The organism is Candidatus Nanopelagicales bacterium, assembly GCA_041393815.1.
In the GTDB taxonomy this organism is placed as follows: Bacteria; Actinomycetota; Actinomycetes; order S36-B12; family JAWKJK01; genus JAWKJK01.
Window position 1 is genome coordinate 171,542 of sequence record JAWKJK010000001.1, and the last position, 461,373, is coordinate 632,914.

Annotated in this window: 415 protein-coding genes, 1 tRNA gene and 1 riboswitch (2 of these 417 only partly in view); of the genes, 177 read left to right on the plus strand and 239 right to left on the minus strand. The window is 74.3% G+C overall.

The window, feature by feature from the left end; all coding sequences use genetic code 11:
• A protein-coding gene (locus tag R2737_00790) for an aquaporin (GenBank protein ID MEZ5114774.1) crosses the window boundary here: on the minus strand, positions 1-353 show its beginning. 859 nt of this gene lie to the left of the window's left edge; only the first 353 of its 1,212 coding nucleotides appear in the window; it begins with the start codon at positions 351-353; its stop codon lies off the left edge, out of view.
• A gap of 324 nt (positions 354-677) precedes the next feature.
• Here R2737_00790 and R2737_00795 point away from each other — a divergent pair, with 324 nt between their 5' ends.
• The 3 genes from R2737_00795 to R2737_00805 all read left to right on the plus strand — a co-directional run bounded on the left by R2737_00795 (position 678) and on the right by R2737_00805 (position 3,281).
• Positions 678-1,223, plus strand: coding sequence for a TetR/AcrR family transcriptional regulator (locus tag R2737_00795; GenBank protein ID MEZ5114775.1), 546 nt, complete (start codon positions 678-680; stop codon positions 1,221-1,223).
• An 82-nt stretch (positions 1,224-1,305) separates the two neighbouring features.
• The gene (locus R2737_00800) at positions 1,306-2,736 is read left to right on the plus strand and encodes a DHA2 family efflux MFS transporter permease subunit (GenBank protein ID MEZ5114776.1); all 1,431 of its coding nucleotides are present in this window, start codon (positions 1,306-1,308) and stop codon (positions 2,734-2,736) included.
• Between the two features lie 137 nt (positions 2,737-2,873).
• Positions 2,874-3,281, plus strand: a complete 408-nt coding sequence (locus R2737_00805) for a hypothetical protein (GenBank protein ID MEZ5114777.1) — start codon at positions 2,874-2,876, stop codon at positions 3,279-3,281.
• A gap of 462 nt (positions 3,282-3,743) precedes the next feature.
• Here R2737_00805 and R2737_00810 read toward each other — a convergent pair whose 3' ends face one another.
• The 6 genes from R2737_00810 to R2737_00835 form a co-directional block, all read right to left on the minus strand.
• Entirely contained in the window at positions 3,744-4,868 is a 1,125-nt protein-coding gene (locus R2737_00810) for an ADP-ribosylglycohydrolase family protein (protein ID MEZ5114778.1), read from the minus strand.
• Positions 4,865-5,746, minus strand: a complete 882-nt coding sequence (locus tag R2737_00815; GenBank protein MEZ5114779.1) for a hypothetical protein — start codon at positions 5,744-5,746, stop codon at positions 4,865-4,867. The genes R2737_00810 and R2737_00815 overlap by 4 nt, the downstream gene beginning before the upstream one ends.
• 7 nt (positions 5,747-5,753) lie before the next feature.
• Positions 5,754-6,725 carry an aldo/keto reductase gene (locus R2737_00820; protein ID MEZ5114780.1) on the minus strand — a complete coding sequence of 324 codons (972 nt, stop codon included), beginning with the start codon at positions 6,723-6,725 and terminating at the stop codon, positions 5,754-5,756.
• An 83-nt stretch (positions 6,726-6,808) separates the two neighbouring features.
• Entirely contained in the window at positions 6,809-7,777 is a 969-nt protein-coding gene (locus R2737_00825) for an NAD-dependent epimerase/dehydratase family protein (protein ID MEZ5114781.1), read from the minus strand.
• Positions 7,778-7,796: 19 nt separating this feature from the next.
• Positions 7,797-10,427, minus strand: coding sequence for an alpha/beta fold hydrolase (locus tag R2737_00830; GenBank protein ID MEZ5114782.1), 2,631 nt, complete (start codon positions 10,425-10,427; stop codon positions 7,797-7,799).
• A complete protein-coding gene (locus R2737_00835; GenBank protein MEZ5114783.1) occupies positions 10,424-11,461 on the minus strand; it encodes a 3-oxoacyl-ACP synthase III in 1,038 nt (345 codons plus the stop codon). The genes R2737_00830 and R2737_00835 overlap by 4 nt, the downstream gene beginning before the upstream one ends.
• Before the next feature lie 134 nt (positions 11,462-11,595).
• Between R2737_00835 and R2737_00840 the strand changes: the two genes are divergently transcribed.
• The 4 genes from R2737_00840 to R2737_00855 are packed head-to-tail and all read left to right on the plus strand — an operon-like array spanning position 11,596 to position 13,983.
• A complete protein-coding gene (locus tag R2737_00840) occupies positions 11,596-12,423 on the plus strand; it encodes an alpha/beta hydrolase (GenBank protein MEZ5114784.1) in 828 nt (275 codons plus the stop codon).
• Positions 12,420-13,031, plus strand: coding sequence for a TetR-like C-terminal domain-containing protein (locus R2737_00845; GenBank protein MEZ5114785.1), 612 nt, complete (start codon positions 12,420-12,422; stop codon positions 13,029-13,031). The genes R2737_00840 and R2737_00845 overlap by 4 nt, the downstream gene beginning before the upstream one ends.
• Positions 13,028-13,360, plus strand: a complete 333-nt coding sequence (locus R2737_00850; GenBank protein MEZ5114786.1) for a YrdB family protein — start codon at positions 13,028-13,030, stop codon at positions 13,358-13,360. The genes R2737_00845 and R2737_00850 overlap by 4 nt, the downstream gene beginning before the upstream one ends.
• Before the next feature lie 59 nt (positions 13,361-13,419).
• On the plus strand, positions 13,420-13,983 hold the full coding sequence (locus R2737_00855; GenBank protein MEZ5114787.1) for an MBL fold metallo-hydrolase: 564 nt from the start codon (positions 13,420-13,422) through the stop codon (positions 13,981-13,983).
• A gap of 57 nt (positions 13,984-14,040) precedes the next feature.
• Here R2737_00855 and R2737_00860 read toward each other — a convergent pair whose 3' ends face one another.
• Genes R2737_00860 through R2737_00870 form a run of 3 tightly spaced genes read right to left on the minus strand, consistent with a single transcriptional unit; the run spans position 14,041 to position 18,113 of the window.
• A complete protein-coding gene (locus tag R2737_00860; protein ID MEZ5114788.1) occupies positions 14,041-16,383 on the minus strand; it encodes a molybdopterin-dependent oxidoreductase in 2,343 nt (780 codons plus the stop codon).
• 18 nt (positions 16,384-16,401) lie between these two features.
• Positions 16,402-17,652: an MFS transporter gene (locus R2737_00865; protein ID MEZ5114789.1), complete on the minus strand. Its 1,251-nt coding sequence runs from the start codon at positions 17,650-17,652 to the stop codon at positions 16,402-16,404.
• A complete protein-coding gene (locus R2737_00870) occupies positions 17,649-18,113 on the minus strand; it encodes a MarR family transcriptional regulator (GenBank protein ID MEZ5114790.1) in 465 nt (154 codons plus the stop codon). The genes R2737_00865 and R2737_00870 overlap by 4 nt, the downstream gene beginning before the upstream one ends.
• 169 nt (positions 18,114-18,282) lie before the next feature.
• Here R2737_00870 and R2737_00875 point away from each other — a divergent pair, with 169 nt between their 5' ends.
• Entirely contained in the window at positions 18,283-19,869 is a 1,587-nt protein-coding gene (locus R2737_00875; protein ID MEZ5114791.1) for an alpha/beta hydrolase, read from the plus strand.
• Between the two features lie 8 nt (positions 19,870-19,877).
• On the opposite strand, the gene R2737_00880 is transcribed toward R2737_00875, so the two are convergent.
• Positions 19,878-20,783: a cytochrome c biogenesis protein CcdA gene (locus R2737_00880; GenBank protein ID MEZ5114792.1), complete on the minus strand. Its 906-nt coding sequence runs from the start codon at positions 20,781-20,783 to the stop codon at positions 19,878-19,880.
• A 171-nt stretch (positions 20,784-20,954) separates the two neighbouring features.
• Between R2737_00880 and R2737_00885 the strand changes: the two genes are divergently transcribed.
• A complete protein-coding gene (locus tag R2737_00885; GenBank protein ID MEZ5114793.1) occupies positions 20,955-21,515 on the plus strand; it encodes a thioredoxin family protein in 561 nt (186 codons plus the stop codon).
• Between the two features lie 159 nt (positions 21,516-21,674).
• Here R2737_00885 and R2737_00890 read toward each other — a convergent pair whose 3' ends face one another.
• From R2737_00890 to R2737_00905, 4 genes are all read right to left on the minus strand, one after another.
• Positions 21,675-22,685, minus strand: a complete 1,011-nt coding sequence (locus R2737_00890) for a HAMP domain-containing sensor histidine kinase (protein ID MEZ5114794.1) — start codon at positions 22,683-22,685, stop codon at positions 21,675-21,677.
• Positions 22,686-22,760: 75 nt separating this feature from the next.
• A complete protein-coding gene (locus R2737_00895) occupies positions 22,761-23,516 on the minus strand; it encodes a response regulator transcription factor (protein MEZ5114795.1) in 756 nt (251 codons plus the stop codon).
• A 251-nt stretch (positions 23,517-23,767) separates the two neighbouring features.
• Positions 23,768-24,607 (minus strand): alpha/beta fold hydrolase, encoded by an 840-nt coding sequence (locus R2737_00900; GenBank protein ID MEZ5114796.1) that lies wholly within the window; start codon positions 24,605-24,607, stop codon positions 23,768-23,770.
• 145 nt (positions 24,608-24,752) lie between these two features.
• The gene (locus R2737_00905; protein MEZ5114797.1) at positions 24,753-25,637 is read right to left on the minus strand and encodes a PAC2 family protein; all 885 of its coding nucleotides are present in this window, start codon (positions 25,635-25,637) and stop codon (positions 24,753-24,755) included.
• A 172-nt stretch (positions 25,638-25,809) separates the two neighbouring features.
• Between R2737_00905 and R2737_00910 the strand changes: the two genes are divergently transcribed.
• Positions 25,810-26,823, plus strand: coding sequence for a cation diffusion facilitator family transporter (locus R2737_00910; GenBank protein MEZ5114798.1), 1,014 nt, complete (start codon positions 25,810-25,812; stop codon positions 26,821-26,823).
• 74 nt (positions 26,824-26,897) lie between these two features.
• Here the strand turns inward: R2737_00910 and R2737_00915 are convergent, their stop codons facing one another.
• On the minus strand, positions 26,898-27,893 hold the full coding sequence (locus R2737_00915; protein MEZ5114799.1) for a matrixin family metalloprotease: 996 nt from the start codon (positions 27,891-27,893) through the stop codon (positions 26,898-26,900).
• Positions 27,894-27,992: 99 nt separating this feature from the next.
• Here R2737_00915 and R2737_00920 point away from each other — a divergent pair, with 99 nt between their 5' ends.
• Together R2737_00920 and R2737_00925 are read left to right on the plus strand one after the other, a co-directional pair.
• Positions 27,993-29,921 carry a SulP family inorganic anion transporter gene (locus R2737_00920; protein MEZ5114800.1) on the plus strand — a complete coding sequence of 643 codons (1,929 nt, stop codon included), beginning with the start codon at positions 27,993-27,995 and terminating at the stop codon, positions 29,919-29,921.
• 878 nt (positions 29,922-30,799) lie between these two features.
• Positions 30,800-31,144 carry a DUF4333 domain-containing protein gene (locus R2737_00925; GenBank protein ID MEZ5114801.1) on the plus strand — a complete coding sequence of 115 codons (345 nt, stop codon included), beginning with the start codon at positions 30,800-30,802 and terminating at the stop codon, positions 31,142-31,144.
• A gap of 367 nt (positions 31,145-31,511) precedes the next feature.
• Here R2737_00925 and R2737_00930 read toward each other — a convergent pair whose 3' ends face one another.
• The 3 genes from R2737_00930 to R2737_00940 form a co-directional block, all read right to left on the minus strand.
• On the minus strand, positions 31,512-32,444 hold the full coding sequence (locus R2737_00930; GenBank protein MEZ5114802.1) for a DUF2817 domain-containing protein: 933 nt from the start codon (positions 32,442-32,444) through the stop codon (positions 31,512-31,514).
• A 14-nt stretch (positions 32,445-32,458) separates the two neighbouring features.
• The gene (locus R2737_00935) at positions 32,459-32,941 is read right to left on the minus strand and encodes a hypothetical protein (GenBank protein ID MEZ5114803.1); all 483 of its coding nucleotides are present in this window, start codon (positions 32,939-32,941) and stop codon (positions 32,459-32,461) included.
• A gap of 69 nt (positions 32,942-33,010) precedes the next feature.
• Positions 33,011-34,210 (minus strand): DUF697 domain-containing protein, encoded by a 1,200-nt coding sequence (locus R2737_00940; protein ID MEZ5114804.1) that lies wholly within the window; start codon positions 34,208-34,210, stop codon positions 33,011-33,013.
• A gap of 136 nt (positions 34,211-34,346) precedes the next feature.
• Here R2737_00940 and R2737_00945 point away from each other — a divergent pair, with 136 nt between their 5' ends.
• The 7 genes from R2737_00945 to R2737_00975 all read left to right on the plus strand — a co-directional run bounded on the left by R2737_00945 (position 34,347) and on the right by R2737_00975 (position 44,913).
• Positions 34,347-35,918 carry a wax ester/triacylglycerol synthase family O-acyltransferase gene (locus R2737_00945; GenBank protein MEZ5114805.1) on the plus strand — a complete coding sequence of 524 codons (1,572 nt, stop codon included), beginning with the start codon at positions 34,347-34,349 and terminating at the stop codon, positions 35,916-35,918.
• Between the two features lie 78 nt (positions 35,919-35,996).
• Positions 35,997-36,560, plus strand: coding sequence for a lytic transglycosylase domain-containing protein (locus R2737_00950; GenBank protein ID MEZ5114806.1), 564 nt, complete (start codon positions 35,997-35,999; stop codon positions 36,558-36,560).
• Positions 36,561-36,640: 80 nt separating this feature from the next.
• Entirely contained in the window at positions 36,641-37,840 is a 1,200-nt protein-coding gene (locus tag R2737_00955) for an acyl-CoA dehydrogenase family protein (GenBank protein ID MEZ5114807.1), read from the plus strand.
• A complete protein-coding gene (locus R2737_00960; protein MEZ5114808.1) occupies positions 37,837-39,534 on the plus strand; it encodes a thiamine pyrophosphate-binding protein in 1,698 nt (565 codons plus the stop codon). Before R2737_00955 ends, R2737_00960 begins: the two co-directional genes overlap by 4 nt.
• A complete protein-coding gene (locus R2737_00965) occupies positions 39,531-40,739 on the plus strand; it encodes a Glu/Leu/Phe/Val dehydrogenase dimerization domain-containing protein (GenBank protein ID MEZ5114809.1) in 1,209 nt (402 codons plus the stop codon). Before R2737_00960 ends, R2737_00965 begins: the two co-directional genes overlap by 4 nt.
• Positions 40,736-42,889: an acetate--CoA ligase family protein gene (locus R2737_00970; GenBank protein ID MEZ5114810.1), complete on the plus strand. Its 2,154-nt coding sequence runs from the start codon at positions 40,736-40,738 to the stop codon at positions 42,887-42,889. Before R2737_00965 ends, R2737_00970 begins: the two co-directional genes overlap by 4 nt.
• Positions 42,886-44,913, plus strand: a complete 2,028-nt coding sequence (locus R2737_00975) for a CocE/NonD family hydrolase (protein MEZ5114811.1) — start codon at positions 42,886-42,888, stop codon at positions 44,911-44,913. Before R2737_00970 ends, R2737_00975 begins: the two co-directional genes overlap by 4 nt.
• Positions 44,914-45,038: 125 nt before the next feature.
• Here the strand turns inward: R2737_00975 and R2737_00980 are convergent, their stop codons facing one another.
• The 6 genes from R2737_00980 to R2737_01005 are packed head-to-tail and all read right to left on the minus strand — an operon-like array spanning position 45,039 to position 51,591.
• Positions 45,039-45,653 carry a TetR family transcriptional regulator C-terminal domain-containing protein gene (locus R2737_00980; GenBank protein MEZ5114812.1) on the minus strand — a complete coding sequence of 205 codons (615 nt, stop codon included), beginning with the start codon at positions 45,651-45,653 and terminating at the stop codon, positions 45,039-45,041.
• Positions 45,650-46,672 (minus strand): ABC transporter ATP-binding protein, encoded by a 1,023-nt coding sequence (locus R2737_00985; protein ID MEZ5114813.1) that lies wholly within the window; start codon positions 46,670-46,672, stop codon positions 45,650-45,652. Before R2737_00985 ends, R2737_00980 begins: the two co-directional genes overlap by 4 nt.
• Complete coding sequence (locus tag R2737_00990) at positions 46,669-47,652, minus strand: ABC transporter ATP-binding protein (protein ID MEZ5114814.1); 984 nt, start codon at positions 47,650-47,652, stop codon at positions 46,669-46,671. The genes R2737_00985 and R2737_00990 overlap by 4 nt, the downstream gene beginning before the upstream one ends.
• 2 nt (positions 47,653-47,654) lie before the next feature.
• Positions 47,655-48,596 (minus strand): ABC transporter permease, encoded by a 942-nt coding sequence (locus R2737_00995; GenBank protein ID MEZ5114815.1) that lies wholly within the window; start codon positions 48,594-48,596, stop codon positions 47,655-47,657.
• Complete coding sequence (locus tag R2737_01000) at positions 48,596-49,663, minus strand: ABC transporter permease (protein MEZ5114816.1); 1,068 nt, start codon at positions 49,661-49,663, stop codon at positions 48,596-48,598. The genes R2737_00995 and R2737_01000 overlap by 1 nt, the downstream gene beginning before the upstream one ends.
• Positions 49,664-49,674: 11 nt before the next feature.
• Positions 49,675-51,591: an ABC transporter substrate-binding protein gene (locus R2737_01005; protein MEZ5114817.1), complete on the minus strand. Its 1,917-nt coding sequence runs from the start codon at positions 51,589-51,591 to the stop codon at positions 49,675-49,677.
• A 250-nt stretch (positions 51,592-51,841) separates the two neighbouring features.
• Here R2737_01005 and R2737_01010 point away from each other — a divergent pair, with 250 nt between their 5' ends.
• The 3 genes from R2737_01010 to R2737_01020 are packed head-to-tail and all read left to right on the plus strand — an operon-like array spanning position 51,842 to position 54,191.
• Positions 51,842-52,867 (plus strand): hypothetical protein, encoded by a 1,026-nt coding sequence (locus tag R2737_01010; protein MEZ5114818.1) that lies wholly within the window; start codon positions 51,842-51,844, stop codon positions 52,865-52,867.
• 25 nt (positions 52,868-52,892) lie between these two features.
• A complete protein-coding gene (locus tag R2737_01015) occupies positions 52,893-53,507 on the plus strand; it encodes a hypothetical protein (GenBank protein MEZ5114819.1) in 615 nt (204 codons plus the stop codon).
• Positions 53,508-53,531: 24 nt separating this feature from the next.
• Positions 53,532-54,191 (plus strand): HD domain-containing protein, encoded by a 660-nt coding sequence (locus R2737_01020; protein ID MEZ5114820.1) that lies wholly within the window; start codon positions 53,532-53,534, stop codon positions 54,189-54,191.
• Positions 54,192-54,218: 27 nt separating this feature from the next.
• On the opposite strand, the gene R2737_01025 is transcribed toward R2737_01020, so the two are convergent.
• A complete protein-coding gene (locus R2737_01025) occupies positions 54,219-55,166 on the minus strand; it encodes an SDR family oxidoreductase (GenBank protein MEZ5114821.1) in 948 nt (315 codons plus the stop codon).
• 221 nt (positions 55,167-55,387) lie between these two features.
• Between R2737_01025 and R2737_01030 the strand changes: the two genes are divergently transcribed.
• Positions 55,388-55,921: a hypothetical protein gene (locus tag R2737_01030; GenBank protein ID MEZ5114822.1), complete on the plus strand. Its 534-nt coding sequence runs from the start codon at positions 55,388-55,390 to the stop codon at positions 55,919-55,921.
• 19 nt (positions 55,922-55,940) lie between these two features.
• Here R2737_01030 and R2737_01035 read toward each other — a convergent pair whose 3' ends face one another.
• The 7 genes from R2737_01035 to R2737_01065 form a co-directional block, all read right to left on the minus strand.
• Positions 55,941-57,989 (minus strand): alpha/beta-hydrolase family protein, encoded by a 2,049-nt coding sequence (locus R2737_01035; GenBank protein ID MEZ5114823.1) that lies wholly within the window; start codon positions 57,987-57,989, stop codon positions 55,941-55,943.
• Positions 57,990-58,053: 64 nt separating this feature from the next.
• Entirely contained in the window at positions 58,054-58,983 is a 930-nt protein-coding gene (locus tag R2737_01040) for a thioesterase family protein (protein ID MEZ5114824.1), read from the minus strand.
• Positions 58,984-59,078: 95 nt separating this feature from the next.
• Entirely contained in the window at positions 59,079-62,054 is a 2,976-nt protein-coding gene (locus R2737_01045; GenBank protein ID MEZ5114825.1) for an SMC family ATPase, read from the minus strand.
• Entirely contained in the window at positions 62,054-63,217 is a 1,164-nt protein-coding gene (locus tag R2737_01050; GenBank protein ID MEZ5114826.1) for an exonuclease SbcCD subunit D, read from the minus strand. Before R2737_01050 ends, R2737_01045 begins: the two co-directional genes overlap by 1 nt.
• Positions 63,218-63,392: 175 nt before the next feature.
• A complete protein-coding gene (locus R2737_01055; GenBank protein ID MEZ5114827.1) occupies positions 63,393-64,547 on the minus strand; it encodes a L,D-transpeptidase in 1,155 nt (384 codons plus the stop codon).
• 142 nt (positions 64,548-64,689) lie between these two features.
• A complete protein-coding gene (locus tag R2737_01060; GenBank protein ID MEZ5114828.1) occupies positions 64,690-65,220 on the minus strand; it encodes an isoprenylcysteine carboxylmethyltransferase family protein in 531 nt (176 codons plus the stop codon).
• Between the two features lie 119 nt (positions 65,221-65,339).
• Positions 65,340-65,897 (minus strand): DNA-processing protein DprA, encoded by a 558-nt coding sequence (locus R2737_01065; GenBank protein ID MEZ5114829.1) that lies wholly within the window; start codon positions 65,895-65,897, stop codon positions 65,340-65,342.
• A 164-nt stretch (positions 65,898-66,061) separates the two neighbouring features.
• On the opposite strand from R2737_01065, the gene R2737_01070 reads away from it, so the two are divergent.
• From R2737_01070 to R2737_01095, 6 genes are all read left to right on the plus strand, one after another.
• Complete coding sequence (locus tag R2737_01070; protein ID MEZ5114830.1) at positions 66,062-66,475, plus strand: OsmC family protein; 414 nt, start codon at positions 66,062-66,064, stop codon at positions 66,473-66,475.
• A 92-nt stretch (positions 66,476-66,567) separates the two neighbouring features.
• The gene (locus tag R2737_01075; protein MEZ5114831.1) at positions 66,568-68,025 is read left to right on the plus strand and encodes a sugar porter family MFS transporter; all 1,458 of its coding nucleotides are present in this window, start codon (positions 66,568-66,570) and stop codon (positions 68,023-68,025) included.
• Between the two features lie 105 nt (positions 68,026-68,130).
• Positions 68,131-68,451, plus strand: coding sequence for a rhodanese-like domain-containing protein (locus R2737_01080; protein MEZ5114832.1), 321 nt, complete (start codon positions 68,131-68,133; stop codon positions 68,449-68,451).
• Positions 68,448-69,929 (plus strand): MBL fold metallo-hydrolase, encoded by a 1,482-nt coding sequence (locus R2737_01085; protein ID MEZ5114833.1) that lies wholly within the window; start codon positions 68,448-68,450, stop codon positions 69,927-69,929. Before R2737_01080 ends, R2737_01085 begins: the two co-directional genes overlap by 4 nt.
• 8 nt (positions 69,930-69,937) lie before the next feature.
• On the plus strand, positions 69,938-70,291 hold the full coding sequence (locus tag R2737_01090; protein ID MEZ5114834.1) for a rhodanese-like domain-containing protein: 354 nt from the start codon (positions 69,938-69,940) through the stop codon (positions 70,289-70,291).
• Positions 70,292-70,392: 101 nt separating this feature from the next.
• The gene (locus tag R2737_01095) at positions 70,393-70,662 is read left to right on the plus strand and encodes a hypothetical protein (GenBank protein ID MEZ5114835.1); all 270 of its coding nucleotides are present in this window, start codon (positions 70,393-70,395) and stop codon (positions 70,660-70,662) included.
• Positions 70,663-70,970: 308 nt separating this feature from the next.
• Here R2737_01095 and R2737_01100 read toward each other — a convergent pair whose 3' ends face one another.
• The 3 genes from R2737_01100 to R2737_01110 all read right to left on the minus strand — a co-directional run bounded on the left by R2737_01100 (position 70,971) and on the right by R2737_01110 (position 76,790).
• A complete protein-coding gene (locus R2737_01100) occupies positions 70,971-73,400 on the minus strand; it encodes a fibronectin type III domain-containing protein (protein MEZ5114836.1) in 2,430 nt (809 codons plus the stop codon).
• A gap of 104 nt (positions 73,401-73,504) precedes the next feature.
• Positions 73,505-75,634, minus strand: coding sequence for a prolyl oligopeptidase family serine peptidase (locus R2737_01105; GenBank protein MEZ5114837.1), 2,130 nt, complete (start codon positions 75,632-75,634; stop codon positions 73,505-73,507).
• Between the two features lie 73 nt (positions 75,635-75,707).
• Positions 75,708-76,790, minus strand: a complete 1,083-nt coding sequence (locus R2737_01110) for a P1 family peptidase (GenBank protein ID MEZ5114838.1) — start codon at positions 76,788-76,790, stop codon at positions 75,708-75,710.
• Between the two features lie 19 nt (positions 76,791-76,809).
• Here R2737_01110 and R2737_01115 point away from each other — a divergent pair, with 19 nt between their 5' ends.
• The 3 genes from R2737_01115 to R2737_01125 are packed head-to-tail and all read left to right on the plus strand — an operon-like array spanning position 76,810 to position 79,722.
• On the plus strand, positions 76,810-77,910 hold the full coding sequence (locus tag R2737_01115; protein MEZ5114839.1) for a histone deacetylase family protein: 1,101 nt from the start codon (positions 76,810-76,812) through the stop codon (positions 77,908-77,910).
• 31 nt (positions 77,911-77,941) lie between these two features.
• Positions 77,942-78,958, plus strand: a complete 1,017-nt coding sequence (locus R2737_01120; GenBank protein MEZ5114840.1) for an ATP-binding cassette domain-containing protein — start codon at positions 77,942-77,944, stop codon at positions 78,956-78,958.
• Positions 78,955-79,722, plus strand: coding sequence for an ABC transporter permease (locus R2737_01125; GenBank protein ID MEZ5114841.1), 768 nt, complete (start codon positions 78,955-78,957; stop codon positions 79,720-79,722). Before R2737_01120 ends, R2737_01125 begins: the two co-directional genes overlap by 4 nt.
• A gap of 56 nt (positions 79,723-79,778) precedes the next feature.
• Here R2737_01125 and R2737_01130 read toward each other — a convergent pair whose 3' ends face one another.
• Positions 79,779-80,366, minus strand: coding sequence for a hypothetical protein (locus tag R2737_01130; protein ID MEZ5114842.1), 588 nt, complete (start codon positions 80,364-80,366; stop codon positions 79,779-79,781).
• Between the two features lie 109 nt (positions 80,367-80,475).
• Complete coding sequence (locus tag R2737_01135) at positions 80,476-81,273, minus strand: SDR family NAD(P)-dependent oxidoreductase (protein MEZ5114843.1); 798 nt, start codon at positions 81,271-81,273, stop codon at positions 80,476-80,478.
• Positions 81,274-81,356: 83 nt separating this feature from the next.
• Between R2737_01135 and R2737_01140 the strand changes: the two genes are divergently transcribed.
• From R2737_01140 to R2737_01150, 3 genes are all read left to right on the plus strand, one after another.
• Positions 81,357-82,532: an acyl-CoA dehydrogenase family protein gene (locus R2737_01140; protein MEZ5114844.1), complete on the plus strand. Its 1,176-nt coding sequence runs from the start codon at positions 81,357-81,359 to the stop codon at positions 82,530-82,532.
• Positions 82,533-82,689: 157 nt separating this feature from the next.
• Complete coding sequence (locus R2737_01145) at positions 82,690-86,397, plus strand: multifunctional oxoglutarate decarboxylase/oxoglutarate dehydrogenase thiamine pyrophosphate-binding subunit/dihydrolipoyllysine-residue succinyltransferase subunit (protein ID MEZ5114845.1); 3,708 nt, start codon at positions 82,690-82,692, stop codon at positions 86,395-86,397.
• A 2-nt stretch (positions 86,398-86,399) separates the two neighbouring features.
• A complete protein-coding gene (locus R2737_01150; protein MEZ5114846.1) occupies positions 86,400-86,579 on the plus strand; it encodes a DUF6104 family protein in 180 nt (59 codons plus the stop codon).
• On the opposite strand, the gene R2737_01155 is transcribed toward R2737_01150, so the two are convergent.
• Positions 86,503-87,339 carry a DUF4184 family protein gene (locus R2737_01155; protein ID MEZ5114847.1) on the minus strand — a complete coding sequence of 279 codons (837 nt, stop codon included), beginning with the start codon at positions 87,337-87,339 and terminating at the stop codon, positions 86,503-86,505. The two genes, R2737_01150 and R2737_01155, sit on opposite strands and share 77 nt — an antisense overlap.
• 43 nt (positions 87,340-87,382) lie before the next feature.
• The gene (locus R2737_01160) at positions 87,383-88,351 is read right to left on the minus strand and encodes a zinc-binding dehydrogenase (GenBank protein ID MEZ5114848.1); all 969 of its coding nucleotides are present in this window, start codon (positions 88,349-88,351) and stop codon (positions 87,383-87,385) included.
• A 196-nt stretch (positions 88,352-88,547) separates the two neighbouring features.
• Here R2737_01160 and R2737_01165 point away from each other — a divergent pair, with 196 nt between their 5' ends.
• The 4 genes from R2737_01165 to R2737_01180 all read left to right on the plus strand — a co-directional run bounded on the left by R2737_01165 (position 88,548) and on the right by R2737_01180 (position 93,876).
• Entirely contained in the window at positions 88,548-89,843 is a 1,296-nt protein-coding gene (locus tag R2737_01165; protein MEZ5114849.1) for an FAD-dependent oxidoreductase, read from the plus strand.
• 114 nt (positions 89,844-89,957) lie between these two features.
• Positions 89,958-92,126, plus strand: coding sequence for a DUF6421 family protein (locus R2737_01170; GenBank protein MEZ5114850.1), 2,169 nt, complete (start codon positions 89,958-89,960; stop codon positions 92,124-92,126).
• Complete coding sequence (locus tag R2737_01175; GenBank protein MEZ5114851.1) at positions 92,123-92,839, plus strand: SDR family oxidoreductase; 717 nt, start codon at positions 92,123-92,125, stop codon at positions 92,837-92,839. Before R2737_01170 ends, R2737_01175 begins: the two co-directional genes overlap by 4 nt.
• A 5-nt stretch (positions 92,840-92,844) precedes the next feature.
• Positions 92,845-93,876 carry a low specificity L-threonine aldolase gene (locus R2737_01180; protein MEZ5114852.1) on the plus strand — a complete coding sequence of 344 codons (1,032 nt, stop codon included), beginning with the start codon at positions 92,845-92,847 and terminating at the stop codon, positions 93,874-93,876.
• Between the two features lie 198 nt (positions 93,877-94,074).
• Here the strand turns inward: R2737_01180 and R2737_01185 are convergent, their stop codons facing one another.
• Both R2737_01185 and R2737_01190 read right to left on the minus strand, forming a co-directional pair.
• Positions 94,075-95,289 (minus strand): NADP-dependent malic enzyme, encoded by a 1,215-nt coding sequence (locus tag R2737_01185; GenBank protein MEZ5114853.1) that lies wholly within the window; start codon positions 95,287-95,289, stop codon positions 94,075-94,077.
• Positions 95,290-95,428: 139 nt separating this feature from the next.
• Positions 95,429-95,773 (minus strand): S26 family signal peptidase, encoded by a 345-nt coding sequence (locus R2737_01190; GenBank protein MEZ5114854.1) that lies wholly within the window; start codon positions 95,771-95,773, stop codon positions 95,429-95,431.
• Positions 95,774-95,887: 114 nt separating this feature from the next.
• Here R2737_01190 and sodN point away from each other — a divergent pair, with 114 nt between their 5' ends.
• From sodN to R2737_01210, 4 genes are all read left to right on the plus strand, one after another.
• Positions 95,888-96,289, plus strand: coding sequence for a superoxide dismutase, Ni (gene sodN, locus R2737_01195; GenBank protein ID MEZ5114855.1), 402 nt, complete (start codon positions 95,888-95,890; stop codon positions 96,287-96,289).
• Between the two features lie 29 nt (positions 96,290-96,318).
• Positions 96,319-96,861: a GNAT family N-acetyltransferase gene (locus R2737_01200; GenBank protein ID MEZ5114856.1), complete on the plus strand. Its 543-nt coding sequence runs from the start codon at positions 96,319-96,321 to the stop codon at positions 96,859-96,861.
• Between the two features lie 79 nt (positions 96,862-96,940).
• Positions 96,941-97,330 carry an anti-sigma regulatory factor gene (locus R2737_01205; GenBank protein ID MEZ5114857.1) on the plus strand — a complete coding sequence of 130 codons (390 nt, stop codon included), beginning with the start codon at positions 96,941-96,943 and terminating at the stop codon, positions 97,328-97,330.
• A complete protein-coding gene (locus tag R2737_01210) occupies positions 97,327-98,118 on the plus strand; it encodes an RNA polymerase sigma factor SigF (protein ID MEZ5114858.1) in 792 nt (263 codons plus the stop codon). Before R2737_01205 ends, R2737_01210 begins: the two co-directional genes overlap by 4 nt.
• A 25-nt stretch (positions 98,119-98,143) precedes the next feature.
• On the opposite strand, the gene R2737_01215 is transcribed toward R2737_01210, so the two are convergent.
• Positions 98,144-98,572 carry a hypothetical protein gene (locus R2737_01215; GenBank protein MEZ5114859.1) on the minus strand — a complete coding sequence of 143 codons (429 nt, stop codon included), beginning with the start codon at positions 98,570-98,572 and terminating at the stop codon, positions 98,144-98,146.
• Between the two features lie 36 nt (positions 98,573-98,608).
• Between R2737_01215 and R2737_01220 the strand changes: the two genes are divergently transcribed.
• Positions 98,609-99,535: a diacylglycerol kinase family protein gene (locus tag R2737_01220; GenBank protein ID MEZ5114860.1), complete on the plus strand. Its 927-nt coding sequence runs from the start codon at positions 98,609-98,611 to the stop codon at positions 99,533-99,535.
• A 336-nt stretch (positions 99,536-99,871) separates the two neighbouring features.
• Entirely contained in the window at positions 99,872-100,123 is a 252-nt protein-coding gene (locus tag R2737_01225; protein ID MEZ5114861.1) for a WhiB family transcriptional regulator, read from the plus strand.
• 273 nt (positions 100,124-100,396) lie between these two features.
• On the opposite strand, the gene R2737_01230 is transcribed toward R2737_01225, so the two are convergent.
• The gene (locus tag R2737_01230; GenBank protein ID MEZ5114862.1) at positions 100,397-101,854 is read right to left on the minus strand and encodes a sensor histidine kinase; all 1,458 of its coding nucleotides are present in this window, start codon (positions 101,852-101,854) and stop codon (positions 100,397-100,399) included.
• 71 nt (positions 101,855-101,925) lie between these two features.
• Here R2737_01230 and R2737_01235 point away from each other — a divergent pair, with 71 nt between their 5' ends.
• Entirely contained in the window at positions 101,926-103,683 is a 1,758-nt protein-coding gene (locus tag R2737_01235) for an acetolactate synthase (protein MEZ5114863.1), read from the plus strand.
• Positions 103,684-103,754: 71 nt separating this feature from the next.
• Here R2737_01235 and R2737_01240 read toward each other — a convergent pair whose 3' ends face one another.
• Entirely contained in the window at positions 103,755-104,576 is an 822-nt protein-coding gene (locus R2737_01240) for a peptidoglycan DD-metalloendopeptidase family protein (protein MEZ5114864.1), read from the minus strand.
• Positions 104,577-104,641: 65 nt separating this feature from the next.
• Positions 104,642-104,754: riboswitch (cyclic di-AMP (ydaO/yuaA leader) on the minus strand.
• Positions 104,755-104,967: 213 nt separating this feature from the next.
• Between R2737_01240 and R2737_01245 the strand changes: the two genes are divergently transcribed.
• Positions 104,968-105,492 (plus strand): GNAT family N-acetyltransferase, encoded by a 525-nt coding sequence (locus tag R2737_01245; GenBank protein ID MEZ5114865.1) that lies wholly within the window; start codon positions 104,968-104,970, stop codon positions 105,490-105,492.
• A gap of 99 nt (positions 105,493-105,591) precedes the next feature.
• On the opposite strand, the gene R2737_01250 is transcribed toward R2737_01245, so the two are convergent.
• Both R2737_01250 and R2737_01255 read right to left on the minus strand, forming a co-directional pair.
• Positions 105,592-106,014 (minus strand): hypothetical protein, encoded by a 423-nt coding sequence (locus R2737_01250; GenBank protein MEZ5114866.1) that lies wholly within the window; start codon positions 106,012-106,014, stop codon positions 105,592-105,594.
• A gap of 11 nt (positions 106,015-106,025) precedes the next feature.
• The gene (locus tag R2737_01255) at positions 106,026-107,072 is read right to left on the minus strand and encodes a helix-turn-helix domain-containing protein (GenBank protein MEZ5114867.1); all 1,047 of its coding nucleotides are present in this window, start codon (positions 107,070-107,072) and stop codon (positions 106,026-106,028) included.
• Between the two features lie 82 nt (positions 107,073-107,154).
• Between R2737_01255 and R2737_01260 the strand changes: the two genes are divergently transcribed.
• Positions 107,155-107,307 (plus strand): hypothetical protein, encoded by a 153-nt coding sequence (locus R2737_01260; GenBank protein ID MEZ5114868.1) that lies wholly within the window; start codon positions 107,155-107,157, stop codon positions 107,305-107,307.
• A 51-nt stretch (positions 107,308-107,358) separates the two neighbouring features.
• Here R2737_01260 and R2737_01265 read toward each other — a convergent pair whose 3' ends face one another.
• From R2737_01265 to R2737_01280, 4 genes are all read right to left on the minus strand, one after another.
• A complete protein-coding gene (locus R2737_01265; GenBank protein MEZ5114869.1) occupies positions 107,359-108,609 on the minus strand; it encodes a PilT/PilU family type 4a pilus ATPase in 1,251 nt (416 codons plus the stop codon).
• A 47-nt stretch (positions 108,610-108,656) separates the two neighbouring features.
• Positions 108,657-108,872 (minus strand): biotin/lipoyl-binding carrier protein, encoded by a 216-nt coding sequence (locus R2737_01270; protein MEZ5114870.1) that lies wholly within the window; start codon positions 108,870-108,872, stop codon positions 108,657-108,659.
• Positions 108,873-108,947: 75 nt separating this feature from the next.
• The gene (locus R2737_01275) at positions 108,948-110,234 is read right to left on the minus strand and encodes an HD domain-containing protein (GenBank protein ID MEZ5114871.1); all 1,287 of its coding nucleotides are present in this window, start codon (positions 110,232-110,234) and stop codon (positions 108,948-108,950) included.
• A 7-nt stretch (positions 110,235-110,241) separates the two neighbouring features.
• The gene (locus R2737_01280; protein MEZ5114872.1) at positions 110,242-111,678 is read right to left on the minus strand and encodes an HD-GYP domain-containing protein; all 1,437 of its coding nucleotides are present in this window, start codon (positions 111,676-111,678) and stop codon (positions 110,242-110,244) included.
• Positions 111,679-112,407: 729 nt separating this feature from the next.
• On the opposite strand from R2737_01280, the gene R2737_01285 reads away from it, so the two are divergent.
• Positions 112,408-113,274, plus strand: coding sequence for a hypothetical protein (locus R2737_01285; protein MEZ5114873.1), 867 nt, complete (start codon positions 112,408-112,410; stop codon positions 113,272-113,274).
• A 455-nt stretch (positions 113,275-113,729) separates the two neighbouring features.
• Here R2737_01285 and rsrA read toward each other — a convergent pair whose 3' ends face one another.
• From rsrA to R2737_01305, 4 genes are all read right to left on the minus strand, one after another.
• The gene (rsrA, locus tag R2737_01290; GenBank protein MEZ5114874.1) at positions 113,730-114,014 is read right to left on the minus strand and encodes a mycothiol system anti-sigma-R factor; all 285 of its coding nucleotides are present in this window, start codon (positions 114,012-114,014) and stop codon (positions 113,730-113,732) included.
• Positions 114,011-114,646 (minus strand): sigma-70 family RNA polymerase sigma factor, encoded by a 636-nt coding sequence (locus R2737_01295; GenBank protein ID MEZ5114875.1) that lies wholly within the window; start codon positions 114,644-114,646, stop codon positions 114,011-114,013. Before R2737_01295 ends, rsrA begins: the two co-directional genes overlap by 4 nt.
• 203 nt (positions 114,647-114,849) lie before the next feature.
• Positions 114,850-115,656 (minus strand): alpha/beta family hydrolase, encoded by an 807-nt coding sequence (locus R2737_01300; GenBank protein MEZ5114876.1) that lies wholly within the window; start codon positions 115,654-115,656, stop codon positions 114,850-114,852.
• Positions 115,653-116,423: an SOS response-associated peptidase gene (locus R2737_01305; GenBank protein MEZ5114877.1), complete on the minus strand. Its 771-nt coding sequence runs from the start codon at positions 116,421-116,423 to the stop codon at positions 115,653-115,655. Before R2737_01305 ends, R2737_01300 begins: the two co-directional genes overlap by 4 nt.
• 90 nt (positions 116,424-116,513) lie before the next feature.
• On the opposite strand from R2737_01305, the gene aroA reads away from it, so the two are divergent.
• Both aroA and rsgA (R2737_01315) read left to right on the plus strand, forming a co-directional pair.
• Positions 116,514-117,857, plus strand: a complete 1,344-nt coding sequence (gene aroA, locus R2737_01310; GenBank protein ID MEZ5114878.1) for a 3-phosphoshikimate 1-carboxyvinyltransferase — start codon at positions 116,514-116,516, stop codon at positions 117,855-117,857.
• Complete coding sequence (gene rsgA / locus R2737_01315; GenBank protein ID MEZ5114879.1) at positions 117,854-118,912, plus strand: ribosome small subunit-dependent GTPase A; 1,059 nt, start codon at positions 117,854-117,856, stop codon at positions 118,910-118,912. Before aroA ends, rsgA (R2737_01315) begins: the two co-directional genes overlap by 4 nt.
• A gap of 12 nt (positions 118,913-118,924) precedes the next feature.
• Here the strand turns inward: rsgA (R2737_01315) and R2737_01320 are convergent, their stop codons facing one another.
• Positions 118,925-119,383 carry a DUF2231 domain-containing protein gene (locus R2737_01320; GenBank protein MEZ5114880.1) on the minus strand — a complete coding sequence of 153 codons (459 nt, stop codon included), beginning with the start codon at positions 119,381-119,383 and terminating at the stop codon, positions 118,925-118,927.
• A gap of 70 nt (positions 119,384-119,453) precedes the next feature.
• On the opposite strand from R2737_01320, the gene hisN reads away from it, so the two are divergent.
• From hisN to R2737_01335, 3 genes are all read left to right on the plus strand, one after another.
• A complete protein-coding gene (hisN, locus tag R2737_01325; GenBank protein ID MEZ5114881.1) occupies positions 119,454-120,278 on the plus strand; it encodes a histidinol-phosphatase in 825 nt (274 codons plus the stop codon).
• Positions 120,279-120,530: 252 nt separating this feature from the next.
• A complete protein-coding gene (locus R2737_01330; protein ID MEZ5114882.1) occupies positions 120,531-124,895 on the plus strand; it encodes an EAL domain-containing protein in 4,365 nt (1,454 codons plus the stop codon).
• 47 nt (positions 124,896-124,942) lie between these two features.
• Positions 124,943-125,380 carry a CBS domain-containing protein gene (locus tag R2737_01335; protein MEZ5114883.1) on the plus strand — a complete coding sequence of 146 codons (438 nt, stop codon included), beginning with the start codon at positions 124,943-124,945 and terminating at the stop codon, positions 125,378-125,380.
• A gap of 11 nt (positions 125,381-125,391) precedes the next feature.
• Here R2737_01335 and R2737_01340 read toward each other — a convergent pair whose 3' ends face one another.
• On the minus strand, positions 125,392-126,798 hold the full coding sequence (locus R2737_01340; GenBank protein MEZ5114884.1) for a cytochrome P450: 1,407 nt from the start codon (positions 126,796-126,798) through the stop codon (positions 125,392-125,394).
• Between the two features lie 37 nt (positions 126,799-126,835).
• On the opposite strand from R2737_01340, the gene R2737_01345 reads away from it, so the two are divergent.
• Complete coding sequence (locus R2737_01345) at positions 126,836-127,423, plus strand: hypothetical protein (GenBank protein MEZ5114885.1); 588 nt, start codon at positions 126,836-126,838, stop codon at positions 127,421-127,423.
• Positions 127,424-127,557: 134 nt separating this feature from the next.
• Here R2737_01345 and R2737_01350 read toward each other — a convergent pair whose 3' ends face one another.
• Positions 127,558-128,328 carry a class I SAM-dependent methyltransferase gene (locus R2737_01350; GenBank protein MEZ5114886.1) on the minus strand — a complete coding sequence of 257 codons (771 nt, stop codon included), beginning with the start codon at positions 128,326-128,328 and terminating at the stop codon, positions 127,558-127,560.
• A 124-nt stretch (positions 128,329-128,452) separates the two neighbouring features.
• Between R2737_01350 and R2737_01355 the strand changes: the two genes are divergently transcribed.
• The 3 genes from R2737_01355 (at position 128,453) to R2737_01365 (ending at position 132,770) form a co-directional block, all read left to right on the plus strand.
• Entirely contained in the window at positions 128,453-129,565 is a 1,113-nt protein-coding gene (locus R2737_01355) for a hypothetical protein (GenBank protein MEZ5114887.1), read from the plus strand.
• A 22-nt stretch (positions 129,566-129,587) separates the two neighbouring features.
• Positions 129,588-130,373, plus strand: a complete 786-nt coding sequence (locus tag R2737_01360) for a crotonase/enoyl-CoA hydratase family protein (protein MEZ5114888.1) — start codon at positions 129,588-129,590, stop codon at positions 130,371-130,373.
• A 144-nt stretch (positions 130,374-130,517) separates the two neighbouring features.
• Positions 130,518-132,770, plus strand: a complete 2,253-nt coding sequence (locus R2737_01365) for an AAA family ATPase (protein ID MEZ5114889.1) — start codon at positions 130,518-130,520, stop codon at positions 132,768-132,770.
• Between the two features lie 8 nt (positions 132,771-132,778).
• Here R2737_01365 and R2737_01370 read toward each other — a convergent pair whose 3' ends face one another.
• Together R2737_01370 and R2737_01375 are read right to left on the minus strand one after the other, a co-directional pair.
• Positions 132,779-135,154, minus strand: coding sequence for a hypothetical protein (locus R2737_01370; GenBank protein MEZ5114890.1), 2,376 nt, complete (start codon positions 135,152-135,154; stop codon positions 132,779-132,781).
• Complete coding sequence (locus R2737_01375; GenBank protein MEZ5114891.1) at positions 135,151-138,063, minus strand: MMPL family transporter; 2,913 nt, start codon at positions 138,061-138,063, stop codon at positions 135,151-135,153. The genes R2737_01370 and R2737_01375 overlap by 4 nt, the downstream gene beginning before the upstream one ends.
• 81 nt (positions 138,064-138,144) lie before the next feature.
• Between R2737_01375 and R2737_01380 the strand changes: the two genes are divergently transcribed.
• On the plus strand, positions 138,145-139,632 hold the full coding sequence (locus R2737_01380; GenBank protein MEZ5114892.1) for an AMP-binding protein: 1,488 nt from the start codon (positions 138,145-138,147) through the stop codon (positions 139,630-139,632).
• Positions 139,633-139,720: 88 nt separating this feature from the next.
• Here R2737_01380 and R2737_01385 read toward each other — a convergent pair whose 3' ends face one another.
• From R2737_01385 to R2737_01410, 6 genes are all read right to left on the minus strand, one after another.
• Positions 139,721-140,035, minus strand: coding sequence for a hypothetical protein (locus R2737_01385; protein MEZ5114893.1), 315 nt, complete (start codon positions 140,033-140,035; stop codon positions 139,721-139,723).
• Positions 140,032-142,041, minus strand: coding sequence for a ferrous iron transport protein B (gene feoB / locus R2737_01390; protein ID MEZ5114894.1), 2,010 nt, complete (start codon positions 142,039-142,041; stop codon positions 140,032-140,034). Before feoB ends, R2737_01385 begins: the two co-directional genes overlap by 4 nt.
• The gene (locus tag R2737_01395; protein ID MEZ5114895.1) at positions 142,038-142,457 is read right to left on the minus strand and encodes a ferrous iron transport protein A; all 420 of its coding nucleotides are present in this window, start codon (positions 142,455-142,457) and stop codon (positions 142,038-142,040) included. Before R2737_01395 ends, feoB begins: the two co-directional genes overlap by 4 nt.
• A gap of 54 nt (positions 142,458-142,511) precedes the next feature.
• Positions 142,512-143,396, minus strand: coding sequence for an aldo/keto reductase (locus tag R2737_01400; GenBank protein ID MEZ5114896.1), 885 nt, complete (start codon positions 143,394-143,396; stop codon positions 142,512-142,514).
• Between the two features lie 105 nt (positions 143,397-143,501).
• Positions 143,502-144,833 (minus strand): FAD/NAD(P)-binding oxidoreductase, encoded by a 1,332-nt coding sequence (locus tag R2737_01405; GenBank protein MEZ5114897.1) that lies wholly within the window; start codon positions 144,831-144,833, stop codon positions 143,502-143,504.
• Between the two features lie 11 nt (positions 144,834-144,844).
• Positions 144,845-145,204, minus strand: coding sequence for a hypothetical protein (locus R2737_01410; protein ID MEZ5114898.1), 360 nt, complete (start codon positions 145,202-145,204; stop codon positions 144,845-144,847).
• A gap of 287 nt (positions 145,205-145,491) precedes the next feature.
• On the opposite strand from R2737_01410, the gene R2737_01415 reads away from it, so the two are divergent.
• Complete coding sequence (locus R2737_01415) at positions 145,492-146,751, plus strand: GNAT family N-acetyltransferase (protein ID MEZ5114899.1); 1,260 nt, start codon at positions 145,492-145,494, stop codon at positions 146,749-146,751.
• Between the two features lie 185 nt (positions 146,752-146,936).
• Here R2737_01415 and R2737_01420 read toward each other — a convergent pair whose 3' ends face one another.
• The 11 genes from R2737_01420 to R2737_01470 form a co-directional block, all read right to left on the minus strand.
• Positions 146,937-148,229, minus strand: a complete 1,293-nt coding sequence (locus tag R2737_01420) for a DUF445 domain-containing protein (GenBank protein ID MEZ5114900.1) — start codon at positions 148,227-148,229, stop codon at positions 146,937-146,939.
• Between the two features lie 136 nt (positions 148,230-148,365).
• Positions 148,366-149,226 carry a xanthine dehydrogenase family protein subunit M gene (locus R2737_01425; GenBank protein ID MEZ5114901.1) on the minus strand — a complete coding sequence of 287 codons (861 nt, stop codon included), beginning with the start codon at positions 149,224-149,226 and terminating at the stop codon, positions 148,366-148,368.
• Positions 149,223-151,601 carry a xanthine dehydrogenase family protein molybdopterin-binding subunit gene (locus tag R2737_01430; GenBank protein ID MEZ5114902.1) on the minus strand — a complete coding sequence of 793 codons (2,379 nt, stop codon included), beginning with the start codon at positions 151,599-151,601 and terminating at the stop codon, positions 149,223-149,225. Before R2737_01430 ends, R2737_01425 begins: the two co-directional genes overlap by 4 nt.
• The gene (locus R2737_01435; protein ID MEZ5114903.1) at positions 151,598-152,071 is read right to left on the minus strand and encodes a (2Fe-2S)-binding protein; all 474 of its coding nucleotides are present in this window, start codon (positions 152,069-152,071) and stop codon (positions 151,598-151,600) included. Before R2737_01435 ends, R2737_01430 begins: the two co-directional genes overlap by 4 nt.
• A 120-nt stretch (positions 152,072-152,191) precedes the next feature.
• A complete protein-coding gene (locus tag R2737_01440; protein ID MEZ5114904.1) occupies positions 152,192-153,400 on the minus strand; it encodes a VWA domain-containing protein in 1,209 nt (402 codons plus the stop codon).
• Positions 153,401-153,407: 7 nt separating this feature from the next.
• Positions 153,408-154,292, minus strand: a complete 885-nt coding sequence (locus R2737_01445; GenBank protein MEZ5114905.1) for a MoxR family ATPase — start codon at positions 154,290-154,292, stop codon at positions 153,408-153,410.
• The gene (locus R2737_01450; GenBank protein ID MEZ5114906.1) at positions 154,289-155,293 is read right to left on the minus strand and encodes an XdhC family protein; all 1,005 of its coding nucleotides are present in this window, start codon (positions 155,291-155,293) and stop codon (positions 154,289-154,291) included. The genes R2737_01445 and R2737_01450 overlap by 4 nt, the downstream gene beginning before the upstream one ends.
• Before the next feature lie 53 nt (positions 155,294-155,346).
• The gene (locus R2737_01455) at positions 155,347-157,746 is read right to left on the minus strand and encodes an aerobic carbon-monoxide dehydrogenase large subunit (protein ID MEZ5114907.1); all 2,400 of its coding nucleotides are present in this window, start codon (positions 157,744-157,746) and stop codon (positions 155,347-155,349) included.
• Positions 157,743-158,222: a (2Fe-2S)-binding protein gene (locus R2737_01460; protein ID MEZ5114908.1), complete on the minus strand. Its 480-nt coding sequence runs from the start codon at positions 158,220-158,222 to the stop codon at positions 157,743-157,745. The genes R2737_01455 and R2737_01460 overlap by 4 nt, the downstream gene beginning before the upstream one ends.
• Entirely contained in the window at positions 158,219-159,100 is an 882-nt protein-coding gene (locus tag R2737_01465) for a xanthine dehydrogenase family protein subunit M (GenBank protein ID MEZ5114909.1), read from the minus strand. Before R2737_01465 ends, R2737_01460 begins: the two co-directional genes overlap by 4 nt.
• A 92-nt stretch (positions 159,101-159,192) precedes the next feature.
• Positions 159,193-159,882, minus strand: a complete 690-nt coding sequence (locus R2737_01470; protein ID MEZ5114910.1) for an SRPBCC family protein — start codon at positions 159,880-159,882, stop codon at positions 159,193-159,195.
• A 165-nt stretch (positions 159,883-160,047) separates the two neighbouring features.
• Here R2737_01470 and R2737_01475 point away from each other — a divergent pair, with 165 nt between their 5' ends.
• Positions 160,048-160,338, plus strand: a complete 291-nt coding sequence (locus R2737_01475) for a MoaD/ThiS family protein (GenBank protein ID MEZ5114911.1) — start codon at positions 160,048-160,050, stop codon at positions 160,336-160,338.
• 47 nt (positions 160,339-160,385) lie between these two features.
• Here R2737_01475 and moaA read toward each other — a convergent pair whose 3' ends face one another.
• Positions 160,386-161,384, minus strand: coding sequence for a GTP 3',8-cyclase MoaA (gene moaA / locus R2737_01480; GenBank protein ID MEZ5114912.1), 999 nt, complete (start codon positions 161,382-161,384; stop codon positions 160,386-160,388).
• Positions 161,381-161,803, minus strand: a complete 423-nt coding sequence (locus R2737_01485; GenBank protein ID MEZ5114913.1) for a molybdenum cofactor biosynthesis protein MoaE — start codon at positions 161,801-161,803, stop codon at positions 161,381-161,383. The genes moaA and R2737_01485 overlap by 4 nt, the downstream gene beginning before the upstream one ends.
• A 173-nt stretch (positions 161,804-161,976) precedes the next feature.
• On the opposite strand from R2737_01485, the gene R2737_01490 reads away from it, so the two are divergent.
• Together R2737_01490 and R2737_01495 are read left to right on the plus strand one after the other, a co-directional pair.
• Positions 161,977-163,083, plus strand: a complete 1,107-nt coding sequence (locus R2737_01490; protein ID MEZ5114914.1) for an XdhC/CoxI family protein — start codon at positions 161,977-161,979, stop codon at positions 163,081-163,083.
• Between the two features lie 7 nt (positions 163,084-163,090).
• Positions 163,091-163,642, plus strand: coding sequence for a nucleotidyltransferase family protein (locus R2737_01495; protein ID MEZ5114915.1), 552 nt, complete (start codon positions 163,091-163,093; stop codon positions 163,640-163,642).
• 214 nt (positions 163,643-163,856) lie between these two features.
• Here R2737_01495 and R2737_01500 read toward each other — a convergent pair whose 3' ends face one another.
• The 6 genes from R2737_01500 to R2737_01525 are packed head-to-tail and all read right to left on the minus strand — an operon-like array spanning position 163,857 to position 168,943.
• Positions 163,857-164,297: a hydrogenase maturation protease gene (locus tag R2737_01500; protein MEZ5114916.1), complete on the minus strand. Its 441-nt coding sequence runs from the start codon at positions 164,295-164,297 to the stop codon at positions 163,857-163,859.
• A gap of 20 nt (positions 164,298-164,317) precedes the next feature.
• Complete coding sequence (locus R2737_01505; protein ID MEZ5114917.1) at positions 164,318-165,631, minus strand: Ni/Fe hydrogenase subunit alpha; 1,314 nt, start codon at positions 165,629-165,631, stop codon at positions 164,318-164,320.
• A complete protein-coding gene (locus R2737_01510; GenBank protein MEZ5114918.1) occupies positions 165,628-166,419 on the minus strand; it encodes a hypothetical protein in 792 nt (263 codons plus the stop codon). The genes R2737_01505 and R2737_01510 overlap by 4 nt, the downstream gene beginning before the upstream one ends.
• Before the next feature lies 1 nt (position 166,420).
• Complete coding sequence (locus R2737_01515) at positions 166,421-167,293, minus strand: FAD/NAD(P)-binding protein (protein ID MEZ5114919.1); 873 nt, start codon at positions 167,291-167,293, stop codon at positions 166,421-166,423.
• Complete coding sequence (locus R2737_01520; protein MEZ5114920.1) at positions 167,277-167,786, minus strand: cyclic nucleotide-binding domain-containing protein; 510 nt, start codon at positions 167,784-167,786, stop codon at positions 167,277-167,279. The genes R2737_01515 and R2737_01520 overlap by 17 nt, the downstream gene beginning before the upstream one ends.
• Positions 167,783-168,943, minus strand: a complete 1,161-nt coding sequence (locus R2737_01525; GenBank protein MEZ5114921.1) for a 4Fe-4S dicluster domain-containing protein — start codon at positions 168,941-168,943, stop codon at positions 167,783-167,785. The genes R2737_01520 and R2737_01525 overlap by 4 nt, the downstream gene beginning before the upstream one ends.
• Before the next feature lie 454 nt (positions 168,944-169,397).
• Here R2737_01525 and hrpA point away from each other — a divergent pair, with 454 nt between their 5' ends.
• The gene (hrpA, locus tag R2737_01530; protein MEZ5114922.1) at positions 169,398-173,282 is read left to right on the plus strand and encodes an ATP-dependent RNA helicase HrpA; all 3,885 of its coding nucleotides are present in this window, start codon (positions 169,398-169,400) and stop codon (positions 173,280-173,282) included.
• A gap of 11 nt (positions 173,283-173,293) precedes the next feature.
• Complete coding sequence (locus tag R2737_01535; protein ID MEZ5114923.1) at positions 173,294-174,145, plus strand: L,D-transpeptidase family protein; 852 nt, start codon at positions 173,294-173,296, stop codon at positions 174,143-174,145.
• 172 nt (positions 174,146-174,317) lie between these two features.
• Here the strand turns inward: R2737_01535 and R2737_01540 are convergent, their stop codons facing one another.
• Positions 174,318-175,760: a GuaB1 family IMP dehydrogenase-related protein gene (locus tag R2737_01540; GenBank protein MEZ5114924.1), complete on the minus strand. Its 1,443-nt coding sequence runs from the start codon at positions 175,758-175,760 to the stop codon at positions 174,318-174,320.
• A 176-nt stretch (positions 175,761-175,936) separates the two neighbouring features.
• Here R2737_01540 and R2737_01545 point away from each other — a divergent pair, with 176 nt between their 5' ends.
• Both R2737_01545 and R2737_01550 read left to right on the plus strand, forming a co-directional pair.
• Positions 175,937-176,443 (plus strand): hypothetical protein, encoded by a 507-nt coding sequence (locus R2737_01545; GenBank protein MEZ5114925.1) that lies wholly within the window; start codon positions 175,937-175,939, stop codon positions 176,441-176,443.
• A 440-nt stretch (positions 176,444-176,883) separates the two neighbouring features.
• On the plus strand, positions 176,884-177,318 hold the full coding sequence (locus R2737_01550) for a hypothetical protein (GenBank protein MEZ5114926.1): 435 nt from the start codon (positions 176,884-176,886) through the stop codon (positions 177,316-177,318).
• 51 nt (positions 177,319-177,369) lie between these two features.
• Here the strand turns inward: R2737_01550 and R2737_01555 are convergent, their stop codons facing one another.
• Complete coding sequence (locus R2737_01555) at positions 177,370-177,990, minus strand: vitamin K epoxide reductase family protein (protein MEZ5114927.1); 621 nt, start codon at positions 177,988-177,990, stop codon at positions 177,370-177,372.
• A gap of 144 nt (positions 177,991-178,134) precedes the next feature.
• Here R2737_01555 and R2737_01560 point away from each other — a divergent pair, with 144 nt between their 5' ends.
• From R2737_01560 to R2737_01570, 3 genes are all read left to right on the plus strand, one after another.
• Positions 178,135-178,815, plus strand: a complete 681-nt coding sequence (locus R2737_01560; protein ID MEZ5114928.1) for a class I SAM-dependent methyltransferase — start codon at positions 178,135-178,137, stop codon at positions 178,813-178,815.
• A gap of 35 nt (positions 178,816-178,850) precedes the next feature.
• Positions 178,851-179,222: a VOC family protein gene (locus R2737_01565; GenBank protein ID MEZ5114929.1), complete on the plus strand. Its 372-nt coding sequence runs from the start codon at positions 178,851-178,853 to the stop codon at positions 179,220-179,222.
• A gap of 240 nt (positions 179,223-179,462) precedes the next feature.
• On the plus strand, positions 179,463-179,879 hold the full coding sequence (locus R2737_01570; GenBank protein ID MEZ5114930.1) for a hypothetical protein: 417 nt from the start codon (positions 179,463-179,465) through the stop codon (positions 179,877-179,879).
• Positions 179,880-179,902: 23 nt separating this feature from the next.
• Here R2737_01570 and R2737_01575 read toward each other — a convergent pair whose 3' ends face one another.
• The 7 genes from R2737_01575 to R2737_01605 all read right to left on the minus strand — a co-directional run bounded on the left by R2737_01575 (position 179,903) and on the right by R2737_01605 (position 186,931).
• Positions 179,903-180,538: a GNAT family N-acetyltransferase gene (locus R2737_01575; GenBank protein ID MEZ5114931.1), complete on the minus strand. Its 636-nt coding sequence runs from the start codon at positions 180,536-180,538 to the stop codon at positions 179,903-179,905.
• A gap of 72 nt (positions 180,539-180,610) precedes the next feature.
• The gene (locus R2737_01580) at positions 180,611-182,329 is read right to left on the minus strand and encodes an amidohydrolase (GenBank protein MEZ5114932.1); all 1,719 of its coding nucleotides are present in this window, start codon (positions 182,327-182,329) and stop codon (positions 180,611-180,613) included.
• Positions 182,326-182,829: a thioesterase family protein gene (locus R2737_01585; GenBank protein ID MEZ5114933.1), complete on the minus strand. Its 504-nt coding sequence runs from the start codon at positions 182,827-182,829 to the stop codon at positions 182,326-182,328. The genes R2737_01580 and R2737_01585 overlap by 4 nt, the downstream gene beginning before the upstream one ends.
• The gene (locus R2737_01590) at positions 182,826-184,415 is read right to left on the minus strand and encodes an AMP-binding protein (protein MEZ5114934.1); all 1,590 of its coding nucleotides are present in this window, start codon (positions 184,413-184,415) and stop codon (positions 182,826-182,828) included. The genes R2737_01585 and R2737_01590 overlap by 4 nt, the downstream gene beginning before the upstream one ends.
• Positions 184,412-185,176 (minus strand): enoyl-CoA hydratase/isomerase family protein, encoded by a 765-nt coding sequence (locus R2737_01595; protein MEZ5114935.1) that lies wholly within the window; start codon positions 185,174-185,176, stop codon positions 184,412-184,414. Before R2737_01595 ends, R2737_01590 begins: the two co-directional genes overlap by 4 nt.
• Before the next feature lie 53 nt (positions 185,177-185,229).
• Positions 185,230-185,514: a hypothetical protein gene (locus R2737_01600; protein MEZ5114936.1), complete on the minus strand. Its 285-nt coding sequence runs from the start codon at positions 185,512-185,514 to the stop codon at positions 185,230-185,232.
• A gap of 64 nt (positions 185,515-185,578) precedes the next feature.
• Positions 185,579-186,931: a M20/M25/M40 family metallo-hydrolase gene (locus tag R2737_01605; protein MEZ5114937.1), complete on the minus strand. Its 1,353-nt coding sequence runs from the start codon at positions 186,929-186,931 to the stop codon at positions 185,579-185,581.
• Positions 186,932-187,088: 157 nt separating this feature from the next.
• Between R2737_01605 and R2737_01610 the strand changes: the two genes are divergently transcribed.
• Both R2737_01610 and R2737_01615 read left to right on the plus strand, forming a co-directional pair.
• The gene (locus R2737_01610; protein ID MEZ5114938.1) at positions 187,089-187,565 is read left to right on the plus strand and encodes a Dps family protein; all 477 of its coding nucleotides are present in this window, start codon (positions 187,089-187,091) and stop codon (positions 187,563-187,565) included.
• Positions 187,566-187,569: 4 nt separating this feature from the next.
• A complete protein-coding gene (locus R2737_01615) occupies positions 187,570-188,184 on the plus strand; it encodes a methyltransferase domain-containing protein (protein MEZ5114939.1) in 615 nt (204 codons plus the stop codon).
• Between the two features lie 64 nt (positions 188,185-188,248).
• Here R2737_01615 and R2737_01620 read toward each other — a convergent pair whose 3' ends face one another.
• The 3 genes from R2737_01620 to R2737_01630 all read right to left on the minus strand — a co-directional run bounded on the left by R2737_01620 (position 188,249) and on the right by R2737_01630 (position 190,398).
• Positions 188,249-188,638, minus strand: coding sequence for a hypothetical protein (locus R2737_01620; GenBank protein MEZ5114940.1), 390 nt, complete (start codon positions 188,636-188,638; stop codon positions 188,249-188,251).
• 84 nt (positions 188,639-188,722) lie between these two features.
• Positions 188,723-189,397, minus strand: coding sequence for a GAP family protein (locus R2737_01625; GenBank protein MEZ5114941.1), 675 nt, complete (start codon positions 189,395-189,397; stop codon positions 188,723-188,725).
• 83 nt (positions 189,398-189,480) lie between these two features.
• Complete coding sequence (locus R2737_01630; GenBank protein ID MEZ5114942.1) at positions 189,481-190,398, minus strand: HAD-IB family hydrolase; 918 nt, start codon at positions 190,396-190,398, stop codon at positions 189,481-189,483.
• A 92-nt stretch (positions 190,399-190,490) separates the two neighbouring features.
• Between R2737_01630 and R2737_01635 the strand changes: the two genes are divergently transcribed.
• Together R2737_01635 and R2737_01640 are read left to right on the plus strand one after the other, a co-directional pair.
• Positions 190,491-191,702 carry a helix-turn-helix domain-containing protein gene (locus R2737_01635; protein ID MEZ5114943.1) on the plus strand — a complete coding sequence of 404 codons (1,212 nt, stop codon included), beginning with the start codon at positions 190,491-190,493 and terminating at the stop codon, positions 191,700-191,702.
• A 37-nt stretch (positions 191,703-191,739) separates the two neighbouring features.
• Entirely contained in the window at positions 191,740-192,693 is a 954-nt protein-coding gene (locus R2737_01640; protein ID MEZ5114944.1) for a YhjD/YihY/BrkB family envelope integrity protein, read from the plus strand.
• A gap of 6 nt (positions 192,694-192,699) precedes the next feature.
• Here the strand turns inward: R2737_01640 and R2737_01645 are convergent, their stop codons facing one another.
• Positions 192,700-193,605, minus strand: coding sequence for a DUF4190 domain-containing protein (locus R2737_01645; GenBank protein ID MEZ5114945.1), 906 nt, complete (start codon positions 193,603-193,605; stop codon positions 192,700-192,702).
• A gap of 440 nt (positions 193,606-194,045) precedes the next feature.
• Between R2737_01645 and R2737_01650 the strand changes: the two genes are divergently transcribed.
• Entirely contained in the window at positions 194,046-194,462 is a 417-nt protein-coding gene (locus tag R2737_01650; protein MEZ5114946.1) for a hypothetical protein, read from the plus strand.
• Entirely contained in the window at positions 194,459-194,797 is a 339-nt protein-coding gene (locus tag R2737_01655) for a hypothetical protein (protein MEZ5114947.1), read from the plus strand. Before R2737_01650 ends, R2737_01655 begins: the two co-directional genes overlap by 4 nt.
• A 96-nt stretch (positions 194,798-194,893) precedes the next feature.
• Here R2737_01655 and R2737_01660 read toward each other — a convergent pair whose 3' ends face one another.
• Positions 194,894-197,434 carry a DUF3516 domain-containing protein gene (locus tag R2737_01660; GenBank protein ID MEZ5114948.1) on the minus strand — a complete coding sequence of 847 codons (2,541 nt, stop codon included), beginning with the start codon at positions 197,432-197,434 and terminating at the stop codon, positions 194,894-194,896.
• A 60-nt stretch (positions 197,435-197,494) separates the two neighbouring features.
• Between R2737_01660 and R2737_01665 the strand changes: the two genes are divergently transcribed.
• The 3 genes from R2737_01665 to R2737_01675 all read left to right on the plus strand — a co-directional run bounded on the left by R2737_01665 (position 197,495) and on the right by R2737_01675 (position 199,645).
• On the plus strand, positions 197,495-198,652 hold the full coding sequence (locus R2737_01665) for an alpha/beta hydrolase (GenBank protein ID MEZ5114949.1): 1,158 nt from the start codon (positions 197,495-197,497) through the stop codon (positions 198,650-198,652).
• Positions 198,653-198,725: 73 nt separating this feature from the next.
• A complete protein-coding gene (locus R2737_01670; protein ID MEZ5114950.1) occupies positions 198,726-199,079 on the plus strand; it encodes a Rieske 2Fe-2S domain-containing protein in 354 nt (117 codons plus the stop codon).
• 14 nt (positions 199,080-199,093) lie between these two features.
• Positions 199,094-199,645 (plus strand): YbaK/EbsC family protein, encoded by a 552-nt coding sequence (locus tag R2737_01675; protein MEZ5114951.1) that lies wholly within the window; start codon positions 199,094-199,096, stop codon positions 199,643-199,645.
• 8 nt (positions 199,646-199,653) lie between these two features.
• Here the strand turns inward: R2737_01675 and pap are convergent, their stop codons facing one another.
• Positions 199,654-201,141, minus strand: coding sequence for a polyphosphate:AMP phosphotransferase (gene pap / locus R2737_01680; protein ID MEZ5114952.1), 1,488 nt, complete (start codon positions 201,139-201,141; stop codon positions 199,654-199,656).
• 137 nt (positions 201,142-201,278) lie between these two features.
• On the opposite strand from pap, the gene R2737_01685 reads away from it, so the two are divergent.
• Positions 201,279-202,130 carry a phytanoyl-CoA dioxygenase family protein gene (locus R2737_01685; protein ID MEZ5114953.1) on the plus strand — a complete coding sequence of 284 codons (852 nt, stop codon included), beginning with the start codon at positions 201,279-201,281 and terminating at the stop codon, positions 202,128-202,130.
• A gap of 50 nt (positions 202,131-202,180) precedes the next feature.
• Here R2737_01685 and R2737_01690 read toward each other — a convergent pair whose 3' ends face one another.
• Entirely contained in the window at positions 202,181-202,567 is a 387-nt protein-coding gene (locus R2737_01690) for a hypothetical protein (protein ID MEZ5114954.1), read from the minus strand.
• Between the two features lie 263 nt (positions 202,568-202,830).
• On the opposite strand from R2737_01690, the gene R2737_01695 reads away from it, so the two are divergent.
• The 4 genes from R2737_01695 (at position 202,831) to R2737_01710 (ending at position 209,293) form a co-directional block, all read left to right on the plus strand.
• Positions 202,831-204,051, plus strand: a complete 1,221-nt coding sequence (locus R2737_01695) for an ankyrin repeat domain-containing protein (protein MEZ5114955.1) — start codon at positions 202,831-202,833, stop codon at positions 204,049-204,051.
• A 58-nt stretch (positions 204,052-204,109) separates the two neighbouring features.
• The gene (locus R2737_01700) at positions 204,110-205,021 is read left to right on the plus strand and encodes a TIGR03560 family F420-dependent LLM class oxidoreductase (GenBank protein MEZ5114956.1); all 912 of its coding nucleotides are present in this window, start codon (positions 204,110-204,112) and stop codon (positions 205,019-205,021) included.
• Between the two features lie 131 nt (positions 205,022-205,152).
• The gene (locus R2737_01705) at positions 205,153-207,867 is read left to right on the plus strand and encodes a cation-translocating P-type ATPase (GenBank protein ID MEZ5114957.1); all 2,715 of its coding nucleotides are present in this window, start codon (positions 205,153-205,155) and stop codon (positions 207,865-207,867) included.
• A 124-nt stretch (positions 207,868-207,991) separates the two neighbouring features.
• Positions 207,992-209,293 carry a PrpF domain-containing protein gene (locus R2737_01710; GenBank protein ID MEZ5114958.1) on the plus strand — a complete coding sequence of 434 codons (1,302 nt, stop codon included), beginning with the start codon at positions 207,992-207,994 and terminating at the stop codon, positions 209,291-209,293.
• A gap of 6 nt (positions 209,294-209,299) precedes the next feature.
• On the opposite strand, the gene R2737_01715 is transcribed toward R2737_01710, so the two are convergent.
• From R2737_01715 to R2737_01725, 3 genes are all read right to left on the minus strand, one after another.
• Positions 209,300-210,367: a YbhN family protein gene (locus R2737_01715; GenBank protein MEZ5114959.1), complete on the minus strand. Its 1,068-nt coding sequence runs from the start codon at positions 210,365-210,367 to the stop codon at positions 209,300-209,302.
• A 161-nt stretch (positions 210,368-210,528) separates the two neighbouring features.
• A complete protein-coding gene (locus R2737_01720) occupies positions 210,529-211,758 on the minus strand; it encodes a GGDEF domain-containing protein (protein MEZ5114960.1) in 1,230 nt (409 codons plus the stop codon).
• A gap of 109 nt (positions 211,759-211,867) precedes the next feature.
• On the minus strand, positions 211,868-212,071 hold the full coding sequence (locus tag R2737_01725; protein MEZ5114961.1) for a hypothetical protein: 204 nt from the start codon (positions 212,069-212,071) through the stop codon (positions 211,868-211,870).
• 365 nt (positions 212,072-212,436) lie between these two features.
• Between R2737_01725 and R2737_01730 the strand changes: the two genes are divergently transcribed.
• Positions 212,437-213,084 carry a hypothetical protein gene (locus R2737_01730; protein MEZ5114962.1) on the plus strand — a complete coding sequence of 216 codons (648 nt, stop codon included), beginning with the start codon at positions 212,437-212,439 and terminating at the stop codon, positions 213,082-213,084.
• Between the two features lie 55 nt (positions 213,085-213,139).
• Here the strand turns inward: R2737_01730 and R2737_01735 are convergent, their stop codons facing one another.
• Both R2737_01735 and R2737_01740 read right to left on the minus strand, forming a co-directional pair.
• The gene (locus R2737_01735; GenBank protein MEZ5114963.1) at positions 213,140-213,916 is read right to left on the minus strand and encodes an SDR family NAD(P)-dependent oxidoreductase; all 777 of its coding nucleotides are present in this window, start codon (positions 213,914-213,916) and stop codon (positions 213,140-213,142) included.
• Positions 213,913-214,845, minus strand: a complete 933-nt coding sequence (locus R2737_01740) for a bile acid:sodium symporter family protein (GenBank protein MEZ5114964.1) — start codon at positions 214,843-214,845, stop codon at positions 213,913-213,915. Before R2737_01740 ends, R2737_01735 begins: the two co-directional genes overlap by 4 nt.
• A 262-nt stretch (positions 214,846-215,107) precedes the next feature.
• On the opposite strand from R2737_01740, the gene R2737_01745 reads away from it, so the two are divergent.
• Genes R2737_01745 through R2737_01755 form a run of 3 tightly spaced genes read left to right on the plus strand, consistent with a single transcriptional unit; the run spans position 215,108 to position 218,413 of the window.
• Positions 215,108-216,331, plus strand: coding sequence for an alpha/beta hydrolase-fold protein (locus R2737_01745; GenBank protein MEZ5114965.1), 1,224 nt, complete (start codon positions 215,108-215,110; stop codon positions 216,329-216,331).
• 17 nt (positions 216,332-216,348) lie between these two features.
• The gene (locus R2737_01750) at positions 216,349-217,095 is read left to right on the plus strand and encodes an alpha/beta hydrolase-fold protein (GenBank protein MEZ5114966.1); all 747 of its coding nucleotides are present in this window, start codon (positions 216,349-216,351) and stop codon (positions 217,093-217,095) included.
• A 28-nt stretch (positions 217,096-217,123) separates the two neighbouring features.
• Complete coding sequence (locus R2737_01755; GenBank protein ID MEZ5114967.1) at positions 217,124-218,413, plus strand: hypothetical protein; 1,290 nt, start codon at positions 217,124-217,126, stop codon at positions 218,411-218,413.
• A 42-nt stretch (positions 218,414-218,455) separates the two neighbouring features.
• Here R2737_01755 and R2737_01760 read toward each other — a convergent pair whose 3' ends face one another.
• The 4 genes from R2737_01760 to R2737_01775 form a co-directional block, all read right to left on the minus strand.
• Positions 218,456-223,888: a carboxyl transferase domain-containing protein gene (locus R2737_01760; GenBank protein MEZ5114968.1), complete on the minus strand. Its 5,433-nt coding sequence runs from the start codon at positions 223,886-223,888 to the stop codon at positions 218,456-218,458.
• The gene (locus R2737_01765) at positions 223,885-231,639 is read right to left on the minus strand and encodes an SDR family NAD(P)-dependent oxidoreductase (GenBank protein ID MEZ5114969.1); all 7,755 of its coding nucleotides are present in this window, start codon (positions 231,637-231,639) and stop codon (positions 223,885-223,887) included. The genes R2737_01760 and R2737_01765 overlap by 4 nt, the downstream gene beginning before the upstream one ends.
• Positions 231,640-231,710: 71 nt before the next feature.
• Complete coding sequence (locus tag R2737_01770; GenBank protein MEZ5114970.1) at positions 231,711-233,363, minus strand: acyl-CoA dehydrogenase family protein; 1,653 nt, start codon at positions 233,361-233,363, stop codon at positions 231,711-231,713.
• Positions 233,364-233,611: 248 nt separating this feature from the next.
• Positions 233,612-234,307: a hypothetical protein gene (locus tag R2737_01775; GenBank protein ID MEZ5114971.1), complete on the minus strand. Its 696-nt coding sequence runs from the start codon at positions 234,305-234,307 to the stop codon at positions 233,612-233,614.
• Between the two features lie 455 nt (positions 234,308-234,762).
• Between R2737_01775 and R2737_01780 the strand changes: the two genes are divergently transcribed.
• The gene (locus R2737_01780) at positions 234,763-235,779 is read left to right on the plus strand and encodes an LLM class flavin-dependent oxidoreductase (protein ID MEZ5114972.1); all 1,017 of its coding nucleotides are present in this window, start codon (positions 234,763-234,765) and stop codon (positions 235,777-235,779) included.
• Here the strand turns inward: R2737_01780 and R2737_01785 are convergent.
• On the minus strand, positions 235,776-238,301 hold the full coding sequence (locus R2737_01785) for an FAD-dependent oxidoreductase (GenBank protein MEZ5114973.1): 2,526 nt from the start codon (positions 238,299-238,301) through the stop codon (positions 235,776-235,778). The genes R2737_01780 and R2737_01785 overlap by 4 nt on opposite strands.
• Before the next feature lie 133 nt (positions 238,302-238,434).
• On the opposite strand from R2737_01785, the gene R2737_01790 reads away from it, so the two are divergent.
• Positions 238,435-239,265 (plus strand): crotonase/enoyl-CoA hydratase family protein, encoded by an 831-nt coding sequence (locus R2737_01790; GenBank protein MEZ5114974.1) that lies wholly within the window; start codon positions 238,435-238,437, stop codon positions 239,263-239,265.
• Positions 239,266-239,318: 53 nt separating this feature from the next.
• On the opposite strand, the gene trxA is transcribed toward R2737_01790, so the two are convergent.
• Positions 239,319-239,744, minus strand: coding sequence for a thioredoxin (gene trxA, locus R2737_01795; GenBank protein MEZ5114975.1), 426 nt, complete (start codon positions 239,742-239,744; stop codon positions 239,319-239,321).
• A 136-nt stretch (positions 239,745-239,880) separates the two neighbouring features.
• On the opposite strand from trxA, the gene R2737_01800 reads away from it, so the two are divergent.
• The 5 genes from R2737_01800 (at position 239,881) to R2737_01820 (ending at position 242,556) form a co-directional block, all read left to right on the plus strand.
• Entirely contained in the window at positions 239,881-240,378 is a 498-nt protein-coding gene (locus R2737_01800) for a hypothetical protein (GenBank protein MEZ5114976.1), read from the plus strand.
• A gap of 84 nt (positions 240,379-240,462) precedes the next feature.
• On the plus strand, positions 240,463-241,242 hold the full coding sequence (locus R2737_01805) for a HisA/HisF-related TIM barrel protein (protein MEZ5114977.1): 780 nt from the start codon (positions 240,463-240,465) through the stop codon (positions 241,240-241,242).
• Positions 241,243-241,329: 87 nt separating this feature from the next.
• The gene (locus tag R2737_01810) at positions 241,330-241,773 is read left to right on the plus strand and encodes an SRPBCC domain-containing protein (protein ID MEZ5114978.1); all 444 of its coding nucleotides are present in this window, start codon (positions 241,330-241,332) and stop codon (positions 241,771-241,773) included.
• Positions 241,774-241,840: 67 nt separating this feature from the next.
• Positions 241,841-242,029 (plus strand): DUF5302 domain-containing protein, encoded by a 189-nt coding sequence (locus R2737_01815; protein MEZ5114979.1) that lies wholly within the window; start codon positions 241,841-241,843, stop codon positions 242,027-242,029.
• A complete protein-coding gene (locus R2737_01820) occupies positions 242,026-242,556 on the plus strand; it encodes a DinB family protein (GenBank protein MEZ5114980.1) in 531 nt (176 codons plus the stop codon). Before R2737_01815 ends, R2737_01820 begins: the two co-directional genes overlap by 4 nt.
• Positions 242,557-242,794: 238 nt before the next feature.
• On the opposite strand, the gene R2737_01825 is transcribed toward R2737_01820, so the two are convergent.
• A complete protein-coding gene (locus R2737_01825; GenBank protein ID MEZ5114981.1) occupies positions 242,795-244,093 on the minus strand; it encodes a hypothetical protein in 1,299 nt (432 codons plus the stop codon).
• Between R2737_01825 and R2737_01830 the strand changes: the two genes are divergently transcribed.
• Positions 244,071-245,030: a GGDEF domain-containing phosphodiesterase gene (locus R2737_01830; GenBank protein MEZ5114982.1), complete on the plus strand. Its 960-nt coding sequence runs from the start codon at positions 244,071-244,073 to the stop codon at positions 245,028-245,030. The genes R2737_01825 and R2737_01830 overlap by 23 nt on opposite strands.
• Here R2737_01830 and R2737_01835 read toward each other — a convergent pair.
• From R2737_01835 to tdh, 6 genes are all read right to left on the minus strand, one after another.
• The gene (locus R2737_01835) at positions 245,008-245,805 is read right to left on the minus strand and encodes a hypothetical protein (GenBank protein MEZ5114983.1); all 798 of its coding nucleotides are present in this window, start codon (positions 245,803-245,805) and stop codon (positions 245,008-245,010) included. The two genes, R2737_01830 and R2737_01835, sit on opposite strands and share 23 nt — an antisense overlap.
• A gap of 82 nt (positions 245,806-245,887) precedes the next feature.
• Entirely contained in the window at positions 245,888-246,331 is a 444-nt protein-coding gene (locus tag R2737_01840) for an S-adenosylmethionine decarboxylase (GenBank protein ID MEZ5114984.1), read from the minus strand.
• A 111-nt stretch (positions 246,332-246,442) separates the two neighbouring features.
• Positions 246,443-247,375, minus strand: a complete 933-nt coding sequence (locus tag R2737_01845) for a hypothetical protein (GenBank protein ID MEZ5114985.1) — start codon at positions 247,373-247,375, stop codon at positions 246,443-246,445.
• A gap of 76 nt (positions 247,376-247,451) precedes the next feature.
• Entirely contained in the window at positions 247,452-247,910 is a 459-nt protein-coding gene (locus R2737_01850) for a hypothetical protein (GenBank protein ID MEZ5114986.1), read from the minus strand.
• Positions 247,907-249,109 carry a glycine C-acetyltransferase gene (locus tag R2737_01855; GenBank protein ID MEZ5114987.1) on the minus strand — a complete coding sequence of 401 codons (1,203 nt, stop codon included), beginning with the start codon at positions 249,107-249,109 and terminating at the stop codon, positions 247,907-247,909. Before R2737_01855 ends, R2737_01850 begins: the two co-directional genes overlap by 4 nt.
• Positions 249,106-250,134 carry an L-threonine 3-dehydrogenase gene (tdh, locus tag R2737_01860; protein MEZ5114988.1) on the minus strand — a complete coding sequence of 343 codons (1,029 nt, stop codon included), beginning with the start codon at positions 250,132-250,134 and terminating at the stop codon, positions 249,106-249,108. The genes R2737_01855 and tdh overlap by 4 nt, the downstream gene beginning before the upstream one ends.
• A gap of 189 nt (positions 250,135-250,323) precedes the next feature.
• Here tdh and R2737_01865 point away from each other — a divergent pair, with 189 nt between their 5' ends.
• On the plus strand, positions 250,324-250,587 hold the full coding sequence (locus R2737_01865; protein ID MEZ5114989.1) for a glutaredoxin domain-containing protein: 264 nt from the start codon (positions 250,324-250,326) through the stop codon (positions 250,585-250,587).
• A gap of 117 nt (positions 250,588-250,704) precedes the next feature.
• The gene (locus R2737_01870; GenBank protein ID MEZ5114990.1) at positions 250,705-250,995 is read left to right on the plus strand and encodes a co-chaperone GroES; all 291 of its coding nucleotides are present in this window, start codon (positions 250,705-250,707) and stop codon (positions 250,993-250,995) included.
• 505 nt (positions 250,996-251,500) lie between these two features.
• Here R2737_01870 and R2737_01875 read toward each other — a convergent pair.
• On the minus strand, positions 251,501-251,917 hold the full coding sequence (locus tag R2737_01875; GenBank protein ID MEZ5114991.1) for a DUF805 domain-containing protein: 417 nt from the start codon (positions 251,915-251,917) through the stop codon (positions 251,501-251,503).
• A 275-nt stretch (positions 251,918-252,192) separates the two neighbouring features.
• On the opposite strand from R2737_01875, the gene R2737_01880 reads away from it, so the two are divergent.
• Complete coding sequence (locus R2737_01880) at positions 252,193-252,648, plus strand: hypothetical protein (GenBank protein ID MEZ5114992.1); 456 nt, start codon at positions 252,193-252,195, stop codon at positions 252,646-252,648.
• A gap of 29 nt (positions 252,649-252,677) precedes the next feature.
• Positions 252,678-253,040 carry a hypothetical protein gene (locus tag R2737_01885; protein MEZ5114993.1) on the plus strand — a complete coding sequence of 121 codons (363 nt, stop codon included), beginning with the start codon at positions 252,678-252,680 and terminating at the stop codon, positions 253,038-253,040.
• Here R2737_01885 and R2737_01890 read toward each other — a convergent pair.
• Positions 253,006-254,031: an NAD-dependent epimerase/dehydratase family protein gene (locus tag R2737_01890; protein ID MEZ5114994.1), complete on the minus strand. Its 1,026-nt coding sequence runs from the start codon at positions 254,029-254,031 to the stop codon at positions 253,006-253,008. The two genes, R2737_01885 and R2737_01890, sit on opposite strands and share 35 nt — an antisense overlap.
• Positions 254,032-254,253: 222 nt before the next feature.
• Here R2737_01890 and R2737_01895 point away from each other — a divergent pair, with 222 nt between their 5' ends.
• Complete coding sequence (locus R2737_01895; protein MEZ5114995.1) at positions 254,254-254,775, plus strand: DUF1269 domain-containing protein; 522 nt, start codon at positions 254,254-254,256, stop codon at positions 254,773-254,775.
• A gap of 194 nt (positions 254,776-254,969) precedes the next feature.
• On the opposite strand, the gene R2737_01900 is transcribed toward R2737_01895, so the two are convergent.
• Positions 254,970-256,673, minus strand: a complete 1,704-nt coding sequence (locus R2737_01900; protein ID MEZ5114996.1) for a DEAD/DEAH box helicase — start codon at positions 256,671-256,673, stop codon at positions 254,970-254,972.
• Positions 256,674-256,790: 117 nt separating this feature from the next.
• On the opposite strand from R2737_01900, the gene R2737_01905 reads away from it, so the two are divergent.
• The 6 genes from R2737_01905 (at position 256,791) to R2737_01930 (ending at position 262,268) form a co-directional block, all read left to right on the plus strand.
• The gene (locus R2737_01905) at positions 256,791-257,942 is read left to right on the plus strand and encodes a N(5)-(carboxyethyl)ornithine synthase (GenBank protein ID MEZ5114997.1); all 1,152 of its coding nucleotides are present in this window, start codon (positions 256,791-256,793) and stop codon (positions 257,940-257,942) included.
• Positions 257,943-258,001: 59 nt separating this feature from the next.
• Positions 258,002-259,096, plus strand: coding sequence for an FUSC family protein (locus R2737_01910; GenBank protein MEZ5114998.1), 1,095 nt, complete (start codon positions 258,002-258,004; stop codon positions 259,094-259,096).
• Positions 259,093-259,596, plus strand: a complete 504-nt coding sequence (locus R2737_01915) for a nitroreductase family deazaflavin-dependent oxidoreductase (GenBank protein MEZ5114999.1) — start codon at positions 259,093-259,095, stop codon at positions 259,594-259,596. The genes R2737_01910 and R2737_01915 overlap by 4 nt, the downstream gene beginning before the upstream one ends.
• Positions 259,597-259,606: 10 nt before the next feature.
• On the plus strand, positions 259,607-260,467 hold the full coding sequence (locus tag R2737_01920; protein ID MEZ5115000.1) for an SDR family NAD(P)-dependent oxidoreductase: 861 nt from the start codon (positions 259,607-259,609) through the stop codon (positions 260,465-260,467).
• A gap of 4 nt (positions 260,468-260,471) precedes the next feature.
• Positions 260,472-261,653, plus strand: coding sequence for a winged helix DNA-binding domain-containing protein (locus R2737_01925; GenBank protein MEZ5115001.1), 1,182 nt, complete (start codon positions 260,472-260,474; stop codon positions 261,651-261,653).
• Positions 261,654-261,737: 84 nt separating this feature from the next.
• Complete coding sequence (locus tag R2737_01930; GenBank protein ID MEZ5115002.1) at positions 261,738-262,268, plus strand: 2TM domain-containing protein; 531 nt, start codon at positions 261,738-261,740, stop codon at positions 262,266-262,268.
• Between the two features lie 131 nt (positions 262,269-262,399).
• On the opposite strand, the gene R2737_01935 is transcribed toward R2737_01930, so the two are convergent.
• The 10 genes from R2737_01935 to R2737_01980 are packed head-to-tail and all read right to left on the minus strand — an operon-like array spanning position 262,400 to position 270,635.
• Complete coding sequence (locus R2737_01935; GenBank protein ID MEZ5115003.1) at positions 262,400-262,831, minus strand: universal stress protein; 432 nt, start codon at positions 262,829-262,831, stop codon at positions 262,400-262,402.
• Entirely contained in the window at positions 262,831-263,463 is a 633-nt protein-coding gene (locus R2737_01940; protein ID MEZ5115004.1) for a V-type ATP synthase subunit D, read from the minus strand. The genes R2737_01935 and R2737_01940 overlap by 1 nt, the downstream gene beginning before the upstream one ends.
• Complete coding sequence (locus R2737_01945; GenBank protein MEZ5115005.1) at positions 263,460-264,860, minus strand: V-type ATP synthase subunit B; 1,401 nt, start codon at positions 264,858-264,860, stop codon at positions 263,460-263,462. Before R2737_01945 ends, R2737_01940 begins: the two co-directional genes overlap by 4 nt.
• The gene (locus R2737_01950; protein ID MEZ5115006.1) at positions 264,857-266,626 is read right to left on the minus strand and encodes a V-type ATP synthase subunit A; all 1,770 of its coding nucleotides are present in this window, start codon (positions 266,624-266,626) and stop codon (positions 264,857-264,859) included. The genes R2737_01945 and R2737_01950 overlap by 4 nt, the downstream gene beginning before the upstream one ends.
• A complete protein-coding gene (locus tag R2737_01955; GenBank protein ID MEZ5115007.1) occupies positions 266,623-267,168 on the minus strand; it encodes a hypothetical protein in 546 nt (181 codons plus the stop codon). Before R2737_01955 ends, R2737_01950 begins: the two co-directional genes overlap by 4 nt.
• Positions 267,165-267,383 (minus strand): hypothetical protein, encoded by a 219-nt coding sequence (locus tag R2737_01960; protein MEZ5115008.1) that lies wholly within the window; start codon positions 267,381-267,383, stop codon positions 267,165-267,167. Before R2737_01960 ends, R2737_01955 begins: the two co-directional genes overlap by 4 nt.
• 1 nt (position 267,384) lies before the next feature.
• The gene (locus tag R2737_01965) at positions 267,385-267,831 is read right to left on the minus strand and encodes an ATP synthase subunit C (protein ID MEZ5115009.1); all 447 of its coding nucleotides are present in this window, start codon (positions 267,829-267,831) and stop codon (positions 267,385-267,387) included.
• Complete coding sequence (locus R2737_01970; protein ID MEZ5115010.1) at positions 267,828-269,213, minus strand: V-type ATPase 116kDa subunit family protein; 1,386 nt, start codon at positions 269,211-269,213, stop codon at positions 267,828-267,830. Before R2737_01970 ends, R2737_01965 begins: the two co-directional genes overlap by 4 nt.
• Before the next feature lie 4 nt (positions 269,214-269,217).
• Positions 269,218-270,153: a hypothetical protein gene (locus R2737_01975; protein ID MEZ5115011.1), complete on the minus strand. Its 936-nt coding sequence runs from the start codon at positions 270,151-270,153 to the stop codon at positions 269,218-269,220.
• Positions 270,150-270,635 carry a hypothetical protein gene (locus R2737_01980; GenBank protein ID MEZ5115012.1) on the minus strand — a complete coding sequence of 162 codons (486 nt, stop codon included), beginning with the start codon at positions 270,633-270,635 and terminating at the stop codon, positions 270,150-270,152. Before R2737_01980 ends, R2737_01975 begins: the two co-directional genes overlap by 4 nt.
• Positions 270,636-270,736: 101 nt before the next feature.
• Here R2737_01980 and R2737_01985 point away from each other — a divergent pair, with 101 nt between their 5' ends.
• The gene (locus R2737_01985) at positions 270,737-271,306 is read left to right on the plus strand and encodes a YdeI/OmpD-associated family protein (GenBank protein ID MEZ5115013.1); all 570 of its coding nucleotides are present in this window, start codon (positions 270,737-270,739) and stop codon (positions 271,304-271,306) included.
• 24 nt (positions 271,307-271,330) lie between these two features.
• Here R2737_01985 and R2737_01990 read toward each other — a convergent pair whose 3' ends face one another.
• Entirely contained in the window at positions 271,331-272,734 is a 1,404-nt protein-coding gene (locus R2737_01990; GenBank protein MEZ5115014.1) for a carboxyl transferase domain-containing protein, read from the minus strand.
• A gap of 68 nt (positions 272,735-272,802) precedes the next feature.
• Positions 272,803-273,255, minus strand: coding sequence for a Crp/Fnr family transcriptional regulator (locus R2737_01995; GenBank protein MEZ5115015.1), 453 nt, complete (start codon positions 273,253-273,255; stop codon positions 272,803-272,805).
• A 346-nt stretch (positions 273,256-273,601) separates the two neighbouring features.
• Between R2737_01995 and R2737_02000 the strand changes: the two genes are divergently transcribed.
• Complete coding sequence (locus R2737_02000; GenBank protein MEZ5115016.1) at positions 273,602-274,963, plus strand: DUF222 domain-containing protein; 1,362 nt, start codon at positions 273,602-273,604, stop codon at positions 274,961-274,963.
• A 64-nt stretch (positions 274,964-275,027) separates the two neighbouring features.
• Here R2737_02000 and R2737_02005 read toward each other — a convergent pair whose 3' ends face one another.
• From R2737_02005 to R2737_02070, 14 genes are all read right to left on the minus strand, one after another.
• Positions 275,028-275,321, minus strand: a complete 294-nt coding sequence (locus tag R2737_02005; protein ID MEZ5115017.1) for a hypothetical protein — start codon at positions 275,319-275,321, stop codon at positions 275,028-275,030.
• Positions 275,322-275,669: 348 nt separating this feature from the next.
• Positions 275,670-275,912 carry a hypothetical protein gene (locus R2737_02010; protein MEZ5115018.1) on the minus strand — a complete coding sequence of 81 codons (243 nt, stop codon included), beginning with the start codon at positions 275,910-275,912 and terminating at the stop codon, positions 275,670-275,672.
• A gap of 1 nt (position 275,913) precedes the next feature.
• Positions 275,914-276,321 carry a hypothetical protein gene (locus tag R2737_02015; protein ID MEZ5115019.1) on the minus strand — a complete coding sequence of 136 codons (408 nt, stop codon included), beginning with the start codon at positions 276,319-276,321 and terminating at the stop codon, positions 275,914-275,916.
• An 18-nt stretch (positions 276,322-276,339) separates the two neighbouring features.
• Complete coding sequence (locus tag R2737_02020) at positions 276,340-276,624, minus strand: hypothetical protein (GenBank protein MEZ5115020.1); 285 nt, start codon at positions 276,622-276,624, stop codon at positions 276,340-276,342.
• Positions 276,625-276,737: 113 nt separating this feature from the next.
• Positions 276,738-276,998, minus strand: coding sequence for a hypothetical protein (locus R2737_02025; GenBank protein MEZ5115021.1), 261 nt, complete (start codon positions 276,996-276,998; stop codon positions 276,738-276,740).
• On the minus strand, positions 276,995-277,882 hold the full coding sequence (locus R2737_02030) for a hypothetical protein (GenBank protein ID MEZ5115022.1): 888 nt from the start codon (positions 277,880-277,882) through the stop codon (positions 276,995-276,997). Before R2737_02030 ends, R2737_02025 begins: the two co-directional genes overlap by 4 nt.
• A complete protein-coding gene (locus R2737_02035; protein ID MEZ5115023.1) occupies positions 277,879-278,091 on the minus strand; it encodes a hypothetical protein in 213 nt (70 codons plus the stop codon). The genes R2737_02030 and R2737_02035 overlap by 4 nt, the downstream gene beginning before the upstream one ends.
• 157 nt (positions 278,092-278,248) lie before the next feature.
• The gene (locus R2737_02040; GenBank protein ID MEZ5115024.1) at positions 278,249-278,410 is read right to left on the minus strand and encodes a hypothetical protein; all 162 of its coding nucleotides are present in this window, start codon (positions 278,408-278,410) and stop codon (positions 278,249-278,251) included.
• Positions 278,407-278,634, minus strand: a complete 228-nt coding sequence (locus R2737_02045) for a hypothetical protein (protein MEZ5115025.1) — start codon at positions 278,632-278,634, stop codon at positions 278,407-278,409. The genes R2737_02040 and R2737_02045 overlap by 4 nt, the downstream gene beginning before the upstream one ends.
• On the minus strand, positions 278,631-280,901 hold the full coding sequence (locus tag R2737_02050; GenBank protein MEZ5115026.1) for an AAA family ATPase: 2,271 nt from the start codon (positions 280,899-280,901) through the stop codon (positions 278,631-278,633). The genes R2737_02045 and R2737_02050 overlap by 4 nt, the downstream gene beginning before the upstream one ends.
• 135 nt (positions 280,902-281,036) lie before the next feature.
• Positions 281,037-281,162: a hypothetical protein gene (locus R2737_02055; GenBank protein ID MEZ5115027.1), complete on the minus strand. Its 126-nt coding sequence runs from the start codon at positions 281,160-281,162 to the stop codon at positions 281,037-281,039.
• Between the two features lie 71 nt (positions 281,163-281,233).
• Positions 281,234-281,437 (minus strand): hypothetical protein, encoded by a 204-nt coding sequence (locus R2737_02060; protein MEZ5115028.1) that lies wholly within the window; start codon positions 281,435-281,437, stop codon positions 281,234-281,236.
• A gap of 110 nt (positions 281,438-281,547) precedes the next feature.
• Positions 281,548-281,868, minus strand: coding sequence for a hypothetical protein (locus R2737_02065; protein MEZ5115029.1), 321 nt, complete (start codon positions 281,866-281,868; stop codon positions 281,548-281,550).
• Complete coding sequence (locus R2737_02070; protein ID MEZ5115030.1) at positions 281,865-283,292, minus strand: recombinase family protein; 1,428 nt, start codon at positions 283,290-283,292, stop codon at positions 281,865-281,867. The genes R2737_02065 and R2737_02070 overlap by 4 nt, the downstream gene beginning before the upstream one ends.
• A gap of 373 nt (positions 283,293-283,665) precedes the next feature.
• On the opposite strand from R2737_02070, the gene R2737_02075 reads away from it, so the two are divergent.
• On the plus strand, positions 283,666-283,962 hold the full coding sequence (locus tag R2737_02075; protein MEZ5115031.1) for a 2TM domain-containing protein: 297 nt from the start codon (positions 283,666-283,668) through the stop codon (positions 283,960-283,962).
• A 14-nt stretch (positions 283,963-283,976) separates the two neighbouring features.
• Here R2737_02075 and R2737_02080 read toward each other — a convergent pair whose 3' ends face one another.
• A complete protein-coding gene (locus R2737_02080) occupies positions 283,977-285,116 on the minus strand; it encodes a LamG-like jellyroll fold domain-containing protein (protein MEZ5115032.1) in 1,140 nt (379 codons plus the stop codon).
• Positions 285,117-285,302: 186 nt separating this feature from the next.
• Here R2737_02080 and R2737_02085 point away from each other — a divergent pair, with 186 nt between their 5' ends.
• Positions 285,303-286,628 (plus strand): wax ester/triacylglycerol synthase family O-acyltransferase, encoded by a 1,326-nt coding sequence (locus R2737_02085; protein ID MEZ5115033.1) that lies wholly within the window; start codon positions 285,303-285,305, stop codon positions 286,626-286,628.
• Positions 286,629-286,667: 39 nt separating this feature from the next.
• Here R2737_02085 and R2737_02090 read toward each other — a convergent pair whose 3' ends face one another.
• The 6 genes from R2737_02090 to rsgA (R2737_02115) all read right to left on the minus strand — a co-directional run bounded on the left by R2737_02090 (position 286,668) and on the right by rsgA (R2737_02115) (position 292,132).
• A complete protein-coding gene (locus R2737_02090) occupies positions 286,668-287,060 on the minus strand; it encodes a DUF2237 domain-containing protein (protein ID MEZ5115034.1) in 393 nt (130 codons plus the stop codon).
• Between the two features lie 26 nt (positions 287,061-287,086).
• Positions 287,087-288,013 (minus strand): patatin-like phospholipase family protein, encoded by a 927-nt coding sequence (locus R2737_02095; GenBank protein MEZ5115035.1) that lies wholly within the window; start codon positions 288,011-288,013, stop codon positions 287,087-287,089.
• Positions 288,014-288,133: 120 nt separating this feature from the next.
• Positions 288,134-289,732: a hypothetical protein gene (locus R2737_02100; GenBank protein ID MEZ5115036.1), complete on the minus strand. Its 1,599-nt coding sequence runs from the start codon at positions 289,730-289,732 to the stop codon at positions 288,134-288,136.
• Positions 289,729-290,673, minus strand: coding sequence for an ABC transporter ATP-binding protein (locus tag R2737_02105; protein MEZ5115037.1), 945 nt, complete (start codon positions 290,671-290,673; stop codon positions 289,729-289,731). The genes R2737_02100 and R2737_02105 overlap by 4 nt, the downstream gene beginning before the upstream one ends.
• A gap of 55 nt (positions 290,674-290,728) precedes the next feature.
• Positions 290,729-291,073, minus strand: coding sequence for a thioredoxin family protein (locus R2737_02110; GenBank protein ID MEZ5115038.1), 345 nt, complete (start codon positions 291,071-291,073; stop codon positions 290,729-290,731).
• Between the two features lie 15 nt (positions 291,074-291,088).
• Complete coding sequence (gene rsgA, locus R2737_02115) at positions 291,089-292,132, minus strand: ribosome small subunit-dependent GTPase A (protein MEZ5115039.1); 1,044 nt, start codon at positions 292,130-292,132, stop codon at positions 291,089-291,091.
• 257 nt (positions 292,133-292,389) lie between these two features.
• On the opposite strand from rsgA (R2737_02115), the gene R2737_02120 reads away from it, so the two are divergent.
• Both R2737_02120 and R2737_02125 read left to right on the plus strand, forming a co-directional pair.
• Positions 292,390-292,797, plus strand: a complete 408-nt coding sequence (locus R2737_02120) for a cupin domain-containing protein (GenBank protein ID MEZ5115040.1) — start codon at positions 292,390-292,392, stop codon at positions 292,795-292,797.
• Between the two features lie 39 nt (positions 292,798-292,836).
• On the plus strand, positions 292,837-293,523 hold the full coding sequence (locus R2737_02125) for a YrhK family protein (GenBank protein MEZ5115041.1): 687 nt from the start codon (positions 292,837-292,839) through the stop codon (positions 293,521-293,523).
• 13 nt (positions 293,524-293,536) lie between these two features.
• Here R2737_02125 and R2737_02130 read toward each other — a convergent pair whose 3' ends face one another.
• Positions 293,537-293,986 (minus strand): hypothetical protein, encoded by a 450-nt coding sequence (locus R2737_02130; GenBank protein ID MEZ5115042.1) that lies wholly within the window; start codon positions 293,984-293,986, stop codon positions 293,537-293,539.
• A 22-nt stretch (positions 293,987-294,008) separates the two neighbouring features.
• Positions 294,009-294,434 (minus strand): hypothetical protein, encoded by a 426-nt coding sequence (locus R2737_02135; GenBank protein ID MEZ5115043.1) that lies wholly within the window; start codon positions 294,432-294,434, stop codon positions 294,009-294,011.
• Positions 294,435-294,658: 224 nt separating this feature from the next.
• On the opposite strand from R2737_02135, the gene R2737_02140 reads away from it, so the two are divergent.
• Positions 294,659-295,576 (plus strand): oxidoreductase, encoded by a 918-nt coding sequence (locus tag R2737_02140; GenBank protein MEZ5115044.1) that lies wholly within the window; start codon positions 294,659-294,661, stop codon positions 295,574-295,576.
• A gap of 25 nt (positions 295,577-295,601) precedes the next feature.
• Positions 295,602-296,591 carry an AraC family transcriptional regulator ligand-binding domain-containing protein gene (locus tag R2737_02145; GenBank protein MEZ5115045.1) on the plus strand — a complete coding sequence of 330 codons (990 nt, stop codon included), beginning with the start codon at positions 295,602-295,604 and terminating at the stop codon, positions 296,589-296,591.
• A 16-nt stretch (positions 296,592-296,607) separates the two neighbouring features.
• On the opposite strand, the gene R2737_02150 is transcribed toward R2737_02145, so the two are convergent.
• The gene (locus tag R2737_02150; GenBank protein MEZ5115046.1) at positions 296,608-297,465 is read right to left on the minus strand and encodes an alpha/beta hydrolase; all 858 of its coding nucleotides are present in this window, start codon (positions 297,463-297,465) and stop codon (positions 296,608-296,610) included.
• A 65-nt stretch (positions 297,466-297,530) separates the two neighbouring features.
• Positions 297,531-297,713 (minus strand): hypothetical protein, encoded by a 183-nt coding sequence (locus tag R2737_02155; GenBank protein MEZ5115047.1) that lies wholly within the window; start codon positions 297,711-297,713, stop codon positions 297,531-297,533.
• A 70-nt stretch (positions 297,714-297,783) separates the two neighbouring features.
• Here R2737_02155 and R2737_02160 point away from each other — a divergent pair, with 70 nt between their 5' ends.
• The 6 genes from R2737_02160 (at position 297,784) to R2737_02185 (ending at position 301,755) form a co-directional block, all read left to right on the plus strand.
• Entirely contained in the window at positions 297,784-298,521 is a 738-nt protein-coding gene (locus R2737_02160; GenBank protein MEZ5115048.1) for an ABC transporter ATP-binding protein, read from the plus strand.
• The gene (locus tag R2737_02165) at positions 298,518-299,048 is read left to right on the plus strand and encodes an ABC transporter permease subunit (GenBank protein ID MEZ5115049.1); all 531 of its coding nucleotides are present in this window, start codon (positions 298,518-298,520) and stop codon (positions 299,046-299,048) included. Before R2737_02160 ends, R2737_02165 begins: the two co-directional genes overlap by 4 nt.
• Positions 299,036-299,416: a hypothetical protein gene (locus tag R2737_02170; protein ID MEZ5115050.1), complete on the plus strand. Its 381-nt coding sequence runs from the start codon at positions 299,036-299,038 to the stop codon at positions 299,414-299,416. Before R2737_02165 ends, R2737_02170 begins: the two co-directional genes overlap by 13 nt.
• Complete coding sequence (locus tag R2737_02175) at positions 299,409-300,380, plus strand: ABC transporter permease subunit (protein ID MEZ5115051.1); 972 nt, start codon at positions 299,409-299,411, stop codon at positions 300,378-300,380. The genes R2737_02170 and R2737_02175 overlap by 8 nt, the downstream gene beginning before the upstream one ends.
• Positions 300,377-300,976, plus strand: a complete 600-nt coding sequence (locus tag R2737_02180) for a hypothetical protein (GenBank protein MEZ5115052.1) — start codon at positions 300,377-300,379, stop codon at positions 300,974-300,976. The genes R2737_02175 and R2737_02180 overlap by 4 nt, the downstream gene beginning before the upstream one ends.
• A 74-nt stretch (positions 300,977-301,050) precedes the next feature.
• A complete protein-coding gene (locus R2737_02185) occupies positions 301,051-301,755 on the plus strand; it encodes a response regulator transcription factor (protein MEZ5115053.1) in 705 nt (234 codons plus the stop codon).
• Here R2737_02185 and R2737_02190 read toward each other — a convergent pair.
• Complete coding sequence (locus R2737_02190) at positions 301,701-302,660, minus strand: ATP-binding protein (GenBank protein MEZ5115054.1); 960 nt, start codon at positions 302,658-302,660, stop codon at positions 301,701-301,703. The two genes, R2737_02185 and R2737_02190, sit on opposite strands and share 55 nt — an antisense overlap.
• Before the next feature lie 615 nt (positions 302,661-303,275).
• Here R2737_02190 and R2737_02195 point away from each other — a divergent pair.
• The gene (locus tag R2737_02195) at positions 303,276-303,710 is read left to right on the plus strand and encodes a hypothetical protein (GenBank protein MEZ5115055.1); all 435 of its coding nucleotides are present in this window, start codon (positions 303,276-303,278) and stop codon (positions 303,708-303,710) included.
• Between the two features lie 135 nt (positions 303,711-303,845).
• Entirely contained in the window at positions 303,846-304,187 is a 342-nt protein-coding gene (locus R2737_02200) for a DUF2200 domain-containing protein (GenBank protein ID MEZ5115056.1), read from the plus strand.
• A gap of 23 nt (positions 304,188-304,210) precedes the next feature.
• Here the strand turns inward: R2737_02200 and R2737_02205 are convergent, their stop codons facing one another.
• From R2737_02205 to R2737_02230, 6 genes are all read right to left on the minus strand, one after another.
• Positions 304,211-305,869, minus strand: coding sequence for a LuxR C-terminal-related transcriptional regulator (locus R2737_02205; GenBank protein ID MEZ5115057.1), 1,659 nt, complete (start codon positions 305,867-305,869; stop codon positions 304,211-304,213).
• 64 nt (positions 305,870-305,933) lie between these two features.
• A complete protein-coding gene (locus R2737_02210; GenBank protein MEZ5115058.1) occupies positions 305,934-307,031 on the minus strand; it encodes an NAD(P)-binding domain-containing protein in 1,098 nt (365 codons plus the stop codon).
• Positions 307,032-307,180: 149 nt separating this feature from the next.
• A complete protein-coding gene (locus R2737_02215) occupies positions 307,181-307,678 on the minus strand; it encodes a type II toxin-antitoxin system PemK/MazF family toxin (GenBank protein ID MEZ5115059.1) in 498 nt (165 codons plus the stop codon).
• Between the two features lie 59 nt (positions 307,679-307,737).
• A complete protein-coding gene (locus R2737_02220; protein MEZ5115060.1) occupies positions 307,738-308,745 on the minus strand; it encodes a VOC family protein in 1,008 nt (335 codons plus the stop codon).
• Positions 308,742-309,596, minus strand: coding sequence for an alpha/beta hydrolase (locus tag R2737_02225; protein ID MEZ5115061.1), 855 nt, complete (start codon positions 309,594-309,596; stop codon positions 308,742-308,744). The genes R2737_02220 and R2737_02225 overlap by 4 nt, the downstream gene beginning before the upstream one ends.
• Positions 309,593-311,233, minus strand: coding sequence for a bifunctional 3-(3-hydroxy-phenyl)propionate/3-hydroxycinnamic acid hydroxylase (locus tag R2737_02230; protein MEZ5115062.1), 1,641 nt, complete (start codon positions 311,231-311,233; stop codon positions 309,593-309,595). Before R2737_02230 ends, R2737_02225 begins: the two co-directional genes overlap by 4 nt.
• Before the next feature lie 108 nt (positions 311,234-311,341).
• Here R2737_02230 and R2737_02235 point away from each other — a divergent pair, with 108 nt between their 5' ends.
• From R2737_02235 to R2737_02245, 3 genes are all read left to right on the plus strand, one after another.
• Entirely contained in the window at positions 311,342-311,971 is a 630-nt protein-coding gene (locus R2737_02235; protein ID MEZ5115063.1) for a TetR/AcrR family transcriptional regulator, read from the plus strand.
• A 109-nt stretch (positions 311,972-312,080) separates the two neighbouring features.
• A complete protein-coding gene (locus R2737_02240) occupies positions 312,081-312,614 on the plus strand; it encodes a hypothetical protein (GenBank protein MEZ5115064.1) in 534 nt (177 codons plus the stop codon).
• Between the two features lie 104 nt (positions 312,615-312,718).
• Positions 312,719-314,371 carry a sulfatase-like hydrolase/transferase gene (locus R2737_02245; protein ID MEZ5115065.1) on the plus strand — a complete coding sequence of 551 codons (1,653 nt, stop codon included), beginning with the start codon at positions 312,719-312,721 and terminating at the stop codon, positions 314,369-314,371.
• A 126-nt stretch (positions 314,372-314,497) separates the two neighbouring features.
• Here the strand turns inward: R2737_02245 and R2737_02250 are convergent.
• Positions 314,498-314,574, minus strand: a tRNA-Met gene (locus R2737_02250).
• A 29-nt stretch (positions 314,575-314,603) separates the two neighbouring features.
• Positions 314,604-317,690, minus strand: coding sequence for a UPF0182 family protein (locus R2737_02255; GenBank protein MEZ5115066.1), 3,087 nt, complete (start codon positions 317,688-317,690; stop codon positions 314,604-314,606).
• A 27-nt stretch (positions 317,691-317,717) separates the two neighbouring features.
• On the opposite strand from R2737_02255, the gene R2737_02260 reads away from it, so the two are divergent.
• Positions 317,718-318,251 carry a PPA1309 family protein gene (locus R2737_02260; GenBank protein MEZ5115067.1) on the plus strand — a complete coding sequence of 178 codons (534 nt, stop codon included), beginning with the start codon at positions 317,718-317,720 and terminating at the stop codon, positions 318,249-318,251.
• A gap of 236 nt (positions 318,252-318,487) precedes the next feature.
• Here the strand turns inward: R2737_02260 and R2737_02265 are convergent, their stop codons facing one another.
• From R2737_02265 to R2737_02290, 6 genes are all read right to left on the minus strand, one after another.
• Positions 318,488-319,087 carry a response regulator transcription factor gene (locus tag R2737_02265; GenBank protein ID MEZ5115068.1) on the minus strand — a complete coding sequence of 200 codons (600 nt, stop codon included), beginning with the start codon at positions 319,085-319,087 and terminating at the stop codon, positions 318,488-318,490.
• On the minus strand, positions 319,084-321,363 hold the full coding sequence (locus R2737_02270) for a PAS domain-containing sensor histidine kinase (protein MEZ5115069.1): 2,280 nt from the start codon (positions 321,361-321,363) through the stop codon (positions 319,084-319,086). Before R2737_02270 ends, R2737_02265 begins: the two co-directional genes overlap by 4 nt.
• Before the next feature lie 48 nt (positions 321,364-321,411).
• Positions 321,412-323,316 carry a S8 family serine peptidase gene (locus R2737_02275; protein ID MEZ5115070.1) on the minus strand — a complete coding sequence of 635 codons (1,905 nt, stop codon included), beginning with the start codon at positions 323,314-323,316 and terminating at the stop codon, positions 321,412-321,414.
• Between the two features lie 398 nt (positions 323,317-323,714).
• A complete protein-coding gene (locus tag R2737_02280) occupies positions 323,715-324,893 on the minus strand; it encodes a PDZ domain-containing protein (protein ID MEZ5115071.1) in 1,179 nt (392 codons plus the stop codon).
• Positions 324,890-325,180 carry a hypothetical protein gene (locus R2737_02285; protein MEZ5115072.1) on the minus strand — a complete coding sequence of 97 codons (291 nt, stop codon included), beginning with the start codon at positions 325,178-325,180 and terminating at the stop codon, positions 324,890-324,892. The genes R2737_02280 and R2737_02285 overlap by 4 nt, the downstream gene beginning before the upstream one ends.
• Positions 325,181-325,416: 236 nt before the next feature.
• A complete protein-coding gene (locus tag R2737_02290) occupies positions 325,417-326,523 on the minus strand; it encodes an NAD-dependent epimerase/dehydratase family protein (protein ID MEZ5115073.1) in 1,107 nt (368 codons plus the stop codon).
• A gap of 116 nt (positions 326,524-326,639) precedes the next feature.
• Here R2737_02290 and R2737_02295 point away from each other — a divergent pair, with 116 nt between their 5' ends.
• Positions 326,640-328,187 carry a zinc-dependent metalloprotease gene (locus tag R2737_02295; protein ID MEZ5115074.1) on the plus strand — a complete coding sequence of 516 codons (1,548 nt, stop codon included), beginning with the start codon at positions 326,640-326,642 and terminating at the stop codon, positions 328,185-328,187.
• A gap of 16 nt (positions 328,188-328,203) precedes the next feature.
• Positions 328,204-328,743: an NUDIX domain-containing protein gene (locus tag R2737_02300; GenBank protein MEZ5115075.1), complete on the plus strand. Its 540-nt coding sequence runs from the start codon at positions 328,204-328,206 to the stop codon at positions 328,741-328,743.
• Between the two features lie 19 nt (positions 328,744-328,762).
• Here the strand turns inward: R2737_02300 and R2737_02305 are convergent, their stop codons facing one another.
• Positions 328,763-329,929, minus strand: coding sequence for a PLP-dependent aspartate aminotransferase family protein (locus R2737_02305; GenBank protein MEZ5115076.1), 1,167 nt, complete (start codon positions 329,927-329,929; stop codon positions 328,763-328,765).
• Between the two features lie 110 nt (positions 329,930-330,039).
• Here R2737_02305 and R2737_02310 point away from each other — a divergent pair, with 110 nt between their 5' ends.
• Entirely contained in the window at positions 330,040-330,513 is a 474-nt protein-coding gene (locus R2737_02310; GenBank protein ID MEZ5115077.1) for an Lrp/AsnC family transcriptional regulator, read from the plus strand.
• Between the two features lie 30 nt (positions 330,514-330,543).
• Here R2737_02310 and xdhB read toward each other — a convergent pair whose 3' ends face one another.
• Positions 330,544-332,910: a xanthine dehydrogenase molybdopterin binding subunit gene (xdhB, locus tag R2737_02315; protein ID MEZ5115078.1), complete on the minus strand. Its 2,367-nt coding sequence runs from the start codon at positions 332,908-332,910 to the stop codon at positions 330,544-330,546.
• The gene (xdhA, locus tag R2737_02320; protein ID MEZ5115079.1) at positions 332,907-334,424 is read right to left on the minus strand and encodes a xanthine dehydrogenase small subunit; all 1,518 of its coding nucleotides are present in this window, start codon (positions 334,422-334,424) and stop codon (positions 332,907-332,909) included. Before xdhA ends, xdhB begins: the two co-directional genes overlap by 4 nt.
• A gap of 608 nt (positions 334,425-335,032) precedes the next feature.
• Here xdhA and R2737_02325 point away from each other — a divergent pair.
• Positions 335,033-337,717 (plus strand): AAA family ATPase, encoded by a 2,685-nt coding sequence (locus R2737_02325; GenBank protein MEZ5115080.1) that lies wholly within the window; start codon positions 335,033-335,035, stop codon positions 337,715-337,717.
• A 193-nt stretch (positions 337,718-337,910) separates the two neighbouring features.
• Here R2737_02325 and R2737_02330 read toward each other — a convergent pair whose 3' ends face one another.
• The 3 genes from R2737_02330 to R2737_02340 all read right to left on the minus strand — a co-directional run bounded on the left by R2737_02330 (position 337,911) and on the right by R2737_02340 (position 344,170).
• A complete protein-coding gene (locus R2737_02330; protein ID MEZ5115081.1) occupies positions 337,911-341,240 on the minus strand; it encodes a hypothetical protein in 3,330 nt (1,109 codons plus the stop codon).
• A gap of 4 nt (positions 341,241-341,244) precedes the next feature.
• Positions 341,245-342,849, minus strand: a complete 1,605-nt coding sequence (locus R2737_02335) for a hypothetical protein (protein MEZ5115082.1) — start codon at positions 342,847-342,849, stop codon at positions 341,245-341,247.
• Positions 342,850-343,300: 451 nt separating this feature from the next.
• Positions 343,301-344,170, minus strand: coding sequence for an enoyl-CoA hydratase-related protein (locus R2737_02340; GenBank protein ID MEZ5115083.1), 870 nt, complete (start codon positions 344,168-344,170; stop codon positions 343,301-343,303).
• 260 nt (positions 344,171-344,430) lie between these two features.
• Here R2737_02340 and R2737_02345 point away from each other — a divergent pair, with 260 nt between their 5' ends.
• The 4 genes from R2737_02345 (at position 344,431) to R2737_02360 (ending at position 348,554) form a co-directional block, all read left to right on the plus strand.
• A complete protein-coding gene (locus tag R2737_02345; protein ID MEZ5115084.1) occupies positions 344,431-344,586 on the plus strand; it encodes a DUF5679 domain-containing protein in 156 nt (51 codons plus the stop codon).
• A gap of 99 nt (positions 344,587-344,685) precedes the next feature.
• On the plus strand, positions 344,686-345,987 hold the full coding sequence (locus tag R2737_02350; GenBank protein MEZ5115085.1) for an ArgE/DapE family deacylase: 1,302 nt from the start codon (positions 344,686-344,688) through the stop codon (positions 345,985-345,987).
• An 85-nt stretch (positions 345,988-346,072) separates the two neighbouring features.
• Positions 346,073-347,182 carry a TOMM precursor leader peptide-binding protein gene (locus R2737_02355; GenBank protein MEZ5115086.1) on the plus strand — a complete coding sequence of 370 codons (1,110 nt, stop codon included), beginning with the start codon at positions 346,073-346,075 and terminating at the stop codon, positions 347,180-347,182.
• Positions 347,183-347,240: 58 nt separating this feature from the next.
• Positions 347,241-348,554: an AarF/ABC1/UbiB kinase family protein gene (locus tag R2737_02360; GenBank protein ID MEZ5115087.1), complete on the plus strand. Its 1,314-nt coding sequence runs from the start codon at positions 347,241-347,243 to the stop codon at positions 348,552-348,554.
• Positions 348,555-348,694: 140 nt separating this feature from the next.
• Here the strand turns inward: R2737_02360 and R2737_02365 are convergent, their stop codons facing one another.
• The 6 genes from R2737_02365 to R2737_02390 all read right to left on the minus strand — a co-directional run bounded on the left by R2737_02365 (position 348,695) and on the right by R2737_02390 (position 353,981).
• Positions 348,695-348,871, minus strand: coding sequence for a hypothetical protein (locus R2737_02365; protein ID MEZ5115088.1), 177 nt, complete (start codon positions 348,869-348,871; stop codon positions 348,695-348,697).
• Positions 348,868-350,463 (minus strand): alkaline phosphatase family protein, encoded by a 1,596-nt coding sequence (locus R2737_02370; GenBank protein ID MEZ5115089.1) that lies wholly within the window; start codon positions 350,461-350,463, stop codon positions 348,868-348,870. The genes R2737_02365 and R2737_02370 overlap by 4 nt, the downstream gene beginning before the upstream one ends.
• A 38-nt stretch (positions 350,464-350,501) precedes the next feature.
• Positions 350,502-350,804, minus strand: a complete 303-nt coding sequence (locus R2737_02375) for a hypothetical protein (GenBank protein ID MEZ5115090.1) — start codon at positions 350,802-350,804, stop codon at positions 350,502-350,504.
• A complete protein-coding gene (locus R2737_02380) occupies positions 350,801-351,208 on the minus strand; it encodes a WhiB family transcriptional regulator (protein ID MEZ5115091.1) in 408 nt (135 codons plus the stop codon). Before R2737_02380 ends, R2737_02375 begins: the two co-directional genes overlap by 4 nt.
• Before the next feature lie 146 nt (positions 351,209-351,354).
• The gene (locus tag R2737_02385; GenBank protein ID MEZ5115092.1) at positions 351,355-351,567 is read right to left on the minus strand and encodes a hypothetical protein; all 213 of its coding nucleotides are present in this window, start codon (positions 351,565-351,567) and stop codon (positions 351,355-351,357) included.
• Positions 351,568-351,752: 185 nt separating this feature from the next.
• The gene (locus R2737_02390) at positions 351,753-353,981 is read right to left on the minus strand and encodes an ATP-dependent DNA helicase UvrD2 (protein MEZ5115093.1); all 2,229 of its coding nucleotides are present in this window, start codon (positions 353,979-353,981) and stop codon (positions 351,753-351,755) included.
• Between the two features lie 241 nt (positions 353,982-354,222).
• Between R2737_02390 and R2737_02395 the strand changes: the two genes are divergently transcribed.
• Complete coding sequence (locus R2737_02395; protein MEZ5115094.1) at positions 354,223-354,465, plus strand: mycoredoxin; 243 nt, start codon at positions 354,223-354,225, stop codon at positions 354,463-354,465.
• Between the two features lie 69 nt (positions 354,466-354,534).
• On the opposite strand, the gene R2737_02400 is transcribed toward R2737_02395, so the two are convergent.
• Positions 354,535-355,266 (minus strand): alpha/beta fold hydrolase, encoded by a 732-nt coding sequence (locus tag R2737_02400; GenBank protein MEZ5115095.1) that lies wholly within the window; start codon positions 355,264-355,266, stop codon positions 354,535-354,537.
• Positions 355,267-355,269: 3 nt separating this feature from the next.
• Here R2737_02400 and R2737_02405 point away from each other — a divergent pair, with 3 nt between their 5' ends.
• Positions 355,270-355,902: a TetR/AcrR family transcriptional regulator gene (locus R2737_02405; protein ID MEZ5115096.1), complete on the plus strand. Its 633-nt coding sequence runs from the start codon at positions 355,270-355,272 to the stop codon at positions 355,900-355,902.
• Positions 355,903-356,018: 116 nt separating this feature from the next.
• Here the strand turns inward: R2737_02405 and nudC are convergent, their stop codons facing one another.
• Positions 356,019-356,984, minus strand: a complete 966-nt coding sequence (gene nudC, locus R2737_02410) for an NAD(+) diphosphatase (GenBank protein MEZ5115097.1) — start codon at positions 356,982-356,984, stop codon at positions 356,019-356,021.
• A 53-nt stretch (positions 356,985-357,037) separates the two neighbouring features.
• Between nudC and R2737_02415 the strand changes: the two genes are divergently transcribed.
• Positions 357,038-358,564, plus strand: coding sequence for an acyltransferase family protein (locus R2737_02415; GenBank protein MEZ5115098.1), 1,527 nt, complete (start codon positions 357,038-357,040; stop codon positions 358,562-358,564).
• Here the strand turns inward: R2737_02415 and R2737_02420 are convergent.
• The 3 genes from R2737_02420 to R2737_02430 all read right to left on the minus strand — a co-directional run bounded on the left by R2737_02420 (position 358,558) and on the right by R2737_02430 (position 365,811).
• Positions 358,558-362,013, minus strand: a complete 3,456-nt coding sequence (locus R2737_02420; protein MEZ5115099.1) for a UvrD-helicase domain-containing protein — start codon at positions 362,011-362,013, stop codon at positions 358,558-358,560. The two genes, R2737_02415 and R2737_02420, sit on opposite strands and share 7 nt — an antisense overlap.
• Positions 362,010-365,309, minus strand: a complete 3,300-nt coding sequence (locus R2737_02425; GenBank protein MEZ5115100.1) for an ATP-dependent DNA helicase — start codon at positions 365,307-365,309, stop codon at positions 362,010-362,012. The genes R2737_02420 and R2737_02425 overlap by 4 nt, the downstream gene beginning before the upstream one ends.
• Before the next feature lie 172 nt (positions 365,310-365,481).
• Positions 365,482-365,811 (minus strand): MGMT family protein, encoded by a 330-nt coding sequence (locus R2737_02430; GenBank protein MEZ5115101.1) that lies wholly within the window; start codon positions 365,809-365,811, stop codon positions 365,482-365,484.
• Positions 365,812-365,870: 59 nt separating this feature from the next.
• Between R2737_02430 and R2737_02435 the strand changes: the two genes are divergently transcribed.
• Positions 365,871-368,579, plus strand: a complete 2,709-nt coding sequence (locus R2737_02435) for a flippase-like domain-containing protein (protein ID MEZ5115102.1) — start codon at positions 365,871-365,873, stop codon at positions 368,577-368,579.
• 53 nt (positions 368,580-368,632) lie between these two features.
• A complete protein-coding gene (locus R2737_02440) occupies positions 368,633-369,103 on the plus strand; it encodes a (4Fe-4S)-binding protein (protein MEZ5115103.1) in 471 nt (156 codons plus the stop codon).
• 12 nt (positions 369,104-369,115) lie between these two features.
• Here R2737_02440 and R2737_02445 read toward each other — a convergent pair whose 3' ends face one another.
• On the minus strand, positions 369,116-369,787 hold the full coding sequence (locus tag R2737_02445; GenBank protein MEZ5115104.1) for a response regulator transcription factor: 672 nt from the start codon (positions 369,785-369,787) through the stop codon (positions 369,116-369,118).
• Positions 369,784-371,034: a sensor histidine kinase gene (locus R2737_02450; GenBank protein ID MEZ5115105.1), complete on the minus strand. Its 1,251-nt coding sequence runs from the start codon at positions 371,032-371,034 to the stop codon at positions 369,784-369,786. Before R2737_02450 ends, R2737_02445 begins: the two co-directional genes overlap by 4 nt.
• A 175-nt stretch (positions 371,035-371,209) precedes the next feature.
• Here R2737_02450 and R2737_02455 point away from each other — a divergent pair, with 175 nt between their 5' ends.
• Entirely contained in the window at positions 371,210-372,784 is a 1,575-nt protein-coding gene (locus tag R2737_02455) for an alpha/beta hydrolase (protein ID MEZ5115106.1), read from the plus strand.
• Positions 372,785-372,848: 64 nt separating this feature from the next.
• Here R2737_02455 and moeZ read toward each other — a convergent pair whose 3' ends face one another.
• The gene (gene moeZ, locus R2737_02460; GenBank protein MEZ5115107.1) at positions 372,849-374,039 is read right to left on the minus strand and encodes an adenylyltransferase/sulfurtransferase MoeZ; all 1,191 of its coding nucleotides are present in this window, start codon (positions 374,037-374,039) and stop codon (positions 372,849-372,851) included.
• Positions 374,040-374,286: 247 nt separating this feature from the next.
• On the opposite strand from moeZ, the gene R2737_02465 reads away from it, so the two are divergent.
• Entirely contained in the window at positions 374,287-375,153 is an 867-nt protein-coding gene (locus R2737_02465; GenBank protein ID MEZ5115108.1) for a GNAT family N-acetyltransferase, read from the plus strand.
• Between the two features lie 33 nt (positions 375,154-375,186).
• Positions 375,187-375,903, plus strand: coding sequence for a gamma-glutamyl-gamma-aminobutyrate hydrolase family protein (locus R2737_02470; GenBank protein ID MEZ5115109.1), 717 nt, complete (start codon positions 375,187-375,189; stop codon positions 375,901-375,903).
• Positions 375,904-376,172: 269 nt separating this feature from the next.
• Here R2737_02470 and R2737_02475 read toward each other — a convergent pair whose 3' ends face one another.
• The 6 genes from R2737_02475 to R2737_02500 form a co-directional block, all read right to left on the minus strand.
• On the minus strand, positions 376,173-376,937 hold the full coding sequence (locus tag R2737_02475; protein MEZ5115110.1) for a 3-oxoacyl-ACP reductase: 765 nt from the start codon (positions 376,935-376,937) through the stop codon (positions 376,173-376,175).
• Positions 376,938-376,942: 5 nt separating this feature from the next.
• Complete coding sequence (locus R2737_02480; GenBank protein MEZ5115111.1) at positions 376,943-378,310, minus strand: aldehyde dehydrogenase family protein; 1,368 nt, start codon at positions 378,308-378,310, stop codon at positions 376,943-376,945.
• Positions 378,311-378,323: 13 nt separating this feature from the next.
• Complete coding sequence (locus tag R2737_02485; protein ID MEZ5115112.1) at positions 378,324-379,694, minus strand: glutamine synthetase family protein; 1,371 nt, start codon at positions 379,692-379,694, stop codon at positions 378,324-378,326.
• A gap of 110 nt (positions 379,695-379,804) precedes the next feature.
• On the minus strand, positions 379,805-381,352 hold the full coding sequence (locus R2737_02490) for an amino acid permease (protein ID MEZ5115113.1): 1,548 nt from the start codon (positions 381,350-381,352) through the stop codon (positions 379,805-379,807).
• Between the two features lie 139 nt (positions 381,353-381,491).
• A complete protein-coding gene (locus tag R2737_02495) occupies positions 381,492-382,415 on the minus strand; it encodes an alpha/beta fold hydrolase (protein MEZ5115114.1) in 924 nt (307 codons plus the stop codon).
• Positions 382,412-383,200 carry a hypothetical protein gene (locus R2737_02500; GenBank protein MEZ5115115.1) on the minus strand — a complete coding sequence of 263 codons (789 nt, stop codon included), beginning with the start codon at positions 383,198-383,200 and terminating at the stop codon, positions 382,412-382,414. Before R2737_02500 ends, R2737_02495 begins: the two co-directional genes overlap by 4 nt.
• Positions 383,201-383,463: 263 nt before the next feature.
• Between R2737_02500 and R2737_02505 the strand changes: the two genes are divergently transcribed.
• The gene (locus R2737_02505) at positions 383,464-386,940 is read left to right on the plus strand and encodes a fibronectin type III domain-containing protein (protein MEZ5115116.1); all 3,477 of its coding nucleotides are present in this window, start codon (positions 383,464-383,466) and stop codon (positions 386,938-386,940) included.
• 169 nt (positions 386,941-387,109) lie between these two features.
• Positions 387,110-389,548, plus strand: coding sequence for a LuxR C-terminal-related transcriptional regulator (locus tag R2737_02510; GenBank protein MEZ5115117.1), 2,439 nt, complete (start codon positions 387,110-387,112; stop codon positions 389,546-389,548).
• 200 nt (positions 389,549-389,748) lie between these two features.
• Here R2737_02510 and R2737_02515 read toward each other — a convergent pair whose 3' ends face one another.
• Positions 389,749-390,540, minus strand: coding sequence for an ABC transporter permease subunit (locus R2737_02515; protein ID MEZ5115118.1), 792 nt, complete (start codon positions 390,538-390,540; stop codon positions 389,749-389,751).
• Positions 390,540-391,565, minus strand: a complete 1,026-nt coding sequence (locus tag R2737_02520; GenBank protein ID MEZ5115119.1) for an ABC transporter ATP-binding protein — start codon at positions 391,563-391,565, stop codon at positions 390,540-390,542. Before R2737_02520 ends, R2737_02515 begins: the two co-directional genes overlap by 1 nt.
• Before the next feature lie 117 nt (positions 391,566-391,682).
• Here R2737_02520 and R2737_02525 point away from each other — a divergent pair, with 117 nt between their 5' ends.
• The 3 genes from R2737_02525 (at position 391,683) to R2737_02535 (ending at position 393,131) form a co-directional block, all read left to right on the plus strand.
• Complete coding sequence (locus R2737_02525) at positions 391,683-391,961, plus strand: hypothetical protein (GenBank protein ID MEZ5115120.1); 279 nt, start codon at positions 391,683-391,685, stop codon at positions 391,959-391,961.
• A gap of 85 nt (positions 391,962-392,046) precedes the next feature.
• A complete protein-coding gene (locus R2737_02530; protein ID MEZ5115121.1) occupies positions 392,047-392,691 on the plus strand; it encodes a TetR/AcrR family transcriptional regulator in 645 nt (214 codons plus the stop codon).
• A gap of 215 nt (positions 392,692-392,906) precedes the next feature.
• Complete coding sequence (locus R2737_02535) at positions 392,907-393,131, plus strand: DUF3107 domain-containing protein (protein MEZ5115122.1); 225 nt, start codon at positions 392,907-392,909, stop codon at positions 393,129-393,131.
• A gap of 61 nt (positions 393,132-393,192) precedes the next feature.
• Here R2737_02535 and R2737_02540 read toward each other — a convergent pair whose 3' ends face one another.
• On the minus strand, positions 393,193-394,002 hold the full coding sequence (locus tag R2737_02540) for a ferritin-like fold-containing protein (protein ID MEZ5115123.1): 810 nt from the start codon (positions 394,000-394,002) through the stop codon (positions 393,193-393,195).
• Between the two features lie 258 nt (positions 394,003-394,260).
• On the opposite strand from R2737_02540, the gene R2737_02545 reads away from it, so the two are divergent.
• The gene (locus tag R2737_02545) at positions 394,261-395,982 is read left to right on the plus strand and encodes a DEAD/DEAH box helicase (GenBank protein ID MEZ5115124.1); all 1,722 of its coding nucleotides are present in this window, start codon (positions 394,261-394,263) and stop codon (positions 395,980-395,982) included.
• 68 nt (positions 395,983-396,050) lie between these two features.
• On the opposite strand, the gene R2737_02550 is transcribed toward R2737_02545, so the two are convergent.
• The 3 genes from R2737_02550 to R2737_02560 all read right to left on the minus strand — a co-directional run bounded on the left by R2737_02550 (position 396,051) and on the right by R2737_02560 (position 397,813).
• On the minus strand, positions 396,051-396,635 hold the full coding sequence (locus tag R2737_02550; GenBank protein ID MEZ5115125.1) for a L,D-transpeptidase: 585 nt from the start codon (positions 396,633-396,635) through the stop codon (positions 396,051-396,053).
• Between the two features lie 81 nt (positions 396,636-396,716).
• On the minus strand, positions 396,717-397,046 hold the full coding sequence (locus R2737_02555) for a hypothetical protein (protein MEZ5115126.1): 330 nt from the start codon (positions 397,044-397,046) through the stop codon (positions 396,717-396,719).
• Positions 397,043-397,813, minus strand: coding sequence for an AAA family ATPase (locus R2737_02560; protein ID MEZ5115127.1), 771 nt, complete (start codon positions 397,811-397,813; stop codon positions 397,043-397,045). Before R2737_02560 ends, R2737_02555 begins: the two co-directional genes overlap by 4 nt.
• Before the next feature lie 75 nt (positions 397,814-397,888).
• Here R2737_02560 and R2737_02565 point away from each other — a divergent pair, with 75 nt between their 5' ends.
• Entirely contained in the window at positions 397,889-398,806 is a 918-nt protein-coding gene (locus tag R2737_02565) for an alpha/beta hydrolase (GenBank protein ID MEZ5115128.1), read from the plus strand.
• 174 nt (positions 398,807-398,980) lie between these two features.
• Positions 398,981-399,370 carry an ATP-binding protein gene (locus R2737_02570; GenBank protein MEZ5115129.1) on the plus strand — a complete coding sequence of 130 codons (390 nt, stop codon included), beginning with the start codon at positions 398,981-398,983 and terminating at the stop codon, positions 399,368-399,370.
• Positions 399,371-399,394: 24 nt separating this feature from the next.
• On the opposite strand, the gene R2737_02575 is transcribed toward R2737_02570, so the two are convergent.
• Entirely contained in the window at positions 399,395-400,021 is a 627-nt protein-coding gene (locus tag R2737_02575) for a TetR/AcrR family transcriptional regulator (protein ID MEZ5115130.1), read from the minus strand.
• A 62-nt stretch (positions 400,022-400,083) separates the two neighbouring features.
• Here R2737_02575 and R2737_02580 point away from each other — a divergent pair, with 62 nt between their 5' ends.
• Positions 400,084-401,262, plus strand: a complete 1,179-nt coding sequence (locus R2737_02580) for an NAD(P)/FAD-dependent oxidoreductase (protein MEZ5115131.1) — start codon at positions 400,084-400,086, stop codon at positions 401,260-401,262.
• A gap of 1 nt (position 401,263) precedes the next feature.
• On the opposite strand, the gene otsB is transcribed toward R2737_02580, so the two are convergent.
• The 4 genes from otsB to R2737_02600 are packed head-to-tail and all read right to left on the minus strand — an operon-like array spanning position 401,264 to position 405,047.
• Entirely contained in the window at positions 401,264-402,040 is a 777-nt protein-coding gene (gene otsB / locus R2737_02585; GenBank protein MEZ5115132.1) for a trehalose-phosphatase, read from the minus strand.
• Entirely contained in the window at positions 402,037-403,482 is a 1,446-nt protein-coding gene (locus tag R2737_02590) for a trehalose-6-phosphate synthase (protein MEZ5115133.1), read from the minus strand. The genes otsB and R2737_02590 overlap by 4 nt, the downstream gene beginning before the upstream one ends.
• A 57-nt stretch (positions 403,483-403,539) precedes the next feature.
• The gene (locus R2737_02595; GenBank protein ID MEZ5115134.1) at positions 403,540-404,418 is read right to left on the minus strand and encodes a PD-(D/E)XK nuclease family protein; all 879 of its coding nucleotides are present in this window, start codon (positions 404,416-404,418) and stop codon (positions 403,540-403,542) included.
• The gene (locus tag R2737_02600; GenBank protein MEZ5115135.1) at positions 404,415-405,047 is read right to left on the minus strand and encodes a DUF6758 family protein; all 633 of its coding nucleotides are present in this window, start codon (positions 405,045-405,047) and stop codon (positions 404,415-404,417) included. Before R2737_02600 ends, R2737_02595 begins: the two co-directional genes overlap by 4 nt.
• A 247-nt stretch (positions 405,048-405,294) precedes the next feature.
• Here R2737_02600 and R2737_02605 point away from each other — a divergent pair, with 247 nt between their 5' ends.
• On the plus strand, positions 405,295-405,705 hold the full coding sequence (locus R2737_02605; protein MEZ5115136.1) for an NUDIX domain-containing protein: 411 nt from the start codon (positions 405,295-405,297) through the stop codon (positions 405,703-405,705).
• Positions 405,706-405,774: 69 nt separating this feature from the next.
• Positions 405,775-407,475: a hypothetical protein gene (locus R2737_02610; protein ID MEZ5115137.1), complete on the plus strand. Its 1,701-nt coding sequence runs from the start codon at positions 405,775-405,777 to the stop codon at positions 407,473-407,475.
• Positions 407,476-407,488: 13 nt separating this feature from the next.
• On the opposite strand, the gene R2737_02615 is transcribed toward R2737_02610, so the two are convergent.
• A complete protein-coding gene (locus tag R2737_02615) occupies positions 407,489-407,971 on the minus strand; it encodes a general stress protein (GenBank protein MEZ5115138.1) in 483 nt (160 codons plus the stop codon).
• Between the two features lie 9 nt (positions 407,972-407,980).
• A complete protein-coding gene (locus R2737_02620) occupies positions 407,981-408,388 on the minus strand; it encodes a hypothetical protein (GenBank protein ID MEZ5115139.1) in 408 nt (135 codons plus the stop codon).
• Positions 408,389-408,480: 92 nt separating this feature from the next.
• On the opposite strand from R2737_02620, the gene R2737_02625 reads away from it, so the two are divergent.
• Entirely contained in the window at positions 408,481-409,023 is a 543-nt protein-coding gene (locus R2737_02625; protein ID MEZ5115140.1) for a TetR/AcrR family transcriptional regulator, read from the plus strand.
• 33 nt (positions 409,024-409,056) lie between these two features.
• Here the strand turns inward: R2737_02625 and R2737_02630 are convergent, their stop codons facing one another.
• Positions 409,057-410,640: a TrkA C-terminal domain-containing protein gene (locus R2737_02630; protein MEZ5115141.1), complete on the minus strand. Its 1,584-nt coding sequence runs from the start codon at positions 410,638-410,640 to the stop codon at positions 409,057-409,059.
• 94 nt (positions 410,641-410,734) lie between these two features.
• On the opposite strand from R2737_02630, the gene R2737_02635 reads away from it, so the two are divergent.
• The 3 genes from R2737_02635 to R2737_02645 are packed head-to-tail and all read left to right on the plus strand — an operon-like array spanning position 410,735 to position 415,516.
• A complete protein-coding gene (locus R2737_02635; GenBank protein MEZ5115142.1) occupies positions 410,735-411,676 on the plus strand; it encodes a polyphosphate kinase 2 family protein in 942 nt (313 codons plus the stop codon).
• Entirely contained in the window at positions 411,673-414,504 is a 2,832-nt protein-coding gene (locus R2737_02640; protein MEZ5115143.1) for a cation-transporting P-type ATPase, read from the plus strand. The genes R2737_02635 and R2737_02640 overlap by 4 nt, the downstream gene beginning before the upstream one ends.
• Positions 414,482-415,516 (plus strand): zinc-dependent alcohol dehydrogenase family protein, encoded by a 1,035-nt coding sequence (locus R2737_02645; protein MEZ5115144.1) that lies wholly within the window; start codon positions 414,482-414,484, stop codon positions 415,514-415,516. Before R2737_02640 ends, R2737_02645 begins: the two co-directional genes overlap by 23 nt.
• Before the next feature lie 22 nt (positions 415,517-415,538).
• Here R2737_02645 and R2737_02650 read toward each other — a convergent pair whose 3' ends face one another.
• Positions 415,539-416,744, minus strand: coding sequence for an acyl-CoA dehydrogenase family protein (locus tag R2737_02650; GenBank protein ID MEZ5115145.1), 1,206 nt, complete (start codon positions 416,742-416,744; stop codon positions 415,539-415,541).
• A 315-nt stretch (positions 416,745-417,059) separates the two neighbouring features.
• On the opposite strand from R2737_02650, the gene R2737_02655 reads away from it, so the two are divergent.
• The 5 genes from R2737_02655 to R2737_02675 are packed head-to-tail and all read left to right on the plus strand — an operon-like array spanning position 417,060 to position 423,194.
• The gene (locus R2737_02655) at positions 417,060-418,283 is read left to right on the plus strand and encodes a glycosyltransferase family 4 protein (protein ID MEZ5115146.1); all 1,224 of its coding nucleotides are present in this window, start codon (positions 417,060-417,062) and stop codon (positions 418,281-418,283) included.
• Positions 418,270-419,049 (plus strand): class I SAM-dependent methyltransferase, encoded by a 780-nt coding sequence (locus R2737_02660; GenBank protein MEZ5115147.1) that lies wholly within the window; start codon positions 418,270-418,272, stop codon positions 419,047-419,049. Before R2737_02655 ends, R2737_02660 begins: the two co-directional genes overlap by 14 nt.
• The gene (locus R2737_02665; GenBank protein MEZ5115148.1) at positions 419,046-420,056 is read left to right on the plus strand and encodes a lysylphosphatidylglycerol synthase domain-containing protein; all 1,011 of its coding nucleotides are present in this window, start codon (positions 419,046-419,048) and stop codon (positions 420,054-420,056) included. The genes R2737_02660 and R2737_02665 overlap by 4 nt, the downstream gene beginning before the upstream one ends.
• A 13-nt stretch (positions 420,057-420,069) precedes the next feature.
• On the plus strand, positions 420,070-421,056 hold the full coding sequence (locus tag R2737_02670) for a glycosyltransferase family 2 protein (GenBank protein ID MEZ5115149.1): 987 nt from the start codon (positions 420,070-420,072) through the stop codon (positions 421,054-421,056).
• Positions 421,053-423,194, plus strand: a complete 2,142-nt coding sequence (locus R2737_02675; GenBank protein MEZ5115150.1) for a hypothetical protein — start codon at positions 421,053-421,055, stop codon at positions 423,192-423,194. Before R2737_02670 ends, R2737_02675 begins: the two co-directional genes overlap by 4 nt.
• Positions 423,195-423,221: 27 nt before the next feature.
• Here the strand turns inward: R2737_02675 and R2737_02680 are convergent, their stop codons facing one another.
• The gene (locus R2737_02680) at positions 423,222-424,199 is read right to left on the minus strand and encodes a CoA ester lyase (GenBank protein ID MEZ5115151.1); all 978 of its coding nucleotides are present in this window, start codon (positions 424,197-424,199) and stop codon (positions 423,222-423,224) included.
• A gap of 591 nt (positions 424,200-424,790) precedes the next feature.
• Between R2737_02680 and R2737_02685 the strand changes: the two genes are divergently transcribed.
• Positions 424,791-426,053, plus strand: coding sequence for a hypothetical protein (locus R2737_02685; GenBank protein MEZ5115152.1), 1,263 nt, complete (start codon positions 424,791-424,793; stop codon positions 426,051-426,053).
• Here the strand turns inward: R2737_02685 and R2737_02690 are convergent.
• Both R2737_02690 and R2737_02695 read right to left on the minus strand, forming a co-directional pair.
• On the minus strand, positions 426,039-426,959 hold the full coding sequence (locus tag R2737_02690) for a DMT family transporter (GenBank protein MEZ5115153.1): 921 nt from the start codon (positions 426,957-426,959) through the stop codon (positions 426,039-426,041). The genes R2737_02685 and R2737_02690 overlap by 15 nt on opposite strands.
• 31 nt (positions 426,960-426,990) lie before the next feature.
• A complete protein-coding gene (locus tag R2737_02695; protein MEZ5115154.1) occupies positions 426,991-427,767 on the minus strand; it encodes a hypothetical protein in 777 nt (258 codons plus the stop codon).
• Between the two features lie 117 nt (positions 427,768-427,884).
• Here R2737_02695 and R2737_02700 point away from each other — a divergent pair, with 117 nt between their 5' ends.
• The 4 genes from R2737_02700 to R2737_02715 all read left to right on the plus strand — a co-directional run bounded on the left by R2737_02700 (position 427,885) and on the right by R2737_02715 (position 432,748).
• The gene (locus R2737_02700; protein MEZ5115155.1) at positions 427,885-429,153 is read left to right on the plus strand and encodes a CBS domain-containing protein; all 1,269 of its coding nucleotides are present in this window, start codon (positions 427,885-427,887) and stop codon (positions 429,151-429,153) included.
• On the plus strand, positions 429,146-429,724 hold the full coding sequence (locus R2737_02705) for a DUF1003 domain-containing protein (protein MEZ5115156.1): 579 nt from the start codon (positions 429,146-429,148) through the stop codon (positions 429,722-429,724). The genes R2737_02700 and R2737_02705 overlap by 8 nt, the downstream gene beginning before the upstream one ends.
• Before the next feature lie 76 nt (positions 429,725-429,800).
• Positions 429,801-431,540, plus strand: coding sequence for an ATPase, T2SS/T4P/T4SS family (locus R2737_02710; protein ID MEZ5115157.1), 1,740 nt, complete (start codon positions 429,801-429,803; stop codon positions 431,538-431,540).
• Positions 431,541-431,602: 62 nt separating this feature from the next.
• Positions 431,603-432,748: an Mrp/NBP35 family ATP-binding protein gene (locus R2737_02715; protein ID MEZ5115158.1), complete on the plus strand. Its 1,146-nt coding sequence runs from the start codon at positions 431,603-431,605 to the stop codon at positions 432,746-432,748.
• 11 nt (positions 432,749-432,759) lie between these two features.
• Here R2737_02715 and tatB read toward each other — a convergent pair whose 3' ends face one another.
• The 5 genes from tatB to sigE all read right to left on the minus strand — a co-directional run bounded on the left by tatB (position 432,760) and on the right by sigE (position 437,387).
• Positions 432,760-433,170, minus strand: a complete 411-nt coding sequence (gene tatB, locus R2737_02720) for a Sec-independent protein translocase protein TatB (protein ID MEZ5115159.1) — start codon at positions 433,168-433,170, stop codon at positions 432,760-432,762.
• 56 nt (positions 433,171-433,226) lie between these two features.
• Positions 433,227-434,765 carry a trypsin-like peptidase domain-containing protein gene (locus R2737_02725; GenBank protein MEZ5115160.1) on the minus strand — a complete coding sequence of 513 codons (1,539 nt, stop codon included), beginning with the start codon at positions 434,763-434,765 and terminating at the stop codon, positions 433,227-433,229.
• A 79-nt stretch (positions 434,766-434,844) separates the two neighbouring features.
• A complete protein-coding gene (locus R2737_02730; GenBank protein ID MEZ5115161.1) occupies positions 434,845-435,957 on the minus strand; it encodes a hypothetical protein in 1,113 nt (370 codons plus the stop codon).
• Positions 435,958-436,017: 60 nt separating this feature from the next.
• Entirely contained in the window at positions 436,018-436,701 is a 684-nt protein-coding gene (locus R2737_02735; protein MEZ5115162.1) for a zf-HC2 domain-containing protein, read from the minus strand.
• Positions 436,698-437,387, minus strand: coding sequence for an RNA polymerase sigma factor SigE (gene sigE / locus R2737_02740; protein MEZ5115163.1), 690 nt, complete (start codon positions 437,385-437,387; stop codon positions 436,698-436,700). Before sigE ends, R2737_02735 begins: the two co-directional genes overlap by 4 nt.
• Positions 437,388-437,623: 236 nt before the next feature.
• On the opposite strand from sigE, the gene R2737_02745 reads away from it, so the two are divergent.
• Positions 437,624-438,289: an O-methyltransferase gene (locus R2737_02745; GenBank protein MEZ5115164.1), complete on the plus strand. Its 666-nt coding sequence runs from the start codon at positions 437,624-437,626 to the stop codon at positions 438,287-438,289.
• Between the two features lie 114 nt (positions 438,290-438,403).
• Here the strand turns inward: R2737_02745 and R2737_02750 are convergent, their stop codons facing one another.
• The 5 genes from R2737_02750 to R2737_02770 form a co-directional block, all read right to left on the minus strand.
• Complete coding sequence (locus R2737_02750; protein ID MEZ5115165.1) at positions 438,404-440,050, minus strand: leucyl aminopeptidase; 1,647 nt, start codon at positions 440,048-440,050, stop codon at positions 438,404-438,406.
• Between the two features lie 70 nt (positions 440,051-440,120).
• The gene (locus R2737_02755) at positions 440,121-440,285 is read right to left on the minus strand and encodes a DUF3117 domain-containing protein (protein ID MEZ5115166.1); all 165 of its coding nucleotides are present in this window, start codon (positions 440,283-440,285) and stop codon (positions 440,121-440,123) included.
• Between the two features lie 69 nt (positions 440,286-440,354).
• On the minus strand, positions 440,355-440,993 hold the full coding sequence (locus tag R2737_02760) for a DNA-3-methyladenine glycosylase I (GenBank protein ID MEZ5115167.1): 639 nt from the start codon (positions 440,991-440,993) through the stop codon (positions 440,355-440,357).
• A gap of 7 nt (positions 440,994-441,000) precedes the next feature.
• Positions 441,001-441,501, minus strand: a complete 501-nt coding sequence (locus tag R2737_02765; protein MEZ5115168.1) for an SRPBCC family protein — start codon at positions 441,499-441,501, stop codon at positions 441,001-441,003.
• An 18-nt stretch (positions 441,502-441,519) separates the two neighbouring features.
• Positions 441,520-442,020, minus strand: a complete 501-nt coding sequence (locus R2737_02770; GenBank protein MEZ5115169.1) for a DivIVA domain-containing protein — start codon at positions 442,018-442,020, stop codon at positions 441,520-441,522.
• Between the two features lie 54 nt (positions 442,021-442,074).
• On the opposite strand from R2737_02770, the gene folP reads away from it, so the two are divergent.
• Together folP and R2737_02780 are read left to right on the plus strand one after the other, a co-directional pair.
• Positions 442,075-442,941 carry a dihydropteroate synthase gene (folP, locus tag R2737_02775; protein ID MEZ5115170.1) on the plus strand — a complete coding sequence of 289 codons (867 nt, stop codon included), beginning with the start codon at positions 442,075-442,077 and terminating at the stop codon, positions 442,939-442,941.
• 186 nt (positions 442,942-443,127) lie between these two features.
• On the plus strand, positions 443,128-443,757 hold the full coding sequence (locus tag R2737_02780; protein ID MEZ5115171.1) for a hypothetical protein: 630 nt from the start codon (positions 443,128-443,130) through the stop codon (positions 443,755-443,757).
• Positions 443,758-443,796: 39 nt separating this feature from the next.
• On the opposite strand, the gene R2737_02785 is transcribed toward R2737_02780, so the two are convergent.
• Both R2737_02785 and R2737_02790 read right to left on the minus strand, forming a co-directional pair.
• Positions 443,797-444,408 carry a TIGR00730 family Rossman fold protein gene (locus R2737_02785; GenBank protein MEZ5115172.1) on the minus strand — a complete coding sequence of 204 codons (612 nt, stop codon included), beginning with the start codon at positions 444,406-444,408 and terminating at the stop codon, positions 443,797-443,799.
• Positions 444,409-444,441: 33 nt separating this feature from the next.
• Entirely contained in the window at positions 444,442-445,365 is a 924-nt protein-coding gene (locus R2737_02790) for a TIGR00730 family Rossman fold protein (protein MEZ5115173.1), read from the minus strand.
• A 221-nt stretch (positions 445,366-445,586) separates the two neighbouring features.
• On the opposite strand from R2737_02790, the gene R2737_02795 reads away from it, so the two are divergent.
• The gene (locus tag R2737_02795) at positions 445,587-446,135 is read left to right on the plus strand and encodes a YceI family protein (GenBank protein ID MEZ5115174.1); all 549 of its coding nucleotides are present in this window, start codon (positions 445,587-445,589) and stop codon (positions 446,133-446,135) included.
• Between the two features lie 61 nt (positions 446,136-446,196).
• Here R2737_02795 and dapE read toward each other — a convergent pair whose 3' ends face one another.
• Positions 446,197-447,300: a succinyl-diaminopimelate desuccinylase gene (gene dapE, locus R2737_02800; GenBank protein MEZ5115175.1), complete on the minus strand. Its 1,104-nt coding sequence runs from the start codon at positions 447,298-447,300 to the stop codon at positions 446,197-446,199.
• Between the two features lie 17 nt (positions 447,301-447,317).
• Between dapE and dapD the strand changes: the two genes are divergently transcribed.
• Positions 447,318-448,265 carry a 2,3,4,5-tetrahydropyridine-2,6-dicarboxylate N-succinyltransferase gene (gene dapD / locus R2737_02805; GenBank protein ID MEZ5115176.1) on the plus strand — a complete coding sequence of 316 codons (948 nt, stop codon included), beginning with the start codon at positions 447,318-447,320 and terminating at the stop codon, positions 448,263-448,265.
• 9 nt (positions 448,266-448,274) lie between these two features.
• Here dapD and R2737_02810 read toward each other — a convergent pair whose 3' ends face one another.
• The 4 genes from R2737_02810 to R2737_02825 form a co-directional block, all read right to left on the minus strand.
• Positions 448,275-449,276 (minus strand): DUF389 domain-containing protein, encoded by a 1,002-nt coding sequence (locus R2737_02810; GenBank protein ID MEZ5115177.1) that lies wholly within the window; start codon positions 449,274-449,276, stop codon positions 448,275-448,277.
• A gap of 69 nt (positions 449,277-449,345) precedes the next feature.
• Entirely contained in the window at positions 449,346-450,629 is a 1,284-nt protein-coding gene (locus R2737_02815) for a citrate synthase (protein ID MEZ5115178.1), read from the minus strand.
• A gap of 433 nt (positions 450,630-451,062) precedes the next feature.
• The gene (gene dapC / locus R2737_02820; protein ID MEZ5115179.1) at positions 451,063-452,187 is read right to left on the minus strand and encodes a succinyldiaminopimelate transaminase; all 1,125 of its coding nucleotides are present in this window, start codon (positions 452,185-452,187) and stop codon (positions 451,063-451,065) included.
• Positions 452,184-452,510, minus strand: a complete 327-nt coding sequence (locus tag R2737_02825; protein ID MEZ5115180.1) for a ferredoxin family protein — start codon at positions 452,508-452,510, stop codon at positions 452,184-452,186. The genes dapC and R2737_02825 overlap by 4 nt, the downstream gene beginning before the upstream one ends.
• Before the next feature lie 93 nt (positions 452,511-452,603).
• On the opposite strand from R2737_02825, the gene R2737_02830 reads away from it, so the two are divergent.
• The 3 genes from R2737_02830 to R2737_02840 are packed head-to-tail and all read left to right on the plus strand — an operon-like array spanning position 452,604 to position 455,322.
• Positions 452,604-453,638 (plus strand): GNAT family N-acetyltransferase, encoded by a 1,035-nt coding sequence (locus R2737_02830; GenBank protein ID MEZ5115181.1) that lies wholly within the window; start codon positions 452,604-452,606, stop codon positions 453,636-453,638.
• Complete coding sequence (locus R2737_02835; protein MEZ5115182.1) at positions 453,635-454,474, plus strand: transglutaminase-like domain-containing protein; 840 nt, start codon at positions 453,635-453,637, stop codon at positions 454,472-454,474. The genes R2737_02830 and R2737_02835 overlap by 4 nt, the downstream gene beginning before the upstream one ends.
• The gene (locus R2737_02840) at positions 454,474-455,322 is read left to right on the plus strand and encodes a class I SAM-dependent methyltransferase (GenBank protein ID MEZ5115183.1); all 849 of its coding nucleotides are present in this window, start codon (positions 454,474-454,476) and stop codon (positions 455,320-455,322) included. Before R2737_02835 ends, R2737_02840 begins: the two co-directional genes overlap by 1 nt.
• A gap of 23 nt (positions 455,323-455,345) precedes the next feature.
• On the opposite strand, the gene R2737_02845 is transcribed toward R2737_02840, so the two are convergent.
• The 4 genes from R2737_02845 to mshB form a co-directional block, all read right to left on the minus strand.
• Positions 455,346-457,349 carry a VanW family protein gene (locus tag R2737_02845; GenBank protein ID MEZ5115184.1) on the minus strand — a complete coding sequence of 668 codons (2,004 nt, stop codon included), beginning with the start codon at positions 457,347-457,349 and terminating at the stop codon, positions 455,346-455,348.
• A gap of 162 nt (positions 457,350-457,511) precedes the next feature.
• Complete coding sequence (locus R2737_02850; GenBank protein MEZ5115185.1) at positions 457,512-458,054, minus strand: flavin reductase family protein; 543 nt, start codon at positions 458,052-458,054, stop codon at positions 457,512-457,514.
• Positions 458,051-458,479: a DUF6113 family protein gene (locus R2737_02855; protein ID MEZ5115186.1), complete on the minus strand. Its 429-nt coding sequence runs from the start codon at positions 458,477-458,479 to the stop codon at positions 458,051-458,053. Before R2737_02855 ends, R2737_02850 begins: the two co-directional genes overlap by 4 nt.
• A gap of 47 nt (positions 458,480-458,526) precedes the next feature.
• Positions 458,527-459,426 (minus strand): N-acetyl-1-D-myo-inositol-2-amino-2-deoxy-alpha-D-glucopyranoside deacetylase, encoded by a 900-nt coding sequence (gene mshB / locus R2737_02860; protein MEZ5115187.1) that lies wholly within the window; start codon positions 459,424-459,426, stop codon positions 458,527-458,529.
• Between the two features lie 70 nt (positions 459,427-459,496).
• Here mshB and R2737_02865 point away from each other — a divergent pair, with 70 nt between their 5' ends.
• Positions 459,497-461,373, plus strand: partial view of a prolyl oligopeptidase family serine peptidase gene (locus R2737_02865; protein MEZ5115188.1) — the 5' portion only. It continues 280 nt past the right edge of the window; only the first 1,877 of its 2,157 coding nucleotides appear in the window; the start codon lies at positions 459,497-459,499; the stop codon falls past the right edge of the window.

Here is a 461,373-nt window from a genome sequence, read left to right on the forward strand (position 1 = left end):
AGCATGAGCAGGTGGTGGGTGCGGGCCAGCCCCGGCAGCACCGGCGTCGCCGGGGCCGTGGGGTCCGGGGCCGTGGGGTCCGGGGCCGTGGGGTCCGGGGCCGTGGGGTCCGGGGCCGTGGGGTCCGGGGCCGTGGGGTCCGGGGCCGCCGGCCCGTTCGCGGCGGGCCCGCTGCCGGCCGGCCCGGTTGCGCCGAGCCGGCTCGCCGTCGACGCGGGTGCGCCGGGGATGGTCGCCGCCGGACCGCCATGCAGGATCTGCGCCTCGGTCGGACCGGGCTGTCCCACCGCCGGGTCCTGACCCGGGTCCCGCGGGTGGGACGAGGCCCGCTCGCCCTGTTGTTCGTCCGCCATGGCCGACTCCCCTCGCCCCGGGGCGCGGGCGCCGCAGCACCCTGCCCGGTTGCGGAGGCTACGACGCTGCGGTGCCGGTGTCGCTCCGGGCGCGCCGGATCCCCGGATCCACCGCTGGCCCCGTCCCCCTCGCACCGGTGGAACCTTGGGCCAGCCTGGCGGCCCCCGCGGGTGGTCCGAGGTTCCACCAGGGGTGGCTGGTGGGGCGGGCGGAGCGGGTGGAGCGGGCGGAGCGGCGGCTCCGCCCGCGGCGCTCCCGCCCCTCACCCGGGTCCGACCGACCGGGGCTTGACACGGTAGTGATTGACCACTAACTTCCTCGCCATGGCCAGGATGACCGCGGACGAGCGACGGGAGTCGGTGCTGCGCGCCGCGGCACCGGAGTTCGCCCTCGGCGGGCTGGCCGGCACCAGCACCGAGTCCATCGCCCGCCGGGCCGGGGTGAGCCAGCCCTACCTGTTCCGGCTGTTCCCCACCAAGAAGGCGCTGTTCCTGGCCTCGGCCGAGCGGACCTTCGCCCGGGTGGAGCAGGCCTTCCGCGACGCCGCCGACGGCCGGACCGGCCGCGAGGCGCTGGATGCGATGGCCCTGGCGTACGCCGGACTGCTGCAGGACCGCGACCTGCTGCTGCACCAGCTGCAGGCGTACGCCGCCTGCGACGACCCGGAGGTCCGCGACGTGACCCGGGCCGCGTACGGCCGACTGTGGCTGATGGTGCAGGAGACCACCGGTGTCCCCGAGGACGAGGTCCGGTCGTTCTTCGCCATGGGGATGCTCATGAACGTCATCGCCGCGATGGACCTCGACCACCTCGACGCGCCGTGGGCCCAGGCCTGCCTGCCCCCGCCCGTCCCGCCGCGCACGACCTGACCTGACCCTCGTTCCCGAGCACCCGCGCAGCCCTGCGCAGCCAAGTTAGTGATCAGTCAGTACTCACTGGGAGGAACCCATCATGACCGACCGACGCGGGGTGGTGTGGACGTTCGTGGTGACGTCCCTCGCCGCCTTCATGGTCTCGCTGGACAACCTGGTCGTGACGACGGCGCTGCCGTCGATCCGCACCGAGCTCGACGCCGGGCTGGAGGGCCTGGAGTGGACCGTCAACGCCTACACGCTCACGTTCGGCGTGCTCCTCATGACCGGCGCGACCCTCGGCGAACGGTTCGGCCGGCGCCGGGTGCTGGCGATCGGCCTGGCGGTGTTCACCGCCGCGTCGGCGGCGGCCGCGCTCGCCCCGAGCATCGAGTGGCTCGTGCTGGCGCGGGCCGTCCAGGGGGCCGGCGGGGCGCTGGTGCTCCCGCTCACGCTGACCCTGCTCAGCGCCGCGGTCCCGCCGCAGCGCCGCGGCGCCGCCCTCGGGGTGTGGGGCGCCGTGAACGGCGTGGCGGTCGCGCTCGGCCCGCTGGTCGGCGGTGCCGTGGTGGAGGGTCTGGCCTGGCAGTGGATCTTCTGGATCAACGTGCCGATCGGCATCGCCCTGCTCCCCGTGGTGCTGCGCCGCCTGCCGCACTCCCTCGGCGTGCCCCGGTCCCTCGACCTGCCGGGTCTGGCGCTGGTGACCGCCGGCCTGCTCGGCATCGTGCTGGGCCTGGTCCGCGGCAATGCGCACGGCTGGACCAGCGCCACCGTGCTGCTGCCCATGCTGGCCGGTGGGCTCCTGCTCGCCGGGTTCGTGGCCTGGGAGCTGCGGGCGAAGGAGCCGATGCTGCCGATGGGGATGTTCCGCAGCCGCGGGTTCGCGGTCTCCAACGTGGTGTCGCTGCTGTTCAGCTTCGGGATGTTCGGCTCGATCTTCCTGCTCGCGCAGTACCTGCAGACCGTCCAGGGCTCGTCCCCGCTCGAGGCCGGGCTGAAGACGCTGCCGTGGACGGCGATGCCGCTGCTCGTGGCACCGCTGGCAGGACCGCTGTCCGACCGCATCGGCGGCCGGCCGATCCTGGCCACCGGCCTGGCGCTGCAGGCCATCGGACTGGGCCTGCTGGCGACGTCGATGACGCCGACGACCGGCTACTCGGCGATGGTGCCGGCGTTCGTGCTGTCCGGCCTGGGCATGGGCATGGTGTTCGCCCCGCTGGCCAACGAGGTGCTCGGCAGCGTCGACCGCAGTCTGGAGGGGGTCGCCTCCGGAGCGAACAATGCGATCCGCGAGGTCGGCGGCGTGCTGGGCGTGGCCATCCTGGCGGCCGTGTTCGCCGGCCAGGGCGGGTACGCCAGCCCGCAGACCTTCGTCGACGGGACCGTGCCGGCGGTCTGGGTCGGGGCAGCGGTCGTGGCGGTGGGCGCGGTGGCCGCGCTGGCGCTGCCGCGCCGCCGGCGGACCCCGCAAGCCGAGCCGGTCGTCGACCTGCGCACCCAGCCGGCCCCCGTGCCCGTCCCGGCCTGACGCGCTCCCGCTGGTGGAACGTCCGACCCCGCGCTACCCCGGTGGCGCGGGGTCGGACGTTCCACAGGTGGCGGCCCGGGTGACCCGGGCGCAACATGGGATCTCCAGGCACGCGGACACGGAGGGACCGACGCCGGATGGACCCGCTGAGACCGGTGCGCCGGCTGACCGGCGTCTACCACGCCGACGGTGGGCTGCGGGGCGAGCTGGCGTACGTCGTCGGCAAGGCCCTCGGCCGGGCGCACTGCGCGCTGTGCGACGTCACGCACTCACCGGTGCGCCGCAAGCGGGAGTGGGACGCGTACGTCTCCGCCCTCGGCGTCCCGTTCGACCTGGTCCACCTCAACGAGCGCTCCCCCGCCGTGGCCGCGGCGACCGGGATGGCGACACCCGCGGTCCTGGCCCACGTCCCGGGGGCGGGGCCCGCCGAGGACCTGGTGGTCGTCCTCGGCCCGGCGGACCTCGACACCGTGGGCGGGGACGTGGCGGGCTTCGGGGCGGCGCTGGGCCGCGCCCTCGGCCGGGCGGGTCTGGCCCTGCCCTGACACGCGCAGCCGCGCGCGGGTCCGCGCGACTGCACCCGTCGCGACTGTGACGTCGCGACTGTGACGTTGCGACTGTGACGTTGCGACTGTGACGTTGTGCCGAGACACGCCGGCGTGTCTCGGCACAACGACACCCTCGTGGTGACCCGTGGGACTCCTGGGACTGCCGGCCGAAGCAGCGGCGGCGGACGACCCGGCACCGCCGCCACTGGTGGAACGTCGGACCCGCCTTCCGGCGGGTCCGCGTGGTCAGGGGTTCCACCGGTGGGAACGGAAGGGGTGCGCGGGACCCGCGGGGTTCGCGGGGCAGACCGACCGGGGTACCGGGTCACCGGCGGGCGCCGCCGGTCAGCACTCGGGGTACTGGGTCACCGGCGGGCGCCGCCGGTCAGCACTCGGGGTACTGGGTCACCGGCGGGCGCCGCCGGTCAGCACTCCCCGGTCAGCACTCGGGGTACCCCGTCACCAGCCTGGGTAGCGCTCCCGCCAGCCGTCGTCCGGCTCCCACTCCCGCCCGGGGTCCGCGTCCGGGTCGAACTCGGCGGCCAGGTCGTCGGCCAGCGCCTCCAGCGTCTCCCGACCCTCCACGGCCGCCACCCAGTCCGCCGGCAGTCCGGCCTCGCCGTACGCGGTCCCCAGCAGCTGGCCGGCGATGCTGCCGGTGGAGTCGCTGTCGCCGGAGTGGTTCACCGCGGCGAGCAGCGCGGATCGGACCGGCGCCTCGGCCGCGGCGCACGCCACCGCCATGGCGAGGGCCTCCTCCCCCACCCAGCCGCCGCCCAGCGCGTCGAGCTCCGCCGGCGACGCCAACCCGCGCCCCGCCAGGCCCAGTCCCGCGGACACCGCCGCCACCGTCGCGGCCGCCTCGGGCCGACGGGCCGCCGGCAGGTCCAGCGCCGCCCGCACCGCCTCGCCGACCGAGGCCGCGCCGTGGGCGAGCAGCCAGACCGCCGCGGCCAGGACGCCCGCCGGCTGCTGGCCGTCGGCATGCCCGTGGGTAAGCGCGGCCAGCTCGACGGCGGTGTCGTACGACTGCTCCGGACCGGCCATCGCCAGCCCCACCGGAGCGACCCGCATCACCCCGCCGCAGCCCTTGGAGTCGTTGTCCGCCCGGTACGGACCGGCCATCCGGACACGGCGCAGCGCGGACAGGCAGGTGGTCCCCGGGGCCCGGCGGTGGTGCAGCCAGGACTCCCCGGACAGCCAGCCGTCGACGGCGGTGTCGTCCGGCGGGGTCTCGCCCTGGGTGCGCAGCCACCGCTGGTAGGCGTGCAGCACCACGCCGGGCACCGTGGTGATGCCGCGCGACCGGTAGCGCACGTGCGCCCGGATCAGGCCCTCCGCGGTGAACACCGTCATCTGGGTGTCGTCGGTGACCGCCCCGGCCCGGCCGTACGCGGGCACCAGGTCCGTCACCCCCAACGGACCGAGACGCGACACGATCTCGGCCCAGGACCAGAACTCCACCGCCGCGCCCAGCGCGTCCCCGACAGCGCCGCCGAGCAGCAGGCCTCGGGCCCGGGACCGACGGTCGGGAACGGCACCGCCCGAGCCGCCCGAGCCGCCCGCCGGCGAGCTCACGCTCACGCCGACCCCCCTCGCATCGGCACGGTCCCGCGCAGCCGGGCGGCGATCCGCGGGTCCGCCAGAGCCGTCGCCAGCGCCGACCACACGTCCGGGTTGGCCGGCATCCCCCCGTGCGTCCCGGCCACCTCGAGGGTGCGGGCCTGCGGGTCCAGGCAGGTCTGCCACTGCACGATGCCGTCGGTCCGGCTGTACAGCGACCAGAACGGCAGGTCCTCCGGCAGCCGGCCCACCACGTCGTCGTGGAACGCCCGGCAGCACTCCCCCGTGGCGCACTCGCGGACGTAGTCGCCGCGGCCGGTCCGGGTCAGGTACGACAGGTACAGCGTGAGCACCCGCACCACGACGTGGGTGCCGAACGGGTCGGTGAGCGGGCTGCCGTAGGCCACGACGCCCGCGACCAGGTGCGGGTGCCGGCGGGCCGCCGCCTTGGCCAGCTGGCCGCCGCGACTGTGCCCGACCAGCGTGACCGGCAGCGCGTGCACGTCGGCCACCTCGAGCAGCAGCGCCTCGACCTCGTCGGCCTCCGCGGACCCGCAGCGACGGCGCCCCGGCAGTCGGGACTCCACCGGGGCCCAGCCGCCGAGCGCCAGCCAGCCGCGCAGGTCGGCGAACGCGTCGTCGGACGCCCCGAAGCCGGGCACGACCAGCACCGGCGCGCCTGCGACGGGGGCCGCGGGCGGCGGTCCGGCCAGGTGCGGGCGACGCTCCGCCTCGGCCCGCCGCTCCCGCCACACCGGGGGGCGCAGGCTGTGGGGCAGCGACAGGTAGTCCGCCACGGACGTGAACGGCGTCCAGCGCGGCTCGCCGGCCGGGGCGGGACGGCCAACGACCGGGTCCGGCCCTCCCGGGTCCGGACCGTACGCGCCCGAGCCGCTCATGGCCGTCTCACCAGGCGTAGTCCTCCGGCGCGGTCCGATGCCCGGGGAAGATCTGGTCCAGCCGGGCCACTGTCGCGTCGTCCAGTTCGACCTCCAGCGCCCGCAGCGTCTGGTCGAGCTGCTCGTCCGTGCGCGGCCCGATGATCGGCGCGGTCACGCCGGGGCGCTGCAGCAGCCAGGCCAGCGCCACGATCGCCGGCTCCTCGCCGAGCTCGGCGCACAGGTCCTCGTACTGCTCGATCCGGTCCCGGTGCGCCTCCAGTGCCTCCTGGGCGCGACCCTCCAGCCGCCGGCGACCCTCACGCTGCTTGCGCAGGACGCCGCCGAGCAGCCCGCCGTGCAGCGGGGACCACGGGATCACCCCGAGGCCGTACGCCTGGGCGGCGGGGATGACCTCCCGCTCGATGTCGCGGGTGAGCAGGTTGTAGATCGACTGCTCGCTCACCAGGCCGAGCAGGTGCCGGACCCGGGCCGCCTCCTGGCCCTGGGCGATGTGCCAGCCGGCGAAGTTCGAGGTGCCGACGTAGAGGATCTTCCCCTGCGCCCGCAGCACCTCCATGGCCGACCAGATCTCGTCCCACGGCGTGGAGCGGTCCACGTGGTGCATCTGGTACAGGTCGATGTGGTCGGTCTGCAGCCGGCGCAGCGAGGCGTCGCACGCGCGGCGGATGTTCAGCGCCGACAGGAACGTCTCGTTGGGCCAGTCACCCATCGAGCCGTACAGCTTGGTGGCCAGCACGGTGCGCTCGCGGCGACCGCCGCCCTGGGCGAACCAGCGGCCGATGATCTGCTCGGTGACGCCCTCGCCCTTGACCCAGCCGTAGACGTTGGCGGTGTCGAAGAAGTTGATCCCGACGTCGTGGGCGTGGTCCATGATCGCGAAGGCGTCCGCCTCCTCGGTCTGGGGCCCGAAGTTCATGGTGCCCAGGCACAGGCGGCTGACCGACAGGCCGGAGCGGCCGAGGTGGGTGTAGTCCATGACCCCATCCTGCCGTCCCCGGCCGACACCGGGTCGCCCCCCGGGGTCAGGAGGGTCGCCCCGGAGTCAGGAGGCCGCACGGGTCAGGCGTACGACGCCGCCAGCCGGGCGAAGCCCTCGTCGAGGGGGACGTGCGGCCGCCACCGCAGGGCGTGCCGGGTCTCGCGCTGGTCGAACCAGTGCGCGGTCGCGAGCTGCTCGGCCAGGAACGACGTCATCGGCGGGTCGTCCTCGCGACCGAGCGCGGCCCACGCCCGCTCCGCGGCCGCGCCGCCGAGCCAGGCGAGCCGGAACGGGACGCGCCGCGGCGTCGCCTCCACCCCTGCCGCCGCGCAGATCCGGGTGAACATCTCCCAGACCGTGCGCGGCTCGCCGTTCGACACCACGAACGCCCGCCCCCGTACGTCGGGCTCCTCGGCGCGGTCGAGTGCCGCGAGCATCGCGGTGACGGCGTTGTCCAGGTACGTCGTGTCCACCAGCGGCGCGCCGGAGCCGACGACGGCCAGCCGGCCCGCCCGCCCGCGCTCCACGATCCGGCCGACCAGCTGGGTGTCGCCGGGCCCCCACACCAGGTGCGGGCGCACCGCGACCACCGCCGGGCCCCGCCCGTCCGGGGCCAGCGCGACCAGCTCGGCCATCGCCTTGCTGCGCGCGTAGTGCCCCCGCGCGCGGTCGGGGTCGGCGGGTCCCGCGGGAGCGCCGACCAGGGAAGTCCCGGCGTGCGCGACCGACGGGGAGGACACGTGCACGAACCGGCCGACCCCGGCACCGCGCGCGGCGCCCAGCAGGACCCGCGTGCCCTCGACGTTCGTGCGGACGAAGTCGGCCCAGTCGCCCACGACCGAGACCTTCGCGGCCAGGTGGACGACCGCATCGGCCCCGTCGACCGCGGCGGCGGCCGCGGCCGGGTCGGCGACGTCACCCCGCACCTCGTCGTACGGGAGACCGCTGGCCCGTCGCTGCAGCACGACCACGTCGTCCCCGCGGTCGGCCAGCGCGGACGCGACCGCTCCCCCGAGCAGGCCGCTGGCCCCGGTCACCAGGACCCGCACGGCCGGCACCTCCCCCGCGTCACGGCGTCCGGGCCCGCTCGCCGGACAGGTAGCGGGCGGCCCAGTCGGCCAGCCGCCCCCGGTCGATCTTGGAGTTGTGCCGGCGGTCCACCGGCATCCGCGGCAGCACGACGACGGCGGACACCGGCACGCCCGCGGCCGCCCGCACCCGGTCGGCCAGATTCGCGTCGGCGGGCGCGGGCCGCCGCACCGGCGGTGCCCCGGCGCGCGTCACGAGGACGACGACCTGCTGGGTCCCCGGGGGGCCGACACCGACCGCGGCCGCCAGCGCCACGTCGGGGAGGCCCTCGACGCGGTGCTCCACCCCGACCGGGGTGAGCACGCCGTCCGGGGTACGGAGCACGTGGGCCAGGCGGCCCTCGACCCACAGCCGGCCCTGGTCGTCGACGCGACCGACGTCACCGGTCCGGTGCCAGCCGGGGTCGCGCCCGGACCGCCGCTCGGTCGCCCACAGCCGGTCGTAGCGGTCCTTGACGTGGGGGGACCGCACGCAGATCTCGCCGGTGACACCGATCGCGCGCTGCGGCGGGCCGTCCGGCCACCCGTGCTCGTCGAACGGCGCGACCGCGACCTCGACCCCGGGAACCGGGTGCCCCACGCACACCCCTCCACGTGGGTCACGACCCTCGGGATCCGTTGCGGCGCGGTCGATCTCGTCCAGGGTCACGTCGGAGACGGGCAGCGCCTCGGTCATGCCGTACGGGGTGTGTGCCGAGGCGTTGGGCACCAGGGCCGCGGCGTCGCGCAGCAGGTCCGGCCGCACCGGGGCACCCGCGGACATCAGCAGCCGGACCGTGCCCAGCGCATCCCGGTCCTCATCAGTGAGGTCGCCGGCAGTGGCGACCAGGTTGACGAGCGCTGCCGGGGAAGCCCAGACCAGCGTGCCGCCCACGGCCCGCACCGCGTCCGCCAGCGAACACGCGGTGAGCGTGGACGGGGCGGTGATGTCCATGTCGGGGACGACGGAGGAGATCCCGAGCGAGGGCCCGAGCACCGCCCACGGCGCGAACGCCGCCACCAGCGCGTCGTCCGCCGTGATCCGGTACGCGCCCCGCAGCGCGTCGCGCTGCGCCTCCAGCTGGCCGTGCCGGTAGACCACGCCCTTGGACGGCCCGGTCGCACCGGAGGTGAACACGACCAGGGCGTCGTCACCGGGCCGCGGCGCGGCGGGCTCGGGTCGGTCGGCTCCCAGTGCCGCGAGCTCGGGCAGCGTCGTGTCGACCCGCAGCGCCCGGCGCGCGGCCGGGGACGCGCCGCCGACGAGCACGGTGAGCCCGCGCACCCCCACGGACCGGGCCAGGGCCAGCCCGGGCGCGATGCCGATCGCGTGCCGGGGGCCGGCGCCCCGCAGCGCCCGGCGCATCCCGACCGGACCGAGTCCGCGGTCCACGACCACCGGGACGGCACCGGCCCGCCAGCAGGCGTAGACGACCGCGGTGAGGTCCGCGCCGGGGGGCACCAGCACGGCGACCCGGTCGCCGGCCTCGACCCCCTCCGCGCGCAGCCCGGCCGCCAGGTCGCGCACCACCGAGCCCAGCAGGCGCCACGGGACCCGGCGGGCCACTGCTCCGGCGCCGCCCATCTCCACCACCGCGGTGGCCTCGTCCCCAGCCCTACGGTCGAGCGCGTCCCACAGCGGTCGCCGGCCGGGGTCCGCGGGGACGTCGGCAGCACCACCCGCCGCGACACCCGCACGACGGTCCAGCAGGTCGGTGACCCAGGTCACGATGTCGGTCACCGCGAGCGGCGCGTCCTCGGTCACCAGGTGGCTGGCGCCCTCGTAGCGGTGCACGTCGGCGTGCGGCAGCCGCACCACCAGGTCGCGCAGGTAGCGGTCGGAGAAGACCGGGTCCTCCGGCCCCCAGAGCAGCAGCGCGGGCAGGTCGCGCAGGTCCGCCAGCCCGGCCGCGACCTGCTGCAGCGCAGGCATGGACGGGTGGTCGGGCTCCAGCGGGATGTCGGCCACGAAGGCCTGCACCGCCCGGCGCCGCTCGGGGGCGTCGTACGGCGCGGCGAACGCGTCGCGGACCTCGCGGGGAGGTCGCGGGCGGGAGAGCGCGGTGGTGCCGCGGACGAATGTCGGGGTCCGGCAGGTGACCGCGGGCAGCAGGGCGGAGGCGCGCGCGGCCCGGATCAGGGTCGGTGCCGGCGCGCCCGCGGGCTGGTGCACCGCGGTGTTGGCCAGGACGACCCCGAGCAGCTGGTCGCGGTGCCGCTCGGCCCACCCCAGCGAGATGGGACCGCCCCAGTCGTGGGCGACGGTCACGACGGGGCCGGACAGGCCCAGGGCGTCCGTGAGGCCGCCGAGGTCGGCGATCCGGTCGGCCAGCCGCCGGGTGGTGCCGGTCCGCTCGGACCAGCCCATCTCGAGCTGGTCGACGGCGACCACCCGCCAGTCCGGGGGTGCCTCGGCCAGCAGCCGGCGCCACAGGTACGACCAGGTCGGGTTGCCGTGCACGCACAGCAGGGTCACCCGGGGCGGGGCCCCGTCGGCGGGTGCGCCGGTGTCGAGCAGGTGCCAGGTACGGACGACGCCGTGCGCGTCGGGGGCCTGGACCAGGCGCGACCAGCGCGGGTCCAGTCCGGGCAGGCCCGGCGGCGGCAGGGTGGCCGGCGCGGGCGCCGTCACCAGGCGATCTCGATGACCGCGGCGTTGAGGCCGGAGCCGATGCCGAGGCAGCCGACGCGCTGGCCCTGCACCAGCTCGGGGGCCTGCAGCGCCAGCGTGAACGGCACCGAGGCCGGGCCGATGTTGCCGTAGCGGGGGAAGGTCAGCGGGGCGCGCGAGGGCTCGATCCCGAGGGTCGCGGTGATCGCCGCGGTGTGCACGTTGGAGATCTGGTGGATGACGTAGCAGTCGAGGTCCTGCCAGTCGAAGTGCTCGGCCGCGGCATCCCAGGTCACCTTGGACAGCTCCAGGCCGGCCTCGAGCAGGCCCTTGGTGTCGGTGCGCATGCCGTTGATGTCGCCCACGCACAGGTTGTTGTGCTGGGTCGCCGAGCGCGCCGTGCCGCCGACGAACCGGTGACCGTCGGTGTGCTCGTCCGCCCGGCCGAGCACCATGGCGGCCCCTCCTGACCCGAGAGTCAGGGTGGCGAAGTTGTCGTAGACGTCCTGGGCGGTGGCGTCGTCGCGCTGCAGCCGCTCGATCGTCGTCTCCTGCGTGCGCCGGCTGCCCTCGCCGTCGACGACGAGCGCGTAGTCGATCTGGCCGGCGTCGATCATCATGCCGGCCAGCTGCATGCCGTTGACAAAGCCCAGGCAGGCGTTGGACAGGTCGAAGTTGAAGGCGTGCGACCCCAGGCCCAGCTGCTGGTGCACGTCGACGGCCGCCGACGGCTCGAGGTGGTCGCGGCAGACAGAGGTGTCGATGAGCAGCCCGACGGCCTCGGGGTCGACCCCGGCCTCGGCCAGCGCCTTCGCCCCCGCCATCGCGGCGGCGTCGGCGAAGGTCACGTCCTCGGGCCACCAGCGCCGCTCGACGATCCCGGCGACGTTCTCCAGCATCCCGGGCCGCAGGCCCAGCCGGTCGTACGTCGGGGCGAGCCACTCGTCGATCTGGGCGGAGGTCACGACCACCGGGGCGTCGACGGCGGCGACGGACAGCACCGCGGTGTTGGCGAACCGGTAGTGGGCGTTGCCGGACCTGGCGTTGCCGGACATGACTTCCTCTCCCCGGGTTGCCAGCCTGCACCCGGGCGGACGGGGGGCGGTCCAGTGTCACACGTCGGTCGCCCGCGGCGCGCACCGGCGACCGGGGGTTGACGGGATTGGCTAATGATATTAGCTTTGGGGCTATGACGACGACCTACACCGCACCGACCCGCTTCCTGGCCCGCCCCGAGGGCCGCATCGGCTACGACGTCCGCGGCACCGGGCCGCTCGTGGTCTGCCTGCCCGGGATGGGCGACCTGCGCGCCACGTACCGCCTGCTGGCGCCCGCCCTGGCCGACGCCGGCTACCGGGTGGCGACGCTGGACCTGCGCGGCCACGGCGACAGCGACGCCACGTTCACCGCGTACGACGACGAGGCCGCGGGCAGCGACGCGTTGGCGCTGGTCGAGGAGCTCGGCGGCGGCCCGGCCGTCCTGGTCGGCTCCTCGATGGGCGCCGGTGCCGCGGTCTGGGCGGCTGCGGAGCGGCCCGACCTGGTGGCCGGGCTGGTCCTGTCCGGCCCGTTCGTGCGCGAGGTCCCGATCTCCGCCGTCCAGCGGGTCGCGCTCGCGCTGGCGCTGCGCCGGCCCTGGGGCCCCGCGGCGTGGGCGGCCTACTGGGGCCGGCTGTTCCCGGGCCGCCCGCCGGTGGACCTGGCCGAACGCCGCCGCGAGGTGCGCGCGTCGGTCGGACGGCACTGGCAGGCGTTCCGGGCCACCACGCGCACGTCGCACGCGGCAGCCGAGGCGCGGCTGGGTGACCTGCGGATGCCCGTCCTGGTGGTCATGGGCGACCGCGACCCCGACTTCCCCGACCCCCGGGCCGAGGCGGAGACCGTGGCCACGCTGACGGGTGGGCGGCTGCTCGTGGTGCCCAACGCCGGGCACTACCCGCACGTGGAGTACCCCGAGACCGTCACGCCCGAGGTCCTGGCCCTGCTGAAGGCCGCGTTCGACGGGGACGGCCGGTGAGCGCGCCGCCGCGTACCCCCGTGCGCAAGGGCATCACCCCGGACCGCGTGGTCGCTGAGGCCGCGGCGGTGGCCGACGAGAGCGGCTGGGACCGGCTCACCCTCGCCGCGGTCGCCGAGCGCCTCGGGGTCGCGCTGCCCAGCCTCTACAAGCACGTCGGCGGACTGGACGACCTGCGCTCGCGGGTGTCCGTGCTCGCGCTGGATCAGCTGGCCGACGCACTGGCCGCCGCCGCCGTCGGCCGGTCCGGGCTGGACGCGCTGCGGGCCACGGCGACGGCGTACCGCGACTTCGCGCGCACCCACCCGGGCACGTACCCCGCGACGCTGCGCGCGCCCGAACCCGGCGACGCCTCGCACGAGGCCGCCGGCGCCCGGGTCCTCGAGGTCGTGTCCGGGGTGCTGCGCGAGTACGACCTGCAGGGCGACGACCTCGTCGACGCCATCCGCGCGTTGCGCAGCACGCTGCACGGCCTGGTGTCGCTGGAGCTGGCCGGCGGCTTCGGCCTCCCGCGGGACGTTGCCCGCAGCCTGGACCGCCTGGTGGCCGCGCTGGACCTGGCCTTCCGGGGCAGCACCTACCACGACGATGCGGGTGACCCCCGGTGACCGCCGTCGCGCTGGGAGTGCGCTTCCTGCTCGAGCTCGCGACCCTGGCCGCGCTGGCCGTGGCGGGGTTCACCGGGCCGGGGTCACCCGTGCTGAAGGTGGTGCTCGGCGTGGGCCTGCCGGTGCTGGCGGCGCTGGCATGGGGCCGCTGGGTCGCCCCGAAGGCGACGCACCGGCTGCCCGACCCCGCCCGCCTGGTCGTGGAGCTGGTCGTCCTCGGCTCCGGTGTCGCCGCCCTGCTGCTGGCCGGCCACGTCGGCTGGGCCTCGGCACTGGCTGTCGCGCTCGTCGTGGACGAGGCCGCCGTCATCGCACTGCGCGCCCGCTGACGCACGCGTCGTGCGCGGACAGCGCCCACGGACGGCGGTCGGTCGGGGACGATGGCCGCATGAGCGCCGAGCTGACCGTGCTGACGACGGGGTACGTGGGTGACCGGGTGGCCAGCACGGTGGTGCTGGTGCGCGACGGCGACGCCGTGGTCGTGGTCGACCCGGGGATGGTCGCCGACCGACGGATGATCCTCGACCCGTTGCGGGAGAACGGGTTACGCCCGGAGGACGTCACCGACGTGGTATTCAGCCACCACCATCCCGACCACACGCTGAACGCGGCGCTGTTCCCCGACGCACGGTTCCACGACGTGATGGCGATCTACCGCGACGACGTGTGGGAGGACGCGGAGGCCGAGGGCCGGACGCTCGGGCCGCACGTCCGTCTCGCCGCGACCCCCGGGCACACCCCGCAGGACGTGTCGACCCTGGTCGAGACCGACACCGGTCTGGTCGTGTGCACGCACCTGTGGTGGACGGCCGACGGTCCCGCGGACGACCCGTTCGCGGACGACCGTGACCTGCTGGCGGCGTCCCGCCGACGGGTCCTGGACCTCGACCCGGCCTGGGTGGTGCCGGGCCACGGCCCGGCCTTCCGGCCGGGTCCGGCGACCCCCGTCTGACCGGTCCGAGCGCCGAGTGACCGGACCGGACGCCGCCCGGTCGCGACGAACCGGAGGTCAGACCGGGGCGACCTGCACCGTGATCCCATTGAGGACCGCGGTCGCCGCCAGCGGGTCCACCGGAGCGGAGTCGGTCAGCCGGTTGCTCGCCACCCCCGGCCGGGCCCGGGCCACCTCGCCCCAGGTGGCGGGGTCGTCGTGCCCCCAGCCGTGCGGCAGGCAGACCACTCCCGGTGCCACGGCGTCGGTGACGTCGACCGGCACCACCACCGACCCCACCGCGCTGGTCACCGTCACGTCGGCCCCGGCGACCAGCCCGAGCCGGTCCGCGTCGGCCGGGTGCACCTGCAGCGTGCACGCGTTGGAGCCGCCCGCCAGCAGCGGCAGGTTGTGCATCCAGGAGTTGCAGCTGCGGGTCTGCCGGCGGCCGACGAGCAGCAGCCCGTCGGCCGGACCCGCACCGGCGGCCAGCCGGGCCGCCATCCGCTCGGCCTCCGCGACCAGCTGGGGGGCGGCCAGTTCGATCCGGCCGCTGGGGGTGCGCAGCACCTCGGGCAGCCGCGGCTGCAGCGGCCCGAGGTCCACCCCGTGCGGTGCCTGCTCGAGCGCCTCGAGGCTCAGCCCGCCGGGATGACTGCCGAACCCGTCGCCGTACGGACCCGCCCGCAGCGACAGGTCGAGGATCCGCTCCGCCCGGCGCCGGCCGCCGACCGCCCCGAGCAGCTCCCCGGGGTCCCGCCCGTGGGCCCGGCTCGCCGGCGAGGTTCCCGCGCGCCGGGCGACGTCGTACGCCACCAGGTCGTCGACCTGGTCCGGAGTGGGCTCATCGCCGCCGCTGGCGGCGCCGGCGGCGATCGCGGCCAGCGTCAGCAGGGTGTCTCCCTCGTCCCGCTCGTCCTCGCCCAGCGGCACCGACGGCGGGGAGTAGCGCGCCACGTTGCGCACCGCGAAGTGCGCGAACCCCAGGTCGAAGTGCGGGCGCGCCAGCGGTGATGGGGCGGGCAGCAGCACGTGCGCGTGCCGCGAGGTCTCGGTGACGTACGCGTCCACGCACACGACCAGGTCGAGGGTGTCCAGCGCGGCGTCCAGCCGGGCCGACTCGGGGGTGGACACCACCGGGTTGCCGCCGACGACCACGAGCGCACGCAGCCGCTCGCCCGTCTCCGGGTCGGGGGTGTCGATCTCCTCGGCCAGCGCGGAGGCGGGGAACTCGCCGAGAGCGCTGGGCAGCCCGCGCACCCGGGTCCGCTGGCTGCCGGGGATGCGGATGCCGCGGCCGCGACCCGGCTCGCCGCCGGTGTTCGGGCCCCCGGCCGCCGGCAGTGGCCACAGGGCGCCGCCGGGCCGGTCGAGGTTGCCGGTGAGGACGTGCAGCACGTCGACCAGCCAGGACGCCGCGGTGCCGTACGACTCCACGGCGCCGTCCGGGTCGGCCAGGCCGGAGGTGGTGGTGCCCATCCGGCCGTAGACCGCGGCGGACTCGGCGGGGGCGAGGTCGCGGGCGAGCCGGCGCACGGTGTCCGGGTCGATACCGGTGAGCGGTGCGGTGGCCTCGGGGGTGAAGGGGGCGACCGCGGCCGCGACGGCCGACAGCGCACCGTCGGCCAGCCACTCCCCCGCCGCCCCCGGGGCGACCAGGTCCTCAGCCACGAGCACCTGGGCCAGGGAAGCGAGCAGGAACGCGTCCGACCCGGGCCGGATCGGCAGGTGCTCGTCGGCTGCGGCGGCGGTCCGGGTCCGCACCGGGTCGACGACGACGAGCCGCCCGCCGCGGCGGCGCAGCGCGCGCAGGCGTCCGGCCACGTCCGGCGCGGTGAGCAGGGAGCCCTGGGAGACCAGCGGGTTGGCGCCCAGCACGAGCAGGAAGGAGGTGCGGTCCAGGTCGGGGACCGGCACCGACAGCTCGGTGCCGAACAGCAGGCCGCACGCCACCTGCTTGGGCATCTGGTCCACCGTGCTGGCGCTGAAGCGGTAGCGGGTCCCCAGCGCACGGACCAGCGCGGGCACGTAGAACGTGTTGGCCAGGTTGTGCACGTTCGGGTTGCCGAGGTAGACCGCGACCGCGTGCGGGCCGTGCTCGGCCACGACCGCACGCAGCCGCTCGCGCACCACGGCGTACGCCTGCTCCCAGGTGACCGGTCGCAGCACGCCGTCCTCATCGCGCACCAGCGGCTGCCGCACCCGGGCGGGGTCGTGGTGGAGCTCCCCCAGCGCGACGCCCTTGGGGCAGATGTGCCCGCGGCTGAAGACGTCGGCGTCGTCGCCGCGCACCGACGTGACGACCCCGTCCTCGATCGTCAGGTCGACGCCGCACGTCGCCTCGCACAGCGGGCAGGTCCGGCTGGCGGTACGGGTCTCGAGGGGCGCCGCGGAGACGTCGGCGGTGGTGGCGGGGGGCATGCCCCCGGTCTACCGCACTCAGGCCCGCACGACCACCGCGATCTCCGGACGCCGCTCCCGGATCCGGGCCACCGCCAGCGCGCCCAGCCCGGCAGCGGCCAGCGCCGCCACGGAGCCCAGGCCCAGCGCCCACCGCGGCCCGAGGTGCTCGGCGACCAGTCCGACAAGCGGCCCGCCGATCGGCGTGGTGCCGAACACCGCCATCCCCCACAGCGCCATCACCCGGCCGCGCATGTGCGGAGCCGCGGTGAGCTGCAGGGTGCTGTTGCCGGTGGACGCGAAGGCGACGCTGGCCGCGCCCACGGCGACCATGCCGACGGCGGCGAGCGGGACGGTGGGGGCGACCGCCACGCCCAGGACAGCCAGGCCGAAGGCCACCGCGGCCGCCGCGAACTGGTGCAGGCCGGTCGTCCGCCGCGCCGCCGACCACAGGCCGGCCACGACGGCCCCGGCGCCCATGGCCGCGCTGAGCCAGCCGAGGGTGGCCGGACCGGACGCGAACGTCGTGCGGACCAGCGCGGGCAGGGTCACCGCGAACTCGTAGGTGAGCATCCCCACCAGCGCCATCATCACCAGGACCGACAGCACGACCGGGGTCCGCCGGACGTAGGCGAAGCCCTCCCGCAGCTGCCCGGGGGCACGGACCTGGACCGGGCTGGGCGACATCGCCGAGCGGTCCATCCGCAGCAGCGCGACGAGCACGACCACGTACGACACCGCGTTGAGCAGGAAGCAGATCCCGACCCCGACGACCGCGATCAGCACACCGCCGACGGCCGGGCCCACGGCGCGGGACGCGTTCATCACGACCGAGTTCAGCCCGACTGCGTTGCGCACGGCGTCCGGCGGGACCAGCTCGCGCACCAGCGCCTGCCGCGCCGGCTGCTCCACCACCTGCAGCAGGCCCTGCACGAGGGCCAGCGCCAGCACCATCCAGAGCACGACCTGCCCGGTGAGGACGAGCAGGCCCAGTGCCACCGCCTGGGCGGCGAGGGCCAGCTGGGTGACGGCGAGCACCCGCCGGGTGTCGTGCCGGTCCACCAGCAGGCCGCCGTACGGTCCCAGCAGCAGGGTGGGGACGAACTGCAGCGCCACGACGACGCCGAGCCAGGTCGCGGAGCCGGTGAGGGTGAGCACCAGCCAGCCCTGCGCGAGGGCCTGCATCCAGGTGCCGGACTGGGACACGGTCTGGCCGACGAACCAGCGCCGGTAGTTGGGGATCGCCAGGGACGAGAACGTCACGCCCGCCCGGCGGCGCAGCCCGGTCACGACCCGCCCCCGTCGTCGGCGTCGACCGGGTCCGGGACGCCGGCCAGCCGCTCCAGCGCGTCCAGCGCGGTGAGCACGGACTCGACGTCCCGCTCGGTCAGGTCGGTGAGCCGGTCGCGCAGGTACGCCGAGCGACGGGCCCGCAGGCGCCCCAGGGCGCGGCGGCCGTCGGCCGTCACCGCCACCAGCGCGGCCCGGCCGTCGTCGGGGTCCGGGGTCCGGCGCAGCAGGCCGTCCTCCTCCAGCCGGGCCACCAGGCGGGACAGCATCGTGGGGTTCACGGCCTCGATCTCGGCGAGCGCGGACAGCCGCAGCGGGCCGTGCCGGTCCACCGTGGCCAGCGCGGACAGCTGGGTCGGGGTGATGCCGCCGCCGGCCGTCGTGCGCAGCCCGCGGGCCAGCCGGCCCACCACCACGCGCAGCCGGTCGGCCGCGACCTCGAGGTCGTCCCGCTCGTCCATCGTCCATCCGGTGGTCCGTCCGCCGGTCGGTGCGGCCGGTCAGCGGATTTAGTTGCTTATCGGCAAGCATCATACTCGGTGTCGGCGGCGCGCGCCAGGGCATGCCGGTCGCCGGGATAGCGTGACCACCCCCGGCCGCCCGCAGGCGGCCCGCGTCGCCGGAGGTCCCGTGGCCCGCGCCCCCCTCGGCCGCCGGCGACGTCGCGCGGCGCTGGCCGGACTGCTCGCCGCGGGGCTGCTGGCCGCCACCCCGCTGACCACGCCGGCGAACGCGAATCCGGCCGGCGTCGGCCCCGCAGCCGTGGCGCCGGCTGGCCCCCGCGTGGCCGCCACCATCTCCGCCGCGGCACCCGCGGACAGCACCCTGCCGGTGGACACCCCGGTGCTCACCTGGTCCGACTGCGGGTTCGGGCTGCAGTGCGCGTCGTTCCTGGTGCCGCGGTCCTACCAGGACCCCGACGCCGGGACGATCCGGCTGGCGGTCCTGCGCCGCCCGGCGGACCGCCCGGCCCAGCGGATCGGGTCGCTGGTCGTCAACCCGGGCGGCCCCGGCGGGTCTGGCGTGGACCTGGCCGCTGCGGCCGAGGCGTACCTGTCCCCCTCCGTCCTGGACCGCTACGACGTCGTCGGCTTCGACCCCCGCGGGGTCGGTCGGTCGGACCCGATCGCCTGCCTCACCGACGCGCAGACCGACCGCTTCCTCGCCCAGGACCCCACCCCGGACACCGCCACCGAGCGCCGGTCGGTGGCCGCCCTCAGCCGGCTGTTCGGCCGGGCCTGCCAGCAGCGGTCGCCCCGCCTGGTCGCCCACGTGGGCACGCGCGACGTGGCGCGGGACATGGACCTGCTGCGCGCGGCGCTGGGCGACGAGCGGCTGCACTACCTGGGCTTCTCGTACGGCACCTCGATCGGCTCCACGTACGCCGAGCTGTTCCCCGCGCGGGTCGGCCGGTTCGTGCTGGACGGCGCCATCGACCCGTCACTGGACCTGGTCGGGCTGTCCCTGGCCCAGGCGCGCGGGTTCGAACGGGCGCTGACCCGCTTCGCCGCCGACTGCCCCCGCCACGCCGGCTGCCCGCTCCCCCGCGGAACCGCCGCGGCCGTGCGGACCGTGCGCTCCCTGCTGCGCGGGCTCGACGCCCGACCGCTGCCGGGCCGGCCGGGCCGGCCGCTGACGGAGGGCCTGGGCACCACCGCGGTCCTGGGCACGATGTACGACGACACGTCCGGCTGGCCGGCGCTGCGGGACGCCCTGCGGGCGGCGCTGCGCGGCAACGGACGGCCGCTGCTGGACCTGGCGGACCTGTTCACCGGCCGGCTGCCGGGCGGGGGCTACGAGTCCAACGGCACCGACGCGCTGTACGCCGTGAGCTGCTGGGACTACCCGGCCACGCCGGGGGTCGCGGGCACCCGGCGGGATGCGGCACGGTTCGCGCGGGTGGCGCCGACGTTCGGGGCGCCGCTGGCCTGGAGCAACCTGCCGTGCGCGACCTGGCCGGGGCACTCCACGGTCCGCCCGCACCGGGTCCGCGCCCCCGGCACCCCGCCGATCCTGGTCGTCGGGACCCGCTACGACCCCGCCACCCCGGTCGGGATGGCCAAGGCACTGGCCCGGCAACTGTCGCGCGGCGTGTTCCTGGAGTGGGTGGGCGACGGCCACACGGCGTACGGGCGCGGCTCGCGCTGCGTGACCCGGGCGGTCGACACCTTCCTGCTGCGCGGCGTCCCGCCGGCCGACGGCACCGTCTGCCGCTGACGGGCCGTCTACTCGGGGATGAAGCCCTGGTCGAGGTCCCACGGGCGGATCGGGCTGTACTGCACCAGCCAGGTCTCGATGTCCTTCATCCACCCGGTGAGGACGAGCACCCCGACGACGACGAAGACCGCGCCGAGGCCGCGCCGGAACCAGCCGTGCGGGTCCGCCGCCCAGCGGGCGCCGCGGACCGCGCGCTGGCCCAGCAGCGAGACGGCCAGCAGCGTGCCGCACAGCCCCGCGACGTAGACCAGGAGCAGCAGCATCCCGTAGGCCGCGTCCGCCGGCAGCACCGTCACGATGACGTAGCCGTACAGCGGGCTGCAGCTGGTGAAGACCGGGCCGAGCGCGGCGCCGGTGAGGACCTGGCCGAGCACGCCGTCGCGTCGGCGGGCGGCGCCGAGCCGCTGGTTGCTGCGCGCCTGCAGGCCCAGCAGCATCGAGGCCCGCTCCCACAGGCCGGGGAACAGCGACACCAGGCCGAGCAGGACGAGGAGGCCACCGGCGACCCACTGCCACACCTCGGTCGGGATGTCGATCAGCGCGGTGGAGGCCTTGAGCAGCAGGGTGAACACCACGATCGACGCGCCGAGGGACGCGGCGATCACGTACGCGCCCCGGCGCGACGCGCGGGCCGCTGTCGTGGGGACGGCCCGGGTGTCGGTCCGGGTGCCGCCCGGACCGGTGTCCGGTCCGCCGGTCGTGCTGCCCGATCCGCTTGTCCCCGTGCCCGGTCGGCCCGACCCGGGTCCGGTCGCCGGCGCGGCACCGGCACCGGCGACCGAGCCGCCGACGATCACCGGCAGCAGCGGCAGCACGCACGGGGCCAGGGTCGTCAGGACCCCGGCGACGAACGCACCGACGAGGGCGAGCACGACCACCTCCGCTCCCGGCGCGACCCACTGCCGGCCGCGCACCGGTGACCATGACACCGTGGATCGGCGCCGGGGGCGACCCCTGCGGCCCCGTCGTACGCGGTCCGTAAGGGGTCGGTAACCGCCGCGGACGTGCGCCTGGTGCCCGTCCCGGGTTGTGATGGAGACCCGCGGGTCGACCGGCCCGGCGGACCGACGCCCCTCGGAGGAACCATGCGTGCGCGACGTGCGACCGCCCTCGCCGCCACCACCGTCCTGTCCCTCGGCCTGGCCGCGTGCGCCTCCGGCGGCACGTCCGACGCCGGCTCCGCCTCGCCGTCCACGCCCGCCACCTCGGCTCCGGCCTCGTCGGCCGCCGCCACGTCGGAGCCCCCGGCGCCCTCGCCCTCGCCGCCCGGGTCCTCGTCCGCCGCGGCCACCTCGAAGCCCCCGGCCGAGACGTCGCAGCCGGCTCCCGCGGCGGGGGCGTACATCGACCTGGCCGCGTACGAGGCGGGCAAGCAGATGTACGACGCGGGGACCGTCGTGCTGTTCTTCAACGCGACGTGGTGCCCCACCTGCCAGGAGGCGACGGGCAACTTCGAGGCCGACCCCGGCGGGTTCGGGCCCGGCGTCACCGTCGTGAGCGTCGACTACGACAGCAACACCGACCTGCGCAAGAAGTACGGGATCACCTACCAGCACACGTTCGTGCAGGTGGACGCCGACGGCAACGAGCTGGCCACCTGGTCCGGCTCGTCCACCCCGGCCGAGGTCGCCGAGCAGCTGGCCTGAGGCCGGCGCGCTGCCGGCCCGGCAGGCCCCGGGCCGGCAGCGTCGAGTGCTCGCGGGTGGGGGTTCCGGGACGGTCCTGGAACCCCCACCCGCGAGCACTCGTTGGGGGGTGTGGGTGGTTGGGGGTGCGCGGGCGGCTGTCGGTGCGGTGCTGCGGCCTCAGACCGAGGCGGGCAGCCGTACCTCGAAGCAGCAGCCCGGGCCCTCGTTGCGCACGTCGACGCGCCCGCCGTGCGCCTCCACCACTCCGCGCACGATCGCCAGGCCGAGCCCGGCCCCCTCGCCCGCGCCCGGCGTGCGCGCGTCCGTGCCGCGCCACCCCGCCTCGAACAGCCGCTCGAGGTCCGCCGCCGAGATCCCGCCGCAGGCGTCCCGCACCGACACCACCGCGGCGTCGTCCTCCGTACGGGCCGACACCACGACGCTGCCGTCGGCAGGGGTGTGGCGTACGGCGTTGACGACCAGGTTGGCGAGGGCGCGCGACAGCTCGCGGGAGTCGGCGGTCACGGCGACCGGGCCGTCCGCGGACCCGGTCAGCACCACGCCGCGCGACTGGGCCAGCGGCTGGGTGGACGCCAGCGTGTCCGAGACCAGGTCGGCCAGGGACACCGTGTCCAGCGCCAGCCGGAGGGTGCCGGCCTGCAGCCGGGACAGCGCCAGCAGGTCGTCGACCATGCCGGACATCCGGTCCACCTCGGCGCGCATCTGGGCGTGGTAGCGGGCCGGGTCGTCCGCGACCCCGTCCTCCAGCGCCTCCGCCATGGCACGCAGGCCGGCCAGCGGGGTGCGCAGGTCGTGCGACGCCCAGGCGACCATCTCGCGTCGGGACTCCTCGACCTCGCGGTCCCGTTCGCGGGCCGCCTGCTCCTCGGCCACGGTGCGGGTCAACGCGGCGACCCGGCGGGCCACCAGGACGCCGAACAGCAGGGCGACGGGGACGGCCGCGCCGAGGACGAGCAGGACCAGCGTGGTGTCGGTCGGCGACAAGAACATGGCCCGCGAGCTGGCGAGCACGCCGGCGGCGACCGACGCCACGACGACGACGGGCGAGGCGATCGCGGCCGCCGCCACGGACCGACGGGCGAGCACCGCGACGCCGAGCGCGCCGAGCGCGCCGACGGCGGCCGCGGTGCCGGCCGACAGCAGGACGGCGGGCAGTTCCGGTCCCATGGTGGTCCCGCTAGCTCCGCCGGCCGGCCGTCATGAGGTCCGCCGTCATGACATCCGCCGTCACGAGGTCCGCCGTCACGACGCGGACCGGTCCGGCTCGGTCGGGTCCCACCGGTAGCCGACCCCCCACACCGTCACCAGCCGGGTCGGGGCGGACGGGTCCCGCTCGACCTTCTCCCGCAGCCGGCGTACGTGCACCGTGACGGTGGACTGGTCGCCGTACTCCCAGCCCCAGACCTCCCGCATCAGGTCCGCGCGGGAGAACGCCCGGCCGGGGCGGGCCAGCAGGTGGGCCAGCAGGTCGAACTCGCGGGAGGTCAGCAGCAGTTCCGTGCCGCCCCGAGTGGCCCGGTGGGCGACGGTGTCGACGACGAGGTCGCCGTCGCGCAGGGGTCCGGCGGCCGCGGGCGCCGCTCCCGCCCCGCCGTCGCCCTCGCCGTCGCCGTCGTCGGTGCCGGGGGCGGACGGCGCCGAGCGGCGCAGCACCGACTGGACCCGCAGCACCAGCTCGCGCGGGCTGAACGGCTTGGTCACGTAGTCGTCGGCACCCACCTCGAGGCCGAGCACCCGGTCCTCCTCCTCGCCGCGGGCGGTGAGCATGACCACGGGCAGGTCGCCGCGGTCCGCGCGCAGCCGCCGGCAGACCTCCAGGCCGTCGATCCCGGGGAGCATGAGGTCGAGCACCACCAGGTCCGGCCGGTGCTCGGCGGCCGCGGCCAGCGCGGAGGGACCATCGGCGGCACGCACGGTCCGCAGGCCGGCCCGGGACAGGTAGCCCGCCACCACCTCGGACACGGTGGCGTCGTCGTCGACGACCAGGACGCAGGACATGCCGCCCAGGGTAGGCGGAGGCGACGGGTGCCGCCGGGCCGCGCGGCCCACGTTCCGCGGACCGTAAGGAGCCCCCGGGACCCGGTCCGCGTCCCCCATCCGCACCCGGTGGAACGTACGACCACCCAGGAGCGCGCGCGGGCTGGTCCTGCGTTCCACCGGCGGGGACGGACGGGGAGCGCGGGACGGGTGGGCGCCCTGGGGCGCGTGCGCACGGGGTCGGCGGTGCGCCCGGGCGGCCGCACGTCCGGTCAGGTCGTGGACAGCGGGCGGGGGGCCAGCGTCGCCAGCCGGTGCGGCTCGGTGAGCAGCCACCCGTGGTTGCCCTCGACCACCCGGACCCGCACCCCGTCACGCTTGTGCAGGGACTGCAACCGGGCCGGCGGCACGATGCCGTCCCGGTCGGCCAGCAGCAGCGTGATCCGCGCCCCCGTGGCCGCCAGCGCGGCGATCTCGTCGACGAGGTCGGAGTGCTTGGCGGCGACGCCCGCGGAGGCCACCGCCCGGGGGTGCCGGACCAGGTTCGGCAGCGCGTCCACGACCCGGGTCAGGTTGGAGCGCCCGACCTCGTGCCGCAGCCCCGCCACCAGGCCGGCCCACGACGTCACTGCGGAGCCGGCCCCGCCGATCGGGCAGACCAGCGTGATCTCGGAGAACAGGTCCGGTCGGCGCGCGGCGGCCTCCACGACCACCCCGCTGCCGTACGAGTGCGCGACCACCGGCACCGGCCCCTCCAGCGCGAGGCACTCGACCGCCTCGGCGATCCGCTCGGCCGTGCGGCCCAGCGTCCCGCGGCCCCCGCGGACGGGGGTGGAGTCGCCGAACCCGGGCAGGCTCGGCGCGAGCACGTGCCAGCCGACCGTGGCCAGCGCCTCGATGGCGGGTGCGTACCCGCGCGGGCTGAGCCCCCAGCCGTGCACGAACACCAGCGGCGGACGGTCGGGCTGCCCGACCCCGAACACCTCGACCCGGGTGCCGGACCGGTTGGTGCCGTCGAACCAGACCGCGAACTGCTCCCAGGCGACCGGGACGGCGCGGCGGGACAGGTGACCCGAGGCCGGCTCCCCGACGGGAAGCGGCGACCGCGGCATCGGCACGCTCACGAGGCCACCGCCGTCCCTCCGTCGACTCGTCCGGGCGTCTCCCGACACTACGGCGTACGGTCGCCCGAACACGCCGCAGGGCCCCCGCGCGTCGCGGCCGGAGCAGCCCCCGAGGCACCGGACGAGGCTCCGGTCAGTCCTCCTCGGCGCCCCGCTCGTCCATCCGGGCCAGGAACTGCTCCACCTGAGCACCGATCTCGTCGGCGGTGGGCACCTCGGCCAGCGAGGCCTGGGTGTCGTCGTACTGCCGCTCCAACGTGGCCAGCACGACCTGGAACTCCTCGTTCCCGGCCAGCTGGGACGCGATCTCGGCGTCGGCGCGGGCGGCGGCGGGCTCCAGCTCGGTGGCCGGCAGCGCAAGCCCGGTGGCCTCCGACAGCGCGTCCAGCAGGGTCATGACGGCCCGTGGGTAGTCGAACTGCACCAGGTAGTGCGGCACGTGCGCCGCCAGCCCCACCACGGGGACGCCGCGCCCACCGAGCACGAGCTCCAGCATCCCGCCGACGTGGCCGGGCACCTCGAGGTCCCCCAGTGCGCTGGGGTGCGCGGCCAGGACGTCGGCCTCGGTGCCGTGCCAGGTGATCCCCATCGGTCGGGTGTGCGGCGCCGGCCACGGCACGGCCGCAAGCCCGGCGACCAGCCGTACGTCGAACCGCTCGACCAGGTCCGCGACGGCCGCGACGAAGGCCCGCCAGCGGTAGTCGGGCTCGGGCCCCTCCAGCAGCAGGAACGGGCGGCCGTCCGCGTCGGTCACCTCGTGCAGCCGGATCTCGGGGATGTCGATGGTCGCGAAGTGGTCGGAGCGGAACTCCATCCGGGGCCGGCGCGCCCGGTAGTCCAGCAGCGCGTCCGCGTCGAAGCGGGCCAGCTCGCGGTGCGGCCGCGTCCTGAGCAGGTGGTCGACGGCCAGCCGGCCGGCCGACCCCGCGTCGAGGAACCCGGTGAACGCGTGCACGAGGACCCGCCGGTCCGTCTCGACCGGCTCCCCCAGCAGCTCGTACAGCTCGTGCGACGCCACCGTCGGCACCCTTCCTCTCCTGCGGTTCGCCCCGTCGGGGCTGCCCTGACCGACACCGATGCGCCGTACGGACCCGCCCAGCATCCGTCGCGCGCCGGCCCGGCGCCAGCCATGACACGTCAACACGCGCAGCACCCGCCGGTCTTCCCGTCCTCGGTGGGATGCTGGCCGCGTGGCAGACGTCCTCGGCGGAGCGGAGGGTGCGCATCGGCATGCGAGTGCACCCCGGCCGAGGCTGACCGGGTTCGCCTGGCTGTCCATCGCCGCCGCCGTCGTCACGATCGCGCTGAAGTCCGGCGCCTACCTGATCACCGGGTCGGTCGGCCTGCTCTCCGACGCGATGGAGTCGCTGGTCAACCTGGCCGCCGCGATCCTGGCGCTGGTGGTGCTGCGGGTCGCCGCGAAGCCGGCCGACGACTCTCACCACTTCGGGCACGGCAAGGCCGAGTACTTCTCCGCGTTCGCCGAGGGCGTGCTCATCGCGATCGCCGCGGCGCTCATCGGCTGGACCGCGATCCAGCGGCTGATCAATCCCCAGCCCCTGGAGGAGATCGGGATCGGTCTGGCCATCACGCTGGTGGCCACCGCCATCAACGGGGTGGTCGGCCTGGTCCTGGTCCGCGCGGGCAACCGGCACCGCTCGCTGACGCTGGTCGCCGACGGCAAGCATCTGCTCACCGACGTCTGGACCTCCGTCGGCGTCGTGGTGGCCGTGCTGCTCGTCGGCCTCACCGGGTGGCTGGTGCTGGACCCGCTGGTCGCGCTCGCCGTCGGCGCGAACATCCTGGTCACGGGCGCCTTGCTGGTCCGGCGCGCCACCCGGGGCCTGATGGACCACTCCCTCCCGCCCGCCGACGTCGAGGCGGTGCTGCGGGTGCTGCGCTCGGTCGTGGCCGCCGAGCCCGAGGTGGGATTCCACGCCATCCAGACCCGCGAGTCCGGCCACGAGCGGTTCGTGTCCATGCACGTGCTGGTCCCGGGCGGGTGGACCGTGACCCGCGGGCACGACCTGCTCGAGCAGGTCGAGGAGCGGATCGTGCTGGCGCTGCCGCACGCGCACGTGCACACCCACCTCGAGCCGCGCGAGGACCCGAGGTCGTACGCCGACGCGGTGGCCGGGCTCGCGGTGCTGTCCGCGGACGGGACCGAGCCGGGCGAGGACGCCGGTCCGGAGCGGCGGAGCTGACGCCACGGCGGACCTGGCACCGGGTTCCCGCCCGGTCGGTGCCGTGCCGACCGTCAGGGGGCGTCAACCGACCGTCAGGGGGCGTCGCCGCCGAGGCAGGGCCCCCGGCCGAGCCACCACAGCCCGGCCAGGTCGCCGTCCTGCAGGTCGCGGACGTCGGTGGTCTGCGGGTACATCAGCTGGCCGCGGTCCGGCACGTGCCCGAGCCCGACCACGTGCGCGAGCTCGTGCAGCACCACCGCCCGGGCCAGCGCCACGCCGCCGGGCATCGTGGTCAGCTGCCGCAGCTGCGGGGCGTCGAGGGCGATCTGGCCGGACACCGCGACCCGGACACCGCCGATGAGGACCGACTGCGGCCCCGCGACCGCCGCGTTCGGCCCCTCGAGGTCGGCCATCTCCGGCGCCCACGACCAGGCCACCAGGATCGGCACCCAGCGCTGGCCGTACCGATCCGGCTGGTAGGCCGACCGCTCCTCGCGCGGGGCCTCGTCGGTCGGGCCCTCGTACACGAACCGCAGCCCGGTGGCCTCCGAGATCCGCGCGATCGCCCAGTCCAGCGCCTCCGCCCCGAACCGGGGCTGCCCGTCGGGCCTGATCACGTACCGCAGCTCCCGGCACGGGCTGAACGTGACCGGCTCCGCGGAGTCCTCCTGGGTCTGCAGGTACGCGAACGACGTGGCCGTCGGGGCGGGGTCCGGGGCCTGCAGCAGCGGCTCCAGCGACGTGGTGCCCGACGCGGAGGGCGAACCGCCGTGCCCGAACGGGTCCCCGCTGGTGGCGGCGGCCGCGGAGGAGAGGGTCGCGCTCGGGGTGGGGGATCCCTGGCCGGCCGCCGACCCGGAGGCGGCGGGTGCGGACGGGGAGCCCACGGCGCTTCCGGCCACGGCCGAGGGTCTCTGGGATCCGTTCGCGGCCGCATCGGGCAGGCCGGGATCGGCGGACCGGGCTCCCAGGGCGACCCCGGCGAGGACGGCGGCCCCGGCCGCGGCGGCGAGCACCGCGACCACACCGGCCCGCCCGCGGCCCCGCCGACGGCCGGGCGGCGGGAGGACGTCGTACCGGTCCACCACCGAACCACGGTAACCGCCGTACGGCACCCCCGGTGGGGGCTAGGGTGCGCCGGTGCCCGCATGAACGCCGCGTGAACGGCACCGGACCGGCAGGTGGCCATGACGCAGACGACTCCTGAGGACGAGGTCCGCACCCTCGGCGACCGCGTCCGCGACCGGGTCCCCGCCCTGACCTGGCTGCCCGCGTACCGCTGGTCCCGCATCAGCCGCGACCTGGTCGCGGGTCTGGTCGTCGCCGCGTTGGCGGTGCCGCAGGCGCTGGGCTACGCCGGCATCGCGGGCGTGCCGGTCCAGGTCGGCCTGTACGCCATCCCCGGGGCGCTGGTGATGTACGCCCTGCTCGGGACCTCGCGGACCCTGTTCCTCGGTCCGGTCTCGACCGTCTCGGTGCTCTCCGGAACGCTGGTCGCTGGGATGCTCGGGTCTGCGGCCCAGGACCCGGCGCGGGCGATGGCCCTCACGTCGGCGCTGGCGTTGTCGACCGGGCTCGTGCTGCTCGTCGCCGGCCTGCTCCGGCTGGGCTGGGCCGCGGAGTTCCTGTCCCGCCCGATCATCACCGGCTTCGTGTTCGGGCTGGTCATCCTCATCATCCTCGGCGAACTGCCGTCCCTGCTGGGGCTGCCCGCGGAGTCCGGCGGGGTGCTCGACCGGATCGGGTCCCTGGTCAGCCACATCACCGACCTGAACCCGCTCACGGCCGCCATCGGCGTCGGCTCGCTGGCCGTGCTGTTCCTCGGCGCCAGGTTCGCCCCTCGGTTCCCCTGGGGCCTGCTGCTCGTCGTGGCGGGCATCGTCGCGTCCAACGCCCTGGACCTGGCCGGTCGGGGCGTCGCCGTCATCGGGTACGTGCCCGACGGGCTGCCGCCGATCGGACTGCCCGGGGTCGGGGTCGGCGACTTCCCCGCGATCCTGGCCGGCGGGGCCGCACTGGCGCTGGTCGGGCTGGGCGAGGGCCTCAGCGCGGCCCGGCTGTTCGCGTCCCGCTCGGGAGCGCCGGTGTCCGCGGACCAGGAGTTCCTGGCCACCGGGGCGGCCAACCTCGCGTCGGGGTTCACCGGCGGGCTCGGCGTCGCGGGCAGCCTGTCGAAGACCGCGGCCGCGGATCGGTCCGGGGCCCGCAGCCAGATGTACAGCCTCGTGGCCGCCGCGGTGGTCGTCGTCGTCCTGCTGGCCGCCGCGGGGCTGCTGTCCGGGCTGCCTCGTACGGTGCTGTCCGCGATCGTGATCCAGGCGGTGTGGGGGCTGATGGACGTCCCGGCGATGCTGCGCTATCGCCGGATCCGCCGCAACGACTTCGTCTCCGCGCTGGCTGCGCTGCTCGGCGTGCTGGTGCTCGGGCCGTTGTACGGCCTGCTCGCGGCGGTCGCGCAGTCGGTGCTCGGGCTGGTCTACCGCTCCAGCCGGGTCGACATCGACGTCATGGGCAAGGTCCCGGGTGAGAAGGCCGCCTGGGGCAGCGTGGCCCGACATCCGGACCGGGTGACCGTGCCCGGCATCCTCGTCCTGCGGCTGGACTCGCCACTGTTCTGGGTCGACGCCGCCCAGGTGCGCGACGCGGTCCTCGCGGAGGTGGCCCGCAACCCCGGCACCGTCGCGCTGCTCCTCGACCTCGAAGCCACCAACCAGCTCGACACCACCAGCGTGGACATGATGTTCGAGCTGCTGAAGGACCTGCGCGAGCAGGGGGTACGGCTGTACCTGGTCCGGGTGTTCCACCGCGCCCGGGGGGTGTTGCGGAAGTCCGGCTTCGAGGAGGCGCTCGGCCGCGACCGGATGTGGCACAGCATCTCCCAGGGGGTGAAGGCCGCCCGCAAGGACCTCGGGCTCAAGGGTCAGGCAACGCCGACGGAGGGCGCGCCGGAACTGGCAAGGGTCGGGGCCGAGCACGCGGCGGACGGGACGGACTCCGACGGCGACGAGGGCCCCGACTACGACCCGCACGAGGAGCGGATCGCGGTGGACCACCACCACGACGGGGACGACGACGAGGACGAGAACGAGCGCCCCGCCGCCCGACGGACGCGGTAGCGGGCGCGCCGAGCGGGACACGCCGCGCCGGATCGGTCCGAGGCCGTGCGCGACGCCGGGCTGGTTTGGGAGGCTGGGCCCGACGCCGCAGCGAGCGGCGACAACCAGGGGAGAGCCAGATGAGCATGGGCACGGGCGGGACGCCGGGACCCGGGTGGTACGCCGCACCGGAGGGTGACGGACGACTGCGCTGGTGGGACGGCGCCCGCTGGACCGAGCACTACGCCGAGCGGCCGACACCCGCAGCCCAGCAGCCTCCGGCCGCGGCTCCCCCGGCCGCGGCTCCCCCGGCAGCGGCACCGCCGGCACAGGCTCCCCCGGCCGCCGCACCCCCGGCCGCCGCTCCCCCGGCCGCCGCACCGCCGGCACAGGCTCCCCCGGCCGCCGCTCCCCCGGCACAGGCCCCCCCGGCCGCATCTCCGCCGCCCGCATCGACGCCTCCTGCCGGCGCGGCCCCCGCAGCAGCGGCCGCGGCGGCACCCGCAGCCGGCACCTCAGCGCCGCCGGCAGCAACTCCGCCGGCACAGCCTCCGGCCAGCCCGCCCGCGCAGCCACCCGCCTCATCCCCGGGGTCGCAGTCCTCGGGTGGTTCGGCCGCCCCCGCCGCCGCTGCCGCGGCCGGCGCGGCTGCAGGGGCGGCTGCCGGCGCGGCGGCATCACCGCCGCCCGCGGCCGGGCCCCCGGCGAGCGCACCTCCCGCCGCCACACCGCCGGCGGCGCAGGCCCCCTCCGGTCCGCCGCCCAGCGCGCCCGCGCTGCAGCCCGCGGCCCAGCCCGCATCGGCGGTTCCTCCTGCGGCGGGCCCTCCGGCCGCCGGCGCCCCCGGGCCAGGTGGGTACCCCCAGGCCGGCTACCCCCAGGCCGGCTACGCCCAGCAGGTGCCCGCCGGCGCCCCGCCGAAGAAGAAGCGCACCGGCCTCATCGTCACCCTGGTCGTGCTGGTGGTCGTCCTGCTGGCCCTCGCGGGCGCGGGCATCTGGCTGGTGCTGAAGAACGCCAAGGTGCTCGACACCACCAAGCTGGAGACCCAGATCGCGGCGGAGCTCACCACCCGGATCGGCGACACCATCACCGTCGACTGCCCGGCCGACCAGCCGGTGGAGACGGGCTACACGTTCGAGTGCGTCGCCAGCGACAGCTCGGGCACCAAGCGCGTCGTCGTCATCACCGAGGACGATGACCAGGGCAACGTGACCTGGGAGCTGACGGACCGCGAGCCCTAGGACCGACCGACCCCGACCTCCCGAGGGGGGAGTGGATCTTCCGCGGAAGATCCACTCCCCCCTTCCCTCACGCGTCACCCCCACGTCACCCCCGCCGCTCGCGACTCCACGCACCGGGTCCACTCACCCCACGACGGAATGAGTCTGGGCGTCGTTTGGACGCCCGATTCCGGCCGGTAAGCAACGCCCAGACTCATTCCGTCCGAGGATCGGGGGGCACGGTCGTCAGCGGGGCCGGCGGGGCCGGGAATAGGCGGAGCGCGTTTCGACCGGGGTGGGCCGGTCGGGGTGGGCCGGTCAGGGTGGGCCGGTCAGGGTGGGCCGGTCAGGGTGGGCCGGTCAGGGTGGGCCGGTCCGGGTGGGCCGGTCAGGGGTGGTCGACGATGCGGGTCGAGACCCGCAGGATCGCGGCCACGTTGCGGTCGACGAGGTCCTGGGACACGTACGACGGCAGCTCCACGGTGATGGCCCAGCCGGGGAAGGTCGCGTTGTACCAGCCGGTCAGGGTCCCGCCGCAGGGCCCGCTGCACGACGCGACCGAGGGGCGCAGCCCGATCCAGCGGGCCAGCTTGCGCGCCCACGCCCTGGTCTTGTCGCCGGTGACGTCGATCAGCCCGAACGGCTGGTGGTAGCTGAGGATCGCGTCCGGCCGCAGCACCCGCAGGAACCGCACCGCGGCCTTCGACTCCGGCTCGCTCAGCGGGCGCGGACCCGGCCAGGTGACGCGGGACCCGGTGGAGCCCAGCCAGTTGTACGGGAAGTTCCGGTTGAGGTCCACGCCGCGGGCGTTGCGGCGACCGCCGACCCGGGCGCCGTCGGGGTTGAGCGTGGAGATGGTCCAGATCTGGACGCCGCGCGGCGCCGTCTCCCGCCGCAGCGCCGACACCACCCGGCGCCCGGCCGGCTCGCTGCCGTGGATCTGCCCGAGGACCAGGACCACTCGGGTGGCGTTGCGGTTGCCCAACCGGCGGGCGACGATCTCGCGACCCTGGACCGAGGTGCCCACCCGCACCACCCGGGGCAGCGCGGCCACCGGGTCGGCCGGCTCCGCCGCAACCGACGCGGACGCGGACGGGTCCGCAGACGCGTTCGGATCACCCGAGGGCGAGCCCGCCGTTCCCGAGGCCGGCCCGGACACCGTGGGGTCACTCGGCTCCGCGGGTGCCGCCGCCACCGCCGGCAGCACGAGCAACCCGGCCGCCAGGCCCGCGGCAACCCCGCCCGCCAGCACGCCGCGCAGCACTCCCCGGAGGGGACCGGGCAGGCCGAGGGCCCGGCCGGTGACCGGCCGGGCTCTCACCTCGCGCGAGCGGGTCAGCCGTCCGCCTTCGGGGCCGCGTCCTCGGCGGCCTTCTGCGACTCCTCCGCCGCGGTCTTCGCGGCGTCGGCGGCGGTGTCGGCCACCTCCTGCGCGGTCTCCGCGGTCTTCTTGGCCGCCTTCGACGCCGCGCTGGACGTCTTCTCCGCCGCCTTGGTCGCCGCGGAGCCGGCCTCGGCCGCGGCACCGCTGACGGCGTCGGCGGCCTGCGCCACCCGCTCGCCGGCGGCCTCGCCCGCCGTCGAGGCGGCGTCCGACACCTTCTGGGCGGCCTTGTCGGCCGCCTTCGCCGCGGACGTGGCCGCACCGGACGCGGCGTCGGCGGCCTTGGTCGCAGCGCCGGACACCGAGTCGGAGACCGAGCCGGCCCAGGCCCCGACGCTGTCGCCCACGGCCTCGGCCTCGCCGCGACGCTTGAGCATGATCACGCCCACCGCGGCCCCGGCGACCGCCGCGGCAACCAGGAGCATCTTCTTCATGGTCGGACCACCTTCTTCGACTCGTACGTCCCGACCCGGGAGGTACGGACCCGGGTGTCTGGCTCGACGCTAGCGCGTGCCGTCCGGCTTGCGCAGGTAGGCCAGGAACAGGTCCCGCACCCCCGGTCCCGACAGGAACTTCTCCCGCTCCCCGGCGTCGAGCACCAGTGCGTGCTCGCACACCCGGGACCAGGCCACGCCCACCGCCTTCGTCAGGGACCCGGCGACCCCCGCCGAGATCGCCGACCCGGCCACGACGCCACCCGGCACGACCTTGAGCAGGCTGGTGACCGCGTACCGACCCGCCATCGTCGCGCCCCCCGTCAGGACCACCGCGCCCGCCGCGGCCAGGGCGCGCGAGCGCTGCGGCGGCAGCCCGTACGCCGCCGTCAGCCGCGCGATCATCGTGACCTGGTTGGGCACGAGCAGGGCGGCGTCCGCGAACGGGATGGGGGTGGCCCCGATCCCGGCGGCTACCGCGACCGCCTGCGCCACAATCGACCGAGCCGCCTGTCTTTTGCGCTCCAAGTCGAGGACCTGCGCCGCGGTCAGGGCGCGCGAGGCCGCCTCCGGCACGACGGCGTACGTCGCGTCCAGCAGCTCGCGCAGCCCGAACACCGGGGCGCCGGTGAACGCGTCCGGCAGGGCGTTGGTGAGCACCACCCGGCCCTGCGGGCGCAGCGGCAGCCGTAGGTCCTCGATGTAGCGGGCCAGCTCCACCGCCTCCGGGTGCGGCACCCCGTCCCGGCTCGGCACCTGGGTGAGCACGACCACGACCGGCAGCCCCAGCGCGTCCAGGGCCCGGACGAACTCCGCCTGCCGGTCCTCGAACCGCCGGTCCGACCAGCGCACGAGGTACCAGGCCGCATGGATCCGCTCGTCCACCGGCCGGGTGCGGTGCTCGTCCACCAGCCGCCGCAGCCCGCCGAGGATCGCGTCTCCGGAGGTGCCGGTCTCGAAGCCCTCGGAGTCGTACAGGCCCAGGAAGCCGTCCGGGTGCCGGTAGTAGACGAGCCCGCGGGTCACCGGGCGACCCAGCCCGGTCTGCGCCACCTCGCGTCCGAAGATCGCGTTGACCAGGGTCGACTTGCCGACCCCGGTCTTGCCGAACACGGCCAGGTTGAAGCAGCCCAGCGCCCGGAAGGCCTCGTGCAGCTGCTGCGCGAACATCGCCTCCAGGTCGGACCGGGCGTAGTCGCGGCCCGGTCCGGATCCGGACCCGGGGTCCGGGACGGCGGGCACTCCGGAACCGGGTGGCGGCGTGGTCACGGGCTCACCGTACGTCCCTCGGGTCGTCCCGCCCGGCGATCACCGGGTTCGCGGGCATACCGGTACGGCGGCGACTAGCGTGCGCAGCGACGGCCGCGGGAGGTGGCCACGGCGCTCGGCGTGGGAGGTGGCGACGGTGGCGCAGGTCGACGAGGACCGGATGGGCGCGTTCGACGCGGTGATGTGGGGCGTCGAGGACGACCCGCTGCTGCGCTCGGTGATCGTGGTCCTGGTCGTGCTGGAGAGCCCGCCGGACGTGCCCACCGGCACCGCCCGGGTCGAGCGGCTGACCCGCGAGGTGCCGGCCCTGCGCCAGCGGGTCATCGGCAACCCGATGTCGCTGGTGCCGCCGCGCTGGGAGACCGACCCCAACTTCGACCTGTCGTACCACCTGCGCTGGGTCCGCGCCCCTCGCACCGACGGCACGCTGCGCCCGGTCCTGGACATGGCCGCGCAGATGGCCGAGCAGGACTTCGACCGGGACCGGCCGCTGTGGGAGATGACGCTGGTCACCGGCCTGGACGGCGACCGGGCCGCGCTGCTGTTCAAGATCCACCACTCGGTGACCGACGGCGTCGGCGGCATGCGCATCGCGGCGTCACTGTTCGACTTCACCCCCGCGCCGCGCGACGACCTCGGGCCCGAGCCCGACGTCCCGGCGCTGAACGTGCTCGACCCGATCCGCCGCGTGCTCAACGGGGTGGAGTACGAGACCCGCACGGCGGTGGACCAGGTGCGCGGCGCCGTGGACGGCGGCCTGGACCTGGTGCGCAAGGCGGTCAGCGACCCGGTCGGGACCGCGGGTGCGGCGACCGCGTTCGCGGCGTCCGCGGGACGCCTGCTGGCACCGGCGGGGACCCCGCTGAGCCCGGTGATGACCGGACGCTCGCTGTCCGTGCGGCTGGACCTGCTCGAGTACTCCCTTGACGACCTCAAGCGGGCCGGCAAGGCGGTCGGCGGCACGCTCAACGACGCGTTCATCGCGGCCGTCGCGGGCGGCCTGCGCTCGTACCACGACTACCACGGGCAGACCCCGCAGGCGCTGCGCATCAACATGCCGGTCAACCTGCGCAGCAAGGACGACAGCCGCGCGGGAGGCAACGCCTGGGTGCCCGCCCGCTTCCCGCTGCCGATCGACCAGGAGGACGCCGGCGCCCGGATCAAGGCGCTGCACCCGCTGCTGAAGCAGGCCCGCAGCGAGCCGGCGCTGCCCATCTCCGGTCAGGTGTTCCGGGTGCTGGCGACGCTGCCGCAGCCGGTGACCACGGCCGTCGCCGGCGGCCTGATGAAGGGCACCGACGTCGCCGCGACCAACGTGCCCGGACCGCCGTTCCCGGTCTACCTGGCCGGCGCCAAGGTGCTCCAGCTGGTGCCGTTCGCGCCGAAGGCGGGCGCCGCCGTGAACATCGGCCTGATGTCGTACGACGGCCGGGCCGAGATCGGCATCAACATCGACACCCAGGCGGTGCCGGACGCGGAGCGGCTGGTGCGCTACCTCGACCAGGCCTTCGGCGACGTGCTGGCGGTGGGCACCCCGCCGTCAGGGGAGAGCGCAGCCGAGGCGAAGCTGGCCGCCGCCGAACCGGCCGAGGCGGCTGCCCCGAAGCCGGCCAAGAAGCGGGCCGCGAAGGCGGGATCGGGCAAGTCCGGCGGCGCGACGGGGAAGAAGGCCACCCGCCCCCGGGCGGCGAAGCCCGCCGCCGACTGACACCGCCGCGCTCCGGTTCGGCGCGCGGCGTCATCCGGGTTACCGTGGAGGACCGCCTCACCCCTCCTGGAGCCCCGCATGCCCCGTCGTCGGCGTCGCGCGACCGCCGTGGTCGCCGGCGTGGCCGCCGTCGCGATGCTCGCGGGGGGCGCCCTGGCCGGGGCCGCGCTGGCCGGCGGTGCACGCAGCGGCGCGCCGCTGTTCGGCCCCGACGAGGTACCGCAGGAGTACCGCGCGCTGGTGAAGCAGGCCGCCAAGCGCTGCCCCGCCGTACCGGTGAAGGTGTTCGCCGCGCAGCTGGCCCAGGAGAGCGGCTGGGACTCGACCGCGGTCAGCAGGGCGGGCGCGCAGGGCATCGCGCAGTTCATGCCGCAGACCTGGAACCAGTACGGCATCGACGGGGACGGCGACGGCGACACCGACGTCTGGAGCCCGGCGGACGCCATCCACTCCGCGGCCGAGCTCAACTGCATCAACCGCGACCTGGTGCGCTCGGTCCCCGGTGACCGGGTGACCAACATCCTGGCGGCCTACAACGCCGGGCACTCCGCGGTGCAGCGCTACGGCGGGGTGCCGCCGTTCCCCGAGACCGAGGCGTACGTCGAGCGCATCCTGCAGCGTGCCCAGGACATCCGGCTCTGACCCCGACGGGTGCCCTGGTGGCACCCCCGAGCTCCCCCTAGACTGACCCGCCAGTCAGTAAGCCGAGGAGGGGGTGGACGGTGTCGGAACGGCTCGCGCAGCCCCCCACCGAGCTCGTCCCGCTGAGCGACGAGCAGCGCGACGTCATCGACCTGTGCCGACGGTTCGCCGCTGACGTGCTGCGCCCCCACGCCCGGGCGGTGGACGAGGAGGACAACGCCCACCCCGGCGCCGACACCTCCTGGCAGGTGTGGCGTGCGGCGACCGAGTCGGGGATCGCCGCGTTCATGCTCCCCCGCGAGTACGGGGGCGGGGGCGTGACCGACGTCTTCACCCAGTGCCTGGCGGTGGAGGAACTGGCCGTCGGCGACCTGGGACTGGCCAACCTGGTGACCAGCAACGGCTTCTTCGCCGACCCGGTGCTGGAGCTGGGCACTCCCGAGCAGTGCCGGCGCTGGCTGGAGCCGCTGGGCGCCCCGGACGCCCCGCAGACCGCGGTGGCGGTCACCGAGCCGGGCGTCGGCAGCGACGCGGCCTCGCTCACCACCCGGGCCGATCGGATCCCCGGCGGCTACCGGCTCACCGGCCAGAAGGCCTGGATCTCCAACGGTGGCGTGGCCCGGACCTACGTCGTCTTCGCGACGGTCGAGCCGGGGACGCGCTCGCGCGGGATCACGGCGTTCGTGCTGGACCGCGACGCTCCCGGCCTGTCCTTCGGCCCGCCGATGAAGAAGATGGGCCAGCGGGCGATCGTCAACACCGAGGTGTTCCTGGACGGGGTCGAGGTCGCGGAGGACGACCGGCTCGGCGGCGAGGGCCAGGGGTTCCGCGGGCTGATGAGGACCTTCGACATCTCGCGCACCGTCCTCGGTGCCGCGGCCGTGGGCTGCGCGCGGGCCGCGTACGAGACTGCGGCGGAGTACGCCCGGCAGCGTACCCAGTTCGGCGCTCCGATCGTCGAGCACCAGGCGGTCGGCTTCCGGCTGGCGGACATGCTCACCCGCATCGACGCCGCCCGGCTGCTGGTGTGGCGGGCCGCGCGCCGCCTCGACTCGGGGGCGGACGCCACGGTGGCCTCCGCCCAGGCCAAGCTGGCCGCGAGCGAGGCCGCGGTCTTGTGCACCTGGGCCGCCGTGCAGACGCTCGGCGGGTGGGGCTACAGCCGGGAGTTCCTGGTGGAGAAGTGGATGCGCGACGCCAAGCTCGAGGAGATCGAGGAGGGCACCAGCGACATCCAGCGGCTCGTGGTGGCCCGCGCGATCGCGCGGGACGGCGCGTGACCGTGCCGGACGAGACCGGTCCCGCGGCGGGACCCGGGCTCGGGAGTGCGGTCGCCGACGCGCTGGCCCGCCACGGGGTGGACACCGTGTTCGCCATCCCGGGGACGCACAACCTCGGGCTGGTGACGGCCGTCGCCGACCGTGGCCTGCGCGTGGTCGTGACCCGGCACGAGCAGGGCGCCGGCTACGCCGCCGATGCGTACGCCCGCATCACGGGGGTCGCCGGCCCGGGACCCGGTGTCGGCGTGCTGGTGACGACCACGGGCCCCGGAGCCCTCAACGCAGCCGCCGCGCTCGCGCAGGCGTGGAGCGACTCCTCGGCCACCCTGCTGGTGGCCCCCGGCATGCCGACGACCAAGCCGGACCTGCCGACCGGGCGACTGCACGAGATGCCGGACCAGACGGCGGCGATCGCCGCCTGCGTCGACGGTGCCTGGCGCGCGCACGACGCCGCCGGGGTCGATGCCGCCGTAGCTGCCGTCGTCACGCGGGCACGTACCGGGCGGCCACGGCCCGGCTACCTCGAGCTCCCCCTCGACCTGGTCGACTCGGTTCCGACCCCCGCAGCGGCGCCGGCCGGCCCGGACCCGACGCACGCCTCGCCGGCACTGACCGGGTCCGCCGCGACGACGGATGAGCCGCGGGCGGTGCGGGCGGCCGCCGCCGCACTGGCCGACCGCGAGCGCGTCGTGGTGGTGGCCGGTGGCGGCGCCCGTCGTGCGGCCGCCGCGGTCCTGGACCTCGCGGAACGGCTCGACGCGTGGGTGGTCACCTCGGTCAACGGCCGCGGCACCGTCGACGAGTCCGACCCCCGGGTGCTGGGAGCCGTCCTCCACCTGCCCTCGGTGCACCGGCTGCTCCGCGACTGCGACGCCGTGGTCGTGGTCGGGTGCGAGCTGGCCGAGTCCGACACCTGGGTGGAGCGGATCGAGCTGCCCGCGACGGTCGTACGCCTCGACGTCGACGCCACGATGCGCGAACGCAACGCACCGGGCCATACGGTCCTGCTGCCGGGCCGTGCGGAGGTGACCCTCCCGCTGCTGCTCGCGGAGCTTCCCGAGCGCCTGCCTCGCCCCACCGCGCTCGAACCGGCTGTGGCGCAGCAGGTCCGGGGCGAGGCGCTGACGCGGTCCGTGCGCTGGCGCGGACTCCTCGACGGGCTGCGCGACGCGCTCCCCGCCGACACCGTGGTCACCGCCGACAACGCCACGGTGGCCTACTACGCCGCCCAGGTCGCGCTCCCGGTGCACTCAGCCTCGTCCTACCTCTTCCCCACCGGCTTCGGGACCCTCGGCTGGGCCGTGCCCGCAGCCGTGGGCGCCGTGTGCGCCGCCCCCCACCGGCCCGTGCTCGCACTCGCCGGCGACGGTGGCCTGATGTTCACCGTGGCGGAGCTGGCGACGCTGCGCGACGTGGCCGTAGCGGCCGGGGTCGGCGTCCCCGTCGTCGTCCTGGACAACGGCGGGTACGGCGAGATCCGCGACCAGTTCCTCGGCCGCGGCGAGCGCCCGGTGGCGGTGGACCTGACCGCACCGGACTGGCCGGCGCTGGCGGCCGCGTTCGGCGCGCGGTGCGTCCAGCCGACGGCGCACAGCGGCGACCCGGCCTGCGGCCCGCAGGTGGCGGACGCGGTGCGGGCGGCATGGGCGCAGCCCGGGGTGACGCTGGTCGCGGTCCGGGAGACCCGGCCGTGAGCGGGCACGCGGCCCGCCGCGCACCGTTCCTGGACGTGCGCTGGACCGACCCGGAGACCGGTGTCGTCGGCTACCTCGTGGTGGACCGGCTGGCCCACGGCGTCGCCTCGGGCGGGCTGCGGATGCGCCGCGGCGTCACCGTGCAGGAGGTCGCCGACCTGGCGTACGGCATGACCGTCAAGGAGGCGGTGGGGCACCGGCCCGGGATGCGCCGGCCGATGATGGGCGGGGCGAAGGGCGGCATCGACCTCGACCCGGCGGACCCGCGGGCGCAGGGCGTACTGGACCGCTACGTCGCCGCGATGAAGCCGCTGGCCGAGGCGTACTGGAGCTTCGGCGAGGACCTCGGGCTGCGCCAGGAGCAGGTGGACCTGGCCGCCGACCGGGCCGGTCTCAGCAGCACGCTGGTTGCTGCGTACCCGCTGCTGACCGAGACCCCGCAGGCGGCCATGCAGCGGGTGCGGGACGCCTTCGCCGTCACCGACGCGGGCGTCAGCATCGGGGACCTCGTCGGGGGGCTCGGCGTGGCCGTGTCGGCGCTGACCGCGGTGCAGCACGACGGCACCGCGCCGGGGGACGTGCGCGCGACCGTGCAGGGGTTCGGGTCCATCGGCGGCGCGGCGGCCCGGTTCCTGGCCCGCAGCGGCGTCCGCGTGGTCGCGGTGGCCGACGTGGACGGGGTCGTGGAGAACCCGGACGGGCTGGATGTCGAGGCCCTGCTGGCCGGCCGGGACCCGCTGGGGCGCGTCGACCGGACGGCACTGCGGCCCGGCGACCGGCTGCGCCCCCGGGAGGAGTGGCTGGACGTCGAGGCCGAGCTCCTGGTGCCGGCGGCGGTGTCGTACTGCCTGGACCTGCACGACGAGCACCGGGTGCGCGCGCGCTGGGTCGTCGAGGGAGCCAACCTGCCGGTCACCGCGGCGGCCGAGTCGGCGCTGGCCCGACGCGGTGTGACGGTGCTGCCGGACTTCGTGGCCAACTCCGCCACCAACTCCTGGTGGTGGTGGGTGTTCTTCGGCGACGTGGCCGACCCGTCGTCGCAGCGGGAGTCGTACGACCTGGTGCGCACCGCGATGACCGAGCTGGTCACGCAGGTGCTCGACGAGGCGGCGACGCGCGGACGCACGCCGCGCGCGGCGGCGATGGACCTGGCGGAGCAGACGTTGGCCCGGCACGCGGGGCCCGGACCCGGCGCTGCCGCGTGACGTGGCCCCAGGCACTGGCCGACCCACAGTCCGTCGCGGTGGTCGGCGCCTCCGACGACCCGTCGTCGTGGGGCCACTGGCTGGCCCGCGGCGCTCTCGGCGGGGCGCACCGGCGCCACGTGCACCTGGTCAACGAACGGGTCGCGGCCACCGCCGGTCGGGTGCTGGGCCGACCGGCGCTCGCGCGCGTGGGCGACGCCGGCCCGGTCGACCTGGTCGCCGTGGCCGTGCCCGGGCCGGCGGTCCGCGCCGTCGTGCAGGAGGGCCTGACCGCGGGAGCCCGTGCGTTCGTCGTGATCACCGCCGACGTCGGCGACGGCACGGATCCGGGGGCCCGGGCGGCCGCCGAGGCCGACCTGGCCGCGCTGGTCGCCGCAGCGAACGCCGTCCTGCTCGGCCCCAACTGCCTCGGCCTGGTCGACCACGCCGTCGACCTCAGCCTCGCCTGGGGCGAGATCCCACCCGGTGACATCGCGGTCGTGAGCCAGAGCGGGCAGGTCGGCCTGGAGGTCGCCGGGCTCCTCGCCGCCCACGGGCGGGGCGTCGCCCGGTTCGTCTCGGTCGGCCCGCGCGGGCTCGGGGTCGTCGACGCGCTGCTCGGGCTGGTCGGGCACGCCGACACCCGGTCCGTGTGCGTCTACGCGGAGGACCTCGGCGACGCCCGGGACCTGGTCGCCGTCGCCGCCGAGCTGGCCGCGGCCGGCGTCGGCATGACCCTGCTGGCCCCCGGGACCAGCGTCGCCGGCGCCCGCGCCGCCGCCTCCCACACGCAGGCGCTGGCGGCCGGGGACGCCGTGATCGACGCGGTGTGCCGGGCCGCCGGGATGGTCCGGGCCGACACCCCGGCGACGCTGGTGGCGGCCGCCCTGGGGCAGGCCGCGCCGGTCCGGCGCCGCGGAACCCGGGTCGCCGTGGTGTCCGACTCCGGCGGCCAGGGAGTCCTGGCCGCCGACGCACTCGCCGCGCGCGGCCTCGCCGTCCCCCCGCTGTCGGTCGCGACCGCCGAGGCCCTCGTCCGCGTGCTCCCCTCCCCCCGTGCCGTCACCGACAACCCGGTCGACCTGGCCGGGTCCGGCGAGGCCGACCTGACGACGTACGCGCAGGCGGTGCGGGTGCTGGCGGACAGCGGCGAGGTGGACGCGGTGCTGCTCACCGGCTATCTCGGCCGCTACGCGCTCGACGTCGCCGGGCTGGCCGAGCAGGAGGCGGCCGTGGCACGTGACCTCGCGGCGGCGGCCGCCGACCGCGGGGTGGCGCTGGCGGTGCACACGATGGCGCCGACGGACTCCGGCACCGGGGCGCTGCAGGCCTGGCGGCACGCAGGGACGCCGGTGGTCGGGCGCGTGGAGGACGCGGTCGCGGCACTTGCGGCCGGTGCCCCGCCGAGACCCGACCCGCCGGTGCCGGACCGCGCCGCCGGTGCGTCCCCCGTCGGTGCGGGGGTCACCGTGGCCACGACGAGACGACCCGCCGGTGCCTCGTCCGGGTACGCCCAGGCACGTGCCGCGCTCGCGGCTCGCGGGGTGTCGTTCCCGGACGCGCAGGTGCTGGCCGCCGGTCCGGACCTGCCGGCCCGGGCGGGCCGAGCGGCCCGCGACCTCGGCGGCCCCGTGGCGGTGAAGGCGACGTCGCTGGCGCACAAGAGCGACCACGGCGGCGTCCTGCTGGGGCTGACCGACCCGGCCGAGGTGACCCGGGCCGTGGCCGAGCTGGTGGCACGGCTGGGTCCGATCGAGGTCACCGTGGAGCGGATGACCACCCTGGCCGGCACCGTCGAGCTCGTCGTCGGCGCGCACCGCGACCCGCACGCGGGACCGGTGCTGCTGCTGGGCGCCGGCGGCGTCCACGCGGAGGCGGTGCCCGACACCGCCGTCGCGCTGGCACCGGTCACCGCGGAGCAGGCCGACGCGCTGCTGGACCGGCTGCGCCTGGCGCCGATCCTCGCCGGCTGGCGCGGGGCCTCCCCGGTGGACCGCGCCGCCGTGGTGGCCTGCGCCCGGGCGGTGGTCGACGTCCTGCTGGCGGACCCCGCGCTGGAGGCGGTCGAGGTGAACCCGCTGCTGGCCGGACCCGGCGGAGCCGTCGCGCTGGACGCGTGGTGCGCGTGGCGGCCCGGGGTCGGCAACGGGCCGGACGAGGAGGGCATGTGACCGCGACGCACTCCGGGACCGCGACCGAGGTGCGCGTCCCGCTCCCTGACGAGGCGTGGCTGGCCGCCACCCTGTACCTGCCCCCGGGTGCCGGCGAGCAGCACCGGGTCCCGGTGCTGCTGGAGGCGCTGCCGTACCGCAAGGACGACCTCACCGCGACCTACCGCCCCGAGTACGTCCGCTTCCGCGACGAGCACGACCTCGCCGTCCTGCGGGTCGACCTGCGCGGCACCGGCTCCAGCCCGGGCATCGCGACCGACGAGTACCCCGTGCAGGAGCAGGACGACCTGGTCGCGACCATCGCCTGGGTCGCGGAGCAGCCGTGGTGCACGGGCGCGGTCGGGATGTTCGGCACGTCGTGGAGCGGGTTCAACTCGCTGCAGGTCGCGATGCGGCGACCGCCCGCGCTGAAAGCGGTGTGCGCGTCGTACGCCACCGACGACCGGTGGACCGACGACGTGCACTACTACGGCGGCGTGCTCCGTCTTCTCGACCAGGTGGACTACCCCCTGTACATGCTGTCGATGAACGCGCTGCCACCGGTCCCGGCGCTGTACGGCGAGGGCTGGCGCGAGGAGTGGGAACGGCGGCTGGCCGGGACACCGCCGTGGCAGCTGCGCTGGCTGCGCGAGCAGCGGCGCGACCCGTACTGGCGGCACGGCTCGCTGCGGCCGGGGTACGACCGGATCACGGCCGCGACGATGCTCGTCGTGGGGTGGGCGGACGGCTACCGCAACAACTCGCTGCGGACCGCGCGGGCGCTGGTCGAGGCGGGCACGCCGGTGTCGGTGCTCGCCGGACCGTGGAGCCACCAGGCGCCGACCTCGGCGGTGCCCGGCCCGCGGGTGGACCACGTACCCCTGATGGCGCGGTGGTTCGACCGGCACCTGCGCGGCGTCGACCCGGCACCGGAGTCGGCGGCGGCGCCGACTCCGGCCGAGGGCGACCTGGTGCTGTTCGTGCGCAGCTTCGCGCCGCCGTCACCGACCGCGGACGCCTGGTCGGGCCGCTGGGTCCGCGAGTCGGTGGCGTCGCTGGAGGCACGGACCGTCCTCCGCGAGGTCGGGCTGGGAACGGGGACCCGGCGCGTCGAGCACGGTCCCGACCTGGGCCTGGCCGCGTGGAACTCCTGCGCCGGCGCGCTGCCGTGGGGCCAGCCGGGCGACCAGCGGTACGACGACGCGCGGTCGGTCACCGTCGACCTCCCGGTGGACGACCCCACGGTGGTCGTCGGGTACCCCGTCGTGCGACTACGGGTGCGGCCGGAGCGGGAACGCGCAGCGGTCGCGGTGCGGCTGTGCGCCGTGGCCGACGACGGCACCTCGCTGCTGGTCTCCCGGGGTCTGCTCAACCTGTCCTACCGGGAGCGCCTCGACGGTGAGGACCCGCTCTCGCCGACGCCGGTCGAGCCGGGACGGTGGTACGACGTCGAGGTCGGCCTGGAGGCATGCTCGTACGAGTTCGCCCCGGGCGAGCGGATCCGGGTCGCGCTGTCGGTGACCGAGTGGCCGAACGCCGCGGCGCCGCCGCAGCGCCAGGGCTACGACGTCGACCTGGCCGCCTCCCACCTGCTGCTGCCGGTGGTGGAGGGGTCCGGGCCCTACCCGGCACCCGTGCTGCCGGAGCCGCCGTCAGCAGATGCGCCGCCGGAAGCGACTGCCTCGCAGGAGGAATCGGCGGACGAGGACGTCGTGCGCTGGTGGACCGAACGGGATGTGCTGACCTCGACGACGTCCGCCAGCGTCGACCACGGGTCGACGTACGACGGGCTGCACGGCGCCCGCTGCAGCGAGCACTACACGGGGACCGTCGACGTGCGGGACAGCGACTGGCGGCAAGGCGCGCGGGCGACCACGCGGTTCGCGGTGACGTGGCCCGAGGTCGCGGTGACGTCCACGTCCACGCTGGACCTGGTCGCGGATGAGGAGGCGTACGACGTCACCCTCACGCTGGCCGTGGACGCCGACGGCGAGCCGTACCACCGGCAGACCTGGCACGAGCGCATCCCCCGCGACCTCGGCTGACCCGCTCCCCGACGGCCGCTGCGCGACCGCCCGCCCCAGCGTCGAGTGCTACCGCGTGGGGGCTGAGGCGCGGCGTAGCTGAGGCGCGGCGTAGGAGGGCGCGGCGGGCGCGCGGGGGCGTGCGGTTAGCGGAGCGCGGCGGGGTCGATGCCGGCCTCGCGGGCCGCGGCCTCCTGCACCCACCGGGTCAGCGCACCGCCGCGCGGCTGCTGGCCCACGGCCACCAGCTGCGCAGCCAGGCCGTCGATGAGCGCGGTCACCCGGGCCGCCGCCGCCTTCGGGTCGGGGCAGTCGAAGTCACCGGTGGCGGTGCCCTCGCGCAGCAGGCCCGCGATGGCCTGCTTCCACTGCTGGTCGACCCGCTTGTAGACCGCCCGGATCTGCGGCTCGTGCATGGATGCCGCCCACGCATCGACCCACAGCCGCCAGCCCGCGGCGTCGCCCGTCGGCCCGTACAGGCGGACCACCTGGGCCAGTCGCGCCGTCACGTCCCCATCGGACTCCAGCACCTCGTCGAGGTCGTCGAGGTCGCGCTGCGCGGCCCGTTCGAACGCCTCGGCGACCAGGCGCTCCTTGGATTCGAAGTGGTAGAACACCAGCGGCCGCGACACCCCGGAGGCGGCCGCCACGTCCTCCACCCGCACCGAGGCGAGGCCGCGTTCGATGATCTGCTCGATCGTGGCGTCCAGGATCAGCGCCCGGCGGTCGTCCGCCGACAGTCGCTCCGTGGGCCGGGTCATGCGTGCCCTCCCGACGTGGTCGGCTCGGTCTGGCCTGTGGCTGAGGACGACCCTGCCACCCACCAGCAGGCCGCCGCATGCGGTCCGGCGGGTGCGAGCAGGGGCAGGTCCCGGGTACGGCAGTCCTGCTCGACCGCGGCGGCGCTGCCGTCGCGCAGCGCGGGGCAGCGCGGGTGGAACCGGCACCCGCTCGGGATGGCCGTCGGGTCCGGCGGCTCGCCGGTGAGGACGATGGGGTCGACGTGGTCGATCTCGGGGACCACCGACAGCAGCGCCCGGGTGTAGGGGTGCTGCGGCGCGGACAGCACCTCCTCGGTGGGGCCCTGCTCGACGATCCGCCCGAGGTACATCACCGCGATCCGGTCGGCGATGTTCCACGCCACGCCCAGGTCGTGCGTCACGACGAGCAGGCTGAGTCCCAGCGACTCCCGCAGCTGCAGCAGCAGCGCGAGGATCTCGCCGCGCACCGACGCGTCCAGGGAGGACACCGGCTCGTCGGCGATGATGACGTCCGGCTCGAGCACGAGCGCGCCGGCGATGACCACGCGCTGCCGCTGGCCCCCCGACAGCTCGTGCGGATAGCGCAGGAAGAACCGCTCCGGCGGCCGCAGCCCCACCCGCGACAGCGCCTGCGCGACCGCCGCCTCCTCGTCGCCGTCGAAGCCGTGCACGCGCAGGCCCTCGGCGACCGCCTCGTAGACCGAGCGCCGCGGGTTCAGCGCTCCGGTCGGGTCCTGCAGCACCAGCTGGACCTTGCGACGGTAGGACTTCAGCGCCGCCGTGGAGTAGTGCAGCGGCTCCCCCGAGGCACGCACGGTCCCGCCGGCGGGTCGCTCCAGGCCGAGCAGCGTGCGGGCCAGCGAGGTCTTGCCGCACCCGGACTCCCCGACCAGCGCGACGATCTCGCCTCGGCCGAGCTGGAGGTCGACACCGTCGACCGCGCGCGCGACGCGGTTGCCGCGCGCGTTGAACTCCACACGCACGCCCTCGGCCTGCAGGACCGGCTGCTGCGGTGTCACGCCGACACCTCCGCCGACAGCTCGGTGGCGAACAGGCAGGACGACCACCTGCGGTCGCCGGTCGGGGTGAGCGAGACCTCCGTGGTCGAGCACACGTCGCGGACCTGGGGGCAGCGCGGGTGGAACGAGCAGCCCGAGGGGGCCTCGCCCGGGAACGGCGGGTCCCCGGGCAAACCGCTGGGGGCGTAGCGGAATCGGTGGTCGCCGATCCGCGGGAACGCGCCCCCGAGGGCGCGGGAGTAGGGGTGGTGCGGGTCGTCGAACACCTGCGCCGACGGACCCTGCTCGACCACCTGTCCGGCGTACATGACCGCGAGGTCGTCGCAGGTGGACGCCAGCACGGACAGGTCGTGCGAGATGAACACCATCGCCAGGTCCAGGTCGCGCACCCGGTCGGTGAGGACCTCGAGGACCTGCTGCTGCACCATCACGTCCAGCGCGGTGGTCGGCTCGTCCGCGACGATGAGCCGCGGACCGCAGGCCAGCGCCATGGCGATCATCACGCGCTGCTTCTGGCCGCCGGACAGCTGGTGGGCGTACGACCGCGAGACCCGGGCCGGCAGCCCGACCTGCTCCAGCAGCTCACCGACGCGCTTGGACGCCGCCGACTCGCTGACCTTCTTGTCGTGCAGTCGGATCGGCTCGGCGATCTGGGGGCCGATCTTCTGCACCGGGTTCAGTGCGTGCATGGCGCCCTGGAAGACCACCGACGCGGTCCCCCACCGGACGGTGCGCAACCGTCCCCACCGCATGGTCAGCACGTCCTCGCCGTCGAGCAGCACCCGGCCGGTCACCTTCGCGGTCTTCGGCAGCAGCCGCAGCACCGTCGACGTCACCGTCGTCTTGCCGGACCCGGACTCCCCGGCGACGCCGAGGGACCGGCCGGCCTCGACGGACAGGGAGACGCCGCGCACCGCGGGGACGTCGCCCTCGCGCGACCGGTACGTGACGTGCACGTCCTCCAGCTCGAGGATGGCCATGGTCAGCGCCCTCCCAGCCGGGGGTTCACGATCTCCTCCAGCGCGCGACCGATCAGCGTGAACGACAGCACCACCAGGACCACGCACAGGCCCGGCGGCACGATGTACCACCAGGCGCCCGCCGACACCGCCCCGTTGGAGAACGCGTAGTCGAGGATCGCTCCCCACGACGGCCGCAGCGGGTCGCCCAGGCCGAGGAAGGACAGGGTCGTCTCGGACAGGATCGCGATGGCGACCGTCAGCGTCGTGTTGGCCAGCACCAGCGGGAAGACGTTGGGCAGCACGTGCCGGGTCATCTGGTGCCAGTTGCCCGCCCCGAGAGCGCGGGACCGCTCCAGGTAGGGCCGGCCCTCGACCGACAGCGTCTGCGCCCGGATCAGCCGGGCGGTGCCGGCCCAGGAGGTCACGCCGATCACGATGATGATCGTCAGCAGCGAGCCGCCGCCGAGGACCGTGGCCAGCACGATGGCCAGCGGCAGGAACGGGATGACCAGGAACCAGTCGGTCAGCCGTTCCAGCGCGGCCCCGCCGTACCCGCGGTAGTGGCCCGCGGCGATCCCCACCGTCGTCCCGATGACCATGGAGATGACCGTCGCCGCGATGCCGACCACGAGGGAGACCCGCCCGCCCCAGGCGAGCAGCGCGAGGATCGACCGGCCGGACTCGTCGGTGCCCAGCCAGAACTCCCCCGACGGCGGGTCCAGCACGCCGCCGGTGGCCCGGGTGACGCTGATGGTCTCCGCGGGGAACAGCACCGGCGCGAGCAGGGCGAGCAGGCCGAAGAACGCGAGGATCACGATCCCGGTCATCCCGCCCCTGTGGGTGCGGAACTGCCGCCAGCCGCGGGCGAAGGCCGCCCGGCGGCGGGCCCGGGCGATCGCCTTGCGACCGCGGGGCCGCCGGTCGCCCTGGTCCGCGGCGGGCGTCGTCTGGTCGGTCGCCATCACGGCCTCACCCTCGGGTCGATGACGGCGTACAGCAGGTCGGCCATCAGGTTCGCGAGGACGACGCCGATCGAGAACAGCAGGAAGATCGCCTGCAGCAGAGCGACATCCGGCCCGCGCAGCGCCTCGTACGACAGCAGTCCCAGACCCGGCCAGGAGAACACCGTCTCGACCGTGATGGCGCCCGACACGGTGAAGCCGAGGTTGAGGAAGATCAGCGTGATCGTCGGCAGCAGTGCGTTGGGGACCGCATGCCGACGGCGCACCAGTTTGTCCGTCAGCCCCTTCGCCCGAGCCGTGGTGAGGTAGTCCTCGCCCATCTCGTCCAGCAGCGAGGCCCGCATCACCAGCGCGTACTCGGCGAGGTAGACCAGCGTCAGCGTGGTCACGGGGAGAACCATGTGCCACGCGACGTCCAGCCATCCGGCTGGCGTCGAGGTGTCCACCCCCGGTGTGGAGATTCCACCGATCGGGAAGAACCCGTCCATCCCGAACACGCCGACGCCGAAGACGATGAGCAGGATCATGCCGAGCCAGAACTCGGGCATGGAGTACAGCGTCAGCGTCGCGCCCGTCGACACCTTGTCGAACATGCCGCCGCGCCGCCAGGCCGACCGGATGCCGATCCAGACGCCGATGATCGACGCCAGCACGATGGCGGTGCCGACCAGCAGCAGCGTCGGCCAGATCCGCTCGGTGACCAGCTCCCACACCGGCCGGTTGAACTGGGCTGAGTCGATGGCGCTGGAGAACGGGTTGCGCAGATAGGTCAGGAACTGCTCGAGCAGCGGCTTGTCCAGCTGCGCCCGGAGCTCGGCCAGCTGCTCCGCGGGGACGTTGCGTCCGCGCGTGTACATGCCGATCGGGTCACCGGGCAGCAGCCGGAACAGGAAGAAGTTGAAGACCAGGACGAACAGCAGGGTGCCGAGGGCGGCCCCGGTCTTGCGCAGGGCGAACTTCGCCGAGGGCGACAGCCCGCGCCGCCCCTTCTCCTTGCGCGGGAGCGGAGGCGGGCCGGAGACGGGGTCGGGACCGCCGCCCCCGGCCACCTCCTGGATGAGGGACACGGTGCGTGTGCCTACTCGACGTCGGCGTCGCCGCCGCGACGGCGGCCGATGGCGATGCCGGCGCCGACCAGCACGACCGCGCCGACGATCGCCGCGATGATCAGGCCCACGTTGGTGCCGCCGCCACTGGACGAGCTCGAGGACGCGTTGTCCGTGCCGCCGCTGGCGCCGGGCGACGCCGAAGCGCCGGTGTCGCCGCCGGTCTCCGCGCTCACCGGGGTGATGCTCTGGTACGACCAGGTGCCGTACTGGAACAGCAGGGCGCCGTCGGGTGCCGGCTGCGGCTGGAACCCGGTCCACCGGTCGGACCGGTACGCGCTGAGGTTGTCGTAGTAGAAGGTGACGACGTAAGCGTTGGAGTCGTAGATCATCTGCTGCATGGTCTTGACGATCTCCGCCCGCTTCGCCGGGTCGGTCTCCAGCTTCTGCTGCTCGTAGAGCTTGTCGTACTCCGCGTCGCAGTAGAACGAGTCGGACAGGCCCGCGTAGATCGTGCCGTCCTCGTCCGTGGACCGCTGACTGCAGATGAACGTCGACAGCTGGTAGTCGGGGTCGGGCTCGACGACCCAGCCCCACTCGAACATGTCGAAGTCACCGTTGCCGATGAGCTCGTACAGGGAGTCCTCGCTGACGATCTTCACCTTGGTCTCGATGCCGATCTGCGACAGCCAGTCCTTGATGTACTCCACCGACTTCTGCGAGTCGGTCGACTCCTGTCGACCGAGCAGGCGCAGGGACATCCGGGTACCGTCGGGTGCGACGCGCACGCCGTCGTCGCCCACGGTGTAGCCGGCGGCGTCGAGCGTGGCGTTCGCCGCGTCCAGGCTGAACTCCGGCTGGTTGGCCGGGTCGAGGTGCAGGTCGGTGTAGATCGGGGGGATCACGGTGGAGCCGGCGCTGGCGTACCCACCCATCACCTTGTCCACGAGCGTCTGCTTGTCGATGGCCTGCGCGATCGCGAGCCGGACCTGCGGGTCCTTGACCAGCGGGCTGCCGTTGCCGATCGGGGTCCCGTCGGCGAGGGCCGCCCCCATGTTGAAAGCCAGCTCGTTGAAGCCGGAGTAGACGCTGGGGGCCAGCGTGATGCCCTCAGCTCCCTCGAGGGAGTTGTAGACGTTGGCGGACAGGTCGTTGGCATAGTCGATCTCGCCCTTGCGCAGCGCCTGCGCGATCGCGTCGGTGTTCTTGTAGACGCGGAACACGACCTCGTCGGCCGCCGGCTTGCCGCCGTAGAAGTTGGGGTTGGCCTCGAAGCGCAGGTACTCGCCCTTGCGCCGCTCCACCAGGACGAACGGGCCGCCGCCGACGACCGGCTGGCCGTCGACCGGCTCGTTCGGGTACGAGCGGACCTTCTTGCCGTCGATGTCCTTCCAGATGTGCTCGGGGAGGATGTAGACGGACAGGTGGTACATGATCGGCGAGGGCTTGCTGACGTACAGGACCAGCGTGGTGTCGTCCTTGGCCTCGGCCTTGGTGATGGTCGCGGTGTAGTTGCCGAAGTTGGTCTGCTCGTAGTCACCGTTGATGACGCGGTTGAAGGTGTACGCCGCGTCGCGCGCGGTGAGCGGCTGTCCGTCGCTCCACTTCAGGTTCGGCCGGATCTTGTAGGTCCAGTAGGTCTTGTCCGCCGACTCCTCCCACGACTCCGCCAGCCCCGGCACGGTCGAGAAGTCCGCGGCCGCGTACTCCGTGAGGGTCGGGTACATCATCTGGTACGCCTCGTACGAGGCGGCCGCGATGCCGGTGAACGGGTTGACCGAGTCGACGTCCTGGGTGACGCCCACGGTGAAGGTCGTCTTCTCCGCGGAGACGACCTCCGGCGACGGGCTCTCCTCGGCTGCCGCCGGCACCAGTGGGAGGGCCACTGCCCCGGCCACGACCAGCGCCAGTGCCGCGCGCAGGCTCCGTCGTCGCGTGCTCGGCCTCATCTGCTACCTCCCGGCGTCCGGCAACCGGACTGATCCGTCAGTCAGTGGGATGGCGGGGAGGCTCGCACACGACCGGTCGATTCAGCAAACACGTGGCCCCCATCCGCGAGACCGTGACGATCCTGTGACCTGCACGGGATAGGGACGGGAGATCTTGCGGTACGGGCTCTTGCGCTCGGGCTGACCTGATGGTCAGGATGCCCGCACCGCGGGCCGGCCGGGTCCGCTCGAGTCCGCGCGAGGCCCGTCGATGCCGCACCGCACGAGCACGTCCCCCGCACCAGGGTTCTCCCCCTCGGGGTTCCCCCAGGCCCCGGCCGCGGCGACTCCGCTGGAGTCGGAGCCGGTGTTCGACCCCGCCGTGCACCTGGCAATCGGGGCGGTGCCCGCCACCAGGACGCTGTCGGACCTCGGCTACCCCGCGGACCGGGTCGACGCCGCGGTGGGGCCGGTGGCGGTCAGCGAGCCCTTCCCCCTGCTGACCCCGGCGGGCGTCGCGGCCCTGCGCCAGGTCGCGACCGCACTGGAGGGCAGCGCCATCGGCGGTCACGACGACCGCGCCCCCCGCTACGTACCCGGCGGCGGCTACCGCTCCGGCTTCTTGCGCGACCTGTGCTCCGACCCGACTCTGCTGGGCCACCTGTCCGAGATCGCGCAGGTACCGCTGCGCGCCCATCCGTTGGTGGACTGCCAGGCCTACGTCAACTACGCCCCACGCGACCTGGCGCTGGCGGTCGACACCTGGCACGCGGACTCCGTGGCGGTGGACATCGTGGTCATGCTCAGCGACCCGCAGTTGCTGCGCGGCGGCCGGTTCGAGTGGTTCGAGGGGACCGACGACGAGGCGGCGCACCTGCTCGGGACGACCCGGGAGCTGCTGCACCTCGGCGGCCCGGCGGACCTGCCCGCCGACCGGGTGAGGTGGGCGGACTTCCCCGCCGCCGGGTGGGCGGTCCTGCAGCAGGGCACGCACGTGGTGCACCGGGCCGCCCGCGTGGAGGAGGCGGCGGAGCGGACCACGCTGGTCCTCGGCTTCGCGCCGGCCGACCCGCTCGTCGATGACGCCACGCGGGTCGAGTACGTGGCGACCTGGCCGCACGACGGCCTCGCGGCGGACCTGGCCCGTCGGGCCGCCGACCTGGCCGCCCGGCGGCTGGACGCGGTCGCCGCCGGGCTGGACCCCGACGCCTCCGCCGACGCCTGCGCCCAGGCACTGGAGGACGCGGCGGCCGAGGTCGTCCGGACCGCCGCGGCGCTGCGGGCGGCGGCGGGCTGACACCCCCCGGGGTATCCTCGACCGCATGCCGGCAGCCCCTGACCCGACCGCGCCCTCCGCAGGCGCGGCCTCCCCGGCGAGCACCGTGCGGTGGTGGACCGTGCCCCGGTGGTGGACCCCGCGGCAGTGGGCCGCCGCCGGGATCGCCTTCACCGCCACCGTGCTGCTGGTCGGCATCCCGACGGCGGTCATCCCCAACCCGGCGTTCGGCCGCGCGGTGGAGCCGACCTGGTGGTCGCTCCCGGTCCTGCTCGTCACCGGCGTGCTGGGCGGGCTGCTGCTGGCGACGTACGTGCGCCCCGACGGTCCGGCGCGGGATGCCGACTCCTCCGACGGCACGCCGGGCGACGCCACCGCAGCGGACGAGTCGGTCGACAGGCCGGCGAAGTGGGGCACGGTCGGCGGGTTCCTCGCCTACTTCGCGATCGGCTGCCCGGTGTGCAACAAGCTGGTGCTGATCGCCCTCGGGAGCTCCGGCGCGCTCACCTGGTTCGCGCCGGTGCAGCCGCTGCTGGCCCTCGCCAGCATCGTCGTGCTGGCGGTCGCGCTGCGGGCGCGGCTGCGCGGGTCCCTGGCCTGCCCGGTCGTCCCGGTCCCGGCCCCGGCCGACGTCGTCGAGGGCGAATCCCCCCGGGGCTAGTCCGCCCGGGCGTACAACAGGGGGGTGGACCTCCCGCCACTCCCGGACTGGGACCCGGCGCCGGACGACGCGTACGGCCCGCGGTACGCCGACGCCCTCGCGCTGACGGCGTGGGGTCACCGCCACCAGCGGCGCAAGCGGGGCCCCGAGGAGCGGTCCGTCCCCGGGATCCCGTACGTCGGCCACGTGCTGGAGGTCAGCGCCCTGGCCCTGCTGGCCGGGGCGGACGAGGACCAGGCGGTCGCGGCGCTGCTGCACGACGCGCTCGAGGACTGGGACGCGCCCGAGGAGCGGACCGCCGCCCTGATCCGGGACCGCTACGGCGAGCGGGTGCTGCGGCTGGTCGAGGCGTGCACCGACCGCGACCTGGAGGGCAACCGCGACCGCGGGCGGCACAACTGGCGCGAGCGCAAGGAGCTGCACCTGCGGCACCTGGCCGAGCTCGGGCCTGAGGAGCTGCTGGTGCCCGCCGCGGACAAGGTGGCCAACGCGCGCGCGATCCTGGACGACCTGGCCGACGACGGGGTCCGGGTGTGGCAGCGGTTCAACGCCCCTGCGCCGGACATCCTCTGGTACTACCGGGCCAACCTGGCCGTGCTCCAGGAGGCCGTGCCGGACGGGCTGCTGACCCGCCGGCTGGCCGACCTCGTGGACCTGCTGGCCGAACGGATGCCCGGCGGCTGAGCGGCCGGCCGGACGCCGGCGGGCCCGCTACGACGACAGCGGTGTGAAGCCGCCACTGCGCGGGTTGCCGAACATGTCCGACGGGCCGCGCGCGTCCGCGACCAGAGCGGGGACGACGCCACCGAGCTCGGCGGGGTCCCAACGACCGGCCTTCGCGGCGGTGGGTCCCTTGACCCAGCCCTCGGCCACCCCGATCTCACCGCCGGCGACGGTGAACACCCGGCCGGTCACGTCGCGGGACTCGGCGCTGCCGAGCCAGACGACCAGCGGGGAGATGTTCGCGGGGTCCAGCGGGTTGAAGCCCGACTCCTCCCCCGCCTTGGCGGCGTCGGCCATCCCCGGCAGATCGGCGGTCATCCGGGTGAGCGCGACCGGCGCGATCGCGTTCGCCGTCACGCCCAGCCGCCCGAGCTCGTCCGCCAGGATGATCGTGAGCGTGGCGAGCCCGGCCTTCGCGGCGCCGTAGTTGGCCTGGCCGACGTTGCCGAACAGGCCGGACGGCGACGACGTGTTGATGATGCGGCCGTCGACGTCATGGCCCTCCTTGGCCCGGGCGCGCCAGTAGGCCACCGCGTGCCGGGTCGGCGCGAACGTCCCGCGCAGGTGCACCTTGATGACCGCGTCCCACTCGTCCTCGGTCATGTTGACGAACATCCGGTCGCGCAGGATGCCGGCGTTGTTGACCAGGACGTGCAGGTCGCCGAACGTGTCGAGGGCCTGCTGGACCAGGCGCCCGGCCCCCTCCCAGTCCGAGACGTCGTCGCCGTTGACCACGGCCTCGCCGCCCATCGCGCGGATCTCCTGCACGACCTGCTCGGCCGGGGACAGGTCGGACCCGTCGCCGGAGGTGCTGCCGCCGAGGTCGTTGACGACCACCCGGGCGCCCTGGCGGGCGAACTCCAGCGCGTGCTCGCGGCCGATGCCGCGGCCGGCCCCGGTGACGATGACGACCCGGCCCTCGCAGATGCCCGCCATGCCGACCACTCCTCGCTCGATGTCGTTGAACGGCTCCGTCGTTGTACGGCGTCCGGGCCGGGGCCCGGCGCCGCCGCGGCGGCGGCGGGACCGGGGACCGTGACCCGGGGCCACCCTGCCATCCTGGGCCGGCCGGGCCCCGGCCGGGGGCGGCCGCTGGCGCGGCCGACCGCCCGGGCCGGGCGGCGACCCGGGCGCGCGCCGCGTGGAGGAGGTGTCGGATGGCCCCGGCCGGCGAGGCGACGCCGCGGCTGCTCTTCGTCTGCACCGGCAACGCGACCCGGTCGGTGATCGGGGCGGCGCTGGTGCTCCGGGCGCACCCGGACTGGCCGGTCTCCTCCGCGGGGACGCTCGCCGTACCGGGACAACCGCTGGGCGCCAGCACCCGACGCGCGATGCAGCAGGTGGGGCTGGAGCCGCCCCGCCACCACCGCAGCGCCGCGCTGGACGGGGCGGAGATGTCGGCCGCCGACCTGGTCGTCGGCTTCGAGCGCCACCACGTGGCGTACGTACGCCGGCGCTGGCCCGCCGCCGCCGACCGGACGGCACTGCTCACCACCTGGGTGCGCCTGCTCCCCCCGGCCGGGGCACCGCTCGCCGACCGGGTGGCCTCGCTGGGACTCGACCGGCTCGAGCCGGACGACCTGCCCGACCCCGAGGTGGACGACCCGGGAGGCGGTCCCGAGGCCGGCTACCTGCGCGCCGCCGAGGAGATCAGCGCGCTGGTCGCCGCGCTTCTCCCCCGCCTGCCCTGACGCGGCCGGACGTCTGCCGTCAGGCGACCGGTGCGGACCCCGCCGCGCTGAGCACGGTCTCCAGCAGCGACGCGGCGTCCTTCTCGCTGGGAGCCGACACGCCCCAGGTCTTCATCTCGCGGGCGACGGCCTCACGGGCGCGCGCGAGCTGCTCGGTCACGACCCGCTTCTCCGCCCAGGACAGCTCGCGCTGGCGCAGCGCGACCTCGATCCGCGACATCCGGTTGGCGTCCGTGGGCAGCCGGTAGATGTCCGACACGAACCGCGCGATGTCCTCGCGGTAGTCGTGCCCGCGGCGGCCGAAGGTTCCGGGGACGACCTCCATCGCGTTGATGACGTCCACCAGGGTCAGGACGAAGGTCGTCGTCGGCCGCCAGGACGTGGACCGGGGGACGCGGATCGGCCGCTCCTCCACCGGACCGAGCCAGTCCGGCCGCTGGTAGAGCAGCGAGGGACCGAACTTGGGGATCGGGTCGTCGTGGTGGGTGAGCAGCAGGTAGCGGATCCGCTCGCGCCGCTCCTGCGGGATGGCCTCGTACTCCTCGTACGAGTCCAGCTCGGCGATCTCGCCGTCGGGGTCGATGCGCTGCGGGTCCAGCCGCCAGGTCCGGGCCCACTCCGAGGCGTGCGGGGTACCGAGGAAGATCGCGGCGTCGACGTGGTCGCGGTGGAACGCCGAGACCTTGCGGTGGTTGTAGACCCCCTGCATCGTCTGCGCGCCGAGGCTCTCGCCGAACAGCACGAAGCGCGGACGCCGGTCGTCCGGCATCCCGCTGAGCCGTCCGGTGATCGCGTGCATCAGCGCCCGGTTCTGCTCGGTCGCCAGGGCGACCCGGTCCAGGGACAGGAAGGACGGGAGCAGGGAGTACTGCATCGCGACCGTGGCGCAGTCGCCGAGGGTGAGGTACTCCAGCGCCTCGGACAGCACGTAGTTGACGTAGCCCGAGCCGGTGGGCGAGGCGAAGCAGAGCACCTTGCGCTCCCACGCCCCGGTGCGGTCCATCTCGTCCATGACCTCGTCGACGCGGTCGTCGACGACGTCGGAGGACTCCAGCCCGACGAAGACGCGGACCGGGTCCCGAGCCTCGTCGACCTCCATGACCTGCGCGATCTCGGCCGCGGGCAGCGCCATGTTGACGAACCGGCGGCCTTCGCGGCTGAGCGAGTCGAAGGTGACCGGTGAGCCGGGACCGCCCGTGACGTACGGCGAGTCCGGTGGGCTCTGGTACGCCGGCTCGATCGCCGCGCCGCCGGCCTCCACCGTGCGGGTGGCGTACTCGTAGCCCAGGTAGCCCGCGGTGCCCAGGGCGCCGAGACCGACGAGGTGGCCGATCGGGCTGGCCAGGTTCGCGTAGCCGGGGGCGACCCGCCGCACCAGGCGGGCGACCTGGTGGGCGACGGTCCGTTCGGCCGCCTCCAGGGTGAGGACGCCGGCGCCGACGCCGAGCGCGAGGCCCACCGACTTGCCGGGGGCCACGTCGGCGATGGTCTGGTCGCCGTACTCCTTCGCCCGACGGTGCATGCGGCTGATCCGGAACGCGGCGACCGCGATCCCGGCCGGCAGGGCGACGGGCGTGCGGCGCACCCAGGCGGCCGACGGGTAGCGCTCGGCGACGGCCTCCAGCGCTCCGAAGACCCCGGTCAGCCCGAAGCCGATCAGCCCGGTCCGGCCGGCCTCGAACGCGGCGACCCGCAGCAGGCCGCGGCGCAGCGGCTCGTCCGCCCGGGGCGGCAGCGCCCGGTAGACACCCAGGCCGACACCCGCGGCGACCGCGTTGCTGCCCAGCCCGATCAGGTAGCGCGAGGTGATCGAGGCGGTGTCGCGCCGGTTGCCCGTCACGGCACGGCCCAGCGCCTCGACGAAGCTCTGCGAGGCGGTGACCGTCGACAGCGTGGTGGCGGAGACGATGCCGGTGGCGATGGCCTGGTGGATCGTCTTGCGGGGCTGCAGCCCCGGTTCGAACGTCGGGCCGACGACGGCCGCCGCCGCGAAGCGGCCGGCGCGCTCGGACATGGACAGGTCGGGGCCGAACCAGCCGACCATGCGGTTCGCGACGCGGAGCACCATGGCGCGATCCTGCCAGGTGCCGGGGTCGGCTTCGCGGCGAGCGGGGTGACGGGCCCCGGGTGCCTCAGCGGATGATCGCCATGGTCTGCACGTTGTGCGTGACCAGCCGACCGTCCGGGGCCCACAGCTGCCGGATCTCGACCAGGTAGCCGGCGTCGCCGGCCACGAGCCGGCCGTGGTGGAGCAGCGGCTGCCGGGGGTCCAGGGTCGCGGGATCGACGAGCAGGTCGAGGGTGAACGTGAGCGTGACCAGGGGCCGCATCGTGGCCAGCGCGACCAGCGTCACCGGCCAGGCCGCGTCGGCGAGGGCAGCGACCTGGGCCTCGTCGTACGGCCGGGACTCGTCCCGGTCCCGGAACCGCACCCAGGCCAGGACGTCCTCGGGCCGTCCCTGCAGCGGCAGTCCCGACACCGGTCGGAACTCCACGTGCTGGCCGAACACCGGGCCGAACGGCGCCTCCACCGGCACGACCGGGACGTCCGCCCAGGAGGGGGACACGGGAGCGGGGGGCGGTCCCCAGGGGGCGCTGCGCAGGTCCAGGTCGGGGACCCGGTCCGCCCCGCGGGTGACGGCGGCGTGCACGAGCACCGGGGCGTCGGGCGTCGGGGCGGCGTCGGCGCGCACGGCCACGTCGTACGCGGCGACCGAGGAGCCGCGCCGCAGCGCGGTCACCGTGACCGCGGTGTCGCCCACCGGGACGGGCGCCAGGATCTCCACCGACATGCTCCGCAGCCGGGTTCCCGGGTCGGCGTCCGCGGCCTGTCGCTCGACCGCGCGCACAGCGGCGGCGACGGGCAGGCCGCCGTACGCTCCCCGGCCCTGCTGCCACCCGTCCGGGACGGCCCAGGCCCAGGTGCCCGGGTCGTCGGTGGGCCGCACCGAGGTAGCCCGTTCGAAGGCGGTGGCGGCGCGCTGGTCCGGGCCAGCGCCGACCCGACCGGGGTCGTCCGGGCGACGGGGAGCGACGGAGTCGGGCGTGCTGCCGTGGGCCATGGCCGCCATCCTCCCGAGGCGGCGACCTCCCCGCGCACGTGGCCCCCGGGCGACGCCGACCGCGAGATCACCGCGACGTCGGGTCTCCGCTGCCGTCAGCCGCGCAGCCGTAGGTGGGACGCCCCCCGCGCGTCCCGGCGCACCTCCAGCCGGTCCGGCACCCGCTCCTTGAGCTCGGCCACGTGGGAGACGATCCCCACGGCCCGACCGCCGTCCCGCAGGTCGTCGATGACGTCGAGCACCTGGTCGAGGGTGTCCGGGTCGAGGCTGCCGAACCCCTCGTCGATGAACAGCGTCTCCAGGTCGACGCCGCCCGCCTCACCGGTCACGACGTCGGCCAGGCCCAGCGCGAGCGCCAGCGAGGCGTAGAAGGACTCGCCGCCCGACAGCGTCCGCGTATCGCGACCCCGGCCGGTGAAGTGGTCGACGACGGCCAGGCCGAGGCCGGCGCGCTGGCCACCGGACCCCTCCTCCACGTAGGAGAACGAGTAGCGGCCCGACGACATCCGCTCCAGCCGCCGGGAGCCGGCCTCCACCACGGAGAGGAAGCGGGCCCGCAGCACGTAGGTGGGCAGGGTCATCCGCAGCCGGTTGGCTCCCTGCCCCGCGGCCACGTCCGCCATCCGGCGCACCGGTGCGGCGGCGGCGCGGGCCTCGGATCGGGCGCGCAGGGCCCGCTCGACATCGCGCCGTCGTCGGTCGTAGGCGGCGACCCGCTGCCGCAGCACCGCCTGGCGACCATGCTCGTCCTCCAGTTCGGCCACGGCGGCGTGCAGCGCCTTCTGCGCGACGTCCGGCTCCGGGACGGCGAGGGCGGCGGTCGCCACCAGGTCGGGGTCGGCCAGCGCGGCCAGGACGGCCGCGTGCTCCTGCTCGACCGCCGCGACGGCGTCCGCGAGCGACTCGATCGAGGCCGGGTCCCGGACGGCCTCGGCCGCGGCGGCCAGGGATGCGAAGCCGGCCGCCGCCGCCTCGTGCTCGGCCTCGACCCGCAGCCGGTCCCGCGCGCTGGCCCGGCCGGTGCGGGTGGCGACCGCGTCGGCCGCCCGTCCGTAGGCGTTGGCGCGCTCCTGCACGGTCGCGAGCAGGTCGGCGACGGAGGTCGCCCCGCCGAGGGTCCGGGCCAGGTCCTCCGCATCCCGGGTGAGCGTCTCCCGCTCCGCCGTCAGCCGGGCGCGCAGCGTGGCCACCCGCTCCTGGTCGCGGTCCCGGGCGGCGCGAGCCTCATCGGTCTCGGCGCGCACCGACGCCAGCTCCGCGCCCAGCCGCTCGACCTCGCGCGCAGCCGTGACGACCTCGGACAGTCGCTGGGCCGCCCGGACGTGCTCCAGCTCGGCGGCCGTCGGGTCCAGGCCCGCCGCGCGGGCCCGCCACGACTGGGCCTCCTCCCGGCGTGCGTCGAGGGCCGTCCGGGCCCGGTCCCGGTCGGACTCGGCGGACCGCCGGACGCCCTCGGCGCGCCGCACCGCCTCGGCGTCCGCGGCGTCGGCCGCGGCGCGGGCCGGCTGCGGGTGCTCGAGCGACCCGCAGACCGGGCAGGCGCCCCCGGGGGCCAGCCCCTGGGCGAGCTCCGCGGCGATGCCGTCCAGGCGCCGCTGCAGCAGGTCCTGGTGCGCATCGGTGGCCGCCACCGAGGCGTCGGCCGCGGCGCGGTGGCGCTGCTCGGCGGCCTCGACCTCGGCCAGCGCCGCGGACCAGGCGACCGACGCGAGGGAGCGCTCATGGGCCAGCGTCGCCGCCTGCTCGGCGTCACCCGACGCCGCTGCGAGGGCCTGCGCGACGGCGAGCCGCTCCGCCAGCTCGGCCGACCGCTGGGGGGCGGCGTCCAGCACCGCCTGCCACCGGCGGCAGTCCTCCTCGACCGAGGCCAGGTCCTGGGTCAGCGCGTCGCAGCCGGCCCGCCGCGCCTGCAGGCCGGCCTCGACCTCGAGCCATGGCCGGAGGGCCGCGGCCCGCTCGACCTGCCGCCGCTCGTCGGCCCGCAGGGCCGCCTCATCCGGCGCCTGCGCCTCCGCGCGAGGGAGCTGCGACCGGGTCCGGGCCGCCTCGGCGTCGGCGGCGGCCAGGTCCCTCTCGGCCTGGTCCAGGGCCCGGACCAGCGGGCCGACCGGGGCTGCCCGCCGGGCGGCCGACAGCTCCGCCACCCGAGCCTCGTGGTCCGCCCGGCCGGCCATCAGCGCGCGCTCGCGCTCCCGCAGCAGCGCCACCCGATCGCGTGCCGCCGCGGCCCGGCGGGACTCGTCCAGATCGGCCCGGCGTCGCTCGACCCTGACCTGCGCCGCCTCGGCGACGGCAGTGGCCGCAGCGGCCGCGGCGTCCAGGTCGGCGGCCAGCGCCTCCAGGTGCGCCGCCAGCGCGGCGTCGTCGTACTCGCCCACCTCGTCGCGCAACGCCGTGTCGGCTCCGGCCGCCTCGAGCGCCGCCCCGACCGCGACCTCCACCTCCCGGTCGGCGGCCCCCACGGCGCGGGCCGCCTCGCGCCGGCGGTCGGCCAGCAGCTGGGTCATCCGGTCGAAGTGGTCGGTGCGGAAGATGCGCTGCAGCACGGCCCTGCGCTGTTCGGCGTCGGACTGCAGGAAGCGGGCGAACTCGCCCTGGGGCAGCAGCACGACCTGGGTGAACTGGTCGCGGCTGAGGCCGAGCAGGCGGCGCACCTCGTCGTCGGTCTCCCCCACTCGAGTGGACAGGGTCGTCCGCGACCCGTCCGCCTCGATCCGCTCCAGCAGCACCCGGCCGGGGTCGGTGGTGGTGCCGCTGCCGCGGCGCCGGGGGCGGTCGTACGGAGGCACCCGCACGATCCGGTGCCGTACGCCGGACACGGAGAACTCCAGCTCGGCCCGCGGTTCGTGCCCGGGCTCGGCGAAGTCGGAGTGCAGCCGGTCCCTGCTGGTCGACGTCCCGGCCAGCCCGCCGTACAACGCGAACGTGACCGCGTCGAGCACGGTGCTCTTGCCGGCGCCGGTCGGGCCTTCGAGCAGGAACAGCCCGGACGCGACGAGCCGGTCGAAGTCGACGACCTCCTCGCCCGGGAAGGGTCCCAGGGCGCTGATGGTGAGCCGGTGCAGCCGCATCAGCCGCTCAGCTCCGCGCGCAGCGCATCCTCGTGCGCGGCGGCCAGCACGGCGAGCTCGGCGTCGTCCACCGGGCCGCCGGTGACGTAGTCGACGAAGCGGGTCGACAGCTCCACCGGGTCGACCGTCGCGCGGGCACGCCGGAGGTCGTCGGCCAGCGACGGCTCCCCGCCCACCGGCGCGAACTCCAGGACCAGGGCGTGCGGGAAGCGCGACCGCAGCCGCTCCATCGGCGCCTCCGGCCGGCGGGAGTCGGTCAGCACGGCACGCACCCACGCGTCCTCCCAGCGCGCCAGCGCCGGGTCCTCGAGCAGCGCCTCCAAATCCCCGGTGACCGTGGCCATCGCGCGCGGGACCGGGGTGGGCAGGGCCTCGGTGCGCACGCTGCCGTCGGCACCGAGGTCGACCAGGGTGACCGACTTGGTGTGGCCGGCCTCGGAGAACGAGTACGGCAGCGGCGAGCCGGCGTAGCGGACCGCCGGGGCGACGTCCTGGGCCGCGTGCAGGTGCCCGAGTGCGACGTACGCGGGGCCGGCGTCGGAACCGACTCCGAACACGCCGGCGGGGGTCGAGTCCACGCCGCCCACGCGCATGTCCCGCTCGCTGTCGCACGCCTGGCCGCCCTGGACGAACGCGTGCGCCACGACGACCCGGCGGGCGACGTCCGGGCGGGCGGCCGCGTCGGCGCGGACCCGGACCATCGCCGCGGCGAGCACGGATTGGTGGCTGCGGTCGGCCTCGAGCGCCGCGCGGGTGGCGTCGGGGTCGAGGTAGGGCAGGCCGTAGACCGCCACCTCGCCCTGGGCGTCGGTCAGCAGCACCGGGCTGGCGAGGTCGGCGACCGCGGTCCGCAGGTGGACTCCGCCGGCCCGGGCCGGACGGGCGCCGAAGCCGAGCCGGATGGCGGAGTCGTGGTTGCCGGAGGTGACGACGACCGCCACCCCGAGCGCGGACAGGCGGGCGAGCAGGTCGTCGGCGAGGGCCACGGCGTCGACGGGTGGCACCGCCCGGTCGAACACGTCGCCGGCGACCACGACCGCGTCGACCCGCTCCGCGGTCGCGACATCGACCAGCCAGTCGGCGAAGGTCGCCTGCGCCGGGATCAGGTCCTCGCGGTGCAGGGACCGGCCGAGGTGCCAGTCGGAGGTGTGGAGCAGTCGCACGTCGGCGACGCTACCGACGGGGTCCGACAGTCCCCGGGCACCGCGCCGGACCGACACCTCCCGGCCTGCGTACCGGGGCGGTTCCGGCGCGGATCAGCGCTCCCGGATCGGCGCCAGCGCGTCGGGGCCCAGCGGCGTCGGGGCCCAGCGGGACAGGATCAGCAGCGGGACCGGCTCAGCGGGACGAGACGAGCGAGGACTTCGCCCGCCAGTCGGCCCACGAGATGTTCCACAGCGCGTACGGGCCGTTCCAGGACTCCATCTGCTTGCTGGTGCCCTTGTAGACGAACGGGTCGCCGATGCGGACGTTGTCGTAGATCCACTTCGCGTCGGACTCGTACATGTTGGTGCAGCCGTGCGAGCCGTTGTAGACGCCGATGCGGGAGTACGCCCACGTGGCGGTGTGGATGAACTCGCCGGTCGGCGTCAGCCGGGTGTTCCACGGCGCGACCAGCTCGTAGGTCTCGTCGGTGAGGCCGAGGGAGTCCGAGGTGTAGGTGTGGGTCGCCTCGCGGGAGCCGTAGTAGACCTTGATGCCCGAGCGGCTCTCCCAGCCGGACTTGCCCAGCGAGACCGGGAAGTCCTTGGCCACCTTGCCGTCGATGACGATCTTCATCCGGTGGCTGTTGGCATCGACCGTGCCCACCAGGGAGCGGCCGGTGCGGAAGCTCACCGTCTTGGGGGTGTCGGAGTCGATGACCAGGTTGCGGTCGCGCAGCCGGCCGATGACGGTGCCGGGGGCCGGCAGGGACACGGTGATCTTCGCGTGGCCGGGCCACCACTTCTTCGGCCGGTAGACCACCAGCGAGTCGCTGAGCCAGGCCCACGAACCGACCGGGATCGTGGACTTCGAGGTGACCTTGAGCGCCTTCTCGACGACGGCCTTCTTGCGCACCTTGGTGCCGAACTCCAGCCGGATCAGCTCCGCGACACCGGCGTACTTCGACGACCCGGCGAAGTTGACCATCCGCACGGACACCTCGGTGACCGGCCGGGCCGGCTTCGGCGGCTTCGTCGCGGTGGGCGACGGCGTCGGGGAGGTCGTCGGCTTCGGCGGCTTTGTCGTCGTCGGGGGCTTGGTCGTCGTCGGACTGGGGGCCGGCGACGTCGTGCTCGGCGCCGGTGACGTCGTGCTCGGTGCCGGGTTGGCCGACGAGGTGCCACCGGTGCTCGTCGCGGTCCCGGACGTCGTGGTCGGGGACGGCTCGGCGGCCCACGCCCCGGCGGTCGGGACGACGAGGGCCGCGGCCACCGTGGTGGCGACGAGCGACAGGCCGGCGGAGGTCAGTGAGCGCGCGCGAGGACGGCGCGTGGAGGAGCGGGGAAGCACCGGACAAGGGTACGTGACCTTCGCCCCTGCCCCGGACCGCTCGCCTCGGCCGTTCGGCCGTCGTTCGTGTCACACCAGTGACGGCCGGCACCCTGCGGGGCGGCTGGGGCCGGTGGGACGGACGGCCTCGGGACGGGAGGGGTCAGCGGGGGCCCGGCCCCGGTACGCCGCGGGGCCGCCGGTACGGGACCAGGCGTGGTGTGCGCGCGGCGTACGCGGCGTAGTCCGGGTAGCGGGCGGCGAGCATCCGCTCCTCCCACCGGGACTTCACCGCCAGCAGCACGAGCAGGGCCAGCCACAGGCCCACCCCCACCGTCGACCTGGTGACCAGCGCCCAGCCCAGACCGCCGGCGAGCAGCCCGGTGTAGACCGGGTGCCGGACCCAGGCGTACGCCCCACCGGTCCGCAGGCTCGCGTCCGACAGCGGTACCGGCGTCGCGGTGAGTGACGAGCCCAGGCCGACCAGCCCGGTCACCGCGAACACCGCGCCCACGGCCAGCAGCACCGCGCCGACCACGACCCAGGCCGCCCCGGGTCCGGGCAGGTCCGGACCGTGCAGCGCCGGGACGACGCCGGCCAGGGCGAGCAGGCCCAGCAGGGCGAGCTGCACGACCACGACCACCCAGCCCAGCGCCTGCGCGCCCGGTCCGAACCGGGCCCCGTCGTCGGTCACACCCGTACCTTCCGTCACCGGACCCGGTTCGTGTGGCCCCTTTCCGCGCCGACACGCCGCCCCGGTTGGGCACACGATCCGCTATGCGGATCGTGTGCCCAACCGGGGGGGCGGGTGGGTCACCGGGAGGTGGGGGGCAGGGTCAGGGGGACGCCGAGCCGACGGGCGGACTCGACGGTGACGCGGGTCCCGTCGTCGGGACCGCCGAGCTCGGCCACCTCCACGGAGTCCGCGAACACGACCTGGACCGGACACCGGGCCCGACGGCCCGCCGGTGTGACCGGACTGCCGGGGGGACGCAGTGCCAGGACCGCGCCGCCGCCCGCGACCAGCGCGTCGGCCAGGGCGGCCAGCTCGTCGTCCTCCGTGACGTCCGCACCTCCCCCGACCACCGCGAGCCCGACACCGCCCAGGTCCACGCACCGGGCGTGCACCACCGCGTCGACACCGGGAGACAGCCCGGAGACCACGACCGCACCCCGGGCGACCGCACGCTCCACCGCCGCCCGCGCACGCGCCCGGCCCGCCGGACCGGGGGCTCGGACACCCACGACGGCCACCGCGGGCGCGGTCGGGTCGGGGAGGACGCCCCGCCACCACACCCGCGGCGGGGCCGGTGCACCGAGCCGGACCAGACGTCCGGGGTAGTCGGGGTCCCCGAGGGCGGACGTGCGCACCGTCGCACCGTACGCACCGGGCCGGCCGCACGGGCCCGACCGCACCCGCCCCGCGACCGGGCCAGGGGACCTCCGTGTGACTCGGCGGGACCTCCGACCCCTGGTACTACATACCCCCTGGGGTATACTGCCCACGATTCCCGGCAGACGAGGAGCAGGTAGCGATGGCGCGCGAGATCGTGGTCACGTCGCAGGGCGGCGACGCCTACGACATGGAGATCAAGGGCCACGTGGTCCGGGTGGACCAGCCGGAGCGGGCCGGCGGCACCGACACCGGCCCGTCCCCCACCGACCTGTGGGTCGCCTCGCTCGGCGGCTGCGTGGCCTACTACGCGGGCAAGTACCTGCGCGAGCACGACCTGCCTACCGACGTCACCGTCCGCACGCGCTACAAGGTGGCGCTCGGCCCGACCCGGGTGTCCCGCATCGAGGTCGACGTCGAGGCGCCGCAGCTGCCCGAGGAGCAGCGACCCGCGTTCGACGAGGAGATCCGGCACTGCCTGGTGCACAACAGCCTGCACGAGCCCCCCGCGGTCGAGATCACCACGCTGACCGAGCAGGTCGCCACCTCCGCCTGAGCCGCGCTCCGGTCGGCGCGCCCGCTCGGTGCGCAACCGGCCCCGCGCAGCACTAGCGTCCCCCTCGTCACCCGAGGCAAGGGGGTCTCGCCATGGCTCACGGTCCGCTCCCCACCGGCGGCGCCCCCTCCGGACGGGTCGAGAGCTACCGCACCGGACGCGTCGTCCAGCTGGCCGCGGTGGCGGCACTGGGCGGCTTCCTGTTCGGCTTCGACTCGGCCGTGATCAATGGCGCCAACGAGGCGATCCAGGACGAGTTCAACATCGAGTCCACGCTGCTGGGATTCGTCGTCGCGATCGCCCTGCTCGGCGCCGCGATCGGCGCGTGGTTCGCCGGCGCCCTGGCCGACCGCTACGGCCGCCGCCGCGTGATGATCGTTGCCGCGGTGATGTTCGGGGTCAGCGCCATCGGCACGGCCATCCCGGTCAGCGTCGGGTGGCTGATGTCCTGGCGGGTCATCGGCGGGGCGGGCATCGGCGTCGCCAGCGTCATCGCCCCCATGTACATCGCCGAGATCGCCCCGGCCCAGCTGCGCGGGCGCCTCGGCTCGATGCAGCAGCTCGCGATCGTGCTCGGCATCTTCATGACCGGCGTCACGAACTACCTCATCCTCGAGGCCGCCGGCGGCGACGCCAACAACGAGCTGTGGTGGGCGCTCGAGGCGTGGCAGTGGATGTTCCTCATCATGATCATCCCGGCCGCGCTGTACGGGCTGCTGGCGCTGCGCATCCCCGAGTCCCCCCGATTCCTGGTGTCCGAGGGTCGCGACGCCGAGGCGCTGAAGGTCCTCGACTCCGTCTTCACCTCCGACCAGACCGAGAAGGTGGACGAGATCCGGGCCAGCCTGGCCGGGGACCACAAGCCCAACTTCCGCGATCTGCGCGGCCCGCGCTTCGGGCTGCTGCCGATCGTCTGGATCGGCATCGCGCTGAGCGCGCTGCAGCAGTTCGTCGGCATCAACGCGGTCTTCTACTACTCCAACCTGATCTGGCGGTCCGTCGGCTTCGACGCCACGGACGCCTTCTTCACGTCGATGATCACCAACACCACCAACCTGGTGACGACGTTCATCGCCATCGCGCTGATCGACCGCATCGGGCGCAAGCCGCTGCTGCTCATCGGCTCCACCGGCATGCTCGTCATGCTCGGGACGCTGACCTACCTGTTCTCCGTCGCACCCCAGGTGGCCACCGCGGACGGCGGTTCCGAGCCGCAGCTGGTCGGAGGGTCGGCCACCGTGGCCGTCATCGCGTTCAACGCGTACGTCTTCTTCTTCGGGATGTCGTGGGGTCCGGTGGTGTGGGTGCTGCTCGGCGAGATGTTCCCCAACCGGCTGCGTGCCGCGGCCCTGGCCGTGGCCGCCGCGGCCCAGTGGCTGGCCAACTTCATCGTCAGCATGTGGTTCCCGACCATCGCCGGCTTCAGCCTGACCCTGGCGTACGGCATCTTCACCGTGTTCGCCGCCCTGAGCATCTGGTTCGTGATGACCAAGATCCGAGAGACGAAGGGCAAGACGCTGGAGCAGATGTCGGACCAGGTCGTCGCGTAGCGGCGGCCGCGGGGACGGCAGCACGGGCCCGTCCCCCGGGTTGCGGGCCTATACCCCCTGGGGTATTCTTGACTTGTCCGTACAACCTCCGGGAGAGTCACCCACATGGTCCAGCACGCCAGCATCAGCCAGCTCAAGGACGCGATGGACGCCGGCACCGCGCGCATCGTCGACGTGCGCGAGCGCTACGAGTTCGACTCCGGGCACGTCCCTGGCGCCGTCCACATCCCGATGCACACCATCCCGCTGCGGATGGACGAGCTGCCCACCGACGGCGACCTCTACCTGATCTGCGAGAGCGGCAACCGGTCCTGGCAGGTCGCCGCCTTCCTCGCTCGCCACGACATCACCGCGATCAACGTCGAGGGCGGCACCGGCGCCTGGCGCTGGTCCGGCCTCCCCCTTGCGACTGGAGCGATGGCATGACCGCACCCTCCCTGGCCACCCACCGCGACAGCGACGCGGGCCGTCGCCCCGAGGTGGTCATCCTCGAGACCCCGAACCTCGGCGACCGCTCGTACGTCGTACACCTCGACGGCAGCGCGGTGGTCGTCGACCCGCAGCGCGACATCGACCGCGTGCTCGACCTGCTCGAGCGGCAGGGCCTCACCGTGACCCACGTCGTCGAGACCCACATCCACAACGACTACGTGTCCGGTGGCCTGGAGCTCGCCAAGCAGCTCGGTGCCGTGTACGTGGTCCCCGCCGGCTACGAGCTGTCGTACGACGCCACGCAGCTGGCCGACGGCGAGAGCTTCGCCAGCGGCGACATGGCCTGGCGCACGGTCCACACGCCCGGCCACACCCCGCAGCACCTGTCCTACGTCGTCGCCGTCGACAGCACGGACGCCGCCGCCTTCACCGGCGGATCCATGCTGTTCGGCAGCGTCGGGCGCCCCGACCTGATCGGGCCCGACCACACCCAGTCGCTCGCGCACGCGCAGTGGCGCTCAGTCCGCCGCCTGACCGACGAGGTCGACGGCGACGCGGCGGTGTTCCCCACCCACGGCTTCGGGTCGTTCTGCAGCGCCACCGAGACCACCGGGCTGGAGTCGACGATCGCCCAGCAGAAGGCGACCAACCCCGCCTGCACCCTGGACGAGGACGAGTTCGTCGCCGAGCTGATCGCCGGACTCGACGCCTACCCGGCCTACTACGCCCACATGGGCCCGGCCAACCAGGCCGGCCCCGGGGCCATCGACCTGTCGCTGCCGGAGCGCGCCGACGGCGCCGAGCTGCGCCGGCGCATCGACGCCGGCGAGTGGGTCGTCGACCTGCGGTCCCGCACCGTCTTCGCGCAGGGGCACCTGCGCGGCACGCTGTCCTTCGACGGCGAGGGCAACGCGGTGACCTACCTCGGGTGGCTCATCCCGTGGGGCACGCCGCTCACCCTGCTCGGCGAGACCCCCGAGCAGGTCGAGGCGATGCAGCGCGAGCTGGTCCGCATCGGCATCGACCGACCCGAGGCGCACGCGACGGGAACTCCGCAGGACTGGGCCGTCGACCCGGCCGACGTCGTGTCGTACCGGCGGGCCTCGTTCGCCGACCTCGCCGCCGCGCAGCAGGACAACCCCGACCTGCTGGTCGTGGACGCCCGCCGGGCCAGCGAGTGGCGCGACGGCCACGTCAAGGGCGCCCAGCTGATCCCCCTGCACGAGTTCCCCACCCGCGCCGACGAGGTGGCCACCCGCGTCAAGGCCGCCGCGCACGCCGGCAAGGACACCACCGTGTGGGTCTACTGCGGCAGCGGTTTCCGCTCGGCGGTCGGTGCCTCGTACCTGGAGCGGATGGGCCTCCCGGTGGTGCACGTCGACGGCGACGTCGCGACCGCGCCCGAGACCGGCTGCGCCTGGGTCACCGAGTACGACGGCGTGGCGCGGTTCGGCCACGCCTACGCCGACTGAGGCCCGGGATGGGACTGTTCAGCGCGCTGCGGACGCCGTCCGTGCACGCCGACGAGGTGGCCGACCTGCTCGCCCGGGGCGGCACCATGCTCGACGTGCGCGAGAGCGCCGAGTGGAACGCCGGGCACGCGCCGCACGCGGTGCACGTCCCGCTGGGCCGGCTGGCCGACGCGCCGCGCCGGCTCAAGGAGGGGGCCCCCGTGGTCGTGGTGTGCCGCAGCGGCAACCGCTCCCGCGGCGCGACCTCCCGGCTGCGCCAGATGGGCTACGAGGCCTACAACCTCAAGGGCGGCATGCGGGCCTGGGCTCGCGACGGCGGGCGCCTGGTCGACCGCCGCAACCGCCCGGGCGCGGTCGTCTGACCCTCGGACTCCCGCGAGTGGAGGGTTGTGGTGGAAGTCGATCGATCGACTTCCACCACAACCCTCCACTCGCGCATGCGCGGCGGGGGCACACTGGACCCGTGAACGGGCCCTCGCACGTGCCGGACGGGCTTGGTGATGACCGGCTGCCCGACCACCAGCTTCCGGATGACCGGTTGCCCGACGACCGGACACCCACGGGTTCCCCGGCGAGGTACCGGGTCTCGCTGGAGGACCTCGAGGGCTCCGCCCGGGTCCCGGTCGAGGAGCAGACCACCACCCAGGACGACCCGCCCCCCGACGGACCACTGTCCGCGGCGGAGGCCAACCGGCTGCGCGTGCTCAGCCCCCCGCACAACGGCCGCTGGTAGCCACGTACAGCAGCGCACCTCGGTGCACGGGAGCCCGCAACTACCGCACACCAGCATCACCCACCCCGACCGGTGGAACGTACGACCACCCGCGAGCGCGGGGAGAGTGGCGGAAGGTTCCACCGGTACGTCGAATGCTCGCCCGTGGGGGTTTCGGGACGGTCCCGAAACCCCCACGCGCGAGCATTCGCGGGCCCGGGCGATACGCCGGGCGGGGGCACGGAACGGCAACGGGGCCGGGCCCGTGATGGGCCCGGCCCCGCCGCCGTCTCGAGGGGGATGCGCTCAGCCGGCGCGGGTGACCGACCTCAGCTCAGCGTGGTCCGCTCGAACAGGGCCTTGCCCTCGGCGCTCCAGGTGCGGAAGCCGACCTCGGTCCCGGTCGGGGCGGGCATCCCGCAGCCGGAGGCCGCGACCGCCGCCGACAGGCTCGGCACCGAGAACAGGTTCACGTTGTCGATCGTGGCGTACAGCTGGTCGCCCTTGATCACGGCGGTCACGCGGTGCGGGGCGTAGACCTCCATGCCAGCCGGCCACTTCACCTTGGCGATCGGGTTGCCGCACTCCTTGCCGTTGGTCCACAGCCGCAGCAGCAGCGCCTTGCCCCAGCCCGGGTTCACGTTCTCGTAGCCCGGGTCGTACTGGAAGGAGTACCCGGACACCGAGGCGCCGGAGGGGACGGACGCCCGCAACCAGATGCCGTAGCCCCAGCCCGACTTCAGCGTGGCGACGGTGGAGAAGACCGCGTCCTGGGACGTGCGCTTGGTGGTGGAGATGGTGCGCGCCTCGTTGCCGTAGTTGTGGTCGACGGTGTTGCCGTTGATGGTGTTACGGCCGTAGACCAGCTTCCACTGCGCCTGCGAGATGAGGCCGACGTCGCAGCGGTTGACGATCCGGCGGCCGAACTCCTTGTCGCCGGCGTCACTGCCGGTTCCGGTGACGGTGACGGTGTACACGCCGCAGGGGATCTGGGTGAAGATCACCGTGGTCGCGCCGTTCTGCGCCTCGTGGGTGTCGGCGAACGTCGACTCCGCGATCGCGGGCCGGACCGCCACGACCAGCTTGGGGTACGTGGTGTTGGAGCCCACCGGCTGACTGGTCGTCACGGTGACGGTCCCGTCGACCTCGGTGACCGTGATGGCCGGGTCGACCGCGGGCGTCAGCTCGGCGTTGACGCGGAGCAGCTTGATCGCCTTGGGCAGCAGGCCGCGGCCGGAGGAGTTGATGGCGCGCACCAGGAACACGTGGTCCTTGTTCGGGTCCAGGGTCAGGCCCAGGGTGGTGCCGGTCACCGGGACCCAGGTGTCGACGCGGGCGGTGCCGTAGCCGACCTCGTACCCGACGATGTCGGAGGTGCCATGGTCGAGCGGGGCCTCCCAGGACAGGTCGACCTGGGTCGGGGTCGAGGGGTCACGCACCGCGGAGAACGCGACCGGCGAGCCGGGGGTGGTGTTGTTGAACAGGTGCGTGCTGGTGATGCAGCCACCGAACGAGTTCTTGGCGGTGACCTTGGCGGCGTACAGCCGGGCCGGGTCCATGTCCGGGATCGACAGGGAGGTGCCGGCCACGTCGGTGCTGATGACCTGAACCCCGTCGGACAGCCGGGTGACGGTCACGGAGTACCCGGTCACGGGCGAGTAGCCGCCGTTGACGGGCGCCCCCCACGTCAGCGTCCCGGTGACGCCGTCGACCGTGCGCTCGCCGCTCATCGCCGACAGCCCGCCCGGGGCGGCGCCGCCCACGTTCCAGACACCGGTACGCGCCTGCACGCCGTCCTTGTCGACAGCGGCGACGAGCACCTTGTACGAGTTGCAGGGGCCGGCGCCGGCGACACGCAGCGTCGTGGCCCCGGTGTCGACGACGCGCGCGGTGTCGGTCTCGCCGTCGAACACCGAGACCGTGTAGTGCTGGGCGCCGGCGACCCGGTTCCAGCTCACCACCAGGTCGTTGGGGTTGTCCGAGGCACGGGCGACCCGGAAACCGGTCGGCACGGTGACGGGGATGCTGTCGGAGGGGACGACCACCGGAGACGGGTAGGACCACTCGCCCTGGCCGACGGAGTTCATGGCGGCGACGCGGAACCGGTAGCCGGCGTTGTTGGTCAGCTCGGTCACGACGAAGGAGGTGTCGACCCCCGGGGTCGCGGTCGGCCCCGCCGGCTTCCAGGAGGCGCCACCATCGGTCGAGTAGTCGACCAGGTAGCCCGTGACGGGCGACCCGCCGTCGTCGCCGGGCGAGACCCAGGTGACGTCGACCTTGCCGTCCATCGGGAAGCCGGACACCACGGTCGGCCGCTTGGGGGCCCCCAGCGGCGTCACGGCCTCGCTCGGCTCCGACCAGCCGCCGATCCCGGCGGAGGACACCGCTGCGACCTGGAACGTGTACGGAGTGCCGTTCTCCAGCCCGGTGACGGTGGCCGAAGTCGCGGCACCGTCCACCTTGACCGTCGCCGGCGACCAGGTGACGCCGTCGTCGGAGGAGTACTGGACCTGGTAGCCGGTGATCGCGGCGCCGCCGTCGTCCGTCGGCGCGGCCCAGCCGACCGTGGCGCTGGCGGGGGCCGCGGTGGCCACGACCGCCGTGGGCGGGTAGGGGGCGGTCACGACCACGGCGGTGTCCGTCGTCTCCACGGGAGCGACGTCACCCACGGTGGCCGTCGCCGGGATCGTCGGGAGCACGGCCAGGCCGAGCGCGGCGGCCGCGGTGACGGCGGCGATGCGCAGGGAGCGGCGGTTCACGGGCATACCTCTCGGAGAAGGGCGCCCTCGCGGTGAGGGATGACCCGACTCTCGGGCCCGTTCCTCAACGGGAGTTCAAGTCCGCCTCCTGCTGCGGTACGGGATCAGTGTCCGTCCAGGACGGACAGCACCCATGCCTGCGTCTCCGCCTCCTCCTGCAGGTGGGCGTAGCGCCCGGCCGCACCGCCGTGCGAGCCCTCCCCGACGGTGCAGCGGAACAGCACCGAGCCCCGGGCGTACGGGCCCCCCGCCGGCACCCCGGCCGCTGGGTCCGTGGCGCGCAGCGCCGCGGTCCACTTCGCCGGCTCGTGCACCAGGACCCGCGGGTCGTGCAGCGCGCCCGTGACCAGGATCGCCGGGCGCTCGTCGGCCGCCGGCAGGTTCTCGTACGGGGAGTACGCCAGCATCCAGCCCGCCTGCTCGGGGATGCTCGGGTCGCCCCACTCGTCCCACTCGTTCACCGTCAGCGGCAGTTCCGCGTTCAGCATGGAGTTCACGCAGTCCACGAACGGGACCTCGGCCACGACACCGCGGAAGCGGCGCGGGGCGCGGCCCATCGAGGCCGCCACCAGCAGCCCGCCGGCGGACCCGCCACGGCTGACGATCCGCGTCCCGTCCACGACGCCCCCGGCGAGATGGTCCGCCGCCGCCACCAGGTCGACGAAGGAGTTGGCCTTGGCGGCCAGGTGCCCGCCGTCCCACCAGCGCCGGCCCATCTCGCCCCCGCCGCGGATCCCGGCGTGCACGAAGACCACCCCGCGGTCCAGCAGGGACACCAGCGCGGGGTCGAAGTGCGGCTCGTACACGTACTCGTAGGCCCCGTACCCGTACAGCAGGCAGGGCGCCGAGCCGTCGAGCGGTACGTCGACCGAGCGCACCACGGTCAGCGGGACCCGCTCGCCGTCGGGCGAGCGCGCCCAGCGACGCTGCGAGACGTAGCCCTCCGGGTCGTACCCGGGTGCCTCGTGCCGGTGCCGCAGCGTGCGTGCGCCCCCCGGGACCCGGACGTCCCACCACACCGGCGGGCGCACCCGGCTCTGGGTGACCACCGTGACGTGGCCGGCGTCCCAGTCCTCGTTGCGGCCCAGCTCCACGGTGCCGGTCGGCTGGTCCGGCCGGATCTCGAACGGAGCGGAGCCGTCGGTCGGGACGACCCGCAGCACCGGCTCACCGGCGCGACGCAGGGTGAGCACCACGAAGCCCGCGAAGGCGTCCGCCCCGACCAGGCGCTCGTTCGGCTTGTACTCCCCCACGGGCACCCACGACTCGGGGCCCGGGCGACCGCCCACGTCGGCGCGCATCGCGCGGAACTCGGTGGCGCCGTCGAGGTTGGTGACGACGAGCAGCCCCCGACCGCCGAGCGGCTCGACGTCGTACTCGTGCCCTCGCCGGCGGCCGGCCAGGCTGATCGGCGGCGCCTCGGCGTCCGCGGCCGGGATGAGCCACACCTCCGCCGTGTCCCGGCTGGCGGCGCGGATGACGACCCACTCCCCCGACCGGGACGCCCGCACCTCCACCTCGAACCGGCGGTCGTCCTCCTGCAGCACCAGCGCGTCGTCGGCGACCGGCGTGCCGATCCGGTGCCGCCACACCTGGTACGGCCGGTAGGCGTGGTCGTGCACCACGTAGAACAGGTCGCGGCCGTCGGCGGACCAGGCCGCGCCGTAGTAGGTGTGCGGGACCCGCTCCGGCAGGTCCTGGCCCGTCGTCAGGTCCCGGACCCGCAGCTCGTAGACCTCGTCGCCGTCGAGGTCCACGGAGTACGCGAGCAGGCCGCCGCCCGGGCTGACCTCGCGGACGCCGAGCTCCAGGTACGTGGACCCGCCCTCCGCCGCCATCGCGTCGAGGTCGAGCAGGACCAGCGCCTCCTCCTCGGGCGCGCCGGCCGGGCGCCGGCGGAAAACGCCCAGCTCGGCCCCCTCGGGCACGAGCTGGTCGTAGGTGAAGCCGCCCTGCTCCCACGGCGCGGACCGGTCCACGGCGGGCACGCGGGCCGCCATCTCCGCGTACAGCTGCGCGCGCAGCGCTGCGCCGTCGGCGACGCTGACGTCGTGGAAGGCGCGCTCGGCCTCCAGGTACGGCACCAGCGCGGGGTCCGAGTGGTCCGCCATCCAGGCGTAGTCGTCAACGGTCTCGACACCGTGCAGGACCCGGGTGGAAGAGCGGCGGGGGGCGACCGGAGGGGCCGGGTCGGCCGGGTCGGTCACGGGCGGAGTCACGGCGTCGGTGTCCACGGCGCGTGACGGTAGCGCACCGCCACCCTGCTGACTCACCGGTCAGCACGCACCGACGGACGTGTGAGCCCCGTCAGCCCAGCGAGGGACCGGCCACCAGGTCCAGCACGGCATCCACCGGCAGCGCGTGCGAGGTGTTGCCGTCCCTGCCGACGGTCGTCACGGCCGTCAGCAGGACGGTGAGCACCGCCTCCTCGGTGGCGTCGACGACGGCCTCGAAGTACGGGTCCAGGTCGCGGCCGCCGAGCCCGGCGGAGTCCGGCCGGGAGCCCCGCGGGGCCCGCAGCCCGGTGGCGGCGCACAGGAAGATCTCGCCGCTGCCGTGGTGCGCGGTGGAGCCGACCCGGGCCAGCCCCAGGCCCACTCGGGTCGCGAGCCGGTCGCAGGCGTGGTGGTCCAGCGGCGCGTCGGTGACGACGACGCCGATGCAGGACCCCGCCGGCGGCGGGTCGGCCTCCGCTGGCTGCGGCGGCTCGAGGACCCGGCCCACCGGGGTCCCGTCGACCGTCAGCCGGTCCCGCTGGCCGAAGTTGGCCAGCACCAGGACCCCGACCGTGTGCCCGTCCGGCAGCACCCGCGAGGCCGAGCCGATGCCGCCCTTCCAGCCGAAGCAGCTCATCCCCGTGCCCGCGCCGACCGCACCCTCGGCGGGGGCCGCCACCGACCCGGCGGACGCACGGGCCTCCGCCCACGCCGCCGCCACGTCGTCCTGCGTCACCTGCATGACGCCCGCGTACGACAGGAACGAGTCGTCGCACTCCCCGACCACCGGGATCACCACGTCGTCGGCGATCTCGGGCCGCTCGGCCAGCATCAGCGTGCAGGCGGCGTCGTACACCCTCCCCAGCTGCATCGTCGACGTGAGGAACACCGGGCTCTCCAGCAGCCCCCACTCGCGCACCGACAGCAGCCCCGTGCACTCGCCCGCCCCGTTGAGCACCGCGGCGCCCGCCGGCACCGGCGACGCCCACGCGTCCCCGCCGAGGTCGAGGACGGAGACCCCGGTGCGCGCGACGCCGCGGCCGGCGGGGGGACGGGGCTCGTCGCGCCACACCGTCGCGTGGCCGAGGCCCACGCCGGGGACGTCGAGGATCGAGCCGGTGGGGCCGGAGGGGAGCGAGCCGATGTGCAGGCCGAGGTCGGCGGGGCGGGGCATGCCTGCCAGCATGCCCGACGTGAGCGCCGCCGATATCCCCGTCGTCTGGGACGACGCCTGCACCGACCACCGCCCCGGGGGCGAGGTGTTCCTCGGGGTGCACACGCCGGGCACCGAGGTGCCCGAGCGGGCGGCGCTGATCCGCGACGCGCTGACCGGCCGTGGTCATCCGGTGGTCGCGGCGACGACGCACCCCGACGACGTGCTGCTGGCGGTCCACGACGCGGGCCTGGTCGAGCACCTGCGCACGGTGTGGTCGGAGTGGGAGGCGTCGGGTTTCCGCGACGACCCCGGTCAGGACCGGGTCGTGCCGTACCTGTTCCCCACCCCGGGGATGCTTCCCGGACAGGCGGTCCGACCGCCGGCCGCGCTGCACGCGCGGGCCGGCTTCTACTGCTACGACACGATGACGCTGGTCGGCCCGGGCACCTGGGAGGCGGCCCGCGGGGCCGTGGACGCGGCGCTGACGGCGGTCGACCTGGTGTGCGCCGGCGGCCCGGTGCGGCAGGCGTACGCGCTGTGCCGCCCCCCGGGGCACCACGCGACGGCGACCGCGTACGGCGGTTCCTGCTACCTCAACAACGCCGCGGTGGCGGCGACGGCCCTGCGGCTGAACGGGTTCGACCGGGTCGCCGTCGTCGACGTCGACGCCCACCACGCCAACGGGACGCAGTCGCTGTTCTACGACCGGGCCGACGTGCTGGTCGCCTCCGTGCACGTCGACCCGGACGCGGGCTGGTTCCCGCACTACCTCGGCCGCGCCGACGAGCGGGGATCCGGCCCGGGTGCCGGCGCGAACCTCAACCTCCCGCTCGCACCCGGCACGGGCGACGACGGCTGGCTGGCCGCCGTGGATCAGGCCGTCGACGCCGTACGCGGGCACGGGTCCGACGCCCTTGTCGTGTCGCTGGGGGTGGACGCGGCGGCGGACGACCCGGAGAGCCCGCTGCGGGTGACGGCGGACGGCTACCGCGCGGCGGGGGCGCGCCTGGGAGACCTTCGGCTGCCGACCGTGGTCGTCCAGGAGGGCGGCTACCACCTGCCCAGCGTCGGCGGCCTCGTGGCCGCGGCGCTCGACGGCCTGGGCTGCGCAGCGAGCGCACCCACCGGCGGCGCGTGACCCGCACCGTCGGGGGTGGAAGGCTGGGGCCGTGACCACTGGCGCACCTGTCGACATCCGCGGGCTGACGAAGGTCTTCGGCCGGGGAGCCGGGGCCGTCCACGCCGTGGAGGACCTCTCCTTCACCGTCGAGCCGGGGCGGGTGACCGGCTTCCTCGGCCCCAACGGGGCCGGCAAGACCACCACCCTGCGGTGCCTGCTGGGGCTGGTCACGCCCACCGCCGGGACCGCGACGATCGGCGGGCATGCGTACCGCGACCTGGAGGACCCGGAGAAGCAGGTGGGGTCGGCGCTGGAGGCGTCCGGGTTCCACCCGGGTCGGACCGCCCGGGACCACCTGCGCATCCTGGCGGCCGCCGCCGACCTCCCCGACGCCCGGGCCGACGCCGCGCTCGACCAGGTCGGCCTGGCCGACTCCGCACGCCGGCGCGTGGGCGGGTTCTCGCTCGGGATGCGGCAGCGCCTGGCGCTGGCCTCCGCCCTGCTGGGGGATCCCGCGGTCCTGGTCCTGGACGAGCCCGCGAACGGGCTGGACCCCGAGGGCATCGCGTGGCTGCGCGGCTTCCTGCGCTACCTGGCCGGTGACGGCCGGACCGTCTTGGTGTCCAGCCACGCCCTGGCCGAGGTGGAGCAGACCGTGGACGACGTGGTCATCGTCGCCCGCGGCCGGCTGGTGGCCACGGGCAGCCTGGCCGAGATCACGGCGGGCCGGGACGCCGGCACGCTGGTGCGCACCCCCGGGGCCGACACGCTCGCGGCCGCCCTGGAGGCCGGTGTCGACGGCGCGCGGCCGGACCGGATGGACCGCCCGGGTCCCGACACCCTGGTCGTGCACGGGATCACCGCCGCCCTCGTGGGCCGCGCGGCGCTGCGCGCGGGGGTCGAGCTGCACGAGCTGACACCCCAGCAGGACGACCTGGAGCGGGTGTTCCTCGACCTCACCGCACAGGGACCGGCGGACGTCGCGTCCGGGCCCCCCGGCGCGACCGCCTCGGGCGCCGCGCCCGGCACCCCGAACAGCACGAGCACTCCGGGACCGACGTCATGACCGCCGGGCTGCTGCGCTCGGAGTGGCGCAAGGTCATGACCACCCGGATGGTCATCGGCCTCACCATCGCCGCCCTCGCGTTCACCGCGCTGAACGTCGTCGCGCTGATCCTGGTGTCGGGCACCCAGGGCGCGCCGTCGCTCACCGACGAGGCGACCGTGCGCACCGTCTTCGCCTCCGCCGGCTCGGCCTCGGTGATCGTGCTGGTCCTGGGCATCATCTCGATGACCACCGAGTACCGGCACATGACGATCACGTCGTCGTTCCTCGCGACACCACGCCGAGGTCGGGTGGTGGCCGCGAAGATGGCCGTCAACGCCGTCGTCGGCATGCTGGTCGGGCTGCTGTGCTGGATCCTCGCCGTCGGGCTCGGGGCGGCGATGCTGCCGCTGAAGGACCATGCGCCGGTGCCCTGGGGCTCGGTCGTCCAGATCGGCGGCGGGGTGCTGCTCGCGTTCGCGATCTACGGGCTCGTCGGGGTCGCCGTGGGCGCGCTCATCCGCAACCAGGTCGCCGCCATCCTCATCGCCGTGGTGTGGGTGCTGCTCGTCGAGGCGCTGATCGTCGCCTTCCTGCCGGCCGTCGGACGCTGGCTGCCCGGCGGCGCGGCGAACGCCGTGCTCCAGGCGGGGGTGGACAGCGGCACCGGCGCGGGACCGCTGCAGCTGCTGCCGGTCTGGGGCGGCGCGGCCGTGCTGCTCGCGTACGGCGTCGTGTTCGCCGCGTTGGCGGCCGCGACCACGCTGCGCCGCGACATCACCTGAGACCTGAGCCCGGACCGACCGGGCATGCGCGGCAGAGAGCCCGGCGTCGCTTGGGGTCAGCTGGACGGAACGGCAGTCGGCAGCGAGGCGGGGTCGGAGAACGTCGAGGCGCAGTAGGGCGCGGCCTGGAAGGTGTCGTTGGCCGCGGTCACCTCGGCCACGGCCGTCGCGAGTGCCGTGGCGGAGTCGCGGACGTCGTTGGCGGCGGTGATCGCCGCCGGGGCCGCCGCGTCGGCGGCGGACGCGTCGGGGGCACCGGCGAGCGCACCGAGCGCGGTGCCGGACTTCTGCATGCTGTCGGACACCGCCGCGGAGGCGCCCTGGATCGGCGCGATGGCGTCCGCGAGCTCGCCGGGAGCGGACTGCAGCTGCTGGGACTCCCGGATGACCGCGTCGCTGACGGCCGACACCGCGTCGCCGAGCCGCGCCTGGAACAGCGCGAGGGACGCATCGTCGATCCCGCTCGCCTCGGGCACCAGGCTGGCCAGGAGCCGGGAGGACAGGTAGACGTTCGCGACCGCGGTGCACTCCGCTCCGGCCCAGGCGACCGCCTCGTCGGACTTGGCGCTGCAGCCGCCGACGAGGACGCCGGCAGCCAGCAACCCGGTGAGCGGGAGGACCAGGGTCCGGCGACGGCGCATCATGGGAGTACCCCCTGTCCGGTCGCGGTGCACGGACGCACCGTCTCCCGCAGCGTAGGCGGTCCAGGACCGGGATCCCGGGAACGGGGCCGTCGTCGGGCCCGCCGCGTCCTCACCAGGGCACCGGCTGGCGGTCCTCCCACAGCAGCCCGGTCGGCACCGGGTCGCCGTCCGGACCCGTGGCCGACCGGGTGGTCAGCCAGACGATGGTGTCCGCCCCCTGGTCGGCCGACCGGGGCGCGTCCTGTCCGCCCATGTCCGTGCGGCAGTGGTTGGGGCACATGGCATCGACGAGAACACCCCGTCGGCCGTGGCCGAGTTCGGCCGCCAGGTTCTTCGTCAGCGCATTCACCGCGGCCTTGGACACCCGGTACGGCGCGAGCCCCCCGGAGGTCCCCGGGCCGCTGAAGCGGCCCAGGCACGCGCTCACCGTGACCACCCGGCCGCTGCGGCGCTCCACCATGCCGGGGACGAAGGCGCGCAGGGCGTGGAACGTGCCGTCGGCGTTGACCCCCATCACCCGACGCCACTCGTCCGGCCCGGTCCGCAGCGTCTTCGCGGTCCGCTCGCTCATCACGCCGGCCGCGGCCACCAGCACGTCCGGCTGCGCCAGCGCGCCCAGGGCGGCCACCAGCCGGTCCACCTCGTCGGCGTCGGCCAGGTCGCAGCCGGCCCCGACGGCGTCCAGCCCCTGCGCGACCAGGGCCTCCGCGGCCGCCCGGGCCCGGTCGCCGTCGCGGCCCACCAGGACCACGGTCGCGCCCAGCCGGGCCATCGCGCGCGCGGCCGCGAGCCCGATGCCACGGGATCCACCCGTCACCACCGCGACCCGGCCGTCGAGGTCGCCGTCCAGGTCTGCGTACGCAGGTCCCTCGTACCTCGGCGGCCCGGACCCGTCGGTGTGCTCCATGCGGGCCAGCGTGAGGCCGGTCCGGCGTCGCCGCACCCCGGGGGCCCGTTCACGGGGTGCGGCCGCTGGGGCAGGATCGCCGCATGGACTTCACCGTGCCCGAGGAGCTCACCGCGCTGCGCGCGTCATTCGCGTCGTTCCTGGACCGGGAGGTCCGGCCGTTGGAGGAGGAGCACCAGGCCCAGTGGTGGGGCGAGTCGCCGGACCTCGACCTGCTCCGCGACGTGGCGCGGCAGGTCATGCGGCGCAGTGCCGAGCAGGGCTTCTACGCCGCCTACCTGCCCGAGGACGCCGGCGGCCAGGGGCTGTCCACCCTCGGCACCACGCTGCTGGTCGAGGACGCGGCCCGGTCCGGCCTGCGGCTGGGCATGCTGGCCGTCGCGCCGCCGAACCCGTCCGGCCCGTCCCCGCTGCTGCTCAAGCTGCCCCGCCACCTGTGGGACGAGTACCTCCTCCCCGTGGCGCGGGCGGAGCGGTCGATGTGCTTCGCGCTCACCGAGCCCGAGGCCGGCAGCGACGCCCAGGCCATCCGCACCCGGGCCGTGCGCGACGGCGACGACTGGGTCATCACCGGGCACAAGCACTACATCACCAACGGCGACAAGGCCGACTTCGCGCTGGTCTTCGCGGTGACCGACCCGGACAAGCGGGCCGCCGGCGGGATCACCGCGTTCGTCGTCCCCGGCGACCGGATCCGCCGGGGCAAGGTGCAGTGGAACATCTCCGACGCGCACCCGGCCGAGATCTTCCTCGACGAGGCCCGCGTCCCCGCCGACCACGTCGTCGGCGAGGTCGGCATGGGGTTCTTCGAGGCGATGGCGTTCCTCAACGCCGGCCGGGCCTACATCGGCGCGCAGTCCCTCGGCCTGGCCGAGTGGGCACTGGACTCCGCCGTCGCCCACGCGCGCACCCGCACCGCGTTCGGCAAGCCGCTGGGCAAGTTCGAGGGCGTGTCCTTCCCGCTCGCGCAGAGCAAGGCGGACATCGAGGCGGTCCGCTGGCTGGTCTACCACCTGGCCTGGACAGTCGACCAGGGCGCCGATCCCCTGTCCATCATGGGCGACGCGTCGATCGTGAAGTACTACGCCACCGAGCGTGCGTACGGCGTGGCCGACCGGTGCCTGCAGGTGTTCGGCGGCATGGGCCTGATGCGCGAGGGCCCGGTCGAGCGGGTGCTGCGCCACCTGCGGATGCTGCGGGTCGTCGAAGGCGCCAGCGAGGTCCAGCAGCTCGTGATCGCCCGCACCCTCGGTCTGTAGCCGCCACCACCCGGCGCACGGGTCGGGCCGTCCGCCGCAGAGCGCGGGCCGCGGGCCGCTGTCCGGGAGGTCCGCCACCACCGCCCCGACTAGGCTGTGCGGTCGAAGACCGCGACAGTGCGGCGTGCCGCGCGGCGCCGCCGGAAAGGGTCGCCCCGTGACCACGGACCTCCCCGCCGACGGTCGGCAGACCGCCGACCCGGCCGACCGCCGGATGTCGGGCTTCGGACCCAACGAGTGGCTGGTCGACGAGATCTACCAGCAGTACCTGCAGGACCGCGACAGCGTCGACCCGGCCTGGTGGGACTTCTTCGCCGACTACCGGCCGGCGGAGTACTCCCCACTGCGCGCGCTGCCCCCGGAGGCCGTGCCGGCACCCTCCGCTGCCGCGCCGGCGGCTGCCCCTGCCGCTCCGGCGCCCGCGAGGGCACCGGCCGCGGCCCCGAAGCCGCCCGCATCGGCACCCGCGGTGTCCGCGCCGGCGGCGCCCGAGGGGGCCGATGTCACCCCGCTGCGCGGCCCCGCGGCCCGCGTGGTCGCCAACATGGAGGCCAGCCTCGCCGTCCCCACGGCGACCAGCGTGCGCTCGGTCCCCGCGAAGCTGCTGATGGACAACCGCACGGTCATCAACAACCACCTGGCCCGCGGCCGCGGCGGCAAGGTGTCGTTCACCCACCTGATCGGCTTCGCCGTGGTCCGCGCCGTCCGGGACGTCCCGGCGATGAACGCGATGTTCGCGCAGTCCGACGGCAAGCCGGTGGTCGTGCAGCCCGAGCACGTCAACCTCGGCCTGGCCATCGACCTGGCCAAGCCCGACGGCACCCGGCAGCTGCTGGTGCCCTCGATCAAGCACGCGGAGTCGATGGACTTCGCCCAGTTCTGGGCGACGTACGAGGACCTGGTCCGCAAGGCGCGCAACGGCAAACTGGGCGTGGACGACTTCGCCGGCACCACGATCAGCCTGACCAACCCGGGCACGATCGGCACGGTCCACTCCGTGCCCCGGCTGATGGCCGGCCAGGGCGCGATCGTCGGGGTCGGCGCGCTGGAGTACCCCGCGGAGTGGCAGGGCGCGTCGGAGGAGAGCCTGACCCGCAACGCGGTGTCGAAGATGCTCACGCTGACGTCGACGTACGACCACCGGATCATCCAGGGCGCCCAGTCCGGGGAGTTCCTGCGCCGGGTGCACCAGCTGCTGCTGGGTGAGGACGACTTCTACGACGACATCTTCCGGTCGTTGCGGATCCCGTACGTCCCCATCCGCTGGGCCCGCGACATCTCCGCCTCCCATGAGACCGACCTGGACAAGACGGTCCGCGTGCAGGAGGTCATCCACGCGTTCCGGGTCCGCGGCCACCTGATGGCCGACACCGACCCGCTGGAGTACCGCCAGCGCAATCACGTCGACCTCGACGTGCTCAGCCACGGCCTGACCCTGTGGGACCTCGACCGCGAGTTCGCGACCGGCGCGTTCGGCAGCAAGGCGCTGATGCGGCTGCGCGAGATCCTCAAGGTCCTGCGGGACTCCTACGCCCGCACTATCGGCATCGAGTACATGCACATCCAGGACCCCGAGCAGCGGGCCTGGATCCAGGACCGGGTCGAGGTCCCGCACGCCAAGCCCGACCGCGAGGAGCAGCTGCGGATCCTGCGCAAGCTCAACGAGGCGGAGGCGTTCGAGACCTTCCTGCAGACCAAGTACGTCGGGCAGAAGCGCTTCTCCCTGGAGGGCGGCGAGTCCGCGATCCCGCTGCTGGACGCGATCCTGACCGAGGCGGCCGAGCAGGGGCTGCCCGAGGTCTGCATCGGCATGCCGCACCGCGGCCGCCTCAACGTGCTCGCCAACATCGCGGGCAAGTCGTACGGCCAGATCTTCCGTGAGTTCGAGGGCGAGTACGGCGAGGAGTCGGTCCAGGGATCCGGCGACGTGAAGTACCACCTCGGCACCGAGGGGAAGTTCACCGCCGACAGCGGCGCGCAGTGCGCCGTCTACCTCGCGGCGAACCCCTCCCACCTGGAGGCGGTCGACCCGGTCCTCGAGGGGATCGTCCGGGCCAAGCAGGACATGCTGCCGCGGGAGCAGGCGTTCGACGTGCTGCCGGTCCTGATGCACGGGGACGCGGCCTTCGCCGGGCAGGGCGTGGTCACCGAGACGCTGCACCTGTCGCAGCTGCAGGGCTACCGCACCGGCGGGACCATCCACGTGGTCGTCAACAACCAGGTCGGCTTCACCACGTCGCCGCGCTACAGCCGGTCCAGCGTCTACCCGACCGACGCCGCCCGGATGATCCAGGCGCCGATCTTCCACGTCAACGGCGACGACCCCGAGGCCGTCGTGCGGGTGGCCCGGCTGGCGTTCGAGTTCCGGCAGGCGTTCCAGAAGGACGTCGTCGTCGACCTCATCTGCTACCGACGGCGCGGCCACAACGAGGCGGACGACCCGTCGCTGACCCAGCCGCTGATGTACTCCGTGATCGACCAGAAGCGCTCGGTGCGCAAGCTCTACACCGAGTCCCTGATCGGTCGCGGCGACATCTCGGTGGAGGAGGCCGAGCAGGCGCTGCGGCACTTCCAGGACCAGCTCGAGCGGGTGTTCCAGGAGACCCGCTCGGTGCTGCAGGAGGACGAGGACGAGGGCGAGACGTTCAGCGAGACCTCGTCGCCGATCGAGCGGGCCGGGCAGAAGGAGCTGGCCCCCCAGCGGCCCGCGTACTCCGTGCCCACCGCGATCGACCAGGCGACGGTGCAGCGCGTGGTCGCCAGCCAGGTCGACATGCCCGAGGGCTTCCACGTCCACCCCCGCCTCGCACCGCAGCTGCAGCGCCGGGCGCAGATGGTCGCCGACGACGCGATCGACTGGGGCATGGGCGAGGCGCTCGCCATCGGGTCACTGCTGCAGGAGGGCCGCTGGATCCGGCTCGCCGGCCAGGACTCCCGCCGCGGCACGTTCGGGCACCGCCACGCGGTCATCGTGGACAAGACCAGCGGGCAGCAGTACAAGCCGCTCAAGCGCTGCTACGAGAACGGCGCCAAGCTCTTCGTCTACGACTCCCTGCTCAGCGAGTTCGCCGCGATGGGCTTCGAGTACGGCTACTCGGTGGCTCGGCCGGACGCCCTGGTCATGTGGGAGGCGCAGTTCGGCGACTTCACCAACGGTGCGCAGACGATCATCGACGAGTTCATCTCCTCCGGCGAGCAGAAGTGGAACCAGCGCTCGTCGGTGGTCCTGCTGCTCCCGCACGGCTACGAGGGCCAGGGCCCGGACCACTCCTCGGCCAGGGTGGAGCGCTTCCTGCAGCTGTGCGCGCAGGACAACATGACGGTCGCGATGCCGAGCACCCCGGCGTCATACTTCCACCTGCTGCGCTGGCAGGTGCACTCGCCGCTCACCCGACCACTGATCGTGTTCACGCCGAAGTCGTTGCTGCGCGCGAAGTTCGCCACGTCCCCCGTGTCGGAGTTCACCACCGGCCACTACCGAGCGGTGATCCCGGACACGACGGCGGACCCGGCCAACGTGCGCAAGGTGCTGCTGTGCAGCGGGAAGGTCTACTACGACCTGGCCGCCGAGCGGGACCGCCGCAAGGCGACCGACACGGCGATCGTGCGGATGGAGCGCCTCTACCCGATCCCGTGGAAGACGCTGCCGGCCGCGCTGGAGCCCTACCCCGACGCCGAGATCCGGTGGGTGCAGGAGGAGCCGGCCAACCAGGGCGCGTGGCAGTTCATCTCGATCAACCTGCCCCAGGTCATCGGGCGCACGCTCCTCGGAATCACCAGGCCGCCGTCGTCCTCGCCCGCCGTCGGCTCGCACAGCCGGCACGAGGAGGAGCAGCGCACGATCGTCCAGGCCGCGTTCGCGTAGCGATGTACTTCACCGACCGCGGGATCGAGGAGCTGGAGCGTCGTCGCGGGGACGAGGACGTCAGCCTGGCCTGGCTGGCCGAGCGACTGCGGGAGTTCGTGGACCTCAACCCGGAGTTCGAGACACCGGTGGAGCGTCTGGCGACGTGGCTGGCGCGGCTGGACGACCCCGACGACGACTGAGGCGGAGCAGCCACCAGCCGGCCGCGTAGCCGACCGCGACGACGGCCGCCCACCAGCCGGCACCGAACAGCGCGGCGGACACGTACCCGAAGGCCCCGGTGGGGTCGGTGACGGCCAGTCGCTCCACGGCGCCGAGGACCGACGCGGCGGCGACCGCCCCCGCCAGCAGCAGCATCGGCCGCCAGCGCGCGAGCGGCCCGAGCGGCCGGGCGACCCCCGGCAGCCAGGCCACGAGCAGCCAGCCCAGCACGATCAGGCCGAGGACGGACAGCGCCACCTGCAGCACGTCGGCCCAGCTGCGCCCGGCCACCGCGGCGTGCAGCAGCGGCTCCGGGGTCGCGGTGCTGTCGTGGGTGAGCACGTCGAGGCCGACATGCGACAGGGTCCCCAGGACCAGGCTCACAACGACCAGGCCCACGGCCGCCGCAGGCCCCCGCCCCGGGGCCACGGACCGGGTCGCGTCGAGGGCAGCCGTCCGCCACGGGTCCGGCAGCAGCGCCAGCAGCGGGCGGCGCACGACCAGCCGCCAGACCACGTACGCGGTGAGCCCGACGACCAGGTCCACCGTCAGCGCGCCGAGCAGGGAGTGGGTGAGGGTGCCCGGCGGCACCTCGATGCCGAGCCAGGGCGGCAGGTACCACCCGAGGTCCGGTGCGACCGCGCCCGCCGCCACCGCTCCCGGCACGATGCCGAAGCGGGTGGGCCCGGAGCGCCGCAGGAGCGGGGCCACCACGGCCGGGTGGGCGAGGGTGAAGGGCACGTCGGTCCTGGGGTTGCGGGGGCCGGCGGGCGCCGGTCCGGGGTCAGACGGTCAGCACCAGTTTGCCGAACACCTCGCCGCGCTCCATCGCCTCGAAGGCGGCGCGGGCCTCGACCAGGGGGACCTCGTGGTCGATCAGGGGCCGGACACCGGCCGTGTCGCACAGGGTGATGAGCCGCTGCAGCTCGTCCCGGGTGCCCATGGTGGAGCCCACGACGGACAGCTGCAGGAAGTAGACGCGGGACAGGTCCGCGGGCGGGTTGAAGCCGCTGGTCGCGCCGGACACCACGATGCGGCCGCCCGGGCGAAGCGCCTTCAACGAGTGCGACCAGGTCGCGGCGCCGACGGTCTCCATGACCACGTCGACCCGCTCGGGCAGCCGGGCGCCGGACTCGAAGGCCGCGTGCGCGCCCAGTTCGAGCGCGCGGGCCCGCTTGGCCTCGTCCCGTGAGGTGACCCAGACCCGCAGGCCGAGAGCACGGCCCAGGACCACCAGGGCGGTCGCCACGCCGCCGCCGGCGCCCTGCACAAGCACGGTGTCGCCGGCCCGCAACCCGGACCGGGTCGCCAGCATCCGGTAGGCGGTCAGCCACGCGGTCGGCAGGCAGGCGGCCTCGGCCCAGGTCAGCGCCTCGGGCTTGGACACCAGGTTGCGACGGGGGACGGCGACCCGTTCGGCGAAGGTGCCGGGGTGCTTCTCGGACAGCAGCGTGCGGCGCGGGTCGAGCGTCTCGTCGCCGCCGCCCACCGCCGGGTCGCCGATCACCGCGTGCACCACGACCTCGCGGCCGTCCTCGTCCACGCCGGCCGCGTCGCAGCCCAGGATCATCGGGAACCGGTCGGCCGGGATCCCCACGCCGCGCAGGGTCCACAGGTCGTGGTGGTTGAGGCTGGCGGCGCGGACCTCGACCGTGGTCCAGCCGTCGGGGACCTCCGGCTCTGGGCGCTCCCCCACCACCAGGGCGGACAGCGGGTCGTCGGGCTCGGGACGGTCGGCATACACGGCGAGCATCCCCCGAACGTACCCGCCCCACCCCTCCACGACGGAATGAGTCCGGGCGTCGCTTGAGCGGCCGATTCCGGCCGCCAAGCGACGTGGGGACTCATTCCGTCGCGCAGAGCGCAGAGCGCAGAGCGGTGGGCGGGGATCGGGGGGCGGGGGGTCGGGGGGCGGGGGTGGCGCCGTACGCGGGCGGTACGTTCGGCGGGTGCCGGATCAGACCACCGCAGCCCCCGTCGTGGTGGTGGGCGGGGGGATGGCCGGGCAGGCCGCGGCCGCGGACCTCGGGGCCGCCGGCCGCGACGTCCTGCTCGTCGACGCGCAGCCCGACGCCCCGTACGACCGGCCGCCGCTGTCCAAGTCCGTGCTCGTCGGAGCGGCCGAGGACGACGCGGTCTGGCCGCGGCCGGCCGACTGGTGGGACGAGCACGGCGTGCGTCTGGCGCTGGGCACCCGCGTCACCTCGGTCGACCCCGTCGGGCGGACCGTGCTCACGGACACCGGCGACACGCTGTCCTGGTCCGCCCTGGTGCTGGCGACCGGCTCGCAGCCGCGCCGCCTCGGCGTCCCCGGGGAGGAGTTGCCGGGCGTGGTGTGCGTCGACGAACTCACCGGCGCCGACGCCTGCGCGCGCGCCCTCGCCGACACCGCGCGACCGGTACGGCGCGTCGTGGTGGTGGGTGCGGGCTTCGTGGGGTGCGAGGCTGCCGCCGCACTGCGCGGGACCGGTCGGGAGGTGACCGTGCTGGAGACCGTCGCCCAGCCGCTGGTGCACGCGGTCGGAACCGAGGTCGCCGCCTGGTTCCGCGACCTGCACGCGCGGCACGGGGTGCCGATCCGCACCGGCACGACCGTCCTCGCCCTGGAACCGGGCCCGGGCGGACGCGTGGGCGCGGTCAGCGCGAGCGCAGGCACCCTCCCCGCGGACCTCGTGGTCGTCGCCGTCGGCGCCACTCCCCGCCTGGACTTGGCCGTGGCCACCGGCTGCGCGGTGCAGAGCGCCGGCGCCGGTCGACCCGCCGCCGTCCTCGTCGACGACCGGCTGCGCACGTCGGTGCCCGACGTGTACGCCGGCGGGGACATCGCGGCCTACCCCAGCCGGTTCGCAGCCCCGCCGGGGAGGGACGCGCCGGTGCCGTACCGCTGCCCGCACTACAACGTCGCCGTCGGGCACGGGCGCACCATCGCCGCGGCGATCCTCGGCGGCGGCCAGCCGTACGACGACGTCCCCACCTGGTGGACTGACCAGTACGGACTGACCGCCAACGTGGTGGGCACCCCCGAGCTCGCCGACACCACCCTCCTGCGCGGCGGGGGCGGTGACGACCTGCTCGCGCTGTACGTCCGCGACGACGTCCTGGTCGCCGGGCTCGCGGTCGGGTTCGCGCAGCGCAAGGAGCATGCCGCCCTGCGCCGCCTGCTCGCCGGCACCGAGCCGGTCGCGGCCGAGGACGTCGCCGACCCCGGGCGCAGCCTCGCCGACCTGGTCGCGGATCGCCGCTGACCGGCGGCGACACCGCCCCGCGGCGTTTGCCGGGCGCCGACGGGACGTCTTATCGTGGGCCGCCGTCGAGGCCGGACATCTTCCGGCCGGTAGCGCGCCCACCCAGGAGGACCCGTGGACCGCACGCAGGACGAGGCCGGCCTCGTCGTCATCCCGCCGTCGACCGAGCTGCGCCAGCGCACCCGCGTGCGCGTGCTCATCGACGAGGCCCACCAGGAGGCGTGGAGCGCCCGCCCGGAGGTGACCGCCCGGATGCAGCCGCACCACCCCGCGGACTCCTCCTACGCGCGCGCCGCCCAGCTGCTCGCCGACCGCGACTTCGAGGTCGTGGTCAACGCCGAGGGCCTGCTCACCGCGGACCGGCTCGCGGGCGTCGACGTCGTCGTCATCGCCCACCCCTCCGACCCGCAGTGGGAGGCGACCACCGGCGTCGGCAGCCCGTCGCTCACCGACGACGAGCTGGCCGCGCTGCGCGGGTTCGTCGAGGGCGGCGGCGGCCTGGTGGTGCTGGGCGAGACCGAGGAGGCCAAGTACGGCGCCAACCTGGACGCCCTGCTCGCTCCGTACGGCATCGCCTTCGGCAACGCCACCGTGCAGGACTACGAGCACCACCACAAGGCGCCGAGCTGGGTCCTCGGTGGCGGCACCGACGCACCCGAGGTCGCCGACGTGCTGCACCGGATCGACCAGGTCTGCTTCTACCGCGCCGGCGCCCTCACCGTCGGCGACGGCGCCCGCGCGGTCGTCACGGCGTCCGGCACGGCCTCCCCCGCGAACGCCCCGCTGGTCGCGGTGGCCGAGTCGGGCGCGGGCCGCGTGGTCGCGTTCGCGGACTCCGACCTGTTCGGTGACGACTGCATCTCGGAGTTCGACCACCAGCGGCTGTGGCTCAACACCATGTACTGGGTCGCGCTCCCGTCGTTCGCATCTTCCGACCCGGTCGCGCCGTCGCCGGTGCTGGCCGAACCGAACTGGTCGTCCCTGCTGGCCGCGGTCTCCGCGCTGCGCGCCATGCAGGCCGCCGACGGGACGGTCGACCTCACGGTGCACGATCGCGAGACGGTCGCCGAGCACGTCGCGTCGGCGCGGGCCGCGCTGGCGGCGCTGGCGCCGCACTTCCCCCACGACGCGGACTTCCTGGCACAGCAGGGCCTGGACCTGCAGGCGTGGCTCGACTCCGGCTGCGGCGTACCGGACTTCGGCCCGTCGCTGGAGCTGTTCCGGCCCGAGTCGGTCCGTGCCGACGGCGTCGAGCACCTCAGCGTGTTCCCGATGTACGCGCCCAACGGGACGACCGAGCGCGTCTTCGAGCTGCTGCTCGTGCGCGGGCCGTGGCCGCAGTGGCTGTCCCAGATCGAGCAGCGCGGCTTCCCCAACGACAAGTTCGTGCCGGTGCACCTGCTCGGGCATACCGCCGGGTACGCCACCGAGTGCGCGGTGTTCTTCCCGGAGACCGTCACCGTCTCGGGCAAGGCGCCCAACTACTTCGGCGGCATCTTCTGCGACCGCGAGGCATCCCGCTTCCACGACGTGACCGGCGCCTGCGTCGACGTCGTACGCCTGCAGCTGCCGCCGGACGCCCAGGCGCTGATCGCCGACGAGGGCCTGGCGCGGGACACCTTCCTGCTCTGGGACCTCATCCACGACCGTGCGCACAGCCGCGGCGACCTGCCCTTCGACCCGTTCATGGTCCGCCAGCGGCTGCCGTTCTGGATGTACTCCCTGGAGGAGCTGCGCTGCGACCTGACCTCGTTCGTGCAGGCCGGCGAGATGAAGCAGGACTTCCCGTTCGCGCGGCACGTGCAGTACGCGGTGCTGCTGGACCGGATGCTGCGGTTCCCGGTGACCGGCTCCCGGGTGCGCAACTACGACGGCCTCGGCGGGCAGATCATGTTCGGCTACCTGCACCAGCGCGGCGTCGTCCGCTGGACGGACAACACCCTGGTCATCGACTGGGAGGCGCTGCCCGACGCGGTCGCGGACCTGCTGGCGGAGGTGCAGGCGCTCTACCGGCGCGGCATCGACTCCTCGCGGGTGCGCTACTGGATCGACGCGCACGACTTCGTGTCGCAGTACGTCCAGCCGGCGCTGGCGTCGGCGTGGTCGCCGGAGGCCCGCGCCGAGGGCGCCCCGCCGGAGGACGAGCCGAAGGCATGGGTGGACTCGGTGCTCGACGACGAGTTCCCGCTCAACCTGTTCTTCCGGTCGCTGCAGGGCAAGATGGCCCCGGTGTTCGAGGAGCGAAGCGCGGCGTTCGCCGCAGCCAGGGAGGCAGCAGCGTGACGGATCGGCTGACCGGCCGCAGGGTCGTCATCACCGGAGCGGCCGGCGGCCTGGGTCCGGTGGCGTCCCGCGCGGCTCTCGACGACGGCGCCACCGTGGTCCTGGTGGACGTGGCGCAGGACAAGGTAGACGCGCTGGCCGCCGACCTCGGTGCGGGCGTCGACGGCGCCTACGCGGTCGACCTGCTAGACGCGGAGGCGACCGCATCCTTCGCCGAACGCGTGGCGGCCGAGCGCGGCGGCGTGGACGCCGTCTGGCACCTGGTGGGCGGCTGGAAGGGCGGCACTCCGTTCGAGGTGCAGCCGCTGGAGGACTGGGCGCTGCTGCACGACCTGGCGGTGCGCACGACCTACCACGTGGCTCGCGCGTTCACGACGGCGCTGTTGGACTCCCCGCACGGCCGGTTCCTGTCGGTGTCGTCGCCGCAGGCCACCCGGCCGACCTCGTCCAACGCGGCGTACTCGGTGATGAAGGCCGCCTCGGACACGGTCGTGCTGGCCCTCGCGGACCGGTTCGCCGGGTCGTCGGCGACCGCGAACGTGGTCGTGGTCAACGCGATCCTCACGCCCGCGATGCGCGCGAAGGACCCGGACAAGCCACGACCGGGCTTCGTGGCGGCGGAGGACCTAGCCGAGGCCCTGGTGTGGGCCAGCAGCGACGTCGCGCGCACCATGAACGGTCAGCGGTTGCGCCTCACCCCGTCAGGAGCCTGAGCAGCATGCGCGGTTTCGCCAGCGACAACTACGCCGGCGTCCATCCCGAGGTGCTCGCGGCGATCGCCGCGGTCAACGAGGGCCACGTGTCGTCGTACGGCGCCGACCCGGTCACGGAGCGGGCCGTCGGGCTGTTCCGCGACCACCTGGGCGGGCAGGCCGAGGTGTTCTTCGCGTTCAACGGCACCGGCGCGAACGTGGTGGGCCTGCAGTCGCTGCTGAGCACGTGGGAGAACGTGATCTGCACGTCGACCGCGCACATCAACGTCGACGAGTGCGGTGCGCCCGAGCGGTTCCTCGGCTCCAAGCTGCACGACATCCCGACGCCGGACGGCAAGCTGACGCCGGACCTGGTGCGGGCGGCCTACTTGGGGAAGGGCGACGTGCACCACGTGCAGCCCAAGGTGGTCGCGATCACCCAGTCCACCGAGCTGGGCACCCGCTACACGCCGGACGAGATCGGCGCGCTGGCCGAGGTCGCTCACAGCCTGGACATGTACCTGCACCTGGACGGCGCCCGGATCGCCAACGCCGCCGCCGGGCTCGGAGTGGGGCTGCGTGAGATCACGACGGACGTCGGTGTCGACGTGCTGTCGTTCGGGGGCACCAAGAACGGCATCCTCGGCGGCGAGGCCGTCGTCGCGCTGCGGCCGGGGCTGGCCGAGCGGATCGCGTTCATCCAGAAGCAGTCGATGCAGCTGGCCAGCAAGATGCGGTTCGTGGCGGCGCAGTTCGTCGCGCTGCTCGACGGCGACCTGTGGCTGCGCAACGCCACGCATGCGAACCGGATGGCCCAGCGGCTGCACGCCGCGGTCCGTGACATCGCGGGGCTGGACGTCGTCTACCCGGTGCAGGCCAACGCGGTCTTCGCCTCGCTGCCCGCCCCGGTGATCCCGGTGCTGCAGGACGCATACCCGTTCTACGTGTGGGACGAGGCCTCCCACGTGGTCCGCTGGATGTGCTCCTGGGACACCACCGAGGGTGATGTGGACGCCTTCGCCGCCCTGGCCCGCCGGACCCTGGCCGAGGCCGCGTAGACCCGGCCGAGGCCGCGTAGCCCTGGCAGACAGGGCCCGTCCCCCGGCGCATGCCGGGGCCTCCTCGCCCTTGTCGTCGAATGCTGCCCTGTGGGGGTTTCGGGACCGTCCTGCAACCCCCACGCGCGAGCATTCGACGGGGCCAGGTTCCCGCGCGGTAGGGAGGGCCGGGGAGCCCGGAGTCCGGGTCCCGGGGGGTCAGGGGGTCCGGGCCACCCCGTCGGCGCGGGCGGCGTCGGCGACCGCCACACCGACGGCAGCCGACACCCGCGGGTCGAACACGCTGGGGATCACGTGGTCCGGCGCCAGCTCGTCCCCCACGACGGCGGCGATGGCGTCGGCAGCCGCGACCTTCATCCCCGGCGTGATCCGCGTCGCCCGGACGTCCAGCGCTCCGCGGAACACCCCCGGGAACGCGAGCACGTTGTTGATCTGGTTGGGGAAGTCGCTGCGCCCGGTTGCGACGACGGCCGCGTACTTCTCCGCCACCGACGGGTGGATCTCCGGGTTGGGGTTGGCCAGCGCGAAGATGATCGCGTCGTCGGCCATGGTGGCGACCGCCGACTCGGGCACCTCACCCGCCGAGACGCCGACGAACACGTCGGCGCCGTGCATCGCGTCGACCAGGCTCTCGGTGTGCCCGGCGATGTTGGTGCGTCCGGCCAGCCCGCGCTTGATGTCGTTGAGGTCCTCGCGGCCGTGGTGGACGATCCCCTTCGAGTCCGCCACCGCGACGTCGCCGATCCCGGCGTCGAGGAGCATGTCCGTCACCGCGACGCCGGCAGCACCCGCACCGCTGACCACGACCCGCAGATCGCCCAGGGCCCGCCCGGTCAGCTTCGCGGCGTTCATCAGCGCCGCCGTCACCACGATGGCCGTGCCGTGCTGGTCGTCGTGGAACACCGGAATGTCCAGCCGCTCCTGCAGCAGCCGCTCGATCTCGAAGCACCGCGGCGCGGCGATGTCCTCCAGGTTGATGCCGCCGTAGGCCGGGGCGATCCGCGCGACCGTCTCGACGACGTCCTCGACCGAGGTGCAGTCCAGACAGATCGGCACGGCATCGATACCGCCGAACTCCTTGAACAGCAGCGCCTTTCCCTCCATCACCGGCAGGGCCGCGACCGGCCCGATGTCGCCCAGGCCGAGCACCGCGGTCCCGTCCGTCACGACCAGGACCGAGTTGCCCTTCCAGGTGTAGTCGTACGCCAGCGCCGGGTCCTCGGCCAGCGCCTCGGACACCCGCGCCACCCCCGGCGTGTAGGCCAGCGCCAGCCCCGCACGGTCGCGTACCCGCACCGTCGGCCGGACCTCGATCTTCCCGCCCTGGTGCAGCGGGAAGGCGGGGTCGAGGTCGCGCTCGGTCGTCAGGGGACCGGGCTCGTCCAGCGGCACGGGGGACGGCGGGGTAGGCACGGGGCATCATCCTTCGGAAGGCAGGAAGCGCAGGGCGTACGGGGGACCCGGCGGGTCGGCAGCCGGGAGGTCGGTCGTCGGCCCGTGGTGGGGCCCGGGTCGCCTGCGCAGGGGGTCGGTGCGCGGCGAGCGGCCGGCGTCATCCTCCCACAGCGTCACGCGGACCGCCGCGACGTCGGACCAGCGGCCGGTAGCGGAACCACAACCGCCCGACGACGAGGTCGTCCGACACGGCCCCGAACAGCCGGCTGTCGTCGCTCTCCTCGGGGTTGTCCCCCTCGACCCACCAGCCGCCCTCGACCTGGCGTACCGCTCGCTTCACGACCAGCAGGCCGGGCCGGTCCGGGCGCTCGACGACCACCCGCTGACCGACCCGCACGTCCCGGGTGCGCAGCACGACCCACCACTCCCCCGGCCGCACCGACGGCAGCATGGAGCGCCCCGCGACCTCGACCGCGAGGAACGGTCCGGACCGGATCGCCACGCCCACCTCCGCATCGCCACGCACAACTCCGTCGGCAAGCGGCCTCCGACTGCCGAGCACCGACGACGGCGGTAGTGTCCGACACGAGGAGAAACCCGACGGAAGGACACCCCGATGCTGCTGCGTCTGCTCGCACCGCGGACCACCGTGCACGCCCACTGCGACCTGCCCTGCGGGGTGTACGACCCCGTCCAGGCCAGGATCGAGGCCCAGTCGGTGAAGGCGTGCATGGAGAAGTACCACGCCTCCGACGACCCGGAGTTCAAGGCGCGGGCCATCGCCATCAAGGAGGAGCGGTCGCACCTGGTGAAGGAGCACCTGTGGGTGCTGTGGACCGACTACTTCAAGGCGCCGCACTTCGAGCGCTACCCCCAGCTGAACGACCTGTTCAACGAGGCCACCAAGCTCGCCGGCGCCGGCGGCACCAAGGGCACCGTGGACGTCGCGGTGGCCGACCAGCTGCTGGCGAAGATCGACGAGATCGCCGAGATCTTCTGGGAGACGAAGAAGGGCTGAGGCGCCGAACGGGAGACGGGGCGCCCAGCGTGGCCGACGGAACGATCCGACCGGCCCGGCGCGAGGACGTACCCGAGATCCTCGCCCTGATCCGGGAGCTGGCCGAGTACGAGCGCGCCCCGCACGAGGTCGTCGCCACCGAGGACCAGCTGGCGACGGCGCTGTTCGCCGGCACCGACGAGGGCGCCGACCTGGAGTCGGGCACGCCCAGCGGCCGGCCGGCCGCCTACTGCCTGGTCGTCGAGCACGACCAGGCGGACGGGCGCCGGCTGGCCGGGATGGCCCTGTGGTTCCTCAACTTCTCCACCTGGTTGGGCCGGCACGGCGTCTATCTCGAGGACCTGTACGTCCGTCCCGCGCTGCGCGGGCTGGGCTACGGCCAGGCGCTGCTGGCCCGGCTGGCGCAGGAGTGCCTGGACCGCGGCTACGGCCGGCTGGAGTGGTGGGTGCTGGACTGGAACGACCCGGCGCTGGGCTTCTACCGTGCGCTGGGGGCGCAGCCGATGGACGAGTGGACGGTGCACCGGGTCACCGGCGACGCGCTGGCGGCGCTGGCGTCCCGGTCCCCGTGACCGGCTCGGTGGGGACTACCGTCGGGCTCGAAGGTCGGGACGCCTCGCGTCCCGCGCGCCCATCCGCGGAGGTCCCCCGATGACCGGACGCAGCGTGATGCTGCGCATCCCCGCGTCCAGTGCCTACCTGGTCCTGGCGCGGACCGCGGCGGCGGCGCTGTGCGCGCGGCTGGACTTCCCGCTGGACCGGCTGGAAGACGTACGCCTGGCGGTCGACGAGGCCGTCTCGGCCCTGTTCCCGCACGTCCGCCCGGGCGGCGAGGTGACCTGCCGGTTCGACCCGTACGACGACAACTCCGGTCTGACGATCGAGGTGTCGGCGACGACGGTCGACGGCCGCGGCCCCGGGCCGGGGTCGTTCGCCTGGACGGTGCTGACGGCGCTGGTCGACGACGCCGTGGCGACCGAGCACGAGGAGCACGTCACGCTGACGCTGCGGGTCGGGCGCGACCTGCCGGTGGACGCGTGAGCGGCGAGGGCCGCTGGGGCGAACGCGACCGCGAGCGTGAGCGGGCGCTGCTGGTCGAGCTGGCGGCACTGCCGGAGGACGACCCGCGCCGGCGCGAGGTACGCGACACCCTCGTCACGATGCACCTGCCGCTGGTCGAGTACCTCGCCCGCAGGTTCCGGGACCGCGGCGAGAGCCACGACGACCTGGTCCAGGTGGGCACGATCGGGCTGATCAAGGCGGTGGACCGGTTCGACCCCGAGCGCGGCGTGGAGTTCTCCACGTACGCCACACCCACGATCGTCGGGGAGATCAAGCGGCACTTCCGCGACCGGGGATGGGCGGTGCGGGTGCCGCGTCGCCTACAGGAGCTGCGGATGGCGCTGACCCGCGCCAACGGGGAGCTCAGCCAGACCCTGGGCCGCTCGCCCACCGTCCGCGAGCTGGCCGAGCACCTGGGCATCTCGGAGGAGGAGGTCCTCGAGGGCCTGGAGTCGGCGCAGGCGTACGCGACCACGTCGCTGGACGCAGCGTCCGGCGGCGATGACGGCGACGACTCCCCCGCGCTGGCGGACACCCTCGGCGGCGAGGACGAGGCGCTGGAGGGCGTGGAGTACCGCGAGGCGCTCAAGCCGCTGCTGGCCGCGCTCCCGGAGCGGGAGCGGCGGATCATCCTGCTGCGGTTCTTCCACAACAAGACCCAGTCCCAGATCGCCGAGGAGATCGGCATCTCGCAGATGCACGTGTCCCGGCTGCTGGCGAAGTCGCTGGCCCAGCTGCGCACCGGGCTGGTCGACGACGACGCGTAGGAGGCCGACGGCCACCCGCGGTCCGCTACGCGGTGGGGTCGTCCCCGTTCAGCTCCGCCGACACCGCCGGGGTGAACACCAGCACCGCGCCCACCAGGCCGCAGGCCACGACCGCCGCGCCGACCGCACGCTCGACGCCGCCCTCGGCCTGCAGCAGCGGGATGCCCACCACGAGGCCGAAGATCTGCGCGACCAGGAACGGCGTACGGGCCCACGCCCGGCGCAGCCACAGCCCGCGGGTGAGCCACGCCAGGCCGGCGCCGAACGCCGCGAACACGACGATCTCGGTGACCAGCGCCGGCACGTTGGACACCTCCTCCGGCCCGGTGGTGCCGAGCCGGAGCGCCTCGACGAGCAGGAAGACCGTGTAGGCGATCAGGGCGAGCGCCTCGAGCGCGGCGATCGCGGTCGCGGCGCGCAGGCCGACGGTGCGGGGAGCGGGCGGCAGCGGCACGGCGGCACCCTAACGCCGCCCCGATAGCCTTTCCGCGTGCGCGGCATCCTCGTGGTCAACCACTCCGCCACGGCGACCACGCCGCGGGTCCGGGACGTGCTCGTGCACGCCCTCGCCGACGAGGTCGACCTCGACATCGTCACCACCGACCACCGCGGCCACGCCGCGGAGCTGGGGCGCCGCGCCCGCGAGGAGCGGATGGACGTGGTGGTCACGCTCGGCGGCGACGGGACCATCAACGAGGTCGTCAACGGCCTGCTGGAGCACGGGCCGGGCCCGGACGTCCCGATGATCGCGACGGTGCCCGGCGGATCGGCGAACGTGTTCCCACGCGCCCTCGGGCTCCCCGCGGACCCGGTCGAGGCGACCGGAGAGTTGCTCGACGGACTGCGCGAGAAGCGCACCCGGACCCTCGGACTGGGCCGGGCCAACGGCCGCTGGTTCACCGTCAACGCCGGCCTGGGGCTGGACGCGGAGATCGTGGCGGCGATGGAGCGCCAGCGCGGGGAGGGGCGCGCGGCGACCCCGGGTCGGTACTTCGCCACCACGCTGCGCGAGTTCTTCGTGGCCACCGACCGTCGGACGCCGGCGCTGCGGGTGGTGCGGCCGGGGCTGGAGCCGGTCGAGGGGGTGTTCCTGGCGATCGTGCAGAACACCTCCCCGTGGACCTACCTCGGGCGCAAGGCGGTGGACCCGTGCCCGCTGGCGTCGTTCGACACCGGCCTGGACCTGTTCGCTGTACGCCGGCTCGGCGTGGCCACGTCGCTGCGGACCGCCCGCCGGATGCTGGCCCGCAGCACCGCCGGGTCGACCCGCAAGAGCCTGACCGTGCTGCACGACCAGCCCGAGTTCACCGTCGAGTCGGACCGGCCGGTGGCGTTCCAGGTGGACGGGGAGGGTCTGGGCGAGATCCAGCGGGTGACCTTCCGGGCCGTGCCCGAGGCGCTGCGCGCGGTGGTCTGACGCCCGGTCGGTGGGCGCATTCGTACACACTGCGTCGATATCCGCCCGTCATCTCGTCACTGACTGTGACGAATGGGGCGGCCCGGGGTCGGTGTGACCAAGGCGACAGTGTGGCGCGGCGACCGGTGCGGGATAAGTCTTGTGACGACCCCGGTGCCGTGTCACCCTGGACGCCGGTTGCGGACCGCCACCCCGGTTCCGCGCCGTCCCCGTCCGGAGCAGGCCGACCGACGCATGTCGGCGGTGAGGCGAGGCCGGGGGTACGTGAAGAGGTTCACGAGCACCGACCCCGGTGCTCGCGCCGGGTCCCCCGACCCGGCCTGATGAGGAGGACGCATGGACTGGCGCCACCGGGCGGCCTGCCGTGACGAGGACCCGGAGCTGTTCTTCCCGATCGGCAACACCGGGCCCGCGCTGCTGCAGATCGAGGAGGCGAAGGCCGTCTGCCGTCGCTGCGAGGTCGTCGACTCGTGCCTGAGCTGGGCACTGGAGAGCGGCCAGGACGCCGGCGTCTGGGGCGGACTGAGCGAGGACGAGCGCCGCGCACTGAAGCGGCGCAACGCGCGGATGCGCGCGCGCAGCGCCTGACGCACGCACACGCTGACCGAGGCCCGCACCCCGCACGGGGCTGCGGGCCTCGGCACGTCCGTCCCCGACCCGCCCACGTCCGCGGGGTCCCGCCCTTCCCCCTTCCCGACTGAATGAGTCTGGGCGTTGTGTTCGGCCCCGAACAGGGCCCGCACACAACGCCCAGACTCATTCGGCCGCGACCTGCGGGACCGGAGGGGGACTGCGGGACCGGAGGGGGACTGCGGGACCGGACGGGGACTGCGGGACCGGAGGGAGACAGTGCGTCCGGGGTCAGCGGACGGGGACCTCGAGGACGGCGCGCAGGCCACCACCGGCGGGCCGCTCCAGCCGCAGCGCCCCGCCGAGGTCCTCGGTGACCAGGGTCCGCACGATCTGCAGTCCGAGCCGGCCGGAGGCATCGGGGTCGAAGTCCGGCGGGAGCCCGGCCCCGTCGTCGACGACGGCGACGCACAGCCGGTCCCCGTCCAGCGACGGGCGCAGCCGCACCGTCGTGGCGCCCGCGTGCTCGACGGCGTTCTGCAACAGCTCCGACAGCGCCATCGCCACCGGCGTGGCCACATCCGTCGGCAGCGAGCCGAACCGCCCCTCCCGCACCACCCGGGGCGGTGAGGCCGTTCCGCCCGCGTGCGCGGTCGCCAGATCGGCCACCAGCGCGACCAGCCGGTCGGCGATCTGGTCGAAGTCGACGGAGTCGCCCGGCTCGCGGGCCAGCGTCTCGTGGACCACGGCGATGGCGCCGACCCGCCGGACCGCCTCGTCCAGCGCCTCCCGGGCCCCCGGGTCGTCCAGCCGCCGGGTCTGCATCCGCAGCAGTGCCGCGACGGTCTGCAGGTTGTTCTTCACCCGGTGGTGGATCTCCCGGATCGTGGCGTCCTTGGTCAGCAGCGCGCGCTCGCGCCGCCTCAGCTCGGTCACGTCCCGCAGCAGCACCAGCGCCCCCACGGGCCGACCGCCGCGTCGCAGCGGCAGCGCCGCCACCGACACCGTCGCCGAGGCGTTCTCGATCTCGGCCTCCCCCGCGGCACGGCCGCCGGCGACCAGCGCCAGCGCCTCGTCGACCGGACCCGGCCGGTGCGACAGCTGCACTGCGAGCCGGCCGAGGTCCGCGCCGACCAGGTCGGTGGCCAGGCCGAGCCGGCGCAGTGCCGACACCGCATTGGGGCTGGCGTAGTCGACGGTCCCGTTCGCGTTGAGGCGGACCAGGCCGTCACCGACGCGAGGCGGCGCACCGGTGGCGCCGAGTCCGGTCGCGGCGGGGTAGGCACCGTCGGCCATCATCTCGATCAGGTCGTCGGCGGTGGACAGGTACATCTCCTCCAGCCGCCCGGCCACCCGCGGCGCGGACGAGGAGTGCCGGGCCACCACGCCGATGACGCGGTCCCGATGCCGCACCGGCAGGGCCTCGACCCCGGCCGGCGCGAGGGGACGAGTGGCGTCGCGCCGTAGTACCGGGCGACCGAGCGCGAGGGCCCGGTCCAGCTCCTGTCGGCGCCCACGCGGCGTGAACGACCCGACCACGTCGTCCGGGACGACCGTCAGCGCCGTGGTGGCCCGTACCTGTGCGGCCGCGACGAAGCCCGCGTCGTTCCACGTCGGCAGCCACAGCACCAGGTCGGCCAGCGCCAGGTCGGCCAGCAGGGTCCAGTCCGCGACCAGGGCGTGCAGGCGCTCGATGTCGCCCTCGTCGAGGTCGGTGCGCTCGTGCGCCAGCAGCGTCAGTCCCGCCACGGCGCGAAGGCTACGCCGCCCGCGAGGGGATCCGTCCCGGGCGCACCGTGACGGCCGGTAGCGTCGCCGCCATGACGCAGCCCACCGACCCCGCGGACCTCCCCACGACAGCGCCCGGCGACACCGACCCCGGCGGCACGGTGAGCGGGCACGGCGGGGCGCAGGCGGTCGCTGCGGCGCGCGCCCACGGCGTCACCACGCTGTTCACGCTCTCGGGCGCGCACGTGTTCCCGCTGTATGACGCGGCCGTCGGCGGCACCGACGGCGTGGCGGCGGCGGACGGCGACCCGCGCCGGGCCGAGCGGGAGGGCGCGCTGCGCCTGGTCGACGTACGCCACGAGCAGACGGCGGTGTTCGCCGCGGAGGGCACGGCCAAGCTGACCCGCACACCCGGCTTCGCCGTCCTGACCGCCGGACCGGGCGTCACCAATGGCGTCAGCGCGATCACCTCGGCGTTCTTCAACGCCTCACCGCTCGTCGTCCTCGGCGGCCGGGCGCCGGAGGGTCGCTGGGGCTCCGGTGCGCTGCAGGAGTTGGACCATCCGCCTCTGGTCGCGCCGGTGACCAAGCGCGCGTCGACACTGCGGGACGCCAACGCCATCGCGTCCGGCGTGGACGAGGCCTTCCGGGCGGCGGCCACGCCGCACCGCGGACCGGTGTTCGTGGACGTCCCGATGGACGTCCTGTTCACCCCGGGCACGTCCCCCGCACCCACAGGAGCCGCAGGCACCGGCGCCGACCCGGACGCCGACGCGCTGGACGAGGTCGCCGAGCTACTGGCCGAGGCGCACCACCCGGTCCTGATCCTCGGCGGTGACGTGTGGATGGGCGGGGCGGAGGACCAGGCCCGCCGGCTGGCCGAGCAGGCCGGCATTCCTGTCATCGCCAACGGGATGGGCCGCGGCATCCTGCCCGCCGGGCACCCGCTGCTGGTGACGCGGGCGCGCTCCCACGCGCTCGGCCAGGCCGACCTGGTGCTGGTGGTCGGCACCCCGCTGGACTTCCGGCTGGGGTACGGCTCGTTCGGCGGCCGTGACGGGGCCCCGCCGGCGAAGGTCGTGCACCTCGTGGACGCGCCGGACCAGGTGGCCAAGCACGCCGACCTGGCGGCCTCCGCGGCCGGCGACCTGCGCCTGCTCCTGGACGGCCTGCTCAGCGCCTTCACCGACCTGGTCCGCAGGCCGTCGTACGCCGCCTGGGCGTCCGACCTGCGCGCGCGGGCCGACGCGGCGACCGCGGCCGACGCCGCCGACCTAGGCTCCGACGCCGACCCGATCCACCCGGCCCGGGTGTACGGCGAGCTGGTGCCTCGGCTGGCCGAGGACGCGGTCGTCATCGGCGACGGCGGCGACTTCGTGTCGTTCGCGGGCAAGTACGTCGAACCGCACCGGCCCGGCGGCTGGCTGGATCCGGGGCCGTACGGCTGCCTGGGCACCGGCCTCGGCTATGCCGCGGCCGCGCGACTGGCCCGGCCGTCGTCGCAGGTGGTGCTGCTGCTCGGCGACGGTGCCGCCGGCTTCTCGCTGATGGACGTGGACACGCTGGTGCGCCACGACCTGCCGGTGGTCATGGTCGTGGGCAACAACTCCGGCTGGGCGTTGGAGAAGCACCCGATGCGGTTCCTGTACGGCTACGACGTGATCGCCGACCTGCGGCCGACGGCGTACGACGAGGTCGTCCGCGCACTCGGCGGCGCCGGGGAGACGGTCACGACACCAGGGGAGATCGGGCCTGCGCTGGACCGCGCGTTCGCGTCCGGCGTGCCATACCTGGTCAACGTGATGACGGACCCGGCGATCGCATACCCGCGCTCGACGACCGGCGTCTGACACGCGCGTCGGGGCGGCCCCGAGGATCCGGGACCGCCCCGACGTTGGTTGTTCGGGCACTGCGTGCCGCCTCAGCCGCAGAGGCTGCGGACCAGCGGCTCGGGGTCGACGGCATCGGACTCCCCGCCGCTCTTCCAGTACTCGAAGTGCAGGTGCACGGCACCCGGGGAGCCGGTGTCGCCCATCAGCGCGATGACCTCGCCGGCGCGGACGCGCTCACCACCGGAGACCAGGTGCACCGAGTTGTGGCCGTAGTAGTACTTCGACCCGCTCTGCCCCTGGAACACGATCCGCAGGGCGCCGTTGGACTGCCGACCCTCGCGGACCACATACCCGTTCTCCACGGCGAGCAGCTTCTGTCCCCGGAAGCCCATCAGGTCGATGCCCATGTGCGCGCCGTGCCAGCGGGAGGCGCCGAAGCCGTCGGCGTAGCGGAAGTTGCCCTTGACCGGGCAGGACCGGCCGCCGGTGGTCGCGGGGGCGTCGCCCTGGTCGGACGAGGTCGCCGCGGCGGTACCGGTCGTGGTGGCCGCGGCGGCGCGAGAGGCACGCTCGCCGAGGGCCTTCCAGGTCATGGTCGCCACGACGCCGGTGGTCGGGATGCCCTTGGCCTTCTGGAACCGCTTGACCGCAGCCAGGGTGACCCGGCCGAAGTAGCCGGACACCGGGCGGACCTTGAGCGCCCGCTGCACGACCTTGACGGCGGCGCCGCGGGAGCCGTACCGCAGCACCGGCGGAGCGGCGGCACGGGCGACGGCCGGCGCGGCTGCGGCGGCGGGTGCCGGAGCCGCGGCCGGAGCAGGAGCCGCAGCCGGGGTGGGTGCGGCGAGCGCTGCGGGAGCGGCGAGCAGCCCGGCGGCGAGGGTGCCCGCGGACAGCATGCTCGCGGACACGATGCGAAGCGTTCGGGCGCGTGCGCGCGGCGCAGTGGTTCCCCTCATGGGTGGCCTCCGGCGCCTGCGGGGTGAGCTGTCGGGTTCGGCCTGGAGGTGGCCGGCCGCCTGGTGGCGGCTTCACCCCAAGGGCGCACCGTCGGTGCGCCCGGTGTGGGTCCCCCGCTCCTGCCCGAGCGGTTCGTGGGTGGCTCCCTCGGCGGGGGCAGGACTCGGCGTCCGCCGCGGGGCCCCTCCCTCCCTCGGGAGGAGCGGGGGAACGGTAACAGAACGGTGACGGTCGTCACCACTTCGTGTCAGGAATGTCCCAGTTGCGGGTGTCCGTCCTCAGCCGTTCGGGCGATCCTGGGCAGCCGACCGGTCGCGGCGGCCGGCTGCGAGCATGTGGCCCGTGACCGCTCCCGGGACCGCTGATGTCGTCGTACGCCCGGCCCGCGCGGACGAGCTGCCGGCGGTCGGCGCGCTGACCGAGGCGTCGTACCGCGCGGCCGGCGCCCTGGACGGCGACTCGGGGTACGAGGTGACGTTGCGGGACGCCGTCGGGCGGGCCGCGGCCGGGCCGGTGCTGGTGGCCGAGCGCGAGGGCGCGTTGGTCGGCACCGTGACCATCTGCCCCTGGGGGACGGAGTACTCCGAGCTGGCCCGCGAGGGCGAGACCGAGTTCCGGTTCCTGGCCGTGGCACCCGAGGCCTGGGGCGCCGGCATCGGGCCGCTGCTGGTGGACGCGGTCGAGTCGTACGCCCGGGGTGCCGGGTCGCACGCGCTGGTGCTGTTCGTGCTGTGGTCCAACGACGCCGCGCACCGGCTGTACGCGCGACTCGGCTTCTCCCGCGTCCCCGACCGCGACTGGGAGCCCGTCCCCGGCATCGTCCTGCAGGCCTACCGCCGCGGCATCGACAGCCGGACTCCCGGATGACCCCACTAGCGGTTGTGGTGGCGGGTGTGGGAGCTACAGCTCGCGCAACCGGCACCACAACGCGGTCGGCAGGGCAGAGCGCGAAGCGCGACCGACCCGTCAGCCCAGGCGGCTGAGGAAGCGGTCCCGGTCGACGACCACCCGGGTCACCTCGCCGCGGGCCGCCACCACGGGGCCGTCGCCGAGGTCGTGCTCGGCGACGACGTCGAAGTGCAGCGTCCGCCCGTCGACTACGCGTACCTCGGCGCGCACCACCACCGACTCGCCCACCGGGGTGGCGGCCAGGTGGTCCATCACCACGCGCGTGCCGACCGACGTGCTCCCCGGCGGCAGCGCGCCGGCTACCGCGGCCACGGTCGCCGCCTCGCACAGCGCCACGAGCCGGGGCGTGGCCAGAACGGGGACATCGCCACTGCCGAGGGCCGTCGCGGTGTCGGCGTCACCGACGAGATGCGTCAGGTACGCGTCACGCCCGGGCTCGAGGGACTCCGCGGGGTCGACCCGGTCGGCGGCGGGGCTCATGGCGCGCCACCCTAGGTGACGGCCCCCGACAGCGCCGGCTCCGGGTCAGCGGCGGACTCTGCGGGCCCAGCATCCGATCCGACGGCCGCGGGACGGAAGGTCCGGCGGTAGGCCTGCGGGGACGTGCGCCGCAGCCGGACGAAGTGGTGGCGCATCACCGCGGCCGAGCCGAATCCGCACCGCCGCGCGACCTCCTCGACCGGCAGGTCGGTGCCCTCGAGCATCCGCTGGGCGGCCAGCACCCGCTGGGTGAGCAGCCACGAGTAGGGCGTGGTCCCCGTCTCCGCCCGGAACCGCCGCGCGAACGTCCGCGGCGACATCACCGCGCGCTGCGCCAGCGACTCCACCGTGTGCTCCTCGTCCAGGCGCTCCAGCAGCCAGGCCAGCAGGGGGCCGAGGCCGTCCGAGGGGCATGCCGGGAACGGTGCCTCGACGAACTGCGCCTGGCCGCCCTCGCGGTGCGGCGGCACCACCATCCGGCGGGCCACGACCCCGGCCGCCCGGGCCCCGAACTCCGAGCGGACCACGTGCAGGCAGGCGTCGATGCCCGCCGCCGTGCCGGCGCTGGTCAGCACGGGACCGTCCTCGACGTACAGCACGTCCGGCTCGACCGTCGCGGACGGCACGGCGCGTGCCAGCTCGTCGGCGAACATCCAGTGCGTCGTGCAGCGACGGCCGTCGAGGAGCCCCGCCGCCGCGAGCACGAACGCCCCGGTGCACACGCTGAGCACGCGGGCGCCCCGGTCCACCGCCGCCACCAGCGCCTCGGCCACCCCGGGCGGCAGCGGACGGCCGCCCGCGCCGGGGTCCCGGCCCACTCCGCCGGCGGCCGGCACGGCGACGAGGTCGGCGGTCGCGAGCCGCTCGAGGCCGGCGTCCGGCGTCAGGGTGAACCCACCGACCGACGTGCGCAACGGCCCGGCCTCGCCCGCGACGACGGCGAAGTCGAGCGGGGGGACGCCGGACTCGCTGCGGTCGACGCCGAACACCTCGCAGACGACTCCGAGCTCGAACGGGGACACCCCGTCCAGGACCACGGCGGCGACGGTGCGCAGCATGGGATCAGTGTGGCAGGAACTCGACGGTATCTGTCAATACTGCCACTGGTGTCAGTTTTGTGACAGACGCATGATTTCTGCCATGACGACGACACTGATGATCCTGGTCCTGATCCTGCTGCTGGCGGCCGTGGCCGCCCTCACCGGTCGCCTGGTCGCGTCGGACCGGTCCGGCCGGCCGCCGCGGTCCCGCTACGACGACATGCCCGCGACCTGGCTCCCCCGCTGGGTGTGAGTCGGTCGGCCGATCCCGGGCCCGGCGACCGCGATGCCGCCGGCCCCGGGGTCAGGCCACCAGCCCCAGGCGACGCAGCTCGACCATGAGGTCGTGCGGGGCCGACGACGCGGCCAGCGCCTCGTCCAGGGTGATGATCCCGTCGCGGAACAGCGCGGTGAGGTGCTGGTCGAACGTCTGCATCCCGTAGAAGCCGCCCTCCTCGATCAGGCTGGTGATCGTGGAGGTCTTCTCCGGGTCGATGATCGCGTCCGAGACGCGGCCGGTGTTGACGAGCACCTCCATGGCCACGCACCGGCCCAGCCCGTCGGCCCGCGGCACCAGCCGCTGGCACAGCACCGCCTTGAGCGCGCCGGCCAGGGACAGCCGTACCTGCTTCTGCTCGTGCAGGGGGAAGAAGTCGATGACGCGGGACACCGTCTCCTGCGCGTCGGCGGTGTGCAGGGTCGACATGACGAAGTGACCGGTCTCGGCCGCGGCGATGGCGGCCTTCACCGTCTCCACGTCGCGCATCTCGCCGATGAGGATGACGTCGGGGTCCTGCCGCATGGCGGCCCGCATCGCGATGCCGAAGTCCGCGGTGTCCACCAGCACCTCGCGCTGGTTGACCATCGCCAGCTTGTCCTGGTGCAGCACCTCGATCGGATCCTCGATCGTGACGATGTGCACCTCCCGGTTGCGGTTGATGTTGTCCACCATGCCCGCGAGCGTCGTCGTCTTGCCGGAGCCGGTCGGGCCGGTGACCAGCACGAGGCCGCGCGGCTCCAGCGACAGCGGGGCCAGCACCGACGGCAGGCCGAGGTCCTCCAGCGGGATCGCGCCGACGGACACCCGCCGGAACACCAGGCCGACGGAGCCGCGCTGCCGGAATGCGTTGACGCGGAAGCGACCCACACCCGGGATCGTGTACGCGAAGTCGGCCTCGGACCGCTCGTCGAACTGCTCGATCAGGTCGTGCCGCAGCACCTCGCGCAGGATGTGCTCGGTGTCCTGCGGCCGCAGCGGGGGCACGTCCAGGCTGCGCAGCCGGCCGTCGATCCGCAGCCGCGGCGGGGAGGCCACCTTGCAGTGCAGGTCCGAGCCACCGCTGTCCACCAGGGCACGCAGCAACGGCTCGACCGAGGTGGGTGGCACCTCATCGCCGTACGCGGACTTCAGCCGGCGCTCCGGCAGCTCGCTGGCCAGGCGGAACGGCGCGATGTCCTCCGTCGGGCCTGCCGCGATGTCCTCGGCCGCGTGGTGCTGCTCGCGCCCGAGGTCCTCCAACTCGGCCTGGCGCTCGTCGATCGTCGCCTCGTCCACCGTCCGCCCCCTTGGCGCTGCGCCGGCCGCGTCCGCGGCCCGGCGATTCAGCCTACGACCACCAGGACGTCGCCCTCCTGGACGACGTCACCCTCTCGGACGCAGACCTCCACGACCCGGCCGGCCTCTTCGGCCAGCACCGGGATCTCCATCTTCATCGACTCCAGGACCACCAGGGTGTCGCCCCCTGACACGGGGTCGCCGGTGGACACCACGACCTTGAACACGGCGGCGACCATGTCCGCCCGCACCTCGCTGGCCATGACCACTCCCTCTGCGTCCCGACCGCGGCCCCGCCGGCGCATCCTCGCACCCTCGCCCCCGGCCGTGTCGGTGGCTCAGCCGACCCGCTCCAGGTCGCGCTCGACCGTACGTGTCAGCACCGCGACGACGTCGGGGTCGTAGTCGCTCACGGTCGCCAGGTTCAGGCGCTCCAGCGCCTGCAACCGGCGGTCGCTCTCCACCGAGGCTCCGACCAGGTCGTCGTACGCGTTCACGGCACGGATGATCCGGCTGCCCAGCGGCAGGGTCGGGTCCGGGGCGCCCCGGTGCGGGCGCCAGGGATCGGCCTGCCGCTCGATCATGAGCGCGACCTCGTCCATGACCCCGGTCTGCCGGATGACGGCCGACCCCAGTTCGGCGATGCGCCGCTGGTCCTCGTCGCTCACCATCGTCGTGGCGCCGCCGGGGATCGGCTCGGGCAGGGACAGCTGGCCGATGTCGTGCAGCAGGGCGGCGTACTCCAGGTCCACCAGCTGCCGCTCGGTCATCCCGAGCTGGCGGCCGATGTCGACGGCCAGCGCGCTGACCCGGCGGGCGTGCCCGGTCTCGGAGTAGCCCCCGATCTCCGTCACGCGGGCCAGCGCCCGGATCGTCTGGATGTACGTCCGCCGGATGCCGGCGTAGCGGCGGAACGCGAACCAGGTCAGCAGCAGCGGCAGCGCGAACACCGGCAGCGACCACAGCCCCATGTGGGGGGTGGCCAGGGCGATCAGGATGCCCGTGGCACCGACCGCCGAGCCCATCCCGGCCAGCGCGCGGATCTCGTCACCGAGGGTCGTGGTGAACGGTGCCCGCGCGCCCGACGCAGCCACCGCGGAGGCGATCAGGGCGTCGGCCAGCGAGCCGATCGCGGCGACGACCACCATCGCCAGCGCGAGCGCGGGGCTGGCGGAGTGCGGGACCAGGTCGGTCTCCAGCAGCGGCCGGAAGATCACCGCGACCAGCGTCACGACCAGGACCCGGCGGGCGAACTCGTCCGGCTGGATGCCACGGCCCGCGACCACCCCGGGGACCGAGCCGACCAGCAGCCCGATCGTCGTGACCAGCACGACCTGGGTCGCTCCGTACGACAGGTCCGTGCCGTTGTAGGCGGGCAGCAGCGCGAAGGCCAGCGTGCCGGCCGCGGCGAGCGGCGCGGCCTCCCGCTCGCCGGGAAGGCGTACGCGCAGGACCTCGCCGACCGCGATGAAGGCGCCGAACGCCACGCTGAGGACGACGGTGCCATGCTCCAGGCCCGCCACGGCCACGGTCGCGGCCGAGGCGACCACGACGATCGCGGCGAGGACGAGGAACGGCAGCGCCGCCCGGGAGGCGCTGTCGGCGCTCCGGCGGCCGGGGCTCACGGGGCGGTCACCGGCTCGGTCCGCGGCCCTCGCCGCGCGAGCAGTCCGCAGCGTCGCGCGTGGCACCGGGTCGCGGTTCCGCGGCTGCGGGCCGGTGGGCGGCGAGCGCGTCGGCCGCGGTGGGATCGTCGTCGTCGACCCCGAACGAGGGCTCCATCCGGTCGGCGGCATCGGGCACGTCGACCAGCGGCGGCAGCGCGTCGGTGATGGTGACCCAGCCGTCCTGGTCGATCGCGTCGACCAGCGCGTCGACCATCCCCGGGTCGAACTGGGTGCCCTTGCAGGCGATGAGCTCCGCGACCGCTTCCCCGACGCTGCGGGCGCCGCGGTAGGAGCGGGTCGTGGTCATGGAGTCGAAGGCGTCCGCGACGGCGATGATGCGGGCGAACTCGGGGATCTGCTCACCCGTCAGGCCCAGCGGGTAGCCACGGCCGTCGATGCGCTCGTGGTGGTGGTAGATCCCCATGACCGCCTCGCCGAGGAAGTCCAGCTCGCGGGTGATCTCCCGGCCACGTACCGGGTGCAGCTGGATGGCGGCGAACTCGTCGTCACTGAGCCGGCCGGCCTTCTGCAGCACCCGGGTCGGCACGCCGAGCTTGCCGACGTCGTGCAGCGTCCCGGCGTAGCGCAGCGACTCCAGCCGGTCGTCGCGCATCCGGATCCGGCGGCCGATCATCAGGCTGGCCCGGGCCACCCGCTCGGAGTGGCCGCGGGTATAGGCGTCCTTGGTCTCCACCGCCTGGATCAGCGAGCGGATCGTGGACTCGTACGCCTCGCGCTGCGCCTCGAACTGGGCGAACACCCAGCGGGCGACGGCCAGCGGCAGCAGGACCAGCAGCGAGGCCACCCAGCCGACGCCGGCGGCCCACACGACGGCGAGCAGCAGGCCGAACAGCGAGTACATCAGGACCGGCAGCACGTTCTCCCGGACCATGCCGCGGTAGACCCGGGCCGGGGACATCCGCTCCGCCAGCGACACCACGACGATGACGAACAGCGCGTTGACGACCTCGAAGGCGAGCGCGGCGGCGAGGAACTGCAGCACCACCCAGGGGAACGACGACGCCGAGATGGGGACGTCGCCTCCGAGGAGCAGATAGACCCAGCCGCCGACGTACGCGGCCACAACGTACTGCCCGGCGTTGAACAGCCGCTTGATCCACTGCGAGGAGCCGGGAGCGGCGAGGGTGGCGGCGGCGACCAGGGCCGCGGACGCCGGCCCGCCGAGGGCGAAGCTGCCGATGACCAGGGGCGACGTGACGAGGAAGGCCACCGGGCGGTCCCCGGGTACCCGGAACACCCGGTCGACCAGCGCGACCATGGCGGCCAGCGGGAGGACCACGGACCAGTCGACGCCGGTGGCCAGCGACAGGACGAGGACGAACGCCGCCAGGCCGACGGTGATCTGCACCCACCGTCGGGCCGCGAGCGGCGTCTGCTCCATGCCCCCTCCGTCTGTCGTGACACAGACCGGCGAGATCGGGATCGGCAGCAACGGTAGTTTCCTTGAGGGCCGTCCGGTGGTCGATCAGAACTGGCGTGTCACCGCCAGGCGAAACCGGCCTCAGAGCCCAGCAGTCGCTCGACCATCGTCGCGATCTTGCGCATCGGGATATCACCTCTCGGATTCACGTCACGGGCCTCCGCTCGTCGCCCGTGCGAGATCCGCTCCGCTTGGTGTGGGTGTGGTGCACGCCGGCCGCCCCTCGCGCTCCGGTGCTACCGATCCCGATCTCGCCGCTCTGCAGTTGTGGACGCGGGTCCCCTGTGCCCGCGAGGACGTGCCCGCCGATGCGGACAGGCCTTCCCCGAGCCTGTCACCCGAACGGCGGTATCTCCCGGCAACTGTCACGGACGGTGGCCGTGAACGGTTGCGGTGCCCATGGGATCGGTGTGACGAAAGGGGTGTCAAGAGGCTCTCGGTAACTACACCTGCGTGATTCACCCGCCCGGGCGAGGATCACCCGGCGCTGTCATCACCCAGCGTCACGGCGCTCCCGTCCTTCGGAGCCCCGCACCACGTCTGGTGCTGTGGTGCCGGTTGTGTCCGCTATCGCCCACACACCCGCCACCACACGGGGTCGGCGGAGGAGGTCTCGAGTGTCCGCGCTACCCCTCCGGGGACCGGCGAGCCTCCGCGCCGGGACGCGGGTGGGGCCGTACCGTGCCGCGGGTGGCCTCCCTGCGCCTGCTACCCGACCTCGAGGAGTCGCTGCGCCTGATCCCGGGCGTGCGCGCCGCGAGCGTGGTGACCGGCCCGGACGCGCGGCCGACCGAGGTGCACGTGCTGGCCACACCGGGCAAGCCCGCCAAGCAGGTCGTCCGGGACGTGCAGGCCGTCGCCCTGGCCCGCCACAACCTCGACATCGACCACCGCATCGTGAGCGTCGTCCAGATCGACGACCCGCTGCTGCCCGGGGAGCCGACGACCACTCCCGCCGCGTACGCCCCCGGCGCCAACGCCAATGGCACCCACGGGACCGGGTCGAACGGCCCCGGCGCCGCGCACCCCGGCGGCGAGGCGAACACGCTGGTGGACGCTTCGGCCACCGACGCGGCACGTGCCAGTGCGGGCAGCATGACCGGGGAGAGCGACCGCCCGGCGCAGATGTCGCCCGTCGCCGAGGCGGCCGGCGGCCCGACGCGGGACACCCGGGACGAGCCGCCGACGCGCGCGGCGCTGACCTCGATCACCACCAGCCGGGCCGGCGGGACCAGCAAGATCACCGTGGTCCTCGGTATCGAGGGAGCGACCTACACCGGCAGCGCCGCCGGTCCCGGATCCCCGACCATGCGGCCCCGCCTGGTCGCCGAGGCCACCCTGGCCGCGCTGGACGAACTGCTCGGCATCCCGGCCGCCGTGACCAGTGCGCAGCTGGTGACCACCGGCGGGGACACCATCGCGCTCAGCGTGCTGCGCCTGGACATCCCCCGCGTGGGCGAGCACATCACCAGCGGCTCCGCGGTCGTCCGCGCCGACCCCGAGGACGCGGTCGCCCGGTCCGTCCTCGCCGCCGTCAACCGCCGCCTGTCCGGCTGACCCGCCCGCACGTCCTCTTCGGGTGCCCGCGGGAGGCGGCGTGGCGGGTACGAAGCGCGACGGTGGCAGAGCCGTCGGTGACGTAGGGGGCGCCCGCGCACCCTGCTCCTGCCCGAGCCAGCACGTCAGGGCCACCGCCGCAGTCGTGGCACCATGGGGGTCCGCAGACCGAGTCCCCGGGAGTACGCATGAGCAAGCGCGCGCGCAAGAAGCGCGACCGCAAGAAGAGCGGCGCCAACCACGGCAAGCGCCCCAACAGCTGAGTCCGGCGCACCACAGCGCCCAGACGCACACGACCCCCGCCCATCGAGGGCCGGGGGTCGTGTGCGTCTCCGGGGGCGCCGAGCACGGGGGCGCGGGCTTGTGGTGCCGGTTTCGCGAGCTGTAGCTCGCGAAACCGGCACCACAGGGAGTGAGGGGGCGGGGCGGAGCGGTGACGCGGTCCGTCGAGGGCGTCAGTCGACGCGGTACTCGCGGACGTCGTACTGGACCCGGATCTGCCGCAGCCGGGCCACCACCTGCACCCGCAGCGCCTCGGGGGCGTGCTCGCAGCCGCAGGACCGCACGACCAGGGACTTGACCGCCTGCTCCAGGCCGTACTGCCGCAGGCACGGGGAGCACTCGTCCAGGTGCTGCCGGATCCCCTCGCGGGCCTCGTCGTCGAGCTCGCCGTCGAGGTACTCGTAGACCCGGTCCAGCACCTCGCCGCAGTCGATGTCGTGGGGGTGCCCGCAGCTCATGACTCGCCCTCCCCCACGCCGTCGCCCGCGGCAGCGGCGGGCACGATGCCCCGCTCGCGGGCGTAGTCCTCCAGCGCCGTGCGCAGCTGCTTGCGACCCCGGTGCAGCCGCGACATCACCGTCCCCACGGGCGTGCCCATGATCTCGGCGATCTCCTTGTACGCGAACCCCTCGACGTCGGCGAGGTAGACCGCCATCCGGAAGTCGTCCGGCAGCGCCGCGAGAGCGTCGACGACCGCGGAGTCCGGCAGCCGGTCCAGCGCCTCCGACTCGGCCGAGCGCAGCCCGCTGGACGAGTGCGCCTCGGCCCGGGCCATCTGCCAGTCCTCGAGGTCCTCGGTGCCGGTCTGCAGCGGCTCGCGCTGCTTCTTGCGGTAGCCGTTGATGAACGTGTTGGTGAGGATCCGGAACAGCCAGGCCTTGAGGTTGGTGCCCTCCTGGAACTGGTGGAAGGCCGCGAAGGCGCGCACGTACGTGTCCTGCACCAGGTCCTCGGCGTCCGCGGGGTTGCGGGTCATCCGCAGCGCCGCGGCGTACAGCTGGTCCAGGAACGGCAGCGCGTCGCGCTCGAACCGCGCCTCGCGCTCGGCGGGGGTCTCCTCGACGGCCCGGCCGTCGTCGTCGTCCGTCATCGCCGAGGAGGGTACTCGTCCCGAAGCGCCCGGATCCCCCGGCAGCGTCCCGAGGGGCAGGTCCGCCGAGGGCAGGTGCGGGGCGAGCAGCAACAGGTCCTCCCAGGTACGGCCGGTTCGCCGGTGCACAACACCCGCCGCGGCAGGCGCATTCCCGCCGCGTCCCCGCCGTACCCCCGCCGTCGTCCCGGCCCGCCGCCGCCTCAGCCGTCGGACCGGGCTCCCAGCGCCAGTTGGCGGGCCGCGGACACGACCACCTGCAGCGTCTCGGCCTGGGTGACCGGTGCGCGGGCGGGCACCTTGAACGAGTGGTCGGCGTACGGCACCGCCACCGTCAGCACGGACACGCCGAGCTCCAGCGCCGCCCCGGCGACCTCGTCCGGCCCCCCGAACGCGTCTCGCGCCCCCTGGACCACCACGACCGGGGCCACCGCGGTCGCCTCGGCCAGCTCGTCCAGGCGCGAGGCCCCGCGCCGGCCCGGCGGGTGCAGTGGGAACGCCAGGCACAGCACCGCGTCCGGCCGGACCGTCGCGGCCGTCCGGCAGGCCACCCGAGCCCCCGCGCTGCGCCCGCCCACCACCAGGCGGCGGGCCGCGTACCCGTGCCTGCGCAGGTCGGTGAGGACCTCGGTCCACGCGGCGTCCAGCCGGGGCGGCCGCTCCGCCACCCGCTTGCCGGCCACCCGCCACGGCTGCTCGACCAGCACGACCTCCACCCCGTCGGCGGGGAGGGCGGCCACGAGCGCGGCCAGGTCGGCGGAGTCGGTCCCCCCGCCGGCGCCGTGGCCGAGCACCAGCGTGGCTCGCGGCACGCCGTACGCCGGCGGCGTGATGTGCACCCGCGCCGTGCCCACGGACGTCTCGACCTCCCGCACGACCGGCTCCTGCGGAGCGGGTTCGCCCGGAGGAGCCTCGGCGACCGCCAGCGGGCGGGTGGCCTCCACGTCCGGGACGTCGCCCTCGTCCGGCGGGTCCGTGCGGTCCGGGACGTCCCGCGGGGGGCGGCTCACGAGAGCACCTCCTGCACCGCGCGCTCCGCATCGTCCGGCGGCAGCGGGTCGAGCAGGTCCGGGCCGTTGTTCCGTACGTTGTTGACGCGGGTCGACACCGGGTAGGCGTCGAGCAGGCCCGGCGCGGCCGGCACCAGCAGCTCGCCCGCCCCATCGCCCACCGCGGCCTCCGGGTCCAGCCAGGCCGCCCAGCGCTCCCGGGGCACCAGTAGCGGCATCCGGTCGTGGATGCGCCCCAACCCGTCCTCGGCGGTGGTCGTCAGGATGGTGGCCGTCATCAGCCACGACGCCGGGTCGTCCTCGTCGCGGGTCGGGTCCCGCCAGAACTCGTACAGGCCGGCCATCGCCAGCACGCCGCCGTCGCGGGGGTGGATGAAGAACGGCTGCTTCAGCGGCTTCCCCGACCGCCCGGCCGGACCGCCCTCGGGGGTGTACCACTCGTAGTAGCCGTCCGCGGGGACCAGGCAGCGACGCCGGGCGAAGGCCCGCCGGAACGCCGGCTTCTCCGCCACCGTCTCCATCCGGGCGTTGATCATCCGCGAGCCGATGGAGGGGTCCTTCGCCCAGGACGGGACCAGCCCCCACCGGGCCACGTCGAGCTCGCGCACCGGCTCCCGGTCGTCCCGGCGCCGGTCGCGCACCACGTACACCTTCTTGGTCGGCGCCACGTTGTAGTCCGGCGCCAACACCTCCTCCGGCGGGGACGCGACCTCGAACTCCTCCACGAGCACGGCCGGGTCCCTGCTGGCGGCGTACCTCCCGCACACGGCTGCACAGCCTGCCGCACCGCGGGCCCGCGCGGGCGCGGTTCCGCACGCTGGGTCGCCGCGCCCGCGATCGCCGGTAGGCTCCCCGCCGTGGGTTCGGCAGACCATCTGTGGCCCGCGCCGACCGCGGACGGGCCGGTCGACGCGGACGTGCGCCTCCCCGGCTCGAAGTCCGTCACCAACCGGGCACTGATCCTGGCCTCGCTGGCCGACGGTCCCTCCACCGTCTCCGCGGCGCTGCGCGCGCGCGACACCCGGCTGATGGTGCGCGGCCTGCGTGCACTCGGCGTCGGCGTGGAGCGTCTGGGCGACGCCGGTGACCCCTCGGGCAGCAGCGCCGACTGGCGGGTGACCCCGGGGCCGCTGAAGGGCCCCGCGCACGTGGACTGCGGGCTCGCCGGCACGGTGATGCGGTTCCTCCCCCCGGTCGCCGGCCTGGCCAAGGGCGACATCCGGTTCGACGGGGACCCGCGCGCCCGGGTGCGGCCGATGGGCGCCATCGTCACCGCGCTCGAGGCGGTCGGGGTCCCGATCGACGACGACGGCCGCGGCACGCTGCCCTTCACGGTGCGCGGCAAGGGCCGCGTCGCCGGAGGTCGGGCGGACGTCGACGCGTCGGCGTCCAGCCAGTTCGTGTCCGCGCTGCTGCTGTCCGGTGCGCGTTTCGACCAGGGCGTGGAGGTCCGGCACAAAGGCTCGGCCATCCCGTCCATGCCGCACATCGGCATGACCGTCTCGATGCTGCGCGAGTCCGGCGTGGAGGTCGCCGAGTCCGCGGACGACCCCACCAAGGCCCGGTGGACGGTGTCCCCGTCCCGGATCCGCGCGGTCGACCGCACCGTGGAGCCTGACCTGTCCAACGCCGCCCCGTTCCTCGCCGCCGCGATGGTCACCGGCGGCCGGGTCCTGGTCCGCGACTGGCCCAAGCAGACGACCCAGGCGGGTGACGCGCTGCGCGGCCTGTTCTCCGAGATGGGCGGCGAAGTCTCCCTGGGCAAGAAGGGCCTGACGGTGCAGGGCCCGGACCGGGTGCGCGGCATCGACGTCGACCTGCACGACGTGGGCGAGCTGGCCCCCGTGCTGGCCGCTGTGTGCGCCCTGGCCGACTCCCCGTCCCGGCTGCGCGGCATCGCGCACCTGCGCGGCCACGAGACCGACCGCCTCGAGGCGATCGTGGCCCAGATCAACGCGCTCGGCGGCGACGTCTCGGAGAAGTCCGACGGCGTACGAATCAAGCCGAAACCCTTGCGGGGCGGCGTGTTCGCGACGTACGACGACCACCGGATGGCGACCGCCGCGGCGGTGCTCGGCCTGGTCGTCCCCGGCATCCTGGTCCAGGACGTCGGTACGACCGCCAAGACGCTGCCCAGCTTCCCCGCACTGTGGACCCAGATGCTCGGCATCCCCGAGGTCCGCGAGGTCAAGGGCGCGTGACGCGTAGGCGTCGCGACCTCGACGAGGACGACGTCCGGGTCCGCCCCGGCCGCGGCAAGTCCCGGCCTCGCTCCAAGGAGCGGCCCGCGTACGACGACGCGCAGGAGGGCTTCGTCGTCGGCGTCGACCGCGGCCGGTTCTCGGTCCTGCTGGGCGACCCCCGCGCGGACACCGACCCGGATGCATCGCCCACGCTGGTCACGGCAGTGAAGGCGCGCGAGCTCGGCCGCAAGGGCGTGGTGGTCGGCGACCGGGTGCGCGTGGTGGGCGACGTCAGTGGCGACACCGACGCGCTGGCCCGGCTGGTGCGGGTCGACGACCGGGTCACCGTGCTGCGCCGCACGGCCGACGACACCGACCCGGTCGAGCGGGTGGTGGTCGCCAACGCCGACCAGCTCGCCATCGTCACCGCGCTGGCCGACCCGGAGCCCCGCCCGCGGCTGATCGACCGGACGCTGGTCGCGGCGTACGACGCGGGCCTGCGGCCGCTGCTGGTGCTCACCAAGTCGGACCTGGCCGACCCGGAACCGATGCTGGAGGCCTACCGCGGGCTGGACGTGGACACGGTGGTCCTCGGACGGGGCGCGGACATCGGCCCGTTGCGCGACCGGTTGCACGACCGGGTGACCGTGCTGGTCGGGCACTCCGGCGTGGGGAAGTCGACCCTGGTCAATGCCCTGGTGCCCGGTGCGGACCGGTCGACCGGCCGGGTCAACGCGGTCACCGGCCGCGGCCGGCACACCTCCACGTCCGCGGTCGCGCTCCCCCTGCCCGGGGGCGGCTGGATCGTCGACACCCCGGGCATCCGGTCCTTCGGCCTGGCGCACGTCGACCCGGACCGGGTGATCCACGCGTTCCCCGAGCTCGGCGCGGGCACCGACGGGTGCCCTCGCGCCTGCACGCACGACGAGCCGGACTGCGCACTGGACGCCTGGGTGGCGGAGGGGCATGCCGGCCCGGGCGGACCGGCCCGGCTGGAGTCGCTGCGCCGGGTGCTCCGGTCGCTGGGGTCCGGCCCGGAGGCCGGACCCGAGTCCGGGGCGACGCAGGCCTGACCGGGGCCGGGATCAGCCCCAGACGAGCCGGGCGCCGGAGTCCCCGGTCCGCACGACCCAGTAGACCGACGCGACCGCGACGACGATCCCGAGGGCGGCCACGATCTTCGTCCCGATCAGCCGCTGCCGGTCGCCGGGGGTCCCCCGGTCGAGCAGCCACAGGCCCAGGGCGGCGAGGAAGAGCAGGCCCGCGAAGATCGGCATCAGGTCGCCGTACGTGAAGTGCGAGTCGGACGGGAACTGCTGCCCGAGTTCGATCCTGTTGTCGCGCAGCGCCTCTCCGGACTCCTTCGCGACGAAGGCGGACACGGCGCCGGCCAGGGCGACCAGCGCGACGACGGGACCGAAGCGGCGCGACCACCGCGGCACCAGCGCCATCGCGATCACGCCGAGCGCGGACAGCGGGACCAGCACCACCGGCGCGTGCACGGCCAGCGGGTGCAGGGGCAGGCCCAAGATCTCGTCGAACACCGCGCCAGCCTCCCCCGGGAGCGGTCGCGGAGCAAGAACCGAAGCCCGCGCGCCCGGTAGCGTGCCGCGGGTGCCGACCGTGGACGACACCCTCACCGGGCCCTACGCCGCCGACCTCGCGCTCGCGCTGCGGCTGGCCGACCGGGCCGACAGGATCACGCTGCGCCGCTTCCGGGCCGCCGACCTGTACGCGGAGACCAAGCCCGACTCCACCCCGGTGACCGAGGCCGACCGTGACGTGGAGGTCGCGGTGCGGTCGGTCCTGGCGGAGGACCGTCCGGACGACGCCATCCTCGGCGAGGAGTATGGCGTCGTCGGGCCCTCGGACGCGCGGCGACGGTGGGTCGTCGACCCGGTGGACGGGACCAAGAACTACCTGCGCGGGGTCCCGGTGTGGGCCACCCTCGTCGCGCTGCTCGACCGGGACGAGGTCGTGGTCGGCGTGGCGTCGGCACCCGCGCTCGGTCGCCGGTGGTGGGCGGCACGGGACGCCGGCGCCTGGATGACCGAGGCCTGGGAGGCCTCCGGAGAGCCGCGCCGCCTGCGCGTCAGTGGCGTCACCGACCTGGCCGACGCGTCGTTCTCCTACTCCGACCCGGTGGGCTGGGCCGAGCGCGGCGCCGACGACGGGCTGCGGGCGCTCGTCGCGGGCTGTTGGCGGACCCGGGCGTACGGGGACTTCTGGTCGCACGTGCTCGTCGCCGAGGGCGTGGTCGACATTGCGGCGGAGCCGGTGCTCGGGCCGTGGGACATCGCCGCGCTGGTGCCGATCGTGACCGAGGCGGGGGGCCGGATCACGGCCTACGATGGCGGACCTGCCCTGGCCGGAGCCAGCGCCGTGAGCACGAACGGCCACCTGCACGGCGGTGTCCTCGAGCTCCTGAGGACAGGGTGACCCCAGGTCCCACATCGGCAGATCCGAGCGGGTAATTCGCCTGGGCCGAACGTCCCCTTGAGGGGTACCTGGTCCCCGCGCGTGGGGCGGACCGTCGGCGTAGCGTGGACCCGGCACCTCACGGGGGCGCCCCTCAGGCCTGGGCGTCGGGCCAGGGAAAGGACTGCGGTGGAAGGCCACCAGGGCCCCCTGAGCACCGGCCAGGAACCCGGGTCGGGCGGGGGCGCCGGCGGACCCGGGCCGGGCGGGGCGGTGCCCGTCGCGGCCGTGCCGGTCGCCGCCGAGGTGCGCCTCACCGAGAGCCGGCTGGACCTGTCCGGCATGCTTCAGCTGCTGGTCGACTCACTCGTCCCCGGCGTCGCGGACTCCTCGACAGCGTTCGTGGTCGACCCCGTCCATCAGACGTTCCGCGTGGTCGCCCTCGCCGAGCAGGACGCCGACCCGGCCGCGTTCGCTGCTCGGCGGGGCCGGCTTGAGGGCCGGGACTTCCCCCTCGACGTGCCGCGGGGAGCTGAGCTCCTCGACCGAGACGGCCTGGTGGTCCTCGACGCCGACCCGCAGGACCTGCACCAGCTGCTCGGCCCGCCAGTCGCCCCGGAACCACCCCTGCGCTCGGTCGTTCTCATGCCCATGATCGTCGACGACGAGGTCGTCGGGCTCCTCGGTACCGCGCGCTATGCGGGATCGGACGCGATGACCTGGGAGAGCGTCGAGCGGGTGCGCCGCGCCGCCGCGCAGGCGGCGCTCGTCGTCGGGGTCGGCCGGGCCGCGGCCCGGCTCGAGCGTGACGGCCGACTGCTGGACGCCACCTACGACGCCCTGGTGACGACCGACGACGCCCGGGTCGTGCTCGAGTGGAGCGCGGGTGCCGAGGCGCTGTACGGCATCACCGCCGCCGACGCGGTCGGGCGGATGGCGGACGAGATCGTCCCGTCGGAGCCGGTCGGCGGCAAGTCCGTCTTCGACATCGCAGCCGCCCTCGCCACGGAGGGTCGGTGGGAGGGACGCATGCGCCAGCGTCGCGCGGACGGCTCCGCGGTCTACGTCGACGTTCAGGCGTTCGCCATGCTCGACGCGCTCGGGCAGGGCTACTCGGTGGCCTGCATCCGGGACGTCACCGAGGCCGTCGAGCGGGAGCTCGAGGATGAGGCCCGGACCGACCTCGCCCGCGCCCTCGAGCCGGGTCTGCTGTCCCTGCCGACACGCCTGCCCATCGCGGTGGAAGGCCTGGTCGCGCGACTCACGGACAGCGGGGCCGACTTCGCGCTGGTCTTCCTCTACGACGAGGCGAGCGGATCCGCCCGATGCGTCGCCGCGGAGCACCGCGACCCCGTTGCGCGCGAGGCCATGAGGGCGGCGTACCTGGACGCCAGGCTCCCGGTGTCCCCCGGCCTGGTGGCGTCGGTCGACCTCGCGGGAGGAGAGCTGCGCCTGGCGGGCAACGACCGCGGACCGCTCGCACCGCTGGTCGATGCCACCCCTGACGAAGCCCCGGCGGGTGCGGCCCCGTGGCAGGACCTGCTCGTGGTCCCGCTCGAGGTCGATGGTCGGACCATCGGGTCTCTGGCGGTCGGGACCGATCCTGGGGCGAATCCTCTCGGCGACGCGGCCCTCCGCGCGGCCCGGCGCTCCGCGCCCATCGTCGCTCGCTATGCGGCAATCTCGGCCCTGGTCGACAGCCTGGCCGAGCAGTCCACCACCCTGGACGAGGTCAGCGACGCCGTCATCCGGATGGACGAGGCCACGGTCGTCCGGGGGTGGAACCGCGCGGCGGAGCGCCTGTACGGCCTCCCGCGCGACCAGGTGGTGGGACGCCTCCTCGACGACGTGTTCGAGACCCGCTTCGAGGACGGCACCCCACCGGACGAGATGCGCGAGCGCATCCTCGGTGGACAGGAGTTCATCGGGGCCACCCGCCAGCGAGTCCCCGGTGGCCCGTGGCTCGACATCGAACTCCACGCCAGCGCGGTCCGGGACGACGACGGCCAGGTCGTCGGGGTCGTCAGCGTGAACCGGGACATCGGCGAGCGGCTCCGGCTGGAGCGCGGACGGGCCACCACGGAGGAGCTGGCCCGGCTGCTGTCGCAGCGGCTGGCCGCCACCGCCGGCGAGCTGCGCCACACCTTCGAGGAGCTCGCTGCCCTGCTGTGCGAGCAGACCGCCGACCTGGCCAGTGCCTGGACCGTCCAGCCGGACGGTGCGGCCGCCCGCTGCGTGGCCCTGCGATCACGGGACCCGCAGCGGGAGGGCTTCTGGCGGGACGTGCTGTCGCGGCACCCGGTGCCGCGCGGCGTCGCCCCCCTGGGCAGGGTCCTCGCCACCGGCCAGCCTTACGTGCTGCTGGACCGCTTCGGGGCCGGCGCCCCCGGGGACAACGTGTCCGACGAGACCCGGACGGCCATCGAGTCGGACCCGCAGCGCTCGGTCGTGATCGTGCCGATGCGGTCCGGCGACGAGGTGGTCGGGATCCTGGCGATGTCCCGGTTCGTGGGCAGCGACCCGTTCACCGACGACGACGTCGCGTTCCTGCGCCAGGTCGCCGACGTCAGCAGCGCCTTCGTCGTGATGGCCCGATCGGCGGAACGCGTCGAGGAGCAGCGGAACGTGCTGCAGTCCGTCAGCGACATCGTGGTCGAGCTCGACGGGACCTGGACCGTCGCGGCGTGGAACGGCGGGGCCGAGCGGACCCTGGGCATCCCTGCGGCCGAGGTCCTGGGCCGCCAGCCGATCGGCCTGTTCCCGGACATCGAGCAGCTCGGCAGCGACGACCCGACCGCCGGGGCGGAGGCCATGGCCCGGGGCGAGCCGTGGAGCGCGCGGTTCCGGCTGAGCCGACCTGACGGCCGGCAGGTCATCGTGGACGCGCTGAGCGCCGCGGTGGTCGACGAGGAGGGGAGTGTTCGCCGGGTCGTGGCCGTGGGCCGTGACGTCACGGACCTGGTCCGGGCCCAGGACGAGGCCGAGGCGCGGCAGCGCTTCGTCGAAGCGGTCCTGGACGGACTGCCCGGTCAGACCTGTGTCCTCGACCGCGACGGCGTGGTCGTGGCGGCCAACCAGGGTTTCCGGCTGGCCCTGGATGACCGAAGCGGCCCGGTCGGGACCGACTACCTGTCCACTGTGGAGAGCCTGCTGCGGGGCGCGGGCAGGGATCCGGCCCCGCTGCTGGACACGCTGCGCTCGGTGCTCTCGGGGGACCGGCCCCACGCACGTGCGGAGCTCGCGGTCAACCCGCCCGACCTGGACTCGTGGGTCGCGCTGGAGGCGACCCCGCTGGCCGACGGCAGCGGCGCGGTGGTCACCCACCTCGACATCACGACGCAGAAGGTGGTGGAGCACGAGCTGGAGCGCGCCGCCACGCATGACCCGCTCACCGGCCTGGCCAACCGCCGACTGCTGCACGTGCGCCTGTCGGCCGCGATGCAGCGGTGCGCGGACCGGCGGTCGTCGCTCGCGCTGCTGTTCGTCGACCTCGACCGGTTCAAGAGCGTGAACGACACTCACGGGCACTCGGTCGGCGACGACGTGCTCCAGGCCACGGCGGACCGTCTGCGGCGCTCGGTGCGCGCCGGCGACACCGTCGCGCGGGTGAGCGGGGACGAGTTCGTGGTGGTCATGGAGGACCTGACCGGACCGGACCCGGTGCAGCGGCTGGCCGAGCTGTTGCTGGCGCGGCTGGCCCAGCCCATTCCCAGCGACGGGAGCACCGTGGCCGTGTCGGCCAGCATCGGCGTCACCTTCCAACGCGCGGACGACCTGGCGGAGTTCCGGTCCGGCGAGGACCTGGTGTCCGTCGCCGACGACGCGATGTACGACGCCAAGGCGGCGGGGCGGGCCCAGATCCGGTGGGCGGGCCCGACGGTGTCGCGCGACGGTGGTGGCGGCGACGAGATCGAGCGGGTGCTGCGGGACCTGTTGCGCCTGCGCACCCTGGCCGTGGCGGGTCAGCCGGTGCAGCGCGCCGACGGTGGCGTGGCCGGCGTCGAACTGCTCCTGCGGCTGGATGCGCGGCATGGGCTCGACGTCCTCCAGGTGCTTCGCGCAGCCGAGCGCGGCGGCCTGCTGCGCGACCTGACCGACACGCTGCTCGAACGGGCCTGCCGCGAGATCCGGCGGCGCCCGGGCCTCCCCGCGGACGCCTTCGTCAGCCTGAACCTGTCGCACCCCGAGCTGCTCGACCCGCGGCTGGTCAGCCGGGTCTCGGCCGCCCTCGACCGGCACGGGATCGAGCCCGCACGGCTGGTGCTGGAGATCACCGAGGGAGCACTGCTGGAGAGCCCCGACATCGGCCGGGGCGTCGTCCGCGACCTCGACGCGCTGGGCGTGCGGGTGGCCCTCGACGACGTCGGGCAGGGCACCTCGAGCCTGACGGCGCTGCTCGGGCTGCCGTTGCACTTCCTGAAGCTGGACAGCACGGCGCTGGCGCTGGAGACGGATGCGGCCCTGCGCAGCAGGGTGCTGTCGTCCATGACGTCGCTGGCGTCGGCGCTAGGCGCCCGTACCGTCGCCGAACGGGTGTCCGACGAGCAGCAGCGCGCGGACGCGGTGGCTGCCGGGATCGACCTGCTGCAGGGCTACGCGATCGCCCCGCCCGTCCTGCTGGAATCGCTGGACGACTGACCGGTCCCCCGGCACGATGTCAGGACGCCGCCGGGAGGAGACCCCCTGTGAAGATCTCGCACATCATCAGCTCCAAGGGCGACTTCGTCGCGACCGTGCCCCCGGACGCGACGGTGGCGGACCTGCTCGCCGCGCTCGCGCAGCACGGCGTCGGCGCGCTGGTGGTGTCCGCGGACGGCCGCGCGATCGACGGGATCGTGTCCGAGCGGGACGTGGTGCGCACCCTCGCGCGTGACGGGCAGGAGGTCCTGGCGCGGTCGGTCGCCGAGATCATGACCCGGCAGGTGCAGTGCGCGCCCCCGGACGCCGACGTGGCGGACATCATGGGCGTGATGACCGAGCAGCGGGTCCGGCACGTCCCCGTCGTGGACGCCGACGGCTCGCTGGTCGGCATCGTGAGCATCGGCGACGTCGTGAAGAACCGCCTCGGCGAGCTCGAGGGCGAGCGCGAGGCACTGATGGACTATGTGACCCGCGGCCACTGAGTCGCCGAACGTCACCCGCGGCGGGTGAGCCGCAGCGGGAGGCCGGCGACCGGCCGGACCGTGACCAGCGGCTCCGCCACGGGCCGCGGGGTCCCCGGCACCCGGTCGACCCGGTAGCGGGCCGCCACGGCGGCCAGCAGCAGCACCCCCTCGACGTACGCGAAGTCCCGGCCGATGCACAGCCGCGGGCCGGCACCGAAAGGGATGAAGCCGCGCCGGTCCACCCCGTCGCCGAGGAACCGTTCCGGCGCGAACTGCTCCGGCCGGTCCCACAGGTCCGGGTGCCGGTGCAGCAGCCAGGGGCTGAGGATCACCAGCGACCCGGCGGGCAGCGAGCGGCCGCCGACCTCGTCGGCCTCGTGCGACCGCCGGGTGATCAGCCAGGCGGGCGGGTACAGCCGCAGCGCCTCGTCGAACACGGCCCGGGCGTAGGGCAGTGCCGGCAGGTCCGCGACGCCGGGGAAGCGACCTCCCAGGGCCTCGTGAGCCTCGGCGGCCAGCCGCTCCTGCTGCTCGGGGTGCTCCGCCAGCAGCGCCCACGACCAGGTCAGCGCGCTGGCCACCGTCTCGTGGCCCGCGACGAGGAAGGTGACCACCTGGTCGCGCACCTCGGAGCGGGACAGGCCGGCACCGGTGTCGTCGCGCGCCGAGAGCAGCAGGTCCAGCATGTCCGGCTCGCTCGGGTCGGCCGTACGGCGACCCCGCTCGGCCAGCATCGCGGTCACGGCGCCGTCGAGCTCCCGCAGCGCGGCAGCCAGCCGGCGGTTGTCGGGGGTAGGCAGCCAGGACGGCGGGGACACCGGGGTGCGGGCGCGCGCAATCACGACGTCGAGCGCGGCCAGGGTGGCGGTCGCCAGCCGGCCGGCGTCACCGGACAGGTCGGTGCCGAACAGCGCCCGGCCCACGACCTCCAGAGCCGCGTGCATCATGGCCTCGTCCACGTCCACGACGCTGCCGTCGGGCAGCGAGTCCCATTGGTCGAGCAGCCGCTCCCCCGCGATGGCGACGTGGTCGCCGACGCGGTTCACCGACTCGTGGTGGAAGGCCGGCTGGACCAGCCGGCGCTGCCGCTTCCAGGCGTCGGTGTCCGCGGTGAGCAGCCCCTCCCCGGTGACCAGGCTGAGCGAGCGGTACTGGATGGTGCGCTTGCCGTAGTTGCGGGCGTTGGCCTGCAGGACGCGGCGGACGCCGTCGGGGTCGACGACGAGGTACGACGGCGGTGAAGGGATCGGGAACTGCACGACGTCGCCGTACTCGCGCCACACCCGCTCCAGGTAGGCCAACGGGTTGCGGCGGATCTGCCAGAACGCCGAGAGCATCTGCGGACCGGCGGGCCCGGGGGCGGTCGCGGGGGTCCGGAAGTAGCGCCGGTCGGGGACGTCGGCGTCGCGGCGGGGGGCCGGCGCCGGGCTCGACATGGCCCGAGCCTACGGAGGGGGCGGTACGGTCCGGACCGTGGGACTGCTGGGAGGGCGTACCGACCCGACCGCGTTCTGGGCCTGGTTCGGTCCGGAGGCGGCCCGCCGGCGCGGCCCGGAGGACCTCGACGCGGCGTTCCTGGCCGACCTGCGGTCGCGGCTGCGGACGTACGGACGGCGACTGGACCACGAGATCGGGCTGCGCCCGGCGACCGACGAGCTCGAGCTGGTGGTCAGCGCGGACGGCCGGTCGTCGGAGGTGCCCCGGGTCGAGGCGCTCGTCGCCGCGGCGCCGGACATCCCCGGCTGGCGGGTGACCGCGCTGCGGCCGGCCCGCGACGTCGCCGGGACGGCTGTCCGCGTGGGCGACGAGACCGTCGCCGCCGACGACGTCGTAGTGGCGGTGTCCGGCGGCGGGGACGCCGTGGTCCTCACCGCCTGGGTGCGCGACCTCGACCGCAACGTCGCCGACCGGATGCGCGCGGCCCACCTGCTGGTGGAGCACGCCCTCGGCGAGCGGACCCTGGTGGAGCGGGTCGTGGCGTTCGACTGGCAGTCCTACGGCGGGGCAGCACCGGCGGGGACGGTCCCGCTCACCCGCCTGCGCGCCGCCCTCCCCGACTGACCCGCCCCGGGACGGGACTGATCCTCGCGAGACACCTGAAGGGGCCGGGATCCGCAGGCGAACGGGCCCCTTCTGGTATCTCGCGGCGATCTTGATGGCGCCGGCGGGGCAGCCGGGGCCGGCGGGCAGCCGCGTCAGTGGCGGACGGCGCGGTAGGCCAGGGCCACGTACGGCAGCACGAAGCCCTCCGGGTCGAGCTCGGGACGCCCGCGCACCAGGTCGCGGACCCGCTGCAGCACCTGCGCGGAGTCCGGGCGCAGGGCGATCGCGGAGAAGGTGCCGACCAGCGCCACCAGCCGCTCCTCGTCGACGTCCACCCGGTGCTCGACGTCGTGCCGGGTCACCGGGGAGAACAGCGCGTCGTCCAGCTGCGGGACGTCCACCGACCGGAACCCCAGGTAGCCGTCCTCCAGCGCCAGCAGGTCCCCGAGCGCCGCGACCCACGGCTCGCGGTCGTCGCGCAGGTTCCACACGATGCCGAGCACCCCGCCCGGTCGCAGGACCCGGGCCACCTCGGGGACGGCCCGCACGGGGTCCACCCAGTGCCACGCCTGCCCGACGAGGACGGCATCCACCGACGCGTCCGGCAGCGGGATCCCCTCCGCGCTGCCGGCGTACGAGGACCCCTTCCCCACGAGCTCCGCGGCGACCGCACGCATCCGGTCGTCCGGCTCCACCACCAGCACCCGGTGGCCCAGGCGCAGCACGGACCGGGCCAGCAGTCCCGTCCCGGAGCCCAGGTCCAGGACCGGCGCGCGGGCGCCCCCGTCGGCCCCCGCGACCGGCGCCAGCATCCAGGCGACGACGGCGTCCGGGTAGCCCGGGCGGAACCGGTCGTACTCGCGGGCCCAGCCGCCGAACGACTGCCGCCGTTGGTCCACGTCCGGTCCCGCGTGTTCGTCCACAGGTGCAGGCTAGGTGTCGCGGGCTCGCCTTAGCACTGCCCTAACCCTCGGTCGCCTAGCCTCGGGACGACGGCCACTGGGGGACGGACACGACGAGGAGACAGCCCTGACCACCCCCACCCCTGTGCCCACGCGTCACCCGCGCCAGCCCTTCTCCCTCGCCGCCATGATCGGCTTCGCCCTGGTCCTCGGCCTCGTGGCCCCGTCGGCCGCCCTGCCCTCCGCGAACGCGCTCCCCACGGCCACGGGCGTGGGCCGCACCCTGGTCGTGGCGCCGTGGGGCTCGGACTACGACACCGACGGGCACAGCACCTTCACCCCCAGCGCCTCGCGACCGTGGGCGACGCTGACCATGGCCATCAGGCGGGCCAAGCCGGGCGACACCATCGTGCTGCGCGGCGGCACCTACCGGGAGGTCGCCGGGTGGGGGGCGCGCCCGGCCCGACCGGATGCCCGCATCACCGTGGAGCCCTGGCCCGGCGAGCGGGCGGTACTGAAGGGCGTCCTGCAGCTCGACGGCGCCGACTACTGGACGCTCCGCGGGCTCACGATCGTGGCCGACCCCCAGCGGTCGCGGGGGCAGTTCGTGGTCAAGTTCGACGGGGGGACCGGATGGGAGCTGCTCGACAGCGAGGTCACCGGATCCACCGGCGTGTCCAACGTCATGGTCACCAGCGACCGGTTCGGCCCGCCGGCCGACTACCGGATCGCCGGGAACTGCATCCACGGGAACCGATCCACCGGCCGGGCACGGATGAACTACCACAACATCTACCTGATGCCGGGGCCGGCAGCAGGGCCAGGCGTCATCGAGCGGAATCTCGTCTTCGACGCCCCCAACGGCTCCAACATCAAGGCGGCCGGGCCCTCCCCTGCGCGGCCCACGGGCAACGTGGTGATCCGCTACAACACCCTGGCCACGGCCAGCGCCGGCATCTCGCTCGCGTACGGCTCGAACCGGATCTCGACGTACCGCAACCTCATCGGGCCGTCCGGGAGGGGCGACCTGCCCTTCGACGCCGCCGTCAGGGGGAACCACGTCAACGGCGTTGGCAACGTCGTGCGCCAGACCGCGGTCTGGAAGTACCGCAACACGGTCAAGTCCACCGACGACAGCAGTCGACCCATCCGCGCCCGAGGGGTTGTCCGGCTGAACCCGGGCTTCGACCGGGTCGGCACCTGCTCCGGGTACCGCCCCACAGCCCGAGCGGCGCAGGCGTACGGTCGGTACGCCTGACGGCCAGGCAGGAGGAGGCGTCATGGGCGACCGGGTGACGGTGGAGCGCGACGGGCACGTGCTGCTGGTCGGCGTCAACCGGCCGGACAAGCGCAACGCCTGGGACCTCGCGACGATCGACGAGGTTGGCGCCGCGTACGAGCTGCTCGGCACCGACGACGACCTGCGGGTCGGGGTGGTGTTCGGGCACGGGGACCACTTCAGCGCCGGGCTGGACCTCGCCGAGGTGGGCCCGCGGGTCGCCGAGACCGGACCGGGCGCGCTCGGAGGCGACCACGCGTACGACCCCTTCGGCGTCTGGGGTCCGGCGGTGCCCAAGCCGGTGGTGATGGCCGTCCAGGGCATCGCGTTCACGCTGTCGATCGAGCTGGCCCTGGCCAGCGACATCGTGGTGGCCGCGGACGACGTGCGGTTCCGGCAGCTGGAGATCGGCCGCGGGATCCTGCCCTTCGGAGGTGCGACGTTCCGCGCCCCGCAGGCGCTCGGCTGGGGCAATGCGATGCGGTTCCTGCTCACCGCGGAGGAGTTCGGGGCGGCCGAGGCGCTGCGGATCGGGCTGGTCCAGGAGGTGGTGGCCCCCGGCGACCAGCTCGCTCGGGCACGGCAGATCGCGGCGACGGTCGCCGCGCAGGCTCCCCTGGGGGTCCAGGCGACCCTGGCGAACGCGCGGATCGGCCGCGCCCTCGGCCCCGAGGCCGCCCGGGACGACCTGGTCGAGCAGCTGCCTCGGATCATGGCCAGCCAGGACGCCGTCGAGGGCGTCCTCAGCTTCGTCGAGCGGCGCGAGGCCCGGTTCCAGGGCCGCTGAGCATCGCCACCCGACGGCCGCCGGAACCCCACACTGACTCCAGGGTCAGCGCGGCGGCGCTGCGGTGGCGGGCCCCCGCGCGTGGCATAGGCTGGACGACCCGCCCGCCCGCGACCTGACGGTCCCAGCCACCCCGGGAAGTCCGTGACCGACGTCGTCCCCGCCCCCGACCAGGCCGTCGGCAGCGACCTCGACCGCGAGCTCGAGCGCGAGCAGGCGTACGTCACCACGCTGTACGACCGGCTCGACACGGTGCGCGCCGAGACGAGGGGGCGGCTGGACAGCACCCGCCGGACCCGGGCGGAGGGCACCCACCAGAGCCGGTCGGAGCGGGACGCGTTCGCGGCGGCGTACGAGAGCCGGCTGGCCCAGCTCGAGGCCGTGGAGGAGCGGCTGGTGTTCGGCCGGCTGGACCACCGGGACGGGGCGCGGCACTACGTCGGGCGCATCGGGCTGTCCGACCCGGACCAGACCCAGCTGCTGCTCGACTGGCGGGCGCCGGCGGCGCGGCACTTCTACCAGGCCACCGCTGCCGAGCCGGGGACCGTGGTGCGCCGGCGGCACCTCACCACCCGGGACCGCCGGGTCACGCACCTGGAGGACGAGGCCCTCGACCTCGGCGCGCTCGACGGCGAGGACCTGGTCGGGCTCAGTGGCGAGGGCGCCCTGATCGCGGCCCTGGGCGCGGAGCGCACCGGACGGATGCACGACATCGTCGCGACGATCCAGGCCGAGCAGGACCGCATCATCCGCTCGGAGATGCGCGGGACGCTGGTCGTGCAGGGCGGCCCGGGGACCGGCAAGACCGCGGTGGCGCTGCACCGCGCGGCCTACCTGCTCTACACCTTCCGGCGCCGGCTGGCGGGCAGCGGCATGCTGCTGGTGGGGCCGAGCGAGGTGTTCCTGCACTACATCGAGCAGGTGCTGCCGTCCCTGGGCGAGACCGACGTGGTCATGGCGACCCCGGGCCGGTTGTTCCCCGGCGTCGACGCCGAGACGGACGACCCGCCCGAGGTCGCGGCGGTCAAGGGCGACCTGCGGATGGCCAAGGTCATCGCGCGCGCGATCGGCCTGCGCCAGCGGGTCCCCGACGCACCCTTGGTGTTCGACCTCGACGGGCGAAGGCTGGTGCTGCAGCCGGATGTCGTCGCGGCCGCCCGGCACCGGCACGCCCGCCGGCCGCACAACATCGCACGCAACCGGGTGCTGACCGAGCTGCTGGACCACCTGGCCCTGCAGTACGCCCGCCTCATCGGCGCGGGGACCGGCGACGTCGACGTGCCGTCGCTGCGCGCCGAGATCGGCGCCTACCGCGACGTCCGGCGCGAGCTCAACCTGCTCTGGATGCCGCTGGAGGCGACCCAGGTCCTCGCCGACCTGTACGCCGACCCCGGCTACCTCGCGGCGGCGGCGCCCGGGCTCTCACCGCGCGAACGCCAGCTGCTGCTGCGGCCGCGGGGGTCCGCGTGGACCGTGTCCGACGTCCCGCTGCTCGACGAGGCAGCCGAGCTGCTCGGCGTCGACGACACCGAGGCCCGCCGGGAGCGGGCCCGGGCGCGGGCGCAGCGGGAGCAGGAGGTGGCCTACGCGCGGGAGTCGCTGCGCGGCAGCGCCGCCGCGGCGATGGTGACCGCGGAGCAGCTGGCCGACCGGTTCGCCGACGACGGGCCGTGGCTGAGCGTCGCCGAACGCGCGGCCGGTGACCGGACCTGGACGTACGGCCACGTCGTCGTCGACGAGGCCCAGGAGCTGTCGCCGATGATGTGGCGGCTCGTCACCCGGCGCTGCCCGAGCCGGTCGATGACGGTGGTCGGTGACGTGATGCAGACCGGGTCGGTGTCGGGGTCGCGCACCTGGGCCGCGACGCTGGACCGGCACGCCCGCGACCGGTGGCGCCTGGAGGAGCTGACGGTCAACTACCGGACCCCGGCGACCGTCATGGATCGCGCGGTCACCACGGTGCGCGCGGCCGGCCTGGACGTGACCCCGCCGACCTCGGTGCGGGACCTCCCCGACGCGTACGGAGCCACGCGGGTCCGGGCCACCGATGCCTCGTCGGTGGCCGGTGCGGTCGCCGGCGTGCGCGGCCGTCACCCGCAGGGGACGGTCGCGGTGGTGCTGCCGCGGGGCCGCGACCCGCAGCCGGTGGCCGACGCGCTGGGCGGCCTGCTCGTCGAACCCGTCGGGGTCGGTCCGACCGCCCTGGACCGGCCGGTCTGCGTGCTGACCGTGGAGCAGGTGAAGGGCCTGGAGTTCGACACGGTGGTCGTGGTCGAGCCGGCCGACGTCCTCGCCGGCGGCGCGCGCGGGGCCGGGGACCTGTACGTCGCGCTCACGCGACCCACCCGGCACCTGCACGTGGTGCACGCCGAGCCGCTGCCCCCCGGGCTGGGCTGACCGCCGGGTCAGTCGCCCGGGGACGCGGGCGAGTCCGGACCGCTCTGCGTGGGTGCATCTGACGCCCGTCGGAGTCGGCGGCCGGCCAGGATCCCGAGGCTGACCAGCACCACGAGGGCCAGCGCGGCCGTCGCGGCGGCCGCCCTGTCGGGGGGACTCGTCGGGGAGATGACCGAGACGTACGCCACCCGGCCGACCACGTCGTCCGGGACGCCGTACGGCATGGCGTCGGCGGCGCGACGGTTGGCGGCGCGCAGGTAGGCCCGGGCCAGCGCCGGGTCGGACGAGGAGTCGACCACCTGGCCGAGCACCTCGCGGGTGCCGTCCTCGCGCAGGGTCCATGCGCCATCGGCCAGGTCGGTGCCGCCGGAGGCGGCGCTCGTCGTGCCGGAGTCCAGCTCGTTCAGCCCGGAGGCGACGGCGGCCGTTCCCTCCGCCTGGGCAGCGGCCCCGGACGCCAGCTCGCGACCCCCGTCCGCGAGTGCGTCGGCGCCGTCAGCGAGATCGCCCAGCCCGGTGCTGAGATCGGCTGCCCCCGCAGCCAGGTCGTCCGCCCCGCCCTCCGCCTGCGCCGCGCCCGCGGACAGGCTCAGGGTGGCCTGGACGACCTCCTGCAGCGACCGCGCGAGCGTCACTTGGCCCTCATACACCCCTGGGTCGTCCGGGTTCCCGCTGCGCAGGGCCCCGGAGACCTGGACCAGTCCGGCCGCGACCCCGTCGAGGGCCCGGACCAGGTCCGTGAGCGCGGTGGCGACCCCGGCCGCGGCGGCCGCCTGGCGGCCGACCTGCGCGCGGCCCTCGCCGCTGCCGGTGGCCGCGGCCGTAGCGGACTCCTGGGCCGCGGCGGACTGCTCGGCGATGGCGGCCAACTGGCGGCACTGGGGCGCCGGCAGGACGGGGGCGGGGGGCGCACAGACCTGGGGGATCAGCGCCTGGGCCAGGGCGGCGGCGGTCCCGGCGGCCTTGGCCGCCGCGGTCGCGTCCTCGGTCACCTGCGCGAGAGTGGTGAGCGCCTCGCGCAGCCCGTCGCTGATGCCGGCGGTCACACCCTGCAGCTGAGCGGTCCCCGCGGCCACCGCCCTCACCACCTGGACCAGGGTGGCGTCGCCGGCGGACGACAGTTCGATGCGCGGGTCGTCCGCGGACCCGACGGTGGCGGCGATCGCGGCGACCGCCGTGGCCAGCTGGTCCGCCCCCGCGGCGAGGGCCGGCAGCCCCTCCGCCGACACCAGTTCCTGCAGGCCGTCGGACACGTCGCCCAGCCCGTTGGCGAGCTCGTCGGCCCCGGTCGCCAGGTCGCTGGCACCACTCTGGGCGGAGGACGCCGCGCCGGCGACCTCCTGCTGACCGGCGGCCAGCTCGGAGGCTCCCTCGGCCACCTGGCGCGCCCCAGGCACCAGCGCGTCGTCGACCTCGGCGGACAGCTGGTCCGCACCCTCCGCCAGCGAGTCCAGGCCCCGGGCCAGGTCCGCGGCGGCGGTGGCCAGCTCCACGGTCGAGTCGTCCAGGGTGGTGAGGCCCTCGGCGAGGTCCGCGCTGCCCTCGACGCTGGACTTCAGCAGGCCACCGGCGAAGTCCGCCGCGGGATCCTGGTCGGTGGTCGTCGGCACGGCCTCCAGCCGTACGCCGGGCACCTGCAGGTCGTCGCCCCGCAGGACCAGACGCCGGTCCTGCTCGTAGTCGCCCATCGGGGGCGCCAGGACCAGCGACCAGCGGACCCAGGTCGAGCCGTCCGAGGTGGTGCCCACCACCGCGTCCGGGGCGTCGACCAGCTCCGCGCCGGGAGGCAGCGTCACGGTCAGCGTGCCCGTGAAGGGGGCGAACACCGGGGACGTGGTCTCGTACCGCTCGCCCGCGGCGTCCCGGTAGTTCAGGGTCCGGTCCTCGACCACGGTGTTGGTGACGGTGTAGCCGATGCTGAGGTCCCCCGACCTGCCGGGGACGGTGGCCGGGTCCAGCACCGTGCCCGCCTGGGAGTACTCCGCGTGCAGGGCCACCGGCTGCGGAAGGTCGAACGCCGCCTGCGTGGTGACCGACGTCTGGCCCGGGCCGCCGACGTCGACCACCATCGAGTCGCCGGACAACGGCGGGGCGCCGCGGCGGTCCACGTACTCCAGGTCCACCGACGACATCGGGATCGTCAGCTGCCGCGGCGGGACGTCCCGCGCGACCACCCGGGTCACGATCACCGAGCGGGTGGGCAGGCCGGCGGAGTCGAGGTCGGACAGGACCAGCTGCTCGGCCACCAGGGGCGGCTCGTCGGAGCCGGAGTCCACCGCGGCCGGCCCGCCGACGGCGCCCGAGGCCGCCGGCGCCAGCGCGACCGGTCCCGCCGCGACCAGGGCCAGGGCGGCCAGGGCGGCGCCCGCCCGGCGGCCCGTCATCGGGTCTCCCCCTCGCCCACGGCATCGGCCACGACGCCCCCCACCCCGCGAGTGGAGGGTTGTGGCTGGTCTGGGTCCCCTGACGCCGACCACAACCCTCCACTCGCGGAGGGGTCCGGGGTGGCCGGGGCCGGGGTGGCCGGGGCCGGGGTGGCCGGGGCGGGGAGGACCGCCGCCACGGCGGCCGCGACCAGCACGGCCACGAGCGCCGGCAGGAGCACCGCGGTGACCATCAGCCCGGCCGAGCGCTGGTCCTCGGGCACCGCCAGCACCGCGATCCCGGCGGCGACCACCCCGAGCACCGCCGGCAGCGACAGCCACCGGGGCACGAGCAGCAGCAGCGCCGCCCCGAGCACGAGCATCGCGGTCGCCGGGACCAGCGCACTTCCCGCCCGGGCCGGGACCACGGCGGCGTGCAGCACGAGGAGCAGCGTCCCCGCCAGGCCCACGCCGAGAACGAACCCCGCGGCCCTCGACGCCAGCGACGGGTCACGGCCGCGGGGACCCGACCCCGGCAGCAGGACCAGCACCCCGCCCAGCACGGCGGCGGCCACCGTCGCCACGCCGGCGTCCGGCGGCGCCAGCCCGAGCCGGGGCACCAGCAGGGCGGCGACCAGGACGCCGACCACCGCACCGAGTGCCGCTCGCATCCGGCGCCGCCACGGCCGCGGTCCAGGCGCCCGTTCCCCCCACTGCGAGCCCAGGGCCAGCGCTGCGGGATCCCCCTCGACGTGCACCTGCGGCAGCAGCCGGTCCAGCCAGCGGGGCAGCCACCAGGTGCCCTTCGCGGCGAGGACCATGATCGACGGGACCAGCAGGCAGCGCACGATGCTGGCGTCCACGGCCACGGCGGTGGCCAGCCCGATGCCGAACATCTTCACCACGGCGTTGTCCGACAGCACGAAGCTGCCGAACACCACGACCATGATGAGCGCCGCCGCGGTGACCACTCGCCCGGTGTCGGCCAGGCCGCGCCGGACCGCGACCGTCATGTCGCCGCTGCGCTCCCAGTGCTCCCGGAACGCGGTGAGCAGGAACACCTCGTAGTCCATCGACAGCCCGAACAGCACCGCGAAGATCATCATGGGGACGTACGACTCGATCGGCACCGGGCCGTCCAGACCGATCAGCGACGCCCCCCAGCCCCACTGGAAGACCGCGGTCACGACCCCGTACGCCGCCGCGATGGAGATCAGGTTCATCGCCGCCGCCTTGGCGGGGATCAGCAACGACCGGTAGGCCAGCATCAGCAGCAGGAAGGACAGGCTGACCACGCCGAGGATGAACCACGGCGTCCTCTCCGCGATCAGCTGCGACAGGTCGGTGAGGGCGGCCGACAGCCCCCCGACATGGGCGGACATCGCCGCGCCGGCGGTCGCCGCCGGAAGCACGTCGGAGCGCAGGTCCCGGACCAGCACCTCGGTCTGCGGGTCCGACGACGCCCACTCCGGCACGACCCGGGCCACCGCGACGCCGCCGTCGGTGCTCACGACGAAGTCGTCCGCGCTGACGATGCCGTCGGCGGCGGCCAGCTCGTCCCGCAGCGCGAGCAGCCGGGGGTCCCGCGTGCGCGGGTCGCCCGAGCTGCTGTCCGCATCGTCCGCGGTCCCCTCGTCCGGCGCCTCGGCGACCGCGTACAGCCGGGTCACCACCGCCAGCGGGGACGACTCGCCCACGCCGAAGGCGGCCGTCATCAGGTCGCTCGCCTCGCGTGCGGTGGTGCCCTCCGGGTAGTCCGAGGCGTCGGTGTGGCCCAGCGAGAGAGTCACCGCCGGGGCGGCGAGAAGCAGCAGCACCAGGGTGGACCCGATCGCGAACCGCCACGGCCGGGTCGTCACCGCGTCGGCGAGCCGGGCCCAGCCGGACCGGTCCAGGGCCTGGTCGTCGACGTCCTCCACCATCGACCGTGGCAGCACCCGGCGCCCGGCGAGGCCGAGCAGTGCCGGGACCAGCGTCACCGACGCCAGGACGGCGATGCTCACGACGATCGCGGCTGCCAGGCCCAGCCAGGCGAGGAAGGACAGCCCGGTGAGCACCAGTCCCGTGACGGCGGCGATCAGCGTGCCGCCGGCGAAGACCATCGCGGCCCCGGCGGTGGCCGAGGTCCGGCCGATCGCGTCCGGCACGTCGAACCCTCGGGCGAGCAGCACCCGGTTGCGGACGACGAGGAAGAGCGCATAGTCGATGCCGACCCCGAGCCCCAGCATCGTGCCCAGGGTCGGCGCCACGTCCGGGATGAACACCACCCCGCTGAGCAGCCCCACCACCGCGAGTCCCAGCGCCACCGACACCAGGGCGTTGACCAGCGGGATGACCGTGGCGGACACCCTCCGCAGCGTGAGGAACAGGACGAGGATCGCCGCGAGCAGGCCCAGCACCTCGCTGATCCGCGTGTCCGGGCGCGACACCTGCCGACCCAGGAAACCGCCGAGCTCCACGGTGTAGCCGTCGCCGGCCGCGGCGCGCGCAGCCTCGAGGACCTGCGTCCCGGCCTCCCGCTCGGTGGCGGCACGGTCGGTGACCACGACCTGGACCAACGCGGTCGTCCCATCGTCGGAGACCAGACCCGGGTCGTCGGCCGGCGCGTTCACCGAGGTGACGATGTCGAGCCCGCGCATGGCCTTCGCGACGTCGGCTGCGACTCGGGCGTCGGCGCCGGTACTGAAGTCGGCCCCGTCCGCGTAGAGCACGACCGGGACGGGTTCCGAGGCCGAGCCGGGGAACGCTCGGTTGAGCAGGTCCTGCGCGACCGCGCTGTCCGTGCCGGGTAGCTCGTAGGAATCCGCCGCCGCGCCGCCCAGAGTCCGGTTGGCCCCCATCACCGCCAGGGCGACGAGGATCCAGATCGTCACCACGAGCCCCGCGTGCTCGGCGCAGCGTCGAGCCAGGCGGTAGAGCGCACTGCTCACTCCCGCACCATGCCACACCGGCCGCAGGGAGTCGCCGCGCCTGCAACGGCGCGCCTCGGACGGGTGGAATGCTGGCCGGACATGAACCCGCTGGCCGACCTCCTGCTCGCGGCGACCGCCGTCGATCCGGATCGGCTCGCGGTGCGAGCGCCCGACGGAGTTGACTGGACGTACGCGGAACTCGAGGCGCACAGCGCAGCCGCGGCGGCAATGCTGGTCGAGCGCGGCGTCCGGCCCGGCGACCGCGTGGTGGTCGCCACGGCGAAGTCGGCGGCGGCGCTTGCGGTGATCCTGGGCTGCACCCGGGTGGGCGCCGTGCTCGTCCCGCTGTCGCCCGCCTTCCCCGACGCCGAGCTGGCCCGCCTGGTCACCGACGCCGACCCTGCCGCGCTCGTCGTGGACGCCGGGCGGCACGTCGACGCCCTCGACCTGGCCCCGGGCGTCACCACCATCCCCCTGTCGCCGCGTTCGCCCACGCGGCCCGGCGGGTCCCTGGCGACCCCGGTCGACGCACCCCGGGTCCCCGCGGACCCGGCCGCGGTCGTCTACACCTCGGGCACGACCGGCGCCCCCAAGGGCGCGGTGCTGAGCCACGGCGCCCTCGTCGCCAGCGCCACCACCCTTGCCAGCGCGTGGGGCATGACGGCCGACGACGTGCTGCTGCACGTGCTTCCTCTCGACCACGTGCACGGCCTGTTCGTGGCGGCGCAGACCATCTTGGCCGTGGGCGGGACGCTGCTGCTCGAGCCCCGGTTCGACGTGGACCGGGCAGTGGCTCTGCTACCTGGCGCCACCGTGCTGATGGGCGTCCCCACGCACTACGCGAGGCTGCTGTTGCACCCCGGGTTCGACCGCGCATCCGCCGGGTCGCTACGGCTGCTGACCTCCGGGTCAGCACCGATGTCGGCCGCGCTGCACCGGGCCGTCGAGGAGCGGACCGGGCTGCAGGTGCTCGAGCGGTACGGCATGACCGAGACCTGCATCCTGACGTCGAACCCGCTGCACGGGGAGCGCCGCCCCGGCTCGGTCGGGCAGCCACTGCCCGGGGTCTCCGTACGCGTCGTCGACGGCGAGGGCGCCGAGTCCGCGCCCGGCGCCGTGGGGCACGTGCAGGTACGCACACCCTGCGCCTTCGACGGCTACTGGCGGCGGCCCGAGCTGACACGGGACTGGCTCAGCACGGACGGCTGGATCCGCACCGGCGACCTCGGCCGGGTCGACGCGGACGGCTACCTCACGCTGGTGGGACGGGAGAAGGACCTGGTCATCACCGGCGGCCTCAACGTCTACCCCGCCGACGTGGAGCGCGTCCTGGACGCGCAACCGGAGGTCGCCGAGTCCGCTGTGGTGGGCCTGCCCGATGACGACCTGGGCGAGCGTCTGGTCGCTGTGGTCGTCCCCGCCCCCGGGCACGTCGTGGACCCCGACGACCTGGTGGCCCGGCTGCGGGCGGACCTGGCCGGCTACCAGGTGCCGCGGGACGTCCGGGTCGTGGCTGCACTGCCCCGCAACGCGATGGGCAAGGTGCAGAAGCAGCGCCTGCGCGCCGACCCCCCTCCCCCGCGCTGAGTGCTCGCGTGTTGTCGTTACCGGGCCGTGGAAACGACAACACGCGAGCATTCGCGGAGGTGTTCCCTGCGGGTGGCCGCTGCGGAGGTCAGGGGGCGGGCGGGGCGCCGGTCGGGATGCTGAGGGCGACCAGGACCGGGCCGGAGCGCTCGGCCCCCGGGGCGGACGCGCCGCAGCCAGGAGCACCGTGGTCGCCCGACGCGCAGGAGGCGCACCCCGACGCGGGGCACCCGGAGGACAGCACGGTCGCCTGGAGCAGGCCCCGGCGGACCAGCTCGTCCACGACGACGCGGGCCAGGTCGACGTCGATGCCCGCCTGGTCGGCGACGTCGGCGAGGGTCGGTGCGCCGGACCGGACCGCGGCCAGCACCCGCGCCGAGATCGACGCTCCGCCACCGGTCACGAGATCAGCCGTCCGACCTGGAACACCGCCACCGCGAGCAGCCAGGCGAGCACCAGCTGCATGCCGACGCCGAACATCGTCCAGCGCATGCCGATCTCCCGCTTCTGCGCCGCCAGCGTCGCGACGCAGGGCGTGTAGGCGAGCAGGAACACCAGGAACGCCAGCACGGCGGCGATGGTGTGCCCGCCGGACGACGCGTCGAAGTCCGCCCGCAGCGCGTCGCCGAGGGCGCCCGGCTCGCCGAGGTCCTGCGGCTCCTCGGCCGCGTACGTCTGCGCCCAGGACGAGATCACGGCCTCCTTCGCGACGAAGCCCACCATCAACGCGCTGGTGGCGTGCCAGTCGCCGAAACCCGCGGGGACGAACACCGGTGCCACCGTCTCGGCGATCGCGGCGTACGCGCTGTCCTCGACCGGCACGTCGCCGAACGACGCCGTGGGCGGCGCTCCCACCGGGATCGCGCTCAGTAGCCACACCACGGTGACCGCGGCCACGATGATGCCGCTCGCGGTCCGCAGGAACCCGCGCAGCCGCATCCACATGCTGGAGAACAGGATCCGCGGCATCGGCGCCTGGTACGGCGGCAGGTCGATCACCAACGGCTCGTTGCCGAGGGAGCGCAGGAGGGTCGAGCGCAGCAGCAGCCCGACCACCACCACCAGCACGATCGACAGCACGTACATCGCGAAGACGACGTTGCCGGCGTTCGGCCCGAAGAACGTCGCGGCCACCAGGACGTAGACCGCCAGCCGCGCGGTGCATGACGTGAACGGGACCAGCAGCACGGTGAGCAGACGCTGTCGCCCGTCGGACAGCACCCGTGTCCCGGCGACCGCCGGCACGTTGCAGCCGAAGCCGACAACCAGCGGCAGGAAGGCCCTGCCGGGCAGCCCGATCGAACGCATCAGCCGGTCGGTCACGACGGCCGCACGGGCGAGGTAGCCGGAGTCCTCCAGCAGGGCGAGCAGCAGGAACATCAGCGCCATCAGCGGTACGAACGTCAGCAGCATGCCGACGCCCGCGACCAGCCCGTCGATGACGAAGCCGCGGACCCAGGTGTCCCCGAGCCCGACGGCGTCGATCACAGCGCCGACGGTGTCGGCGACCGGTCCCCCGATGAAGGCGTCGAGCAGGTCCTGGAACGGTGCCGCGACCCGGGTGGTCACCTGGAACACCACCCACATGACCGCGAGGAACACCAGTGGCCCGAGCAGCGGAGCGGTGACGACCCGGTCGATGCGGTCCGACCAGCTGCGGCGGCCGGTGTCAGTCCGCGTGCAGGCCACCGACACGGCCGAGGCGATCCAGTCGAACCGCGCGTCGACGGCGGCGAGCTCGTGGTCGTCGCCCGCTGCGACCGTGGGCCTCGGCTCGGGGACCGGGCCCGCCAGGCAGTCCAGCACCGCGGTCTCCAGCACGTCCATCCCGACGCCGTGCCGCGCGTCGACCAGGACCACCGGGACCCCGACCTCGGCCGACATCCGAGACGGGTCGACGACCACCCCGCGCCGGGCGGCCACGTCGCGCATCGTGATGGCCAGGACCGCGCGCTGCGGCAGCTCGCGCAGCTGGGAGAGCAGGTACAGGCCGCGGGACAGCTCGACCGCCGAGGCGACCACGACGACGACGTCGGGCCGCTCCGCGGGTGGCTGCTCCACGAGCAGCTCGCGGGTGAGCTCCTCGTCCGGGGAGGTCGGGTCCAGGCTGTACGCACCGGGCAGGTCGATCACCGCGAGCGGGCCGGCCGCGGTGGTCCACCGACCCCGGCCCACCTCGACGGTGGTGCCGGGCCAGTTGCCCATGTCGCGACGGGCGCCGGTGAGCGCATTGAACAGGGTCGACTTGCCGACGTTCGGGCTCCCGGCGAGCGCGACCACCGGCGCGCCGGCGGGGGCGGCCGGGCCGACCGCGTCGCTGTGGCAGGACGGGACGCCGGACGCCCCGGCATCGGCCGTCGTCCCAGCGGGGGGCGACGTCCCGGCGGTGATCCGCTGCTCGCCGGTCACGACACCGCACCGTCCTGGCCCGCAGGGTGCGGGCCGGCGTCAGGTCCGGCCTCGTCGGCAGCCACCGCGTCGGGGCGCGCGGCCACATCCGCGCCAGCCAGATCCGTGCCGGCCAGATCCGTGCCGGCCAGATCCGTGCCGGCCAGATCCGTGCCGGCCGGGACCGGCCGGACGGGGACGTGCCGCAGCAGCCCGACGTCCACCGCGACCCGGGCGTCACCCACCGCCAGCAGCCGACCGCCGCCCGCCGTGCGGTGCAGGACGGTGACCCGCTGCCCGGCCCGCAGGCCGAACTCGGCCAACCGCCGGATCCGGCCGGCTGGCAGGTCGGGGGCGCCGAGCACGACGGTGGTGCCCGGCGCCACCGCGTCGAGCGTGGCTGGCTCCGCGCCCGTCGCCGTCACCGTCGCCGCCACGTCGGAACCGTACCGCCGCGGGTTAGGCATACCTAACTCGGTGGGCAGTGGCCCTCACCACGGCATCACCTCGAACGGGGACGACCGGGCGTCGTCGGCGGTCAGGATGCGCTCGGCCTCCTCGACCGACAGCCGGTCCCGCTCGGCGGCCAGGAAGGTGCGCAGCAGGCTGACGTCCGCCGCCGTGGGCAGCGCGCTCACACCGGGCTGCGCCAGCGCCCAGGACACCGCGGCGCGTAGCCGCTCGTCGTCGTCGTACGGCTCGTACCAGGTGGTGTGCGAACGCTCGCCGACCGGCTGCCCGGGCTGGGCGCCGGGCCAGTTGCGGCGGGCGGCGGTCTTGATGGTGAGCAGGGCGGCGTCCTGGCGGGCGACCTCGGCCCGCAGCGCCTCGAAGTCCGCGCGGTAGTCCGGGCGGGCGGCCAGCACCGGGTTCCACGGGGTGATCACGGTCGCGAAGGGGAAGCGCCGCAACGCCTCGAGGTGCGTCGCCGGCGCCTGGTGGCCGTGCCCGGTGATGCCGATGGCGCCGGCCAGGCCCTCGGCCTGGGCCCGGACGGCGGCGTCGAGCGCACCGCCGGTCCTGGTGGCCCGATCGAGGTCCTCCGGGTCTCCCACGGCGTGCAGCTGGATCAGGTCCACGTGGTCGGTGCGCAGCCGCTCCAGCGAGCGGGTGATCTCCGCCCAGGCGGACTCCGCGTCGCGCTCGCCGGTCTTGGTGGCCAGGAACACCCGGTTGCGGATGGCCGGCACTAGCGGCCCGAGGCGCTCCTCGGCGTGGCCGTACGACGCGGCGACGTCCAGATAGGTGATGCCGCCGTCCAGGGCCTCCTGCACCGAGCGCTCGGCGACCTCGGGGGTCACATCGCTCAACGCCGCGGCACCGTACGCCAGCACCGACACCTCGCGGCCGATCCGACCCAGCCTGCGTAGCTCCACGTCGACTCCCTTCGGGGGTACCCGAGCATCATCCCCGCCCGGGGCCGCGGAGTCGCGGGGCCTCCGGCACCAGATGCAGCCGGGGACCCGGGAGCCGACCGGTGACTAGGTGCCGAAGGTGTCCGACATGAGCACCTTGAACCAGGTGTTCATCTGCGAGTAGTTGCCCGCCGTGATGCTTGGCGCCTCGACCGGCTGGCCGGCTGCGGCGACCATCTTCTTCGTCGCCGGGTCGTAGTGGTAAACGACGGACAGCCACGACGCGGTCGAGGAGGTGATCGGCGAGTAGCACGCGGAGTTCGTGACGGGGTTCTGGTCGATGGGCAGCGCCGGGACCGAGAGCAGCCGCACCAGCGCGTCGGCGCACACCTTCGCCTCCGCGTTGGCGACGTGCCCGGCCTTCGGTTGGGTGGTGTCGGACGCGTCGCCGAGCACGTGGACGAAGGGCTTGACGGTGGACTCGTAGGTCAGGACGTCGACCGGGCAGAACAGGCCGCCCGCGGTCGTGGGGGAGGTCGCCAGGCCGAGGTCACGGGCGATCTTGCCCGCGGTGTGGTCGGGGATGACGTTGAGGACGTTCCCGCTGAACGTACCCGCGCTGGTCACGATCGTTCCGGTGTCCGCGTTGACCGACGCGACCTTGGCGTTGGGCACGTACTGGATGACCCCGGCGTGCACCTCGTTGAAGGCGGTGGTGAAGTTGTGGACCTCCGCCTGGATGCTCGGGTTCGCGTCGAGGACGATCACCTGGGGCTTGGTGTTGCCCGCGCTGCGCTTGTTCTTCTTGATCCAGTCCGCGACGACGCAGGCCCGCTCGTACGGACCGGGCGGGCACCGGTACGGCTTGGCCGGGATCGTCACGATGAAGGTGCCGTCGGTCGGCATCGCCACGAGCTGGTCGCGCAGGCTCTGCGTCTGCGGGCCGGCCTGCCAGGCGTGCACCACCTTCGCCTGGTTCGCCGCACTCCCGGTCAGCCCCGGGATCGGCAGGAAGTCGATGCCGGGCGCCATCACCAGCCGGGAGTACGTGGCGGTTGCCGTCCTGCCGTTCGGCCGCTTGTAGGTGACGCGCTTGCGGCCGAAGTCGACGCCGGTGACCGTGCCCTGCTGGACGTTGACGCCGTAGGTGGACTTCAGGGTCGAGTACGCGAAGCGCAGGCTGGACAACGACCGCTGCCCGTTGAGGACGAGGTTGCTCATGATGCTCGACGTGTAGTCGGCGTTCGCGTCGATGAGCGTCACGGGGATGGTCTTCCCGCTCCACAGCCGCAGGTACTTGGCGAGGGTGACACCGGCCATCCCGCCGCCGACGACGACGACGGGGGCGACTGCGGCGTCCGCGGGCGGGGTCGAGCGGCTCATCAGCGGGACGGCGGCACCGGTCGCGGCGGCGACGCCTGCCAGGCCCAGGAAACGACGGCGGCTGATTCCAGTCATGGCGGCGGTCCTCACGGCTTCGGCAGGGAGGCGAAGTAGGTGGCGATCTTCAGCAGCTCTTCGTCGGTGTAGCCGCGGGCCTGGGCACCCATGATCGAGTTGTGCGTCCGCTGGTCACGCATCTTCTCCATCATGTCCTTGACCGGGATCCCGGCGAGCTGGTTGAAGGACCCGTTCAATCCGCCCGTCCCGTGGCACTGGGCGCAGTTGGCCGCCAGCGCCTGGCCGGTGGGCATCACGCTCACGGCGTCGGACTGGAACCCCGTCGTCACGGCCCCGTAGGCCGTCATCACCACCGCGAACATCGTGCCCACCGCGAGGGCGGTGCGATGGCGGCGGGCGAACCCGCGGATCCGAGGGGAGCTGGTCATGGCGTGCCTCCGGTGCCGGTTCCCGGCGCGCGTCCCGTGCGCCGATCGACGGGGGGAACGGTAGGACGTGGGTGCTCTCATCGGCGGGCGGAGCGCCCGGTCTGGAGGGCCGCTGCCGAACCTTGGTCTGGGCTTAGCCGTCCGTTAGGGGATCGTCACTCTCCGCACACGGGGACGCCCACCGAGGACGGGTCGCGGCCGCGTCGAGCCGGCGCGGCCAGGCCGCGCGCGGGTCGCCCCCGCGAAAGGCGCTGGCTCCCGGCGCCGGCGGCTGCTGGGATGACCGCGTGGGTGACGACACGGCCGCGACCGGCGGCGTACGGGTCCGGGCGTTCGCCGACGGGGACTGGCCGCTGTTCCGTCGATTGGACGAGCTGGCGTTCGGCTACACCGCCGAGGCCGAGCTCGTCGACGTGGACTCGCCGGTCATGGACCACGGCCGCTCGCTGATCGCGGAGGTCGACGCCGAGCCGGCCGGCCTGGCGTCGGCGTACCCGTTCCCCCTGTCCGTCCCCGGCGGCGGCAGCGTCCCGGCCGCGGGGACCACCTGGGTGGGGGTGCTGCCCACCCATCGCCGGCGCGGGGTGCTGCGGGCGATGATGACGCGGCACCTGGTCGACTCCCGCGAGCGCGGCGACGCGGTGGCGGTGCTGTGGGCCAGCGAGCCGTCGATCTACGGCCGCTTCGGCTTCGGGGTCGGGTCGCGCGACCTGGCGCTGGCGCTGTCCGCGACGGACGTGGACCCCGCCCTGCCGGGCGCGCCGTACGACCCGTCCCTGCGCGCCCGGATCGTGGCGCCCGAGGACGCGCGAGCGGCGATGGCCGCCGTCTACCGGGCCCAGGCGGCGCAGCGCCCGGGCGCCCCGGCCCGCGACGACGCGTGGTGGGACCGGGTCCTGGTGGACCCGGTGTCGCGGCGGGACGGGGCCAGCGAGCGGCGCTGCCTGCTGGTCGAGGACGCAACGTCGGTTCGCGGCTACGCCTTGTACGCCACCCGCTTCTCCTTCGACGACACCGGCAGCCCGGACGGGACGCTGAACGTGCGCGAGCTGCTGTCGGTCGACCCGGCCGCGCGCGCGGCGCTGTGGCGGGTGCTGCTGGGCCACGACCTGATGACGCGCACCACCTGGCGGTCCGCCCCCAGCGACGAGCCGCTGCTGGAGTGGGCCCCGATCCGGCGCGGCCTGCACGGGCCGGGCGACCAGCTGTACGTGCGCGTCCTCGACATCGCCGCCGCGCTGACGGGACGGGCGTACGCATCGCCGGTCGACGCGGTGCTCGAGGTGCGCGACGGGATGGTGGACACCTGCGCGGGGCGCTGGCGGCTGACGGTGGGCCCGGACGGGCGGGCCGCCTGCGTGCGGACCGCGGACGACCCGGACGTGTCGCTCGACGTGCGCGACCTCGGCGGGGTCTACCTCGGCGCCCGCTCGCTGTGGTCGCTGGCGCTCGCGGGGGTGGCGCAGGCCCATGACCCGGGGCAGGTCCGCGCGTTGTCGGCGGCGCTGCGGCACGAGCCCGCCGCCTGGTGCCCCCACGTGTTCTGACCCGGCCGCTGGTGCCCCGGGACCGCTGGTGGCCCGGGACCGCTGGTGGAACGTCTGGCCCGCGCACGCTCCGCGTGTCGCGGGCCAGACGTTCCACCAGTGAGACGTTGTGCCGAGACACGCCGGCGTGTCTCGGCACGACGTCACCTTCGTGGGTATGCGTGAGGCATGTGAGGTTCGGGGGGCTACCCGGCCAGCACCGCCACGGCGTGGATGAGGACGCCGACCAGCGCACCCACCACGGTCCCGTTGATACGGATGAACTGCAGGTCCCGGCCGGCGTACAGCTCGATCCGGCGCGCGGTCTCCTCGCCGTCCCAGCGGTCCACGGTGTCGCTGATGGTGGACACGATCTCGTCGCGGTACCGCGAGACCACGTGCACCGCGGCGTCGGCGACCCAGCCGTCGATGCGCTCCCGCAGCACCGGGTCGTGCTGCAGCCGACGCCCGAAGGTCTCGACGCCCTCGGCGACTCGGCGCCGCAGCGGGCCGTGGTCCTCCGCGACCATCTCGTCCAGCGACCGGCGCAGCGGGGTCCACAGCCGCGCCGCCGCCTCGCGACCGCCGTCCCCGGTGACCCAGTCCACCCAGGCCCCCTGGACCCGCGCCTGCAGCCGCTCGTCGTGCTGCAGCCCGTCCGCCAGCCCGAGCAGCGACCGGTCGATGGCCTGCCGTACCGGGTGCTCGGGGTTGTCACGGACCGACACCACGAAGCGCAGCAGCTCGGCGTGGATCCGGCTGCCGACCGCGTCGTCGACGAAGCGCGGCGACCAGGACGGGGCCTGCCGCAGGATGATCGAGACCACCCGCTCGCGGTTGTCCGCCACCCAGGTGACCGCGTGCCCGGCGAGGATGTCGACCAGCTCGCGGTGGCCCTGCTCGTTCACCACCCGCTCGATCAGCCGGCCGAGGTGCGGGGCGACCTCCACCTGCGCCAGCCGCGGGAGCAGGGCGGTCTGGACCAGGTCGTGCACGTGCTCGTCACCCACCACGGACAGCGCGCCGCGGGCCACCGACGCCACCTCGGCGGCGACCCGGTCCGCGTGCTCCGGCTCGGCCAGCCACTCCCCGGCCCGCCGGGCGGCGTCGGTCGAGGACAGCTTCGAGCGGACCACGTCCTCGCCGAGGAAGTTGACCGACACGAACGACGCCAGCCCCTTGCCCAGCTCCTCCTTGCGCCGCGGGATGATCGCGGTATGGGGGATCGGGATCCCCAGCGGATGCCGGAACAGCGCGGTGACCGCGAACCAGTCCGCCAGCCCGCCCACCATCGCCGCCTCCGAGGCGGCCAGCACGTACCCGACCCAGGGGTCGTCCACGCCGGACGCCTGCAGCCGCAGGCAGACCAGGAAGACGGCGGCGGCCCCGAGCAGGAAGCCGCCGGCGACCATCCGCATCCGGCGCAGCCGGCTCCGGCGGTCGTCGTCGGAGAGGGACAGGGTGCCCGGGACGTCGCCGGGGGCCAGGGTGACGCTCACGCCGCCGATCCTGCCCCGTCCCCCCGCCGCGCGCTCACCCCGCCGCCCGGTCCCACCCGTCGTTGTGGTGCCGGTTCCGGGCGCTCCCGCCCCCGGACCCGCCACCACAACGGACTGGAGCGGCGGGTCCCGCGGGCTAGCCGACGCCCGCGGCGTTGGCGACCGCCCGCTTGGTGAGGACCCGGGCCAGGTGCTGGCGGAAGTCCGCCTGCGCGTGGATGTCGCTGGTCGGGCTGGTGCCGTCCGCGGCCCGCTCGGCGGCGGCCGCGACCGCGTCGGCCGACGCCGGCGCCCCCGCCAGTGCCGCCTCGGCGGCGGTGGCCCGCACCGGCGTCGGGCCCATGTTGGTCAGCGCCACCCGGGCCTCGGCGATCGAGCCGTTCTCCCGGCGGACGGCCGCCGCGACACCGACGATCGCCCAGGCCTGCGCGGTGCGGTGGAACTTCTGGTAGTCGAACCCCCAGCCGTCGCCCAGCTTCGGCACCCGTACCTCGACCAGCACCTCGTTGTGCTCCAGGGCGCTGGTGAAGTAGTCGACGAAGAACTCCGACGCCGGGACCGTACGCCGTCCGTCGGGCCCCGCGACCACCATCTGCGCACCCAGCGCCAGCGCCACCGTCGGCAGGTCGCCAGCCGGGTCGGCGTGCGCCAGCGAGCCGCCAAACGTGCCGCGGTGCCGGATCGCGGGGTCCGCGACGGTGGCCGTCGCCTGCGCCACCAGCGGCGCGTGCTCGGCGACCAGCGGGTCGTGCAGCACGTCGAAGTGCGTCGTGGCCGCCCCGATGACGATCGCGTCGCCGTCGTCCCGGACCCCGCGCATCTCGTCGATGCGGCCGCAGTCGACCAGCACGGTGGGCGCCGACAGTCGCGTCCGCAGCAGCGGCATCAGCGACTGCCCGCCGGTGAGGACCTTCGCGTCCTCGCCGCCCGCGATCAGGTTGGCCACGGCCTCCTCGACCGACGTCGGCCGGATGTAGTCGAACTCGGCGGGGATCATGCCGCACCTCCCTGGGCCGCCTGGATGGTTCTCCAGACGTTCTCCGGCGACGCCGGCATCGGGACGTCGTTGACGCCGAGGTGGCGCAGCGCGTCGACGATGCCGTTGATGATGGCGGGGGTGGACGCGATCGCGCCCGCCTCGCCGACCCCCTTGGTGCCCAGCGGGTGCGTGGTCGACGGGGTGACCGTGCGGTCGGTGATGAACGAGGGCAGGTCCGCCGCGCTGGGCAGCAGGTAGTCCGCCAGCGACGCGGTCAGCAGGTTGCCGTCCTTGTCGTAGACCGCGCCCTCGTACAGCGCCTGGCCGATGCCCTGCGCGACGCCGCCGTGCACCTGGCCCTCGACGATCATCGGGTTGATCTGCACGCCCACGTCGTCGACGCAGACGTACTTCCGGATCGTCACCTTGCCGGTCTCGGTGTCGACCTCCATCGCGGCGAGGTGCGTGCCGTGCGGGTAGGAGAAGTCCTCCGGGTCGACGGTGGACTCGCCGGACAGCGTGGGCTCGAAGCCCTCGGGGGCGTCGTGGGAGGTGAACGCGGCCCACGCCACCTCCTGGATCGCCTTGGCCTTCTCCGGGTCGCCCTTGACCCGGAACTGGCCGCCGACGAACTCCAGGTCGTCCGGGCTGCACTCCATCTGGTGGGCCGCCAGCTGGCGGGCCTTCTCCACCACCTTCTCGCCGGCGCGCAGGATCGCCTGACCGCCGACCGCGAGGGACCGCGAGCCGTAGGTGTCCATGCCGTACGGAGCGCGACCGGTGTCGCCGTGGATGACCTCGATGTCCTCGACCGGGATGCCGATGACGTCGCTGGCGATCTGGCTCCACGCCGTCTCGTGGCCCTGCCCGTGCGGGCTTGTGCCGGTGATGAGCTCGACCTTCCCGGTGGGCAGGATCCTGATGGTGCAGTGCTCCCAGCCGCCGGCGGCGTACTTCAGCGCGCCCAGAGTCCGCGACGGCGCCAGGCCGCACATCTCGGTGAACGTCGAGATGCCGATGCCGAGCTGCACCGGGTCACCCGACTCGCGCCGGGCCTGCTGCTCGGCGCGCAGCTCGTCGTACCCGAACAGCTCCAACGCCCGGGCCGTCGCCGCTTCGTAGTTGCCGGTGTCGTACGTGAGCCCGGCGATGGTCGCGTAGGGGAACTCCTCGTGTTGGATCCAGTTGCGCTTGCGCAGCTCCAACGGCTCCATGCCGAGCTCCGCGGCCAGCTCGTCGACGATCCGCTCGATGGCGTAGGTCGCCTCCGGCCGCCCCGCGCCGCGGTAGGCGTCGGTCGGGGTCTTGTTGGTGAAGACGCCGGTGCAGGTGAAGTCGTAGGCGTCCATCTTGTAGATGCCGGGGAACATGAACATCCCGAGCAGCGGCGTGCCCGGCGTGATGATCTGCAGGTACGCACCCATGTCCGCGAGCAGGTCGACCTTGAGACCCAGGATCTTTCCGTCCTTGGTGGCCGCGATCTCGATGTCCTGGATCTGGTCGCGACCGTGGTGCGTGGCGACCATGTCCTCGCCGCGGGTCTCGTTCCACTTCAGCGGGCGGCCGATCTTGTTGGCGATGACCAGCGCGAGGACCTCCTCGCGGTAGATCTGCAGCTTGGCGCCGAAGCCGCCGCCGACGTCGGGCGCGACGACGCGAATCATGTTCTCCGGGATGCCGGTCGACAGCGCCAGCAACAAGCGCAGCACGTGCGGGATCTGGGTCGCGGTCCACATGGTGATCTCGCCGCTGGTGCCCATCGGCGCGACCACGATCGCGCGCGGCTCCATCGGCGACGGGATGAGGCGCTGGTTGATGAAGCGCCGGGTGACGACGACGTCGGCCGCGGCCTTCGCCGCCTCGTAGTCTCCGCAGGGCAGCTTCGCCGTGTAGCACTTGTTGGTGCCGGCCGAGTCGTGGACGAAGCCGGACCCGTCGGCCAGCGCGGCCTCCATGTCGACGACCGCGGGCAGCGGCTCGTAGTCGACGTGCACGTCAGCGACCGCGTCGGCGGCGGAGTACGCGTCGTCGGCCAGGATCACGGCCACGACGTCGCCGACGTGGCGCACCTTGTCGACGGCGAGCGCCGGGAAGTCCGGCATCACGATGTCCTCGGTCACCGGCCAGACGCAGGGGATCTTGGCGTTGGACTCGCCGAGGTCCGCGGCGGTGAAGACGTGCCGGACCTCGGGGCGGGCGAGCGCCGCGGAGGTGTCGATGCCGGCGATGCGCGCGTGCGCCATCGGGCTGCGCACGAACGCGAGGTGCAGGGCGCCGGGGAGCTGGATGTTGTCGGTCCACTGGGTCTTGCCGGTCAGCAGCCGCGCGTCCTCCTTGCGGCGCAGCGGACGGCCGATCGCGGCCTCGGTGGCGGGGGCGACGGTCTCGGTCACCGGGCACCGCCCTTCATCGTCTCGGCGGCGTACGCGACGGACTTCACGATGTTGTGGTAGCCCGTGCAGCGGCACAGGTTGCCCTCGAGGCCTTCGCGGATCTCGGCCTCGGTGGGTTCCGGATTGTGGGACAGCAGGTCGACCGCGGCCATCACCATGCCCGGGGTGCAGTAGCCGCACTGCAGCCCGTGGCACTCCTTGAAGGCCTGCTGGACCGGGTGCCACTCGCCGTTGGCGAGGCCCTGGATGGTCGTGACCTCGCAGCCGTCGGCCTGGACGGCCAGGACGCTGCAGGACTTGGCGCTCTGCCCGTCGATGAGGACGGTGCACGATCCGCAGTTCGAGGTGTCGCAACCGACCGGCGTGCCGACGAGGCCGAGGTCCTCGCGCAGCCAGTGGACCAGCAGTCTGCGGGGTTCGACCTCCGCCTCGTGCTGGATGCCGTCGACGGTGACGGTGATCCGTGCCATGTGCCGCTCCCAGGGGATGGTGTGTGCCTCCTCCGGCGCCCCTCCCCCTCGCCCGCGCACGGAGGGGTCACCCGGTCCGGCGACCGTACGACGCCGGGCCCGCGCCCGCAGGCGATTCGGTCAGACCCGCGCGGGCCCGTGCACCTCGGGACGCACCGTGGCGTTGCGGATCGCCTCGAGCACCTCGTCGATCGCGCGGACGGAGTGCCCGCTGACGAACGTGTCGACGTACGGCAGCGCGGTGGCCATCCCCCCGACGAGCGGCTGGTACGACGCCGATGCGCGGCGCGGGTTGACCCACACGATGTGGTGGGCGAGCCGGGCCAGCCTGCGCATGGCCTCGCCGAGCAGCGCGGGGTCGTCGGTCTCCCAGCCGTCGGACACGATCACGACGACGGCGCCGCGGGCCACTCCCCGCCGGCCGTGCTCGTCCAGGAACGAGGTCAGCGCCCGGCCGATCCGGGTGCCGCCGGCCCAGTCCGGTGCGGCCCGGGCGACGGCGCGGTAGGCCACGTCCGGCGCGCCGTGCGCCAGCAGCCGGGTGAGCCGGGTCAGCCGGGTGGCGAACACGAACGCCTCGGCGTGCAGGGCCCGCACCGCCCCGCGCATCAGGTGCAGGTAGACCCGGGCGTAGGGCTCCATCGACCCGGAGACGTCGGCGATGAGGACGACGCGCCGCGGCCGGTCGCGGCGGCGGCGACGGATCTGCGCGACCGGGTCCCCTCCGGTGCGGTGAGACCTGCGCAGCGTCGCTCGCACGTCCAGCCGCCGGCCCGCCGGATGCCGACGGGTGCGTCGCGCGGCCCGGCGCGGGGGCACCAGCGGCAGCTGCTCCACCAGCGCCGTGATGAGCGCGAGCTCCTCCGGCGTGCAGGTGGCGAAGTCCTGCTGGGACAGGCGTTCCTCGGTGCTCATGGCCGCGAGCACGGACGAGTCCTCGTCCGCCGGATCTCCGTCCACCCCCTCCCCGGGGGTGGCGCTGGTGCCGCGCGGCCCGGTCGGCGACTCCCCGCCGCGACGCGGGTCCCCCGGCTCGCGCGGACCCTTCGGCCGGCTCGACGGGGGCGGTGGTGCAGCCGAGTCGCCGCGGAAGTCGGCGACGTCGGCGAAGCCCTGGAACACCTGCTGGAAGACTCGGTCGTAGGTCTCCACCTGCCCGTGCGCGCTGAGCAGCGTGACGCGGCCCGCCCAGTAGAGCTGGTCGACCCGGGTCGGCTCGACCAGCGCGACCGCCTCCGCGAAGCGGGCCGACCGCTCCGGGGTCACCGGGACGCCGGCGGCGTGCAGCAGCTGCCCGAACGCGGCCGCCACCGCGGCGAGGTCGGTCATCGCCAGGTCAGCCGTCCGAGACCCAGGCCAGGCCCTCCTCGCGGGCCAGGTCGTGGTCCTCCCGGTACTTCAGCACCGACCCCAGGGTCCGCTCCACCGCGGCGCCGTCGAGCCGGTCCAGGCCCAGCAGGGACACGGCGTTGAGCCAGTCGATGGCCTCCGCGACCCCGGGCGGCTTCTGCACGTCCAGGCTGCGCAGCCGCTGCACCGCGCCGGCGATCTGCGCCGCCAGGGCGGGCGGAGCGTCGGGCACCCGCAGCCGGACGATGTCGGTCGCGTGCGCCAGGTCCGGGTAGTCGATCCAGTGGTAGAGGCAGCGCCGCTTCAGCGCGTCGTGCAGGTCGCGGGTCCGGTTCGAGGTCAGCACCACGACGGGCGGGTACGCGGCCCGCACCGTCCCGATCTCGGGGATCGTCACCGCGGACTCGGCCAGCATCTCCAGCAGGAACGCCTCGAACTCCTCGTCCGCGCGGTCCACCTCGTCGATCAGCAGCACCGCCGGGCGCGGTCCGGGGTGCTCGATCGCCCGCAGCAGCGGCCGCCCGACGAGGTACTGCGGCCCGAACAGGGAGTCCTCGACCAGGTCGCCGCCCTGCGCCTCGGCCAGTCGGATGCCCAGCAGCTGCCGGGGGTAGTTCCACTCGTACAGTGCCTCGGAGGCGTCGATGCCCTCGTAGCACTGCAGCCGGATCAGCGGGGTGTCCAGCAGCTGCGCGAGCGACGCCGCGGCCTGGGTCTTGCCGACGCCGGCCTCCCCCTCGAGCAGCAGGGGCTGCGGCAGCCGCATGGCGCAGAACAGCGCCGTGGCCAGGCCTGGGTCGGCCAGGTAGCCCACGTCGCGCAGGCGGTCGACCAGGGTGTCGGGATCCGGGGCGATCTCGGCGAGGCTCACCGCAGCGGGTACTTCCCGGGCTCGCGGTCGAAGGCCCGCTTGCAGCCCGGGCAGCAGAACCACACGCTCACCCCGTCGACCTCGCTGTGCGGGGTGGAGTCGGTCGGGACGACCGTCATGCCGCACACCGGGTCGATCGTGGCCGCGGCGCCGTCAGCAACGGCCGCCACAGGGACAGCTACCTCCTCGGTGAGCAGCGGCAGCGTGCGCGCCCCCGCCGGCGCGTGCATCGTCGGCGGCTCCGCCTGCGCGAGCTGTGGCGCTCGCCGGGCGACCAGCTCGGCCAGGATCGACACCGCGATCTCGCCGGAGGTGCGCGCGCCAATGTCCAGCCCGGCAGGGGTCTTGACCCGCGCCCGGTCCTCCGGGGCGAGACCCATGGCGTCGAGCACGGCGTTGCCGCGGCGGGGACTGGCGACCAGCGCGATGTACGGGACGCCGGCGTCGAGCGCCGCCCGCAGCACCGCCTCCTCGTCGATCAGGCCGTGCGCGGCGACGACCACCGCATCCGCCAGGGCGGAGTCCGCAGGCGCTGCGCCGTCGGTCCCGGCCGCACCCGTCCCGGCCGCCCCGGTCTCCGCCGCGACGTCGTAGCCCATCGCCCGCCCCACGCGCTCCAGGGCAGCGACGATGGGGCTGCGTCCGTGCACCCGCACCAGGGGCACGGGCAGCACCGGCTCGAGGAAGATCTCCAGCGTCCCGCCGGACAGGCAGGGGTTGTGCACCACCGTCTTCCCGGGCTGGTCCGGCTCGGCCACCGGAGCGATGCGCAGCAGCTCGCTCTCACCGCGCTCCAGCAGCGCCAGCCCGTGCAGCCGTACCGTCGACTCCGCGCAGGACCCGCCGACGAAGCCCTCGATGCTGCCGTCGGCCAGGACCAGCGCCTCGTCGCCGGGCTTGGCCGAGGTGGGGCGCTCGGCCAGCACGACCCGCGCGTGCACGAACGGCACCCGCTGGGACCGCAGCGCCTCCGCCCGGTCCACGATCGTCGTGCCGGCCATCCGCCCCACCTCGACCTTCGCTCGTCCCGCTCCCGTTGCCCGGGTGTCCGCCGCTACTCGACCGCGAGGTCGGTACGGACCGGACGGCCCTGCATGGCCCGCCACACGTTCGCCGGGGTCAGCGGCATGTCGGCGTGCCGGATCCCGTACGGCGCGATCGCGTCCATCACCGCGTTGACCACGGCCGGCGGGGAACCGACCGTCGCGGACTCGCCCACGCCCTTCGCCCCCAGCGGGTGGTGCGGCGACGGCGTCACCGTCTCACCCGTCTCGAAGCTGGGGGTCTCGATGGCGGTGGGCAGCAGGTAGTCCATGAACGAGCCGCCGAGGCAGTTGCCGTCCTCGTCGAACGCGATCAGCTGCATCAGCGCCATCCCGATGCCGTCGGTGAGGCCGCCGTGGACCTGCCCCTCGACGATCATCGGGTTGATGCGCGGCCCGCAGTCGTCGACGGCGATGAAGCGGCGCACCTTGACCGCGCCCGTGCCCGGGTCGACGTCGACGACGCAGATGTACGCGCCGAACGGGTACGTCAGGTTCGGCGGGTTGTAGACCACGGACGCGTCGAGGTGGCCCTCGACGCCCTCGGGCAGCTCGAGGTTGCCGTGGCTGAGCATGGCGATCTCCTGGATCGTCTTGCCCTTCTCCTTGTCGCCCTTGACGTACCAGCGGCCGAGCTCCCACTCCAGGTCGTCCGGGGAGCACTCCAGCGCGGCGGCCGCGACGATGCGCGACTTGTCCTTGATGCGCCGTGAGACGACCGCGGCCGCGGCACCGGACACCGGGGTCGAGCGAGAGCCGTACGTGCCCAGCCCGAACGGGGTGTTGTCGGTGTCGCCGTGGATGACCTCGACGTCCTCGGGCGGGATGCCGATCTCGTGCGCGACGATCTGCGCGAACGTGGTCTCGTGGCCCTGGCCCTGGGTCTGCACGGACAGCCGCAGCTGGGCCTTGCCGGTGGGGTGCACGCGCAGCTCGCAGCCGTCGGCCATGCCCAGGCCGAGGATGTCCATGTGCTTGCGCGGCCCGGCGCCGACACCCTCGGTGAAGAACGAGATGCCGATGCCCATGAGCTCGCCACGATCGCGCTTCTCCGCCTGCTCGCGGCGCAGCTCGTCGTAGCCGGCGATCTGCATCGCCAGCTCGAGGGCGCGGGGGTAGTCCCCGGAGTCGTACTCCCAGCCGGTGGGCGTGGTGTAGGGGAACTGCTCGGGCTGCAGCAGGTTCTTCATCCGCAGCTCGGCGGGGTCCATCCCGAGCTCGGCCGCGAGCAGGTCGACCATCCGCTCGACCACGTAGACGGCCTCGGTGACCCGGAACGAGCAGGCGTAGGCCACGCCGCCGGGCGCCTTGTTGGTGTAGACGCCGGTGACCTTGCAGTGCGCGGACTCCAGGTCGTAGGACCCGGTGAAGATGTGGAAGAAGCCGGCCGGGAACTTGGTCGGCTGCGCGGTGCCGTTGAAGGCGCCGTGGTCGGCGAGCACGTCCACCGCGACCGACAGGATCTTGCCGTCGCGGGTCGCCGCGATCTTGCCGCGCATGTGGTAGTCGCGGGCGAACGCGGTGGACATCAGGTTCTCCGAGCGGTCCTCCATCCACTTCACCGGCTTCCCGGTGACGATGCTGCCCACGACGGCCAGCACGTAGCCGGGGTAGATGCCGACCTTGCCGCCGAACCCGCCGCCGATGTCAGGGGAGATGATCTGGATCTTCTGCTCCGGGATCCCGGCGACGATCGCGTACAGCGTGCGGTGGGCGTGCGGCGCCTGGTTGGTCGACCAGACGGTGAGCTTGCCGGTGATCTTGTCGAAGTGCGCGACGGTGCCGCAGGTCTCCATCGGGGACGGGTGCACGCGCGGGTAGAGCATGTCCTGCTCGACGACCACCTCGGCCTTGGCGAACGACTCCGCGGTCTTGTCCGCGTCGCCGGCCTCCCAGTCGAAGATGTGGTTGTCGGTCTTGCCCTCGATGTCGTCACGGATGACCGGGGCGTCGGCGTCCATCGCCTTCTTCGCGTCCATCACCGGGGTGAGGGGCTCGTAGTCGACGTCGATGAGCTCCAGCGCGTCGCGCGCGATGTAGCGGTTCTCCGCCACCACGAACGCGACCTCCTGGCCCTGGAACCGGACCTTGTCGGTCGCGAGGACCGCCTGGACGTCCATCGACAGCGTCGGCATCCAGGCCAGCTTGAGCGTCTCGAGCACCGCGCCGGTGATGACGGCCTTCACGCCGGGCAGGGCCTCGGCGGCGGAGGTGTCGATCGACAGGATCTTCGCGTGCGCGAACGGGCTGCGCAGGATCGCGCCGTACAGCATGCCGGGCAGCTGGACGTCGTCGACGTAGTTGCCGTGGCCGCGGACGAAGCGCTGGTCCTCCTTGCGCAGCATCTTCCCGAAGCCGATCGGGTTGCCGGCCTCGCTCACCGGCACCTGGGTCTCCTCGACGGCGGTCACGACGACACCTCCTCGGTGGCGGGGTTCTCGGCGGCCCAGCGGACGGCGCGCACGATGTTCTCGTAGCCGGTGCACCGGCAGATCTGGCCGGAGATGGCCTCTCGGATCTCGTCCTCGCTCGGGTCGGCGTTGTGGTCCAGGAGCCACCGCGACGTCATCAGCATCCCCGGGGTGCAGAAGCCGCACTGCAGGCCGTGCTTCTCGATGAAGCCGGTCTGCACCGGGTCCAGGCTGCCGCCGCTGTCGAGGTCCTCGACCGTGCGTACGCGGTGCCCGTCGGCCATGGCCGCCAGCACCGTGCAGCTCTTGACCGGCTCGTCGTCCAGCCACAGCGTGCAGGTGCCGCAGTTGGAGGTGTCGCACCCCCAGTGCGTCCCGGTGAGTCCGCAGACGTCGCGGACGAAGTGGACCAGGAGCAGCCGCGGCTCGATGTCCGCGGTCACGTCCTCGCCGTTGACGTTGATGGTGACCTTCACGATGCGACCCCCTGGGCGGCGGCGACGGAACGGGTGAGGGCGCGCAGGGTGAGCTCCTGGGCCAGGTGACGCTTGTAGTCGGCCGGGCCGCGCTGGTCGGCGGCCGGCTCGCACGACTCGGCCGCGATCCGGGCCGCCTCGGCGAGGTTGTCGGGGGTGGGCTCCTTGCCGAGCAGGAACTCCTCGGCCGCGGTGGACGTGAAGTGCTCCGCACCGACCGCGGTCAGGCCGAGCCCGACGTCGGCGACCGTGCCGCCGGAGAGCACGACGTACGCGCCCACCGACGCGATCGGCCAGTCGCCGACCCGGCGCTCGACCTTCTCGTAGGCGCTGCCGGCCCCCGGTCGGATGGGCACCCGGACCTCGGTGAGGATCTCGTCCTCGCCGACGACGGTCTCGTACGGGCCGACGTGGAACTCGCGCACCGGCACCGTGCGGGAGCCGCTGCGCGAGCGGATGACCACCGACCCCTTGAGGGCCGAGAACACCGCGGACAGGTCCTCGGACGGGTCGGCCTGGCACATCGAGCCGCCCACGGTCCCGCGGTTGCGGACCAGCGGGTCGGCGATGACCTTCTCCGCCTCGCGCAGGATCGCGTAGTGCTCGGCGAGCAGCGCGGAGTCCAGCACCTCGGCGTGCCGGGTCATCGCCCCGATGACGATCTCGTCACCCTCGACCCGGATGCCCTTGAGCTCGTCCAGCCCGTTGATGTCGATGACGGCCTCGGGCCGGGACAGCCGCAGCCGCATCATCGGGATGAGGCTGTGCCCGCCGGCCACCAGGCGGGACTCGGGTCCGAGCGAGGCGAGCAGCTCGAGCGCATGGTCCACGCTCGTCGCCCTCGCGTAGTCGACGGGTGCAGGTGTCTGCAAGGTCATCACTCCCTCGGGTGACGCGGTGCCGGGTCGGGGGTCGGGGGTCGGTTGTCGGATGCGGGAGGTGCGGCTGGGCCGGTCGCGGCCCGGCCTGCCTAGTCGCGGCTGCGGCGGCGCATCAGCCACCAGATCAGCGCGCCGACCACGAGCACGAGCAGGATCGCCGGGACGGCGCGCTTGGCGACCGGGGCTCCGGCGGTCGCCATCAGGTCGATGGCCTCGCCCTGGTGCGGCAGCGGGGCCGGCGCGGGACGCGGCGGCGGGGGCGGGGCGGCCACGCCCTCCTCGGCCGGACCGGTCGGTGCCGGGTGCTCCTCCTCGGCCGGGGCGCCGCCGGCGTCGGCCGCCATGAGCGCGGCCAGGTTGTCCGCGAACTGTCCGACGAGCCGCCCGGCCACGTCCTGCATCACGCCCCGGCCGAACTGGGCGGCCTTGCCGGTGATGGTGAGGTCGGTGGTGACGTCGACGCGGGTCACGTCCGGACCTTCCGCGGTCAGCTGGGTGTGCACCAGCGCCTTGGCGGTGCCGCTGCCGCGGGTCTCCTTGCCCATCCCCTCGATGACGGCGCGGTGGGCGTCGGCGTCCTTCTCCACGAAGGTCGCCTTGCCGCCGTACGTCATCGTGACCGGGCCGAGCTTGACCTTGACCTTGCCGTCGATGTTGTCCCCGTCGACGCCGTCGAGGGTCGCGCCCGGCATGCACGGGGCGATCCGCTCCACGTCGAGCAGGGTGGCCCAGGCCTGGTCGATACCGGCCGGGACCGTGAACGAGTTCTGCAGCTCCATGCCGGGGCTCCCGAGACGTCGTCGGTGGTGTGATGTTGACCACTCAACTACCAGGACCAAGGTCCTGCAACTCGGTCGACGTTAGTCCCGAACCGGGCGACCGTGAGCGGCTTCGCCCGAATCGGCGGCGACCGCGACGGGACGGTCGCTCCGTACGCTGTGCCCGTGACCGACACCCCCGCCGACTCCCTCGCCTCCCCGTCCGGCGGCAGCGTCCGGGTGTACCTGTGGGCGGCGGCCCGGGCGGCCGGCGGCACCGCCGCGCTGGACGTTCCGGCGGGGTCGTTGGCCGACGTCCTGGCGGCGGTGCAGGCGGCCTGCCCGCCGGCGCTCGGCGAGGTCCTGCCGCGCTGCAGCTACCTGGTGGACGAGGCAACGGTGCACGGCGACCACGCCGCGGTGGCCGTCGCCCCGGGGGCCCGGGTGGACGTGCTGCCGCCGTTCGCGGGCGGGTAGCGGCCGGTCCGGGGTACGGACCGACCCGAGGGGACGCTCCGGGGAGGTCAGCCGCCGATGGCCGACATCGGCCGGGACGGCTGGACGAACAGCGGGTCGTTGATGCCGTGCCCGCGCGCCTTGCTCGCCACGCAGGAGCGGAACCGGGCCTCGACCTCGGCCCGGGCCTGCTCGGGGGTCAGGTCGGGGTCGCGCAGCGCCGCCCGCAGGTCCAGCTCGGACCGGGCGAACAGGCAGGAGCGCAGCTGGCCGTCCGCGGTGAGCCGCAGCCGGTCGCACGCGGAGCAGAAGGGCTTCGTGACGCTGGCGATGATCCCGACGGTGGCCGGGCCGCCGTCGACCAGGAACTCCTCGGCGGGGGCGTTGCCGCGCGGGAGCGGGGTCAGCGACACGTGCTCGGACAGCCGCTGCAGGATCTCCTCGGCGGTGATCATCTCGCCGCGGTCCCAGGTGCCCCCGGCGTCCAGCGGCATCTGCTCGATGAAGCGCAGGTGCAGTCCCTCGTCGATCGCCCAGCGCAGCAGCGGGAGCGCCTCGTCGTCGTTGACGCCGCGCATCAGCACGGTGTTGACCTTGACCGGGTGCAGCCCGGCGGCTCGCGCGGCGGACAGGCCGAGCAGGACGTCGTCGAGCCGGTCCCGGTGCGTCAGGCGCAGGAAGCGCTCGCGGTCCAGGGTGTCCAGGCTGACGTTCACCCGCTCCAGCCCCGCCTCGGCCAGCGGGCGGGCCAGCCGGTCCAGCCGCAGGCCGTTCGTGGTCAGCGACACCCGCGGCGGCGTGGGCAGCGAGGTGATGTGGCGGACCACGGTGACGATGTCGGGCCGCAGCAGCGGCTCTCCCCCGGTCAGCCGTACCTCGTCGACTCCGAGGCCGATCGCGACGTCGAGGACCAGCAGCAGCTCCTCGGTGGTGAGCAGCTGCGGGCCGGGGATCCAGTCGGCGAAGTCCGGGGGCATGCAGTAGGTGCAGCGCAGGTTGCATCGGTCGGTCAGCGACACCCGCAGGTCGCGGTGGGCGCGGCCGAAGCCGTCGACGAGCTCGCTCATGCGCAGTTCACCCACTCCTCGGTGCCGTCGGCGAACCGTTGGTGCTTCCACACCGGGAGCCGCTCCTTGACCGTGTCGACGAGGTCGGCGCAGGCGGCGAACGCCTCCCGGCGGTGGTGGCTGCTGACGGCGGCCACCAGCGCGGCGTCGCCGACCTTGAGCGGGCCGGACCGGTGACCGACCGCCAGCGCCACCAGGTCGTGCCGGGCCGCCACCTCTGCGGCGATCTCCTGCAGCACCCGCTCGGCGGTCGGGTGCGCCTCGTAGTCGAGCGACTCGACCTCACGTCCGTGGTCGTGGTCGCGGACGACGCCCCCGAAGGACACCAGGGCGCCGGCGGACGGGTCGGCGACGACGCGTTCCATCTCCTCGACGGTCAGCGTCGTGGTCGACATCGCGGCCAGCCGCACCCGGTCCATCGCGGCATTATGCGCCCCCCGCTGCCGACCGGCGCGTCGAGTCGCATCCCTTTGTGGTGCCGGTTGCGCGCGCTGGAGCGCGCGCAACCGGCACCACACGCGCTCAGCCGGCCACGGGGTGCGAGGTGGCGAACAGTGGTGCGGGCTCCCACCGGCGCGCATACGCTCGCCGCATGCGGGAGGTGATCGGCGACCTGGTCCAGGCGCTCGACCGCGGCGAGCCGGCCGCGATGGCCACGGTGGTCAAGACCTGGCGGTCGGCCCCGCGCCCGGCCGGTGCCTCCCTGCTCGTCACCGCCGGCGGCGAAGCCGTCGGGTCGGTCAGCGGCGGCTGCGTCGAGGGCGCGCTGTACGACGTCGGCACCGAGGTCCTCGGCGACGCGGCGCCCCGCTACGAGACGTACGGCGTCAGCGACGACGACGCGTTCGCGGTCGGCCTGACCTGCGGCGGCATCATCGAGGTGTTCGTCGAGCGGGTGGACGAGGAGTCCTGGCCGGAGCTGCGCGGGCTGGCCCGCAGCGTCGAGGAGCACGAGCCGGTGGCGGTGGCCACCGTCGTCCGCGGCGACGGTCCGGTCGGACGGCACCTCGTGGTCCGGGCGGACCGGGTCGAGGGCTCCCTCGGCGACGACTACCTGGACCGGGTCGTGGCGGAGGAGGCGCGCGGACTGCTCGAGTCGGGGACGACCGCGGTCATCCACGTGGGCGCCGACGGCCGTCGGCTGGCCGACGAGCTCGAGGTCTTCGTCGCCAGCTTCGCCCCGCCGCCGCGGATGGTCGTGTTCGGCGCCATCGACTTCGCGGCGGCGCTGTGCCGGGTCGGCAAGCTGCTGGGCTTCCACGTGACCGTGTGCGACGCCCGTCCGGTGTTCGCGACCAGGCGGCGGTTCCCGGACGCCGACGAGGTCGTCGTCGACTGGCCGCACCGGTGGCTGGAGCAGCAGGACGTCGACCCGCGCACCGTGATCTGCGTGCTCACGCACGACCCGAAGTTCGACGTGCCGGCGCTGAAGGTAGCGCTGCGGACGCGCGCGGCGTACGTCGGTGCCATGGGCTCGCGACGCACGCACGAGGACCGGCTGGAGCGGCTGCGCGATGCCGGGCTCACCGAGGCGGAGCTGTCGAGGCTGCGGTCCCCGATCGGCCTGGACCTCGGCGCGCGCACCCCCGAGGAGACGGCCGTGTCCATCGCGGCCGAGATCGTGCTGGACCGGTGGGGCGGCAGCGGGGTGCGGCTGGGTACGACCGAGGGACCCATCCATCCCGGCGCCCCGCGCTGAGCGGGCCGTGACCGTCGCCGGGCTGGTGCTGGCGGCCGGCGGGGGCCGGCGGTACGGGCGCCCGAAGGCGCCGGTGGTCGTCGACGGGGAGCGACTGGTGGACCGCGCCGTACGCGTCCTGTCCGAAGCCGGCTGCGCACCGGTGGTCGTGGTCCTGGGGGCCTGGACGGGGGACGTGCCCGGCGCCCGCGTGGTCGACAACCCGGACTGGGAGACCGGTATGGGGTCCTCCCTGCGGGCCGGGCTGGCCGCGCTGGCGGACGTACCGGGCGTCGACGGCGTGGTGGTGTCGCTCGTCGACCTGCCCGGGCTGACCGCCGACGCGGTGCGCCGACTGGTACTCACGGGCGGCGGCGGACCCGAGGCGCTGGCGGCGGCGACGTTCGACGGGGCCCGCGGCCACCCGGTCCTGCTCGGCCGGGGGCACTGGGCCGGGGTCGCCGCCTCGGCGGCCGGCGACCGCGGCGCGCGGGCGTACCTCGACTCGATCGCGGACGACCTGGTGCTCGTCGAGCTCGGGCACCTCGCCGACGGCACCGACCTCGACCACCCCACCTGACCCCTCCCCCGGACCCCTCCTTCGCCCAGCACCCCCCACGCCCAGCACCCCCCACCGGTGGAACCTTCGACCGCGCAGGAGCCGCGCGGGCCTGGCCCGGGGTTCCACCAGCGGGGACGGGGGTGCCGAACGGGGTGGGTGGGGCTGCCGGGGGGAGGGGCGAGGGGGCCGGACGGGGGTGACGGCGTGGCCGCAGCGCCCCGGCGCGGGTGGCTCAGTCGGTGGCGAGGGCGGCCAGCACGGCGGCGACGGCGTCCGCCAGAGCGGCCGTCGGCACCGGGCCCGGTGCCGCCCCGTGGCCGAACGCCGCGGCGGGGACGCCGACGACGACCACCCGCCCGGGGAGCCGGCCCAGGGCGCGCTCCAGCGCCACGACGTCCGCGACGCCCAGCCCGTGGCTTCCCGTCCCGGCACCCAGCAGCAGGTCCGCGTCGTCCGCCGCCACCTCGCGCACCGCCACGACCGCGCTGCCGACGACGGCGTCGACGACAACCGCGCACGCGACCCCGCGCCACAGGTCCGGCAGGTCCACCGGCCGCGCACGCTCGACGACGCGCACCGCTGCGGCCGGTCCGAGCCGACGCGCGACCTCGCGCACGACCATCGGACCGGCGCCGTCGTCCCCGCGGTCGGGGTTCCCGATGCCGACAAGCACCGTGCCCCCCGTCGGGACCGTCACGAACGGGCCGACCCGGGCGAGACATCCTCCACGGTGAGCCGCAGCGCGTGGGTCGCGCACGAGATGCACGGGTCGTAGTTGCGCACCGCCTGCTCGCAGCGCAGCTGCATCTCGTCGTACGGCAGGTCCAGGTGCCGCTGCAGGAACCGGGTGAGGTCGGCCTCCATCCCCGCCAGGTTCTGGCTGGTCGGCGGGACGATGACCGCGTCCTCGATCGTGCCGTCGTCGTCCAGGCGGTAGCGGTGGTAAAGCAGCCCGCGCGGCGCCTCGCTGGCCCCGTGCCCGACACCGGCGCGCGGGGCCACGGGCACGGACGCCGGCAGGCCGGGGGCCCACGCGTCCAGCAGCCGCAGCGCCTCCTCGACGGCATACACCAGCTCCACCGCGCGCACCACGATGGACCGGAACGGGTTGCGGCAGGTGTCGCCCAGCCCGGCCGACGATGCGGCCTCCGCGGCCAGCGGCGAGAGCCGGTCCCGGTTGATGCTGAAGCGCGCCAGCGGGCCGACGACGTACGCCTCGCCGTCGAGCGTGGCGTGCAGCGCGTTGGAGCGGGCCACGTGCTCCTCGCGGACGTGGTCGAGGAACTCCGCCACCGGCCAGCGCTGCCCGGTGCTGGTGGCCAGGGTCCCCGCTTCCAACGGGTACCCGTCGTCGGTGACCAGCGCGAGGTACGGGTACGGCTGCTCGAGGTCCGGGAACGGCAGCCCGGCCACCGTCCGCAGCGTCTCCAGCGCGTCCTCGAGCGCCTGCTCCAGGGCCGGCCGGATGGCCGCCACCTCGTCCGCCGTGGGCAGCCGGTAGAAGCCCCCGACCCGGACGTTGACCGGGTGCACCGCCCTGCCGCCCACGAGCGACATCAGCGCGTTGCCCGCGGCCTTCAGCCGCAGCCCGCGCTCGACCAGCTCCGGGTGGTCGGCCGCGAGCGCGATCGCGCTGGGGTAGCCGAGGAAGTCCGGCGCGTGCAGCAGGTAGATGTGCAGCGCGTGGCTCTCGATCCACTCGCCGCAGTACAGCAGTCGCCGGAACTCCCGGACGTGCCCGGGAACCGCCACCCCGCAGGCGTCCTCGATCGCCCAGCAGGAGCTCATCTGGTACGCCACCGGGCAGATCCCGCAGATGCGCGCGGTGATGTCCGGCGGCTCGGTGTAGGCGCGCCCGCGCAGGAACGCCTCGAAGAAGCGGGGCGGCTCGAAGATGCGCAGCTCGACGTCGCGGACCTCGCCGTCGGACACCCGGACGTGCAGCGAACCCTCGCCCTCGACCCGGGCCATCGGGTCGACCTCGATGACGCGTACCTGCTCGCTCACGGGGTCGCCTCCTCCAGGCGCTGGCTCTCGCGCCGGAACGCCTCCGCGCCGGCGTTGAACGTGCGGAACGAGCGCACCAGGTCACGCCGCGACATGCCCAGGTCGGCCATCCGGGCCGCGAGTGGCGTCGGGTTCGCGGTGTCCTGCGGTCCGAAGCAGCCGTAGCAGCCGCGGCGGTACGACGGGCACAGCGCGCCGCAGCCGGCACGGGTGACCGGCCCCAGGCACGGTGTCCCGTCGGCCACCAGCACGCACGCGGTCCCGCGGCGCTTGCACTCCACGCACACCGATCCCGTCGCCAGCCGTGGGCGACGGCCCTGCACCAGGGCGAGCAGAACCTCGATCAGCTGGCCCTTGTCGATCGGGCAGCCGTACAGCTCGAGGTCCACCGTCACGTGCGCCGCGATCGGCGTGGACCGCTCGAGGGTGGTGATGTAGTCCGGGTTGGCGTACACGACGGAGGTGAACTCGGCGACGTCGGCGACGTTGCGCAGCGCCTGGATGCCGCCGGCGTTGGCGCACGCGCCGATGGTCACCACCGTCCCCGACACCGCGCGGACGTGCTGGATGCGCTCGGCGTCCGCGGCGGTCGTGATCGACCCCTCCACCAGGGAGATGTCGTACGGACCCGGCAGCTCGACGCTGGTGGCCTCCGGGAAGTACGCGATGTCCACGGCGGACGCGAGGGCGAGCAGCTCCTCCTCGCAGTTGAGGATCGTCAGCTGGCAGCCGTCACAGGACGCGAACTTCCACACCGCCAGCGTGGGTCGGGCGTTGGGGGCGGCCATGTCACATCTCCCGCACGGTCATCAGGGCGGCGACGTCGGCGTAGTCGAACACCGGTCCGTCCACGCACACGAAGTGCTCCCGCAGCTGGCAGTGGCCGCACAGCCCGATCCCGCACTTCATGTTGCGTTCCAACGACACCCGGACGCGCTGCGGTGCGACGCCGCGGTCGGTCAGTGCGACGGCGGCGTACCGCATCATGACCTCGGGACCGCACACCATCGCTAGCGCGTGCTGCGGGTCGAACCCGGCCCGGGGTATCAGGGCGGTGACCAGGCCCACCCGGCCCAGCCAGGTGCCGGGCCCGTAGTCGACGATCACCTGCACGTCCACGCCCTGGGACCGCCAGACGTCCTGCTCGGCCAGGAACAGCAGCTCGTCCGGGCTGCGGGCGCCGGCGAGCACGACGACGCGGCCGTAGTCGTCGCGGCGGTCGATCACCTCGAGGATGGCCGGCCGCAGCGGGGCCAGCCCGATGCCGCCGGCGACGAACACGACGTCGCCCCCCCTGCCGTCGGCGACGCCCCAGCCCGTTCCGTACGGGCCGCGAACACCGACCACGGTGCCGACCGGAACGCGCGCCAGCGCATGCGTGACGCCGCCGACGTCGCGGATCGTGTGCTCCAGCACGTCGGGGGACCCCGGGTCGCCGCTCACGCTGATGGGGACCTCGCCGATGCCGGTCAGGCCGATCATCGTGAACTGGCCGGCGGCGAACTCCAGCGCCCGGCCGTCCTCCGGCTGCAGCAGCAGGGTCACCGTGTCCGCGGTGTCGCGCCGCCGGCCCATCAGCCGGAACGGCCGCGGGCGCATCGGGTCCGCCGGGCCCGCGCCCGGACCCGGGCGGCGGGCGGTCAGCTCAGAAGTCGACGACATCGGGTTCGTCCTCCGGCACCTCGGCGCGCACCGGGGTCTCCTTGCCGTAGAGGTCCAGCATCCGCACCCGGGCCGCCATCAGCCGGTCGAACATGACGCCGCACACCCGTTGCAGCAGTGCGTATCCCAGTCGCGGGTCGCCCTCGCACTTGCCCCGCAGGCAGAGCCCGTCCAGGGACACCAGGCTGGTCTCGCCGATCGCCCGGGCGTCGAACATCCAACGGTGCGGCGGGACCAGCCAGGACCAGCCCAGCACCTCGCCGTCGCCGACGGTGTCGACGACCACGGAACCACCGGCGGGCCGGTTCACCTCCAGCGCGACCAGCCCGTGGCGGACCACGTAGAAGCGGTCGGCGTCGGCCCCCTCGCGGAAGAGGAACTGCCCGGGTCGAGCGTGCTCGTTGCGCGCGCAGCCGACCATCAGGGCGATGGCGTCGTCGTCCAGCCCGGCGAAGAACGGGTGCTCGGGCAGGTACTGCTGGATGGTCCTCACGGGGTCCCTCCTCCGGCTCCGGCGCCGGCGCCCGCTGCCGACGCCTGGTGGGCCGCCAGCGCGCGCAGCGTGGCGACCTCCTCTGTCAGGTCGATGCCCACGGGGCACCAGGTGATGCAGCGGCCGCAGCCCACGCAGCCGCTGGTCCCGAACTGGTCCTGCCACGCGGCGAGCTTGTGCGTCAGCCACTGGCGGTACCGCGCGGGGACCGACGACCGCACGCTGCCGCCGTGCAGGTACGACAGCTGCGAGGTGAAGCAGGAGTCCCACAGCCGCCAGCGCCGCACCGGGTCCCCGGCCAGGTCCTGCACGTCCTCGACCGTGGTGCAGAAGCACGTGGGGCAGGCCATGGTGCAGTTGCCGCACGCCAGGCAGCGTTGCGCGATGTCGTCCCACCGCCGGCTCTCGGCCGCGTCGTACAGCAGGTCGCGCAGGTCGGCGGTGTCCATCGACCGGCCCATCCGTGCTGCCGCGCCGGCGGTCACCCGGTCCGCGGCGGACCGGTCCTCGTCGGTCGCCTCCCTCGTCGGCACCCTGGCCAGGACCTCCTCGCCCGCCGCACTGCCCACTGCGACCAGGAACGCGTGCTCCGGCTCGAGCACCTCCGTCAGGCGCAGGTCGAAGCCGGCGTCGGCGCGCGGTCCGGTCCCCATCGAGGCGCAGAAGCAGGTGCCGGCCGGGTCCGAGCAGGTCACGGCCACGACCAGCACGTCAGCGCGGCGGGTGGCGTAGCGGACGTCCTGCGGCTGCCGGTCGCGCAGCACCGCGTCCTGCACCGCGATCGCCGCCAGGTCGCAGGACCGTACGCCCACGAGCGCGACCGGCGCCGGCGCGGGCAGGTCCGACCAGCCGTCGACATCCTCGACCCCACCGGCGCCGACCGGCTCGCGGGCCGGCAGGAAGGTCGGCTTCCAGGAGTCCACGGGTGCGGCGAACCCGAACACCCGCTGGTCGTCGCGGGTCGTCAGCCGGTAGGTCCCCGGCGCCTGCTCGTCGCCCACGGCAGCCGGCAGGTCGTCGGCGCCGGCCAGCGGCCGGTGCCGGAGCACCCCGTCACTCACCACCGGTCCGAGGACGGTGCGCCCGCCGTGGGCCAGTGCCGCCAGCAGGGCCGGCAGCCCGTCGAGGTCCAGTACCCGCGTGTCGACCGCGCTCATCGCCTCATCGCCGTTCCCGGGTCCGCGCTGCGGGTGCCGCCGCGGGCACCCGCCTGCTGCGAGCCTCGCGCCCGCGGCCGCCCGCGGGCCAGGGCCGTACGGCCCAGCAGCACCGACCACCCGGCCCCCGCCCCTGCGCCCCACCCCCGCTCCGCACCCCCACCCCCTGCGTTGAGTGCTCGCGCGTGGGGGTTTCGGGACGGTCCCGAAACCCCCACGCGCGAGCACTCAACGAGATCGGGGTCGCGCCGCATACCCTGGCCGGGCCATGGCCCGCCGCGACCCGCCCGAGCGCACCCCGCGGGGGCGCGCCCGCGACGGCCGCGCATCCCGCGACCGCGCATCCCGCGACCGCGCATCCCGCGACCGCGCATCCCGCGACCGCGCAGCCCACGACCGCGCAGCCCGAGACCGCGCACCGGTCGACCCGCAGGTCGCCGCGCTCCGGGACCTCGTGACCGACGTCACCCTGCGCGACCGGCACCGGCTGTCCCGGCGGCTCGGCCCGCTCGAACGCACCCCGGCGGGCGAGAAGCGCGACCGCGCCGTCGCGGCGTGGCAGGCCGACCTCGAGACCGCCCGGGCGCTGCTCGTGCGACGCGCCGAGGGCATCCCGACGGACCTGCACTACCCGCCCGAACTACCGGTGAGCCAGCGGCGGGACGACCTGCTGGCCGCGATCCGCGACCACCAGGTCGTCGTGGTCGCCGGTGAGACCGGGTCCGGCAAGACCACCCAGCTGCCGAAGATCTGCCTGGAGCTCGGCCGCGGAGTCGTCGGGACGATCGGCCACACCCAGCCCCGACGGCTGGCCGCCCGATCCGTCGCCGAGCGCATCAGCGAGGAGCTGCGGGTCCCCCTGGGGACCACCGTCGGCTACCAGGTCCGCTTCACCGACCGGGCGTCGGAGCAGACCTCGGTGAAGCTGATGACCGACGGCATCCTGCTCGCGGAGATCCAGCGCGACCGGCGCCTGCTCGCGTACGACACCGTCATCATCGACGAGGCGCACGAGCGCAGCCTCAACATCGACTTCCTGCTCGGCTACCTGGCCCAGCTGCTCCCGCGGCGCCCCGACCTCAAGGTCGTCGTGACATCGGCGACGATCGACCCGGATCGGTTCTCCCGGCACTTCGGCGGCGCGCCGGTGGTCGAGGTCTCCGGCCGCACCTACCCGGTCGAGGTCCGCTACCGACCCGACGAGGACGAGGACCGCGATCCGGTCGAGTCGGTCTGCGACGCCACCCGCGAGCTGGTCGCCGAGGGCCCCGGCGACGTGCTGGTGTTCCTCAGCGGCGAGCGGGAGATCCGCGACACCGCGGACGCCCTCGGCCGCCTGGCCCTGCCCCAGACCGAGGTGCTGCCGCTGTACGCCCGCCTGTCGGCCGCGGAGCAGCACCGCGTGTTCGCCCCCCACCCAGGGCGCCGCATCGTGCTGGCGACGAACGTCGCCGAGACCTCGCTCACCGTTCCCGGCATCCGCTACGTCGTCGACCCCGGCACCGCCCGCATCTCCCGCTACAGCAACCGGCTCAAGGTGCAGCGGCTGCCGATCGAGCGGGTGTCGCAGGCCTCCGCGAACCAGCGCAAGGGCCGCTGCGGCCGGGTGTCCGCCGGGGTGTGCGTCCGGCTGTACACGGAGGAGGACTTCGAGTCCCGGCCGGAGTTCACCGACCCGGAGATCCTGCGCACCAACCTGGCCTCGGTCATCCTGCAGATGGCCGCGCTGGACCTCGGCGACATCGAGTCGTTCCCGTTCCTGGACCCGCCGGACCGCCGCAGCGTCGCCGACGGGGTGGCCCTGCTGGTGGAGCTGGGTGCCCTCGAGCCGGGCAGCGCCCGGACCCGTCCGACGCTCACCCCGCTGGGCCGCCGGCTGGCCCGCCTCCCCCTCGACCCGCGCTGGGGCCGGATGGTGCTCGCGGCCGAGGAGCACGGCAGCCTGCGCGAGGTCCTCGTCGTGGCCGCGGCGCTGTCGATCCAGGACCCGCGCGAGCGGCCGCTGGACAAGCAGCAGGCCGCGGACGAGCAGCACCGGCGGTTCGCCGACCCGACCTCGGACTTCCTCGGCTACCTCAACCTGTGGAACTACCTGCGCGAGCAACAGAAGGCGCTGTCCTCCAACGCCTTTCGTCGCATGTGCCGCAGCGAGTTCCTGCACTACCTGCGGGTTCGCGAGTGGCAGGACCTGGTCGGGCAGCTGCGTCAGGTCGTGGCGGAGCTCGGCATGACGCTCAACTCCACACCCGCGGAGCCGGACGCGGTCCACCGAGCGCTCCTGCCGGGCCTGCTGTCGCACGTGGGGCTGCGGGACGAGCGGACCCGCGACTACCTCGGCGCGCGCGGTGCCCGGTTCGCGGTCTGGCCGGGCTCGGCCCTGGCGAAGAAGCCTCCTACCTGGGTGATGGCCGCAGAGCTCGTCGAGACCACCCGGCTGTGGGCGCGCGACGTGGCGCGGGTGGACCCGCTCCACGTCGAGGAGGCCGCCGCCCACCTGGTCAGCCGTACGTACAGCGAGCCGCACTGGTCGGCGAGGTCCGGCGCGGCGATGGCGTACGAGCGGGTCACGCTGTACGGCGTGCCGCTGGTGACCGGCCGGAAAGTGGCCTACGGGCGCATCGACCCGGAGGCGGCGCGCGACCTGTTCCTCCGGCACGCGCTGGTGCAGGGCGAGTGGCGCACCCACCACCGGTTCTTCCAGCACAACCGGGACCTGGTGGAGCGGCTGGAGTCGCTGGAGGACCGGGCCCGACGCCGCGACATCCTGGTCGACGACGACACGCTGTACGCCTTCTACGACGCGCGGGTCCCCGCCGAGGTGGTCAGCGTGCGGCACTTCGACTCCTGGTGGAAGCAGGCCCGGCGCCACGATCCTGACCTGCTGACCCTCTCCGAGGACGACCTGGTGAACCCCGACGCCGGCTCGGTGTCGGCCGAGGACTACCCGCTGGTGTGGTCCTCCGGCGGCGTCGACCTGCCGCTGTCCTACCGGTTCGAACCCGGCACCAGCGACGACGGGGTCACCGTGCACGTCCCGCTGGCAGCCCTCCACTCGGTGTCCCCCCGGGAGTTCGAGTCCCAGGTCCCGGGGCTGCGCCGCGACCTCGTCGTCGCGCTGCTGCGTACGCTGCCCAAGGCGCTGCGCAAGCAGCTCGGACCCGCGCCGGACGCCGCGGACCGGCTGCTGCCCGACCTCGCCGCGACGGATCCCGACGCCGCGCTCACCGACACCCTGTCCCTGCTGGTCCGGCGCCACCTCGGCGTCGTCGTACCGCCCGACGCCTGGGACCCCGACCGGCTGCCGGACCACCTGCGGGTGACGTTCCGGGTCGAGGACGAGAGCGGCGCGGTCCTGGGCGAGGGCAAGGACCTGGCGAGGCTGCGCGACGCCCTGGCGCCGCGGACCGAGGCCCTGCTGTCGCGCGTGGGTGCCGACCTCGAGCGCACCGGGCTGACCGGCTGGCCCGACCTGGCACGGATCCCGACCGAGGTGGTCCGTGCGGTAGGCGGCCGGGAGGTGCGCGGCCACCCCGCCCTGGTGGACGAGGGCGCGACGGTCGCGGTTCGCGTCCTGGCGACCCCGGCCGAGCAGCAGGCCATGCACCGCCACGGCGTGCGGCGGCTGCTGGTCCTCGCCAACCCGGGGGCAACGGCGGCGCTGCAGCGTGGCCTCGACACCCGGCAGAAGCTCACCCTCGCCCGCAACCCGGACGGTTCTGTCGCGGGGCTGCTGACCGACGCCACCGAGGCCGTCGTCGACGAGCTGGTGGACCGCCACGGCGGTCCGCCCTGGACGGCCCGGGAGTACGACGCCCTGGCCGAGCGGGTGCGGGCCGAGCTGCCCGACGCGCTCCTCGGCACGCTGGTCGAGGTGGAGCCGGTGCTCGCGGCCTGGTGGGACGCGCAGTCCCGGCTGGAGGAGCTGCGGGCCCCGTCGCTGCAGCCCGCCGCGGACGACGTCCGCGCCCAGCTGGCCGACCTGCTGCGGCCCGGGTTCGTCCGCGACCACGGCCGGGCCCGGCTGCCGGACCTGCGCCGCTACCTGCAGGCCGTCGTACGCCGGCTGGACCGCCTGCCGGACAACCCGGGCCGCGACCTGCTGCACATGGAGCAGGTCGACCAGGCGCGCCGCGCGTACGAGGAGACGGTGGCGACGCTGCCGCTCGCGCGCCGCGAGGACGACGACGTCCGTCGGCTGAGGTGGGCGCTGGAGGAGCTCCGCGTCAGCCTGTTCGCGCCCGAGCTGCGCACCGCGTTCCCGGTGTCCGTCACCCGGATCACCCGAGCCCTGTCCCGGCTCGCGGACGGGCCACCCGGCGACGGGAACGATCCGGGGTAGCCTGACGACCCATGCGTGCCCCTTCCCCCGCGCACCGCTGGACCCGTGCCCTGGCCGCCGCGACCGTCGTCGGGCTGCTGCTGACCGCCGCCCCGGCCCTCGCGGACGACGCCGCCCCTCCGGTCCCGACCGACCCGTCGGTCCCCCTCGACCCGGTCAACCCCGGCGCGCCGACCGACCCGACGGTCCCCACAGACCCGACCGTGCCGACGGACCCGACCGTGCCCACCGACCCGACGGCCCCGAGCCAGCCCGCCGGGCCGGCCGACCCCGCCGTCGCGACCGGCTCGGTGGCCGCGCTGCTGGACGAGCGGACCCCCCGCTGGTCGGACCAGGCGGTGCTGGTGACCGGCAACGCCCGCACGAAGAAGCGCTGGGTCCTGGTCTCCCGCTGGGACCGGCAGGACGACGGGACCTGGATGCTGGACGGCGAGGTGGCCCGCGGGCACATCGGCTCCAACGGCTGGGGCAAGCAGCGCCGGGGCGACCGCAAGACACCCGTGGGCGTGTTCACCCTCACCGCGGCCGGCGGCTACCTGCCCGCGCCCGCCGGGACCCGGATCCAGTACGACCACCGGCCCTGGCGCTACTACAAGACGACCCGGTTCGCCGACTACGTCGTACGGATCAACTACAACGTGCCCAAGAGCCACTGGGGCGACCGACCGACGACCGACGCCACGATCAAGTGGAACCGCGGCAGCGGCATCTGGCTGCACGTGGACTCGACCACCGGGCGCGCCACCGCCGGGTGCGTGTCGCAGCCGCGCGAGGACATGGCCGCGACGTTGTCCTGGCTGGACCCGGCGGACCGGCCGGTGATCGTGCTCGAGCCCGGCGCCTACCGGGTCAAGCCGCGCTAGCGCCGTACGTCGCCCCGCCGGACACCGGCGCCGCAGCGCACAGAGGTGAGGCGAACGGTCGCTACCGGGCCCGCGGCGCCCCGGGTAGCGACCCGTCGGCTCACATCTGCGAGGCGGACCACGACTCCGTGCCGGCGCCGCCCGCCCGCTCGGGTCGCCGGGACGTCGGCCGTCACCAGGACGTCGGCAGCGGCCGGCCCTCGGCGTATCCGGCGGCCGACTGCAGCCCGACGACCGCCTTGTCGTGGAACTGCGGCACCGTGGCCGCGCCGGTGTAGGTGAAGGCAGAGCGCAGCCCGCTCACAATCCCGTCCAGCAGGTCCTCCACCCCGGGCCGCGCCGGGTCGACGTACATCCGCGAGGACGAGATCCCCTCCTCGAACAGCGCCTTGCGGGCCCGGTCGAACGGGGAGTCGTCCAGCGTGCGCGTGCTGACCGCACGCGCCGACGCCATCCCGAAGGACTCCTTGAAGGGGCGGCCCTCGGCGTCGTGCTTGAGGTCGCCGGGGGACTCCAGCGTCCCGGCGAACCACGACCCGACCATCACCGCGCTGGCCCCGGCCGCCAGCGCGAGCGCCACGTCGCGCGGGTGCCGGATGCCGCCGTCCGCCCAGACGTGCCCGCCCATGTCGCGCGCCTGCGCGGCACACTCCAGCACCGCGGAGAACTGCGGCCGGCCGACGCCGGTCTGCATCCGGGTCGTGCACATCGCGCCGGGACCCACGCCCACCTTGACGATGTCCGCGCCGGCCTCGAGCAGGTCGCTCACGCCCTCCGCGCTGATGACGTTGCCGGCCACGACCTTGGCCGGGTTCGAGCCCCGGACGGACCCGACCGCGGACAGCGCGTCGAGCATCCGGTCCTGGTGGCCGTGCGCGGTGTCCACGACGAGCACGTCGGCGCCGTGCTTGAGCAGGGCCTCGGCGCGGCCGGCCACGTCGCCGTTGATGCCGAGTGCGACGGCGACCCGCAGCCGCCCGTCGCCGTCCACGGCGGGGCGGTACAGCGCCGACCTCAGCGCACCCTGCCGGGTCACCAGGCCGACCAGCCGGTCGTCCACGGAGACGACGGGGGCGAGCCGTCGATTGGCCTCGTGCAGCACGTCGAACGCCTCGCGCGGGCTGATGCTCTCCGGCAGGACCAGCGGGTCGGCCGTCATGACCCGGTGGACGCGTGTGAAGCGGTCCACGTCGGCGCAGTCCCGCTCGGTGACGACGCCGACCGGGACACCGCCATCGACCACGATCGCGGCACCGTGCGACCGCTTGGTGATCAGCGCGAGCGCCTCCCCGACGGTGTCCGTGGGGTCGAGGGTCACCGGGGTCTCGAACACCGGGTGCCGCGACTTCACCCACGCGATGACGTCGCCGACCACGTCCTCGGGGATGTCCTGCGGAATCACGGCGATCGCGCCCCGCCGCGCCACGGTCTCGGCCATCCGGCGGCCCGACACGGCGGTCATGTTGGCCACGATCACGGGGACCGTCGCGCCGGAGCCGTCCACGGTCGCCACGTCGACGTCCTGGCGTGACGCGACCGCCGACCGGCGGGGTACCAGGAAGACGTCGTCGTACGTCAGGTCGTACGCGGGGCGGTGCGCCGGCAGGAACTCCACCCGGCCAGGGTAGGTCGGCCGGACGTGAGAGGGGTCACGACGCGGACACGAACGGCCGGGTCGGCGCGACTCCCCTCCCCTGACGCCACTAGCGTCACAGGTGTCAGGCGGGCCGGCGGTCGACCCCGGTGCCGCTCACGGCCGGACCCCGACGCGGGGTCGGAGAGGGGTTCCCGATGCGCAGCATCACCCGCAAGGTCGCACTCGTCGCCGCCGGGCTGCTGCTGGCAGCACCGCTGGCCGCCTGTAGCTCCTCCTCCTCCGGCGGTGACTCGGGCACCCTGTCGAAGGACCAGTACTGCACCGACATGACCCCGATCTGGTCCGGCGAGGACCTGCCCGACCCGGACGTGCAGGACCAGACCGAGCGTGACCGCGTGGTCGGCCTGATCGACACGGCGACGTCGGCCAACTCCTCCTCGTCCGTCGCCCTCGGGGTGATGACCCAGGAGGAGGCCGACTCCGTCAACGCCGCCCTGGCCGCGCTGAAGAAGATCTACTCCGGCTCCGCCGAGGCCGCGCAGAAGGCGCTCTCGGCCGGCAGCGAGGAGGAGCTCATCGCGGCCCTCGGCCTGTCGCAGGAGGAGTGGGACGCCCTGCAGGCGGAGGCCACCGACACCGCCACGACGAAGGTCGAGGAGTTCTGCGGCGCCTCGGCGGCACCGAGCGAGTCCGCCAGCTGATCGCCGATTCCCGGCGTACGGGCCACCCGGCAGTAGACCGGGTGGCCCGCGTCGTCCCCGGGGTGCCCGCGTGACCGCTGACACTCGTGTGGCTTCCGCGGAAGATACACATCGGACGCCCAGCGGTCCGACGGCCCGTTATGGGGGCGGCCGGCACGCTGTGGCCCGCACCCCGCGGAGCCCGCACTCCGCCCGGCCGCCCACCGGGCAGGAACGGACGCGGTCGCCAGCTACCGCAGCGCTGAAACGATCTTCCGCGGAAGATCCACTTCTGTCCGCGCCCGGGCCGGTCGCCGCGTACGTCCGCCGGCGGCGGGTTCCCTGCGTCGGGCGCCGGGCGATGGTGATCGACGGGCGTGCCGCTGGGCGCGCATCCTCGCCCCCGCCGCGACCACACTGGCCAGCGGCAGGGCACCTCGTACGACCGGAAGGGAACTCCCATGCGCACCCGTCGCACCGCAGCCGTGACCGCACTCGTCGTCCTGGGAGGGACCCTGCTGGCCGTCCCGGCGGCGGCGGAGGAGTTCACCCCGTTCCGTGCCACGCCGAACCGCACCACCGCGCCGCAGTGGTCCCCGGTCGTCATCACCGGCCGCACCGCCGCGACGTCGCAGATCCCCGGTCCGGTCTTCCCCGGACCCGGGAACGTGCTGTGCGTGTACCGCTACGCGGGCGGAGGCGACTGGCGACTGCTGGACATCTGCACCACGGTCCGTGCCGACCGACGCTTCCGGCTGCGCGCCTACCTCGGGATCACCGGCACCTTCACGTACACGGTCGGAGAGACCGAGCCCGACGTACGTCCGGGGACCGTCGTCGACGGCGACGACATGGCCATGTCCGACACGTTCCGGATCACCACCACGCGGCGCTGACCACGAACGCCCGACGCCTTGCGGGCAGGCGCTGGCGGCTCCCCCGCCCGGCTACGTGGACAGGCCGATCACCAGCAGGGCCGCGATCGCCAGCCACCAGCCCGCCCAGACGATGAGGTCGGTGCCGGAGCGCACCAGCACGCCGACCCCGCGACCGAAGCCGCCAGAACCGAACGCCCCGGCCCGGTCCGCCAGCCGCGTGAGGGCGGCGCAGATCAGCACGACCGCGGTCACGATCCCCGTGCACCACAGGCACAGGTAGCCGATCGCGAACGCGGTCTGCTGCATGAACCAGGAGGCGAAGGACAGGAAGAAGACGGCCAGGCCCCACAGCACCGCCAGGTAGGCCCGGCTCGGCCGGGCGCCCAGCACCCCGCCCAGACCGGCGGACGCGAGGATGCTGAACATCACCGCGCCGACGAGCGCGTTCGGCGGCCCGAGCACCGAGGACTGCCAGGCGTTGAGCACGCCGGAGCACGACATCACCGAGTTGACGTCGCACAACAGCGACGTCGTCGGGTCCGTGAGGATCGCGGTCTTCTCCACGATCTGGATGCCGGTGAACGTGACCCCGGCCACAGCGGCGCCCAGGACCAGCGCCCACCACCCGCGGCCCTGCTCCGATGGGGCCCCGCCGGGGGCCTCGGAGCGGGCCTCGACCTCAGTCGCCATGGAGTCTCTCCCTGCTTTGGCCGCGCGCCTGCGCGACCTCGCCGCGCGCCTGCACCATCCTCCCCCGCCGACCGCCCGCGCGCGCCCCGACGGACCGGGGTCCGTCGCACCCGAGTCCACGGGCCGCGGGCGTACGGTGACCCGGTGACCAGCCGGACCGACCCCGCCGCCGCGGGCGCGCGGCCCGGCCCGACGGCCGAGCACCGCCACCAGGCCGCCCACTGGGAAGGCGTGCACGCGGGGAAGGCCGGCGACGACGTCTCCTGGTGGCAGCCGCAGGAGGGGGTCTGGTCCGACCTGTGGTCGGACCTCCCGCTGGCGGCGGACGACCCCGTGATCGACGTGGGCGCGGGATCGTCCACGGTCGTGGAGTGCCTGCTCGACGCCGGGTGCAGCGACGTGACGGTCCTCGACCTGTCGGCATCCGCCCTGCACCGGATGCGCGAACGCCTCGGTCCGAGGGCCGAGCACGTCCACGAGATCGTGGGCGACGTCCGCCACCTGCACGGCGACGGCCGCTACCGACTGTGGCACGACCGGGCCGTCCTGCACTTCCTGACCGACCCCGCCGACGTGGACCTCTACCGCGAGTCGCTGCTGTCCGCGCTGGCGCCGGGCGGGTACGCGGTCGTCGCCGCCTTCGCGCCGGACGGGCCGGAGACCTGCAGCGGCCTGCCGGTGCACCGGTACGACGCCGACGCCCTGCTCGCGGTGCTCGGCCCGCAGTTCGCACTGGTCCGCGCCGACCGGCGGCTGCACGTGACCCCGTGGCGCGCGGAGCAGCCGTTCACCGTCGTGGTCGCCCGGCGCCGGGACGTCGACTGACCGCCGAGGATCCGCGCTGCCCAGGGAGGAACGCCGTGCACGCCGCCGTCACCCGCGTCCAGCTCAACCTCGACTGCCTCGACCCGGACCGCCAGCAGGCCTTCTGGTGTGACGCCCTGGGCTACCGCGCGTCGGGGTCGCTGGGGCCGTACCGCGCGCTGACGGACCCCGAGGGACGTGGGCCGGACCTGGTGCTGCAGCAGGTTCCCGACGCCAAGCGCGACAAGATCCGGATGCACCTGGACCTGTACGTCGCGCCGCCGGACCTGGCCCCCGAGCGGGACCGGCTGCTGGCCCTGGGTGCCACGCTCGCGCCGGAGGGGTGGTTCGAGCTCGGCGAGGAGCGGTGGCAGGTGATGCGCGACCCGGAGGGCAACGAGTTCTGCCTGTGCACCCGCGGCGCCTGACCGGCCCGGCCCTGCCCCCGCGACCGGGACCCCCACGACACCCCGGCACCCCGGCACCCCGGGCCTCACCCGTCACCACCGGTGGCACCTTCGGCCGCCGGAACGGGCGGGTCCGAGGGATCTGCGTTCCACCAGCGGGAGGTCCACCAGCGGGAGGGGCGACGTGGGCCGGGGGCGGCTCGTGACCGGACTCCGCACGCCCGGGTGAGTAGCGTGGCCGGTGACCCATTCCCTCGATGCGTGGAGGACACGATGGAGTCGGACACCAAGGACGCCTGGGCCGTCGGACTCGGCTTCTTCGCCGCCGTGATGATGCTCGTCGTCGGCGGCTTCCAGATCATGATGGGGCTCACCGCGATCTTCGCCAACGAGGTCATCGTCACCCTGCCGAACTACCTGGTGACGCTGGACACCTCGGTCTGGGGCTGGATCCACCTGCTGTTCGGGATCCTGCTGGTGCTGGCCGGTTTCTTCCTGTTCCAGGGGGCGCCCTGGGCGCGCGGGGTGGCGATCGTGCTGGCCGCCTTCCAGGCCCTGCTCAACTTCCTCTGGCTGCCGTACTCGCCGATCTGGTCGATCCTCATCATCGCCGTCGACGTGCTCGTCATCTGGGCCCTCGCGGCCCACGGAGAGGCCCTGAAGCGGGCCACCCGGTAGTTGCCCACCGACTGACTCCGGAGTCAGCCTGACAGACCCGACCGCTCGAGCGTCGCGACGACGGTCGGGTGGTCCGGCCGCAGCCCGTAGCGGTGCTCGTACACCGCGACCACCGCGGCCGCCAGGGACGTGCCCTCAACCGCACGACCGGGGCGGACCAGGTCCGCCGTCATCAGCAGCAGCGCGGGCTCGGTGCCCGCCGAACCGTGGTCTGGCGGCGCATACCCGGTGACCGGCGCCAGTTCGGCCCCGTGCCGGCGGTAGAACGCGATCCGCCGCTCGTCCTCGCGGTGGTGACCGGGGGCCGCGGCTGCCGGGTCCTCCACGTCGAACAGCAGCAGGGTGCGCCCGGCGTCGCGCAGGTGGTGGGTCAGGGCGCGCCACAGCGCGGAGCCGTGCCCACGGGAGTGCCGGGCCGAGTCGATCGCGAAGTACCGCAGGAACGTCATCGTGGTCTGGCCCAGGTGCCGCACCAGCGCCAGCCCGATCGGGTCGCGGTAGCCCTCGACCGGGTGCTCGTCCAGCAGCACCAGCAGCTCCTCGCGCGGATGGCCCCCGACCAGGTCCGGCCACGGGGCGCGCAGCGCCAGCGGGAACACGGCCTCGTACACGCGCCGGACCGCGTCCTGCGCCGCGGGCCCGAGCAGGTCGTAGCGCACGAGCGGCCCCGAACCGGCTCCGCGATGGCCCATCACCGTCACGACCCCACCACCGTCACGACCCGACCACCGTCACGACCCGCCGTCCCCGTCGGCCACCGGCAGGCCGAGACCCTCGTCCCAGGTGGCCCGCCCGCCGACCAGGGTGGCGCGCACGTCGATCCCCGGGATCGCGTCCGCCTCGACCGACGTCGGGTCGGCCGACAGGACGGCCAGGTCGGCCAGCGCACCCGGTCCGATCCACCCGCGGCGGTCCTCCTGGTACGACGCGTGGGCCGAGCCGTAGGTGTACGCCCGCAGCGCCTGCTCCGCGGTCAGCCGCTCGTCCGGGGCGAGGAGGTGCCCGGAGGCGGTGCGACGCACCACCAGGTCGTGCACTCCGAGGAGCGGCCGGCCGTCGACGACGGGCCGGTCCGACGACGCCGGCAGCACGATCCCGGCTGCCAGCAGGGACGCGGCGCGGTACGCCCACTCCGATCGCTCCGGACCCAGCGCACGCACCATCCCGTCGCCGATCTCGCCGACGAACCGGCCCTGCGGTACGGGCACGACACCGAGCTCGGCGGTGCGTCGCACCTGGTCCGGCCGGGCCACGCCGAAGTGCTCGATCCGATGCCGCGGCACGGTGGCGCCCGGTCGTCCGCCCCAGCCCGCGCGCGGGTGCTCGCGCTGGGCCCGCTCGTACGCGTCCAGCACCAGGTCGATCGCCGCGTCGCCGATGGCGTGGGTCGCGACCCGCCAGCCGGCGCGGTGCGCGGCGACGATGGTGTCGACGAGGGCCTCGCGGTCGCCCTGGAGGTAACCGCGGGACCCCGGGGTGTCGGAGTAGTCCTGGGACATCGCCGCGGTGTGACCGATCAGGGACCCGTCGGAGAACACCTTGACCGGGCCCAGCCGCAGCCGGTCGTCACCGAGCCCGGTCCGGATGCCCAGGTCCACCCCGAGGTCGAGCCCGTCCTCGTCGTGCGCCGGCACGCGGTGCAGCACGTCGGAGGCGACCATGAGCTCCACACGTACGGGGAGCAAGCCGCGGTCGCGTGCCTCCTGGTAGGCGCCCACCTCCGCCGGGGACCGGCCGATCCAGCCGCCGCCGACGCCCGCCTCGACCACGCTGGTGATGCCCTGCCGGGCGTACACCGCGCCCGCGCGGGCGATGGCGTCGACGAGAGCGGCCCTCGACTCCGGGAACCGCAGCGGGCGGACCAGCTCCTGGGCGCGCTCCTGGAGCAGGCCGGTCGGACGCCCGGCGGCGTCCACGACCACGGTGCCGCCGTCGACGTCGCGACCGGCATCGGCCAGGCCCAGCTCCGCGAGGACCGGGCTGCTCACCACGCACATGTGCCCCGAGGTGTGCATCAGCATCACCCGGCGCCCCGGCGCGACCCGGTCGAGCAGGTCGCGGTCGGGATGAGCGCCGATCTTGTTCTCGTCGTAGCCGTTGCCGACGACCCAGTCGTCCGGTCCGGCGGCCGCAGCGCCTGCGGCGACCATGGCCGCCAGGTCGTCGAGGGTGCGCACGGGCGGCGTCGACAGGTCCAGCTCCCCGAGACCGCGCCCGAACCAGGCCATGTGGTTGTGCGCGTCGTGGAACCCCGGCAGCACGAACGACCCGCCGAGCGGCACGGTGCGGCGCGCAGTCACGCCGGCGCCGGCGGCGTCCGCCCCGACGTGCACGACCCGGCCGTCGAGGACGGCGATACACCGGGCCCGGGCCGGCAGCCCGCTGCCCGGTGGCGCCATCGTCAGGACGTCGGCGTCGGTGAGCAGCAGGTCGGCGACGAGGCCGGTCATGGCGCGGTCCGCTCGGAGGGAGGCTGGCCGGCGCGCAGCCGCGCCAGCAGTGCCCGGAAGGCATCCGTCCATGGCCGGGGGCGCAGCGTATCGGGGTCGACCTTGACCACGACGCGTTCGCCGCTGGCGTGCAGCGTCTCCCGGCCAGTGTCGGGATCTACTGTGCTGCAACGGAAACCCCAGACGGCACTGGTGGTGCCGACATGCTCGACGGAGAGGTCGACGCGGACATCACCGGGCGTGGTCACCGGGGCGTGGTAGCCCACCCGGACCTCGCGCACCACGTAGCAGATGTCCTCGTGCCGGTCACGGACGTCGGTCCAGCCGTAGCCCAGCGACTCGAACAGCGCCGACTGGGCGCGCTCGGCCAGGTACGGGAAGCGCCCGTGGTGCACCGTGCCCAGCGCGTCCATGTCGTCGAACCACACCGGGCACTCGTACGAGAAGCACACCACCGGTGTCACGCCGTCGGTCCGCGCCGGTCCACCACCTGCGTTCACACCCACCGCTCCTCGACCCGGTCCCACGTGCGGCCGGGCACGCTGGTGATCTCGGTCTTCGCCACCCGCTCCGACGCCGTCCGCGGCAGCGTGGGGTGCACCTCCCAGTAGCGCGGCACCTTGAACCGCGCCAGCCGCCGCTCGCACTCCCCGGCCACCGACTCCAGCAGTGCGGCGAGCTCAGCGTCCGTCGCCGGCTCGGACTCCAGCTCCAGGTGCGCCTTGACCTCCTCGCCGCGGATCTCGTCCGGAACGGCGACCACCGCCGACAGCCGTACGTCCGGCAGGTGGTTGAGCACGTCCTCCACCTCGCGGGCGGCCACGTTCTCGCCGCCGCGGCGGACCATGTCCTTCAGCCGGCCGACCAGGTAGACGCGGCCACGATCGTCCATCCGGCCGAGGTCGCCGGTGTGGAACCACCCGCCGCGGAAGGCCTCGGCCGTCGCGGCCTCGTCACCGTCGTAGCCGTCCATCAGGCCCAGCCCGCGCAGCACGATCTCGCCGTGCTCGCCGCGCGGCACCGGCCGCCCGTCCTCGGCCGAGACGATGCGCACCTCGCGGTGCCGGGTCGGGCCGCCGAGGCACCCGGTGCCGACGAGCTCGTCGTGGTCCTCGTCGGTCACGCGCAGGTCGCCACCGGTCTCGGTCATCCCGAACGCCTCGTACCAGGGCACCCCCCAGCGCTGCTCGAGCTCGGCGTGCCGGGCCGGCGGGATGGCCGAGCACTGCACCGCGCGGACCCGGTGCTCGCGGTCCTGGGGGTCCGGCGGCATCGCCAGCAGGAGCACCGGCATGGCCGCCAGGCAGTAGAAGTACGTGACCTCGTGCTCCCGGACGTGGGACCAGAAGGTCGACGGGTGGAAGCCGTCCAGGACCACCAGGTGGGCTCCGGCGAGCATCGCCGCCACCACGTTCCACTGCGGGTCGAGGTAGGAGAACGCCTGCGCGGTGAGCAGGACGTCGTCCTCGCCGAGGTACGGGAACTCCAGCGCCATGCCGGTGCCGAGCTCGGTCCAGTACCGGTGGGACAGCACGCAGCCCTTGGGCCGGCCGGTGGTGCCGGAGGTGAACTGCAGGCTCGCGGTGCCCTCGGGCACCGCGACGTGGTCCCCGGGGACGTCCGTCCCGGCCGCCACCGACTCAGTCGCAGCGACCAGGTCCTCGACGTGGTGGACCGGTACCGCCGTGCCAGCAAGCACGTCGGCCTGTCCGGCGCTGGTCACCACCGCGACCGCGAGCGACGCCGACACCACGTGCCCCGCGTCGTCGGCGCGGTAGCGGGGGTTCATCGGCACCATGACCGCGCCCAGGCGCATCAGGGCGCACCACAGCAGCGGGAACTCGATCCGGTTGTCCAGCCGCACCACGACCCGGTCGCCGGCCCGGATCCCGCGCGCGTGCAGCACCGCGGCCAGGGCCCTCGAGCGGGACTCCACCTCCGCGAAGGTGACCGTGTCCCCCGGGTCGAACGTCCATGCCGGCCGGTGCGGCCACCGTGCGGCCGCGCGGTGCAGCGCCGTCACCAGGTCGGTCACGTCGGCGACCGCGAGCGTGCCCGGCAGCGGTGCGTGGAGGGGCGCCGTCACCCGTCCCGCCCGGCCCGGAACGCCGACGCCGCGGCGTCCGACTCGTCCTCGGCGAGGGTGCGCAGTGCGTCGTCGACCTCCCGCAGCATGGCGCCCTCGACGGTGGCGTCGATGCCGGCGTCCAGCGCGGACTTCGCCAGTCCCAGCGCGATCCGGGGACGCGCGGCGGCGATCCGAGCCAGGTCGAGCGCCACCGTCTCATGCTCCCCGACCGGCACCACGCGGTTGACCAGGCCCCACTCGCGCGCCGTCTCCGCGCCGAACCGCTTGCCGAGCAGGAGCAGCTCCTTGGCCCGGGCCGGCCCGACAGTGAGGGGCAGCAATCGGGAGATGGCGCCGGTGACGCTGAGCCCCACCCCGACCTCGGGGAAGCCGAACTGCGCGTCCCTCGTGGCCACCACCAGGTCGCAGCCGAACGCGAACTCCGCCCCCGCGCCGAGGGCGTAGCCGTGCACGGCGGCGACGACGGCGCCCGGGAACGCGCGCATCAGGCGGGTCACGTCCTGGATCCGCTCGACCCGGGAGCGGGCGGCGTCGAGGCCGTCACGGGGTTCGGGCTCCTTGAGGTCGTACCCGGCGCAGAAGGCACGGCCCCGCCCCGCCAGCACGACCGCGCCGACACCGTCCGCCGAGGCCGCGCCGAAGGCGGCCAGCAGCCCGTCGACCAGGGCCGGCACCACGGCGTTGAGCCGCTCCGGTCGGTCCAGGTGGATGAGCGCGACGTCACCGTCGCGGGCGTAGGTCACGCAGTCGGCGTCCATCGCCGCGGATACTAACCGCCGGGTCAGCAACGGCGGGGGCCCTCGGTCCGGGGTCAGTCCCAGCTGCCGTCGATCCACTGCGGCTCGCCGTCGAGCAGCGGCGCGATCCGCTCCTCGTACCAGCGGGCCTGCTCCGGGTCGTCGGACAGGGCGACGTACGACTCCTTGCTCTCGAACCGGGTGCACAGGACGACGGTGCCGCCGTCGTCCCCGCGCAGGGCGAAACTGTCGACCCAGCCGGCCACCTGCGGCCCCCGCTCGACCTCCCAGTCGGCCTTGAGCCGCTCGAACCCCTCGAACCCGTCGCGCATCCGCCCGATCATCACGGTGCCGTACACGTCCGCCTCCTCAAGGGACGTGGGTACCCCCGCCCGGCCAGGCTCCTCCGCACGGACGGTCGGGTCAATGGCCGCTCGGGACCGGCTCCTGCGGGCCGAGGACGCTGCGCGCCAGGTGCAGGTGGAAGTCCACCGAGTGGGCCAGGTCGTCGACGTGGATCCGCTCGTCCCGGTTGTGGATGCCGGCCTCGACCACGTCGTACGGCGTGACCAGGGTCGGGGAGAAACCGACCGCCTGCACGCCCAGCCGGTCGCGCAGGAACGCGCTGTCGGTGAACCCGGGGCTCACCATGGGCAGCAGCCGGCCGGCCGGGTCGACCGTGGCCAGCCAGTCCCGGGTGGCCGACCACAACGTGTCGTCCGGCCACGACGCGCTGCCGGCGATGAAGTCGTCCAGCCACTCCAGGTCGTATCCGACGTCCTCGCCGAGACGGCGCCGCAGGTCGGCCTCCACCTGCTCCGCCGTGACGTCCGGCAGCACCCGGCAGTCGAGGTCCATCGAGGCGCGGGGCGGCATCACGTTCAGCCGGACGCCGGCGGACAGCCCGGTGGGGGCCATCGTGGTCCCGAGCAGCGCCGGAGCCACGTGGGCCAGCGACGGGCTCAGCGCCGCCACCGCGGCCAGGGCCCCGGGGACGTCGTGCTCGAGATCCACGTCCGCGCCCAGCAGCTCCTCGAAGAAGGGGCGGGACCAGCGGGTCGCGCCGGCATCCACCGGGAGCCCGGAGCCGATCCGGTCCAGCAGCCGACCCAGCAGCACCACCGCGTTGTCGCCGCGCGTCGGCGTCGATGCGTGCCCGGCCTCACCGCGGGCGGTGACCCGGACCGGGTAGGTCCCCTTCTCCCCCAACGAGATCCCGTACATCTCACGGCCGTCCGACAGGGTGAGCCGGTTGCCGCCGCCCTCGTTGACCGCGAGGTCGGTGCGGATCTCGGGCATGGCGCCGACGAGCCAGTGCATCCCGACGTGGGCGCGGCCGTCCTCCTCGTCGGACACCATCGCCAGGACCAGGTCGCCGCGGGGCCGGAACCCGCTGCGGGCCAGCTCGGCCATCGCGACGACGCGGGCCGCGACCTCGTTCTTCATGTCGATCGCGCCGCGGCCGTACAGGAAGCCGTCGTCGTCGACGACCGCCTCGAACGGCGGGTGGGTCCAGTCGCGCGCGTCCGCGGGCACGACGTCCAGGTGGCCGACAAAACCCAGCGAGGGCCCGTCGCCGGTCCCGGGGATGCGAGCGACCACGTTGGCCCGGGCGGGGTCGCGCGCGACCAGCTCGACGTCCACCCCGGCGTCCTGCAGGACGTCCCGGACCAGCTCTGCCGCCGGGGTCTCGTTCCCCGGCAGGTTGCTGGTGTCGATCCGGATCAGCGCGCGGGTGAGCTCGACGACCTCGTCGCGCAGCCGCTGGTCCAGCACGGCGGGCCCCTCTCGTCAGCGGTCGTGGCGTGGCGCGCAGGCTACGTGCCGGTCCCGCGTACCCGGACGCGGGCACCCGGACGGGACACCCGCGGCTGCGGACGCGACCGGTCGGTCGTAGGTTCGCAGTGACGCACCCGCGAGCGAAGGAGCACCCATGACGACGTCGGTGGACTACACGCTCGGCCCCGAGGCGCGGGCCCAGGTCTCCGAGGCGCTGGCCCGGCTGCTGGCGGACTCGTACACGCTCTACCTGAAGACGCACAACTACCACTGGAACGTGACCGGACCACATTTCGGCTCGCTGCACACCTTGTTCGAGACCCAGTACACCGAGCTCGCCCTGGCCGTGGACGAGATCGCCGAGCGCATCCGCGCCCTCGGCCACCACGCCCCCGGCTCGTACGGTGAGTTCGCGGCACTCACCGGGGTCCCCGAGGGGGTGCCCGGGACCCGCGCGATGGACATGGTCGCCGCCCTCGCCGCCGACAACGAGACGGTCGCCCGCACGGCTGCGGCCGTCTTCGAGGCGGCCGACGCCGTGTCCGACCAACCGACGGCGGACCTGGCCGTGACCCGGCAGCAGGTGCACGAGAAGTCGGCCTGGATGCTGCGCTCGTTCCTCGAGGGCTGAGGCAGTGGACCACCAGGACTGGGACGAGAGGTACGCCGCCACCGAGCTGATGTGGTCGGCCGGCCCCAACGTGTTCGTCGAGCAGATCGCCGGGGACCTGCCGCCCGGACGGGCCCTCGACCTCGCGGCCGGGGAGGGCCGCAACGCGCTGTGGCTGGCCGAGCGCGGCTGGGACGCCACCGCGGTCGACTTCTCCCAGGTGGCGCTCGACCGCGCCCGGGAGCTGGCCGCTCAGCGCCTCGGTGCCGACGCGGGCCGGTTCACGACGCACCGCGCCGACCTGCAGAGCTACCAGCCCCCGGCACAGGCGTACGACCTCGTGCTGCTCGTCTACCTGCAGGTGCCCGCCGACCAGCGACGGACGGCGGTGCGGGCGGCCGCCTCGGCCGTCGCCCCCGGGGGCGCCCTGCTGGTCATCGCGCACGACACCGACAACTTGGCGCACGGAGTCGGCGGGCCGCCGAACCCGGCGGTCCTGTACTCCGCGGCGGACGTCGTCGCCGACCTCGAGGGCACCGGGCTAGCGGTGGCCCGCGCGGAGCAGGTGCGGCGGCCGGTGGAGACTCCCGACGGCGTGCGGCACGCCCTGGACGCCCTGGTCCTGGCGACCCGGGCCTGAGCCCCCGGAAGGGGCCCGGCCGGCCCAGCGGACGCCGAGCCGACCCGGTCGTGGTGCGCCGCGGTCAGCCGGTGATGCTCGCGCAGGCCTGCTTGAGCTGCTGGCGGGCCTCCTCCACCTTCGCCCCGTCCGCGCCCTCCAACGCGGCCCGTGCGTTGGCGACGGCCTGCTTGATCTCGGCCACGCCGGGCAGGTCGGGCACCCCGGCCAGGGCCTCGTCCACCTTCGTCACGGCGTCCTGCAGCGTCTGCTTGGCCTGCTCGCCGGACTCCTGGTCCACCAGGGAGTTCTCCGAGGCCGAGCAGGCCGCGACGAGGGCTCCGGCCGCACCGGTCGCGCTGGCGAACGCGCTCTGCGCGGAGTTGACGGCCGACTCCACCTGGGAACAACCGGTCAGGCCGAGCGCGGCCACCAGGACCAGCGGGACGAGGGCTCGGACGGGTCGCCGGGGCATGGGTCCTCCTGGTGACGTGCGGCTCGGGCTACCTCGCTCGCCGGCCGGCGAGCGTCAGGCAACTAGTCCACCACGGATGACCGGTCACCACAGCCCGGTGACGCCCAGGACGATCAGGGCGACCCCGAACGCCCCCGCCACCACGGCGCTGATGCGCAGGTCGTGGGCCATGGTGAAGTCGTACAGCCGGCGCATCGGGTCGAGCGCACGTTCCTTCGAGAGCAGCACCGCGGCCGGCGGGCCGAGCACCGGCAGCAGCACGACGACGAACAGCACGGCCGTCACCACCGCGCGCAGCACCACGTCCACCGACGAGGCGGAGATGTCGTGCAGCGCGGGGAACAGCAGCACGAACGACGACATGTCCGTGATGCTCATGGCCGCAGCCACGAGCACGAAGGTGCGCGGTCGGGCGTGCTCCGCGTGCCCCTCGATCCGCTCCCGCAGCCGCGGGTTCGGCCGGGAACCCTTGTGCCACAGCACCGCCGCGAGGACGACCAGCCCGACGCCGGCCACCAGCTCGACCAGGTAGGTCGTGGTCCCCGACAGCCCGGAGTTGGCATCGGGAAGCTGCTGCAGCCCGGTGAGCCCGAGCAGGAAGAACAGCCCGAAGACCGTCGCGGCGCCGACGACGACCGCCAGGGACCGGACCCGCCAGTCCCTGCCGGAGGAGACGACCAGGATCTGCAGCGCCAGCAGGCGCGGCGTGATCGCCGCCCCGATCCCCAGCGGCAGCACCTGCAGCAGCAATCCCAGCACGCGTCGACGCTAGCGAGACAGGACGGCCGGTCGCCCGCCGTAGCGTGGGACCGGCCGTTGCTCCAGCAGTGCGGCGGCCGCGGTCAGGCCTGCACCGGCACCGGGGCCGGCAGCGCCGCCCGGACGGTCGTCTCCGGCTGCCCGCCGGACGGCGTCGCCGCCTCGGAGCCGGACCGGACCGCGCCGGCTGCGCGACGGACCACGTACGACGAGGCGTGTCGCACCCAGCCGACGACCTGGCGCGGGGACGTCCACGACACCCGCGGGATGGGCGCGGTCTCCACGATCGGCCAGCCCTCGGCCACCGCGAGCTCGCGCAGCTCCGGCTCGGGGTTCACCGCGACCGGGTGGCCGACCGCCCGCAGCATCGGCAGGTCGCTGACCGAGTCGGTGTAGGCGTACGAGGCCTGCAGGTCGTAGCCGCGCTCGGCGGCGAGGTTCCGCAGCACCTCGGCCTTGCCCTCGCGGTAGCAGAACGGGCCGGCCAGCCGCCCGGTGTAGACGCCGGCCTCGTCCCGCTCGGAGGTGGTGCCGACGCCGTCCTCGAGGCCGGCCTCGCGGGCCAGCCGCGCGACGATCTCGGTCGGGCTGGCGGACAGCACGATCCGGTCGTGGCCGTGCGAACCGTGGTGGTCGAGCACCCCGCGCATCGCCGGGCGGATGGAGGAGACCAGCCCCGCCATGAAGTGGTCGCCGAGCGCCTCCACCGTGTGGGCCGGGCGGCCGGCCACCGCGGCCAGAATCCGGTCACGTACCTGCTCGGACCGCTCGTCGGTGGCGCCCTTGAGCAGGAACGACACGCCGTTGCGCAGGTCGCGGGCCAGCTCCGAGGGCCGGACGAACCCGGCCTTGAAGGCGGCGGTCGCCAGCGGGATGTTCGCCGACCCCGGGATGAGGGTCCCGTCGAGGTCGAAGAAGGCGGCCGGTCGGCCGCCCTCGGGCTGCGGGACGGGGCGGCTGCGGGGAGCAGGGGTGGGCTCGGAGGCGGCGGTGACGTTCATGCAGCCAGTCTCCCCCGGGAGGCTGCCAAGCAACCCGTCTCTGGACGCAGACTTCGGGCGCGATTCTTAGCACCACGTGCTAAGAAGAGCCCGTGTCCTCGTACGGAACGGCCGCCACCCCCTGGTCCGCCCTCGACCCCGCCCTCGCGGACCGCCTGCGCCCGGTGCTGCCCCAGGCCGTGGACGCCATCGTGGCCGCGATCGGCGCCGCAGTGCCGGAGTACCGGCCGCTGCTCGACGGGCCGTTCGGCACAGCTCTGCGACGTGGGGTCGAGATCGCCCTGATGCGCCACCTGGACCTGCTCGGGACGGACGAGCCGGCCCTGGACTCCCGGGCGCGGGACGTGTACGTCCGGGTCGGGGCCGGCGAGGGTGCCGCCGGCCGAAGCCTGGAGGCGCTGCTGGCGGCGTACCGGGTCGGGGCCCGGGCGGCCTGGGAGCGGCTCGCAGGAGCGGCGACGGCCGGCGGCGTGGAGCCGGAGCAGCTCGCCGCGCTCGCGGAATCGGTCTTCGTCTACATCGACGAGCTGTCGTCGGCGAGCGTGGAGGGATACGCCTCGGAGCAGGCGGCCCGGGCCGGGCATCGCGACGTGCTGCGCTCGCGACTGGCCGAGGCACTGGTCGAGGGCGGCGCCGCCACCGACCCCGATGCGGTGCAGCGGCTGGCGGATGCCGCCGGCTGGAACGTGCCGCAGCGGATGGCGGTGGCCGTCATCCCCCGCCCCGCGGAGGGCGCGGTGACCCGGCTGCCGCTGGCGCCCCCGGACGCGCTGGTGCTGGAGCAGGGTCCCGACGTGCTGGCCGTGATCCCCGACCCCTCCGGTCCCGGGCGGCGGGAACGCCTGAGCGCACCGCTGGTGGACTCCGACGAGTACGCGGAGGTGTACGTGGGCACGGTCCGGCCCCCGGAGGAGGCGCCGGTGTCGTTGGCCCACGCACGCCGGGTCCGTCGCCTGGTGGCGCTGGGCCTGGTGCCACCCGCGCCGGTGGTCGCCGCGGCCGACCATCTCCCGCTCCTGGTCGTCGCCGCCGACGAGCCGCTGCTCGCCGAGCTGCGCCGTCGCACCCTGGCCCCCCTGGACGGGATACCCTCCGGCCGGCGCCGCGCCCTCGAGGAGACGCTGGCGGCCTGGCTGCTGCACCGCGGGGACCGGCAGGCGATGGCGCGGGAACTGATCGTGCACCCGCAGACCGTGAGCTACCGGATGCGCCGGCTGCACGGGCTGTTCGGCGTCGCCCTGGACGACCCCGAGGGCCGGCTGGCCCTCCAGCTTGCGATGGTGGCCCCGCGACCCTCCGGGTGAGCGGCCGGTCGACCCGGGCCCCGGCTACCGTTCGGCCATGTCGCTGGATCCGATGCCGGCAGGCGAGGGACCGACGGACGGCCTGGGGCGCATCTCGGTGCACCTGTCCCGCCTTCCGGCGCGACTGCAGGGGCCCGCCCGGTGGCTGCTGGAGAACGCGCCCGGCCGGGTCGGGCTGCGCACCGCCACGGTGCTGCGTCGGACCGAGGCGTTCGACCGGTCCATGACGTTGTCCGCGCAGTTCTTCACGTCGATGTTCCCGCTCATGATCATCATCGCGATGTTCGCGAGCCGGGTGCAGTCGGAGCAGATCGGGTCGTCCATCGGGCTGCCGCCGGAGACGCAGCAGGTCCTCAACGACGCGGTCTCGAGCAAGGGGTTCGAAGCGTTCGGCGTGCTCGGGCTGCTGCTCGTGCTGATCTCCGCCACGAGCCTGTCCCGGGCCCTCGCGCGCAGCTTCTGCGCCGTCTGGGAGCTCCCCCGTCCGACGGCCAGCCCGCGGAACTGGTGGCGCTGGATCGCGGTCGTCGTCGGCCTGGTGGTCGCGGTGCTGATGCTGCGGTACCTCGCCAACTTCACCGAGCAACTGACGCCGGGGCCGCTGTGGACCGTGCTGCTCGCCGGGCTGGCCTGGTCGGCACTGCTGTGGCTGGTCACCTGGGTCCTGCTGGAGGCCCGGGTGCCCTGGCGAGGGCTGGCACCGGGCGCCCTGCTGAGCGGGTTCGTGCTGGCGGTGGTGAGCCGGGTCGCCTCGGCGGTGATGCCTCAGGCGCTGCAGACCAGCCAGGACCGCTACGGAGCGATCGGCGTGGCGTTCACGTACATCGCGCTGCTCTACGTGGTGTCCCTGATCATCGTCGGCGGCGCCGTGCTCGGGCGGGCGCTGGTCACCGACGAGAGCCCGCTCGGCGCGTGGCTGCGGGGGGACGCGACCCTCCCCGATCAGCTCGACGAGGACGTCGACGAGCGGGTGACCCGTCCCGGCGGATGACGCGCGTCAGCCGGGCGTGGGCGGCGCCGTGATCGCGCCGAACACGACCAGCAGGATGAGCAGGGCGAAGATCGCGATGCCGACCGCCCCGGTGGCCACCCCGGCGATCGCGAAGCCCCTGCCCGGGCGCGGGACCACCCGCAGCTGGCGGAGTGCGACGACCCCGAAGACCACCGCCAGCAGGGACAGCACGGGGAGGAACCACAGGCACCACCCGATGCTGATGCCCAGCACGCCGAGCACCATCGAGGCGACCGCGAACCCGTTCGAGCCCGGGGGTCTCGGCGCGGGGGGCGGAGGGCCGTAGCCCGGCGGGTACGCGTAGCCGGCCGGGCTGCCGTAGCCCGGCGGGGTGGGGTAGCCCGGCGCGGTGGGGTAGCCCGGCGCGGTGCCGTAGCCCGGCGGGTAGCCGGCCACCGGCGGGTAGCGGAACTCGGTCGGCGGCGGGCCGGAGGACGGCTGCCCGTACGCAGGTGTCCCTGTCGTCGGTCCGACATCGATCGGTCCGGGGTAGGGCGGCGGCGCGGACCACGGCTGTCCGGGCGGGGGTGCTGCCGGCGGCAGCCCGGAGGGCGGCTGCTGGTCGGGTGCCGCCGAGGTCCGGTACGCCGGCGGGAGCCCGTACCCCGGCCCGGTGTCCACGCCGGGCATCGCCGACGCGTCGGGCGCCGGCGCGGGATCGGTAGCCGGCGCGGGGTCGGCAGCCGGCGCGGGGTCGGCAGCCGGCGCGGGGTCGGGAGCCGCCGGCGTCGGGTGCGCGTCGGGCGGCTCGGAACCGTACCCGGGGGCCGGCGTGGCGGGCGGGGGCCACATCTGCGGGTAGTCCGCCGGGTCGGCCGGGGGCCCGTCCGGACGCGGCTCCGGCTGCCCCGGTTCCGGCTGCCCCGGCTCGCCGCGGTCCTGCGAGGACATGCGGCGCAACCTAGCGCCCCTTGTGGTGGCGGGGGTGGGGGCGGGGGGGGGGCCCCCCGGCGCCCCCAAGGGCGCGGCCGGGGGGGGGGTGGGGGGGGGGGGCCCGGGCCTGGGAGGGGGGCCGGGGGGTGGGGGACCGTCAGGAGTCGACGTCGTCCCAGTCCAGGTAGCGCTTGTCGCCGCGCTCGAGCCTGGCCAGGTCGACCTGGAAGTCGGCCCAGGCCTTACGAGCACCTCGACGCCCGGCGCAGCGTGCGGTCGTTCTCCGCGCAGCCGGTCCCCCGCGAGTGCATCGAGTGGGCGGTGCGGTGCGCCAACACGGCACCGTCCGGCGCCCACCACCAGCCGTGGACGTTCGTCGCGGTGTCCGACCCCGACGTGCGTCACGCGATCCGCGTCGCGGCGGAGGCCGAGGAGCGGCGCAACTACGAGGCGGGCGGATGCCGGAGGAGTGGCGACGCGCGCTGGCGCCGCTGGGCACCAGCGCGGACAAGTCGTACCTCGACGTCGTGCCCTGGGTCGTGGCCGTGTTCGCCCAGAAGAGCACGCCGCTGCCCGACGGCACGCTGCGCAAGAACTACTATGTCAGCGAGAGCGTCGGCATCGCGTGCGGGTTGTTCATCGAGGCGCTGCACACCATGGGCCTGGCCACGCTCACGCACACGCCGAACCCGATGGCCTTCCTGTCCCGGCTGCTCGGACGGCCGGCGCACGAGCGGCCGTACATCCTGTTCCCGGTCGGCTACCCGGCCGACGACTGCACGGTGCCCGACCTGACCCGCAAGCCGCTGGACCAGGCGCTGGAGTTCTACCCGCCCGGGACCGGCCGCGACACCGGGGAGACGATGGCACGGTGACGGTGACGGCCGCGACGCTCGAGGGCGCCCTCGCGCGCGCCCGGGCGGACCTCCAGGCGTCGGCCGGAGGGGCGGCGGTGTGCACCTTCACCCGGGCCGGGATCCCGGTGCCGTCCGTCAAGCTGCACGAGGGCGCCTGGGCGGCGTTGTCGGAGGTACGCCGGCAGGGACGCCGCGGCCGGGACCCGCTGGAGCAGGTGGCGCAGGACGTCCGGTCCCGGTGGGCCGCCGACCTGGAGCTGAGACGGCAGCGGGACGCAGGCCCCGACTGGGTCGCGTACCTCCTCGGCGGCGTCGAGGCACTCGACCGCCTCCTCGACCCCGACTCCCCCTAGTCCTTGTGGTGCCGGTTGCGCGAGCTACAGCCCGCGCAACCGGCACCACTACGGGATGGGGCAGGAAGTACCTGCGGGCAGGGCGGATCGGTGGGATCAGCCGGTCCAGGAGGCGTCGTCGAGGCGGCCCACGTCCAGCACCGTCACCACGGCGACGCCCTCCTCGTCCGACGCCAGGAGGTCGACCTCGGCGGTGATGCCCCAGTCGTGGTCGCCCGCCGGATCGTCCAGGATCTGCCGGACCCGCCACCGCTCGGCGCCCTCGGCGACCAGGAGCAGTCCCGGTCCGCGGGCGTCCGGGCCGGTGCCGACCTCGCCGTGCTCCTCGAAGTACGGCGCCAGGGCCTCCCGCCACGCCTCCGCATCGAGCCCCGCGGCGCCGTCCAGCTCCCCGAGGTCGTCCCAGCGGCGCAGCGCCACCAGCTCGACCCGCCGGAACAGCGCGTTGCGGACGAGCACCCGGAACGCGCGGGGGTTGCCGGTCACCGGCCGCGGCGCCTCGACCGTGACCCGCGCACGATCGGCCGGAGCCGCCGACGGGGCGACCAGCGACTCCCACTCGTCCAGCAGGCTGGAGTCGACCTGCCGCACCAGCTCCCCCAGCCACTCGATCAGGTCGGCCAGCTCGTCGGTCTTGGCGTCGTCGGGGATCGTCTGCCGCAGCGCGCGGTACGCGTTGGCCAGGTACCGCAGCACCAGGCCCTCGCTGCGGGACAGCCCGTAGAACGACACGTACTCGCCGAACGTCATGGCCCGCTCGAACATGTCGCGCACCACCGACTTCGGGCCGAGGGGATAGTCGTCGACCCACGGGTGCCCGCGACGGTAGATGTCCAGCGCCGCCTCCAGCAGCTCGGCCAGCGGCTGCGGCCAGGTGACGTCCTCGAGCAGCTCCATCCGCTCGTCGTACTCGATGCCCTCGGCCTTCATCGCCGCCACCGCCTCGCCGCGGGCCTTGAACTGCTGCGCCGAGAGCACCTGCCGCGGCGCCTCCAGCGTCGACTCGACGACCGAGACCGCGTCGAGTGCGTACGTGGGCGAGGTCGGGTCGAGCAGCTCCAGCGCCGCGAGCGCGAACGGCGACAGCGGCTGGTTGAGCGCGAAGTCCTCCTGCAGGTCCACCGTGACGCGGACCAGGCGGCCCTCGTCGTCCGGCTCGTCCAGGCGCTCCACGACACCCGCGGCCAGCAGCGCGCGGTAGATCGCGATGGCTCTGCGCACGTGCTGGCGCTGGATCGGGCGCGGGTCGTGGTTGTCCGTGAGCAGGTGCCGCATGGCCTCGAACGCGTCGCCGGGGCGGGCTATCACGTTGAGCACCATGGCGTGGCTGACGTGGAACGACGACGTGAGAGGCTCCGGCTGCGCCGCGACGAGCCGGTCGAAGGTTGCCTTGGACCAGCCGACGGTCCCCTCGGGAGGCTTGCGCCGCACCACTTTCCGGCGCTTCTTCGGGTCGTCTCCGGCCTTCGCCAGGGCCCGCTGGTTGTCGATGTCCCACTCCGGTGCCTGGACGACGGCGGTGCCCACGGTGTCGAACCCGGCACGCCCCGCCCGCCCGGCGATCTGGTGGAACTCCCGCGCGTTCAGCAGCCGGGTGCGGCTGCCGTCGTACTTGCTCAGACCGGTCAGCAGGACCGTGCGGATCGGCACGTTCACTCCGACACCCAGGGTGTCCGTACCGCAGATCACCTTCAGCAGGCCGGACTGGGCGAGCTGCTCCACCAGCCGTCGGTACTTCGGGAGCATCCCGGCGTGGTGCACGCCGATGCCGTGGCGCACCAGCCGGGACAGCGTCGCGCCGAACCCCCGGGCGAAGCGGAAGCCGCCGATCAGCTCGGCGATCGCGTCCTTCTCCTCTCGCGTGCAGACGTTGACGCTCATCAGCGCCTGCGCCCGCTCCAGCGCCGCGGCCTGGGTGAAGTGCACGACGTAGACCGGCGCCTGCCGGGTCTCCAGCAGGTCCGCGATCGTCTCGTGCAGCGGCGTGGTCGCGTACGAGTAGAACAACGGGACGGGACGCTCGACCCCTTCCACCACGGCCGTCGGCCGGCCGGTGCGCCGGGTCAGGTCGTCGCGGAAGAACGTGACGTCGCCGAGGGTCGCGGACATCAGCAGGAACTGCGCCCGGGGCAGTTCCAGCAGCGGCACCTGCCAAGCCCAGCCGCGCTCGGGCTCGGCGTAGAAGTGGAACTCGTCCATGACGACCAGGCCCACGTCGGCGGCGGAGCCCTCGCGCAGTGCGATGTTCGCCAGCACCTCCGCGGTGGCGCAGACGATCGGCGCGTCCGGGTTCACGGCTGCGTCGCCGGTCATCATGCCGACGCTGTCCGCGCCGAAGATGTCGCACAGCGCGAAGAACTTCTCGCTCACCAGGGCCTTGATGGGGGCGGTGTAGAAGGAGCGCCGCCCGTCGGCCAGGGCCGCGAGGTGGGCGCCGACGGCGACCAGCGACTTCCCGGAGCCGGTAGGTGTCGCCAGGATCACGTGCGACCCGGTGACCAGCTCCAGCAGCGCCTCCGCCTGCGCGGGGTACAGCGGCAGACCGCGGTCGGCGGCCCACTGCTCGAACCGCTCGTAGACCGTCTCGGGGTCCGTCCCCGGCGGCGCCAGGTCCTGGAGCCACACGCTGCCGTCCACCCCTCTCGCCTTCGGTCGACAGCCATCCTTGCGGTCCGCGGCGGCGGTAGCGTCGGCAGGGTGGCGACCACACGAACGGCGGCACCGACACGGACACCGACACCGGCATCCGCACCGACGGGCACCGGGACCCGACTCAGCCGGGGCGACCGGATGCAGGCGGCGCTGGTGCGCGGCCTCTACGCGCTCCCCCTGTCAGCACTCCGCGCCCTGGCCGGGCGGCCGGTGGTCCTCGACGGCCAGGTCCTCGACGTGGAGGCGCAGATCGCCCTGCGCGGCATGGCCTTGGACCCCACGCCGTCCTTCGAGACCCTGCCCATCGAGGAGGCCCGCGCCGCCATCCGGCACGAGGCCGCGATGTTCGCCGGCCTCCCGATCCCGGTCGGGCGGGTCGTGGACACCGAGGTCGCCGGCGCCGACGGACCGCTGCGCGCCCGCCGCTACCTGCCCGCGCACTCCCCCGACCCGGGCGCGACGCTGGTGTTCTTCCACGGCGGCGGCTGGACGGTCGGCGACCTCGACACCCACGACCAGACCTGCCGGTTCCTGGCCGCCCACTCCGGCGTGCAGGTCGTGGCGGTCGACTACCGGCTCGCCCCCGAGCACCCCTTCCCCGCGGCCATCGACGACGCGCTGGCGGCCTTCCGGGACGTGGTCGCCCGCGGGGCCGACTGGGGGATCGACCCGGCCCGCGTCGCGGTCGGCGGCGACAGCGCCGGCGCCTCCCTGTCCGCCGTGACCGCCAACCTCGCGGCCGCCGACGGCGGCCCGGCACCCGCGTTCCAGCTGCTCATCTACCCGGCCACCGACGCGGTCGGAACGACCCGCTCGCACGCGCTGTTCGCCGACGGCTTCTTCCTCACCGAGGCGCAGATGGTCTGGTACTACGACCAGTTCCTCCCGCCCGGCATCGACCGCAGCGACCCCCGCGTGTCGCCGCTGCGTCAGCCGGCCGAGGCCCTGCGCGGTGTCGCCCCGGCGTACGTCGTCACCGCCGGCTTCGACCCCCTGCGCGACGAGGGCGAGGCGTACGCGGCCCTGCTGCGCGACGCCGGCGTCCCGGTGGCGCTGCGCCGGCACAGGGGCCTGATCCACGGCTTCGCCAACCTCGTCGGCTTCGGCCGCGCGGGCCGGCTGGCGATGGCGGAGGCCGCCGGGGCGGTGGCGCTCGGGCTGCGCAGCCGCACCGGCGCCGACGCGGAGCGCCCTGCCGACTAGCCTGCAGGACGACCACATCGGCGCGAACCACGTCGGCGCCCATCACGTCGGCGCGACCGGAAGGACCGAGCCCATGGCCCAGGAGCAGCGGATCGGCCCCGCCAGCGAGTTCCCGCCCGGAACGGTCCGCGGGGTCGACGGCTACGCCGTCGGCAACGCCGATGGCGCCTACTTCGCGGTCACCCGCAGCTGCCGGCACCTGCGCGCCGACCTCGCGGAGGGCAGCATCGACGCCGACGGCTGCCTGGTCTGCCCGTGGCACCAGGCCGCGTACGACACCTCGACCGGCCGGATGGTGCGCGGGCCGCAGGGCATCTTCGCCCGCATCCCCGGCGTGGGCTGGGGCTTCCGCACGCTGACCAAGGTGCTGCCGCTGGGGCGGGCCGAGGTGGTCGAGCGCGACGGCGACCTCTTCCTGCGCGACTGACCGGCGCACCGACCATGCCCGCCCTTGACTGGACCGCCGCAGCCGGGCGCCCCGACCTGTTGGCCGCACCGGTCGCCGCGGCCTTGGCGGCGATGGGAACGGCCGCCGGTGACGTGCGGGTGGCCGCCATCGACCCGGACCTGGCCGACACCACCGCCTTCTGCGCCGCGTACGGCATCGCCGAGGAGGACTCCGCCAACTGCGTGGTCGTCAAGGGCCGGCGCGGGGGCGACGAGCGCTGGGCCGCCTGCATGGTGCTCGCCACGACGCGGGCGGACGTCAACAACGTGGTCCGCCGCCATCTGGACGTACGCAAGATCTCCTTCGCGCCGATGGACGAGGCCGTCGAGCGCACCGGCATGGCATACGGCGGTATCACCCCGGTGGGGCTGCCGGCGGAGTGGCCGGTGCTGCTGGACGCGCGGGTGACGCAGCGGGAGGCCGTGGTCGTGGGCAGCGGGATCCGCGGGTCCAAGCTGCTGCTGCCGCCTGCACTGCTGGCAGGGCTGCCGGGCGCGGTCGTCCTCGATGGCATGGCCACCCCGGTCAGCCCACCCACAAGCTGACCCGGGGGTCAGGAAGGTAGCCGCCGAAGCGCCCGCTTCAGGCCCTGGGTCACCTTCTCGAGCACCTCGATCCGGGCCGACCACTTGTCGTTGGACGCGATGACGTACCACGGCGCCGAGTCGCTGGACGTGCGCAGGATCATCTGGTCGACGGCCTGCTCGTACGCCGACCACTTCTCCCGGTTGCGGTAGTCCTCCTCGGTGATCTTGTGCTGCTTGAACGGCGTGCTCTCGCGCGCCTGGAAGCGGGCCAGCTGCTCCTCGGGGGAGATGTGCAGCCAGAACTTCTGCACCAGGTAGCCGCGCTCGACCAGCTGCTCCTCGAAGTCCACGATCTCGTCGTAGCCGCGCTGCCAGGCGGCCACGTCGGCGAAGCCCTCCACCCGCTCCACCAGGACCCGGCCGTACCAGGTGCGGTCGAAGATGGTGAACTCCCCGGCCGGCGGCAGGTCCCGCCAGAACCGCCACAGGTGGAAGTAGCGCCGCTCCTCCTCGTTCGGCGCCGCGATCGGGATGACGCGGTAGTCGCCCGCCTCCAGGGACTGCGTGATGCGGCGGATCACGCCCCCCTTGCCGGCCGCGTCCCATCCCTCGAACGCGAGCACCGTCGACAGGCCGCGTTCGCGGGCCTCCGCGGACAGCTCGTGCAGACGGGCCTGCAGCTTGTTGAGCCGCTTGCGGTAGTCGTCCTTGTCCATCCGCTTCGACAGGTCGACCCGCGACAGCACCGTCACCTGGTCCTGCCCCGGCGCGAACAGCTCCGGCGAGATCGCCACGCCGGGTGTCGAGCCGTGCTCGAGCCGGGACGTCAGCGCCGACAGGACCGTGCGCGCGACGGTGACGTCGCGGTAGCGCGGGTCGGTGGACTCGACCACGGTCCACGGAGACCCGGGCGCGGACAGCCGGCGCAGCACCGACTCCACGACCGGCCGGGCCTTGGGCATGGTCTCTACCGCGGCCCAGTCACGCTGGTCGACCCGCCAGCCCAGGGTGGGGTCCTTCTCAGCCTTCTTCAGCCGGGACTTCTGCTCCGCGATGGGCGTGTGCAGGAAGAACTTGATGACGAGGGCGCCGTCGGCGATGAGCGCGGCCTGCATCCGCTCCAGGTGCCGCAGCCAGGACTCGAACGCCGTCTCGTCCACCTCGCCGGCGAGGTAGGCCGAGACCATCCGGAACAGGCCGCCGGCCCAGATCGCGATCTGGCCCTTGGGCGGCAGGGATCGCCACAGCCGCCAGAAGCGCGGCCGCTCCCGCTCGGCCTCGTCCATGTCCCGGAACACGAACGTGCGCAGGTAGCGCGCGTCCATCCACTCGTTCAGCCGGTTGACCAGCTCGTTGCCCGCCACGCGGTCGTCGCCCGCGACGATGACCACGACCGGGAAGTCCGCGTTGCGCAGGTCGTACTGCGCGTTGACCAGGCCGACCCGCAGCTCGGGGACGACCTCCCGGTACTCCTCCTTGCCGAGGCGGTTCCCGGCCTCCGCACTCTCCAGCACGACCGCACCTCCCCGACCGCGACACCACCGCCGCGGTCGCCCGAAGTCTGGCACCGCCGGCACGGCCGGACCCTCCGTTCGGCCGATCGGACCCGGGTCCCCTCGCCCCGGCCGCTGGCCCGCTAGCGTCGGCGTCCGTGAACGCCTCCGATGCCGCAGACCCGGCGCCCGTGGCCGCGGTCGACCGCGCGCGCGACCTGGTCCCGCCGGACCTGGCGGCCGCGTACGCGCGCGACGGCGCCGTCGTCGTGCGCGGCGCCTTCACGGCCGCCGAGGTGGACCTGGTCCGCAGCGGCATCGACCGGGTGCTGGCCGAACCCGGACCGATGTTCCTGGTGGCCAGCGAGGCCGACGACCCCGGCAGGTTCGCCGAGGACTTCTGCCGCTGGCAGGACGTGCCGGAGTACGAGGAGTTCGCCCGCACGTCCCCGGCCGCGGGGATCGCCGGCCGGCTGATGGGCAGCACCACCGTGCGGTTGCACCACGACCACACCCTGGTGAAGGAGCCCGGCACGGTGCAGCGCACGCCGTGGCACCAGGACCAGCCGTACTACGACGTCGAGGGCCGGCAGAACTGCTCGATGTGGATGCCGGTGGACCCGGTTCCGCGGGAGTCGTCGCTGGAGTTCGTCGCCGGCTCGCACCTCGGCCCGTGGCTGATGCCGCGCACGTTCCGCGACCAGCAGGCCCGGTGGTTCCCCGAGGGCACCCTGGCCGAGCTGCCGGACGTCGAGGCCGACCGGGACGCCTTCCCGATCCTGGGCTGGGCGCTGGAGCCCGGCGACGCGGTGTTCTTCCACATGCTCGCCCTGCACGCCGCCGCCGGCAGCGGCACGCGGCGCCGGGCGTTCTCGCTGCGGTTCCTCGGCGACGACGCCACGCACGCGCCCCGCCCCTGGCGGACGTCACCCCAGTTCGACGGGCTCGCGGAGACGCTGCCCGCGGGGGCGCCGTTCGACGACGCCCGGTTCCCTCTGCTGATCGGCTGACCCTGCGTCAGCCCCTCACCGGCTCACGGACGCGGCTCACCGGACCCGGGTCACAGCACGCGGTTGGTGGACCAGTCGTGGCCGGTCTCGTGGGCCAGGTCGGCCAGCAGCCGGGACGCGCCCTCGCCGGTGATCGCGGCGTACTCGCCGGCGAAGGAGAGCAGCAGGTCGGAGTCGAGCGACCGCCCGGTACGGCCGGCCCAGTCGCGGGCCACGGCCAGGAAGGAGCGGCGACGGCCCTCGTCGTCGACGAACGCCAGGTCGTCGGCGTGCAAACCGGCCTCGGCCAGGGTCGCCTCGGCCTGCGCGCGGTCGAGACGGGTCAGCGCGGCGAACGCCGCGATCGGGTCGCTGGCGTAGCGATCCGCCACCAGGGCCCGGCACTCGTGGGCCTCCAGGTCGATCGCGGCCAGCAGCGACGGCACGGACGCGGTCATGATGACTACCTCGGCTCTCGGGCCGGCCGACTCGAGGGTCGAACGACTCGATCGGGGCACGGGCCCTCGTCGGGCCCGGGCGGCAGGTCGGCCGCCACTACCAGAGTAGGCATCTCGGGGGCGGGTCACCCGCTGGCGAGGGCCCGCGTCGCGGGTGACGTGCGCCGCATGTGATCCCGCCCACCGGTGTGACCGGGGCCACCCTTGACGGTGCCTGCGGGGCGGGCGAGGGTACGCCCGGAGGAGGTGGGGTGGTGGCCCGGATGCTCGTGGGCGCACTCGGGCTGGCGCTCGTCGTCATGGTGCTGCCCGGCTGCGGGACGGTCGCGTTCCAGAACCGCTTCACGGTCCTCGTGGACGACCCCGCCGGCCGACTGCCGGCCGGCCCGGTCACCGTCAGCGTCTTCGACCCGCTCATGGGCGACACCCGCGACTGGGCCGCGCAGTTCGCCGGGCCGACGACCCCCGCGGCCCCGTACACCCGGACCGTCAGCTCGACCGGCTCTCGGATGTTCTTCGACCGAGGGCCGCAGCAGGACGTGTCGGTCGGCCTGGCGGTCCCGACGTACAACGACTTCGGCTACTACGCCCTCACGCTGCGGCCGGTCCGAGAAGGGACGACGGAGGTCAGCGCGCCGTTCGTCCCGTACGACACCTACACCCCCGACGAGGCCCGCGGCCCCCTCCCGGTACGGGTGGACGCCCGCGCCGACGGCAGCGCGTGGGACCTCACGCTGACCCCGACGATCCCTGCCACCGGGCCGGTGTACGGGGCCGGCACGGCGACCGGGGCCCCGTCGGCGGATCCCGAGGCGACCGACGCGGGCAGCGTCACCCCGACCACCGGCCCGAGCGTGACGGTGGACCCGAGCCTGACGCCGCAACTGATCGCGGCCGCCGAGGACGGGCGGAGCGACGTGGTGCGCCGCCTGCTCGCCAGCGGCGCGCCCGTCGACGGCACGGACGACCGGGGACGCACCGCGCTGATCGCCGCCGCCTACGAGAACGAGGTGGCCACGGCCCAGGTCCTGGTCCAGGCCGGCGCGGACGTCAACATCCAGGACGACTCGCAGCAGAGCGCGTTCCTCATCGCCACCAGCGAGGTCGGTCCCGACCCCGGCCTGCTCATCCTCACGCTCAACTACGGCGCCGACGTCGACGCCAAGGACTCCTTCAACGGGACCGGCCTGATCCGGGCGGCCGACCGCGGCTACGACCGCATCGTCGAGCGACTCCTGGAGACCGACATCGAGGTCGACCACGTCAACAACCTCGGCTGGACCGCCCTGCACGAGGCGATCCTGCTCGGCGACGGTGGAGCCGGTTACGTCCGTACGGTGCAACTTCTGGTCGAGGCCGGCGCCGACGTGAACCTCGCGACGGCCGACTCCGAGCCGCGCACGCCGCTGCAGATCGCCGAGGAGAAGGGCTACTCCGACATCGCCGAGATCCTGCGCGACGCCGGCGCCATCGGACCGAACTGATCCGCGGGCGCCGCCCACTTCGGACCACGCCGTGAGGACGCCGACTAGCCTGCGGAGCATGCGATTCAGCGTGTGGCCGGATCTGTCCCGCCCCTGGGCCGAGGTGGCCGCCATGGCCGACTACGCCGAGGCGTCCGGCTGGGACGGCCTGTACGTCTACGACCACTTCATGCCGCACACCCCGGACGACAGCGTCATCGACGGACCCGTGCTGGAGGGGTGGACGGTGCTGTCCGCGCTGGCCACCCGCACGTCGCGGCTTCGTCTGGGCACGATGGTGCTGGGCAACCTGTACCGGCACCCGGCGGTGCTGGCCAGCATGGCGGCGACGCTGGACCACGTGTGCGACGGACGCCTCGTGCTGGGGATCGGCGCCGGCTGGCAGGCGAACGAGCACGCCGCGTACGGCATCCCGCTGCCACCGCCGAAGGAGCGGCTGGACCGGCTGGAGGAGGCCTGCGAGGTCCTGACCGCGTTGCTCGGCCCCGGCCGCACGACCTTCGACGGCGACCACTACCGGCTCGCCGACGCGGTCAACGAGCCGAAGCCGGTGCAGGACAAGATCCCGCTGCTCGTCGGTGGTCGCGGCGAGAAGCGGACCATGCGGATCGCGGCCCGGTGGGCCGACGAGTGGAACGCCTGGACCTCCCCGGAGACCGCGCGCCACAAGGCGAAGGTCCTGGACCAGCACTGCGCGGACCTCGGGCGTGACCCGGCCACCATCGTCCGGTCGACCCAGGCCGTGCTGCACCTGGACACCGACCCCGCGCGGCTGCCCCGCGACCTGGACCCGCACGACCGGATCCCGCACGTGGTCGGCACCCCCGACCGGGTCGCCAAGATCATGGCGGAGTACCGCGACGCGGGGGTGGACGAGTTCCTCGTGCCCGACGACGCGGAGATCCCCTGGGATCAGGCGCGGGACACCCTGGAGCTGTTCCGCGCCGAGGTGATCCCGCAGCTGCGCTGACGGACACGACCCGTCCGCCTGCGAACGACGGACCCGGTGACGGCCGAGCAACGGGCACCGTCGGCTCGGTACGGTGCCAGGGCGGCCCGAGGCCCTTCGCCCCCCGTCCGCCGACCCGCCGGAGGATCCGGATGAACGAGACCGGCACCGAGACGCTCAGCCCCAGCTGGCACTCGATGGGGGTGGCGGAGGTCGAGCGGGCGCTCGGCACCTCCGCTGATGACGGACTGTCCGCCGACGAGGCGGCCCGGCGACTGGCCCGGGTGGGGCCGAACGTCCTCCCCACGCCGCCGTCGCCCTCGGTCTGGGCGATCGCCCTGCTCCAGTGGCGCGACCCGATGAACCTGCTGCTCACGGCGGTGGCCGCCGTCAGCTTCATCGTCGGCCAGCCCGAGACGGCGATCCTGGTGACCGCGCTGGTGGTGCTCAACGTAGTCCTCGGTGCCCGCCAGGAGCTCAAGGCCAAGGCGTCCGTGGCGGCGCTGGACACCATGCAGGTCCCCTCGGCGCGGGTCCGTCGCGACGGGGCGGTGGAGGAGATCGAGGCCACCGGGCTGGTCCCCGGGGACGTCATCTCGGTCGAGGCGGGGGACGTCGTCCCCGCCGACGCGCGCATCGCCAGTGCGGCGAGCCTGGAGGTCACGGAGAGTGCGCTGACCGGGGAGTCAGCACCGGTGCCGAAGGGCGCCGACGACCTCCCGGCCGCCGACGCCGCGCTCGGCGACCGCGACACCATGCTGTTCCAGGGCACGTCGGTCACCCGGGGCGCGGCGACCGCGATCGTCACGGGGACCGGGACCTCCACCGAGATGGGCAAGATCGCCGGGATGCTCGGGTCGGTGCAGCGAGCCCCCTCGCCGCTGCAGGTGGAGATCAGGGCGCTCACGGTGCGGCTGGCGATCGTGTGCCTCGTCGCGGTCGCATTCATCCTGATCGTGGGCTTCTGGCGGGGACTGGACCCCAGCGCCGTCATCCTGCTGGCCATCGCCACCGCGATCTCGTCGATCCCGAGCGGCCTGCCCACGTTCCTGACGGCGATGCTGTCGTACGGCTCCCAGCGGCTGGCCAAGGCCCACGCGGTCGTGAAGAACCTGACCGACGTCGAGGCCCTCGGTTCGGTCAGCGCGGTCAACAGCGACAAGACCGGCACGCTGACCATGGACATGATGACGGCGACCCGGATGTTCGACGCGGGACGCTGGTTCGAGATCACCGGCAGCGGCTACTCCCTGGACGGGCGGATCCTGCACGCGGCCGGCCAGGAGGACGTCGACTTCACCGCGTTGGGGTATGGCCTGACGCTGTGCAGCGACGCGACGGTGTCCTCCGACGGCACCGTCGTGGGCGACCCGACCGAGGCCGCACTCGTCGTGCTGGCGGCGAAGATGGGCGTGGACGCGCCGACGTCCCGGCGCGAGTACCCGCGCGCGGCCCTGGTGCCGTTCGACTCCGCGTACAAGTTCATGGCCACGTTCCACGTCGCACCGCTGGTCGACGGCGGCCCGGACCTGCTGGTGCAGCTGGTCAAGGGCGCCCCCGACGTCATCCTGGACCGCTGCGCGAGCGCCCAGTGGGGTGACGGCGAGGTCCCGATGGACGAGGCGCGCGAGCGGATCCTGGCAGCCAACCGGGAGCTGGCCGAGCAGGGCCTGCGGGTCATGTCGTTCGCGTACCGAGCCATGCCCGTCGAGGACGTCGAGCAGGTGCGGGCGGACCCGATGGCGGCCGTCGGCGACCTGGTGTTCGTCGCGCTGGTCGGGATCATCGACCCGCTGCGCCCCTCGGCGAAGGAGGCGGTGCAGGTCGCGCAGCACGCCGGCATCGACGTGCGGATGATCACCGGCGACCACGCGGTCACCGCGAAGGCGATCGCGGGCGACCTGGGTCTGGGCCAGGGCGTCATCACCGGGCCGGAGTTCCAGCGCCTCAGCGACGCACAGTTGCGGGCTCGACTGCCCGAGCTGCACGTCTTCGGCCGGGTGGCGCCCGAGGACAAGCTCCGGCTGGTCACGGTGATGCAGGAGCAGGGCCAGATCGTGGCGATGACCGGCGACGCGGTGAACGACGCGGCGGCGCTGAAGAAGGCGGACATCGGGGTCGCGATGGGCTCCGGCAGCGAGGTGTCGAAGCAGGCGGCCAAGATGGTCCTGCTCGACGACAACTTCGCGACGCTGGTGCACGCGATCGAGCTCGGCCGTGACATCTACGGCAAGATCACCGGCCAGATCCGCTACGTCATGGTGGGCCTGTTCGGCGTGCTGCTGCTGATGCTGCTGGCGAGTGCCTTCAACATCAACTCCGGCAACGCGATGACGGCCGTCCAGCTGATCTTCGTGACGTTCCTGATCGGGCTGTTCCCTGCCATCGCCATCTCCACGGACACGGTCGAGCCGGGGATCATGGACCGGCGTCCGCGTGACCCGAGGACGCAGATCCTCAACCGGAGCACCGCTCCGCGCTGGTTCGTGTTCGGCCTGGTGCAGGCGGTCGTGGGCCTGGTCCCGTACCTGCTCATCGCGGACGACGAGGCCTCCGCGGTGACCCAGCAGTCCATGGTGTTCGCCGTGATGGGGCTGAGCACGGTGCTGCTGGCGGCGACGCTGCGCCGGGACCTGATCCCGGCCTGGGACGGCCCGTACGTGCCGTACTTCCTCTGGCTGCTGGTGCCCGCCGTCGGCACCTGGCTTGCGGTGGAGACCGATGCGCTGCAGCGCATGATCGGGACCACGAGCCTGACCGACGGGCAGTGGCTGGTCGTGCTGGGCCTGTCCCTGATCCCCGCCGTCCTGGTGGAGGTCGAGAAGGCGGTCCGCCGGATGCGCCGACAGCGCACCACGCGCGCCTGACTGCTCGGCGCGCAACCGGCAGCCCGGATGGCTACGTTCCGCTGGTAGGCGCCGCGCTCGGCCGGCGGGGGTACGTACGGGCGCGGTCGGCGGCCGCGGCCGCCGGCGACGAAGGGGCACGGGCATGGGCTACTTCCACCACGACCGGAACCTCGAGCAGCTGCTGGCCCCGATCACGCTGATACGCGGTGGCAGCAGCCGCGGCTTCTACTTCGAGGGCAACCAGGTGCCGCTCCCCGGTCACGGACTCGAGGAGTTCCTGCTGGCGGTCCGCGGATCGCCGGACCCGATGGGGATGGACGGACTGGGTGGCGACACGATCCTGCAGTCGAAGACCGCGATCGTGTCCCCGTCATCGCGCCCGGACGCCGACGTCGACTACACGTTTATCCAGATCTTCCCGGACCAGCCGGCGACCCTCACCTACAAGATGAACTGCGGGAACATCTCCGCGGGGGTCCCGGTGTTCGCGCTGATGAAGAACATGCTGCCGCACGTGAAGGACGGGCGCGTCACCGTCCGAGCCTTCTCCACCAACACCCAGAAGATGATGTACATGACGTTGGACGTCCTGAACGGGGAGGCGCGTGTCGACGGGGACACCGCCATCGGCGGGGTCCCCGGGACGGGCGCGGAGATCCTGGTCGACTTCCGAGATCAGGGCGGCGGATTCACCGGCCACACGTTCCCCACGGGGAACCTGGTCGACACGGTCACCATGGACGACGGCAGCACCATCGACGTCACGATCATGGACATGGTCAACGTCTGCGGGTTCTTCCGGGCCGACCAGTTCGGGATCGGCTGCACCGGGCTGGAGCTCCCCGCGCCCGACGGGACCATCATCGCCCCTCCGGGAATGCTCGCCCGACTGACCGAACTCCGGCTGAAGATCGCGCAGCTGATCGGATGGGACCAGTACACGATCGACACGATCGGCAAGGCGACGCTGCCGTTCGCGGTGTCGGTGACGGGCGCCGCGTCCTACACCGATCTCGACGGTGACCAGGTGAAGGCCAGCGACGTGGACCTCGTCGCCCGGTTCTACCTCGAATCCATCATGCACTCGGCGGCACCGGGCAGCGGGTCGACCTGCCTGGCCGCGACCGCCGCGGTCCCCGGCACGGTTCCCAACACGGTTCTCAGCGACGGGCCGATGAAGTCGGGCAGCGGCGGTGACTTCACGCTCGGCCACCCCAGCGGCACCTTCACCCTGCACGTGGAGCCGGTGCTGGGGGACGACCCGACGGCTGTCACGTACACGGCTCTGAACTTCCCGCGGACGGCGCGCATCATCTGCGACGGCACCGTGTACATCAAGAACGAGCGCCCGCCGGAGGCGTCCGCCTGGACGGAGGTCGACGCGCTCACCGCCGCATCGCTGTTCCTGCGTGCGGACGACGTCAGCGTCCAGAAGAACAGGTGAGGGGCGTCAGGGCGACGACGCGGGCTGCGGGTGCCGGCGGCGCTCGAGGGCGTAGACCCCGAGGGCGACGGCCCCCACCAGCAGCTGCGGCAGGAACCACACCAGCCGCCAGACCAGGTCCGCCGCGACCGCCACCGATCCGGGAGCGCCGAACGCGGACAGCAGACCGACCAGCGCCGCGTCCACGGTTCCCAGCCCTCCGGGCGTGATCGGGAACGACGTCAGGATCAGCGCGATGGAGTACGCGGCGAAGGTCTCGATCAACGAGACCTGGTCCGGGATCGCGCCCAGCCCGGCGAGCGCGCAGACGAGGACGAGGAACGGGGTCAGCTGGGCGACCGCGTTGGTGACCGTCAGGGCGGGCCAGCGTGCGGCGACCAGGTCGTGAGCGCGCAGCCGGAACGCGACCAGCGCCTCGGGCAGGTCGGGCACGTGGCGGTGCAGCCTGCGCAGCACCGGTGCGACCAGTCGTTCCGCGAACCGCCCGACCCACCGAGCACCGCCGTCGCTGCGCAGGATGGCGGCGATCGCGACGACGGACACGATGACGATGAGCATGCCGACCACCGCCGTGGTCGTGTATGCCGCTGCGGAACGACCCTCGATCACCAGCAGCAGCACGGCCACCGCCGGGGAGCCCAACGTGAGCAGGTAGGTCCAGATCGCGTCCGCGCTGACAGCCGCGGCGGCCAGCGACGGGCCGACGCCGTAGCGGGCCAGGATCCCGTACTGGGTGCCGACCGCGATCGCCCCGCCGCCGGGCACGACGTTGCTCACGACGAAGCCACCCTGCCGCTCCACGAAGCCGTGCCAGTAGCCGAGGCCAGGGACCGCGACCAGCACGGTGAGGGGGTACAGGCCGATGTTGAGGACCCCGGCGGCGACCAATGCGACCAGCCACCCGGCCGGAAAGTCCTTGAGTTCCTCCAGCGCCTCCTCGTACGAAGAAGCCTGCGGGAGGAGCAGGGCGAAGATCCCGACCATGACCGCGAGGCCGAGCACGATCATGACGACCAGCCGTGCCTTCGACGGTCGCTTCGCTGCCGTGGCGACGGCGGGCGCCGAGTCGGTCACCCGACCACCGTAGCCATCGGCGCCACGGGAAGCGTGCCGGACGCCGAGGCGTCTCGCCGCCCTTCCAGGCGACGTATCGGGCTGTCGCACAGCCGATTCGGCGCTGTGGTGGTGGGGTCGGGACAAGCCGGCGACCCCCACGCCGGAGGTTCGACGCCGCGCTACCCCGGAGAGGTGGCGACGCGGTCCCGTCCAGCGACCTTGGCCCGATAGAGCGCCTGGTCCGCGCGCCGGAGCAGGTCCTCGGGCCCCTCGTCCTCGGCCTGCAGGGCGACCCCGATGCTGACCGTGGGAGCCACCCCCACGCCGCCGCCGACCTCGACCGGCTCCGCGCAGGCCCGGTGGATCGTCTCCGCGACGTCCACGGCGTCGGCGAGGGTGCTCACGCCATCCAGGACGAGCAGGAACTCGTCCCCGCCGATCCGGGCGGCCATGTCGCTACTGCGGATGTGGTCGCCCAGGCGTACGGCGAGCGCCTCAAGCACGGCATCGCCCGCGGGGTGACCGTGGGCGTCGTTGATCTCCTTGAGCCGGTCCAGGTCCACGAACAGCACCGCCGTGCTTCTCCCACTGCGGCGTCGGTTGGTCATCCCCTCGAGCCGGCGCAGCGCCTCACGCCTGTTGTCGAGGCCGGTGAGCGGGTCGGTTCCGGCCCTCCGCTCGAGCTCCTTCACCTGCAGGACCTCGGCGTCCACGTCCCGCAGCCGGACCACGCGACTCCCACCGGTCCCCGGCAGGGCATCCCCCTGCGCGTCCATCCACAGGTACTCCCCGTCCGCGCATCTCACCCGCAGGAGCGATCGAGTCGGACGGCCCAACGCGATCGACTTGGTCAGTTCGGCGACCAGGCCGGGGACGTCGTCGGGGTGTATCAACTCCACGGTCCTGGTGCCCACCAGGGCCTGCGGCGGGTATCCCAGCACCGGCTGCACCGAGGGGGACGCCCACTGCACGACTCCACCTGCATCGACCTGGAACACCAGGTCCGAGGTCGCGGTGGTCAACACCCGGAAGGTCAACTCGGACGTGGCCAGCCGATCCAGTGCGTCCTGTCGCTGCCTCTCGACCCGGGACACGATCACCGCCAACCCCCACCCGATCAGGCTCACCGTGACCAGCACGACCCAGCGCGCCAAGCCCTGAGCGCTACCGAGGTAGTCGCTGACCAGAGAGGCGACCAGGCCCAGCACGCCGCCCTGCGCAGCCAGCGCTGCGGTCCACATCGGCCGAGCCAGGAACGCCGACGCCACCACCGGCACGGACAAGTACGTGAGGAAGACGATCTCGGGCATCGCCAGGTCAGCCAGGAACAGCACCCACTGGAGCGCAGCCAGGCCGGCCACCACCGCGAGCCGCCAGCGCGAGAGCCTCCCGACCGGACCGTCGCCCACCGCCCGCTCCCTTCGCGCCCCCGCAGACGCTAGCCCTCGCGCCGGACGGGCGACCAGGGGTCCTTCGGCCCACGGGCTCCAGCTCCGGCCCCCGCGACCGGCCCTCGGGCTACTCGCGCACGAGGACGAGCGCCAGCGCGGGGTTGACGAACGACGCGAGGAACAGCGGCAGGAACCGCTTCCCCGTGCACCGAAAGGCGACGGTCTCGCCGTCGATGGAGTCGAAGGTCTCGACCCGACTGGACTTGCGTCCGTCGCGGACCTGCACGGTAGGACGTCCTGGCTCGACCGGGAGCGTGAACGTGCCGTTCATGGCGACCGAACCGACCCGTTCGCCGTCAGCCCAGCACGTCGTAGGGACGGCGACGGACCTCGGCCCCGATGGCCTTGTGCGTGACACTCAGGGTCGCGGTCATCGGCACTCACCCGCGCCATTCCAGGGGCTCGAATCCGGGTGTCAGCCTACCGGCGACTGCGGCGGGTTGCTCGACGGGAGACCGGTACGCGCCGCCGGCGCAGAACTCCACTCCATCGCACGTCGAGACGCGGATCACACTGTCACTCATACTGATCCGGCGTTACTGACTTGAAAGTCAATAGGCGACTGAGTGAGACTGGCGGCGCGTCACGGACCGGACGCGAAGCATGCCAGACACGACGCGGACGGGGGTGGAAGGAATGACGCCTGACCTGGTGACGCACCTGGTGGGAGCCGTCACGACCGCGCTGGCCGTCGCCTTCGCCGTGCCGCAGCTGCTGCGGCTGCGCCGGACGGGAACCGCGGCCGGAGTGTCGGTGCCGAGCATCGGCAACTCGCTGGTCTCGTGCGTCGCCTGGACCGCGTACGGCGTGAGCCTGGGCGACGTTTGGGTCACGGCCACCTCCGTTGCCGGGCTGCCGGCGCTGGGAGCCACGTTCGTCCTGGCGCTGCGCTCGGGAGCCTCACGGCGGGGGCTGTGGCTGCCGGTCGCCTGGGCGGCGCTGCTGGCGGCGGCCGCGGTGGCCGCACCGCTGGTCCCGGCGCTGTTCCCGGCCCTGCTGGGCTTCTCGGTGCTGTGGTACGCCCTCCCGGCGGTGCTCACGGCCTGGACCAGCCGGGACGTGGCCGGCATCGCACCCGGGACCTGGTGGCTGCTGGCCCTGGACGGCTCGCTCGGCGGACTGTACGGACTCCTCGCGGACGTGCCCGCGAACCTCTGGTACGCCGGGGTCGCGCTGTCCGCGTCCGGGCTGGTGCTGCTGCGGCTGGCCTGGCGCCGTACGCGGGCCTGCGGGGTGTGCGCCCCGGTACCCGGCTGCCGCTGCGACGTCGCCCTCGCCGCCTGACTCGACGCCGGACACCCTGAACGATCTTCCGCGGAAGATCATTCCCGGCTGCGCGTCACGAACCGCGGATCCGCCGGCGCATCATCGCCTCGTACCGCGCCGGAGCCACGCGCGACACCCACCAGGCCAGGCGCGCCGTCCGTGACACCAGGACCAGCCGGCGCCGCCGGGCCATGCCGTCCACCACCGCCCGGGCGACCTCGTCCGGCGTGAGCACATCCCCGGTGGTGCTCCAGTCCCCGCCCTCCCCCGCCGCGCGGAACGCGGCTCGCGACTCGATCCCGGTGGCCGCGAACGACGGTGCCACCAGGGTCACGGAGACACCGTCGTCGACGAGCTCGGCCCGGAGGCTGTCGAAGTACCCGTGCAGTGCGTGCTTGGAGGCGGCGTACGCGGTGCGATCGACGAGCGGTGCGTAGCCGGCTACGGAGGACAGGACCCCGATCCGGCCGCGGCGCGCGACCAGGCCCGGAAGCGCGGCCAGGGTGACCCGGACGGCTCCGGTCAGGTTGATCTCCAGCACCCGCTCGACCGCCTTGCGTGGCACCTCGGTCGCGGGGCCGAGTGCCGTGATGCCGTGGGACAGCACCAGGCCGTCCAGCGGGCCGAGCCCGGCGACGGCCGACTCGACACCGGCCGCGTCGGTAACGTCCAGCGGCAGCGGCGTCCCCGGGACACCGGCCAGGGAGTCGGCGGTCAGGTCGGACGCGACCACGTCCGCGCCGGCGTCGGCGAGCAGCGCGCAGATCCGGGCACCGAAGCCGCCCGCAGCACCGGTGACCAGGACCCGGTCGCCCGGGTGCGGCCAGGTGGCAGCCGCCGTGCGGGTCACGCGGCCGCGGGGGACAGGTCGGCGCGAGGAATCGGGACCGGGCGTGCGCGCCAGTAGAAGGCGACCGTCAGCCCGGCGATGAGGTGCCAGACACCCCACCAGGCCGCGACGATGGCCATCCCGCCGAGGCCGTCGAAGAAGGTGAAGACGATGACCAGGCCCAGGGCCGAGTTCTGGATGCCGACCTCGATCGAGATCGCCCGGGAGTCGTACCGCGGGACCCGCAGTCCGCGGGCGGACCAGTAGCCGAGCAGGAAGGCGCCGGCGTTCTGCAGTGCGACCAGGATCGCGACCGCGCCGACGTAGGTGATGAACGCCTTCCAGTTCGCCGCGAGCGCCGCGATGATGAACAGGAAGAAGGCCCCAAGGGAGAACCAGCGCATCGGCGTGCGCAGCCGCTCCGCGGCGGTGGGCCAGCGGTGCGCGAACAGCATGCCGAGCAGCAGCGGGACGCCGAGGATCAGCACGATCGTGACGAGCAGGTCCAGCGGGTTGAGGTCCACCGCGCGAAGGATGGCGTCGGTGCCCGGCGCCCGGGAGCCCCAGAACTGCAGGTTGAACGGGGTCATCACGATCGCCAGCAGGGTGGAGATCGCGGTCATGCTCACGCTCAGCGCGGCGTTGCCCCGGGCGAACGGGGTCAGGAAGTTCGAGAAGTTCCCGCCGGGGCAGGCGGCGACCAGGATCATCCCGAGCGCGAGCGACGGCGCCGGCTTGATCAGCCACACCATCAGGAACGTGAAGGCAGGCAGCAGCAGGAACTGGGAGACCAGGCCGATCACCGGGCCGCGCGGGTCGCGGACGACGCGCTTGAAGTCCTCGACCCGGATGTCCAGGGCAACCCCGAACATGATCAGGCCGATGATGACGTTGAGGAGCGTCAGGGTGGTCTGGTTGAACGCCAGTTGTACCTCGTCGATCGGCTCCACGCGCGTCCTCCCGAGATCGCGACCCTGGACGACGACCCGGATGCCGGACCGCGCCCGCCCGGCAGCCTAGGCCCGACCCCCACCTCTCGGGCACACGATCCGCTAAGCGGATCGTGTGCCCGAGTTCGGACGCGACACGCCGTGCAACCTGGCAACACGATCCGCAAAGCGGATCGTGTGCCCGAGGGCGGATCCGTGTGGCCGAAGGGGGGAGCGTGTGGCCGGCGGGGGTGGCGGGGTGGGGGTGCGACACGATGGGGGGATGTCCGAGTCTCCCGCCGAGGCGGCTGCTGCAGGACCGGCCGCCGCCCCGGCGGTGCCGGCCTGGCAGACCGACGCCCGGGCCGCGGGACCGCTGCCCGCCGGGCGGCCGGACTGGTGGCCCCGCCGGCACGGCCCGCTGCCGCCCGGTCCGCACCTGGACCCCGACGGCCGCGCGGTGACCTTCGTGCTGCCGGACGAGCCGGGCGTCACCCCCACGAAGGTGTGGTTCCACCTGCGCGACTTCGGCGCGGACCCGCGGTTCCGCCGGGCCGGCGACCGGTGGGTGGCGCGCATCCCCCGACCCCCCGCGGACCGGCTGGAGTACCTCCTCGACGTACACGGCCCCGACGGGACCGGCGGCCTGCTCGTCGACCCCACCAACCCCCGCCGGGTGCGGGGCGTGTTCGGCGACCACTCGGTGGTGGAGTTCCCCGGCTACCACGCCCCGGCCTGGCTGCCGGCCACCCCCACTCCCCCCGCCGAGCAGGGCTCCCTCACCCCGGTCGAGGTACGCGATCCCGACGCCGACGTCACCGTCACCGGCGCGGTGTGGTCGCCCGCCGGCGCGCGTGACGACGACCCGCTCGGGCTCCTGGTGGTCCACGACGGGCCGGAGTACGCCGACCTGGCCGCCCTCCTGGACCACCTGCGCTGGCTGAGCCGCACCGATCCGGCGCTCGCCACCCGGGCGCTGCTGCTCCAGCCGGTCGACCGGGACCGCAGCTACTCCGCCTCCCCCGCGTACGCCCGGGCGCTGGTCGAGGAGCTGCTGCCGGAGGTCCGCGCCGCGTTCGGCACCCGCGGCCCGACCGTGGGCCTCGGCGCCAGTCTCGGGGCCCTGGCCCTGCTGCACGCCGCCGCCACCCGGCCCGGCTCGTTCGGGGGCCTGGCGCTGCAGTCGGGGTCGTTCTTCCAGCCCAGGTACGACGCACACGAGGCGCGGTTCCGCTACTACGACCGCGTGGTCGAGACGATCGCGCGGCTGCACGCCTCCCCGCAGGTCCTGGGGGGAACGGTCGTCGGGGCGAGCTGCGGCACGGCGGAGGAGAACCTGGACAACAACCGGGCCCTGGTCCGACGGCTGCGGGACAAGGGGGTGCGGGCGACCCTCACCGAGAACCGCGACGGCCACAACTACACCGGCTGGCGCGACTGCCTGGACCCGGTGCTGGACGGCGTCCTGCGCGAGGTGTGGGGATCGGCGGACGCCGGACCCCGCTGAGCACGAGACTGCACCCCGTGCGCCGTGACGTGTGGACCGTGCCTGCCCCCAGCGTGGGCGGCCAGGGCCACGTGGTCGCGTACGGCCACTGGGGCACCCCCGTCCTGTTCTTCCCCGCGGAGGCCGGCTCGGCGTTCGACATCGAGGACCACGGGCTGATCCACGCCCTCGCCGGGCCGATCGAGGCCGGTCGCATCAAGGTCTACGCGGTCGACTCCCACGACGGCAGCACCTGGTCCGACCGCACGATCCCGCTGGAGGAACGGGCCCGACGGCACGAGGGCTACCACGCCTGGATCGTCGACCAGGTCGCCCCCGCGATCCACGGTGACTGCGGCGGATTCGTCCGGATCGCTACCGCCGGGGGCTCGATGGGCGCCTACCACGCCGTCAACCTCGCACTGCGCCGGGCGGACCTGTTCCCCTACGCGCTGGGGATGTCCGGCAACTACGACCCCACCACCTGGAACGGCTGGGGCGACCAGGGCGACACGACGTACTTCAACAACCCGTTCGCGTACGTGCCCCACCTCCACGGCGACCACCTGGACTGGCTGCGCAGCCAGGTGTTCGTGCAGCTGTGCGTCGGCCAGGGGGCGTGGGAGGTGCACCCCACGCAGGCTCTTCCCAGCACGCTGGCCTTCGCGGACGTGCTGCGGGACAAAGGGATCCCCAGCTCCCTGGACGTCTGGGGCTACGACACCCCGCACGACTGGCCGTCCTGGGCGCGGATGGCCCAGAAGCACCTCGGCGGCCTCGGATGACCGCCTCGACCGGCGAGGGAGGCTCCCGATGACCGCTGATGCCGCCACCCGCGAGCACCTGGTGGGGCTGCTGCTGGGGACCGAGAACGACTGGCCCGCGGCGCTGGAGGCCCTGGTCCGGCTGATGGGACCGATCGAGGACGGCCACGGGGTGCGCCACCACGTCACCACGGAGCGGGTCACCATCGAGCCGTTCTCGCTGCGCTACCAGCCGCGCTACGACCTGGTCATCGACCGGCTCGCGCACTGGTACTACGTGCCCCGCGAGTGGCTCAAGAAGATCAGCATGATGGACGACGTGTACCTGTTGAACAGCCCATTCACGTTCCAGTCCATGGAGAAGCATGCGGCCTACTGCGCGATGATGCGGCTGGGCATGAAGGTCCCCGAGACCGTCCTGGTCCCGTACAAGAACCCGGTCGACAACGCCCGCTGGGCCTACACGGCAGCCCAGTACAACCGACCGTTCGACCTCCCCGCGATCGCCGAGACGCTGGGCTACCCGCTGTACATGAAGCCCTTCGACGGGGGCGGCTGGCGCGGTGTCTCGCGCGTCGACGACCGCGAGGCGCTGATGCGGGCGTACGACGACTCCGGCGAGATGCTCATGCACCTGCAGCAGTCGAAGGACCATGACGTCTTCGCCCGAGCGCTGTCGATCGGGCCGGAGACGATGGTGATGCGGTTCCGCCCGGAGCGGCCGATGCACGACCGGTACGAGGTCTCCCACGACTTCCTGACCCCGGAGTCAGGCGACGAGTGCGTGACCATCTCGCGCACTGTCAACGCCTTCTTCAAGTGGGAGTTCAACTCCTGCGAGATGCTGGTGAAGTTCGGGGACGAGGGACAGCGGGACGAGGTCTACCCGATCGACTACGCCAACGCCTGCCCGGACGTCGCACTGACCTCGCTGCACTACTACTTCCCGTGGGCGATGAAGGCGCTGGTCCGCTGGACCGCGTTCTGCCTCGTGAGCGGGCGCAAGCAGAAGATCGACCTCGACACCTCCGCGTTCTTCGCCGTCTCCGACCGCGACGACCTGGACTACCGGGAGAAGCTGGCGCGCTACCGCCGGATCTCCGACGACTTCTTCGAGGTGGACCGCTACTTCGACTGGTGCGACTCACGCCTGCGCGACTTCGACGCGATGACGCTGGAGTGGTTCACCGGGCCGGACTTCGACCGCGTCCTGGTGGACACCGTGCGAGCGACCTTCCCGGCGCACGAGCACGACCAGTTCATCGCCCACTACCGCGGCCTGATCGGCCTGTGGTGCCGCGACGAGGCGGAGCGCCTCAGCGGCTCCGCCTCGTCGTAGACCACCCCCGGCCAGGCTCCCTGTCGTCCGGGGGCGCCCGCCTCAGTCGGCGCCCTCCGTCCTCGACATCCCGCGCTCGACCGCCTCGATCAGCGCTGGCCGCAGGTCCACCGCTGGGATGATACGGCTGACCGACCCCACCTCCTGCGCACGCTCGACGCTGTGCACCTCGTCGAACTCCGCGGCGACGTCCCCGAGCATCTGCCCGTGCACCTGCTCGGTGAGGTGCGACAGCTCGGCCCGCAAGCGAGCCCGCTCGGACCCCTCCGCCGCGGCGATCCGCTCCTGCATCTCGACGATGCGCGGGTCGGCCTGCACGCGCTTGCGCACCTCGCCGGCGAACACGACCGCGGCTGCGGGCGCGCCGCCGAGTACGGAGGCGTGCGAGCCCTCCACCGCCAGCGTCTCCAGCATCGGGTTCAGCTTCTGCGAGAACACCACGAAGGCGCCGCCGTGGTAGCGGGAGACCACGCAGAACACGATCGGGCCGTCGAAGTTCACCACCGCACGCCCGATCTCGGCACCGAACTCCAGCTGCGTGCGGCGCATCGACTCCGGTGAGCCGTCGAACCCGGAGAGGTTGGCCAGCACCACCAGCGGCCGGTTGCCGCTGGCCGCGTTGACCGCGCGGGCCGTCTTCTTCGACGACATCGGGAACAGCGTGCCGCTGGTCCACTGCTCCGGACCGTCGGCGGGCAGCGCCCCGGTGCGCGGGATCGCGTGCGCCTCGATACCGATGAGGCACACCGGGATCCCGCCGAGGTGCGCGTCCCACACGACCACCGTGTCGGCGTCGGCCATCTCCCGCCAGCGCTCGAGCGGGGCGTGGTCGGAGTCGATCACGGCCCGCATCACGCTGCGGATCTCGAACGGCGCCTTGCGGCCGGGGTTCGCCTCGTCCGACAGCACGTCCCCCACCGTCCGCAGCGGGGAGCCGGGCAGCGTGTGCTCGCGGCTGCGGATGTCCCGGTCGACCGGGTCGGACGTCTCAGCGCGCCGGGGGAACCGCTCGCCGGGCGCCACGTACGCGTGGTCGTAGTGCGCCAGCAGCACGCCGATGGCCGCGGTCAGGTCCGGCGCCCAGTACTGCGCCTGCCCGTTGGGGCCCATCACCCGCTCGTAGCCGCCGATGCCGTGGTTGTCCTCGGCCGACACCGAGCCGGAGAAGTCCAGCGCCTGCTTGCCGGTCAGCACCATGGCGCTGTCCGGCGTCATGACCAGGATTCCCTTGGTGTGCATGAGCATCGTGGCCTCGGCGTTCCAGTACGGCTGCGCGCCGACGTTGATGCCGGTGACCACGACGTTGACTTCGTAGCCGTCCTGAGTGAACTCGATGATGCGCCGCAGCACGTCGGCGATCCAGTCCATGTTCTCCGTGCCGCTGTCCATGGCGATCCGGGCGCCGGCGGAGATCGCGTACCACTCCAGCGGGACGCCCATCTCCTCGGCCAGGTCGAGCGCGGCCAGGATGCGCCGGCACTCGGCTTCCGCCAGCGAGCCCAGGGCTCGGGTCGGGTCGCCGAGCAGCGCCACCCGCGACATCCCCTCGGGGTAGCGGGACGTGGTGTTGGTGACGACCCCGGCGATGATGCCCGCGGTGTTGCGGCCCGGAGGGCGATCGACCGGGACCAGCCGCTCCCCCGACTCGTCCAGGTCGTACTCCACGAAGCCGCCACCCAGGACCTCGGGCCGCCCCCCCGCGCGCGGCGACACGACCATGGTGAGCAGCTCGTACGGATACACGGCCCCGCGGCGGCGGCTCTGCACCACCTTGCGGGTGTACTCGTCCAGCGGCACCAGCGGGTGGCTGGGGGGCTCCCGCTCCTCCAGCACGAAGCCGCCGCCCGCGGGTGCGCTCAGCCGCAGGGCGCGCGGTCGGAGCGCCCCGGTGTCCGGGTCACGGCGCTGGTACTGGACCAGCACCTCCTCCAGGCCCAGCCCGATGCTCGCCCGGACCATCCGCCGGGCCAGCCGCTCCAGGTCCTCCAGCGGCAGGTCCACCGGCGGCCACACGTACAGCAGCACCCGGTTCCACAGCGGCCGCTTCATCGGCGGGGTCGACGCCTGCGCGCGGCGCAGGCCCTCGAACGCCTCCGTCACGGCCCGGTCCAGCTGCGGCAGCCCCGCCACCCGGCCGGCCGCGTCCAGGGTCGGGGTGAGGTCGCGCACCTCCGCGACGGCGAACAGCCGCTCGTCCTTCGGGTTGTCCCGGGCCACCCCGCGGAAGAGGTAGACGTCCTCGGGCGAGGGCAGCCGCTCCAGGTCGAACTCGGCCAGCCGCCACAGGCTCAGCCGCTCGGCCATCATCGGGTGCAGCCCGCGCAGGAACCGGTCCTCCAGCAGGGCGCCGTCGTCGGACGGCCGGAACGTGAGGTGGTCCACGGCGCTGATGCCGTGGCTGTCGCCGCGGCCCCCGAGGGCGACGACGACATGCTCGACCCCGCGGCCCACCAGCGGCGCCAGCGTCGCCGGCAGCAGCCGCGACAGGTCGTCCAGGTCCGGGTGGTCGGCGTCGGTCCACAGGTACAGGTCCACCTGGTAGCGACCCGACGGCGGCTGCTGCGCCATCCGCCCCTGCACCGCGCGGACCACGTCGGTGACCTGGGCCAGCGGGCCGGATGCGCTGAGCACGCGCACCGCCCCCTCAGGCTCGTCCACCTCGGCGTCGAGCACCTCGACCCCGTCGACGGCCTCGGCGCGCACCGCCTCCAGGTCGTGGCCGCGGTGGTAGCGCCGGGTCATGACCTCCAGCGCGGCCGCCCGCTCCTCCGGCGGGACACTCCGCATCCGGCGCAGCAGCAGCGGGGCGAGCGGCTGGGGGCAGGCGACCAGGGACTGCACCAGCTCCTCGCGCTGGGGCCCGTCCGGCTCGTCCACCAGGGCGGCCAGCGCCGCCTCCGCGTCGGCGAGGGTGCGGCGTCGCGACTCGGCCAGCACCGGCTCGTCCACCAGTCGGAAGCGGACCTCCCGGGCCAGGTCGGCCACGACGGGGTTGCTGCGCGAGGTCGCCGACACCAGCCGGTCCAGGGTGGCCCGGGCTGCCCCAGCCGCCTCGTCGCCCAGCTCGGACGTGCGCCCCAGCCAGCGCTGCAGGATGCCCACCACGGCAGCCGTCTGCGCGGAGGTGCGCTGCTGGGACTGGTAGATCCAGTACAGCGCCTCGTCCAGGCGCGGCCCCGGGGTCAGGTCGGCGATCCCGTAGTGCGACAGGGCCCGTCGCAGGTTGGCCACGAAGCGCTGCGGCAGGCCGCGCGTGCCCGCCTCGGGCGCGCGCAGGAACGCGTACAGGTGCTCCTGCGGGCTGCGCACCATGACGTCGGCCTCGTCCGGCTCGCGCTGGCTGCGGAACAGCGCGCGCAGGTCCGCGTACGCCGTGAGCAGGTGCAGCTCCCCCTCGAGCACGTGCGAGTCGTCGACGGCGCGCTCCGCGCACAGTTGGGCCAGCGTCTCGGTGGCCCGGCCGCCGCCGGAGGCGTCCACGTCGTAGCCGAGCACGAGCAGCCGCAGCACCTCCAGTGACCGGTCGCACCGCTGCAGCGGGGTCTGCTCGGCCGCTGCGGCCCCGATCTCGACCGGGGCGGACACCGGGACGGCGTCGACGTCGCGGTACGGCGGATCGATCCGCACGACCGGGGTGCCCGCGTCGACCTGCACGTTGAGCCCGACCAGCAGCTCGCGCACGCGGCCGGCGACCGGGGTGCGGATCGCGGTCTCCATCTTCATGCTCTCGACGACCGCCACCGGGTCGTTGACGGCGACCTCCTGTCCCGGGCGCACCGGGAGGTCGACGATCACGCCGGGGACGCGGGTGGCGACCACGCCGTAGTCGTCGCGGGTGAGCCGGTGGGGGACGCCGTCCACCTCGACCAGGTGCTCGCCGCCCTGGACGGCGGACACCACCCGGTAGCGCCGGCCGCCGATGGTGACGCGGGACTGGTACGGCGCCCCGCGCTCGACCACCAGGTCCACGTCGGCGTCGCCCGCGGTGATGCGGTAGGCGTCCGGTCCGGTGCGGTCCACGTGCAGCGAGACGGCGATCCCCTGGTGCACCAGTTCCAGGTCGTGGCCCACGTCGCGACGGGCGCTGGGCCGTCCCCGACGAGCCGCGGCGTGGAACCGGGTGAGCTCCAGGGCCAGGTCCTCGTCGTATGCGTCGACGGCCGCGACCAGCAGCGCGATGTCGCCGTACCGGTGGCCGACCAGGGAGTCCGCCTCCACCAGGCTCGACAGCCAGGCCAGGTCCGTCGTGTCGTCCCTGACCTCCGGCCGGTCCAGCAGCTCCAGCAGGAAGCCCTTGGACGTGATGCCGCCGGCGACCACCACCGGGAGCTGGGCCAGCGCGCGGTGCAGCCGGGCGCGGGCCTCCTCCCGGGTGGCGCCCCAGGCGGCGACCTCAGCGACGGTCGGGTCGAGGTCGGGGATGACCGTGTCGCCCTCGGTGATGCCGGTGTCGATCCGCAGCCCCGGGCCGGTCGGCGGCCGCAGCAGCAGGACCTGCCCCGGCGCCGGCTCGAAGCCGTGCCAGGGGTCCTCGGCGACGAGCCGTACGGCGATCGCGTGCCCGCGCTCGGTCGGCGGCTCCCCGTCCAGCGCGAGGCCCTCGGCGATCCGCAGCTGCAGCTTGGCCAGGTCCAGCGGCGAGCACAGCTCGGTGACCGGGTGACCGAGCGGCAGTCCCGCGCTGACGTGGACCAGGCCGGCGTCCCCGGTCGCCGGCCGCACGTGGTAGCTCACGGTCCCCGCACCCACCCAGCCGACGGCCAGCAGGAGGCAGACCGCGTCGCGGCGCAGCCGCCGCGCGAGGTCCTCGTCCAGCCAGGAGACCGGGGTCTCGGTGAGCAGCTTCTCGGTGCGCCGCTGGACGGTCCCGTCGTGCGTGCCGACCGCCCAGGCGCCCCCGCGCCCGTCGGCCATGACCACGACGTCGACCTGACGCAGCCCCTCCGGACCGCCGTCCAGCTCGCCGGCGGGCACGATGTCCAGGACCTCGCACAGGGACGCGAGCTCGGCCGGGTCGGCCAGCCGGCGCAGCGCGGTGGCGGGCGGGCCGAGCACCCGGATGCCGAGCCGCTCGCACAGCTCGGCCACCTCGGGCTGGCGCGCCAGCGGACCCCAGCCCACCCACACGGCGTCGGGCGCGGCCCGACGCAGGGCGACCTCGAGCCGGCCGAGGTCGTGGTATGCCGCCACCCGGCGCCCGCTGGCCGGGTCGAGAACGGTCCCCGGACCGACGCTGACCGCCTCGTCCGCCTCGCGCACCCACAGCGAGTCCCGCTCGTCGTCGGTGTGCAGGACGATCGTGGTCAGCGGGGTGCCGCGCTCGGTGCCGTGCTCCCGCGCGGCGTTGACCAGCCGCATCGCGGCCACCCCGCGGTTGACGATCGCCAGCCGCCTCAGCGGACCCGGGTCGGCGGTTCCCGGCTGCGGGGCCCCCGGCTCGGGGACGGCCGCGCCCTCGGGCGAGCGCTCGGTCACGAGTCCTCCTCCTCCGACCCGGACTCGTCGGACCCGGACTCGTCGGACCCGGACTCCTCGGACCCGGACTCCTCCGCCGCGGGTCCCTCCGCCCCGGCATCGACGACCGCCGCCGCCAGCGGGGCGAGCAGGTCCGCGCCGGGACCGCCGGGCAGGGCCACGGTGCGGTAGCCGAGCAGCCGCACCAGCACCTCCCCGTCACCCCCGACCACGACCGCGTCGACGGAACCGTCCTCCTGCCCGGCGGCAACGGCGCGGACCGGCAGCTCGGTCTCGACCGCGGGGAACACCTCCATCCGCTCCACGTGCAGCGGCAGCGCCATCACCCCGTCCAGCCCCAGCTCGCGGACCCCCGCGGTCTGGAAGCACAGCTCGGCCAGCCGAGGTGCGGTCGTCAGCGGCGCGTCGACCGGGTCGCGGTCGGCCGGCAGCGGGTCGGTGAGCTCCCCGACCACGCGGCCACCGTCGGCCCACACCCCGGACAGCACCTGGTAGGCGGGGCCGTGGAAGTAGATCCGGTAGACGTCCTCGGCCGAGGCAACAGCGGCGCCGTCAGCCGGGTCGGCCGGAGCCTCCGCCGTCTCCGGCGTCCGCGGCTCTGCGGCCAGCAGCACGCGCCCGGTGAAGTGCGTGGTCACCTGCTCGGGCTGGCCGGGCAGCGTGCGCCGCCCGACGAGCGCGCAGTCGGCCACCAGGCCGTCGCCGTCGTCGGCCGGGCGCAGCAACGCGTGCACCTCCAGCACCCTCGGCTCGTCCCGGTAGAACTTCACCGGGGCCAGGAAGTCCACGTCCTCCACGGCCACCACGTGCAGGTCGGGTGCGAGCACCCGGGCCGCTTCGGCGAACGACTCCATCCCCATGACACCGGGCAGTACGGGGGTCCCGTCGATCCGGTGGTCGTCCAGGAAGCCCTGGGCGGTCGGGTCGAGCTCGACGGCGACGGTCAGGCCCCGCGTGGTGGCGGCGACGGGGCGACCGGCCACCGGGCCGGCCGGGTCGGTCCGCTCGACGTCGGCGGCCGCGGCCTGCGGGTCGAGGCCGCCGGCCTCGGCCCGGTCGCCCACCAGGATCCCCAGCCGGCCGGCGACGACGACCTCGCCGCCCCCGGTACGGGCCTGAGACTCGTGCCGCACCACCGGGATGCCGATCGACGGAGGCAGCATGTCGATGCCGGCGAACTCCATCATCTTCGGGATCGAGCCGCGGCTGGCCATGCCGATCTCGGCCCACGCGGTCCAGTCGAGCGCCACGCCGCGGGTCGGCGACCCGACGTTGCGCAGCCGCGACATCGCCTTGCACAGCAGGTCATTCGCCGCGCTGTAGTCGGTCTGACCACCGTTGCCGAACCGGCCCGCGATGGACGAGAACACCACCGCGGTCCCGACCGGGACCTCCGCCAGGGCGGACCGCAGGTGGAACCAGCCGTCCACCTTCACGTCGAAGACGAGGTCGAACTCGCGCTGGGCCTTGTCCGGCAGGAACCGGCTGATCTCCAGCCCGGCCGCGTGGACGAGCAGGTCGACCCGACCGCCCGCCGCGACGTCGGCGAGGGCCTCGGCCACGGCCTCGCCGTCGGTGAGGTCGACGGCGTGCCAGTACGCCTCCCCGCCGGCCGCGCGGACGGCCGCCATGGCCTCCCACGCGGCCCGGGACCGCTCGATCCGCGCCAGCTCGCGCTCGACCAGGGCGGGCGTCGCCCGCTCGCCGCGGTCGGCGATGCGCTGCGCCATCGTGAGCTTCAGCGCGTCCCGGTCGGCTGCGAACGCCGCCAGGTCCGGGTCGTCCGCGTCCGGCTCGGGGGTCAGGTCCAGCAGGTGGAACGTTCCGCCATTCGCCGCCAGGTCGGCCACGATCGCCGACACGATGCTGCCCGCGGCCCCGGTGACGACCACGACCGAGTCGGGTCCGAGCGCCCGCTCCTCGGCCGGCTCGTCCACGTCGCGCTCGACCAGCCCGATCGTCCAACGGCGGCCATCGGCATAGCCGACCTCGACGACACCGGGGTCGCGCTCGGCCTCGGCCAGAAGCCGGGTCGCCACGGTCAGCGGGTCGTCCCCGGCGGCCGCGTCCACGACCTTCACCACGGCGTCGCCGCGCTCACGGCCGAAGGCCTTGGTGAACCCGGACACCGCGCCGCCCAGGACGTCCTCGGCTCCGGCATCGTCATACCCGAACCGGCCACCGAGCCGGGTCGCGGTCACCAGCGCGCGGTCGGGCGCTTCGAAGGCCTCGTACGCCGCCCGGGCCGCCGACGCCAACCCCTTGACGCGCAGCGAGATCGCCGCGGCGCGCTGCTCGGCGTCCAGGGTGTCGGCGTCCACCGGGTCGAGCGCCGGCAGCCAGAACAGCGCCGTCAGGGGCTGCGCCCCGTGCGCCTCGGCCAGCTGGTCCGCGACCGCCTCCGGGTCCGCGTCCCGGTCCAGGACGACCACGTCGGCACCCCGCTCGGCGAGCAGGTCGGCCAGCGCGGACGACACGGCGCCCTCGTCCGGCATGACGGCAACGCGGGTGCCCGCGCCGATCTGCACGGCGGTCGGGGCGAACCAGTCCAGCGGAGGCCGGACCACGGGAACCGGGATGCGACGGGGGAAGCCCTCGGCCAGCTCGGGTCCGGCCGCTGCGGCCGGTGCGGCCGCAGCCTCGCCGGCGGGCTCGGCTGCGGTCTGCGGTGCCCGGTCGCGGATGAACCCGATGACGTGGTTCAGCGTCGGGTAGTCCCGCAGCTTCAGCGAGTCGTCGCGCGGGATGTCGTACGCCGACCGCACCGTCGCGAACAGCTCGGCCTGCTTCACCGTGTCGATCCCGAGGTCGGCCTCGAGGTCCAGGTCGAGCGCGAGCAGCTCACGCGGGTAGCCGGTCTGCTCCGACACCAGCGCCAGCACGGCGTCCTCCAGCGGGTCTCCCGCGGCGGCCACCGGCTCCGGGGCCGGGGGCGGGGTGGGTGCGGCGGGTGCCGGTGCCGCCGGGGCGGCGGGGGTCGACACCGGCGCGGGGGCGGTCGCGGGGGCCGCCGGCGCGGCCGGCCGGGCCGCAGGGCCGCGGTCGACGATGCGCAGCTTCCGCTGCGCGACCTCCAGGTCCGCGCCCGCATGCCCGGCGGACTCGGCCAGCCAGGCCTGCCAGCGGGCCGGGTCGACGATGCGGTAGCCGTACCCGAGCTGGTCGGGGGCGCGGTGCGCGCCGTCGGGTACCGGGGTCCAGCGCAGCAGCGCCATGCTGATCTGCGAGCCGAAGCCGGCCGCCAGCCGCAGCGCGTAGCGGACCGGGTAGGCACCGCCCGCCGAGATGTTGAGGCGACCGAGCTCGGGGTCGACCTCGCGGTAGTTGGGCACCGGGGGCACCAGGCCGGTCTCCAGCGACTTCACGGCGACGACGTCCTCGATCCCGACGCCCATCGGGTGACCGGTGTAGCCCTTGGTGTTGGCGATGACGATCCGGTCGGCGTCCGCACCGAAGACCCTGCGCAGCGCGAAGATCTCCGCCGACGCGCTGCCGCCGCGGGCCGGGGTGTAGGTCTCGTGGGAGACGAAGACCGTCTCCGGGGCGAGCTGGCCGCGCGGCACGCCGCGGGCCTCGGCCTGGCGGACGACGTCCTCCATCACGTCGCCGATGTGGTCGACGTCGAGGCGGGTGCCGTGGAAGGCGCTGTTGGCCGTGACGGTCCCGAGGACCTCGCAGATCGGCTGGATGCCGCGCTCGCGCGCCGCCTCCGCGCTCTCCACCACGAGCGCCGCGGCGCCCATGCCGAGGATCATCCCGTGCCGGCGCCGGTCGAACGGCAGAGCGGCCTGGGTGACGTCCTCGTCGGTGGCGGCAGCGCCGGAGGCGAGGAACCCGGCGCCGATCCAGCCGAGCAGGTCGTCACCGGTCGCGTCGTCGGACGCGACGACGACCACGCGGGTGCACCGGCCGGCGCGGATCCAGTCCTCGGCCAGCGCGATGGCCTGGGTGGTGCTGGCGCAGGCGGCGTTGATCTGGGTGTTGGGACCGCGGGCACCGATCAGATCCGCCAGCTGCGAGTGGCCCATGGACAGCACGCGGAACAGGAACCGACGGTCGAAGGTGTACGGGTGCTCGGCGAGCGCGTGCTCGAGGGCGTGGATGCGGTGGTCGAGCTCGGCCAGCGCGGGGCTGGCGGGGTCGGCGGCCGCGACGCGGGTGCGCACGTCCGTGAGTGCCGCCAGCTCGCTGCGCTTGCGGCGGTCCTCCTCGTACGCGGTGAGCTCGGCGGCGAACTCGTCGACGCCGGGGAACGCGGAGGCGAAGATGACGCCGGTCCGGTCGCGCAGCGCCTCGGGCAGGCTCCACCGGTCCGGCAGCTGCGAGCCGGTGGACGTGGTCTTGTAGCGCTGCACCAGCGGGATGCCCGCGTCTCGCAGCGCGTCGATGCCGGCACCGATGGCCAGCCGGGTGGACATCCCGTACGCCTTCACCCGCTCGGGGTCCAGCCCGAACTCGGCGGCCAGGTCGAACTCCCCCGGTCGGGCGGCGAGCTTGATGACGTCGGCGACGGAGTCGATCGTCTCGAAGCGGCCGCCGCCGTCGGACTTCACCAGCCGGGTGATGTGCTTGTCCAGGATCTCCTGGCGCAGCCGCGACGGGATCACGTCGATGAGCTGCTGGCCCTCGAGCAGCCGCTCGAGGTTGTCGTCGTCGAAGACCTTCTCGGTCCCGGGCAGGCCCAGCGCCGCACCGGTGATGACGACCGGCTCGGTGGACGCGGGCGTCCCCCCGCCGGCCAGCATCGAGCGGCTGCGCTCGAGGAAGTCGGCGAACAGGTGGCCGAGCTCGAGGTAGGTGCGGTCGGAGACCGGCCCGGCGGGGGCGCTCGCTGCGGGCGTCGGCACCGCGGCGGCCACGGCGGCGGGCGAGTGCACGGGCGCAGGGGCCGCGACCGCCGCGGGTGCCGGGGCGGGCACGGCGGGGGCGGGGACCGGGGCCGGCTCGGCGATCCCGGTGCCCACGCCAGAGGCGTACAACCCGGCCAGCGCCTGGTTGAACGCCGCGTCGTCGGTCACCTTCGGGTGGTTGGTGAACAGGGTGAGCACGTCGTCGTCGCCGAGCACGTCGGCGGCCATGCCCTGCAACGCGCGCTTCGGTCCGACCTCGACGAAGACCCGGGCACCGGCGTCGTAGAGGGACGTCAGGCCGTCGATGAACTGCACGGGCGACGCCACCTGGCGCGCCAGAAGGTCCAGCATCTCCTCCTCGACGCCCGGCCCGCTCGGGTAGAAGCGGCCGGTCACGTTGGACACGATCGGCAGGGAGGGGGGCTGCACACCGAGCCGCTGCAGCTGGGCCCGCAGGGGCACGCTGGCGGCCGACACGATCTCGGTGTGGAAGGCGTGGCTGACGTTGAGCCGGAAGGTCTGGAACCCCTGCGCCTCGCACTGGGCCGCCGCTGCCAGCACGGCCTCGGTGGCCCCGCCGATGACCGACTGGCTGTAGCAGTTCACGTTCGCGACGACGACGTAGCCCTCGGCCGCGTCGACGATGCGCTGCACCTGGTCCAGCGGGGCGAACACCGCCACCATGGCCCCGTTGTCCTCGGTCTTGATGTGCGCCATCTCGGCGCCGCGCGCAGAGACCGCCTCCAGGGACGAGGAGAAGGTGAGCGCTCCGGCGGCGACCAGCGCGCCGTACTCGCCCAGGCTGTGGCCCATCACCAGGTCCGGCTTCACCCCGTACGCCTCGAGCAGGCGGGTCAGCGCCAGGTCGGTGGCGAGCACGGCGGGCTGGGTGATCTCGGTGTTGCGCAGCGACGCCTCGGCCTGTGCGACCGCCGCCTCGTCGTCCTTCGGCACGAAGATGTACTCGGTCAGCGGCTTGCCGAGCAGCGGCGTCATGACCGCGTCGGCCTCGGCGAACGTCTCCGCCACCAGTGGCTCCTCGTCGCGCAGCCCGGCCAGCATGTTGGCGTACTGCGAGCCCTGGCCGGTGTAGAGGAACGCGACCTTCGGCGCGGGACCGCTGCCTCGGAAGATCCCGCGGGCCCGCAGCGCCTTCCACATCGCGGGGTTGTCGCCCTTGTCCAGCGCGGCGAGCGCCTTGGCGGCCTTGTCCGCCAGCTCGGCGGCATCGGCGTAGTCGATGGCGATCCGCTGCGGTGCCCGCAGGTCCGATTCGAACGGGGCGCGGGCGGCCGGTGCTGTGCCGGCGGCCGCCTCGGCGGCGACGGGGCGAAGCCGCTCCGCGAGCGCGGGCGCGCTGTCGGCGCCGAGGACCAGGACCCCGCGCAGCGGGGCCTTCGCACTGGCCGCCGGCGCGGCGGACCCGGTGCCGAGGTCGGCGCCAGTGGCCAGCACGCGCCGCCGGGACGTGTCGATGCGGCCGGGCACGTACTCCTCGAGGACGGCGTGGAAGTTGGTGCCCCCGAAGCCGAATGCGCTCACACCCGCGGTCCGGACCCGGCCCGCGGCCGGCGTCCAGTCGCGCAGCTCGGTGTTCACGCGGAACGGCGAGGTGGACCAGTCGAGGTTCGGGTTGGGGTCGACGAAGTTGAGGCTCGGCGGCAGCACCTTGTGGTGCAGCGAGAGCGTGGCCTTGAGCAGCCCGGCGGCGCCGGCGGCGGCCTTGAGGTGCCCGATGTTGGACTTCACCGAGCCGAGGGCCACGCTGCCGGGGGCCAGGTCCGCGCCGCCGAACACCTCGGTCGCACTGGTGACCTCGACGACGTCGCCGACCCGGGTGGAGGTGCCGTGCGCCTCGAGCAGGCCGAGGTCCTTCGGGTTCAGGCCGGACTGCTTCCAGGCCCGCTCGACGGCGAGCTTCTGGCCCACAGGGTTGGGTGCGGTGATCCCCTTGCCGCGGCCGTCGCTGGCGCCCCCGATGCCGCGCAGGACCGCGTAGATGCGGTCGCCGTCGCGCTCGGCGTCAGCCAGCCGCTTGAGCAGGAACAGCGCGGCGCCCTCACCCATAACGAAGCCGTCGGCACCGGCGTCGAACGGCCGAGTCCCGGTCGCCGAGAGCGCGCCGATCTTGCAGAACTTCACGAACGAGGACGCGCCCATGTTGCGGTCGATGCCGCCGGTGACGGCGGCGTCGAACTCGCCGGTCATCAGGCCCTCGATCGCGGCGTCGAAGGCGGCCATCGCGGACGCGCACGCGGCGTCGGTGATGAAGTTCGGGCCGTGCAGGTCGAACAGGTTGGCGATCCGCCCGGCGAGCACGTTGCCGAGCTCGCCCGGCATGGTGTCCTCGGTGATCTCCGGGTAGTCGGCCCACATCGTCTCGCGCAGCCCGTCCGCGATCGCCCCGCGGACGTCGGCCGGCAGGCCGGCGAAGGCGGGTGCCTTGCCCAGCTGGCGGGCGATCTCCGGATAGGTGATGCGCAGGTTCGTCGCGTAGTGCTTCTCCCCCGCCATCGCATTGCCGAGGATGACGGCGGTCCGCTCGCCGTCCACCGGCTTGCCGTAGTCCGCGAACACCGCGCGGGTCAGCGCGACGGCCCACCGCTGGCCCTCGTCCATCGCGTCGGCGACCTTGGGCGGGATGGGCAGCTTCCAGCCCAGCGGGTTCCACTCGTAGTCGCGGACCCAGCCGCCGATCTTCGAGTACGTCTTGTCCGGCGCCTTGGGGTCCGGGTCGTAGTACAGCTCGGGGTCCCAACGGCCCGGCGGCACGTCGGCGATGCTGTAGCGGCCCGAGGTGACGTTGGACCAGAACGCCTGCGCGTCCGGGGCGTCGGGCAGGATCGCCGAGACGGCGACGATCGCGATGGCGGGGGACGGGGCGTCGTACTCGGCGTGCACGTCGGCTCTCCGGCGGGTCGTGGCGGGCGTTGCGATGTCGGGGGTTCCGGTCCTGCGGAACGGGCGGCCGGTCAGCCGCGCTGGTAGAGGGCGTCGGCGACCGCGTCCATGTCCGCGATCAGGCCCTGCTGCGCGCCGAGGACGTCCGGCATGCGCACGGCCGCGAGCAGCGCCGCGGGGTCGGCGGCATCGTCGGCCGCGAGCACCAGGCGGGAACCGTCGGCGGCGGCGCGGTGCGCGGCGTCGCGGGCGAAGATGCGGGCAACGGCGGCCTGCCCGGCCGGGTCGAACCGGCGGTCGGACTTCTCCGGCAGCTGCCCGTCCAGGCCGCGGGCGGCCCGGCGGCACAGCGCCGCGGAGCCCTCGACCCACGCCACCAGCTCGCCCAGCCGCAGCAGCACGTGCTGGTTGCGGGTGAGCCGCCCGGCGCGGCAGGCCTCCATGACCTCCGCCAGTGCGTGGTGGGCGAGCGCGGCGGTGCCCGCGCCGACCTCGGGCCGGCGGGCCGCGAGCTGCTCGAGCTCACGCGCCTGCGCGTGGTAGTGGTCGCCGCGGGTCTTCAGGTGCTGCTGCCACCGGTCGCGGGAGATCGTCATCTCCATGATCTCCGAGGTGCCCTCGTAGATCGTGGTGATGCGCACGTCCCGCTTGATCTTCTCGACCATGTACTCGTGCGTGTAGCCGTACCCGCCCAGCGCCTGGATGCTGGCGTCGGCGGCCGCGTTGCCGGCCTCGGTGGCGAGGTACTTCGCGATCGCGCCCTCGGTGTTGAGGCTGTCGTCGCTGGCGTCGAGCCGCTCGGCGGTCTCCTCGATGTACGCGCGTCCGGCCTCAAGCCGAACCGCGTTGGGGACGATCAGCTTGTGCGTGTATCCCTGCTTCTCCGACAGCGGCGCGCCGCCCTGGATGCGTTCGGTGGAGTACGCGATCGCCCGGTCCAGCGCGGCCCAGCCGGCACCGAGGCCGAAGGCCGCGACCATCAGCCGGGTGTAGCCGAAGACCAGTTGCGCCTGGACCAGGCCCTGGCCCTCCACCCCGCCGACGAGGGCGTCGGGGGTGACCTTGACGTCGTCGAGGAACAGCGCGGCGGTGTTGGACAGCCGGATGCCGTGCTTGTGCTCGTGCTCGCCGGGAGCGAAGCCCTCGGCGTCGCGCTCGACCACGAACCAGGTCGGGCCGGCGGGGGTGTTCGCCAGGATCGTGTACAGCTGGGCGACGCCGCCGTTGCTGATCCACTGCTTGCGTCCGGTGATCGAGTAGCCGACGACCGCGCCGTCCTCCTCGATCGGCACGGCGACGGTCTTGAGGGCGCCGAGGTCGCTGCCGGCCTCCGGCTCGGTGGCGCCGTACGCCATCATCAGGCCCTCCTCGGCGATGGCGCCGAGCCAGCGGGCCTTCTGCTCCTCGGTCGCCCCGACGACGATCGGGTCGCTGCCGAGGAAGGTCGCCAGCACCGACGTGGCGACGCCGAGGTCGATGGACGCCATCTGCTCGCAGACGCGGTAGACGTCGAAGGCGTTGCCGCCCATGCCGCCGTACTGCTCCTCGATGAACAGCAGCTGGATGCCCAGCTCGTCGCTGCACATCCGGTTGACGATCTCGGCCGGGTACTCGTCCCGGTCGTCGAGCTCGATCAGGGTGGCGTCCGGGAGCTCCTTCGCGGCGAAGTCCGCGATCGCCTCCAGGATCATGCCGAGCGTGTCGCGGTCCAGGCCGTTCTTCATCGAGCGGGTCCCCCTCGTGGGTCCGGTCAGGTCGGACCCCAGCGAACCGGGTGCTCGGGGGAGGTTGAACCGCCAACAGTCGCGACTCGGGTGGGCCGGAAGGCCGTTACCGGCCGGTAAAGCCCCCGGGGGTATCCGGGGCGGCGCCAAGAAGCGACTGTGGTGCCGGTTGCGTGAGCGGTGGCACACCCCACCGGCACCACAGGGTCCGCGGATGCGGCGGGGGCGCGGTCAGCGCCTCGACGTGGTCAGCAGGGGTAGGCGCGGTAGAAGCGCTGGAACGGCTGCACGATCCAGTTCTGGATCTGCCACGAGGACCAGCCGAAGGACCGGTAGAGGTGCGCCTTCGGGCGCCCGTCGCCGTCCAGGCCCCACAGCACCCAGGTGCGGCCGCCCTTGGACAGCTTGTAGGCGATCTTCGCGCTGTAGTCCTTGGTGAGGATCTTGCGGGTGTTCCACCACGTCTGCCCGCCGAAGGTGGGGCGGTTGAGCTGGAAGATCCCGTAGTCGCGGCCGTTGAACAGCCGGTTGCCGGGGCCGATGCTGCGGCCGCGGGACTCCCGCATGGAGATGGCCCACGCTTCGCGCAGGTCCTCACCGCGGAAGCCGGCCTTGTGCAGCACCTGGGCCAGCTCGTTGCGGCACGGCTTCGCGGGCTTCGGCTTCGCGGGCTTCGGCTTGGCCGGCTTGGCCGGCTTGGCCGGCTTGGCCGGCGCCGTCGCGGCGGGAGGAGCCGGGACGGCAGGGGTGGCCGGCGTCGCGGGCGTCGCCGGGGTGGCCGGGTCGGCCGGGACCGCGGGGTCCGCGCCGGGAACGGCAGAGGCGCCGCCGGTCTCGTCGGCGGCGGCCCGGCCGAGGCCGGCGCCGAGGGCGATCGGGAGCAGGGTGGCCACCAGGGCCAGGACCACGACCGCGAGGGTCGAGCGGAGGACGGTACGAGTCACGCATCAGCCTTCGTCTGCCCGCGGGTGGAGCGGGACTACCCCGGACGGGCGTGGGGGGAACGGGCACCGCGTGGCGGCACCCCGCACGTCCAGGGCTGGTGGGGCGGCGGCCGACCGGACCTCCGGTCGACCGCGGGATACCCGGTGGGGTACCCCTCGCAGGCCGGTCGCACACGGCGGTGTGCCGTGACCTCGGCCACGCCCCGGGACCCCCAGGCCACCGTGGCGGGCGCGACCGACATGCGGACGGCCCCCGCGCACGGGGGCCGACGCGCTCCAGGCTAGGCACGCCGGGCCGCTCCCACCCACGCCCGACCGGGTGGTCGTGACCGATCCCACTCCCCATACCATCTCCAAACGGGATGAAACGGACGCGCACGGACCGACGACCGACATCGCCGGCGGCCGCGCGCAGAACGGCGCGCCGGAACGCCGCGCGCCCTAGCCTCGGGCGCGTGACCAGGTTCTTCGTGCGCACGTACGCGTTCCCGGACGAGGTCGAGGCGGCGGCCACACGGGCGGAGGCGGACGGCTGGGACGGACTGCTGTTCCAGGACAGCCAGAACCTCACCCCCGACATCACCGTGGCGATGACCCTGGCGCTGCGGGCCACCGAGCACCTGGTCGTCGGGACGGCGGTCACCAACCTGGTGACCCGGCACCCTGCGGTGGTGGCCTCGACGTTCGCCACCCTGCAGCACCTGTCCGGCGGACGCGCGATGCTCGGCGTGGCCCGCGGCGACACCGCGCTGCTGCTGCTCGGCGAGCACCCGCCCGGCACCGAGCGCTTCGGCCAGCTGCTGGACGAGGTACGGACCTACCTCGCCGGCGGCACGGTGCACTTCGACGACCGGGAGAGCCGCATCGTGTGGCTGCCCGACGAGGGCGTGCCGGCGGTCCCGGTGAACGTCTTCGCCTCCGGTCCGCGCAACCTGGCCCTCGCCGCAACCCACGGCGACCGGGTCACCGTGGCCGTCGGCGCCGAGCCGGACCAGGTCCGCTGGGCGGTGGAGCAGGTCCGGGCCGCCGACCCGCACGTCCCCGTCGGCGCACTCGTGGTGGCCGGAGTCGGCGACGACCTGCCGGCGCTGCGCGAGTACGTACGGGGCAACGCCAGCATCTCCACCCACTTCCGGCGCGACGCGACCGCGGTGCTCAGCGAGGCCGACCGTTCCGTCGTCTCGGAGGTGACGCGGGACTACGACGTCTACCGGCACGCGACGGGCAGCTCGGCCCAGGCCACCGACCTGCCGGCGGACTACCTGGACCGCTTCTGCGTCGTCGGTCCGCCGGAGACCTGCGCGGCCCGGCTGCGCGAACTGGTCGCCCTCGGCCTGGACCACCTGGTCGTCGTCGGCGGCGGCCGCGACGCGGACCCGGCCGTGCGGCACCGCTCCGACGAGCTGTTCGCGCTGGAGGTCCTGCCCGCGGTCCGCGCGGCCGTCAGCGAGGGGACCGGTCCCGCGACCTAGGCGCGGATGCGCTCGTTGCGGGGGTCGTAGAGGGGGCGCAGCGAGGCGCGGGCGGGCCAGGTCCGCCCGGCGATGTCCACCGACCACTCCCCGGCGTCGATCCAGGCCTGGTCCAGCGCGGCGTCGCCCGCGTCCACCATCGCCAGCCCGACAGCGCCGCCGAGGGTGAACCCGTACGACGCCGCCCGCACGTATCCCACCGGCACGCCGTCGCGCAGCACCGGCTCGGCGTGGAACATCAGCGGTTCCGGGTCAGTCACGAGCACCTGCAGAAGACGCTGGGACAGCGGCCCGGACTCCTTCTGCGCCAATGCCTTCTCCCGCCCAATGAATCCACCGGGCTTGTCCCACGCGACCGCGAAGCCGAGCCCGGCCTCGAGCACCGTGTCGGTGTTGTCGATGTCGTGACCGTAGTCGCGGTAGCCCTTCTCCATCCGCAGGCTGGACAGCGCCTTCAGCCCCGCGTGCGCGAGTCCGTGGGACTCCCCCGCAGCGACCAGCCGGTCGTAGACGTGCACGGCCTGCTCCACGGGGACGTACAGCTCGTAGCCGAGCTCGCCGAGGTAGGTGATCCGCACGCACAGCGCGCGGCCGTACTCGATGTCGATCTCGCGCGCGGACCGGAACGGGAACGCCTCGTTCGACAGGTCCGCGGACGTAATCGACTGCAGCAGTTCGCGAGACCGCGGGCCCTGCACGTTGATCTGCGCGTACGCACCCGTCATGTCGGCGACGAACGCGTGCGCGTCGAGATCGGAGATGTGTCGCCGCAGCCGGGTCTCGACGTGCCGGTGCGCGGTGTCGGAGGCCACCACCCAGAACCGGTCGTCAGCAAGCTTGGTGACGGTCAGGTCGGCCTCGAGCGTGCCGCCGTCGTTGAGCCACTGGGTGTAGGTGATCACGCCCGGCTCGCCGTCGATCCGGTTGGCGGACAACCGTTCCAGCACCCGGCCGGCGTCGCGCCCCTCGACCAGGAACTTCGACATGAACGACATGTCCATCAGCGCCACGCCCTCGCGGACCGCGCGGTGCTCGGCCTCCCACGACGACCACCACGCGGGCCGTCCCCAGGTCAGCGGCCCCGGGTCGGGCTCGGACCCCGGCGCGGCGTACCAGTCCGCCGACTCCCACCCGCTGACGTCGCGGATGTACGCGCCCCGCGCCGCCAGCCGGTCGTAGAGAGGCGTGCGCTTGGCGCCGCGCGCGGTGTGCAGCGACCGGTTCGGGTAGTGGCACTGGTAGACCATGCCGAGCGACTCGACGGTGCGGGTCCGGCGGTACTCCGGGTTGGCCTGGTAGGCGTGCAGCCGGTCGATGTCGAACCCGGTGACGTCGATGCCGGGGTCGCCGTCGACGATCCAGTGCGCGATCGCCCGGCCCAGCCCGCCGCCGGTGAGGATGCCGATGGAGTTCAGGCCCGCGGCGACGAAGTAGTTGCGCACCTCCGGCGCCTCGCCCACGACAGGCTGCAGGTCCGGGGTGAACGACTCCGGGCCGCAGAAGAACGTGCGGATCCCGACGTCGAAGGACACCGGCACCCGGCTCATCGCCTTCTCCAGGTAGGGGCCCATCCGGTCCCAGTCCGGCGGGATGGTGCCGAACGAGAAGTCCGCCGGGATCCCCTCGACCTGCCACGGGGCGCAGACCGGCTCGAACAGGCCGACCATCAGGCCGCCGATCTCCTCACGGAAGTAGCCGTACGACCCCGGATCCTCCAGCACCGGGAACGAGGAGTCGATGCCCTCGAACGCGTCGGTGATCAGGTAGTAGTGCTCGGCCGCCTGCAGCGGGATCGTCACGCCGGAGCGTTCCCCCAGCTGGCGCGCCCACATGCCGGCGCAGTTGACGACGTACTCGCACTCGATGTCGCCGTACGGCGTCCGCACGCCGGCGACCGCGCCGTCGCGGACCAGCACCTCCTCGACCGCGACGCCCTCGGCGACCGTCACGCCCTGCATCCGGGCGCCCTTCGCCAGCGACATCGTGACGTCGACCGGATTGGCCCGGCCGTCCTCCGCCACGTAGAACCCGGCCAGCAGGTCGTCGGTGCGGGCCAGCGGGAACAGGTCGCCGACCTCCCGCGGGGAGATCTCGTGCACGTCGATGCCCATGAGCCGGTTGAAGGCGGACACCCGGCGGTACTCCTCCAGTCGGCCGTCGTCCGCCGCCACCTCGATGAACCCGACGGGCTTGAAGCCGGTGGACAGCCCGGTCTCGGCCTCGAGCCGCTGGTACAGGTCACGGGTGTAGAGGCGCAGCTCGGTGGAGGTGTGCGACGTGGAGCCGAACGTCACCATCAGCCCGGCCGCGTGCCAGGTCGTGCCGGACGTCAGCCGGTCCCGCTCGAGCAGCACGACGTCGTCCCAGCCGAGGTGACCGAGGTGGTACGCGACCGACGTCCCGATGACGCCACCGCCGATGACGACCACCCGGGCGCGCTGCGGCAGCCGGTTCGGTGGCGCGGGCGGAACGTCCGACGAGAGCGGGTGGGCGAGAGGCGCGGACGGGCTCGGGTCGGTCACCGGTGCCGCCTTCGGGTCGCTGGTGGGCGCCCGCCAGCCGGGCGTGGGGCACAGTCTGGCTCACCGGTGCACGGCAGTACGGTCGGGAGGGAGGGCGACCGCTCGGGCGCCCCGGGACGACGGGACGGGTCACGTGGGCGACTACCGCTGCTTCGACGTCGAGGTGTCCGACAAGGTCGCGCACGTGCGGCTCAGCCGGCCGGACGAGCTCAACACGATGGTCCCCGAGTTCTGGCGCGACCTGCCGGTCATCGCGCAGCGCCTGTCCGACGACGGCGGCGTCCGCGCGATGGTGCTGTCCTCGACCGGCCGGCACTTCTGCGCCGGCATGGACCTGTCGGTGTTCGCCGGCATGCAGATCGAGGGCGAGCCGGGGCGGGTGAACGCGGTGCGCCAGCAACTCGTCCGGCTGCTGCAGGACTCGTTCACGGCGTTGGAGCGCGCGCGGATGCCGGTGCTCGCGGCGATCCAGGGCGGCTGCATCGGCGGCGCCGTGGACATGGTGACCGCCTGCGACATGCGGTACGCCACCGAGGACGCGTTCTTCGTGGTGCAGGAGACCAACATCGGGATGACCGCCGACGTCGGGACGCTGCAGCGGCTGCCGAAGCTGATCCCTGACGGCGTCGCGCGCGAGCTGGTCTACACCGGCCGCCGGATGCCGGCGGACCGAGCCCGCGAGGTGGGACTGGTCAACGAGGTCTACCCCGACCAGGAGGCCATGCTCGCCGGGGTGATGGAGGTGGCCCGCGAGATCGCCGCGCAGAGCCCGCTGGCGGTCTGGGGTGCGAAGGAGGCTCTGGTCTACGCGCGCGACCACGCGGTCGGCGACGCGCTGCACCAGATCGCGACCTGGCAGACCGGGGCGTTCCAGCCCGCCGACCTGATGGAGGCGTTCGCGGCAAAGGCCGAGAAGCGGGACCCGTCGTACGACGACCTGCCGCCGTCGCCACGCTCGTTGTAGCCGCCAACGCTCGTGGGAGTCGTGCTGCCACGGCGGTACGGCCGCTCCTGGGCTCAGGTCGGGAGCAGCCGGTCGATCCTCGCCGCCAGCGCAGGCTCCGGCTGGGCGCCGACGACCCGTTCCACGGTCTGCCCGTCTCGGATCATGACCAGCGTCGGGATGCTGCGGGCGTCGTAGCGCGCCGCCGTCCCGGGGTTGTCGTCCACGTTGACCTTGACGACCTTCACCCGTCCCGCGTACCGCGCCGCCAACCGCTCCAGCACCGGGGCCACCATGCGGCACGGCCCGCACCACGGCGCCCACAGGTCGAGGAGCACCAGCTGTGAGGTGTCGAGGACGGCGGCCAGGTCGCCGTCGGTGGCATCGGCGATCCAGGGCATCGGCTGCTTGCACGACGCGCACTGCGGCCGGCCCTTGGCCGCGGCGGGGACCCGGTTCTTCGCCCCGCAGGCGGGGCACGCGGTGACTCGGCTGCTCATGGTCCACAGATAGCGCAGTCGGCGGGCTGACGCATCCGCCTGTCAGGTCCTCGCCCGGCCCCTACCGTGGTCGGGACGGCGACGAGGGACGCCGCCGAACAAGCCACTGCCGAACCGATCGCACCAGGGGGCCACCGTGTCCGTCCGCCGCACCACCGCCGTCATCCTCACCGCCGCCGCACTCGGCGTCGCCGGGGTCGTCCTGCCCACCGCGGGATCGGCCGCGCCCGCGCCAGGGGCCGCGGCCCCGGCCGGAGACGTCGCCGCCACGTCAACCAAGACCGTCGTCATCGACTGCTTCGGCAAGGGCGTGGTCAAGCCCAAGCAGATCAGCCTGGCCTGCGCGACCGGCCAACTCATGTTCTACAAGCTGACGTGGTCGTCATGGGGACTCAACTCCGCGACCGGCACGGGGATGCTGTCCTGGAACACCTGCCTCCCCGAGGCCTGCTTCGACGGAATCACGCTGAAGTACAAGGTCAAGGTCAAGCTGGACCGCATTGCCACCGGCCCGACCAGCAGTGGTCAGTTCATCACCGCGTTCACCCGGCTCACCGCCACCTTCGTGCCGAAGGGCGACGGACCTGCCGGCGCCGACACCTCGACCTTCACCCTCGACAACCGGCCCGCCTGACCCCCGGCCCGTCGCCGTCCGAACGGCGCCGACCCCTCCGGCCGGCCGGGCGCCCCGCGCGCCCGGCCGGATAGGGTCCGACGCGTGTCCAAGCAGCAGTTCGCCCTGATCGCGGGCGTCGAGATCACGCAGGGCCAGGTCGGGTCGCTCGACCACGGCGACATCGACGGCCGGCACCTGTGGGGCGACCCGGTGGCCGCCGCCCAGCGGTGGGCCGGCGAGGGTGCCCAGTGGGTGCACGTCGCCGACCTCGACGCGGCAGCGGGCACGGGATCCAATGCCGACGTCGTGTCACGTACGGTGCACGCCGTCCGCGGCCGGGTCCGGGTCGAGGTGGCGGGCGGCATTCGCGACCAGGCGTCGCTGGACCGGGCCTTCCACCTCGGGGCGGACCGCGTCGTGCTGGACCCCGCGGCGCTCGCCGACCAGGACTGGGTGGCCTCCGTCATCCACGCCCACCCGGGGCGGATCGCGGCCGGCATCACCGCGCACCACGAGGGCGGGCTGGTGGCCCCCGGGTCCGAGGTGGACGGGCTGTCGGTGGACGAGGTGGTCCAGCGGCTGCGCGCGGCGCACTGCCCCGCGTACGTCGTGACCGACGTCGACGCGAAGGGCCTGCGCAAGTCCCGCGACCGGCACGTGCTGATGGCGGTCTGCCGCGACGCGCCCGGCGCCGAGGTCATCGCCTTCGGCGGCATCACCCGGCTGGACGACCTGCACGCGCTCGCGGACCTCGCGCCGCACGGCGTCGCCGGCGCCGTCGTGGACCGGGCCCTCTACACCGACGCCTTCACCTTCGCCGAGGCCATCGCCGCGATCGAGCCGCGCTTCGACATGTTCTTCTGGGGCCCACCCCAGCCCTGACGCTCCACACGGTCCCGCCACACCACGTGTGGTGCCGGTTGCGTCAGCCACAGCTGACGCAACCGGCACCACAACAAGGAGGGTCGGATGCTGCCCCCGCTCATCAAGCAGGTCCGGGTTCCGCTGCCGCCGGACACCGCGTTCGCGCTCTTCACCGACGGCATCGACGGCTGGTGGCCCCTCGAGGTGCACGGCGTGTTCCACGCCGACTCGGCACTGGTCGCCTACGACGGGTACGCGGGCGGCACCATCACCGAGACCGCCACGGACGGCCGGACCGCGTCCTGGGCGGACATCGTGGCGTGGGAGCCCCCCTCGCGGATCGTCCTCGCCTGGCACCCCTGGACGGATCCGCAGGTCGCCACCACCGTGCAGGTGACGTTCACCCCCGACGACGGGGGCACCGAGGTGGTGCTCACCCACGACGGGTGGGAGGTCCTGGGCGCGGAGGCGGAGCAACGCTTCGCCCTCTACGACGCCGGGTGGGACGTGGTGTTCGGGCGGCACTTCGCGCAGGCCGCCGGCGGCTGATCCGCCAGCAGGATGCGCGCCGCCCCCGGCGGGTGGCAGGCTGGCACCGAGCCCCAAGGAGGCCGGCATGAGTGAGGCCAAGAAGACTGACGCTGCGGACGACGACGACCTCAAGCGCAAGTACCGCGAGGCGTTGGAGCGCAAGCAGGCCGCGGCATCGAAGGGATCCCGGCACGAGGACGGCGACTCCGCCGTTGGCCACGCGCACGGTGCGGAGGCGCACCAGAAGACCTTCCGCCGCCGGGCTGGCGGGTGACCCCACCCGGCTGGACCGCCCCCGACGTCGACCGGCCGGGAGTGCCCCCGACCGCGGGCGAGCGGGAGATGCTCCAGGCGATGCTGGACTTCCACCGCGCCACGCTGCTGCACAAGTGCAGCGGCCTGGGTCGCGACGACCTGGTGCGCCGCACCGTCGAGCCGTCGCGACTCAGCCTGCTGGGGCTGGTCCGGCACCTGGCCGACGTGGAGCGCTGGTGGTTCCGGCGCCAGCTGGCCGGGGAGCCGATCGACGGGCGGTTCGGCCCGGACCACGACCTCGACGCCGACATCGAGGGCGTCGACGACGCCGACCCCGAGGCCGACATCGCCGCGTTCTGGGAGGAGGTCGCCGCGGCCGACGCGACCGCGGCGCGCTTCGACCTCGACGACACGTTCCACAACCGGCGCCGGGACACCGATCTGAGCCTGCGCTGGGTCTACGTGCACATGGTCGAGGAGTACGCCCGCCACAACGGGCACGCCGACCTGCTGCGGGAGCGGATCGACGGGGCGACCGGCGTCTGACCCGGTACCCACCCGGCGACGCGACGGCGAGGGCCCGGATCCCCCGTTCGGACCACGGACCCTGGCCGGAAGTCCCCATCCGGCGCTCTCGTCTGTACTCAGCGTCGTCACTCGCCTACCGTGAGTCGCTCAAGGTCCGTGCGCGTGCAGACCCGGACGGGGGTGCGCCGGACCGGAGGGGACCGGCCCGGTGCTCAGACAGCGGGGAGACGCGGCCGGACGCGGCTGGGGCCGGGCCTCAGCGGCGCTGGCGGTCACCACCTGGGTGGTGATCGGTGTCGGGCTGCTCATCGCGCCGCTGGCCACCGCCCCCTCGGGTGAGGCGCAGCAGGCCGTCCTGCTCGTGGCGATGGCGGTGTTCTTCGCGTCCCTCCTGGTCCAGCTGGGCGTGGGAATCGTGCGGGCGGCGGCCTCCGAGCGTCCGGCCATGGTCACCCTGGGGCTGGCGGTCGTCTTCTGGATCGCCGGGTCCACGGCGCTGAACGCAGGGGGCGCGCCGCACCTGACGGAGTTCCCCGCACCCGGCGAGTGGCTGTTCCTGGTGGCCTACGTCGGCTTCGCCGCGTTCCTGCTGCTCGACGGTCGCCGGACCGTGACCCGCTCGTTGGCCACGGTGCTCGACACGGTCGTGGTCACGGGCGGCGCGGCGTCCCTGGTGGGCATCGTGGTGCTGACGCCCGTCGCGGTGGCATTCGGCGGGTCCAGCGTGCCCCTGCTCGTCGCGCTGATCTACCCGCTCGCGGACCTGGTGCTGGCCCTGGTGGTCGTCGCCCAGGTCGGGCTGCGACTGCGCGGGCAGTCGCCCCGCAGCGCGCTCCTCCTGGCCGGCTTCCTGCTCTTCGCGGTCGCGGACAGCACCTTCGTCGTGAACCTGCCCGGGGGCACCTACTCGTTCCCCGTCCTCCTCGACCTGCTCTGGGCCGCAGCACTCGCCCTCGTCGTCCTCGCCGCCTGCCTTCCGCGGCGGCCGGCCTCGTCCCGCCCCGGGCGATGGGACAGCAGCTCCGCCCTGCTCCTCGCCGCGGCGGCCGCGCTGGTGGTGCTCGTGGCCCCGCACCCGCCCGGACTGGGGTGGTACCTCAACGTCCCCGCGCTGCTCACGCTGGTGGCCGCGGGCGGGCGGCTCCTGCTGGCACTGAGGGAGGCGAGGGACGCTGCGGAGGCGTACCGCCTGTCCCGCACCGACGACCTGACCGGCCTGCCGAACCGGCGGGCCCTCCTGGACCTGATCGACGAGGCGGACCCCCACCAGCCGATGGCGTTCGTCCTCGTCGACATCGACGGGTTCAAGGAGGTCAACGACACCTTCGGCCACGACACCGGCGACGAGGTGCTGCACCTGGTGGCACTCCGGCTGCGCAGCCACCTGCCGGCGTCGGTACCGCTGGCCCGCCTCGGTGGCGACGAGTTCGCCGCCGTGCTGCCGACCCGGGACACCCTCGACCTGCTCGAGGCCGTCAGCCGGCTGCGCGACGTCGTACGCACTCCGCTCGAGGTCGAAGGGGCTGGAGATCGTGCTGCAGTCGTCCGCCGGCATCGCGGTACGCGATCCGGAGGACTCCGGCTCGGCCCTGCTGCGTCGGGCGGACGTCGCCATGTACCAGGCCAAGCTGTCCCGGGTCGGGGCCACGGTCTACGACGCCAGCCGGGACGAGTTCTCGCGGCAGCGCCTGGTGTTCGTGGACGAGCTGCGGCGCGCGCTCGCCGACGGCCAGCTGACCGTCTGGTACCAGCCGCAGATCTCGGCGGCGACGCAGACCGTCACCGGCCTGGAGGCGCTGGTGCGGTGGGACCACCCCGTCGACGGGATGCGCTCGCCGGCGGTGTTCCTCCCGACGGCGCGACGGGCGGGCCTGATGCCCGCGCTGACCGAGGAGGTGCAGCGCCACGTGGTCCGGGATGCCGCGCGCTGGTGGGGCGCCGGACTGCGGGTGCGCGTGTCGATGAACCTGGCCCCTCCCGAGCTGCTCAGCAGCAGCGTGGTCGCCGCCCTGCTGCGCCGCGTCGACGCGATCGGGCTTCCCGCCGGTGCCCTCGGCCTGGAGGTGACGGAGGACTCGTTCCTGGCCGACCCCGAGCGCGCCCGCGCCGTGCTCGCCGAGCTGGCCCGGCACGGACTGGAGGTCTCCGTCGACGACTACGGCACCGGCTTCTCGTCCCTGTCCTACCTGCGCGACCTGCACGCGCAGGAGCTGAAGATCGATCGCTCCTTCATCGCCACGCTGATCGCCGACGAGCGCAGCCGCCTGATCGTCCGGTCGACCACGCAGATGGCGCACGCCCTGGGCATGCGGGTGGTGGCGGAGGGGGTGGAGGACGCCGCCACCTCGGCCGAGGTCGTGGCCATGGGGGTCGACGCGATCCAGGGGTACCACGTGGCCCCGCCCATGCCCGCCGGCGTGGTCGAGGCGTGGCTGCGGGACTGGAGCGCCAGCTCGGCGACCGCGAGCCTCAGCTCCGACGAGCAGGACTGAGCGCGCCGCGCCGCGCCGCCGGCTGCGCCCACAGTCGGGCCGGGGCGAGGTCGGCCACCGGGTCGAGGACCTCCGCGGGCCGGTACGTGCCGACCGTGCGGGACAGGCGGAAGGCCTCGGGCTCGGGCACCGAGATCCCGTCCAGGCCGATCCCGAGGGAGACCAGGCGGTACGCCTCGGGCGCGATCCGCCGTTGCCCGTCGATCATCGCCTGGCAGTGGCCGTACACGGGGGTGCTGCCGGCGGACCCCAGGTACGGGCCCGAGGACGCGCCGGGCAGGAGGTGGGTCAGCATCCCGATGCCCGTGACCAGCTCGCGCACCGGGTCGTCCATGATCGTCACCACGCTGCGGAACCCGTTGGCGCGCGAGGCGGCGATGAGCCCGTGGTAGAGCGCGGCCGCGACCAGCACCCCCCGGGCGCGCATGCCGTCCCGCACCCCCAGCGTCGCGATGTCCCAGGTGTCGTCCGGGTCGAGCCCGGCCGCGCGCGCCGACCGCACTCCGTCCAGTCGCCACGGCTCACGACCGAGGTCGTGCAGCGTCTTCAGCCCGGGCTCCCCGGGCACGATGAGCCGGCAGGCCCCGACCGCCTCCCCCGCCCCGTCCGCCACGACCAGGAAGACCGAGGTGTCCTCGTACCGGCCGTACTCCTCGGCCAGCTGGTCCCGGGTGTTCCCGAACCAGCGCAGGAACACCGACTCCTCGCAGTCGTGGCCGGCGGCCAGCAGGTCGCCCTCGACGTCGAAGTGCAGGGTGTACCGGTCGTCGCCCATGGTCGTCTCCTCTGCGTGGTCCGGGTCGCGGGGCAGGGATTCCGTGTCAGCAGGGATTCCGGTGTCAGCAGGGATTCCGGTGTCAGGGCGCCGGGTGGTCGGCGCGCGGTGGTGCCACGACGGACCCGATCCCGTACGCCTCGAGGTCGCGGGGCGCGAAGCAGCGGCGGGTCAGGTCGACGGCACGGGCCGGGTCGAACGCAGCGCAGGTGTAGATGTCGACGCTGAAGAACAGCCGCGGCTGCTCCCAGGCGTAGAAGTGCGCGCCCGAGGTCTCCCAGTGGATCCAGCCGGCCCACCCGTACGTGGGCGAGCGGTGGGTCACCGGGGCGAGCAGGGTGGTCATGCCGAGCGTGTCGCTGAGCTGCGTGAGGTAGTCGCGGATCGCCGCGTCATCGACGGGAGCGGCGGGCACCCCCTCGATGACCAGCCGCTGTCGGTGGATGTCGGGGGCCAGGTCGCGCACCCCGCCGTGGTGCGCGGGCCGGACCGTCCCTCCCCGGACCGGCCGGGTCCTGCTCGGCACCATCGGCTCCTTCCCGGCGTCACCGCACGTTCACGCTTCGTAGTTGCCGATCACACAGCGTAGAAGGCGGCGACCGCGCGGGAACGGGGGCGGAGGTCCCGTCCGCGCGGGTCAGTAGTCCGGGCAGGCCCGCGGGTCACCCGGGAGCAGCGGGCGGACCACGACGGTCCAGCGCTGCCCACCGTCGATCCACGGCGTGGTCACGACCGCGTCGGCGAGCGCGTCGGTGACCGTGTCGGCGGCGTCCCCCTCCACGACCCGGCAGCCGTACCCCGGTCCGACGTCCGTGCCGCTGAGGGCCGGCCCCGGCCAGCGGAGCTCCTGCTGCGCGGGCAGGTCGCCCGACGGCTCCTCGTACGGGGTGGAGTAGACCAGCCAGGCGTCGGGCCGGTACGCCTCGGCCGCGGACACCGTCACCCCGTCGACCGTCCCGGCGGCCAGGTCGTCGGCGAGCAGCACGACGGCTCGGACCTTCGCACGCGCGTCGACCTGCTCCTGCGTCATCCCCGGGCCGGCGGACTCGTCGCCGACCCCGTACGAGAACGCGCGCACGACCTCGTCGGTCCCCTGGTCGTCCCAGGTCACCGCGAGCCCCGGCACGTCCGCCGTCTGCGGCGTGCCGAGGTCCTCGGGCAGCCCGGTCAGCAGGGCGGACACCGCGGCCATCACCGTGCCGAGATCGGCCGGATCCACCTGCTGCACGAGGACGGGCGGGAGCGCCGGGTACGGGTACTGCTCGGTGTGCGCGCCACGCGTGATCAGGGTGCCGTCGGCGTACAGCGAGAACTCGGGGAAGAGACCCAAGCCGATCGAGGGAGGAACCAGCCCCCCTCCGCGCGACAGCTGCAGCAGCAGGTCCTCGGGGTCGGCGGGCCTGGTCCACGACGGGGTCGCCGAGGCGGACGCGTCCGATGCGGAGGTGGTGGCACTCGCCGACCCCGAGCCCGACCCGGCGCCGGTGTCGGCGCAGCCGGCCAGGAGCGGAGCGGTGGTCAGGGCGACACCGACGAGGGCGACGGACGCGGGCCGGACGATGCGGATCATGGTTCCTCCCGAGTCAGGGTTCCCCCCGAGCGCTCGTCGGTGCGACGCGGCGCGGGTCCGGCGCGGTTCCCGCAGGTCAGCGTGGGCAGTACCGGGTCGGCCGCATCCGGCCGGTGATCGGGCTGGACAGCCCGGGCGCCGAGGCCACGTACGCGACCAGCACCCGCGACGGGAGCATCGGCTTGGGAAGCCGGAAGGTGTTGACCGCGCCGTTCGACCGCGGCCAGCCGGTCAGCGGCTTGACCACGAGCTTCTTCACCACGACCCGCTTGTTGACCTTCACCCGTACGGTGACCGGCACGGTCGAGCGGACGTTGTCGATGGTGATGCGGACCCGGTCGATCCGCTGGGTGCACGCGGGGATCCCGGTGGCGACGACCCGCAGGTCGACGCGGCGGGACTCCGACGGCGCGGACGGGACGGGTGCCACTGCTGCGGAGGTCGCCGGCGCGGGTAGCACCGACACGACCGCGAGGGCGGCGGCGGCCACGGCGAGCCGCGCGGTCCGCGCCGTCCGCCCCGTCCGTGCCGTCACGAGGCGGCCCCGAGCCGGTCGCGCACCCGGACGAACGCGGAGACCGCCTGCTCGATGTCCTCGGCCGAGTGGGCGGCGGACATCTGGGTGCGGATCCGCGCCTGCCCCTCGGGGACGACGGGGTACGAGAACGCCACGGCGTACACGCCCTCGTCGAGCAGACCGCGGGAGAAGTCCGCGGCCCGCCGGGCGTCGCCGAACATGACCGGGACGATGGGGTGGGTGCCGGGCAGCACGTCGAACCCGTACGCGGTCATCCCGGTGCGGAACGCCTCGGTGTTGGCCGCGAGCCGGTCCCGCAGGTCGCCGGTGGACTCCAGCAGCCCGAGCACGGCGAGGGAGGCGGCGGCCACCGGCGGCGGGATGGAGTTGGAGAACAGGTACGGGCGGGACCGCTGCCGCAGCAGGTCCACGATCTCGGCCCGTGCGCTGGTGTAGCCGCCGCTGGCGCCGCCGAGTGCCTTGCCGAGGGTGCCGGTGACGATGTCCACGCGGTCCACGACGTCGTGCAGCTCCGGCGTGCCCCGGCCCCGAGCCCCCACGAACCCGACGGCATGGGAGTCGTCGACCATCACCATCGCGTCGTACCGGTCGGCCAGGTCGCAGATCTCGCGCAGGTGCGCGACATACCCGTCCATGGAGAAGACGCCGTCGGTCACCACCAGCCGCCGCCGGGCGTCGGACGACTCGCGCAGCCGGTCCTCCAGCTCGACCATGTCGGAGTTGGCGTAGCGCAGCCGACGGGCCCGGGACAGCCGGATGCCGTCGATGATCGACGCGTGGTTCAGGGCGTCGGAGATCACCGCGTCCTCGGGTCCGAGCAGCGTCTCGAACAGGCCGCCGTTGGCGTCGAAGCAGGAGCCGTACAGGATCGTGTCGTCCGTCCCGAGGAACCGCGAGATCTCGTGCTCGAGCTCCTTGTGGATGTCCTGCGTGCCGCAGATGAAGCGCACCGACGCCATCCCGTAGCCCCAGCGGTCCAGCGCGTCCCGTGCGGCCGCGACCACGTCCGGGTGGTCGGCGAGCCCGAGGTAGTTGTTGGCGCACAGGTTGAGCAGCGGGCGGCCGGCGACGTCGACGTGGGCGCCCTGCGGCGTCGTCATGACCCGCTCGTCCTTGAACAGCCCGGCGGCGCGGATCCCCTCGACCTGATCGGCCAGCTGGTTCCGGGCCGCATCGGAGTAGGCCACGGTCCTCACGCCTCCCAGTCGAGGATGACCTTGCCGGCCTCGCCGCTGCCGGCGACCCGGAACGCCTCCTCGAAGTCGGCGGCCGCGAACCGGTGCGTGATGACCGGGGACACGTCCAGCCCGGACTGCAGCATCACCGTCATGGCGTACCAGGTCTCGTACATCTCCCGACCGTAGATGCCCTTGATGGTGAGCATGTTGAACACCACGGTGTTCCAGTCCACCTCGATGGGCTGGGAGGCGATCCCGAGCAGCGCGATCCGCCCGCCGTGCGCCATGTTCGCGATCATCTGCGGCAGGGCGGTCGGATGCCCGGACATCTCCAGGCCGACGTCGAACCCCTCGGTCATCCCGAGCTCCTGCTGCACCACGTCCAGCGTCTCGGTCCGGACGTCGACCGCCCAGGTGACGCCCATCTCGCGGGCGAGGTCCAGCCGGTACGGGTTCACGTCGGTGACGACGACGAACCGCGCGCCGGCGTGCCGGGCGACCGCCGCGGCCATCAGTCCGATCGGCCCGGCGCCGGTGATGAGCACGTCCTCCCCGAGCACCTTGAACGACAGCGCGCAGTGCACGGCATTGCCGAACGGGTCGAAGATCGCGGCGACGTCTCGGTCGATGTCGTCAGGGTGGCGCCACACGTTGGTCATCGGGAGCGCGATGTACTCCGCGAACGCGCCGGACCGGTCCACGCCGACGCCGCTGGTCTCCGCGCACAGGTGCCGTCGGCCGGCCATGCAGTTGCGGCAGCGGCCGCAGACCAGGTGGCCCTCGCCGCTGACCAGGTTCCCGGGGTGGAAGTCGTTGACGTTGGAGCCGACCGCCACGACCTCGCCGACGAACTCGTGCCCCAGCACCAGCGGCGGCCGGATCCGGCCCTGGGCCCACTCGTCCCAGGACGCGATGTGCAGGTCGGTGCCGCAGATCCCCGTGCGCAGGACCCGGATGAGCACGTCGTTGATGCCCACCTCGGGCTCGGGCACGTCGGTGAGCCGCAGCCCCGGTCCCGGGGCCGTCTTGACCAGCGCCCTCATCCGTCACCCCTTCGCGCATCCCGCGTCGCCTCGGTGCCGGCGGCCCCGCGCCGCCGTCCCGATCATGCTCCGTTGTGGTGCCGGGTGTGCGCGCTATAGCGCGCACAACCGGCACCACAACGGTCGCGGGTATACCCCTGGGGGTATATACTCGGATCCGTTCGAGCGCACCGGCCCGGAAGGACGACGATGGCGACCCCCACCCGCACACGGCACCAGGTCGTGGTGTTCACGACCCCGACCTGCTCCTGGTGCACGAAGGTCAAGGCGTACCTGCGCCAGAACCGGGTGCCGTTCCGTGAGGTCGACGTCAGCCGCAACCAGTCCGCGGCGCGCGACCTGGTCCGCAGGACCGGCCAGATGGGCGTCCCCGTCGTGCAGATCGACGGCAAGCACATCGTCGGCTTCGACAAGGCCGCGATCGACAAGCGGCTCGGGCTCGGCGGTCGCTGAGCCGGCCGGCCGGCCCCCGCACCCCCGGTCCCACCCGCGAGCACCCCGCACACCCGGTACGAATCGCACCCCGCGAACCCCACCACCACGAACGAAGGGACATCACCCATGTCGGAGCTGGTCGAGCCCCTGGGCGCCCGCGTCCTCGTCCGCCTCATCGAGGAGGCCTCGATGACGCCGAGCGGTCTGGTGCTCCCCGACACCGCCAAGGACGCCCCCCAGCGCGGCGAGGTCGTCGCCGTCGGGGACGACGAGGAGATGATCAAGGTCGCGGTCGGCGACCGGGTGTACTTCGCGAAGTACACCGGCACCGAGCTGCGGCTCGACGGCATCGACTACCTCATCCTCGAGGCCGCGGACCTGCTCGCGGTGATCCGGGAGACCGGGGCGGGCGTGTCTGCCGCCTGACCCGCGACTCCCGATCCCCCGAGCGGCTGGACGCCCGGGCGCCGTGCACGGTGCCCGGGCGTTCGCGCGTACTCCCAGCGCCCCCTGCAGCTCCCAGCCCGGCCGGCTTCCCTTCGTGTGGTGCCGGTTGTGCGAGCTGTAGCTCGCACAACCGGCACCACACGGACCCCCGGGATCGCGGACGGGGAACCGCGAGCCGCCCCCGGCGCGAACGGGTGCTGTCCGGACTTGACCGGACATACCCCCCGGGGTACCTTGGCCACTCCCGCACGACCACACGAGGAGACCGACATGTGCAGTCCCGCGCGCTGCGGCCGGTGCCAGAAGATCACGTACTCCGGCTGCGGCATGCACGTCGACCAGGTCCTCGGCAGCGTCCCGGCCGACCGCCGCTGCACCTGCCGCTGACCCACGTCACACACGGCACGAGGCCGGCCCCCCACCTCGGGGGAGCCGGCCTCGTCGCGTTCGGTGCGGCGGCGTCGCCGCGGTCGGCAGCGCCGCGCTAGAAGACCTGGCCGTACGGCTGCCCGTACTTGTTCGGCCCGCGGGTCCCCTCCTGCAGGTAGAAGATCAGCAGCACGATCCACCCGATGCAGCAGACGATGCCGATCCACCACCACCAGCCGGTCCGGTCGGTGTCGTGCAGGCGCCGCACGGACACCGCCAGGATCGGCAGGATCATCAGCAGGACGGCGATGCTGGTCACCCACCCGGTCTGGGTGTAGGTGGAGTAGTCGACCCCGTTGATCGTGAGCGTCCCGGTGTAGACCTTGAACCCGAGCAGCCGGTCGATGATCGACGTGACGACGACGAGGATCCAGTAGAAGACGATGAACCACCAGAACTCGCTGCGCGGAGCGCGGCCGGAGAAGGTGGCGTACTTGCGGAAGCAGGTGCTGACCGCCTGACCGAAACCCATGTGCCCTCCTTGGTCATGGGACCGGCACCGCGGCGGCGCCGACGCGGTCAGGATGCCGGACCGCGACGACCGGATCGGGGATTTCGGTCTCGGGGGTGTCGACACGCCCCGGCGACCGGCGCCCGCGAGCGGCTGCGCGTCGCGCGCCCCGCGGAGACGCCATGCCGGAAGGGAGCCTTCGGCCCTGGCCAGGACCCCCACGGATGGGGTCGGATGGGAGCAGGACCCCGCTGCCCGGCGGGATCCGGGTACGCGGTGCATGGAGGGGGTGTGCGGTGATGGCGCGCTACCTGGTCGTGGCGAACCAGACGCTGGGGTGCGACGAGCTCGTGGCACGGATCGACGAGTTGCGCCTGGAGGACCCGCTGGCGGTGACCATCGCCGCGCCGATCACGGCGCGCGAGGGCGAGCAGCAGTGGGACTACCCCCCGACCGACCGCGCGATCCCGGACGCGGAGACGATCGCGACCTGGCTGGCCCAGGACCGACTGGCCCGCGAGCTGGCCCGGCTGCGCGAGCTCGGCGTCGACGCGACCGGTGAGGTCGTCGAGTCGGACCCGGTCGACCGGGTGCGGGAGATGCTGGAGCAGGGCAGGTACGACGGCGTCGTCGTCTGCACGCTGCCCAAGCGGCTGTCGCGCTGGCTGCTCATCGACCTGCCGCACCGGCTGCACCGGGCCACCACGGTCCCCGTCGAGCACATCCCCGGCTCGGCGGGCCCGTCGCTGTGACACAGCGGTAGTCCTGCAGGATGCCGTCCGTGCGGTGGCGGCTGCTCGTGTTCGTGCTGGGGTTCCTCGGGCTGACCGCGGCGCTGTACTGGCCCAGCGTCCCCGGGCCGCAGACCGACCTGCCGCTGGACAAGGCGGTCCACCTCGCCCTCTTCGCCGGCGTCGCGTTCCTCGGCACCTGGGCCGGCGTACCGACGATGTGGCTGGGTGCGTTGCTGCTCCTGCAAGCCGTGGCCAGCGAAGTGGTGCAGGCACGGCTGCTGGACCGGCGCGGAGGGGACCTGCTGGACCTCGCCGCCGACGTGCTCGGCATCGCGCTCGGACTGCTGGCGGCGCGGGCCCTCCGGGTGGGGACGGCTACGGGATCACGCGGGCGGCCGGCGTCCAGCTGACGGCGGCGGGGTCGACGCCGGTCCGGTCGAACCAGGCATACAGGTCCGCGATCGTCTCGGCCAGCGGCCGCGGATCGAACCCCAGCTCCGCCTGCGCCTTGGCCGGATCCACGTGCGGGAACGTGTCGAGGGCGTGCAGCGTGTCCGCGGTGTACAGCAGCGGGTCCGCCGTGCGCCGGGCCACCGACGTGGCCGCCGGCGACCAGATCCGGGCGAACCACAGGGGCAGCGTGACCAGCGGCGCCGGCACCCCGGTGACGCCCGAGGCCGTCTCCGCGAGCGACCGCACCGAGGCCGCGCGACCGCCGAGCAGGTAGTTCTCGCCCACGCGGCCCTTCTCGGCCGCGACGACCAGCGCATCCACGACGTCGCGTACGTCCACCCAGTCGAACCCGCCCTCCACCAGCGCCGGCACCCGGCGGGCCCGCAGGGCGAGGAAGAACCGCCCCATCCGGGACGGCGCGGGGTCGCGCGGTCCGAGGATCCCGGACGGGTTGCACACCACGGCGTCCAGGCCCCGGGCCACCTCCGCCTGCAGGGCACGCTCCCCCGCGGCCTTGGACCGGTCGTACGCCGGGAGCGACCGGCGCGCCGCCTTCGGTGCCCGCTCGTCCAGCAGCAGGTGGCGCATCGCGGCCGTGTCGTACGCGTGCACCGAGCTGCAGTGCACCAACCTCCGTACGCCGGCCCGGCGGGCCGCGGCGGCGACCGTGGCGACACCGCCGACGTTGACCCGCTCGACCCGGCCCGCCATCCCGCCGACCACCGAGATCAGCGCGGCCAGGTGGTAGACGACCTCGGAACCGTCCAGGGCCCGGGCGACCGCCTCCCCGTCGCACACGTCGACGGGACACCACTCCACGCCCCAGGCCGCGAGCATCGGATCCAGCCGGGTGTCCACGACCCGCACCCGGTCGCCGCGCTGCAGCAGCGTCGGCACCAGGTTGACCCCGACGTGACCGCTGGCACCCGTGACGACGGTGATCCCCACGGCTCCAGTCGACCACCCGCGGCCGGCCCGGCCCAACGGGCGAACGTCACCGGGTCGCGACGCCGCGGGTCCCCTCGTGGCCGGAGGCGCGTTCACGGGGTGTTCATCCGAACGGGGCGGTGCCCCTGCACGCGGGGGGCCGTAGCGTCAGCGGCGGCACAGCGCGTGCCGCCACCCGGCCAGGGGGGCACCGACCACGTCACACCCACGACAGGAGCAACCATGGACAACCTCGTACTCGTCGCCGCGACCTACCCCGACGAGGCGACTGCCACGAGCGACTACGAGGCATTGAAGGCGGCAGAGAAGGAGGGCGACTTCTCGGTCATCGGGGCCGTGGTCATGTCCCGCAGCGCGGCCGGGGACGTCGAGGTCAAGGAGCACGGCGCGGGCCCGGTCGGGGCCGGGACAGTCCTGGGTGCGGCGGGCGGCATCGTGGTCGGGCTGTTCGCCCCGCCGTTGCTGCTTGCGACCGCGGTCGGCGCCGGCCTGGGCGCCGGGATCGGCAAGCTGGTCAAGCGGCACGAGGAGAAGGAGATGGGGGCGGACCTGGAGGAGGTCATGCCCCCGGGGACGTCCGCGGTCATCGCGGTCGTCAACGACGACTACGCCGACCGGGTCGAGCACGCCCTGGAGCACGCGGTGAAGAAGATCAACAAGGCGGTCGACAAGGGCGACTACGAGGAGCTGGTGCAGGAGATCGACAAGCAGGCCGGCAAGGTCCAGGACGCCCTCGACTCCTGACGCGGTCGGCCCTCCCGCACGCCGTCCTGCCACGAGAGCGCAGTCGTGGCGCGCTCCCCCCGAGGATCCGCGCCACGACTGCGATCTCGCGGGTCAGGGCGACGCGGCCCACGCGTTGTGGTGCCGGTTGTCACTGCTGTTGCTGAGACACCCGCCACCACAACAAGATGGCGCGGGACGACGCGGAGCGCGGATCACGACCCCCGCTGGCCGCGGTCGCGGCGGACCTGGACCTTGCGGCCCTTGATCCGGGTCGCCCGCAGCGCTCGCAGCACCTCGTCGACCGACGCCTCCGGGACCTCCACCAGGGAGAACCGGTCGGCGACCTGGATCTCGCCGATGTCCGCACCGCGCAGGCTGGTCTCGTTCGCGATCGCACCCACCAGGTCCTGCGGCCGGATCCCCTTCTCCCGGCCCGCGCTGACGAAGACCCGGGCGGTCGCCCCACTGCGGTCCCGGCGCCGCGCCGGTCCGCCACCACCGGCGGCCGCGCCGCGACGGCCCCCCGGCGCCCGGTCCCCCCGCTCCGCGTGCGGCGGCTCCGGCTCGGGGATGTCCTCCTCCTCGTCGAGGTACCCGCTCGCCTCGTGCGACAGCCGGACCGCCGCCAGGGCGATCTCCATCACGTCGAAGTCGTCGGCGAGGGTCTCCACCACGACCCGGTAGCGGTCCAGGTCCGCCTCGTCCGCGCCCACCAGGACCGACTGCAGCGCGGCCCTGGTGACCTCGAGCCGTCGCGCGTGCAGGTCGGCGCTGGTGGGCAGCCGCTCCAGCGGGATGCGCTGCCGCGTCACGCGCTCGATCGTCTTGAGCATCCGGTGCTCGCGCGGCTCCGCCAGGGTCACCGCGACGCCGCTGCGGCCGCCGCGGCCCACCCGGCCGATGCGGTGGACGTACGACTCCGGCGCGGACGGCACGTCGTAGTTGACGACGTGCGTGAGCTGGTCGACGTCGAGCCCGCGGGCAGCCACGTCGGTGGCGACCAGCAGGTCCGCCGACCCCGACCGCAGTCGGCCCATCACCCGGTCGCGCTGCGCCTGGTCCATCCCGCCGTGCAGCGCCTCCGCGCGGTAGCCGCGGCCGTTGAGCGCCTCCGTCAGCTGGTCCACCTCGTCGCGGGTGCGGCAGAACACGATCGCGGCCGTGGGCGACTCGATGTCCAGCACCCGACCCAGCGCAGCCGGCTTGTGCGCCCGGTTGACCAGGTACGCCACCTGGCGCACCTGCGGGGCCTCGCCCTCCGGTGGCGCCGCGCGCTCGATCTCCACCCGCAACGGGTCGGTCAGGTGCCGCCGCGCGATGCCGCCGATGCGCGCCGGCATGGTCGCGGAGAACAGCACCGTCTGCCTCGCCTCAGGCGTGGCGGCCAGGATCGCGTCGAGGTCCTCGGCGAAGCCCATGTCGAGCATCTCGTCGGCCTCGTCCAGCACGACCGTGCGTACGTCGTCCAGGGCTAGCGTGCCCCGCCGGATGTGGTCCAGCGCGCGCCCCGGCGTGGCCACGACGACGTCCACCCCTCGCTCGAGCTCGCGCAGCTGCCGGCCGATCGGCTGGCCGCCGTAGATCGGCAGGGTCCGCGCCTGCAACCCCCGCCCGTACCGGTGCAGCGCCTGCGAGACCTGGATGCACAGCTCCCGGGTGGGGACCAGCACCAGCGCCACCGGCCGGCGGCCACGGTCCCCCGCCGGCAGACCATGCAGCACCGGAAGGGCGAAGGCCGCCGTCTTGCCGGTGCCCGTGGCTGCCTGGGCGACCACGTCGCGTCCCGTGAGCAGCAGCGGGATCGCCTCGCGCTGCACCGGGGTCGGCTCCTCGTACCCCAGCTCGGCCAGCGCCGCCAGCAGCTCCGGGCGCAGGCCCAGGTCGGCGAACGTCGGGTCCTCGGGATCGCCGGTCACCGCGCCATCCTCCACCCCCGGCGCCCCCCGTCGGGGGGGTACCCGCGATCGGGTCCCCCGGCCCGCCCGCGACGCGGCCGTGGTAGGCAGGGGGCGACCAGTGACCAAGGAGGCCGGATGTCCGGGCTGACCCTCGGGGTGATCGGGCGCTCGACCAAGGAGAACGAGCACCGGGTGCCGATCCACCCGCAGCACTTCGACCGCGTCGACCCGCAGCTGTGCGAGCACATGGTGGTCGAGTCCGGGTACGGCGAGCGGTTCGGCGTCCCCGACGACCGACTTCCGGTGGGCCGGGTCGCCGACCGGGCCGAGGTCCTCGCGACGGCGGACGTCGTCCTGCTGCCCAAGCCGATGCTGTCCGACGTGGAGGCGCTGCGCGACGGCCAGGTGCTGTGGGGCTGGCCGCACCTGGTGCAGGACCCGGCGATGACGCAGTTGGCCATCGACAAGCGGCTGACGATGATCGCGTGGGAGGCCATGAACCACTGGGCCGACGACGGGTCGTTCGGCGTGCACGTGTTCCACATGAACAACCAGCTCGCGGGCTACTGCTCGGTGCTGCACGCAATGGCGCTCGCCGGGGTGACCGGGCACTACGGCCGGCCGCTGTCCGCGGTGGTCATCGGGTTCGGCAACACCGCACGCGGTGCGGTGACCGCGCTGCAGGCGATGGGGGTCCATGACGTCGCCGTGCTCACCCAGCGGGAGGTGTCCCTCGTCGCAGCCCCCATCCCGGGGGTGACGCTGGACCACATCGAACGACTCGAGGACCACCCCTCGCGCACGCGCACCCTGCGCGAGGCCGACGACCCGATCCCGACTGCGGAGTTCCTGGCGGAGCGGGACATCGTCGTGAACTGCGTCTACCAGGACACCGACGCACCGCTGATGTTCGTCGACGACGCGGACCTGCCGACGCTGCGACCCGGGACCCTCGTCGTCGACGTCTCCTGCGACGCCGGCATGGGGTTCTCGTTCGCTCGCCCCACGTCGTTCGAGCAGCCGATGTTCACCGTCGGCGACGGCATCCAGTACTACGGCGTGGACCACAGCCCGTCCTACCTGTTCGACACCTCCAGCTGGATGATCAGCGAGGCGCTGATCCCGCACCTGGCCACGGTCATGGCCGGGCCACACGCGTGGGTGGCGGACGACACGATCCGGCAGGCCATCGAGATCCGCGACGGGGTGATCCAGAACCCGAAGATCCTGTCGTTCCAGGGGCGTTCGTCGCAGCACCCGCACCCGGTGCACGTCGAGCACGGCTGACCGTGGTCGACCAGCGACGACGCCAGGACCGCCGGGCGGACGCCCGGAGCGTCGGCGGCGTGCTGCGCGACTCGGTGGAGAGCGACACCGGTCAGCGCCGCCTGTGGTTCACCGCCGGCTTCAGCGTCGTGGCGTTCGTCGCGGCCTTCGCCGCGTGCCTGGCCCTGGGACACCCGAAGGTCGGTCTCGCCGCGGGCCTGGTCGCCATGTTCGCCGCGGTCGGGGCCGGGGTCGCCCCGCGCGGCATGACGTTGCAGATCGGCATCCCGGCCGGCGTGGCCGTGCTCGCCACCATCCCGCTGGTCCTGGCGGCGGACCGCCGACCGTGGGTTGCGGCCGCCGTGACCGCGGCCGTCATGGTGCTCGGATCACTCACCCAGGCCGACGCCCCGGTGGGCACGGTCGTCGGGTTCATGGGCTCGACCGCGTACGTGATGGGGGTCGCGAGCCGCTCGATCCACGACGTGTCGGCCGGCGAGGCCGCGCTGGCCGTCGCCGTGGGCGGGACGGCGGCGGCAGCCGCGGTGGCCGGGCTGATGGCGTGGCGGGCCTATGGCGCGCACGAGGGCATCTCCTGGGTGCCCCCCAAGGTGCCCAGGGTTCCGGGCAACGGGTGGGTCCGCTGGTGGCGCGCCGTCACCACAGCGCTGCGTGACTGGCGACATGACCCCTACGTACGACTGGCCGTGCGGCGGCTCGTCGTCCTGCCGCCGATGGTGGCGGGCCTAGTCGCCTGGGGCAACGACGACGCCCTCTTCGGCCTGCTGGCCGCCTTCGCCGTCACGCAGCCGACGCTGCACGACACCGAGGACCGGACCGTCGCGCAGATCACCGGGACCCTGCTGGCGTGCGCGGGTGGAGTAGCCGCGGGCCTGCTGCTCCCCACCTGGGCGGTGATCCCCCTGGGCATCCTCGGGATCGCGTTCGGGCTCGCGTTCATCCGGCGCAACCAGGTGATCGCCGCCGCGGGCACGACCGCGTTCGCCCTGGCCGGCGCCGGACTGTACGAGCCGCTCGAGACGCTGGCCCCGCTGCGCCTGGCCGCAGCGGTGGCGGGCGTCGCGATCGCGGTGCTGGCCACGCTGGTGATCCGGCCGCCGCGTCGGCGGCAGCCGGTCGCCGCGTCCGAACCCGAAGGAGGGACCACGTCGTGACCCGCATCCTGCGCCTCCTGGCGCTGCTCGCGCTCGTCGTCGCCACGCTGGGGCTGGTCTGGCTGCTGGGGATGAGGCGCAAGGACTCCGCGGTGGTCGCCCTGCAGCGCCGCGTCAACCGCGCCGTCATCAACCCGCGCCAGCGCGCCATCGCGGGACGGCCGGGGTCGGATGCCGCCCTGCTGCACCACGTGGGCCGTACGTCCGGCCGGGCGTATGCCACGCCGGTCGGCGCGGAGCCCACGACGGACGGGTTCAGCATCGCGCTGGTGTACGGGCCGCGGTCGGACTGGCTGCGCAACGTGCTCGCCGCGGGATCGGCCCGGATCGACCACGACGGGCGGACGTACGCGGTCGACCGACCCGAGGTGGTGGCGTTCGCCGACGCCGAGGCCGACTTCCCGCCCAAGACCGTCCCGGCGCTGCGGATGATCGGCGTCCAGCAGGTGCTGCGGCTGCACCGCGTCGACGACGGCACGCCGACGGCCCCGGACGCCTAGCATCGCCGGCGTGGGCCCACCCGTCACGAGACCCGGCCCGGTCCTGGTCACCGGGGCCAACTCCGGCATCGGCCTGGCCACCGCACTGCACCTCGCCGGTCGCGGCTGGCCGGTGTGGGGGACCGTACGCAGCCGCGCCAAGGCGACCGTGCTGCGCAACGCCGCTCGGGAGGCGGGAGTCGACGACCTGGTCCACGCCACCGTCCTCGACGTGTCCGACCACGACGCGGTGGTGCGCCGCTGGCCGCGACTGCCGGACTTCTACGGCGTGGTCAACAACGCCGGAGCCAGCCACACCGGCGCCGTGGAGGAGGTCAGCGCCGCGGAGGCGAAGGCGCTGCTGGACATCAACCTGGTGACCCCGGCGGTGATCGCCGGGTGCGCCCTGCCGTCGATGCGGGCCCGGGGCTCCGGGCGCATCGTCAACGTCTCCTCGATCGCGGGACTCGTCGCGGTGCTGCCGTTCCAAGCCTGGTACCACGCGTCCAAGTTCGGCCTCGAGGCACTGTCGGACGTGCTGCGCCTGGAGGTCGCGCCGTTCGGCGTGCGGGTGTCGCTGGTCGAGCCCGGGTTCTTCCACACCGAGATCCTGGGCAAGTCCGAGGACCAGCTCGTCGACCGCGAAGCGTCACCCAGCCCGTACGCCGCCGGCTACGCGCGGGTGGAGCGCATCACCGAGTACGTCGACCGGATCGCGCCCCCGCCCGGCGCGGTGGCGCGCGCCATCACCTCGGCGCTGGAGAGCGGCCGACCCAAGCGCCGCTACCTCGTCGGGCGGGACACCCTGCCCATCCGCGGAATCGGGCTGCTGCCGCAGGAGATCACCGACCGGGTCGTGTCGCTGGTCGCCGACCTCGGCGGGGGGCGCTGAGGTCATGCCGAAGAGCACGACGCGACCGAAGGGCACAGCGCCGACGAGCGCGGCGACGACCCTGGAGCCCCGTCGCGCGCTGGGGCTGCGGCTGCGCAGCCTTCTCCTGCAGGCGGATCCCGCCGTCCCCGTACCCGCGTCGGTGTCCGACGTCGTCACCTGGTTCGGCGCGATGCAGGCGCAGGACCACGGCAGCGGGCTGTGGTCGCTCGGCGTCCGGCTGGACGGCTGGACCGTCGACGACGTGCAGTCCGCCCTGGAACGACGGGAGGCCCTGCGCACCTGGCCGATGCGCGGGACCGTCCACCTGGTCCCCGCCCGCGACGCGCACTGGATGCTGGACCTGATGGGGGCCAAGCCGCTGGCCGGGGCGGCGCGCCGCCGGGAGTTCCTCGGCCTGGACGAGCGGACCGCGGACCGGGCCGTCGAGGTGCTGGGATCCGCGCTGGCCGGCGGTGGCCGGCTGACCCGGGCGCAGTGCCTGGAGACCCTGGCGGACGCCGGCATCAACGGCGCCGGCAACTACGGCTACCACCTGCTCTGGTACGCCAGCCAGCGCGGCGTCACCTGCATCGCACCGCACGTCGACGGCGAGCAGACGTTCGCGCTGCTCGACGAGTGGGTGCCCGATCCGGTCCGGCTCGACCGGGACGAGGCGCTCGCCACGATCGCCGAGCGGTTCGTGCGCAGCCACGGACCGGTCCCGCTGTCCGACCTGACCGGGTGGACCGGGCTCGGCGTGCGCGAGTGCCGTCGCGGCCTGGAGCTGGCCGGCGACGCCGTGACCGAGGTCGAGCTGGACGGGCGCCCGGCGTTCGTGGCCACCACGCTGCTCGACGCCGCGCCGGACGACGCGGCACCCGGACCCGGGCACCTGGCCCTGCCGGGCTTCGACGAGTACCTCCTCGGCTACAAGGACCGGTCCCTGATGCTGTCCCCGGCCGACGCCAATGCGGTGGTCCCCGGCGGCAACGGGATGTTCCGCGCCACCTGGGTCCGCGACGGCCGGGTCGCCGGGACGTGGACCAAGGGGTCGTCGCGCACCCGGCTGGTCATCGACGCGCAGCCGCTCACCCGCACCACCCGGCGGGACCGGGCCGGGCTGGAATCCGCCCTCGCCACCTACGCGGCCTTCCTGGGCCGCGACCTCGAGGTCCGCTGGCCCGAGCCGACGCCGCGACGATAGGCCCGCCGCCGGGCCCTGCGGCCCTGGAGCAGGGCCGGCCCCGGTGGTCGACTGGTGGTGTCACCTCGGGAGGGGAGGTGGGTCATGTCACTGCAGCACGAACCCATCCAGCACACCCCGGTCCGCGCGCCCGCGCTGCGGCACACCGGGTTCCGCGTCACGGAGTGGGCGCTCGGCATCGTCGGCGGCATCGCGACGTTCCTCGGCCTGTTCATCCTGTACGGGGCGGACGACCAGTACGTCGGGCTCGGCGGCGACCTGTCCTGGCGGGTCGGCGACCTGGACGCGGCGTGGGGCTACGGCCTGCTGGCCGGTGGCCTGGTGGCCCTGCTGGTCACCCTGGGCCTGGTCCTGCGCGACCACCGGGTCGAGCACGAGCCCGGCGGGATGCGCGAGAGCGGCTGGTCCGACGTCATCGCCCACGCGGTGGTCTTCACGATCGTGAACGGCTTCCTGTGGGCCCAGGACATCGCCCTCGGGGACGGCGCGAACTACGCCTACTGGGTCACGATCCCGTGGGGCATCGGGCTGGCAATCCACGTGGTCGCCCAGTACCGCGCGTCCCGCGAGTCCCGCGCGTCCCGCGCAGGCCCCGCACCCACCGCGACGGAATGAGTCTGGGCGTTGCTTGGACGGCGCCTGGGGCCCCGAAAGCAACGTGGGGACTCATTCCGTCGGAGAAGGGCGGGCGCCGCACGGGGTGGGCGCCGCGCGGTGGCGCCGAACGGGGGGCCGGGCCGTGCGGGTCAGGGCGGCGGGACCACCAGGACCGGGACCTCGGCGAACTCGAGCACCTCCCGGACCTCGGACCCGACGTACGGGTGCCCCACCGGCCCGCCACCGGAGCGACCCACGACGACCACGTCGGCGGGCCACGCGGCGGCCTCGCGCAGGATGCAGGCCGCGGGCTCGCCCTCGTACGCCACCGTCTCGACCGCGACCCCGGCCTGGGCGGCGAGGTCGACGACGTGGCGCAGCACCGCGGCGGTCGCCTGCCCGCGGCGCTCGCGAACCCCGACGGCGCCGGCACCGCGTTCCAGCTCCCGCACCAGCACCCCGTCCACCAGCACGTGCACGGCCCGCAGGGCGCCGGGGCACAGCCGTGCCAGCCGGATCGCCGCGCGCGCCGCAGCCAGTCCCGCCGGTGAGTCGTCGACGGCCACCAGGATGCGTTCCATCACCGGAATCCCCTCCCCGTCCCGCGACCCGCGGCCCACCGCAGCCGCACCTGCTCCTCGTGCTCCTGGTCCTCCAGCGCCACCGTGAGCTCGGCGGACGCCGCGTCCAGCCGCGGTATCCAGCGCTCGGTCAGCGCGCGCCGGCGCCGACGGGTGGCGGCGATCTCGTCCCGGACCGCCGTCAGCGCGGCGCTGGCGACCGCGTGGTCGACGGCGGCGAGCACGGCGCGCTCAGCAGCCTGGGCGGCGGGGATCAGTGCGGCGGTGGCCTCCGGCGCGCACTCCGCGTCGGCCCGGGCCACCCGGCAGGACGCGGACGCCGGGTAGCGCACGCCCATCGTGACCCGCCACTCCACCTCGACCGCGGTGTCGGCCCCGTCACCCGCCAGTCGGATGCCGCGCTCGGCGCCGAGCAGGACGGACCGCAGCACCCACTGGTCCAGTTCCGCCACCGCCTCCTCCCAGGCGACCCGGCTGCGCTCGGCCCGCAGCGCGAACCCGGTCTCCTCCGCGGCGAGCGCACGCAGCTTCTGCTCCAGCAGGTCCGCCCCGTGGGCCGCGACCCCGCGACGCCGGCGCAACCAGGTCCGGCCGGCCCGCCCCGGCGGGAGCCCGCGCACCCGGCCGGTCATCCCCGCACCCCCGCCGTGTGCTCCGCCACCAGGGCCGCGGGGAGCATCGTGAGCTCGCGCGGGGGCAGCACCCCCAGCACCTCCCAGGCCAGGTCCAGCGTGCGGTCCAGCGGGCGGTTCTCGCTGCGACCCTGGTCCAGCAGGCCCTGCTCGAAGGCCTCCTCGTACTCCAGGTAGCGGCGGTCGGTGGCGCTCAGCGCGTCGGCGCCGACCAGGTCGGCGAGCTCGCGCGCCTGCCGGGCCCGGGCCAGGGCGGCGAGCAGCTGCGCGGCGAGGTCGAGGTGGTCGTCCCGGGTGCGCCCCGGACCGGCACCCTTGCGCATCAGCCGGGACAGCGACTGCAGCGGGTCGATCGGGGGGTAGACGCCGCGCGCGTGCAGCGCCGGGGACATGACCAGCTGGCCCTCGGTGATGTAGCCGGTGAGGTCCGGGACGGGGTGGGTGATGTCGTCGGCCGGCATCGTCACCACCGGCAGGATCGTCACCGACCCCGGCAGGCCGCGGACCCGGCCGCAGCGCTCGTACAGCGACGCGAGGTCGCTGTACAGGTAGCCGGGGTAGGCCCGCCGCGCCGGGATCTCCCCCCGGGCCGCCGACACCTCGCGCAGCGCCTCCGCGTACGAGGTCATGTCGGCCAGGACCACGAGCACGTGCCGGCCGCCCCCGAACGCGAGCGCCTCCGCGACGGTGAGGGCGATCCGCGGGGTGAGGATGCGCTCGATGACCGGGTCGTCGGCGGTGTTGACGAGGAGCACCAGCTCCCCGGTGCGGGACCGCTCCTCGAGGGAGTCGCGGACCAGCGCGGCGTCGGCGTGGGTGACCCCCATCGCTGCGACCACGACGCTGAACGGCTCGCCGCCGGCGCTGGACTGCGCCGCGATCTGCGTCGCCAGCTCCAGGTGCGGCAGCCCGGCGACGGAGAACACCGGCAGCTTCTGCCCGCGCACCAGCGTCGCCAGCCCGTCGATGGCGGAGATCCCCGTGAACACCGGGTCCGACGGTGGCTCACGCATCAGCGGGTTCAGCGGCGCGCCGCCGGTGAACGCGTGGTGCGAGCCCATGACGGGCGGACCGCCGTCCAGCGGCTCGCCCCGCCCGTTGCAGACCCGGCCCAGCCAGCCGTCGCCGACCGGGATCCGCAGCGGCGCACCCGTGAAGCGGACCCGCGTCCGCCCGGGGTCCAGCCCGTCGGTCCCCTCGAGCACCTGGACGACCGCGAGCCCCCGGTCCGCCTCCAGCACGACGCCGTGCCGGGGCGGGTGGCCGTCGGCGCGGATGGTGACGTACTCGTCCCAGCCGACCCCCTGGGTGTCGCCGACGACCAGCAACGGCCCGCGCAGCTCACGCACGTCCGCGTGGTCGACGGCACCCCACCCGGCACCCGCCCGGGCGGTCATGGCGACCCACCGCCCGGCACCAGGCCGTCGAGCACCGCGAGCATCCGGTCGCGCCGAAGCTCCACCCCGGCGGCATCGTCCGGTCCGGTCTCGTCGCGGGCGCGCACCAGCGGGCCCCAGTCGACCTCCTCGATCTGGGCGGCCAGCACCCCCGCGTCGATGAGCGACTGCGCCCGGTCGATGACGACGAGGACGGCGTCCACGAGCGCGGCACCCTTCTCCGGGGCACAGGCCGCGTCGGTGGCCGACAGGGCGCTCTGCTGGAGCACCGCCTCGCGCAGCAGGCGGCCGGCGAGCAGGACGACGCGCTCCGCACCCGGAAGGGAGGCGACACCGACCAGGTCCGCGAGCGCGTCGAGACGGTCGGCGTCGGCGACCAGCGCCAGCACGCGGCCGCGGCGGCGCGCCCACTCCGGGTCGCCCTGGGCGGTGTGCCAGCTGCCGACCGGACCGGCGTCGCGCGAGAACGACGCACCCCACGAGACCGCGGGGTAGTGCCGGGCGTAGGCCAGGTCACGGTCCAGCGACCACACGCTGCGGACGAACCGCTCGGTGTTGGCGGTCACCGGCTCGGTGACGTCGCCCCCCGGCGGGGACACCGCACCGATGACGGTGACCGAGCCGTCGTCGCCCGCCAGCGTCTCCACGTGCCCCGCGCGCTCGTAGAACGCCGCCAGCGCCGACCCGAGGCCGGCCGGGTAGCCCTCCTCGGCCGGCAGCTCACCGGAGCGGGATGCGAACTCCCGCAACGCCTCCGCCCAGCGGGAGGTCGAGTCCGCGATGACGACCGCATGCATCCCCATGTCGCGGAAGTACTCCGCGACCGCGACACCGGTGTAGATGCTCGCCTCGCGCGCCATCATCGGCATGTTCGACGTGTTCGCCACCACGACGGTGCGCTCCGACAGCCGGCCGCCGCTGCGCGGGTCGACCAACTCGGTGAGCTCGGAGACGACGTCGGCCATCTCGTTGCCGCGTTCGCCGCAGCCGACGTAGACGATGACGTCCGCGCGCGACCACTTCGCTATCTGCTGGAGCAGCACGGTCTTTCCGGTGCCGAAACCACCTGGTACGGCTGCGGTTCCGCCCAGAGCGACGGGGTACAGCAGGTCCAGCACCCGTTGGCCGGTGACCAGCGGGCGGCCGCCGTCCAGCCGTCGCCGGTACGGACGAGGCACCCGCACCGGCCAGCGCTGGGTCATCGAGACCGGGTGGCCGCCCACGACCGCCAGCGGGGTGTCCGCCTCGTACGGGCCTCCCGCGACGAGCTCGTCGACTGCTCCTGACAAGCCCGGTGGCACCAGCACCCGCAGCCGCAACGGGCCGGAACCGGTGACCGTCCCCAGCGAGCCGCCGGCGGCGACCCGGTCGCCCCGGGACATGGTCGGCTCGAAGCGCCAGGTCCGGACGTCCTCGTGCCGCGGCGCCCCAGGGCTGAGCCAGGTGCCCGCGCCGTCGAGCGGACGGAGCAGCCCGTCGTAGACGCCGCCGAGCAACCCGGGCCCGAGGGGTGCCGACAGCGGCTCGCCGCGCGGCGTCACGAGCGCCCCGGGGGCGAGGCCGCCGGTGTACTCGTACGCCTGCACCGTGGCGCGCCCACCGGTGAGGGCGACCACCTCGCCCATGAGGTGCTCGGGCCCGATCTCGACCACCTCGGACATGGTGGCGTCGGGTAGCCCCTCGACCTCGACCAGCGGTCCGCTCACGCGCCGGACCAGGCCGTGGGCGGCGCGGCCCTCGGCGGCGAGGTGCACGGAGCCGCTCACGACCGCCACAGCTCCTCGACCTCGGGGCCGATCCGGTCGAGGACCTCGTCGGCCAGACCGTCCAGGGTGTACGAGACGCTGCGGCTGCCGAGCACCCCGACGACGCCGCCCCGGTCGACCTCGTGCACCGCGGACCCGGACCCGAGGTCGCGGGCGGCACGGGCCGCCAGCGCCGCTCGCGCGGCGGGGTAGTCCGGGTGGTGCCGCAGCGCGGCCCCCGCGTCGCGCGCGGCGCGGCGCAGGGACTCGTAGGCCGTCCGGTGCGCGGCCAGGACGACGGAGCGCGCGGACCGCTCGGTGCGCGAGCGCTCCCTCGCCAGCACCTCGGCGGCGTCGAGCTCGCCCTGCTCGCGCGCCTGCGCCAGCAGGGTCTCGGCCTGCTCGCGCGCGTCCGCGACCACGCGGTCGGCGTGGGCGTCGGCCTCGGCGAGCATCGCGTCCGCGTCGGCGCGGGCCCGCCGCAGCAGCGCGCGGCGCAGCGGCTCCAGCGGGTCCGGCGTGCCGCCGGCCCGTTCCTGCACGCCCATCTGCGTGGTCGTCACGGCGGCATCACCACCGTGAGCCGGTCACCGGTGCGCGGTCGGCCGACCAGCGCGTCGCTGGCCCGGGGGGTGAGCACGACCACCGCCACGTCCGCGGGCAGGGAGCTCCACCGCGCCCGCACCTGCTCGGCGTCCTCGGCCGGGAGGACCAGGACGCCCGCCAGCCCGAGGCCCTGCACCCGCGGGGCCTCACCGATGGCGGCGACCCTGGCCATGTCACGCGTTGCCGATCAGGATGACCGCGACGATCAGCCCGTAGATGGCGATGCCCTCCGACAGGCCGACGATGACCATCGCCCGGCCGAACAGCTCCGGCCGCTCGCTCATCGTGGCCAGCGCTGCCGCGCCGGTGTACGCCACGGCGATGGCGGCGCCGATCGACGAGCCGGCGACGGCGATGGCGGCGCCGAGCAGCGCCGCCCAGTTCGACCCGGCCGCGGCGGTGGCATCCCCGTCGGCCGCGATGACTGCCGACGAGACCGACTGCGCAGCACCGGGATCCGCCGTCGCGACGGCCACCACGACCGCAAGCGCGGCGAGCAGGAGCAGCGCGTTCACCGCGACGAGGACGCGCACGGCCGCACCTGATCCGGACCGGAGGGCGACCCGGGTGGCCATCGCGGCCACGACGAGGACGGGCAGGGCCAGCAGCCAGGCGGTCATGGCGCACGCTCCGAGGAGACGGGCAGGTGCCAGGCCTGGAACGGCCGGCCCTCTGCGACGAACACGCGGGAGAACAGCTCGTAGTACTCCAGCCGCAGCGCCTGGACGCCGGCGACGACGGCCTGCAGGGTGAAGGTCAGCACGTTGCCGACGACGAACAGCAGCACGGCACCCAACGCTGCCGGCACCGAGCCGACGTCCCACAGCGCGGTGGTCCCCTGCCACACGATCGCGCCGAGCGCGGCGTGCGCCAGCCCGAACGCGGCCAGCCGGGCGAAGGACACCAGGTTGGTGCCGAGGCGGATCACCCCGTCGAACAGCTCGACCCCGGCCTGCGCCGCGCCGCCCGCCCCGCCGCCGGACCCGGCGTACAGGCCGACGTACGCCAGCACCAGGCCGGCGCAGGCGATCCCGACGCCGGCCCACACGAGCCAGCCGGTTCCGGCGTACGCGCCGAGGGCCAGCAGTCCCAGCCCGAGGAACAGCGCGATCCCGGCGATGCCCGATGGAGCGACCAGCGCGTAGCGCCACCCGCCCTCGCGCCACCGGTTCACGGTCCCGAGGACGTAGGCCCCCGACAGCAGGCAGGCCCCGATGCCGACCGACACCAGCAGGAGCAGGACCGGCTCCTCCAGCGGCTCGATCCACAGCACCGGCAGCACCCCGGTGGGGCCGAAGAACTCGCCGAACAGCACGCCGAAGAAGGTGGCGGACACGCCCGCACCGACCAGGAACGGCCAGATGGAGCGGAATCGGGACAGCCGGCGGGGCCGGCCGAGACGCAGCAGCAGTCCGCCCAGCACCAGCAGGGCACCCTGGCCCGCGTCGGCGAACATCATCCCGTACATGACGACGAAGGCCAGGCCGGCGACCACGGTCGGGTCGACGTCGACGTACGGCACCGTGGCGTAGGTGTCCATCAGCGGGGCGAACGAGCGGTTGAGACCGCCGCGGGTGTGCACCAGCGTCGGCGGGTCCACCCCGCGTGGAGCCGGCAGCGGGACGACGGCCGCACCCCGCGGCTCGAGGGCGGCAGCGAGGGGCGCGACCTGCTCCTCGGGCACCCACCCGGTGACCCCGGCGACCAGGCCCCGGTGGACTGCGGCAGCACTGCGCTCCTCCAGCTGCGCCTCCGCGGCGAGCAGGTCCCCGCGGCCGAGGCGCACGGCCCCCTCCGGGTCGACGGGGGTCCGCGAGAGGACGGGGGCGGCGACGGCGTCGTCGGGCAGCTGAGTCAGCAGCCGCGCGGAGGGCCCGGCGGACGCCGCGTCACCCGTGGTGTCCAGCTCGACCACGCCGCTCTCGGCGATGTCCACCAGGACGTCGCGCAGCTCCTCCTCCGGTGCGACGACCGCGACCCGCCGCATCCGGACCGGTTCCATCGACTCACGCCACGGCATCGAAAGCCTCCAGCGCGGTCGGGCCGAGTGCGGCGGTACGGGCGGCCACCTCGAGCGCGGCCCGGACCCGCCAGGCATCGACCCCGAGGACGGCCACGGCGCCCACGACCACCTCCGGACCGGTGAGCGGGCGGCGCATCAGCGCGAACCCGTCGCGCTCCACCCGCGCCCACCAGAGGGCCTCGGCGCGCCACAGCCCGTCCGGCTCGGTGACGTCGGCCAGCGGCCAGCGGGCCTCCGCTGGCAGGGCGCGGCTGAGTGCGCCGACGCTGCGGGATCCGACCCAGCCGTCACCGAGCAGCGCCGCGCAGGTGCGCAGCTCCTGCGCCGACGGCCGGCGCCCGGCCAGGACGTACTCGCGTGCCACGAGCAGCGCCGCGGCCCCGGCTGCCCACGGATGCGCGTGCGGGACGACCGCGGCGACGCGGCGGGCCCAGGACAGCCGCATCCCCCGGCGGACGGTAGCCGGGTCGTCCCCGCCCGGGTCGCCCCACGCCGAGCGGGCGAGCAGGAGTCGCAGGTCCGCGGCCGACCGGGCCTGCGGGATCCGGGTGCTGACGACGGCCAGGGCGCCGAGCCGGAACGGCGGGGCGGTGCTCCGGCCGGCCAGCTCCCGCAGGCGCTCGTCGACGTCCGCGATCTCGAAGGCCCCCGCCAGGACGCGCAGCACGGACGCGTCGCCGTGCGGCACCCAGCCCCCGAGGACCCGCAGGTGCCACAGCGCGGTGGCCGCCGCCGCGTGCTGCGCGGCAGCCAGGTCCTGGCCGGCCCGCACGTCGTGTCCGTACGAGGTCGCCGCGAGCCGATCGACGGCGGCGGGGAGGTCCGGCAGCGCGGCGAGCGCGCGTGCCCCGGCGGCCCCGAGACGCCGCCGGGACATCGCCCGCGCCCGCACGCTGGCGGCCACCCAGGAGGTGCTCATCGGAGGCCTCCCGCGTGCGCTCCCTCCCCCGCTGCGGCGCGTGCGGAGGTCACGACCCCCGCCAGCTCCCGTCGGGCGTCCGCCACGATCCGGTCGACCAGTGCCGGCATGCGCGCCGCTGCCGCGGCGGACACCCGGGCGGCCTCCGCAGCGGCCTCCTCGGCGCGCACCCGGCCCTCCTCCTGCGCCCGGCTGCGGGCTGCGGCGGCGACCGCGCGCCGCTCCCCCTCGGCATCCCTGCGCGCCTGGGCCAGCAGCGCTCGGGCCCGTTCGGCTGCCGCGTCCCGACGTCGCAGGGCCTCGGCGTCCGCGTCGGCACGGATCCGCGCCGCGAGTGCCTGGGTGTCCTCCAACTGCGCCAGCAGCGGTTCCAACTCGGCCGAGCGCTCGGCCACGCGGTCGGCCGGGACCCCGGCCAGGGCCGCCGCTCCCGGCGTGCCACTGGGCCGCAGCCGTTCGAGGAACTCGCGCGCGCCGACCACGGGTCACCTCCCGGAGGAAGACCCACCGTGCTTGCCATCATCGGGGCCGCATGTCCCCCACGGCAGGGGCGAAGGGCTCACGTGGGCGTGACAATGCCCTCGTGCGCACCGATGGGGAGAGGTTCGAGCCAGCGGACCGGGCCGACTGGCGGCGCTGGCTCGCGGTGAACCACGCCAGCGCGCCGCGGGTGTGGCTGGTGTCGGCGAAGAAGTCGTCCGGCCGCCAGCGGCTGTCCTACGACGACGCCGTCGAGGAGGCGCTGTGCTTCGGCTGGGTCGACAGCACGGTGCGGCGGGTGGACGACGACCGGAACGAGCAGCTGTTCACCCCGCGACGCCGGGGCGGCACGTGGGCGGCGACGAACAAGGCCCGGGTCGCGCGGCTGACCGCCGACGGGCTCATGGCCGAGGCCGGGCTGGCCGCGGTCGCGGCCGCACAGGCGGACGGATCCTGGACGCTGCTCGACGACGTCGAGGCGCTGCGGCTGCCCGACGACCTCGTCGCCGCACTGGCGGCCGATCCGTCGGCGGAACGCGGCTTCTCCGAACTGACCGTCTCGGTGCGCAAGCAGGCGCTGTGGTGGATCGTGTCGGCCAAGCGCGAGGACACCCGGGCCCGCCGGATCGCGGCCGTGGTGGCCGCCGCGCGGGAGGGTCGGGGTCCCGGGTAGCGGGAGTTCGCTGCCGGGCGGTGCTCAGAACAGCGCTGCGGCCAGGGCCTCGGCGGTGTCCGCTGGGTCGATGACGTCGTCGAGCTCGAAGTGCTCCGCGGCCGACAGCGCCTCGCCGCGCTCGTAGGCCGCGGCCACCAGCGCGTCGAAGCGCGCCTTCCGCTCGGCCTCGTCGGCGACCGACTCCAGCTGCCGCCCGTACGCGAGCCGGACCGCACCCTCCAGTCCCATCGGACCGACCTCGCCGGTCGGCCACGCGACGGTCAGCCGCGGGACGTGGAAGCCGCCGCCCGCCATGGCCATGGCGCCGAGCCCGTAGGCCTTGCGCAGGACCACGGTGGCCAGCGGCATCCGCAGCCCGGCGCCTGCAGCGAACAGGTCACCGACCGCGCGGACCAGGCCGGTGCGCTCCGCGGCCGGGCCGACCATGATCCCCGGGGTGTCGCAGAGGCTGACCACCGGCAGCCCGAACCGGTCGCACAGCCGCAGGAATCGCCCCGCCTTGCTCGCCGCCGCAGCGTCGATGGCACCGGCGCCGTGGCGCGGGTTGGACGCGAGGAAGCCGACCGCTCGGCCGTGCAGGCGTCCCAGCGCCGTCGTCATCGCCCGCCCGTGCCGCGCCTGGAGTTCGATCAGCGAGTCCTCGTCGGCCAGCACGGCCAGCACGTCCCGCACGTCGTACGCGTGCCGTCTGTTGTCGGGGACGACGTCACGCAGCCGGCGCTGGTCGGGACGGGTGCCGGGCCGGGGCGGTCCGGCCACCAGGCCGACCAGCCGGGCAGCGAGATCCACGGCCGCGCCGTCGTCCGCCGCCTCGATGTCGACCGCACCACTGTCAAGATGCACGTCCAGCGGCCCGACATCTTGCGGCGCAACGGATCCCAGGCCAGCCGCCTCGATCATCGCGGGGCCGCCCATGCCGATGCTGGCGCCGGCGATGCCGATGCTCACGTCACACATGCCCAGCAGGGCGGCGTTGCCGGCGAAGCAGTAGCCGCCGGCGATGCCGATCCGCGGCGTGCGTAGGCGGGCGAACGAGGCGAAGGTGCCGAGCTCCAGCCCGGCGACCGTGGGGTGGTCGGTGTCGCTGGGGCGTCCCCCGCCGCCCTCCGCGAACAGCACCACCGGCAGACCGTCCCGGGCGGCGAGGTCCAGCAGCCGGTCGGTCTTGCGGTGGCCCGTGACGCCCTGGGTGCCCGCGAGGACGGTGTAGTCGTAGGCGACCACGGCCACCCGCACGCCGCCGATGCGGCCCGTCCCGGTGAGGACGCCGTCCGCGGGCGTCGAGGCGACCAGGTCGTCCCGGCTGCGTGCCGCCCGCTGGGCGGCCACGGCCAGGGCGCCGTACTCGCGCCAGCTGCCGGGGTCGAGCAGAGCGGCCAGGCTCTCCCGGACGGTCCGCCGTCCCTGGCGGTGCCGTCGTGCCACGGCGTCCGTACGGGCCCCGTCGAGCAGAGCCTCGTGCCGCTCGCGGGCGCGCTGGCGGCGGTCCTGCGTCAGCGCACTGCCTCGGCGGCGCGCAGCCGGGCGGTCATGACCCGCAGCATCGGGATGGCGACCTCCGGGTGCTCCTCGAGGAGCGCCTCGAACTTCCACTTGTCCAGCACGAAGGCGGTCATGCCGTCGGGGCCGGCGACCACGTCGGCCGATCGCGGCTTGCCGTCGATGAGGCTCAGCTCCCCGAAGTACGACCCGGGGCCGATCGAGATGACGACCGTGTCGCCGTGGCGCACCTCACCCGATCCGGAGAGCACCAGGTAGAAGTAGGCGCCGGTCGGGCTGAACGCGGCGAAGCCCGCGACCGGCGTCCCCTCCGCGGTGATGACGGCCCCGGCCTCGAAGTCCTTGACCTCCCCGTCGCGCTCCACGCGGTGCAGCGCCCGCTTCGACAGACCGGCGAACAGGTCCGTCTTCTCCAGCTGCTGGGTCAGCACGCCATCGTCCGACACGGGTACCGCTCCTTCCGCGGGGCCGCGACGCTCGCGCGGCCGATGGGGGCAGCATGTCGTCCCGGCGCGGGGGGACGCAACGATCACCCGCCGCTCGCCCCGACCGGGCCCCGGCGATCCCACCCCGCGATAGCGCCGGCGTTTCCACCCGGCGATGCCGCGACGGAATGAGTCCCCACGTTGTTTGAGGCACCCGAAACGGCCCGTACGCAACGCCCAGACTCATTCCGTCGCGAAGTCCTGGTGGGGGCTGACCAGACGGACCGACCCGGACATCGCCACCGCCGGACGAATCCGTGGACACGGACTCTTGCTGTGCTGCAACGTGTTTGCTACACTCGAACACATGTTCTACGGCGATCGGATGGACGCTCCGGCGGTGTCCCGGACGCGCGACGCCGGCTTGCTGCGGCGCGTCCGCGAGCTCGGCCCCGGGGCGCGCGCCGGCGCCCTGCTGGACCGGATCGACGTGCAGGCCCTCGACTCCTTCGACCGGGTCGAGCTGCTGCGCGCGTGGGACGCGCAGGTGGCATGGACGAGCGCGCGCACGGCCGAGGCCCTGGTGGGCGTGTCCGGGCCGACGCCGCTGGTCGACCTCACCGACCGCGACCACGGCGAGGTCGACGAGCTGTCGGTCGAGGGGGAGGTGGCGGCCGCGCTCCGGATCGCGCCGCGGACCGCCCGCGGCCGGGTCGCCTCGGCCCGGTTCCTGGCCACCACCGGCGCGCCGGCTGCAGAGATGCTCCGGTCCGGTCGCTGGACGGTCGCTCATGCCCGCGCCGCCGAGGACGAGCTGGCTGGCGTCCCCGCAGGCGTCGCGGCGGACGTGATGGCAGACGTGGTCGCACGGTGCCTCCCGGGCGAGGACGGCTCGCCCGCGCAGTACCTGGACGAGACCCCGGGGCGTCTCCGGTCGCGGGTCCGCCGGACGGTGGCCCGCGTCGACCAGGCGGCCGCCACCGAGCGGATCCGCGGACGCCACCGGGAGCGCTCGTGCACCCTGACGCCGGAGCCCGACTTCCGCGGACAGGTCAGCATTCGTGGCCCGTACCCGATGGTGGCCTGGGCCTACCGGCAGCTCGACCACTGGGCACGACGGGAGCGGGAGCGGCTGCGCGGACTCGACCCCGCGCTACGGGACGACGATCAGGACACCTCGCTGGAGGCGCTGCGCGCGGACGCGTTCGTCGCCGCCGCCCGGCTCCTGGCGAGCACGGACGACGGTGGGCCTGCTGCCGAGCCCACCCCCGACCGGGGCCGGACCTGGTCGACGGCAGTCGTCGTGGTCGAGGCGCCGACGGCACTGGGCATGGCCGACGAGCCGGGCTTCGTGCCCGGCTACGGCTGGGTCCCCGCCCCCGTCGCCCGCGAGTTGCTCGGCGGTGCGGACCGGTGGCGCCGTTTCCTGACCGACGGGGGACGCCTGGTCGATGCGGGGCGACGCGACTACCGGCCCGGGGCCGCACTGCGGCGCCACGTGACGGCGCGGGACCTGACCTGCACCTTCCCCGGCTGCGCCGTTCCGTCCGCCGACTCCGACCTCGACCATGTGAGCAACTTCGACGGCGCCAACACGACAGCGGCCAATCTCCGGCCGACCTGCCGCTCCCATCACCGGCTCAAGACCCACGGCGGGATGTTTGGGGGGTACATGGTGCCGAGGGGGCCGAGCGGATCGCGCGGCCGACATCAGTGTCGGAACGGCTAACGACAGGCCGACGCCCCGGCGCCGCACGGGGGATGGCGGCGGCCGGGGCGTCGGGGTCGAGGGGTCAGCCGAGCAGGTCGGCGGCGTCCAGCAGCGCCGCGGCGGTCTGCCGGGCCTGCTCCGCGGTCATGGTCACGGAGTCGTTGCCGACGGACAGCGCTACCTCGGGCCGCCCGGCCGTGGAGGCGTCGAGGTGCAGGCGGTCCTGGCGCTGGACGGCGACGGCGACGGTCGTGCCGGCGACCTGAGTCACCGGGCCGTCGTGCAGCACCAGCACGGCCCCGTCGTCGGTCATGGCGGCGTCATGCTGGTCGCAGAACGACGGGCAAGTGCTGGCGGTGGTGGCTACGGTGCTCATGGGTTCGTTCCCTCTCAGTCAGGGTCGGGCCAAGTGCCCCGGCATCGGCTCTGATCCGGTGTCCGGGGCGCGCCCGGTCTCGGGCGCTGGCCGTCACGATGCCACGCCGGCTCGCTGCTGGGAAGGCTCATCACCCGTACCGTCGCCGCGCCGGCCTCGGTCCACCGCCCCAGCACCCCGGCGACGGCCGGCCGTCGATCGGTAGCCGGGTCGCCGTCCAGCTGCGCCGACAGTCGCCACAGGCCCATCGGGCGGTTCGGTCGTCGACCGCGACCCCGCGCATCGGCCGGGAGCACGCCGGGCAGCGGCGCTTCGGTAGGTCGTGGTCGGCCGTCGTCGTCGTGGTCGTCACGGCACCTCCACGATCGAGCCGTCGGCGTGGACGGTGAAGCGGCCCATCGGGTCCACCGGGCCGGCCAGGCCGTCGAGCTCGTACCCGCGCACCACGACCGGCTCACCGGCCCGCAGCCGGGCCAGCGCGTCGGTGAACGGGCAGCCGGGCCAGTCGCCGTAGGCGGCGACCAGCTCGACGAGCCAGGCGTCGAGGTGCCGGCGGACGCCGGCGCTGGCCTGCCCGGTGCGCCGCGCCACGTCACGCCCCCCTCGTCGTGCCGCGGTTCGCCGCGTGCGCGTCCCACCGCCGGTTCACCCCGGCGGCCTTCTTCGCGCTGACCGTCGACCTCGGGACACCGTCGGCGTCGGGCAGCTGGACGCTGCCGAGCAGCTTCTCCAGCGCGATGCGGTGCTGGCGCAGCTCCGCCACCGCCGGGTGCGTGCGGACAGTGCCGGTCGGGCTGGTCAGCACCGGGCCGTCGCGGTCGACCGCGGCCTGCAAGTCGGCGAGCAGGTCGGCCTCGCGGCAGGCGGCCTCCAGCACCGCCGACTCGCGGCTGTCAGGCTCCAGGCCGGCCGCGTCGAGGTCGGCGACCACGGCCTGCCACAGCGCGCGGCCAGGGGCTCTCAGGCCCTTCGGCGGGGCAGGCTTCCTCGGTGCGGTCATCGGGGGGCTCCTCAGGGTCTAGGGGTGCGGGTCAGAGGCGCTATGCCGTCCCGGGCGGGGCGCTGGCCGGGAGGGGGTCCCTCCCCAGGGGTGCTGGACGACGTCGGCGTCGGTCAGCGGCTCGACCCGGTCGCCGAGGATGCGGACGGCGGGTGCGCCGGTGCGCCGCAGCAGGTCGACGGCCTGCGCCAGTGCGGCGTCGCCGATGCCGTGCCGGCGCAGGTCGGCGCGGACCCGGGTCACGGTGTCGGCGACGTCCTCGCCGGGTCGCGGTGCGAGTGCGCCGCGGTGCAGTACAGGCACGGGGTCTCCGTTCTCGCGCTGGGGTCCCGACCGGGCGGGCGCGCCGGCCACGGGCGGTGCCGCCCCGTGGAACTGGCACCGCGGGCGCCTCCCGCCCGGTCGGGGGTCTCATGTCAGCGGCCCTCGTTGGCCGCCCGGTCGCGGGCACGCTGGGCCAGCTCGCGCGCCGACGGTCCCTCGTAGCCGCCGGGGTCGCTGGTCGTGTCGGCTCCGCCGCGGCCGGCGCGGATGCGGGCGGCCGGGTCGTCGTCGACGTCGGGCTCGGCGAACAGCGGGTCGAGTCGGGTGCTGTCGGCGCCGGTCTCCCGGGACGTGGAGTAGGCGCGCTGCCGCGCGGCCAGGGCCAGCTCGCGCGGCGTCGAGTCGGCGCTCATCGCAGGCCCCGCACGGTGAACGGGTCGGGGCCGCCGCGGTGGTTCAGGCGGTTGTCGGCGCCGTAGTCGGCCAGGTGCTCCCAGGCGTCGCGGGCCGAGTAGACGCCGGGGCCGGCGTCGACGCGGACGGCCTGCGCCAGCGCCAGCCCGAGGCTGGGCTGCGTCGGCAGGCCGTGCAGGTGCTGCGGTGCGCGCAGGTGCCGCCATGCGTTCTTCGGCGGGACGACGCCGGGCACCGCGGTCTCCTCCACCGCGCCGGCGGCGTCGAGCAGGTCGGCCGCGGCCCAGGCCAGCGCGACCCGGTCCTGCGCGCGCAGCATCGCGCCGTAGTGGTCGCCGTGGCCGCGCCGGGTCGCGGTCTCGGCGTCGCGGACGTCGTCGGGCAGCGCGTCGACGGCGTCGGCGGCCTGCTGCGCGGCGTCGGCGACGACCCGGTGCAGCGCACCGAGCACCAGCTGCTCGTGGTCGCGGCACCAGCGCAGCGCGTCCAGGCGGGCGGTGTCGGCGGCCAGCGCCACCGCGTCGGCGGCGTCGGCGTCGGCGGCCTGCCGCTCCCGGGCCTTCCGCAGCGCGGCGGCGGCGGTCTTGGGGTCGGCGCTGCCGTCGACCAGGCCGGCGACGGTGGCGGCGGTGCCGTCGCGGACCTCGCCGCGCAGCCGTGCCGCCTCGGCGGTCAGCTCGTCGCCGCGGTCCAGCAGCCGCAGCGGCTCGGCGACGACGTCGGCCAGGCCGAGCTCGACGACCGGGGCCAGCGCGCGGCGCAGCGCGTGGGCGACCGACGCGGGCTTGCCGGGCTTGGCGTGGGTGAACCTCGGCGGCGGTGGCGGGGTCCAGCGGGGCGGGGCGTCGGCGGTGGCCGGCGCGTCGATGTTGTCGACGGTCACGGTGTGCTCCTTCTGTCGGTGGTGCGGACGGGCGGCCCGCCGAGCTGGGCGTCGGCGAGCTGGTAGGCGGTGGGGCGGTCGGGTAGCCGGCGCACGGTCGGCGCCGGCGGGTCGGGCAGCGGGGTCGACCGGGCCGAGCACGCCGGGTCGTGGCCGTGGCGCACGTTCTCCGGCGCGTCGCCGGCGACGCACAGCGGGCAGTCGGTCACGTCGCGCCGGCCTTCCGCTCGGCCTTCTCGCGGCGCGCCCGGGCGCGTTCGGCGCGTTCGGCCTCGCGGCGTCGGACGTGCTCGCGGGAGCAGCGGGGGCAGCGCGACCACGGGCCGGCGAGCGGATGGTCGTCGTGGTCGCGGCACACGTACACGTTCAGTCCTCCTCGGTGTCGAGCGGCTCGACGGCGACCGCGCCGCAGCTCGGGCAGGTCGCCACGCGCCAGGTCGTCGCGCTGTCGTACGGCGGGGCGGTGACGGTGACGGCCGGCGTCGGCTTGTCGCACGACGGGCGATGGTGGAGGTCGGGCGCGGTCACGGCGTCGGCTCCGGCGGCAGCGGCAGCGGGGCGTACGCCGCGGTTGGGGTGAACGTGGCGGCCGCGGTCTCGACGGTGACGCGGGACGTGGTGGGGACGGCCAGCCAGCGGCGGGCAAGTTCCTGCGCGGCGGCGGGCTGGGAGTAGATCCGCACGGCCTTGACCTGGCCGCGCTGGTCGTACCGGCGGACCCGGTACAGCCGGGTGCTGCGGCGGGTGCTCACGACGGGACCACCGCCTCGCCGACGCTGCCGGCGGGCCATTCCCAGCCCGTCGGGGCGTCCAGTCGGGTCAGGTCTCCTAGGACCCCCTCCGACTGACCCGACTGACCCGACTGACCCGACTGAGACTCAGTGGGGTCAGTCAGGTCAGGGTTAGTAGTCTCCCCTGACTTGACCCGACTGTGACCCGACTGAGGGTGACCCGACTGGGCGTCGCCCTCCGCGGTGCCCTTCGGCAGCGCCCAGTAGGTGCGCCGCGGGTAGCCGACGGACTCGACCTCGACCCCGATGCGCCGCCGTGCGCGCTTGAGCGCCTCGACGTTGTGGCCGGCCTTCGCGGCGGCGGCCTTGATGTCCGACGACAGCGCCCGGCCGCCCTCGACGGCCAGCCAGTCGGCCAGCCAGTCGGCGGCCTCGGCGGTGGCCGAGCGGTCGTCTGCGGACTCGCCGGAGCGCCGCACGGCGTCGCCGATGGACCCGGCCGCCTCTCCGCCCCAGGTGAGCCGCCCGGTGGTGGCGGGACCGTCGTCGGTGTCGATGACGTGGCCGTCGATGGTGAACCGCAGCACCGGCAGGTCGGTGGGCCCGAGGTTGTTCTTCGGGGTGCCGAACAGCCGGCCCCGCTCGGTGTCGTCGTCGGGGTCCTTGACGACGGTGTGCACCGACCGGGCCACGGAGGTGAACGCCTTGCTCCCCATGACGAGGGTGAGGGGGTCGCCGCTGCCGGACTTGTTGTGGTGGATGAGTCCGAGCACGACCAGGCGGGCGTCGTCGGCGAGCTTGGCCAGTGGTTCGAGCGCGCGCCGGGTCTCGGCGTCGCGGTGGGAGTCCAGCCGGTCGTCGAGGCGGGAGATCAGCGGGTCCAGCAGGAGCATCGCGGCGTCGACCTCGGCGGCGTGGGCGCGCAGGCCGGCCAGGTCGCGGGGCAGGGTCAGCGGGACCCGCAGGTCGTCGGAGGTGACGACCTCGACGCGGTAGACCCGGTCGAGGTCGGCGCCGGCGGCCATCAGCCGGGGCACGATGGTGTGCGCCCAGGAGTCCTCCGCTGCGGCGACCAGCACCGAGCGGGGCTTGCCGTGGAACTCGCCGGGCAGGGTGCCGCGGGTGACCTGCGCGGCCAGGGTGTAGGCGACGGTCGACTTGCCCAGGCCCTCAGGGCCCGCGAGCAGGGCCAGGGTTCCGACCGCGAGCCGGCCTTCCCACATCCACTCGACCCGGCGGGGCCGGATCGCCGACGCGGGGGTGAGCACGACGCGGCGGTGCCCGGGCTGGTCGTCGTCGGCCTCGGGCGGGTCGGTGTCGCCGCAGCACCCGACGTCGAGCGGGTCGGTCAGGCCCTTGGCGGCCAGCTTGACGTCGAGGTCGACCGCCATCCGCGCCCACTCCGCGCGGGCCGCCGACGCCGAGCGGCGACCGGACCCGGCCGTGGTGACGGCCTCGACGAACGTGCCGAGCAGGACGTCGACCGCCCGCCTCACCCCGGCGTGCCCCTGCTCGCCGAGCCGGGTCAGCGCCATCAGTGCCGCGGCGGTGTTGTCGTGCCGGCCGGACTCCAGCTCGGCGACGGCCTGGCCGAGTCGGGCGCGCACCGCCGGGCACGGGCGGCCCTCGGTCCAGTAGGCCGACTGCGGGTCGTCCTGGCGCTGCCGGCCGTCGCCGCCGTGGTACAGCGCCGTGCACCACGCCTCGGGGAGCAGCGGCAGGTCGGCCACCGCGGGGAGCGCGTCGAGGTAGGTGCCGTCCGACTCGTCCAGCACCCGGTAGGCGGTGCCCTTCTCCGGGTGCACCGACGGCGGCGCCATCACGTAGCGGTGCGCGTGCCGCACGACGTCGACGCCGGGCCAGCCGCCGCGCCAGCCGGCCGACGGGTCGACTGCCCGCGCGGCGTGCTGCTCGGGCAGTCGGTACAGCCGGATGCCGGACAGGCCGTCCCACCCGGGTCCGAACCTCGACGACACGACGAACGTGCGCGGCAGCGGGCCGTGCTCGGCGACCAGTCGGGCGAGGGTGCCGTGAGCGTTCTTGTCCTTGGCGTGGGCGTCGATGTCCAGGCCGACGACCTCGGGCGGGCACCGGCCGGCCACGTTGTCACCGCCTCGGCCCTCGTCCAGCCATCCCTGGACGTCGGCACCGGACGCCATCGCGGTGGCGTAGCCGGCGCCCCAGCCGGTCGGGATGTCGCCGGACTTGGCCGCCATCGGGATGGGTGACCAGCCCTTGCGCCGCAGGTCGTGCGCGGCCGCCTCGTACGGCCCGGTCACGACGACCACCGCCGACCCTGCGCGGCGAGGTCGGCCGCCGGCGCGCCGGTCGCGCCGGTGTCGGGGGTCGGCCGTACCCTGGTCGCAGGTCCCCCGACCTGTCCGGCCCCGTCGTTCGCGGCGGGGCCGCGGTCGTGTCGGGCGTCAGCCACGGCGGCCACCGCCGGAGCCGAACAGGGCGACGGACAGCCGCTCGGCGGTGCCCTCGGCAAGCGGGGGTGCGGTGGCGAGCTGGGCGTCGACCCAGGCCGCGACGTCGTCGGTGAGCATGACCGGACTGGTCCGCGGGTGGCGCTGCTGGTCACTCCCGCGTGCGCGGCACCGGGCCGCGGGTGCGCCGGTCACCGGGCGACCTCGGCGGTGGCGGCGTCGATGACCAGCCGGACCTCGCCGGGTTCCAGGCCGGCCAGGGCCTCGCGGACCTTGTGGGTGGCGCGGGCCAGCCGCAGCTCGGAGTAGGCCGCGGACAGGGCGGCCGTGTCATGCGGGCGGTACTTGTGCAGGTTGCCGACGCGCGAACGTGCGCGGGCGTAGTCGGTGGGCACCGTCGGTCTCCTGGGCAGGAGTCGTCCGCCGCCCTGATGGGGCGGCCTGCCCGCGGCACGTGATGCCGTCCGCGACCGACGAAGCGAGTGTATCCGACGTGCGCGACGGACTACGGGAGCAGCGACACGTCGACCCGGTCGACGCCGGCGTCGGCGGTGCCGGTGAACAGCCGCACCAGCCGGTCCTGGCTCATCGGCAGGTCCCGCCCGCAGGTCGGGCAGGTGAACCGATGGGTTCGTCCGAGGGTGGCCCGGTCGGCGTACTCGCCGGGCCCCTGCGGCGACGTCACCGACCTCGGCTCGGTCAGGTCGTGCGCCTCGACCGACACCGCGTAGCCGTCGCCCACGCGCCAGCCGACCAGCACGCCGAGCTGGCGCGACGGGTGGGTGCCGCGGTCGGTGCAGACCAGCCGCAGGCGGTACCGGGTCATGCCGCGGCCTCCGCCCGGAAGTCCTTGAACCGCACCGTGACCGCGTCGGTCACCGCCCCGCCGCGCGGGCGCCGGTCGACCACGATGGACTCGACCAGCTCGCGCACGATGCGCCGCTGCGTCTCCACGCTGACGGCCTCCCAGGCCGCGGCGACGTCGTCGGCGCCGACCAGCGCCGCCGAGCTCGGGGTCGTCGAGGTGCGGGCCAGTGACGATTCCAGGGCCCGCAGCTCCGCGCGCAGGGTGCCCACGGCGGCGGCGTAGTCCATCGGGTCCATCGCGTCGTCGCCGACCAGCAGCGCCGGCATGGCGGCCAGCTTGGCCCGCAGCCGGTCGGCCTTCTCCGCGGCCTTGCTGACCTTGCCGGCGGCCTGCACCGGGCGGCGCAGCCGGTCGGCGTTGCGCCGCAGGTACTCCACGACCAGGGCGGACACGGCGGCGTCCATCGGCTCCCGGTCGCGGGTGACGTGACCGGCCCGGCAGTTGTACGTCGGCACCCGGGGTCCGGTGCGCTGCCGGCGGGACTGTGCGGCCAGCGGGGCGCCGCAAGCCGCGCACGTCAGCGTCTCCCCGAGCAGGGTCGACCCCGGTCGGCCGCGGGGGGTCGTGCGCGCCGGCGAGGTGAGGATGGCGACGAGCTGGTGATGCTGCTCGGCGGTGAGGATCGCCGGCCGGTCGACCAGGGTGCCCACGATGCGGGCCGGCTCGCCCTTGGCCCGGGCCTCCTTGCCCCTGTACGCGGACAGCCCGGCGACGTCGGGGCGCAGCAGCGCGGCCCGCACGGTCGCGGCTGTCACCGCCGAGCCGGTGGGGCCGGTCAGGCCGCGGTCGCGCCAGTCCGCGGCGATCCGCCGCAGCGGCACCCCCTGGACGACCTGGGCGGCGGCGTCGCGGATCGCGTCGGCCTCCGCGGGGACGAGGTCGCGGTGGTCGGCGGTGTACCCGAACCAGCGCGGACCGCCGGCCAGCCGTCCCTGCTCGGCGCGCTGGCGGCACGACGCCTTCATCCGCTCGGCGAACTTCTCCGACTCCCGCTGCGCCACGCTGCCGAGGATGCGGGCGGTCATCCGGCCGTCTGCGGTGGACAGGTCGACGTCGCCGGACATCACCGTGGCGACCTTGGTCCGACCGAGCCGGTCGACCAGCTCCTCGAGGTCGGCCAGCCGCCGGTACAGCCGGTCGGCCGACCACACCACCACGACGTCGATGCCGCCGGACTCGACGTCGTCCAGCAGCCGGGCGTACTGCGGCCGCTTGCCGGTCATCGCCGAGCGGTTGTTGTCGACGTACTCGCCGACCGCGGTCCAGCCCTTGGCGTCGGCCAGGTCGCGGCAGGCGGCGAGCTGGCGGTCGACCCCGGCGGTGTCGTCGTCGGTCTTGGTCAGGCTGATCCGGGCGTAGATCGCGGCTCGGGTGGTCTTCATGGCGGGCCCCTTCCTGTACCCCCCATAGTAGCGGATCAAGACATTCGGCCGGTGGCGGGTGAGCATCACGGACGACACCCGAGCGGTCTGGACCGCACCGAGCGGTCACCGGCACCGGCAGCACGCGGACCCGTACTGGGACCCGGACACAGAGCCCTGGTCCTTCCTCCAGCGATGTCCCCGCACCCCCGTCGAAGTCACCCCGTGGAGCCACCGGCCGCCCTCACGCACCTAGGGTGGACGCGCATGCCGTTGCGACACAGACCCTCTGCCGCAGGAGGGTCGTCCCGTGGAGGCCTTCGCCTCTAGTGCCGCCGGCTCAGCACGCGGGAGGCTGGAGCGCGTACGTCCCCTCGACGAGAGGAGCGGACGCATGACGTCCGGCCCCGAGTACACCACCAGCGAGCAGGAACTCCGCGCCCAGGCGGCACAGAACCTCAAGCGGCGCACCGACTTCTACTGGCACGTCGTGGCCTTCGTCATCATCAACGGGATGTTCTGGATCCTGTGGGCCCTGCTCTCCGGGACCGACAGCTACCCGTGGCCGATCTGGATCACCCTGTTCTGGGGCATCGGCCTGGCGTTCCACGCCGGTGACGCACTGCGGCGCCCCGTGTCGCAGGCCGCGATCGACCGCGAGGTCGAGCGCATGCGCGGCCGCCCGGCCTGACCGACCCGAGCGTCCTAGCGGAAGCGGGCCCGGACGGTGGCCGACCACGGTCCACTGCCCGCTGACGACGACGCCGCGACCCGGAAGTAGTACAGGACGCCCGCACGTCCGCGCGTCCACGACAGCCGGGTCGTGGAGCCCGAGGTCCGACCGGCCAGCTTCCACACCCGGGCGTTGGTCGAGACCTGGACCGTGTAGCGGGTCGGGGACCCGGTTGCCGCCCTCCACGTCACCGTGATGCGGCCGCGGGTCGGCGTAGCCCGGACACCGGTGACCTTGCCGGGCCTGGCGGCGGGTGCCGGTCCACCGGACGCCATGGTCGCGATCTCGGCCGGGGTCAGCGCTCGGTAGTACGTGTACATCTCGTCGAGCGTGCCCTGGAACCAGCGCATCGGGTCGTCGGCCAACGCATCGCCACGGCGACCGAGGTACCACTCCCCCAGGGACGCCGGCTTCGGCATGTCGGTGACCCGGGAGTTGCGCAGCGACCCGTCGACGTACAGCCGATAGTCGAATCCGCCGGAGACCTGGGCCCGGGTGATGGCCACGTGGGACCAGCCGGTCGGGTCGATGCCTCCGGACGAGCTCAGGATGAACTGCCGCCCGGCCGCCTTCTCCTCCAGGTAGAAGTCGTTGTTCGCTCCGTACCCGATGACGAACCGCTCGGCATCCGGAACCGACGCGCCGAACCCGCCGCGGCTCCAGACCACCACCTCGTACGACGGAGCCGTCCCTGCCGGCTTGATCCAGAACGCGATGCTGGCCGCGCCCCCCTCGTTGAAGGGGAAGGTCCAGGGCACCTTCACGTACTGGGCCTGACCCGTGCTGCGGCCGTCGAACCCGATGCCGTAGCGGTTCCAGCCCGTGACCCACGTGGCGCCGTAGATCGTGGGGACCACCGACTGGCTGCCGACCGTGACCAGCGTGTTGCCCGCACCGGCATCCATGTACCAGCCCGAGTACGGCCCGCTGGGGTGCCAGGACTCCCGCGGCGCGGCCGAGAGGCGGGCAGCGGTACCTGAGGGACCGTCCGCCGCAGGTTCGGCGTGCACCGCCGCCGGAACGAGCAGCGCAGCGACCAAGGCCGCGACCGCCACCGCCCCCACGACGTGCGCGGCTCTCCGCCCGGACCGTGACACCGACGTCGCACCCATGGCGCACCCCACAGCACTCGGTAGCGATCCCACGCTAGGAGCGCCTGGGACGCCGGTGAGAGGCCAACGTCCCCCCTACGACGCCGGAACGGAGGATCCGCTCCCCACGCCGAACGGACCACCACCTCGCACGCCGCGGATCGGGACCTCGGAGCCGGGCAGCCACTGCTGCGAGAGGATGCCGGGGTGGCGAGGTCCGCGGGGTCGCCGACGCCGGTGGCGCGGCTGGAGGGCGCGGACCGCATGCAGTGGGAGTCCGACGTCGGTCCGTTCCCCCAGCACATGGTCGCCGTCCTGTTCCTCGAGCCCTCGTCCGCTCCGGCGGAGGAGTGGGCCAGGGCGATGACCCAACGGCTGGGCGGCATCCCCCTGCTGGGCCGCCGGCCGGCGCGCCCCCCGTTCGGCGGCGGCCCGTGGGTCTGGCTCGATGACGACCGCGACCCCGCCGGGCACGTGGACGTGGGCCGCAGCGAGGGCGCGGACGACGCCGCGATGGTTGACCAGGCCATGGCCCTGGCCGCGCAACCGATGCCGAGGGGACGATCACCGTGGCGCGCACGCGTCCTGGTCGGACCCGACGGCGCGGTGCGCGCGCTGGTCCTGGTCCTGCACCACGCCCTCGCCGACGGGCTGAACGGCCTGCTCCTGCTGGGGGCGCTGGTCGACGGCGTCCCGGTGAGCGCACCGACCTCAGTCACTGCGCCCCCGGACCGGGCAGCCCTCGCGCGCGACGCCTGGTCGCGACGGCTGCGAGCCGCACGCGCCCTGCCCACGCTGCTCCCCGCTCTGCGCGCCGGCTGGCAGGAGATGGGGGGCGGCCGAACGCCGAGGGCTCCCCGTACGCCGGTCACTCGGCCCACGGGGCCGCGGCGTGAGGTCGTCGCCCTCGACCTGGGCCTCGACGCCGTCCGGCAGGCGGCGCACCGGGACGGGGCGACGGTCACCGACGTGCTGCTGGTCGCCGCTGCGTCGGCGCTGGACGGCGTGTCGGAACGCGCGGGCACGCCACTGCCGACGGTCGTGGTCTCGGTCCCGGTCGCCGTCACCGGACCGGGCGGACAGGGCACCGCCGGCAACGCGGTCGGGGCGATCCGGATGCCCGTGCCCACCCGCGGCGACCCCGCGGCACGGGTCCGCACGGTCTCGGCGCTGCGACGCGAGCGGCTGGCCGCCACGCACGGGCGCTCGCTCCCGCTCGTCCTGGCGTCCTTCCGCGTCCTCACGACCCTGGGACTGGTCCGGTTCTTCCTCGACCACCAGCGCCTGGTGAACACCCTTGTGACGAGCATGCGCGGACCCGACCACCCGCTGACGATCCTCGGCACGTCGGTACGCCGCGTGGTCCCCGTGGTCGTCAACCAGGGCAACCAGACCGTGTCGTTCGCGGCGCTCGGCTACGCCGGCACGCTGACCGTGTCGGTCATCACCGACCCCGACGCCGGCCCGCGGGCGGTCGAGGTCGCACGCCGGCTGCGGGTCGAGACGGACCGGATCCTGCACCCGCCCGGCTGACTCGGGCTCGACCGGTGGCACCGCCCGGCCGGTGGCGCGTCACCCGAGCAGGGCGGACGGGTCGGGCGGCACGTCCACGGCGTACGACCGCAGGACGTCGAGGGGGACCAACTCCAGCACCGACTCGTTCGTGGCTGCCAGGACGACCGGTGCCGCGACCCCGTCCTCGTGCGCGCGGGCCCAGTTGACCACCGTGACGCACCAACGATCCCCGGGGACCAGCCCGGGGAACCCGTACATCGGCATCGGCGTGGACAGGTCGTTGCCGATCGACCGCTGGTGGTCGAGGAACTCGGCCGTCACCACGGCGCAGATCGAGTGCCGGCCCACGTCCTCCGGACCGCTGGTGCAGCAGCCGTCGCGGTAGAAGCCGGTGAGCGGGTCACTGCCGCAGGGTTCGAGCTCGCCGCCGAGCACGTTGCGCTGGGTCACCCGCCCATTGTCGCGGCCCGCGGACATCACCACAGCGAGTGGGCCAAGGCCTCCTCCGCCGAGCGCCGACCGGCGTCGATGAGCGCGTCGGTGCGGGAGAAGTCCAGTGCGGAGCGCAGCCGCTTCGCACTGGACATCGGCAGGTGGATGACGTCGACCCGGGGCCCCTGCTCGTGGGTGGTCTCGATGCTGGGCTGGGCGTTGAGCGCGAGGGCGAACCCGGTGGCCACCGGGTCGAGGCTGCCGGGGTGGTAGGTGCCGGTGCCCTTGACGGCGCCGGCGACGTCAAGGACCCAGACCTGGCGGGGCGAGTACGAGCCGGCCATGCCCGCCGGGACCAGCGCGGTCACGCCGCCGTCCACGTGCTCGCCGGGCCACTCGACCGTGTGCGCCAGCGTGAGCTCGACCGGGGGGAACACGCCCGGGATCGCGGCGGACGCCAGCAGGATGTCCTCCACCTCGCCGGAGCGGTGCAGCACGGTCGTCCCGGTCTCCAGGTGCGTCGTCACCACGCCCAGGCGGACCGGGGCGTCCTGGATCCACCGGAACGGGATGTTCGAGCGGACGATGTCGCGCAGGCCGGCGTTGGACGACAGGCCGGTGCGGCCGCGCAGCATGTTGAACAGCATGTGCCGGCCGCCACCGAACACCTGCGCGGTGGACAGCCCCCGCCAGATCTCCGCCAGCGCCTCGGCCCCGTCGATCGTGGGGTCCGTGGCGAAGAAGGCCGCGTTGATGGCGCCCGCGGAGCAGCCGATCAGCAGGTCCGGAACGACCCCGGCCTCGGCCAGCACGGACAGCATCCCGACCTGCGCGGCCCCGAGCGCCGCACCGCCGGAGAGCACGATGACGGTCTCCGCGGCGCCGTCGACCTCGACGGCGGCCGTGGTCGAGCGGGAGCGCAGCGTCGCACGGGCGCTCGCCGTCAGGCTGCCCAGGGGGCTGATGGCCACGACGCCTCCCGTCGACCGCTCCTCGAGCCGGTCCGCTCGTCGGTGCGGTCCGGCCGGTCTGCCCCGACCCTGACACCCGGGTGGGTACCTGGCGAGGGCCGAAGGGCCTGCTCCGGGGCCTCAGCGCAGGGCGATGTCCCGGCGCCGGAAGCCGGCGAAGGCCACCGCCGTGAACAGACCCACGGCCAGGAACAGCCACAGCAGCCCGGACCAGTCCGGGGCCGTGGCCGTGACGTTCGGTACGTGCCAGAACGGGCTGATGCCGAGGATCCAGTCCCACAGCCGGAACAGCGGACCGAGGATGGTCAACGCGAACGCGGCCACCACCGCCAGCCATGCCGCCAGCCGCACCTGGGGGCGGGCCCCGACGACCGCGAGGGACAGCGCCACCAGCACCCACGTCGCAGGGATCGTGGCCAGCGCCTGCCCGAACACCTGGCCCCAGGAGAGCGCCGCCGGGCCGGACGCCACGGACGCGACGATGGTGCCCGCGATCACCAGCGCGACAGCGGGAGCCGCCAGGGCGACCACCAGGTTCGAGCGGAGGTACCGCGGTCGCGTGACCGAGCCCGCGAGCACCGGGTCCAGCCGCTCCGCGCCCTCCTCGGCGTGGATGCGCATCGCGACCTGCACGCCGCAGATGGCCGCAATGATGCCGGCCAGGCTCAGCACGGTCGCGAGGAACTGCGCGGTGAGGTCCTCCTCGGTCACCAGCCCGCCGGCCATGGCCTGCGCCAGTGCGGGGTTGGAGCCCAGGACGTCACCGACGGCGGTGGCCAGGAACCCGAAGACCATGCCGAGGACCACGAACGCCAACAGCCAGGTCACCACCGTCGCGGCGTTCAGACGCACGACGAGCCCGCCGAGAGTGGCCTCCCAGCCGCCGCGGGCGGGCCCGCGGCGGGGCGGGATCAGTCCCACGCCGAAGTCCCGTCGCGCCTGCAGGGCGAAGGCCACGGCCACGAGCAGCAGCGCCAGCGCGAGGGCGAGCAGCAGCGGCCACGGCTCGTTGTCGGTCGCGGGGGCGACCCGGGCCAGCCAGCCGAACGGCGTGACCCAGGTCGCCCACTCGCCGGTGTCGCTGGCATCGAGGTAGCCGCGCAGCACGAACAGCCCACCCAGGACTGCGATGGCCAGGGTGCTGGCACTGCGCGCGTCCGACCCGAGCTGCGCGCACACCGCGGCCACGCCGGCGAAGACGAGCGCGGACGCGGTGAAGGTCGCCGAGAGCAGCAGGCTGTCGACCGGGTTGCCGCCGAACGCCATGGTGACCAGCCAGCTGAGCAGACCCAGCGCCACCGACGCGATCGCGGCCAGGCCGACCGCCACCACCAGACGGGTGGGCCGCGACATCACGTTGGCGGCCAGCAGCTCCGCCTGCCCGGAGTCCTCGTCCGCTCGGCTGTTGCGTACGACGATGACGATGGCCATCAGCCCGGCGAAGAACGCGCCGAGCATCCCGGCCCGCCAGGTGTTGAACCCCTCCGCCGTCATCAGGTCCTGCGCCCGACCGAAGATGAGGGCCAGGGCGGGATTGGCTGCGACGTTGCGCGCCAACGACATCCGCTCCTGCGGGTCGGGGAAGACCAGGGAGTACGCGAGGATCGACGACGCGGACAGGGCGGAGATCAGCACGACCCACGGGGCGATCACGCGCGCGTTCTGGTGCAGGGCGACCGGGAGCAGCGTCCGGGCGCCGGTCACCCGGGGCCGGCTCACGACGAGCCCGTCGTCGTACCTGCATCGAGGTCGTAGTGGCGCAGGAAGAGGTCCTCCAGCGACGGCGGCGTGACCGACAGCGACGCGATGCCGTGCCCGGCCAGCACGGACATGGCCCGGTTGATGTCCGCGTCGTCGACGCTGGCGGTGAGCACGGCGCCGTCGAGGTGCGCGTCCGGGGCGAAGGGCCAGTCCGGCAGCGCGGGAGGCGGACTGGTCAGGGTCGCCCGGATCGTGGACCGGGCCCTGCTGCGCAGCTGCTGCAGGGTCCCGCTGTCGACGATGCGGCCGTCCCGGATGATGCTCACCCGGTCGGCCAGCGCCTCGGCCTCGCTGAGGATGTGGCTGGACAGCAGGACACTGCGGCCGCGGGCCTTCTCGGTCGCGACCTCCTCCTGGAACACCGCGGCCATCAACGGGTCCAGGCCCGACGTGGGTTCGTCGAGCAGCAGCAGCTCGACGTCGGACGACAGCGCCGCGACCAGCGCGACCTTCTGCCGGTTCCCCTTGGAGTACTGCCGCCCGCGCTTGGTGGTGTCCAGCTCGAACCGCTCGACCAGCCGGGTCCGGCGCTCCTCGTCCAGGCCGCCGCGCAGCTTCCCGAGCAGGTCGATCGCCTGCCCGCCGGTGAGCCCGGGCCACAGGCTGACGTCACCGGGCACGTACGCCAGCCGCCGGTGCAGGTCCTCCACGTCACGCCAGGGGTCCAGGCCCAGGACGCTGACCCGGCCGGCGTCGGCCTTCAGCAGCCCCAGCAGCACCCGCATCGTCGTTGACTTCCCGGCTCCGTTGGGGCCGAGGAACGCGTGGACCTCACCGCGCGCGACCCGCAGGTCCAGTCCGTCGAGTGCGCGGAACGCCCCGTACGACTTCTCCAGCCCCTCGACCTCGACGACGTCGGTGCCACCGGGCCGGCCGGCCACCTCCACCTTCGCACTCATACCCGGCAGTGTGGCAGCGGGATCGGCCACCACGGCCGGCATGGGCGGCCGCGCGCTACGCGGAGACCTCCCCGGCCCGGGCCGAGTCGATGAGCTCATCGAGTCCGTGCCGGTCCAGGGCACCGGACACCGAGCGGACCATGACGCCGTCCCGGAGGACCACCGTCGTGGGGATCCCGCGTACGTCGAAGTCCGCCGCCAGGTCCGGACGGTAGTCGACGTCGACGCGCACGTGGCGGACGTCCGGATGGCGGCCGGCGCTGGCGTCGAACACCGGGGCGAACCGGCGGCACGGGGGGCACCAGTCCGCGGTGAAGTCGAGCACCGTCAGTCCCGGCGTGAGGACGTGCGCCTGCAGGTCGTCGTCCTCGTCCAGGACCTCGATGACCTCACCGCCCACCGCTCACCTCCGGGATCAGGGCCTGATCTGACCGCGTGCGCTACGCATGATGCTCGCCCAGCGCCGACGCTCCTCCGCCATGAGCCGGGCGTCGTTGCGGCGCTCCAGCCAGGCCAGCTCGCGCTGCAGCGCTCGCCAGGACGCCAGCCGCTCCGCCACCGCGGGGTCGTTCTCGGCGGCGGCCAGGACGGCGCACCCGGGCTCCACGTCGTGCCGGCAGTCGGAGAACCGGCAGCCGTCCGCCAGCTCGTCGATGTCGGCGAAGGCGTCGGCAAGCGCGCCCTGCGAGGCCCACGGGGCGAACTCCCGCATCCCGGGGGTGTCCAGCAGCAGGCCGCCCGTGGGCAGCGGCACGAGATGCCGGCTCGTGGTCGTGTGACGGCCCTTGCCGTCGGCACGCACGTCGGTCGTGGCCAGGACCTGCTCGCCGACCAGTGCGTTGACCAGGCTGGACTTGCCGACCCCGGACGGCCCGATGAGGGCCATGGTCTCCCCGGGCCCCAGCGCACCCGCGAGCGGCGCCGCACCGCCCGCCGTCGTCACGGTGACGGGGATGACCTCCACGCCCAGCGCCACCGGGGCCACGTCGGCGACGACCACCTCGGGGTCGGGGACGAGGTCGGTCTTCGTGACCACCACGACCGGCCGGGCCCCGGACTCCCACACCGCGGTCAGCTCGCGCTCGAGCCGGCGCGGGTTCACCGCGTCCGCCGGCGTGCAGATGCCCACCAGGTCGACGTTCGCGGCGATGACCTGCGGCTCGCTGCGGGGACCGGCGACGACGCGGGCGAGGGACGTACGCCGGGGCAGGACGGACTCGATCCAGGCGTCGCGGTCGTCCTCGACCTGGATCAGCACCCAGTCGCCGGCGACCGGCTCGGCGGTGGAACGGGAACGCAGCCGGGCGACCCGGGTGTGCTGGCCGTCGTGGACGTGCCAGGCGCCGCGGCCCTGCTGGACCACCCGGGCGGGATGCCGGTGGTCGGGGTGGGTGTGCGGTTCGAGGTGGTCCTGCGGCTGCAACTGCCAGCCGAGGTCGTCGAGAGAGGTGACGGACAACGTGGGCTCCGGGGACGTGGACGGGAGGAGGACTCGGGCGTCCGTACGTCGGCCGGCCGGGTGGTCGCCGTCAGCGCGTACGGACGCGAGGGATCCGGGCGGTCATGACGGCTCCTCTCGGGTCGGGGGTCGGGCCTGCTCCGACGGTAGGCGCCGACGGGCCGGGTGTCGAACGACTTGCGGCACGTGCCCGCGGATCGGGGTGCCGTCGGGGCACCTCGTCGTTACGGTCGTGCCACCGGTCGAGGGAGGTACGCATGGAGTCCGTGCCCGCACGGCCCACCACGAAGGCACCGGCGGAGCGCTTCACCGGCGACGTCTGGGTCGACGTCCTCGCCCGCGGCGACGGCGAGTCCCGCATCCGCGTCAACCGGGTACGGTTCACCCCCGGCGCCCGCACGGCCTGGCACAGCCACAGCCTCGGTCAGACCCTGCACGTCACCGACGGCGCGGGGGTGGTCGCCACCCACGAGCACGTCATCCCCGTGCGCGCGGGGGACACGGTGCACACGCCCGCCGGCGAGGAGCACTGGCACGGGGCGCTGCCCGACCGGTTCATGGCCCACCTGGCGATGTGGGAGGGCGACGCCACCAGGTGGGGCCCCCTGGTCACCGACGACGAGTACGCCACTGCGGTGGAGGCCGCGCACCCCGGAACCGAGTGAACCTCGCCGGCGTCGCCCTCCGCACGGTTCAATCCCGGTATGCCGTCACCGCACGAACTCGACGCACGTCGCGACCGGCGACAGCGCGCGACGGCGTACGGCTTCATGGTGGGCTCGGCGCTGTTCGCCTTGGGCGTGCCGTTGAGCCTGATGTCGCGGCTGAGCCCTGCGGTCGCCGGCTGGACGTTCTTCCTCGGGTCGGTATTCTTCACCGGCGCCGGCTGGCTGCAGTTCCTCAGCTCACGCGAGGAACTGCCGCCCCCGCCCGACGGCACGGGTCGGGGCTGGTTCGGTGCCATCCTGCGCCCGCGGACCGCGGACTGGACCGCCTCGGCACTACAGCTGCTGGGCACGCTGGCCTTCAACATCAGCACCTTCCGGGCAGCCGTGGACGCTGCCGGCGGGACCGGTCCCTACGCGCTGGTGTGGCGCCCGGACCTGCTGGGCTCGATCCTCTTCCTGGTCGCCAGCGGGATGGCGTACGCACCCGAGGTCCGGCGGCGCCGGCACACGCACGTGCGGGACCGCTCGTGGGCAATCGCGGCGCTGAACATGCTCGGCTCGGTCGCCTTCGGGTTCTCCGCGGTGGGTGCCTACCTGGTGCCCGCCGACGACCAGCTCCTCAACACCCGGTGGGCCAACGGTGGCACGCTGTTCGGCGCGGTCTGCTTCCTGGCCGGGGCGGCCCTGCTGGTGCCGCCGCGGTCGTCCGCAGGGCGCGGTTGAGGACAGCGCCGGACTACGACGCGGCGGCCTTCACCAGCGCGACGACCTTCTTCTCCACCGCGGGCGTCCAGCTCAGGATCGCGTAGGACACCGGCCACAGGTCGCCGTCGTCGAGCTGGGCCGCCTCCTGGAAGCCGAGGGTCGAGTAGCGGTACTTGAACTTGCCCGCGTCCTGGAAGAACACGACCACCTTGCCGTCCGCGTTCGCGTAGGCCGGCATCCCGTACCAGGTCTTCGGCTGCAGGTCCGGGGCGGTGGCGGTCACCGTCACGTGCACGCGCTCGGCGAGCGCGCGGTCCTCCGGAGCCATCTTCGCGATCTGGTCCAGGACCGCCTGCAGGCCGTCGGCCGCCTTCGCGCCCTTCTTCCCCTCGGCGCGGAGCTCCTCGGCGCGCTGCTTCATCGCGGCCCGCTCCTCGGCGGTGAAGCCGTCGTTCCCGGTCGGGGCCTTCTTCGCGGGCATGGCATGACTCCCTGACGCGGCGTCAGTCGCGGGGTGCGACGTCCGGCAGTGCCCGCGCCCGGTTGTTGCGCGGGTTGTGCTCCAGCTCGATGAGACCGAGCTCCTCCAGCAGCGGGGGCAGGTACATGCCGAAGCGACCCCGGTAGCCCTTGCGCAGCCCGTACCACCCGCCTACGGGGTTGTCGGGTGAGCGGCCCCAGGCCTCGACGGAGCCCTCGGGCGGCTCCTTCTTCTCGTCCGACGCGCCGAGCGGCACCCAGTCGCCCGCGGCGACGAGCATGGCGTGCAGGTCCTCGATCGCACTCAGGTGGTACCGCAGGGTCGTCGACCCCACCTGGCACACGAGGGCGGGCGGGTCGGCGTCCGCGTCTCGATGCATCGTGTACTGCGAGGACCCGGGGGGCGTGGTCAAGACCCAGGGATCGTCGACGGTTCCGCTTCCGCTCATCGCGACTCCTCACCGCTGCGGACGGGGCACTCTAACCCTCCGGCCGGGTCGACACCCACGGACAAAGGGGGAGCGCCCGAAGTCCCGGGGTTCCCAGCGTGCTGCCGCTCGATGGCGCTATCGGGTTACGGCCTGGCGCGATCTGATGATGCCGAGTGTCGGCAGCGGCCCCATGCTGGTCCCAGCCGAGACGACCAATGCGAACCCCGAAGGGACTCCCCGCCATGAGCTACACCGCCGACTCCGTACCCGACCTCACCGGCCGGACCGCAGTGGTGACCGGGGCGAACGGCGGCCTCGGGCTGCAGACCGCCAAGGTCCTGGCAGGCAAGGGCGCCGACGTCGTGATGGCGGTGCGCAACCAGGAGAAGGCGTCGCGCGCGGTCGAGGAGATCCGGGCCGCCGACCCCGATGCGTCACTGGAGCTGGTCGAGCTGGACCTGGCGTCGCAGGCGTCGGTACGCAAGGCCGCCGAGCAGATCCTCTCCACCCACGACCGGATCGACATCCTGGTCAACAATGCCGGCCTGATGGCGATGCCCGAGCGGCAGACCGAGGACGGCTACGAGATGCAGTTCGGCGTGAACCACCTGGGGCACTGGACCTTCACCGCGTTGCTGATGCCCGCGATCCTGGCTGCCCCGCAGGGGCGGGTGGTCACGGTGACATCGACCGCGCACCACATGGGTCGACCCGTGGACCCGGAGAACCCGCACCTGCGCGGCAAGTACGAGCCGTGGCGGGCCTACGGGCACTCCAAGCTGGCCAACTACCACTTCGCCCTCGGGCTGCAGCGCGAGTTCGACCGCGCCGGGGTCGACGCCCTGAGCCTGCTGGCCCACCCGGGCCTGTCCCACAGCGACCTCCAGACCACCACAGTCGCCGAGGGCGGCGGCGGTCGGACGGGCCCGTTCTGGGTCTGGATGGCGGCGCACACGGGCATGGAGGTGGAGGACGGCGCCATGCCGCAGATCCGCGCGGCCACCGATCCGGGGGCGAAGGGCGGGGAGTTCTACGGTCCGCGGTATGTGAACCGCGGCCCGGCGGTCCGCCTGCCGGTGCTGCGGCCGGGCGCCGACGCGGCGATCCGCACGCTGTGGGAGGTCTCCGAGCGCGAGACCGGAGTGTCCCTGGCCGTCTGACACGGCCGGCATCGAGGAGCTCGTCGTGGACGATCGCTACTGCCTGGACCCCAGTGCACGCGTCCTGATCGCGGACCTCGGGCTGTCGCTGGGCGACATCCTGCGGCGGGCGGACCTGCCACGAGACGCCCTCGCGCGGGGGGCCGTGTGGCTCGAACCCGACCGGTACTTCGCCCTGTGGCAGGCACTGTCGGCCGAGGCCGACGACCCGGCACTGCCGATCCGGATCGGGCAGGCGATCTCGGTGGAGTCCTTCGCGCCCCCGGTGTTCGCAGCGCTGTGCAGCCCAGACCTGTCGGTGGCCGCGGCGCGGGTCGCCCGGCACAAGGCGCTGATGGGACCGCTGCGGCTGCTGGTGGCGCCCACCGACCTCGGGCTGGAGCTGGAGGTGCGCTGGCCGCCGGTCCCCCGTCCGCCGGAGGTCCTGCTCACGACGGAGATCGTCTGGTGGGTGGCCCTCGCACGGCTGGCGACCCGCTCGCCGGTGGTGCCTGTCGCCGTGACCAGTCCGGCCCGGCCGGCGGCCGATCGGGCGGTCACCGACTGGCTCGGCACCCGGGTCCGCCAAGCCGACCGGCTGAGCGTGACCTTCTCGCGGCTCGACGCGACCCGTCCGTTCCTCACCGCGAACGAGCCGATGTGGGACTTCTTCGCGCCGGACCTGCAACGGCGACTGGCCCAGCTCGAGTCGGGTGCCACCACCGCGGACCGCGTCCGCGCGAGCCTGCTGGAACTGCTGCCCAGCGGTCGCGGGACCATCGACGCCGTCGCGCGCGAGCTCGCCGTGTCGACTCGCACCTTGCAGCGGCGGCTTCGCGGCGAAGGAACGAGCTTCCAGGACGTGCTCAGCAGGACGCGGGAGGCGCTGGCCCGGCACTACCTCGCCGACCGGGACCTGTCCGTCGCCGAGATCGCGTTCCTGCTCGGGTACGACGAGCCCAACTCCTTCCACCGGGCGTTCCACTCATGGACGGGTGAGACGCCGCAGCGGGCGCGAGCCGCCGCCACCGCCTGAGGCGACGGCGCGCTGATCAGCGTGCGTGCGCCGTCAGCCAGTCGACGACGTCCTGCGTCACCTGGTCGCGGTTGGTCTCGTTGAAGATCTCGTGCCGCGCACCGGCATACACCAGCACGGTCACATCCGTGACCCCCGCGTCCCGGTAGCGCTGGCCGAGCAGCTCGACCAGCTGACCGCCCCCCGCGAGCGGGTCGTCGCTCCCCGAGGCGAGCAGGAGCGGGAGGTCCGAGCGGATCCCGGCGAGGACGGCGGGGTCCGCCAGCCTGCCCGCGGCGGCGAACAGCATCGGCACCGTCTCCGGCGGGGTCTCGAACCCGCACCAGTCGTCGGCGACGTACAGATCCACCTCCGACTCGTCCCGCGACAGCCACTCGAACCCGGTGCGGTGCTCGAACCCGGCGTTGAACGCCTCAAGCCCGACCGGCCCCTCGGCCTGGGCGAGGTTCGCTGCCAGCACGTCGAGAGCCGTGGACCCCGACAGCACCACGCCGGCGTACTGCTCGGCATCGTCGACCAGCAGCGACTGGGCCGCGAACGACCCCATCGAGTGCGCCACTAGGAAGACCGGGAGCCCGGGGTGCTCAGCGGCGACGAGCCGGCCGAACTCGGCCACGTCCGCGATCAACCCGTCGAAACCGGCCTCACCGAAGTCGCCGAGCGCGTCCTGCCCGGTCCGGCCATGGCCGCGGTGGTCGGTCGCGTGCACGACGAACCCGGCGCCGTTGAGCGCCCGGGCCAGCCGGTCGTAGCGCGCCGCATGCTCGGCCAGGCCGTGGGCGATCTGGACCACCCCGACGGTCTCGGACGGCACGTTCCTCCACGCATAGGTGGCGATCTCCTGGCCATCGACGGCGGACGTGAAACTCGACATCACGGCGGTCATACCCCCGAGTATTCACGTCCTCGTGGGCACCGGGCGGCGGCTCGACGCACCGGTCAGGCGTGGCTCCACGTCTTTCTGACCAGGTCGGCCACCTCGTCGGTCAGGACGGTGGCGTCGGGGTCCAGGTGCGTGGGACCGGATGGAGCCAAGGCCGAGAGGACCGCGGCGAGTTCGTCGGTGGACGCGCCGAGCTCGGCGGACAGGTCGCGCAGGCTGATCACCACGCCTCCCGGCATCACGTCTGCCTCACTCGCCGAGGCGCCGCTCTCAGGATTCTCTTGGGAGGCCTCTCCTAGCGTCCGGCGCATGGTGAACATCGCGATCCGGGCCGAGGGCCTGTCGAAGACGTACGGCGACACGGTGGCCCTGCGCGGACTGGACCTGGACATCCCCGCCGGCGAGGTCTTCGGACTTCTGGGACACAACGGGGCGGGCAAGACCACCACGGTGAACCTGCTCACGACGCTGCTGGCTCCGACGGCCGGACGCATCGAGATCGGAGGCTTCGACGCTGCGCGGCACCCGAACGAGGTCCGTCGCATGTTCGGCTACCTGCCCGAGAACGTGCAGTTCTACGACACGCTGACGACCCTGGAGAACCTGCGGTACTTCGCTCGGCTCTCCGGTCTGTCCCGACCGGACGACCGCATCCGCGAGGTCCTCGCCTACCTCGACTTCACCGGGCACGACGACAGGCGCGTGGGGACCTTCAGCAAGGGCATGCGCCAACGCGTCGGCATCGCCCAAGCGATCCTGCACGAGCCCTCGGTCCTGTTCCTAGACGAGCCGACATCGGGTCTGGACCCGGAAGGGGTCCGACAGCTCCGCGACATCATCGTCGCGCTCAACCGCGACCTCGGCATGACGATCTTCATGAACACCCATCTGCTGTCCGAGGTGACCCGGACGTGCACGAGCATCGGCGTCCTCCGTCACGGGGAGCTGGCCCACCACGCCTCGCTGGCAGCGACGCTCGAGGCCTTCCCCGGCGAGGAGTCCCTCGAGGCCATCTACCTGCAGATCGAGTCGGCGGGCGCACGATGACGGGTCTGACGGCCACAGCGCGGCACGAGCTGGTCACACTGCGGCGCGAGCGCCTGCCCATGGTGCTGCTCGCGATCTTCGTCGTGATGGTGTCGGTGTCCGGGCTGATCGGATGGATGACCAACTCGACGGTGAGCAGTGTCTGGGTCACATCGACCCAGGAAGGGCTCACGACGGCACCGAACCCCTTCGCGGACGTGACACCTCTGTACTACGCGCGGAACACCGTGATCTACCTGGTGCTCATCGGCGCGCTCATGGCCATCGTGGTCGGTGTCGGCTCCGCGCTCCGTGACCGCAAGGCTCGCACCGTCGACCTCGTGCTCTCCCGGCCCATCACGGTCCGCGCCCACCTGCTGGGCAAGCTCGCCGGGATCGGCGTGTGGCTGTCCCTGGTGCTCGCCGGGGTCGCCGTCATCAGTTGGGTCAGCATCTCCGTGATCACCCACGCACCCTCGCCTGGGGCGACACCCTGCGGCTGGGTGCCTTCTACGCGCTTGCCGGCGTCCTGCTCATGGTGTTCGTGACCCTCGGGATGCTCAGCGGCATCTACGGCGCTCGGGAGACGACCGCGCTGCTGGTGCCCATCAGCCTGTGGAGCATCGCAGCGTTCGTGCTGCCACAGATCGGGACGTCCGCGAATCCGGTCTCCCTGCTGAATCCGGTCCCCGCGGTTCTCGTGCCGGGCGGAGCATTCGACGCCCTCAATGCCGCCGTGCACCCCCTCTCCGTCACCGAGCAGTTCAAGGAAGCCAGCGGTCAGATCCTGTCCGACCCGGCTGCCACCGGCAGCCTTCCCACGGCTCTGATGGTGATCGCGGCGTCGCTGGGAGCCGGCGTCGTCGCTCTCCTGCTCACCCGACGCGACCGGATCCGAGGAGCCCTTCGTGACTAGCGCACTCGTCATCGCCCGCAAGGAGATCCTGGACCTGCGGCGCAACAGGTTCCTCCTCGCGGTCCTCGGCTTCGTGCTGATCGCCGTCGTCATCTCCGTCGTCGTCTCCGCGACGCAGTTCGGCGCGAAGCTGGACGCGTACCGGGCCTACCTGGCTGCCCTCCAGGCGGCCGGCAACACCACGCCACCGGCTCCGCCCCAGCTCTTCCCGCTGCAGCTGCTGCGCGGCTCCATCGAGTACCTGGAGATCCTCGGCGCGCTGTTCGCGATCGTCATGGGCTACGGCGTGATCGCGAAGGAGAAGCAGCGGGCCACGATCCAGCTGCTGTGCAGCCGCCCGATCGGCCGGCTCGCGGTCCCTGCGGGCAAGCTGATCGCGCTCGCCGTGGCGTGGCTGTTCGCCGTGCTGGTCATCTTCGTGGCCGTGACGCTCACCGTCGCGGTCGTGGGGCACGCCACCTTCGCGCTCATCGACGTCCAGCGCCTGCTGATCGCTGCGGTCACGTCGTGGCTCTACCTGGTCATGTGGAGTGCGCTCGCCGTAGGGCTGGCCGCGTCCACCCGACGCCTGAGCACAGCACTGATCATCTCGCTCGCACTCTGGCTGACTGTCGTGCTGATCGTCCCGCAGATCGGCGACACCATGGATCCCGACAACCAGGTCCCCGGCGGGCTCTTCACGTCCCTTGCCATCGCCAAGCCGGACGAGAAGGCGGTCCTGGCCCACTTCACCGGCTTCGACACAGCCCGCAACGGCCTGGAGGTCGCGTCCGTCACCAAGCACTACGAGCGGCTCACCTTCGCCTTCCTCGGCATCAAGGACCAGTTCAACCAGCAGCCACTGGGCGTCGCCTGGTCGGGCGTCTGGAACAACGCGGTCTCCCTCTGGCTGGCCTCCGCCGCCGCCCTCGCCTTCGCCCTGCTCACCACCACCCGCACCCGACTGCTCAGGAGAAGCTCATGAACACCCGCACGAAGCTCGTCCTCGCCGCTAGCGGCCTCGTCATCACCGGGGCAGCCGTTGCCGGCTGCTCGACGGGCACCGTCGCCAGCGCGCCCTCCGCGGCCGCGCCTCAGCCGGCCGCCGCGACCACGGCAGCCGCCAGCGCCTCCTCGGGTCCGGTCCTCCCGGTGACGTCGAACCCGATCGTCAACACCGCGACCACCCCTGACCTGCAGATCACGTACGCCGCCGTCGAGGACAACATCGACCCGACCACCTCCCAGCCGATCGATGACCGGCTCGAGCTGACGTTGAAGAACACCGGCCCGACCCCGCTCACCGGCCTGGAGGTCTACTACGAGATGACGGACGTCGTCACCGGCCAGACGGAGGCGTACTACCAGCGGCTCGACGGGGTGACGATCCCCGCCGGCCAGGAGACCACCGTGTACTTCGACAACCAGACCGGGCCCGGTCACTTCCCGGAGAACGAGTTCAGCATCTACCGGTCGTCCACCGACGAGGTGGACTTCGCCATCCAGGTGAGCGCCCCGGGCGCCAAGATCGCCACGGCCACGGCGGTCAAGGCGACCGGGACCGGCGAGAAGGTCGACTAGCCGGATGGGTCGTCGCGGCACCCTCCCCGAGGGCGCCGCGACGGACGGGACACTGGAGCCGGAAGGAGCTGGTGATGCGGATCCTCGTGGTCGATGACGAGGTCAACCTCGCCCGGGCCATCCAGCGAGGGCTGGAGGCCGAAGGGTTCGTCGTCGACCTGGCCCACGACGGCGAGGAGGGCCTGTGGGCCGCGACGGAACAGCAGTACGACGTCATCGTGCTGGACCTCATGCTCCCTCGGCTCAATGGGTATCGCGTCGTCGAACGGCTCCGCAAGCGCGAGGTCTGGACGCCGGTGCTGATGCTCACCGCCAAGGACGGCGACTACGACCAGGCGGACGCCCTCGACCTCGGCGCGGACGACTACCTGACCAAGCCGTTCAGCTTCGTCGTGCTGGTCGCACGGATCCGGGCCCTGCTGCGCCGGATCGTGACGGAACGACCCGCCGTCCTCACCGTGGGCACGCTGACCCTGGACCCGGTCACCCGACACGTGGCACGCGGCGACACCCCGATCGAGCTGACCCCTCGGGAATTCGCCCTGCTGGAGTTCCTGATGCGCCATCCCGCGCGCGTGCTCTCGAAGAGCGAGTTGCTCGACCACGTGTGGGACGCGCACTTCGACGGACCCCTGAACGTCGTCGAGGTCTACATCGGCTACCTGCGCAAGAAGATCGACGCCCCGTTCGGGGTCCGGTCGATCAGCACGGTGCGCGGGTTCGGCTACCGGCTGGACGCCGTCGAGGGTTCGCCGTCCGCCAGCACCATCGACAGCTGAGCTCCTCCGAGCGCACTGTCGCCGATCCGCACCGAACCGCGGTGCAGACGGGCGATCTCAGCCACGATCGACAGGCCCAGGCCGGTGCCGCCGTCTGATCGAGCGCGGTGATCGTCGAGCCGGACGAAGCGATCGAAGACGAGGCCACGGTGGTCGCCCGGGATGCCGGGTCCGTCGTCCTCGATCACGACCTCGGCCCCCTGATCGCACGGGTGGACGCTGAGGCGGACCGTCGCATCAGCGAACCGAGCGGCGTTGTCGACGAGGTTACGGACGGCCTGCGCCACCAGATGAGCGTCTCCGTGAATCCGCGTCGCCTCCACGGCCACCTCTACCCGGAGACCCTGCTGGGCCCGCAGCCGCGCTGCCTCCTGCAGCACGAGGTCATCGACGTCCACGTCCGTGAACCTCCGACCGCCTCCGCCCTCGTCGCTGCGCGCCAGCAGGAGGAGATCCTCGACCAGCCTGGTCATGCGGTCCACCTCCCCGCTGAGCACGCGTTCGGCACCGGGGTCGACGCGTTGCCCCGTCGAGTGGGCCACGTCGAGGGTCGCGCGCATGGAGGACAGCGGGCTCTTCAGCTCGTGGCTGGCGTCGGCGACGAACCGACGTTGACGGTCGCTGGACTCCTGGAGCCGATCCAGCATGTGGTTCATCGTGACGGCCAGCCTGCCGATCTCATCGTCCGCCGGCGGGACCGGCACACGCTCCCCGAGGTCGGCCGCGCTGATGTCCTCCACCCGCGCCCTGATCCGGTCGACGCTGGCCAGCGAGCGCCCCACCGCCAGCCACGTCACCGCGCCGACGGCGGCGAGGAGCAGCGGCGCCGCGACGACGATCGCCACTCCCACCGTGTGAACGACACGCTGCACCTCGTTCAGCGATTGGGCGGCCACCACGGTCACGGGACCCCCGCCCGCCGGCACCTGCACGGCCGCCACCTCGTACACCGCGCCGTCGACGAACGACAACGGCACCTGCGCGGTGACGGGACCGGACGCGGCGATGCCCGGCGACACGATGGCAGGCTCGCCGTCGATGCTCGGCGACGAGACGACGACCGCCCCGATCCTTCGATGACCTGGACGATCGTCGCGTCACCCGGGGATGCCCCGGCCGTGGCTACGGCTGCACCCACGTCGTCCGCGGCGACCTGGGCGGCGACGTCCTGCGCGCGCTGGATCAGTGACTGCTCGATCGAGTTCGTCAGCGCGGAACTGAGCACGACGAGGAGTCCGATGCCCCCCACTGCGACAGCCAGCGCCACGACGGCCACGGCCGCCAGGGTCGAGCGCGCTCGGATGCCGCGACGATCCCACCATCGACCTGCGGGCTGAGGGCCCATGCCGGGCAGCATACGAGCGGACCCTGAGAGCACCCTGAGAACTCCGCGAGTACGTGGTCTCGTTCCCGGACTCATCGGACTCTCAGCCGCTCTCAGCAGTCTCTTGGCCTCCTTCTCGCAGGGTGTGGCGTGAGCGGATGCACCCCGCAACCGCCTGAAGGAGAGAGGTTCCACCATGCGAATCACCCGGAAGCAGACCGTGGCCGCGGCGGCTGCTGGTGCCGTCGTCGCGGTCCTGACCGGCACCGGCGTCGCCATGGCCGCGGGCAACACCGCCCCCACCGGCCCCTCAGCACCCACGTCGGCCGGCTCCACTGCCGCGGCTCCCGACGAGGCAGGCGTGGAGGGCGCGAACGACGGCGCCAACCAGGGACCGGACGCCAACCCGAGCGAGCCGGGCCACCAGGACGCCAGCGACGCGGGCGACGCCGCCGAAGGCCCCGAGAACGCCGCGGACGGCACGGCCGAGGGCCCCGAGAGCGCGGCCGACGACGGCGCCAACCGGGGACCGGACGCCAACCCGGACGAGCCGGGCCACCAGGACGCCAGCGACGCGGGCGACGCCGCAGAGGGCCCCGAGAGCGGGGCTGACGACACGGCCATGCGCTGACCCCACCCGGCGGTCGACCACGATCAGACCGCCGCCTGACCGCCGTCCCCGAGGAAGCGGGCGGCCCCGGGATCCTGGGGCCGCCCGCTTCGCGTGCAGGCTGCGTGATCGCCGGGATCACTACCATCTCCCGGCATGCACCGGATCTTCACCACCAGCGTGGCGTCCGTCTACCCCCACTACGTCGCCAAGGTCGAGCGGAAGGGGCGCACCAACGCCGAGCTCGACGAGGTCATCGAGTGGCTCACCGGCTTCGACGAGTCCGAGCTGAGGCAGTACCTCGACGATGGGACGACGTTCGAGGACTTCTTCGCCGCCGCGCACCTGAACCCGAACTCGGCGCTGATCACCGGGGTCGTGTGCGGCGTGCGCGTGGAGAACGTCGAGGACCCGTTGATGCAGAAGATCCGCTACCTCGACAAGCTCGTCGACGAGCTCGCCAAGGGCAAGTCCATGGAGAAGATCCTGCGCTCCTGAGCCCCGCCCGCCTGAGGGCGTCGTCACAGCAGGCGCCGCTCGTAGGCGTACGCGGCGGCCGCGGTCCGGGACCTCACGTCGAGCTTGGCGAAGATGTTCGACACGTGCCGGGCGACGGTCCGCTCGGAGATCACCAGATCCTCGGCGATCTCCCGGTTGCTGAGTCCGGCCGCCACGAGCCGCACCACCTCGACCTCGCGGGGGCTGAGTCCCCCGGGCGCACCGGTGCCGGCCGCACCCGCCAGCAGGGACGCGGTTGCGCGCTCGGCCGGGACGGCCCCTATCTCGGCCAGGGCCCGGCGTGCCGCCACCAACTCGGCCGACGCCGAGTCGCCGTCACCGAGCAGCCGCAGGGCCCGGCCCAGGAGAGTCCGGCTGCGCGCAGCCTCGTACGGTGCGGGCAGCTGCGACCACGCCTCCGTCGCGGCCCGGGCCGCCCGCAGCGCACCCTCACCCGAGCCCCGGGCGAGCTCGACCGTCGCGACCGCCTGATGGCCGGCCGCCTCGAGGGCGGTGCAGCCGAACGCCTCCCCGATCGCGCAGAGCTCGTCCGCGAGCGGCGCCGCGCCGTCCGCGTCGCCGCAGCCGACCAGGACGTCGACGGCCGCCGCCAGGACCTGGGAGCGGCCGACCGGGTCCCCGCGCTCCGCGAGCAGCCGCCGGATCGCCGCCTCCGCGGCCTCGTTCCGGCCCTGCGACAGCAGCAGCAGCGCCCGGCCCGGCTGGCCCGGGTGCCCGTGCGCGGCAGCCTGCTCGTACGCGGCCTCCGCGGCGGGGTAGTCCCCCAGCAGGCGGTACGTCTCCCCGAGCTCGTAGTGGGACAGCGCGAGCGCGGGATCGCCGCCCGCAGCCCGATAGCGGTCGACGGCTCGACCGAGCTCCTCCACCGCCTCGGCGTAGGCGCCGTGCAGCCGGAGCAGCTGGCCGCGGTGGGTGGCGCACTGGCCGGTGAACGCGACCAGGCCAGGTTGCTCGTCGCACCAGGTGGTCAGCGCGTGAGTCCACTGCCCCGCACGGTCGAAGTCGGACACGTCCTGGCATGCCTCGATCGTCGAGCAATACACCCGGCCCGCGGTGATCGGCGTGACCTGCCCGGCCATCACCCCCGTGAGGGCCTCGTCCATGACGCGCAGGCCCTCGCCCACCTGCCCGGACATGACCCGCAACCGTCCCTCGGCGTGCAGCCCGAGGGCGAGCAGGTCCGGCTCGTCGTAGCGCCGCCCGCAGTCGGTGACCTGCGGTGCCAGGCCGATCGCGGCAGCGACATCGCCGGCGAGGATGTGGCCCATCATGGTCGCGTCCTGCAGGTAGCCGCGCTCCACTGCGTCGGCCCGGTGCTCGTCGAGGAGCCGGGCGGCCCGGTCCTGCCAGCCATGGGCGACCGCCAGCTCCCCGCCCTGCCGGAGCACCACCGTCATCCAGTACGCCGCGCGCACGGCCCCGGGTCGGTCACCCCCCGCGAGGCTGGACTGGTAGGCCCGTTGCAGGGCCTGGATGCAGTCATTCCGCCGGCCGAGCAGGTAGGCCGTCGTCGCCAGCGCTGCGAAGTCGTCGGCCGTGAGGGCCGGTTCCCGCACATCCGACAGTGCCCGGTACGCCGCAACCCACTCACGCCGCTCGTAGGCCTCACGAGCGGTGCGCAGGTCCTCGACGACTCCGATCGCGATCACGTCCCTCGTCATCGAGGGTATGCGCGACAGGCGCCACCCCCAAGGCTTGGGCACCGAGGAACCGGACCCAGCTCTGTCAGGCGGCCACCCGGTCCCTGAGGACCCGGTCGATCGCGCGCGCCACGTACGCGGCGTCGCGGCCGACGCCCGGCAGCACCATGGAGCTGAACGCGTACTGGAACGACAGGCCGCAGAAGTACAGGCCCGGCACCGTCTCGGACACGCCGCGGTACTCGCGGGGCCAGCCGTCGTCACCGACGACGTCCGCCTCGATCCAGCTGAAGTCCTGTCGGAAGCCGGTGGCCCAGATGACGTTGGCCACGTCCAGGACGCGTCCGTCCTCGAGCACGGGGCACCCATCGGCGGACGCATCAGTGACCTTGTGCTGGATCCGTTCCACACTGCGCTCGGCCAGGTGGTACGGCTTCACCCGCGTGGTCGGTGCGCCACGGTGTCGTGCCTGGCGCATCTCCTTGCGGCCCACGGGAGTCCGCCGCGTCAGCAGGTGCCTCCAGGCGAAGACGACAGCGGGCAGCGCGAGCTTGAACCGGGCGGAGTCCCACTCGAGCGGGATGTTCCCCCGGTCCGGCCCGACGAGGATGGTGGGTCGCTCCGCGGCCAGCTCGTAGGCGATGTCGTAGCCGGAGTGTGAGGCCCCGACGACGAGCGCCGTCCCGGGCTGCAGGTCCGCCGGGTTCCGGTACTCGCTGGAGTGCAGCTGCTGGATGCTCGGGCGGAGCGCCGCAGCGAGTTCGGGGATTTGGGGTGCGCGACCGAAGGTGCCGGTGGCGACGACCACGGCGTCGCACGTGACAGCCTCCGACCCGACCGCCGCGGTGAACCCGCCGCCCGGGTTCGCCACCAACCGGTCGACCCGCGTGCTCAGCCGCACCGGCAGGTCCTTCGCCACGGCGTACGCCTCCAGGAAGTCAGCGACCTCGTCCTTGCCGGGGAAGTGCCACGGGTCGCCGGGGAAGTCCATCCCTGGCAAGCCGTCGAACTTGGCCGGCGTGTAGAGGCGGAGCGAGTCGTAGTGGCTGCGCCAGTTGTCCCCGATCCGAGGGTGGCCGTCCACGATGATGAACTCCCGCCCGCGCTGCGCGAGGTGGTAGCCGGTCGCCAGGCCCGCCTGACCGGCACCGATGATGAGCGTCTCGATGTGCTGGGTCGCCATGGGTTCTCACCCCGGAAGTCGGTTGTGGTCGTTGCCTCGACCGTAGGAACCCCGTCCCCGCGCCCGCGTCGGTCCGGATACCCAATCCGTGGCGGCGTGGCGCTGGGTGTTTCTGCCCATCGCGCCTGAGTGCGTACCGCCCGCAGGCGTCAGCCGGACCGGCCCCACCGACGGAACAGCGCCCTCAGGTGAGCCAGGGGTCCGCGACGGGTGGGCGTGGCGGGCGAAAGGACCCTCCGGTCCAGTCCCGCGACGACGCGGTCGTAGACCGGACGCGGCAGCGTGGCGCCCTCACGCCGCACTGCGTCCGCGGGCACGGCGAGCAGCCGGTCGGTGCGCACCCAGCTCCTGCGTCCCCGGGGGTCCCATGGCCCGCTGCCGATCGCCACCCACCCGCGGTCGGCATCGTGGTCCTGACTGGACAGCATGACCGCCGCGAGACGGCCGTCGTCGGTGCGACCCAGCACGGCGACGGGACGGTCCTTGCCCACGCGCGGGTCGTCCTCATAGGACACCCAGGCCCACACGACCTCGCCGGGGTCGGGTTCGCCGTCGCGCTCGGGTGAGTACGAGAGGACCACGTGCCCCGCGAAGTCGTACGCCCCGCCTTGGGCCGGCGGCGCCTCTCCGCCAGATCCGGTCGTCACGGCCCGGACAGTAGCGCGGTCTCGGGCCGGGTCCGCACGTCGGTGACCCGGGGTCGGGGCTACGCGGGGACCGCCGAGCGCTCCCACATCGGCGGCACAGTGGGCTCGGGCTGACGGGTGGAGCGCAGCGCCTGCAGTGCCATGCCGAACCGGTGCGCAGCATCCTCGCCGACGGGGTCGTGCCCCCACACCGAGATGCCCTGGTAGGTGGTGGGCTCCCAGCCGGACTCCAACTCCGGCGTGACGACGAGCGGGTTCCACCCGACCTCGAGCTCGAAGCCGGATGGCGTGCGGCAGTAAAAGGACAGCTCGCGGTCATTGGGATGCTGGCCGATGGACCACATCATCCGGAACCCCTCCGCCGTCACGCGCTCGTACGCCGCGAGGAGGTCGTCGAAGTCGGCGACCTGGATGTTGGCGTGCTGGATCCGGGTGCGGACCGGGTTCACCGAAAGTCCACGGACCCCGGCCACGGCGACGGTGTGATGGCGCTCGTTCACCCGGAGGAACCGGATCCGCAGGTTCATCGGCCCGATCCGCTCGAGGATGAAGTCCGACAGCCGCGTGTCGAACAGCGTCCGGTAGTAGCCGTGCACCCCCAGGACGTCCTTCGACACCAGTGCCACGTGGCCCATTCCGCTCTGGCCGGTGACGAAGGCGCGGTTCGCCATCGACAACGGCCGCGGAGAGATCCGCGGCGTCGTGAAGATCTCGGTGGCGGCCCCCTTGGGCCCGGGGAAGCGCCACAGCCGCTCCACGCCGCGCAGCGCGCACTCCTCTGCCGTCCCCTCCCGCACGGGCAGTCCGCGGGAGGTGACCCGCGCGAGGACGGTGTCGAACGTCTCGTGGTCGTCGATCTGCCACCCCAGGGCGACGACGTCCTCCTGTGTCCCGTGCTGGAGCAGGAACCGGCACTCGTGGTCGTCGATCCGGAAGCGGAGCACGTTCGGCGAGAACTCGTCCACGTGCAGCCCGACCGCGTCGGCGCCGAACCGGCGCCAGTCCGCCAGCCGGGCCGTCTCGACCACGAGGTAGCCGAGCTGGACCTTGCCGAAGATGTCGCTCATGCCCGCGGGTCTCCGTTCGGGTCGTCGAGGAACAGCGTGAGCAGGGCCTGGAACCGTTCCGGCTGCTCGATCTGGAGCCAGTGGCCCGCGTGGGGCAGGACGTGCAGTTGGGCGCGAGGCAGGTGACGGGACAGGTAGATCGACGATTCCACCGGGATGATCCGGTCCTCCCGGCCGTGGACGGCGAGGACCTCGTGGTCGATCGTCGCGAGCGCCTCCTCGGAGAACACGAGGGGGGTGCCCTCCGGGGAGAAGGTCCGCAGGTGGGATTGGCGGATGTCCTCCCGGGCGGCGACGGCGGCTCGGTCGGCCGCGATCCCGCCGAGCCGGTCGCCGTACCGCGAGGTGTCGTACATGAAGCGCCCGAGCAGGTCCGCCATCGCCTCGGGTGACGGGTCGTCGTAGTAGCGGATCATGGTGACGAGGTCAGGTGTCGGGGTGATCGGGGCACCGGCACTGCCCATCAGCACGACTCGGTCGAATCGCCGCGGGGCGGCGGCGAGCATGAGCAGCGCGATCATCCCGCCCATCGAATTGCCGACCACGTGCGTGACCGGGACGTCGAGGGCGTCCAGCAGATCGAGGGCGGCCTGCGCTCTCGCCTGCGCGGAGGCGGCGACACCGAGTGGCAGGTCCGGCGGGTGGGTGGAATCGCCGAAGCCCAGCAGGTCCGGGGCGATGTGCCGGTATCCCGTCATCGAGTCCAGCTGGCCCTGCCAGTTGGACAGCGCTCCGGCGCCCGGACCGGACCCGTGCAGCCACAGGACCACCGGGTCGCCAACCTGGCCCGCGGAGTAGGTGCGCAGGGTCCACGCCCCCACCTCGACGTCCTGCTGCTCGATCTCGTTCACCGGGTTCCTCCCTCGGTCGCGGCTAGCAGCGGACGCCTGCTCTCGGGTGTGGTCTCTCGCGGCCCCGCGAGGGAGGACCCCCTGCCGAGAACCGGGACGTCGAGCCCGGTCGCATCGGTGGCGGCCACGAAGCGGTCGGGCCGTACGACGAGGACGCGGGCACGGAAGCGCCCCATCCACGAGGTGAGGACCCCGGTGGCGTCGATGACGTCATCGCGCCCGTTCGTGGTGCTGAACCCTGCTCGCACGGCGCGGAAACGTGCGCCGAGCCGCGTCCACGCGTCGACCTGCGCAGGCGTCATCACGGCTCGTGGGTCGACGTCGCGACCGAGGACCACGAATCCGTCGCCCATGAGGTCGTCGAGCAGGTGCTCCCCGCCCCGAGGGTCGAACACCGTGGGCTGGGGGATCATGCGCCCCAGCGCGTTCGTCCGCGCGGGCTTTCCGGTGATCCAGCCCTGATGGACCCGGTTCGTGGCGTTGCTCGGCTGCAGCACCCGGTTCCACCCCGGGAGGTGCCGTGCCCAGGGGCCGATGGTGTTGCGCAGTGCGACGACGGCCCGGTTGTCGGCCTCGATGAAGAGGCCCAGCCGGACCGTCATGTCCGTCAGCAGCTTGACGTGCGGCCAGCGCTCGGCCTCCACGGTGTCGAGCAGCGTCTCGTCGGCGAGTCCGCGGCACACCACGGCCAGCTTCCACGCCAGGTTCTGTGCGTCGCGCATTCCGGACTGCATCCCCTGCCCGGCCCACGGGGGCATGAGATGGGCGGCGTCGCCGGCCAGCACGACCCGGCCGCGGCGCCACCCCTCCAGGCGGCGCAGGTGGTGGCTGTAGAACGCGTACCCCTTCAGCCGCACCTGCGACTCGTCCCGGCCCAGGGCCCGCAGGCGGCCCCACACCTTCTCCTCGGAGTCGTAGTCGGCGTCCGACTCCCCCGGAGCCAGCGGGATCTCCCAGCGGTGATTGCCCTTGGCCAGCGGGATGTCGACGACCGGCCGCGACGGGTCGGACCAGAACACCAGCTCGTCGCAGCCGGGCCAGGGGTCGAGGACCTCGCCGTCGATGACCAGCCAACGTCGAGGCCGGGTGGAGCCGGTCATGGTCAGCCCGAGCTCCTCGCGTACCCGGCTCGACCCTCCGTCGGCGGCGACCACGTAGCGCACCCGGAGCAGGTACGGGTTGCCCTCGTCGTCGAGAGCGCTGACGGTGACGCCCGTCGGGTCCTGCTCGAGGCCGGTGAACAGGTGGCCGAAGCGGACCTCCAGCGCGTCGTACCGGGAGGCGTTCTCCCGGATGACCGCCTCCATCTCGGGCTGGTAGATCATCATCGCCGTGGGGTGCCCGAGCACGTCCGGCTTCTGGACCAGCCGGAAGATCAGCTTGCCCTCGTATGTCTTCCAGCTCACCGCCGGCATCACATCCATGTCCTGCTTGGCGCGCTCGGCGATCCCCAACTCCTGCAGGATCCGCAGGGTCCAGTCGTTGACGGTGACCGCCCGGGCCCGGGAGTAGAGGTCCTTGTCCTTCTCCAGGACGACCGTCGAGATGCCCGACTTGGCCAGCAGGCTGGCGGCCACCTCCCCGGTGGGGCCGTAGCCCACGACGGCCACGTCCGCGTCGTACCTGTCCGCGTCCATCTACGCCCTCCTCGTGGCATTTCTGGAACGACTGGTCCATCTAATAGTTGGAGAACCATAGCCCGCCACCGCGTCCTGTCAAGGGTTCGCTGGCCTACGATTGGGGACATGACGACGAGCGCCGAGCGCGAAGGCGTACGCCGCAACGTGCAGGGCCAGCGGGTGCGGGAGGAGATCCTCGACGCGGCGTCGCGGGCCATGTCGGAGTACGGCTACGACGGGGCCAGCATCTCCCGGATCATCGAGGCCACCGGACTGAAGCGCAGCTCCCTGTACTGGCAGTTCGACTCCAAGGCTGCGATCGCCGCGGCCGTGATGGAACGCGGTGCGCGGCGGTTCTTCGACGCCACGCCGCTGCGGCGACGCCGTGGCGGGCCGGGGGCCCGGCTTCGGTCCTACCTGCAGGACATCGCCGACAGCCTGGACGAGCACCAGGAGTTCCTGCGGCTGTTCCAGATCCTGGTGCTGACCAACCGCGACCCTCAGATCGCCGAGGTTCTGGAGGGTGTGCGTGCCGAGGCGCGCACGCGGATGCGCGAGTTCATCGCGTCCGCCTTCGAGGACGAGGGGCCCGAACGCGCGGGGCGAGTTGCGGAACGTCTCGCGCCGCTGGGCGTGGCGCTGTTCGACGGCTACTTCCTCGCCGCGCAGATCGACGGGCCCGAGGGCCGTCGACGGCGCGTCCAGGACATGGCACAGGCCCTCGAGCACTACGGAACGGCGCTCGCCGGCTCGTGACCGACGCAGGGCACGAGCCGTCGGATCCCGCCGGCGGAGCGGGGCAGGCTCTCCGCCATTGGAGGCGTGGTTGACTTCCGCGTTCAGCACTCCGGGACGGAGGAACGCCATGACGCAACCGGACGGTAACGAGCGAGCGCGAGCGGGTGAACTGCGCCTGTTCGGGGTGCCGATGGGCGTCGAGCGCGGCGTCTACGCCACCGTGGCGCTGATGTCGGTGCTCGTGGTCTACGACGGCTGGAGCTCGCTCACCACGTTCTTCGGGATCGCTGCGGTCATCATCGGCCCGGTCCTCGCGCTGGCCGTGGCGCACTGGTTCGCTGATGCGATGGCGTGGCACTTCGAGCTCCAGCGCACCCTGCGAGGGTCGGAGTGGCTCGCCGTGGCCGGCCGGCAGCTCGACGTGCTGCTGGCTGGGGTGCCGCCGCTCCTGATCTGCCTGGTCGGCTGGCTCACCCCGATGGACGCGCGGTCGACGATCGCGGTGATCGTGTGGACGGGCGTCGCCACCCTGATCGCCTTCGCGGTGCTCGGCGCGGTCCGTGCCGGCGTGCGGGGGTGGCGGCTGATCCTCGCGGGCGCGGTGGGCGGGCTCATCGGCCTCATCGTGCTCGGCCTCCAGGTCGTGCTGAAGCCGCACTGAGGATGTCCCGGCCCGGCAGTGCCCGGGTCGATGCCGATGACCGATCGGTCCGGGCGGGTGTGAGCAGGGCAATCCGGGCCCGCCACACCGCGGTGATCGAGACAATGAGCGATCCGCGCGTGGACAGCGACGAGAGGGCAGGACGGATGGCGACGATGACCGGGCCCAGCGGTGGCCGGCCGAACATCCTGCTCCTCGTCACCGACGAGGAGCGGTACTCCCTGCCCCGGCCCGAGGGTTTCGCGCTCCCGGGCCGCGAGCGGGTACAGCAGCGGGGCGTCAGCTTCGACCGCTACTACGTGGCGTCCGCCCAGTGCAGCTCCTCGCGCTCGGTCATCTACACCGGCCGGCACATGCCCGTGACGGAGATCTACGACAACGACAACATGCCGTACATCCGCCCGCTGGATCCCGCGCTCGGCACGCTGGGCTCGATGCTGCGCGACGTCGGTTACTACTGCACCTATCAAGGGAAGTGGCACCTGTCACGCGCATACAGGGACCCTGCCGACCCGCGCCCGACCACGGACGCGCTGGAGCCGTACGGTTTCTCGGAGTTCAACTCCTGGGGGGACCTCGACGGAGGTGCGTGGGCCGGCCTCAAGATCGACCCAGTGATCGCCGGCCAGGCGGTGGCGTGGCTGCGCAACCGGGCGCCCCTTGTCGCTGCTGACCAGCCGTGGTTCATGGCCGTGAACTTCGTGAACCCGCACGACATCATGAGCTACGACTACGGCGGCCGTCGGCTCGTGGCCCCGCCTCCCAACCTGGCCGAGGCGATGGTGGTGAAGCCGCCTGCCGACATCCCCGTTTATGCCCGGGATTGGGAGGTCGAGGCACCGGCCAGTCTCGGCGACTCGCTCGCGAGTGCTGCTCCGGCGGTGCGCGAGTACGCGGCCGCGATGGACACGATGTTCGGTCCGGTGCCGGACGAGGACGCATGGCGACGAGGGATGAACTTCTACCTCAACTGCACCCGGGACGTGGACCGCAGCATCGACGTGGTGCTCGACGCGTTGGAGGCCTCCGGCCAGGCGGACCGGACCGTGGTCGTCTTCACCTCGGACCACGGCGAGATGGCCGGCTCCCACGGTCTGCGGCAGAAGGGGAATCTTGCGTACGACGAGAACTTTCACGTGCCCCTGGTCATCAGTCACCCCGACCTCGCGGCCGGCACGAAAACCGACGCGCTCGGGTCCGCGGTCGATCTCGCCCCGACGCTGCTCGACATCGCGGGGCTCGATGGGGCGAGCATCGCCGAACGGTTCCCCGGCCTGCACGGGCGCTCGCTGCTGCCGGCGCTGACCGGGCAGCCGGTCCGCGATGGCGTGCTGACCGCCGTGGAGATCCTCACGACGCTCGACGACGACTACTGGCGTGCGCTGGGCGAGCCCGACGGCCCGGCGCGGATGCAGTCGGGTGAGTTGCGCCCGGACTGGTCCAAGCGGGGGTTCCTGCGCGGCTACACCGACGGCCGCTACACCTTCGGCCGCTACTTCTCGCCACTGGAGCCCAACCGGCCAAGGACGCTGGAGCAGCTGGTCTCCGACAACGACGTGGTCCTCTACGACCGTGAGACGGACCCGTACGAGCAGGTCAACCTGGCCTACGACCCCGACCACCAGGACGTCGTGGCCGAGTTGCTCGGGAAGCTGGAGCGGCTCATCGACGAGGAGATCGGCGCGGACGAGCACGTCTGGATCACGGAGCGGCCTCGACTGGTCGGCTGGCCCACCTGGCACGGTGACGGCCGATAGCAGCCCGCCGCGGCGGTAGCGGGGGCAGGAACCGTCGCGGCGCCCCCGGCGACGCTCCTCCCACATCCTGGCGCGCCTCTGAAACCAATACAGAAGGGCCCGGGAACACCCCGGGCCCTTCTGTCTTGGTAGCGGGGGCAGGATTTGAACCTGCGACCTCTGGGTTATGAGCCCAGCGAGCTACCGAGCTGCTCCACCCCGCGTCGGCCTTGCGGCGCCCGACGAGGATACGTCAGGAGCTGTCGACGGCCAAATCCGGGTCCCCTGGCAGGTCCGGCAGCAGCAGCGCTCCGAGCGCAGTCACATCTCCGCCGAGGTCGCCCCCGCCGGTGTCGCCGCCAGGCTGGGGTGACGGAGCCTCCGCCACCGCTCCCCCGCCCGCGTCGATCAGCGCCTGGGCCTCTGCCGCGCGCCGCAGCGCGTCCTCGAGCCGGGCCTGGGCCTCGCCGTACGCCGCGAAATCGCCCGCGGCCAGCGCGGCCTTGCCGTCGTCGTACGCCTGTTGCGCGTCGGCGATCGCCTGCGCCAGAAGCGCCGTCGGGTCCCCGGTCGGCGCCGGCCCCGGTGACGAGGGCGAGGGAGTCGGTGTCGGTGACGCGGTGCCGCCGTTCTCGTCGATCGGGGGTGTGGGCGTCGTCCCCGGGATGGTGGTGAACACCTTCGTCAGTGCCGCCTCGAGGGTGTCCTCCATCGCGACGTTCGGTCCGTAGCCGGCAAGCACCTTGCGCAGCAACGGATACCCGTCGCCCTGCGCCGCCTGGATGTAGACCGGTTCGACGTACACCAAGCCGCCGTTGAACGGCAGGGACAGCAGGTTGCCGAGCACCACGTCGGAGCCGCCGCGGCGCAGCAGCGACAGCTGCGACGAGACAAGTGGGTCGGACTCGAAGTTGTTCTGCACCTGCGACGGACCGGGGATCGTCGTGTTCGACGGCAGTTGCAGGACGCGTATCTTTCCGTAGTCCGGTCCTGGGGCGGAGTTCACCGCCATGAACGCGGCCAGCGTCTGCCGTCGTTGCGGGGCGAACGTCGTCGTCAGCGAGAACGCCGGCTGCTCCTGGCCCGGCATCTGCAGGGTCAGGTAGTACGGCGGCTGGAACTGCTGCGCCGCCCGGTTGGTCGGGTCGAACGGCACGATCCAGTAGTCGGTGCCGTTGTAGAACGCGGCCGGGTCGGTGACGTGGTAGCGCGACATGATCGTGCGCTGCACCTTGAAGATGTCCTCCGGGTAGCGGAAGTGCACCACCAGGTCCTCGGGGATGGACGACTTCGGCTGCACCACGTCGGGGAACGCCTTCTCCCAGGTCTGCAGGACCGGGTCGGTCTCGTCCCACTCGTACAGCGTGACCGTGCCGTCGTACGCGTCGACCGTGGCCTTCACCGAGTTGCGGATGTAGTTGACCTGGTCGCGCGGGGCGGCGGCGACAACCGACGAGCGCGCGGTGATCGAGTCGGAGGTGGCCTCCGACAGCGTGACCCGTGAGGAGTACGGGTACTCGTTGATCGTCGTGTAGCCGTCGACGATCCAGACGATCCGGCCGTCGACGACCGCGGGATACGGGTCGCCGTCGGTGACCAGCCACGGGGCGACCTTCTCGACGCGGGTCAGCGGCTCGCGGTCCCACAGGATCCGGGAGTCGCCGTTGACCAGGTCCGACAGCAGGATGTTGGGGTCCTGGAACTTGGTCATGAAGACCAGCCGGTTGAACAGCGACCCGACCGGGACGCCGCCGGAACCCTCGTAGGTGTTGTTGCGCTGCCCGGAGGGCGCGGCGTCGTCGGGGTAGTCCAGCTCGACCGGCGGCGACCCCTCGGGGGCGCCCACGATGGAGTACGGCGGCGACAGCTCGCCGAAGTAGACCCGCGGCTGGGTGATGTCGAGCGCCCCGGTGGGCGGGATGTCGCTCTCGAAGAACGAGGGCTGGCCGTCGGTTCGGGCCGTGTTGTCGTAGGCGGCGACGAAGCCGTAGCCGTGGGTGTAGACGGCCTTGTCGTTGGCCCAGTTGCGCTGCGCGTCGGGGATGCCGTCGAGGTTGACCTCGCGGACGGCGACGATCGCTCCGCGCTGCCGCTCGTCGAGGGTGTAGCGGTCCACGTCGAGCGCGTCGGCGAAGGAGTAGTAGCCGCGGATCTGCTGCAGCTGGTTGTACGTCGGGCTCACGACCGCCGGGTCCAGCAGGCGGATGTTGGTCAACGTGCCCGCGTTGTCCTCGATGACCTGCTCGGTCGGCAGGGACACGGTGCCCGGGTAGTCCGAGACGTCGGCGTCGGCGATCCCGTACGCGTCGCGGGTGGCGGTGATGTTCCGCTCGATGTACGGCTGCTCCTTGACCAGCTCGCTGGGGCGGACCTGGAACTGCTGGACGATCGCGGGGTACAGGGCACCGATGAGCAGCGACGACACGATCATCAGGCCCAGGCCGATGAGCGGGATCGCCCAGTTACGGCGGAACGCGTTGAGGAAGAAGAGCGCCGCGCAGAGGATCGCGATGAACGTCAGGATCGTCAGCGCCGGGACCATCGCGTTGACGTCGGTGTACTTCAGCCCGGTGAACCCCGGGACCAGGGACTGGTTGCTGATCGCCAGCCCGTAGCGGTCCAGCCAGTAGGCGACCGCCTTCAGCAGCAGGAAGATGCCGATCAGGATCGACAGGTGGGCCTGCGCGGCGGCGCTGGCCCGGTCGCCGGGGGGCTGCAGCCGCAGGCCGCCGTACAGGTAGTGCACGACCACGGCCAGCAGGATCGACAGCAGCACCATCGCGAACAGCGTGCCCAGGACGAACCGCAGGAACGGGTAGGTGAACGCGTAGAAGGACACGTCGAGCCCGAACTGGGGATCGGTGACGCCGAAGTCGGTGGAGTTGCGCCAGGCCAGGTACGTGCCCCACTCCGACGCAGCGGACACGCCGGTGAGGCCACCGAGGATGAGCGGGATGAGGATCAGCAGGCCCTTGCGGAAGGGGTCCAGCGCGATCCGGTAGCGCTCCAGCGACGCCTGCTCCGGCGTCATGCCGCGGAAGGTGGGCCGCATCCGCCAGGCCAGCCACATGGTGAAGCCGGTGACGACGGCCATGGCCAGGCCGAAGACGGCGAACAGGATCACTCGGGTGACCAGGGTGGTGCTGAACACCGAGGTCTTGCCCACCGAGCCGAACCACAGCCAGTCGGTGTAGAAGCCGGTGAACACCACGAAGGCCAGCACCAGCAGGCCCAGGATGATCAAGGTGGGCAGCAGGATGCGGCCCCGGGAGGGCTGCTGGGGGGCGGTGGCGGTCGCCGGCCCCCGGCTGGCGGGGCCCCCGGGCATGTCGAAGGTCACTCCGAGAACCTACGACACACTGTCGAGGTGGACATCACGCTGACCCCCGTCGTGCTCGAGATCGAACGGCACGTGGCCGCTGGCGGCTGGGACCAGCCGCCGCGTCTGTTCGCGCTCGCCGCCACCGCCGAGCTGGTCGCCCGGGAGCCCGGGCTGGCTGCGGCCCTGGGGCTGGCGGTGGATGCGGACGTGGACGTACCGGGACTGACGCCGGTGGAGCAGGACGAGTTCCCGGCCGACCGGCCGCTGGACGACGTGCTCGCCACGCTGGCCTGGCCGCAGGACGTGGTGGGCTGCGCGCTGGCGGTGGAGCGGATCATGCTGCCGCCCGAGGCGGAGGCGACGCTGGCCGACGAGGGCCTGGACGCGGAGGCCCTGGCCCGGGCCGCGGCCGGCCACCCGGGGCGGCAGGACGTCCGGATCGTGGTGGCCGTGCTGCGGGACGGCAGCCGGGCGGGGGCCCTGCGGACCCGACAGCATGACTCCGAGCAGGACGTGCTCACCGGCGACGACCTGGTCCCCGGGCTGGCCGACGCCCTCGCCGCCACCCTGCGCGACTGACTCCCGACCCCCGGGGTCGGCCTCCGCCCCCGGGGGTCGGCCCCGGATCCGCCCCGGATCGGCCCCCGCTCCCCGTACGCCACCACCCGCGATCCCCCTCGCCCTTCGCGGCCGAATGAGTCTGGGCGTTGCTTGGAGGCCGAAACTGGCCTCGCAAGCAACGCCGGGACTCATTCGGTCGCGACAGGGCGGGGCGCGACAGGTCGGGGCGCCCAGGGGACGGGCAGCGCGGCGGGTCAGCCGCCGGAGAGGTCGTGCAGCTCGCGGAGCAGGTCCGCGTCGGCCCCCTCCGCCGCGGCCCCGCTCTCCCGGGGCGTCGCCGGTGCCGGCCCCGCCCCCTGCGCGCCACCCGGGCCACCCGGGCCACCCGGGCCACCCGGGCCACCCGCGCCCGCTGGCTCCTCACCCGGGTCCGAGCCGGAGGCCGGGGGCGCCGCAGCGGAGGCCGCTCCGCGCTGGCCCAGCCGCTGCTCCGGCGGGATCAGCCGGTCCACCCACTCCAGCAGCACGTCGGGGTCGAACGGCTTGGGCAGGTAGTAGTTCGCCCCCGACGACCACCCGGCCCAGGTGGTCTCGTCGTCGTCAGCCGCGGTGAGCAGCAGGACCGGCAGGTCGGCCAGCACCGGGTCCCCGCGCCACGTCCGCAGCACGTCCAGCCCGCTCAGCCCGGGCATCATGATGTCGAGGATCACCAGGTCCGGGCGGTAGTCCGCGGACGCCGCGAGCGCGGACGGCCCGTCGGTGGCCTCGCTGAGGACGTACCCCTCCACCTCGAGGATGTCGCGCAGCAGCGCGCGTACGGACTCCTCGTCGTCGACCACGAGCACGTGGGTCATCGGGCCTCCCCTCTCAGGCTCCCGGTGCCCTCACCGGTCGCGGTGGTCTCGGTACGGGCGCCCTGCGCCCACGCACCCCCCGGGTCCTCGGTGGACACCGACGCCAGCGGGAGCGCGAGGGCGAACGTGCAGCCGTCGCCAGGCTGGGACACCAGGGTCAGGCTGCCGCCCATGGCCTTGGCCAGCTCCAGGCTGATGTGCAGGCCCAGGCCGCTGCCCCCGGTGCGCATCGTGAACGGATCCTCGATGCGGTAGAAGCGCTGGAACACCTTGTCCTGCTCGTCGGGCGGGATGCCGGGGCCGTGGTCCCGGACGATGACCACGGCCATCCGGTCCCCGCCGCCGGGCCCGGACAGCCGCACCTCGACGGGGGTGTCGACCGGGGTGTACTTCTCGGCGTTGGACAGCAGGTTCGCGATGCACTGGCCGGCGCGGTGCGAGTCGCAGCGCACCAGCACCGGCTGGTCGGGGAGGTCCAGCTCGACCCGGTCCGCGAGCCGGGGGAACGAGGCCACCGTCCGGCGCACCAGGTCCCGCAGGTCCAGGTCGCTGGCCTGGATCGTGAGCTTGGTGGGACCGGTGACACGGGAGGCGAGCAGCAGGTCGTCCACCAGCCGGCCGAGGTGGTCGGCCCGTTCGGCGATGAGCTCCAGCGCCTCCGCCCGGCGCTGCGGCTCCATCCGGTCGCCGCGGCGGGCGAGCAGCTGCGCATACCCCTTGATGGGGGTGATCGGGGTGCGCAGCTCGTGCGAGATCGTCGCGACGAAGTCGGCCTTGAGCCGGTCGGCCCGCCGGACCGCGGTGTCGTCATGCACCGTGTACACCGCGGTGAACGGGGCACCGCCCTCCGGAGCCCCGTACCCGGCGGACCAGGCCCGGGTCGTGTAGACGGTGAGGTCGCGGGTCTCCCCGGACGGCAGGGTCACGGTCATCGACCGGGGCGGCGCCTGGTAGGCCCGCGCGTGCTGCTCGTCCACCCGCAGGAGGGTCGCGGCAGGCTCGGCGACCTCGTCCACGCTCTGGCCGGACATGTCGACCCCCGTCATCCGCACCAGCGCGGGGCTCCACAGCCGCACCCGGCCGTCGGCGGTCACCACGGCGATGCCGTCGCGGGAGTGGTCGACGACGGCGCGCAGCGACTCGGTCTCGGCGAGCAGGGCGCGGCCGGCGTCGCGGGCGCGCAGCGCGCCGGCGATGGCCGTGCCCAGGGCACCCAGCAGCGGCAGCCGGTCCGGGCCGATCTCCGTCTCGAGGCCGCCGACGACGAGGGCCGCCGGCTCGGTGCGGCCCACCTCCAGCGGCAGGACGAGCGCGGGGTCCCACCCCTCGGGCAACAGCCCGGGCGGCGCTGCGACGGCGGTCGCGTCGGTGTCGGCGACCACCGCCAGCAGGTCGGCGTCCTCCGGCCCGGTGGCCAGCCGCGCGGTCCGCCCGCCCGCCAGCCGGCGCACCGCGTCGATGGCCGGCTCCAGCACCCGGTCCCCACCGAGGTCGTCGGAGGTGGCCAGCGCCAGGCCGAAGTCCACCAGGAGGCGCGCCTGCTCGCGCTCCCGAGCGCGCTGGGCCGCGGACCGGTACGCCGACCACAGCGCCAGGGCCGGGAACGCCGCCAGCGGGACCAGCGCCGGCGCGAACTCGGCCATCGCCACCACGCTGGCACCGACGGCGACACCGCCGATCGCCATGGTGAGCGACAGCATCCACTCGTCCCGCCATCCCTCCAGGAGCGGCAGGCCCTCCAGCGCGTGGAACAGCTCGACCAGGGCGACCAGGTTGATCACGGCGAACAGGAGCGTCCCGACCACCAGCCCGATCACCGACCAGGCGGAGAACCGGGGCTGGCCGTGGCCGACGAGCAGGTACGTCGCGACCAGGGCCGACGACGCAGCGGCGTACGAGCCGAGGTTGAACGCCGCCTTGATCAGGGGTCGGCGCAGAACGACGTGGACGAGCAGCAGGCCGGCCAGCGGGACGACGACGGCCACGACCGGTGGCAGCGTGAGGACCCCGATGACGACGGCGACCTCGAAGAAGGTCAGCTCCTCCAGCGCATCGCCGTGCGGGACGGGGACGGTGACGACCTCGGCCACCGCGGTCGCGAGCAGGAGCAGCCCGACCAGCCACCAGGTGACCTCGGTCGGGGCGTCCGACGGGCGGGGCAGGATGCGGGCCAGCGCCGCGACACCGGCGAGCGAGGCCGCCCCGAGGACGCAGACCGTCGCCACCACGGCGGTGACACGACGACCCTCGGGTGCGGGGGCGGTCGCGGCGGACATCGGAACCAGGATGGCCGATCGCGAGGGCGGATGTGGATCAGCCGCGGGTCAGGCGGCAGGCCAGGACGTGAGCGCCCAGCGGCGCGCGGTCCATACCTCGGTCGCCCAGCGGCGCGCCGACCACGCGTAGTCGGTCCACTCCTGCTCGGCCCAGCGGCGCGCGGTCCACGCCTGGGAGTCCCAGGCCAGCCCGGCCCAGTCATCCGCGGCCCAGCGGCGCGCGGTCCACGCGAACGCCAGCCAGTCCTCGGCGGCCCACCGGCGTGCCGACCACGGGGCGGGGTCGACCGCGGTCCACAGGTCGCTGGCCCAGCGCCGTGCCAGCCACTCGTCGCCGGCCCAGCGGCGGGCCAGCCACTCGTCGAACGCCCAGCGGCGGGCGGTCCACTCGTCCCCGGCCCACCTGCGGGCGACCCAGTCGTCGCGGGCCCAGCGGCGGGCGTTCCAGTTCTCGGTGGCCCAGCGCCGCGCGGCGGCGATGCGGGCATCGAACTCCTGGTCGTCGGTCGCGACGGCGCCGGGCAGGATCGCCGAGGACCAGGCGGTCGCGGCCCAGCGGCGGGCCTGCGGGCTGAGCAGAAGCCACGCGGCGCGGACGGCCTCGAGGTCGCCGGCCCGCCAGCCCTGCGCGAACGCGGACCACGCGGCGGCGTCGGACTCCAGCGGGGCCTGCGACCCGACGCCCTTCGGCCACGGTGAGCTCGCGACGGGCGCCACCGGGGCGGTCCAGGCCGCGGCGAGGTCGAGGCCGCCGGAGCCGACACCGGGGATGCCGTACGTGGTCCCGACCAGCAGCGACTTCACCTGCGCGGGGGCCAGGCCGGGACGGGCGGACAGCAGAGCGGCGACGGCGCCGGCCGCGACGGCGGTGGACATCGAGGTGCCGGTGCCGCGGAAGTACGCGTCGTCGACGACGGCCTGCGGGTTCTCCACGTCGGCGATGCTGCCGGGCGCGCGGAGCGACACCAGGCTCTGGCCGGGGGCGGAGACCTCGGGCTTGCTGACGCCGTACGACGACGAGCGGGACGAGAAGTCGGAGATCGAGTCGTCGGTACGAACCGGGGTGCCGTGCTCGTCGACGGAGCCGACGGTGACCAGCAGCGGGTCGCTGCCGGGGGAGGTCACGGTGTTGTTCTTGGGGCCGTCGTTGCCGGCGGCGACCACGACGGTGAGGCCGTTGAGCCACAGCCGGTCCAGGCCGCGCATCAGCGGGTCGATGGCGGGGGGCAGCGGGCTGCCGGTGGAGAGCGACAGGCTGACGACCTGCACGCTCGGGTCGGTCGCGGCGCGGTCGGCGACGGCCTGCAGTCCGGCGAGGACGCGGCTCAGTGACGTCGACCCGTCGGCCGTCGCGACCTGGACGTCGAGGATCCGGGCGTCCGGCGCGACCCCGGCGTAGGTCCCGTCGGAGGTGCTGCCGCTGCCCGCGATGAGCCCGGCGAGGAAGGTGCCGTGGCCGAGGCCGTCCCCCGTCGGGTCGCCGCTCACGTTGACGTGCTCGACGCGGCCGGCGAGGTCGTGGACGTCGGCGACGCCGGTGTCCACGAGGGCCACGGTCACCCCGGCGCCCTGGGAGCGGTCGTCGTCACCGATGGTGGCGCGGTACGTGGCGCCGGTGGTCACGGTGGCGGCGGCGGTGACCGGGTCGGGCTTCTTGGTCGGGACGCCGGCGAACTCGACGGCGGCGTCCGGGGTCGCAACGGTGCCCTCGGGAACGGCGCCGTCCGGCAGCTGGACCAGCAGGGCGCCGGCCACCGCGTACCGCTCGAGGACCTGGCCGCCGAGCGCGGCGACGTCGGCGGCGGCCTGGTCCAGGGCGGTGGGAGAGGAGGACAGGACGGACAGCACGCGAGTGATGGTGGCGGGAGCGACGGCGGTGGCGGGCGCTGCGCCGGCCAGGACGGCGGGGGTGAGGAGGGCGGCGCCGGTGGCGGCGGCGATGCCGGCGGCCACGAGGCGGGAGCGTGGTCGGCGGGCACCGGGTCGTACGGGTGCCGTTGTGGGCGTCACGTTCGCAGCCATGACCATCTCCCGACCGCTGACAGGCCCGTGCACAGGCGAGTCCGTAGTGGGATTCGGCATTCCGGGGGTGCCGTCTCGATGGACCGTTCGGACCATTTCGCCCCGGCCCGAACGTCCAGCCGGTCACCTCACCAGCCCCAGCGGCCCCGAGCGCCCCGGTCGCCCCGTCCGGCGATCCCCCGGGTCCCCCACTCTCCCCCGGCGGCCGAATGAGTCTGCGCGTTGCTTGGGGCCCCGAAACGGGCCGGTAGGCAACGCCCGGACTCATTCCGTCGCGGGAAAGCGCCTCGCGCGGCGCAGCGGCCAGCCCGGGGGTCAGGACCCGCGGGTCAGGAGGCGGGGCAGGTGGGGAGGGTGCCGCCGGCGTGCCAGGCGTCGAGGGCGTCCACCGCCTCGGCCAAGGTGGCCACCGGCACCACGGTCAGCCCGTCCGGGACGTGCCCGGCGGCCTCCGCGCAGTGGTCCACCGGCATGAGGAACAGCTCCGCGCCCGCACCCCGGGCACCCGCCAGCTTCTGCCGGATGCCGCCGATCGGGCCGACCTTGCCGTCCGGGGTGATCGTGCCGGTGCCGGCCACGTGCCGGCCGTCGGCGAGGTCCTCGGGGGTGAGCTTGTCGATGATGCCGAGGCTGAACATCAGTCCGGCACTCGGACCGCCCACGTCGTCGAGGCTGAACGTGAGCGTGAACGGCGCCTGGTAGAGCGCGGCGACGGTGATGCCGAGGTACGGACGCTCCGGGTCGTCGGGGTTGGGAGCGGAGGTCACGACGACCTCCTTCTCCTCCCCGTCGCGTCGCACGGTGACGGCGATGTCGCTGCCGACCGGTCGCGCCCGGACGGCCTCGCCGACGTCCTCGGGCGCGGCGATCTCGCGTCCGTCGACCTGCAGGATCTGGTCCCGGGGCTCCAGCTTCCCCTCGGCCGGGGAACCCTTGGCCACCGAGGCGATCAGCACGTCCTGCTCGAGCGGGATGCCGAGGTGGTTCAGTGCGGCGGCGGTCGCGTCGGACTGCGAGGTGCTGAACGCCACGGCGTTCTCCTGCTCCACCTCGTCACCGGTGACGTCGTCGGGATAGAGCAGCTCGCGCGGCAGCACCGCGTCCTCGGAGTTGGTCCACGACAGCAGCGCCTGGCCCAGCGTGAGGCCGCCGCGCGGGCCACCGGACTCCGACACGGTGGTCATGTCCAGGTTGCCGCTGGTCGGGTAGGTCGGCGTCCCGGAGATCTCGATCAGCGGGGTGCCGTCGTACTCGCCGATGACGTTGAACGTCGGGCCCGGTGACAGGCGTACGTAGGGCACGGGCAGCAGCGCCGCCACGGCCAGCAGGACCACCAGCGACATCGCCGAGACGACCAGGGCGGTGGTGCGCCGGCTGCGCTGCCGGCGCCGTCGAGAGGTCCCGGGCTCGACGCTCCTGGGTTCGACGGTTCCGGGCTCCTCAGCCGTCGGGACTGACGGCTCGGGGGTCGGGTCCGCCTCGGCCGGCTCGGGCCGGTCCGCGGTCACGCGGCGGTGTGGTCGGCGTCGCGGCGACGCATGTCCCCGGGCGGGGTGTCGGTGAACCCGCGCTGCTGTGGCGCGGACGGGCGCCGACGGGCCGACGCGGACCGGGGGCTGCGCGGCTCGGCCGGACCGGCCGGCATCGGCCGCTCCATCGCGGCCTTGAACCGCTTCATGTCCTGCATCGCCTCGTGCGCGTCCGCGGGTCGGCTCGGCCGGCTGCGCCAGGCGGCCCACAGCAGCGCGAGCAGCGTGGCCCCCAGGGGGATCAGCCACCAGGCCAGCGCCTGCACGAACACCTCCTGCGACCCAGACTGCGAGCGAACGACGAGCGGACCGGCACGACCTCGCGGGCCGCGCACCGGACGACGTCCCAGGGTACGGCCCCCGCGGACCGTACCGCCTCCCCCGGCCGTCGCGCGCGGGGGTGATCCCGCCCACGGTCCCCGGCCACGCCGCTCCCGGGACCGAAGTGACGGATGTGACGTACGGGGCTCAGGGCGGGTCAGCGCCGGGGCGGCAGCTCGCCTCAGCGGCCGCGCAGCCGCCGGGCGCGGCGCACGAAGGCCGCAGCACCCAGCACGGCGACCGTGGCCCCGGCAGCCCCGGCTCCGGCGATCGTCGCGTCACGCACCCCCAGCCGCCGGCCGGCGATCGCCCGCTCGCCCTCGACCGCGTCCAGCAGCGCCTGCAACGCCGTGGTGTTGTCGTGCTGCGGCCGCCAGCCGGCCGCGCGCAGCCGGGTGGACGGCACGACCCACGGGTAGGCCACGTACGCCAGCTCGCTGGCCGGGGACGGCACCACGCCGGCACGATGCAGCCGTTCGGCGGTGGCGAACGCCATGGTGGCGGGGACCTCGATCGTGCGCAGCCCCGAGACGGCCGCGACCTCGTCCTGGGAGAGGGAGCCCTCGCAGCCCACCGTTGCCGAGTCGGCGTCCAACCGCCCGAGGACCGCGACCTCCACCGCAGCCGCCAGATCGTCGACATGGCAGAACTGCCAACGCATCTCGGTGTCCCGCACCGACAGCAGCCGAGGCGCGGCGAAGTGCCGGGTCACCAGCGTGTCGATGCCGGGACCTGCGAGCGCGGCCGGCCGCAGGACGATGACGTCGAGGCCCGGGTGGATCGCCCGGGACACCGCCGCGATGTCCTCGATCTCCAGCAGGTCCGCGGGCAGCCCCTCCGGCTCCGCCCGCAGCGGCGCATCCTCGTCCAACGGCACCGGGTTGTCCGGGGCGGCGCCGTACACCGTCGCCGACGTCACCAGCACCACCCGGCGCACGCCCGCCGCGGCCGCCGCGGTCACCACGGTGCGCGTCCCGGTGACGTTGCGGTCATGCCGATCCGCGGGCTCGGCCTCCGGCGACCGGTCGACGGCGCAGTGCACGACCACGCCGACCCCGGAGAGCTTCTGCACCAGGCCCGGATCACGGATGTCGCAGGTGCGCCATGCCACGCCGTGGACCTGCGCGGCCGCGGGCGGGCGGGTCAGGTCGATGCCGTAGACCTTGCCGACGCCGTCGGCGGCGACCAGTCGGCGCAGCACCGGGATCCCGACCGCGCCGCTGGCGCCCGTCACGGCGACCGTGGGGTTGTTCGCGGGGGGCGTACGACGGCCGCGGGCGGTCGTCACCACGCGACCCCCGCGGATACCGTGGGCACCATGCACCCACGCATCCCGTCCGGTTCGGGCACGCGCACATCCTGCCTCAGCGCCGTCCCCGGCACAGTGGCCTCGGCGGTCCGGCCATGAGCGGCAACGTCCCCTTCGGCTTCGGCCCGGCCGGCGACGACGACCCGGACCGCGAGAACCAGGAGGGCGAGAGCGGCGACTCCGGTTCGACCGCAGGCGGTTCCGGCGACGCGGGCAACCCGCTGGGCGGCTTCGGCGACGCGCTGGCCGGCATGGGGCTCGGCGGCCTCGGCGGACCCGGTGGTACGGGCAGCTTCGACATGGGCCAGCTCGGAGCGATGCTGCAGCAGCTCGGCCAGATGCTGCAGGGTGGCGGCGAGGGCCCGGTCAACTGGGACCTCGCGACCAACGTGGCACGTCAGGCCCTGGTGCAGGCAGGCGACCCCGTCGTCTCCGACGCCGAGAAGCGCGCGGTCGACGACGCCGCCCGGCTGGCCGACCTGTGGCTGGACCCGGTGATGTCGTTCCCGAGCACCTCGGCGGGCGCGGAGGCCTGGAGCCGGTCGCAGTGGCTCGAGCGGACCCTGCCGGCATGGCGGCGGATCGTGGAGCCGATCGCCGAGCAGGTGCAGGACGTCCTGGGGTCGGCACTGCCCGGCGCCGAGGGCGGCGGCGCGCTCGGCGAGATCCCCGGCCTGCCCGAGGGCATCCCGCCGGAGCTGGCCGGGATGATGGGCCCGCTGATGGGCATGGCCCGGCAGATGGGCGCCTCGATGTTCGGCATGCAGGTCGGGCAGGGCCTGGCCGCGCTGGCATCGGAGGTCGTGGGCGCGGCCGACATCGGCATTCCGCTGACCGCTGACCGCCGCGTGGTTCTGCTGCCGCGCAACGTCGCCGCGTTCGGCGACGGCCTGGACGTGCCCGGCGGCGAGGTCATGCTCTACCTCGCGCTGCGCGAGGCCGCCCACCAGCGGCTGTTCGCGCACGTCCCGTGGCTGGGGGCGCGGCTCGAGGGCGCAGTGCAGGCCTATGCCCGCGGCATCCACGTCGACGTGGACCGGCTGCGCGAGGCTGCGCAGGGCGTCGACCCGCAGAACCCCGAGGCACTGCAGGAGGCGCTGTCGTCCGGCGTGTTCGAGCCGGAGGACTCCCCGGAGCAGAAGGCCGCCCTGGCACGGCTGGAGACGCTGCTGGCGCTGGTCGAGGGTTGGGTCGACGACGTGGTCGACGCAGCCGTCGACGACCGGCTGCCGTCGGCGGCCCGGCTGCGCGAGGCGATCCGCCGCCGCCGGGGCGTCGGTGGGCCGGCGGAGAAGACGTTCGCGACCCTGGTCGGCCTGGAAATGCGGCCGCGTCGGCTGCGCGAGGCGGCCGAGGTCTGGCGGTCGCTGCGGGAGAGCGGCGGCATGGCGGCCCGGGATGCGCTGTGGGGTCACCCCGACCTGCTCCCGACCGCTGAGGACCTCGACGACCCGGTCGGCTTCACGACCCGGTCCGCGCCGCTGGACCTCGGCGAGATCGAGCGCTCGCTGGGGCAGGACCTCGACGGCGACGGCCTGGTCGGCGACGGCGACGCGGGCGACCGGGCGGACGACGCCGACGACGACAGTCCCGGCGGCGACGAAGCAGACCCGGACGCCGGCGACGGCCCCAACCGCGGCTGACCCGGTCGGCGCCGACGTGCTGGAGACCGTACGCACGGAACTGTCCGGGTGGACGGCCCCGGACCCGGTGCAGTCAGCGCTGCGGGACGACTACCTGGCGTTCCTCGACGCCCACCCGGACGGGCTGTGGCGGGAGTGCGACGCCGGGCACCTGACCGCCGGCGCCCTGGTGGTCGACCCCGACTCCGGCCGGGTGCTGCTGCACCTGCACAAGAGGGTGGGCCGCTGGCTGCAGTTCGGCGGCCACCTCGAGCCGGGCGACTCATCCCTGCGCGACACCGCGGCGCGGGAGACCGCCGAGGAGAGCGGGCTGGACGGCCTGGTGCTGCTGGACTCGCCGGTGCGACTGGACCGGCACCCAGCACCGTGCCGGCCGGCACCCGGGCGCGACCACCTGGACGTGCAGTACGTCGCCCTCGCGCCCGGCGGAGCGGTGCCCCGGGCCAGCGACGAGTCACTCGGCCTGGCCTGGTTCGACTGGGACGACGTGCCGCGCGAGGACACCTCGGTGACCGCCCTGGTCGCGGCCGCGCGGACGGCGCTGCGGGCCCCCTGACCGGGCCCGGGCCGGCGGATCAGGCCAGTGCCTGCTCCAGGTCGGTCAGCAGGTCGGCGGGGTCCTCCAGCCCGATCGACAGCCGTACGACACCAGCCGACGGCCGCGCGTCCGGCGGGACCGGCCGGTGGGTCAGCGCGGCCGGGTGCTGGATCAGCGAGTCGACCCCGCCGAGCGACACCGCGTGGGTGAACAGCCGTACCCGCGAGGTCATCCGGGCCGCCGCGTCGTAGCCGCCGGCCAGGTCGAGCGCGACCATCGCGCCGGGACCGCGTAACTGCCGGCCGACCAGCGCGAGCGGGTCGCACTCCGGGAGCCCGGGGTAGCAGACCCGGGCGACCGCCGGGTGTACGGCCAGCCGGGCGACGACCTTCTCCGCCCCCGCCTGCTGAGCGCGCACCCGCACCGGGAGCGTGGGCAGGCCGCGGTGCAGCAGGTAGGCCGACAGCGGGTGCAGCAGCGCCCCGGTGACGGCCCGCACCCGCCGCAGCGCCGCCGCCCAAGGCGCGTCGCAGGCGACGACGCCGCCGACCACATCGCCGTGGCCGCCGAGGTACTTCGTCGCGCTGTGCAGCACGAGCGTGGCCCCGTGTGCCGCGGGGTTCTGTAGGACGGGAGTGGCGAAGGTGTTGTCCACCAGTACGGGGACGCCGTCGGGGCCACCCGCCTGGGCGACGACTGCGGCGATGTCGATGAGCTCCAGGGTGGGGTTGCCGGGCGTCTCCAGCACGACCAGACCGGTGTCGGGGCGGATCGCGTCGGCCACGCCGTCGGCTGGGGCGAAGGTGGTCTCGGTACCCAGCAGCCCGCTGCCGAGCAGGTGGTCAGTCCCGCCGTACAGCGGGCGGACGGCCACCACGTGCCGGCCGCGCTCGCGGGTGGCGGCCAGGACGCTGGCGGTCACCGCGGCCATTCCCGATCCGAAGGCGACCGCCTCGGCGGTGCCCTCGAGGTCGGCCAGTGCTCGCTCGAAGCGAGCCACCGTCGGGTTCCACAACCGCTGGTAGACCAGGCCGCCGGAGTCCAGCGGCGGCCCGCCGCCGGCCATCGACTCGTACGACAGCCCGCCGGCCTCGAGGTCGGGCAGCGGGTAGGTGCTGGACAGATCGATCGGCGGCGCGTGGACCCCGAGGGCGGCGAAGTCGTCGCGTCCGGCGTGCACCGCGCGGGTGTCGAGCCCGGTCATGTGCTCAGAATCGAACGATCATCGGTTGACGTCTAGTGCCGTCGAACTCCTGGTCGCCGGGTCGTTGGTCTGCCGCTGATCGTTCGACCGGATGGGGCATCCTGGGTCCCGTGCCGAACGACGTGCGGAGCGGGCTGGACGACATCGACCGGGCCATCCTGCGCGAGCTGGCCGCCGACGGCCGCCTCGCCAACAACGCCCTGGCCGCCCGGGTCGGAGTGGCTCCCTCGACCTGCCTGACCCGGGTCCGCGCGCTGCGCGAGGCCGGCGTCATCCGGGGCTTCCACGCCGACATCGACCCGGCCGCCCTCGGCCGACCGCTGCAGGCGGTGGTGGCGGTGCGGTTGGGCAGCCACAGTCGCGACCACGTGCTGTCCTTCCACGCCGCGCTGCGCCGCATCCCGGGGGTGATCTCGGTGTTCCACGTGGCCGGGGAGGACGACTACCTGCTGCACGTGGCCACCGACTCCGCGGAGGGGCTGCGCGACCTGGTGCTGGAGCACCTGACCGTCCACCCCGCCGTGCGGCACACCGAGACGCACCTGATCTTCGAGCACATGCGCGGGCGCGGCGCGCTCGACTGAGACTCGCACGACATGCCGCCGTACGACCGCTCAGGCTCGGACGGCGTCGATCGCCTCGAGCAGGGCCTCGGGCGTCGTCGGAGCCCGGAGCGGGGGCAGGCAGCCCGGCGGACCCAGAGCGGCCACCGCGTCACGAAGCGCGAGGAAGGCACTGAAGGACAACAACAACGGCGGCTCGCCGACCGCCTTGCTGCGGTGCACCGTGTCGGAGGTGTTGGGCGACTCCCACAGGCTGACCCGCAGGTCAGGAGGCAGGTCGTGCACCGCAGGGATCTTGTAGGTGCTCGGCGAGAAGGTCGCCAAGGCCCCCGTCTCCGGATGCCACCACAGCTCCTCCTGGGTCAGCCAGCCGACGCCCTGGACGTAGGCGCCCTCGATCTGCCCGCGGTCGATGGCCGGGTTCAGCGACGCACCGACGTCGTGCAGCAGGTCGGCCCGCAGTACCCGGTGCTCGCCGGTGAGGGTGTCCAGGAGCACCTCGCTGACGGCAGCCCCGTAGCTGAAGTAGAAGAACGGCCGGCCCTGGACGCGCTCGAAGTCCCAGTGCAGCCCCGGGGTGGCGTAGAAGCCGTCGCTCCACAGCTGGACCCGGGCTTCGTACGCCGCCTTCACGAACTGCGCGAAGGGCATCGTCCGGTCGCCCGCCCGGACCAGGCCGTTCGCGAGCTCGACGTCGTCGGCAGCGACGGAGTAGCGCTCCACCGCGAACGCGACGAGCCGGTCCCTGATGCGGATCGCGGCGTTCTGGGCCGCGCGGCCGTTGAGGTCCGCGCCGCTGGACGCCGCGGTCGCCGAGGTGTTGGGCACCTTCTGGGTGTCGGTGGCGGTCGCGCGGACCCGCTCCAGGGGGAGCCCGAGCTCGTGCGCCACCACCTGGGCGACCTTGGTGTTGAGCCCCTGCCCCATCTCGGTGCCACCGTGGTTCACCAGCGCGGTGCCGTCGGTGTAGACGTGCACGAGCGCGCCTGCCTGGTTGAGGTGGGACAGGTTGAACGAGATGCCGAACTTCACCGGGGTCAGGGCGATGCCGCGCTTGAGCACCGGGCTGGACTCGTTGAAGCGCGCGACCCCGGCCCGTCGTTCCTCGTAGTCCGACTCCTCGACGAGGCGGTCTACCAGGTCGGCGATGACGTTGTCGGGCACCGTCATGCCGTACGGCGTGACGTTGCGCTCGTCGACGCCGTAGAAGTTGTTGCGCCGCACCACCAACGGGTCCAGGCCGAGGTGACGGGCGATGTCGTCGATGACTGACTCGATGGTCAGGGCACCCTGTGGGCCGCCGAAACCGCGGAAGGCCGTGCTGCTCTGCTTGTTGGTGCGCGCGCAGTATGCGTCCACGCTGACGTCGGGCAGCCAGTAGGCGTTGTCCACGTGGCACAGGGCCCGCGTCATGACCGGGCCGGACAGGTCGGCCGAGTGGCCGCCGTCGGCGAGCATCGTGGCGGACAGCGCGAGGATGCGGCCGTCGTCGTCGAAGCCGACCTCCCAGTCCGACTCGACGGCGTGCCGCTTGCCGGTGACCTGGACGTCCTCGTCCCGGTCGGGGCGTACCTTGACGGGGACGCCGAGGATCCACGCACCCAGGGCCGCGATGCAGGCGAACTGCGCGCTCTGCGACTCCTTGCCGCCGAACCCGCCGCCCATCCGCCGGCAGGTGACCTGGACGTGGTTGACGGGGACGCCGAGGACGCCGCCCACCGCGTGCTGCATCTCGCTGGGGTGCTGCGTGCTGCACAGCACGTGCATCCCGCCGTCCTCCTGCGGAACCGCGTACGCGACCTGGCTCTCGAGGTAGAGGTGCTCCTGGCCGCCGAGCCGCAGCGAGCCGGTGAGACGGTGCGGCGCCGCGGCCAGCGCGGCCGCGCTGTCGCCCCGGGCCATGTGCATCGGCGGGATGACGTAATCGCCGCGCCGGTGCGCCTCGCGCGCCGTGAGGACCGGCGGCTCGGGCTCGATGGTGACCGCGGTGCGGGCCAGCGCGGCGGCGGCCCGGGCCTGGTCACGCGTGCGTGCGACGACGACGAGGACCGGCTGGCCGACGTAGCGGACCCGCCCCTCGACCGTCCCGTCGGGACCGAAGGCCAGCTCTGCGAGCACCGGGTCGTCGGCCACGATCGGCCCGCACTCGTTGGCGCCGGGGATGTCCGCGGCGGTCAGCACCGCGACGACGCCCGGCATCCCCTGCATCTCCGCCAGGTCCAGCCCGACGATCCGGCCGTTCGCCACCGGCGACAGACCGAGGGCGGCGTGCAGGGTGCCGGCCACGACGGGCACGTCGTCGGTGTACGGCGCCGCGCCTGCGACGTGCTGGTGAGCCGCCTCGTGCGGCTGCTCGACACCGACCCGGTCCACCTGCGCCGGGAACGCGACACCGGTCCCCACGGCCGACGCGGTCATGACGCCCCCCAGACGCTCAGGGCCGACTCCGGGACCGGGTCGACCTCGCGGGTCTCCAGCCAGAAGCGCTCGAGCAGGGCCGCGGCGCCGCGGGCCCGGTAGCCGGCGGACGCCCGCAGGTCCGTCATCGGGACGAAGTCGTCGGCCAGCGCGACCTGGGCGTCGTGCACGGTCTCCTCGGTCCACGGCCGGCCCACGACCGCGCGCTCGGCCCGAGCGGCCCGGCGCACCGTCGCGGCCATGCCGCCGAATGCGAAGCGGGCGTCGGCGACGGCGCCGTCGCGGACCCGCAGCGCGAGCCCCGCGGAGACCGCGGAGATGTCGCTGTCGTACCGCTTGGCCACCTTGTAGGCGCGCAGCCGCAGGTCGGGGTCGGGCGGGGGGACGACCACGCAGCGCACGAGCTCCCCCGGGCGCAGGTCAGTGCGCATGTAGTCGAGGTAGAACGACTCCAGCGGGACCGTGCGCTCCTCCCCCGCCCGGTGCAGCACCAGCGAGGCGTCCAGCGCGATCAGCACGGGCGCGGTGTCGCCGATGGGGGAGCCGTTGGCGAGGTTGCCGACGAGGGTCCCGGCCTCGCGGACAGGGCGGGAGGCGAACCTCGAGCCCATCTCGTACAGCTGGGGCCAGCGCTGCGTCAGGGCGGCCCACCCGTCCTCCAGGGAGACGCCCGCGCCGATGTGCAGCCCGTCGGGGCCGTCCTCGACCGACGCCAGCTCGGGGACGGCCCCCAGCCAGACGATCCCGGCCAGGGCCCGGCCGTGCTTGTTGGTCCAGATGCCGACGTCGGTTCCGCCGGCGAGCAGGGTCGCGTCCGGGTGCGCGGCCAGGGTGGCGGCCAGGTCCGCGACCGTACGGGGCGCGTGGAAGGCCGGCGGCCCGCCGTAGTGCAGCGGCGGGTCGGACTCCAGCTGCTCCAGCAGCGGGACGAGCGGGGCCGTGTCGATGCCCGGCGCAGGGTCGTCGAGCATGCGGTGCGCCGCGGCCAGGATGGGGCGGTAGCCGGTGCAGCGGCACAGGTTCCCGGCCAGGTCGTCCTCGATCTGCGCGTGCGTGGGGGTCACCCCGGTGCGGCGCGCCCGCTGGTGCGTCGCCGCCATCGACATCACGAAGCCGGGGGTGCAGAACCCGCACTGGGAGCCGTGCTCCGCGACCAGGGCCTGCTGTGCGGGATGGTCGCCGCCGAGGTCCTCCACGGTCAGCAGCGCGGCGCCGTCGAGGGTGGGCAGGTAGGCCAGGCAGGAGTTGACGGCGCTCAGCTCGACCCACCGGCCACCGGGGTCGTCCCGCGACCCGGCGAGCCGACCGACCAGGACGGTGCAGGCGCCGCAGTCGCCCTCGTTGCAGCCCTCCTTGGTCCCCGTACGCGCCTGCTGCTCGCGCAGCCAGGCCAGGACCGTGGTGGTCGACGGGATCCCCTCGACGCTGCGGATCCCGCCGTCGTGCACGAACCGGATCGGGCGGGAGCCGACGACGGAGGAGGCAGCCCCCGCACCGAGGACGTGCTCGGTCATGGCCTCGACGCTAGTCACCGGAGCGGGCCGTGTCACCGTCTCGGAGCAGGCGCTTGGGTCATGGCCGCGATGCCGGAGGGCAATGTCGGGGCCGGGGAACGACCTGGAGAGGTCGTTCGACGGACGCAATGCTCCGAAGTTTCTTGCACGCACAGGGCGTGGACGACGTTTGCGCAGGTCACACGCCCGGCGTCCAAGGGCACTCCGGGTTCTCCACACGACCGTGCACCGGCTGTCCCCAGGGCGAACCGGCGTTCCCCACACGGTGTCCACAGCGTCGTCCACAGGGCGATCGAACAGAGGACCTCCGGTCCGTTGACGCTCGGCGAACGGCGGACGTAGCGTCGCCACCCGTCGGAGCCCTCGGGATAACGGGCCGGCGTTCACAAGGGGAAGGTGAACGGCGGCTGCGCGACCCGGGGGCTTCCGTCGTCCCCCGGCACTGGTGGAACCTCCGGCCATGCCTCCGCCCACGCGGGTGCGGCCGAACGTTCCACCGGAGGGGGTCACGACGCAGCCGGGGTCCGAGAGGCCGGCACCACCGGGGTCTTCCTCCGGCCGTGGCCCCTCTGCCACGGTGTGCTCCGACGAGTCGGGAGGGGGCACTGGTGCTGGTCGGCCGCGAGGACGAGCGGGACCGCCTGCGCGACGTACTCGACCGCGCTGCGTCCGGACGCGCCGGCGCGCTGCTGCTGATCGGCGAGCCCGGCATCGGCAAGACCTCCCTGCTCGACGCGGCCGAGGCCGATGCCGAGGCCAGCGGCTTCACGGTCGTGCGCACCACCGCGCTGCAGGCCGAGTCCGGTATCAACGGGTCCGGGCTCAGCTCGCTCACCATGGCCCTGACCGGCCGCGTGGCGGGCGACGTGGACGTCGGTCCCTGGCCGCTGCTCCAGGCGCTCGCCGGCGTCGCCGAGTCCGGCCCCCTCGCGGTGTTCGTCGACGACGTGCACTGGCTGGACGACGTGTCGCTGACGTCGCTGGGCTTCGCGGTCCGCAGGCTGCTGGCGGACCCGGTGGCGGTGGTGATGGCCGCGCGTCCGGAGATCGACCGCAGACCCGAGCTGGTCGACGTGCCCCGGCTTTGGGTCGGCCCCCTGGCCGACGACGACGCGGTCGCGGTCCTGGCCCTGGCGTCCCCCAGCACTCCCCCGGACGTGGCCCTCGGCATCGCGCACGCCCTCGGCAACGTCCCGCTCGCCCTGGTGGAGGCCCCGGACCTGCTGGCCGCGGACGTGCTGGCGGGGCGGGTCCCGCTGGACCTGCCGATCCCGGTGGGCCCGTCCGTGCGCGAGCGCTACGCGCGCGGCGTGGCGGACCTCGAGCCGGACGTACGCCGGGCCCTGGTGCTGGCGGCGGCCGACGACTCCGACGACCCGACCGTGCTCGTCGCCGCGCTCGGTCGTCGGGGCCTGGGCCTGGACACGCTGCTGCCCGCGGAGGCGGCGGGCCTGGTGGTGCTCGGACCGGGCGTGGCGTTCCGCCACCCGTTGGTGCGGTCCGCGGTCCATGCCGATGCGACCGCCGACGAACGACGTGAGGCGCACCGGGTGCTCGCGGAGGAGTACCACGACCGAGGGGACCTGTCCCGCTACGCCCGGCACGCGTCCGACGCGACGGTCGGCGCCGACCCGGTCCTGGCCGAGGCCCTGGAGCGGGAGGCGGGGATCCTCGCCGGGTCCAGCAGCGGCGCGCTGGCCGCGTCCGTCGCGGAGCGGGCCGCGACCCTCAGCGCCACGCCCGCGGACCGCTGGCGCCGGCTCACCCTGGCCGCGGAGCTCTACCCGGCCACCGAGGCCGGCGCGCGACGGGCCTGGCAGGTCATCGAGGGCGCCGACGACGCCGACCTGGTGGCCCGGGCGGTGCTGGCGCTCAGCGACCAGGACATCTACAGCGAGCGGGCCGCCGTCCTGCTCGACGACGTGTTGGACCGGCCGTTGTCCCCCGACGTCGAACAGCGGGCGCTCGCCAGCCGGATCTGGTCCGCGCTGCAGGAGGACGACCTGCCGACCCTGCGCCGGCTGGCCGACCGCACGTTCGACCGGGCCGCGGACGGCGCACCGGGGGCCGGGCCGTCCTGGCGGCTGTGCTTCGCCATCGGCTCCGCGTACACCTCCCGGGGGGAGCACCGGGAGGCGGCCACCTGGCTGCGACGGGCGCGCGACCTCAGCGACCCGCTCGGGGCCGAGGGCGTGCCCGTGGGCGACCTGTTCGACTGGGCCACGGTCACCGGGTGGCTGGGCGAGGACCCGATGGCGCACCGGGCTCGGATCTCCGCGGCCTGCCGGCGCTGGCGACGCATCGCCGACCCCCTGTCGGTGATCGCCGCCGAGGTGCTGTCCTCGGAGATGGCCCGTCGGGACGGCCTGTGGGAGCGCGCGGTGGCGCACGCCGAGGCGGGCCTGTCGCTGGGCCCGATCGCGGGCACGCTGTACGGCAGCGCCGGGCACCGGCTCGCCGCCGTGACCGCCGCCCGCGGCGAGCGCGAGCGCACCGACCGCGCGATCCGCGAGACCGAGCGGGTCTTCGAGCTGTCCGGGATGCGCTCGGAACGGCACTGGGTGGACTACACGTACGGCCTGCTCGGGCTGACCCTGGGCGATCTGGACGCGGCGATGACCCGGCTGGAGCGGCTGCGTGGCGCCCGGCTGCTCGGCCGCGGCGCCCGCGACGCCGTCGCCAACGGGCTGGCTCTGCTGGTGGAGGCGTACGCCGGCGCCGGTCGGCCCTCCGACGCGCGGGAGGTCGCGCGCGAGCTCGGCGACTGGCTGGACGGCATCGTGGACCGGTACGGGCTCGCCCTCGTCCACCGGGTGCACGCCGTCGCGGGCGGCGACGACCCCGAGGTCCACTTCCGGGCCGCGCTGGCCGAGCACGACCGGTCCGACGAGCCGTTCGAGGCCGCCCGCACCCGGCTGCTGTACGGGGAGTGGCTGCGCCGGTCCCGGCAGCCGTCCGCGGCCCGCGAGCACCTGCGGGCGGCGCTGGAGGCGTTCGACGCGGTGCGGGCCGGTCCGTGGGCCGAGCGGGCGCGCCGCGAGCTCGCCGCGGCCGGCGAGTCACCCCGGGGGACGGTGCCTCCGCCGGGTCCCGCGGGCGAGGAGCTGACCGCGCAGGAGCTGCGGGTGGCCATGGCGGTCGCCGACGGCATGAGCAACGCCGAGGTGGCGGCCGCGCTGTTCCTCAGCGTGAAGACCGTGGAGTTCCACCTGACCCGGGTGTACCGCAAGCTCGGGGTGCGTTCGCGCGGCGGTGTCGCCCGGGCCCTGAGCGGGTCCGGCGCGGTGGCCTGACGCTCAGTTGCCTGACGCTACCACGACCCGAAGTCACAGCCAAGGTCACAGCCACCAGCAACGCTCCAATCACTCAAGCGTTGCGCTCACCGATTGAATCTGCCGGCCCGGGAGGGTGGCCGAAGGTGCCACCAGCGCGTCGGGGGGCCGGTGGAGTGGATCTTCCGCGGAAGATCCACTCCACCGGTTCCCCCTACCGTCCCGCCGCGGGACGTCCGGTGACGGTGGTGACCGCCAGGCCTCGGGTGCGCACCAGCAGGGGCACGACCACGACGCGGGTGCCCTTCGCCGCGGCGGGCAGCCGCCACGTCGCGGTGCGGACCTTGCCGCGACCGGTCACCGGCAGGGTCGCGCGGGCCAGCACCGTCGTGCCCCGTACCGCGGTCCAGACCGCCTTGAGGCTGTCGCCGAACGCCACGCCCTGCACCGAGATCCGGGCCATGGCGACCCGCTGCCGGGCCACCGTGCGGACCTTCACGCCCCGGACCTTGAGCGTGGGCGACGCCGCCGCGCGCAGCGACACGGCCTGCCGGCCGGACGGGCCGGTGACCGTGACCGACCCGCCGAGCCGGTCCCACCGGGACGGCCGCAGGGTGGTCGTCCCGGTCCCGAGCGCCACGGTGGCCGTGGCGGTCGAGGAGGCCGTGCCGTGGGCTCCGGTCAGGGTCAGCGTGGCGGTGACCGGTCGGCCGGAGTGCTCGACCACGACCTCACCCGTCCGCGTCACGCCGACCTCGTCGGTGCCGGCGGCCGCCCCGGGGACGGTGAGGGACGCCGTCCGGGTGCCGCCGCTCCCGTCCGGCCCGGCGGCCTCGACCACGACGGACCCGGGCACTGTCCCGTGCTCCAGTCCGACCGAGCCGGCGCTGGGGTCGAGGGTCATCGTCGCCTCCCGCCCCGGGGCGCTGGGCAGCGACACGGCTGCACCGAAGCCGTCGGCCAGCACCGTCTGCCGGTAGGTGCCTCCGGCGGTGCCGGACACGTCGACCTCGACCGGACCGGCGCCGGCGTCGACGAACCAGCCGTCCCCCGACGGGCCGGTGCCGGCGTCCAGCATCGGGGCGACGGCCCTAGCGCGGATCGCGGTGATGCGCGCCGGATCCGACGTGCCAGGCCCGCTGCCGAACACGAGCAGGAGCGCGTTCTCGGCGTCCCCGGGCTTGGAGAACTTCGGCAGCGTCACGCTGGTCGGGATGCTGCCGGCCGGCATCAGCGCCATGCCGCGCACCTGGCCACCGGCTCCGGGGTTCGACAGCGTCGAGCCGGGAAGCGACCAGTCGCCATCGGCCTGCACGTGCAGCACGCTGTTCGCGAGGGCGGCCGCGTGTGCCGCATCGCCCGATCCCGGCGCCTCCTCCGCCGAGGTGTACGGGACGTTCGGGTCGTACACGTCGACGTCCCAGGCGCCGGAGCCGGCCGGGCGCACGTCGTGCACGAGCACCACGTGGAAGCCGCCTCCGGCCAACGCCAGCACGGGGAGGTCTCCCGAGGTGCGGGCCTTGGCGATCGCGGCACTCAGCTGGTCCGGCGTCATGGCCTCCGTGACGCCCCGCGCCTCGAAGTACGCGTGCCCGAACTGCGTGGACAGTTGAGTCAGGTGCAACGCAGCGATGCGGTGCCGTAGCGAGTCGCTGGGGCCGCCGGGCCCGGTCAGGTGCCAGGCGTCCGGCGCCCCGGCGGGCGCGTACGCCGCCAGCTTCTTCGGGTCGCGCAGCTCGAGGGCCGTCGCGCTCATCCCGTAGCAGGCACCGTCGAAGACGGCGTTGGCGACGCCGAGCACGATGCCGGCCTCCGGCGAGGGGACGGGGGTGGGTATGTCGATGCCCGGGAACAGCGTGATGTGGAAGAAGGCGCTGACGCCGAACGCACTGACCACGTCACCGAAGTCGAACCCGGGTCGGTAGTTCCGAAACGCGAAGCCTGTGGTGTTGCGGACCGTTCGTACGGTCACCGGACCACCGGTGGCGGTCCCGAACCAGTCCGAGCGGACGTGGACCGCGCCCGAGGTGGCGTCGCGGGGCACGGAGAGGTTCACCGACGAGCCGTCGACAGCCAGGTTCACCGGCTGCCAAGCGGCGGACCCGACCTTCACCGTTGTACCCGGGCACAGCCGGACCGGCGGTGCGACGCCGACGGTAAGGCGCGCGAACGGCGGCGTGGTGTGCTCGTCGCTCGTTGCGACCGCGCGCTCAGGCCGGACGACGCTCGGGGTCGGGGTCAACCGCGGACGGTGCACCGTGACGGCGATCTGCCGAGTGATGCTGCGCCCACCGCCGGAAAGCGTGAGCCGCACCGTCGTCGTCGCGGTGTCGGCCGGGAGCTTCGCGGAGTCGACCGTGACCAGCAGCGCGTGGGATGCCGAGTTCACGTTGACACCGGTGACGAACGGGGAGCTGGTGGACGTCGTCTCGCTGACCAGCGGGGGCTGGTCGGAGTTCGGGATCTGGTTCCACTGCGTGCGCAGCTTCACCGACAGTCCGGGCACGGGTGGCTGCACGGCGAGGGTGAGGACGCCAGGCGACGTGGGCGGGAACGCCACGACCCCAAGGGGGACCAGGCCGCACACCGGGACATCCAGGGTCGCCGGGGCCTGCAGGACCAGCGAGGTCGAGACGGTGACGACGTACGTCACCGAGTGCGGGACGGTCCCGGTCGCCGCGTCCACCGGCGTAGCGGTCACGGTCACGGTCCCGGACGTCCCGTCGGTGCCCTCGGCGGCGGTGAACGTGAGCAGTCCGCCACCCTGGTTCGGGGTCACGGTCCCGGCGACGCCGGCGGGCAGCCCGGTGACCGACCAGGTCACCTGACCCGCCGACCCGTTGACCGGGGCGACCGTCAGCTGCTCGGGCTTGCTGGTGCCGCCCTCGAGCACGCTCACCTTGCCACCTGTCCCGGCAGGCTGGGTGAGGGTGAAGTCGGGTGGCAGCGGCACCGTCACGGGCGTCCAGGTGATGTCGTCGACCCAGAAGCGGAACCCGATCGCGGCCTGGTTGGCCGGGCGGATCCGGAAAGCGGTGATGGTCGGCTGCGGCGCGGTGACGGTCAGGGAACCGACCGCACCGGTCGCCGTTGCCGAGGCCAGCAGCTCGTTGCCGGAGTCGAACGCCTCCAGGACGAACGAGGTCGTGGCCTGGGAGGTGCCGTACCCGCCGAACCGCAGCGACACCGACCCGGTGGAGCCGGAGGTGAGCTGGCCGAACAGCCCGCCGGGCAGGTCGAACTCACCGCCGGGGCACCAGGGCACGACCGCGTTCGGGGCGGACGGCGGCGACGCGTCGGCGACGACCCGCGGGGTGCAGCTGTAGGACAGGTTGGTGACGTTGGGGTCGGGGTTGAACCGGACCTCGGGGTACACGGTCGCGGCCGACTGGCCGACGACAGCGGGGGGACCGTCGAAGGTGATCGTCACCGGGCCCTCCGCCGAGGCCGCGACCGAAGGCAGCAGCGTGACGACGAGCGCGACGCACGCGAGCACGGCGGTGCTGCGGAGTATCGGGCCACGGTCGCGGCCTCGGCGGGTCATCACGTCACCGCACCCGGATCTGGACGACGTCGGACTCGTAGCCGGAGGCGGAGGCCACCAGCGTGTAGACGCCCTTCGCGGTGGACTTCGGCACCGAGAACGTGGCGACCCCGCTGCTGTTGGTGGTGACCAGCTTGCCGAGGAAACCGACCTTGACGCCGTTCATCGGAAGACAGGTCTCGGTGACCTTGACGGTCACCAGCCCCTTCTTGCCGGCCCGCAGCGGCGACGGCTTCGTCGTGACCGAGGCGTTCAGCGACGGCAGGACCGACGCGTACCAGAGCCGGTCGTCGGAGCCGATGGACGCGTTCAGCCACAGGTGCAGGGCCTCCCCGGCGGCCCCGGGAACCCGGGCGCTGCCACGGGTCTGCGGCGCGGCGCCGATCTGCCACACGTTGGTGTACTTGCCCTTGATCGCGGGCACGGGCACCGCCCTGGGGGTGGTGCAGCCCCCGCGGATGCGCAGGGCCCGGATGGAGGGGTTGGCGCGGGTGCCTGCGGCGTCGACGATCGCCGCCCACAGGACGCCGCTGGCGCTGGAGGTCAGCGTCACGTGCTGGACGTCGTACGCGCCGGGGATGATGCGCGCGGTCGAGCTGCCCGCCTGCCAGAGGCGGACGGCCTTGCTGTTTGGGGCGTCGCGGTAGGCGACCCACAGGGAGCCGTCGGCCGCGCTGGCCACGCCGACCGGCTGGCCGTCCAACGACACGGTTCCGTCGGCCTGCGCCGAGCCCGGGGCGGTGAGGACCGGGCCGAGGGACGGCAGCACCTTCTGCGCGTGGACGCCCGCCTCGGCGGCGCTGGACCCGAACGACGACCACACCACCCAGACCGAGATGCCGGGCGAGCTGACGCCGACGGTCACGTTTCTCACCCCGGACCCGGTGTCGGCGGTCGCGCCGTCCTCGGTGGGTGCCGGGATGCCCGCCTCCGGGCCGACGTGGAAGCTGGCGTGGGTCGAACTGCTGCCGGTGAACGCGGCCAGCACGCGGTCGCACGCGTCCGTCTCGGCGGCCCCCAGTCCGTAGGTGCTGACGGCCTGACGGGTGTAGCTGTACGAGCCGGTGGAGTCGACCGACCACGACTCGCCCCCGTCGGAGTCGGCGCCGTAGACGACCCCCTGGGACAGCGGGTCGGTCGTGTCGGTGGTGCGGTTCCCTGCAAACAGCAGTCGCTGGCGCCAGGTACCCGGCTGGCCGCACGCGGAGTTCACCGCGGCGACCCGGGTATTGAGGTCGTGCCACCCGGACAGCACGGTGGTGCTGGCGCCGGCGCCGCCACCGGTGATCACGATGCGGCCCCGGATCGACCAGGTGCCGTCGGTGTCGCGCTGCGGCCAGAAGAGCCGCAGCACCGGGGTCGGGTCCTGCGACGGCACGCTGCCCCGGAGGAACGCGGGGGTCGTGGTGCTGTCGACCGGGCCGGACACGGCGGTCCAGCCGGACGCAACGGCGCGGGACATGGGGGCGTCCGCGGCGGGGGCCGGCTGTGCGCCGGCGACGGGGGCCGGCTGTGCGCCGGCGACGGGGGCAAGGGTCGGACTCAGCACGGTCGCCACGGCGGCGGTCACCGCGGTGACGACGGCTGCGCGGCGGGACAGCGGTCGCATCGCTCCTCCTCGAGGTGCCGGACCGTGGTGGTCCGGACCGTCGCGACGCTAGGAACCAGCGACCCACCCCGGCTTCCGAGGAATCCCTAGTCCCGCCGACCCGGGTCTCTCCGGGGTCACGGGTATCTCCGGGGACCCGCGTCTCTCCGGGGACCCGGGTCTCTCCGGGATCACGGGTCTCTCCGGGGACCCGGGTCTCTCCGGGGAGCCGAGTCTCTCCGGGTGCTCCGGGTCCCGGGGACGCCGGCGGGGACGCCCGCACCGGCCAGCCGAACGCGGTCACGCGGGACTGGTGGAACGTCCGGCCATGCCGCCGCGCCGCGGCGGCGGCCGGACGTTCCACCTGCGGGGGTTGGCGGGGCGGTGGGGGTTCGCGCGACCCGTGGGGTACGCGGGGCCATGCCCCGGGCGCCCCCGGGCGCAGGGCGCCACCCGGGGAGCCCCGCCGGAGTCAGCGGCCGGTGAAGCGGGGCGGGCGGCGCTCGCGGGCGGCCGCCAGGCCCTCCTGCAGGTCCTCGGTGGCCAGCGTGACCGACTGGGCCAGCGCCTCCCACTGCAGGGCCTGGCCGAAGGAGGCGTGCCCGCCGTCGCGCAGCGCGACCGTGGTGAGCCGGGTCGCCACCGGAGCCGCTGCGGCGATCCCCCGGGCCGTCTCCAGCACGCGGTCCAGCAGCTCGGCGTCGCCGTACGTCGCCGACGCCAGCCCCAGCCGCACCATCTCCTCGGCACCGACCCGGCGCCCGGTGAGCAGCAGGTCGCGCGCGACGGCAGGCCCGACCACCTGGGGCAGCAGGTACGTGGTCGCCATCCCCGGGTGCATGCCGAGGGACGTGAACGGCACCGAGAACGACGCCGACTCCCCGGCGTACCGCAGGTCGCAGGCCAGGGCCACGCACGCTCCGGCGCCCACGGCGGGCCCGTTGACCGCGGCGATCGTGGGCACCTCGACCCGGCGCAGGGACAGCCACCCCTCGTAGAACGGCAGCATCCGGGCCCGCAGCTCCTCGACGCTGGCGTGCGGCTCGGCCCCGATCCAGCCGATGTCGCCGCCGGAGCAGAACGCCCGGCCCGCGCCGGTGACGACGACGCACCGCACGGTGCGGTCGGCGGCCAGCGCGGCGGTCAGCCGCCGCCACGAGGCGGACATCGGCCCGGACATCGCGTTGCGGCGCTCGGGGTTGGTGAGCGTCACCAGCACCACGCCGTCCGAGGGCCGCTCGACGGTGAGGTGGTCGGTGGCCGGGTCGTACCCGGCGGGGTCCACAAGCGGGCTGGCGGCGGGGCCGGCGGGCGCCGAGACCTCGGGGGCGGGGGTCGTCATGCGGGGCAGGCTAGTGCGGCCGAGCGAGCCGGCGACCGTGGGGACTCTCACGAACTCGACCACCACGAATCGGTATAAAAATGTACGAATCGGGCGGCGACACGGCGGCGCTCCCCGGAATCCGCCCACGGCTGCCGTAGGGTGACCGGCGTTGCGCAGGGCCCGGCCCCCACCGGCCGCGCGCGCCGCCGGCGGACCGCGCCGGCGAGGACCAGACCCGGGCGGGCGCCGACCCCGACCGTGTAACCACAGGAGGCACCATGTCGGAGAGCTACACCGGCGAGGCGTACTGCGTGAAGTGCAAGGAGAAGCGCGAGTTCACCGGCCACGTCGAGGAGACGAACGGCCGCCGCTTCGCCAAGGGCGTGTGCCCCGTCTGCGGCACCAAGGTCACCCGGATCCTCGGCAAGGCCTGAGCCGCTCCACGATCCACCCCGGGACCCGGGTCCGTACGCCGCCGACCGCGACGTACGACCCGGGTCCTGGTGCGTCCGGAGGCGGTTAGCCTGCGCGGCATGACCGCTCCCGCCTCCCGCGACCCCGCCGTGCGGGCCGACCTGCTGGCCGCGGTCGAGGCCTCCGCCGACGGCCTGCTGGCCGCCTGCACCGAACTGCTCGCCATCCCGTCGGTCGGCGGGACGCCGGGCGAGGTGGCGGCCCAGGCCTGGCTGGCCGACCGCTGGCGGGCCGAGGGGCTCGAGGTCGACCACTGGCCCATCGACGTGGCGGCCACGACCGCGGAGCCGGAGTTCCCCGGCGCCGAGGTCGAGCGCACCGAGGCCTGGGGGCTGGTGGCCCGCTCCCCGGGGACCGGCGGCGGGCCGGTCCTGCTCTTCGACGGGCACAGCGACGTGGTGCCGCCGGGCGACGGCGCGGCCTGGACGGGTGACCCCTTCGCGCCGCGGCGGGAGGTGCGGGACGGCCGGGACAGCCTGGTCGCCCGCGGCGCGTGCGACATGAAGTGCGGTCTGGTCGCCGCCTGGTTCGCGGTCCGCGCGCTGCGGACGGTGGGCATCCGGCTGTGCGGGGATGTGCTGCTGGCCTCGGTCGTCGGCGAGGAGGACGGCGGGCTGGGGACGTACGCCATGCTGCGGCGCGGCGTACGCGCCGACCTGTGCGTGCTGCCCGAACCGACGTCGCTGGACGTGATCCCGGCCAACGGCGGAGCCCTCACCTTCCGGCTGCGGGTGCCGGGCTCGGCCATCCACGCGGCGCGGCGGGCCGAGGGGGTCAGCGCGGTGGAGAAGTTCGTTCCGGTGCTGGCGGCGCTGCAGGACCTGGAGGCGCGTCGCAACGCCGAGGTCGACCCGGTGATGTCTCGCTGGCCGGTGGCGTATCCGCTGTCCGTGGGCACCGTGCACGCGGGCGACTGGGCGTCGACGGTGCCGGACCTGCTGGTCGCGGAGGGCCGGCTGGGTGTCGCGCTCGGGGAGTCCGTGGCGCAGGCGCGGGCGGCGCTGGAGGAGGCCGTGGCGCGGGCGTGCGCGGCCGACCCGTGGCTGGCCGAGCACCCGGTCGAGGTGGAGTGGTGGGGCGGGCAGTTCGCCTCCGGTAGGACCGCTGCGGGGCACCCGCTGATCGACGCGGTGCGGTCCGCGCACGCGGAGGCCTCCGGGGGCGCGTCCGAGGCGCAGGTGTACGGCGCCCCGTACGGCTCGGACCTGAGGCTGCTCACCGGGCTCGGGGGGATCCCGACGGTGCAGTACGGGCCCGGGGACACGGCGGTCGCGCATGCCGCCGACGAGTATGTCGCGGTGGACGACGTGCTGGTGGCGACCCGGGCGCTGGCACTGCTCGCCCTGGACTCCTGCGCCTGACCACCCGTCCCCGCCGGGCTCTAGCACGACCGGCCTGGGGACGGCACCGTGCGATCCCCAGGCGGGCCGTCGCAGCATGCGGCCCGTGCCGACCGATCCCACTGCCGGGCTACCGCGCCGCCCGCGCCGGCGGCCCGACGTCCCCCTGCTGTGGCGCGCCGACGACGAGCTCCAGGTCGGCGTCGCCCCCGCACCGGTGGCCGTGCTGTCCCCGGTGACCCGTGCGGAGGCGCGCTGGCTGGTGGGGCTCGACGGGCTGCGCCGCCTGGACCAGGCCGTGGCCGACGCCTCCGCCGAGTACGGGCTGCCAACCGCCCGCGCCCTCTCGCTGCTGCGCTCCCTGACCGGCGCCTGCGCACTCGACGACGCCGCCGAGAGACCCGGGTATGCCGCCCTGCTCACGCCCGACGACCGGCTGCGCCTGGGCGTGGACCGCTCCGCGCTCGTGCAGGCATATGGCGACGTCACCGCCGGCGACCGGGTCCTGGCGGCGCGATCGCGCGCCCGGGTGCAGGTGCTGGGCACCGGCCGGGTCGGGTCCGCCCTCGCCCCCCTCCTCGCCGCCGCGGGCGTCGGCACGGTGGACATCGTCGACGAGCCGGTGGGACGGCCGGCGGGCCCCGCGGACCTGACCCCGGCAGGGCTCCGCCCGGCGGCGGTCCGCCGGGACGCCGCCGCGCAGGTGCGCGACCTGGTCCGCGCAGTGGCGCCCGCCATCACCGCCGCGGTCGCCGGCCCGGACCTCGTCGTGCTGGCCCCCGCCTGCCACCCGGACGCGATCGACGCCACCTCCGCGCTCGCCCAGGACCTCCCTCACCTGCCGGTCGCGGCGTACGGCGGGCGCGCCGTCGTCGGCCCGCTGGTGCTGCCCGGTCGCACCGGCTGCCTGCGCTGCGCGGACCTGCGCAGGGCGGACGCCGACCCGGCGTGGCCGCGCATGGCGGTTCAGCTCGCGCACCTGCGACCGGGCGTCGTCCCTGTGGACGTCGGCCTCGCCACCGCGGCCGCCGCACTGGCCAGCCTGCGCGCGCTGGCCTGGATCGACGCGGCGGTCGAGGACCCGGACTCCCGCCCGACGGCCCGACCCGCGCACGGCGACGGAACGGCGTACGCATGGGAGGTGCGCATCCCGGGTCCGCTGGTGCGCCGAATCGCCCACCCACCGCACCCGCTGTGCGGCTGCCGGTGGACCTGACCGCGGCCTCCGGCGATACCGGGGCGCGGATCCGCCCGGGCGGGGTGACAATGACCCGGTGCCCGAGCTGCCCCGCAAGGCGATCACGCGCGGCGTGAAGATGGCCGCGCTGCCTGCGGCGTTCGCAGGCCGCACCGCGATCGGCTTCGGCAAGCGGGTCGGGGGCAAGCCGGCCGAGATCGTCACCGCCGAGATCCAGCAGCGCACCGCCGAGCAGATGTTCCGCGTCCTCGGCGAGCTCAAGGGCGGGGCGATGAAGGTCGGCCAGGCGATGAGCGTGTTCGAGGCCGCCCTGCCGGAGGAGATGGCCGGGCCGTACCGCGCCACCCTGACCCGGCTGCAGGACGCCGCGCCCCCGCTGCCCGCGTCCAGCGTGCACAAGATCTTGCGCGCCGAGCTCGGCCACAACTGGCGGCAGCGGTTCGCCGAGTTCGACGACGTGCCCGCGGCGGCCGCGTCGATCGGCCAGGTCCACCGCGCGGTGTGGCACGACGGGCGCGAGGTCGCCGTCAAGGTGCAGTACCCCGGCGCCGACGAGGCGTTGATGGCCGACCTCAACCAGATGTCGCGGATGGGCCGCCTGTTCGCCTCCTGGGTGCCCGGCATGGACCTCAAGCCGCTGCTGGAGGAGCTCAAGGCCCGCATCGCGGAGGAGCTGGACTACCTGCAGGAGGCCGAGTCCCAGCGCACGTTCGCGGCCGCGTACGAGGGTGACGAGGAGTTCGCCATCCCGCACGTGCTCTCGGCCGCCCCGCACGTGCTGGTCACCGAGTGGCTGGACGGTACGCCGCTGTCCGCCGTCATCGCCGCGGGGACGCGCGAGGAGCGCAACCGCGCCGGCCTGCTGTACGAGCGGTTCCTGCTGTCGGGGCCCGGGCGAGCGGGCCTGCTGCACGCCGACCCGCACCCGGGCAACTACCGGATCACCCCGGACGGACGACTGGGCGTGCTCGACTTCGGCGCCGTGGCGCACCTGCCCGAGGGGCTGCCCACGGCGATGGGGCGCCTGCTCAGCATCGCCCTGGAGGGTGGCGCCGACCACGTGCTCGAGGGGCTGCGGGAGGAGGGCTTCGTCAAGCCGCACATCCACATCGACCCGCAGCAGCTGCTGGACTACCTCGAACCGTTCGTGGAGCCCGCCCGGCACAAGGAGTTCCACTACACCCGCGACTGGATGCGCGGGCTGTTCGCGCGCATCAATGACCCGCGCAACCCCGACTACACCGTCGGGTTCAAGCTCAACCTGCCGCCGTCGTACGCGCTGATCCACCGCGTGTGGATGGGCAGCATCGGCGTCCTGTGCCAGCTCGACGCGATCGTGCCGATGCGTGCCGAACTGGAGCGCTGGGTGCCGGAGTTCAGCACCTCCTGACCCTCCTGGCGAGATCCGCTGGCGACCCGACCCGACCCACGTGCCACATGACCCGGTCCGTGTCGCCCGTTGGAGCCGCGACACGCCGCACGACCCGGGCACACGATCCGCTATGCGGATCGTGTGCCCGACACGAGGGGTCACCAGTCGGGGGAGTCCAGCTTGGCCTCGATCGAGCGGAGATTGTCGCGGGCACAGGCGGGGCAGTAGCGGCGGACCGCGTCGCCCTCCACCGACACCGTCCACGTCATCGCCGCCAGCGGGTCGGCGTCCTCGTTCACCGTCGTCCCGCACCAGGAGCAGGTCAGCACGCTCACGGCGCCACCCCCAGGTAGAGGAAGCCGGGACCCTCGTCGACCCACGGCAGGCCCAGCGGGTCCAGCGCGGCGGCCAGCGCCGGGCGCCAGTCGCCCCGGCAGTCCTCGCGAGCCGACTCGAACCCGTGGTCCGCGGTCAGCAGCACCAGCGTGTCGTCCAGCAGGCCGACCCGCTGCAGGTGGTCCAGCAGCAGCCCCAGCCGCGCATCCGCATCGCGCAGCCCGGCCTCGGCGACCGCGGAGTACGGGCCCCCGGCGTGATGCGCGGCGTCGGTGACGTACGACGACCACCAGGTGAGCAGCGGCGCGTCGTCCGGCGATGCCATCAGACCCGTGACCTGCGCCAGGCCCAGCAGGTCGATCGCCGAATAGAAGCGGTAGTCCGCGTGCTCGGCGGCGAAGGCCGCGGACACCGTGGCGTCGGCCATCGGGTCGGGCAGCATCGCCTCGATCGTCTCGCGGAACCCGCGCGACTCGTGCGACCCGGGCTCCCCCGGGCGGGCGCTGGAGGACGCGATCCCGGCCCGGACCAGGGCCATCGTGGACACGCTCGCGCCACGCTCGGTCATCTCGTTGACGCTCGCCGTGCGCGATCCGGGGACGCCCTCCGCGACGAGCTCGAACACCGTGCGCACCGGGTCCCGGTAGAACTGCTCCGACCGGTGCCACGTCGCCGGGTCGTTGGGGACGGACCGGGCCCCGCCCAGGACGCGGTCGCGGTAGGAGTTGCCCACCACGCCGTGCCGGCCCGGGCCGACGCCGGTGAGCGCGCTGGTGTGGTTGACCAGGGTGAGCGAGGGGAACTCCGCGACCGCGCCGCCGTCGAGGGCGCAGCCGCGGGCGAGCAGCCGGGCGACGTTCGGCAGCGCCCCGTCGTGCGCCAGCTCCAGCAGCGCACCGGACGGCGCACCGTCCCACAGCAGGCCGAGCACGTGCCGGGCACCGCGCTCGACCAGGTCGTCGCGCACCGTCCCGTCGAGGTCGGCGAGCGCGCCGCGGCCCACGCCGGCGACCCAGGCCAGCGTCGGGGCCACGTCGACGAGCCGGGCGTGCCCGGGGAGGTGCCCGTCCTCGCGCACGCCGGGTCCGCTGAGAAGGAACGGCGCCCGGGACTGCAGCACGTCCAGCGAACCGTGCTCGCCTCGGTGGCCGCCCAGCTCGGGGAAGTAGTGCGCCGGCGTGTGGCCGATGACCACGTCGGGTGCGCGCGGGTCGCGGAACAGCGACGACAGCCGCTGCCACGCCAGTGGGTACGCGTTCTCGTCGTGGTCCGGAGTCGGGTGCTGGCGAGCCTCACCCAGCCCCGCCCACTGGCGTATGTCGTTGCGCGCCAATGGGTTTCGTCCGGCCACGACGGTCCCGTCCGGGTGCTCCGCGGTCAGCCGCACCTCGCCGCCGCGGTCTGCCACGTGTACGGCGGTGACGCGGCGGGGTGAGCTGCCGTCGGCGTACGCGGGACCGTCCGCGGGCTCGTCGTACGTGGCCCACGCGACCAGGTCGACGACGTGGGCCAGGTCGCTACCCGTCAATGCCGCCACGGCCGCCGTCCGCGCCCGGGCGATCGGGTCAGGCGGGACGACGGCCGTGGTCATGGACCCAGCATGCCGGGTCCGGGGTTCGACACCCGGGACTACCGGGCGTCGACGGCGACGCGGACCGCGGCATAGGCGGCGGCCTCGGTCGCCAGTCGGGCCCGTCGCTGGGCCGCCGCCTGGCGGCGGGCGGCGCGACGGACGGCCAGCAGGACGGTGGCACGGCGCTGGCGCCGGGCCTCCTCGACCCGCGTCGCATGCTGCGCGCGGGCCAGTTCGTGGTGCATCAACATGGCGGATCGGCTCCTGGGAGTCAGGGTGGTCTCGGTGTCGGTGACGTGCGCCGGGTCGGTCGGGACGGCGGACGTCGTCGGTCCCCCGCGGGGGATGTCGGTGCTCACGCGGCGACCTCGGGGTCCGGGGTCAGCGCGCGGGCCAGGTCGAGGGTCACGTCGAGCTCGGCCAGCGCCTGCTCCAGGTCGGACAGCCGGGCCTCGAGCTCACGCAGCGCTGCCTCCTCCACGGCCGCGGCGTCCTTGCGGGGACGGCCGCGGGGCCGCTTGCGGGGCACCACCGCGCCGGACTCGAAGACCTCGCCGCCCCACACGCCCCACGGCTCGCGCCGCTCCAGCGCACCGGCCAGGCAGGCCAGCCGCAGCGGGCAGCCGCGGCACAGCGCCTGGGCCCGCTCCACGTCGGGGACGCGGTCGGAGAACCAGAGTTCGGGGTCGTGGGACCGGCACGGGGTGTCGACGGCCGCGGGGCCGGGTCCGTACCCGGGGTGGGCCAGGTCGAGGACGCTCATCGCGGTCACCTCCTGTCAGCTCGGATCGGTCGGATCGGAATCGGGGGACTGGGGTGCGACCCGGTGCTGTCCAGGGGTGGCGGACAACACGAAGGCCGCGGATCCCGGGTGGGGTCCGCGGCCTGGAGGGCGCCGGTCAGGTGGGGCTAGACCGGTGGCTCCGGGAACGGACCCGGGAGGGTGCGGGTGACGGTGAGCGTCGACGTGGTGCGGGAGGGATTGCCGGTGCGGTCGGCGAAGGGCATACCGCTGCCCTGCTTCGGGGCGAGGGACGCCGTGATGCCCAGGTGACGCGCCCGATCGGCCACGGCGACACCGCAGCCGACGGCGTACGCCGTCACGCGCTGCGTGCTCTCCATCGTGGCCTCCGGGGCGGAGTGGGTGCGGTCAGGACCTTGGTCCCTCGGACGTGCGCGACCGTACGCCGTCACCCCCGGGTGGCGCAACGTTCTTTTCGCGTGAGTCCCGCAACACCGCAGATCCGGGTGTCGGAGCGCACCCACGGAGGCCGTCCACGACGCCCGGCGCCGGGATCCGGGCACCCTCAGGCGACGCCTTCGTCGGGGTCGACCGGCTCCGGCGGGTCCTCGTCGCGCACCAGGGCGAGCAGGCAGGCGCCGTAGCGGGCCAGCTTGGCGGGGCCGAGGCCGCTGATGCCCCCGAGCGCGGTCTCGTCCGACGGCGACTGCTCGGCGACCGCGGTGAGCGTCGCGTCGGTGAAGACGACGTAGGCCGGCACGCCGCGGCGACGCGCCTCGGCCCGCCGCCAGTCCCGCATCCGCTCCAGCAGCGCCTCGTCCAGCGTCGAGGGGCAGCCGTGGCAGCGGCCCAGCGTCCGCTCCGGCGCGGTCACCAGCGCCTTGCCGCAGACCCGGCACCGGGCCGGGCCGCGCCGCTGCCGCTCGCCGCGCGCGCCCCGAGCGCCGCGCCGGACGCCTCCGCGCGACCCGCCCGTGGTCGTCCTCGCCGCCGGACCGAGCAGGTCGTCGAGGAACCGGCTGCGCGAGCGCGTGCCCCGCCCGCCGGGCTGTCGCGACCGCGCCCAGGACAGGGCCAGGTGCTCGCGGGCGCGAGTCATCCCGACGTAGAGCAGGCGGCGCTCCTCCTCCACCCGCTCGGGGGTGTCGGCGTGCACGATCGGCAGCGTCCCGTCGACCAGGCCGACCAGGAACACCGCATCCCACTCCAGCCCCTTGGCCGCGTGCAGGGACGCCAACGTCACCCCGTCGGCCACCGGCGCGTGCTGCAGCTCGGCCCGGCGCTCCAGCTCGGCGACCAGGTCCGCGAGCCCGCGCACGGTCCCGGCGGCCGCCAGGTCCTCGGCGAGAGTGACCAGCGCCGACAGGGACTCCCACCGCTCCCGGGTGGCGCCGGAGCCCCTCGGCGCGGTCGGGGTCCACCCCATCGCGGAGAGCACCGCGCGGACCTGGTCGGGCAGAGCCCCCGCAGCGCTGGCGTCGGCGGGGTCCGCTCCACCGGAGCCGCCGTCGGCCCCGGCGTCGGTCACGGCGTCGGTCGTGGCTGCGCGGGCGGCGCCACGCATCCGGGTCACCGCCTCGCGCACCTCGGGCCGCTCGAAGAACCGCTCCCCGCCGCGCAGCACGACGGGGATGCCGAGCTCGGCCAGCGCCTCCTCGTACGCCTCCGACTGGGCGTTGACCCGGTAGAGCACCGCGATCTCCCGCGGTGGCACCCCGGCGTCGACGAGCGCGCGGATCCGGCGGGCGACGTCGGCGGCCTCGGCCGGCTCGTCGTCGTGGTCGGTGACGGTGGGCTCCGGTCCGGTCGGACGCTGGGCGACCAGCTCCAGCCGCAGCCGCGCCGCGTCGCCCCGGGCCGTGGCCAGCAGCCGGTTGGCCCAGGACACCACCTGCGGGGTGGACCGGTAGCTGCGGACCAGGCGAACCTCGGTGGCGGCCGGGTGCGCGCGGGAGAAGTCGAGCAGGTAGCGCGGCGTGGCGCCCGTGAACGTGTAGATCGTCTGCGAGGCGTCCCCGACCACGCACAGGTCGTCGCGCTCGCCGAGCCACAGCTCCAGCAGCCGCTGCTGGAGCGGCGATACGTCCTGGTACTCGTCCACGGTGAACCAGCGGTAGGCGGCGCGTACCTCGTCGGCGATGTCGGGTCGGGACTCCAGCAGCCCGACCATGAGCAGCAGGACGTCCTCGAAGTCGTGCAGGTCGCGCGCGGACTTGGCGTCCTCGTACGCGGCGTAGACGCGGGCGACCTCGGCGGCGGCCACGTCGCCGGGCGGCTCGCGGCCGGCCTGCGCCGCGCGCGCGACGTAGTCGTCGGGGGCGGTCATGGTCACCTTGGCCCACTCCACCTCCGCCGCGAGGTCGCGCACCGTGGCGGGGTCGGTGGGCAGCCGGCAGCGCGAGGCGGCCTCGGCGACCACGCGGGCCTTGCTGGGCATCAGGTCCGGGACGGTGCCGCCGACGGCGCGCGGCCAGAAGTAGCGCAGCTGCCGCAGCGCGGCCGCGTGGAACGTGCGGGCCTGGACCCCGGCCACGCCGAGCTGGCGCAGCCGATCGCGCATCTCCCCTGCCGCGCGGGCGGTGAACGTGACCGCCAGGGTGCGGCGCGGGTCATGGGCGCCGGTGCGGGCGGCGTAGGCGATCCGGTGCGTCACCGCCCGGGTCTTGCCCGTCCCGGCACCGGCGAGGACGACGACCGGGCCGTGCACCGCGGTGGCGACCGCGCGCTGCTCCGGGTCGAGACCGTCGAGGACGGACTCGGCGTCCTCGGGTCCGGCGCGGTCGGGTACGGGCACCCGGCGATGCTCGCACGCCGGTCCGACCGCAGGCCGTCGGGTCGTGACGTGGTGGACGGCGGCATCGGAGGCGGAGGCGGTGTGGACGGTGGCGCGCCCCTCACGGCGACGCGCGTGCGCAAGGTCACCCCCGGGGTGTCCCGCGGGGCGGGGTCGTCGGCGCGCGCAGGTGCCCGGGTGGCGCTACCGTCGGAAGCTCGTTCCGGCGGGCACCGGCCCCGCACCCCGCGAGGAGGACCTGGTGTCGCTGACCATGTACACGACCGTCTGGTGCGGGTACTGCCTGCGCCTGAAGCGGCAGCTGGAGCGCGACGGCATCGCCTTCACCGAGGTGGACATCGAGCTCCACCCGGAGGCGGCCTCGTTCGTGGAGAGCGTGAACGGCGGGAACCAGACGGTCCCCACGGTCGTGTTCCCCGACGGCAGCGTGGCGACGAACCCGTCCCTGGCCCAGGTCCGCGACCGGCTGCAGGCCTCCGCCTAGCCCACGCCCTCCCGGGCCTCCCGGGCCACCCCGCCTTGCGGGACACCGCGCCGCCCCTCGGCGAGGGTCTCACAGCCGGCCGGCCACCACCGTCCAGACCGCGGGGTCCAGCCCCATCCCGAGGTGGGTGGAGCGGACCTCGACGTGCTCGACGTCGGCCGAGGTGCGGTCCAGGCAGGCCGGCCAGTCCACGACCCGGTCGCGCCGGGTGAAGATCGCCGTGATGGGGACGGTGATCGGGTCGGTGCGGTCCAGCTCGCGCAGCAGGGCGTCGATCCGGGCGCACTCCGCCGGGCCGTATGCGGACGCACCCAGGGTGTAGGAGGGGCCGCCGACGACCGGCGTGCCGTAGGTGATGACCCGGCGGACGGCGTGCGGGACCTGGCGGGCGGCCTCGCGGGCGACGACCCCGCCCAGGCTCCAACCGACCAGGGCGACCGGACGTCCGGTCTCGTCCGCCACGCGCTCCACCTGGGCGGCCAGCACGGGCGCGTCTCGCTCGGGGTCGCCGGTGTTGGTGCCCAGGCCCCATCCCCGGGCGTCGTGCCCGAGCGCGCGCAGGTAGCCGCGCAGCGGGGCCATGGAGGCCTCCGGCGCCTTCCACCCCGGTACGTCCACCACCGCCGCGCCGTCGCCACGCGGCTGCCGGACCAGCCGGGGCAGCGCGGCGAGCAGGCGTGGCGGCAGCAGCAGGGTGCGCCACTCGTCCGCGAGCCCCGCGGCGGACGACGGGGCAACCGGCTCTCGGGCCGGCGGTGGTGCGGCGTGGTGCACCGCGGACGACAGGAATGACACCGTCATGAAATGTACTATGACACCGTCATGCCACGACCGCAAGCCACCTCCCGGGACCAGGTCCTCGCCGTCGCGGAGGACCTGCTCGCACGGGAGGGACCCTCGGCGGTCACCGTGCGGCGGATCGCCGAGGCGCTGGGCGTCTCGCGGCAGATCGTCTACAGCCGCTTCGCCGACAAGGCCGACCTGGTCCGCGCGCTGCACGCGGAGGGGTTCGCCCGCCTGCACGCGCGCGCGGCCGGCGCGCCGGGCGAGCCGGGCACCGACGCGCACGTACGGGCGGTGGGCCGGGCCTACCGGGAGGCTGCGCACGCGGACCCCGCGCTGTTCGAGCTGATGTTCGGCCGACCGGTCCCGGAGTTCGCCCCCGACGACGAGGCCCGCGCGGTGGCCGTCGCGGCGTTCGCCCCGGTGGTCGAGGCGGCTCGGGCCTGGCTGGCCCGGCGGGGACTCCCGTCCGACGACCGCGCCAGTGTCCGGCTGGCCCGCCGGTTCTGGGCGGTCACCCACGGCGTGGTGTCGCTGGAACTGTCGGGCCTGCTGGGGACGGACGCAGGCGCGATGCTGGACCGGCTCCTCGGCGCCGTGCTGGCCGACGCCGCCACCACCGACCCGGGTCCCTCCTTCACCGCGACCGAATGAGTCCGGGCGTCGCTATCGGCCCGGATTAGGGCCGATAAGCGACGCCCGGACTCATTCCGTCGAAGGGGGTCGGGGTGGGTGACCCCGGGGCAGGAGGGAGCGGAGCAGGCGAGGTGTCAGCGCTTGCGGCCGAGGGGCCGGGACCAGGCCCCCGGCAGCGGGCCGCCGTACCAGCGCTCCACCAGGCGGCGGGCGATCGACACCGCGGGCGGCAGCCGTACCTCCCCCGACTCGCACGCCTCGACCAGCCCGGCGCGGGTGAACCAGCGCGCCTCGACGATCTCCTCGCCGTCCACCTGTACCGACGGGTCCACCGCCCACGCGTGGTAGCCGAGCATGAGCGAGGAGGGGAACGGCCACGGCTGGCTGCCGAGATACGCGACCGCGCCGACGACGACCCCGGCCTCCTCCGCCACCTCCCGGCGCACCGCCTGCTCGGCGGACTCCCCCGGCTCCACGAACCCGGCCAGGGTGGAGAACCAGCCCTCCGGCCAGCGCGCCTGGCGACCGAGCAGGGCCCGGTCGTCCGGGTCGCGCACCAGCACGATCACCGCCGGGTCGGTGCGCGGGTAGTGCTCCGAGCCGTCTTCGGGACAGCGGCGCACCCAGCCGGCCTGCGCCAGGACCGTCTCGGTGCCGCAGATCGGGCAGCGCCGGTGCCGGTCGTGCCAGTTGTCCAGCGCGACCGCGGCGGTCAGCAGCCCGACGTCGCGCTCGTCGAGGTCGGCGCCCACGTCCCGCAGGGACGCCCAGGCCGCCCCGGGCGGTGCCAGCATCGCCCCCTCCGGCCGGGCCACGAAGTAGTGCACGCCGTCGTGGTCGCGACCCAGGAAGGTGTGCTCCACGCTGGCCCGACGCGGTACCCGGCCGGGGTCGACCAGGACCAGCCGGACGCCCGAGCCGTCGTCCACCACCGGGGCGTTGCCGTCATCGACCAGCAGGACCCGCGTCGCGGGGTCCGCCCAGGCGGCGTCCAGTGCCGCCTCGTCGGCGCGCAGGTCGGCCGCGCGGTCGAGGCTGCCCCGGGCCAGCGCGAGGTCGGTGAGCAGCGACAGGTCGACGTCGTCGGGTGGCCCTCCCACGCGGCGCAGCCTAGGCCTGGCCGCGGTACCGCCGTGCGAGGATGACCCCGCCCATGAACCAGTTCATCCGCCAGCTCACCGGCGTCCGCTTCGTCGCGGCCGCGTGGGTGCTGCTGTACCACCTGCAGGTCCCGCTGGACCGCATCGGCGTCCTGGTCATCCCGGGCCTGGAGGACGTGCTGCGGGTGGGCCGCCTGGGCGTCGACCTGTTCTTCGCGCTGTCCGGGTTCATCCTCACCCACACCTACCTGACGAAGCTCGGCCCGAAGCTGACCGGCGCCGGCGCGGTGAACTTCTGGTGGCTGCGGCTGGCCCGCATCTACCCGGTGCACTTCGTCATGCTGAACGTGGCCGGGCTCGCGGTGGTGGCCCAGGCGAAGGTGACCGGGTCCGAGCTGGACCGCGACTGGCTCAACCCCTGGGACTACGTCAAGAACCTGTTCCTGGTGCAGGAGTGGGGCCCCAACCCGCAGCGCGGCTGGAACTTCGTGGCCTGGTCGCTGTCGATGGAGTGGCTGGCCTACCTGCTGTTCCCGCTGCTCGTCCTGCTGCTGTGGCGCTTCCACCACCGGCTGGCCACCGGCTGGCTGGTGCTGGCGTGGGCGGTCGCGATGGCACCGCTGCTGGCGTACGCGACCTCGACGTCGGACCCGTACTACACGGACAACTGGGGCTCGACGATCCGGATCCTCACCGAGTTCACCGCCGGTGCGATCACCTACCTGATCGTGATGCGGTTCGTCCCCGACGGGGCGACGGACCCACGGCCCCGGGTGGAGCGGCTGTCGACGACGCTGTCGGTGCTCATGCCCGCGCTCGTCGTCATCGGGGCCATCGTGATGGCGCGAGTGCCCGCGTGGCAGCCGCCGCTGGCCAACCCCTCGCCCGACGCCGAGGCGCTGCCGCCGTACCACCACCTGATGCTGGTGCCGCTGCTCGTCATCTGGATCGGCGTGCTCGCGCTGTCGCGGCGCGGGCTGGCCCGCGGGCTCGCCACCCGCTCCCTGGTTCTGGGCGGCTTCATCTCGTACTCGCTCTACATGACGCACCTGGTCTGGTTCGGGCTGTGGCGGGCCGGGATGAACGCGGTCGGGATCGACGGCGGCCTGCTGTACGCCGCGTCCGTACTGCTGCTCATCGCCGGCTCCCTGGTGATCGCCTGGCTGATGTGGCGACTGGTGGAGGAGCCGGCCCGCGAGTGGATGCGCGGACTGGTGGGCGTGCGGCGCAAGCCCACCGAGGAGGCCGGCGAGGCCGAGGTCGAGGCGGCCGAGGACGCCGGCGACGCGTCGCCCCGGCAGTGGGCCGAGCCGGTGGCGGTGCCGTCGGACGGAGCGGAGACGGGCGGCGCCCAGACCGACGGCGCCCAGACCGACGGCGCCCGGTCGGGCGGCGCCCGGGCGGACGGCGCCCGGCCGGAAGGCCCCGGTTCGGACGCCGGGCCCGCGGACGCCACGGCACCGATCCCGCGGGTTCGTCCCGGCGGGGACGAGCCTTCGGCGTCGGGACCGCCCCGTGGGCCGCTGGCCCGGTCCGGCGAGGACGACCCGGGTCCGCGTCCGGGCACCCGGAACTACTGACCCGCCGCGCCAGACCCGCGCCCTCGGCCCCCGGAGCCGGGGCCGGCTCCGGACAGGATCGCCTCCAGTTCCGCCCGGCCCGGCAGGGAACCGGGACGGACGACGCGACCGGTCCGCACGTACAGGAACGCCGCGTCCACGCGTTCGGGGTCGACGCCCTGCAGCTCGGCCCAGGCCAGCCGGTAGAGGGCCAGCTGCAGCGGATCGGCCTTGCCGTCGCGGCCGGTCTTCCAGTCCACGACCTCCCAGCGGGCGAGGTCGTCGAACAGCACCTCCTCCCCGAAGACGGCGTCGATGCGGCCGCGGACGACCCGGCCGCCGAGGACGAGCGCGAACGGGGCCTCCACCGCGACGGGGGTGCGAGCGGCGTAGTCGGTGCCGAGGAATGCCTCCCGCATGGCGTCGAGGTCGGCGTCGGAGTCGATCCCGGAGTCGGCGGCACCGGGCAGGTCGTCCGGGTCCAGCAGCGGCTGCTGCCCGAACCGCGACTCCACCCAGGCGTGGAAGCGGGTGCCGCGGCGGGCCGACGGCGACGGTGGTCGCGGCATCGGCCGGACCAGGGCGCGGGCGAAGGAGTCGGGGTCGTCGTGCAGCGCCATCAGCTGGGTCGCGGACAGCGAGTCCGGCAGGGCCACCACGCGTTCGGCGGCCTCGGCGCGGTGGCGCTCCGCCAGCAGCAGCCTCAGATCGCGGTCCCAGGCCGCGACCAGGTCCCGGTCGCCGGGGCCGAGCGCGCTGCCGTCCGGGTCGGTGCCGCCGGGGTCGGTGCCGCCGGGGTCGGTGCCGCCGAGGTCGGTGCCGCCGGGGTCGGTGCCGCCGGGGTCGGTGCCGCCGGGGTCGGTGCCGCCGGGGTCGGTGCCGCCGGGGTCGGTGGGGTCCGCGTCCGGTACGGCCGGCACGGCGGCGCGGACGGCGTCGGCGACCGCGCGCAGCCGTGCGCGCGCCTCGAGGTCGACCGGGGCGGGCCACGCGACCTCGCGGGTCGCGGCCTCGCGGGCCGGGTTGACGGCACCGTCCGGCGGCGGGTCCGCCCAGTGGTCCACGGTCCCCGCCCCCGCCTCGCAGGCGTCCCGGACCGCGCTCAGGTAGGCGCTGGGGCCCCGCCGGGTCGACTGGTGCGGCCCCCACCACGACCCGCTGGCGACGAGGAGGGACTCCGCGCGGGTGAGGGCGACGTACGCCAGCCGCGTCTCGTCCAGCAGCTCCTGCTCCCGACTGGCCTGCTTGAACGCCGTCAGTGCCTTCGCCGTCGGGCCCTCCGGCCCGGGGTAGCCGGCCAGGTCCGGCGGGACGGCCTCGTCGCGGATCCGCAGCGGCACCGTCACCGGGGAGGTCGGCCAGCGCGGTGCGGACTTGGCCGACGGGAACACCGTCTCGGACAGGAACGGCAGCACCACCACCGGGAACTCCAGGCCCTTGGCCTTGTGCACCGTCATCAGCGCGACCGCGTCGCGCGGCGAGCCGACCGCGACCTCCGGCATCGCGTCGTAGCGCTCGGCGTCGCGCAGCCAGGCCAGGAACGCTCCGAGCGTGGCCTCCCCCTCGACCCCGCGGAACGCCGAGGCCAGGTCCACGAAGGCCGCGAGCGTGGTCCGGCGCCGCCGGGCGACCGCGGCCGGCGACGCAGCGATCTCGACGTCGAGCCCCGTCACGGCGAGCACCCGGTGGACCAGGTCCGCGAGCGGTTCGCCGACGACGGCCCGCAGCGACCGCAACTCGGCCGCCAGCGCGGTCAGCCGCTCCCGCGCCTGCGGGGAGTAGTGCCACGTCGCGGGTGACCCGAGGTCCTCCAGCGCGTCCGACAGGGACACGATCTCCGCGGGGTCCACTCCGGCGACCGCGTCCTCCAGCGCCTCCCCGAGGCTGGGCCGCGGCTCGTCCGGGTCGCGCCGTCGCCGTCCGCCGGCGAGGTCCGCCGCACGCTGGCCCAGCACGGCCAGGTCGCGCGCGCCGATCGCCCACCGCGGCCCGGTGAGCAGCCGCAGGAGTGCGGCGTTGGCCGTGGGGTCATGCAGCACCTCGAGCACGCTGCGCAGGTCCACGACCTCGGGGCGCTCGAGCAGTCCCGCGACCCCGGACACCTCGACGGGGACGCCGCGCTGCTCCAGCGCCTCCTGCAGCGCCGGGAAGTCGACCGACGCACGGCACAGCACGGCGACGTCGCGCCAGGACCCGCGGGCCCGACCGGCCTCGGCGACCCGGTCCGCGACCCACGCGACCTCGTCGGTGAAGGTGTCGAGCAGCGCGCAGCGCAGCGCGCCGCCGCCCTTACCGGTGGCGCCCGGGGTCAGCGGGCGGACGCCGGGATGCACCTCGCGCAGCGGCGCGGACACGTCGTTGGCCAGATCGAGGATCCGGGGTCCGGAGCGCCGGTTCTGCGACAGCGGGTAGCGCGGCGCCGGGCGCACGTCACCCTCCGGCTCCACGATCGGGAAGTGGTCGGGGAAGGCGTCGATGTTGAACACGCTGGCGCCGCGCCAGCCGTAGATCGCCTGGCAGGGGTCGCCGACCGCCGTGACGGGGTGCCCGGCACCGAACAGCGCCTGCAGCAGCCGGCGCTGGGCGGTCGAGGTGTCCTGGTACTCGTCGAGCAGCACCACCCGGAAGTCCTCGCGCAGCATCGCCCCGACCTCCGGTCGGGTCTCCGCCAGTTGCCGGGACAACCGGACCTGGTCGGCGAAGTCGACCAGGTCGCCGTCGGCCTTCAGCGCGCGGAACTCCTCGACCAGCACGGACAGGTCGATCCGCCGCCGCGAGGTGCGGGCCAGCTCGAGCGCGGCCTTCTGCGGCGCGGGGAGCGCCGCCACCTCGGCCAGCAGCCGCTCGTCGTGGGCCCGCAGGTCGGCCGGCTCGACCGCGTGCTCCGCGAGGGCGTCGTCCAGGGCGAGGACGTCGGCCACCACGAACGCGGGCCCGGTGTCCAGGGCGGCGACGGGATGGCGGGTACGGCAGACCGCCCGGTAGGCGACCTGGTAGCGGGCCGCGTCCGCGAGCAGCCGGGCCCCGGGCTCCACCCCGATCCGCAGGCCGTGCTCGGCGAGCAGCCGGGAGGCGAAGGCGTGGTAGGTCGACACCACCGGCTCGCCCGGCTCGTCCGGGTCCAGCCCGTCGCCGAGCTCCACCCCGGCCCGCCGCAGCGAGCTGCGGACCCCGGCCAGCAGCGCGGCCGCGGCCTTGTTGGTGAACGTCAGGCCGAGCACCTGGTCGGGCCGCAGCTGGCCCGAGGCCACCAGCCACACCACCCGGGCGGCCATCACGGTGGTCTTGCCCGACCCGGCGCCGGCGACGACGACACCGGGCGCGAGCGGCGCGGTGGCGGCCGCCACCTGCTCGTCGGTGAGCGGGATGCCGACCAGGTCGCGCAGGTCCTCCGGGCGGACGTCGGGTCCGTTCGACCCGGGCGCCGACCCCGGGGAGCGCGGGCCAGGTGCGGAGACGGGGGCGGTCACGGAGTCACCGCCGTCCCCTGCGGCCCGGTGGGGCAGACCCGCCGGAACTCGCAGCGGTCGCACTGCGGACCGGGAAGCGCGGCGAAGTCCTCGGCCAGGACCAGGACCGCGGCGCGGCCCAGGGCCTCCTCCACCCAGTCGGCGCCCTCGGCCGCGTCGTCCAGGGCCGGCTGGCTCTGCACCTTCGGGGTGCTGGACCCGGCGCCCGCGTCGAGGCGCAGCTGGACCAGCGACGCACCCGACGTCGGCTCCGGCCCGGCGCCCAGCGCGCCGTGCCGGACGGCGACCTGGTAGACGCCGAGCTGGACGTGGTCGCGGACCTCCCCGGCGGTCGGCGCCCGACGACCGGTCTTGAGGTCGTCGACGTGCACCCGGCCGGAACCGTCGCGGCTGACCCGGTCCATCGACCCCCGGATCCGCACCTCGACGTCGTCGTCCGCGTCCGCCTCGGGACGCGGCACGGACAGCGCCACGTCGAAGTCCACCTCGGTACCGACCAGGGTGCGGTCGTCGGCGGCGGACCAGGCGAGCAGCCGGGCGAGCGCCGCTCGTGCCTCGACCCGCTCGGCCTCGGCGTGCCAGCGGGCCTCGAACGACAGCCGCGGCCACAGCGGGTCCAGCAGCTCGTCCAGGGCGTCGAGGTCGGCCGCCACCTCGCCGCGGGCGATCCGGTCGGCCAGCACGTGCAGGACGGAGCCGAAGCCGAGCGCCGTGGACCGCGACGACTCGGCCCGCACCTCCCGGGACAGGAACCACTGCAGCGGGCAGCGCTGCACCCGCTCCAGGGCGGAGCCGGACAGCTTGACGGGCTGGTCCGGCGGCCGCACCGGCACCGCACCGGGGGTCATCTCCGCCAGCCCCCACCACGACGCCGGGTCGGCCGCCATGACACGGGGGCGCCCGTCGGGTCCCGGCGCGGCGAGGCGGGCCAGCCGCTGCACGGCCGCCTCCCGCAGCGCCGCGGGACGGTCCGGGTCCGTCGCCGTCGCACGCAGCTCGGCCACCAGCCCGGCCAGGGTCAGCGGGCGGGCCGGCCGTCCGGTCACCCGCCGCACGACGACCCCGTCGGCCGCGGGCAGCGTCCCGGCACCCTCGACCATCGGCAGGTCGTGACCGAGCAGGTCGGCGACGAACCGCGACGGCTGCTCGCCGTCGTCACCGGGCTCCTGCACCGCGGTCACCACCAGCCGCTCGCGGGCCCGGGTGCAGGCGACGTAGAACAGCCGCCGCTCCTCCCCCAGCAGCTCGGCCCGCCGGGGCGGGGGGACCAGACCGTCCCGTCCGATCCGGTCGGCCTGCAGGAACGACCCGCGGCGGCGCAGGTCGGGCCACCCGTCCTCCTGCACCCCGGCGACGACGACCAGGCGCCACTCCAGCCCCTTGGCGCGGTGCGCGGTGAGCAGGCGTACGGCCTCGCCGCGGACGACGGCCTCGGCGAGCGGACCGGCCGGGATCTGCTGGCTGGCCAGCTCGGCGAGCAGCGCGGTGGCTCCCTTCACCCCGGCCCGCTCCTGAGCACGCTCGACGGCGTCCATCAGCGCGCACACCGCGTCGAGGTCCCGGTCGGCCCGCCGGCCCGCCGGCCCTCCGCGCAGGGCGGCCTCCTCCAGCCGCTGCCCCCAGCCGGTCCCGGACCACAGCACCCACAGCGCGTCGTGCGGGGAACCGCCGTCCTCCAGTACGGCCCGGGCGCGGTGGAGCAGGTCGGCCAGCCGCCGCACCGACGCGACCGACTCCCGGTCGGGACCGGCGTCCAGCGTGGCGAGGTCGCGGGGGTCGTCCAGCGCCTCCCGGACCAGCACGGCCGACGGTCGCGGCCCGGCGCCGAGCGGCCCGGTGACCGCGAGCACCTCGCGCTCGGCCCGCCGCAGCAGCCGGCCCAGCCGGCGCAGGTCGGTGGGGTCGAGACCGCCGAGCGGAGACAGCAGGAGCTCCTCGGCCACGTCGACCGTCAGCCGCGAGCGGTCCGCCGCCACCGAGAGGGCGGCCAGCAGGGGCGCCACCGCCGGCTCCTCGTGCAGCGGGATCTCGTCGCCGGCCACCTCGACCGGGATGCCCGCGGAGGTAAGGGCTCGGCGCAGCCCGGGGATCTGACGCACGCCCGAGCGGACCAGCACCGCCATCTGGGACCACGGGACGGCAGCATCACCGGCCTCCCCCAGGTGGGCGCGGCGCAGCAGGTCCGCGATCCAGGCCGCCTCGCTACCCGCGTCGTCGGTGAGCAGCACCTGCACCGACCCGGGGCCGGTGCCGTGCGCGTCGCTGGCCGGCGCCCGGTGCCGGCGTACGGTCGCGAGGTCCAGGCCGGCGGGGACGCGGTCGCCGAGCACGCGGGACGCCGCCGCTCGCAGCACCGGCCCGAAGCGACGGGTCCGGTCCAGCACCTCGACCGGGGCCGGCTCACCACCGACCGCGAACTGGGAGCGGAACCGCAGCAGCCCGCCGACGTCCGCTCCGCGGAAGGCGTAGATGGCCTGGTCGGGGTCACCGACCACGACCAGCGCGGCGTCGGGTCCGGCCAGGGCACGCAGCAGGGCCACCTGCGCGGGGTCGGTGTCCTGGTACTCGTCGACGTAGATCGCCCGGTAGGTCCGGCGCAGCTCGTCCCGGACGTGCGGCGTGGACGCCAGCAGCAGCGCGCGGTGGACCAGCTCGGTGTAGTCGGTGACCCCCTCGGCGTCGAGGACGTCGAGGTACTCCCCGGCGAACTCCCCCACCGCGGCCCACGCCGGGTTGCCCTGCTCGCGGCCGAAGCGGGCCAGCTCGTCGGGGTCGAACCCCAGCCCGCGCCCGCGGGCCAGCACCGCGCGCACCTCGGCCGCGAGCCCGCGGGTGCCCAGCGCCGCGCCGAGCTCGGCCGGCCAGGCGACCCGGCCGGACTCCACGGAGCCGACCAGCAGCTCGCGCAGCCGCTGCTCCTGCTCCGCCCCGGACAGCAGCCGCAGCGGCGAGGCGAACGCCTCCGGGTCGCTCCACTGCCGGACCAGGCCGTAGCAGTACGAGTGGAAGGTGGCGATGGTCGGCACCGCGCCGCCACCGACGCGCGCCAGGACGCGGTCCCGCAGCTCGGCGGCCGCGCGGCGCCCGAACGTCAGCCCGAGCACCTGCTCCGGACGCAGCGGCTGCGGGCCGGACAGTCGGGCGACGATGGACTCGACCAGGGTCGTGGTCTTGCCGGTGCCGGGGCCGGCGAGCACGAGCAGCGGACCGTGGCGGTGGGCGACGACACGGCGCTGGGCTGCGTCGAGGTCGGGCGCCTCGGCCGGGGGGCGCGGGGTGCGGTCGAGGACGAGCACCGGGGCACCCGACGGCGGCGACCCGGCCCGCGGGCGAGCGTGGGCCGCGGCACTGTCCCCCGTGCGGCGCACCTGGCGTCCCTCCCGTGCTCGTGGCGTGGTTGCTGACCCGATCCCACCACGGCGGTCCGACAGCCCGGTCGCACCACCGTGCCACTCGCGGGTGGCGGTCTCAGTCGGGGCCGGCCCGCCGCCCCGGCGGGGACCACCGGGCCGACGCCAGATCGACCCGGTCCCCCCGGAAGGCGATCCCCTCGCCGCGCAGCAGCCGCCCGGCCTCGACCTCGTGGCCGGCCGCCGGACGCCCGTCCGCCCGCACGACGCGGTGCCACGGCACCCCGCCGCCGTAGCGGGACATGACGGTCCCGACCGCCCGCGGTCCGCTGCCGACCGCCGCGGCGACGTCCCCGTACGTCATCACACGGCCGGCGGGAATGGTCGCCACCAGGTCCAGGACCCGCTCGGCCAGCTCGGTCGGCAGGCCCGGGGGCGGCGACGGCACGCCGCATCCTCCCACCGCCGCTGCCCCTGACCCGGCGGCACGTCTGCGACGATCGTCCGGTGACCGAGCAGCGGGCCGAGGCCGGGCGGGCAGCAGCCGGCCCGCGCGACGGCGCATCCGCCGACTCGGTCGGGCCGGGCGCGGCGACCCCGGAGGCGGCGGCCGACCTCGCCGACTCCGGCACCGAGCCCACGCGGGTGCTTCGCCGCGACGACGAGACCCCACGCACGGTGACCTACCCCCACCCGCCGACCGCAGCGCCACCGGACGACGCCGACTCCCCCGGGAGCGCGACGCCTCCCGGCGGCGCGACCCCTCCCGACGGCGCGACGCCGCGCACGCCGGACCAGGACCGGGACCGGTCGGTCGACCCGGACCGGGGCGACGCCTCGGAGCGGCTCACGTCCGACCTGCACACCGTCGTGATCGAGGACGGGGTGATCCCCCGGCGGCTGCGGCGGCCGATCGACCTGGCCCGGCTGTTCCTCGCCCTCGTCCTGATGATCGCCGTGGTGCTGCTGGCCTACTTCGCCACCAGCACGACCGAGGGGATCAGCGAGGACATCACCGAGGGCGCCGCCCTGCTCCCCGACCTGGTCGTGCTGGGCCTCAACATCGTCGGCGGCATCGGCCTGCTCGGCCTGCCCATCGCCGTCGCCATCAACCTGCTCGTCCGCCGTCGTGGCCGTCAGCTCTTCGACGCCCTGGTGGCGCTGCTGCTGTCCGCGATCGCGCTCACCGCGACGGTCGTGCTGCTGCAGCGCTACGCCGACGACCGGCTGCTCGTCGCCCTCGCCGGCAGCACCAGCACCGACAGCGTGGCCGTCACCCCGATCCTCGGCGGCTTGATCTCGTTCGTCACCGTCGCCCGGCTGATGAGCCGGCGCCGGTGGAACGTCGCCGCCTTCGTCATCATCGGCTCGCTCATCGTGGTCACGGTGCTGACCGGCGGCATCACCCTCGCCGGCGTCGCCCTGTCCGCCCTCGCCGGCTGGGCGATCGGCCTGCTCGTCCGCTACGTCCTGGGCACCCCGACCACCCGCCCGTCGGGCGTCCAGGTGGCCGACGCGATGGCGCGCGGCGGATACCCGCTCACCGTCCTGCGCGCCTCCCAGAGCACGCTGGTCGGCAGGCGGTACGTCGCCACCACCCGGGTCGGAGCGACCCTCGAGGTGGTCGTACTGGACCGCGACCTGGAGGGTGCCGGGCTGGCGTCGTCGGCCTGGCGCGCGCTGCGCCTGCGCGACGACACCGGCAACGGCGCGTTCAACATGCGCCGCACCTTGGAGCACTCGGCGCTGATGGCGTACGCCGCCCAGCAGGCCGGCGCTCCCGTACCCCGGCTCCTGGTCGCCAGCGAGGTGGGTCCCGACTCGTCGCTGCTGGCCTACGAGCGCGTGCAGGGCACCCGTTTCGCCACCCTCGGCGACGACCTCACCGACGAGGACCTGGAGGGCGCCTGGCGCGCGCTGCGCACCCTGCACGAGCACCAGCTGGCCCACCGCGCGCTCAACGCCGACCACCTGCTGCGGGACCCCGAGGGCCAGATCTGGTTGCTGGGCACCGCCTCCGGGACGATCGCCGCCGGCGACGTGACCCAGCGCATCGACATCGCCGAGCTGCTGTGCACCCTCGCCCTGCTGACGTCGTCCGAGCGGGCCATCGGCAGCGGGCGCCGGGTCCTGGGCGTGTCCGGGCTGTCCCGCGCGCTGCCGGTGCTGCAGCCGGTCGCGCTGTCGACGGAGACCCGGCGGGCGATGCGCAAGCGCAAGGACCTCATGGTCGAGCTTCGCGACGGTCTGGTCGAGATCCGCCCCGACGCCGACACCGAGCAGATCCGGATCGAGCGGATCCGGCCGCGCACCGTCGTCATGGTCGTGCTGGGGTCGGTGGCCGCCTACCTGCTGCTGTCCCAGCTCGGCCAGGTGGACCTCGTCGGTCTGGTCCGCAACGCGTCGTGGGAGTGGATGGTCGTCGCGCTGCTGGCGTCGCTGGTCACGTACGTGGGGGCCGCCTGGTCGCTGTCCGGGTTCGTGCCGGAGCGGCTGTCGCTGTGGAAGACGATGCTGGCCCAGGTGGCCGGCGACTTCGCGACCCTGGTGTCGCCGCCGACCCTGGGCGCGATCGCCATCAACCTGCGCTTCCTGCAGAAGTCCGGTCTGCACCCCGCGCTCGCCGCCGCCAGCGTCGGGGTCAGCCAGGTCTTCGCGTTCGTCACGCACATCCTGCTGCTGCTCGGCGTCGGCGTGGCGGCGGGGACGCAGGCGGACTTCTCGTTCGACCCGCCGCCGGCGGCGGTGATCGCCGTCGTCGCCGTGCTGGTGATCCTCGCGGCGATGTTCCTCATCCCCGCCGTCCGACGGGCCTTCACCAAGCGGGTCGCACCGCTGCTCAAGGAGGTCGTGCCGCGGCTGGTCACGGTCGCGCAGCGACCGCTGAAGCTGGTCGAGGGCGTCGGCGGGATCCTGCTGCTCAACGCGGCGTACGTGGTCGTCCTCGTCGCCTGCGTCAAGGCGTTCGGAGGCGAACTGGGCATCGCGGCGATCGCGTTCGTCTACCTCGCCGGCGCGACGATCGGGCAGGCCGCACCGACCCCCGGTGGTCTGGGCGCCGTCGAGGCCGCCCTGGCCGCCGGTCTGACCGCCGCCGGGCTGGACTCCGGCATCGCGGTCTCCGCCGTGCTGCTGTTCCGGCTGTTCACGTTCTGGCTGCCGACGCTGCCCGGGTACGCCGCGTTCAACTACCTGCAGAAGCAGGGGCTGCTGTAGCGCCGGCGCGGTCCCGACGTGCGGTGCCGCGGGACCCCGGGCACGATCAGCCCATGGCGCGCCGCGACTACCCGACCGAGGGGATCACCGTCCACTGGGGCGCCGAGGTCTGTCAGCACTCCGGGATCTGCGCGGCCACCCTTCCGCGGGTCTTCCGACCGCAGGAGAGGCCCTGGATCCGCGCGGACCACGCGGACGCGGACACCCTGGCGCAGGCCATCGACCGCTGCCCGAGCGGCGCGCTGTCGTACACCCGCACCACCTCCGAGGGAGCACACCAGATGACCACCGACGCCGACGCCCCCGAGGCCGCCGCGCCGCAGGTGACGATCACCCCGACCGAGGACGGGCCGTACGAGGTCCGCGGCCCGGTCTCGCTGCTCACCAGCAACGGCCGCCCGCTGCGCGAAGGCGAGAAGCTCTTCCTGTGCCGGTGCGGCCAGTCCGCCAAGAAGCCGTACTGCGACGGCTCGCACAAGCGCGTCGGCTTCCGCAGCACCGTGCGGGCCAAGGGCGAGGACTGACGGTCGCGCGAGTCACGGGCGTCCCGGCGCGACCGCGCCGGACTCGTACGCGGCCACCACGAGCTGGGCCCGGTCGCGCACGCCCATCTTGGCCAGCAGCCGCGAGACGTGCGTCTTGGCCGTCGCGTAGCCCATGTACAGCTGGTCGGCGATCTCCTGGTTCGACAGCCCGCGGGCGACGGCCACGAGCACCTCGCGCTCGCGTTCGGTGAGCTGGGCCAGGTCGAAGCGGTCCGAGGGATGCCCGGGATCGGTCGCCGCACCGACGTACTCCTCGATGAGGCGTCGGGTCGCCCGCGGGGCCAGCAACGCCTCGCCCTCGGAGACGACCCGGACCGCGGCGAGGAGGTCGCGCGGCTCGACGTCCTTCAGCAGGAAACCGCTGGCGCCGCTGCGGATCGCCTCGAACACGTACTCGTCGCGGTCGAACGTGGTGAGGATCAGGACCCGGGTGCCCGCCGTCGCGGGGTCGGAGGTGATCCGGCGGGTGGCCTCCAGCCCGTCCATGCCGGGCATCCGGATGTCCATCAGCACCACGTCGGGACGCTCGCGACGGACGAGCGCCAGCGCCTCACCGCCGTCGCCCGCCTCGCCCACCACCTCGATGTCGGTGTCCGACCGCAGCAGGACGGCGAAGCCGCTGCGCACCAGCGCCTGGTCGTCGACGACCAGCACGCGGATCACGACGCACCCGCCGACGGCTCACCGAGGGGCTGATCGACGGCGTCGGCGCCGTACGGCAGGTGCGCCTCCACGGCGAACCCGCGGGCGTCCTGCCTCGGCCCGGTGCGCAGCGACCCGCCGAAGGCATGCACCCTCTCCCGCATCCCGACCAGGCCGAGCCCACGGTGGTCGGACGGCCCGGGGGTGACACCGGGCCCGTCATCGACGATGCGCAGGTCCAGCGCACCCGGTCGACGGCGCACGACCACCTCGGCGTGCGCCCCCGGGGCGTGCCGGAGCACGTTGGTGAGTGCCTCCTGGGTGATCCGGTAGGCCGCGAGGTCCACGCTCATCGGCAACGGCTCGGGCGCAGCGGTGGGGCACTCCTCGCGGACGTCGACCCGGACCCCTGCCTCGCCCAGCTCCCGGACGAGGTCGGGCAGAGCGGCGAGCCCGGGCGCGGGCCGGTAGCCGCCTGCGGGGCCTGCCGCACCCAGGTCGGGTCCCGATCGCAGCGCGCCGAGCATCCGGCGGATCTCCCCCAGCGAGTCCCGGCTGGTGGTCGCGATGGCGAGCAGTGCCCGGCGGGCCTCCTCGGGCTGGTCGTCGAGCACGTGCGCACCCACGCCGGCCTGGACGGCGATGACGCCCAGCGAGTGGGCGACGATGTCGTGCAGCTCCTGGGCGATCCGGACCCGCTCCTCCGCGACCGCGCGCTGCGCGGCCAGTTCCCGGTCACGCTCCAGCAACGCCGCCCGCTCCTCCATCCAGCCGACGTAGCGCCGACGGTCACGCGCCCACAGGCCGAGCAGGAACGATCCGGCGAACAGCGCCACGTTGGTGACCAGCTCCGCCACGGACAGCCGGTCGGGGACCCGGACCTCGATGACCACCAGCACCACGCCCACGTATCCCGCCGCAGCGGCGGTGAGTCGCGGCGGGCACCGGGACGCGACGGTGAACGCGAGGATGAACAGCCCCGCACCCAGGGCGGCGGTCGAGTAGCCCAGCACGATCAGGACGACGACGGGGACCGAGGCTGCGACCAGCACCGAGAACGGAAAGCGGCTGCGCAGGTAGTACGGGAGGATCCCCAACACGGCGAGGGCGTACGCCACCGCGTCGGACTGGCGGAACCCCTCCGCAGCCCCGACGTCGGCCCCGAGCCCGATGACGGCACCCACCAGCAGCGCGGACGCGATGACGGCGTCGACGAGCATCGGGCGGCTCTCCATCGCCCGACGGGCACGGACCCAGCGCGACTCCACCCCTCGACCGTAGGGATCCGGCCGGTGCCCGCGCATCCGTCCCGGGACGGAGCCACGGCGTACGACCTCGGCGGGAGGCCGGCGGGGCCGATCGAGACCACGGACCGACGACACCCGGGGCGCGCCCCGGAAGCCTGGTACCGGCCGCACGAACGGCCCCCGACCAGGAGGAACCATGAGCACCGTCACCACGACCAGCACGCCGGCCACGCGGACCCCTGCCGGCAGAGGCAGCCCACACCCGGCGCCGTGGGGCCGGCTGTGGTCCCAGCCGGCCGCCGGGCTGCTGCTCGCCGGGCTCGCCGCCGCGGCGCTGGGAGTCCTCCACGCGCTGGTGATGCCCCGCGGACCGGTGACGGCCTGGCACGTCGTCCTCGGCCTGGTCTCCGGTGCCGTGGTGGGCGTCCTCGGCGGCCTGGTGTCCGGGAGCCGCTGGGCCTTGCTGGTGCAGCCGCTGGCGTACGTCGCGGCCGTCGAGATCGCCCGGCTCCCCGTGGTCGGACCGTCCGTCGACGCTCCCCGGCCGGGGGACATGCTCGGGCTGATCGTGCTCGTCACCGGACGCGGCACGCACGCGCTCGTCGTGCTGCTCCCGCTCCTGGTCGGCGCCGCGATCGGGGCGGGCTGGGCGCGCCGGCTGCGCGGCACTCCCGTACGGCCGGGACGCTGGCACACGGTGTCCCGAGCGGTCCGGCGCGGCGTGGTCGCGGTGCTGGCGACGGGACTGGCTCTCGTCGGCTTCGCCCTGACGCGTCCCGGCAGCACCGACCCCATCCTGGGACCCGACGGCGCCCCCCTCCCCGGATCGGTCGCGGAGCTGGCCCGGGTCGAGCTCGGCGGCCACGAGCAGACCGTGCTCCTGCGGGGCCGCAGCGCCAGCGCCCCGGTGCTGCTGTACCTCGCCGGCGGTCCCGGGCAGAGCGACCTGGGCTACGTCCGGTCGTACCTGCCGGACCTGGAGGATCACGTCGTGCTGGCGGTGTGGGACCAGCGGGGCACCGGGACGTCGTACGACGCCCTCGACCCCACCGACACCTGGACGCTGGAGCAGGCCGTCGCCGACACGGTCGCGCTGTCGGAGTACCTGGCCGACCGCTTCGGCCAGGAGCGCATCTACCTGTTCGGCAACTCGTGGGGCACGCTGCTGGGAGTCCTCGCGGTGCAGGCCCGCCCGGACCTGTTCGCCGCGTACGTCGGCGCCGGGCAGATGGTGTCCCCCCTGGAGACCGACCGCCGCATCAACGCGGCGGCGCGCGACCTGGCCGCCCGCACCGGGGACGTGGCGCTGGCCGAGCAGGTGCGGTCATGGGGACCGCCTCCGTACGACGACGTGTACGCCTACGGGGCACTCGTCACGCTCTACGACCGCCTCGAGCCGTACGACCGCAGCGACTACTTCAGCAGCCACCGTCCCGGAGGCATCGACGGCAACGGGGCCAGCGAGTACGGACCCCTGGACAAGGTGAACAAGCTGCGCGCGCTGGCCGACATGGGTGCCGTCATGTACCCGCAGGTGCAGACGCTCGACCTGCGGGTGGTTGCGCCGCGGCTGGAGGTTCCCGTCTACCTCGTCGCGGGGACGCACGAGCTGACGGCCCGGTCGGACCTCGCTCGCGAGTGGTTCGACGACCTGCGGGCCCCGGCGAAGCGGTGGGTCGACTTCCCCGAGTCCGGTCACGTACCGCAGTTCGAGGAGGCACCCCGGTTCGTCCGGCTGATCGTCGACGAGGTCGTCCCGCAGACGTCCTGAGGGACGGTCCACACGTCCGTCAGCGGGGCCCCGGGCTGAGCGCCGGGGCCCCGCTGACGACCGGTCAGTAGACGGGCAGGTCCGGCTCCACCTGCGTGACCCAGGCGACGACGCCGCCACCCACGTGGATCGCGTCGGCGAACCCGGCGCCCTTCACCACCGCCAGCGCCTCCGCCGAGCGGCCCCCGACCTTGCAGTAGAGGACCACCTGCTTGTCGTGCGGGAGCCGTTCCAGCGCGCTGCCGTTGAGGAACTCGCCCTTGGGGATCAGCGTCGACCCGGGGATGGTGACGATCTCCGCCTCGTTCGGCTCGCGCACGTCGATGAGCACGAAGTCCCGGTCGCCGCGCTCCCGCGCGTCGAGCATCTCCTTCAGCTCCAGAACCGAGATGGTCGAGTCGCGCGCGGCCTCAGCCGCCTCCTCGGAGATGGTGCCGCAGAACGCCTCGTAGTCGATGAGCTCGGTCACCGTGGGGTTCTCGCCGCACACCGCGCAGTGCGGGTCCTTGCGGACCTTGACCTGGCGGTACTGCATCTCCAGGGCGTCGTACACCATCAGCCGCCCGACGATCGGGTCGCCGATGCCGGTGATGAGCTTGATGGCCTCGTTCACCTGGATGGAGCCGATCGACGCGCACAGCACGCCGAGGACACCGCCCTCGGCGCACGAGGGCACCATGCCCGGCGGCGGCGGCTCGGGGTAGAGGCAGCGGTAGCACGGGCCGTGCTCCGCCCAGAACACGCTGGCCTGCCCGTCGAACCGGTAGATCGATCCCCACACGTACGGCTTGCCCAGCAGCACGCAGGCGTCGTTGACCAGGTAGCGGGTGGCGAAGTTGTCGGTGCCGTCGACGATGAGGTCGTACCCGGCGAAGATCTCCATCACGTTGCTGCTGTCGAGGCGCTCCTCGTGCAGCCGCACGTCCACGTAAGGATTGATCTCCTTCACCGAGTCGCGGGCCGACTCGGCCTTGCTGCGACCGACGTCGCTCTGCCCGTGGATGATCTGCCGCTGCAGGTTGGACTCGTCGACGACATCGAACTCGACGATGCCGAGGGTGCCGACGCCGGCGGCAGCCAGGTACATCAGCGCCGGGGACCCCAGGCCGCCCGCGCCGACGCACAGCACCTTGGCGTTCTTCAGCCTCTTCTGCCCGGACATGCCGACGTCGGGGATGATCAGGTGCCGGCTGTAGCGGCGGACCTCGTCCACCGTCAGCTGGTCGGCGGGCTCCACCAGGGCGGGCAGGGACACGGCGTCTCCTCGTGCGGTCGGTCCTCGTGCGGTCGGTCTGTGTGCGGTCGGTGTGTGTGCGGTCGGTCTGTGTGCGTCGCGCGGCCGTGGCCGCACCTCTCGGGGCGCACAACGGTGCCAGGGCCCTGCGGATTCCCCCGCACCGGGTCCGGCAGGTGGGTGGTCGGCGCAGGTGCGAAGTCCTCGCAGCGGGGCGCCCGCCGGAATCCGGGTGCGCGGGGGCGGACAGTCGCGCTTTGCTGGCGCGGTGTGGACCCTGACGCGGGACGTGGAGGAGTTCGCCGCGGCGGTCGCTCCGCTGGTGGCCCAGGACCCGAGCGAGGCGACGCTGCTGCTGAGCACCGTGGCGATCGTCCGCGCGGCGGGGCCGATGGCACCGGGTCAGGTCTTCGGCTGGTGGTCGGGGTCCCCAGGGCCGGCGGCCGTGGTGGTGACGCCGCCCTACCCGGCGCTGGTCCACGCCGGACCGCACCGGTCCCTGTCGGACCACGCCGCGGCCGCGCTGCTGGGAGCCCTGGCCGCCGCCGGGATCGAGCCGCCCGGCGTCGAGTCCGACCCGTCCACGGCGGCGCGCGTGGCGGCGCTGTGGCAGGCCGGGTCCGGCGGCTCCGCAGCGCTCGGGCACGTCGTACGGCTGATGCGGCTGGAGGAGCTGCGCGCGGGTGACGCCCCTTCCGGGACGGCGCGGCGCGCGTCGGCGGGCGACGCCGCCCTGCTGATGGCGTGGCTGGCGCAGTTCGCCGCGGAGACCGGGATGCCGGCCGCGCCTGCGCTGTCGATGCGCGACCGGCTGTCGTACGGCGGCTGGCACCTGTGGTGCGACCCGGACGGAGCGCCGGTGTCGCTTGCTGGTCGGGGACGCGAGCTCGGCGGCGTCGCGCGGATCGGCCCGGTGTACACGCCGCCGGGCCTGCGCGGACGGGGCTTCGGCGGGGCAGCGACGGCCGCTGCGGCCCGGGATGCGCTCACGGTCGCCGAGGACGTGGTTCTGTTCGCCGAGGTAGCCAACGCCACGTCCCGGGGGCTGTACGCGCGGCTGGGGTTCGTCGACCACGCCGAGCGGGTCGCGTTCGAGTTCCGGGCCACCGGGCGCTCGCCGGAGACGGCACACTGACGGCGATGTCGTGGGCGAGGGAGTCGTGAGCGGATGAGCCGGCCGGTGGTGGCGCTGACGTCGTACCTCGAGCCGGCCCGCTGGGGTGCGTGGGAGACCCGCGCCGCGCTGCTGCACGAGTGGTACCTGTCGAAGTTCGCCGCCGTCGGCGCCCGGGTGGTGCTGCTCCCGCCGGACGACCTCGACGACGACGTGCTCGACCGTGTGGACGCGCTGGTACTCACCGGCGGAGCCGACATCGACCCGGGTCGGTACGGCGCCGTGCCGCATCAGACGACCGACGAGCCCCGGATCGTCCGGGACGGCTCGGAGCTGCTGCTGTACGCCGGCGCTCGGCGCCGGGCGATGCCCGTGCTGGGAATCTGCCGGGGCCTGCAGGTGATGGCGGTGGCGCACGGCGGCTGGCTGCACCAGGACCTGCCGTCGCTGACGGGGACGTGGCTGCACCGCGAGGCCCCGGGCACGTTCTCGCTGCACGCGGCGACGTTCGCGGAGGGGTCGCTGGTGGCGCGCATCCTCGGGACCACCCGGACGGTCGTGAACTCCTCGCACCACCAGTGCGTCGCGGACCCCGGCACGCTGACGGTGACCGGGTGGGCCGAGGACGGCACGGTGGAGGTCTGCGAGGACCCGTCCGCGCCCTTCGTGCTGGGGGTGCAGTGGCACCCGGAGTACGCCGACGACCTCAGCCTCTTCGCCGCCCTCACCGCCGCCGCCTCGTCCTACTCCTTGGGCACACGATCCGCATAGCGGATCGTGTGGCGAACTCGCGCGGCGTGTCGCGGCCGCAAACCGGCACACGATCCGGGCGTTGATGCGGTTGGGGCGGATGAGGAACGGTGATCCGCCGCGTCTCGCGTGCCACCCGGGCCGCCGAGACCCGGGCCCCCCGAACGCCACTGTGGACCCAGGCGTCACATCACCCGGATCGTGTTACCGGATCCGGGCGCGACACGCCGGTCAACCTGGCCACACGATCCGCTATGCGGATCGTGTGCCGGAGAGAGGAGGCGCCGGGGTCAGAGGGGGGTGACGTAGGCGCCGGAGATGCCGCCGTCCACCAGGAAGTTGGACGCGGTGATGAACCCGGCGTCGTCGGAGGCCAGGAACGCCACCGCGGCCGCGATCTCCTCCGCGTGGGCGAAGCGGCCCATCGGGATGTGCACAAGCCGCCGCGCCGCCCGCTCGGGGTCCTTGGCGAAGAGCTCCTGCAGCAGCGGGGTGTTCACCGGTCCCGGAGAGAGCGCGTTGACGCGGATCCCCTCGCGGGCGAACTGCACCCCCAGCTCGCGCGACATCGCCAGCACGCCGCCCTTGGACGCGGTGTAGGAGATCTGCGACGTGGCCGCGCCCATGGTCGCGACGAACGACGCCGTGTTGATGATCGAGCCCTTGCCCTGCTGCTGCATGTACGGGATGACCTCCTTGCAGCACAGGTAGACCGAGGTGAGGTTGACCTCCTGCACCCGGCGCCACGCCTCGAGCCCGGTGGTCAGGATCGAGTCGTCGTCCGGCGGGGAGATGCCGGCGTTGTTGAACGCGATGTCGACCGAGCCGTACGTCTCGAACGCGGTGCGGAACACCCGGGCCACGTCCTGCTCGGACGTCACGTCCGCCTGCACGAAGATGCCGCCGGCCTCCGCCGCGGCCGCCCCGCCGCTCTCGGAGTTCATGTCGACGCACACGACCCTCGCCCCCTCGGCGGCGAACCGCCGCACGGTGGCCAGGCCGATGCCGCTGCCGGCACCGGTGACGACGGCGACGCGGTCCTGCAACCGGTTCACGCTGCTCACTCCTCGGTGGCGATGAAGACGTTCTTGACCTCGGTGAAGGCGTCCAGGGCGTCGGGTCCGAGCTCGCGGCCGAGTCCGGAGCGCTTGAAGCCCCCGAACGGGGTCCAGTAGCGCACCGACGAGTGCGAGTTGACCGACAGGTTCCCGGTCTCGACCCCCCGGGCGACCCGGAAGGCACGCCCCACTTCCCGCGTCCAGATCGAGCCGGACAGGCCGTACTCGGAGTCGTTGGCCAGGCGGATCGCGTCCGCCTCGTCCTCGAACGGCACGACCACGACCACGGGGCCGAAGATCTCCTCCTGGTACGCGCGGTCCCCCGGCGACACCGGCGCCAGGACTGTCGGCGGGTACCAGTAGCCGGGCCCGGTCGGGCACGACCCGCGCACCGCCACCGGGGCGTCGTCGGGGACGTACGACGCCACGGTCTCCAGCTGGCCGCGTGAGATCAGCGGGCCCATCTCCGCGGTCTCCAGCGAGGGATCCTCCACCCGCACGCCGAGGACGGCGGGCTCGAAGAGCTCCATGAAGCGGTCGAACACACTGCGCTGCACCAGGATCCGCGACCGCGCGCAGCAGTCCTGGCCGGCGTTGTCGAACACGCCGTACGGCGCGGTCGCCGCCGCGCGTTCGAGGTCCGCATCGGCGAACACGATGTTCGCGCTCTTGCCGCCGAGCTCCAACGTCACCCGCTTGATCTGGTCCGCGGCCCCCCGCATCACGCGCATCCCGACCTCGGTGGACCCGGTGAACACCAGTTTGCGCACCGCCGGGTGGGCGATGAATCGCTCGCCCACGACCCGACCCTTGCCAGGGACCACGTTCAGCACGCCCTCGGGGATGCCGGCCTGCAGCGCGAGCTCGCCGAGCCGCATGGCGGTCAGCGGTGTCAGCTCCGCGGGCTTGAGCACGACCGTGCAGCCCGCGGCCAGCGCCGGCGCGAAGCCCCAGCCGGCGATCGGCATCGGGAAGTTCCACGGCACGATCACGCCGACGACGCCGACCGGCTCCTTGAACGTCATGTCGACGCCGCCGGGGACCGGTATCTGCTTGCCGAACAACCGCTCCGGCGCCCCGGAGTAGTAGGCCAGCACGTCCCGGACGTTGCCCGCCTCCCAGCGGGCGTTGCTCAGCGTGTGGCCGGAGTTGGCGACCTCGAGCCGGGCCAGTTCCTCGCGCGCGCCGTCCACGGCCTCGGCGAAGCGGCGCAGCAGGCGGGCCCGGTCGCCGGGGGCCACTGCGCGCCAGGACCCCAGCGCGGTCGACGCGCGGAGGATGGCCTCGTCGGTCTCCTCCTCCGAGGCCAGCGGGACGGTCGCCACGACCTCCTCGGTAGCCGGGTTCACGACCTCGTGCACGGCGGTCATCGCAGGCCCTCTCTCACAGTCGTTCGAAGCCGCGGAACCGCTCCCAGTCGGTCACGGTCATGTTGAACGACTCCAGCTCGATGCGGGCCATGTTGGCGTAGTGCTCCTGCACCTCGGCGCCGAAGGTGTCGTGGACGAACTGTGACTCCTCCCACAGCCTCCTCGCCTCGCCGAGGTGGTCGGGCACGTGGTCCGCCTCCGCGTGGTACGCGTTGCCGCCGAAGGCGGGCTCCAGCGGCAGCCCGCGCTCGATCCCGTCGATCCCGGCGGCGACCATCGCGGCGGTCGCGAGGTAGGGGTTGACGTCGCCGCCCGGCACCCGGTTCTCCAGCCGCAGCGAGCCGCCATGGCCCACCAGCCGCAGCGCGCAGGTGCGGTTGTCGCGGCCCCACTTGATGGCGGTGGGGGCGAACGATCCGGTCGCGTACCGCTTGTAGGAGTTGACGTTCGGGGCGAACATCAGCGACAGCTCCTTCAGGTGCGCCAGCTGCCCGGCGATGAACGAGCGCCCCAGCACCGACAGCCCCTGCTCGGTGTCGGTGTCGTCGGCCATGACGAAGGCGCCGTCAGTGCCCCGGAACGACAGGTGGATGTGGCACGAGTTCCCCTCGCGCTCGTCGTACTTGGCCATGAACGTGATGGCCATGTCCTCCTGCGACGCGATCTCCTTGGCCGCGGTCTTGTAGACCACGTGGTTGTCGCAGGTCCGCAGCGCCTCGTCGTACTTGAACGCGATCTCGTGCTGGCCGTAGTTGCACTCGCCCTTCACGCTCTCGACCGTCATGCCCGATCCGGCCATCGCCAGGCGGATGCGGCGCAGCAGCGGCTCGATCCGCGACGTGCCCAGGATCGAGTAGTCGACGTTGTAGAGGTTGGCCGGAGTCATGTTCCGGTAGCCCGACAGCCACGCCTCCTCGTAGGTGTCCTGGAAGACGATGAACTCCAGCTCGGTGCCGACAACTGCCTGCATCCCCATCCGCTCCAGCCGCTCGAGCTGGTGCCGCAGGATCTGCCGGGGAGAGGCGACCACCGGGGAGCCGTCCTCCCAGACGACGTCGGCCTGCAGCATGGCGGTGCCCTCGTGCCACGGGACACGACGCAGCGTGGACAGGTCCGGCGCCATGACGAAGTCGCCGTACCCGGTCGTCCAGGAGGACATCCGGTAGCCCTCGACCGTGTTCATGTCGACGTCCACGGCGAGCAGGTAGTTGCAGCCCTCGGTGCCATGGGCGAGCACGTCGTGCAGGAAGTACGGCGCGTGCAGGCGCTTGCCCTGCAGCCGGCCCTGCATGTCGGTGATCGCGACGATCACCGTGTCGACGCGGCCGGTCTCGATGTCCGACCGGAGCGTGTCGAGGTCGAGCTGGGCGGGCGCGAGGCTCATGGCGGGGCTCCGATCGCGGTGGTGGACGGGGCGGCGGGCGAGGACGGAGAACGAGGGACCGCGTCGGGGGCCCCGCGTCAGCGAGGCCCCCGACGGTACGGCGCGATCGCCTACTTCTGCTCGGGGAAGTAGTCCTCCTTGCCCGACAGCTCCGCGTCCTCGGTGGCGGCGTACCCCTCGGTCTCGGGGTGGCCGTGCTTGCCGTGGGTAACCGCGAACTCCTCCTCCGGCGACAGCACCAGCCGGTGCCGGCCGTACAGGGCGAAGTACAGCAGCGCGAGCACGTAGAACCCGGCGATGAGGATGACCGGCCAGCGGTAGGCCTCGTTCAGCGGGAGGATGATGAGGACCGCGATCGCGATGACCCCGGCGATGACGGCGCCCACGACGCCGGTGGGGCTGCGGTACGGCCGCTCCACGTCGGCGTACTTCTGCCGCAGCATGACGAACGCGACCATCTGCAGCAGGTACGCGATGACGGCACCGAAGACCGCGATGTTGAGCAGCGTCCCGGCAACCTCGACGTTGTCCGCACCGGTCACCAGCGGGTAGCCGATGACGGCCGCCATGCCGATGACGGCGCTGGTGATCAGGGCGACGTACGGCGTCTTGCGGGCGCCGGTCAGCGACAGGAACTGCGGGTAGTAGCCGGCCCGGGAGAGCGAGTAGACGTTGCGGCCGGCCGCGAACATGATGCCCTGGAACGACGCGATCAGGCCGGTCAGCGCGAACAGCGACAGGATCGCGGCGATGCTGCTGTCGGGGAAGATGACCCGGAAACCGTCGAGGATCGGCTCGCCGCTTGCCGAGATCGCCTCCGACCCGACGATGCCGGGGTTGAGGATCAGCACCAGGAACGCGGTGATCAGCAGGGTGACCATGCCCCACAGCGAGCCCTTGGGGATGTCCCGCTGCGGCGTGTGCGTCTCCTCGGCCGCGAGCGGCAGCTCCTCGATGCCGAGGAAGAACCAGATCGCGAACGGCAGGGCCAGCATGACCCCGCCGATGCCGAACGGCATGAACGTCGACTGACCGGCCTCGGGGGCGATGTCGAAGAGGTTGTCGGTGCTGAACTTCCCGCTCACCAGGGCGAGCACGAAGAACACCGCGAGGATCGACAGGGACAGGATCGTGATGATGACCGCGAACTTGAACGACGCGCTCGCCCCGGCCGAGTTCAGCCCGACGAAGATGACGTAGAAGATGGTCATCCAGACCCACAGCGGCCAGGAGATGTCGAAGACGTCGGCGATGATCGCGTCCGCGTACAGGCTGGAGAACACGCCGACGACGGCGGTGGTGAAGATGTACTCGATCGACTCCGCGACGCCGGTGACGTAGCCGCCCCAGGGCCCCATGGCCGAGCGGCCGAAGGAGTAGGCGCCCCCGGTGTGCGGCATCGTCGAGGACATCTCCGCGATGCTGAAGATCATCAGCAGGTACATCAGGCCGATGACGATGGTGGCGATGAGCATGCCGCCCCAGCCGGCCTCGCCGATGCCGAGGTTCCAGCCGGAGAAGTCGCCACTGATGACCGCCGCGACGCCGAGGGCCCATAGGGAGACCCAGCCCGCGTGCCGTGCCAGCCCCCGCTTGCTGAAGTACTCGTGGCCAGCCTGTTGGTAGGTGACCCCGGACACCGACATCTTCTCGTCCACGAACCCTCCCCGGTCGTGAAACTCCAGCCGTCCCGGGCGGGGCGACAAGCGGAGGCTAGACCTCGGGAGCACACGGGTGGGGGATCTCGGGAGGTTACTCACGGGGAACCAGGGAAGCCCCCAAGCCGACCCGCGGGGGTCAGTGCGGAGCGGCGGGGGCCGGTCGCCAGCCGAGGAACGTGCGCCAGGCCTCGGCGACCAGCTCGGGGTGCTCCATCTGCGCCACGTGCCCGCTGTCGGGGACGAGCACGACGTGGGCGTCCCGGAAGTGCCGGGTGGCGCGGTGAGCGGCCTTGGGGTCGACCAGCTTGTCGGTGCGGCCGTACACCAGCAGCACCGGAACCCCGATGCGCTCGGCCAGCCGCCACGGCCGGTTCGGACCGCGGTCGACGAACGTGGTCATCAGCCCGCGCAGCGAGGACAGGAAGGCATCGGCCAGGTACGGCAGCGAGTCACGCCGACGGACCTCCTCGACCGCCTCGGCCATCCGGTCGGCTGACATCCGCGAGGGGTCGGCGAAGCAGGCGTCGATGGTGGCGCGCGCCCGCAGCTCCGCGTCGACCCGCAGGTAGCGGCGGACCAGCGACTCCCCCACGCCGGGGACCGCGATGACCGGCAGGTGGACGTTGCCGCGCTGGGCGCGCATCGACGGCAGCGCCGGCGAGACGAGGGTGAGGCTGCGCACCAGGTCGGGGCGGCGGGCGGCGAGTTGGACGCACACCGCGCCACCGAGAGAGTTGCCGAACAGGTGCACCGGGCCGCCCGCAGTCGCCTCGATGACCTCGGCGACGCCGCGGGCGTGCCCGGCCGGGGAGTAGTCGCCGTCCCTCGGCGGCGGCGACCAGCCGAACCCGTTGAGGTCCGGCGCCCACGTCTCCAGCCGGTCGGACAGGGCGGCCATCAGGTCGGTCCAGTTCATCGACGAGCCGCCGAGCCCGTGCACCATCACCGCCGGCTCCGCCCCGGGCTCCGTGGCGGGCGCGTGGCGCACGTACATGGAGCGGTCGGGCAGCTCGACGGCCTCGCCGGGCCAGGACTCGGACGGGCGCGGTGCGGGGGTCACCACGACTCCCCGGCGGCGTCCAGTACCGCCCGGACCGCGGCGACCCGGTCGTCGCGGTGCACGGTCGCGGCACCGACCGCGGTGACGGACCCGTCACCGGTCGTCCGGGTCACAGACACGACCACCGTGCTCCCCCCGGCGAGCGGCACGACGGCGACGTCGTCGATGTCGACGCGGACGGGGCCGACCCCCGGTCGGGTCGGCAGCGTGCGCAGCGCGGCCGCGGTCGCCTCGGCCGCCGCCCGGCGCATCCCGGACCCTGTCGGGGCACCGTCCGCGGTCCCGTCCGCGGACCCGCGCGCGGAGGTGATCCGTACCTCGGCCACTGCCGCCAGACCCCGGCGCCAGACCCGCACCCGGGTGCAGCGGGGCCGGCTCCGGTCCCGACCCGGCCGAGGTCCGTCCTCGTCAACTGCGGCCGCACCGGTGACCTCGTCCGCCTCGTGCGTGGGTTCGGGGTCGGCCGGGCGCGCGGTCACCAGCGCCAGCCGCGGGCCATCCATCCGCATCGGGTCGCCGGCGGCCGGTCGCGCCCGCTCCGGCACGGCAGCCCGCAGGACCTGCTCATCCGGCCGAGGGGAAGTGTCGGCCGACGCTAGCGCCAGCCCGAACTCGGTACCCAGCACCCGGTGCACCTCGGCCATCACGGCGCCACGGTCGCGACCCTCGGCCACGGACAGCCGCAGCGTCCGCGGCCCGTTCGGCCCGCGCTCGATCTCCACCGCGTCGATGCCCGGTACGTCGACCAGCGCCTGCTCGAGGCTGCGCGCGCCGGACCCGTCCACCCTCCGAGGCTAGCGGCGACACCCGCCCCGACACCGCCGGACAGAGCACGCGGAGCAGGGCGAGCGGAGGGCGACACAGCGATGCCGACCGGTCATCCGGGGCGTGCACCGCACCGTGACCAGAGTCGGGCATATAGGGCAACTGCCCGATGTGCGATCGCGAGAGGCGTGCCTACGGTCCGTCCACCTGTGCCGTTCCCGTCCTGCCAGCGGGGCCGAGCAGGCAGACACATCGGGGGCTCGTCGGGACGGGGTGACGTGAGATGACGCTGGTCGTACGCCTGAGCGTGGTCATTGCCACGACCGTGGGGCTGATCGCCGCCTCGCTCACGGGGGTGACCGGTCCCCTTCCTACCGCGCCGCCCGCGATCGCGGCGGAACCGCCGCCTCCCCCGCCGATCATCGACCGCAACCAGCTGGTCGACCTGAACGGGGCGCTGGTCTCCGACTGGGTCTACTCGGCCGGCGAGTTCGAGGCCGCCGCGGTCCAGGAGGTCGTCCAGCACTTCAGCCTTCCCCCGTCGGACACGGCCGCCGTCATGGGCTGGGCGCGCGACCAGGTGCGGGCGCAGATGTGGGCCGACCTGGGCTCGATCATCACGAACGGACCAGACCCCGGCCGCCCCTACGAGGCGGACATGCGGGACTGGTTCCGGACGGTCATCCAGCGGGAGAACGTGGCCGCGGCGCAGGGCGCCGTGGACGAATACCTGAAGTACTCCGGGTGGGGGCCCACCACGTATGACAAGGACGGCGCCGACCCGGTCGCCAAGACCCCCGTCGGAACCGGGTTCTGCAACTACCAGATGCCGAGCGGCTTCATCGCGCTCTACCCACACCTGGAGTACAAGGGCTGGCGGGCGCCTGACTGCTACTCCAAGACGCCCCCGCAGCCGTCCCTGTTCCTGGCGCCGAAGGTGCCCTCGGACTCCGAGGACGGCGGCCTGTCGACCTTCGTCAAGCTCGGGCAGTGGACCGCGCTGCAGGACCGGCTGGGGTCGCGGCAGTACGAGCAGGCCACCCAGGTCTCCTGGGGCACCGCGAACGCCATCAACCAGGGCGCAGCCCTGGCCGCGGCCGGCATCGGCGTGCCGCTGGCGGCGAAACTGACCAAGGGGAGCCTGCTCACCAACCGCATCGTGCAGAAGATCTGGCCCCTCACCGCACGGACCGTCAATCAGTGGGTGACGGCAGCCGGCGACTGGGCGGCGAAGAGTCCCGACTTGTACCGCGGGGTGATCACCAAGGCCTCGACCCGGGCTGCGGCCAAGGTCGCCGCGAAGACCGCTGCGAAGGTGGCCGCCAAGGCCCTCGCGCGTGCCCTGACCGGCAGCGCCTTCGTCGCCATCGACTTCATCGTGACCGTGGTGCTGACCTCGATCGAGTTCTCCCAGCAGGTGCAGCTGCCCAAGAGCCTGGCCAAGGGGCTACGGGACGCGCGGACGAAGGCGCCGAACCTCGCCTCGATCCTCGCGAACGACAGCACGTACGCGGGCGCCTTCACGTCGTTCCTGATGGCCACGGTGCCCGAGGCCGAGGGCGGGTGCGTCGACTCCGGCCCGGTCATCGGCGGCGGCCCGTTCGCGATCGGCTGCGCGAACGCGCCCTCCCCGCCGGGTCGTCCGACGGGCGACCCTGTCTTCCAGGTGACCACCTACAAGGAGACCCCGGCCACCGACACGACCGAGGTACTCGCCACCGAGCCCAGCGACACCATCGGCTTCATCAGCCCACTGGGGGAGGCGCTGGTCGCGCGGGCCAGCGGCAAGGGCTGGTTCGTCTTCAGGAAGCTCGATCCGGAGACCGGTGAGGCCGGCCCGGACATCCAGTCCCTCGACGTCCCGTACGTGGCGTGGGACGGCACGGCCATGGTGGCGCAGCGGATCTGGAACCAGACCCAGGGCCGCCACCGCTTCGTGGTCAGCCCGGTCGACCAGAAGGCCGCGTTCGCCGACTGGTGCGCGGCCCAGTGCGTCGTCGACGGACTACGCATGGTGGACCTGGACGGCCGCACGGTCTACGTGACCCTCGAGGACCCCACGCCGCTGGATGCTCCCGAGCCGGTGTACGCGCGGGTTCTCACCCGGTACCTGCCGTCGGAGTTCCGGATCGCCAACCCCGATCCGAACGTGACCTACACCTGGCGGTTCGAGTGCCAGGTGGCTACTCCCAACTGCGCCCAGGCTGTGGATCTGTCATCACCCACGGGGTTCGGTCCAGCAACGGCTACCTTCACCGGACCGGTCATCACATACGGGGTAACCCTGTTGGGGGGGTCGGTCACCGCGTCGAGGGAGGGCTTCCTCCCGGTGACGACGCAGCTCGTCTACACCCTGGTCGACCCGAGCAACGTGATCGACTTCCCGCGGCCGGCGGACATGCAGTTCGCCGTGGACCCCCTCACCGGGCAGCCGACGGCCGTGCAGCAACTGACGGCGACGGCGGAGTCCCTGAGACCGGTGACCCTGACCGTCGCCCCCGAGTCCGCCGACGTCTGCGCCATCGAGGGCGGCGACACCGCCCGGGCGGTGGGGGTCGGGACCTGCACGATCACGGCGACCCAGAACGGTGACGCCACGGAACTCGCGCCCGGTGCCTGGTACGTCCTCCCCCCTGGCGTGTACCCCCGCGCGGACCCGGTCACCCGGTCGTTCACCATCACCAAGGGCACCGTCAACGTGCCGGTCCTCGTGGCCCAGGTGCACTTCTCGGATCCGCTGCCGACGGCGGCGCCGACGATCACGACTGCGATCGAGCCGTACGAGGTCGGCGGCGAGCTGACGGGGTGCACGGCGCCGGACTGGCTGGTGGACGCCCAGGGCCGGGTGGTCGAACCCGCGTCCTTCTATCCGGCCGCCGGGTGCGAGGGCCTGACTAGTCCGACGCACGAGCTGGGCTACAGCGCGGCCATCGAGGTCCTGCCGGAGGATGCCACGCTGCAGCACCTGTCATGGGGCCGCATCCAGGAGATCCAGCTGCGGTCGCGGCTCTCCGAGGTCCAGGACGGGACGCCCGGCGACGTCACCCAGGCGACGGTGGACTTCGAGGTGTTCGCGTCGGGGAACACGGGCGACACCCCCGACTACGTCGTACCCAACGTCGCCGTCGCGGGGAACGGGATCGCGTCGGCCTCCCTGACCGACGTGCCGGCGGACACCTACCGCGTGACGACGAGGATCTCGGAGGGCAGTCGCTTCTACGCCGCGGCGCCCGTGACCGGTTCGGTCACGGTGACGGACGCCGCACCCGCACCCCCGGGACCACCGGGGCTTCCCGTGGACTGGCCACCCGCGCCCGCGCCTGACGTTCCCGCCGACCCACCCGCGGACGCACCGGTCGGACCCCCGGCGGACAGCCCCGCCGGACCGCCGGCGGACAGCCCCGCCGGTCCGCCGGGGGACGTCCCCGCGGAGCCGAACGTCGTGCCCCCGGGCGCCGGGCCGGGACCGGCACGGACCGCTCCCGCCGCGGTGACCGGTCTCCGGGCGAAGATCGTCCGGGCGAAACGGTCGGCCGTCATTCGGTGGCAGGCCCCGCCCGGCGAGGTCACCGGCTACCGGGTGCGGATCAGCCGGCCGGACTCGACGCGGTACCGCGCCTGGAGGACAGTGGACGCCACCGCGATCACCCTGAGGGTGCTTCGCGGGGACGCCCGCTACCGGGTCCAGGTCAAACCACGCAACCAGGCCGGGGCCGGACCCGTGGTGACCCTCACCTTCCGCACCGGACGGTGGCGCTGACGCCCTCCGCCCCTCCCGCCTCCTCTCCCCTCCCCGACGGAATGAGTCCGGGCGTTGCTTGAGGCCCGCTTCAGACGCCGAGAGCGACGCCCGGACTCATTCCGTGGCACCGCGGGGAGGTCGTGCCACGGGCGGGCGGCAGGGTGCCGCTCGGGTTAGGGTCCGCCGCATGGCCGAGGGGGCGCGGGCGCCGGGCGACCTTCCCGGGGCGGACAGGCTCGACCGGCTCGTCGGGCGCGACCACGAGCTGGACCTGCTGCTCGGGCTGGTCCAGCGGCCCGACCACCGCCTCGTCACCGTGACCGGTCCCTCCGGAGTGGGCAAGACGCGGCTCGCTGCGGAAGCACTCCAACGCCTCGCGTGGGTGGCGCAGGTCAAGGTGCCACTGGCCGCCGTCCGGGACGCGACCCTGATGCCGGACGCCATCGTCGCCTCGATCCAGGACGGGCCGGGCGCTGCTGGTGGACCGGCCGAGGCCCTGTGGCAGCGGTACTCCGGGGACGAGGTCGTGCTGCTGCTCGACAACGTCGAGCAGATCCCCGGAGCGGCCGACGTCGTGCTGGCACTGCTGGACGACTACCCGAAGGCGACGGTGCTCGCCACCAGCGTCCGCCCACTGTCGGCCGCCGGGGAGTACGCGCTGCCGCTGCGACCCCTGCCGGTCCCGGACCCGGACGCCATCCTGCATGACGGCACCCACCCGGCGCTGACGATGTTCCTGCAGCGGGCCTCCGCCGCGGACGCGACGATCGTCCCCGACGACGACTGGGTCGCGGGCGCCGCCGAGGTGTGCCGCGCCGTCGGCGGCCTCCCGCTCGCGATCGAGCTGGCCGCGGCGCGCAGCGCATCGATCCCCCCGGCGCTGATGGCTTCCCAGCTGGCGCGCACCGGCGGCCTCGGCCTGCTGCGAGGTGGCGCTCCGGGAGCACCGGACCGGCACAGCAGCCTGTCCGCGACGCTGGAGTGGACCACTCAGTTCCTGTCGCCCCCGGCGGCCGAACTCTTCACGGCCATGGCCGTCTTCGAGGGGCCAGCAGCACCGGACGCCCTGTCGTGGCTGGTCCCGCCGGGGACGGAAGCGCTCGACCCGCTGTCGGAACTGGTGGACCTCCACCTGGTGGAGATGGACGTCTCCGACCCGGAGGAGCCGCTGTTCTGGCTGCTGCCGCCGATCCGCGCCTTCGCCGCCGACCGGCTGGCCGCGGAGGGCGGGACCGATACGGCGCTGGAGCGCCACGACTCCTACGTACGCGTCCGCGCGCAGACCGGTGCCGGCTGGGCACCGTACGAGGTCGCCGACCTGCTCGGCGCCTTCGACCGGGCGCGGCTGGCCGGACAGGTGGACTCGACGCTCGAACTGGCCCTGCTCGCGTCTCGCGGCGCACTCCCCCCGGGTGCGGACGCCTGGGTGGCCAGCAGGCTGGAGGACCTGCTGCAGGGTCCCGGCGACGACCCGGTGCTCGAGGCGCGGGCCCTGGTGTGGTCGGTGACCCACGGGCCGGCGACGGCTCCGGACCGCGCCGCCTTCGCCGCCTGGACCCAGGAGCGGGTCCAGCGCGCCATCTCGACCGCGCGGGCGTCCGGCGACCCGGCGGCGCTGCTGGACGCCCTCGAGCTCACGGTCCGGACGGTCATGGTGACCCTCGACCGGGACCTCGGGCTCAGCGGGATCCAGGAGGGCCTCGCCCTGGCCGAGCGCACCGGGGACGTCGGCCGGCTGGCGCGGTTCCGGATGTGGGCGGGCATGGCGGCGGAGTCCCAGGGGTACTCCGACCCGGCCGAGGCGATGCTGCTCCAGGCCTGGTCCGCCGGCACCCACGCCGGGGACCGGGTCGCCGCGGAGTACGCCGCGATGTTCCTGCACGTGATGGCCGTGGAGCAGGGACGGCCCATCGACGCGCCGCTCCCGCAGCTGACCGACCTGCTCGCCTCCGCCTGGCGGCACAACGACCCCTTCGAGGCGGCGACCCTGCTCTCGCTGCTGGCCGCGGACGCGACCCGCGCCGGCGACATCGGCTCCGCCGCCCGCTACGCCAGCCAGATGCTGCCCATCGCCGAGGATCGACTCCGGGTCGACCCCCTGGCCACGGCGAGGATCCTCACCACGGCCGTCCGCACCCTCGTGGCCGCCGGGCGGTTCGAGGACGCGGCGCGGATCGAGCGGTCCCTCGCCGAGCTCGAGCCGGTCCTGCGCGGGGCGATGTCCGCGGGCGGCTACGCCTCGTACGCCCAGGCCGTGTCCGACCTGACCGATGGGGGTCACCGCGAGGCGGTGGGCGGGGAGCCGGTCCGGTCGCTCCTGGAGTCCCTGCGTCTCGCCGAGCACACGCTGCGGTCGCTGATCGCGCAGACGGCCCCGCCGAGGCCCCCGCAGGTCCGACTTTCGACGGCTCCCTCGCCCGCCGGCGAGGCGTCCTTGACCCCGCGGGAGCGGGACGTGCTGGTCCTGCTCGCCCGCGGCACCAGCAACGGCGACATCGCCGACCGGCTCGGCATCTCGACGAAGACCGTCATGCACCACACCGTCGCCATCTACCGCAAGCTCGGCGTCCGCGGCCGGGCGGAAGCTGCCGCCTGGGCGGTGCGCGCCGGCCTGGCCGGCGAGTAGTCCTCGGTCTCCACCGCCGCTCGCGCCCCTCACCCCCCGACGGAATGAGTCTGGGCGTTGCTTACGCCCCGGAAATCGGCCCGTAAGCAACGTGGGGACTCATTCCGTCGCACGGGGGCGGCGGGGTGCGGGGCCGCTCCGGCTCGGCGGGCCGGCCGAGCGGGCCGAGCGGGCCGAGCGGGCCGAGCGGGCCGAGCGGGTCAGGCGTGCAGGTCGCGGCGGTCGAAGACGACCAGACCCACGGCCGCGACCACGAGGACCACCGCGGCGAACACCCCCACGTCGACCGGCGAGATCCCCTGCAGCAACGGCTCCTCCGACGAGTACCAGTTCCACGGGCTCAGCGGCCGCAGGTTGCCCAGCCAGTCGATCGTCTTGCCCAGGCCCTCGACCAGGTACGACAGGAACGCGTAGCCCGCAGCCACCGCGATGCCCGGACCGCGCCGACCGGTCGCCACCGCGACCGCCAGCGCGATCACGCCGAACGTCAGCGCCAGCAGGGCCTGGTGCAGCGTCACCGCGAACAGCTGGTCCAGCGGGATGGACGTCATGTCCGACGGGCCCGCCAGGACGACCGTGGTCAGCATCGAGGCCGCGGACAGGATCACCACGCCGACGACCATGGCCAGCGCCTTCTGCAGGTACACCGAGGTGCGGCTGACCGGCTGCGCGAGCAGCAGGTCGAGGGTGTGCCCCTCCTCCTCGCCGGCCACGCACGCGGCGCCGCGGCCCACCGCGTACGCGATCAGGATCGCCGGCAGGAAGAAGCTGTAGAGCTCGATGGACAGGTAGCCCATCGGGGTGCTCATGTCCACGGCCCCGAACAGCGCCTGCAGCTCCTCCGGCATGTTCTGCATGACCTCGTCGTAGCCGGAGTTGCTGCCGATCGAGGGGTAGAGCAGGTCGACCATGGCCACGGTGAGGATCACCGACAGCGTCCACACGGTCAGGGAGAACCGGCGCAGCCGCAGCTCGTCGAGCAGGATGCGCATCACGCCACCGTCCCCTCGTCCGCGGGGATCCCGTCCCCCGTCTCGTAGAACGTGACGAACACGTCCTCCAGGTCCGGCTCGACGCTGGTGACGGCATCGACCTCGACGGCTGCCAGTGCCTTGACCAGCGCGTCCATCGATCCCTGCGCGCGCAGCTCCAGCACTCCCTCGCGGGCGGTCACGCCGGTCACCCCCGGCAACGCCGTCAGCGTCGCCGTCAGTGCGGGCACGTCGACACCGACGCCCACGCGTACGCGGACCTCGCGTGCCACCAGACCCTTCAGCGCGTCGACGGAGTCGACCGCGACCACCCGGCCCTCCCGCATCAGCGCGACCCGGGTCGCCAGGTGCTCCACCTCCTCCATCACGTGGCTGGACAGCAGGACGGTCCGGCCCTCGTCGACCGCCTCGAACACGAAGTCGCGGAAGGTGCGCTGCAGCAACGGGTCCAGCCCGCTGGTCGGCTCGTCCAGCACCAGCAGCGGGACGTCGGGAGCGAACGCGAGCACGACCCCGACCTTCTGCTTGTTGCCCTTCGACAGGTCGCCCACCCGGCGGTCCAGGTCGAGGTCGAGGCGGTCGGCGAACCGCTGTACCCGGGAAGGGTCGACCGGCCCGCGGGCGGAGGTGTAGAGGCGGACAGCCTGACGCCCGGTCAGGCGCGGTGGCAGCGCCAGCTCACCGGGCAGGTAGCTCAGTTCCCGGCGCACCGCCACGGACTCCCGGTGGGCGTCGCGACCCATCACCGTGATGCGCCCCGCGGTCGGTCGGATCAGGTCGAGCATGGTCCGCAGCAGCGTGGTCTTGCCCGCCCCGTTGGGTCCCAGCAGCCCGAGCACCTCGCCGCGGCGCAGCTCCAGGTCCACGTCTATGACGCCGCGGGAGGAGCCGTAGTACTTGGTCACGTCCTCGAACAGCGCCACGCAGTCGCCGCCGCGCTCCGGCGGGGCCGCGCCGGCCCGGTCCCGCTCCGCGGACTCCGCCAGCGGTGCCGAGTCGGGGACGGGGAGGGTCCTTGTGGCCATATCCACGACGGTAGGCGGGGTCTACCGTGAGTCCCAGGGACCTCGGTCCCCGGGCCGGCGACGGCCGCCCCTCGGCGTCCGCCGCGGGTCTGCCGCGTCGCGACCGGGAGGTGGGCCATGAGCCGCGAGGACGAGCGCATCACCACACCGCGCAGCGGGACGCTGGCGGCCGAACGCACCGACGCCGACCGGCCGACGCTGCCGGAGCCGGACGAGGTGGACGTGGTCGCGGTGGTCCAGGAGGAGATCGCCGACGCCGCCGTGCCGGTGGCGGACGCGGTCGAGCAGCAGCTGGCCCTCGGCGAGGTGGGCACCGACGACGACCCGGGCTGGGAGGTCGACCCGGCCGACGCCGCGGACCGGTCGGTGACGATGGACGAGGACGAGTACCGGTAGATCGCGACGGCGCCCGGCAGCGAGCCGTTACGCCGGTGTCCCCGGTTCCCGGACCGCGGGGTTACCGGCGAGTAGGATGCCGCGCATGTCCGTGGCCCAGGACGCCCCGCGAGGCGTACGGCTGCCCCGCCGGGAGCGGCGTGCGCAGCTGCTCACCGCCGCGCGCGAGGTCTTCGTCGAGCAGGGCTACCACGCCGCCGCGATGGACGACATCGCCGTACGGGCGGGCGTGTCCAAGCCGGTGCTCTACCAGCACTTCCCCGGCAAGCGGGAGCTGTACCTGGCGCTGCTCGACCAGGGCGCCGGCTCGCTGCTCACCGCGGTGCGGGAGGCGCTGGAGTCCACCACCGACAACAAGGAGCGCGTGCGCGCCACGGTGAAGGCGTACTTCGACTTCGTCGGCGACAACGACCGGGCGTTCCGGCTGGTGTTCGAGAGCGACCTGGTCAACGAGCCCGCGGTACGGGAACGGGTCGAGCGGCTCGACGACGACTGCGCGGCCCTGGTGTCGGCGGTGATCTCGGAGGACACCGGGCTGTCCCACGACGAGGCCATGCTGCTCGCGACCGGACTGATCGGGGCCGCCCAGACCGCGGCCCGACGGTGGCTGCGCGAGGAGGGCCGCGTCCCCCGCGACGCCGCCGCCATGCTGCTGGCCTCGCTGTCGTGGCGCGGGATCCGCGGCTTCCCGATGTCCCACCCGCCGGCCGGCGGACCCGCGAGCAGCTGAAGCGCCTCAGCCGACCGGGGACCGGCGCCGTTCGCGCACGGCGTACCCCGCGGGCCCGGCCGCGGGACGACGCGGCGACGCCCCCTGGTTAGGGTGATCGGGCCCGGAGACGGGCACCCGTCGCGGCCCGCCGCGCCGGACTCCCCGGTCGGGGTGCACCCACCGCGACCGCAACCCTGCGCACCCGGGTGCGCACCGTGCGACCAGGAGGACCCGTGGAGGTCAAGATCGGCGTGCAGCAGGTCTCGCGCGAGATCTCCTTCGTCAGCGCGCAGACCCCGGAGGACGTCGGGGCGGCCGTGGCCGCCGCGCTGGAGGACGGCGGCCTGCTCACCCTCGACGACGAGAAGGGCCGCCGCGTGATCGTGCCCGCCGACAAGATTGCGTACGTCGAGCTCGGGACCCCCAGCAGCCGGCCGGTCGGTTTCGGCGCCTCCTGACCGGACCTCGACACCGCACGAGCGGCGACGCCCCGCGGCGGCCGCGGTCAGGCTCGCCGCGTCACGCCGCCAGGCCGAGCGCCTGCATCCGGCGGGTGTGCTCCTCGGTCAGCCGCGCCAGCATCCGGCCGATCTCGGCCAGGTCGGCGCCCGGACGGTCCACGCCGCCGACCAGCAGCGCCGCGAGCGCGTCGCGGTCCGCGGCCACCCGCTGCGCCTGCGACAGCGCCTCCCCCACCAGCCGTCGGCCCCACAGCGCCAGCCGCCCCGCGACCCGGGGATCTGCCTCGATCGCGGCGCGCACCCGGTCGACCACGAACGCGGACTGGCCGAGGTCCGCGCACACGTCCAGCACCAGGGCGCGGGTCTCGGGATCGACGTACCGGGCGATCTCCCGGTAGAAGTCGGTCCCGATCCCGTCCCCGACGTACGCCTTCACCAGGCCCTCCAGCCAGTCGCTGGGCGCGGTGTGGGCGTGGAACTGGTCCAGCGCCGCCCGGAACGGCTGCATCGCCAGCGCCGGGTCCGCGCCCATCTCCGCGAGCCGGTCGGACAGCCGCTGGTAGTGCCGGAACTCCGCCGTCGCCATCCCGGCCAGCGCCGCCTTGTCCGGGATGGTGGGGGCCATCGCCGCGTCGGCGGCCAGCCGCTCGAACGCCACGAGCTCGCCGTACGCGAGCACGCCGAGCAGGTCGACGACGGCCGCGCGGTACTCCGCGTCGTCGTCCAGCGCGGACACCGGCGGCCCCAGCGGGGCGTCGTCGAGGGGGGCGGCGACGTCGGCCGCGACGGCGGCTGCGACGTCGTCGTCGACGTCGGCGGCGGACCCGGACGCGGGCTCGTCCTCGAGGCCGGACGGGGAGTCGGTCATGGCGGCGAGAGTAGCCCCGCCAGGTAGACTCCCCGTGATCACGACCGTGATCGCCCGGGGCTTGCGCCCCGTCCGACGCCGCAGCAGCCCTGGCCCGCCCCCTCGGGGAGCCCGCCGGGCGTCGCGCGGCCCACACCCGCGGAGCCCCTGCTGAGCAGCACCGACCCCACGAAGACCGACCCCACAGACGAGACCAGCACCACCCCCGACACCACCGACGCGCCCGCGCACCACGCGGAGACCTTCGCCGAGCTCGGCGTGCGGGAGGAGACCGTCCGCGCGCTCGCGGAGGACGGGATCACCACGCCGTTCCCGATCCAGGAGATGTGCCTGCCGCTGGCGATGCAGGGCCGCGACCTGATCGGCCAGGCCAAGACCGGCACCGGCAAGACGCTGGGCTTTGGCATCCCGCTGCTGGAGAAGGTCGTCAGCCCCTCCGACGCCGCCTGGGCCGACCTGGCGGAGCAGTACCGCGGCAAGCCGCAGGCGCTGGTGGTCACCCCCACCCGCGAGCTGGGCATCCAGGTGGCCGGCGACCTCGAGCGCGCCGGCCGCAAGCGCGGCGTGCGGGTGCTCACCGTGTACGGCGGGCGCGCGTACGAGCCGCAGGTCGAGGCGCTGCAGCGCGGCGTCGAGGTCGTCGTCGGCACGCCGGGCCGGCTCATCGACCTGGCCCAGCAACGGCACCTGGACCTGTCGCATGTGCGGTTCTTCGTACTCGACGAGGCCGACGAGATGCTCGACATGGGCTTCCTGCCCGACGTCGACCGGATCGTCGCGCTGCTGCCGGCGGTGCGCCAGACCATGCTGTTCTCCGCCACGATGCCGGGCCAGATCGTCGGCCTGGCGCGGCGTTTCATGACCCAGCCGACGCATATCCGCGCCGTCGACCCCGGCGACGACCGGGCCACCGTGGACGCGATCGAGCAGCACGTGTGGCGGGCGCACCCGATGGACAAGGTGGAGCTGCTGTCCCGCGTCCTCCAGGCCGACGGGCGCGGGCTGACGATGATCTTCACCCGGACCAAGCGCCGGGCCCAGAAGATCGCCGACGAGCTCGGCGAGCGCGGATTCGCCGCGGCGGCGGTGCACGGCGACCTCGGCCAGGGTGCCCGTGAGCAGGCGCTGCGGGCCTTCCGCAACGGCAAGGTCGACGTGCTCGTCGCCACCGACGTGGCCGCCCGCGGCATCGACGTCGAGGCGGTCACGCACGTCATCAACTACGAGTGCCCCGACGACGAGAAGACCTACCTGCACCGCATCGGCCGGACCGGTCGCGCCGGCGCGTCCGGCGTGGCGGTGACGCTGGTGGACTGGGAGGACATCCCGCGCTGGCAGATGATCGACAAGGCGCTCGGGCTGCCGTTCAAGGACCCGCTCGAGACCTACTCGACCAGCGACCACGTCTACACCGGCCTCGGCATCCCGACCGGGGTCTCCGGGGTACTGCCTCGGGCGCAGCGCACCCGCGCGGGCCTGGCGGCGGAGGAGGTCGAGGACCTCGGCGAGACGGGCAAGGCCCGGGGCCGCTCCAGCCGCGACGGACGGGGCGACGGCCGCGGTGATGGCCGCGGCCGAGGTCGCGGTGATCGTCACGGCGACGACTGGGGCGACCGGCGCCGGGGCCGCTCCGGCGGCAGCGCGGACGACGCTGCCGGTCAGGAGGGCTCCGACGGCGGCCGCGAGGCGTCCGACCGGCCGCGCCGGACCCGGAAGCGCACGCGCACCCACAGCGGCGTCCCCGTGTCCGGCGGCGCGGACCAGGCCTCGTCGGCCGGCACGGCCGAGGGCGCGACATCGGGTGCTGGTGCGGGCAGCGACCAACCGGCCGCGGAGGGGCAGTCAGCAGACGCGTCGGGCAGCGGCGACGGAGCGCGGCGACGGCGGCGGCGCCGCGGCGGGCGCGGCCGCTCTCGATCGGGTGCCGAGGGCGGTTCGAGCGGGACCCGCGGGGACGCGGCACCCGCCAGCGACGACTGAGCCGCGTCAGACCGTCGCGACCGCAGCCGGCCGGCTACGGCGCAGGCACGACGCCGACCTCAGCGCCCCTAGAGCACCACGACCTTGGTGCCGATGCCGGCCCACTTGTAGATGAAGCGGGCGTTGTCGTCCGCGGATCGCACGCAGCCGCCGAGGCCGAGCGGCTGGCCCAGGGACGACACCGACTGGATCGGCCGGCCGCTCGACGTGGTCGGGATGCTGTGGAACCCGATGGACGCCGTGTTGCCGTGGGCGAAGCGGACCATGTAGCGCCAGTAGACGTTGTAGACCGGGCTGTACGAGGTCGGGGACTTCGAGAACACGTGGTAGGTGCCCGACCGCGGCCAGTCGCTGCGCCCGGTCACCGGGAACTCGCGGATCACGGTGCCGTTGGCCTTGACGATCCACACGTGCTGCTTGCTGCGGTCGTAGACGATGCGGCGGCCCTCGCCGGAGTCGCGGGGGAGCTTGCGGTGCAGCTTCGCCGGTACGGCCGCCGCTGCCGCAGACGGGACCGCCGCCGCCGGGACGGCTGCGGCGCGGGACGGCGCGGCGGAGGCCGGGGACACCAGGCCGAGCGGGACCGTCAGGGCGACGGACAGCGCGGCGGCCACGAGGGCGGCGGCGGTGCGTCGACGGGGTGCGGACGTCATACCGGCAGCGTAGGCACGCCACGGCCCGGGTGGCGCGGCGCCACGGGAATAAGCGTGGGGACTGTGAGGTTCAGCGCCCGCTCAGCCGCGGGCGGACAGACGTACCCAGGCGCGCTCGTGGCAGGCCGGGCATCGTCCGTAGACCCGCATGCCCCGCCACACCGCGGGGGACACCAGCGACGGGAAAGCCCAGCGGGCCGCCGTCACCCAGCCGAGGACCGACCGCGACCCGCAGCGCTGGCAGTGCAGCGCCACCGAGCCGAACGACAGCGGCGCCGAGACGTCGCTGAACAACGCACGGGTGCCGGCTCGGTCGGTGCCCCGCGCGGACCGGGCGGCACCCTCCGGGGCCGGCTGACCGGCCCGCGGCGACCGGGGCCGGACGCGGTCGAACGAGACGTCGCCGCTCATGCCGCGCCCTCGGAGGCGTCGACGAGCCCGCGGGCCACCTCGCGGTAGTTGTCCGCGCCGCGCGACGTGCCCGCGGTGGCCAGCACCGAGCGGCCCGCGGCCGGTGCCTCGGCGAACCGGATCGTCTTCGCGATCGGCGGGGTCAGGACGTGCAGCCCGTAGCGGTCGCCGATGTCGGCCAGCACGGCGCGCGCGTGCGTGGTCCGGCCGTCGTACAGGGTCGGCAGCACCCCGAGGACCTGCAGCCGCGGGTTGGTCAGCCGCTGCACGTCGTGCACCGTGTCCAGCAACTGGCCCACGCCGCGGTGCGACAGGGTCTCGCACTGCAGGGGTACGAGGACCTCGTGCGCGGCCGTCAGTGCGTTGATCGTCAGCACGCCCAGCGACGGTGAGCAGTCCATCAGGACGAAGTCGTAGCCGGCCACGAGGTCGGAGATGGCCAGCCGCAGGGTGTGCTCGCGCCCGGTCTTGGTGAGCAGGTGCGCCTCGGTGCCGGCCAGGTCGATGGTCGCGGGCAGCAGGTCGACGCCGTCGTCGGTGGTGACCACCGCAGTCGCCGCGCTCACCCGACCGAGCAGGACGTCGTGGACGGACAGCTCGACGGTCTCAGGGTCCAGGCCGAGGGAGAACGTGAGGCAGGCCTGCGGGTCGAGGTCGATGACGAGCACGCGGCGCCCGAGCTCCACCAGGGCGGCCGACAGCGAGGCCACGGTGGTGGTCTTGGCCACCCCGCCCTTCTGGTTGGCCACCGCGATGATGCGTGTCACGTCCGTCCTTCACCGGCTCGCTGCGTCACGGGGCAGGTCCGGCGCCCCTGTGTCCGACCACCTATTGTGCGCGACGTGAGCACCCCCCCGAACCTCGCGCTCCCCCCGAGCGCCCGCCGGGTGACCATCGCCACATCGGGGGGACCCCTCGCGGCGCTGGAGTGCCCGGCGCGACCGGGTCCGCGGCACGGGTGCGCGCTGCTGGTCCCCGGGTTCACCGGCAGCAAGGAGGACTTCCTCGCGGTGCTGGAGCCGCTGTCCCGCCGCGGCTTCCTGGTGCTCGCACTGGACCTGCGCGGGCAGTACGAGAGCCCCGGCCCGGACGAGGAGTCGGCGTACCGGCTCGACCGGCTCGCCGCCGACGTGCTGGAGGTGGCGACCGCCCTGGCCGAGGAGTACGGCGACCCGCACCTGCTCGGGCACTCCCTCGGCGGCCTGGTGGTGCGGGCCGCGGTACTCGCCGGCGCCCCCGCGGCCAGCGTGACGCTGCTGGACTCCGGCCCGGGGCCGATCCCGGACGCCAAGCACCCGATGCTGCTGGCGCTGCGCGCCGCCCTGCCGGAGGCCGACCTGGAGGACGTCTGGACCGCGAAGGAGGCCCTGGACCGGGCCGACGGGTGGCAGCCGCCGTCGCCGGAGGTGCTGGCCTTCCTGCACGGGCGCTTCGTGGCCAACAGCCCCTGGGGACTGCGGGCGAAGGCCGGGATCCTGCTCGACGCGCCGGACCGCACCGAGGACCTCGCCCGCGCGGTGCCGGGCGACCGGCTGCTGGTCGCGTACGGCGAGTGGGACGACGCGTGGTCCCCGCAGGAGCAGGCCGCCATGGCGCGCCGGCTGTCCGCCCGCGAGGTCGTCCTCGCCGGGTGCGCGCACAGCCCCGCAGCGGAGGACCCGGACGCCACGGCGACGGTGCTGGCCGAGTTCTGGACGTCGGTGTCGACGACCTCGGACCGGCGTCCTGCGGACGACGCTGACGCGGTCGGGGCGCGGTGAGCCGCGGTGTCCGGCGCCGGGAGCGGGCAGCGGTCGGACGGCGCCCCGGACTGGCCCCCGACTCCGGAGCCCGGCTCCACGCCGCGGTCGACGCGCTACCACGGTCGGCGTGACCTGGGCGATACCTCCGGTTCGGGGGGTGTAAACGCGTCCGGCGGTGGGCACACCCGGACCGTGGACGTGACCGTGACGCTGGCCGCCGACCCGCGGTCGGCCGGGGTCGCACGCCGGATGCTGCGCGACCACCTCGCCTTGGCCCGCACGGCCGCGGCGGCCGACGACCTCGCCGACGACCTCGCCGACGACGCCGCCGTCGTGCTCAGCGAGCTGGTCGGCAACGCGGTGCGGCACGCCCGCGGCCCGATCCGGGTGACGCTGCGCAGCATCGGCTCCGGGCTCCGCCTGGAGGTCCGCGACGCCGCCCCGGACAGCCCGCCGCAGCCACGCCCCGCCGACGGCGAGGCGACCGGCGGCCGCGGCATGCACCTGGTCCACGGGCTGAGCACCCGGTGGGGCTGGGACACCGACGCGGCCGGCAAGACCGTCTGGGCCGAGCTGGGCTGACGCCGCCCGGGGCCGGGCGCGGGGTCACGCGCCGGGCAGGTCCTCGAGCGCCTCCAGCGCGAGGCCGGGCTCGAGGTCGGCGTCGAGGCGTACGGCCCCGCGCAGCATCGCGGCCAGAGCGGCCAGCAGCCACTCGGCCAGGTCGTCGACGGGGAGCCGACTCCCGTCCTGCAGCCACGCCACCGTGGCCTCGCTCGTCGCGTCGACCCAGGCCCTCAGCACCAGGCGTACGACCGGCCGGTCGAGGTCCAGGTCGAGGATCTCGGCGACGGAGTGGGCCGCGAGCGTCGTGCCGGCATCGACGAGGGCCCGGGTGTCGGCATCCGTGGCGAGCATGAGGCCGAGGTAGGCCGGCGGGTTGTCCCGCGCGGAGGCGAGGTGTCCCGCCACGAGCGTCCGGAGCCGCTCGCCGGGCGGTCCCGGCGGGGGCGGTCGCTGCTCGAGCTGGGCGGCGATCTGCCGAATGGCCTCGCGGTGGATGCCCCGCTTGTTGCCGAAGTGGTGGGCGACCAGCCCGTAGGAGACGCCGGCCGCGGTGGCCAGGTCGTGCACCGACACGTCGTCGTAGTGCTGGTCGAGGAAGAGCTGGACCGCCGCGTCCAGGATCTTGCGGCGGGTCACGTCCGCCCGCTCCGCCCGCGTCGACCCCATACCCGCCATCCTAGGTTGATCCCCTATCATTGATCGAGAATCAGTCACTTCGAGGGGGTCCCATGACCGGCGTGGCGATCATCGGCGCCGGACCCGGCGGCCTGACCGCCGCCCTCGCCCTGGCCCGCCGCGGGGTGGCCAGCACGGTGTTCGAGCGGGAGGCACACCCCGGGCTCAGGCCGCGGTACAACCCGGACCGCTCCTACCCGATCGACATCACCGGCCACGGCCTGCGCGCGGTCCGGCACATCGACGCCCTCGAGCAGTTCGACGCCCACCTGACCCGGTTCCGCGGCATCAGGTACCGGAGCCGCACGGTCGATCCGTGGCGGGAGCCGGGCTGGATCGGGTCCCGGGGCGACATCACCCGGGCGTTGATGTCCGTCGCCGAGGAGCGTCACGGCGACCTGATCGAGTTCGTGTTCGAGACCGAGGTGCGGGACCTGGACGTCACCTCGGGCGAGGTGGCCGGCCGTCGCTTCGACCTCGTCGTCGGAGCCGACGGGGCGGGGTCGAGGGTGCGCGAGGCGATGCGGGAGCAGGTGGCCGGCTTCACCGTCGAGACCTCGTCGGTGCCCAACTTCGGGCTGGTCCTGGAGCTCGACCGCGTGGGCGGCCGGCTCGACAAGCACTACCTCAACGCACTGTCCCTCAGCCCGTTCACCATGTCCGGGGTGATCACCGACGAGCAGAAGCCCGACGGGGTGCGGTGGCTGGCCGTGATCGGCACCAACCGACCCCTCGCCTTCGCCTCGCCGGCGCAGGCGTCGGCCTGGCTGCGCCGGAACGTCCCGAGGGCCACCGACCTGACCGGCCCCCAGGCGATCGCCGACATGTCCCGACGCGCTGCGGTCCCGCTGGGCCGTCGGGTGACCTGCTCCGGCCTCCACGCGGGCCGGGCGGTCCTCCTCGGTGACGCCGCGGTGGCGTTCCCCCCGATCGGCCAGGGCGGCAACGCGTCCATGGAGTCGGCCGTCGTGCTGGACCGGTGCCTCGCGGCCGGCCCCTGGGACACCGTCGGACCCCGCTACGAGAGGGCCTGGAAGCCGCAGGCGGACGCACTCGCCTGGCTCGGCTGGCAGATCCGCTACCAGGACCCGATGACGGCGGTGCGGGCGGGTGTGGCCACGCTCGTCGGCCAGAACATCGCGACCCGGACGAAGAGCTCCACCCGCTCGTACGCCGAGGTGGCACGCGCGGCCCGCCGACTGGGACCGCTCTGGGCACGGGCCCCCCGCTGAGTCAGGGGCCCTCGGCCCTGGTGGACCCACGGCGCTGGAGCAGGTCGGCCAGCAGCGCCACCACCGCGTCCGGGTCGGCGACCCGCCAGCCGGCGAGAGTCTCCCCGTCGCCCACCTTCACCCCGACGTCGCGCGCCGGGTCGAGCGCCTCGAACGCCCGCTCGTCGGTCACGTCGTCCCCGACGAACAGCACCGCGTCCACGGACCAGCGCTCCCGCAGCGTGGTGACCGCGTGGCCCTTGCCGGCCTGGACCACGGCCAGCTCGATGACCTCCTTGCCCTCGGTCACGTGGACGCCGGGAATGGTGGCCGGACCTGACCGGACCTCGGCCAGCACCCGCGCCGCGTCGGGACGCGACGCCCGGCGGACGTGGACGGCGACGCTGGCCGGCTTGCGCTCCGCCTGCACGCCCGGGGCGGACGCGACGATCGCGTCGCACGCCGCGGCGACGTCGGCGAGCAGCGCCCGCCGACCCTCGTCCAGGGACTCGATCTGCCCCCGGGCGAACTCGGTGCCGTGGCTGCCGACGAGGTGCACGTGCTCGGGCATGCCGGCCAGGGCGGCGAGGTCGTCCAGGGAGCGGCCGGACACCAGGGCGGCGTACGTCCCGGGCAGGCCGCCGAGGTCCCCCAGCACGGCGGCCGCTCCGGGCACCGGCCGGGCGTCACCCGGGTGCTCGACCAGGTGGGAGAGGGTGCCGTCGAAGTCGCAGCAGACCAGCAGCCGGGGGGCGCGGGCGAGGCCGTCCAGGACGCTCCCCGGCGGCGCCGGGCTCACGGCACGGTGCCTTCCAGGGTGGCCAGGAAGGTGCTCACCCAGCGGTGCACGTCGTGCTCGAACACGTTGGCGCGCAACGCCTGCATCCGCCGGGCCGACTCCTCCGGGGAGATGCACGCGACCGCCGTGAGTGCTCGCTTGACCGCCTCGATGTCGTACGGGTTGACCAGGAACGCCTCGCGCAGCTGGTTGGCGGCGCCGGTGAACTCGCTGAGCACCACAGCCCCGGTGTCGTCGACGCGGCTGGCGACATACTCCTTGGCCACGAGGTTCATGCCGTCCCGCAGCGGCGTCACCAGCAGCACGTCGGCGGCGACGTACATGGCCACCAGCTCCTCGCGCGGGACCGGTTGGTGCAGGTAGTGGATCGCCGGGTCGCCCACCCGACCGAGGTCGCCGTTGACCCGCCCGACGAGGAGTTCGACCTCGTCCCGGATCCTGCGGTACTCGTCCACGTTCTCCCGGCTCGGCGTCGCGACCTGCAGCATCGTGACCTGGCTGGGGTCGAGCCCGCCCTCGTGCAGCGCCTCGGAGAAGGCGCGCATCCGGACGTCGATGCCCTTGGTGTAGTCGAGGCGGTCGACGCCGAGGAACACCAGCGGGTAGCCGCCGAGGTCGGCGCGGATCTCGGCCGCCCGGGCCTGGACCTCAGGAGTGCGCGCCAGCGCGTCGAACCCGGCGGCGTCGATGCCGATGGGGAACGAGTCGACGCGCACGGTGCGGTAGCCGGCCTCGTCGGGGACGTCGACGCGGTCGCCCCCCGGCCGCAGCGCCAGCAGCCGCCGCGTGGCGGACAGGAAGTTCAGGGCGGCCTGCCGGGTCTGGAACCCCACCAGGTCGGCGCCGAGCAGACCCTCCAGGATCTGGCGGCGCCAGGGCAGCTGGGCGAACAGCTCCACCGGGGGGAACGGGATGTGCAGGAAGAACCCGATGCGCAGGTCCGGGCGCATCTCCCGCAGCATCCGCGGCACCAGCTGCAGCTGGTAGTCGTGCACCCAGACCGTGCTGCCCGGGGCGGCCCGCTCGGCGGCGTGCACGGCGAAGGCGCGGTTCACCGAGACGTACGACTCGAACTCGTGCCGGTGGTAGGCCGGGGTGGCGACGGCGTCGTGGTAGAGCGGCCACAGCGCGCCGTTGGAGAAGCCCTCGTAGTACAGCTCGACGTCGGTGCTGCTGAGCGGCACCTCGTCGATGGCCAGGCCGTCGACCTCGGTCGGCAGCGCGGCACCGGCGACGTCTCGGTCGGAGGGGCGTCCGCTCCAGCCGATCCAGGTGGCGGGGCGCCCGTGCAGCGCAGGCTCGAGGGCGCTGACCAGGCCGCCGGGGGACCGCCGCCAGACGCCGTCGGGGTAGTCCCCGACGTACTCCAGCGGGAGCCGGTTGGCCACCACCAGCAGCCCGGTGTCCTGCGTCGGCCTGTCGTCGCTCGCCCCGGTCGCCATGGCCCCATCCTCCCCCGGGGTGCGGGCCACCGGCGGGAACGGGGGTCTGCCCGGGGGTCAGGGCAGGACATCCTCCGGGTCCGGCGGCGCGTCGTCTCCTGCCGTCCCGGGCTCGACCAGCGCCGCCCACGGCGCCTTCGCCGGAGCGGCGGCCCGCCCCTGCGGGCAGTGGTCGCGCAGGTCGCACCAGCCGCACAGGACACCGGTACGGGCCTCGAAGGCGGTGATGTCGCGGTCGGGGTCCTCCCGCCACGCGCGCTCGGCCGCGGCGGCCTCCTCGGCGATGTCGTCCATCCGACCCAGGTGGCGGGCCAGCGAGGCATCGGTGTGCTCCCAGCCGACCCGGACCCCGCTGGGGACGTGGTGCAGCTCCACCCGGGTGCACGGCCGCTTGAGGGTGCGCCGGACGGCGGCGGCGTACGCGGCCAGGGCGAGCGACCCGCGCACGTCGTCCTCCGTCGGCACCCGGCGGCCGGTCTTGTAGTCGACGACGACGAGCGCGTCGCCGCGGCGGTCGATGCGGTCCACCCGGCCGTTGAGGGCGAGCACGGCGGTGGTGACGCCGACGGTCCGCTCGGTGCCGGCCGGCTCGTCGTCGGGGTCGAGCGTGGCGGCGTACCGATCGGTCGACTCGGCCGCGAGCTCGCGCCACCGCGCGGACTGCTCGGCGTCGCGGAAGCCCTGGTCGATCCAGCCGCGCCGCACCAGTGCGGCGGCCGCCTGCGGCGTCCGCCGCGGCCGGTCCAGCGACCACCAGTCGCGCAGCGCGTTGTGGATGCTCGCGCCGACGCTGTTGTGGGCCCAGGTGCCGGCCGAGGGACGGCGCTCGAGGTAGGTCAGGGCGTAGCGGCGCGGGCAGTCCAGCCAGGTGGTGAGCTTGCTGGGCGACGCCACGAAGAGCCGACGGGGCATCCCGTCGAGGCTGGCCTGGGTCATGAGGCCAGCCGCGGCGTCGGCGCGCCGAACGGCACGTCCAAGCCGTGGCCGGGGGCCCGCAGGTCGACCAGGGTCAGCTCGTCGTGGACCACCATCCACTCCCCCACCGGCCAGACGACCAGCCACAGCCACAGCCCCGCGGCCTCGCCGACGTAGACGGAGCGGTCCTCCGGCAGCGGCACCGACCACAGCGGGGTCGGGTGCCCGGCGGCGGAGACCTTCGTGTCCGACGGCAGCCGGGCGATGTCCGGTCCCGGGTCGGTGGAGGACAGGCCGGCGTAGTGGGCCCCCAGGCCGATCCCCGGCTCCTCGGCCACCAGCACCAGGTCGACCGGGCCGCCGAGCAGGCCCGGGCCGGAGCAGGCGGTGGCCACGGCGCGCGCCGGCCCGCGGTCCTCGCCGGCGTAGCGGACCCCGGTCACCAGCCAGCCGATCGGGAGCGGCCACGGCACCCAGACGGGGACCTCCGCGCGGGAGGCGACGGAGGCGAGCTGCTCGGCCCCGGGGGTGAGGGAGGGCTGGAGGGGGACGACCTCGCCGTGCAGGTCGCAGCGCCAGGCGCTGGACCACACTCCGGGCGGGTGCAGGGCGCGGGCGCACCGGGGACACACCGGCTCACCGCGGCTCACGTGCCCTCCCTCGGGGGTCGACCTGCGGTGACCCGGCCCGGGTGCGCACCGACCTCTGCCTGGAACCGTGGCCCGCGGCCTGCGGCCGCGTCAAGAGGCCTGGGCCCGATCCCACGGTTCCCGTACACCCCACCCGTCCCACCACCCGGATCGTGTGCCCGACTTCCGCCTCGACACGCCGCCTTTCCTGGGCACACGATCCGCTAAGCGGATCGTGTGCCCGGGAAAGCGGGGGGAGGCTGGGGGCGTGGGACGGCGGATCGCGTGCGTCGGGGCGGTGGTGCGGGCCCGGGATGGTCGGCTCCTGGTGGTGCGGCGCGGCCGCGAGCCAGCGCGCGGCACCTGGTCGCTGCCCGGCGGCCGGGTCGAGGCCGGCGAGACCGACCCGCAGGCGGTCGCCCGCGAGGTCCGCGAGGAGACCGGCCTGATCGTCGAGGTCGGCGGCCACGTCGGGACCGTGGAGCGCGACGCCGGGAGCGGGGACGTGTACGTCATCCGCGACTACGCCGCCCGCGCCGCCGACGGGGCCGAGCCGACCGCAGGCGACGACGCCGACGACGCGCGCTGGGTCACCGAGGACGAACTGCGGTCACTGACCACCAGCCCGGAGCTGGTCGAGACGCTGGAGTCCTGGGGCCTCCTGCGGCCCCCCGGCTGAGGTCCGTACGCTCGACCCCACCCTCGAGACGGTCGGCCCGGCCGTCCCGACCCCGCGGAGGTGCCCAGGATGGCGCTGCACCGAACCCGCGCGGTGGCCGCGACGATCGCGGCGGTCACCCTCGCAGCAGCCCCCGTCGCGGCCGGGGACCAGGCCCCCGCCGGCCGCCCCGGCACGGTGCAGGTGACAGGCCGGGTCGTGACCGCGGACGGGGCGCCGGTGCCCGGCGTCCAGGTCATCGGGTACGGGCAGGTCACGACCAGGACCGACGCGGACGGAGGCTTCCGGCTCCGCGTGCCCGACCGGGAGCGGGTGGCGGTCGTGTTCGGTCGTCGGGCGCTCGCCGCCGGGACCCCCAACACCACGGACTGGATCGCGGAGTTCGACGACGGCCTGGCCGGTCCCCCGTCCCGGCCGAAGACGCTGCGGCTCCCGCCGGTCATGTCCTATCGCATCGGCGTGCTGGACGACGCCGGGAGGCCGGTCCCCGGTGCGCGGGTCACGGCATCCGCATCCGTGCCGTACACGGTGCTGATCGACGAGGAGGACGACGGCCAGGGCACGATGGACTACGAGTGGGACGTGTCCACGGGCGGGGACGGGATCGCCACGGTCCGCACCTGGTCGTCGGTGCGACCCCGCAACGCCGACGCGGAACGGGCGGTCGGTGAGCACTGCACCCTCCATGGCGGGTTCGCCTGGCCCCGCACGACCGGGGCGACGGTCCGGCTCCCCGCGGGGGACTTCGCCCCGGTGGTGGTCTCCGGCCGGGTCGTTGCTCCCAACGGGGCGCCGGCCGGCGGGATCGCGGTGCGGGGCGAGACCACGGCGCGGCTCCCCGACTCGGGGGTCAGCGGGGCGCCCCGGCGCCTGTACGCCGACTGCTCGGACCGGACGACCGCCGGCGAGGACGGCACGTTCTCCCTGACCCGCGCCGGTCGGGACGAGTCCCAGGCGCGCATCACGGTGTCCGGCTCGCCGGCGACGGAGGGGGTTCCGTGGGCTCCCGACAGCACCGGGTGGTCCGTACGACTGCCGGCCGAGACCCCACCGGAAGGCTCGGTCACCGGACCGTCGCTGTACCGGTTGCCTCCCACCGCCACGACCGGGATCACGGTCCGGAGCCAGACCGGGCGCCCCGCGTCGCGCGCCCTCGTGCGCATCGCGACCGACGACGGGTACGGCTCCGGCGGCTGGATCGCGTCGGGCGACGGCGTCTCCCAGAGCCCGCAGACCTGGGCACCGCGTCGCCTCGGCCTCGACGGCAGGCTGTCGTTCCGGACCTGGCGGCGGTCGGCGGGGGATGCGCGATTCGAGCTGACCGCCCGTCTCGGCGCAGGCCCGTCCCGGGCCCGGGCGGTCATGGAAGGTCTCGTGCCCCGCGACGACGCGACAGCGGTCGTGCGGCTGGGCCCGCCCGGTGGACCGGTCTCGCGCTGGGGGGAGCCGTCGCCGCCGCGGGGGCTCACGCTCGAGCGACGTGGCACGACGCTTGTCCTCCGCTGGCGCCCGGCCGTTCCGAACCAGCTCCCCCTCAGCGGGTACGTCGTCGGGGGGCCCGGTGCGCGGCCCAACGTCTGGGTCCCGCCGACGGCGACGTCCTTCACCGTGCGCCGCCCCACCGAGGACGACTACTGCGTCAGCTCCGAGGTCCGCGACGACCAGTTCGGGGAGTGGCAGTCCTCGGCCGACGCGCTCGCGGAGGACGGGCACCTCTACCGCTCGTCCGCGTGGAGGTGCATCGACGTCAGGACGGGCGAGGTGTGGTGAGCCGCGGGAGGGCTCAGGTGTCGGAGGCCTCGGTCAGACCGAGCACCGTCCGGGCCCGGTCGAGCACCGAGGCGTCCACGAGCACGTCGTAGCGCGCGGCCACCAGCGCCTGCCGGGACACGAAGTCCCGGCGGCCGCCGGTGAGCGCGTACGACACCAGACCGAACACGATGCCCGCGGCCGCGCCGTACAGCAGGCCCAGCAGCATGATCGGCCAGATCTGACCCTCGGCGGCCGCGAACAGGGCGACGAACAGGCCGATGAGCAGGCCGAACCACGCGCCGGCGAGCAACCCACCCCAGGCGGCGCGACCCCAGGACATCCGCCCGAGGACAGACTCCACCATGCGCAGGTCGACGCCGACGATCGCGACGTGCTCGACCGGGAACTTCGCGTCGCTGAGGGTGTCGACCGCCTTCTGCGCGCCCTCGTAGGTGTCGTACGACGCGAGCACGGGGCGACGGGTGACGTCGGCGGGCAGCTTCGGCGCGGGCATGGCCGCACGCTACCCCGAGCCGCTGGCCACCGGCTCCGGCTCGGTCCGCCCGGACATGACCCGGCCCGCAACCACGATCCATCCGAAGGCCCACAGCAGGGTGGCGGCGACCCACCCCATCGCCTCCACCGGCTGCCCGTACAGCCCCGGCCAGAAGCCCAGCAGGAGTCCGTCGGTCAGGAGGCCGGCACCCACGGCCCAGGTGAGGACCACGGCTCCGGGAGCCCGGGCGGCACCGCCCACGCCTCGAGCGATCCAGACGAACACGGGTGCCAGGACGATCTGGGCGACGAACAGCACCACCCGCTGCGGGGTCTCGACGAACCACGGCTCGGGGAAGAACCGGATGAGTACGGCGAACCCCACGACGAGGACCACTCCGAGCGGGAACCCCGCCACGAACGCCCGCTTTGCCACGACAACCTCCATTGTGTAGTAGTTACTACATTCTGGACGTCAGGGCGCCGGACGGCAACGGGCCGTGGACTCGAACTGGCTACCCTCGCGGCGTGGGCTATCGGCACTCGCGCGAGCAGCTGCTTGACGCCGCCACGGGTCTCGCTCTCGACGAGGGACTCGGGGCCCTCACGTTCGGCCGGGTGGCCGATCGGCTGGGGATCGCCGACCGCACCGTCGTCTACTACTTCCCCACCAAGACCGCACTCGAGACAGCCGTGGTGACGGCCCTCAGCGTGCGACTGCAGGCCCTGCTCCACGAGGCCTTCGGCGATGAGCCCCAGCCGGTCGGCGTGCTGGCGCGCCGTGCCTGGCCGGTGCTCGCCCACCGTGAGGCCGACCCGGTCTTCTCGGTGTTCTTCCAAGTGGTGGGACGCGGGGCCGCCGGCGAGGAGCCGTACGTCGAGCTGTCCGCCAGCCTGGTCGAGGGCTGGGTCGCCTGGCTGGAGCCGCTCGTCGCGGAGCCGACGCGCGAGGCCCGTCGGTCCGCGGCGCTGGCACTCATGGCACAGCTCGACGGCCTGCTGCTGATCCGCCTGGTCGGCGGTGCACGCCGCGCCAACACGGCCGCGCGCCGGCTCGGCGTGCTCGTCTGAGCGACCCGCCTCGCAGGCGCGGACCGCGGCGTCCTACAGGGCGCCGACGATCGGAGCGATCAGCACCTTGACGATCATCGCGGCGGGGAACACCAGCGCGTAGCCGAGGTTGACGCGCGGGTCGCCGACGGAGCGCTCGTTGGCGAACGCCAGCACCGCGGGCTGGGTCTGGGAGCCGGCCATCGTGCCCGCCAGCCGCGGCCCCGCGAGGTCGGCCACGCGCGGGCCGAGGAGCAGCAGCGCGGCGGCCGCCAGCCCGGTCACGATCGCGCCGCCGGCGAGCAACCGGAGCCCGACGTCGGTCTGCAGGGCGGCGGCGAGATCGTCGCCGGCGTTGGACCCCGCGTACGCGAGGAACAACAGCATGCCGAACTGGCCGAGGCTGGCCGAGGCCGGATAGGGCACGCTCCACAGCACCGGGCCGGTGCGCTGCAGGCGCCCGAGCACCAGGCCGACCACCAGCGGTCCGGCGGCCAGCCCCAGCTCGAACGTGGCCCCGCCGGGGAGGCCGATCTCGACGGCACCGACCAGCAGCCCGAGGGCCAGCCCCAGGGACAGCCCGACCGGGTTGATGTCGCTGGCCCCGCGCTCGGAGTCCCCGAGCAGCCGGGCCACCTCGGGCATCCGGGCGCGGGGGGCCACCACCCGCAGGCGGTCCCCCAGCTGCAGGACCAGGTCGTCGGTGGCCAGCAGGTCGACGTCGCCGCGGCGCACCCGGGTCGCCGTCGCGCCGAAGCGGCGCAGCAGCCGAAGCTCGCCGATGGTGCGCCCGGCGACGGCCATGTTCGACACCGCCACCCGTCGGAAGTCCAGCTCCCGCCGGTCCAGGGCCAGGTGCACGCCGCTGCGGTGGCCCACGGCGGCGACCACCTCTTCGACGGCGTCCCGCGCCCCGATGACCGCAACGACGTCACCGGGCACCGGCACGAACCCGTCGGTCGCGACGTACACCTCGTCATCGCGCATGACCCGGGAGAACACCACGCGACCGCCGAACCGCTCGATCAGCTCGCCCAGCATCGGCAGGCCGGCCGTGTCGACGCGCACGCTCTCGTGCACCAGCTCGGGCGGGCGGGGGTCGCGGCTGGCGACCGCCTGGGCCTCCTCGCCGCGGGCCCGCAGCGCCAGCGCCGCCGCCCACACCATGCCGAGGACCCCGAACAGGTAGGTCACCGAGTAGCCGACGGTCGGGTCGTTGGAGTCCAGCTGCTCGACCGCGGCGGCCAGCGCCGGCGTGTTGGTGAGCGCCCCGGAGTACAGGCCCGCGACCAGCGGGCCGCTCAGCCCCAGCACCTTGCCCACGCCGACCGCGACCGCCGCAGCCGCCACGAGGACCCCCACCACCAACGTCAGCGCGCGCCCCCCGGTCCGCAGGGCGGAGAAGAAGGACGGGCCGCTGGTGACGCCGATGGTGTAGGCGAACACCGCCAGGCCGAGCTGCCCGACGACCGCCGGCAGGGCCAGTTCCGCGTCCCAGGCGGACACCGCCAGTCCGGCGAAGAGGACGGCCGCGGCACCCAGCGAGAAGCCCTTGACCCGGATCGCGCCGACCGCCGACCCGACCGCCAGCAGCCCGAACAGCAGCAGCAGGGGGTTCTCCGCCAGTAGTTCCGCCACGGGCCGCAGGCTAGGGCCCGGCGGCTCAGCAGGACACCCGGCCCGGCGAGCGGAATCGTTCTCACGTAGCCGACCGGACCGAGCCACTCCGGAGGTGGCCGTGTACACGCACTGGAAATCCCTGGCCGAGCCGTGCCTGGTCCCCCCTGGCCGCACCGTGGACCTCGATCGCGACTACGACGCCGGGCGCAAGGACCCCGACCTGGACAAGGACGAGGGCGCCGCGGCTCTGGCCGACGGCATCAGCCAGCTGTTCGCCTACCAGGACAAGTTCTACGCCCAGGCGGACCGGGCGATGCTCGTCGTGCTGCAGGCCATCGACGCCGCGGGGAAGGACGGGACCGTCAAGCACGTGATGACAGGCCTGAACCCGGCCGGTGTCGACGTGCACTCGTTCAAGGCCCCCTCGGCGACCGAGCGAGCGCACGACTTCCTGTGGCGGCACAACCTGGTGCTGCCCGAGCTGGGCCGGATCGGCATCTTCAACCGGTCCCACTACGAGAACGTCATCGTCACCCGCGTACACCCGCAGATGCTGTGGCCCGACGTGCCCGAGGAGCAGCGGCCGCACCTGTGGAAGCGGCGCTACCGCGAGATCAACGACTGGGAGCGCTACCTGACCGACAACGGGACCGTCATCGTCAAGTTCTTCCTGCACGTGTCCAAGAAGGAGCAGGAGCGCCGATTCCTCGAGCGGATCGACGACCCGGCCAAGAACTGGAAGTTCTCCGCCGCGGACCTGCACGAGCGGCAGTACTGGGACGACTACCGCACGGTCTTCCAGGACATGCTCAACCACACCAGCACCGAGTGGGCGCCGTGGTACGTCCTGCCCGCGGACCACAAGTGGTTCTCCCACCTGTCCGCGAGCGCGGTCCTGCTGGAGGCGATGGCGCGCATCGACCCGCAGTACCCGGACGTGACCGCGCAGCAGAAGGCGGACCTCGCGCACGCAAAGGAGGACCTGCTGGGCACCGCGGGGGGCGGCAGCACCGGCGGCGACACACCGACCCCGGCAGGAGGTGCGTCGTCATGACCACGGCCAAGGCCCCGGCAGCAGGGTCGGCGGGGGCGCCGGCCGGGTCGTCCACGGCCTGGTACGCCCTCAGCGTCGACGAGGCCACGAAGAAGCTGGGCGTCGACCCCGCGCAGGGGCTGTCCGCCGACGAGGCGGCGACGCGGCTGAAGCAGAACGGGCCCAATGCGCTGCCGACGGAGAAGCCGACACCCGGCATCGTGCGGTTCCTCAAGGAGTACACCAGCCTGCTGCAGATCATCCTGGTCGTTGCCGGGGCCGTCTCCCTGGTCATCGGGCAGTGGGCCACCGGCGTGCTGCTGCTGGCGCTGACCGTGCTCAACGCGATCGTCGGCCTGATCGAGGAGGGCAAGGCGGCCAGCGCGATGAACGCGCTGCAGCAGATGTCGGTCGCCAAGGTGCGCGTCCGCCGTGGCGGGTCCGTCGTCGAGGTCGACCCGTCGACCCTGGTGACCGGCGACGCGGTGCTCCTCGCCGCCGGGGACCGGGTCCCGGCGGACGGGCGGCTGGTGTCCACCGACTCGCTGCAGGTGGACGAGTCCGCCCTCACCGGGGAGAGCACGCCGTCGGCCAAGCAGACCGACCCGCCCCCGACCCCGTCCGGCGGCGCCGCGGTCGCCACCGGTGACCAGCACGACATGGTGTTCGAGAACACCGACGTGACCCACGGCGACGGCGTGTTCGTGGTGACGGCGACCGGCGCCGCCACCGAGGTCGGCAAGGTCGCGCAGATGCTCAAGAGCACCGGCTCGACGAAGACTCCGCTGGACCGCCAGCTCAACACCATGACGATCTGGATCGCGGTCGCGGCCGGGCTGACGATGGTCGTGATGTTCGTCGTCGGGCTGCTGCGCGGCGAGGAGTTCGACTCGCTGTTCGTCACCGCCGTCGCGCTGGCGATCGCTGCGATCCCGGAGGCGCTGCCGACGGTGGTGACGGTGATCCTGTCCCTAGGAGCGGTGGCGCTCGCCGCGCGGCACGCGGTGGTGAAGGACCTGTCGTCGGTCGAGACCCTCGGCGAGGTGTCGGCGATCAACTCCGACAAGACCGGCACCCTCACGATGAACCAGATGACCGCCGTCACCCTGGTCGAGGGCGAGGACGTGTTCACCATCAGCGGCGAGGGCTACGCGCTGGACGGAAAGGTGCTGCGGCAAGCCGGCAAGGACTCGAAGGTCGACCCGCTGCTGCTGCCGTTCCTGGTGGCCAGCGACGCCCAGCTCAAGGACGGCAAGGTCGTCGGGGACCCGCTGGAGGGCGCTCTGCTGGTCCTCGCCCACAAGGCGGGCGTCGACGCAGACAGCACCCGTACCCAGCACGCCCGCGCGGCGACGCTGCCGTTCGACCCGACGTACAAGCTGATGGCAGCGTTCTGCCAGGAGAAGAAGGACGACGGGTCCGCGGTCGTGCGCTGCTACGTCAAGGGCGCGCCGGAGGCGCTGGTCTCGCGCTCGTCGAGCCGGGGACTCGGCGCCGGGCAGACCGGGGCGATGGACGACGCCGGCAAGGACGCGGTCGAGAAGCAGGTCTCGGACCTCGAGGCCAAGGGCCTGCGGGTGCTCGCCGCCGGGACGCGCGACATCGACCCGTCGGCGTTCGACCCCTCGGGGAACCTGCTCGACCTCGTGCAGGACCTGACCCTCGGTGCGCTCGTCGGTCTCATCGACCCGCCGCGTCCGTCGTCGAAGGATGCGGTGCAGAAGGCCCAGGCCGCCCACATCCAGGTACGCATGGTCACCGGCGACGACGTGACCACCGGTGCGGCCGTGGCCGAGCAGCTGGGCATCCCCGGCAAGGCCATCACCGGTGCAGAGCTCTCCGCCATGAGCGACCAGCAGGCGCTCGACCAGATCGAGGGCATCGGCGTCATCGGACGCGTGGCCCCGGCCGACAAGCGCCGGCTGGTCGAGATCATGCAGAAGAAGGGCTACGTGGTCGCCGCGACCGGCGACGGCGTCAACGACGCGCCCGCACTGAAGGCCGCGGACATCGGCGTGGCGATGGGCACCGGCACGGACGTGGCGAAGAACTCCGGCCGGATGATCCTGCAGGACGACGACTTCGCCACCATCATCTACGCGGTAGAGCAGGGCCGGTCGCTGTACGACAACCTGAACAAGTACATCCGGTTCATCCTGATCACGCTCGTGACGTTCGTGGCGACCTTCCTGTTCGCGACGGTTCTCAACATCGCGGCGGGGCAGCCGTTCAGCGCCGCGCAGATCCTCTGGATCAACTTCTTCATCGACACCCCGCTCGGCGTCGCCCTCGGGTTCGACAAGGAGACCCCCGGGCTGATGAGCCGCCGGCCGCTCAAGCGCGGGGCGAACATCCTGGACCGGTCGATGATCACCACGGTGGGGCTGGTCGGACTCGCGATGACGGTGGCGCTGCTGTCGCTGATCTCGTACGGCCAGGCCTCGACCGACAGCGTGGTCGTCGCCACCACCATGGGACTGACGGCGTTCAGCTTCATGCGGATCGTGGGCTCGTGGGAGAGCCGAAGCGTCAAGGACTCCGCGTTCTCGCTGACCACCTTCGACAACAAGCAGCTGAACCTGTTCGTCGGGCTGGTGCTGGTGCTCATGATCCTCGTGACCGAGGTCGGGTTCCTCCAGCGCATCATCGGGACCCACCACCTGACCATCGAGCAGTGGGGCCTGTGCCTCGGCGCCGGTGTCGCCCTGCTGCTGCTGTGGGAGCTGGGCAAGCTGATCGCGCGGCGGCGCACTCCGTCTGAGGGCGCGTCGGTCCCGGCCGCCAGCCCCTCGCCAGCGCCGCCCGCGGCGGCGCAGGATGGGAGTCGTGCGACGACTGCTGCTGCGTGACCCGGGACCCGTCGACAGCGACCGGCTGACAGCCGACCGGAGGGACGACCCGCCGGCGCCGGCCGCCGGAGAGGTGCTGGTTCGCGTGCACGCCTGCGCGGTGTGCCGCACCGACCTGCAGATCGTCACCGGCGACCTGCCCGCGCACCGGCTGCCCGTGGTCCCGGGCCACCAGGTCGTGGGGCGGGTGGCGGCCGTCGGCGACGGTGTCGACCCCGCGCGGGTGGGATCGCGCGTCGGCCTGGCCTGGATCGCGGGCGCGTGCGGCGAGTGCCGCTTCTGCCGGTCCGGCCGCGAGAACCTGTGCCCGGATGCCACGTTCACCGGCTGGGATGTCGACGGTGGCTACGCGGACACGGCCCTGGCCCGATCCGACTTCGCCTTCGACCTGCCGGACCTGGGGCCGGCGTACGACGACGCGCCCGGCGGCGCGGACGCCGCGATCGCCCCGCTGCTGTGCGGCGGGGTCATCGGCTACCGGTCGCTGCGGGTCGCTGGCATGGACGCCGGCCAGCGCGGGGCACGCCTGGGGCTGTATGGGTTCGGCGCCTCCGCGACCATCGTCGTCCAGGTGGCACGGCACTGGGGCCTGGAGCCGTACGTGGTCACCAGGTCGGCCGGCGAGGCCGAGCGGGCGCTGGCTCTCGGCGCGGTCTGGGCCGGCACGTACGACGAGCCCCCGCCCGTGCGGTTGGACGCGGCGATCACGTTCGCGCCCGCGGGGTTCGTGGTGGCAGCGGCGGTGAAGGCACTCGACCTCGGAGGCACGGTCGCCATCAACGCGATCCACCTCGACGAGGTCCCGGCCATGGACTACGACGACCTGTGGCTGGAGCGCTCGATCCGGTCCGTCGCCAACGTCACCCGCGACGACGTCCGCGAGTTCCTCGCACTGGTGCCGGCCGCGGGGGTGCGGACCGAGTACGAGGTGCTTCCGCTCGACGACGCGAACGAGGCCCTGCGTCGACTCGACGCGGGCCTCGTCCGGGGTGCGTTCGTCCTGGTGACCTGACCTGGGTCACCTGACCGTTCGGTCAGGTGCGCAGCTTGTACTCCTCGAGCAGGCGCCGGGCAATGATCATGCGCTGGATGTCCGCGGTGCCCTCGCCGATCATCAGCATGGGGGCCTCGCGGTACAGCCGCTCGATCTCGTACTCCTTGGAGTAGCCGTAGCCGCCGTGGATGCGGAACGAGTCCTCCACGACCTCCTTGCAGTACTCGCTGGCCAGGTACTTCGCCATCCCGGCCTCGAGGTCGTTGCGCTCGCCGGAGTCCTTCTTGCGGGCGGCCATCACCATCATGTTGTGCGCGGCCTCGACCTTGGTCGCCATGTCCGCGAGCCGGAACGCCACGGCCTGGTGCTCGGCGATCGGCTTGCCGAAGGTGACGCGCTGCTGGGCGTAGTCGATGCCGAGCTCGAACGCGCGGATCGAGACGCCGCACGCGCGGGCGGCCACGTTGACGCGGCCCACCTCCACGCCGTCCATCATCTGGTAGAAGCCCTTGCCCGGGACGCCGCCGAGGACGGTGTCCGCCGGCAGGCGCAGGTCCGTCATCACCAGCTCGGTGGTGTCGACGCCCTTGTAACCCATCTTCTCGATCTTGCCCGGGATGGTGAGGCCGGGGCTGACCTCGCCGAAGCCCGCGGGCTTCTCGATCAGGAACGTCGTCATCCGCTTGTAGACGCTGGCGCCCTCCGGGGCCTCGGCGTCGGTGCGGACCAGGACGGCGACGAGGGTGGACGAGCCGCCGTTGGTCAGCCACATCTTCTGGCCGTTGAGCACGTAGTCGTCCCCGTCGCGGACGGCCTTGCTCTGGATCGCCGCCACGTCGGAGCCGCAGCCGGGCTCGGACATGGAGAACGCGCCGCGCACCTCGCCGGTGGCCATCCGCGGGAGGAAGTGCTGCTTCTGCTCCGGCGTCCCGTGCTGCATGAGCATGTACGCGACGATGAAGTGCGTGTTGATGACACCGGACACGCTCATCCACCCGCGGGCGATCTCCTCGACGACCAGCGCGTAGGTGAGCAGCGACTCGCCCAGACCGCCGTACTCCTCGGGGATCATCAGCCCGAAGACGCCGAGCTCCTTCAGCCCCTCGACGATGTCGGTCGGGTACTCGTCCTTGTGCTCGAGCTCGTTGGCGACCGGGATGATCTCGTTGTCGACGAAGTCGCGGACGGCCTTGAGGATCTCCTCCTGGACGTCGGTGAGTCCCTCGGTCTGGGCCAGGCGGGGCATGCGGGGCTCCCTCTCGTACGACGGGCGCGGCGTCGGCCCCGGTCGGGTCGTGCCGGGGGTGGTCCCGGCTCGGCCCCGGTGCCGTGGTGGCCGCGAACGCCCGGACGGCTGCGGTTACCGACGAGTATCCGCCCCCCGCCCCCCGGAAGCCTCCCCGGGTCCCCCGCCGCCACATCCCGTCCCTGCCGCCCCCTCCCCTTCTCGGCCGAATGAGTCCCCACGTCGCTTTCCGGACGATTTCGGGGCTGCAAGCAACGCCCGGGCTCATTCGGCCGCGGGCGTGGGGCCGGGAGGGCGGGTGGGTAGCCTCCGCGGGTGACTCCCCGCAGCCCGCTGACCTCCGGCCGCCGGGCCGGCGCCGCCCGGGGCGGCGTACGGCGCGGGCAGGTGCTGGGGTTCGGCACGTACGACGTCCGCCGGCACCCGAGGGTCGGGGTGCTGCTGGCCGGCCTGCGCCGCCACGGCTGGGCCGTGACCGAGCTGACGGTCCCGCTCGAGCTCGGCACCGACCAGCGGATCGCTGCGCTGCGCGGACCGCTCGCCCTGGCCGGCGCCGCGGTCACCGCGGCAGGCACGTGGGGCCGTCTGGTGCTGAGCAGCCGGCCGCTGCGCCGCGGACCCGATCCGGAGGTGGTCGTCGTCGGCTACCTCGGCCACCTCGACGTGCTGCTCGCCCGGCGGCTGTTCCCCGCCTCCACCCTGGTCCTGGACCACCTGACCGGCGCCGCCGAGACCGCCCGCGACCGGGGCGTCCGCGGCGGCGTGCGGCTGTTCCTGCTGGACCGGCTCGACCGCGCCGCGACCGGTGCCGCGGACGTGGTCGTGGTGGACACCGAGGAGCAGCGGGCGGGCCTCCCGGCCGCTGCCCGGCCGCGCGCTGTCGTCATCCGGGTCGGCGCCGGCGACGCCTGGTTCGTGGCCCGGCGACCCGCCGATGACGTCGACCCCGAGGCGCCCCTGCGGGTGGTCTGGTTCGGCGCCTACACCCCGCTGCACGGCGCCCCGGTGCTGGCCCGCGCGCTGGCACTGCTGGCCGACCGAGGCGTCCGGCTGGACGTCACCCTCGTCGGCGACGGACAGGACCGGGACCGGGCGCAGGAGCTGGCGCCCACGGCCGACTCCGCCGTCCGCATCACCTGGCGGGACTGGGTGGACCCCGCGCGACTGCCCGACCTCGTCGCGGCGCACGACGTCGCCGTCGGCATCGTGGGCGACACCCCCAAGGCGCGCCGGGTGGTCCCCACCAAGGCCTTCCAGTCGATGGCCGCGGGCTGCGCGCTGGTCACCGCCGACACACCCCCGCAGCGCCGGCTGCTCGGCGACGACGCCGTGCTGGTGCCGCCCGGCGACCCCGAGACGCTGGCCGACGCGCTTCAGGCACTCGCCGACGACCGCCCCCGGGTCATCGCACTGCGCGCCGCCGCCGGTGCACGGGCCGACCGCGACTTCCGGGCCGAGGCCGTCGTACGGCCCCTGGTCGCGCTCCTCGGCGACCCCACCGCGCCCGAGCCGGAGGTGCTGGCCCATGCCGCCCGCTGACGGGACCCCGGCCGGCGGCACCGCCGAGCCGCTGCCGCCGCTCACGCCGAACGCCTGGCTGCGCTGGGACGTCGTCCGGACCCTGCTGCCGGCCGGGCAGGACGCCCTCGAGGTCGGCTGCGGCCTGGGTGCCGTGGGGACCCGGCTGGCCCGGCGCTACCGCTACACCGGGCTGGAGCCCGACCCGGACTCCTACGCGGTGGCCGCCACCCGGATCCACCCACCGAGCCGCGTCCTCAACGGCTCGCTGGACCTGCTCGGTAGCGACGAGCGGTTCGACCTGGTGTGCGCGTTCGAGGTGATCGAGCACCTGCCGGAGGACGACCGGGTCCTCGCCGACTGGGCGGCGCGGCTGCGCCCCGGCGGGCACCTGCTGCTGAGCACCCCGGGGCACCCCGAGCGCTTCGGCCCGGCCGACGAGCTGGCCGGCCACCTGCGCCGCTACCGGCCCGACGGCCTGGCCGCGCTCCTCGTCGCAGCGGGTCTGGTCGACGTGGAGGTGGTTCCGTACGGCGGGCCGTTGAGCTTCGTGCTCGAGACCGGCCGCAACACGATCGCCCGCCGCCGGCTGCGCACCGGGGCCGGCGCGGCGCACGAGGACGCCGCACCTGCGGAGCGGACCGCCGGCAGCGGCCGCCTGCTGCAGCCGAGCGCGGGCGCCGCCGGGGTGGCGACGCGGTACGGGACCGCGCCGTTCCGCTTGCTGCAGCGACGCCTCCCGCTGGGCGGCACCGGCCTGGTCGCCCGCGGTCGGGCCCCCGGGTGACCGTCCCGGCCGATCCCGGCGGCCCGCCGACGGGCGACAACGCCCCGAACCGCCGTCGGCCGTCCCTGCGCACGGTGCTGCGCGCGGTCCTCGGACTGGCCGCGGTGGTCCTGCTGGTCGTCGCGCTGGTCCGGGCCTGGCCGCAGGTGTCCGACGACCTGCGGCACGTCCCCGCGGCGCTCGCCGGCGCCGTGGCCCTCGGCCTGCTGGCGCAGGTGTTCGCCGGGCTGGCGTACCGCGAGCTGCTGGCCGACCAGGTCCGCTCGCACCGCGACGCCGCGGCGCTGCCGGACATCCCGCGGGCGGTGGTGCTGCCGGACTTCTTCCTCGGCCAGCTGGCCAAGTACCTCCCCGGCGGAGTGTGGTCGGTGGTGGCCCAGGCGGACCTCGCGGGCGACCTCGGCATCCCGCGCGGGCGGGCGGCCGGGGCCTCGCTGGTGACCCTGGCGTCGACGGCCGCGCTGGGTGGGGCGCTCGGGCTCGGCGGCGCGGCCGCCGGGGTGCTCGCCGAGCCCGACCCGTGGCTGCGCGTGCTGGCCGCCCTCGGCGCGGTGCTGCTGCTCGCCGCGGCCCTCGTCCCCGGGCTGTTCGGGGTCGCACTCGGAGTGACCGGACGGGTGGCCCGGCGCGACCTCGGCGACCGGCCGTCCGCGCGGGCGCTCTTCGTCGCCGCCGCCCTCAACACCGCGACCTGGGCCTGCTTCGGCCTGCACCTGGTGGTCCTCGGCTCGGCCGTCGGCGGGCCCGCGCCCTGGGCGGTGGCGACGGTCGCGTTCGCCGCGGCCTGGGTCCTCGGCATGGTCGCCGTCGTGCTCCCCGCCGGTCTCGGCGTGCGCGACGCCGTCCTCGCCGGCCTGCTCGCCCCCTGGTCGCCATCCTCGGCCGCGGCCGTGGTGGTGGCGCTGGGCTCGCGCTTCACGCTGGTGGTGGCTGACGCCCTGCTCGCCGGGACGGGTGCAGCGCTTCGGCGCCGCCGCACGCACCGGCTAGCCTCGGGTCCGTCATGACCGCGAGGGCCCGATGAAGCTCATCATCCAGATCCCCTGCCTCAACGAGGCGGAGCACCTGCCGACCACCCTGGCGGACCTGCCGCGCGAGGTCGACGGGTTCGACGAGGTCGAGTGGCTCGTCGTCGACGACGGCTCGACCGACGGCACGGCCGACGTCGCCCGGGCGCACGGCGTGGACCACGTGGTCCGCTTCCGCACCAACCGCGGCCTGGCGGCCGCCTTTGCGGCGGGCATCGACGCGTGCCTCCGGCTGGGCGCGGACGTCATCGTCAACACCGACGCCGACAACCAGTACGAGGGCGCGGCGGTCGCTCGGCTGGTGCGCCCCATCCTCGACGGCGACGCGGACGTCGTGGTGGGCGACCGCGACACCGGCAACGTCGAGGAGTTCAGCGCCACCAAGCGCGCCCTGCAGCGGCTGGGCACCAGCGTGGTCCGTCGGCTGTCCCGGCTCGACGTCGCCGACGCGACCTCCGGCTTCCGTGCGTACGACCGCGAGGCGGCGTACGGGCTGGTCGTGACCACGCGCTACACGTACACGCTGGAGACCCTGGTGCAGGCCGGCCGGCGCAACCTGGCGCTCGCGAACGTGCCGGTGGGCCGCAACTCCGTGGAGCGGCCCAGCCGGCTGTTCTCCTCGACCGGCGGCTACGTACGGCGCAACGGCCTGGCGCTGTTCCGGATCTGGTCCTACTACTCCCCGCTGAGGCTGTTCTGGTCGCTGGCCGTCCTGTTCGGCATCGCGGCGCTGGCGGTGTGGATCCCGTTCCTCATCGACTACATCCCCGACGGGACCGCGGGGCGGACCCAGTCGGTCATCCTCGGCGCGGTCTTCGCGCTGACCTCCGTGCAGCTGTTCAGCCTGGGCCTGCTCGCCGACCAGATCGCCAGCCTGCGGACCATCACCGCGGAGGCCCTGACCCGGGTGCGGCGGCTGGACCACCGTCACGACCGGGAGCGGGACCGCGAGGCCGGGCCGCCGTACGGGTCCCCGTGACGCCCGCGTCGCCGGCGCGGCTGGCGCGCCGGGCGGCGTACCGGGCCCCCGAGGGGGTCGTGGTCGCGGTCGCCGCCGCGCTGGTGCCGTCGGTGCTGGCGCTGGCCACGGTCGGGCTGCCGGCGTGGGCCTCCGCGGTGGTGGCGGCGGTGGGCCTGGCCGCCGGGACGGCCTGGGTCGTGGCCCGGGTGCGGGAGGACCGCGACGCCGGGGTGGAGCCACCCCCGGCGCTGGCGTCCTGGGCCCCGTGGGGGCTGGTGGCAGCGGCGGGGGCCTGGCTGTGGGTCACCCACGCGGAGTGGGTCGACATCAACCGCGACCCCGGGTTCCTCATCACCTCCGCCCGCCTGCTGCAGCTCGGGCAGGGGGTCCCCCTGGACCTGGCACCCGCGGACCTGGTGGAGGCCGTGCCCGGGGTGATGACCGTCGCCGGACCGGCGCTGGGCGAGGGACCGACGCCCGGGACCGCGTACGTCCAGGGCGCGCCCGGACTGCCGCTGCTGCTCGCTACCGTCGGTCGGCTCACCGACCCGGGCACGTTCCCGGTGCACGCCGGACCGGTGCTGTCCGCACTGTCCCTGCTGGGGGTGGTGCTACTCGCCCGAGCGGTGCTGGGGAACCGCGCGCTGTCCCTGCTCCCGCCGCTGGTCCTGGCGGTGAGCCTGCCCTGGCTCTACGTCGCCCGCGCCACCTTCACCGAGCCGGTGACCCTGCTGCTCACCCTCGGTGGGCTGGCGCTGGTCGCCGACGGGCTGGTCGCCGGGCGGCTCCCGTCGATCCTGACCGGCGCGACTGCGGCAGGCCTGGCCGGCCTGGTGCGCGTCGACGCGGTGCTGCTGGGCGCGGTGCCGGTGGTGCTGCTGCTCGCGGTGGCCCTGCTCACCGGGCTGCTGCCGGCGACCCGGTGGCGGTGGGCGGCGGCCGCCGCCGTCGCCGCGGTGGGGACCGCAGGACTCGGGGTACTCGTCACGTCCTGGTCCTCGCCGAAGTACCTCGCCGACCTGACCCGGGAGATGGTGCTCGGCTGGGCCGCGACCGCCGTCACCCTGGTGGCCCTCGCGGTGGCGGTGCTGCTGGCCCGCCGGGGCGCCCGGGCTCCCGTTGCCGGCCCGTCGTGGTGGCGGCGCTGGCTGCCCCGGCTGCTCCCCGCGCTCGGCCTGCTGCTGCTGGCATACCAGGGCTCCCGGGTGTTCTGGGACACCGCGCGGGGCATCCCCGCAGACTCCCCGTACGCCTATGCCATCGAGCGGCTGCAGCGATACGAGGGACTCGCGCTGGACGGCACGCGCACGTACGACGAGCTCACCGTGGCCTCGGTGGCGTGGTACTTCGGGCTCGGCGCGCTACTGCTCGCCGCGGTCGCGCTGGTGTGCCTCTCGGTGCGCGGCTCGGCGTCGTGGGACCGGCGGCCGCGGTGGGCCGTCGGCTCGACCGTGCTGGTGGTCGCGCTGCTGGTGCAGGAGGCGGTCTACCTGCGGTCGTGGTCGATCACCCCCGACCAGCTGTGGGCGTCCCGCCGGCTGGTCGTGGGGGCGTACCCGCTGCTCGTGCTGGCCGCGACGGTGGGGATCGCCGCGGCGGTCACCTGGGCTTCCGGCCTGGGCCACGCCTCCGGTGGGCGCGCAGGGCGGGTGCTCGGCGGGATGGCCGCTGCCGTCGGCGTGGGGGTGCTGGTGCTGCCGGCCTGGCTGGCGTCCGGCCCGTTCCTCGGGCAGGGCGCGCACGTGGGCATGGTCGGCGTGCTCGACAAGACCTGCCAGGGGATCCACGCCGAGGCCGAGATGCGGACCGGCGACCCCGACGCGCGGCCCGTCGTCGTGGTCAGCGCGGTGCGCGAGCGCCTCATCACCCCGCTGGCGACCGCGTGCGGTCTTCCGGTGGTGCGCACGAGGTTCGGCGTCTCGCCGGCTCGCGTGGTGCAGTGGGCCCAGGCTGCCGAGGCGCAGGGCTACACGCCGGTCGCGGTCGTCGATTCCTCGGTGGCGCAGCGGTTCCCGGAGGTGGTGGACTCCGTGCCGGTCTACCAGCGGCGCATCGAGGGACCGCCCCGGGCGGTGCAGAGGCTGTACTGGCGGCTGTCGTTGCTGCCCGTGGACGGCCGTACGGCGCCGATGCTGGACATCAACCCCGAGACGTAGCAGGGCCGCGGCGGACTGACCCGGAGGTCAGCCCTCCGGCGGGGTGAAGGTCTTGGTCCGCTGCATCCCGGCGGCTCGGCCCTTGGCGGCGATCACCAGCGCCATCTTCCGCGAGGCCTCGTCGATCATCTCGTCGCCGAGCATGACCGCGCCCTTGGCCCCGCCGGCGGCCGACGTGGCGTGCTCGTACGCGTCGAGGATGAGCTCGGCGTGGTCGTAGTCCTCCTGGCGCGGGGAGTAGACGTCGTTGGCGGCGTCGATCTGGCCGGGGTGGAGGACCCACTTGCCGTCGAACCCGAGCGCGGCGCTGCGCCCGGCGACCCGGCGGAACCCGTCGACGTCCTTGATCTGCAGGTAGGGGCCGTCGATGGCCTGCTTGTCGTGGGCCCGGGCGGCCATCAGGATCCGCATCAGGATGTAGTGGTAGGCGTCGCCGACGTCGTAGCCGGGAGGCTGCTCCCCGACGACGAGCGACTTCATGTTGATGCTGGCCATGAAGTCCGCGGGGCCGAAGATGATCGTCTCGACGCGGGGCGACGCGGTCGCGATCGCGTCGACGTTGATGAGGCCGAGGGCGTTCTCGATCTGGGCCTCGATGCCGATCCGGCCGACCTCCAGGCCGTTGGACTTCTCGATCTGCGTGAGCAGCAGGTCCAGCGCGACGACCTGCTCGGGGGTCTGAACCTTGGGCAGCATGATGCAGTCCAGGTTCGCTCCCGCGCCCTCGACGACCTCGACGACGTCGGCGTACGTCCACTGGGTGGTCCAGTCGTTGACGCGCACGACGCGGACCTTGTCGTCGTAGCCGCCCTCGTTCAGCGCCGCGACGATGTTCTTGCGCGCCTCCGGCTTGGCCAGCGGAGCCACCGCGTCCTCGATGTCCATGAAGACCTGGTCGGCGGGCAGGCCCCGGGCCTTGTCCAGCATCTTCGGGCTGCTGCCGGGGACGGCCAGGCAGGAGCGGCGCGAGCGCAGGGTACGCGCGGTGTCGGTGGTGGGGGACATCGGCCCGAGCCTTTCGACGAGGTGAGCGAGGACCACGGATCACGAACGGCGCGAACGGGTTACCGGCACCCGGGTGCACGGCGCCGAGCACGCCCCGAACGACGTTCCGAGCCTAGCCAGCACTCCTCATGGAGTGTCCGCCGCCCCCGGCCGACGCCGCCCCCGCCCCCCTACCGGGCACACGATCCGCTTAGCGGATCGTGTGCCGAACTCGCGCGGCGTGTCGGACCCGAATCTCGTCACACGATCCGGGCGGTGGGACCCCTGAGGCGACTGGGGCACGCGCCGCCCCCGGCACGTCCGTACGAACGGCCGTGCGGGACCAGCGCTTGGTCAACCCCGGCGCACAAGTCCACCGGCTCACCGGCCTCGTCCGTCACACCGCCCGGATCGTGTGACCGGATCCGACCGCGACACGCCGCCGAACCTGGGCACACGATCCGCATAGCGGATCGTGTGCCCAGGTGTGCCCAGGTTCGGCGCAGGGGGTCGTGTGTTCACGCGTGGTGCGCGGTGCGCGGCGCGGCGCGCGGCGCGGGACGCGGGACGCAGCACCCGGCAGGGGCCGGGGAGGGCCCTAGGGTCTGCGGCGTGGGTGCCTCGGTGACGACTCCGGCGCCGCTGCGGCGGGCTCGCGCCGCGGTGGCCGCCATGTTCGCGATCAATGGCATCACCGGGGCCGCGATCCTCCCCCGGCTCGTCGACGTGCAGCAGTCCCTCGGCATCGACGACGCCGCGCTCGGGGCCGCCCTGGCCATCGGAGCGATGGGCGGCCTGGCGGTCGGCCCGGTCGCCGGACCCCTCGTCTCCCGCTGGGGCAGCGCCCGGGTCACGGTCGGGGCGCTGCTGAGCTATGCCCCGCTGCTGTTCCTCCCGGCCGTCGCCCCGGGCACCGTCACCCTGGGCCTGTCCCTGTTCTGGGTCCTCGCCGGTGACGCGGTGATGGACGCCGCCATGAACGCCCACGGCATCCGGGTCCAGGCCGGGTACGGCCGGTCGATCCTGAACTCGTTCCACGGGTTCTGGTCGGTGGGCGCGGTGGTCGGGGGCGCGCTGGGCGCGGCGTCAGCGGCGCTGCAGGTCCCGCTCGCCCCGTTCCTGCTGGCGGTGGGCCTCAGCGCGTGCGTTGCGGGCCTGGTCGCCGCGCGCAGCCTGCTCCCCGGCCCCGACCCGCACTCGCACCTCGTCGACGGTGACGGGGCCGCCGCCGCCGGCGCGGACGGGCACGGCGGACCCACCGTGCGCGCCCGGGCGGCCACCCGTCCGCTGGTACTCCTCGGCCTGTTCATCCTGCTGGCCGTCGTGGTCGAGGACGTACCCGCACGCTGGTCGTCGGTCTACATGGCGAGCATCGGTGCGGCCGCCGGTGCCGTCGGCCTGGCGTACGTCGCCTTCGCCGCGGCGCAGACCCTCGGCCGCTTCCTCGCCGACCGGGTGATCGACGTGTACGGGCAGGTCGTCGTGGTCCGGGTCGCCATGGTCGCGGTGGCGGTCGGCTACGGCGTCGGCCTGTTGGTCGGGGGGCCGGTCGCCTTCGTCCTCGCCAGCGCCCTGGTGGGCCTCGGCGTGGCCCCGTTGTTCCCCGCGGCGCTCCTCGCCGCCGCGCACCTGCCGGGCGTCCGGCCCGCGACCGGTGTCGCGGTCGTCAGCTGGCTGGCGCGGATCGGCTTCGTGGTGGCGCCCCTGGCCGTGGGCGTGCTGGCCGAGTCCGCCGGACTGGTCTGGGGCATGGCGACGACCGTGCTCGCCGCCGTGCTGCTGGTGCCCCTGGCCGGCGTCCTCCGCGCCGGGGAGTCCGGCACCGCCCACGGGCGCGCGGCCGGACGGGGCGACGCGCGGTCAGATCGGGGGTGACTCCGTCGGGGTGCGACGGTCCCCCGACCGGATCACCAGCGCCAGCCCGGCGAACAGCAGCACGACCGCGGGGATCAGACCCACCGGTGGCACCTGTCCCAGCCAGACCGCCGCGATCAGCGTGCTGCCGGGCATCTCGAACAGGATCGCCAGCGACGTCACCGTCGCCGACGTCGTGGACAGCACCCGGTTGATGAGGGTGTGGCCCAGCAGCTGCGCCCCCAGGGTCAGCGCCAGGATCAGCAGCCAGGTCTGCGCGTCGTAGCCAGTCAGCTGCTGACCCGTCGCCACGCACAGCACCAGCAGGCCGCCGGCGGCGGACCCGTACGCCACGAACGTGTACGACGCGGTCGACACCGACTGGCGGACCTGCCCGCCGACCGTGACGTACGCGGCCGCCAGCACGGCGCCGGCGAGGGCGAGCAGGTCGCCGAACAGGGCGCGCGGGTCCAGCGACAGGTCGACGCCGGTGAGCACCACCACGCCGACGAGGGCCAGGGCGATGCCGACCCACGCCTGCCGCGGCACCTCCTGGCCGCGGGCTCGGGCGATGAGCGCGGCCCAGACCGGCTGGGTGGCCACCAGCGCCGTGGAGGAGGCCACCGAGGTGAACCGCAGCGACGGCACCCAGGTGGCGAAGTGCGCGCCGAGCAACAGGCCGGCGCTGATCGCGAGCTTCCACTCCCGCCGGGTCAGCCCGCCCAGCTCGCCCCGGTGACGCCACCACACCCACGGGGCCGTCGCCGCCGAGCCGAGGATGCTGCGCCAGAACGCGATCGCCAGGGCGGGGGCCACCGTGGCGGCGATGATCGGGCCGGACGTGGAGATGAACGCGACGGCCACGCCGAGCAGGAGCAGGTCGCCGGCCGGGGGGCGTGCCACGGCCGAGGGCCGCGGCGCGCTCATGGCCGGGGACTCAAGGGGGCCGGGGAGCGGCTCACGGCAGCCCGCCGCCCGGCAGCGCATCGGCCGACACCACGTCCGCGGCCGGCGGCGGCGCGAGGTCCACGTCCGCGTCCCAGTCCGCGAACGTCACCGTGCCCTGACCGTCCTGCCGGGTGATCTGCAGCGGCAGCGGAAGGCCGGTCGTGGCCACCCACAGCTCCCCCGCCGACGACGTGAGAGCGATCGCCGGTCGGCCGTCCACCTCACCGAGCTCACCCTTGGCGACGTCGCCGGCCGGTGACAGCAGTCCCTTCAGCACCTGCTGGTAGTCGGCGAGTCCGGCCACTCCGGCGTAGTCGGGGTCGGTGGTGGACGCCTGCACCCAGCGCCCGTCTATCGCGTCGGCGACCGCCTCTCCCGCGGTGGCCGCCCAGAACTCCCGGTCCGCGCTGATCCAGGCGTCGGGGCTGATCACGACCACGTCGATCGCCTGGCCCGCGTTGGACACGGTCCCCTGACCGCCGGTGTCCCGCACCAGCTCGAGGTCCAGCGACACCGGGCCGTCCCCGGACGGCGCGTCACCGGTGATCGCCACCGAGGTCCGCTCCAGCGCGGCCTTCGTCGCCAGGTCCAGGATCCGGTCCGGCTCGAGCTCGGCCACCCCGTTGGGCTGGCCCCCGGCGACGCCCGTGGCGGACGCGGTCGCAGTCGCGGGCGTCCCCTCCTCGGAGGTGCAGCCCGCCAGCAGCGGTGCGGCACCGAGAGCCAGCGCGACCACCGCCGCGAGGACGCGTCGGCGGGCACGCGCGCCGGTCCCGTTCGTCGCCACCGACCCTCCTCCGCGACACCTGCGCCGGGGCGTCGTCCCGCAGCGCCCGGTCAGGCTAGTCCAGCGCCGGGCTCGCGCATCCACGGCGACGCGGGGTCCCGGCGGTAGCCTGCCGACGTGACGACGGGCGTCGGAGGGCGGGTCTTCCTGGCGCGCCTCGCCGGCATCGCCGTGTTCGACCCCAACGGCGACCAGGTCGGCAAGGTGCGCGACGTCGTCGTGGCCCTGCGCATCGGCAACCGTCCCCCGCGCGTCCTCGGCCTGGTCGTAGAGGTACCCCCGAGGCGGCGGATCTTCCTGCCCATGACGCGGGTGACCGCCATCGACCCCGGTCAGGTCATCGTCACCGGCGTGGTCAACATGCGCCGGTTCGAGCAGCGCCCGAGCGAGACGCTGGTCATGGGCGAACTGCTGGACCGCAAGGTGACCCTGGTCGAGTCCGGCGAGACGGTGACCGTCCAGGACGTCGGCATCGAGCAGAACCGCGCCAAGGACTGGGAGGTCACCCGGCTGTACGTCCGGAAGGGCGGCGGCGGGTTCCGGCGGCGGCACGAGTCCTGGGTCGTGGAGTGGAACGAGGTCACCGGTCTGAGCCTGCCGGAGCCGGAGCAGGGCACCGAGGTGCTGCTGGAGACCCTGGACCGGCTGCGGCCGGCGGACCTGGCCAACGCACTGCACGAGATGCCCCCGAAGCGCCGGCTGGAGGTCGCCCGCGCGCTGCAGGACGAGCGGTTGGCGGACGTCCTGGAGGAGCTGCCCGAGGACGACCGGGTCGAGATCCTGCAGATGCTGGAGGAGGGCCGCGCGGCCGACGTCCTGGAGGAGATGGCGCCCGACGACGCCGCCGACCTGCTGGCCGAGCTCCCCCCGGAGCAGGCCGCCGAGCTGCTGTCCCTGATGGAGCCGGACGAGGCCGACGACCTGCGTCGGCTGCTGCGCTACGACGAGAACACCGCCGGCGGCATGATGACGCCCGAGCCGGTCGTGCTGCCGCCGGACGCCACAGTGGCGGAGGCCCTGGCGCGGGTGCGCAACCCCGAGATCCCCCCGTCGCTGGCGGCCCAGGTCTACGTCGTGCGCCCGCCGCTGGACACGCCCACCGGCAAGTACCTCGGCGTCTGCCACTTCCAGCGCTTGTTGCGGGAGCCGCCGGCGACCCTGGTGTCGGCCGTCGTGGACACCGACATCGAGCCGATCGGCCCCAGCGCGCCGCTGGGTCAGGTGACCCGCTACTTCGCCACGTACAACCTGGTCGCGCTGCCGGTCGTCGACGAGGGCGACCACCTGCTCGGCGCGGTCACCGTCGACGACGTGATCGACCACATGCTCCCCGAGGACTGGCGCGAGGACGAGTTCGTCGACGAGGGCGAGGACGCCGATGAGTGAGCGTCGGCGCGCCCGCCTGGACCAGCCGCTGGAGCGCGGCCCGTCGCTGCGGCCGTCGTACGACCCGGAGCGCTTCGGTCGGCTGTCGGAGCGGATCGCTCGCTACATCGGCTCGTGGCGGTTCATCGCCTGGATGACGGTCGTCATCGTCGCCTGGGTCAGTTGGAACGTGTTCGCCCCGCCGGACCTGCGCCCGGACCCGTTCCCGTTCATCTTCCTCACCCTGCTGCTGTCGCTGCAGGCGTCGTACGCCGCGCCGCTGATCCTGCTCGCGCAGAACCGGCAGACCGACCGGGACCGGGTGCAGTACCAGGAGGACCGGGGCCGCACCGACCGGCTGATCGCCGACTCGGAGTACCTCAGCCGGGAGATCGCCGCGCTGCGGGTCGCCCTCGGCGACGTCGCCACCCGCGACTACGTCCGCTCCGAGCTGCGCGAGCTCCTCGACGAGCTGGGCGAACGGCTGGCCCCGGGCAGCGGAGCCCTCGGAAGCCACCCCACCCACGGGAACGCCACCCACGGGAATGACGGCGACGCATCCGGCCGGACCACGCGACACGGGACCACCTGACGGGGGAGGATTCCACCGGGACGGAGGCGGGATTCAAGGAACGGGCCGGACCGGCCGATGGGGCAGGGTGAGCGGGATGACACAGACGCCGGACGCCGCGCGCGCGCCCGAGCGCGGCGCACGTCGGCGCCTCGGCGACGTCCTCGTCGACCGCAAGATCCTCACCGACACCGACCTCGAGCGGGCCCTGGCGACCCAGGGCAACGACCAGCCCCAGCACCGCCGCCGCCTGGGCCGGGTGCTGATGGACCTCGGCCTGGTCAACGACGTCCAGCTGGCCTCGGCCCTCGCCGAGGCCCACGGCCTGCCCGTGCACGACCTCCAGCTGGCCACCATCGACCCGGTGAGCGCGCGGATCGTGCCGCGCTCGGTCGCGGAGCGGCACTGCGTCCTGGTCCTGGGGTGGCAGGGCCGACGGCTGCGGGTCGCCGTCGCCGACCCCGTGGACGTGGTCGCCCTCGACGACGTCCGGGCCCTGGCCGGTGCCACCGGCCTGGAGGTCGGCGTCGCCCCCGAGCGGCAGATCCGCAAGGCGCTCGACGACGTGTGGGGCGAGGTCGTCGACGACGAGGTGCTCAAGGAGTTCCTGTCCGACCAGGAGCCCGAGACCACCCCGCAGGAGGAGATCACCAGCGAGACCGACGCGGCCGCGATCCGGATGGTCGACCGGTTCCTCTCGCACGGCGTACGCCTGGGGGCCAGCGACATCCACGTGGAGCCCGGTCGCGAGGGGATGCGGGTCCGGATGCGGGTGGACGGCATCCTGCGCGACGTCCTCCAGCTGCCGATGACCGGCTACGGCTCTCTGATCGCCCGCCTGAAGATCATCTCCGGGCTCAACGTGATCGAGCGACGGGTCCCGCAGGACGGGCGCACCCGGATCGCCATCGACGGCCGCAAGATGGACGTGCGCGTCAGCACGCTGCCCTCGCTGCGCGGCGAGAAGGTCGTGCTGCGGCTGCTGCCGCACTCCACCGACCTGCCCACCATGAGCACCCTGGGCCTGGAGGACGACCAGGTGGCGCTGCTGCGCTCGGTCGTGGAGATGCCGCAGGGCTTCGTGCTCATCACCGGCCCGACCGGGTCGGGCAAGACCAACACCCTCTACGCCGCGCTGCACGACGTCGTCCGCGACGACCGCAACGTGATCACCCTGGAGGACCCGGTCGAGATCGAGCTGCCCGGGACCACGCAGGTGCAGATCGACGACCGGATCGGGATGACCTTCGCCCGCGGGCTGCGCGCGGTGCTGCGGCAGGACCCCGACGTGGTCCTGGTCGGCGAGATCCGCGACCTGGAGACCGCCGAGTTGGCCGTGCGGGCCGCCCTCACCGGCCACCTCGTGCTGTCCACGTTGCACACCATGGACAGCCCCGCCGCCCTGACCCGGCTGCTGGACATGGACGTGCCGGCCTACCTCGTCGCCTCGTCTCTCTCCCTGGTGATGAGCCAGCGGCTGGTCCGGGTGCCGTGCGAGTACTGCGCGGTGGAGAAGACAGGGGTGGACGCCGTCACCGCCAGCCGCCTCGGCATGACCGAGGAGGAGCAGGCGGGCACCTACCTGGAGGCGATCGGCTGCGTGCGGTGCGACGACATCGGCTACCGCGGCCGCACCGGCATCTTCGAGACGCTGCCGGTGACGCCCGCGGTACGCCGCGCCCTGCTGCGCGGCGGCACCGAGGAGACGGTGCGGGAGGCGGCCCTCGCGGAGGGCTTCCGGCCGCTGACCCGGCGCGGCGTGGAGGCGGCCCTGCAGCACCGTACGACGCTGTCCGAGGTGCTGCGCGTCGCCGCCACCGCGGTCGAGCTGACCTGAGCGGCAGCCGACCGCCGGTCCCCCGGGCGGCGGGTCGGACCGACGGCACCTAGCATCGGGGCGTGCCCACACCCTCCCTCGACGCGCTCCAGGCCGCCCTCGCCACCGTGGACGACCCGGAGATCCACCGCCCCATCACCGAGCTCGGCATGGTCAAGTCGGTCGACGTCGACGACTCCGGCCGGGTCCGGGTCGCGGTCTACCTCACCGTCTCCGGCTGCCCGATGCGCGACACCATCACCAGCCGGGTGACCGCGGCCGTGTCCGCCGTCGACGGGGTGACCGGGGTCGACGTGGAGCTCGACGTCATGAGCGACCAGCAGCGCGCCGCGCTGCGGGCCAGCCTGCGCGGCGGGGAGGAGCAGCGCGAGATCCCGTTCGCGCAGCCCGGCTCGCTCACCCGGGTCTACGCGGTCGCCTCGGGCAAGGGCGGAGTCGGCAAGTCGTCGGTGACCGCCAACCTGGCCGCGGCGATGGCCGCCGACGGGCTCGCGGTGGGCCTGGTCGACGCCGACATCTACGGGCACTCGATCCCACGCATGCTCGACGTCACCGACCCGCCGACCATGGTCGAGGGCATGATCATGCCGCCGACGGGGCACGGCGTCCGGGTCATCTCGATGCTGCCGTTCAAGCCCGGCGGTGTGTCGCAGCCGATCGCCTTCCGCGGCCCGATGCTGCACCGGGCGCTGGAGCAGTTCCTCGCCGACGTGTGGTGGGGCGACCTCGACGTGCTGCTGCTGGACCTGCCCCCCGGCACCGGTGACGTCGCCATCTCCACCGCCCAGCTGCTGCCCACCGCCGAGCTGGTCGTGGTGACCACGCCGCAGTTGGCGTCGGCCGAGGTGGCGGTCCGCGCCGGCATGCTGTCGCAGCAGACCCACCAGAAGGTCGCCGGCGTCCTGGAGAACATGAGCGGCTTCCCCTGCCCGCACTGCGGCGAGCCGATCGACCTGTTCGGGGTCGGCGGCGGCGCCAGCGTGGCCGAGCAGCTGTCGGCCGGGCTGGGCAGCGAGGTCCCGCTGCTGGGCCGGATCCCGTTCGACGTCGGTCTGCGCGAGGGCGGGGACGCCGGCCAGCCGCTCGTTCTCGCCGCCCCGGACAGCCCCGCCGGCACGGTACTGCGGGACGTCGCACGCACTCTGGGCCGCAGGCCGCGCGGACTGCTGGGCACCAGCCTGGGGCTGACCCCCTCGAGCAGGTTCTAAGGGACCGCCGGTCAGGTCGCGTCGGGGTCGAACGCGGCGCGCGAGCCCGACCCGTCACCGGTCGTCGCGGACCGGGGGGCCGTGCCGTCGGTGGGCACCCAACCATCCGATCGGCCGGCGCCGCCGGGGCGGGCGCCGTCGGCGCGATCCTCGTCGCCTGCCGTCGGCTCGTCGTCCGACATCAGGCTGGCCGCCAACCGCTTGGGGTGCAGGTCGGCGACCGACCGCAACGCGTCCTGGGCCTCGCTGAGGTCCAGCCCGGCCGACTCGGCCAGCTCCCGACGCGCGCCGGTCGCCATCTCCCGCAGGGTCCGCAGCATCCGGCCCGCATCCGCGGCGGCCTTGGGCAGCTTCTCCGGCCCGAACACCAGCAGCCCCACGACGGCGAGCACGAGCAGCTCGCCGAGGCCGATGTCGAACACGTGGGCTCCTCGCGGTGGCGGGACGGACCGGGGACCAGGGTACGCCCGGGCGGGGACTACCCCTCGCTGTCAGCAGCCAGCACGACGGACACCTCGCGGGTGCCGTCGCCGTCCTCGATCGTGAGCGTCACCGTGTCGCCCGGCGCGCGGGCCCGGATCGCCACCACCAGCTCGGTGCTGTCGGCGACCGGACGGCCGTCCAGCGCCACGATGACGTCGCCGGGACCGAGCCCGGCCCGCTCGGACGGGCCACCGGGGGTGACCTCGCCGATCCGCGCGCCGTCGCCGGTGTAGGTGAGGTCCAGCTGCACCCCGATGACCGGCGTCGACGAGTCGCCGGTGGAGATGATCTCCTCGGCGATCCGCTTGGCCTGGTTGACGGGGATGGCGAAGCCGAGCCCGATCGAGCCGCCCTCGCCGCCGGCGGCGAGCGTGGCGATGGCCGAGTTGACGCCGATCACCCGGCCGGCCCCGTCCAGCAGCGGGCCACCGGAGTTGCCGGGGTTGATCGCGGCGTCGGTCTGGATCGCGTTGATGTAGGACATCTCCCCCTGGCCGCCGGCGGTCACCGGCCGGTCCAGCGCGCTGACGATGCCGGAGGTGACCGTCCCGGTCAGCCCGAGCGGCGCCCCGATCGCCAGCACCGCGTCGCCCACCCTGACCGCCTCGGAGTCGCCCAGCGTCACCGTGGGCAGCCCGGTGCGGTCGACCTTGACCACGGCCAGGTCGTACGACACGTTGCGGCCGACGACCCGCCCGCGGGCGGACTCCCCGTCGGCGAAGACCACCTCGATGTCGCCCCCGTCCACGGCCAGCGCGATGACGTGGTTGTTGGTGACCAGGTAGCCGTCCTCGCGCACGACGAAGCCGGACCCGGTACCGGCACCGCCGGACCCGGTGACCTCCAGCGACACGACCGCGGGCATGACGGACGCGACGATCGCGGCCACGCTGCCCTCGGCCGGTGGGGAGGTGTCCCCCGACACCTGCGGGAGCACGGTGCCCGCCGAGGTCAGGGTCGACCGGTCCGCGCGGGTGCCGATCGCGTAGCCGGCGATGCCGCCGACCACGCCCGCGAGCAGTCCGGCGATGACGGCCACCAGGACGGCGGTGCCCAGGAACGCGCGTCGGGGCCGGTCCGCGGCGGCCGTCGGAACGGGTGCCGCCTGCGGCGGCGGTCGGTGCCACCCGGCGGACGGGCTGCCGCCGGAGGGCGAGGCACCGTACGAGGAGGCGCCGTACGGGGAGGCGCCGTAGGGGGAGGCGCCGTAGGAGGTCGAGCCGTACGGCGGCGGGGAGGAGGCGGAGGCCCCCGGGGCGGCCGCCGCGGGCGGGCGTGCGGCCCACGGGTCCCCGTACGCCGGACCGGGACCGGTCGTCGTGACCCCGTAGCCGGGGGCCGGCGGTGCGGTCGGCGTGGGGGTCGACCAGGGGTCCCCCAGCCCGGGGTAGACCCGGGTGTCGTGGGCGGGCGCGTCGGCCGGGGCCGGGGCGGACTCCGCCGCGGGAGCGGCCGGGACGACGACGGTGTCGTGCTCGGGATCCGGCGGGCCGGAGCCAGGCGCGGCACCCGGCGCCGGGTGCTCGTACGTCATGGCCGCTCCCACCGGGACGTCGGGGGCGGTGCGTCCCGCCCGGCCCCGCCGTCGGGGAGCCGGGTCCAGGGTACGTCGATCATCCCCAGCCCACCGCCTGGAGCAGCCGCTGCCAGCCGCGGGCCACCCGGTCCGGGAACGAGCCCGGCGGCTCGGGATCTCCCGGCAGCGCCGCGACGACGCCGCGGACCACGTCGTCGGGGGCGTCGGCCACCAGCGTCATGACCGCGTCGCCGGACTGCCAGACCAGCAGCGCCGCGCCGCCGGGCTGGGTCCACACGGCGGTCCCGGCCACTTGCTGGGGCTGCATCGCGCCGAGTTCGTCGGGATCGAGGCGGCCCCGCTGCTCGAACAGCGACACCGTGGCGAGACCGTCGGAGTAGATCATCTGCAGCACGTCGGAGTCGCCCACCCGACCCAGCCGGACGTCCACGAGGTCCAGCCCGCGCGGCAGCGCCCCGGGGCACAGCCAACCGCGCATCCGCAGCGCGTCCACGGAGGCGGGGTCGGCCATCCGGGTCCACGGCCGCTCGGGCTCGGTCTCCTCCACGCCGGCGAGCCGGTCCGCGGGAGCGCGGTAGCTGATCGCGGTGAACGCGGCCGCCTGCACCAGGCCGCCGGCGTCGTCGTACACCTCGCGGCGCAGCACCAGGCCGGTGCGACGGTCCAGCCAGAAGCGGGCCGCATCGGTGCCGTCGCCGCGCCGGGCGACGACGACGTCGACGACGCGGTCGAGGACGACGTCGGGAGGACCGAGCCGGACGCCGTAGCGCTGGGCCAGCAGGCCGAGGGTGCGGCCGGTGTCGCCGGGCGAGCCCGTGGGTCCGGAGTGGTCGGCGCGCAGCTGGCCGGCGCCGAGGTGTCCCGAGGGGTCCACGACGCGGACCTCGGTGCCGGTGCCGGGCAGGCGGCGGACCTCGACGGTGTGGGCGCTGGACAGCGACCAGCCCCAGACCACCGCACGGCCGGTGTACGCCTGGTCCTTGGCCGCGGTCACGGCGCGGGCCAGGGCGCGGACGGCGGCCGGGTCGTCGGGGGCGTCGGACGCCGCCGCCGACGGGCGGGCCACGTCACCGGTCCACGCCGAGGCGACCGCGCTGGTCGTGGGCGCGGAGCCGAGCAGGGCGAGGGCGGGGACGGCGGCGGCCAGGGCGGCTCCGCCGGCGATGCCGAGGACGGCGGCTCTCGTCACGAAGCCGTCCTCGGGACGGCGACCAGAGTCACGAAGCCGTCCTCGGGACGGCGGCCAGAGTCACGGCGCGGTGCCGGCGCCGGCGGGGAGCAGCACCGGGGTGACGGACAGGCCGGGAGCGGTGACCGGCAGGCCGCCGGTGCTGTCGGCGTGCTCGGCGGCGAAGCGGTCGACCGGCGGGACCACCAGCGGCGGCTGCGACCGGGAGCCCGCCGACACCGAGCCCGCGACGACGGCGAGCAGGACGGCGGCGCCGGCCAGGCCGGCCCACCGCCGGCGGCGTCGGGACCGCGACGCGCCGGCGGTCACCCCGGGCGACCCGGTGACAGGGCCCCTGGGCGAGGTCCGGGGGGCGGGAGTACGCGCGCCCGCGGCGACGGGCGTCGCCGGGCGACGACGCGGTCGGGGCAGCACGGCCGGCGCCGGGGTCGCCGGCGCGGCGGTGTCGGACGCCGCGGTCTCGGACGCGGCGGTGTCAGACGCAGCAGCGTCGGACGCGGGTATCTCGGACGCGGGGGTCTCGCCCGCCGCAGCCGCCACCCGGTCGGCCAGTCCGTCGAGCAGGCCGGCCGGCGGGACCGGGTCGGCCAGCCCGGCCAGCAGCGCCTTGACGCGCCGCTGCTCGGACACCTCCGCCCGGCAGTCGTCGCACCCGGCGAGGTGCACCAGGGCCCGGTCGCGGGCCACCGGGTCGAGCTCGTCGTCGACGAACCCGGCGACCTGGGGCCCGAGGTGCGCGCTCACCGGTCCACCTCGGCCGTCGGCGCGGGCATCCGGGTGGCGGTGCCGCTCCGGGGCGCGCGGTGGGCCAGCGCGGCGCGCAGCTGCGCCCGGCCGCGGTGCAGCCGGGAGCGCACCGTGCCCAGCTTCACCCCGAGCGCGGCGGCGACCTCCTCGTACGTCAGGCCCTCGATGTCGCTGAGCACGACCGCGGCCCGGAACTCCGGGGACAGCGCGTCCAGGGCGCGCTGGACGTCGTCGTCGAGGGTCCGGTCGTGGTGCTGCTGGGCCGGGGACTCCTCGGACCCGGCGAGCCTGTCGTCGGCGTCGTCGGGCATGGGGTCGAAGCGGACCCGGCGGCGTCGGCGCACCTGGTCCAGGAACAGGTTCGTGGTGATCCGGTGCAGCCAGGCCTCGAAGCTGCCCGGCGTGTAGCGCGGGAGGGAGCGGTAGACGCGGACGAACACCTCCTGGGTGAGGTCCTCGGCGTCGTGCGCGTTGCCGGTGAGGCGGTAGGCCAGCCGGTAGATCCGGGGCGCGTGGGCGCGGGCGACGTCGTCCCAGGAAGGGGCCGGGTCGCCTGTCGGCGACGCCTGCCCGGGGTCTGGGGCGGGCGTCTGCGGCTGGGTCCCCACGGCGTCGGTCCCTTCGGCGTCGGTACGGGGTGCGCGGGCGCGCGCGGGCACGCCTGCCCCCTGCAACACCGTCATGCCGCCCGTTCCTTCCCGGCCGTGCCACCCACCGGCCACCCGACCGGCTACTCCCCCGACGCGCGGGCCGCCCCCCGGGGTTCCCGGGCTGCCGGTGCGGTGATCGACGCGGCCGCCCCGGCCCGGGCCCAGGCACTAGGCTGCGGGCGACCGACCGCCCCGTCCGGCCCCGTACGGCGGGGCTCCTCCCGCGGAGGTGCGCCATCAGCGCCGAGACCCCCCAGTCCCCGTACCCGATGCCCTCGCCGGAGTCCTGGGACTACGCGGCCACCTGGGTGGCCGAGGACGACCCGGTGCTGCAGGCGCGCGGGCGTGCCGAGGAGCTGGGCTGTACGCCGGTCTCTCCGGCGACCGGGGCCGCGCTGCGCCTGCTGGCGGCCGCGACCGACGCCCGGGCGGTCGTCGAGATCGGCACCGGCGCGGGGGTGTCGGGTGCCTGGCTGCTGGCCGGGATGCACCCGGACGGGGTGCTCACGTCGATCGACGTGGAGGCCGAGCACCAGCGCGCTGCCCGGGCCACCTTCGCCGGCCTCGGCGTCGCACCGTCGCGGGCCCGACTCATCACCGGGCGCGCCCTCGACGTGCTGCCCCGGCTGACGGACGGTGCCTACGACCTGGTGTTCGTCGACGGGGACAAGGCGGAGTACCACGCCTGCCTGCAGCAGGCGCTGCGCCTGCTGCGCCCGGGCGGCGTGGTGGCGTTCGACAACGTGCTGTGGCACGACCGGGTCGCGGACCCCGCGCAGCGCGACCGCGACACGGTGGCGCTGCGGGAGCTGGCCGTCACCGTGCGCGACGAGTCCCGTCTGGTGCCCGCGCTGCTGCCCGTCGGCGACGGCCTGCTCGTCGCGGTGCTGCGCGACGTCGAGAACGACGAGGACGCCGAGCCGGTCGAGGACTGAGCGCGCCACCCGTTGCCCTGATCAGCAGGCGGTTTCCGGGGCGGTTCGGGGCCCGGTAGCCGCCTGTTGATCGGGGTACGCCGGTGATCCGGCAGGCCGACCGCGCCGCACGGGTCAGAACCGGGCGCCGTCCTCCAGCCAGCGCAGCAGCACCCGGGTCCCGAACCCGGTCGCGCCTCGGGGCGTGTCGTCCCGGTCCGTCTCTGCCCGGGCCGGGCCGGCGATGTCGAGATGGGCCCAGGGCCGGTCGCCGACGAACTCCCGCAGGTACAGCGCGGCGGTGATGGCGCCCGCCCCCAGCGTCGGGTCGGTGCCGATGTGCCGTACGTCGGCCACGTCGGAGTCCAGCGCCGGCCGGTAGTCGTCCTCCAGCGGCATCCGCCAGACCGGCTCACCCGACTCCGCCCCCGCGCGACCCAGGGCGGTGGCGAGCCGGTCGGTGGTCGCGAACAGGGCCCCCTGGCGGCGGCCGAGGGCCAGCGTGGCGGCACCGGTCAGGGTGGCCACGTCCACCATGACGTCGGGGCGCACCGCACGGTCGGCGTACGCCAGGCAGTCGGCCAGGACCAGCCGGCCCTCCGCGTCGGTGTTGAGCACCTCGGTGGTGCGCCCGTCCACGTGGGTGATGACGTCACCCGGACGCATCGCAGCGCCCCCCGGCATGTTCTCCGCGAGGGCGAGCAGCGCGGTCACGCGGTACGGGACCTCCAGCGCATCCAGCGCCGTCATCACCGCGAGCACCGCGGCGGCGCCGGACATGTCGGTCTTCATCGTGGTCATCGCGTCGGCGGGCTTGAGCGACAGGCCGCCGGAGTCGAAGGTGATGCCCTTGCCCACCAGCACCACGTGCGGTCCGCTGCGAGTCGTGCGCCGGTGCTCCAGCCGGACCAGCCGGGGCGGGCGGGCGGAGCCGGCGCCCACGGCGAGCAGGCCGCCGAACCCGTGCGCCGCCAGCTCCCGCGGGCCCCAGACCCGGGCGTCCAGCCCGGCGGCTCGCGCCCGGGACACTGCCTGGCGCGCCAGCCAGTCCGGGGACTTCAGGTCCGACGGGGTCCGGGCCAGGTCGCGCGCCAGCGTCACCGCCGCGCCGGTCGCCCCGGCGCGACGGACGGCCTCCGCGGCACGCTCGTTCCGGACCCGCACGTCGACGGTGACCGGCCCGCTGCCGGAACGGTCCGGCCGGGCGGTGATGCGCTGCGGCCGGTAGGCCCCGAGCAGCAGCCCCTCGACGAAGGCGCGCACCCCCGCGGACCGCGCGGCGCGCACCGCCGCGACGTCGACGCTGCGGGCCGGTCCGAGCCGACGTCCGACCGCGGCACCGGCGCGGCGCAGGTCCGCGGGCGAGCCGGTGCCGACGCCGACGAGCAGCAGTCGCTGCGGCCGGTCGCCGTCGAGTTCGACGGTCACGACCTCGCCGACGTGGCCATCGGCCCGGGCCCGCTCCAGCCGGAGCTCCAGGTCCACCCCGGCGTCGCGGGCAGCAGCGGCCGTGACCGGGTCCGCCGTCGGCCGGACCGGGCCGGCCGTCGGGTCCGCCCGCTCGGGCGGGGGCTCCAGGGCCCCCACGAGGACCGCGGCCCCGATCGGGGCCGCGGTCCTGGCGTCGACCAGCGCCCGCGGCCGGACCGGGGCGCGCGTGCCGGGCCGACGCGGGCGCGGCCCGGCCGCATCGTTCACAGCCGCGGCCGCGTCGACCGCGGCCACACCGGCGGTCGTGGCGGGACGGGCCGGCTGGTCGGAGGTGGACCTCGACGGGGACATCACGGGCCTTCCAGGACGCGACGACCCCGGGCCGCTGGGCGGTCCGGGGTCGTGGCGGGTTCGGGGTGGGTCAGCCGACGGCGAGCAGCTTGTCGCCGAGGTCCTTGGCCTCCTCGGCGTTGAGCTCGACGACGAGTCGGCCGCCGCCCTCGAGCGGGACGCGCATGACGATGCCGCGGCCCTCCTTGGTCACCTCGAGCGGGCCGTCACCCGTCCGCGGCTTCATGGCGGCCATGGTGTCCCCTTCCTTGGTCGCTGGTCCGGGAGCGCGTCCCAGGGGGTCGGGGCGCGCGGAACGCGGCCATTATCCCCGATCCGCCCCCCGCGACGCGCCGCGGGCGTGACAGCCGGCGAGGTGGTCGTCGACGAGCCCCATCGCCTGCATCGCGGCGTACGCGGTGGTGGGTCCGACGAACACGAAGCCGCGTCGCTTGAGGTGCCGGGCCAGGGCCGTCGACTCCGGGGTCGAGGACGGCAGGTCGGCCATCCGCCCGGGCGCCGCGCGGGCGGCGGGGTCTGGGGCGTACGACCACACCAGGGCGTCCAGGGCCCCGGGGCCGTCGGCGTCGATGAGGTCGCGCGCGGCACGCGCGTTGGCCAGGGTGGCCGCCACCTTGGCCCGGTTGCGCACGATCCCGGCGTCGGCCAGCAGCCGCCCCTCGTCGGTCCCGTCGTACCCGGCGACCGTCGTGATGGAGAAGCCGTCGAAGGCACGCCGGAAGTTCTCGCGCTTGCGCAGGATCGTCAGCCAGGACAGCCCCGACTGGAACGCCTCCAGGGTGAGGCGCTCGAACACGGCATCGTCCCCGTGCACCGGTCGACCCCACTCGTCGTCGTGGTAGGCCGCGTAGTCCGGGGTCGACGCCCCCCACGCGCAGCGCGCCCGCCCGTCGGCGCCTACTACCAGGTCGGTCCCGCTCGCCGGGTCGGTCTCGCTCGGCATCGCAGGGTCACCCGGCCCCGGCCGCAGGCTCGGGCAGCTCCCCCGCCTCGACCAGGCGCGCGAACTCGCGCAGCGACCGGCGGACTCCCTGCGCGAAGGCCGGCCGCACCAGCGGCCAGCCGGCCCGGCCGAGCAGGCCCAGCGGCAGGTCCAGGTCCTCGCTCCACACGAACCGCGAACGTCCGCCGGGCAGCGCCACGACCTCCATCGTCCCGGTGCCGCGGACCACCCGGCCGGTGTGCAGCACGTCGACCCGCCGCGGCGGGTCCCAGCGGGTGATCGTCATGGTGTCGAGGAACCCGACCCGGCCGGTGCCGGTCCAGGCCTCCAGCCGGGCACCCTCGCCGGTGCCGTCGCCCCCGACGGCCTGCACCCGGGTGCCGAGCATCCACCGGCCCTGCCCCGGCCAGTCGGTCACCGCGGCGAACACGGTCTCGGGAGGGGCGTCGATGACCACGTCGAGGGTCAGGTGCCGCCGCTCCCGGGCGGACGGGTCGGGTGCGGGCATGGGGCCAGTCTCTCCCGGCTACCCGCGCGTGGCATCCGCGGCGGCATCCGCGTCCGGTGCCGCCACGCCGGGCGCGCCGTCCGCGTCGTCGGCCTGGTCAGCGGTCTCGACCGGGTCCGCCACGTCGACCGACTCCGCAACGTCGACCGGGTCCGCCACGTCGACCGACTCGGCCACATCGACCGGGTCCGCCACGTCGACCGACTCGGCCACATCGACCGGGTCCACGAGGCCGGCGTCGCGCAGCCGGGACTCCAGTGCGGCGATCCGCTCGTCCCGCGTCGCCAGGTCGACCGCGACCCGGTCCAGCAGGTCGTCCACCTCGTCCATCCGGTAGCCGCGGACGCCCACGTCGAAGCGGACGCCCTCGATCGCCGCGGTGTCCAGCGGGCCGTCGTCGGGCAGCAGGTCCGGGGCGCGGTCCGGCTCGACCTCGGGCAGCTCGCCGAGCCTGCCGACCGCGAGCAGCCCCACGGCCAGCACGACGGCCAGCCCGACCAGGACGAACAGGAGGGTCACGGGACCCGATCGTGCCACGCTGGGGGTCCCGCCCGTCGCACCCGGAGGAGCACCGTGCCGCTGCGCCTGGGCCGCCGGGTGGTCGCCGACGGCGACCTCCTGGTCATGGCCATCGTCAACCGCACCCCGGACTCCTTCTACGACCGCGGGGCGACGTACGCCGACGACGCGGCGCTGGACGCCGTGGACCGCGCCGTGGACGAGGGCGCCGACCTGGTCGACATCGGGGGGGTCAAGGCCGGGCCGGGGGCCGAGGTGGACGAGGCCGAGGAGATCCGCCGCACCGCCGCCTTCGTCGCCGCCGTGCGGGACCGGCACCCGGACCTGGTCATCAGCGTCGACACCTGGCGGGCCGCGGTCGGCGAGGAGGCCTGCCGCGCCGGCGCCGACGTCGTGAACGACGCCTGGGGAGGGGTGGACCCGGCGCTGGCCGAGGTCGCGGCCCGGCACGGCGCCGGGCTGGTCTGCACGCACGCGGGCGGCCAGCGGCCGCGCACGCGGCCGCACCGCGTGGCGTACGACGACGTGGTGGCCGACATCGTGGCGCGCACGGTGGGAGAGGCGGAGCGCGCGGCCGCGCTCGGCGTGCCACGGGACGGGATCCTGGTCGACCCCGGGCACGACTTCGGGAAGAACACCCGGCACTCGCTGGAGGCCACGCGCCGCCTCGACGAGCTGGTGGCCACGGGCTGGCCGGTCCTGGTGTCCTTGTCCCGCAAGGACTTCGTCGGCGAGACGCTGGACCGGCCGGACCCGCAGGACCGGTTGTACGGCACCCTCGCGGCGACCGCGGTGTCCGCCTGGCTGGGCGCCCGGGTCTTCCGCGTGCACGACGTGCGGGCCACCCGCGACGTGCTGGACATGGTGGCCTCGGTGCGGGGCACCCGCCCGCCCGCGGTGGCCCGTCGCGGCCTGGCCTGAGGCGCGCCCCTTACCGAACCCGAACACCCCGGGCGCGACATGTCCGCGACCCGAGGCGCACAGTAGGGGGAGAGCACCGCAGGCCCACCGGCGGTGCATCGGCGTACGCAGTTCTCGGGAGGCACGATGCCGGCCAGCACGACGTCGGACAGCAGGGCGCGCAGGATCCTCACGGCGGGTGCATGGATGACCGCGGGCGCCCTCGCGGCCAGCGCCCTCACCGGCGTCGCGGTCGCCGCGACCAACGCCCCCACGGCAGTGTCCCCCGCTGCCGCGGCCGGACCGCAGACGGCCCTTCGCATGCACGACGGGATGGGACCCGGCGGCCCCGGCGGCCTCGGCGGTCCCGACGGGCACCTGCTGCACGGCGAGATGGTGGTGCAGGACGACGACGGCACCGTCCGCACCGTGCTCGTGCAGTCCGGCGAGGCGACGGCGGTGAGCGCCAGGTCCCTCACCGTCCGCAGCTCCGACGGCTACGAGGCGACGTACGCCGTCACCGCCGACACGGTCGTGGTCCGGGACCACGACACGGTGTCGGCCACCGACGTGAGGACGGGGGACACCGTGCACGTCCGAGCGGTACGCACCGGCGGCGACCTCGTCGCCGAGCAGGTGATGGCGCTGTCACCGGAGGCGGCCGCGGAGCTGGAGCAGTGGCGCGAGGAGATGCAGCAGCACCTGCAGGACGGCGACCTGCCTCCGGGCGGGCCGGGCATGGGCCCGGGTCGCGGCCACGGGCACGGCCCCGGCATGGGGATGTGGGACGACGACGACACGGCGGCCGGGTCCGACGCCACCGGCACCTCCGCCTGAGCACTACCCGGGAGGCCATGGCCCCGGCCTGACGCCGGGTCAGCCGTCGGACTCCAGCAGCTCGGCGTCGTGGACGCGCGCGACGGCGGCGGCGTCGTGCGGCTCCGCGCCCCATCCCTGGACCACCGCGGCGAATGCCGCGTCGACCGACGAGGTCCAGACCAGCGCCTCCGCGGCCGCGGGGCGGACGAACCCGGAGCGCACCAGCCCGCCGACGAGTGAGCGCAGCGGGGCGAGGTCACCCCACGGGTCGAGCACGACGACCGGCTTGCCGTGCATCCCCAACGTGCGCGCGGTCCACACCTCGAGCAGCTCCTCCAGCGTGCCGATCCCGCCCGGGAGAGCCAGGAACGCGTCGGAGCGGGCGTCCATCTCGGCCTTGCGGGTGCGCATGTCCGGGGTGACCACCAGCTCGTCGGCGTCGTGGTCGGCCACCTCCCAGGCGACCAGCTCCTCCGGGATCACGCCCACGGTGCGGGCCCCGGCGGCGCGGGCGGCGCGGGCCACCGCACCCATCAGCGAGACCGAGCCGCCGCCGGAGACCAGCGTCCAGCCACGCCGCCCGATCTCGGTGCCGACGTCCGTGGCGAGGGCGCGGTAGCGCTCGTCGATGCCCTCGCTGGACGCGCAGTAGACGCACAGGGACGGCACGCGCCGACCCTAGCGGCGGCCGGCCCGCGCCGGTCAGCTCCCGTCGGCGCCGCTGGCGGCCTGCACGTCGAGGTCCTCCTCCAGCGCGGCCCTGCGCTCCACGTCGCGCGCCTCGGCGCCGGGCAGGTGCCGCACCACCGGTTCGAGGGTGTCCAGCGCCACCGCCTTGCGGGCCGACTCGGCGTCGACGATGGCCCGCACGACGGCGTCGGGGTCGTCGGTCACCTCGAGCAGCTCGAGGTCCGTCGCGGACACCTTGCCCCCCGCCAGCAGGCTGCTGCGCAGCCAGTCGACCAGGCCACCCCAGTACGCCGTGCCGACCAGCACGAGCGGGAACGAGGTGACCTTGCGCGTCTGCACCAGGGTGAGCGCCTCGAACAGCTCGTCCAGGGTGCCGAAACCGCCGGGGAACACCACGAACCCCTGGCTGTACTTCACGAACATCATCTTGCGGGCGAAGAAGTAGCGGAAGTTCACGCCGATGTCGACGTACTCGTTGAGGCCCTGCTCGAACGGCAGCTCGATGCCGAGGCCGACGGAGACGCCGCCGGCGTTCCAGGCACCCCGGTTGGCCGCCTCCATCACGCCCGGCCCGCCGCCGGTGACGACGGCGAAGCCGGCCTCGGCCAGCGCCCGCCCCATCCGCTCGGCCAGGGCGTACTCCGGGTCGTCGCGTGGCGTCCGGGCGCTGCCGAAGACGCTCACCGCCGGACCGAGCTCGGCCAGCGCGCCGAAGCCCTCGACGAACTCGGCCTGGATCCGCAGCACCCGCCACGGGTCGGTGTGGATCCAGTCCCCGGGCCCGCGGGAGTCCAGCAGCCGCTGGTCCGTGGTCGAGGTGGTGATCTTGGAGCGGCGCAGGGTGACCGGCCCCCGCTGGCGCACCCCGGGGCCGGGATGGTCACGGTCGGGGACGTCGGGACGGCCCTGCGGCGGGTCGTCGGGCGTGGGCTGCATGTCGCCACGGTAGCCACGGCCGGACCGCCGGGAGCCGACCCGCAGGTGCCGCGGGGGCGACCGCTGGGCGAACACCGGGGCGGCGAGCACCGGGGATGCCGGGGCCCCGGCCAGAACTTGCGCACTTGATTATTGTGTGTTCAAATATATCCAGAGGTTGAACTCTCAAAGACCTACCCGGGCTCACCGAACCGCCCCGACCAGACCGAGGAGCACCCGCCATGTCCGACCTGACCACCACCACCGGCACCTGGGTCATCGACCCCTCCCACACCACCCTGGGCTTCCAGGCCCGGCACGCGATGATCGCCAAGGTCCGCGGCCGCTTCTCCGAGTTCGAGGGCTCGTTCGTCCTCGACGGAGCCAGCCCGGACAAGTCCACCGCCCGGCTCACCATCCAGGCCGCGAGCATCGACACCCGCACGCCCGACCGGGACGCGCACCTGAAGTCCCCCGACTTCCTCGACGCGGACGCGTTCCCCACCCTGGACTTCGTGTCCACCGGCGTGAAGCAGACCGGTGACACCTCCTTCGTCGTCACCGGCGATCTCACGATCCGCGGCACCACCCGTTCGGTCGACATCGACTTCGAGCTGCTCGGCGTCAACCCCGACCCGTGGGGCGGCACCCGGATCGGGTTCGAGGGCAGCACCGAGATCTCGCGCAAGGACTTCGGCCTGACCTGGAACGTCGCCATCGAGGGCGGCGGCGTCCTGGTGGGCGACAAGGTGAAGATCGAGCTCGACGTCGAGGCCGTGCTGCAGGCCTGACGCCCCTGTGGCGGGACACGGCGTCCCGCTCCACACGTGCGCGCGCCTGGCGTGGCGGCCCTCAGCGGCCGTCGAGCCAGGCGCGCAGCCGCGTCTCGACGTCGATCAGCTGGTCCACCGGGACGTACTCGTCGCGGGTGTGGGCCAGCCCCGGGTCACCCGGCCCGTAGTTCACGGCCGGCACGCCCAGCGCGGCGAAGCGGGCCACGTCGGTCCAGCCGAACTTCGGCCGCGGCTGTCCCCCCACGGCCGCGACGAACTCCTGCGCGGCAGGTCGCCCCAGTCCGGGCATCGCCCCGGCGGCCAGGTCGACGACCTCCACGTCGAAACCGTCGAATACCTCGCGCACGTGTGCCTCGGCCTCCTGCGGACCGCGGCTAGGCGCGAAGCGGTAGTTGACGGTGACCGCGCACTCGTCCGGGATCACGTTGCCCGCGACACCCCCCGCGATGCCCACGGCGTTGAGGCCCTCGCGATACTCCAGGCCGTCGACGTCGACCCGGCGGGGTTCGTACGAGCGCAACCGGTCCAGCACCTCGCCGGACCGGTGGATCGCGTTGTCCCCCAGCCACGAGCGGGCGCTGTGGGCTCGCCGGCCGTGCGTTCGCACGACCGCGCGCAGGGTGCCCTGGCAGCCCGCCTCGACCCCCGCGTCCGACGGCTCCATCAGGACCGCGAGGTCGGCGACGAGCCAGTCCGGGTGGGTGTCCGCCAGCCGCTTCAACCCGTTGTGCCGCTCCTCGACCTCCTCGGCCTCGTAGAACACGTACGTCACGTCGCGCACCGGGTCGGGGACGTGCGCGGCGCAGCGCAGCGCGACCGCCACGCCCCCCTTCATGTCGCAGGCCCCGAGCCCGTACAGGCGTCCCCCCTCGATGCGGTGCGGCAGGTTGCCCGCGGCCGGCACCGTGTCCAGGTGCCCGCCGACGAGCACGCGCTCCCCCCGGCCGAGCTGCGTGTCGGCGACGATGGTGTTGCCGTCGCGGCGGACCCGCAGGTGCGGCCGGGCACGCAGCGCGGCCTCGACCAGGTCGGCGAGGGCGCGCTCGTGGTGGGACTCGCTGGGGACGTCCACCAGCCGCGCGCACAGCGCCACGACATCGTCGTCGAGGTCGAGGCCGTCGAGGTCGAGCGGGGCGATGCTGGGAGTGGGGTCCGCGGGCACGTCGTTACGGTAGTGCCGTGACCGATGCCGACCTGCTCGCCCCCGTCACCGGCCCGGCGGCCGGCATCGGGCTGGCGACGTACGCCGACGACGTGCTCCTCGACGTGTGGTACCCGGCCCCCGCGCTGGGCGCCGAGCCGCTGGACGTCCCCCTGGTGAGCGCCGCGATCGACACCGACGCGCTGCGCCAGGTGCGCGTGCAGACGGTGGTCACGGTCGTCCCCGACCTGCAGGCCCCGCCCGCGGACGCGGCCGACGCCTACCTGCGGCTGCACCTGATCTCGGCGCGCGCGGTGCGCCCGCGCACGGTGAACCTGGACGGGGTGTTCGGCCTGCTCACCAACGTCGCGTGGACCAGCCTCGGTCCGGTGCCCGTGGACCGCGTGGGCGAGGTGCGACTGCGGGCCCGCGGCAGGAGCGTCCCGATGGCGGTGTACGGCGTGGACAAGTTCCCCCGGATGGTCGACTACGTCGTCCCCGCCGGCGTGCGGATCGCCGACGCGGACCGGGTCCGGCTCGGCGCGCACCTGGCCGAGGGCACGACCGTCATGCACGAGGGCTTCGTCAACTTCAACGCCGGGACGCTGGGCGCCTCGATGGTGGAGGGCCGCATCTCCGCGGGCGTGGTGGTGGGCAACGGCTCCGACGTCGGCGGCGGCGCGTCGATCATGGGCACGCTGTCCGGTGGCGGCACCGAGGTCATCGTGATCGGCGAGCGCTGCCTGGTCGGGGCCAATGCCGGCATCGGCATCTCCCTCGGCGACGACTGCGTCGTGGAGGCCGGCTGCTACGTGACCGGCGGGTCGAAGGTGACGCTGCCGGACGGCGAGGTGGTCAAGGCCCGCGAGCTGTCCGGCGCCAGCAACCTGCTGTTCCGCCGCAACAGCGTCAGCGGCGCGCTGGAGGCGGTGCCCCGCACCGGGTCCTGGGGCGGTCTCAACGCCGTGCTGCACGCCAACGACTGACGCGCTCGGTCACGAAACCTGGCCCAGGTCGACGTCCTGCCCGTTGTACTCCGACACCACGAGGTCGACCGAGGTGCCGAACGGCGTCCGGAACTCCTCCTCGAACCGATCGATCGGCGGGAGCCCCCCGGTACCCAGCACCTTGGCCGTGAGGACTCCCCCGGAGTAGCTCACGCTGATGACCCGGTAGCCGCTCCCGTCCAGCCAGGAGGTGGCGGCCGACTGCCCGCTGGCCTCGATGGCCGCGTCGATGCCGGTCCTGAGCCCGAAGTAGGCAAGCGGGAGGAGCAGGAGGACGAGCATGGCGATGACGATCCGGAAAGCGCGTCGGGTCTCGGTCCTGTTCCTCCGGGCGTAGTTGCCGTACCCGGCGATGGTGAACACGAGAACCCCGGAAACGATCATCGCGATGGCGTTGGCGAGGAACAGGGTCAGCGCGCCGAACGCCCATGACCACAAGCCCCCCTGCAGGCAGACGCCGACGACGGAGAGGGGAGGGACCAGGCTGATGGCGATGGCGACTCCGGGGAGCACACCGGACAGGTCGTCTCGGGACTGCGCGTACGCCCCCACAAGGCCCGTGGCGAACGCTACGAGCAGATCGGTCAGGGTGGGCGAGATCCGGCCCAGGATCTGCGAGTTCTCCCCGTACTCGAACGGCTGGATGAGGAAGCCGAACAGCACTCCGATGAGGATCACGACGATCACGGACCCGACGATGATGCTGGTGCTCCGGCCGACCTGTGCCGGGCGGACCGTGACGATGCCGAGCGCGACCGCGATGATCGGAGTCGCCAGCGGTGCCACGATCATCGCGCCGATCACGGTTGCGGTCGAGTCGGTCACGACCCCGCCGCTGGCGATGACCGACGAGAGCACCAGGAGTACAGAGAAGCGGATGATCTTGTCGGCGCCGCCGAGGCGGGTCCACAGGAACAGGTTGTCGGCGACCGTGGCCACGGGGGTGATCTGCCGCCCGCCGTCGTACAGCAGGTCTGAAGTGCTCGCCATGCGGCGCATTGTGGCCGCGCGAACCGACCGCGCCCGGAAGGCGCGACCGAACGTGGTGCGCCGTTTCCCCTACCGGTCAGCGATCGGCAGGTAGGGCCGCTCGGTCGGCCCCACGTACACCTGCCGCGGCCGGCCGATCTTGGTGCTCGGATCGGCGATCATCTCGCGCCACTGGGCGATCCAGCCCGGCAGCCGGCCGAGCGCGAACAGCACCGTGAACATCCGCGTCGGGAAGCCCATGGCCTTGTAGATGAGCCCGGTGTAGAAGTCCACGTTGGGGTAGAGCTTGCGCGACACGAAGAAGTCGTCGGCGAGCGCGACCTCCTCCAGCCGCAGCGCGATGTCGAGCAGCGGGTCGCGCACGTCCATGGCCTCGAAGACCTCGTACGCGGCCTTCTTCACGATCGCCGCGCGCGGGTCGTAGTTCTTGTAGACCCGGTGGCCGAAGCCCATGAGCTTCACGCCGTCCTCGCGGTTCTTCACCTGGCGGATGAACGTGTTGACCCCGCCGCCGCTGGCGTGGATCTTCTCCAGCATCTCCAGCACCGCCTGGTTGGCGCCGCCGTGCAGCGGGCCGAACAGCGCGTTGATGCCGGCGGACACCGAGGCGAACAGGTTCGCGTGCGACGAGCCGACCAGTCGGACGGTGGACGTGGAGCAGTTCTGCTCGTGGTCGGCGTGCAGGAGCAGCAGCATGTCGAGCGCGCGTACGACGACCGGGTCGATCTGGTACTCCTCGGCGGGGACGCCGAACGTCATCCGCAGGAAGTTCTCCACGAACCCCAGCGAGTTGTCGGGGTACAGGAAGGGCTGGCCGACGGACTTCTTGTACGCGTACGCCGCGATGGTCGGCACCTTGGCCATCAGCCGGACCGTGGAGATCTCGACCTGCTCGGGGTCGAACGGGTCCAGCGAGTCCTGGTAGAAGGTCGACAGGGCGGACACCGCCGAGGACAGCACCGGCATCGGGTGCGCGTCGCGGGGGAAGCCGTCGAAGAACCGGCGCAGGTCCTCGTGCAGCATCGTGTGGTTGCAGATCCGCGCCTTGAACGCTGCCAGCTCGTCCGCGGTCGGCAGCGCGCCGTAGATGAGCAGGTAGGCCGACTCCAGGAACGTCGAGTGCTCGGCCAACTGCTCGATCGGGTAGCCGCGGTAGCGCAGGATGCCGACGTCACCGTCGATGTAGGTGATCGCCGAGGTGCACGACGCGGTGTTGGTGAACCCGGAGTCCAGCGTGACGAAGCCGGTCTCCTTGAGCAGGGCGCCGACGTCGACGCCGGAGGACCCGTCGGTGGCGGGAGTCACCGGGAGCGGGAGGTCGCCCCCGGGGTACTGAAGGCTGACGTCGGACATGCCGTGCTCCCTCCGCTGCGGTGCGGCGCTGGGTCGTCCGGTCCCGCCCGCGGGTCACGCGGCGGACCGTCCTGCCACCGTAGCCGGGTACCCCCCGGGGTTGTCCCGCCGACCCCCGAACGTCTCAGTTCCGTCTCAACCCGCGCCGCCCGTCTCCCTCCCCTCCCTGTCCTGGGCACACGATCCGCTTTGCGGATCGTGTGGCGAGGTGGCACGGCGTGTCGCGGCCGGAGTCGGGAACACGATCCGGGTCTTGGTACGCCCGAGGCGGGAGGGACGACCCGGCAGGCGCCCCGGCCGCCTGCCCGACCCCGGGACAAGCAGAGCGCACCAACTGTCACTCCCGTACCCAGAGCCGGATCGTGTGCCCGCATTCGCCAACGACACGCCGCCCAACCTGGCCACACGATCCGCAAAGCGGATCGTGTGGCCACTAAGGAGACGGGGGGGTGAGGCGGGTGGCGGCGGCGGTGACGCGCTCGTCGGTGGCGGTGAGGGCCACCCGCACGTGCCGGGCCCCCGCGGCGCCGTAGAAGTCCCCGGGTGCCACCAGGATCCCGCGCTCGGCCAGCCACGCGACGGTGTCCCAGCACGGCTCGTCCCGGGTCACCCACAGGTACAGCCCGGCGTGGCTGTGGTCGATGCGGAACCCCGCCTCCGTCATCGCGGCGGCCAGCACCTCCCGCCGCCAGCGGTAGCGGTCGCGCTGCTCGCGCACGTGCGCGACATCGCCGTACGCCGCCACGGCGGCCGCCTGCACCGGTGCCGGCACCATCAGCCCCAGGTGCTTGCGCGCCGCCAGCAGCGCCGCCACCAGCGCAGGGTCCCCGGCCGCGAAGCCGAACCGGTAGCCCGCGAGGTTGGAGCGCTTCGACAGCGAGTGCACCGCGAGCAGCCCCTCGTGCGACCCGTCGCACACCGACGGGTGCAGCACCGAGGCGGAGTGCTCGGTCCACGGCAGCTCGATGTAGCACTCGTCGCTGACCACGACCGTGCCGCGCTCGCGGGCCCACGCCACGACCTTGCGCAGATGCTCCACCGGCAGCACCCGGCCGGTCGGGTTCGACGGGGAGTTCAGCCACAGCAGCGCGGGCGCCTCCGGGCCCAAGGCGGCGGTCGAGTCCGTGGCGACCACCCGGCAGCCGGCCACCATCGCGCCGACGGCGTACGTCGGGTAGGCGACCTCGGGGATCACGACGGTGTCGGCCGGCCCCAGGCCGAGCAGTGTCGGCAGCCCCGCCACCAGTTCCTTCGACCCGATGGTCGGCAGCACCTGAGTGTCGGGCTCGACCTCGACGCCCAGCGCGCGCGACAGCCACCCGGCACAGGCCCGCCGGACCAGCGGCGTGCCGGCCGTCAGCGGGTAGCCCGGAGCGTCCGCGGCGGCCGCCAAGGCCGCCTGGACCACCTGGGGGGTGGGGTCCACCGGGGTCCCGACGGACAGGTCGACGATGCCGTCGGGGTGCGCTCGGGCGCGCTCGGCGTACGGGACCAGCAGGTCCCACGGGAAGTCCGGCAGCCGGGCGCCCAGCGGCTCCGGCCGGGGACGACCGCTCAGTGGTCGTGCTCCTGCGGGGGCAGCGCCGACACCAGCGGCACGTCGAAGTCCTGCGCCCCGAGCTTGGAGGCGCCGCCCGGCGACCCGAGGTCGGCGAAGAACTCCGCGTTGGCCGCGGTGTAGTCCTTCCACTCCTCCGGCACGTCGTCCTCGTAGAAGATCGCCTCGACCGGGCAGACCGGCTCGCAGGCCCCGCAGTCGACGCACTCGTCGGGCTGGATGTAGAGCATCCGCGCGCCCTCGTAGATGCAGTCGACCGGGCACTCCTCGATGCAGGCCTTGTCCTTGAGGTCGACGCAGGGCTGCGCGATGACGTAGGTCACGTGGTCCTCCGGTGGCACGGGTCGCCCGGGTGTGGTGTCGATCGCGGCCTAGTATCGCGACTGCCCGGCCACGATCTGCAAGGGGTGTCCCGCGTGTCGATCTCCCGCCCCGCCGGGTCCGCCGTCCCGGCGGCCCGGATGGCGGTCAGGATCGGCCCCGCCGACGTCGGCCGACGGGTGAGCGTGCGCACCGTGGCGACCGGGTCCGCGGCGGCCACCGAGGCCGTCGGCGAGCTGATGGCGTGGGACGGCGGGACCCACGGAACGCTGCTGGTACGACGCCGCGACGGCGCGGTGGAGTCGCTGCAGGCCGCCGCGTTGGTGAGCGGCTTCGTGGTCGCGCCCGGCTGGGGCGCGTACGACCTGCAGGCGGTGGCGCAGCAGGCCTGGCGGCCGGAGACCGCGGTGCCCCTCGGGGACTGGGTGCTCCGCTGGTCCGGCGGCGTCTCGGGCCGGGCCGACAGCTCGCGCGTGGGTGCCGACCCGCGTACCGACGTCGCGGGCGCCCTCGCGGCGACCACGGCGTTCTACGCCGAGCGCGGCGGGCGGCCGCTGCTGCAGACCCCCGAGCCGTCCGCGTACGACGCCGACTTCGAAGCCGCCGGCTGGGCGGTCGTGCGCGGGGTGTCGGTCCTCGTCGCCCGGGCCGAGGCGCGCTCCGGCGGGGGCGGGTCCGCGGAGCCCGGGGCCCTCGACGTCGTCGTCACGGTCGAACCCCATCCGGACGCGGACTGGATCGACGCCATGGACGAGGCGGAGCGGGTGCGGCCGGCGGTCGTGGGGATCCTGCGACGCACCGCGCCCGCGGCCTACCTGATCGCACGCGGACCCGACGGCGCCGTCGTCGGCATCGCCCGCGCGGCGCTGGCCGCCGGGCCCGGGCGGCGCTCACGCGAGCGCTGGGCAGTCGTCACCAACGTGCACACCGCGCCCGGCGCCCGGCGGCGTGGCGTCGCCACCGCGCTGATGCGCACGAGCGCGGAGTGGGCCCACGGACAGGCTGCGGTCGGGATCGCGCTGCAGGTGCTGGACGGCAACGACGCGGCCCTGCGGCTGTACGCCGCGCTGGGGTTCGACCGCCACCACCACTACGTCTACCGCTCGCCGGTGCCCGGGGACGTCCCATGACGTCGGAGTCCCGCGAGCGCTTCGCCGCGGTGGTCCGTACCGCGCCGCACCGGCTGGACATCGCCTGCCTGCTGGTGGCGGCGGAGAGCCTGCCCGCGGACCGCCGGTCGGCCGCGCCGCTGGACCGCTTCCTCGACGCCGGGCTGGCCGCCCTGGACGACCTGGCCGCCCGGGTCCCCGCGCACGGCCGGCCGGACCAGCGACTGCGGGCCGCGCTGGAGCCGTTCCACGGCGAGCCGGACGACTACGCGCTGCTGGAGTCCTCGCTGCTCCCGGAGGTGCTGCGCCGCCGGCGCGGCCTGCCGATCCTGCTGTCCACGGTGTGGACCGAGGTCGCGCGGCGGGCCGGCGTGGCCGCCTACGGGGTCGGCCTGCCCGGCCACTTCGTGGTCGGGGTGGGCGACCCGACGACGTTCGACCCTGACGCCATGGACGGCTCGCGGCTGCTGGTGGACCCGTGGCGCGGCGGCACACTGCTCCCGTACGACGCCGCCCGCGACCTGGTCGAGCGCAGCGGCCAGGTGTTCCGCCGCGCCCAGCTCGCCCCCCACGACCCCAACGCCACGGTCAGCCGGGTGCTCACCAACATCCGCACCTGGGCGGCCGCGCCGCTGCGCGCGCCCGTCCGGCTGTGGGCCGTCGAGCTGGCCCTGCTGCTGCCGCGGCACGACGTGGCCCTGCGCCGCGAGCGCGGCCGGGCCCTGCTCGACCTCGGCGCGTACGGCGAGGCCGTGCGCGCGCTGGACGACTACGCCGACCTGATCGAGCCGCTGGACCCCGACGAGGGCCAACGCGCCCGTCGGCTGGCGGCCCGGGCCCGCGCGGGGCTGAACTGATGCCGCAGCACCCGGACCCCGCGGCGCGCGACGGCTGGGACGCGCGCGGCTACGACGCGGCGTTCGGCTTCGTCACCGCGTACGGCGCGCCCCTGCTGGACCTGCTCGACGCGCGGCCGGGCGAGCGCGTGCTCGACGTCGGCTGCGGCACCGGGCACCAGGCCGCGCAGCTGGCCGACGCGGGCTGCACCGTCGTGGGAATCGACCTCGACGAGGCGATGCTGGCGCAGGCCCGGGCTGCCCACGGGCGCCGGGACCGGCTCTGGTTCGTCCGCGCCGACGCGGAGGACCGGGCCCTCACCGAGGTCGAGGTGGTCGCCGCCCACGCGCCCTACGACGCCGTGCTGAGCAACGCAGCGCTGCACTGGATGACGCGGGCCGACGACGTGCTGGCCAACCTGCGCGCGCTGCTCCGCCCCGGCGGCCGCCTGGTGGTCGAGCAGGGCGGAGCGGGCAACGTCGCCCGGTTGCGCGGGGCGATCGCGGCGGCGCTGGTGGACCTCGGGGTGCCGGCGGACCGGGCGGGGGTCGCCGTCAGCGAGCGCTCGTCGTTCCCGACCCCGGCCGAGCAGGCGGTCCGGCTCGAGCGCGCCGGGTTCGTGGTCCGACGGCTGGAGCTGTACGACCGCCCCACGCCACTCGTCGAGGGCGCCACCGCCGCGGACTGGATGCGGATGTTCCGCTGGTGGGTGGCCGACCTGGTGCCGTCGGACCGCCTCGGGGAGCTGGCCGCGGCCGTCGACCGGCACGCTGCGCGGGCGGGGCTGCACGACGACGCGGGCGGTTGGTGGGCCGACTACGTCCGGCTGCGCTACGTCGCCGAGGCCGGGCCAGGCGTCGACGGATGACGCGCCGCGGGGCGCCGAAGCGCTCAGGCCGCGCCTGAAGCCGGCTCGGCAGCGGGGGACGCCTCCCGGCCCCCGCTGGCGGAGGGCTTGGGCGACGGCTTCGGGGACGGGGTGGCCGTCGGCTTCGGGCTGGGGCTGGCCGACGGCTTCGGCGACGCCTCCCCGGAGTCGCTGGGGCTCTGCGACGGATCGCCGGACTCGCTGTCGCTGGGCGACGGGCTCGGCGTGACCGTGTCGGGGTCCGGTCCGCACACGACGTACGGCGTCGGCTGGTAGCGGGTGGTGAACGTCTCCCGCTTCACCTCCTCGCCGTCCTGGTAGAACACCCGGTCCACGTCGATGGAGAAGCCGTTCACACCACCCTGGGCCAGGCAGTCGTCGGACTCGTCGTAGACGGTGTCGTACTCGACCACGCCATAGGGACCGGACGACTCGTCCTCGATGTCGTCGTAGACCTTGGTGCCCCACATCTCGATCGTGACCCCCGACGACGACGTCGAGGCGGTGATCAGGACGCCGTTGGGGGTGTCGTTGCGGAACTTCAGATCCAGCGCACCCCAGGCGACCGTGGCCTCCAGGCCGGCCTGGTAGCGCGAGATGTACAGCGAGTGGGCCCGCTGCTCCACCCGCTCCAGCCCGGCGAAGAACGCCGCGGTCCAGGTCGCGGTCGTGATGATGGACACCCCGCCGCCGAGGTCCTCGACGAACCGGCCGCCCTCGATCCGGGTGCCCTCGGTGTAGCCGTTCTCGACCGTGCGCTCCTTGATCGTGTCGTTCATGGAGTAGGTCTCACCCGGCAGCAGGACCGTGCCGTTGAGGTACTTCGCCGCGGTGCCCACGTTGATCCGGCGGTACTCCGCGGGCGGGAAGTACTGCGTGAAGGAGGACAGCTTCTCCTTGATCCCCAGCGCCTTGGCCTGCTCGGTCGTGAGCGTGGGCTCGCGCACGCCGATCGCGACGGTCGCCACCCGGTCGGCGCCCGAGGCCGTGAGCGCAGGCAGGACCGCGGCCGCCAGGGCAGCATCCTCGACCCCCTTGCCGACCTTCGACGGTACGACCACGGGGCGGTCCTTCTTGATGACGAAGCTGGCGTTGCGCCCTGGTGTCTCGACCGGGGCCAGTCCCTCCTGCAGGGCCTTGTGCAGCCGGGCGCCGTCGAGCACGGGCGCCAGCGTCCCGTCCTGCGGCTGGAAGGTCAGCGCACGGGAGATGCGGGCCGGCTCCAGGGACAGGCTGAGCGACTCCACCTCGACGGTCACCGGTGCCGACACGGCGGGCAGGGCCACGTCCTGGCGCACCTGCTCGGCGGTCTCGTCGGACACGGTCGGCGTGAGGTCGACGACCGGCAGCGGCACCGGCTCGGCCGCCCCTGCGGACGCCGGGTACGAGGCGACGACCGTCTCGGCGGCCGCGGCCCGGTCGATGCCGCGACCGACGACGCCCGGGGTCACCCGGGGCTCGATGTCCTTGTAGCGCAGGCGCGGCTCGACGGCGGGGGTGTCGACGGTGTCGGCGAACGCGGCGACCTGCTCGTCCAGCGCCGCCTGGTCGACCACGACGACCGGGGCCACCTCCACGGTGCCGACCAGGTGGCGCACCATGTCGACCGGGTTCCACACCCGCCCGGCAACGGCGTCCACCGTGGCCTGGGCGTCGACGGACAGCCCGGCCACGGCCGGGTCCAGGGTCGCCGAGGAGTCCTCCGCGGTGACCCGGATCTGCCCGGTCGTCTGCGGCACGACCTGGCTCTCGACGGCGGCGAGGGCCTCTTCGCGCGACATGCCGCCCACCTCGACACCGAGCACCGTGGTGCCGCGCGGGACGCCGTCGCTGCCGGAGAGCAGGGCGACCAGGTAGAGCACGAGGACCGCCAGGAACGTCCCGCCGACCGCGATGGTGCGCCGGCGCCGCTTCATCATCAGCTCGTGGGCCGCGGTCGAGCGCGGCCCGGGCCCGCCGGATCGGGGCGGCCGCTGCCGGGACGAGCCCGCACGGGGGCGCGCGGGCACGCCGGGCTGGTCGCTCACCCCGTACCCTCCTCGCGCCGACGTCCGTCCCGGTCTTGCCGCGGTCACGCCGGGGCATGCCGACGGGCCGCAGGGCGGCGTCATCGACCGGGAGCCCGCCCATGGTAGGGCCCCGGACGCGGGACCGCCCCACGACCTGTCCCGCGCAGCGGGCCGCCGCGGTCAGCGACCGGGCTCGTCCAGGACGTGGTACCCGCTGGCGTAGTAGACGAGCGGCACGGCCCGGGGGTTCACCGGCGACAGGGACAGCACCCGGCCGACCAGGATGTCGTGGTCCCCGGACTCGTACACGGCCTCGGTCGCGCACTCCAGGGTGGCGACGGACTCGTCGAGCAGGGCGACGCCGGTGGATCCGCGGTGGTGGGGCACCTGGGCGAACTGCCCGACCAGCGGCCGGCCGCGGGTGGCGAACCAGCGGGCGTGCCGGCGGGCCGGCGCCGCCAGGATCGACACCCCCCAGCGCCCGGCGTCGACCACGGCCTCGTGGAAGCGCGAGTCCCGCTCGACGCAGACGAGCACGAGCAGGGGGTCCAGCGACACCGAGGTGAACGAGTTGGCGGTCATGGCGTGGTCGAGGCCGCCGGCCACGGTGGTGACGACGGTGACGCCGGTGACGTAGCGCCCCACGACCCGTCGGAAGGCCTGCGCGTCCGGCACCTCGGGGGGGAGGTCCGGCGTGGGCCCCGGGCTCAGCGGGGTGGTCACGGCAGCACCGTCCGGTCCGGTTCCGCGGCGGCGTCCCGACCCGTGGCGGGCCGCGGTCGACGTTCGACGAGCGGGAATGAGGACGCGGCGGCGCCGAGGACGACGCCGACGAGCAGGTACGCCAGCTGCCGGCCGCCGTCGGAGATGGCCAGGTCGCCGGACGGGGAGCTCACGGCCAGCAGCACCGTGGCGACCAACCACCCCGCGTACGCGGCCGCACCGCCCACGCGCGACCCGACCAGCCAGGACGCGCCGCGCACGCCGAGCACCAGGGTGACCAGCACCAGGACAGTCCCCCAGGGCACCGCGACGGTTCCCACCAGGAGGCGGTTGGCCTGCACGAACGCGCCGATGACGCCGACCGCAACACCGGCCAGGAACAGTCCGGCGTACGCGGCCAGCCGGGTCGGCAGGGGCGCGTGCACCGGGACAGCGTAGGTCGCCGCCGCGGGGGCCCCGGACACGCGGGCCGTCAGGCGACGCCGGCGAACAGGTCGGCCTCCCGGCCGTCCCGGTCCGGCTCGCCCGCGGCCTCGCCCTTGACCCGGCGGAAGTACTCCACGCCGAACGCCTGGGTGCCGAGGTTGTTGGACAGCGCGAAGAAGCCCCCGTCGACGCTGACCTGGGTGGCGTGAGCGCGCAGGGCGGCCATCTTGTGCTCGAGGTAGTCCTGCGCGTGCACCGCGGTCGTCACCAGCTCGTCGTCGACGGCGAACGGGATGTCGTCGGGGTCCATCGCGGCGAAGTCGGACGTGTCGCCGGTCGCGCGCAGCGCCTCGATCCCGGCCCGCACGATGCTGCGCGGGAACGCGGTCCAGTAGACCTTGGGCACGTCCCAGGCCGGCCCGAGCTCGGGTCGGAAGGACGGCGCGGCGGCCAGCGCGACGGCGTACGTCGCGACCCGGTGGGCCTGGATGTGGTCCGGGTGCCCGTAGCCGCCGAAGTCGTCGTAGGTCACCAGCACCTGGGGCCGCACCTCGCGGACCACCGCCACCAGGTCCGCGGCGGCGGCCAGCAGGTCGGCCCGCCAGAAGCAGTCCGGCCGCTCGTTGCTGGGGGTCCCCATCATCCCGGAGTCCCGGTAGCGACCCGGACCGCCGAGCAGTCGGTGGTCGGTCACGCCGAGGGCGGCCATCGCCGCGGCGAGCTCCTCCCGGCGGTGCTCGCCGAGCCGGTCCTCGCGGTCCGCGGCGAGGTGGGCGACGTCCGGCAGCAGGATCTCCCCCTCCTCGCCGAGGGTGCACGTCACCAGGGTGACCGCGGCGCCCTCGTGGGCGTACCGGGCCATCGTGGCCCCGGTGCCGATGACCTCGTCGTCGGGGTGGGCGTGCACCAGGAGCAGCCGGCGGTCCGGCGTCGGGGCGGAGGTCATGGAAGGGGAGCCTAAGCCCGAGCGCGTCCGCCGCACGCCGGCGCCCGGCTGCGGTCCGGGCGCTGCCAGGATGACGGCCGTGGACGCGACGCCGACGACCGACTCGTTCCCCCGCCAGCAGGCCCGCACCCGGCGCTTCCGACTCGGCGCGCCCCGCGCCTTCAACCCGTCCCCGGACGGCGCCCGGGTGGTGTTCCTGCGCAGCGACGGCGGCACCGACCCGGTGACCCGGCTGTACGCGCTGGACCTCGACGCCGATCCGGCGCGGCCGCGGTGCGTGGTGGACCCGCACGCCCTGCTCGCCGAGGGCGAGGAGGACCTGCCCCCGGAGGAGCGTGCCCGCCGCGAGCGGATGCGCGAGGTCAGCGCGGGCGTGACCGCGTACGCCGTCGACGACGACGTTCGCGTCGCCGCGTTCGCCCTGTCGGGGCGCCCCTACGCGGTCCGCCTCGACGACGTGGACGCCGTCCCCCGGCAGCTGGACGCCCCTGGGCCCGTCATCGACCCGCGTCCGGACCCGACCGGCCGGCGGGTGGCCTACGTCAGCGCGGGCGCGCTCCACGTCGTCGGCCTGGACCCGGGGGCGACCGCCCGGGTGCTGCGGGCCCCGGAGTCCGACACCGTCACCTGGGGCCTGGCCGACTTCGCTGCCGCGGAGGAGCTGGAGCGGGTCCGCGGCTTCTGGTGGCTCCCCGACGGCGACGCGCTGCTGGTGGAGCGCTGCGACACCGCGCCGGTGGCCACCTGGTGGATCGCGGACCCCGCCCACCCCGACCGCCCGGCCGCCGAGCACCGCTACCCCGCCGCCGGGACGGACAACGCGGAGGTGTCGCTGTGGCGGGTCCCGCTGGACGGGGAGCCCACCGAGGTGACCTGGGACCGGGCCGCGCTCCCCTACCTGGCCACGGTCTCGGCGTCGGGACCCGGCGACCCCGTCGTGTCGCTGCTGTCGCGCGACCAGCGCCGCCAGGTGGTCCTCGCGGTGGACCCGGTCTCCGCGGCGACCACGGTCCTGGCCGAGCGCACCGACGCCGCCTGGGTCGAGGTCGTGCCCGGCGTGCCTCGGCGCGCGCCGTCCGGTGGGCTGCTGGAGGTCGTAGCGGACCCGGGGACCGACACCTACCGACTGACCCTGGACGGGATGCCGTTCACGCCGGCGGGGCTGCAGGTCCAGGCCGTGCTCGACGTAGGGCCCGACGGAGTGCTCGTCTCGGCCGCCGCGGACCCCACGGAGGTGGCGCTGCTGCTGGCCGGCTGGGACGGCTCGGTCACGCCGGTGTCGGACCCGGGCGCGGTGGCGGCGGGGCGGCGGCGCGGCCCGACGACGGTCGTCACCCAGACCGGGCTGGACCGGACCCGGGCGCGCACCGTGGTGCATCGGTCCGGTGACGGGGCCGGACCGGACGTCGACGTCGAGATCGAGTCCAGGGCGGAGACGCCCTCGGTGGATCCGGTCGTCCGCCTGCTCACCACCGGCCCGCGGGCACTGCGCACCGCGGTCCTGCTGCCGACGGGGCACGTGCCCGGGAGCCGCCGGCTGCCGGTCCTGATGGCGCCGTACGGCGGACCGCACGCGCGGAAGGTGCTGCGGTCGGGGCTGGCGTTCGCCGAGCCGCAGTGGTGGGCGGACCAGGGGTTCTGCGTGGTGGTGGCCGACGGCCGGGGCACCCCGGGCCGCGGGCCGGCGTGGGACCGCGCCGTCCTGCACGACCTCGCGACACCGGCGCTGGAGGACCAGGTCGACGCGCTGCGCGGCGTGGCGGAGGCGATGCCCGACGACGTGGACACCACCCGGGTCGCGATCAGCGGCTGGTCGTTCGGCGGCTACCTGGCCGCGCTCGCCGTGCTGGACCGGCCGGACGTCTTCCACGCCGCCGTCGCCGGCGCACCCGTCACGGAGTGGCGGCTGTACGACACCGCCTACACCGAGCGCTATCTCGGGGACCC

Coding starts and splice junctions, on each gene's coding strand:
- R2737_02345 (MEZ5115084.1), top strand. CDS start 344,431: ATGTCGGAGAGCTACACCGGCGAGGCGTACTGCGTGAAGTGCAAGGAG.
- R2737_02230 (MEZ5115062.1), bottom strand. CDS start 311,233: ATGGACGCGGACAGGTACGACGCGGACGTGGCCGTCGTGGGCTACGGC.
- R2737_02815 (MEZ5115178.1), bottom strand. CDS start 450,629: ATGTCCGACGTCAGCCTTCAGTACCCCGGGGGCGACCTCCCGCTCCCG.
- R2737_02155 (MEZ5115047.1), bottom strand. CDS start 297,713: ATGCCGGGAGGCGTGGTGATCAGCCTGCGCGACCTGTCCGCCGAGCTC.
- R2737_02650 (MEZ5115145.1), bottom strand. CDS start 416,744: ATGCCCCGCCTGGCCCAGACCGAGGGACTCACCGACGTCCAGGAGGAG.
- R2737_01650 (MEZ5114946.1), top strand. CDS start 194,046: ATGCCGGAGGAGTGGCGACGCGCGCTGGCGCCGCTGGGCACCAGCGCG.
- R2737_01180 (MEZ5114852.1), top strand. CDS start 92,845: ATGCGCGGTTTCGCCAGCGACAACTACGCCGGCGTCCATCCCGAGGTG.
- R2737_01675 (MEZ5114951.1), top strand. CDS start 199,094: ATGCCCGCCCTTGACTGGACCGCCGCAGCCGGGCGCCCCGACCTGTTG.
- R2737_01440 (MEZ5114904.1), bottom strand. CDS start 153,400: ATGACCGACCTCGCCGCGGTGGCGGCCGCGTTCGGGCAGCTGCTGCAC.
- R2737_01490 (MEZ5114914.1), top strand. CDS start 161,977: ATGCGGGAGGTGATCGGCGACCTGGTCCAGGCGCTCGACCGCGGCGAG.
- R2737_02135 (MEZ5115043.1), bottom strand. CDS start 294,434: ATGAGCGGAAGCGGAACCGTCGACGATCCCTGGGTCTTGACCACGCCC.
- R2737_02195 (MEZ5115055.1), top strand. CDS start 303,276: ATGCGAATCACCCGGAAGCAGACCGTGGCCGCGGCGGCTGCTGGTGCC.
- tdh (MEZ5114988.1), bottom strand. CDS start 250,134: ATGAGGGCGCTGGTCAAGACGGCCCCGGGACCGGGGCTGCGGCTCACC.
- R2737_02595 (MEZ5115134.1), bottom strand. CDS start 404,418: ATGACCCAGGCCAGCCTCGACGGGATGCCCCGTCGGCTCTTCGTGGCG.
- R2737_01075 (MEZ5114831.1), top strand. CDS start 66,568: ATGGCTCACGGTCCGCTCCCCACCGGCGGCGCCCCCTCCGGACGGGTC.
- R2737_01405 (MEZ5114897.1), bottom strand. CDS start 144,833: ATGACTGGAATCAGCCGCCGTCGTTTCCTGGGCCTGGCAGGCGTCGCC.
- R2737_00860 (MEZ5114788.1), bottom strand. CDS start 16,383: ATGCCCCCCGCCACCACCGCCGACGTCTCCGCGGCGCCCCTCGAGACC.
- R2737_01235 (MEZ5114863.1), top strand. CDS start 101,926: ATGACGCAGCCCACCGACCCCGCGGACCTCCCCACGACAGCGCCCGGC.
- R2737_01770 (MEZ5114970.1), bottom strand. CDS start 233,363: ATGAAGAACGGCCTGGACCGCGACACGCTCGGCATGATCCTGGAGGCG.
- R2737_01255 (MEZ5114867.1), bottom strand. CDS start 107,072: ATGCTGCGCACCGTCGCCGCCGTGGTCCTGGACGGGGTGTCCCCGTTC.
- R2737_01380 (MEZ5114892.1), top strand. CDS start 138,145: ATGAACCCGCTGGCCGACCTCCTGCTCGCGGCGACCGCCGTCGATCCG.
- mshB (MEZ5115187.1), bottom strand. CDS start 459,426: ATGACCTCCGCCCCGACGCCGGACCGCCGGCTGCTCCTGGTGCACGCC.
- R2737_01755 (MEZ5114967.1), top strand. CDS start 217,124: ATGACCGCTGATGCCGCCACCCGCGAGCACCTGGTGGGGCTGCTGCTG.
- R2737_01040 (MEZ5114824.1), bottom strand. CDS start 58,983: ATGGCCCACGGCAGCACGCCCGACTCCGTCGCTCCCCGTCGCCCGGAC.
- R2737_01970 (MEZ5115010.1), bottom strand. CDS start 269,213: ATGGAACCGGTCCGGATGCGGCGGGTCGCGGTCGTCGCACCGGAGGAG.
- R2737_02610 (MEZ5115137.1), top strand. CDS start 405,775: ATGGCGCTGCACCGAACCCGCGCGGTGGCCGCGACGATCGCGGCGGTC.
- R2737_01710 (MEZ5114958.1), top strand. CDS start 207,992: ATGGGCTACTTCCACCACGACCGGAACCTCGAGCAGCTGCTGGCCCCG.
- R2737_02780 (MEZ5115171.1), top strand. CDS start 443,128: ATGACCGCGGGCGCCCTCGCGGCCAGCGCCCTCACCGGCGTCGCGGTC.
- R2737_02265 (MEZ5115068.1), bottom strand. CDS start 319,087: ATGACCCACGTGCTCGTGGTCGACGACGAGGAGTCCGTACGCGCGCTG.
- R2737_00920 (MEZ5114800.1), top strand. CDS start 27,993: ATGACGCAGACGACTCCTGAGGACGAGGTCCGCACCCTCGGCGACCGC.
- R2737_02385 (MEZ5115092.1), bottom strand. CDS start 351,567: ATGGAGAGCACGCAGCGCGTGACGGCGTACGCCGTCGGCTGCGGTGTC.
- R2737_01645 (MEZ5114945.1), bottom strand. CDS start 193,605: ATGTCCTCGCAGGACCGCGGCGAGCCGGGGCAGCCGGAACCGGGGCAG.
- R2737_01110 (MEZ5114838.1), bottom strand. CDS start 76,790: ATGCCCCGCCCCGCCGACCTCGGCCTGCACATCGGCTCGCTCCCCTCC.
- R2737_01610 (MEZ5114938.1), top strand. CDS start 187,089: ATGACGACGTCGGTGGACTACACGCTCGGCCCCGAGGCGCGGGCCCAG.
- R2737_02530 (MEZ5115121.1), top strand. CDS start 392,047: ATGTCCGTGGCCCAGGACGCCCCGCGAGGCGTACGGCTGCCCCGCCGG.
- R2737_02130 (MEZ5115042.1), bottom strand. CDS start 293,986: ATGCCCGCGAAGAAGGCCCCGACCGGGAACGACGGCTTCACCGCCGAG.
- R2737_01965 (MEZ5115009.1), bottom strand. CDS start 267,831: ATGACCGCCTGGCTGCTGGCCCTGCCCGTCCTCGTCGTGGCCGCGATG.
- R2737_02405 (MEZ5115096.1), top strand. CDS start 355,270: ATGTACTATGACACCGTCATGCCACGACCGCAAGCCACCTCCCGGGAC.
- R2737_01035 (MEZ5114823.1), bottom strand. CDS start 57,989: ATGGTGCTCCGCGTCGCGAACCGCATGGTCGGCTGGTTCGGCCCCGAC.
- R2737_02330 (MEZ5115081.1), bottom strand. CDS start 341,240: ATGACCCGCCGAGGCCGCGACCGTGGCCCGATACTCCGCAGCACCGCC.
- R2737_01470 (MEZ5114910.1), bottom strand. CDS start 159,882: ATGGAGCTGCAGAACTCGTTCACGGTCCCGGCCGGTATCGACCAGGCC.
- R2737_00995 (MEZ5114815.1), bottom strand. CDS start 48,596: ATGGCGACCGACCAGACGACGCCCGCCGCGGACCAGGGCGACCGGCGG.
- R2737_02765 (MEZ5115168.1), bottom strand. CDS start 441,501: ATGCCCGCACCCGACCCGTCCGCCCGGGAGCGGCGGCACCTGACCCTC.
- R2737_01695 (MEZ5114955.1), top strand. CDS start 202,831: ATGCTCGTGGGCGCACTCGGGCTGGCGCTCGTCGTCATGGTGCTGCCC.
- R2737_01875 (MEZ5114991.1), bottom strand. CDS start 251,917: ATGGGTTTCGGTCAGGCGGTCAGCACCTGCTTCCGCAAGTACGCCACC.
- R2737_02295 (MEZ5115074.1), top strand. CDS start 326,640: ATGAGCGGCAACGTCCCCTTCGGCTTCGGCCCGGCCGGCGACGACGAC.
- R2737_01270 (MEZ5114870.1), bottom strand. CDS start 108,872: ATGGCCAGCGAGGTGCGGGCGGACATGGTCGCCGCCGTGTTCAAGGTC.
- R2737_01905 (MEZ5114997.1), top strand. CDS start 256,791: ATGTCCGGGCTGACCCTCGGGGTGATCGGGCGCTCGACCAAGGAGAAC.
- R2737_02680 (MEZ5115151.1), bottom strand. CDS start 424,199: ATGTCCCCCACCACCGACACCGCGCGTACCCTGCGCTCGCGCCGCTCC.
- R2737_02690 (MEZ5115153.1), bottom strand. CDS start 426,959: ATGAGCGCGCCGCGGCCCTCGGCCGTGGCACGCCCCCCGGCCGGCGAC.
- R2737_01295 (MEZ5114875.1), bottom strand. CDS start 114,646: ATGACGGACGACGACGACGGCCGGGCCGTCGAGGAGACCCCCGCCGAG.
- R2737_02120 (MEZ5115040.1), top strand. CDS start 292,390: ATGGAGTCCGTGCCCGCACGGCCCACCACGAAGGCACCGGCGGAGCGC.
- R2737_01630 (MEZ5114942.1), bottom strand. CDS start 190,398: ATGAACGTCACCGCCGCCTCCGAGCCCACCCCTGCTCCCCGCAGCCGC.
- R2737_00805 (MEZ5114777.1), top strand. CDS start 2,874: ATGGACCCGCTGAGACCGGTGCGCCGGCTGACCGGCGTCTACCACGCC.
- R2737_01815 (MEZ5114979.1), top strand. CDS start 241,841: ATGAGTGAGGCCAAGAAGACTGACGCTGCGGACGACGACGACCTCAAG.
- R2737_02005 (MEZ5115017.1), bottom strand. CDS start 275,321: ATGAGCACCGTAGCCACCACCGCCAGCACTTGCCCGTCGTTCTGCGAC.
- R2737_02220 (MEZ5115060.1), bottom strand. CDS start 308,745: ATGAGCGACATCTTCGGCAAGGTCCAGCTCGGCTACCTCGTGGTCGAG.
- R2737_00870 (MEZ5114790.1), bottom strand. CDS start 18,113: ATGGACGAGCGGGACGACCTCGAGGTCGCGGCCGACCGGCTGCGCGTG.
- R2737_00840 (MEZ5114784.1), top strand. CDS start 11,596: ATGACGACGACCTACACCGCACCGACCCGCTTCCTGGCCCGCCCCGAG.
- R2737_00835 (MEZ5114783.1), bottom strand. CDS start 11,461: ATGTCCGGCAACGCCAGGTCCGGCAACGCCCACTACCGGTTCGCCAAC.
- R2737_00885 (MEZ5114793.1), top strand. CDS start 20,955: ATGCGTGCGCGACGTGCGACCGCCCTCGCCGCCACCACCGTCCTGTCC.
- R2737_02185 (MEZ5115053.1), top strand. CDS start 301,051: ATGCGGATCCTCGTGGTCGATGACGAGGTCAACCTCGCCCGGGCCATC.
- R2737_02440 (MEZ5115103.1), top strand. CDS start 368,633: ATGGCGCGCCGCGACTACCCGACCGAGGGGATCACCGTCCACTGGGGC.
- R2737_02170 (MEZ5115050.1), top strand. CDS start 299,036: ATGGTGTTCGTGACCCTCGGGATGCTCAGCGGCATCTACGGCGCTCGG.
- R2737_01030 (MEZ5114822.1), top strand. CDS start 55,388: ATGGCCCCGGCCGGCGAGGCGACGCCGCGGCTGCTCTTCGTCTGCACC.
- R2737_00980 (MEZ5114812.1), bottom strand. CDS start 45,653: ATGACCCGGCCCACGGAGCGACTGTCGGCGGACGACCGCCGGGCGCTG.
- R2737_01580 (MEZ5114932.1), bottom strand. CDS start 182,329: ATGACCGGCCTCGTCGCCGACCTGCTGCTCACCGACGCCGACGTCCTG.
- R2737_01935 (MEZ5115003.1), bottom strand. CDS start 262,831: ATGGAACGCATCCTGGTGGCCGTCGACGACTCACCGGCGGGACTGGCT.
- R2737_02725 (MEZ5115160.1), bottom strand. CDS start 434,765: ATGACGTACGAGCACCCGGCGCCGGGTGCCGCGCCTGGCTCCGGCCCG.
- R2737_01130 (MEZ5114842.1), bottom strand. CDS start 80,366: ATGATGCGCCGTCGCCGGACCCTGGTCCTCCCGCTCACCGGGTTGCTG.
- R2737_02745 (MEZ5115164.1), top strand. CDS start 437,624: ATGCCCTCGCCGGAGTCCTGGGACTACGCGGCCACCTGGGTGGCCGAG.
- rsrA (MEZ5114874.1), bottom strand. CDS start 114,014: ATGAGCTGCGGGCACCCCCACGACATCGACTGCGGCGAGGTGCTGGAC.
- R2737_01835 (MEZ5114983.1), bottom strand. CDS start 245,805: ATGGGCGACGACCGGTACACCCTGCACTTCGACGTCGAGGGCGACCTG.
- R2737_01865 (MEZ5114989.1), top strand. CDS start 250,324: ATGGCGACCCCCACCCGCACACGGCACCAGGTCGTGGTGTTCACGACC.
- R2737_02210 (MEZ5115058.1), bottom strand. CDS start 307,031: ATGGCGACCCAGCACATCGAGACGCTCATCATCGGTGCCGGTCAGGCG.
- R2737_01410 (MEZ5114898.1), bottom strand. CDS start 145,204: ATGACCAGCTCCCCTCGGATCCGCGGGTTCGCCCGCCGCCATCGCACC.
- R2737_02795 (MEZ5115174.1), top strand. CDS start 445,587: ATGTCCGACCTGACCACCACCACCGGCACCTGGGTCATCGACCCCTCC.
- R2737_01370 (MEZ5114890.1), bottom strand. CDS start 135,154: ATGACGGGCCGCCGGGCGGGCGCCGCCCTGGCCGCCCTGGCCCTGGTC.
- R2737_02485 (MEZ5115112.1), bottom strand. CDS start 379,694: ATGAGCCTCGCGCCCGCCCAGCTCGACCTCGACACGCTCCGGTCGGAC.
- R2737_01205 (MEZ5114857.1), top strand. CDS start 96,941: ATGACCGGACGCAGCGTGATGCTGCGCATCCCCGCGTCCAGTGCCTAC.
- R2737_02575 (MEZ5115130.1), bottom strand. CDS start 400,021: ATGGGGTCGACGCGGGCGGAGCGGGCGGACGTGACCCGCCGCAAGATC.
- R2737_02105 (MEZ5115037.1), bottom strand. CDS start 290,673: ATGAGTGCGAAGGTGGAGGTGGCCGGCCGGCCCGGTGGCACCGACGTC.
- R2737_02335 (MEZ5115082.1), bottom strand. CDS start 342,849: ATGCGACCGCTGTCCCGCCGCGCAGCCGTCGTCACCGCGGTGACCGCC.
- R2737_01080 (MEZ5114832.1), top strand. CDS start 68,131: ATGGTCCAGCACGCCAGCATCAGCCAGCTCAAGGACGCGATGGACGCC.
- R2737_02125 (MEZ5115041.1), top strand. CDS start 292,837: ATGCCGTCACCGCACGAACTCGACGCACGTCGCGACCGGCGACAGCGC.
- R2737_02760 (MEZ5115167.1), bottom strand. CDS start 440,993: ATGCCGAGCGAGACCGACCCGGCGAGCGGGACCGACCTGGTAGTAGGC.
- R2737_01435 (MEZ5114903.1), bottom strand. CDS start 152,071: ATGGCACGGATCACCGTCACCGTCGACGGCATCCAGCACGAGGCGGAG.
- R2737_00935 (MEZ5114803.1), bottom strand. CDS start 32,941: ATGAAGAAGATGCTCCTGGTTGCCGCGGCGGTCGCCGGGGCCGCGGTG.
- R2737_01845 (MEZ5114985.1), bottom strand. CDS start 247,375: ATGATCCGCATCGTCCGGCCCGCGTCCGTCGCCCTCGTCGGTGTCGCC.
- R2737_01225 (MEZ5114861.1), top strand. CDS start 99,872: ATGGACTGGCGCCACCGGGCGGCCTGCCGTGACGAGGACCCGGAGCTG.
- R2737_01700 (MEZ5114956.1), top strand. CDS start 204,110: ATGCGATTCAGCGTGTGGCCGGATCTGTCCCGCCCCTGGGCCGAGGTG.
- R2737_01425 (MEZ5114901.1), bottom strand. CDS start 149,226: ATGATCCCCGCCGAGTTCGACTACATCCGGCCGACGTCGGTCGAGGAG.
- R2737_01545 (MEZ5114925.1), top strand. CDS start 175,937: ATGCGCAGCATCACCCGCAAGGTCGCACTCGTCGCCGCCGGGCTGCTG.
- R2737_01945 (MEZ5115005.1), bottom strand. CDS start 264,860: ATGACCGCCCGGGCGGGTGCCGGGTGGGGTGCCGTCGACCACGCGGAC.
- R2737_01525 (MEZ5114921.1), bottom strand. CDS start 168,943: ATGAGCGCGGTCGACACGCGGGTACTGGACCTCGACGGGCTGCCGGCC.
- R2737_02615 (MEZ5115138.1), bottom strand. CDS start 407,971: ATGCCCGCGCCGAAGCTGCCCGCCGACGTCACCCGTCGCCCCGTGCTC.
- R2737_02205 (MEZ5115057.1), bottom strand. CDS start 305,869: ATGACGAGGGACGTGATCGCGATCGGAGTCGTCGAGGACCTGCGCACC.
- R2737_02270 (MEZ5115069.1), bottom strand. CDS start 321,363: ATGTCCGCCGCGACCGCCCCCGCACCCGAGGGTCGTCGTGTCACCGCC.
- R2737_02550 (MEZ5115125.1), bottom strand. CDS start 396,635: ATGACGTCCGCACCCCGTCGACGCACCGCCGCCGCCCTCGTGGCCGCC.
- R2737_01595 (MEZ5114935.1), bottom strand. CDS start 185,176: ATGGACGCCGACTGCGTGACCTACGCCCGCGACGGTGACGTCGCGCTC.
- R2737_02340 (MEZ5115083.1), bottom strand. CDS start 344,170: ATGACGACCCCCGCCCCCGAGGTCTCGGCGCCCGCCGGCCCCGCCGCC.
- R2737_02840 (MEZ5115183.1), top strand. CDS start 454,474: ATGCCGCAGCACCCGGACCCCGCGGCGCGCGACGGCTGGGACGCGCGC.
- R2737_02075 (MEZ5115031.1), top strand. CDS start 283,666: ATGACGTCCGGCCCCGAGTACACCACCAGCGAGCAGGAACTCCGCGCC.
- R2737_00800 (MEZ5114776.1), top strand. CDS start 1,306: ATGACCGACCGACGCGGGGTGGTGTGGACGTTCGTGGTGACGTCCCTC.
- R2737_00795 (MEZ5114775.1), top strand. CDS start 678: ATGGCCAGGATGACCGCGGACGAGCGACGGGAGTCGGTGCTGCGCGCC.
- R2737_02640 (MEZ5115143.1), top strand. CDS start 411,673: ATGACCACGGCCAAGGCCCCGGCAGCAGGGTCGGCGGGGGCGCCGGCC.
- R2737_01930 (MEZ5115002.1), top strand. CDS start 261,738: ATGTCACTGCAGCACGAACCCATCCAGCACACCCCGGTCCGCGCGCCC.
- R2737_02245 (MEZ5115065.1), top strand. CDS start 312,719: ATGAGCGATCCGCGCGTGGACAGCGACGAGAGGGCAGGACGGATGGCG.
- R2737_02305 (MEZ5115076.1), bottom strand. CDS start 329,929: ATGACCGGGCTCGACACCCGCGCGGTGCACGCCGGACGCGACGACTTC.
- R2737_02160 (MEZ5115048.1), top strand. CDS start 297,784: ATGGTGAACATCGCGATCCGGGCCGAGGGCCTGTCGAAGACGTACGGC.
- R2737_02525 (MEZ5115120.1), top strand. CDS start 391,683: ATGAGCCGCGAGGACGAGCGCATCACCACACCGCGCAGCGGGACGCTG.
- R2737_01160 (MEZ5114848.1), bottom strand. CDS start 88,351: ATGCTCGCCGTGTATGCCGACCGTCCCGAGCCCGACGACCCGCTGTCC.
- R2737_02055 (MEZ5115027.1), bottom strand. CDS start 281,162: ATGCTCACCGACGACGTCGCGGCCTGGGTCGACGCCCAGCTCGCCACC.
- R2737_01515 (MEZ5114919.1), bottom strand. CDS start 167,293: ATGTCGTCGACTTCTGAGCTGACCGCCCGCCGCCCGGGTCCGGGCGCG.
- R2737_02000 (MEZ5115016.1), top strand. CDS start 273,602: ATGTTCTACGGCGATCGGATGGACGCTCCGGCGGTGTCCCGGACGCGC.
- R2737_02660 (MEZ5115147.1), top strand. CDS start 418,270: ATGCCGCCCGCTGACGGGACCCCGGCCGGCGGCACCGCCGAGCCGCTG.
- R2737_01510 (MEZ5114918.1), bottom strand. CDS start 166,419: ATGGCCGCCCCCAACGCCCGACCCACGCTGGCGGTGTGGAAGTTCGCG.
- R2737_02455 (MEZ5115106.1), top strand. CDS start 371,210: ATGAGCACCGTCACCACGACCAGCACGCCGGCCACGCGGACCCCTGCC.
- R2737_01045 (MEZ5114825.1), bottom strand. CDS start 62,054: ATGCGGCTGCACCGGCTCACCATCAGCGCCCTGGGACCCTTCCCGGGC.
- R2737_02580 (MEZ5115131.1), top strand. CDS start 400,084: ATGACCGGCGTGGCGATCATCGGCGCCGGACCCGGCGGCCTGACCGCC.
- R2737_02080 (MEZ5115032.1), bottom strand. CDS start 285,116: ATGGGTGCGACGTCGGTGTCACGGTCCGGGCGGAGAGCCGCGCACGTC.
- R2737_01010 (MEZ5114818.1), top strand. CDS start 51,842: ATGCCGCACCGCACGAGCACGTCCCCCGCACCAGGGTTCTCCCCCTCG.
- R2737_02350 (MEZ5115085.1), top strand. CDS start 344,686: ATGACCGCTCCCGCCTCCCGCGACCCCGCCGTGCGGGCCGACCTGCTG.
- R2737_01960 (MEZ5115008.1), bottom strand. CDS start 267,383: ATGGCCAGGGTCGCCGCCATCGGTGAGGCCCCGCGGGTGCAGGGCCTC.
- R2737_01340 (MEZ5114884.1), bottom strand. CDS start 126,798: ATGTCGAGCCCGGCGCCGGCCCCCCGCCGCGACGCCGACGTCCCCGAC.
- R2737_01620 (MEZ5114940.1), bottom strand. CDS start 188,638: ATGCCCCGGCGACCCGTCCGAGCCCTCGTCCCGCTGGTCCTGGTGGCC.
- R2737_02810 (MEZ5115177.1), bottom strand. CDS start 449,276: ATGGCGAGCACTTCAGACCTGCTGTACGACGGCGGGCGGCAGATCACC.
- R2737_01250 (MEZ5114866.1), bottom strand. CDS start 106,014: ATGAGCCCCGCCGCCGACCGGGTCGACCCCGCGGAGTCCCTCGAGCCC.
- R2737_02510 (MEZ5115117.1), top strand. CDS start 387,110: ATGGCCGAGGGGGCGCGGGCGCCGGGCGACCTTCCCGGGGCGGACAGG.
- sodN (MEZ5114855.1), top strand. CDS start 95,888: ATGCTGCTGCGTCTGCTCGCACCGCGGACCACCGTGCACGCCCACTGC.
- R2737_02065 (MEZ5115029.1), bottom strand. CDS start 281,868: ATGACCCGGTACCGCCTGCGGCTGGTCTGCACCGACCGCGGCACCCAC.
- R2737_00820 (MEZ5114780.1), bottom strand. CDS start 6,725: ATGGACTACACCCACCTCGGCCGCTCCGGCCTGTCGGTCAGCCGCCTG.
- R2737_01730 (MEZ5114962.1), top strand. CDS start 212,437: ATGACGCCTGACCTGGTGACGCACCTGGTGGGAGCCGTCACGACCGCG.
- R2737_02515 (MEZ5115118.1), bottom strand. CDS start 390,540: ATGCGCATCCTGCTCGACGAGCTGCGGCTGCGCCGGTTCTCCCTGACC.
- R2737_02180 (MEZ5115052.1), top strand. CDS start 300,377: ATGAACACCCGCACGAAGCTCGTCCTCGCCGCTAGCGGCCTCGTCATC.
- R2737_01725 (MEZ5114961.1), bottom strand. CDS start 212,071: ATGAACGGCACGTTCACGCTCCCGGTCGAGCCAGGACGTCCTACCGTG.
- R2737_02755 (MEZ5115166.1), bottom strand. CDS start 440,285: ATGGCCGCCATGAAGCCGCGGACGGGTGACGGCCCGCTCGAGGTGACC.
- R2737_00895 (MEZ5114795.1), bottom strand. CDS start 23,516: ATGTCCTGCGTCCTGGTCGTCGACGACGACGCCACCGTGTCCGAGGTG.
- R2737_01555 (MEZ5114927.1), bottom strand. CDS start 177,990: ATGGCGACTGAGGTCGAGGCCCGCTCCGAGGCCCCCGGCGGGGCCCCA.
- R2737_00950 (MEZ5114806.1), top strand. CDS start 35,997: ATGCCCCGTCGTCGGCGTCGCGCGACCGCCGTGGTCGCCGGCGTGGCC.
- R2737_01090 (MEZ5114834.1), top strand. CDS start 69,938: ATGGGACTGTTCAGCGCGCTGCGGACGCCGTCCGTGCACGCCGACGAG.
- R2737_01745 (MEZ5114965.1), top strand. CDS start 215,108: ATGTCCGAGTCTCCCGCCGAGGCGGCTGCTGCAGGACCGGCCGCCGCC.
- R2737_00855 (MEZ5114787.1), top strand. CDS start 13,420: ATGAGCGCCGAGCTGACCGTGCTGACGACGGGGTACGTGGGTGACCGG.
- R2737_01465 (MEZ5114909.1), bottom strand. CDS start 159,100: ATGACCTTGCAGACACCTGCACCCGTCGACTACGCGAGGGCGACGAGC.
- R2737_02750 (MEZ5115165.1), bottom strand. CDS start 440,050: ATGTCCCCGTCGAGGTCCACCTCCGACCAGCCGGCCCGTCCCGCCACG.
- R2737_01670 (MEZ5114950.1), top strand. CDS start 198,726: ATGGCCCAGGAGCAGCGGATCGGCCCCGCCAGCGAGTTCCCGCCCGGA.
- R2737_02015 (MEZ5115019.1), bottom strand. CDS start 276,321: ATGACCGCACCGAGGAAGCCTGCCCCGCCGAAGGGCCTGAGAGCCCCT.
- R2737_01640 (MEZ5114944.1), top strand. CDS start 191,740: ATGTCGCTGGATCCGATGCCGGCAGGCGAGGGACCGACGGACGGCCTG.
- R2737_01125 (MEZ5114841.1), top strand. CDS start 78,955: ATGACCGCCGGGCTGCTGCGCTCGGAGTGGCGCAAGGTCATGACCACC.
- R2737_02470 (MEZ5115109.1), top strand. CDS start 375,187: ATGAGCCGGCCGGTGGTGGCGCTGACGTCGTACCTCGAGCCGGCCCGC.
- R2737_02025 (MEZ5115021.1), bottom strand. CDS start 276,998: ATGAGCGCCGACTCGACGCCGCGCGAGCTGGCCCTGGCCGCGCGGCAG.
- R2737_02555 (MEZ5115126.1), bottom strand. CDS start 397,046: ATGAGCGGCGACGTCTCGTTCGACCGCGTCCGGCCCCGGTCGCCGCGG.
- R2737_00815 (MEZ5114779.1), bottom strand. CDS start 5,746: ATGAGCGGCTCGGGCGCGTACGGTCCGGACCCGGGAGGGCCGGACCCG.
- R2737_01135 (MEZ5114843.1), bottom strand. CDS start 81,273: ATGGAGCACACCGACGGGTCCGGGCCGCCGAGGTACGAGGGACCTGCG.
- R2737_01975 (MEZ5115011.1), bottom strand. CDS start 270,153: ATGAGCACCTCCTGGGTGGCCGCCAGCGTGCGGGCGCGGGCGATGTCC.
- trxA (MEZ5114975.1), bottom strand. CDS start 239,744: ATGAGCAGCCGAGTCACCGCGTGCCCCGCCTGCGGGGCGAAGAACCGG.
- R2737_01705 (MEZ5114957.1), top strand. CDS start 205,153: ATGAACGAGACCGGCACCGAGACGCTCAGCCCCAGCTGGCACTCGATG.
- R2737_02835 (MEZ5115182.1), top strand. CDS start 453,635: ATGACGTCGGAGTCCCGCGAGCGCTTCGCCGCGGTGGTCCGTACCGCG.
- R2737_02790 (MEZ5115173.1), bottom strand. CDS start 445,365: ATGCAGCCCACGCCCGACGACCCGCCGCAGGGCCGTCCCGACGTCCCC.
- R2737_01360 (MEZ5114888.1), top strand. CDS start 129,588: ATGGGCGACCGGGTGACGGTGGAGCGCGACGGGCACGTGCTGCTGGTC.
- R2737_02415 (MEZ5115098.1), top strand. CDS start 357,038: ATGAACCAGTTCATCCGCCAGCTCACCGGCGTCCGCTTCGTCGCGGCC.
- R2737_02520 (MEZ5115119.1), bottom strand. CDS start 391,565: ATGGCCACAAGGACCCTCCCCGTCCCCGACTCGGCACCGCTGGCGGAG.
- R2737_02380 (MEZ5115091.1), bottom strand. CDS start 351,208: ATGAGCGTCCTCGACCTGGCCCACCCCGGGTACGGACCCGGCCCCGCG.
- R2737_02710 (MEZ5115157.1), top strand. CDS start 429,801: ATGACACAGACGCCGGACGCCGCGCGCGCGCCCGAGCGCGGCGCACGT.
- R2737_01895 (MEZ5114995.1), top strand. CDS start 254,254: ATGGACAACCTCGTACTCGTCGCCGCGACCTACCCCGACGAGGCGACT.
- R2737_02150 (MEZ5115046.1), bottom strand. CDS start 297,465: ATGTCGAGTTTCACGTCCGCCGTCGATGGCCAGGAGATCGCCACCTAT.
- R2737_02480 (MEZ5115111.1), bottom strand. CDS start 378,310: ATGACCGCCGTGCACGAGGTCGTGAACCCGGCTACCGAGGAGGTCGTG.
- R2737_02200 (MEZ5115056.1), top strand. CDS start 303,846: ATGCACCGGATCTTCACCACCAGCGTGGCGTCCGTCTACCCCCACTAC.
- sigE (MEZ5115163.1), bottom strand. CDS start 437,387: ATGACGGTGTTGCAGGGGGCAGGCGTGCCCGCGCGCGCCCGCGCACCC.
- R2737_02235 (MEZ5115063.1), top strand. CDS start 311,342: ATGACGACGAGCGCCGAGCGCGAAGGCGTACGCCGCAACGTGCAGGGC.
- R2737_01535 (MEZ5114923.1), top strand. CDS start 173,294: ATGCGTGCCCCTTCCCCCGCGCACCGCTGGACCCGTGCCCTGGCCGCC.
- R2737_01690 (MEZ5114954.1), bottom strand. CDS start 202,567: ATGACCGCGTCCGTGCCGTCGCTGCTGGCCGCGATCGACCTGGAGGCC.
- R2737_02590 (MEZ5115133.1), bottom strand. CDS start 403,482: ATGGCGACCGGGGCGAGCGACGACAGGCCGACGCAGGACACCGGGCTG.
- xdhB (MEZ5115078.1), bottom strand. CDS start 332,910: ATGACCGCGTCGGCCGTGGGGACCGGTGTCGCGTTCCCGGCGCAGGTG.
- moaA (MEZ5114912.1), bottom strand. CDS start 161,384: ATGAGCGAGCTCGTCGACGGCTTCGGCCGCGCCCACCGCGACCTGCGG.
- R2737_01550 (MEZ5114926.1), top strand. CDS start 176,884: ATGCGCACCCGTCGCACCGCAGCCGTGACCGCACTCGTCGTCCTGGGA.
- R2737_02070 (MEZ5115030.1), bottom strand. CDS start 283,292: ATGAAGACCACCCGAGCCGCGATCTACGCCCGGATCAGCCTGACCAAG.
- R2737_01085 (MEZ5114833.1), top strand. CDS start 68,448: ATGACCGCACCCTCCCTGGCCACCCACCGCGACAGCGACGCGGGCCGT.
- R2737_02670 (MEZ5115149.1), top strand. CDS start 420,070: ATGAAGCTCATCATCCAGATCCCCTGCCTCAACGAGGCGGAGCACCTG.
- R2737_01070 (MEZ5114830.1), top strand. CDS start 66,062: ATGGCGCGCGAGATCGTGGTCACGTCGCAGGGCGGCGACGCCTACGAC.
- R2737_01810 (MEZ5114978.1), top strand. CDS start 241,330: ATGCTGCCCCCGCTCATCAAGCAGGTCCGGGTTCCGCTGCCGCCGGAC.
- R2737_01140 (MEZ5114844.1), top strand. CDS start 81,357: ATGGACTTCACCGTGCCCGAGGAGCTCACCGCGCTGCGCGCGTCATTC.
- R2737_01450 (MEZ5114906.1), bottom strand. CDS start 155,293: ATGGCCGGCACGACGATCGTGGACCGGGCGGAGGCGCTGCGGTCCCAG.
- R2737_02705 (MEZ5115156.1), top strand. CDS start 429,146: ATGAGTGAGCGTCGGCGCGCCCGCCTGGACCAGCCGCTGGAGCGCGGC.
- R2737_00900 (MEZ5114796.1), bottom strand. CDS start 24,607: ATGCCGCGGTCGCCGCTTCCCGTCGGGGAGCCGGCCTCGGGTCACCTG.
- R2737_02370 (MEZ5115089.1), bottom strand. CDS start 350,463: ATGACCACGGCCGTCGTCCCGCCTGACCCGATCGCCCGGGCGCGGACG.
- R2737_01025 (MEZ5114821.1), bottom strand. CDS start 55,166: ATGGCGGGCATCTGCGAGGGCCGGGTCGTCATCGTCACCGGGGCCGGC.
- R2737_01260 (MEZ5114868.1), top strand. CDS start 107,155: ATGACGACGACACTGATGATCCTGGTCCTGATCCTGCTGCTGGCGGCC.
- R2737_02165 (MEZ5115049.1), top strand. CDS start 298,518: ATGACGGGTCTGACGGCCACAGCGCGGCACGAGCTGGTCACACTGCGG.
- R2737_00990 (MEZ5114814.1), bottom strand. CDS start 47,652: ATGGCCATCCTCGAGCTGGAGGACGTGCACGTCACGTACCGGTCGCGC.
- R2737_02400 (MEZ5115095.1), bottom strand. CDS start 355,266: ATGACGGTGTCATTCCTGTCGTCCGCGGTGCACCACGCCGCACCACCG.
- R2737_01015 (MEZ5114819.1), top strand. CDS start 52,893: ATGCCGGCAGCCCCTGACCCGACCGCGCCCTCCGCAGGCGCGGCCTCC.
- R2737_02540 (MEZ5115123.1), bottom strand. CDS start 394,002: ATGACCGACTCCCCGTCCGGCCTCGAGGACGAGCCCGCGTCCGGGTCC.
- xdhA (MEZ5115079.1), bottom strand. CDS start 334,424: ATGACCGAGCACGTCCTCGGTGCGGGGGCTGCCTCCTCCGTCGTCGGC.
- R2737_01825 (MEZ5114981.1), bottom strand. CDS start 244,093: ATGCCGGCGGACGACTGCAGCACGATCTCCAGCCCCTTCGACCTCGAG.
- R2737_01485 (MEZ5114913.1), bottom strand. CDS start 161,803: ATGGACCGGGTGCGGCTGGCCGCGATGTCGACCACGACGCTGACCGTC.
- R2737_00890 (MEZ5114794.1), bottom strand. CDS start 22,685: ATGGGACCGGAACTGCCCGCCGTCCTGCTGTCGGCCGGCACCGCGGCC.
- R2737_01940 (MEZ5115004.1), bottom strand. CDS start 263,463: ATGACCGGCCGGGTGCGCGGGCTCCCGCCGGGGCGGGCCGGCCGGACC.
- R2737_01925 (MEZ5115001.1), top strand. CDS start 260,472: ATGCCGAAGAGCACGACGCGACCGAAGGGCACAGCGCCGACGAGCGCG.
- R2737_01005 (MEZ5114817.1), bottom strand. CDS start 51,591: ATGAGGCCGAGCACGCGACGACGGAGCCTGCGCGCGGCACTGGCGCTG.
- R2737_02240 (MEZ5115064.1), top strand. CDS start 312,081: ATGACGCAACCGGACGGTAACGAGCGAGCGCGAGCGGGTGAACTGCGC.
- R2737_01280 (MEZ5114872.1), bottom strand. CDS start 111,678: ATGGAGCAGACGCCGCTCGCGGCCCGACGGTGGGTGCAGATCACCGTC.
- R2737_02140 (MEZ5115044.1), top strand. CDS start 294,659: ATGAGCTACACCGCCGACTCCGTACCCGACCTCACCGGCCGGACCGCA.
- R2737_01150 (MEZ5114846.1), top strand. CDS start 86,400: ATGTACTTCACCGACCGCGGGATCGAGGAGCTGGAGCGTCGTCGCGGG.
- R2737_02505 (MEZ5115116.1), top strand. CDS start 383,464: ATGACGCTGGTCGTACGCCTGAGCGTGGTCATTGCCACGACCGTGGGG.